This window comes from Prochlorococcus sp. MIT 1318, from assembly GCF_047304505.1.
Lineage (GTDB): Bacteria > Cyanobacteriota > Cyanobacteriia > PCC-6307 > Cyanobiaceae > Prochlorococcus > Prochlorococcus marinus_D.
In genome coordinates this window covers 111,154-565,516 of the sequence record NZ_CP138958.1, presented here as the reverse complement: position 1 = coordinate 565,516, position 454,363 = coordinate 111,154, and the positions used below count along the sequence as shown (strand labels likewise).

General features: G+C 52.4%; 436 protein-coding genes, 7 tRNA genes, 1 other RNA gene and 5 pseudogenes (2 of these 449 running past the window's edge). 212 read left to right on the top strand and 237 right to left on the bottom strand.

Annotation, left to right across the window (positions count from 1 at the left end; all coding sequences use genetic code 11):
* On the bottom strand, positions 1-248 hold the 5' portion of the coding sequence (locus tag SIB66_RS02935; RefSeq protein ID WP_063396619.1) for a hypothetical protein. The gene continues 172 nt to the left of window position 1, outside the view; the window shows 248 of its 420 coding nt (coding positions 1-248); the start codon lies at positions 246-248; its stop codon lies off the left edge, out of view.
* 121 nt (positions 249-369) lie between these two features.
* Here SIB66_RS02935 and SIB66_RS02930 point away from each other — a divergent pair, with 121 nt between their 5' ends.
* Together SIB66_RS02930 and SIB66_RS02925 are read left to right on the top strand one after the other, a co-directional pair.
* Entirely contained in the window at positions 370-918 is a 549-nt protein-coding gene (locus SIB66_RS02930) for a SprT family zinc-dependent metalloprotease (RefSeq protein ID WP_063399993.1), read from the top strand.
* Positions 919-1,023: 105 nt separating this feature from the next.
* Complete coding sequence (locus SIB66_RS02925) at positions 1,024-1,545, top strand: hypothetical protein (protein ID WP_011131545.1); 522 nt, start codon at positions 1,024-1,026, stop codon at positions 1,543-1,545.
* 15 nt (positions 1,546-1,560) lie between these two features.
* Here the strand turns inward: SIB66_RS02925 and SIB66_RS02920 are convergent, their stop codons facing one another.
* The 7 genes from SIB66_RS02920 to SIB66_RS02890 all read right to left on the bottom strand — a co-directional run bounded on the left by SIB66_RS02920 (position 1,561) and on the right by SIB66_RS02890 (position 8,331).
* Positions 1,561-2,010 carry a hypothetical protein gene (locus SIB66_RS02920; protein ID WP_063407565.1) on the bottom strand — a complete coding sequence of 150 codons (450 nt, stop codon included), beginning with the start codon at positions 2,008-2,010 and terminating at the stop codon, positions 1,561-1,563.
* 87 nt (positions 2,011-2,097) lie between these two features.
* Complete coding sequence (locus tag SIB66_RS02915; protein ID WP_011131543.1) at positions 2,098-2,634, bottom strand: chorismate lyase; 537 nt, start codon at positions 2,632-2,634, stop codon at positions 2,098-2,100.
* Positions 2,635-2,693: 59 nt separating this feature from the next.
* The gene (locus SIB66_RS02910) at positions 2,694-3,377 is read right to left on the bottom strand and encodes a hypothetical protein (protein WP_063407564.1); all 684 of its coding nucleotides are present in this window, start codon (positions 3,375-3,377) and stop codon (positions 2,694-2,696) included.
* A 25-nt stretch (positions 3,378-3,402) separates the two neighbouring features.
* Positions 3,403-5,364 carry a tRNA uridine-5-carboxymethylaminomethyl(34) synthesis enzyme MnmG gene (gene mnmG / locus SIB66_RS02905; protein WP_063407563.1) on the bottom strand — a complete coding sequence of 654 codons (1,962 nt, stop codon included), beginning with the start codon at positions 5,362-5,364 and terminating at the stop codon, positions 3,403-3,405.
* Between the two features lie 51 nt (positions 5,365-5,415).
* Positions 5,416-6,834: a replicative DNA helicase gene (dnaB, locus tag SIB66_RS02900; RefSeq protein ID WP_063407562.1), complete on the bottom strand. Its 1,419-nt coding sequence runs from the start codon at positions 6,832-6,834 to the stop codon at positions 5,416-5,418.
* Between the two features lie 62 nt (positions 6,835-6,896).
* The gene (gene rplI / locus SIB66_RS02895; RefSeq protein ID WP_063407561.1) at positions 6,897-7,355 is read right to left on the bottom strand and encodes a 50S ribosomal protein L9; all 459 of its coding nucleotides are present in this window, start codon (positions 7,353-7,355) and stop codon (positions 6,897-6,899) included.
* 43 nt (positions 7,356-7,398) lie between these two features.
* Positions 7,399-8,331, bottom strand: a complete 933-nt coding sequence (locus tag SIB66_RS02890) for an acyl-CoA desaturase (protein WP_063398644.1) — start codon at positions 8,329-8,331, stop codon at positions 7,399-7,401.
* A gap of 51 nt (positions 8,332-8,382) precedes the next feature.
* On the opposite strand from SIB66_RS02890, the gene SIB66_RS02885 reads away from it, so the two are divergent.
* Positions 8,383-9,135 carry a hypothetical protein gene (locus SIB66_RS02885; protein WP_063398645.1) on the top strand — a complete coding sequence of 251 codons (753 nt, stop codon included), beginning with the start codon at positions 8,383-8,385 and terminating at the stop codon, positions 9,133-9,135.
* Here SIB66_RS02885 and SIB66_RS02880 read toward each other — a convergent pair.
* Positions 9,114-10,034: an acyl-CoA desaturase gene (locus SIB66_RS02880; RefSeq protein ID WP_063407560.1), complete on the bottom strand. Its 921-nt coding sequence runs from the start codon at positions 10,032-10,034 to the stop codon at positions 9,114-9,116. The two genes, SIB66_RS02885 and SIB66_RS02880, sit on opposite strands and share 22 nt — an antisense overlap.
* Positions 10,035-10,326: 292 nt before the next feature.
* On the opposite strand from SIB66_RS02880, the gene SIB66_RS02875 reads away from it, so the two are divergent.
* The 4 genes from SIB66_RS02875 (at position 10,327) to SIB66_RS02860 (ending at position 15,444) form a co-directional block, all read left to right on the top strand.
* Positions 10,327-11,628 carry an aminotransferase class I/II-fold pyridoxal phosphate-dependent enzyme gene (locus SIB66_RS02875; protein WP_063407559.1) on the top strand — a complete coding sequence of 434 codons (1,302 nt, stop codon included), beginning with the start codon at positions 10,327-10,329 and terminating at the stop codon, positions 11,626-11,628.
* A 20-nt stretch (positions 11,629-11,648) separates the two neighbouring features.
* Entirely contained in the window at positions 11,649-12,047 is a 399-nt protein-coding gene (gcvH, locus tag SIB66_RS02870) for a glycine cleavage system protein GcvH (protein WP_063407714.1), read from the top strand.
* A gap of 71 nt (positions 12,048-12,118) precedes the next feature.
* Entirely contained in the window at positions 12,119-15,067 is a 2,949-nt protein-coding gene (gene gcvP, locus SIB66_RS02865) for an aminomethyl-transferring glycine dehydrogenase (protein ID WP_063407558.1), read from the top strand.
* 116 nt (positions 15,068-15,183) lie between these two features.
* Positions 15,184-15,444 (top strand): hypothetical protein, encoded by a 261-nt coding sequence (locus SIB66_RS02860; RefSeq protein WP_063407713.1) that lies wholly within the window; start codon positions 15,184-15,186, stop codon positions 15,442-15,444.
* Positions 15,445-15,448: 4 nt separating this feature from the next.
* Here SIB66_RS02860 and SIB66_RS02855 read toward each other — a convergent pair whose 3' ends face one another.
* From SIB66_RS02855 to SIB66_RS02800, 12 genes are all read right to left on the bottom strand, one after another.
* Complete coding sequence (locus SIB66_RS02855; RefSeq protein ID WP_063407557.1) at positions 15,449-15,655, bottom strand: hypothetical protein; 207 nt, start codon at positions 15,653-15,655, stop codon at positions 15,449-15,451.
* A 329-nt stretch (positions 15,656-15,984) separates the two neighbouring features.
* On the bottom strand, positions 15,985-16,512 hold the full coding sequence (locus tag SIB66_RS02850; RefSeq protein ID WP_063407556.1) for an NADPH-dependent FMN reductase: 528 nt from the start codon (positions 16,510-16,512) through the stop codon (positions 15,985-15,987).
* 75 nt (positions 16,513-16,587) lie between these two features.
* Positions 16,588-17,295 carry a rubrerythrin family protein gene (locus tag SIB66_RS02845; RefSeq protein WP_063407555.1) on the bottom strand — a complete coding sequence of 236 codons (708 nt, stop codon included), beginning with the start codon at positions 17,293-17,295 and terminating at the stop codon, positions 16,588-16,590.
* A 102-nt stretch (positions 17,296-17,397) separates the two neighbouring features.
* Positions 17,398-19,245 (bottom strand): diflavin flavoprotein, encoded by a 1,848-nt coding sequence (locus SIB66_RS02840; protein ID WP_063407554.1) that lies wholly within the window; start codon positions 19,243-19,245, stop codon positions 17,398-17,400.
* The gene (locus SIB66_RS02835) at positions 19,245-21,020 is read right to left on the bottom strand and encodes a diflavin flavoprotein (protein WP_063407553.1); all 1,776 of its coding nucleotides are present in this window, start codon (positions 21,018-21,020) and stop codon (positions 19,245-19,247) included. Before SIB66_RS02835 ends, SIB66_RS02840 begins: the two co-directional genes overlap by 1 nt.
* Positions 21,021-21,079: 59 nt before the next feature.
* Entirely contained in the window at positions 21,080-22,450 is a 1,371-nt protein-coding gene (locus tag SIB66_RS02830; RefSeq protein ID WP_236070436.1) for a TRAP transporter large permease, read from the bottom strand.
* Entirely contained in the window at positions 22,443-23,012 is a 570-nt protein-coding gene (locus SIB66_RS02825; protein WP_063407552.1) for a TRAP transporter small permease subunit, read from the bottom strand. The genes SIB66_RS02830 and SIB66_RS02825 overlap by 8 nt, the downstream gene beginning before the upstream one ends.
* Positions 23,012-24,133, bottom strand: coding sequence for a TRAP transporter substrate-binding protein (locus SIB66_RS02820; RefSeq protein WP_063407551.1), 1,122 nt, complete (start codon positions 24,131-24,133; stop codon positions 23,012-23,014). The genes SIB66_RS02825 and SIB66_RS02820 overlap by 1 nt, the downstream gene beginning before the upstream one ends.
* 795 nt (positions 24,134-24,928) lie before the next feature.
* The gene (locus SIB66_RS02815) at positions 24,929-25,405 is read right to left on the bottom strand and encodes an MEKHLA domain-containing protein (protein ID WP_063407549.1); all 477 of its coding nucleotides are present in this window, start codon (positions 25,403-25,405) and stop codon (positions 24,929-24,931) included.
* Positions 25,398-26,294 (bottom strand): SWIM zinc finger family protein, encoded by an 897-nt coding sequence (locus SIB66_RS02810; protein WP_063407548.1) that lies wholly within the window; start codon positions 26,292-26,294, stop codon positions 25,398-25,400. Before SIB66_RS02810 ends, SIB66_RS02815 begins: the two co-directional genes overlap by 8 nt.
* 15 nt (positions 26,295-26,309) lie before the next feature.
* Positions 26,310-29,513: a DEAD/DEAH box helicase gene (locus SIB66_RS02805; RefSeq protein ID WP_063407711.1), complete on the bottom strand. Its 3,204-nt coding sequence runs from the start codon at positions 29,511-29,513 to the stop codon at positions 26,310-26,312.
* A 192-nt stretch (positions 29,514-29,705) separates the two neighbouring features.
* Complete coding sequence (locus SIB66_RS02800) at positions 29,706-29,867, bottom strand: hypothetical protein (RefSeq protein ID WP_236073810.1); 162 nt, start codon at positions 29,865-29,867, stop codon at positions 29,706-29,708.
* Between the two features lie 35 nt (positions 29,868-29,902).
* On the opposite strand from SIB66_RS02800, the gene alaS reads away from it, so the two are divergent.
* A complete protein-coding gene (gene alaS, locus SIB66_RS02795) occupies positions 29,903-32,581 on the top strand; it encodes an alanine--tRNA ligase (RefSeq protein WP_063407546.1) in 2,679 nt (892 codons plus the stop codon).
* Between the two features lie 386 nt (positions 32,582-32,967).
* On the opposite strand, the gene SIB66_RS02790 is transcribed toward alaS, so the two are convergent.
* Entirely contained in the window at positions 32,968-33,534 is a 567-nt protein-coding gene (locus tag SIB66_RS02790) for a cyclic nucleotide-binding domain-containing protein (RefSeq protein ID WP_063407545.1), read from the bottom strand.
* A 636-nt stretch (positions 33,535-34,170) separates the two neighbouring features.
* Between SIB66_RS02790 and SIB66_RS02785 the strand changes: the two genes are divergently transcribed.
* Positions 34,171-34,866 (top strand): Crp/Fnr family transcriptional regulator, encoded by a 696-nt coding sequence (locus tag SIB66_RS02785; RefSeq protein WP_063407544.1) that lies wholly within the window; start codon positions 34,171-34,173, stop codon positions 34,864-34,866.
* 178 nt (positions 34,867-35,044) lie between these two features.
* Here SIB66_RS02785 and speA read toward each other — a convergent pair whose 3' ends face one another.
* Together speA and SIB66_RS02775 are read right to left on the bottom strand one after the other, a co-directional pair.
* Positions 35,045-36,991, bottom strand: a complete 1,947-nt coding sequence (speA, locus tag SIB66_RS02780; RefSeq protein WP_063421809.1) for a biosynthetic arginine decarboxylase — start codon at positions 36,989-36,991, stop codon at positions 35,045-35,047.
* A gap of 325 nt (positions 36,992-37,316) precedes the next feature.
* Positions 37,317-38,996: a ShlB/FhaC/HecB family hemolysin secretion/activation protein gene (locus SIB66_RS02775; protein WP_236073812.1), complete on the bottom strand. Its 1,680-nt coding sequence runs from the start codon at positions 38,994-38,996 to the stop codon at positions 37,317-37,319.
* Between the two features lie 123 nt (positions 38,997-39,119).
* On the opposite strand from SIB66_RS02775, the pseudogene SIB66_RS02770 reads away from it, so the two are divergent.
* The 4 genes and pseudogenes from SIB66_RS02770 to SIB66_RS02755 all read left to right on the top strand — a co-directional run.
* Positions 39,120-41,519, top strand: a pseudogene (locus SIB66_RS02770) (autotransporter-associated beta strand repeat-containing protein); the annotation flags it as partial.
* 901 nt (positions 41,520-42,420) lie between these two features.
* Positions 42,421-43,056: a hypothetical protein gene (locus SIB66_RS02765; RefSeq protein ID WP_413681451.1), complete on the top strand. Its 636-nt coding sequence runs from the start codon at positions 42,421-42,423 to the stop codon at positions 43,054-43,056.
* A 262-nt stretch (positions 43,057-43,318) separates the two neighbouring features.
* Positions 43,319-44,638: a CHAT domain-containing protein gene (locus SIB66_RS02760; RefSeq protein WP_063407540.1), complete on the top strand. Its 1,320-nt coding sequence runs from the start codon at positions 43,319-43,321 to the stop codon at positions 44,636-44,638.
* 219 nt (positions 44,639-44,857) lie between these two features.
* Entirely contained in the window at positions 44,858-45,451 is a 594-nt protein-coding gene (locus SIB66_RS02755; protein WP_063407539.1) for a hypothetical protein, read from the top strand.
* Here SIB66_RS02755 and SIB66_RS02750 read toward each other — a convergent pair.
* Both SIB66_RS02750 and SIB66_RS02745 read right to left on the bottom strand, forming a co-directional pair.
* A complete protein-coding gene (locus tag SIB66_RS02750; RefSeq protein WP_236070411.1) occupies positions 45,402-47,273 on the bottom strand; it encodes a CHASE2 domain-containing protein in 1,872 nt (623 codons plus the stop codon). The genes SIB66_RS02755 and SIB66_RS02750 overlap by 50 nt on opposite strands.
* 598 nt (positions 47,274-47,871) lie before the next feature.
* A complete protein-coding gene (locus SIB66_RS02745; protein ID WP_413681374.1) occupies positions 47,872-49,302 on the bottom strand; it encodes a cyclic nucleotide-binding domain-containing protein in 1,431 nt (476 codons plus the stop codon).
* Positions 49,303-49,496: 194 nt separating this feature from the next.
* Here SIB66_RS02745 and SIB66_RS02740 point away from each other — a divergent pair, with 194 nt between their 5' ends.
* The 3 genes from SIB66_RS02740 (at position 49,497) to SIB66_RS02730 (ending at position 51,267) form a co-directional block, all read left to right on the top strand.
* Positions 49,497-50,237, top strand: coding sequence for a hypothetical protein (locus tag SIB66_RS02740; RefSeq protein WP_413681373.1), 741 nt, complete (start codon positions 49,497-49,499; stop codon positions 50,235-50,237).
* Positions 50,238-50,553: 316 nt separating this feature from the next.
* Positions 50,554-51,012 (top strand): nucleoside-diphosphate kinase, encoded by a 459-nt coding sequence (gene ndk, locus SIB66_RS02735; RefSeq protein WP_063407536.1) that lies wholly within the window; start codon positions 50,554-50,556, stop codon positions 51,010-51,012.
* 81 nt (positions 51,013-51,093) lie between these two features.
* A complete protein-coding gene (locus SIB66_RS02730; RefSeq protein ID WP_236073814.1) occupies positions 51,094-51,267 on the top strand; it encodes a hypothetical protein in 174 nt (57 codons plus the stop codon).
* 866 nt (positions 51,268-52,133) lie between these two features.
* Here SIB66_RS02730 and SIB66_RS02725 read toward each other — a convergent pair.
* Positions 52,134-53,249: an FAD-dependent oxidoreductase gene (locus SIB66_RS02725; RefSeq protein WP_063407533.1), complete on the bottom strand. Its 1,116-nt coding sequence runs from the start codon at positions 53,247-53,249 to the stop codon at positions 52,134-52,136.
* Positions 53,250-53,367: 118 nt separating this feature from the next.
* On the opposite strand from SIB66_RS02725, the gene gatB reads away from it, so the two are divergent.
* Positions 53,368-54,858, top strand: a complete 1,491-nt coding sequence (gatB, locus tag SIB66_RS02720; protein ID WP_063407532.1) for an Asp-tRNA(Asn)/Glu-tRNA(Gln) amidotransferase subunit GatB — start codon at positions 53,368-53,370, stop codon at positions 54,856-54,858.
* 225 nt (positions 54,859-55,083) lie between these two features.
* On the opposite strand, the gene SIB66_RS02715 is transcribed toward gatB, so the two are convergent.
* Positions 55,084-56,025, bottom strand: coding sequence for a glycosyltransferase family 2 protein (locus tag SIB66_RS02715; protein WP_063407531.1), 942 nt, complete (start codon positions 56,023-56,025; stop codon positions 55,084-55,086).
* Between the two features lie 265 nt (positions 56,026-56,290).
* Here SIB66_RS02715 and SIB66_RS02710 point away from each other — a divergent pair, with 265 nt between their 5' ends.
* Positions 56,291-58,423: a hypothetical protein gene (locus SIB66_RS02710; RefSeq protein WP_063421817.1), complete on the top strand. Its 2,133-nt coding sequence runs from the start codon at positions 56,291-56,293 to the stop codon at positions 58,421-58,423.
* 801 nt (positions 58,424-59,224) lie between these two features.
* Here SIB66_RS02710 and coaE read toward each other — a convergent pair.
* Positions 59,225-59,884: a dephospho-CoA kinase gene (gene coaE, locus SIB66_RS02705; RefSeq protein WP_236070409.1), complete on the bottom strand. Its 660-nt coding sequence runs from the start codon at positions 59,882-59,884 to the stop codon at positions 59,225-59,227.
* Between coaE and argJ the strand changes: the two genes are divergently transcribed.
* Positions 59,883-61,166 (top strand): bifunctional glutamate N-acetyltransferase/amino-acid acetyltransferase ArgJ, encoded by a 1,284-nt coding sequence (argJ, locus tag SIB66_RS02700; protein WP_236073860.1) that lies wholly within the window; start codon positions 59,883-59,885, stop codon positions 61,164-61,166. The genes coaE and argJ overlap by 2 nt on opposite strands.
* A 94-nt stretch (positions 61,167-61,260) precedes the next feature.
* Here the strand turns inward: argJ and SIB66_RS02695 are convergent, their stop codons facing one another.
* The 6 genes from SIB66_RS02695 to SIB66_RS02670 all read right to left on the bottom strand — a co-directional run bounded on the left by SIB66_RS02695 (position 61,261) and on the right by SIB66_RS02670 (position 64,971).
* A complete protein-coding gene (locus SIB66_RS02695; RefSeq protein WP_236073816.1) occupies positions 61,261-61,560 on the bottom strand; it encodes a hypothetical protein in 300 nt (99 codons plus the stop codon).
* A gap of 876 nt (positions 61,561-62,436) precedes the next feature.
* Positions 62,437-62,826 (bottom strand): hypothetical protein, encoded by a 390-nt coding sequence (locus SIB66_RS02690; RefSeq protein WP_413681372.1) that lies wholly within the window; start codon positions 62,824-62,826, stop codon positions 62,437-62,439.
* A gap of 177 nt (positions 62,827-63,003) precedes the next feature.
* Complete coding sequence (locus SIB66_RS02685; protein ID WP_063421823.1) at positions 63,004-63,210, bottom strand: hypothetical protein; 207 nt, start codon at positions 63,208-63,210, stop codon at positions 63,004-63,006.
* A gap of 277 nt (positions 63,211-63,487) precedes the next feature.
* A complete protein-coding gene (locus SIB66_RS02680) occupies positions 63,488-63,637 on the bottom strand; it encodes a hypothetical protein (protein WP_236073818.1) in 150 nt (49 codons plus the stop codon).
* Entirely contained in the window at positions 63,638-63,970 is a 333-nt protein-coding gene (locus tag SIB66_RS02675; protein WP_011827446.1) for a hypothetical protein, read from the bottom strand.
* 365 nt (positions 63,971-64,335) lie between these two features.
* Entirely contained in the window at positions 64,336-64,971 is a 636-nt protein-coding gene (locus SIB66_RS02670) for a recombinase family protein (RefSeq protein ID WP_236073820.1), read from the bottom strand.
* Positions 64,972-66,113: 1,142 nt separating this feature from the next.
* On the opposite strand from SIB66_RS02670, the gene SIB66_RS02665 reads away from it, so the two are divergent.
* Positions 66,114-66,350 carry a Nif11-like leader peptide family natural product precursor gene (locus tag SIB66_RS02665; RefSeq protein WP_063407523.1) on the top strand — a complete coding sequence of 79 codons (237 nt, stop codon included), beginning with the start codon at positions 66,114-66,116 and terminating at the stop codon, positions 66,348-66,350.
* 555 nt (positions 66,351-66,905) lie between these two features.
* Here the strand turns inward: SIB66_RS02665 and SIB66_RS02660 are convergent.
* The 4 genes from SIB66_RS02660 to SIB66_RS02645 form a co-directional block, all read right to left on the bottom strand.
* Positions 66,906-67,082: a hypothetical protein gene (locus SIB66_RS02660; protein WP_236073822.1), complete on the bottom strand. Its 177-nt coding sequence runs from the start codon at positions 67,080-67,082 to the stop codon at positions 66,906-66,908.
* A 76-nt stretch (positions 67,083-67,158) separates the two neighbouring features.
* Positions 67,159-67,707: a hypothetical protein gene (locus SIB66_RS02655; protein ID WP_063421825.1), complete on the bottom strand. Its 549-nt coding sequence runs from the start codon at positions 67,705-67,707 to the stop codon at positions 67,159-67,161.
* Between the two features lie 191 nt (positions 67,708-67,898).
* Positions 67,899-68,216 carry a hypothetical protein gene (locus SIB66_RS02650; RefSeq protein ID WP_063407521.1) on the bottom strand — a complete coding sequence of 106 codons (318 nt, stop codon included), beginning with the start codon at positions 68,214-68,216 and terminating at the stop codon, positions 67,899-67,901.
* Positions 68,217-68,350: 134 nt separating this feature from the next.
* Positions 68,351-68,629, bottom strand: a complete 279-nt coding sequence (locus SIB66_RS02645) for a hypothetical protein (protein WP_063421827.1) — start codon at positions 68,627-68,629, stop codon at positions 68,351-68,353.
* Positions 68,630-68,842: 213 nt separating this feature from the next.
* Here SIB66_RS02645 and SIB66_RS02640 point away from each other — a divergent pair, with 213 nt between their 5' ends.
* Entirely contained in the window at positions 68,843-69,022 is a 180-nt protein-coding gene (locus tag SIB66_RS02640; protein WP_063421831.1) for a hypothetical protein, read from the top strand.
* Positions 69,023-70,170: 1,148 nt separating this feature from the next.
* Here the strand turns inward: SIB66_RS02640 and SIB66_RS02635 are convergent.
* Positions 70,171-71,652 carry a protein adenylyltransferase SelO gene (locus SIB66_RS02635; RefSeq protein WP_063407517.1) on the bottom strand — a complete coding sequence of 494 codons (1,482 nt, stop codon included), beginning with the start codon at positions 71,650-71,652 and terminating at the stop codon, positions 70,171-70,173.
* A gap of 1,004 nt (positions 71,653-72,656) precedes the next feature.
* Complete coding sequence (locus tag SIB66_RS02630; protein ID WP_413681370.1) at positions 72,657-74,987, bottom strand: RelA/SpoT family protein; 2,331 nt, start codon at positions 74,985-74,987, stop codon at positions 72,657-72,659.
* Positions 74,988-75,042: 55 nt separating this feature from the next.
* Between SIB66_RS02630 and SIB66_RS02625 the strand changes: the two genes are divergently transcribed.
* Together SIB66_RS02625 and SIB66_RS02620 are read left to right on the top strand one after the other, a co-directional pair.
* Positions 75,043-76,659 (top strand): ABC transporter ATP-binding protein, encoded by a 1,617-nt coding sequence (locus SIB66_RS02625; protein WP_063421974.1) that lies wholly within the window; start codon positions 75,043-75,045, stop codon positions 76,657-76,659.
* Positions 76,660-77,452: 793 nt separating this feature from the next.
* Entirely contained in the window at positions 77,453-79,075 is a 1,623-nt protein-coding gene (locus SIB66_RS02620; RefSeq protein WP_063421833.1) for a cellulose binding domain-containing protein, read from the top strand.
* 708 nt (positions 79,076-79,783) lie between these two features.
* On the opposite strand, the gene SIB66_RS02615 is transcribed toward SIB66_RS02620, so the two are convergent.
* Genes SIB66_RS02615 through SIB66_RS02605 form a run of 3 tightly spaced genes read right to left on the bottom strand, consistent with a single transcriptional unit; the run spans position 79,784 to position 82,025 of the window.
* Positions 79,784-80,779 carry an RluA family pseudouridine synthase gene (locus SIB66_RS02615; RefSeq protein ID WP_063421835.1) on the bottom strand — a complete coding sequence of 332 codons (996 nt, stop codon included), beginning with the start codon at positions 80,777-80,779 and terminating at the stop codon, positions 79,784-79,786.
* The gene (ylqF, locus tag SIB66_RS02610) at positions 80,776-81,645 is read right to left on the bottom strand and encodes a ribosome biogenesis GTPase YlqF (protein WP_063421837.1); all 870 of its coding nucleotides are present in this window, start codon (positions 81,643-81,645) and stop codon (positions 80,776-80,778) included. Before ylqF ends, SIB66_RS02615 begins: the two co-directional genes overlap by 4 nt.
* A complete protein-coding gene (locus SIB66_RS02605) occupies positions 81,642-82,025 on the bottom strand; it encodes a universal stress protein (RefSeq protein ID WP_063421839.1) in 384 nt (127 codons plus the stop codon). Before SIB66_RS02605 ends, ylqF begins: the two co-directional genes overlap by 4 nt.
* A gap of 134 nt (positions 82,026-82,159) precedes the next feature.
* Here SIB66_RS02605 and SIB66_RS02600 point away from each other — a divergent pair, with 134 nt between their 5' ends.
* The 4 genes from SIB66_RS02600 to SIB66_RS02585 all read left to right on the top strand — a co-directional run bounded on the left by SIB66_RS02600 (position 82,160) and on the right by SIB66_RS02585 (position 86,571).
* Entirely contained in the window at positions 82,160-83,365 is a 1,206-nt protein-coding gene (locus SIB66_RS02600; RefSeq protein ID WP_063407707.1) for a phosphoglycerate kinase, read from the top strand.
* A 343-nt stretch (positions 83,366-83,708) separates the two neighbouring features.
* On the top strand, positions 83,709-84,599 hold the full coding sequence (locus SIB66_RS02595; RefSeq protein WP_063421841.1) for an NAD(P)-dependent oxidoreductase: 891 nt from the start codon (positions 83,709-83,711) through the stop codon (positions 84,597-84,599).
* Between the two features lie 329 nt (positions 84,600-84,928).
* Positions 84,929-85,930: a DUF952 domain-containing protein gene (locus SIB66_RS02590; protein WP_063421843.1), complete on the top strand. Its 1,002-nt coding sequence runs from the start codon at positions 84,929-84,931 to the stop codon at positions 85,928-85,930.
* The gene (locus SIB66_RS02585; protein WP_063407508.1) at positions 85,927-86,571 is read left to right on the top strand and encodes a DUF938 domain-containing protein; all 645 of its coding nucleotides are present in this window, start codon (positions 85,927-85,929) and stop codon (positions 86,569-86,571) included. The genes SIB66_RS02590 and SIB66_RS02585 overlap by 4 nt, the downstream gene beginning before the upstream one ends.
* A gap of 72 nt (positions 86,572-86,643) precedes the next feature.
* On the opposite strand, the gene SIB66_RS02580 is transcribed toward SIB66_RS02585, so the two are convergent.
* A complete protein-coding gene (locus tag SIB66_RS02580) occupies positions 86,644-87,327 on the bottom strand; it encodes a hypothetical protein (RefSeq protein ID WP_063421976.1) in 684 nt (227 codons plus the stop codon).
* A 119-nt stretch (positions 87,328-87,446) separates the two neighbouring features.
* Here SIB66_RS02580 and murG point away from each other — a divergent pair, with 119 nt between their 5' ends.
* Positions 87,447-88,523 carry an undecaprenyldiphospho-muramoylpentapeptide beta-N-acetylglucosaminyltransferase gene (murG, locus tag SIB66_RS02575; protein ID WP_063421845.1) on the top strand — a complete coding sequence of 359 codons (1,077 nt, stop codon included), beginning with the start codon at positions 87,447-87,449 and terminating at the stop codon, positions 88,521-88,523.
* On the opposite strand, the gene SIB66_RS02570 is transcribed toward murG, so the two are convergent.
* Positions 88,520-89,665 carry a pyridoxal phosphate-dependent aminotransferase gene (locus SIB66_RS02570; RefSeq protein WP_236073862.1) on the bottom strand — a complete coding sequence of 382 codons (1,146 nt, stop codon included), beginning with the start codon at positions 89,663-89,665 and terminating at the stop codon, positions 88,520-88,522. The two genes, murG and SIB66_RS02570, sit on opposite strands and share 4 nt — an antisense overlap.
* A gap of 150 nt (positions 89,666-89,815) precedes the next feature.
* Between SIB66_RS02570 and SIB66_RS02565 the strand changes: the two genes are divergently transcribed.
* From SIB66_RS02565 to SIB66_RS02545, 5 genes are all read left to right on the top strand, one after another.
* Positions 89,816-90,301 carry a prepilin-type N-terminal cleavage/methylation domain-containing protein gene (locus SIB66_RS02565; protein WP_063421849.1) on the top strand — a complete coding sequence of 162 codons (486 nt, stop codon included), beginning with the start codon at positions 89,816-89,818 and terminating at the stop codon, positions 90,299-90,301.
* 206 nt (positions 90,302-90,507) lie between these two features.
* Positions 90,508-91,860, top strand: a complete 1,353-nt coding sequence (locus tag SIB66_RS02560) for a prepilin-type N-terminal cleavage/methylation domain-containing protein (protein ID WP_063421851.1) — start codon at positions 90,508-90,510, stop codon at positions 91,858-91,860.
* Positions 91,861-91,938: 78 nt separating this feature from the next.
* Positions 91,939-93,582: a GspE/PulE family protein gene (locus tag SIB66_RS02555; protein WP_063421853.1), complete on the top strand. Its 1,644-nt coding sequence runs from the start codon at positions 91,939-91,941 to the stop codon at positions 93,580-93,582.
* Between the two features lie 29 nt (positions 93,583-93,611).
* Positions 93,612-94,664 (top strand): type IV pilus twitching motility protein PilT, encoded by a 1,053-nt coding sequence (locus SIB66_RS02550; protein WP_063407502.1) that lies wholly within the window; start codon positions 93,612-93,614, stop codon positions 94,662-94,664.
* A gap of 2 nt (positions 94,665-94,666) precedes the next feature.
* Positions 94,667-95,827 carry a type II secretion system F family protein gene (locus SIB66_RS02545; RefSeq protein ID WP_063421855.1) on the top strand — a complete coding sequence of 387 codons (1,161 nt, stop codon included), beginning with the start codon at positions 94,667-94,669 and terminating at the stop codon, positions 95,825-95,827.
* A gap of 131 nt (positions 95,828-95,958) precedes the next feature.
* Here the strand turns inward: SIB66_RS02545 and pilM are convergent, their stop codons facing one another.
* The 6 genes from pilM to SIB66_RS02515 form a co-directional block, all read right to left on the bottom strand.
* Positions 95,959-98,349, bottom strand: a complete 2,391-nt coding sequence (gene pilM / locus SIB66_RS02540; protein WP_063421857.1) for a pilus assembly protein PilM — start codon at positions 98,347-98,349, stop codon at positions 95,959-95,961.
* Between the two features lie 11 nt (positions 98,350-98,360).
* A complete protein-coding gene (locus SIB66_RS02535; protein ID WP_063421859.1) occupies positions 98,361-98,930 on the bottom strand; it encodes a hypothetical protein in 570 nt (189 codons plus the stop codon).
* Between the two features lie 2 nt (positions 98,931-98,932).
* Positions 98,933-99,142, bottom strand: coding sequence for a hypothetical protein (locus tag SIB66_RS02530; protein WP_063421861.1), 210 nt, complete (start codon positions 99,140-99,142; stop codon positions 98,933-98,935).
* 9 nt (positions 99,143-99,151) lie between these two features.
* Complete coding sequence (locus SIB66_RS02525; protein ID WP_063421863.1) at positions 99,152-99,568, bottom strand: hypothetical protein; 417 nt, start codon at positions 99,566-99,568, stop codon at positions 99,152-99,154.
* A 91-nt stretch (positions 99,569-99,659) separates the two neighbouring features.
* Entirely contained in the window at positions 99,660-100,370 is a 711-nt protein-coding gene (locus tag SIB66_RS02520; protein WP_063421865.1) for a hypothetical protein, read from the bottom strand.
* Positions 100,367-101,089 (bottom strand): PilN domain-containing protein, encoded by a 723-nt coding sequence (locus SIB66_RS02515; RefSeq protein WP_236073826.1) that lies wholly within the window; start codon positions 101,087-101,089, stop codon positions 100,367-100,369. The genes SIB66_RS02520 and SIB66_RS02515 overlap by 4 nt, the downstream gene beginning before the upstream one ends.
* 201 nt (positions 101,090-101,290) lie before the next feature.
* Between SIB66_RS02515 and SIB66_RS02510 the strand changes: the two genes are divergently transcribed.
* From SIB66_RS02510 to SIB66_RS02500, 3 genes are all read left to right on the top strand, one after another.
* Positions 101,291-101,989 (top strand): DsbA family protein, encoded by a 699-nt coding sequence (locus SIB66_RS02510; protein WP_063421869.1) that lies wholly within the window; start codon positions 101,291-101,293, stop codon positions 101,987-101,989.
* Between the two features lie 42 nt (positions 101,990-102,031).
* The gene (locus tag SIB66_RS02505; RefSeq protein ID WP_413681367.1) at positions 102,032-102,463 is read left to right on the top strand and encodes a hypothetical protein; all 432 of its coding nucleotides are present in this window, start codon (positions 102,032-102,034) and stop codon (positions 102,461-102,463) included.
* Between the two features lie 204 nt (positions 102,464-102,667).
* Positions 102,668-103,477 (top strand): pentapeptide repeat-containing protein, encoded by an 810-nt coding sequence (locus SIB66_RS02500; RefSeq protein ID WP_063407492.1) that lies wholly within the window; start codon positions 102,668-102,670, stop codon positions 103,475-103,477.
* Positions 103,478-103,513: 36 nt separating this feature from the next.
* On the opposite strand, the gene SIB66_RS02495 is transcribed toward SIB66_RS02500, so the two are convergent.
* From SIB66_RS02495 to rnhA, 6 genes are all read right to left on the bottom strand, one after another.
* Positions 103,514-105,841: a general secretion pathway protein GspD gene (locus SIB66_RS02495; RefSeq protein ID WP_063421873.1), complete on the bottom strand. Its 2,328-nt coding sequence runs from the start codon at positions 105,839-105,841 to the stop codon at positions 103,514-103,516.
* Between the two features lie 74 nt (positions 105,842-105,915).
* Positions 105,916-106,671 (bottom strand): hypothetical protein, encoded by a 756-nt coding sequence (locus SIB66_RS02490; protein ID WP_063407490.1) that lies wholly within the window; start codon positions 106,669-106,671, stop codon positions 105,916-105,918.
* Positions 106,668-107,366 carry a PilN domain-containing protein gene (locus SIB66_RS02485; protein WP_063407704.1) on the bottom strand — a complete coding sequence of 233 codons (699 nt, stop codon included), beginning with the start codon at positions 107,364-107,366 and terminating at the stop codon, positions 106,668-106,670. The genes SIB66_RS02490 and SIB66_RS02485 overlap by 4 nt, the downstream gene beginning before the upstream one ends.
* Positions 107,366-108,364 carry a hypothetical protein gene (locus SIB66_RS02480; protein WP_063407703.1) on the bottom strand — a complete coding sequence of 333 codons (999 nt, stop codon included), beginning with the start codon at positions 108,362-108,364 and terminating at the stop codon, positions 107,366-107,368. The genes SIB66_RS02485 and SIB66_RS02480 overlap by 1 nt, the downstream gene beginning before the upstream one ends.
* 38 nt (positions 108,365-108,402) lie before the next feature.
* The gene (locus tag SIB66_RS02475) at positions 108,403-109,581 is read right to left on the bottom strand and encodes a quinone-dependent dihydroorotate dehydrogenase (RefSeq protein WP_063407489.1); all 1,179 of its coding nucleotides are present in this window, start codon (positions 109,579-109,581) and stop codon (positions 108,403-108,405) included.
* 11 nt (positions 109,582-109,592) lie between these two features.
* The gene (gene rnhA, locus SIB66_RS02470) at positions 109,593-110,366 is read right to left on the bottom strand and encodes a ribonuclease HI (RefSeq protein WP_063407488.1); all 774 of its coding nucleotides are present in this window, start codon (positions 110,364-110,366) and stop codon (positions 109,593-109,595) included.
* Positions 110,367-110,427: 61 nt separating this feature from the next.
* Between rnhA and SIB66_RS02465 the strand changes: the two genes are divergently transcribed.
* Complete coding sequence (locus SIB66_RS02465; protein WP_063421875.1) at positions 110,428-111,165, top strand: DUF3747 domain-containing protein; 738 nt, start codon at positions 110,428-110,430, stop codon at positions 111,163-111,165.
* Between the two features lie 281 nt (positions 111,166-111,446).
* Here the strand turns inward: SIB66_RS02465 and rplL are convergent, their stop codons facing one another.
* The 8 genes from rplL to gloA (SIB66_RS02425) form a co-directional block, all read right to left on the bottom strand.
* On the bottom strand, positions 111,447-111,839 hold the full coding sequence (gene rplL / locus SIB66_RS02460) for a 50S ribosomal protein L7/L12 (RefSeq protein ID WP_063407486.1): 393 nt from the start codon (positions 111,837-111,839) through the stop codon (positions 111,447-111,449).
* 49 nt (positions 111,840-111,888) lie between these two features.
* Positions 111,889-112,416: a 50S ribosomal protein L10 gene (gene rplJ, locus SIB66_RS02455; RefSeq protein ID WP_011131454.1), complete on the bottom strand. Its 528-nt coding sequence runs from the start codon at positions 112,414-112,416 to the stop codon at positions 111,889-111,891.
* A gap of 236 nt (positions 112,417-112,652) precedes the next feature.
* A complete protein-coding gene (rplA, locus tag SIB66_RS02450; protein WP_063407702.1) occupies positions 112,653-113,360 on the bottom strand; it encodes a 50S ribosomal protein L1 in 708 nt (235 codons plus the stop codon).
* An 86-nt stretch (positions 113,361-113,446) separates the two neighbouring features.
* Complete coding sequence (gene rplK, locus SIB66_RS02445; protein WP_011131452.1) at positions 113,447-113,872, bottom strand: 50S ribosomal protein L11; 426 nt, start codon at positions 113,870-113,872, stop codon at positions 113,447-113,449.
* Positions 113,873-113,981: 109 nt separating this feature from the next.
* Complete coding sequence (gene nusG, locus SIB66_RS02440) at positions 113,982-114,653, bottom strand: transcription termination/antitermination protein NusG (protein WP_063407701.1); 672 nt, start codon at positions 114,651-114,653, stop codon at positions 113,982-113,984.
* A gap of 69 nt (positions 114,654-114,722) precedes the next feature.
* Positions 114,723-114,995 (bottom strand): preprotein translocase subunit SecE, encoded by a 273-nt coding sequence (secE, locus tag SIB66_RS02435; RefSeq protein ID WP_011131450.1) that lies wholly within the window; start codon positions 114,993-114,995, stop codon positions 114,723-114,725.
* Positions 114,996-115,068: 73 nt separating this feature from the next.
* Positions 115,069-117,849, bottom strand: a complete 2,781-nt coding sequence (locus SIB66_RS02430; RefSeq protein WP_063421877.1) for an ATP-dependent Clp protease ATP-binding subunit — start codon at positions 117,847-117,849, stop codon at positions 115,069-115,071.
* A 5-nt stretch (positions 117,850-117,854) separates the two neighbouring features.
* Positions 117,855-118,256 carry a lactoylglutathione lyase gene (gloA, locus tag SIB66_RS02425; RefSeq protein WP_063407479.1) on the bottom strand — a complete coding sequence of 134 codons (402 nt, stop codon included), beginning with the start codon at positions 118,254-118,256 and terminating at the stop codon, positions 117,855-117,857.
* 145 nt (positions 118,257-118,401) lie between these two features.
* Between gloA (SIB66_RS02425) and SIB66_RS02420 the strand changes: the two genes are divergently transcribed.
* Both SIB66_RS02420 and SIB66_RS02415 read left to right on the top strand, forming a co-directional pair.
* Complete coding sequence (locus tag SIB66_RS02420; protein WP_268963834.1) at positions 118,402-118,530, top strand: hypothetical protein; 129 nt, start codon at positions 118,402-118,404, stop codon at positions 118,528-118,530.
* 313 nt (positions 118,531-118,843) lie between these two features.
* Entirely contained in the window at positions 118,844-119,701 is an 858-nt protein-coding gene (locus tag SIB66_RS02415) for a DUF6445 family protein (RefSeq protein ID WP_063421879.1), read from the top strand.
* 16 nt (positions 119,702-119,717) lie between these two features.
* On the opposite strand, the gene SIB66_RS02410 is transcribed toward SIB66_RS02415, so the two are convergent.
* Together SIB66_RS02410 and SIB66_RS02405 are read right to left on the bottom strand one after the other, a co-directional pair.
* Positions 119,718-121,118 carry a radical SAM/SPASM domain-containing protein gene (locus SIB66_RS02410; protein ID WP_063421881.1) on the bottom strand — a complete coding sequence of 467 codons (1,401 nt, stop codon included), beginning with the start codon at positions 121,116-121,118 and terminating at the stop codon, positions 119,718-119,720.
* Positions 121,115-121,519: a Nif11-like leader peptide family RiPP precursor gene (locus SIB66_RS02405; RefSeq protein WP_063407482.1), complete on the bottom strand. Its 405-nt coding sequence runs from the start codon at positions 121,517-121,519 to the stop codon at positions 121,115-121,117. The genes SIB66_RS02410 and SIB66_RS02405 overlap by 4 nt, the downstream gene beginning before the upstream one ends.
* A 117-nt stretch (positions 121,520-121,636) precedes the next feature.
* On the opposite strand from SIB66_RS02405, the gene SIB66_RS02400 reads away from it, so the two are divergent.
* Complete coding sequence (locus SIB66_RS02400; RefSeq protein WP_413681450.1) at positions 121,637-122,308, top strand: SAM-dependent methyltransferase; 672 nt, start codon at positions 121,637-121,639, stop codon at positions 122,306-122,308.
* A gap of 379 nt (positions 122,309-122,687) precedes the next feature.
* Here the strand turns inward: SIB66_RS02400 and SIB66_RS02395 are convergent, their stop codons facing one another.
* Both SIB66_RS02395 and gloA (SIB66_RS02390) read right to left on the bottom strand, forming a co-directional pair.
* Positions 122,688-122,885: a hypothetical protein gene (locus SIB66_RS02395; RefSeq protein ID WP_063421885.1), complete on the bottom strand. Its 198-nt coding sequence runs from the start codon at positions 122,883-122,885 to the stop codon at positions 122,688-122,690.
* 5 nt (positions 122,886-122,890) lie between these two features.
* Positions 122,891-123,292: a lactoylglutathione lyase gene (gene gloA / locus SIB66_RS02390; protein WP_063407479.1), complete on the bottom strand. Its 402-nt coding sequence runs from the start codon at positions 123,290-123,292 to the stop codon at positions 122,891-122,893.
* 145 nt (positions 123,293-123,437) lie between these two features.
* Here gloA (SIB66_RS02390) and eno point away from each other — a divergent pair, with 145 nt between their 5' ends.
* Positions 123,438-124,733, top strand: coding sequence for a phosphopyruvate hydratase (gene eno, locus SIB66_RS02385; RefSeq protein ID WP_063407478.1), 1,296 nt, complete (start codon positions 123,438-123,440; stop codon positions 124,731-124,733).
* A gap of 45 nt (positions 124,734-124,778) precedes the next feature.
* Here eno and SIB66_RS02380 read toward each other — a convergent pair whose 3' ends face one another.
* The 4 genes from SIB66_RS02380 to SIB66_RS02365 form a co-directional block, all read right to left on the bottom strand.
* Positions 124,779-126,458: an ABC1 kinase family protein gene (locus tag SIB66_RS02380; protein ID WP_063407477.1), complete on the bottom strand. Its 1,680-nt coding sequence runs from the start codon at positions 126,456-126,458 to the stop codon at positions 124,779-124,781.
* Positions 126,458-126,772, bottom strand: a complete 315-nt coding sequence (locus SIB66_RS02375) for a hypothetical protein (RefSeq protein WP_063407476.1) — start codon at positions 126,770-126,772, stop codon at positions 126,458-126,460. The genes SIB66_RS02380 and SIB66_RS02375 overlap by 1 nt, the downstream gene beginning before the upstream one ends.
* A gap of 129 nt (positions 126,773-126,901) precedes the next feature.
* The gene (locus tag SIB66_RS02370) at positions 126,902-127,564 is read right to left on the bottom strand and encodes a hypothetical protein (RefSeq protein ID WP_236070400.1); all 663 of its coding nucleotides are present in this window, start codon (positions 127,562-127,564) and stop codon (positions 126,902-126,904) included.
* A 1,078-nt stretch (positions 127,565-128,642) separates the two neighbouring features.
* The gene (locus tag SIB66_RS02365) at positions 128,643-128,990 is read right to left on the bottom strand and encodes a hypothetical protein (protein WP_236070399.1); all 348 of its coding nucleotides are present in this window, start codon (positions 128,988-128,990) and stop codon (positions 128,643-128,645) included.
* Positions 128,991-131,065: 2,075 nt separating this feature from the next.
* Between SIB66_RS02365 and SIB66_RS02360 the strand changes: the two genes are divergently transcribed.
* Positions 131,066-131,227, top strand: a complete 162-nt coding sequence (locus tag SIB66_RS02360; protein WP_074160871.1) for a rubredoxin — start codon at positions 131,066-131,068, stop codon at positions 131,225-131,227.
* 1,261 nt (positions 131,228-132,488) lie between these two features.
* Here SIB66_RS02360 and SIB66_RS02355 read toward each other — a convergent pair.
* Positions 132,489-133,610, bottom strand: a complete 1,122-nt coding sequence (locus SIB66_RS02355; protein WP_063407472.1) for a mechanosensitive ion channel family protein — start codon at positions 133,608-133,610, stop codon at positions 132,489-132,491.
* Between the two features lie 308 nt (positions 133,611-133,918).
* On the opposite strand from SIB66_RS02355, the gene SIB66_RS02350 reads away from it, so the two are divergent.
* Positions 133,919-134,089 (top strand): hypothetical protein, encoded by a 171-nt coding sequence (locus tag SIB66_RS02350; RefSeq protein WP_236073832.1) that lies wholly within the window; start codon positions 133,919-133,921, stop codon positions 134,087-134,089.
* Between the two features lie 798 nt (positions 134,090-134,887).
* Here SIB66_RS02350 and SIB66_RS02345 read toward each other — a convergent pair.
* On the bottom strand, positions 134,888-135,031 hold the full coding sequence (locus SIB66_RS02345) for a hypothetical protein (protein WP_236070398.1): 144 nt from the start codon (positions 135,029-135,031) through the stop codon (positions 134,888-134,890).
* A gap of 1,159 nt (positions 135,032-136,190) precedes the next feature.
* On the opposite strand from SIB66_RS02345, the gene SIB66_RS02340 reads away from it, so the two are divergent.
* Positions 136,191-136,595 (top strand): Paralytic/GBP/PSP peptide, encoded by a 405-nt coding sequence (locus tag SIB66_RS02340; protein ID WP_236070397.1) that lies wholly within the window; start codon positions 136,191-136,193, stop codon positions 136,593-136,595.
* A gap of 404 nt (positions 136,596-136,999) precedes the next feature.
* On the opposite strand, the gene SIB66_RS02335 is transcribed toward SIB66_RS02340, so the two are convergent.
* Positions 137,000-137,191, bottom strand: a complete 192-nt coding sequence (locus tag SIB66_RS02335; protein ID WP_063407469.1) for a hypothetical protein — start codon at positions 137,189-137,191, stop codon at positions 137,000-137,002.
* A gap of 269 nt (positions 137,192-137,460) precedes the next feature.
* Entirely contained in the window at positions 137,461-137,964 is a 504-nt protein-coding gene (locus tag SIB66_RS02330) for a DUF2062 domain-containing protein (protein ID WP_063407467.1), read from the bottom strand.
* Between the two features lie 65 nt (positions 137,965-138,029).
* Between SIB66_RS02330 and mnmE the strand changes: the two genes are divergently transcribed.
* The 5 genes from mnmE (at position 138,030) to SIB66_RS02305 (ending at position 143,497) form a co-directional block, all read left to right on the top strand.
* A complete protein-coding gene (gene mnmE / locus SIB66_RS02325; protein ID WP_063407466.1) occupies positions 138,030-139,442 on the top strand; it encodes a tRNA uridine-5-carboxymethylaminomethyl(34) synthesis GTPase MnmE in 1,413 nt (470 codons plus the stop codon).
* Positions 139,443-139,539: 97 nt separating this feature from the next.
* Positions 139,540-140,433 (top strand): carboxylating nicotinate-nucleotide diphosphorylase, encoded by an 894-nt coding sequence (gene nadC, locus SIB66_RS02320; RefSeq protein WP_063407465.1) that lies wholly within the window; start codon positions 139,540-139,542, stop codon positions 140,431-140,433.
* Positions 140,434-140,553: 120 nt separating this feature from the next.
* A complete protein-coding gene (locus SIB66_RS02315; protein ID WP_236073834.1) occupies positions 140,554-141,693 on the top strand; it encodes an inverse autotransporter beta domain-containing protein in 1,140 nt (379 codons plus the stop codon).
* 364 nt (positions 141,694-142,057) lie between these two features.
* Positions 142,058-143,083 (top strand): hypothetical protein, encoded by a 1,026-nt coding sequence (locus SIB66_RS02310; RefSeq protein ID WP_063421891.1) that lies wholly within the window; start codon positions 142,058-142,060, stop codon positions 143,081-143,083.
* 186 nt (positions 143,084-143,269) lie between these two features.
* Entirely contained in the window at positions 143,270-143,497 is a 228-nt protein-coding gene (locus SIB66_RS02305; RefSeq protein WP_063407463.1) for a hypothetical protein, read from the top strand.
* A gap of 217 nt (positions 143,498-143,714) precedes the next feature.
* Here SIB66_RS02305 and SIB66_RS02300 read toward each other — a convergent pair whose 3' ends face one another.
* The gene (locus tag SIB66_RS02300; RefSeq protein ID WP_063421978.1) at positions 143,715-144,494 is read right to left on the bottom strand and encodes a transposase; all 780 of its coding nucleotides are present in this window, start codon (positions 144,492-144,494) and stop codon (positions 143,715-143,717) included.
* A gap of 343 nt (positions 144,495-144,837) precedes the next feature.
* On the opposite strand from SIB66_RS02300, the gene argS reads away from it, so the two are divergent.
* Together argS and SIB66_RS02290 are read left to right on the top strand one after the other, a co-directional pair.
* Positions 144,838-146,649, top strand: coding sequence for an arginine--tRNA ligase (gene argS, locus SIB66_RS02295; protein WP_063421980.1), 1,812 nt, complete (start codon positions 144,838-144,840; stop codon positions 146,647-146,649).
* A complete protein-coding gene (locus tag SIB66_RS02290) occupies positions 146,649-147,788 on the top strand; it encodes a pyridoxal phosphate-dependent aminotransferase (RefSeq protein ID WP_063407461.1) in 1,140 nt (379 codons plus the stop codon). The genes argS and SIB66_RS02290 overlap by 1 nt, the downstream gene beginning before the upstream one ends.
* A gap of 48 nt (positions 147,789-147,836) precedes the next feature.
* Here SIB66_RS02290 and SIB66_RS02285 read toward each other — a convergent pair whose 3' ends face one another.
* From SIB66_RS02285 to prfB, 6 genes are all read right to left on the bottom strand, one after another.
* Positions 147,837-148,574, bottom strand: coding sequence for an MBL fold metallo-hydrolase (locus SIB66_RS02285; protein ID WP_063407460.1), 738 nt, complete (start codon positions 148,572-148,574; stop codon positions 147,837-147,839).
* 26 nt (positions 148,575-148,600) lie between these two features.
* Positions 148,601-149,209, bottom strand: a complete 609-nt coding sequence (locus tag SIB66_RS02280) for an anthranilate synthase component II (RefSeq protein ID WP_063407459.1) — start codon at positions 149,207-149,209, stop codon at positions 148,601-148,603.
* Between the two features lie 14 nt (positions 149,210-149,223).
* Positions 149,224-149,682, bottom strand: coding sequence for a diacylglycerol kinase family protein (locus SIB66_RS02275; protein WP_063407458.1), 459 nt, complete (start codon positions 149,680-149,682; stop codon positions 149,224-149,226).
* A gap of 24 nt (positions 149,683-149,706) precedes the next feature.
* Positions 149,707-150,264, bottom strand: coding sequence for an rRNA maturation RNase YbeY (gene ybeY / locus SIB66_RS02270; protein ID WP_063407457.1), 558 nt, complete (start codon positions 150,262-150,264; stop codon positions 149,707-149,709).
* A gap of 7 nt (positions 150,265-150,271) precedes the next feature.
* Positions 150,272-150,463 carry a DUF3285 domain-containing protein gene (locus SIB66_RS02265; RefSeq protein WP_011131429.1) on the bottom strand — a complete coding sequence of 64 codons (192 nt, stop codon included), beginning with the start codon at positions 150,461-150,463 and terminating at the stop codon, positions 150,272-150,274.
* A 12-nt stretch (positions 150,464-150,475) separates the two neighbouring features.
* A protein-coding gene (prfB, locus tag SIB66_RS02260; protein WP_236070395.1) for a peptide chain release factor 2 occupies positions 150,476-151,604 on the bottom strand; the annotation gives its coding sequence in 2 pieces (ribosomal slippage) (positions 150,476-151,528 and positions 151,530-151,604; 1,128 coding nt in all).
* A gap of 80 nt (positions 151,605-151,684) precedes the next feature.
* Here prfB and grxC point away from each other — a divergent pair.
* Together grxC and gshB are read left to right on the top strand one after the other, a co-directional pair.
* Positions 151,685-151,948, top strand: a complete 264-nt coding sequence (grxC, locus tag SIB66_RS02255) for a glutaredoxin 3 (protein ID WP_063407454.1) — start codon at positions 151,685-151,687, stop codon at positions 151,946-151,948.
* Between the two features lie 4 nt (positions 151,949-151,952).
* Entirely contained in the window at positions 151,953-152,879 is a 927-nt protein-coding gene (gene gshB / locus SIB66_RS02250; RefSeq protein WP_236070434.1) for a glutathione synthase, read from the top strand.
* Here the strand turns inward: gshB and SIB66_RS02245 are convergent.
* Entirely contained in the window at positions 152,843-154,264 is a 1,422-nt protein-coding gene (locus tag SIB66_RS02245) for an isochorismate synthase MenF (protein ID WP_063407452.1), read from the bottom strand. The two genes, gshB and SIB66_RS02245, sit on opposite strands and share 37 nt — an antisense overlap.
* A 71-nt stretch (positions 154,265-154,335) precedes the next feature.
* Here SIB66_RS02245 and menA point away from each other — a divergent pair, with 71 nt between their 5' ends.
* The 4 genes from menA to SIB66_RS02225 are packed head-to-tail and all read left to right on the top strand — an operon-like array spanning position 154,336 to position 157,796.
* On the top strand, positions 154,336-155,310 hold the full coding sequence (gene menA, locus SIB66_RS02240) for a 2-carboxy-1,4-naphthoquinone phytyltransferase (protein WP_063407451.1): 975 nt from the start codon (positions 154,336-154,338) through the stop codon (positions 155,308-155,310).
* Positions 155,311-155,314: 4 nt separating this feature from the next.
* Positions 155,315-156,283: an o-succinylbenzoate synthase gene (locus SIB66_RS02235; RefSeq protein ID WP_063421982.1), complete on the top strand. Its 969-nt coding sequence runs from the start codon at positions 155,315-155,317 to the stop codon at positions 156,281-156,283.
* Positions 156,280-157,515, top strand: a complete 1,236-nt coding sequence (locus SIB66_RS02230) for an AMP-binding protein (protein ID WP_063407450.1) — start codon at positions 156,280-156,282, stop codon at positions 157,513-157,515. Before SIB66_RS02235 ends, SIB66_RS02230 begins: the two co-directional genes overlap by 4 nt.
* Before the next feature lie 2 nt (positions 157,516-157,517).
* Positions 157,518-157,796 carry a TM2 domain-containing protein gene (locus tag SIB66_RS02225; RefSeq protein ID WP_063407449.1) on the top strand — a complete coding sequence of 93 codons (279 nt, stop codon included), beginning with the start codon at positions 157,518-157,520 and terminating at the stop codon, positions 157,794-157,796.
* Between the two features lie 156 nt (positions 157,797-157,952).
* Here SIB66_RS02225 and SIB66_RS02220 read toward each other — a convergent pair whose 3' ends face one another.
* A complete protein-coding gene (locus SIB66_RS02220) occupies positions 157,953-158,408 on the bottom strand; it encodes an acyl-CoA thioesterase (protein WP_063407448.1) in 456 nt (151 codons plus the stop codon).
* On the opposite strand from SIB66_RS02220, the gene SIB66_RS02215 reads away from it, so the two are divergent.
* Positions 158,407-158,565, top strand: coding sequence for a hypothetical protein (locus SIB66_RS02215; protein ID WP_236073836.1), 159 nt, complete (start codon positions 158,407-158,409; stop codon positions 158,563-158,565). The genes SIB66_RS02220 and SIB66_RS02215 overlap by 2 nt on opposite strands.
* Positions 158,566-158,984: 419 nt before the next feature.
* On the opposite strand, the gene SIB66_RS02210 is transcribed toward SIB66_RS02215, so the two are convergent.
* The 3 genes and pseudogenes from SIB66_RS02210 to SIB66_RS02200 form a co-directional block, all read right to left on the bottom strand.
* Positions 158,985-159,251 carry a hypothetical protein gene (locus SIB66_RS02210; protein ID WP_063407447.1) on the bottom strand — a complete coding sequence of 89 codons (267 nt, stop codon included), beginning with the start codon at positions 159,249-159,251 and terminating at the stop codon, positions 158,985-158,987.
* 14 nt (positions 159,252-159,265) lie between these two features.
* Positions 159,266-159,325, bottom strand: a pseudogene (locus SIB66_RS02205) (DUF2752 domain-containing protein); the annotation flags it as partial.
* Between the two features lie 143 nt (positions 159,326-159,468).
* A complete protein-coding gene (locus SIB66_RS02200; protein ID WP_063398754.1) occupies positions 159,469-160,653 on the bottom strand; it encodes an NAD(P)H-quinone oxidoreductase subunit H in 1,185 nt (394 codons plus the stop codon).
* A 46-nt stretch (positions 160,654-160,699) separates the two neighbouring features.
* Between SIB66_RS02200 and rsmH the strand changes: the two genes are divergently transcribed.
* Both rsmH and SIB66_RS02190 read left to right on the top strand, forming a co-directional pair.
* The gene (gene rsmH, locus SIB66_RS02195; RefSeq protein ID WP_063407446.1) at positions 160,700-161,632 is read left to right on the top strand and encodes a 16S rRNA (cytosine(1402)-N(4))-methyltransferase RsmH; all 933 of its coding nucleotides are present in this window, start codon (positions 160,700-160,702) and stop codon (positions 161,630-161,632) included.
* Positions 161,622-162,158, top strand: coding sequence for a DUF456 domain-containing protein (locus SIB66_RS02190; RefSeq protein ID WP_063407445.1), 537 nt, complete (start codon positions 161,622-161,624; stop codon positions 162,156-162,158). The genes rsmH and SIB66_RS02190 overlap by 11 nt, the downstream gene beginning before the upstream one ends.
* Here the strand turns inward: SIB66_RS02190 and SIB66_RS02185 are convergent.
* On the bottom strand, positions 162,145-162,915 hold the full coding sequence (locus SIB66_RS02185; RefSeq protein ID WP_063407444.1) for a hypothetical protein: 771 nt from the start codon (positions 162,913-162,915) through the stop codon (positions 162,145-162,147). The genes SIB66_RS02190 and SIB66_RS02185 overlap by 14 nt on opposite strands.
* Positions 162,916-163,009: 94 nt before the next feature.
* A complete protein-coding gene (locus tag SIB66_RS02180; RefSeq protein ID WP_063407443.1) occupies positions 163,010-164,188 on the bottom strand; it encodes a cysteine desulfurase family protein in 1,179 nt (392 codons plus the stop codon).
* On the opposite strand from SIB66_RS02180, the gene SIB66_RS02175 reads away from it, so the two are divergent.
* From SIB66_RS02175 to SIB66_RS02160, 4 genes are all read left to right on the top strand, one after another.
* Entirely contained in the window at positions 164,187-164,735 is a 549-nt protein-coding gene (locus SIB66_RS02175; RefSeq protein WP_063407442.1) for a hypothetical protein, read from the top strand. The genes SIB66_RS02180 and SIB66_RS02175 overlap by 2 nt on opposite strands.
* A gap of 70 nt (positions 164,736-164,805) precedes the next feature.
* Complete coding sequence (locus tag SIB66_RS02170) at positions 164,806-165,531, top strand: response regulator transcription factor (RefSeq protein WP_063407698.1); 726 nt, start codon at positions 164,806-164,808, stop codon at positions 165,529-165,531.
* A 21-nt stretch (positions 165,532-165,552) separates the two neighbouring features.
* Positions 165,553-166,551 (top strand): pseudouridine synthase, encoded by a 999-nt coding sequence (locus SIB66_RS02165; protein ID WP_236070391.1) that lies wholly within the window; start codon positions 165,553-165,555, stop codon positions 166,549-166,551.
* A gap of 96 nt (positions 166,552-166,647) precedes the next feature.
* Positions 166,648-167,190 carry a dockerin gene (locus tag SIB66_RS02160; RefSeq protein ID WP_413681360.1) on the top strand — a complete coding sequence of 181 codons (543 nt, stop codon included), beginning with the start codon at positions 166,648-166,650 and terminating at the stop codon, positions 167,188-167,190.
* Positions 167,191-167,245: 55 nt separating this feature from the next.
* On the opposite strand, the gene bchM is transcribed toward SIB66_RS02160, so the two are convergent.
* Together bchM and SIB66_RS02150 are read right to left on the bottom strand one after the other, a co-directional pair.
* A complete protein-coding gene (gene bchM, locus SIB66_RS02155) occupies positions 167,246-167,959 on the bottom strand; it encodes a magnesium protoporphyrin IX methyltransferase (protein WP_063407440.1) in 714 nt (237 codons plus the stop codon).
* 26 nt (positions 167,960-167,985) lie between these two features.
* Entirely contained in the window at positions 167,986-169,143 is a 1,158-nt protein-coding gene (locus tag SIB66_RS02150) for an N-acetylglucosamine-6-phosphate deacetylase (protein ID WP_063407695.1), read from the bottom strand.
* Positions 169,144-169,265: 122 nt separating this feature from the next.
* On the opposite strand from SIB66_RS02150, the gene purE reads away from it, so the two are divergent.
* The 3 genes from purE (at position 169,266) to SIB66_RS02135 (ending at position 171,549) form a co-directional block, all read left to right on the top strand.
* Positions 169,266-169,757, top strand: a complete 492-nt coding sequence (purE, locus tag SIB66_RS02145; RefSeq protein WP_063407696.1) for a 5-(carboxyamino)imidazole ribonucleotide mutase — start codon at positions 169,266-169,268, stop codon at positions 169,755-169,757.
* 76 nt (positions 169,758-169,833) lie between these two features.
* On the top strand, positions 169,834-170,451 hold the full coding sequence (locus SIB66_RS02140; RefSeq protein ID WP_063407439.1) for a hypothetical protein: 618 nt from the start codon (positions 169,834-169,836) through the stop codon (positions 170,449-170,451).
* Between the two features lie 30 nt (positions 170,452-170,481).
* A complete protein-coding gene (locus SIB66_RS02135; RefSeq protein WP_063407438.1) occupies positions 170,482-171,549 on the top strand; it encodes an AI-2E family transporter in 1,068 nt (355 codons plus the stop codon).
* Here SIB66_RS02135 and cysC read toward each other — a convergent pair.
* Positions 171,494-172,144, bottom strand: a complete 651-nt coding sequence (cysC, locus tag SIB66_RS02130; protein ID WP_236070389.1) for an adenylyl-sulfate kinase — start codon at positions 172,142-172,144, stop codon at positions 171,494-171,496. The two genes, SIB66_RS02135 and cysC, sit on opposite strands and share 56 nt — an antisense overlap.
* A gap of 60 nt (positions 172,145-172,204) precedes the next feature.
* Entirely contained in the window at positions 172,205-172,546 is a 342-nt protein-coding gene (locus tag SIB66_RS02125) for a translation initiation factor (RefSeq protein WP_063407436.1), read from the bottom strand.
* Between SIB66_RS02125 and SIB66_RS02120 the strand changes: the two genes are divergently transcribed.
* From SIB66_RS02120 to trpB, 3 genes and pseudogenes are all read left to right on the top strand, one after another.
* Complete coding sequence (locus tag SIB66_RS02120; protein WP_063407435.1) at positions 172,546-172,746, top strand: hypothetical protein; 201 nt, start codon at positions 172,546-172,548, stop codon at positions 172,744-172,746. The genes SIB66_RS02125 and SIB66_RS02120 overlap by 1 nt on opposite strands.
* A 28-nt stretch (positions 172,747-172,774) precedes the next feature.
* Positions 172,775-173,107: pseudogene (locus tag SIB66_RS02115) on the top strand (heavy metal translocating P-type ATPase); the annotation flags it as partial.
* Positions 173,108-173,219: 112 nt separating this feature from the next.
* Positions 173,220-174,470 carry a tryptophan synthase subunit beta gene (gene trpB / locus SIB66_RS02110; RefSeq protein WP_063407694.1) on the top strand — a complete coding sequence of 417 codons (1,251 nt, stop codon included), beginning with the start codon at positions 173,220-173,222 and terminating at the stop codon, positions 174,468-174,470.
* 19 nt (positions 174,471-174,489) lie between these two features.
* On the opposite strand, the gene SIB66_RS02105 is transcribed toward trpB, so the two are convergent.
* The 4 genes from SIB66_RS02105 to hrcA all read right to left on the bottom strand — a co-directional run bounded on the left by SIB66_RS02105 (position 174,490) and on the right by hrcA (position 177,464).
* Positions 174,490-174,660 (bottom strand): hypothetical protein, encoded by a 171-nt coding sequence (locus tag SIB66_RS02105; RefSeq protein WP_236070387.1) that lies wholly within the window; start codon positions 174,658-174,660, stop codon positions 174,490-174,492.
* An 804-nt stretch (positions 174,661-175,464) separates the two neighbouring features.
* The gene (locus SIB66_RS02100; RefSeq protein WP_063407433.1) at positions 175,465-175,905 is read right to left on the bottom strand and encodes a hypothetical protein; all 441 of its coding nucleotides are present in this window, start codon (positions 175,903-175,905) and stop codon (positions 175,465-175,467) included.
* Positions 175,906-175,932: 27 nt separating this feature from the next.
* Positions 175,933-176,208: a transposase gene (locus tag SIB66_RS02095; RefSeq protein WP_413410244.1), complete on the bottom strand. Its 276-nt coding sequence runs from the start codon at positions 176,206-176,208 to the stop codon at positions 175,933-175,935.
* A 197-nt stretch (positions 176,209-176,405) separates the two neighbouring features.
* Positions 176,406-177,464, bottom strand: coding sequence for a heat-inducible transcriptional repressor HrcA (gene hrcA / locus SIB66_RS02090; protein WP_063407432.1), 1,059 nt, complete (start codon positions 177,462-177,464; stop codon positions 176,406-176,408).
* A 281-nt stretch (positions 177,465-177,745) separates the two neighbouring features.
* Here hrcA and SIB66_RS02085 point away from each other — a divergent pair, with 281 nt between their 5' ends.
* The 9 genes from SIB66_RS02085 to SIB66_RS02045 all read left to right on the top strand — a co-directional run bounded on the left by SIB66_RS02085 (position 177,746) and on the right by SIB66_RS02045 (position 185,450).
* Positions 177,746-179,359, top strand: coding sequence for a DUF3352 domain-containing protein (locus SIB66_RS02085; protein ID WP_063407431.1), 1,614 nt, complete (start codon positions 177,746-177,748; stop codon positions 179,357-179,359).
* Positions 179,337-179,837: a SixA phosphatase family protein gene (locus tag SIB66_RS02080; protein ID WP_236070386.1), complete on the top strand. Its 501-nt coding sequence runs from the start codon at positions 179,337-179,339 to the stop codon at positions 179,835-179,837. Before SIB66_RS02085 ends, SIB66_RS02080 begins: the two co-directional genes overlap by 23 nt.
* Before the next feature lie 25 nt (positions 179,838-179,862).
* Positions 179,863-181,053 (top strand): citrate synthase, encoded by a 1,191-nt coding sequence (locus tag SIB66_RS02075; RefSeq protein ID WP_063407693.1) that lies wholly within the window; start codon positions 179,863-179,865, stop codon positions 181,051-181,053.
* Positions 181,054-181,113: 60 nt separating this feature from the next.
* Positions 181,114-182,232: an NADH-quinone oxidoreductase subunit NuoH gene (gene nuoH / locus SIB66_RS02070; RefSeq protein WP_236070433.1), complete on the top strand. Its 1,119-nt coding sequence runs from the start codon at positions 181,114-181,116 to the stop codon at positions 182,230-182,232.
* Between the two features lie 127 nt (positions 182,233-182,359).
* On the top strand, positions 182,360-183,016 hold the full coding sequence (gene ndhI / locus SIB66_RS02065; protein WP_063407428.1) for an NAD(P)H-quinone oxidoreductase subunit I: 657 nt from the start codon (positions 182,360-182,362) through the stop codon (positions 183,014-183,016).
* Positions 183,013-183,615, top strand: a complete 603-nt coding sequence (locus SIB66_RS02060) for an NADH-quinone oxidoreductase subunit J (RefSeq protein ID WP_011131383.1) — start codon at positions 183,013-183,015, stop codon at positions 183,613-183,615. Before ndhI ends, SIB66_RS02060 begins: the two co-directional genes overlap by 4 nt.
* 39 nt (positions 183,616-183,654) lie before the next feature.
* A complete protein-coding gene (gene nuoK, locus SIB66_RS02055) occupies positions 183,655-183,984 on the top strand; it encodes an NADH-quinone oxidoreductase subunit NuoK (protein WP_011827260.1) in 330 nt (109 codons plus the stop codon).
* Positions 183,985-183,996: 12 nt separating this feature from the next.
* Positions 183,997-184,944, top strand: a complete 948-nt coding sequence (locus SIB66_RS02050; RefSeq protein ID WP_063407427.1) for an NAD(+) kinase — start codon at positions 183,997-183,999, stop codon at positions 184,942-184,944.
* Positions 184,945-184,949: 5 nt separating this feature from the next.
* Positions 184,950-185,450, top strand: a complete 501-nt coding sequence (locus SIB66_RS02045) for a CYTH domain-containing protein (protein WP_063407426.1) — start codon at positions 184,950-184,952, stop codon at positions 185,448-185,450.
* Between the two features lie 233 nt (positions 185,451-185,683).
* Here SIB66_RS02045 and SIB66_RS02040 read toward each other — a convergent pair whose 3' ends face one another.
* Positions 185,684-185,962 carry a helix-turn-helix domain-containing protein gene (locus SIB66_RS02040; RefSeq protein ID WP_063407425.1) on the bottom strand — a complete coding sequence of 93 codons (279 nt, stop codon included), beginning with the start codon at positions 185,960-185,962 and terminating at the stop codon, positions 185,684-185,686.
* 90 nt (positions 185,963-186,052) lie between these two features.
* Here SIB66_RS02040 and SIB66_RS02035 point away from each other — a divergent pair, with 90 nt between their 5' ends.
* The gene (locus SIB66_RS02035; protein ID WP_063407424.1) at positions 186,053-186,946 is read left to right on the top strand and encodes a methylenetetrahydrofolate reductase; all 894 of its coding nucleotides are present in this window, start codon (positions 186,053-186,055) and stop codon (positions 186,944-186,946) included.
* Here the strand turns inward: SIB66_RS02035 and SIB66_RS02030 are convergent.
* The 5 genes from SIB66_RS02030 to SIB66_RS02010 all read right to left on the bottom strand — a co-directional run bounded on the left by SIB66_RS02030 (position 186,927) and on the right by SIB66_RS02010 (position 194,023).
* On the bottom strand, positions 186,927-188,105 hold the full coding sequence (locus SIB66_RS02030) for a nucleotidyltransferase family protein (protein ID WP_063407423.1): 1,179 nt from the start codon (positions 188,103-188,105) through the stop codon (positions 186,927-186,929). The two genes, SIB66_RS02035 and SIB66_RS02030, sit on opposite strands and share 20 nt — an antisense overlap.
* 45 nt (positions 188,106-188,150) lie before the next feature.
* Entirely contained in the window at positions 188,151-189,053 is a 903-nt protein-coding gene (locus SIB66_RS02025) for a segregation/condensation protein A (protein ID WP_063407692.1), read from the bottom strand.
* 462 nt (positions 189,054-189,515) lie between these two features.
* On the bottom strand, positions 189,516-191,186 hold the full coding sequence (locus SIB66_RS02020; RefSeq protein ID WP_063407422.1) for an NAD(P)H-quinone oxidoreductase subunit 4: 1,671 nt from the start codon (positions 191,184-191,186) through the stop codon (positions 189,516-189,518).
* A gap of 88 nt (positions 191,187-191,274) precedes the next feature.
* On the bottom strand, positions 191,275-193,287 hold the full coding sequence (locus SIB66_RS02015) for an NAD(P)H-quinone oxidoreductase subunit 5 (RefSeq protein ID WP_063421899.1): 2,013 nt from the start codon (positions 193,285-193,287) through the stop codon (positions 191,275-191,277).
* A 34-nt stretch (positions 193,288-193,321) separates the two neighbouring features.
* Positions 193,322-194,023, bottom strand: a complete 702-nt coding sequence (locus SIB66_RS02010) for an NnrU family protein (RefSeq protein WP_236070432.1) — start codon at positions 194,021-194,023, stop codon at positions 193,322-193,324.
* A gap of 133 nt (positions 194,024-194,156) precedes the next feature.
* Between SIB66_RS02010 and SIB66_RS02005 the strand changes: the two genes are divergently transcribed.
* The gene (locus SIB66_RS02005; RefSeq protein ID WP_063407420.1) at positions 194,157-195,128 is read left to right on the top strand and encodes a LysR family transcriptional regulator; all 972 of its coding nucleotides are present in this window, start codon (positions 194,157-194,159) and stop codon (positions 195,126-195,128) included.
* Positions 195,129-195,136: 8 nt separating this feature from the next.
* Here SIB66_RS02005 and SIB66_RS02000 read toward each other — a convergent pair whose 3' ends face one another.
* Together SIB66_RS02000 and SIB66_RS01995 are read right to left on the bottom strand one after the other, a co-directional pair.
* The gene (locus SIB66_RS02000; RefSeq protein ID WP_063407419.1) at positions 195,137-195,796 is read right to left on the bottom strand and encodes a DUF3172 domain-containing protein; all 660 of its coding nucleotides are present in this window, start codon (positions 195,794-195,796) and stop codon (positions 195,137-195,139) included.
* Entirely contained in the window at positions 195,793-196,140 is a 348-nt protein-coding gene (locus tag SIB66_RS01995; protein ID WP_063401022.1) for an NAD(P)H-quinone oxidoreductase subunit M, read from the bottom strand. The genes SIB66_RS02000 and SIB66_RS01995 overlap by 4 nt, the downstream gene beginning before the upstream one ends.
* Before the next feature lie 108 nt (positions 196,141-196,248).
* Between SIB66_RS01995 and pds the strand changes: the two genes are divergently transcribed.
* Positions 196,249-197,667: a 15-cis-phytoene desaturase gene (gene pds / locus SIB66_RS01990; RefSeq protein WP_063407418.1), complete on the top strand. Its 1,419-nt coding sequence runs from the start codon at positions 196,249-196,251 to the stop codon at positions 197,665-197,667.
* 3 nt (positions 197,668-197,670) lie between these two features.
* Positions 197,671-198,612, top strand: a complete 942-nt coding sequence (locus SIB66_RS01985; protein WP_063407417.1) for a phytoene synthase — start codon at positions 197,671-197,673, stop codon at positions 198,610-198,612.
* A 41-nt stretch (positions 198,613-198,653) separates the two neighbouring features.
* On the opposite strand, the gene SIB66_RS01980 is transcribed toward SIB66_RS01985, so the two are convergent.
* Together SIB66_RS01980 and SIB66_RS01975 are read right to left on the bottom strand one after the other, a co-directional pair.
* Positions 198,654-199,097 carry an RNA recognition motif domain-containing protein gene (locus SIB66_RS01980; RefSeq protein ID WP_011131367.1) on the bottom strand — a complete coding sequence of 148 codons (444 nt, stop codon included), beginning with the start codon at positions 199,095-199,097 and terminating at the stop codon, positions 198,654-198,656.
* 70 nt (positions 199,098-199,167) lie between these two features.
* Positions 199,168-200,406: a tRNA nucleotidyltransferase gene (locus SIB66_RS01975; RefSeq protein ID WP_063407416.1), complete on the bottom strand. Its 1,239-nt coding sequence runs from the start codon at positions 200,404-200,406 to the stop codon at positions 199,168-199,170.
* Between SIB66_RS01975 and SIB66_RS01970 the strand changes: the two genes are divergently transcribed.
* The 3 genes from SIB66_RS01970 to SIB66_RS01960 are packed head-to-tail and all read left to right on the top strand — an operon-like array spanning position 200,405 to position 201,968.
* Complete coding sequence (locus tag SIB66_RS01970) at positions 200,405-200,656, top strand: Ycf34 family protein (protein WP_063407415.1); 252 nt, start codon at positions 200,405-200,407, stop codon at positions 200,654-200,656. The two genes, SIB66_RS01975 and SIB66_RS01970, sit on opposite strands and share 2 nt — an antisense overlap.
* Positions 200,653-201,330 (top strand): tRNA (adenosine(37)-N6)-threonylcarbamoyltransferase complex dimerization subunit type 1 TsaB, encoded by a 678-nt coding sequence (tsaB, locus tag SIB66_RS01965; protein WP_063407414.1) that lies wholly within the window; start codon positions 200,653-200,655, stop codon positions 201,328-201,330. The genes SIB66_RS01970 and tsaB overlap by 4 nt, the downstream gene beginning before the upstream one ends.
* Entirely contained in the window at positions 201,327-201,968 is a 642-nt protein-coding gene (locus SIB66_RS01960) for a YdcF family protein (protein WP_063407413.1), read from the top strand. The genes tsaB and SIB66_RS01960 overlap by 4 nt, the downstream gene beginning before the upstream one ends.
* Here the strand turns inward: SIB66_RS01960 and SIB66_RS01955 are convergent.
* The 5 genes from SIB66_RS01955 to rpaB are packed head-to-tail and all read right to left on the bottom strand — an operon-like array spanning position 201,904 to position 206,685.
* On the bottom strand, positions 201,904-202,575 hold the full coding sequence (locus SIB66_RS01955; RefSeq protein WP_236070385.1) for a lysophospholipid acyltransferase family protein: 672 nt from the start codon (positions 202,573-202,575) through the stop codon (positions 201,904-201,906). The genes SIB66_RS01960 and SIB66_RS01955 overlap by 65 nt on opposite strands.
* A 36-nt stretch (positions 202,576-202,611) precedes the next feature.
* Positions 202,612-203,508 carry an ACP S-malonyltransferase gene (gene fabD / locus SIB66_RS01950; RefSeq protein ID WP_063407690.1) on the bottom strand — a complete coding sequence of 299 codons (897 nt, stop codon included), beginning with the start codon at positions 203,506-203,508 and terminating at the stop codon, positions 202,612-202,614.
* A 28-nt stretch (positions 203,509-203,536) separates the two neighbouring features.
* Positions 203,537-204,556, bottom strand: coding sequence for a beta-ketoacyl-ACP synthase III (locus SIB66_RS01945; RefSeq protein WP_063407411.1), 1,020 nt, complete (start codon positions 204,554-204,556; stop codon positions 203,537-203,539).
* A 55-nt stretch (positions 204,557-204,611) separates the two neighbouring features.
* On the bottom strand, positions 204,612-205,958 hold the full coding sequence (gene plsX, locus SIB66_RS01940; protein WP_063407410.1) for a phosphate acyltransferase PlsX: 1,347 nt from the start codon (positions 205,956-205,958) through the stop codon (positions 204,612-204,614).
* Complete coding sequence (gene rpaB / locus SIB66_RS01935) at positions 205,939-206,685, bottom strand: response regulator transcription factor RpaB (protein WP_063396737.1); 747 nt, start codon at positions 206,683-206,685, stop codon at positions 205,939-205,941. The genes plsX and rpaB overlap by 20 nt, the downstream gene beginning before the upstream one ends.
* A 104-nt stretch (positions 206,686-206,789) precedes the next feature.
* On the opposite strand from rpaB, the gene radA reads away from it, so the two are divergent.
* Positions 206,790-208,184: a DNA repair protein RadA gene (radA, locus tag SIB66_RS01930; RefSeq protein ID WP_063407409.1), complete on the top strand. Its 1,395-nt coding sequence runs from the start codon at positions 206,790-206,792 to the stop codon at positions 208,182-208,184.
* A 14-nt stretch (positions 208,185-208,198) separates the two neighbouring features.
* Here radA and SIB66_RS01925 read toward each other — a convergent pair whose 3' ends face one another.
* On the bottom strand, positions 208,199-208,720 hold the full coding sequence (locus SIB66_RS01925; protein WP_011131357.1) for a photosystem I assembly protein Ycf3: 522 nt from the start codon (positions 208,718-208,720) through the stop codon (positions 208,199-208,201).
* Between the two features lie 144 nt (positions 208,721-208,864).
* Here SIB66_RS01925 and SIB66_RS01920 point away from each other — a divergent pair, with 144 nt between their 5' ends.
* From SIB66_RS01920 to SIB66_RS01910, 3 genes are read left to right on the top strand one after another with little or no spacing between them, the layout of a single operon-like run.
* A complete protein-coding gene (locus SIB66_RS01920) occupies positions 208,865-211,189 on the top strand; it encodes a heavy metal translocating P-type ATPase (RefSeq protein WP_063407408.1) in 2,325 nt (774 codons plus the stop codon).
* Positions 211,186-211,836, top strand: a complete 651-nt coding sequence (tmk, locus tag SIB66_RS01915) for a dTMP kinase (protein ID WP_063407407.1) — start codon at positions 211,186-211,188, stop codon at positions 211,834-211,836. The genes SIB66_RS01920 and tmk overlap by 4 nt, the downstream gene beginning before the upstream one ends.
* Positions 211,833-212,813, top strand: coding sequence for a DNA polymerase III subunit delta' (locus tag SIB66_RS01910; protein WP_063407406.1), 981 nt, complete (start codon positions 211,833-211,835; stop codon positions 212,811-212,813). Before tmk ends, SIB66_RS01910 begins: the two co-directional genes overlap by 4 nt.
* On the opposite strand, the gene SIB66_RS01905 is transcribed toward SIB66_RS01910, so the two are convergent.
* The 4 genes from SIB66_RS01905 to SIB66_RS01890 form a co-directional block, all read right to left on the bottom strand.
* Positions 212,810-213,616 carry a response regulator transcription factor gene (locus tag SIB66_RS01905; RefSeq protein WP_063407405.1) on the bottom strand — a complete coding sequence of 269 codons (807 nt, stop codon included), beginning with the start codon at positions 213,614-213,616 and terminating at the stop codon, positions 212,810-212,812. The two genes, SIB66_RS01910 and SIB66_RS01905, sit on opposite strands and share 4 nt — an antisense overlap.
* Positions 213,617-213,896: 280 nt before the next feature.
* Positions 213,897-213,968: transfer RNA gene (locus SIB66_RS01900), tRNA-Asn, on the bottom strand.
* Positions 213,969-213,991: 23 nt separating this feature from the next.
* A complete protein-coding gene (locus SIB66_RS01895) occupies positions 213,992-214,669 on the bottom strand; it encodes an ABC transporter ATP-binding protein (protein ID WP_063407404.1) in 678 nt (225 codons plus the stop codon).
* A 41-nt stretch (positions 214,670-214,710) separates the two neighbouring features.
* Positions 214,711-214,974 (bottom strand): hypothetical protein, encoded by a 264-nt coding sequence (locus SIB66_RS01890; protein WP_063407403.1) that lies wholly within the window; start codon positions 214,972-214,974, stop codon positions 214,711-214,713.
* Positions 214,975-215,365: 391 nt separating this feature from the next.
* Between SIB66_RS01890 and SIB66_RS01885 the strand changes: the two genes are divergently transcribed.
* From SIB66_RS01885 to SIB66_RS01870, 4 genes are all read left to right on the top strand, one after another.
* The gene (locus SIB66_RS01885) at positions 215,366-215,971 is read left to right on the top strand and encodes a hypothetical protein (protein WP_236073839.1); all 606 of its coding nucleotides are present in this window, start codon (positions 215,366-215,368) and stop codon (positions 215,969-215,971) included.
* Positions 215,972-216,159: 188 nt separating this feature from the next.
* A complete protein-coding gene (locus SIB66_RS01880; protein WP_063407400.1) occupies positions 216,160-217,155 on the top strand; it encodes a hypothetical protein in 996 nt (331 codons plus the stop codon).
* 230 nt (positions 217,156-217,385) lie between these two features.
* Complete coding sequence (locus SIB66_RS01875) at positions 217,386-219,014, top strand: DUF2079 domain-containing protein (RefSeq protein ID WP_236070383.1); 1,629 nt, start codon at positions 217,386-217,388, stop codon at positions 219,012-219,014.
* Positions 219,015-219,031: 17 nt separating this feature from the next.
* Positions 219,032-219,208 (top strand): hypothetical protein, encoded by a 177-nt coding sequence (locus tag SIB66_RS01870; RefSeq protein WP_155724705.1) that lies wholly within the window; start codon positions 219,032-219,034, stop codon positions 219,206-219,208.
* 118 nt (positions 219,209-219,326) lie between these two features.
* Here SIB66_RS01870 and SIB66_RS01865 read toward each other — a convergent pair whose 3' ends face one another.
* The 3 genes from SIB66_RS01865 to SIB66_RS01855 form a co-directional block, all read right to left on the bottom strand.
* Positions 219,327-220,739 carry a DUF2079 domain-containing protein gene (locus SIB66_RS01865; RefSeq protein ID WP_063407397.1) on the bottom strand — a complete coding sequence of 471 codons (1,413 nt, stop codon included), beginning with the start codon at positions 220,737-220,739 and terminating at the stop codon, positions 219,327-219,329.
* A gap of 81 nt (positions 220,740-220,820) precedes the next feature.
* Positions 220,821-222,365: an ArnT family glycosyltransferase gene (locus SIB66_RS01860; RefSeq protein ID WP_063407396.1), complete on the bottom strand. Its 1,545-nt coding sequence runs from the start codon at positions 222,363-222,365 to the stop codon at positions 220,821-220,823.
* A gap of 469 nt (positions 222,366-222,834) precedes the next feature.
* Positions 222,835-224,475, bottom strand: a complete 1,641-nt coding sequence (locus tag SIB66_RS01855) for a 4-amino-4-deoxy-L-arabinose transferase (RefSeq protein WP_236073841.1) — start codon at positions 224,473-224,475, stop codon at positions 222,835-222,837.
* A 307-nt stretch (positions 224,476-224,782) separates the two neighbouring features.
* On the opposite strand from SIB66_RS01855, the gene SIB66_RS01850 reads away from it, so the two are divergent.
* From SIB66_RS01850 to SIB66_RS01835, 4 genes are all read left to right on the top strand, one after another.
* Positions 224,783-226,594 (top strand): iron uptake porin, encoded by a 1,812-nt coding sequence (locus SIB66_RS01850; RefSeq protein WP_063421903.1) that lies wholly within the window; start codon positions 224,783-224,785, stop codon positions 226,592-226,594.
* Between the two features lie 150 nt (positions 226,595-226,744).
* The gene (gene cysK / locus SIB66_RS01845) at positions 226,745-227,713 is read left to right on the top strand and encodes a cysteine synthase A (RefSeq protein WP_063407688.1); all 969 of its coding nucleotides are present in this window, start codon (positions 226,745-226,747) and stop codon (positions 227,711-227,713) included.
* Positions 227,714-227,736: 23 nt separating this feature from the next.
* Positions 227,737-228,435 (top strand): J domain-containing protein, encoded by a 699-nt coding sequence (locus SIB66_RS01840; RefSeq protein WP_063407394.1) that lies wholly within the window; start codon positions 227,737-227,739, stop codon positions 228,433-228,435.
* Entirely contained in the window at positions 228,432-230,525 is a 2,094-nt protein-coding gene (locus SIB66_RS01835) for an ArnT family glycosyltransferase (RefSeq protein ID WP_063407393.1), read from the top strand. Before SIB66_RS01840 ends, SIB66_RS01835 begins: the two co-directional genes overlap by 4 nt.
* Here the strand turns inward: SIB66_RS01835 and SIB66_RS01830 are convergent.
* On the bottom strand, positions 230,504-230,749 hold the full coding sequence (locus SIB66_RS01830) for an NAD(P)H-quinone oxidoreductase subunit O (RefSeq protein WP_063421905.1): 246 nt from the start codon (positions 230,747-230,749) through the stop codon (positions 230,504-230,506). The genes SIB66_RS01835 and SIB66_RS01830 overlap by 22 nt on opposite strands.
* Between SIB66_RS01830 and SIB66_RS01825 the strand changes: the two genes are divergently transcribed.
* Entirely contained in the window at positions 230,748-232,067 is a 1,320-nt protein-coding gene (locus SIB66_RS01825; RefSeq protein ID WP_236070381.1) for a cation:proton antiporter, read from the top strand. The genes SIB66_RS01830 and SIB66_RS01825 overlap by 2 nt on opposite strands.
* A gap of 28 nt (positions 232,068-232,095) precedes the next feature.
* A complete protein-coding gene (locus SIB66_RS01820) occupies positions 232,096-233,037 on the top strand; it encodes a TIGR01777 family oxidoreductase (protein ID WP_063407391.1) in 942 nt (313 codons plus the stop codon).
* Here the strand turns inward: SIB66_RS01820 and SIB66_RS01815 are convergent.
* From SIB66_RS01815 to SIB66_RS01800, 4 genes are read right to left on the bottom strand one after another with little or no spacing between them, the layout of a single operon-like run.
* On the bottom strand, positions 232,979-233,248 hold the full coding sequence (locus tag SIB66_RS01815; protein ID WP_063407390.1) for a hypothetical protein: 270 nt from the start codon (positions 233,246-233,248) through the stop codon (positions 232,979-232,981). The genes SIB66_RS01820 and SIB66_RS01815 overlap by 59 nt on opposite strands.
* Complete coding sequence (locus SIB66_RS01810) at positions 233,245-234,456, bottom strand: lipid-A-disaccharide synthase-related protein (RefSeq protein ID WP_063407389.1); 1,212 nt, start codon at positions 234,454-234,456, stop codon at positions 233,245-233,247. The genes SIB66_RS01815 and SIB66_RS01810 overlap by 4 nt, the downstream gene beginning before the upstream one ends.
* A 1-nt stretch (position 234,457) precedes the next feature.
* Positions 234,458-234,877 carry a hypothetical protein gene (locus SIB66_RS01805; RefSeq protein ID WP_063407388.1) on the bottom strand — a complete coding sequence of 140 codons (420 nt, stop codon included), beginning with the start codon at positions 234,875-234,877 and terminating at the stop codon, positions 234,458-234,460.
* Between the two features lie 59 nt (positions 234,878-234,936).
* Positions 234,937-235,329: a HesB/IscA family protein gene (locus SIB66_RS01800; protein ID WP_063404821.1), complete on the bottom strand. Its 393-nt coding sequence runs from the start codon at positions 235,327-235,329 to the stop codon at positions 234,937-234,939.
* 117 nt (positions 235,330-235,446) lie between these two features.
* Between SIB66_RS01800 and zds the strand changes: the two genes are divergently transcribed.
* Genes zds through SIB66_RS01785 form a run of 3 tightly spaced genes read left to right on the top strand, consistent with a single transcriptional unit; the run spans position 235,447 to position 237,873 of the window.
* Positions 235,447-236,919, top strand: a complete 1,473-nt coding sequence (zds, locus tag SIB66_RS01795; protein WP_063407387.1) for a 9,9'-di-cis-zeta-carotene desaturase — start codon at positions 235,447-235,449, stop codon at positions 236,917-236,919.
* A gap of 2 nt (positions 236,920-236,921) precedes the next feature.
* Entirely contained in the window at positions 236,922-237,371 is a 450-nt protein-coding gene (locus tag SIB66_RS01790) for an SRPBCC family protein (protein ID WP_011131332.1), read from the top strand.
* On the top strand, positions 237,322-237,873 hold the full coding sequence (locus SIB66_RS01785; protein ID WP_236073843.1) for a hypothetical protein: 552 nt from the start codon (positions 237,322-237,324) through the stop codon (positions 237,871-237,873). The genes SIB66_RS01790 and SIB66_RS01785 overlap by 50 nt, the downstream gene beginning before the upstream one ends.
* On the opposite strand, the gene SIB66_RS01780 is transcribed toward SIB66_RS01785, so the two are convergent.
* Genes SIB66_RS01780 through SIB66_RS01760 form a run of 5 tightly spaced genes read right to left on the bottom strand, consistent with a single transcriptional unit; the run spans position 237,824 to position 242,183 of the window.
* The gene (locus tag SIB66_RS01780; protein ID WP_063407385.1) at positions 237,824-238,657 is read right to left on the bottom strand and encodes a uroporphyrinogen-III synthase; all 834 of its coding nucleotides are present in this window, start codon (positions 238,655-238,657) and stop codon (positions 237,824-237,826) included. The genes SIB66_RS01785 and SIB66_RS01780 overlap by 50 nt on opposite strands.
* Complete coding sequence (locus SIB66_RS01775; protein WP_236070431.1) at positions 238,654-239,862, bottom strand: glycosyltransferase; 1,209 nt, start codon at positions 239,860-239,862, stop codon at positions 238,654-238,656. Before SIB66_RS01775 ends, SIB66_RS01780 begins: the two co-directional genes overlap by 4 nt.
* 37 nt (positions 239,863-239,899) lie before the next feature.
* Positions 239,900-241,549 carry a glycoside hydrolase family 3 N-terminal domain-containing protein gene (locus SIB66_RS01770; RefSeq protein ID WP_063407383.1) on the bottom strand — a complete coding sequence of 550 codons (1,650 nt, stop codon included), beginning with the start codon at positions 241,547-241,549 and terminating at the stop codon, positions 239,900-239,902.
* Positions 241,546-241,974 (bottom strand): 30S ribosome-binding factor RbfA, encoded by a 429-nt coding sequence (gene rbfA, locus SIB66_RS01765; RefSeq protein ID WP_063404835.1) that lies wholly within the window; start codon positions 241,972-241,974, stop codon positions 241,546-241,548. Before rbfA ends, SIB66_RS01770 begins: the two co-directional genes overlap by 4 nt.
* Before the next feature lie 2 nt (positions 241,975-241,976).
* Positions 241,977-242,183: a DUF751 family protein gene (locus SIB66_RS01760; RefSeq protein ID WP_011827188.1), complete on the bottom strand. Its 207-nt coding sequence runs from the start codon at positions 242,181-242,183 to the stop codon at positions 241,977-241,979.
* A gap of 170 nt (positions 242,184-242,353) precedes the next feature.
* Between SIB66_RS01760 and SIB66_RS01755 the strand changes: the two genes are divergently transcribed.
* The 3 genes from SIB66_RS01755 to SIB66_RS01745 all read left to right on the top strand — a co-directional run bounded on the left by SIB66_RS01755 (position 242,354) and on the right by SIB66_RS01745 (position 243,862).
* On the top strand, positions 242,354-242,560 hold the full coding sequence (locus tag SIB66_RS01755; RefSeq protein ID WP_063407382.1) for a hypothetical protein: 207 nt from the start codon (positions 242,354-242,356) through the stop codon (positions 242,558-242,560).
* Positions 242,561-242,827: 267 nt separating this feature from the next.
* Positions 242,828-243,550, top strand: a complete 723-nt coding sequence (locus SIB66_RS01750) for a glutathione S-transferase family protein (protein WP_063407686.1) — start codon at positions 242,828-242,830, stop codon at positions 243,548-243,550.
* Positions 243,551-243,589: 39 nt separating this feature from the next.
* A complete protein-coding gene (locus SIB66_RS01745; protein WP_063407381.1) occupies positions 243,590-243,862 on the top strand; it encodes a chlororespiratory reduction protein 7 in 273 nt (90 codons plus the stop codon).
* A 395-nt stretch (positions 243,863-244,257) separates the two neighbouring features.
* Here SIB66_RS01745 and SIB66_RS01740 read toward each other — a convergent pair whose 3' ends face one another.
* The 5 genes from SIB66_RS01740 to acpP all read right to left on the bottom strand — a co-directional run bounded on the left by SIB66_RS01740 (position 244,258) and on the right by acpP (position 250,202).
* Complete coding sequence (locus tag SIB66_RS01740) at positions 244,258-245,361, bottom strand: glycosyltransferase family 2 protein (RefSeq protein WP_063407380.1); 1,104 nt, start codon at positions 245,359-245,361, stop codon at positions 244,258-244,260.
* A gap of 213 nt (positions 245,362-245,574) precedes the next feature.
* A complete protein-coding gene (locus SIB66_RS01735) occupies positions 245,575-246,507 on the bottom strand; it encodes a UDP-glucuronic acid decarboxylase family protein (RefSeq protein ID WP_063407379.1) in 933 nt (310 codons plus the stop codon).
* 134 nt (positions 246,508-246,641) lie between these two features.
* Positions 246,642-248,651 (bottom strand): transketolase, encoded by a 2,010-nt coding sequence (tkt, locus tag SIB66_RS01730; RefSeq protein ID WP_063407378.1) that lies wholly within the window; start codon positions 248,649-248,651, stop codon positions 246,642-246,644.
* Positions 248,652-248,703: 52 nt separating this feature from the next.
* Positions 248,704-249,951: a beta-ketoacyl-ACP synthase II gene (gene fabF / locus SIB66_RS01725; RefSeq protein WP_063407377.1), complete on the bottom strand. Its 1,248-nt coding sequence runs from the start codon at positions 249,949-249,951 to the stop codon at positions 248,704-248,706.
* 8 nt (positions 249,952-249,959) lie between these two features.
* Entirely contained in the window at positions 249,960-250,202 is a 243-nt protein-coding gene (gene acpP / locus SIB66_RS01720; RefSeq protein ID WP_063407376.1) for an acyl carrier protein, read from the bottom strand.
* Positions 250,203-250,340: 138 nt separating this feature from the next.
* Between acpP and psaC the strand changes: the two genes are divergently transcribed.
* Both psaC and glmS read left to right on the top strand, forming a co-directional pair.
* Positions 250,341-250,586 carry a photosystem I iron-sulfur center protein PsaC gene (gene psaC, locus SIB66_RS01715; RefSeq protein WP_011827179.1) on the top strand — a complete coding sequence of 82 codons (246 nt, stop codon included), beginning with the start codon at positions 250,341-250,343 and terminating at the stop codon, positions 250,584-250,586.
* 85 nt (positions 250,587-250,671) lie between these two features.
* Positions 250,672-252,576: a glutamine--fructose-6-phosphate transaminase (isomerizing) gene (gene glmS / locus SIB66_RS01710; protein ID WP_063407375.1), complete on the top strand. Its 1,905-nt coding sequence runs from the start codon at positions 250,672-250,674 to the stop codon at positions 252,574-252,576.
* Positions 252,577-252,583: 7 nt separating this feature from the next.
* Here the strand turns inward: glmS and SIB66_RS01705 are convergent, their stop codons facing one another.
* Together SIB66_RS01705 and rimM are read right to left on the bottom strand one after the other, a co-directional pair.
* Positions 252,584-254,038, bottom strand: a complete 1,455-nt coding sequence (locus SIB66_RS01705) for a mannose-1-phosphate guanylyltransferase/mannose-6-phosphate isomerase (protein WP_063407374.1) — start codon at positions 254,036-254,038, stop codon at positions 252,584-252,586.
* A gap of 56 nt (positions 254,039-254,094) precedes the next feature.
* Positions 254,095-254,640 (bottom strand): ribosome maturation factor RimM, encoded by a 546-nt coding sequence (rimM, locus tag SIB66_RS01700; RefSeq protein WP_063407373.1) that lies wholly within the window; start codon positions 254,638-254,640, stop codon positions 254,095-254,097.
* Between the two features lie 41 nt (positions 254,641-254,681).
* On the opposite strand from rimM, the gene SIB66_RS01695 reads away from it, so the two are divergent.
* On the top strand, positions 254,682-254,867 hold the full coding sequence (locus SIB66_RS01695; protein WP_063407685.1) for an NAD(P)H dehydrogenase subunit NdhS: 186 nt from the start codon (positions 254,682-254,684) through the stop codon (positions 254,865-254,867).
* A gap of 160 nt (positions 254,868-255,027) precedes the next feature.
* Here the strand turns inward: SIB66_RS01695 and rnc are convergent, their stop codons facing one another.
* Positions 255,028-255,753, bottom strand: a complete 726-nt coding sequence (gene rnc / locus SIB66_RS01690) for a ribonuclease III (protein WP_063407372.1) — start codon at positions 255,751-255,753, stop codon at positions 255,028-255,030.
* 774 nt (positions 255,754-256,527) lie between these two features.
* Between rnc and SIB66_RS01685 the strand changes: the two genes are divergently transcribed.
* From SIB66_RS01685 to SIB66_RS01675, 3 genes are all read left to right on the top strand, one after another.
* Positions 256,528-256,677, top strand: coding sequence for a hypothetical protein (locus tag SIB66_RS01685; RefSeq protein ID WP_236073845.1), 150 nt, complete (start codon positions 256,528-256,530; stop codon positions 256,675-256,677).
* A 696-nt stretch (positions 256,678-257,373) separates the two neighbouring features.
* Positions 257,374-257,502 carry a hypothetical protein gene (locus tag SIB66_RS01680; protein WP_268873692.1) on the top strand — a complete coding sequence of 43 codons (129 nt, stop codon included), beginning with the start codon at positions 257,374-257,376 and terminating at the stop codon, positions 257,500-257,502.
* A gap of 295 nt (positions 257,503-257,797) precedes the next feature.
* Complete coding sequence (locus tag SIB66_RS01675) at positions 257,798-259,021, top strand: hypothetical protein (RefSeq protein ID WP_063407369.1); 1,224 nt, start codon at positions 257,798-257,800, stop codon at positions 259,019-259,021.
* A gap of 188 nt (positions 259,022-259,209) precedes the next feature.
* On the opposite strand, the gene SIB66_RS01670 is transcribed toward SIB66_RS01675, so the two are convergent.
* Both SIB66_RS01670 and rnpB read right to left on the bottom strand, forming a co-directional pair.
* On the bottom strand, positions 259,210-259,506 hold the full coding sequence (locus SIB66_RS01670; RefSeq protein ID WP_063407368.1) for a zonular occludens toxin domain-containing protein: 297 nt from the start codon (positions 259,504-259,506) through the stop codon (positions 259,210-259,212).
* 130 nt (positions 259,507-259,636) lie between these two features.
* Positions 259,637-260,037: RNase P RNA component class A (gene rnpB / locus SIB66_RS01665), an RNA gene on the bottom strand.
* A gap of 38 nt (positions 260,038-260,075) precedes the next feature.
* Here rnpB and SIB66_RS01660 point away from each other — a divergent pair.
* From SIB66_RS01660 to SIB66_RS01650, 3 genes are all read left to right on the top strand, one after another.
* Positions 260,076-260,149, top strand: a tRNA-Arg gene (locus SIB66_RS01660).
* Positions 260,150-260,243: 94 nt separating this feature from the next.
* Positions 260,244-260,573 (top strand): hypothetical protein, encoded by a 330-nt coding sequence (locus tag SIB66_RS01655; RefSeq protein WP_011827172.1) that lies wholly within the window; start codon positions 260,244-260,246, stop codon positions 260,571-260,573.
* Between the two features lie 37 nt (positions 260,574-260,610).
* A complete protein-coding gene (locus SIB66_RS01650) occupies positions 260,611-261,069 on the top strand; it encodes a hypothetical protein (protein ID WP_011827171.1) in 459 nt (152 codons plus the stop codon).
* Positions 261,070-261,096: 27 nt separating this feature from the next.
* Here SIB66_RS01650 and SIB66_RS01645 read toward each other — a convergent pair whose 3' ends face one another.
* On the bottom strand, positions 261,097-263,622 hold the full coding sequence (locus SIB66_RS01645; RefSeq protein ID WP_063407367.1) for a glycogen/starch/alpha-glucan phosphorylase: 2,526 nt from the start codon (positions 263,620-263,622) through the stop codon (positions 261,097-261,099).
* 358 nt (positions 263,623-263,980) lie between these two features.
* Here SIB66_RS01645 and SIB66_RS01640 point away from each other — a divergent pair, with 358 nt between their 5' ends.
* The 3 genes from SIB66_RS01640 (at position 263,981) to SIB66_RS01630 (ending at position 267,262) form a co-directional block, all read left to right on the top strand.
* Positions 263,981-265,354, top strand: a complete 1,374-nt coding sequence (locus SIB66_RS01640; RefSeq protein ID WP_063407366.1) for a cation:proton antiporter — start codon at positions 263,981-263,983, stop codon at positions 265,352-265,354.
* Between the two features lie 74 nt (positions 265,355-265,428).
* A complete protein-coding gene (locus tag SIB66_RS01635; protein ID WP_011131308.1) occupies positions 265,429-266,388 on the top strand; it encodes an alpha/beta fold hydrolase in 960 nt (319 codons plus the stop codon).
* 7 nt (positions 266,389-266,395) lie between these two features.
* Positions 266,396-267,262, top strand: coding sequence for a galactose mutarotase (locus SIB66_RS01630; protein WP_063407365.1), 867 nt, complete (start codon positions 266,396-266,398; stop codon positions 267,260-267,262).
* Between the two features lie 455 nt (positions 267,263-267,717).
* Here the strand turns inward: SIB66_RS01630 and SIB66_RS01625 are convergent, their stop codons facing one another.
* Positions 267,718-268,959, bottom strand: coding sequence for an FAD-binding oxidoreductase (locus SIB66_RS01625; RefSeq protein WP_236070379.1), 1,242 nt, complete (start codon positions 268,957-268,959; stop codon positions 267,718-267,720).
* 14 nt (positions 268,960-268,973) lie between these two features.
* On the opposite strand from SIB66_RS01625, the gene SIB66_RS01620 reads away from it, so the two are divergent.
* Complete coding sequence (locus SIB66_RS01620; RefSeq protein WP_063407364.1) at positions 268,974-270,362, top strand: four-carbon acid sugar kinase family protein; 1,389 nt, start codon at positions 268,974-268,976, stop codon at positions 270,360-270,362.
* Here SIB66_RS01620 and SIB66_RS01615 read toward each other — a convergent pair.
* A complete protein-coding gene (locus SIB66_RS01615) occupies positions 270,246-271,691 on the bottom strand; it encodes a (Fe-S)-binding protein (protein ID WP_074164580.1) in 1,446 nt (481 codons plus the stop codon). The two genes, SIB66_RS01620 and SIB66_RS01615, sit on opposite strands and share 117 nt — an antisense overlap.
* Positions 271,692-271,712: 21 nt before the next feature.
* On the opposite strand from SIB66_RS01615, the gene SIB66_RS01610 reads away from it, so the two are divergent.
* Complete coding sequence (locus tag SIB66_RS01610; protein ID WP_268873691.1) at positions 271,713-271,838, top strand: hypothetical protein; 126 nt, start codon at positions 271,713-271,715, stop codon at positions 271,836-271,838.
* An 834-nt stretch (positions 271,839-272,672) separates the two neighbouring features.
* Here the strand turns inward: SIB66_RS01610 and SIB66_RS01605 are convergent.
* On the bottom strand, positions 272,673-274,097 hold the full coding sequence (locus SIB66_RS01605) for an NADP-dependent isocitrate dehydrogenase (RefSeq protein WP_063407362.1): 1,425 nt from the start codon (positions 274,095-274,097) through the stop codon (positions 272,673-272,675).
* Positions 274,098-274,239: 142 nt separating this feature from the next.
* Here SIB66_RS01605 and SIB66_RS01600 point away from each other — a divergent pair, with 142 nt between their 5' ends.
* Positions 274,240-275,214 (top strand): glycosyltransferase family 2 protein, encoded by a 975-nt coding sequence (locus tag SIB66_RS01600; RefSeq protein WP_063407361.1) that lies wholly within the window; start codon positions 274,240-274,242, stop codon positions 275,212-275,214.
* Here SIB66_RS01600 and SIB66_RS01595 read toward each other — a convergent pair.
* Together SIB66_RS01595 and SIB66_RS01590 are read right to left on the bottom strand one after the other, a co-directional pair.
* Positions 275,199-276,506, bottom strand: coding sequence for a ChbG/HpnK family deacetylase (locus SIB66_RS01595; protein WP_063407360.1), 1,308 nt, complete (start codon positions 276,504-276,506; stop codon positions 275,199-275,201). The genes SIB66_RS01600 and SIB66_RS01595 overlap by 16 nt on opposite strands.
* 12 nt (positions 276,507-276,518) lie before the next feature.
* A complete protein-coding gene (locus SIB66_RS01590; RefSeq protein ID WP_063407359.1) occupies positions 276,519-276,755 on the bottom strand; it encodes a hypothetical protein in 237 nt (78 codons plus the stop codon).
* 234 nt (positions 276,756-276,989) lie between these two features.
* On the opposite strand from SIB66_RS01590, the pseudogene SIB66_RS01585 reads away from it, so the two are divergent.
* The 7 genes and pseudogenes from SIB66_RS01585 to SIB66_RS01555 all read left to right on the top strand — a co-directional run.
* Positions 276,990-277,119 (top strand): annotated as a pseudogene (locus SIB66_RS01585) (biliverdin-producing heme oxygenase); the annotation flags it as partial.
* Positions 277,120-277,268: 149 nt separating this feature from the next.
* A complete protein-coding gene (locus tag SIB66_RS01580) occupies positions 277,269-278,306 on the top strand; it encodes a glycosyltransferase (protein WP_063407683.1) in 1,038 nt (345 codons plus the stop codon).
* A gap of 174 nt (positions 278,307-278,480) precedes the next feature.
* A complete protein-coding gene (locus SIB66_RS01575) occupies positions 278,481-280,298 on the top strand; it encodes an ABC transporter ATP-binding protein (RefSeq protein WP_063407358.1) in 1,818 nt (605 codons plus the stop codon).
* 5 nt (positions 280,299-280,303) lie between these two features.
* Positions 280,304-281,512, top strand: a complete 1,209-nt coding sequence (locus tag SIB66_RS01570; protein ID WP_063407357.1) for a glycosyltransferase family 1 protein — start codon at positions 280,304-280,306, stop codon at positions 281,510-281,512.
* On the top strand, positions 281,509-282,690 hold the full coding sequence (locus SIB66_RS01565) for a glycosyltransferase (RefSeq protein WP_063407356.1): 1,182 nt from the start codon (positions 281,509-281,511) through the stop codon (positions 282,688-282,690). Before SIB66_RS01570 ends, SIB66_RS01565 begins: the two co-directional genes overlap by 4 nt.
* A 7-nt stretch (positions 282,691-282,697) precedes the next feature.
* Entirely contained in the window at positions 282,698-283,819 is a 1,122-nt protein-coding gene (locus SIB66_RS01560; protein WP_063407355.1) for a glycosyltransferase, read from the top strand.
* A gap of 5 nt (positions 283,820-283,824) precedes the next feature.
* Entirely contained in the window at positions 283,825-283,950 is a 126-nt protein-coding gene (locus SIB66_RS01555; protein WP_268873690.1) for a hypothetical protein, read from the top strand.
* A gap of 38 nt (positions 283,951-283,988) precedes the next feature.
* Here the strand turns inward: SIB66_RS01555 and kdsA are convergent, their stop codons facing one another.
* Positions 283,989-284,840, bottom strand: coding sequence for a 3-deoxy-8-phosphooctulonate synthase (gene kdsA / locus SIB66_RS01550; RefSeq protein ID WP_063407354.1), 852 nt, complete (start codon positions 284,838-284,840; stop codon positions 283,989-283,991).
* Positions 284,841-284,920: 80 nt separating this feature from the next.
* On the opposite strand from kdsA, the pseudogene SIB66_RS01545 reads away from it, so the two are divergent.
* The 4 genes and pseudogenes from SIB66_RS01545 to SIB66_RS01530 all read left to right on the top strand — a co-directional run.
* Positions 284,921-285,525 (top strand): annotated as a pseudogene (locus SIB66_RS01545) (hypothetical protein); the annotation flags it as partial.
* Positions 285,526-285,536: 11 nt separating this feature from the next.
* Positions 285,537-286,580: an ATP-grasp fold amidoligase family protein gene (locus SIB66_RS01540; protein WP_236070378.1), complete on the top strand. Its 1,044-nt coding sequence runs from the start codon at positions 285,537-285,539 to the stop codon at positions 286,578-286,580.
* 80 nt (positions 286,581-286,660) lie between these two features.
* Entirely contained in the window at positions 286,661-287,632 is a 972-nt protein-coding gene (locus tag SIB66_RS01535) for a hypothetical protein (protein WP_236070377.1), read from the top strand.
* A complete protein-coding gene (locus SIB66_RS01530; protein ID WP_063407682.1) occupies positions 287,632-288,900 on the top strand; it encodes a glycosyltransferase family 4 protein in 1,269 nt (422 codons plus the stop codon). Before SIB66_RS01535 ends, SIB66_RS01530 begins: the two co-directional genes overlap by 1 nt.
* Here SIB66_RS01530 and SIB66_RS01525 read toward each other — a convergent pair.
* The 3 genes from SIB66_RS01525 to SIB66_RS01515 form a co-directional block, all read right to left on the bottom strand.
* The gene (locus SIB66_RS01525) at positions 288,897-289,115 is read right to left on the bottom strand and encodes a hypothetical protein (RefSeq protein ID WP_063407351.1); all 219 of its coding nucleotides are present in this window, start codon (positions 289,113-289,115) and stop codon (positions 288,897-288,899) included. The two genes, SIB66_RS01530 and SIB66_RS01525, sit on opposite strands and share 4 nt — an antisense overlap.
* Positions 289,116-289,540: 425 nt before the next feature.
* Positions 289,541-291,343, bottom strand: coding sequence for a hypothetical protein (locus SIB66_RS01520; protein WP_063421915.1), 1,803 nt, complete (start codon positions 291,341-291,343; stop codon positions 289,541-289,543).
* 2 nt (positions 291,344-291,345) lie between these two features.
* The gene (locus tag SIB66_RS01515; RefSeq protein WP_063407349.1) at positions 291,346-292,587 is read right to left on the bottom strand and encodes a hypothetical protein; all 1,242 of its coding nucleotides are present in this window, start codon (positions 292,585-292,587) and stop codon (positions 291,346-291,348) included.
* A 54-nt stretch (positions 292,588-292,641) separates the two neighbouring features.
* On the opposite strand from SIB66_RS01515, the gene SIB66_RS01510 reads away from it, so the two are divergent.
* The 4 genes from SIB66_RS01510 to kdsB all read left to right on the top strand — a co-directional run bounded on the left by SIB66_RS01510 (position 292,642) and on the right by kdsB (position 298,064).
* Positions 292,642-295,050, top strand: a complete 2,409-nt coding sequence (locus SIB66_RS01510; protein WP_063407348.1) for a UvrD-helicase domain-containing protein — start codon at positions 292,642-292,644, stop codon at positions 295,048-295,050.
* 10 nt (positions 295,051-295,060) lie between these two features.
* Positions 295,061-295,918, top strand: a complete 858-nt coding sequence (locus tag SIB66_RS01505) for a sulfotransferase (RefSeq protein ID WP_063407681.1) — start codon at positions 295,061-295,063, stop codon at positions 295,916-295,918.
* 611 nt (positions 295,919-296,529) lie between these two features.
* Entirely contained in the window at positions 296,530-297,243 is a 714-nt protein-coding gene (locus tag SIB66_RS01500; RefSeq protein WP_063407347.1) for a glycosyltransferase, read from the top strand.
* 5 nt (positions 297,244-297,248) lie between these two features.
* Positions 297,249-298,064, top strand: coding sequence for a 3-deoxy-manno-octulosonate cytidylyltransferase (kdsB, locus tag SIB66_RS01495; protein WP_063407680.1), 816 nt, complete (start codon positions 297,249-297,251; stop codon positions 298,062-298,064).
* Positions 298,065-298,181: 117 nt separating this feature from the next.
* Here kdsB and SIB66_RS01490 read toward each other — a convergent pair whose 3' ends face one another.
* From SIB66_RS01490 to SIB66_RS01480, 3 genes are all read right to left on the bottom strand, one after another.
* The gene (locus SIB66_RS01490; RefSeq protein ID WP_236073847.1) at positions 298,182-298,784 is read right to left on the bottom strand and encodes a sulfotransferase family protein; all 603 of its coding nucleotides are present in this window, start codon (positions 298,782-298,784) and stop codon (positions 298,182-298,184) included.
* A gap of 148 nt (positions 298,785-298,932) precedes the next feature.
* A complete protein-coding gene (locus tag SIB66_RS01485; RefSeq protein ID WP_063407346.1) occupies positions 298,933-299,529 on the bottom strand; it encodes a KdsC family phosphatase in 597 nt (198 codons plus the stop codon).
* The gene (locus tag SIB66_RS01480) at positions 299,526-300,569 is read right to left on the bottom strand and encodes a KpsF/GutQ family sugar-phosphate isomerase (RefSeq protein WP_063407345.1); all 1,044 of its coding nucleotides are present in this window, start codon (positions 300,567-300,569) and stop codon (positions 299,526-299,528) included. The genes SIB66_RS01485 and SIB66_RS01480 overlap by 4 nt, the downstream gene beginning before the upstream one ends.
* Here SIB66_RS01480 and SIB66_RS01475 point away from each other — a divergent pair.
* Complete coding sequence (locus tag SIB66_RS01475) at positions 300,568-301,827, top strand: CCA tRNA nucleotidyltransferase (protein WP_063421917.1); 1,260 nt, start codon at positions 300,568-300,570, stop codon at positions 301,825-301,827. The two genes, SIB66_RS01480 and SIB66_RS01475, sit on opposite strands and share 2 nt — an antisense overlap.
* Before the next feature lie 217 nt (positions 301,828-302,044).
* On the opposite strand, the gene selD is transcribed toward SIB66_RS01475, so the two are convergent.
* The 3 genes from selD to galE all read right to left on the bottom strand — a co-directional run bounded on the left by selD (position 302,045) and on the right by galE (position 306,752).
* Positions 302,045-304,237: a selenide, water dikinase SelD gene (selD, locus tag SIB66_RS01470; RefSeq protein WP_063407343.1), complete on the bottom strand. Its 2,193-nt coding sequence runs from the start codon at positions 304,235-304,237 to the stop codon at positions 302,045-302,047.
* Between the two features lie 74 nt (positions 304,238-304,311).
* On the bottom strand, positions 304,312-305,643 hold the full coding sequence (locus tag SIB66_RS01465) for a sugar transferase (RefSeq protein WP_063407342.1): 1,332 nt from the start codon (positions 305,641-305,643) through the stop codon (positions 304,312-304,314).
* A 62-nt stretch (positions 305,644-305,705) separates the two neighbouring features.
* Entirely contained in the window at positions 305,706-306,752 is a 1,047-nt protein-coding gene (galE, locus tag SIB66_RS01460; protein ID WP_063407341.1) for a UDP-glucose 4-epimerase GalE, read from the bottom strand.
* 547 nt (positions 306,753-307,299) lie between these two features.
* Between galE and SIB66_RS01455 the strand changes: the two genes are divergently transcribed.
* The 4 genes from SIB66_RS01455 (at position 307,300) to SIB66_RS01440 (ending at position 311,538) form a co-directional block, all read left to right on the top strand.
* Entirely contained in the window at positions 307,300-307,653 is a 354-nt protein-coding gene (locus tag SIB66_RS01455; RefSeq protein WP_236070374.1) for a hypothetical protein, read from the top strand.
* A gap of 3 nt (positions 307,654-307,656) precedes the next feature.
* A complete protein-coding gene (gene hisS / locus SIB66_RS01450; RefSeq protein WP_063407340.1) occupies positions 307,657-308,967 on the top strand; it encodes a histidine--tRNA ligase in 1,311 nt (436 codons plus the stop codon).
* A 103-nt stretch (positions 308,968-309,070) separates the two neighbouring features.
* Complete coding sequence (locus SIB66_RS01445; RefSeq protein ID WP_063407339.1) at positions 309,071-310,519, top strand: nucleotide sugar dehydrogenase; 1,449 nt, start codon at positions 309,071-309,073, stop codon at positions 310,517-310,519.
* Positions 310,516-311,538: an NAD-dependent epimerase gene (locus SIB66_RS01440; RefSeq protein WP_063407338.1), complete on the top strand. Its 1,023-nt coding sequence runs from the start codon at positions 310,516-310,518 to the stop codon at positions 311,536-311,538. Before SIB66_RS01445 ends, SIB66_RS01440 begins: the two co-directional genes overlap by 4 nt.
* A gap of 32 nt (positions 311,539-311,570) precedes the next feature.
* Here the strand turns inward: SIB66_RS01440 and SIB66_RS01435 are convergent, their stop codons facing one another.
* The 3 genes from SIB66_RS01435 to SIB66_RS01425 all read right to left on the bottom strand — a co-directional run bounded on the left by SIB66_RS01435 (position 311,571) and on the right by SIB66_RS01425 (position 316,001).
* Positions 311,571-313,718, bottom strand: coding sequence for a bifunctional aldolase/short-chain dehydrogenase (locus SIB66_RS01435; protein WP_063407337.1), 2,148 nt, complete (start codon positions 313,716-313,718; stop codon positions 311,571-311,573).
* Positions 313,719-314,446: 728 nt separating this feature from the next.
* Positions 314,447-315,559, bottom strand: a complete 1,113-nt coding sequence (gene mtnA, locus SIB66_RS01430; RefSeq protein ID WP_063407335.1) for an S-methyl-5-thioribose-1-phosphate isomerase — start codon at positions 315,557-315,559, stop codon at positions 314,447-314,449.
* Positions 315,560-315,866: 307 nt separating this feature from the next.
* Complete coding sequence (locus SIB66_RS01425; protein ID WP_413681352.1) at positions 315,867-316,001, bottom strand: hypothetical protein; 135 nt, start codon at positions 315,999-316,001, stop codon at positions 315,867-315,869.
* Positions 316,002-316,262: 261 nt separating this feature from the next.
* On the opposite strand from SIB66_RS01425, the gene mtnP reads away from it, so the two are divergent.
* Positions 316,263-317,177 carry an S-methyl-5'-thioadenosine phosphorylase gene (mtnP, locus tag SIB66_RS01420; protein ID WP_063407334.1) on the top strand — a complete coding sequence of 305 codons (915 nt, stop codon included), beginning with the start codon at positions 316,263-316,265 and terminating at the stop codon, positions 317,175-317,177.
* A gap of 90 nt (positions 317,178-317,267) precedes the next feature.
* On the opposite strand, the gene SIB66_RS01415 is transcribed toward mtnP, so the two are convergent.
* The 6 genes from SIB66_RS01415 to SIB66_RS01390 all read right to left on the bottom strand — a co-directional run bounded on the left by SIB66_RS01415 (position 317,268) and on the right by SIB66_RS01390 (position 319,569).
* On the bottom strand, positions 317,268-317,465 hold the full coding sequence (locus SIB66_RS01415; protein WP_011827107.1) for a photosystem II reaction center protein J: 198 nt from the start codon (positions 317,463-317,465) through the stop codon (positions 317,268-317,270).
* A 12-nt stretch (positions 317,466-317,477) separates the two neighbouring features.
* Positions 317,478-317,597 (bottom strand): photosystem II reaction center protein L, encoded by a 120-nt coding sequence (locus SIB66_RS01410; protein ID WP_011131264.1) that lies wholly within the window; start codon positions 317,595-317,597, stop codon positions 317,478-317,480.
* 15 nt (positions 317,598-317,612) lie between these two features.
* Positions 317,613-317,762 (bottom strand): cytochrome b559 subunit beta, encoded by a 150-nt coding sequence (gene psbF, locus SIB66_RS01405; protein ID WP_011131263.1) that lies wholly within the window; start codon positions 317,760-317,762, stop codon positions 317,613-317,615.
* A gap of 3 nt (positions 317,763-317,765) precedes the next feature.
* On the bottom strand, positions 317,766-318,014 hold the full coding sequence (psbE, locus tag SIB66_RS01400; RefSeq protein WP_011131262.1) for a cytochrome b559 subunit alpha: 249 nt from the start codon (positions 318,012-318,014) through the stop codon (positions 317,766-317,768).
* Between the two features lie 106 nt (positions 318,015-318,120).
* A complete protein-coding gene (locus tag SIB66_RS01395) occupies positions 318,121-319,128 on the bottom strand; it encodes a photosynthesis system II assembly factor Ycf48 (RefSeq protein ID WP_063407333.1) in 1,008 nt (335 codons plus the stop codon).
* A 12-nt stretch (positions 319,129-319,140) separates the two neighbouring features.
* Complete coding sequence (locus tag SIB66_RS01390) at positions 319,141-319,569, bottom strand: rubredoxin (RefSeq protein WP_063407332.1); 429 nt, start codon at positions 319,567-319,569, stop codon at positions 319,141-319,143.
* Positions 319,570-319,652: 83 nt separating this feature from the next.
* Here SIB66_RS01390 and SIB66_RS01385 point away from each other — a divergent pair, with 83 nt between their 5' ends.
* From SIB66_RS01385 to SIB66_RS01375, 3 genes are read left to right on the top strand one after another with little or no spacing between them, the layout of a single operon-like run.
* Positions 319,653-320,015, top strand: a complete 363-nt coding sequence (locus SIB66_RS01385; protein WP_011131259.1) for an NAD(P)H-quinone oxidoreductase subunit 3 — start codon at positions 319,653-319,655, stop codon at positions 320,013-320,015.
* Between the two features lie 4 nt (positions 320,016-320,019).
* Positions 320,020-320,772: an NADH dehydrogenase subunit K gene (locus SIB66_RS01380; protein WP_063407331.1), complete on the top strand. Its 753-nt coding sequence runs from the start codon at positions 320,020-320,022 to the stop codon at positions 320,770-320,772.
* The gene (locus SIB66_RS01375; RefSeq protein WP_063407330.1) at positions 320,769-321,326 is read left to right on the top strand and encodes an NAD(P)H-quinone oxidoreductase subunit J; all 558 of its coding nucleotides are present in this window, start codon (positions 320,769-320,771) and stop codon (positions 321,324-321,326) included. Before SIB66_RS01380 ends, SIB66_RS01375 begins: the two co-directional genes overlap by 4 nt.
* On the opposite strand, the gene SIB66_RS01370 is transcribed toward SIB66_RS01375, so the two are convergent.
* On the bottom strand, positions 321,320-322,642 hold the full coding sequence (locus SIB66_RS01370; protein ID WP_063407679.1) for a gluconeogenesis factor YvcK family protein: 1,323 nt from the start codon (positions 322,640-322,642) through the stop codon (positions 321,320-321,322). The two genes, SIB66_RS01375 and SIB66_RS01370, sit on opposite strands and share 7 nt — an antisense overlap.
* A 239-nt stretch (positions 322,643-322,881) precedes the next feature.
* On the opposite strand from SIB66_RS01370, the gene SIB66_RS01365 reads away from it, so the two are divergent.
* On the top strand, positions 322,882-323,625 hold the full coding sequence (locus SIB66_RS01365; protein WP_063407678.1) for an ABC transporter ATP-binding protein: 744 nt from the start codon (positions 322,882-322,884) through the stop codon (positions 323,623-323,625).
* A complete protein-coding gene (locus SIB66_RS01360; protein WP_063407329.1) occupies positions 323,625-324,500 on the top strand; it encodes an MlaD family protein in 876 nt (291 codons plus the stop codon). The genes SIB66_RS01365 and SIB66_RS01360 overlap by 1 nt, the downstream gene beginning before the upstream one ends.
* Before the next feature lie 52 nt (positions 324,501-324,552).
* Here SIB66_RS01360 and SIB66_RS01355 read toward each other — a convergent pair whose 3' ends face one another.
* Complete coding sequence (locus tag SIB66_RS01355) at positions 324,553-326,691, bottom strand: putative cobaltochelatase (protein ID WP_063407328.1); 2,139 nt, start codon at positions 326,689-326,691, stop codon at positions 324,553-324,555.
* Here SIB66_RS01355 and folK point away from each other — a divergent pair.
* Positions 326,690-327,322: a 2-amino-4-hydroxy-6-hydroxymethyldihydropteridine diphosphokinase gene (folK, locus tag SIB66_RS01350; protein WP_413410241.1), complete on the top strand. Its 633-nt coding sequence runs from the start codon at positions 326,690-326,692 to the stop codon at positions 327,320-327,322. The two genes, SIB66_RS01355 and folK, sit on opposite strands and share 2 nt — an antisense overlap.
* Before the next feature lie 69 nt (positions 327,323-327,391).
* Entirely contained in the window at positions 327,392-327,952 is a 561-nt protein-coding gene (locus SIB66_RS01345; RefSeq protein ID WP_063407676.1) for an NUDIX hydrolase, read from the top strand.
* Between the two features lie 102 nt (positions 327,953-328,054).
* Here SIB66_RS01345 and SIB66_RS01340 read toward each other — a convergent pair whose 3' ends face one another.
* Positions 328,055-329,281: a DegT/DnrJ/EryC1/StrS family aminotransferase gene (locus tag SIB66_RS01340; RefSeq protein WP_063407675.1), complete on the bottom strand. Its 1,227-nt coding sequence runs from the start codon at positions 329,279-329,281 to the stop codon at positions 328,055-328,057.
* Positions 329,282-329,335: 54 nt separating this feature from the next.
* On the bottom strand, positions 329,336-330,001 hold the full coding sequence (locus SIB66_RS01335) for a thioredoxin family protein (protein ID WP_063407674.1): 666 nt from the start codon (positions 329,999-330,001) through the stop codon (positions 329,336-329,338).
* Here SIB66_RS01335 and SIB66_RS01330 point away from each other — a divergent pair.
* The 4 genes from SIB66_RS01330 to SIB66_RS01315 all read left to right on the top strand — a co-directional run bounded on the left by SIB66_RS01330 (position 329,990) and on the right by SIB66_RS01315 (position 333,682).
* Positions 329,990-330,553, top strand: coding sequence for a hypothetical protein (locus SIB66_RS01330; protein WP_052646194.1), 564 nt, complete (start codon positions 329,990-329,992; stop codon positions 330,551-330,553). The two genes, SIB66_RS01335 and SIB66_RS01330, sit on opposite strands and share 12 nt — an antisense overlap.
* Positions 330,554-330,652: 99 nt before the next feature.
* Positions 330,653-331,435 carry an enoyl-ACP reductase FabI gene (fabI, locus tag SIB66_RS01325; RefSeq protein WP_011131247.1) on the top strand — a complete coding sequence of 261 codons (783 nt, stop codon included), beginning with the start codon at positions 330,653-330,655 and terminating at the stop codon, positions 331,433-331,435.
* A gap of 27 nt (positions 331,436-331,462) precedes the next feature.
* Complete coding sequence (gene hisB / locus SIB66_RS01320) at positions 331,463-332,092, top strand: imidazoleglycerol-phosphate dehydratase HisB (RefSeq protein ID WP_063396816.1); 630 nt, start codon at positions 331,463-331,465, stop codon at positions 332,090-332,092.
* Positions 332,093-332,158: 66 nt separating this feature from the next.
* Positions 332,159-333,682, top strand: coding sequence for a carotenoid oxygenase family protein (locus tag SIB66_RS01315; protein WP_063407673.1), 1,524 nt, complete (start codon positions 332,159-332,161; stop codon positions 333,680-333,682).
* A gap of 92 nt (positions 333,683-333,774) precedes the next feature.
* Here the strand turns inward: SIB66_RS01315 and SIB66_RS01310 are convergent, their stop codons facing one another.
* Positions 333,775-333,954, bottom strand: a complete 180-nt coding sequence (locus SIB66_RS01310) for a hypothetical protein (RefSeq protein ID WP_063421921.1) — start codon at positions 333,952-333,954, stop codon at positions 333,775-333,777.
* A gap of 716 nt (positions 333,955-334,670) precedes the next feature.
* Here SIB66_RS01310 and SIB66_RS01305 point away from each other — a divergent pair.
* Together SIB66_RS01305 and SIB66_RS01300 are read left to right on the top strand one after the other, a co-directional pair.
* On the top strand, positions 334,671-335,348 hold the full coding sequence (locus tag SIB66_RS01305) for an SIMPL domain-containing protein (protein WP_413681349.1): 678 nt from the start codon (positions 334,671-334,673) through the stop codon (positions 335,346-335,348).
* A 52-nt stretch (positions 335,349-335,400) separates the two neighbouring features.
* Entirely contained in the window at positions 335,401-336,615 is a 1,215-nt protein-coding gene (locus SIB66_RS01300; protein ID WP_063407325.1) for an MFS transporter, read from the top strand.
* Positions 336,616-336,653: 38 nt separating this feature from the next.
* Here the strand turns inward: SIB66_RS01300 and rdgB are convergent, their stop codons facing one another.
* Together rdgB and SIB66_RS01290 are read right to left on the bottom strand one after the other, a co-directional pair.
* A complete protein-coding gene (gene rdgB / locus SIB66_RS01295; protein ID WP_011131239.1) occupies positions 336,654-337,265 on the bottom strand; it encodes an RdgB/HAM1 family non-canonical purine NTP pyrophosphatase in 612 nt (203 codons plus the stop codon).
* Entirely contained in the window at positions 337,262-338,725 is a 1,464-nt protein-coding gene (locus SIB66_RS01290) for a phosphoglucomutase/phosphomannomutase family protein (RefSeq protein WP_063407324.1), read from the bottom strand. The genes rdgB and SIB66_RS01290 overlap by 4 nt, the downstream gene beginning before the upstream one ends.
* A gap of 53 nt (positions 338,726-338,778) precedes the next feature.
* Here SIB66_RS01290 and SIB66_RS01285 point away from each other — a divergent pair, with 53 nt between their 5' ends.
* Positions 338,779-340,260, top strand: coding sequence for a TM0106 family RecB-like putative nuclease (locus SIB66_RS01285; RefSeq protein WP_063407323.1), 1,482 nt, complete (start codon positions 338,779-338,781; stop codon positions 340,258-340,260).
* A gap of 21 nt (positions 340,261-340,281) precedes the next feature.
* Here the strand turns inward: SIB66_RS01285 and SIB66_RS01280 are convergent, their stop codons facing one another.
* Together SIB66_RS01280 and pyrE are read right to left on the bottom strand one after the other, a co-directional pair.
* On the bottom strand, positions 340,282-341,133 hold the full coding sequence (locus SIB66_RS01280) for a YgfZ/GcvT domain-containing protein (protein ID WP_063407322.1): 852 nt from the start codon (positions 341,131-341,133) through the stop codon (positions 340,282-340,284).
* Positions 341,130-341,720: an orotate phosphoribosyltransferase gene (gene pyrE, locus SIB66_RS01275; protein WP_063407321.1), complete on the bottom strand. Its 591-nt coding sequence runs from the start codon at positions 341,718-341,720 to the stop codon at positions 341,130-341,132. Before pyrE ends, SIB66_RS01280 begins: the two co-directional genes overlap by 4 nt.
* On the opposite strand from pyrE, the gene SIB66_RS01270 reads away from it, so the two are divergent.
* The 5 genes from SIB66_RS01270 to SIB66_RS01250 all read left to right on the top strand — a co-directional run bounded on the left by SIB66_RS01270 (position 341,720) and on the right by SIB66_RS01250 (position 345,681).
* A complete protein-coding gene (locus SIB66_RS01270) occupies positions 341,720-342,334 on the top strand; it encodes a hypothetical protein (protein ID WP_063407320.1) in 615 nt (204 codons plus the stop codon). The genes pyrE and SIB66_RS01270 overlap by 1 nt on opposite strands.
* A 12-nt stretch (positions 342,335-342,346) precedes the next feature.
* Positions 342,347-342,419: transfer RNA gene (locus tag SIB66_RS01265), tRNA-Ile, on the top strand.
* A 15-nt stretch (positions 342,420-342,434) separates the two neighbouring features.
* A complete protein-coding gene (locus SIB66_RS01260) occupies positions 342,435-343,718 on the top strand; it encodes a hemolysin family protein (protein ID WP_063421923.1) in 1,284 nt (427 codons plus the stop codon).
* 36 nt (positions 343,719-343,754) lie between these two features.
* Complete coding sequence (locus tag SIB66_RS01255; RefSeq protein WP_041375225.1) at positions 343,755-344,759, top strand: Gfo/Idh/MocA family protein; 1,005 nt, start codon at positions 343,755-343,757, stop codon at positions 344,757-344,759.
* A 178-nt stretch (positions 344,760-344,937) separates the two neighbouring features.
* The gene (locus tag SIB66_RS01250) at positions 344,938-345,681 is read left to right on the top strand and encodes a WecB/TagA/CpsF family glycosyltransferase (protein WP_063421925.1); all 744 of its coding nucleotides are present in this window, start codon (positions 344,938-344,940) and stop codon (positions 345,679-345,681) included.
* A 14-nt stretch (positions 345,682-345,695) separates the two neighbouring features.
* Here SIB66_RS01250 and SIB66_RS01245 read toward each other — a convergent pair whose 3' ends face one another.
* Together SIB66_RS01245 and tgt are read right to left on the bottom strand one after the other, a co-directional pair.
* Positions 345,696-345,839: a photosystem II reaction center protein K gene (locus tag SIB66_RS01245; RefSeq protein WP_063407317.1), complete on the bottom strand. Its 144-nt coding sequence runs from the start codon at positions 345,837-345,839 to the stop codon at positions 345,696-345,698.
* 30 nt (positions 345,840-345,869) lie between these two features.
* Positions 345,870-346,988, bottom strand: coding sequence for a tRNA guanosine(34) transglycosylase Tgt (gene tgt, locus SIB66_RS01240; RefSeq protein WP_063421927.1), 1,119 nt, complete (start codon positions 346,986-346,988; stop codon positions 345,870-345,872).
* A 92-nt stretch (positions 346,989-347,080) separates the two neighbouring features.
* Between tgt and cobS the strand changes: the two genes are divergently transcribed.
* Positions 347,081-347,863, top strand: a complete 783-nt coding sequence (gene cobS / locus SIB66_RS01235) for an adenosylcobinamide-GDP ribazoletransferase (RefSeq protein ID WP_236070371.1) — start codon at positions 347,081-347,083, stop codon at positions 347,861-347,863.
* Here cobS and SIB66_RS01230 read toward each other — a convergent pair.
* A complete protein-coding gene (locus SIB66_RS01230; RefSeq protein ID WP_063407672.1) occupies positions 347,823-348,962 on the bottom strand; it encodes a sensor histidine kinase in 1,140 nt (379 codons plus the stop codon). The genes cobS and SIB66_RS01230 overlap by 41 nt on opposite strands.
* A 430-nt stretch (positions 348,963-349,392) precedes the next feature.
* Here SIB66_RS01230 and SIB66_RS01225 point away from each other — a divergent pair, with 430 nt between their 5' ends.
* Positions 349,393-349,761: a DUF3155 domain-containing protein gene (locus tag SIB66_RS01225; protein ID WP_011131226.1), complete on the top strand. Its 369-nt coding sequence runs from the start codon at positions 349,393-349,395 to the stop codon at positions 349,759-349,761.
* 15 nt (positions 349,762-349,776) lie between these two features.
* Here SIB66_RS01225 and SIB66_RS01220 read toward each other — a convergent pair whose 3' ends face one another.
* Positions 349,777-350,382, bottom strand: a complete 606-nt coding sequence (locus SIB66_RS01220) for an alpha/beta hydrolase (RefSeq protein ID WP_011131225.1) — start codon at positions 350,380-350,382, stop codon at positions 349,777-349,779.
* Between the two features lie 60 nt (positions 350,383-350,442).
* Between SIB66_RS01220 and purH the strand changes: the two genes are divergently transcribed.
* Complete coding sequence (purH, locus tag SIB66_RS01215) at positions 350,443-351,996, top strand: bifunctional phosphoribosylaminoimidazolecarboxamide formyltransferase/IMP cyclohydrolase (protein ID WP_063407315.1); 1,554 nt, start codon at positions 350,443-350,445, stop codon at positions 351,994-351,996.
* Positions 351,997-352,037: 41 nt separating this feature from the next.
* On the opposite strand, the gene SIB66_RS01210 is transcribed toward purH, so the two are convergent.
* From SIB66_RS01210 to sfsA, 5 genes are all read right to left on the bottom strand, one after another.
* Positions 352,038-352,601: a DoxX family protein gene (locus SIB66_RS01210; protein ID WP_236070370.1), complete on the bottom strand. Its 564-nt coding sequence runs from the start codon at positions 352,599-352,601 to the stop codon at positions 352,038-352,040.
* 70 nt (positions 352,602-352,671) lie between these two features.
* Complete coding sequence (locus tag SIB66_RS01205) at positions 352,672-353,304, bottom strand: DUF1997 domain-containing protein (protein WP_063407314.1); 633 nt, start codon at positions 353,302-353,304, stop codon at positions 352,672-352,674.
* A 61-nt stretch (positions 353,305-353,365) separates the two neighbouring features.
* On the bottom strand, positions 353,366-354,562 hold the full coding sequence (locus SIB66_RS01200) for a 4-hydroxy-3-methylbut-2-enyl diphosphate reductase (RefSeq protein ID WP_063407313.1): 1,197 nt from the start codon (positions 354,560-354,562) through the stop codon (positions 353,366-353,368).
* A gap of 107 nt (positions 354,563-354,669) precedes the next feature.
* Entirely contained in the window at positions 354,670-356,148 is a 1,479-nt protein-coding gene (locus SIB66_RS01195; protein ID WP_063401136.1) for an ammonium transporter, read from the bottom strand.
* Between the two features lie 181 nt (positions 356,149-356,329).
* The gene (gene sfsA, locus SIB66_RS01190) at positions 356,330-357,109 is read right to left on the bottom strand and encodes a DNA/RNA nuclease SfsA (protein WP_063407670.1); all 780 of its coding nucleotides are present in this window, start codon (positions 357,107-357,109) and stop codon (positions 356,330-356,332) included.
* Positions 357,110-357,168: 59 nt separating this feature from the next.
* Between sfsA and murJ the strand changes: the two genes are divergently transcribed.
* Positions 357,169-358,776 carry a murein biosynthesis integral membrane protein MurJ gene (gene murJ, locus SIB66_RS01185; protein WP_063407312.1) on the top strand — a complete coding sequence of 536 codons (1,608 nt, stop codon included), beginning with the start codon at positions 357,169-357,171 and terminating at the stop codon, positions 358,774-358,776.
* Here the strand turns inward: murJ and SIB66_RS01180 are convergent.
* From SIB66_RS01180 to SIB66_RS01170, 3 genes are read right to left on the bottom strand one after another with little or no spacing between them, the layout of a single operon-like run.
* Positions 358,763-359,026: a hypothetical protein gene (locus tag SIB66_RS01180; protein WP_011131217.1), complete on the bottom strand. Its 264-nt coding sequence runs from the start codon at positions 359,024-359,026 to the stop codon at positions 358,763-358,765. The two genes, murJ and SIB66_RS01180, sit on opposite strands and share 14 nt — an antisense overlap.
* A 25-nt stretch (positions 359,027-359,051) precedes the next feature.
* A complete protein-coding gene (locus SIB66_RS01175) occupies positions 359,052-359,342 on the bottom strand; it encodes a DUF3181 family protein (protein ID WP_011131216.1) in 291 nt (96 codons plus the stop codon).
* A gap of 42 nt (positions 359,343-359,384) precedes the next feature.
* The gene (locus SIB66_RS01170) at positions 359,385-359,639 is read right to left on the bottom strand and encodes a 2TM domain-containing protein (RefSeq protein ID WP_063407311.1); all 255 of its coding nucleotides are present in this window, start codon (positions 359,637-359,639) and stop codon (positions 359,385-359,387) included.
* Between the two features lie 92 nt (positions 359,640-359,731).
* On the opposite strand from SIB66_RS01170, the gene SIB66_RS01165 reads away from it, so the two are divergent.
* From SIB66_RS01165 to SIB66_RS01135, 7 genes are all read left to right on the top strand, one after another.
* Positions 359,732-359,805 (top strand) — tRNA-Arg (locus SIB66_RS01165).
* A 125-nt stretch (positions 359,806-359,930) separates the two neighbouring features.
* Positions 359,931-361,220 (top strand): serine hydroxymethyltransferase, encoded by a 1,290-nt coding sequence (gene glyA, locus SIB66_RS01160; RefSeq protein WP_063407310.1) that lies wholly within the window; start codon positions 359,931-359,933, stop codon positions 361,218-361,220.
* Between the two features lie 88 nt (positions 361,221-361,308).
* Positions 361,309-362,457 carry an MraY family glycosyltransferase gene (locus SIB66_RS01155; protein WP_063407309.1) on the top strand — a complete coding sequence of 383 codons (1,149 nt, stop codon included), beginning with the start codon at positions 361,309-361,311 and terminating at the stop codon, positions 362,455-362,457.
* A complete protein-coding gene (locus tag SIB66_RS01150) occupies positions 362,450-363,721 on the top strand; it encodes a competence/damage-inducible protein A (RefSeq protein ID WP_063407308.1) in 1,272 nt (423 codons plus the stop codon). The genes SIB66_RS01155 and SIB66_RS01150 overlap by 8 nt, the downstream gene beginning before the upstream one ends.
* A gap of 25 nt (positions 363,722-363,746) precedes the next feature.
* Positions 363,747-365,180 carry a 3-isopropylmalate dehydratase large subunit gene (gene leuC / locus SIB66_RS01145; protein WP_063407307.1) on the top strand — a complete coding sequence of 478 codons (1,434 nt, stop codon included), beginning with the start codon at positions 363,747-363,749 and terminating at the stop codon, positions 365,178-365,180.
* Complete coding sequence (locus SIB66_RS01140; RefSeq protein WP_063407306.1) at positions 365,180-365,812, top strand: 3-isopropylmalate dehydratase small subunit; 633 nt, start codon at positions 365,180-365,182, stop codon at positions 365,810-365,812. Before leuC ends, SIB66_RS01140 begins: the two co-directional genes overlap by 1 nt.
* Positions 365,813-365,908: 96 nt before the next feature.
* A complete protein-coding gene (locus SIB66_RS01135; RefSeq protein WP_236070369.1) occupies positions 365,909-366,364 on the top strand; it encodes a pentapeptide repeat-containing protein in 456 nt (151 codons plus the stop codon).
* Positions 366,365-366,373: 9 nt separating this feature from the next.
* On the opposite strand, the gene SIB66_RS01130 is transcribed toward SIB66_RS01135, so the two are convergent.
* Positions 366,374-369,601, bottom strand: a complete 3,228-nt coding sequence (locus SIB66_RS01130) for a DUF3769 domain-containing protein (RefSeq protein ID WP_063407304.1) — start codon at positions 369,599-369,601, stop codon at positions 366,374-366,376.
* Positions 369,602-369,706: 105 nt separating this feature from the next.
* On the bottom strand, positions 369,707-369,826 hold the full coding sequence (locus SIB66_RS01125) for a photosystem II reaction center protein I (protein WP_074160162.1): 120 nt from the start codon (positions 369,824-369,826) through the stop codon (positions 369,707-369,709).
* 63 nt (positions 369,827-369,889) lie between these two features.
* Here SIB66_RS01125 and SIB66_RS01120 point away from each other — a divergent pair, with 63 nt between their 5' ends.
* Positions 369,890-372,904 (top strand): alpha-mannosidase, encoded by a 3,015-nt coding sequence (locus SIB66_RS01120; RefSeq protein WP_063407303.1) that lies wholly within the window; start codon positions 369,890-369,892, stop codon positions 372,902-372,904.
* Between the two features lie 8 nt (positions 372,905-372,912).
* On the opposite strand, the gene psbN is transcribed toward SIB66_RS01120, so the two are convergent.
* Positions 372,913-373,056, bottom strand: coding sequence for a photosystem II reaction center protein PsbN (psbN, locus tag SIB66_RS01115; RefSeq protein ID WP_011827045.1), 144 nt, complete (start codon positions 373,054-373,056; stop codon positions 372,913-372,915).
* 87 nt (positions 373,057-373,143) lie between these two features.
* On the opposite strand from psbN, the gene psbH reads away from it, so the two are divergent.
* The 4 genes from psbH to SIB66_RS01095 are packed head-to-tail and all read left to right on the top strand — an operon-like array spanning position 373,144 to position 374,527.
* The gene (gene psbH, locus SIB66_RS01110; RefSeq protein ID WP_011131204.1) at positions 373,144-373,332 is read left to right on the top strand and encodes a photosystem II reaction center phosphoprotein PsbH; all 189 of its coding nucleotides are present in this window, start codon (positions 373,144-373,146) and stop codon (positions 373,330-373,332) included.
* Between the two features lie 34 nt (positions 373,333-373,366).
* Entirely contained in the window at positions 373,367-373,642 is a 276-nt protein-coding gene (locus SIB66_RS01105) for a TatA/E family twin arginine-targeting protein translocase (RefSeq protein ID WP_063407302.1), read from the top strand.
* Positions 373,643-373,649: 7 nt separating this feature from the next.
* Positions 373,650-374,270 (top strand): aminoacyl-tRNA hydrolase, encoded by a 621-nt coding sequence (pth, locus tag SIB66_RS01100; RefSeq protein WP_063407301.1) that lies wholly within the window; start codon positions 373,650-373,652, stop codon positions 374,268-374,270.
* A complete protein-coding gene (locus SIB66_RS01095) occupies positions 374,270-374,527 on the top strand; it encodes a DUF3146 family protein (protein WP_063407300.1) in 258 nt (85 codons plus the stop codon). The genes pth and SIB66_RS01095 overlap by 1 nt, the downstream gene beginning before the upstream one ends.
* Here the strand turns inward: SIB66_RS01095 and SIB66_RS01090 are convergent.
* The 4 genes from SIB66_RS01090 to rph all read right to left on the bottom strand — a co-directional run bounded on the left by SIB66_RS01090 (position 374,511) and on the right by rph (position 377,753).
* A complete protein-coding gene (locus tag SIB66_RS01090; RefSeq protein WP_236070368.1) occupies positions 374,511-374,942 on the bottom strand; it encodes a resolvase in 432 nt (143 codons plus the stop codon). The two genes, SIB66_RS01095 and SIB66_RS01090, sit on opposite strands and share 17 nt — an antisense overlap.
* Positions 374,939-376,144, bottom strand: a complete 1,206-nt coding sequence (locus SIB66_RS01085; RefSeq protein WP_063407298.1) for a DUF3084 domain-containing protein — start codon at positions 376,142-376,144, stop codon at positions 374,939-374,941. Before SIB66_RS01085 ends, SIB66_RS01090 begins: the two co-directional genes overlap by 4 nt.
* Before the next feature lie 65 nt (positions 376,145-376,209).
* Positions 376,210-376,944, bottom strand: a complete 735-nt coding sequence (gene ntcA / locus SIB66_RS01080; protein WP_063407297.1) for a global nitrogen regulator NtcA — start codon at positions 376,942-376,944, stop codon at positions 376,210-376,212.
* Positions 376,945-377,018: 74 nt separating this feature from the next.
* Positions 377,019-377,753 (bottom strand): ribonuclease PH, encoded by a 735-nt coding sequence (rph, locus tag SIB66_RS01075; protein WP_063407296.1) that lies wholly within the window; start codon positions 377,751-377,753, stop codon positions 377,019-377,021.
* A gap of 141 nt (positions 377,754-377,894) precedes the next feature.
* Here rph and SIB66_RS01070 point away from each other — a divergent pair, with 141 nt between their 5' ends.
* The 4 genes from SIB66_RS01070 to SIB66_RS01055 all read left to right on the top strand — a co-directional run bounded on the left by SIB66_RS01070 (position 377,895) and on the right by SIB66_RS01055 (position 379,789).
* Positions 377,895-378,509 (top strand): cob(I)yrinic acid a,c-diamide adenosyltransferase, encoded by a 615-nt coding sequence (locus SIB66_RS01070; protein ID WP_063407669.1) that lies wholly within the window; start codon positions 377,895-377,897, stop codon positions 378,507-378,509.
* Positions 378,509-379,102, top strand: a complete 594-nt coding sequence (gene dcd, locus SIB66_RS01065) for a dCTP deaminase (RefSeq protein ID WP_011131195.1) — start codon at positions 378,509-378,511, stop codon at positions 379,100-379,102. Before SIB66_RS01070 ends, dcd begins: the two co-directional genes overlap by 1 nt.
* A 96-nt stretch (positions 379,103-379,198) precedes the next feature.
* Complete coding sequence (locus SIB66_RS01060) at positions 379,199-379,372, top strand: hypothetical protein (protein WP_155724711.1); 174 nt, start codon at positions 379,199-379,201, stop codon at positions 379,370-379,372.
* Between the two features lie 27 nt (positions 379,373-379,399).
* Positions 379,400-379,789 carry a hypothetical protein gene (locus SIB66_RS01055; RefSeq protein WP_236070367.1) on the top strand — a complete coding sequence of 130 codons (390 nt, stop codon included), beginning with the start codon at positions 379,400-379,402 and terminating at the stop codon, positions 379,787-379,789.
* A 593-nt stretch (positions 379,790-380,382) separates the two neighbouring features.
* On the opposite strand, the gene SIB66_RS01050 is transcribed toward SIB66_RS01055, so the two are convergent.
* Positions 380,383-380,949 (bottom strand): thioredoxin family protein, encoded by a 567-nt coding sequence (locus SIB66_RS01050; RefSeq protein WP_063407294.1) that lies wholly within the window; start codon positions 380,947-380,949, stop codon positions 380,383-380,385.
* Positions 380,950-381,065: 116 nt separating this feature from the next.
* On the opposite strand from SIB66_RS01050, the gene SIB66_RS01045 reads away from it, so the two are divergent.
* Positions 381,066-381,560, top strand: a complete 495-nt coding sequence (locus SIB66_RS01045) for a hypothetical protein (RefSeq protein ID WP_011131192.1) — start codon at positions 381,066-381,068, stop codon at positions 381,558-381,560.
* Here SIB66_RS01045 and SIB66_RS01040 read toward each other — a convergent pair.
* Entirely contained in the window at positions 381,525-383,684 is a 2,160-nt protein-coding gene (locus tag SIB66_RS01040; RefSeq protein WP_413681343.1) for a transglycosylase SLT domain-containing protein, read from the bottom strand. The two genes, SIB66_RS01045 and SIB66_RS01040, sit on opposite strands and share 36 nt — an antisense overlap.
* Positions 383,647-383,829, bottom strand: coding sequence for a hypothetical protein (locus SIB66_RS01035; protein ID WP_063407293.1), 183 nt, complete (start codon positions 383,827-383,829; stop codon positions 383,647-383,649). The genes SIB66_RS01040 and SIB66_RS01035 overlap by 38 nt, the downstream gene beginning before the upstream one ends.
* 62 nt (positions 383,830-383,891) lie before the next feature.
* Between SIB66_RS01035 and glmM the strand changes: the two genes are divergently transcribed.
* A complete protein-coding gene (gene glmM, locus SIB66_RS01030) occupies positions 383,892-385,298 on the top strand; it encodes a phosphoglucosamine mutase (RefSeq protein ID WP_011131190.1) in 1,407 nt (468 codons plus the stop codon).
* Here the strand turns inward: glmM and SIB66_RS01025 are convergent.
* The 4 genes from SIB66_RS01025 to SIB66_RS01010 are packed head-to-tail and all read right to left on the bottom strand — an operon-like array spanning position 385,279 to position 389,559.
* Entirely contained in the window at positions 385,279-386,241 is a 963-nt protein-coding gene (locus tag SIB66_RS01025; protein WP_063421929.1) for an N-acetylglucosamine kinase, read from the bottom strand. The two genes, glmM and SIB66_RS01025, sit on opposite strands and share 20 nt — an antisense overlap.
* Entirely contained in the window at positions 386,238-387,557 is a 1,320-nt protein-coding gene (locus SIB66_RS01020) for an IctB family putative bicarbonate transporter (RefSeq protein ID WP_063407291.1), read from the bottom strand. Before SIB66_RS01020 ends, SIB66_RS01025 begins: the two co-directional genes overlap by 4 nt.
* On the bottom strand, positions 387,557-388,267 hold the full coding sequence (gene trmB, locus SIB66_RS01015) for a tRNA (guanosine(46)-N7)-methyltransferase TrmB (protein ID WP_063407290.1): 711 nt from the start codon (positions 388,265-388,267) through the stop codon (positions 387,557-387,559). Before trmB ends, SIB66_RS01020 begins: the two co-directional genes overlap by 1 nt.
* Positions 388,268-388,269: 2 nt before the next feature.
* Positions 388,270-389,559 carry an FIST N-terminal domain-containing protein gene (locus tag SIB66_RS01010; protein ID WP_063407289.1) on the bottom strand — a complete coding sequence of 430 codons (1,290 nt, stop codon included), beginning with the start codon at positions 389,557-389,559 and terminating at the stop codon, positions 388,270-388,272.
* Between the two features lie 70 nt (positions 389,560-389,629).
* On the opposite strand from SIB66_RS01010, the gene SIB66_RS01005 reads away from it, so the two are divergent.
* Positions 389,630-390,241: a DUF3177 family protein gene (locus SIB66_RS01005; RefSeq protein ID WP_063407288.1), complete on the top strand. Its 612-nt coding sequence runs from the start codon at positions 389,630-389,632 to the stop codon at positions 390,239-390,241.
* A 137-nt stretch (positions 390,242-390,378) separates the two neighbouring features.
* Positions 390,379-390,600, top strand: a complete 222-nt coding sequence (locus SIB66_RS01000; protein WP_063421931.1) for a hypothetical protein — start codon at positions 390,379-390,381, stop codon at positions 390,598-390,600.
* A 260-nt stretch (positions 390,601-390,860) separates the two neighbouring features.
* Here the strand turns inward: SIB66_RS01000 and ileS are convergent, their stop codons facing one another.
* Entirely contained in the window at positions 390,861-393,767 is a 2,907-nt protein-coding gene (ileS, locus tag SIB66_RS00995) for an isoleucine--tRNA ligase (protein WP_063407667.1), read from the bottom strand.
* Positions 393,768-394,991: 1,224 nt separating this feature from the next.
* Here ileS and SIB66_RS00990 point away from each other — a divergent pair.
* Both SIB66_RS00990 and crtR read left to right on the top strand, forming a co-directional pair.
* Positions 394,992-395,073, top strand: a tRNA-Leu gene (locus SIB66_RS00990).
* A gap of 46 nt (positions 395,074-395,119) precedes the next feature.
* Positions 395,120-396,157: a beta-carotene hydroxylase gene (gene crtR, locus SIB66_RS00985; protein WP_041384673.1), complete on the top strand. Its 1,038-nt coding sequence runs from the start codon at positions 395,120-395,122 to the stop codon at positions 396,155-396,157.
* On the opposite strand, the gene gatC is transcribed toward crtR, so the two are convergent.
* From gatC to SIB66_RS00970, 3 genes are read right to left on the bottom strand one after another with little or no spacing between them, the layout of a single operon-like run.
* A complete protein-coding gene (gene gatC / locus SIB66_RS00980) occupies positions 396,158-396,451 on the bottom strand; it encodes an Asp-tRNA(Asn)/Glu-tRNA(Gln) amidotransferase subunit GatC (protein ID WP_063407286.1) in 294 nt (97 codons plus the stop codon).
* Entirely contained in the window at positions 396,448-397,236 is a 789-nt protein-coding gene (locus SIB66_RS00975; RefSeq protein WP_063407285.1) for a creatininase family protein, read from the bottom strand. The genes gatC and SIB66_RS00975 overlap by 4 nt, the downstream gene beginning before the upstream one ends.
* Positions 397,237-397,263: 27 nt before the next feature.
* A complete protein-coding gene (locus SIB66_RS00970) occupies positions 397,264-397,431 on the bottom strand; it encodes a hypothetical protein (protein ID WP_236070366.1) in 168 nt (55 codons plus the stop codon).
* 435 nt (positions 397,432-397,866) lie between these two features.
* On the opposite strand from SIB66_RS00970, the gene SIB66_RS00965 reads away from it, so the two are divergent.
* The 3 genes from SIB66_RS00965 to SIB66_RS00955 all read left to right on the top strand — a co-directional run bounded on the left by SIB66_RS00965 (position 397,867) and on the right by SIB66_RS00955 (position 399,641).
* A complete protein-coding gene (locus SIB66_RS00965; RefSeq protein ID WP_413681341.1) occupies positions 397,867-398,820 on the top strand; it encodes a DUF481 domain-containing protein in 954 nt (317 codons plus the stop codon).
* Between the two features lie 531 nt (positions 398,821-399,351).
* The gene (locus SIB66_RS00960) at positions 399,352-399,516 is read left to right on the top strand and encodes a hypothetical protein (RefSeq protein WP_236070365.1); all 165 of its coding nucleotides are present in this window, start codon (positions 399,352-399,354) and stop codon (positions 399,514-399,516) included.
* Positions 399,513-399,641 (top strand): hypothetical protein, encoded by a 129-nt coding sequence (locus SIB66_RS00955; RefSeq protein WP_413410233.1) that lies wholly within the window; start codon positions 399,513-399,515, stop codon positions 399,639-399,641. The genes SIB66_RS00960 and SIB66_RS00955 overlap by 4 nt, the downstream gene beginning before the upstream one ends.
* Positions 399,642-399,649: 8 nt before the next feature.
* On the opposite strand, the gene SIB66_RS00950 is transcribed toward SIB66_RS00955, so the two are convergent.
* From SIB66_RS00950 to SIB66_RS00940, 3 genes are read right to left on the bottom strand one after another with little or no spacing between them, the layout of a single operon-like run.
* A complete protein-coding gene (locus SIB66_RS00950) occupies positions 399,650-400,183 on the bottom strand; it encodes a hypothetical protein (protein ID WP_236070364.1) in 534 nt (177 codons plus the stop codon).
* 18 nt (positions 400,184-400,201) lie between these two features.
* Positions 400,202-400,408, bottom strand: coding sequence for a hypothetical protein (locus SIB66_RS00945; RefSeq protein WP_236070363.1), 207 nt, complete (start codon positions 400,406-400,408; stop codon positions 400,202-400,204).
* Positions 400,409-400,462: 54 nt separating this feature from the next.
* Positions 400,463-400,879 (bottom strand): hypothetical protein, encoded by a 417-nt coding sequence (locus SIB66_RS00940; protein ID WP_063421935.1) that lies wholly within the window; start codon positions 400,877-400,879, stop codon positions 400,463-400,465.
* Here SIB66_RS00940 and SIB66_RS00935 point away from each other — a divergent pair.
* Both SIB66_RS00935 and SIB66_RS00930 read left to right on the top strand, forming a co-directional pair.
* Positions 400,781-401,404 carry a DNA-3-methyladenine glycosylase gene (locus tag SIB66_RS00935; protein WP_063407280.1) on the top strand — a complete coding sequence of 208 codons (624 nt, stop codon included), beginning with the start codon at positions 400,781-400,783 and terminating at the stop codon, positions 401,402-401,404. The two genes, SIB66_RS00940 and SIB66_RS00935, sit on opposite strands and share 99 nt — an antisense overlap.
* Positions 401,401-402,447: an aspartate carbamoyltransferase catalytic subunit gene (locus SIB66_RS00930; protein WP_063407279.1), complete on the top strand. Its 1,047-nt coding sequence runs from the start codon at positions 401,401-401,403 to the stop codon at positions 402,445-402,447. The genes SIB66_RS00935 and SIB66_RS00930 overlap by 4 nt, the downstream gene beginning before the upstream one ends.
* On the opposite strand, the gene SIB66_RS00925 is transcribed toward SIB66_RS00930, so the two are convergent.
* The 4 genes from SIB66_RS00925 to SIB66_RS00910 all read right to left on the bottom strand — a co-directional run bounded on the left by SIB66_RS00925 (position 402,390) and on the right by SIB66_RS00910 (position 405,043).
* The gene (locus SIB66_RS00925) at positions 402,390-403,901 is read right to left on the bottom strand and encodes an NAD(P)/FAD-dependent oxidoreductase (protein WP_063407278.1); all 1,512 of its coding nucleotides are present in this window, start codon (positions 403,899-403,901) and stop codon (positions 402,390-402,392) included. The two genes, SIB66_RS00930 and SIB66_RS00925, sit on opposite strands and share 58 nt — an antisense overlap.
* A 79-nt stretch (positions 403,902-403,980) precedes the next feature.
* On the bottom strand, positions 403,981-404,322 hold the full coding sequence (locus SIB66_RS00920) for a DUF565 domain-containing protein (protein ID WP_063398914.1): 342 nt from the start codon (positions 404,320-404,322) through the stop codon (positions 403,981-403,983).
* Positions 404,323-404,489: 167 nt separating this feature from the next.
* On the bottom strand, positions 404,490-404,690 hold the full coding sequence (locus tag SIB66_RS00915; protein ID WP_011131171.1) for a hypothetical protein: 201 nt from the start codon (positions 404,688-404,690) through the stop codon (positions 404,490-404,492).
* A gap of 280 nt (positions 404,691-404,970) precedes the next feature.
* Positions 404,971-405,043 (bottom strand) — tRNA-Ala (locus SIB66_RS00910).
* Between the two features lie 58 nt (positions 405,044-405,101).
* Here SIB66_RS00910 and SIB66_RS00905 point away from each other — a divergent pair.
* A complete protein-coding gene (locus tag SIB66_RS00905; protein ID WP_063405053.1) occupies positions 405,102-405,341 on the top strand; it encodes a DUF2555 domain-containing protein in 240 nt (79 codons plus the stop codon).
* On the top strand, positions 405,331-406,617 hold the full coding sequence (gene coaBC / locus SIB66_RS00900) for a bifunctional phosphopantothenoylcysteine decarboxylase/phosphopantothenate--cysteine ligase CoaBC (RefSeq protein ID WP_063407277.1): 1,287 nt from the start codon (positions 405,331-405,333) through the stop codon (positions 406,615-406,617). Before SIB66_RS00905 ends, coaBC begins: the two co-directional genes overlap by 11 nt.
* Here the strand turns inward: coaBC and SIB66_RS00895 are convergent.
* Positions 406,590-406,727, bottom strand: a complete 138-nt coding sequence (locus tag SIB66_RS00895; RefSeq protein ID WP_328585321.1) for a hypothetical protein — start codon at positions 406,725-406,727, stop codon at positions 406,590-406,592. The two genes, coaBC and SIB66_RS00895, sit on opposite strands and share 28 nt — an antisense overlap.
* Before the next feature lie 295 nt (positions 406,728-407,022).
* On the opposite strand from SIB66_RS00895, the gene SIB66_RS00890 reads away from it, so the two are divergent.
* The 3 genes from SIB66_RS00890 to ftsH3 all read left to right on the top strand — a co-directional run bounded on the left by SIB66_RS00890 (position 407,023) and on the right by ftsH3 (position 411,083).
* On the top strand, positions 407,023-407,862 hold the full coding sequence (locus tag SIB66_RS00890) for a photosystem II manganese-stabilizing polypeptide (RefSeq protein WP_063405421.1): 840 nt from the start codon (positions 407,023-407,025) through the stop codon (positions 407,860-407,862).
* Positions 407,863-408,017: 155 nt separating this feature from the next.
* The gene (gene sat / locus SIB66_RS00885; protein ID WP_063407276.1) at positions 408,018-409,190 is read left to right on the top strand and encodes a sulfate adenylyltransferase; all 1,173 of its coding nucleotides are present in this window, start codon (positions 408,018-408,020) and stop codon (positions 409,188-409,190) included.
* 45 nt (positions 409,191-409,235) lie between these two features.
* On the top strand, positions 409,236-411,083 hold the full coding sequence (ftsH3, locus tag SIB66_RS00880) for an ATP-dependent zinc metalloprotease FtsH3 (protein ID WP_063407275.1): 1,848 nt from the start codon (positions 409,236-409,238) through the stop codon (positions 411,081-411,083).
* 586 nt (positions 411,084-411,669) lie between these two features.
* On the opposite strand, the gene SIB66_RS00875 is transcribed toward ftsH3, so the two are convergent.
* The 3 genes from SIB66_RS00875 to aroC form a co-directional block, all read right to left on the bottom strand.
* Positions 411,670-412,035: a hypothetical protein gene (locus tag SIB66_RS00875; protein WP_063407274.1), complete on the bottom strand. Its 366-nt coding sequence runs from the start codon at positions 412,033-412,035 to the stop codon at positions 411,670-411,672.
* A gap of 50 nt (positions 412,036-412,085) precedes the next feature.
* Positions 412,086-412,862: a hypothetical protein gene (locus SIB66_RS00870; RefSeq protein ID WP_063407273.1), complete on the bottom strand. Its 777-nt coding sequence runs from the start codon at positions 412,860-412,862 to the stop codon at positions 412,086-412,088.
* 97 nt (positions 412,863-412,959) lie between these two features.
* Positions 412,960-414,048, bottom strand: a complete 1,089-nt coding sequence (gene aroC, locus SIB66_RS00865) for a chorismate synthase (protein WP_063407272.1) — start codon at positions 414,046-414,048, stop codon at positions 412,960-412,962.
* Between the two features lie 185 nt (positions 414,049-414,233).
* On the opposite strand from aroC, the gene SIB66_RS00860 reads away from it, so the two are divergent.
* Positions 414,234-415,850 (top strand): photosystem II high light acclimation radical SAM protein, encoded by a 1,617-nt coding sequence (locus SIB66_RS00860; protein ID WP_063407271.1) that lies wholly within the window; start codon positions 414,234-414,236, stop codon positions 415,848-415,850.
* Here SIB66_RS00860 and SIB66_RS00855 read toward each other — a convergent pair.
* The 3 genes from SIB66_RS00855 to SIB66_RS00845 all read right to left on the bottom strand — a co-directional run bounded on the left by SIB66_RS00855 (position 415,772) and on the right by SIB66_RS00845 (position 418,308).
* A complete protein-coding gene (locus SIB66_RS00855) occupies positions 415,772-416,557 on the bottom strand; it encodes a type II CAAX prenyl endopeptidase Rce1 family protein (protein ID WP_063407666.1) in 786 nt (261 codons plus the stop codon). The two genes, SIB66_RS00860 and SIB66_RS00855, sit on opposite strands and share 79 nt — an antisense overlap.
* Positions 416,558-416,664: 107 nt before the next feature.
* A complete protein-coding gene (gene clpS / locus SIB66_RS00850; protein ID WP_041385209.1) occupies positions 416,665-416,979 on the bottom strand; it encodes an ATP-dependent Clp protease adapter ClpS in 315 nt (104 codons plus the stop codon).
* Between the two features lie 102 nt (positions 416,980-417,081).
* The gene (locus SIB66_RS00845; RefSeq protein ID WP_063407664.1) at positions 417,082-418,308 is read right to left on the bottom strand and encodes an LL-diaminopimelate aminotransferase; all 1,227 of its coding nucleotides are present in this window, start codon (positions 418,306-418,308) and stop codon (positions 417,082-417,084) included.
* A 112-nt stretch (positions 418,309-418,420) separates the two neighbouring features.
* On the opposite strand from SIB66_RS00845, the gene SIB66_RS00840 reads away from it, so the two are divergent.
* The 3 genes from SIB66_RS00840 to SIB66_RS00830 all read left to right on the top strand — a co-directional run bounded on the left by SIB66_RS00840 (position 418,421) and on the right by SIB66_RS00830 (position 423,881).
* Positions 418,421-421,081, top strand: a complete 2,661-nt coding sequence (locus SIB66_RS00840; RefSeq protein ID WP_063407665.1) for a TIGR03960 family B12-binding radical SAM protein — start codon at positions 418,421-418,423, stop codon at positions 421,079-421,081.
* A gap of 270 nt (positions 421,082-421,351) precedes the next feature.
* Positions 421,352-423,295 carry an Rne/Rng family ribonuclease gene (locus tag SIB66_RS00835; protein WP_063407270.1) on the top strand — a complete coding sequence of 648 codons (1,944 nt, stop codon included), beginning with the start codon at positions 421,352-421,354 and terminating at the stop codon, positions 423,293-423,295.
* Between the two features lies 1 nt (position 423,296).
* Positions 423,297-423,881 (top strand): ribonuclease HII, encoded by a 585-nt coding sequence (locus SIB66_RS00830; RefSeq protein WP_063407269.1) that lies wholly within the window; start codon positions 423,297-423,299, stop codon positions 423,879-423,881.
* Between the two features lie 45 nt (positions 423,882-423,926).
* On the opposite strand, the gene SIB66_RS00825 is transcribed toward SIB66_RS00830, so the two are convergent.
* Together SIB66_RS00825 and SIB66_RS00820 are read right to left on the bottom strand one after the other, a co-directional pair.
* The gene (locus tag SIB66_RS00825; protein ID WP_063407268.1) at positions 423,927-424,853 is read right to left on the bottom strand and encodes an FkbM family methyltransferase; all 927 of its coding nucleotides are present in this window, start codon (positions 424,851-424,853) and stop codon (positions 423,927-423,929) included.
* 271 nt (positions 424,854-425,124) lie between these two features.
* The gene (locus tag SIB66_RS00820; RefSeq protein WP_236070361.1) at positions 425,125-425,673 is read right to left on the bottom strand and encodes a DUF1997 domain-containing protein; all 549 of its coding nucleotides are present in this window, start codon (positions 425,671-425,673) and stop codon (positions 425,125-425,127) included.
* Positions 425,674-425,706: 33 nt separating this feature from the next.
* On the opposite strand from SIB66_RS00820, the gene pheA reads away from it, so the two are divergent.
* Complete coding sequence (pheA, locus tag SIB66_RS00815) at positions 425,707-426,549, top strand: prephenate dehydratase (protein WP_063407663.1); 843 nt, start codon at positions 425,707-425,709, stop codon at positions 426,547-426,549.
* A 2-nt stretch (positions 426,550-426,551) separates the two neighbouring features.
* Here the strand turns inward: pheA and SIB66_RS00810 are convergent, their stop codons facing one another.
* From SIB66_RS00810 to tuf, 4 genes are all read right to left on the bottom strand, one after another.
* Positions 426,552-427,487: a methyltransferase domain-containing protein gene (locus SIB66_RS00810; RefSeq protein WP_063407266.1), complete on the bottom strand. Its 936-nt coding sequence runs from the start codon at positions 427,485-427,487 to the stop codon at positions 426,552-426,554.
* Positions 427,487-428,149 carry an LON peptidase substrate-binding domain-containing protein gene (locus SIB66_RS00805; protein ID WP_011131151.1) on the bottom strand — a complete coding sequence of 221 codons (663 nt, stop codon included), beginning with the start codon at positions 428,147-428,149 and terminating at the stop codon, positions 427,487-427,489. The genes SIB66_RS00810 and SIB66_RS00805 overlap by 1 nt, the downstream gene beginning before the upstream one ends.
* Positions 428,150-428,207: 58 nt before the next feature.
* The gene (gene rpsJ, locus SIB66_RS00800) at positions 428,208-428,528 is read right to left on the bottom strand and encodes a 30S ribosomal protein S10 (RefSeq protein WP_011131150.1); all 321 of its coding nucleotides are present in this window, start codon (positions 428,526-428,528) and stop codon (positions 428,208-428,210) included.
* Between the two features lie 149 nt (positions 428,529-428,677).
* Complete coding sequence (gene tuf / locus SIB66_RS00795) at positions 428,678-429,826, bottom strand: elongation factor Tu (protein ID WP_413681446.1); 1,149 nt, start codon at positions 429,824-429,826, stop codon at positions 428,678-428,680.
* On the opposite strand from tuf, the gene SIB66_RS00790 reads away from it, so the two are divergent.
* Entirely contained in the window at positions 429,743-429,916 is a 174-nt protein-coding gene (locus SIB66_RS00790) for a hypothetical protein (RefSeq protein ID WP_413681470.1), read from the top strand. The genes tuf and SIB66_RS00790 overlap by 84 nt on opposite strands.
* Before the next feature lie 3 nt (positions 429,917-429,919).
* Here the strand turns inward: SIB66_RS00790 and fusA are convergent, their stop codons facing one another.
* The 3 genes from fusA to rpsL all read right to left on the bottom strand — a co-directional run bounded on the left by fusA (position 429,920) and on the right by rpsL (position 433,001).
* A complete protein-coding gene (gene fusA / locus SIB66_RS00785; protein WP_063405080.1) occupies positions 429,920-431,995 on the bottom strand; it encodes an elongation factor G in 2,076 nt (691 codons plus the stop codon).
* 92 nt (positions 431,996-432,087) lie between these two features.
* Positions 432,088-432,558: a 30S ribosomal protein S7 gene (gene rpsG / locus SIB66_RS00780; RefSeq protein ID WP_011131147.1), complete on the bottom strand. Its 471-nt coding sequence runs from the start codon at positions 432,556-432,558 to the stop codon at positions 432,088-432,090.
* A gap of 65 nt (positions 432,559-432,623) precedes the next feature.
* Positions 432,624-433,001 carry a 30S ribosomal protein S12 gene (gene rpsL, locus SIB66_RS00775; protein WP_011131146.1) on the bottom strand — a complete coding sequence of 126 codons (378 nt, stop codon included), beginning with the start codon at positions 432,999-433,001 and terminating at the stop codon, positions 432,624-432,626.
* Here rpsL and SIB66_RS00770 point away from each other — a divergent pair.
* The gene (locus SIB66_RS00770) at positions 432,995-433,132 is read left to right on the top strand and encodes a hypothetical protein (protein ID WP_236070360.1); all 138 of its coding nucleotides are present in this window, start codon (positions 432,995-432,997) and stop codon (positions 433,130-433,132) included. The genes rpsL and SIB66_RS00770 overlap by 7 nt on opposite strands.
* A gap of 102 nt (positions 433,133-433,234) precedes the next feature.
* On the opposite strand, the gene SIB66_RS00765 is transcribed toward SIB66_RS00770, so the two are convergent.
* Positions 433,235-434,986, bottom strand: a complete 1,752-nt coding sequence (locus tag SIB66_RS00765) for a phosphodiester glycosidase family protein (protein WP_063421937.1) — start codon at positions 434,984-434,986, stop codon at positions 433,235-433,237.
* A 126-nt stretch (positions 434,987-435,112) separates the two neighbouring features.
* Between SIB66_RS00765 and gltB the strand changes: the two genes are divergently transcribed.
* Both gltB and SIB66_RS00755 read left to right on the top strand, forming a co-directional pair.
* Positions 435,113-439,696, top strand: coding sequence for a glutamate synthase large subunit (gltB, locus tag SIB66_RS00760; protein WP_063407264.1), 4,584 nt, complete (start codon positions 435,113-435,115; stop codon positions 439,694-439,696).
* Positions 439,697-439,699: 3 nt separating this feature from the next.
* Positions 439,700-440,008 (top strand): YciI family protein, encoded by a 309-nt coding sequence (locus SIB66_RS00755; RefSeq protein WP_063407263.1) that lies wholly within the window; start codon positions 439,700-439,702, stop codon positions 440,006-440,008.
* A gap of 2 nt (positions 440,009-440,010) precedes the next feature.
* Here SIB66_RS00755 and lipA read toward each other — a convergent pair whose 3' ends face one another.
* Positions 440,011-440,895, bottom strand: a complete 885-nt coding sequence (lipA, locus tag SIB66_RS00750) for a lipoyl synthase (RefSeq protein ID WP_063407262.1) — start codon at positions 440,893-440,895, stop codon at positions 440,011-440,013.
* Positions 440,896-440,962: 67 nt separating this feature from the next.
* On the opposite strand from lipA, the gene SIB66_RS00745 reads away from it, so the two are divergent.
* From SIB66_RS00745 to crtL, 3 genes are all read left to right on the top strand, one after another.
* Positions 440,963-441,036 (top strand) — tRNA-Pro (locus tag SIB66_RS00745).
* A 204-nt stretch (positions 441,037-441,240) separates the two neighbouring features.
* Positions 441,241-441,522, top strand: coding sequence for a hypothetical protein (locus tag SIB66_RS00740; protein WP_063407261.1), 282 nt, complete (start codon positions 441,241-441,243; stop codon positions 441,520-441,522).
* A 209-nt stretch (positions 441,523-441,731) separates the two neighbouring features.
* Positions 441,732-443,012, top strand: a complete 1,281-nt coding sequence (crtL, locus tag SIB66_RS00735) for a lycopene beta cyclase (RefSeq protein ID WP_063407260.1) — start codon at positions 441,732-441,734, stop codon at positions 443,010-443,012.
* A gap of 65 nt (positions 443,013-443,077) precedes the next feature.
* Here crtL and cobJ read toward each other — a convergent pair whose 3' ends face one another.
* Positions 443,078-444,856 (bottom strand): precorrin-3B C(17)-methyltransferase, encoded by a 1,779-nt coding sequence (cobJ, locus tag SIB66_RS00730; protein ID WP_063407259.1) that lies wholly within the window; start codon positions 444,854-444,856, stop codon positions 443,078-443,080.
* Between the two features lie 155 nt (positions 444,857-445,011).
* The gene (locus tag SIB66_RS00725) at positions 445,012-446,526 is read right to left on the bottom strand and encodes a hypothetical protein (RefSeq protein WP_236070359.1); all 1,515 of its coding nucleotides are present in this window, start codon (positions 446,524-446,526) and stop codon (positions 445,012-445,014) included.
* A 454-nt stretch (positions 446,527-446,980) separates the two neighbouring features.
* Here SIB66_RS00725 and psaA point away from each other — a divergent pair, with 454 nt between their 5' ends.
* Complete coding sequence (psaA, locus tag SIB66_RS00720) at positions 446,981-449,311, top strand: photosystem I core protein PsaA (RefSeq protein WP_063407257.1); 2,331 nt, start codon at positions 446,981-446,983, stop codon at positions 449,309-449,311.
* A 21-nt stretch (positions 449,312-449,332) separates the two neighbouring features.
* On the top strand, positions 449,333-451,582 hold the full coding sequence (psaB, locus tag SIB66_RS00715) for a photosystem I core protein PsaB (RefSeq protein WP_011131136.1): 2,250 nt from the start codon (positions 449,333-449,335) through the stop codon (positions 451,580-451,582).
* Between the two features lie 785 nt (positions 451,583-452,367).
* On the opposite strand, the gene SIB66_RS00710 is transcribed toward psaB, so the two are convergent.
* Entirely contained in the window at positions 452,368-452,931 is a 564-nt protein-coding gene (locus SIB66_RS00710; protein ID WP_011131135.1) for a photosystem I reaction center protein subunit XI, read from the bottom strand.
* A gap of 44 nt (positions 452,932-452,975) precedes the next feature.
* Complete coding sequence (locus SIB66_RS00705; protein ID WP_011131134.1) at positions 452,976-453,092, bottom strand: photosystem I reaction center subunit VIII; 117 nt, start codon at positions 453,090-453,092, stop codon at positions 452,976-452,978.
* A gap of 141 nt (positions 453,093-453,233) precedes the next feature.
* Here SIB66_RS00705 and SIB66_RS00700 point away from each other — a divergent pair, with 141 nt between their 5' ends.
* A complete protein-coding gene (locus SIB66_RS00700; RefSeq protein ID WP_063407256.1) occupies positions 453,234-453,713 on the top strand; it encodes a hypothetical protein in 480 nt (159 codons plus the stop codon).
* On the opposite strand, the gene SIB66_RS00695 is transcribed toward SIB66_RS00700, so the two are convergent.
* Positions 453,671-454,363, bottom strand: partial view of a glycosyltransferase family 2 protein gene (locus tag SIB66_RS00695; protein WP_063407662.1) — the 3' portion only. It continues 270 nt past the right edge of the window; only the last 693 of its 963 coding nucleotides appear in the window; the start codon falls outside the window, past its right edge; it ends in the stop codon at positions 453,671-453,673. The genes SIB66_RS00700 and SIB66_RS00695 overlap by 43 nt on opposite strands.

Sequence of the window (454,363 nt, the reverse complement as noted above, 5' to 3'; positions counted from 1 at the left end):
TTCAGACTCGCCAGGAAGCGGATGAATTGTTGTCTGTTGACGTGCTGCCGATAGGTCTTGGTGGTGAGTAGGTAGGCAGCATCAATCCGACCTGCCGCGACCTGAGTGAAGAACTGCTTGACCAAGGGGTTGATGCCCCTTGCACTGAAGACCAGCCTGACGGCCGTGATGGTCCAGTAGAGCAGTAGGGCTCCAGCGCCAGCTAGTAGGGCTTTGGTCCCAATGTCCCGTGCCAGGGCTAGATCCATCATCTTGATGCAATTGAAAAGAGAGTCTGACTGACCGACTTCAGAAATATGGTTCTTCAGCGATTGTGTGAAGTGGGCAGACTGTCCAAGCTTGATTTAAGGGCCTACCCCACGCGCATTAATGCCCCTGGTGCCTCTGCTGCCGCTGTTTCATCGCTTCAATAGGGAATATTTCAATGGCGCCCTAGCGATTGGATCTCAGCCTCTTCTGTCTGTGCGGTGGAGTGATGGTCGATTGCGCAAGACAGCAGGTTTTTATCGTCGTGGTTTAAGGGTTGACGGTCGCAATAGCTGCGAGATTGTTCTTTCTCGTCCGTTGCTGGAGCTTCTGCCTCAGACCGCCACTGAAAGCACTCTTTGCCACGAAATGATCCATGCCTGGATTGATCTTGTACTGCAGGTTAAGGAGAGTCATGGCCCCAACTTTCATGCCCGGATGGCTGCCATTAACGCTGCCCAGAACCAGTTTCAGGTGAGTGTGCGCCATCAGTTTCCCGTGCCTCAAACGCCGCCGCGGTGGTGGGCGGTTTGCCCTCGCTGTGGTCTTCGTTCTCCTTATCAGCGGCGTGTTCATCGCGCTGCTTGTCGGCAATGTTGCGACCGTCACTATGGGGGTAGCTGGCATGCCAGCTGTGTGTTCGTCTATGAACCTGCGTCACCGGAGGCCTAAGTGGACATGTTTTTCTGGGTGCTTCAGGTCAGTGGGGTCTCGATTGCCCTAATTGGTTGGCAACGGGAGCAGTGGTTGCACCGGCGGCGCCGGTAACGTCGATGCATGGATACACGTCGTCAACGTCGCCAAAGGTCCAGGGATCCGTTGGATCGTCGTTTGGATCAGTGGCTTGAGACAGGTCGTCAGTTGGTTGATGGTGTGGCCGGCACCCGCCCTGGACAGCGTGGATCTGGTCGTACAGACCGTCGTTCCGCTGCGAGCTTGGGAACGGTTGGTCGCTGGGTGGGTGACAAGCTTGAATGGTTGTTGGAAGAGGACGAGGACGATGGTTGGCTGGAGCCTTGGCAGTCCGAGCCTCAGTCCACTGAAATGCGAGTGAAGCGACCACTGGAAGCGATCTCTCGCCGTGTTCCCCCATTGATTCAACCTGCGTCTTCTCGCAGTGAGGTTGTGCCTCATGAGGATGACTGGCCCGATGAGTCCACCTTCCAGGTTGATCGTTGGCAGCGTCGCCCATCAGAGCGGCTTAATCCTGAGGCCGCTTCAAACCGAAGCGCATCAGAATCATTGAAGCGACCGCTGGAGCGGAGACCTTTGCCGCGTTCCAGTCGTCGGCGAGATTGAGCGTGCGCGATTCAATCAGGCTGCAGCGCTCAAAGATGGCTGATGTGGTTTGTGCGCTACGCGAAAATGGCAGCCTCGCAGTGCGAGTTGATCATTGACGTCACCTACCAGTTCTTCAGGTAGATCTTCAGCCATTTGCTCTGCTGTTGCATTGATAGAGGGCGATCCCTCTTCAAGGGCCTCAAGTAGTTCGGCCCATTGCTCCACCTGAAGTGTTCGGTTGATGGGTTGGTAGCCGCTTTTCTCAAGCAAGCCTTTGCAGATTTTGGCGTTCCAAAGAGCTGTGCGTGGAGGGGTTTGTGGACCGTGCTTATGGGCTGCACCAGTCTCAAGGGCTCCTGGAGTTGGTCGTCCATGTCGATCGCGCAAGCCCTGCAGTTGAAGAGCTCGGCCGCAATTGATTGCTGAGATGCCGTAGATGCGTCCCAGATCAGTGAGGCTCAGCCAGCTTGGGGAGGGTGCCATGGAGAGGGGAACCGCTTGAATAATCTTCCCGAAAGCACAAGAGTTGGCAAGTTGTCAAGTTAAAAATCGACAAGTCGAGAGCTCTGGTCATGAACAGAGTTGAAGCTCTTGTCGTGGAGTGGGTCCGAGCCATTTCTCGAGCTCAGGGCTGAAAACTTCTCGGATCACTGTTAGTTCACGCTCTTGGCGAAAGAAGCGATAATGACGGCTCCAAAATGGCCCTGTTTGGCCGAATGCGGATTCGAGCCAATCGGCAGCGACAAGGCCCAGTCCGTCGACTTCACGAAACAGTTCGGAACGGCCTTTTGTGAGACTGTCCCAGATGGGTTGATTGCGATTGTGGAGATGCTTTTCGGCCTCATCGAAATTCCACCAGCTTTCTGCCCAGGCAAGGGTATGGGAGTCGCAGATCAACCACACCTGGCGCCTTAGTAAAGGTGGTTTGAGTTCGCGAACTTCTTGTGGGGCTGTTGCATCCGGATTGGGTTCCGGTTGCATGGCAATGAGGTTGACTTGCACTTCATGGCCTGTGAGCAGTCTCAGGTGGCGGGTTGGGCTGCCATCCCCAAGCAGCATCAATCGCCAGGGTCCGGGCAGTTGCCAGGGGCCTTCACCAGAGAGCACTGCCTTGCTAGGGGCGTCCCAGACCCGTGCTGGTGAGATCAGTCCTGAGGGTGTCTGGTTCAGAAGGCGCCTCCAATGTTGAGCTGACGTTGCTGACCTTGATTTTTGATGACGGCACCATTGGCGTTGACAGAGTCCAAGCGCCAGTTGCTGCTACCGATGTTCTCTCCGGGTTTTGCGGAGGTGGAGGTTTGCTTCAGCTGAAAGATTGCTGAGCTGCTGCCTTTAGGGCCATGTACGACACCTACAAGTACGGGGACTTCGCTTGCTTTTTCCTGCAAGTGACTTGATTGGCTGGAGAACGTTTCTTCGCGGATGGGAACGATGACAGGCTCCAAACTTTGGACCCATTCAGGATCAAGCGGGGTTTGGGGAAGGACTGCCAGCTCAGCGTTTGTGTTTTGGGCGCTAATGCTTGAGCTGTTGCTGGGTTCTTCGCTGGTCGTTCGAGATGCGGCGGGTAACTTTCTGAGCCGCTCCATGACTAGCAAATTTCGTTCTCGGTCAAGCTGGGCTTGGGAGGCCTGCCAATTGTGAGCTAGCCAGACACTGCTGATTAGCCCCGCAGTGGCAAGACCAGTAAGAGTAAGAGTTTGCCACTGAGGTGGCTTCGCCTTGAGTGATTCGTGGACATGCACCCTGGCAGAGGTCAGATGATTGTCTTGCTCGTGGAAGACGCGGTCCATCACCTGTTCAGCTCGTAGGTTCCAGTAGGCCCGCGAGGTGGTGAGCTGAGAGGGCACCGTTCGTTTCCAATGTCATCCAACGTTATCGATCGTGACCAGAGGCGGCGAGGGTTCGACGCTTCTGCAGTTCCAGCCAGACCAACAGGGCGGTTAGATCTGCCTTGCTAACACCGGGAATCTGGCTGGCCTGAGCGAAATTGAGTGGCCCTACAGCGGTTAGTTTTTCGCGGGCTTCCTTAGAGAGGGTGCTGATGTTGGCGTAGTCGAGATTTGCAGGTAGGCGTCTTTGGCTCTGCCGCTTTAATTGATCAATTTGTTGTTGCTGCCGTTGTAGGTAACCGCTGTACTTGATATCAATTTCTGCTCCTTCTCTTACGCCTAGGGCAAGCTCTGGATCGACTAGGCCATGCTCGATCAGATCAGCACTACGCACGCCAGGACGTCGGAGCAGATCGGCCAGAGTTATGGATCCTTTGATTGTTGCGCCTGTTTTGGCCTCGAGGGCCGGTGCGGCTGGATCGCTAGCTTTGAGTCGCTGCTTTTCGAGTCGTTGTTTTTCATCCTCTAGAGCGGTTTGTTTGCGTTGAAACAGCTGCCAACGGCGTGCATCAATCAGGCCTAGCTGATAGCCCAGAGGCGTGAGGCGTCGGTCTGCGTTGTCGCCCCGCAAAATCAGGCGGTATTCGCTTCGACTGGTGAGCACCCGGTACGGCTCGTGTAGATCCTTGCTGACAAGATCGTCGATCATTGTGCCGATATAGCTGCCCTCGCGCGGAAATTGCACTTGCTCTTGGCCTTGGACGAGACGGGCTGCATTGAGACCGGCAACCAGCCCTTGGGCGGCGGCTTCTTCATAGCCGGTTGTGCCATTCAGTTGCCCAGCAGTGAAAAGCCCTTTGACGCGTTTGGTTTCCAATGAAGGACTGAGCTGTGTGGCGGGAAGGTAGTCGTAATCGACTGCATAGGCGGGCCGCAGCATGACGCATTGTTCAAGCCCTGGCAGGGTGCGTAGCAAGTCGAGTTGCAACCGCTCAGGTAGTCCGGTGGAGAATCCCTGCACATAAATTTCTGGCGTGTCGCGACCTTCCGGTTCGAGAAAAATCTGGTGAGAGTCTTTGTCAGCAAAACGGACGATCTTGTCTTCGATTGATGGGCAGTAACGCGGCCCTTTGCTGTCGAGAAAGCCTCCATAGATAGGCGTTAGTTCGAGGTTCTCTTTGATCAGTTGATGGGTTGATGCGGTGGTGCGGGTGATGTGGCAGCTCATCTGTTCACCGCTGACCCAGGCGGTTGGGTCGAAGGAGAAGAAGCGATCAGCGGCATCGCTGGGTTGCTCTTCCAGTTGATCAAGAGCAATGCTGCGTCGATCGACTCTGGCCGGAGTGCCTGTCTTGAGGCGATTGGTTTGGAAGCCAAGTGACTCGAGGGCTTCGGTGAGCCCTTCTGCGGCTTGCTCGCCGGCACGACCTGCCGGCATGGATTGATTGCCAACCCAGATCTGACCACCAAGGAACGTGCCGGTGGTTAGCACGACGGCTTGGGCCCGATAAATACTGCCGAAATAGGTCCGTACGCCTGTGATTTGTGCTGCATGTCCTTGAGCTGGCTCCCAGTCTTCCCCGCCACCAGATGGATCACCTTTGACTTCGAGGCCAGTCACCATCGCTTCTCTTAGAGAGAGGTTGGCTGTTTGTTGAAGCAACTGCAGCATTTGGCGTGAATAGAGGCGTTTGTCGGTCTGGGCGCGTAAGGCCCAGACCGCAGGGCCGCGGCTTGCATTCAGCACACGTTTTTGCAGCGCCGTCGTATCGGCAAGGCGTCCGATGACCCCCCCAAGGGCATCAACTTCATGCACGAGTTGACTCTTGGCTGGCCCTCCCACTGCGGGATTACACGGTTGCCAGGCAATCCGATCGAGGTTGAGGGTGAATAAAGCTGTACTTAGGCCTAAGCGCGCTGCCGTAATCGCGGCTTCACAACCGGCGTGCCCAGCGCCGACGATGATGACGTCGAAGTGTTCGGTTGGGGGAGCACTGAAGGGCATGGGGCCCGTGACGTTCTAGGGAACAGTAGAAATCATCAATGTATTGCTGCTTTAGGCCGCCAGGTTGCGGAACCGTGTGAATTGGGGCTCGAACAGTAGTTTTACTGTGCCGACAGGGCCGTTGCGGTGTTTGGTCACGATGACTTCGGTGATGCCGCGGTCGGGGGTTTCTGGGTTGTAGTACTCGTCGCGGTAGATCATCAGCACCAGGTCAGCGTCCTGTTCGATTGAGCCTGACTCGCGCAGGTCGCTGAGCATTGGGCGTTTGTTGGTGCGGGATTCCACCCCACGGCTGAGCTGTGATAAGGCAATCACAGGTACGTTCAGTTCCCTGGCCATGCCCTTAAGGCCGCGGGTAATCCGGGAGAGTTCCTGAACACGGTTATCAGGCGTGGAGCCCTCCATCAGTTGTAGGTAGTCGATCACGATGAGTCCGAGCTCTTTGCCTTGTTCGGCCATGAGCCGCCTGGAGAGAGAACGCATCTCCAGGACGCCTGAATTGGGTTTGTCATCGATGTAGATCGGTAGCTGGCCAAGGGTGTTGATGCCCTGGCCCAGAAGAGGCCACTCTTCCTGCCGTAAACGGCCTGTTCTCAGTCGACTGCTCTCAATGCCAACCTCCATTGAAAGGAGGCGATAGGTGAGTTGTTCCTTGCTCATCTCCAGGCTGAACAAGCACACAGGCAGGTTGTGGAGTTGAGCAACGTTTTTGGTCAGATTGAGCACCATGGAGGTTTTGCCCATGGCTGGGCGGCCAGCCACGATGATCAGGTCACTGCGCTGCAGACCCTGGGTCATGGCATCGAGGTCGTAGAAGTTCACAGGGATGCCTGCGACGGAGGTACCTAGCGAGCGGCTTTCGATCTCGTTGAAGGTGCTGGTAAGGATTTCTGCTGTGGGGGTGAGACCTTTGGATGGCTTTTCCTGGCTGATCGCAAAAATTGTTTGTTCTGCTTTGTCGAGAACCTGTTCCATCGGTAGGCCCTGGTCAAAGCCGAGTTGAATCACTTCGTTGCCTGAGCGAATCAACTGTCGCCGTAGGAATTTGTCCATCACCAAACGGGCCACTTGCTCGATTGATGCAGTGGAGGCGACGCGCTCTACAAGCTCGATCAGACGGTTGCTGCCACCTACCTTCTCCAAGGACCCTGTGTCGGCCAACCAGGCGCTCATGGCTGTGAGGTCGGTGGGTTTGCCCTGGCTGTGAAGCATCAGGGCTGTGCGGAAGATCTCTCGATGGGCGTTGAGATAAAAAGCCTCAGGTTGGAGCACATCGACCACTCTGCCGATGGCATCAGGATCAAGAAGGATGCCTCCTAGAACAGCTTCCTCTGCCTCTAGATTTTGAGGAGGCAAGGAGTCTGGCAGGGCTTCAAAGCTCGGTTCTCGAGATGTAGAAGAGGCTTTCCTGAAGGGACGGGACCCCTCTGCGGCGGTATCGCCGTTGTTTGGCAGGGGGGCGCTCACCATGGATGAGGAGCTGACGTTATAAGGAGACCCACTTTGGCTTGTTTTTCAAGCCTTGCCAGCAATCAGTAGCTGACGACTTCGAGGTTGATTTCGGCGTTGACTTCATTGTGCAGTTTCACTTGCACCTTGTAGCTGCCGGTCCGGTGAATTTCCGGAACGATGATATTGCGTCGGTCGATCTCCTTCTTTGTGGCTGTTTCGATTGCTTCAGCGACATCACCATTGGTGACTGTGCCGAACAAGACGTCGTCTTCGCCGATTTGCTTTTTAACGGTGAAACGTCCAATTGTGATCAGAGCGGTTTGGAAGTCCAGGGCTTCCTGCTTGATTGCTGCCTGATGTTCGGCCTGCTTGGCACGTCGGTGACCGACTTGTTTCATCACGGCTGGGGTCACAGGCACAGCCTTGCCGAAGGGAAGCAGGAAGTTGCGGGCATAACCAGGAGCCACCTCAACTAGGTCGCCGTCCTTGCCGAGGCTGAGGACGTCTTCGTTCAGGACGACTTGTACGCGCTTGGCCATGGCGATAAGAAGACGGACGACGACTGTTGAGCGATCGACAACCTTACGATGTGATCGGTAGCCGGATCTTGCGAGCCAAGCCTAGGGCTCGCATGAGGCGGATGTGCTGCCAGGTGAGGTCGATCTGACCGCGCTGGAGTCCATGAATGGCGGAGTGCGGGAAGGCGTGGTGGTTGTTGTGCCAACCTTCGCCAAAAGTAAGAGCTGCTACCCAAGGGTTGTTACGCGAGTTGTCACCGCTGTCGAAGGCCACAGTCCCCCAGCAGTGACTGGCGGAATTGACCAGCCAGGTGATGTGATAGACGATCGTTAGGCGCAAGGGGATACCCCACAGCACGAGGGCCCACCCACCGGCTCCACTGACGCTGCCGATCCAGAAGAGCAAACCGGCTAGCGGCAGCTGCAACAGTAGAAAGTACTTGTTAAGCCAGCGGTAATAGGGATCCGCTGCCAGGTCAACAGTGAGGCGTGGCACGACCCGCATGGCTGGAATGGGTTCAAACATCCAGCCCATGTGGCTCCACCAGAAGCCCTTATGACTGTTGTGGTGGTCGGGGTCAGTATCGGAAAACTTGTGATGGTGGCGATGGAGTCCTACCCAGTCGATTGGACCGTGTTGGCAGCTCAAGGTTCCGCAGGTGGCAAAGAAGCGCTCCAGCCAGTGGGGTACTCGGAACGACCGGTGTGAGAGCAGACGGTGGTAGCCGATCGTCACGCCGAGGCAGGCCGTGACCCAGTAGAGGACGAGAAGGGTTGTGATCGCTTGCCAGCTCCAGAAACGGGGCAACAGGGCCAGGATGGATAGGGCATGAATGGCGATCATGAATCCGATCGTTCCCCAGCGTCTTGATTCTTTGGGTGGGCAAATGGCCTGGCTTGTGTAGGAGCGCTGAAGTTTTGTAGAAAGGCTTGAGGCCTTATGCGAAGCTGCAGGTCGGCTTATCGTTGAAGGCGTAGGTATCACTCTGGAGGCCATGAGCGATCTATCGAATGTGCATAAACTATACATGATACGGATCCTTATCCAGTGACTAAGCCTGATGTTGAATCTGATTCGGCGACCAGGGGCTATCGCGAGCGCTTGGATGATGGGCGGCGGGCCATGGCTCATCTCATTCATGTCTGGCATGAGCGCAATGGTTGGTCACATAAGGTCTTGCCGGCTCTGGCTGAATGCCTTGATCTCGGTCGGGTGCACAATTCGCAGATCTCTAATCTGCGCAACGGCAAACTCGCTTCACCAGGCCCCGAAGTGTTTCTGGCATTGGGTCAAGCCAACGCCATCCTTCATGCCGGTCTAGAGCCGATTCGTGATCGCTTGGTTGAGGGGCATCCCGACTTACTCAAGGTGCTTTCGGAAAGTTCTCTTCCTCTGGAAGGAGCAGATGGTGAGCCACTCGGCGCTGGCGCTCTGTTTGAGATTTTTGTTGGTCTTGCTGCCTTACCTGCTGGCTTTGATTGGCGAATTGAAGAAGATGAGGCCGCAGCTCTTAGTGCTGCTTTGGCTGATTGTCTATGCAATGGAAAATCGTGGCGTCAATGCCGGGACAAGGTGATGGAGGCTTATCCAGTCACTAAGGCGCAGCGCAGAGAACGTTTTGCGGAGGTGATGGCTGGTTTAAGGGATTACAACTCTGAGGAGCTCGATGGTGAATTGCTTGATCTGCATGCAACTCAGGTGGCCTTGGGTGGAGTGAACAGACAGGGAGCAGAGGGGTTTTTGGATGATCTCAGGGCCCGCTCAGAGTTGTTGGTTGCTCAGGAAGCGCCGGAAACATAGCGGGCTTGCTGGACTCGACGAGCCAGGCCAAGACGACGCAATGCCTTCACGTGTTGCCAGGTGATGTCGAATTCAAACCATCGCAGGCCATGACGGGCGCTGGAGGGATAAGCATGGTGATTGTTGTGCCAACCCTCGCCGAAGGACAGCACCGCCACCCACCAGCAGTTGCGAGAGAGGTCTGGGCTGTCGAAGTTGCGGTAGCCAAATGCATGGGTCGCCGAGTTCACAAACCAGGTCACGTGGTACACAACCACCAGTCGCAGGGGGATGGCCCAGAGCACCAGGCCAAGTCCTCCACCGTGCACCTGGGCGACTTCTCCGTACCAGTAGAGCCCAAGACCGAGAGGGATCTGTAGCAGCAGGAACCAGCGATCAAGCCATCGGAAGAAAGGGTCGGCTAGCAGATCTCCTGCAAAGCGGTCCATGTGATCCAGCGCTGGAATCTCATGCAGCATCCATTCACTGTGGGCCCACCAGAGGCCACGGCCGGCGTCGTGGTGGTCATTGGTTTGGTCGGAGTAGCGGTGATGGTGGCGATGCAGAGCCACCCATTCGATGGGGCCACTCTGGCAGGCAAGCGTGGCCATGATCACCAGAATCCTCTCCAGCCAAACGGGTACGACAAAGCTGCGATGAGCGACCAGTCGATGTAATCCCAAGGTCACCCCGAGCACCGTGGTCCAATAAAGAACGGCAAAAGCGACCAACCCTTGCCAGCTCCAAAAGCGTGGTAGCAGTGCGAAGGTTGCTGCTACATGCATGGCCAGCATGAAACTGGTGGTGCCCCATTTGAATCGACGTTGTTTTGCTGGTAGTGGGTCACGATGAGCCTTTACAGCAGCCCACAAACGTTGCTGACGGTTTGTGGCTGAAGAGACCGGAAGAGGGGAAACCAAGAGGTACTCCTTTGGATGGGTCGGCCGCTTGGCTGGTAAGGCGAGTGGAGCGGAAAGGGCCGAGACATGTTCAAATCTAAAGGAACTATGGAACCGTTTCCAGGGGCCATAGCTCAGCTGTGCATCTTCTTGATGCGTTTTGAGCTATTGCAGTTTTGCCAATGATTTGCGCTGACTTGGTTTGGTGAACTGTGATTTTGGCAATGTTGTGCTCTTGCTCTTCACTTTCGATTTCGTTTGACGTTCAACGAGCATTCAGCATGGGGATGATTGATCCTGACCACGGGTTGGTTTGAAGACATTCCCCGCAGCTGGCTTTGATGAACTGCTGGTGCAGGCCTGGGCCAGGCGGCACGTCGGTTTTGTCTCTAAGCGCCTTGAGGGGATCGCATGCGAGCGGACGGCTGCCGTCGCGGTTCGCCTTGCAAAGGTTTTGGAGGCTTTCAGCAGCGAACGAGTCGCCACGCAACACTTTGCTTCCATCACCGGTTATGGCCATGGAGATCAGGCCCGGGAGGTGGTTGATCGTGTATTTGCAAGGGTGCTTGGTGCTGAGAAAGCAGCTGTTCGCCTCCAGTTTGTGAGTGGTACCCATGCAATTGCGACTGCGTTGTTTGGCGTTCTTCGCCCTGGTGACCGACTCGTGTCAGTGACCGGAGAGCCTTACGACACCCTTGAAGAAGTGATTGGTCTGCGTGGATCCGGCCAGGGGTCTTTAATCGAATTAGGGATCTCTTATGACCAGCTGCCCCTCACGGCCGAGGGATGTGTGGATGTTTCAGCCTTGGAACGCGCCTTGGAAGTGCCAACAAGGATGGTGTTGATACAGCGCAGCTGTGGCTACAGCTCGCGGTCATCTCTTTCGATCAAAGCCATTGGCGAGTTGTGTCATCGCATCCATAACTCTCAGCCTGGATGTGTCTGTTTTGTCGACAATTGCTATGGCGAGCTTGTTGAGGATTTGGAGCCCCCAGCAGTTGGTGCTGATCTGATTGCGGGCTCTTTGATCAAAAATCTCGGTGGCACGATTGCTCCAACTGGTGGATATGTCGCCGGTCGGGCTGATTTGGTCGAGCAGGCTTGCTGCCGGCTCACTGCCCCAGGGATTGGTAGTCAGGGGGGTACTGGCTTTGATCTTTATCGGTTGGTGTTGCAGGGGCTGTTCTTGGCTCCACAAATGGTGGCAGAGGCATTGATCGGAGCTGATTTGGTCGCGGGTGTGTTCGACACTTTGGGCTTTGCAGTGAAGCCCTCGATGGGAGCCTTTCGTAGCGATTTAATTCAGGCGGTGCAGCTTGGAGACCCTGAGGTTTTGAAAGTTGTTTGCAGGGCCTTTCAGGCATGTTCGCCTGTTGGGGCCTATCTCGATCCTGTGCCGGCTGCGATGCCTGGGTATGCAAGCGATTTGGTGATGGCGGGCGGAACATTTATTGACGGCAGCACCAGTGAGTTTTCTGCAGATGCTCCCTTGCGCCCCCCTTACAACCTCTATGTGCAGGGAGGTACCCATCGCACTCATGTGGAATTGGCACTGATTCGAGCTTTGGTGGCTTTGGTTCGCGCCGGTTTGCTGGATGTACCCCAGACTGGGTGAGCTTTGCCTCGCCAGGCTCGATGGCTTTCCAATTCCCCGACCACTTTCGGTTTGCCGATACGCATGAATACGCCAGTTTGGATGGTGATTTGGTGCGGATAGGCATCAGTGCTTTTGCTGTTGATCAGTTGGGTGACATTGTGTTTGTGGATTTGCCGGAGGTGGGCGATCTGCTTAATCGCGGCACCACTTTCGGTTCCGTTGAGTCGGTGAAAGCTGTCGAGGATTTGCATGCTCCGATCAGCGGTGAGCTGGTGCGGATTAATGAGTCGGTGCTTTCCAGCCCGGATGAACTTCAAAATGATCCTCATGGTGAGGGGTGGTTGCTCGTGGTTCGCCCGGCGGACCCAGCTCAATTGCAGGATCTGATGGACTCAGCCACCTATGCCAACAAGGTGGCTATCGAATCAAGCAACTAAGCACCTGATGAAGTGCGATGGTTCTGGGCCAAATTTTCTAAACTTCTGTCCATCTTGTTGATGAATGTCCCTTGACCCTGCTTGAACAGCGTGCAGTTGAGGCTTCAAGCATTCAGTCTTCACCTTTTTTGGTGAGGCACATTGGGCCCAGCTTGGAAGACCAGCAGCAAATGCTGCTGGAGCTTGGTCATCGTGATCTTCAGAGCTTTGTTGCTGCTGTAGTTCCTCCAGACATTCTCGAGACAACGGCACCCAGCAGTTCCCTTCTTGAGGGCTGTGGTGAAGTTCAGGCTATGGAGGAACTGCGTCTCATCGCGGCGGCGAATCGGGTGAGGCGTTCTTTAATTGGGCTTGGCTATTACGGCACAGCAACGCCTGCGTTGATTCAGCGACAGGTGCTTGAAAATCCTGCTTGGTATACCGCTTACACCCCTTATCAGGCTGAGATCTCTCAAGGACGGCTTGAGGCTCTGTTCAACTTTCAGACGCTGATCAGTGAGCTCACGGGGTTGCCGATCGCCAATGCTTCCTTGCTTGATGAGGGAACGGCAGCTGCTGAGGCGATGAGCCTCAGCTTTGCGATTTGCAAGCGCCCTGAGGCCCATCGTTTTCTCGTTGATGCTGAGGTTCTTCCCCAGACTCTTGCCGTGTTGAGAACTCGGGCTGAACCTCTGGGCATTGATCTCGAGGTGGCCGAGCCGATGACCTTTCAGTTTGATGCTGAGGTCTTTGGTGTTTTGCTTCAGTTGCCTGGACGTAGCGGCAGGCTCTGGGACCCCACGACCTCCATTCAGGCTGCTCATGAGGTAGGGGCCCTGGCAACTGTTGCCATTGATCCTCTTGCTCAGGTTTTGCTTGCTCCAGTGGCTGAATTTGGAGCTGATATTGCTGTTGGCAGTGTTCAACGGTTTGGGGTGCCAATGGGCTTTGGGGGACCTCACGCCGCCTTTTTTGCCACCCTTGAGATCTTCAAGCGCCAGGTCCCTGGACGTCTAGTCGGCCAGTCTGTGGATGCGGAGGGGCAACCGGCTTTGCGATTGGCGTTGCAGACCCGGGAGCAACACATCCGCCGAGACAAGGCCACCAGCAATATCTGCACGGCGCAGGTCTTATTGGCTGTGATGGCGTCGTTCTATGCAGTGCACCATGGACCCGATGGGCTCGCTGCAATCGCTAGACGAGTCCTGCGTTTACGGGCTCAACTGGAGAGGGGATTGCACCAGTTGGGCTATCCAGTCCAGTCGATAGCTCGCTTTGACACGATTGAGGTGATCTGTCGTGAAGCTCCTGCTGTTCATCAGGCAGCCGCTTTGGCGGGATTTAACCTACGGGTGTTGCCTTTGGGTGTTGCTCCAGAGGCAGCCCATGGATTTGGAATTAGTTTTGATGAGCTCAGCACCGATCAGGAGCTGAAGTCGATCCTCCAGATTTTGGCTGAGGCTGCAGGTCAGCCTGTGCCAGTTCTCGAAGACCCTGGAAACCCTCACCTTGAGGAGCTTGTTGGCTTGCCGTTGCGTCAGCGACCTTGGCTGCAGCAGCAGGTGTTCCATCGCTATCGCAGCGAAACCGAGTTGCTTCGTTACCTCCAGCGACTGGTGGGCCGCGATCTTTCATTGGTGCACGGGATGATCCCGCTGGGCAGTTGCACGATGAAGCTCAATGCTGCAGCTGAACTGATCCCCATTAGTTGGAGGGAGTTTGCGGCGCTGCATCCTTTTGCTCCTCAGGATCAGTGCCAGGGGTATCAGAGATTGGTTCAGGACCTGGAACATTGGTTTGCAGACATTACTGGCTTTGCCGGGGTGTCTTTGCAGCCGAATGCCGGCTCTCAGGGGGAATTAGCTGGCTTGTTGGTGATTCGCGCTTGGCATCATTCCCGCGGAGAGCAGCAGAGAGATGTTTGTCTGATTCCCACCAGTGCCCATGGCACCAATCCAGCCACGTGCGTGATGGCCGGTTTGCGGGTGGTGCCTGTGGCTTGTGATGCAGAGGGGAACGTGGATCTCAATGATTTGGCTAGCAAGGCAGAGGCCCATGCTCCTCAGCTGGCAGCCCTGATGGTCACCTATCCCTCCACCCATGGTGTCTTTGAACCGCAGATTCGTGAAATCTGTGAGCTCGTTCATAGTCACGGTGGCCAGGTGTATCTCGATGGCGCCAATCTCAATGCGCAGATCGGTTTTTGTCGTCCTGGGACTTATGGCGCTGATGTTTGTCATATCAATCTGCACAAAACATTTTGTATCCCCCATGGCGGTGGTGGACCAGGGGTTGGTCCGATCGCGGTGTCTGCTCATTTGATGCCCTTCCTTCCAGGTCATCCCCTCGCTGCCTGCGGCGGCGAGCATGGAATCGGCGCAATTTCGGCTGCGCCATGGGGCAGTGCAGGCATCCTGCCGATCAGCTGGATGTACCTGCGCATGATGGGTGCGGAGGGATTGCGGCAGGCCAGTACCGTTGCACTGTTATCTGCTAATTACCTAGCCCATCGGTTGCATCCTCATTACCCGGTGCTGTTTCGGGGTCAAGCAGGGTTGGTTGCCCATGAATGCATCCTCGACCTGCGCCCCCTTAAGCGAAGTGCAGGCTTGGAGGTGGATGACATTGCAAAGCGGTTGATGGACTACGGCTTTCATGCCCCAACCGTGAGCTGGCCGGTGGCAGGGACTGTGATGGTGGAACCCACTGAGAGCGAGAGCTTGGAGGAGCTCAACCGCTTCTGCGAGGCCATGATTGCCATACGCGAAGAAACGGCAGCGATTGAGTCAGGCCAGATCGATCCTCAGAACAACCCGCTGCGAAGGGCACCTCACACCTTGGCGGCCGTCACAGCAGAGGTTTGGGATCGTCCATACTCCCGCGCCGAAGCTGCTTTCCCATTGGCTGAGCAGCGCCAAAGCAAGTTTTGGCCTGCGGTTTCGCGCATTGATAATGCCTATGGCGATCGCAATTTGCTGTGTAGCTGCCCATCGGTTGAGGAGCTTGCTGATAACGCTGTTCTTCAACCTCCCCTGGTGTGAACAGATTAAAGGCAGTAACTTTTCACTGAAAACCGAATTTTTGGTTTTTAATTCAGCACATGTGGCAGTGTTTTGACCATACTGTCCCGCATCTGCACCATCGCTGGGGGGACAGCATGGATAGCGACACTTCATTGAACCAAGTAGATCAGTCCTCTAGGGGGGCTGGGGTAACTCTTCCTACCATTCCAGATGGATTGGAATCAGCTCTGCTGCAGGGACATACCTTGGCGGTTGATGGAACCAATGTGGTGCGTGTCCCTTTTGGTGTCCGTCAGCCACGCCGTCAACGACCTGAGCGTCCAGAGCGATGGGCAACATTGGTGCTGCCATTTCAATCTCAAGGACACCCCACACCTCCTCCTCATGCTGCCTAATTGATCAGGCAGCATCAAGCAACTTTGATTGTTGAGAGAGACGCCAATCCAGCATCGACTTGACATCTGTCAAGGAACAGATTGGGGTGCGGAACGGCAACAAAAGCATTGGACTGCGTTCAGGCCTAACTAACCATGTTTGGTTGCTCTGTGGCAGGAGCAGAAAACCGCGGTATCGAACAGCAGCGTTTTGGCCAGGCAGAGATCCCATCGCGCCGAGGGCTGAATGCAATGACTTGTGCATTTCAAGCCACAATATCTAGCGTGCCAATCTTTTTTAGATTGTCTTTATGATTGGGATTATGCCTGGCTTTTGTTGCTTCTAGACAGGGCAAGGCTTCTGGTAGATCAGGCTTTTGCTCTCATTCTTAAGTTAGCAAAACCAGATTTTTTGCGTTTAAAGCTGTAGACAGTTTCTTTTGTAAGAATCCATATCTAGTGTTCACTAGATTTAGTTTGTTTCGCAGTTCTAGGCCTTCGAACGTTCGGCGAGAAGATCCTTATCGAGGCTGGTGCAACAAGGTGATTGGTTCGGATGGATCAAAGCTTGAGAGGTTGCATCTGCATCAGCAGGTGCACTAAGTCTCGAATGGATTCGTCTTTGGCGGGTTTGGCGTGGTTACTCATCAGCTGCCGTCCAAGCACTTGAGCGCCGAGGTGGCTGAGTTGACTGCGCAGGCTCATCGACATGCTCATGCCGCCCCCGCCGGAAAAGCTTGCCATTGCGATTGGCCTGCCGTTGAACAAACTGCGGAAGTCATCTCCTTGTACGGAGAGCCAGGCGACGGCACTTGTGAACGCAGGTGGAATCGAGCCGTTGTATTCAGGCGCGCAGATCACCCAGTGCGTGGCCGCCATCAGCTGTTGATGGAGTTGGGTGACACCGTTTGGCATGCCAGCCTCCTTTGCTACAGGCGTGAACAGTGGCAGGCCCAAGCTTGTGAGATCGAGAATCTTGGCTCTGTGGCCCTGGTGTTCAGCTTGAGCGGCGATGCGACGAGCTAGCTTTAGGTTCTCGCCATTGCTAACGGCGATGACAAGCAGATCGGGGGGGGGTGATAAAGCCATAAACCTGGTCTAACTCAAGAGATGCTGTGCTCACGCAACAAATTTGTACACGGTTTTGCAGCACCTCAGCCAATCTCAGGCCGCTTCTTTGAGTTCGGCTTCTCGGTAAGGCACGAAGTTGGCTTTTCGGGTGTCGCAGATGGGGCAGACCCAATCTTCAGGGATTGCTTCAAATGCGGTTCCTGCGGAGATGCCTGACTCGGGATCACCGATGGCTGGGTCATAGATCATCGAGCACACTTTGCAGATCCATTTACCAGCTACGGGTTGATTCGCTTCGCTTACGACGCCCTTGCCTTCCAGTGCTTTGAGGGCAACGCCGTAACGCTCAGCATGATGTTGCTCGATTGGCACTAAAAAGCCGAAGTTGCTGGCTGCACGACGAAAAAGGCTCTCGTGTTGCTGAGACTCTTCGATCTGTTCGTTGAATTCTGCTTCTGCAGTGCTGTCTCTGTCCTGGCGGGCCTGAGTAGCGAACTCTGGGTACATGGTGGTGTACTCATAGGTTTCACCTTCAATGGCCAGCTCGAGGCAGCGGGTGAGGATTTTCTGCTTGTCAGTATCGTTGAGTGCGGCAGGATCTTCGATTAATAGCTCAGGATGGAGCAAGCGGAAGTGTGCGAAGGCGTGTTCGGTTTCCTGGGCCGCAGTGTCGCGGAAAAGCTTGGCTAATTCATTGTTGCCAAGTTTTTTGGCAACGTCGGCAAAGAAGAGGTATTTACGGTTGGCCATGCTCTCGCCGCCAAAGGCCGCCTCAAGATTGGCGTTGGTGGTGAGATTCATTAATGGAGGGATGCGTAATATTTGGCAGCGTAACTCATAATCGGTATGAGTTATGAGGAGCGTATGTCCCTGTCTGCGCGAGTCTCTCGCAAGGTTGCTTCTTTAGTAGTTCGCCCCGCTGCGGCGCTGATGCACAGCCGTCGTGCCTTCTCGCTCTAGTAGGGCACCATGGCTGATCTCGGCATATAGCAGCCAGTGGTCTCCACATTCCATGCGTTGCTGTACGCATCCTTCAAGCCATGCCAGAGCATTTTTAAGCAGCGGTTGACCTGCGGGACTGGCGTCAAGGTCTAGCCCTGCGAATCGGTCTGAACCAGCTGGGAATGGTTGCAGGAAATGTTTCATCAGTTCGTGTTGCCTTCCTGCTGCCAACACATTGAGAGCGAAGTGGTCGCCCCGATGCAGCAAAGCTTCAACGGCTCGGTCTTTGGCGACGGCCACGCTCAGCCCTGGCGGTGAAAAGCTGGCTTGGCTGACCCAGCTTGCGACCATTGCGCCGCTAAGCGCTGTATTCCCTTCACCTTTACGAGCCGTCAAGATGCATAGTGAGCCCACTAACCGACCAAGGGCAAGCACGGCTGGATCGCTACGGCTTGCACTCATGCCACTGCTTGCTCGTGGTTGCTGGCGTTGTTGTTGCTTGAGAAGGTCTCGGCCAAAGAGTGTGCCTGTCTCTTCCAGGGTTTTCACCATGGCAGCATCGGGACTGAACTTCACTTTGATTGGCTCGAATCCAAAGGAGAAACCACCATCACGTAGCTTCTTTTCGAGAAGTTCCAATGCCTCTCCACTCCAGCCATAGCTGCCGAATATGCCTACCTTTTTGTTGCGGTCACCTTCGGCCAGCAAGGTTCCTAGGGCCGATACGATTGGTGTTGGTGCATGCCCTCCAAGGGTTGGCGATCCAATCAAGTAGCCATCAGCTTGTTGGATTGCATTCACCAATTCATTCGCAGGTGTGAATTCGCAGTTGAGGCTTTCTACTTGAATACCAGTACTGGAGACTCCTTTTGCGAGTGCGTCAGCAATCGCCGCTGTGTTGCCGTAGGCGCTGGCGAAAAGAAGAACGACTTTTAAAGGGGCTTGTTGTTGGCTTTCACCCCAGCGGCGGTAGTCATTCAGCAGGCTCCGCCAGCTCGTTTCTATGGCTGGCCCATGGCATGGGGCGATCGTGCGGATGTCTAGCTCTTCAAGCCGCTCTACTAAGGTGTCGACCTGGCTGGCCATTGGAGCCATCAGGCAGTCATAGAAATGCCTACGCTCCTCTTCCGTGCTGATGCGATTGGCTTCTGCCCATTCGCTTGTGCAGAGGTGGGCGGCGAATAGTTTGTCGCTCATCAGCAAGCCAAGGCTTTCCTCGAAGGCCAGTAGGCCGCCTGGCCAGCGAGCTGTTGGCGCTGGTAGCAGCCACAATGCGTGTTCGTTGCTGAGGGAGAGCTTCTGTTCTTGTCGAACAACCTCAATGGATGGAAGAGACGGAAGGGATGACTCTTCCTGTTCATTGTTGTTGGGTGTTGCTGGTTTGCGTTGTTCCCAAAGCTCTCTGAGCAATTTGGCGCCGGGATTGGAACTGATTAACTCCAGCTGGGGGTAGCTGTTGGCCAGCTTTTTGAGTAGCGCAACTCGGTTGGGGTTGATGTGACCAACGACCACCTTCAACGTTTTGGTATCTGAAGGTAGAGCCTTGGCGAGTGCAGGCATGAAAACCTCGGCATAGGCGTCGCCAGGGGGGTGTACCAGGACAGCCGATTGAGGTTGCTCATGTGAGTCGTCACCGGCAGAGAAAAGAAAGCTATTGGCGGTACTGCCTCGCTCCAGGGCATATTCCAGCTCAAAGCGCAGCCGTTGTGGACTAAGGCCGCGCAAGCTGATCAGGCCCTTTTCGATTGGGAGTGTGATCACCGTTCGCTGCGCTGCTTCTGCAGGCTCGTGGATGGAGGACATCGACATCAGTAGTGGTTCCCTACTTTGCGGTGATGTACTGCTGTTTTAGCTTCAGCATCCGCCACATTGCCTTGTTCCACCAGGGCGTAGATGATCCAGTGATCGGGGGTTTCTAGTCGCTGTTTGACGAGGCAATCCAAGAAGGCCAGCGCATCCACGAGTACGGGGCCTCCTTTAGCAACGTTGTTGAGTACATTCACTCCTTCGAAACGATCGGCTCCGGGGGGGAAGCGTTTAAGGAATTGCCTTAGTAAGGGTTGATAGTTGTCTTCTCTTAATACGTTGATCACGAAACGATCCCCTACTTGCATGAGGGTTTCTATGGCTCTGTCTTTGGCTACTGCGACGGTTAGCCCTGGCGGTGTGAAACTTGCTTGACTTACCCAGCTTGCGATCATGGCGCCACGTCGTTGGCTGGACTCTTCATCTTGGCTGGCGGTGACGACATAAAGGCCGCCACTAAGGGTACCCATGGCCTTGTCAAGTTCAGTATCTAAGCTTTTCATGGCCGCAATATTTTGCTTTTGGTTGAGCAGTTGTCCAAGGTCGGTACCAGCTTCTTCGAAGCGTTGGTAGAGATTCCCGTCAGGAGCTTGCCGCACCCTTAAAGGTTCGAAAGCTTCTTTTTGCCCAAGGCTACGCAGCTGCGCTGCTACTGCATCAATTGGCTCATCATTGCCGCCATAGGCATCGTAAACGGCAACCCATTGCTTTTGATTCAAAGCTGCCAATAGGGTGCCAATTGAACTCTGCAGTTCTGCATCTGGTTGGGATGGCCAGGTTGGTACTACTACTGCCTTTGCTTCACCAATTAATGCGCTCAGTTCTTGTGCATCAGTGGCTCGAAGATCGACTAGTTGTACCTCTCCTTTGGCTTTGCCGATGCCGTGGGCAATGGCTTGGCTGAGCCGGTCGCAAAAGCCGTAATAACTGAGATAACAGATGGCTGCATAGCTTTCTCCTTGGCTTCGTTGGCTGCTCCAGTCGCGATAGTCCTCGACCCAAAGCTTGAGATGGTGGCGGAGTAGCGGGCCGTGACCAACGGCAATTGTGGTGATCTCTGGTAGCTGATCCATGCGCTTCAAAGCTTGGACAACACTGCGCGCATTGGGCCCCATTAGGCAGTCGTAATAGAAGCGGAAGTCTGGGGCCAGTGCGGAGGGGTCCTGGTCGAAGAGTTCATCTGAGCAATAGTGCAGACCAAATGCATCACAGGTGTAAAGAATCCCTGTGGCGTGGTCGAAAGAGAAGATTGTGTCTGGCCAGTGCAGGTTGGGCGCACTCAGAAATTCGAAGCGGTGAGCGATACCGCTTGTTGGGTTAGTGCCTAGATCCAGTTCTTCGCCGGTTTTGACTTCTCGCGATCGGAAGGGGCGATGCACCTGATCTTCTAGGAACTTGATGGCGACCTTCGAAGCAACGATTTCGATCTCGGGATTGAGATCGATGATCTGGCCCACTAGACCGGAATGGTCGGGTTCGGTGTGGCTGATGATGAGATAGTCGATCGCTTTTGGATCGATTTGCTTCTTAAGCATCGGTAGCCAGGTGTCCTCAAACTTGAGGTGGTTGGTATCGATCAGTGCTGTCTGGGCACCTCTCACCAGGAAGCTGTTGTAGGTGGTGCCGTTACGAAGGCCGAACTCGATATCAAAGCGGCTGCGGTCCCAATCGAGGGCACGGATCGTGGTGGTGTCGCTAGCGATAGCTGCGCATTGGAGTGACAACCTTGGAGCAGTGCTGGTCGTTGTCACCGTGGTGTCTTTGTTCGCGACGTTCATGGACCCTTTACACCAATGCCAAAACTCTACGGAGGGTGTTCGGAGAACTGTGCTTTCGTTCAGGAGGCGGCAAGGTTGGGCAGCCAATCCACTAGGGGTGGGGCTGCAATGATCAGCACCAAGACAGCGATTTGCAGGCCCACGAAGGGCAGTGCACCCTTATAGATTTCTTGTGTGGTAATGGTTTTAGGGGCTACTCCGCGTAGATAAAAGAGTGCGAAGCCGAAAGGTGGGGTGAGGAAGGAGGTTTGCAAATTGGCGCCGATGACCACACCTAGCCAGATCAAGGCCTCGGGTCCAAGGATTTCGCGAGCTGCTGGGAGTAAGAGCGGAACGGCAATAAAGGCGATTTCAAAGAAGTCGATGAAAAAGCCGAGGCCGAAGATCGTGAGCATGCTCACGGCCATAAAACCAACCTTGCCGCCGGGTAGGTTGAGCAAAAGATCGGCAATGAGTTGATCGCCGCCTACTCCGCGAAAGACAAGGCTAAAAGCTGTTGAGCCCAGTAAAATCGCCATCACCATGGCGGTGGTTCGTAGGGTTTCATCGCATACTTTTGAGAGGCTGCTGCGGCTGAACCCTCCATTGAGCGCTGCTAGGGCCATAGCTCCAGTGGCACCAAGAACGCCAGCTTCGGTGGGTGTTGCGATTCCAAAGAAGATGCTGCCTAGCACCAAGAGGATCAGGCCTAGGGGCGGGATGATCACACGCAGCAGTTGGCCAGGTTGCATGGGGATCAGTTCTGCTGGATTCAGTTGGGGGGCGAGATGAGGTTTGAGGTGGCTGATCACGAGCACATAAGTGGCAAATGCACCAGCCATGAGCACCCCTGGAATCAGTGAGCCGAGGAACAGATCTCCTACTGAGACACCCAACTGGTCGCCGAGAACCACCAAGACAATGCTGGGTGGGATGATCTGGCCAAGGGTGCCTGAGGCAGCAATGACCCCCGTGGCGAGTGAGCGGTCGTAGCCCGCTCTCAGCATGGCCGGTAGAGAGATCAGCCCCATGGTGGTGACTGTCGCTGCTACGACTCCGGTGGTGGCAGCGAGCAGTGAGCCCACGAGCACGACGGCCAGGGCCAGGCCACCGCGCAGTTTGCCGAGTAGACGTCCCATGCTCTCGAGCAGTCGCTCTGCAATACCTGATGTCTCGAGCATGGCGCCCATGAACACAAACGCCGGAATGGCCAACAAGGTGAAGTTGGCCATGATCCCCAGGATTCGCTGCGGCAGAGCGGTAACGAACAGTGGATCGATCACACCAAGAGCCATGCCTAGCAACGCGAAGATCACGGCAATGCCACCGAGGCAGAAGGCCACTGGATAGCCGCTCAATAGGGCGAAGACCAGGGCTATAAACATCCCAGGCCCAAGTGTGGTGGCGGGATCGAAACTGATCACATGGTCAAGTAGTTCAATCTCAATCAAGGCGATCTCCGCCCTGTTCACCTTCAGATTTGAATGGTCTCAATGTTGGGGCTTTTAGTTTTGCCCAGGCTCGAATGGCTTCGGCGATGCCTTGTAGGGCCAAGAGTAGGAAGCCCAATGGGATGAGGGATTTAACCCAGTAGCGCGGCAGGCCGTTGGGGTCGGGTGAGGCTTCGTCGATCCTCCAAGACTGCAGGGCGGGTTCGAGCGAGATCAGCATCACTCCCAGGGCAAATGGCAACAGGAAGACCAGGGTGCCAAGCAGCTCCATAAGTGTTTGGTGCTTTTCTCCCCAGCGGCTTTGAAGCACATCAACCCGCACATGCCCATGGCGTTGGAGGGTCCAGCCCAGTCCCAGTAGGAACACCAGATCAAAGAGGTACCACTGCCCTTCGATGAGACCGTTGGAGCTGAGATTGTGGCCGATGGACACACCCAGATAGCGCCCCACAACGTTCCAGAGCCCTAATCCCAACATCATCAACACCGACCAGCGCGCAATGACTGCAAAGGCCTTATTTAAGGCGTCAAGGCGTTCTGCTAGGTCTAGCCAGCGTCTCATCAAGTTCCTTGCAGCTGGTTGTAACTGAAGCGAGCGAATGAGAACTCATTGACGTTGTTCCAGGCGTAAACCTGCTTACGGAAGCCTTGCCATTGCTGAAGCAGGCTGCGGAAGCTGGCATCTTTTGCGGCGGTATCGCTATAGAGCTGGAAGGCTGCTTCCTGGGCAGCTTTAAGGATGCTTTGGTCATAGGGAACCAGCTCGGTGTTGCCCTTTAAAAGCCTTTGCAGAGCAGCTCCGTTGAGGTTGTCGTATCGGCTGAGCATGGTGAGGTTGGCTTCGTAACAGGCGGTGTTGAACATCGCTTGATATTCGCTCGGCAGCTTGCTCCAGGCTTGTTGGTTGACCAGAGCGGCAAGGGTGGGGCCGGGTTCCCACCAACCTGGGTAGTAGTAGAAGCGTGCAGCTTTGGCTAGGCCAAGCTTTTCGTCATCGTATGGGCCGGTCCATTCAGCGGCGTCGATCGCGCCACGCTCTAGAGCCAGGTAGATCTCTCCACCAGGCAAAACCTGGACGTTCACACCCAGCTGGGCAAGCACCTTGCCGCCCAGGCCAGGGATACGCATTTTGAGTCCCTGTAGAGAACTGAGGCCCTCGAGTTTGCGCTTGAACCATCCGCCCATTTGTGCACCGGTGTTGCCAGCGGGGAAGCTGATCACTCCGAAATCGGCATAGAGGTTGTTGATGGCGTCGTTACCGCCTGCTTCGTAGAGCCAAGCGTTCTGTTGTTGTGCGGTAAGGCCAAACGGTACGGAAGTGCCGAAGGCAAAGCCGGGATTTTTGCCAATGTAGTAGTAACTGGCGGTATGACCGCACTCGACGGAGCCCGCCTGAACCGCATCAAGGACTTCTAGGCCTGGTACGAGCTCGCCGGCCGCATAGGGCTTGATTTGGAAGTTGCCTCCGCTTAGTTCATTCACCCTTCTGCTGATTGTTTCGGCCCCCCCGTAAATCGTGTCTAGTGAGGGGGGCCAGCTGGTGGCCATTCGCCAGCGGATCTTGGGCTGGCTGCTACTGCCGCTTTCTTCCTCTCTACGGATTGTGCAGGCACTGATAATGCCTGCGCCGACGGCTGCTGAGACAGCCGTAGCACCAGACCCGAGTAGTTTTCGACGTTGCATACAGTTCTCTGGGTCGCTGCGATTTTACGGCGCCTCTACAAGTTCAGAGCAACGATGTCAGTTGAAGAATGAAGCTTGGAGTTGCTTTGCGGGCTAGGGCTGGTCTCAAAGAGTACGCCTCCATAACATTGAGCCATGCTTAAAGGGTCTTGTTGGTATTACACGTTGTTCTTCAGCTGAACCGTGTTGGCGATGTGATGCTTGGTTTTTGGCGACGCTGATCTCGAGAATCGCACTGCGCTAGGCCACTTTTGTCTGTTCGCGCTCTCGCCCTTAGGGCCAGTGGCAGTGATGATGCAAGACCCCATAGCAGAATGTTTTGAGAAGTTTATGGTCCAAAACTTTGACAGCAGGATCAGAGACTCTTTGTTGTTATTTGTCAGCGAAGTGTTTTTATCTTTGTTTCGCCCTTAAGCATTGAATATCAGGGTCAGTTTGGTAGTTTTTTAAACTCATGGCGGCTTGGTCTCAATCCGACCCGTTGACGAAATTGTTTGAGTTTTATTTCTGTTTGCACAATTTCAGTTGTGGTAATGAGCTGGGATTTGTCGAGTTGTTGTTTCAGGCGTTTGAATAACTCAAAGGAAGATTGGTTTTTGATCAGCATTCTTGGATTCTCAGAGCAGAAAATATTCAGGGCTTAAGTGATTGCTCCAAAGTCAATCTGTGGATTTTATCCGAACTTCATTTGTTAGAAAATTGTCCATGCGTATTGGCTGATGATCCCCTTAATTTTTGCATGAACTTGGTTTCAAGGCAGCGTGAAGATTTGATTGTTAATGGGCTGGTGTGCACTCATAACCAATACCAGCTGCCGATCGCAGCAGCTTGGCCGATGCGTAGACCTTCTTGATTCCATAGGGTCCATATGCGTGCGTTCTTGATTAGAAACCTTCGCCCTTCATGGTTAATACGGATCCCTTGATAGTCCTTGATTGCATCCTGTTGGAGCGCTTTGTCTAAGGCATTGGCGCGTGCATCTTGTTCGCTGGTTGGTGCTGTCAAGCGGGAAGGCATGCCGACCATCTCTGCCCAGCGCCGTCCCCACAGCTGAAGTGCTGCAGCATTGGCATAGCTGAGATTTGGATCGTGCCCGTCACTATGGGCCAGTACGGGCTGTGTTGAGGCAAACAGTTCCTGGCTGGCAAGACGTTGTGAAGGCCGTCGCCGCTCACATGCCAGAAGTGGGTGATTGAAAGCTTGTTGGTGAGAGATTAAAAGCAGGTTGACTAGCTCCTGCTTCTCCGAAGATAGCCAGGGGGCTTCAGCCACCGGTCGCCATTGCCTGAAGCATGGCTTGCTGGGATAGGGCTTGTCCCTGCTCCCTGAGATGATTTAGAAAAGTCTGACGGGCTTTTGGGAAGCGGGGTTCTTCGGCCAGGGGTAGATCACCTGCTGCATCGAGCCCTGTGTCGCCTTCCATGGCTGGAGTAATCACCACCAGATCGGCATCGAGGCTGGAGTCGTAGCGCCACCATAAGCTCGGGTCCACAACGGCGGGATGGGGTGGTACAGGCAGGTCGTCGCTGCTGGATGGCTCAGCAGGAACCTCATTCTTTGCGGCAGCTGTTTCTGCCAGTTTTGCGAGTGCATCGCGCCGTTGTTCGGCTAGATCCGCAAGCAATTTGTTGCGGGTGCGACCGCGTAGCTGAAACAGTACAAAGGGATCTTCGCTGAAGCGATCCCCCATCAGGAAATAGATGGCGCTGATGTGTTTGCAGGGATTGGCTTTATCTGGGCAGCTGCATTCACTGCGGACTTCCTGCAGCTTGAAGGGAAAAAGACGTCGACCACTGGCTGCAAATGCCCGCTCGATGTCTGCCGGCATGATCCCTGCCAGCAACTGGGCAGACCAGCGCGCTTTCTGGGTAAGGGCTTCCAGTACATACCCCCAGTCTTCGTCGTTGAGGACATCAAGCCAGAGTTTCACCTTGTAGGGGTCTTCACCGGTGCCCTGGACGCGGGCATGAACTCGGCGACCCTCGAAGCGTATTGAGGTGACATTGCCTTCTCTGGCGTAGCTCCAGGCACGCTCAAGTCGCTTTTTGAAGCGATAGGAATTAATCAATTCCATCCATTGCTCCACCCACCAAGGCTGTTGCCCTAGCCCCTCTTCCCCTAGGGCGGTTGTGATGCTGGTGTTGTTGGTGCTGTTTGTCATGACGTCATCTTTGAATCAGCTGTCTTCTAGGGCCACTAGTTCGCGCAATTGACTGACGCCTAAGCCACCTAACCAGTCTTCTCCAGAGCCAATGATGTCTTCGGCAAGTCGAGATTTTTCACGAATCATGCGATCAATTTTCTCTTCAACTGAGCCGCTGGTGATGAATTTGTGCACCATCACCCGATTGGTTTGCCCGATCCTGTAAGCGCGATCAGTGGCTTGGTTTTCTACGGCAGGATTCCACCAGCGATCAACATGAAACACATGGCTAGCCCGCGTGAGGTTGAGGCCTACGCCACCGGCTTTGAGTGACAGCAGGAACAGTTGGGGGCCACGTGGATCCTCCTGGAAGCGATCAACCATGGCCTGGCGTTCAGTTTTGCTTGTGCTGCCGTGCAGGAAGGGAACTTCAAAGCGCCAGCGTTGTTGCAGGTAGGCCTTAAGGAGATGCCCCCATTCTGCGAATTGGGTGAATAACAGGGCGCGATCACCTGCCTCGATCACTTCTTCGAGAATTTCTTCCAAACGCAGCAGCTTGGCGGAGCGGTCCATGAAGCCTTTTGCAACGGTTTGTTCTTTGAGGGCTAGGGCGGGATGGTTGCAGATTTGCTTCAGTCGGGTAAGCAATCCGAGCACCTTGCCATGACGTTGACCCCTGGGTGCGCGGGCAATGGCCTCCAGTGTTTCATCCACTGTGTTGCGATAGAGGGCTGCCTGTTCTTTGCTCAGACCCACCCATTCGCTCAGCTCTACTTTTTCGGGTAGGTCGGAGATGATTGCCTTGTCGGTTTTTAGTCGTCTCAGGATGAAGGGACCAACACGGCCCTTGAGGTCTCGCAGGGACGACATGTCGCCATAGCGCTCAATTGGCAGCCGGTAGCGCTGGTGGAAGAAGTCTTCTTCACCGAGAACCCTTGGGTTGAGGAAGTCCATCAGTGCCCAAAGTTCACTGACTCGGTTTTCTACGGGTGTGCCGGTAAGAGCAATCCTGAAGCGATTGTTTTTGTCTGGGCGACCCATATCGCGTGCTGCTTGGCTCTGTTTGGCGTTGGGGTTCTTAATGGCTTGGGCTTCATCGATGACCACTCCTTGCCAGTCGACCGTTTCCAGGAGCTCACTATCTCGTTGCAGGAGCCCATAACTGGTGAGAACGAGGTCTAAGCTTTTGAGTGCTTTCTTTAAGGCGGCGGGGGTAGAGGGCCGACGAGGCCCATAGTGTTCGCGGACATTTAACTCTGGTGTGAAGGCCAATGCCTCTCTCTTCCAGTTGGTGAGTACGGACGTGGGAGCGATAAGCAATACCGGCCGTTTGAGTTCCTGTTCCGCCTTGAGGTGTTGCAGGAATGCCAGGAGCTGGATCGTTTTGCCCAGGCCCATGTCGTCGGCTAGGCATGCCCCTTGATCGAAGCGATGCAGGAAGGCCAGCCAACCCAGACCCCTTTCCTGATAAGGCCTTAGCTGACCGCAGAAGCCTTCGGGAGCAGGTAGGGGGTCTGGTGCTTTTTGTTGGTGGTACTGCTCCAACACCGCCTGTAGTCGTGGACCGGCCTCAAAGCGGTGAACGGGCAGTCTCATCAGCGTGTCGCCATCGGTTGCGGTAAGGCGCAAGGCATCGTCGAGGCTGATGCCTGGATTGACGCTGCAGAAGTGTTCCGCATGTTTGAGATCGTTGGGGCGTAATTCGATCCAGGCGCCCTTGTGGTTGACAAGCGGGCTGCGCTTGCTTGCTAGTCGCTCCAGTTCGCGAAGCGTCAGGGTGACGCCACCGATCATGAGCTCCCAACTCCAGTCGAGGGTTTCGCCCAGAGTGAAACCTCTAGATCTCTCCGATAGCTCCGCCTTGATCGCTAGGCCTAGGCGACTGGCCAGCCCTCCCGAGAGGCTGGCAGGCAATTCCACGCCAACGCCAACATCACGCAGTTGGGTCGCTGCCGTGCGCACCAATACAAAGGCTTCAGCAGGGGTGAGCTGCATTGCTTCTGGTGTGGCGCTGTCGAGGCCTCGTTCGATCGGTGCAAACACCGTGAGGGCTCGCCCCATGCCTTCCAGTAGCACCTCGCCTGGATGTTCCACACGGATTTCGCCTAGTTGCAGCACCTTGGGACCAGCTGCCCAGGCTGCTGCGGCCGGTACTTTGATCGTGGGATCAGCCTCAGCCTGTAAGGAGAAGCGCAGCTCCCAGAGGTCTTCCCCTTCTCCGGGAGTGAAGAGTTCTAAGCAGGCCCTGGCTGGTGCGACGTTGCCAGCCACGCCTTCACGCCAATGGTTGCTTGCTGTAGCTAGACGTTCGGCTTCCTCATCGGGGAGGTTGATCACGCCGCTGTCCGACCCCAGTGCTTCCTGCCAGGCTGTGAGCAATGGGTCTAGGCCTTGCTCACTCGCTTCAAATCCGGTGCGCAGTTGGGCATCCAAGAGTTCTTCCAGCAAGCTGGCTACGCGAAGGCGACCGCTGCGGGGTCGGCATGAAGCCACAGGGTTAGCGGCTCGCATCGCCTCTGGTCTTAGGCGGGTCATTCGGTTGCTACGCCTTCCGGTGGGCTCCCGCCAGGGGAGGGCGCAGGTGGCCACTAAGGGAAGTTGAGCGGCAAGGTCTTCGAGGCGGCGGCGATCATCTTCACGGTTGAGTAGCGGTGTCCAGCGTGCTCGGTGGGGATAGCCCTCTCCCTTGCTGAGTTCCACCTGGGGTAGCCAACGTCCGCGAGCAATCATGCTCAGGGCCCAGCGCTGTAGATGGCTCCACCAGCGCAATTCATCGGCCAGATCAGGATGATCTCCTGAAAGAGGCAGTTTCGAAAGCCAGGCCGTTGCGGCAGCAGGTTCCACTGCCAGGCCTTGCACCTGCCAGGGCCACCATTCCGTTTGTTTGGGAATGGGTTCGCCTGCTTGTAAGGGCAGTCCTGTCCAACTTGTTTTGTTGTCTTTGGCTTCGTCGGATTCAGTGGATACGTTCTTGGTTTTGTTGCGCGGTTTGACTGTTCGGCTAGGCAGGGTCAGACATGCTGTGGCGTCGATGATTTCATCAGGCAGTAGATCGCGCTCAATGAGCCAGGCACGTAGATCGTCTGGGCTGAGGGTGAAGGGGTGGAGTGCGGGAGTTGCTGCTGGTCCTGCTGGGGTAGCGACTCGCCAGGTATCTGCCCACACAAGGAGCGCGGGGCGACCGGAGCTGGTCGGAGTACGGATGGCTGGAAGCCAGGTGGCGTGCAGCAGGCTCATGGCCGCGACGCAAAAAGTATGTGTTGGGTTTCTTGGAGCAGGAGTGCACTGCCGATCAACGGCAACCATCCATGCAGGAGTTCCACATCCAATCATGCCAGGGCGCCGGTCCCCTAGCTATGGCCAGCTGCTTTCGAGGGGGTGCGGCTGTGGATTGCGCAAGCTACAGCTGCCATAGAGCAAGCCCAAGCCTTAGGAGCGCAAGTCCATTGCCAGTTTGAAGGGCAGGTTTAACAGGGCGGCACGCATGCCTGAAGTTGGCATTGCCCAAGCGAATGCAAATACATCTGGGCCCCAACCATTGGGTTGTTTGGGGTGGCGGGCAACCTCATATGGAGGTCCAAAGGCGATCATGGCTGGTGGATCCTTGTTCCACGTCCGAATTCTTTATGGCCGTTGCAAGATCATTGCGTTCTGGTGATTCGCGACCTCGCACTGGGTCAGAGATCCGCACTGCTTTTCTGACATTTTTTGCTGAGCGTGCGCATCAGGTGATTCCTAGTGCTTCGTTGGTTCCTGAAGACCCCACGGTGCTACTAACCATTGCTGGCATGCTGCCGTTTAAGCCCGTTTTCATGGGTCAGGCTGAACGCCCTGCGCCGCGGGCCACCAGTAGCCAGAAGTGTATTCGCACGAATGACATCGAGAACGTGGGTCGCACAGCGCGGCATCACACGTTTTTTGAGATGCTTGGCAACTTCTCTTTTGGCGATTACTTCAAGCAACAAGCGATTGAGTGGGCCTGGGAGCTCACGACTGAGGTGTTTGGACTTGATTCGAAGAATTTGGTGGTGAGCGTCTTTCGTGAGGACGATGAGGCTGAGACCATCTGGCGAGATGTGGTGGGGGTGAATCCCAAGAGCATCATTCGTATGGATGAGGCTGATAATTTTTGGGCTTCAGGGCCGACTGGCCCCTGTGGACCTTGTTCGGAGATCTATTACGACTTCAAGCCTGATCTGGGCAACGACGACATTGATCTGGAAGACGACGGTCGTTTTGTTGAGTTCTACAACCTGGTTTTTATGCAATACAACCGAGATGGGGAGGGCAATCTCACCCCACTCGCGAACCGCAATATTGATACCGGCATGGGCTTGGAGCGGATGGCTCAGATTTTGCAGGGCGTCCCTAATAACTATGAAACTGACATTATTTACCCATTGATCGAGACGGCTGCTGGGCTGGCGGGTCTCGATTATCAAAAGCTTGATGAAAAGGGGAAGACCAGCTTCAAGGTGATCGGCGATCACTGCCGCGCGATTACGCATTTGATCTGTGATGGGGTTACTGCTAGCAACCTTGGTCGCGGCTACATCATGCGGCGTTTGCTTCGCAGGGTGGTGCGTCATGGGCGACTGGTCGGGATCGAGAAGCCTTTCTTGCAGGCCATGGGGGAAGCGGCGATTGCCTTAATGGTGGAGGCTTACCCCCAGCTTGAGGAGCGCCGCAAGCTGATTCTGGCGGAACTCAATCGCGAGGAGGCCCGCTTCTTGGAAACGTTGGAGCGTGGTGAGAAGGTGTTGGCTGATGTGTTGGTTGCTCATCCCCAGATGATTTCAGGGGGCCAGGCCTTTGAGTTGTACGACACCTATGGCTTTCCTTTGGAACTCACCCAGGAGATTGCTGAAGAGCATGGTTTGACTGTGGATCTCCAAGGATTTGAGCAAGCGATGGATCAGCAACGTCAGCGGGCTAAGGCCGCTGCAGTGAGCATTGATCTCACGCTGCAAGGGGCTATCGAGCAAATGGCAGCTGAGTTGGAGGCCACTCGCTTCAAGGGTTATGAGGTCTTGGAGCAGCCTTGTTGTGTCTTGGCCCTAGTCGTGAATGGGGAGTCGGCCGAACGAGCCAGCGCTGGTGACAGTGTGCAGATCGTGCTCGATACCACGCCCTTCTACGGTGAAAGTGGCGGCCAGGTGGGTGATCACGGTGTGCTTTCGGGTGAAGGGTCCGGCGGCAATGGTGTGATCGTGACTGTTGACGATGTGAGTCGTCATCGCAACGTATTTGTGCATTTTGGTCGTATTGAGCGCGGCACGTTGGCCTTGGGTGACCTGGTTAACGCTCAGGTGGATCGGGCCTGTCGTCGCCGTGCCCAGGCCAATCACACTGCAACTCACCTCTTGCAGGCGGCGCTCAAGCAGGTTGTTGATTCGGGGATCGGTCAGGCAGGTTCTCTGGTGGACTTCGATCGCTTGCGCTTCGACTTCCACTGTTCGCGAGCTGTTACGGCCAAGGAACTTGAGCAGATTGAGGCTTTGATTAACGGTTGGATCATGGAATCTCATGATCTGATTGTTGAGGAGATGTCGATCCAAGAGGCCAAGGCTGCCGGTGCTGTAGCGATGTTCGGAGAGAAGTACGCCGATGTTGTGCGCGTGGTGGATGTGCCAGGTGTGTCGATGGAACTTTGCGGCGGAACCCATGTGGCCAATACAGCTGAGATCGGCTTGTTCAAGATCGTTGCTGAGAGCAGTGTTGCTGCCGGAATTCGGCGGATTGAGGCGGTGGCTGGTCCGGCGGTGCTGGCGTATCTCAATGAGCGCGATGAGGTGGTGAAGAAACTTTTGGAGCGCTTGAAGGTGCAGCCCAGCGAAATCGTTGAACGGGTGACATCGCTGCAGGAGGAGCTGAAGAGCAGCCAAAAAGCGTTGACTGCAGCACGGGCTGAATTAGCGGTCGCGAAGTCAGCGGCCTTGGCAACCCAGGCGGTAGCTGTTGGTGAGTACCAGTTGTTGGTGGCCCGTCTTGATGGGGTGGAGGGTGCGGGCTTACAAAACGCAGCTCAGGGTTTATTGGATCAATTGGAGGATGGTGCTGCTGTTGTGTTGGGAGGTTTGCCTGATCCGAGCGACGAAGGCAAGGTGATTTTGGTGGCAGCTTTTGGCAAGCAGGTGATCGCTCAGGGTCAGCAAGCGGGCAAGTTCATTGGCTCGATCGCTAAGCGTTGCGGCGGCGGCGGCGGCGGTCGCCCCAATCTGGCTCAGGCGGGCGGACGCGATGGAGCGGCTTTGGATGGAGCATTAGAAGCGGCAAAGGTTGAGCTGAGGCAAGCTTTGGGCTGAGCTTTTAATTTGAAGGGTAAGGACGTGCCTAAATGCTTGATTATTGACTGGCAAAGTAATGTCTAATCCTTAATGATTTTCCTTGTTTAAGTTAATAAGTAAGATGATATAGGCTCTTGGTTGCGTGATTTTTTTAATTTTTTAAGGGTATGGTCGATAATTTTGGGATAGCTGCCTGTCTTGTTGCTGAAATTGCTCCATGCTAATCTAGAATAAGAAGGGATACTTTTTGGAACTCAAGTTGCAGTTAAAATCGTTTATCTTGGGAGCTGGAGGCTAGATGTGGAGATGAATTGACTGAATCTTAAAATGCATTGGCAGAGGTATTGCGATGCTTTGAATTTAAATTAAGCAGGGTTTTATTTGTCCTTGAATGATTTCACAAGTCATTTATTTTTCTTGTCGAGCATCTTGAGTTGTTGGGCAGTTTGCGAAATATAGCTGTTCAGTCTTGTTAAGGCTATGAGCCCTTTGTCCAATAAGATATCGTCTTCTTTGTGTGCTGCATTAATGCAATCAAGTAGCAAAGCGATCTCTTTGTTGGCATTACATGCCCGATCACTAACCAGGGAAAGAAGCTCGATTAGCAGCTCTGAGTCATAGATCAGTGCTTTGAGTAGAGCGTCACCGCAGACTTGGAGCAGTTCGGCTGGACCATCGACCACGCGTACGTCAGTGGAGTGGGTGCCACTACCAAATAGGCCCATTTCCCCCACAATCGCTTCGGCTTCAACCACCGTTAATGTGTGAGGTGACTGACCTTGGTGTTGGACCTGAATCGCTACCTTTCCCCGCGTCAGCAGGAATAGGTGTTTGGCTGGTGCGTCTTGCTTGAGCAGGAGCTCTCCTTGCTTGGCATGCAAGGTTGTGGGGTGGAGTTCATTGGTGTGGGTTGCCAGCAGTAACTTCAGTCGCTCGCGGACTTGCTGAAGTTGAGGCTCTTTTCCCCACATGGCTGCCGTGGATGGCTTTCATTATTTTGGTATGACTGGCCACAACTTGCAGATCCAATGCAAGCCGTTGCTTTATAGGGGAAGAATTTTTAAATAAAAATAGTAATATTGGCGTCTGGACATCTTTTTTCAAGATAATTATTTTTGGACCAACTATTGAGATTAAGTCTTAATTTGTCTTGCAGTCAGTTTGCGCGGCAATATAGAATTATGTTTTCATCGGCAACACGACTTGGGCCACGAAGCTGTTGTGCAGCATCGACAAATGCCAGTCCGCGAAGCTCTATGTCTCTGGGATAGAGCAAGCCAATGCCGCTAATTACCACTCCAAGGCTTTAGACAGCCGCTTGGTGCTTGGCCCACTTGCCCTTTGACGCCATCCATGCTCAGGACGGCTAATGACCATTTTGATGCCAGTCGTTTTGAACAGCCAGCTCTTGTTGCATTAGGCAGAAACAGCTTTATTTTGAGATCGACTGTTTTCATCAGGAATAGTTCATGCTTATTGTGTAAGTGGAGGTCGATTAATGCACCTATAATTGATTGTTAATGAGCGATTTCGAGGTTGTATTTTTCTTGCAAGTTGACTTGATCGGAATTTTTGCATTACTATTTAATAGCTAAAAAATAATTGAAATGGCTGTTTTCAGCGTTGAGCAGTTGCAGGCGGTGCAATTTTTTTCGGCTTTAACAACTGATGAGTGTCAGCAATTATTGGATCGCCATCTTGAGTCCAGTCATGGTGCTGAACAGGTTTTCGTGATGGAGCAAGACTGGGGGGAGTCGGTCTTTCTGTTGTGCTCAGGTATGGCCAAAGTCCGCACGTATACGGCTGATGGCGAAGAAGTTGTGATGTCAGTGTTGGGGGAGGGGGATTTGTTTGGTGAGATGGCTGCTCTTGATGCAGCACCTAGGTCTGCTGATGTTGTGGCTTTAACGCCAGTGAAGCTTTTGAAGATGAGAGCGTCGCCTTTTGTGGCTTTGCTGCGCAAGGAAGTGGGCTTTGCCCTTGCCCTTGCTCAGCTTGAGGCATCTCGCTTGCGGGATCTAAATCAGCGTTTTGCAATCCAGACAAGTGATGCCACGACGCGCTTACTCAATGCATTGGCTTACTTGGCCCGCAAGAGTTCTTCTGCCGATGATCCCCAAGTGGCGATTCCACCTTTAGCCCAAAGGGAGCTGGGTCTCATAGCAGGTTTGTCCAGGGAGACTACCTCCCGGACATTGAGCAAGCTGCGGAGTCGTGGAACACTGGAGGAGATCGAAGGCTGCCTGCGTTTGGTGGATCTGCAGCCGCTTGTGAAACGAGGGCTGTTGGCGCTTGCTTCTTAGAGGTTTTGAGTACGGTTACTTGTTGAATTGACTAGCCAGAACAGTTTTAGATCAAGGTGTTTTAGGAAAGCTTTCAGTCAAACAAGTTTCTGATCTCCAGGCATGAGAAGCTTGAGTGCTCAATGAGTAGCTGTGATCACAGTTGCTCATTTATGCGATATAAAAAGGATGGCAAGTTCTAGCCTTGAAGGTACGTCGCCTGACGCAGGCTCGCTTCTAGATGGTCCATCAGCCGCCGCACATCGTTGATCTTTAGCTCGCCTCGCTGAATCGCAAGTTCACTAGCCAAGCGCAGCCGCTCTAGTAGGAGCTCAGGGTTGTGCTCCATCGCTTCGAGCACCTTGGAATTGGTGTCGCCTCGCACAACGTGGTCTACTTGGTAGCCACCACCTGTTGTTAGCCTGATGTGGACTGCATTGGTACTGCCGAACAGGTTGTGCAGATTGCCCATCACTTCTTGGTAAGCACCGCCGAGAAACATGCCAATCATGTAAGCCTCGTTTTGGCGCAGGTTGTGAAGCTCCAGCAGAGTTTTGGTTTGCCCATTCCCGATAAAGCGGTCCAGTTTCCCGTCGGAGTCGCATGTGAGATCAGCGAAGTGACCTAGTCGAGTTGGCTCTTCATTCAATCGGTGAATCGGCATGAGTGGGAAGAGTTGATCGATGGCCCAGGTGTCTGGGGCTGAACGAAATATTGAAAGGTTGGCGTAGTAGGTTTGAGCGAGAACAGCTTTTAAACTCTGTAGCTCATCGGGAATTGTTTCGTTGCAAGGCAATTGGCCCACAATTGTTTCGGCGCAAGCCCATGTGAGCTGTTCTGCCAGAGCCCGCTCTGGCAGAGTGATGTAACCCAGGCGGAAGGCAGCGAGGGCATCGTCTTTGAATTTGATCGCGTCGTGCCATGCTTCCTGTAGGCGCGATGTCTCAGTCACAGCACTCTTTTGAGTTGCCATTAATTCGGCGAGAGTCTCCCTGAGGTTGTTAATGGTGAGGGGTTCCTCTCCTGTTTGCTGGGGGACAGCGCCTGGCACAGTACTTGTGCCGAGTATATCGAACACGAGTATTGAGAAATGACTAGCGATCGCGCGCCCGCTTTCGCTCACAAGGATAGGCAAAGTAATGCCATGGGGTTCACAGCATTCGCGCACCGTTGCGACCACATCATTGGCGTAGTTTTGTAGGGAGTAGTTGGTCGATGCTGCGCTAGCGCTGCGGCTGCCGTCGTAGTCGACACCCAGCCCACCCCCAACATCTAAATACCCCATGGGGGCTCCCAGATTGCTCAGCTCTACGTAGATTTGGGCGGCCTCTTGAAGCGCGTCTTTGAGTACGGCGATGTCGTTAATTTGGCTGCCGATGTGGAAGTGCAGTAGGCGCAGATCGCTTAGTAGATCAGCTTGCCTTAAGGCTTCCACTGTGGCTAGCAGATCCGGGACTGAGAGGCCGAACTTGGCTTTCTCGCCTACTGAGCTACTCCAGTGGCCCGTACTGCGTGTCGTTAGCTTTGCTCGTACACCGATGAATGGTGCTGCGCCAAGTTCTTGGCTGGAGCGGATAATTCGTTCCACCTCATCGGCTTGTTCGATCACCACAACAGGCTGGCGGCCGAGTTGGCGTGCCAGGATTGCGGTTTCGATATATCGCTGATCTTTGTAGCCGTTGCATATCAATAAGGCTTCTGGATCGCTTACCAAGGAAAGAGCAATCAGTAGTTCGGCCTTGCTGCCAGCCTCGAGGCCAAAGTGCCAGCGACGGCCACTCTCTACTAGTTGCTCAACCACGTGACGCTGTTGGTTGCACTTCACAGGAAAGACACCCTGATACCGATTGGTGTAGCCGTACTGAGTGATGGCTCTCTCGAATGCGCCGTGCAATCGTTCGAGACGATCTTCGAGGATGTCGTCGAAACGGATGAGTAATGGCAGGTTGAGATCGCGGCCGCGCAGCTCTTGCACCAGGGCCACCAGATCAAGAGAACCACCGTGGTCACCACGTGGCTGTACAACCACATGACCGCGTGCATTTGCTGAAAAATACGGTTCACCCCAGCGATCCAGGCCATAGAGGGTGGTGCAGTCGGCAACGGTCCATGATTGGTTGGCTTGGTTGGGTTCGGCGACCGACATGAGGCAGGTGGATGGATGTCTTCTGGGGATTCTTAAGGAATCTAGGCCTGTTCTTGAGTTCTGTTGTTGATTGCTTTTGCGGGATTCGCGATTAAGGCGGCAATGCTTCTAGCAACTCTGAATGAATGCCATTGAATTTTTGCACTTAAGATTTTTTAATTATATGTGAAAGCCTTGAATATATTGGGATGATTAATTGGGCCATTGCAGGCATTTCTTGCGCAAATTGTTTGACTATCATTGATAGATTGATGGCGTTCAACTTGGGCCAAGATTGCAGGTTTAATTCTTCAATCATAGATAGGTGTCGCTGAGAAGATGATCTTTAAAAGCGATATTGCAGCCGTGCATAAAGCCCGTTGCCAATAATCCAGTCTTGCCAGATTCCAATATTGTCATTGGTTTCGAATGAATCAGCCCATCCAAGTTCCATTAGCCAGGCGCCATTGATGTAGCGGCCAAGAAGGCCGCCAGAACCGACCGTATCTGTAATAACAAGATCAGAGAATTCGGTGCGAACGCCACCCATTCCGAAGAAAGGAACGATCTGAAATGCTTGATTACCTTTCTGCCAGGCTGTGAAGACAACTTCTCCTCTCCCCATCCAGCCGCTGTCGCCACTGATCAGGCTGCCTGGTAAGCCAATCAGGCCAACATCGCTGCCAATACCGAAGCCCATATCGCTGGGAAGCTTGGTGAACCCCCATTGCCCTGCTGCACGCATGTTGACCTTCACGTTGGGTTGTATGGTCCAGCCAAGGTTGACAAGACCGCCAACCGCTCGGGCTTCTCCGGGCTTGATTTCAAAGGCTGCTAGTTCTTTGAGTTGATCCTCGGTGCTGAATCCAGAGATTCCTTGCAGGCCGTATACATTTCCACCCCAGTTGAGCTTCCCACTGCCGCCGCCGAAGTTAACTCCTGCTTTGAGATAGCCACCATGCAGCCATCCATTGAGACCTCCTCCAGCCACAAGCGGAGCGTTATACCCCCCGAGGTAGCCGTCATTGCGGCTGCTGCTGATGCTGGCAAAGGCGCTCCAGAATTGATTGTCTGATTCGTAGAGGGTGGTGTCGAGCTGGGCCATGCCTTGAAATTGGCGGAAGCTAATCTCGTGGCCTACACCGAGAGCTTCCACTAGCCAGCGACGACTCCAGCCCATGGAACCAGTGAGCCGCCAAGTATCTGATAAAGGCCAGGTGTAGCTGGCGGATGTGATTGCAGCGCCAAGCTCTGGATCATCATCTCCATTCACTTCCATATAGAGAAGGAAGGTGTCCTTGCGTTTGAAGAGACTGTTCTTCACCACCGTTGTGACGCCGCGATAAGCACCTGTGCCGGCGTTGCCGTCATTACGGAGACTGAAGTCACCCATCCATGGGATGGGAATAGAGTCGATGGAGAGGTTGAGAATGGCCTGGGTGGCATCGCTGCCTAAGCGACCGAGATCGCCCGTGATTTGTCCAACACCTGGAATGCTGCGCACACTCACCAAGGCTTTCTCGAGGGTAGGCAGATGCAGAACGCTGCCGATGAGGGGATTGAGTTGTTTTTCAACATCGGCTTGGATCACTTGGTCAGTGCTGGTGATCCGTAGCTCGGCGATGCGCCCTTCTACAACCTCTAGGGAACCCGGACTTGGTTTTGTCAGGGTGAAGACGCGCGTGTTCACAAAGCCATCACGCACCAGCTGCGCTGTGAGGCTGGCAGCACAAGTTTGTAGGGTCTTTGGAATTGTTTGGCGACCACAGGATTTGAGAATGCTCCGCAGTTGCTCGGGGCTATAGGGAGTGGTGCCTGTGATTGGTGGCCGCCAGCTAGAACTTGGGATCCCTTCCGTCGCCTTTGGTATGCGTTCTGGATCGCCTGGTCGCGGTGGCTGGGGGGTCAGGATCACTGGCTGTGTGCTGTCGTTTCGCCTAGGCCGTGATTCCATTGGAACCTGCTCAGGCAATCGAACCGGGCCGGGTTGAATCGGCGGGGCTACGAGCTGGGCAAGCAGAAGCATTATTGATGAACAGTTGTTCTTTATTGCCCACCATCATGCGGGTTATTGGTTGATTTGTGAAACCGTGCCAGATTTTAAAAATACGTCTTTAGACCTCATTTTTTTTTCGATTAGCATCACTGGATGATTCCCAAATCATTACGCTTGATGCCCTTGACCCTGGCTTTGGCTTTGGGTGGCTGGTTTTGGATTGGCTCTGCTGTCAGGGCTGATGTGCGGGCCACCGGTCTGGGAGGCCTTGCCACGCAGGTGAATGGCAAGACTGGGGGTGTATGCAAGCGGGGCAATTGTCACATCAGTGGTGGCACCGATGCGGGTAAAAATCGCTTTCACAGATTCAAAGATTTTGATACGCGTGGTGCTATTACCGGCATCAATTTCGACACAGGTGGTAAGCGGAATTTAGTTGTTGGTGTAACGGCGCCTGGTGGAACTTATCTCAATAAACAAGTGAGCTTGTCGGCGCCAGCCAATTTGTTTTGGCTATCGCCCGGCGGCATTCATCTCGGTGCTGGTGTTGGTTTTGTGAATACGTCGCAGCTTCATATGAGCACGGCGAGTTCGTTGCGTTTTAATTCTGGTGCGTTCAATGTTTTCGATAGCACTCCGCAGCAGCTTGCAGGCTTGGGTTCGAACCCTTTGCCTGGATCCCATGGCTTGGTGACTGATCCTCAGCGATTGGCGGAGCTTGGTATGAGCGCTACGCCAAGAATTTTGCTGGAGGGTATTGATATTTCTGTAGATCAAAGCCTGTTTGTTGATTCACCAGGCGGCAGCATTGAAGTAGTTGATAGCAAGCTATCGGCGAGCTCAGACGAGGCGATTGGCGGCAATATCACGCTGACGGCTGATCAGGTCAGAGTCGATGGTGGCTCTCAGCTTTTGGCGACTGGTGCCACTGGTGGAGGCTTGATTCAAGTGGGTGGTAGTTGGCAGAACAGTGATCCAAGTGTGCGCCAGGCGGTTCATACAACGATTGAATCGGGAGCCTTATTGGACGCTTCCGCACTTGATCATGGCGATGGGGGAACGATTGTGGCGTGGAGTGATGTAAAAAATCCGAACTCATTCACCAGTGTTGTTGCTGATTTGATTGCTCGCGGTGGCAATCAAGCTGGTAATGGTGGCCGAATTGAAACTTCGGGGTATCGACTATTTGTTGATGGTTCGAATGTCGATACTTCTATATCTAGTGTGAAGTATGCTTCTGGCGTATGGCTTTTAGACCCTTATGATATTGAGATCAAAGGGGCAGATAACAACCCCAGCAGTTGGTCCACTACTTTTACGCCATCAGGTTCTCCTTCGACGATAAATGTTGCAACGATTACGAGTAACCTAAATAATAATGTAACCATATCTACGACGCCTAGCCCAGATAGTGGGACTGAGCCGGGCGACATCACGATTTCTAGTAACATTGATACCACAGGACTGTCGGACAAGACGGGGACGTTGACATTGAATGCAGATAGAAATATCAATGTTAATGCAAACATAACTCGTACTTCTACTAACTATGGGGATGTCATTTTAAACGCGGGCACAACAAATTCAACTGGAGAAGTTACTGGATCAGGTAACATTGCTTTGGGAAGTGGTGGTTTGACAATTAATCAGCCAGACACCTCGCCAAGTGGAGAATATAGTGGAGTATATTCTGGGACAGGGACTTTTACTAAGTCTGGAAATGGCCTGTTGCTCTTCTCGGGGAATAATACATACAGTGGATTAACTACAGTCGCTGCTGGAGAGTTAAGGGTGTCTCATCAGCAGAGCTTAGGAACAACTGGCAGTGGTACTGATGTAAAAGCTGGTGCCTATTTGAAATTTATAGGTGGTGTAGATGCAGCAAACGAACTTGAAATAGCTGAGTCCATTTTTCTTAATTCTGATAGTGGTAGCTCTGCTGCAGGCCTAGGCGCTTTTTCAGGTTATACGGAGTTGACATCTACCCTCACCTTGCAGGGTAAATCAATCATTAAATCCAATTCGAATTCAGATTTGTTGCTGGATCCCGCGAGTGGATATGCTATCGATATTGCAAGTGTTTCTTGTACGGCGGCCAATAGTTGTCTGCTAAGCATTGAAGGTCAAGGTTCTGTGCAGACTGACGCTGGCCATGGAATAGATCTTTATAATGGTAGTTCTAATTATTCCAGTGAAAACGTTTTAACTAAAAAAGACTCTGGTGAATTAACGATTAGAGGAGCCTCCGATATGCAGGGTAGGGTCGATATTCAGGAAGGGGTCTTAAATGTTGGCCATCAAGATGCTTTGGGTGAGATTAACTACTTATATCTAGGTTCTTCTACGAGTGGCGCTACTTTGAGATTTAGTGCATCTTTACCTGCTGATCAGACTGATGCTAACTCATGGGTCGAGTTAGGTTCGCAAGGAGGAACGATCGAGGTTGATTCAGGAATCACGGCCACACTAGATTCGTCTGTCGCCTTGCAAGGTTCAGGTGCTTTATTCAAGACTGGTGATGGCACATTAATTCTCGAGGGAACAAATACATACTCTGGCGATACAACTGTTAGCGGCGGCAGGTTGACAGTAAATAGAACTCCGCCTTCTAGTGCTGTTTGCTCCGGAAATGGAACCAGCAATATTTGTCCCGTCCGTAGCAGTGGAGGCAGTGGCAGTGGTGGTAGCGGTAACCCTCCAGTCAATAATCCTGTAGCGAATCCAGTTAATAATCCTGTAGCGAATCCAGTCAATAATCCTGTAGCGAATCCAGTCAATAATCCTGTAGCGAATCCAGTAAATAATCCTGTAGCGAATCCAGTCGTTGATTCTCAATCTGGCTCAGTGGATGCCAACCCTGTTGCTAACCCAGTGGCCACCCCAGGCTTTGTTGAACCAGCTGTCTTTAATTACGACTCCGTCGTTTATAGCCCTGCTGGCTTTGATACAGGTGGCCCCGTTGGTTTTGATGCAGGCGGCTCCGGTGGCTTTGATACAGGTGGCCCCGTTGGTTTTGATGCAGGCGGCTCCGGTGGCTTTGATACAGGTGGCCCCGTTGGTTTTGATGTAGGCGGCCCCGGCGGCGCTGAAGGCCCAGGAGGTTTTGGCCCAGAGGGTCCTGAAGGCCCAGGAGGTTTTGGCCCCGGCGGCGCTGAAGGCCCAGGAGGCTTTGGTCCAGAGGGTCCTGAAGGCCCAGGAGGTTTTGGCCCCGGTGGCGCTGAAGGCCCAGGAGGCTTTGGTCCAGAGGGTCCTGAAGGCCCAGGAGGTTTTGGCCCCGGCGGCGCTGAAGGCCCAGGAGGTTCTGGCCCCGGCGGTCCTGAAGGCACAGGAGGTTTTGGTAACAACGCCGGAGAAACAGCATTTGATGTGATGGAGACGGCGGCCATCAGAGCGACCCCTGATGCTTTGAATCTTCCTGGTGTTGCAGTGGATTTGACGTTTGAGGCAGCTTTTGATGTGGCATCAGCCGGAGACTTTGGCTTTGATCCAGGAGGTCCTGGCGGTTTTGGCCCCGGCGGCGCTGAAGGCCCAGGAGGTTTTGGCCCCGGTGGCGCTGAAGGCCCAGGAGGTTTTGGCCCCGGTGGCGCTGAAGGCCCAGGAGGTTTTGGTCCAGAAGGCGCTGAAGGCCCAGGAGGTTTTGGCCCCGGCGGCGCTGAAGGCCCAGGAGGCTTTGGTCCAGAAGGCGCTGAAGGCCCAGGAGGTTTTGGCCCCGGCGGCGCTGAAGGCCCAGGAGGTTTTGGCCCCGGCGGCGCTGAAGGCCCAGGAGGTTTTGGCCCAGAAGGCGCTGAAGGCCCAGGAGGTTTTGGCCCAGAAGGCGCTGAAGGCCCAGGAGGTTTTGGTCCAGAAGGCGCTGAAGGCCCAGGAGGCCAGGATGGAGCTGGTGGAGCTGATGCAGAAGGAGGAGGTGCTACTGCAGACGGAGGAGGTGCTACTGCAGACGGAGAGGTGGGAAGAGCTGCTGCAGAAGGAGCGGCGGCTGAGGAAGGTGGCCCTGAAACAGGAGATGCTGCTGCCGAGGGAGGCGAGGCTGCTGAAACAGGGGAAGCTGGCGGAGCTGCTGCTGAGGGAGGCGAGGCTGCTCAAACAGTAGAAGCGGAAGGGGCTGAAACAGGAGAAGCGGAAGGGGCCGCTGCAGAAGCAGGTGCTTCATCGACGGCAGTCTCCGGCTCTACTTCTGTCCGCAAGGTCACATCAGTTCAGGCGATCGCCAATGTCGCCAAGTCTGATCAGGCGGCCACGAACCAAACAGTTCAGTCGCTCAATATCCCTGATATAGGGACTCGAGAGACGCCGACGCCAAAACAGCTCCAGAACGGCATGCTCAAGGCTATTCAGCGTTTTGGGGGCCCTTAATGACATCAGTTCTGACGACCTTCAATGTTGCTAAGTCCTTATTGCTTGCCTGGGTGGCCACAGCCAGTACAGCTGGCCAGCTACTGGCATCAGAGCCGTTTGAGTTCGATGCCAGTCCACATGCTTCTTGGCTGATTGCTGCCGCTGCTGGTGAAACAGATGTGCTGGGATCAACTCTCCAACCAAGTTTCAACCGGGCTGCATATAACCCTGCTGTTTTGCATCTGCGTTTTACTCAAGCTTCTGGAAAAACCACCTCCAAGGCCACTGATGCTTTTCTAGATTTAACCTTGATTCCTTCTGATGGTGAGGTTGAGGGGCGTCGTGTTGAGCTCTCAACCCGCCAGTTCGGTTCCCTGTTGAGGCAGCTTTACCAACAACTCTCGCGACAAGACTCCCTGGATGAGGCCAATCCAGACTCAGCAACCCGTCAATTGCATCAGCTATTGATAGGAAGTATTAGCCCATTGCTGGATAAGTACAACGTCAGCACTTTGTTGATCTCAGCTGATCGTGGCTTGCAGGGTGTCCCTTTTGCTGCGCTGAGTGATGGGGAGAGGTTCTTTGGTGATCGCTATGCCTTTGCGATTACTCCTTCCCTTGCGCTGACCGATCTGAATCTACCCACCCAGACTGGAAACAAGTTGTTGGCTTTAGGGGCCTCGCAGTTTGAGGGTGGTCTTGCCTCTCTGCCTTTGGTGCCTCAAGAACTCGAGCAGATTGCTGAATCTGAGCGTAAGGACCTTTACTTCAACAAGGCCTTTACGCCATCGTCATTGCTGGTTACAGGAGGTGAGTCTCGCTATAGCCGTGTGCATGTCGCGACTCATGCTGAGTTTCGCCCAGGAGGGCCAACTGCATCGCAGCTTCACTCCGGGACAGGTCCGATATCTCTAGACCAGTTATCCAAATTGCGTCAGCAGAGGAAAGGCGTGCCGATTGATTTGGTTGTATTGAGCGCATGCCGTACCGCCCTTGGGGATCCAGACTCTGAACTTGGATTTGCTGGTTTGGCATTACAAGCAGGTGCCCGTAGTGCTGTAGGTACTCTATGGTATGTCGATGATGTGGTGACGTCTGCTTACTTCATTCAGATGTATCGCTATCTTGATCAAGATATTCCTAAAGCAGAGGCACTTCAACTCACGCGTCAAGGATTCCTGAGAGGTTTGGTCACTCTGGAGGATGATCAGGTGATCGGTGTTGATGGAACACCACTACTGAGAGGGCTCACTATGAATCAGCAACGTCGCGTTGTTAGAGGTATGAAGAACCCATTTTTCTGGGCTGGAATTGAATTACTTGGTTCTCCTTGGTGAAGAAGTCGTATTGATACCACACCAACATATGACTGCTTGCTTTAGATATGTTGTTTTTGTTTGCTTCTCCTTGAGAGGTGTTTTGCCACAAGTCCAGGAGAGGGTGCAGGATGGATGCAACTAGAATTCAATTAGGTCGTAATGCGTTTATTAACGTCTATGCGCGCATCAAGGTTAGTTTGCCCATTTTCATTATTTTCGTTTCTGGCGGCCTTTGCGTTGGCTCCAGCAGTTGGATTTGCTCAGGCAGACCTTCGCAATACTTTCCCCGGCAGGCGAGTGGGAGGGGGAACACGAGGTGAATGTAGTGCTCGTCTATTAGCTCATCTGGTCCCTGCAAACAGTATTTATGCCCCTGGCAGGACTTTGCAGGTCGGCTTGCTTGAAGGGCCGACTGCTAACCCTAAACCCATTGACATACAGTTTCGTCGATGGAGCGGCGCCTCGAGTGATCAGATGTCTGGGGAAATGCTCACCACTAGTGAATTGCCGGCTTCCACAGCAGGGATCACTTTGATCAATCTTGAAGCTCTTAATGCTCCAGCTGTTTGGGAGTCAGCTTATCGGTGTGGTGATGATGAGAGCACGAGCAGTGATCCTCTAGCTTTCGTTCAAACCGCATCACCCCCTGCATTGAGCTTGCTTGTTAGCGATTTAGAGGCCGATGATTTGAGTATTCAGAAAGCTCTCGCGAGCTTACGAACTCAGTGTGGGGCAAGTGTTTCGACTGAGACTTTCGCTCATGCTTTTAGCCTTGGGGATGTTATTGATGCGGATTGGCCCGCTGAACTTCCGGTGCGTTGTCCATCTTGAGTTCGGCAACGAGGAGGGGTTCTTCCCTTCCTTTGACTTGAATCTCTCCCCACTCTTCCCAATGCAGAGAGTTGTTGAGCTCGTCTCCGAGTAGTTCTCTGGTGGTTGATGAAACCAACACGCGCAGAACTCCTACATGGCGACTTTTTTCGAAACTCTCAAGTCTTGATGCACAGTTCACGGTGTCGCCAATGATCGCGTATTCCAGCCGCTCGCTGCTACCCATCGATCCTGCTAGGACGACACCCGAGTGAATGCCAATGCGCATACGGTTGGCTGGGGCACCCTCTTTTGCTAATTCTTCATTGAGCTTCACCAGCCCAGTTTGAATTTCGATTACCGCTTCAATGGCCGCGCGGGCGTCGCCTTTTGGGTCTTCACTGAGGGGGACTCCAAAGACTGCCAACATTCCGTCACCGGTAAATTTGTTGATCATTCCTCCTCGAGTTGTCACTGCTGGAACGCAACTAGCCATGCCTCGGTTAAGCCAGTCCATCAGCTCAGCAGGTTGAAAATGCTCGGATACTGTTGTGAAGTTGGCTGTATCAGTGAACAGCACCGTGACTGGTAGTTGACGACCTTCGAAACGTCCGTCTTTTAGTAGTTGATCACGCTGTTGCCATAGTTGATCGGCAACGGCAGGAGAGGTGGCTTGGCCGAGCAGCCGTTGAACTTCTTTTTGGTGTTGCTGGCTGGCTGCGCCCCTGCGCAGCCAGGCCGTTCCTGCCATGATTGTTAGACCAGCAACCGGCATGACGCTACCGATCCAGATGTAATTGATGAGCAGAGCCATCAGCGCAGTGCTCAAAGCAACGACTGAGGTTGCGACAACAATCACGCTGCGGCGCAGTGTCAGGAAGGCTTCGCCAAGCCATAGCCCCATCCCACCCGAGAATAGGACTAGTAAAAGGTTGCCCCAACCGGGCATCAGGAAGCCATGAACGAGGATTCCTTTTTTGCGGTCAAGCAGAGTGGCCACACGAAGTGCATGAACTTCCACTCCAGGCATTTTCATGTGTACTTCCCCTTCACTAAAGCGGCTATGAGGAATTTCGAAGAGATCCTTGAGTGAAGGTGCTGTACTGCCAATTAATACCATATGGTTCTGAATGTCTTTCTGCGGGATGTCTCCTTTAAGCAGAGCGGAGAGAGAGTAGCTGCGGAAACTACCTGGTTCGCGGAAGAGTAGGAGTCGTTGCATGCCTAGGCCTGCATCTGTTTCGTTGTAATAGCCCCCGGAATTGGCGGTTAGCCAGGCATCATTGATCGACCCAGCCTCCAGTTGCTGGCGTAATTTTTTATCACCTGTACCCACTTCGACGATACGCAAAGGAAAGGCTACGGTGGCTTTATCTTGGCCGGCAACGTGAACAAGATCTCGCCTGATGACATTGTCATCATCCACGGAGACGTCGTTGTAACTATGTCTTTCAGGAGGCGTTCCTGGAACAGCTGGAATATTGCTGGCTACGTTGAAAATCGAGATCAGTCGAGGATTATTGCGAAAGCGCTCGCGCAGGCACTCCTGATTCGGACCCACGCCCTGATCGCGATAGATGTCGAAGCCAATAGCAACAGCTCCATTCTTGCTGAGTTGGTCGATTCCTTTGCAGAACAGGCCATCATCGATTGGCCATCCATGCGTTCGAATGTCATCTTCCCCGATGCCAATGATTGTGATTGGTTGTGTTTTGCCTGAGGCTGCAGGTCGCAACGTGGTGACGAGGTCGTATAGCAGTAGATCAAGGCTCTGGGCTACTCCTGAAAGCTTTAAGCCAGTGAGTAAAGCTAAACCTCCCAGGTAGGGGGCTATTCGTTTCACAAGCTTTCCAGGGGCAATGGATCTTCTTCTTGTTGCGTTTGACGAATAATCTTGTTGCTTTGTCTTGCTTACTTTGTCTTTTGAGGTTAGTTCCATCATCTAGGCTTCTTTTGCCCTTAGCCTATTAGCATCGCCCTATCTGTTTGACTTAAATGCAAGTTTATTTACTTAATAGTTCTGGCAACAGCTCAATGCGACCCTTCCTCTAGATAGGTGGTTTTAGGGGGTTATTTCCTGAGTATTTATTTTTGCAAAGAGCAGGGTTTAAAAATATGCATAGATGGCTTTCTCTGGTTTGTGTTAGTCGCGAAGAGCTGGCTGGTTTGGAGCTGCTCACAAATGACGCTATCTTTTGATTCATTTGTTTGAACGAGATCAGAAACACAAGCTGTTCAGATTTGCATTGATCCATAGGTAAACCTTGATTTGATAGGTTGGTACCCTGCAGCCCTTTCTGTTGGCTAAGATTTATATTGTTGGAAATCAGTTGTCTTTGAGTGCTCAGTTGATGTAATTTTTGGGCTAGGGCTACTTAATCCCTTAAGGCTGTCCAAGAAGAAAATATGATTTATTTTAAGACTTAAAGCCGATCGATTGACTAGTTGCCAAGAAACACGTTGTATAGCCTTTGCATGGAGCGAATGAGCCGATTGACCGATGATGTATTGGATTCATTTTTCCCCTTGTTTAATTCTCCAAGTTCAATTTGTCTGAGATGTATCAATCGGGCTAACTTTTCCAGTAATGTCTGATCTTGATCAATCAATGGTTGCAAGTCACGGCGTTCTACTTCAAGGAGTACAGACTCTTTTAGGGCACGAACTGTCGCATTGCGTGGTTGATTACTGCATAGAGCCATTTCTCCGAAGATTTCATTAACACCAAGCTTTGTAATAGTCTGCATCTGACCTTGCTTAGTTGTTTGCGATACCTCGAGCATTCCTTTGATGACTTGATAGAGACAATCACCTATCTCTCCTTGCCTGACAGCTGCCTCACCTTTAGCAAATCGAACGCAACGTGTATTTTTTGCTAGGTTTTCAAGCTGGTCTTGACTGAGATCCGTAAAGAGTGCATTGCTAGCCAACCATTGGACCTTACGTTGAGTATCAGCGCACATCGGATCGTCTTTGGCCAAAATCTGTGGATTAGGGCCGCCCATGCGGACCGGGAAAGGAATGCTCTGACCTATTCTCTCTAAGGCATACCAAATCTGCTCAAGTAGTTCTCCCCGTATACTTCTATACTTTGAGTAATCCATATGCCAAACCAGAAGGGTATAGCAGATTGAGCTGTCGTCGAAACGTTCCACCCAAGCCTTTGCTGGTGGTTGGGTAAGCACACAATCATGACTATTGGCCACACTTAGAAGAAGGTCTATGGCTTGTGAAGGTGGAAAGCCGTAATCAAGACCGATGTCAAAACAATTGCCATAGGGATCGCTATTTTGCATCCGTTTGATCGTTGATTGGCTGACGGTGGAGTTAGACATGATCAGAGTTTTTCCCGTAGGCAAGCTGTAGAGATAGGTGTTCATGAGGGTGAGGCCTATAACTCTTCCACTGTCATCTCCTATTTGAACCCAGTCACCTTCTTTAAAGGCTCGGTCGACTTGGAGACTCACTCCTCCAAAAATGTCTTTTAGTGGTTCTTGAGCAGCAAAGGCTAAGGCACCTGTTAGTAAAGCTGATGTTGTAATTAGCCCTACAAGCTTGACTCCAGCTTGCTGAAGAATGACTATCGTTATGATTGAAGCAAGGATCAGTTGGCCAAGATCACGCACAATTTTTGGTGGCGGATGCCAAATGCCAAGAGTTCCTGGAACTTCAATGAGTACCCAACTCCCCACTCTAAGAGTTGCATAGCTAAGTGCAATATGCCCCACGGTTGACAGCATCATTTGAGATATCAACCATGTATCCCCTATGGGCAGAGCACTTATCATCCAAACCACGAGTCCACACGCTGGCAGCACTACTGGTGCTTTTGGCCACTTGGCGCGAATGCGGTTGAGTTGACGTAGAGCCATCAACATCAAGCTGATAAGAATTGTCGCGAGTAAGCGCAGTTCAAAATTCATACGAATCGAGCCTTCTGATTAGGTGTTTTGACAGTTTTCGGTCGCTAGCCATGTCATGAAGTAGACATAATGAAGTATTAGCCATTTCTTTGACTCTGATGGCATGCTCATGCTTGAGGTCATCAACTCACCCGCTGAAGGGTTTGACTGTTGCATTATTAATGATTTTTAGTTTCACGTCTTTACCGACTGTGGCTCAGCAATCCTCTGAGGAGGGTTCTTCAATTGCGCCTCAAAAACAAGCGCCAGATGATGGGGCGCTTCCAAAAAAATTGCTCTACACTTTGTTTCCTGGCCGGCGTGTTGTTGGATCAACTAGGGCGGAATGTACCTCGCGCCTGTTAGTGCATTTGGTTTCACCTGAAAGTGTTTATTCGCCTGGGCCTTCAAGGTACCTGGCTTTGTTGAAGGGGCCAACCACTCGCCCAAGACCCGCTGTTGTGAGTTTTCGTACTTATCTGAAGGAGGGTTCGACCTATAGGGTTGGCGCAGTGTTTCAGCAGAAGCAGCTCGACCCTGCTGGACCTGGGGTTTATTTGCTTAGATCCCCAGGCTTGAGAGAGCCCATCGTTTGGGAGTCATCCTTTGACTGCCAGGAAGATGCAGATAGAGAGATTGGCCTATTCGGATTTGTTCAGGCTGCTGCTCCTCCTGCAATTACCCTTCTTCTCGATGCGTCAATGCCGGGAGATCAGATTGTGGCCAATAACATCTCTTGGCTGACTGAATCTTGTGATTCCAACATTGTTGTGCAGGAATTATCTCGTCGTTTTCAGCTAGCTGAACTTATTACTTCAGATTGGCCTACTGAGCTGCCAGTGCTGTGTGCTGATGCTGCTTCGCGCATTTCACTGCACAGTCCCAAGATCTCTATAGGCTCTTGAGCCTTGTAATGCAAGGCGCCTCTCTGCTCAGGTGCCATCGAGATGTCTGGCTCTTGCGAAGAGTTCATGGCTTGTTTGATCGGCTTGCCTGGGCAAATTTTCTTCATAAGTGGTTCGTTCATGAGCCAATGCTTGAGTTGCCTCCCTGTGAGCACTGCTTATTTGCAGCATCTCCTTGGTCTGAGATGTGGATAAAGAACTGTTTGGCTAAGGCCAGATAGATGTCTTTGTACCAGTGAACCAGCATTTGTTAAACCATTGGCTTGCCAAGCGGTAACTCCAACACGGACGATGGCCCCAATAACGACTAATCAGCATGGCCATGGAACGCACCTTTGTTGCCATCAAGCCCGATGGCGTCCAGCGTGGTCTGGTGGGAGAAATTCTGGGTCGCTTTGAGCGCAAGGGCTTCAAGCTCGTGGGGCTCAAACAGGTCACCCCCAGTCGTGAGTTGGCTGGTGAGCATTACGGTGTGCACCGTGAGCGCCCTTTCTTCGCTGGGCTTGTTGATTTCATTACCTCCGGTCCTGTGGTTGCAATGGTCTGGGAAGGTGATGGTGTGATTGCGAGCGCCCGCAAGTTGATCGGCGCCACCAAGCCTTTGGAGGCTGAGCCGGGCACCATTCGCGGAGATTTAGCTGTGAACATCGGTCGCAATGTGATCCATGGTTCCGATGGTCCAGACACCGCTCATTTTGAGATCAATCTTTGGTTCTCTGCTGAAGAGCTCAACGCATGGACTCCTTCAGATCTGAGCTGGCGCATTGAAAGCTGAGGCTGCAAGATTTTGCTTGCCTGATGGGGACAAAATGATTTTGCTTTTGATCAGGCTTTGGTGATGGTTGGAGTTGACAGCATGCTCCTGCAGTCAGTGGGTCTATTCACTGGCGTCAGTTTGATGGCCATGACGCTTTCGAACTACTTGCAAGCTGCAGAGACTGCAATGGTTCAGGAGATCCTCGGTGGCCATCAGTGGTACATCGATTCCCAACAGGCGAAAGTTAATCAAAAGGCTACTGAGTCTCAGTAAGTCAGCACGGGTGATAGTCGTGGCTAGCTTCTGTTCAATTCCGGAGCATCTGGTCACCTGAATCAGTTTTCCAGGATGCAATTAGGTAGTCGTTGTTATCAACTGACCCAGGGGCAGATTTTGGTGTCCGGCAAGCAAGATGGCTCTACCCGTTCAGACCGACTGAGTGTTCGAGGCACTACTTACGTTCTGGAGGTTTCGGACGACGGGGCAACAGAGGTTTTTGTGTTGGAGTGTGAGGCGCAATATTTTGATATAGAGCCTCCAGCTCAAGTTGATCAAACTCCCAGGAGGGATCAAGCTAAGGCTAAACCTTTGAGAGACAAGATTGTTATTGACCAGTTGATTTCATTGCGCTGTACGATGGCCTAATTACCGGATTGCATCTTGAGGTATTAAGACAATTTCGCAGAACCTTCAGATATAAATTGTTGCTACCTGATCAATCTATTCAGCGGAGCTTAAGCAAAGTGGATAACTTTTCTTTAGATCATATTAGACCTTCCCTCCATGCTCCTCCTGGGCTCTCTATATGATTACATGGATTACAAAGGTCTTTCGTGATTGGCTCATACGCTTTGGCGGGTCTTGGTCATACCAGGCCAGCAGTCATCTTTAATTCGCACTTCAGAATAAGTTGCTTTCATTCCATGCTCAAGCTGTCTCATGTGTTACGAGCAAAGTAAGCCTATCTATCGGTCTCAAAATTGCGCCTCAAGCAGCAGAAGAGCCTTCTGAATAAATAATAATCTCCCAATTCTTTTTTGTTCAAATTGTGTCTTAATGCTCTTTTATTTGTTTAGGCTGTAGGGGCTAATTGGCGAAGAGCAGCAAGCCTATGCTGTCAGGGCTGCATGGCTTAATCTTCATATTTTTATCTTAAATCGATTCCACTGAAATGCTTCTAACACCTGAATTTGTTCCGCAGTGATTCCCTTGCCGCTGATGTCGGCTTCGATTAATTCAGCTGTTATGGCGGCGAGCAGCACACCATTGCGGTGATGTCCAGTGGCTAGCCAGAGGCCATCAATGGATGAGCGGCCTAGTAGTGGGCCTCCGTCAGGAGTGCAAGGTCGGAACCCCCACCAACGTTCCATCGGCGGCCATTGGCTTGCTTCTGGCAGGAGAGTGTCTATGCCGGCTTGTAGTTGTTGTTGCCCGAAAGGGGTGAGACCTTCCATGAAACCGGCCTCAGGTTCGCTAGTGGCACCTACCACGAGTAGCCCATCTTCACGAGGTACGAGGTAAGTGCCCGGACCAAACACAATTCGCTTCAAGCTGTCCCGTGGACCCTGGAGCGACAGCATCTGACCCTTCACGGGCACGATGGCTAGGGCTGGGAGCAGTTGGGCACTCCAGGCACCGCAACACAGCACAGCCTTTTGAGTGGTCAGCGTGTGCAACTCCCCTTCAGCGTTGCGCATTCGCACCCCTCTGAACGTATGGCCGTCTTGCAGAATCTCCTGCACTTCTACGCCTTCTTGGAAGCGAACGCCCAGGCTCACACAGGCTGTCTCCAGTGCCCGCATCAATCGTCGGCGATTGTCGATCTGGCCGTCTTGACTGAAGAGCAAGCCGGCCTGCCAGCTCGGTCCAATGCCTGGTACTTCTCGTTCCAGGCCTGAACGATCGAGGCTTTCACCTAAGCAGGCGGTGGGATAGAGATCTCGCTGCACCGCTGTCGCGAAGGGCACCACAATCCCGCATTGGCGCAGTCCGCAACAGAGGCCGCTATCGGTTTCGATTTGGTTCACCCAGGCTGGGATGAGATCCAGGCTTAATTGGCCTAGCCGTAGTTGCTCTCCGTGAAGCCCTTCAGCATGGGGTGCAAGCATGCCGGCGGCAACGAAGCCAGCGGCCTCATTGCGGCGTCTGCTGAGTACTTCTACAGAGCGACCGTGCAGCGCCAATTTGTGGGCTAAAGCTAGGCCCATCAAGCCGCCGCCCAGGATCAGGACTGATTCAGTACGCACTGTTGCCATTGTCAATGCAAAGAGCAGGCCAGATCAGTTCAGTGTTCCAGCCTCTCGAGCTAAGGGCGCTGATGTCAGGGGACCTTTCCATAGGATCAATCGCAAACCAGGTGATAGGAGATCGGTCATGGCATCAGCCACTAGCTCTGCCAAAGGCGCATGGGAAGCCGTGATCGGGTTGGAGACACACGTGCAGCTAGGTACCAACAGCAAGATCTTCACATGCGCTTCTACCACCTTTGGTGACGATCCCAACACTCATATTGATCCCGTTGTTTGTGGTTTGCCCGGTACTCTGCCGGTGCTTAATCAGATGGTGTTGGAGTATGCGGTTAAGGCGGCGATGGCACTCAATCTCAACATTGCTGAGCACAGCAAGTTTGATCGCAAACAGTATTTCTATCCCGATCTACCGAAGAACTATCAGATCTCTCAATTTGATGAGCCGATTGCAGAAGAAGGTTGGATTGAGGTGGAAGTTGCCGAGAAGGGGAAGGACACCTACACCAAGCGAATTGGTATCGAGCGTCTCCATATGGAGGAAGATGCTGGCAAGCTCGTTCATGCTGGCAGCGATCGACTCGCCGGCTCTACCCACTCCCTGGTGGACTACAACCGGGCCGGCGTGGCGTTAGCTGAGATTGTCAGCAAGCCTGATCTGCGCACTGGGCGTGAGGCGGCGGAATATGCCTCGGAGATTCGCAGAATCATGCGTTATTTAGGGGTGTCTGATGGAAACATGCAGGAAGGTTCTTTGCGTTGTGACGTCAATATCTCCGTGCGCCAGGGGTCAGATGCTCCCTTTGGCACCAAGGTTGAGATCAAAAATATGAACTCGTTTTCGGCCATCCAGAAAGCTTGTGAGTACGAGATTCAGCGCCAGATCAAGGCCTATGAGGCCGGTGAAGCAGTGGTGCAGGAAACCCGCCTTTGGGATGAGGGCAAGCAACTCACTAAGAGCATGCGCTCGAAGGAAGGCAGCAGCGATTACCGCTATTTCCCGGATCCTGATCTGGGTCCGATTGAGGTGATTGCATCTGTACGTGAGGGTTGGCGTACGGAGTTGCCAGAGTTGCCGTCGGCGAAGCGTCATCGCTATGCCGAAGAGTTTGGTTTGTCGGTGTATGACGCCAGGGTGCTTACTGATGAGTATGCGATGGCGGAATACTTCGAGGCGGCCGTGGCGGCAGGTGCCGAGGCCAAGGGAGTGGCGAATTGGATCCAGGGCGATATTGCTGCTTACGTGAATGCCAATCGTCTTTCTTATTCCACGCTGCCATTTCGACCGGAGCAGTTGGCAGAGATGGTGCAACTGATCGACGGCGGCAAGATCAGCGGCAAGATCGCCAAGGAAATCTTGCCTGAGTTGCTGGAGAAGGGCGGCTCAGCGAAGGCGATTGTTGATCAGCGTGGTCTGGGGATGATCAGTGATCCGGCGGCTATCACAACGATTGTGGAGGAACTGTTGGCGGCTCATCCTCAGGAAGTAGAGGCCTTCCGCGGCGGTAAGACCAAGCTGCAGGGTTTCTTTGTTGGGCAGCTCATGAAGAAGACTGGCGGCAAAGCCGATCCCAAGCTCGCCAATCAGATTCTCAGCAAGAAGTTGAAGGGAGAATAGTTTTTACTAGGTTTGTCGCCCAGCATATGTTGAGTGCGCTGATATGAAAACTTGAGATTTTGATTATTAGTTTTATGATTGCTAGTAGTTCACAAATTAGTTGTACACTTACCTTAGGAAAGCATTGTTTAAGCTCAGTGGAGACATTGCTTGATAAGCTCTAAACTATTTCGCTGCGATGCGAAATAGACAGTCTCAAGGCAATCATGAAATGAACTTGTCTCCCTACTCGTAGATCATTGATTGATGAACATGTATCGAAGCAGGTTCCAGGCGGGAAAGCATTTGATTTTGTCGATCCATGATCAAAGCAAGAAAACCCAGAATTACTGAACTATTGAGCAGCATTAAAACAATCAGCGTGGCGATCCCGGGCGCCATACTGCTCCAGGCGAGAATTTTGATTGCGATGGCTAGAGGAACGCTAACAAATGAAAATAAGGCTAAAAATAAAGATAGTTTACCCGCGTATGTAGGGAAGCGGTTGCTATTGCGTACGATCGTTTTTAAGGCTTCGCGAATATAGTCATACAAGCTATAAGATGTTTTGCCATGCAGTCTGGTCTGATGTTCATAGGGAATGGCCTTAATCTTTGATGTGCAGATTGGTAATAAAACTCTCAGACTCGGTTCCGTGATATGAACTGTGCGGAATACTTCTAAAAGCTTGCGAGAATACAAGCCAAAGCCGCTATAGCGCATGGGAATCTTGATAAGGCCAATCTTTTTTAAGATCCAGTAATAGGCCCCACGCAAGTACCACATTAATTTATTTTCTTGAGTGGTTTCTTTGCAGCCGATGGCAGCCTCGTACCCCAGCTCTAATGCATGGATAAAGGGAATGATTAGATTGGCTGGTTCTTGCAGATCGGCAGCGATCAGGAGAACGACATCTCCTTTGGCATTGAGCAGGCCGCAAAAAGGTGACCAGATCGGGCCATAATTCTGATCATTCACAAAGATTCGTATATTTGGATCAGACTCTCTTAGGCTTAGGGCCACATCTACGGTGGAGTCATTGCTGCAATTATCAATTACCAAATATTCATACTCATTGTATTGAGAGTATCGTTTGTTCAGCCACTCAAGTTCATGCATGCATGCTAAATAATGAGCTCTGAGATTGCTTTCTTCGCAAAATGTAGGCACGACGATGCTAATTTTCATCAGCTAAACTCCTAAGGCTTCCTAGTTCCATCGAGCTGCTGTCGGATACCTCATCGTAAATGACTTGAGCGGACCAGGCAATACACGCTTGAAATTTAATGCCTGGTTTTGGATCAAGATATTCGAGGCATCAATAAAGATTGATATTGTGGCTGTCGATATTGGACGGGTTGATTGCTGAAGTCATGCGAGATCTTTGCATTGTATGTCCTCGATTGCTAGCCCAATCTGAAAGGGTTAAATTAAGAGAGTAATTTAGAGAACAATGGCAATCATTTACCAACTCACTTTTTTGCTATCAGTTATCATTGTCGCCTATATCATCGGCTGGTCTATGACTGGCTATGTCTTTAAGGCCCCTAGGGATTTAAGCAGTAAGCCTTTTCTCGTTATTGCTATAGGATTGGCTTGGATTGTGATTGCATCAGCCTGGGCACTTCTGTTAAGCAGGCTGTTTCCATTTTATATTTATCTGCAGTACACGATTGTCTTCACACCTGTCTTCGTTGCGATTCTATTGAGAAAAAGAATCCAAGTACATTCCACGATTAAACAGCATGCAGCTAGACTTTTGCAGGTTTCTTGGCTCTTCTTTGTTCCAACTTTGATTCTTGTAGCGTCTGGAATCATGTCTTCTATGCACCATAAGGTGCAATTTGGTGTTGACTCTGCACTTTACATTCAATTAGCACATCATTTACTTCGTTCGCCAACGAACCCCACAGACGTCTCGAATCTTGTCGAGACAGGTAATTTGGCTTGGGCAGGTTTTGTTCAAAGCCATCGATGGGGTTTGCCATTGCTTGTCCAATTTTTTAGCTCGAGCATTTTTAGTGATCTTGCCAAGAATTCCTACACCCTGTGCTCAGTATTTATAGTTTTACCAGCTGGTTTGATCGTAGAGAACCTTCCCGTTGTTAATGATGCCAATAAGCGTATTTCGATATTGAGGAGATATGTACTTTTGCCATGTGTGGGATTAAACTGGTTTCTTTTCTCTCTACTACTTGAAGGGCAATGGCCTAATCTTGTGGCGTTAACATTTTACTTTTTAGCGTCCATTTTTATCGTCGACTCCTTATACGACATACTCAGCCTAAATTCTACGAAGTTGATCAGTCTTTGGAAGATCGTATTGTCTGCATTGTTTTTTTCAGCAGCTTGCACAATCTATGGAGAGTTTTTCTTGTTGCATTGGATGTCAGTCTCTATCTTGATTGCCGTTAGCCTCGGATTAAGTATTCGCTCTGTTTATTCAATCGGATTCAAGGTAGGCGTGGTCTTACTGCGCTACCTTTTGGTAGTAGTTGGCTCTTCTATTTTTCTCTGTCTGCCATATTTGCAGCGTGCATTTTCTCATACAACGGAGATAAAACTGACTTCTGTTGGTTACCCTCAGCCACGACCATTGCTTCTCCCAGATCTTCTTGGAATTGATTCTCCTTGGCTTTTAGATGATTGGCGCTCCCAAATAAATTCTTTGACTGAAGCGGGGCAGGCTGTAAATAGATTGGTTGATTCTAGTGATATCAAATATTATGTGCTCCTTGCTTTTGTTGGCATTTGTGCATTGGCGGCTTTATGCATAAGTTTTGCATTCTATGAGTTGGATCTCTCGTCTCGTCAAGGTAAGTTGTTTTACACGTTCGCATTGCTTGTTCCGACCTATTCTTTGGTAGCTACTTTTTATACCTTTAAATCGGTCTCTGGTGCAGGCGTGAATGCAGACTACATATGGTTGAAGCTATGCAGCTATTTGTTTTTGTTTTTTCAATATCTTGTTCTTTCAGTACTTTCGATTTCGCTTGCCAATAAGAAGGATTTGACTCGTGCATCAATAGATCAGTCCTTTTATGGCCGCTCATTATCCTATCTCTTTGCATCCCTTTATTCTGCAATGGTTGCATTTACGTGTTTCTTTTATCTGAATTTATTCTCCGAGCACTCAGCCCGGGCTCGCATTCTCTCTGAAGAGACGAAAAATCTGCTTTCGAGTGAGTACTCAGATTGCATTATTGTACTACCTCCAAGAGGAGTTTCTAGGACAGAGAGGCGTTGGGCAGATCGAACAAAGGAATTCATTACAACCTCTACCTCGCCTAATGCCACTTCTTCCTCTCGAGCTTTAAGGTTTTTAGATAGTTGGTCTTTGCGGGTTGAGCACATGAGTAGTCTTGCTCACCCATTATCCATGACAGGCAATATTTGTCTATTGGTTGATACAAGCCGAGATTCATATGATAGACGGTTCATTCAAGCCAATCATCGCTTATCTGATTGGCAACGCACGCTCCCAGATGATTGGACTTTATACGTAACAGATTATACTTTTGGTGATCTTCAACGAATTGGCACTGTTAATCTCTACAGGAAACTTTACCGTGGGATTAAAAATTAGGAGCGCTTTCCAATGGCGCTCTTGCATTGGCTTACTCTTTGATATGATTCAATTATGGCTTGTCAATACCTTCTCCTATCGCAAAGTCAACTTGTCATTTAGAGCCTATGGATGTTGCTCTAGTTTAATTGCTGATCATCAATTATTAGGCTGATTTTATCCCAATCAATGGGCCCCCTTTCGTTTGATCCCTTGAGTTCATGGATATAATTCTACGATCTTCGCATCGTTATCTGATATCTGGAGTTGTCTTCACGATATTTGGGCCAACGTTATTTTGGCTTCTCTATCCCTTAGGAGCCATGTTGGGTTTGGCTGTATCTATTACTGTCGCCCATACGGCTCGCTACTTTGTATTTAGGGTATTTGTTTTTACTCGCAATCAAGGCTACCGAGTTAGTCCGATTCGCTATCTGATGAGCATCTGCCCTGCAGTGTTGGCAGAATTTTTCGTGACATCAATGACCTATCGATTTTTTTCGAGAACTGTCGTTGTTGCGTTGGCCACAGGGGTTTCAATATGTATTGGTTACTTGTCTAGTAAATATATATTTTCCCGCCCTGACTCTCAACTCAATGTTAAAGGTTTGGGCCTTAGAAAGTGATCAATTCGATATCCATTCTAATCGCTTGCGCCTGCACTTTCCATTTATAGCTAAATGTAATCGCTTGGATGTTTAAACGGTATACCTAAAACATCGAACTGTGCCAATGAAACTTTGGCGTGAGCGGCTGTAGATTCTTTATGACGAGGTGAACCTTTCAAGCCACTGATGGTCTTCTGTAGACGGCATGTTGTTATCAAGCACGCTTTTGTGTGCTGTTGATGTATTGCTCGATTTGCTGACGACATGATTCAACTGTTCCACTGTTATCGATTACTAAATCCGCGAGAGGCCGTTTCTGCTCCAGTGGCCATTGTGCAGCGATGCGTTGCTCTGCTTCTTGGAGTGTCAGGCCATCACGAGCGATCAGCCTTTGGCATTGTTGGGCTGGGCTGCAGTCCACCAACCACACTGCGCTGCAAAGCCCGCTGAGCTTCGCTTCAAACAACAGCGGAATCATCAGCACCACCACCGGCTCTGCTGACAGATCACCCAAGGCCACATCAAAGCGCTTTGCAACGATGGGATGAATGAGCTGCTCTAACCAGCGGCGCTCGTCGACGTCGCTAAAAATAATGCTTGCCAGTGCTATGCGATCAATGCTTACCGGATTGTGTTGACCTGCTTCAGCTACAGCGTTTCCATATCGTTGCAGTACGGCCATGGTGGCAGCGCTGCCAGCGACTAGAGCGTCTCGGGCGTAGATATCGGCATCCAGCACAGGCAGGGCATGTTCCTCTGAAAGGTAGAGCCCAACACTGCTTTTGCCAGTAGCGATTCCGCCAGTGAGGCCGATGCGACGTTGCGGGCCATGCCAGCGTGGCAGTGGCACCCTGCTGGAGGGCTCGGTGGTCATGGCGTTGGTGGAGGATGTATTTAGTTTGTCTCCTAGGGCCGTGAGCTCTACGCTGGATTCCCTTTGGCGCCCCATCCAAGGTGGTTTAACGGCACCTTTGGGCTTTCAGGCTTCAGGGATCACGGCTGGATTGAAGGACTCTTGCAAGCCGGATCTTGCTTTGCTGTTAGCTCCAGAAGGTGCTGTTTGTGCAGGTACGTTTACTACTTCATTGGTGCGGGCTGCCTGCGTCGATCTTTGCGCGGACCGTTTGAAGGCTTCTGCTGGCAAGGCACGGGCCGTGTTGATCAATTCTGGTCAGGCGAATGCCTGCACCGGTAACCGTGGCTTGCTCGACAGTGTTCGAGCCACTCAGGCTCTGGCCGACCGACTTGTGCTACCAGTTGACCAGGTTTTGATTTGTTCAACCGGTGTAATTGGTGTACCTATCCCCATGGAGACCTTGCTTGCAGGCTTGGATCCCCTTGTGGAAGCACTGAACGATGAGGGTGGTGCTGAGGCGGCCGGCGCAATCCTTACGACCGATTTAGTAGAGAAGCAGTTTGCGCTCGAAGCTGAAGTCGGTGGTCGACGTGTACGAATTGGAGGCATGGCAAAGGGATCAGGAATGATTCATCCCGAGATGGCAACGATGCTGGGCTACCTCAGTTGTGATGCCGGTGTTTCGGTCGATGTTTGGCAGGCGATGGTGAAGCGGGTTGTTGATCGTTCCTTTAATGCGATCACGGTTGATGGTGATACCAGTACGAATGATTCGTTTTTCGCTTTTGCAGCCGGTGAGCCTCTCGAGCTTAAATATCTGGAGGCATTAGAGGCTGGGGTGCTGGCGGTGGCTCAGCACCTAGCCAAGGCAATTGCACGTGATGGTGAAGGGGCTACCTGTTTACTGGAGGTTCAGGTAGAGGGTGTCGTTGGCGATGTTGAGGCCCGCCGTATTGCACGCACTGTTTGCGGCTCTTCTTTGGTAAAAACGGCCGTCCATGGTCGTGACCCCAACTGGGGGCGAATCGTCGCGGCTGCAGGGCGTGCTGGTGTGTCTTTTGATCCTGCAGCAGTAGCCCTTTGGTTGGGCCCTCATCAGTTAATGGAATTCGGAGAACCCGTGCCTTTTGATCGGGTCGCTGCATCTCGCTATATGCAAGAGCGGGTTGATGGGAATTATTTAAGTGATGACACAGTGAGGATTCGTTTGGTTGTGGGTGATGAAGCGGGCGATGGCATTGCCTGGGGCTGCGACCTTTCGGATCAATACGTGCGCATTAACGCCGATTATACAACTTGACTTAAAATAATAGTGATAGCAGGGGGTTAGGGTGATCTAAAAATCATGCTCACAGTTTGCTCACACTTACCTAATCACATGCTTGGACGGTTATTCATGGCATTTGCTTGCCCTTGCTTTTAATTGGCAACCAGTCTTCGGAGTAGGTACTGGTCCATCTCGCCTTACGCCACTCATCAAACATCACTGTGCCTCCATAACGCTTGATCAGGTCATGGAGGACAACACCATTGAGAGTGCATCCATCAACAGGACATGCCAGTACATAGGTGTCCTTAGAGCGTGCATAACCCATCACTGCCTTGTGCTTCTTGCAGTTAGGGCATTGAACCCTGAAGGTTTCTTTGCCGTTGAAATTATCTCTTCTTTTGATTCCACCTAATCTTGATGCCATTTCAATGAAGAATGGATATTCAATATTGAGATCAGTTTTGAACTCATAACCCATAAGATTATCTCTCTACTTGTTATCATAACTTAACACAATATCAACAATTAGTCAACAACTTGTATAGATAGAGTGGGTATGAAATTTTGGACTTCTTGAGTTATTTAAGACCCTTAAGGAACAGAAGATCATAGGAAACTATAGATAAATAGATTTAAAAGATTGATTTAAATATGGTCTCATGATTCATCTAAGTCAGCATTGCATCAAGATCACTATCAGGAACTATTTAGACCATCTACATAAAGGATATAATCTATGACAGTATTAACTCCATTTAGAACGACAAAAGAACAGAAACAAGTCAAAGTCTCCATCTCGTACCAGCAACAAGAAGTTGATAAGGTACTAAAGATGGAAAGTGAACTCATGAAGCACTATGGATACAACAGAAGTCAACTGCACAAGACCCTAATTAGAGAAAGATATAGTCAGGTACACATGCTATGAAGATGGTTAAATTATCTTCTGTTCACTATGAGATGTTAGTTGAACTATCAAAGAAGAACAGAATGAAACCAGATGATTATATAGAGGTGCTATTACAAGAAAAGTATAATAAGAAAAAATGAACTTTATAACCTACAGAGGTAACCAAATTCGAGGTCTATAACTTGTTAAAGAAAAAATTCTCCAAGAAATTTTAGTCGCTCTTGAGTAAATAAAGAACTTCCAAATCCTGCATTGATTCTGGGACCTTGCGTCTTAGAAAAGTAATGCATTATATTGGTCTAACCAATATCCTTGTGCTGCTTTCACTGGTGCAGTCAAGAGAGGTAAAGTAATTAGAAAAACAATAGGCGCTTTCATATAAAAATCAGATCAGTCAACCTGATCTGTTGGTTGCTGTTGCACGGGAATATTTGCTGATGCACGACCTGTGCGGAATCTCCATTTTTGATAATCACTAATCATCCCTGTTGCGGACTCAAAGATCACACCTGCTGCAAGCAGAAATACAGCGAACTGCAAAATTGGATCTAACCTCCACCCTTGAAAGAATAAGATTAACCCCGCCAGTGGAAGCATCAGCATTCTTCCCAGTGATTGAAAAACAAGAAAAATGCTTTTCCCTATAACTGCAGGAGAAGTGTCTGCTCTTCGTTGCAGGACAAAAAATAACTGGAACAAACCTAAAACTCCTGCAGGTATACCCCAAAGGAAAATTAGGATTCCAACAATACTGCTCCAATTAAGTGACGCATTAACCATTGAATTTTTTACGCTTGATTGTTTTTAGCATTCTTTCTGTAACTGGAACCTTTTCTAAAATAAAGATTCACGCTCATCTGCTTTCTTTTTGCCTTATGCCCTATGGGTTCAACTCAAGTGCGGGATAAAATATTTAAGTTTGCTATTAAAAACGTCGAAAAAATTCTCCAAGAAATTTTAGTCGCTTTTAAGTAAATAAAGAACTTCCAAATCCTGCATTGATTCTGCAACCTTACGTCTTAGAAATGTTAAAGCATCGCCATCCATGCTTGATTCGGCAATCATTGCTTCTGACTGTTGGATGGCATGCTCTAGATTCTTTATTTTTAATTGCAGAACCTCTTCATCCTTGCTGCATTGATCCAGCGTGTAGGCATCAATCATAGGTCAGCATGTTGGATTTAATGAATAATCAATCGTTCAAGTATCAAGGCAACAACGACTCCCTTAAAGAACATAAACCAAAGCAATCCATAGTCGCTGAGTCCAAGTATTTTTTGGTACCAAGCAATGAACTTCTTGTGCTTTACGATGAAACCCATTTCTGTTGTTACTACTGCTGCTCATTCTTGCATCAAAGGGGAGGTATTGTTTACTCTTCTTCTGGATGGCAACCATTTATAAAGGAACTAGTGCATAGATGCCTTAATTTTAAACCGGACTAGAAGACTAAATCCACAAGCGCTTTGCCTACCAGAAACACAAACACACCTTCTGCAAAGAGCAACCAGGCAATCGTGGAGTTGCTCAGACCCAACCTTCTATAGCGATCAATCGTCGAGTCATGCACTTGTCGGATACGAGTAAGCATTTACTGTGCTCCTATAACTTTGACTTGATTTCCATCCTCACTTAATTGCATCCAATTCTTTAGATCCTCCTCGGCATAGGTCTCTAACCTTTTTGCATATACAGCATCTGCGTCTAAATCTTCAATCATTTCATAACCAAAAAATTCCAATAATTCTTCTTGACTCTTAAAGCATCGATCACTCCATTCGTAATTTTTATTACCCTTAGCATACTCATACTCATAACATTCATAGAAATAAGAAGTCTCATAACTTGCCACTAAAGCAAACTCATTTTTATCTTTTTCAGTCAGTTTGTCGTAGACACCCCAACCAATGATCAAGACTGGCATTACTTCTTGAGTTGAGAGCGAAGGACTAACTGACGCTTGAGTTTCACGTTCTCATCTTTTAGTTCTTGCATTTCCTTCTGGTACTCGTCGATCAAGTTCAGCGTCCACTTCCAGTCCCTCTCAGTGCAGTGCTTTCTGGCAGCATCCCAGTCCATCGTTAGCACTCCAGATGCATTGTTCTCTTTGTCATCTTCCTGCTCCCTCTCTTAGACGATAGAAAGTTTCCTCGCACCTAATAACAACACCCTTGTACTCAGGTGGGAACGATTGCATCCATTTAGGTATTTCTATACTTACTGGCAAAACTCCCTTGATATGGAAGACCACTTCTTTCTTCTGTTCGTCCAAGAAATGTGGTGGAAGGTTCAAACCGCTACGACCTCTTCCTCCACGATGATCCTTCTGATGGTTGAGAGGGCAAGACCTGTTTGCGCTCTTATAGATCTGTAGGAGCACCCTTCCTTTCTTAGGCGTAGGACAAGACTTTCTTTTGCACTACTGGTCTTCGGTCTACCTCCCAAGTTCCCGCCTGTTTCTTTGCGGTGTTGGATGCTCTCAATCGTTCTCTCTCTGGTCAGTGAGCGCTCTACTTCTGCAAGACCAGAAAGCAGACCAATAAGCACAGGAGCGAATGTCCCAAGTCCTCTGGTGTTGATCAGTCCATCAAGAGTTCTGATGTGGATGCCTTGCTGCTGCAGGTCATGGATGCGATTGACCACCTCGACTTGGGTCCTACCTAATCGATCCATCTTCGAGACCACCAACTCATCACCTTCATCGAGAGCACTGAGTGCTGCCATCAGTTGAGGTCGTTCTTTCTCTTTGATTGTTGTGCTGATCGTTTCCTGGAAAACAACGCAGCACCCTTCTTTCTTCAGATCAACAACTTGCCCTTCTGTGGTCTGCCCTGAGGTGCTGACGCGGGCATAACCAATCGATTTGTAGTTGGGTTTATCCATGAATGATGGTCTCTCGAACTTGCGCTTTTGGAATTTGCCCATGCCCGTTCCAAAAAGAGGGGTGTTTCGCCTGTATTTCTACTTTAGCAACCAGAACGCCTTAATGGAACACATCTGAGATTGATTTCACTGGACTTTGAGGGATGAACGCTTCTTTGCCACAATGATCGCTAACCGATCGCTTATTGGAACATAAGAAATAGGCACTACTGCTCATACCCCCATTCACTCTCCGTGCTTAGACCTGTATTAGGAGTCCGAGGACGTAGAGACCCTGAAAACCTGTCCTGGACTTGAGGGCATCCGACGCGGGTGCCCTTCTTAATGCCTTGTTGTTGCTGCCCGAGGGGAGAGAAAGAACGTCTGCTATTGATCAGTTTAAGGAGTTAAGGAAGTTGTATTCAAGATGGTGGTTCACTCGCGCGCTTTGCTCGCTCGTTCACCGCACGTTCAGACATAAGGTGGAATGAATGCTAGTTGGTGGCAGCCTAGACACTCAAAGCCCTTGCATTAGCAGAGACTTTTATTTCTTTAACCACCTCAAAAAGACATCCGAGACCTGGCACTATCTTGAGACTCCTGAATCCGATGCATTCTGGAGGTCAAGGATTTTACGTCAAAAAAATTAGTTTGGCTTTGAGAGGTCAAAAGTGTCTATAGCATTCATCATGAATTTAACAATCGAATCTCCAATAATATCAATGCCAGGTATAAAAATCATTATCAAAGGGATGATGAAGAATATTAGAGTCATCAATAATACAAATTTTAAATCTGCCTCACTTCTTAAATCGTTTTGATTTTTCATCATTTATTCTAATCAGTAGAAAACTATGGATAGCAACACTCTATAATGCTCAACGTCAAGTGCAAAGAAGTTGCCAATACCGCTGTTTTTCCAGGCTTTAATGACTATTTATCTGTATCAAAACTAGATAGACCTAGCTGCTGGACAGGGATTTAATGGCCTGTTTTAATTAACTTAAGGATGTAGTTGGACTAACAAGCCTTAATTCCAGAGAAACTATGTTTGAAAGGGGGTGCATGCGGGGCAGTCAGGGCCTTGTCATAGCGTTATATCGCTTCAGGCATATTTGTCGTAAAAGCTTGGCCCCTTTCCGAAATTATCGTTTCTTGTAATTCCTTCTAAGGATAGCTATGCTAACAAGAGTTAAATATAATCAATGTCAGAAGAACAACTCAGGGCATTCATCGCTAAAGTTCAAGCAGACAGCTCTCTTCAAGAGCAGCTAAAGGCAGAAGGTGCCGATCCTGTTGCTATTGCTAAAGCTGCTGGGTTTGCGATTACAATAGAAGACTTAAATGCACATCGTCAAAACCTCTCTGATAGCTGGCAGGTGGCAATGGTCCAAGGAGTTCTGCGAAGGAATGGCTGGTGGCAGCGATTTGCACCAAAATAGTGCGCGTAACCTGGCCCAAAACCCAGTCACTCCAAGTCAATGCTTCTGCAGGCGCTTTTTATTTCTTTAACCACCTCACTATTGGCTTAAAACGATATCCGAAACCTGGCACGATCTTAAAGAATAGAAGCTAAGTAATCTCCGGTAGGTTTTTCCAACACTCAACTGCCTCTTGTTTAAGAGCTTCTGGCTTGTGTTGGTCTCTTGCTAGAATTAACTTAGTATCTCCGAAGGTAACGGTTCTAGATTCAGGTTTAGCTGTGGCCTTCTTGTAAGGAGCTTTTAGGTTGTTAGCTTGTTTTGTCTGTTTAGGTGTTTGGCATGCTGTTCTATTTCAGGTATGAGTAGCTGTTGAACCTTGAGTTGTCTTCTTGCGTTGGGCTTGGCTTTTTTGGAGCGTAATGATTGAGTAGGCACTTATTGATCAGTTTAAGGAGTTAAGGAAGTTGTATTCAAGATGGTGGTTCACGCGCGCGCTTTGCTCGTTCGTTCACCGCACGTTCAGACATAGGGAGCTAAGGAGCTGTTGTGTCTTTCGTAAATAGTGTGTGGTCCTTATGAGCAGATCAACCTTTCCAGCCTGTCCATCAGATGGGTGTGCTGTTGGTAGAGATGTTTGATTGTCTCTGTGTCTTTGTCCTCTTGTGCTGCTAGCAAGATCTTTTCGTAGATGCCGACTTTGCTGAGCATGGAGCGGCAAAGCTTTTCTTTAGCGGTAGTGAGTGTGGTCATGGTGTTGGCATGTCTATGTTGTCTTTCCTCTTAGAGCAGGGGGGTAAGTGTCTTTTTCTTGTGCTTGCAAGGGTTTTCAGTCAAGAGCATCAAAGAAGCGGTTGATGATTAGCTCTTCTGGTGTAGTTGATGCTTTAGGTCTTTTAGGAATCAGCTGTAAGGCGGTAGGCGTTGGTTGATTTGCTTTGTCTTGAGTCTCTTCTCTAATCCCCTTTAGCCATTCATCGAGCATGTCATCTGTCATTTCAGGTTCGAGTGCTTCTGCTTGTTTTCGTTGTTGCTCTTGTTGCCAGATCTCAGTTGCGAGCTGCTCATCCCAAATCTGGTAAGAGAGCATGATGCGGAAGATCTCCTCTTCTGTTTGATCTAAAGCTTCTGTGTCTTTGAAGTCATTGATGATCTGATCGATGAGTACGTCTGCTTCTCGCTGCAGCATGGCATCGATGGTTGAGAGCTCAGCTTGATTGCCAAGCTGCTGCATCATCAAGCCTCGTTGCTCGTAGAGCTGCTTGTCTTTTTCTTGGCCCAATGCTTCTGCTTTGCTGTAAGCAGCTTTGGCTGATGCTTTGAGCTTTGTGAGTTTGGATGGCTCGCCTTTGTGGGTTTGACTCCATTGCTTAGCCAATGAATCTTGCGAGAGCTTGGGAGTGTCTTGCAGCTTGGTGATGGTTTCATCTAAGCAGCATTAGAACTTGACTCGAGAATCAGAGGAAAGTAGTGGTGAAGAAGCATGAAAAAGAGCGCCAACGTCGGTCAGCGCCCATACCTCAAAACCTACTTCAGAAGTATCGCGCCTTTAGTTTAATCGATAACCAACTAATCTTCTGCATTTTCAAATTGCTTTGCCAATTTGAATGCCTTTTTGATAATCAAATATGCGCCGTATAATCCAGCGATTAAGGGAAGAATAATGAATGGATTAGTACTGTAGTTGGAATAATCCTTGACGCCATCGACGTATTCAATTCCAGAACATTTTAGATAGAAGAGACTCATGAAAATGATCCCCCATCCAAGGATTGAAAGAATTCCTCCTTTTTTATCCCCCTCATAAAACCTATCTAAACCCCATCCCCAGCCAATGCCGAGTAAGACACCTCTTGTGATTGCATTTTTTTCTTGCTTGCGAAGCATTGGTCAATTAATGGTTAAAGTTCGAACTAACCATAACTGATTCTTTCTGATAGTGTGTAAATAAGCAAATTACCCTCTAGGCGCAGGGCGAAAAAGGTCCGTTTAGGTTTTAGGAAAAAGTCTTGAGATTATGCCTAAGTTGCATGCATCAAGAACCATGCGCAAGGCTGTCCTTGCTTAACAGTCACCATTGCACTACCTGATCCTGCCGAGCACTGGAGGCCAGAACAGTCACCATCAGCCGCTTGACCTAAGCGGCCCTCTTGGGCTAGTACAGGTGTACTTGATGCGAAGGGCCTTATGGCACGGTTCTCAAGCAGGCAGCTATCACCCAGTCCTTCTTCTGACCCAGAGGAGTGGCAGTGCATGGATGAGGGCACGCTCAAATCCTCGCGATCAGGAGCAGTGTGCATGACCTGTCATCACTTCCGTTATGCGGTCGGGAAGCAGTGCCAGACCTTTTTGACCTGTCCTGTCCATCAACGCTTGATTCCTCAAGGAGAGCACCTCAATTGCAAATGCCATCAATGGATCATCAGAAGGGAACTGGAGATTGGTTGGGCACCTGAGGTTGCATAGCAGGAGGGGTTGGTAGAAGATCAGATGCATTCAAGAAAGAAGCAACGATGTCTCTGGTACCTCGCTGGGAAGTCATGACCGATGAGGCAAAGGCAATCACCAAGCGGATTGCTGTTTCTGCCTTGGTGCTCTTGTTTGCCCTTTGGATTGTTAGAGCATTGATTCCGTGGGTGATCGTCGCGATCTGCGGTTACTGGGCATATCGGTGGTTGGCGAAGAGCAGTTAAGCGGGTTGGGATGGGATGAGTTACTCCGTGGTCATCGGTATAGGGATCACGCATCCAGCCATTGCCCAATGCACTTTTAAGTCGCTTTCTGCCAGTTGAGGGTGCTTCTGTTGAATGCTTGGCGTCGTAATGGACGTCATTCTCTTGGATGCATTGGAGAGGTGTCTTAGTGGTTGCAGGCCGTGGCAATGGCTACACCTCGCGCTAAGGCCAGCGTGATCCAGGTGTGCCGAAAGCAACTATCAAGTCAAGGTTTTAGCAGTGTGTAACGCTGCTTTGCGGCAGTTGTTGGAGTCTTCTGCTGACCAGGTAGCGAGACCAGCTTCCACCAGCATTTCAAGAAGTCCATCACCTCAGGTCCGAGAATTGAATGCTTTGTCTGTATGTTGATTGCAGAAAAGCAGATCGACCTTCTTTCCTACGTTGAGTCTCTGCATCTGTTGTAGTTGTGTTCTTTGTACTAGTGAGTTTGTTGCTTGAATTGATTGGCTTATTATTGTAAGTGGGCATGTATGGGGGTCAGCTCAGATGGCTCTATTTAGATAAGACTTGAGAGATATTCGCTGTAAAAAAACTTTAGTCGATTGAAAAATATCTTCTCTGGGTCGAACCTTGATACGCTTTCAACATCATTTATTCAATAACCATATGCTGGTAGCTTATTGTCCTTGTACATGGTTAGAGCATAGGAAGTTGGCAGATCAAGGTTTGTACAACAGCTTTGGTTGGAACAACTTCTTTTTAGGCAATGCCGCAATACTTATAGAGGCAAAAGTCGCAATGGCTACAGTTGCTTGCCTCTGGCCCCTAAGACAGCTGACCAAGAATAAGGAGTGGTATATGTTTCATTAGATGTGGCGCGCGCTATTGTTGTTTAATAAAGGGAGATATTCGCATTATTGACTCATGATCGCTCTATGATGTGGGGGGAATAGTGTCTTTTCTCTTTTGTGCATCGCTGGTTGATCTTTCTCCAGCTTTAATGGGTGATGTATCTTTGCTGTCTAGTACTTTTAGATTAAATACTCGTCTTCATGTCTGATGCTAGATAATTTTTCTCGTCAATATCAAGGCTTCTTTTGAAGCGACCAGGCAAGCATGAAATAAGGAACCACTTTTACAAAAAAACACCTCGCTTGAAGGTTGCTTTAATCCACACAGATTGCTTTCAACCAAGCCTGCAAGGGCTGCCAATCATCATGTTGTTCGATCGCTTGCCAAAACTCCTCAATCACAGATCGAATTGGTGTTTTGACAAAATTCCAGCGCTGCAATCGCGCATTGATGGCTTGTGCCTCAGTCGGCTCAGCAGACACAGCTTCCCGTTGCTGTGTCCACCAACGATCTCTCCAGGCCAGCCAGGCATCCCTTGGAGGTTCAGGACCATCTAAAACCACGGGCAACAATGCTTCTGGTTCTTCCGGCAACCCGTTGGTCGATATTTGAGCAGCAAGGCCTGCAAAGAAGACGCCATAACCAACAGGCCAAGCGGCGAGGAGTGCAAGAGTTTTACGCACGGCATCATCACCACCTTCAATATTGCCATTGTGATCAAAACTGCTCGGAAGACCAAGACGACGCTGCATGCAAGCTCTGTAATGAGATTGATAAATTGGAGCGAACGTCTCTAAAGACTGCTCCATTGGCTGCCGTGGCAGCAGCATTGCCAATGGCTCTTGAAGCAGTCTCAGGTTGTTATGGCAAATCCCAGGTTGCCTGCCATAGGCATAGAGGCCTGTTTGATCAAAATAAGCAGCCGTAAATCCAGGCTCCCATTGATCCAAAAAGGCGAATGGACCGTAATCGAAACTCTCTCCCAGCAGAGACATGTTGTCGGTATTGAGGACACCATGGGTAAAGCCAGCCGCCATCCACTCCGCTGCCAACCTGGCAACCCGTTCCACGAGCTCTGCGTAGAAAGCCAGCAACTGAGCTTCGATCGCGCCAGCAGCATTGCCGTCTTGAACAGGATGGGCAGCGGCAATCAGCGGATAATAGACATCAACCACATGACGCAACAAACGCTCTAGACCCTGAGCATTGCGCAAGTGCAGCAGCCGCTCGCAAGTACCAAAGCGCAGATGTGTGCGCGCTATGCGCACCATCACTGAACTGCGAGTAGGAGAAGGCTCATCACCGCGCCAAAGCTTCTCACCGGTTTCTACCAAGCAAAGAGTTCGGCTCGTGGTGACGCCTAAACGGTGCAGCGCCTCACTGGCGATGATCTCCCGCACACCCCCTTTGAGGGTCAGTCGACCATCCCCTCCACGGCTCCAGGGAGTTGTACCAGATCCCTTAGTGCCAAGATCCTGAAGCTGTCCAAATCGATCACGCAGTTGACCATAAAGGAAGCCACGACCATCCCCAAGCAATGGATTGTATGTACCAAATTGATAGCCGTGATATCGCAGAGCTAATAGTGGAGTACGAGCCTCAAAACAACCATAAGCCTGCTCCAAATGATGATCTTCTACGGCATCAGGGTCAACCCCTAGCTGCCTCAGTAAAGCATCATTACGGAAACGCAATTCAGTGCGCGGAAACCGCGCGGCATCGACCACATCCCAATAATCAGAACCCAGACTTTCAAGCTGCGGCTCAAAGTTCAATGCGAGTAGCAAGTTAGTCAATCCAACACAAAGCTGTCGTTACAGGTTGTTCTCAAATTCATAGACAGCCCTCATGCATTCATGGCGAATATTTTATTCCCCTGTTTAGCCATATAGCAGCGGTTGAGGGAGACCTCATCGTTGTATCGCTCGCAAAGCCTGCCAGAGCAAGGCAGTGCACCCTTGGCAATCTTGATGCTAGCCCAAGGCTTTTATCTGATAGATTGTAGCGCATGATTCTAAAATCTAATTCACAAGCTCTGTTGATATAGAGGGCGCTAAGACAGTCTTTGTTGACAGGGCTTGCGGAAAACTTGGTATCAATCAATTGATCATCAACATGACTCCAGCGCCAAAGAATGAGCCAGGAACTCATCGGCTAAAACCTTGCAATGCTCCCCAGCACTTATGGTTGCTGTACTCGTTGGCTAACGTGGTTATCTTGTGATTCTCTTTTATAGAATTAGTGACTAAAATGGTGAACAGCGCAAGGTCGCTTAGTGATCGTAGAGATCTATTCGTTAAGGGTACATCTACTCGGTAAGATGCTCTTGACATTTGCTATTCGAGCCTGACCCCCCCCTAGCAAGCATGATCAACGTGAGCGATTGCAATAAGATCTAAGACTAAGTTGACTGATCCAAAGCATCGCTTACGATTTCATTACTCTGATCTCATTTAGATATCAGAGTAATCGCCGTAGAGATAACAATCCCCATGCTTCTCCATGAGCGCTGTATTGCATGCAGTCATGCTTTGGGAAACAGCACGTAGAGACCACCCCTAAGCCATTAGGTAAGGAATAGGGCAGCCAAGACGCTTGAGGGCCTGAAACAGCTAGGCAGGGGAGCGGCTATGTAGAAAGGGCATGGAGCTAGATCCATAATGGAATGGCACGATACGAAACAGCTGCTCATATAGCAGAGATGCCTCACGGCAGTAGACGTAGAGACCAAGTTCAACCAAGAACGGAACGGCCAGTAAGAGACATCCCAGTTGCTTTTGCCTGTTTACATCGCGCTGTCTTAGCTCAAGCCAGTGCGGGCGATATCGAGAACATCGGCCATCGAGCGAATTTGATCCATCATTGAGACCAGCTGAGCAGCACTGTTGAGCTCAACCCGCAAATCAATGCAGGCGGGTTTGCCATAGGATGTTTTAACCCTGGCATCGCTCACATTGATGTGGTTGTGTGAAAGACGCATCAGGATGTCTTTCAGAATTCCCACTCGGTCAATTACTTCAATACGCAACTGCACTGGGAATCTCTCGCCTTCGATGAAGGCACCTTGATTCCAGCGCACCGGCAATCGTCTTTCACTGGGGATCGAGCCAACATTGACGCAATCCTGCCGGTGAATCGTGATGCCGTGATTACCAAGAGCAACCGTGCCAAGGATCGCTTCTCCTGGCAGCGGACTACAACAGCCGCCCAGGCGGTAATCAAGGCCCTCCACGCCAAGGATCGGTACGCCATCAGACGCAGGCAGCCTGGCTGGGCTTGACTCCACTTGAGCCACAAGCCGTTTCGCAACATTGACATTGCTGAGTGGTTGCTCAGGCTCGACAGTCTGAAGACGGATTTCTTCTCGCAAACGATTCAGCACTTGTTGCAAGGTCAAAGCTCCAAAACCAAGCGCCGCAAGCAAATCCTCTGTAACCGGTAAATTGCAGCGCTCTGCCACGCGAGTCATCGCTTCGCTGCTGAGTAGCGCATCAAAACCATTGCGACCGAGTTCACGCTCCAACAGGTCTTTCCCCCGTTGGATCGTTTCATCACGATGGCTTCGCTTATACCACTGACGGATGCGATTACGGGCTGTGGGAGTAGCCACAAAGTTCAGCCAATCGAGGCTTGGATGCGCTGTTTTGCTGGTGAGAACTTGCACGAAATCACCGTTCTGTAATGAGGTAGACAATGGACAAAGCCGATCATTAATGCGCGCACCATGGCAATGGTTGCCAACCTCTGAATGAATCCGATAGGCGAAATCAACAACTGTTGAGTCTTTGCGCAAGCCCACTACATCGCCTTTAGGAGTAAATACAAACACCTCCTCATCAAACAAGTCTTCTTTGATCGAAGCGAGGTAGTCGTTGTGGTCATCATTGCCTCCTTCCTGTTGCCATTCGACAAGCTGACGAAGCCAATTAAACCGCTCCTTATTGGCGGCAGCTGGGGAACCACCTTCTTTGTACTCCCAATGAGCCGCAATGCCAAATTCAGACACACGATGCATCCCTGGAGTGCGAATCTGCACTTCAATGGGCCGATGCTTGCCGATGACCGCCGTATGTAGCGATTGATAGCCATTGGGCTTGGCTAAACCGATGTAATCCTTGAAGCGTCCGGGAATAGGCCGGAAGGTGTCATGCACGACAGCCAAGGCGCGGTAGCAAGTCTCCACACTGGGAGCGATAATCCGCAAAGCCGCCACATCGAAGATCTCATGGAATGCCTTTTGCTGGCGTTGCATCTTGCTCCAGATGCCATAGAGATGCTTCGGTCGCCCAGTGACTTCACAAGCATCAAGACCCGCAGACGCCAGTCGTTCCGTTAACAGTTCAACCGTGGTCGCCAGACGGTTCTCCCGTTCACTGCGCTTGGTAGCCACCTCTTGCTGAATCTCTCGGAAAGCCTCAGGTTCAAGAAGCTTGAAGGCCAAATCCTCGAGTTCCCATTTGAAGCGACCAATACCGAGGCGATTGGCTAGAGGGGCATAAATCTCGCGGGTTTCACGAGCAATGCGCTGCTGCTTATCAGCCTGCAATGAGCCAAGCGTGCGCATGTTGTGAAGCCTATCGGCCAATTTCACCAGCACCACGCGGATGTCGCTGGCCATTGCCAGAAACATTTTGCGCAAGTTCTCAGCTTGGGCCTCAGTGTGGTTAGTGAAATTAATCCCCCCCAGTTTGGTGACGCCTTCCACCAGTTCCCGTACCTCAGCGCCGAAATAATCTTCCAGTTGCTCGGGGGTTAAATCGGTGTCTTCCACCACATCGTGAAGGAAACCTGCAGCGATTACGCTGGCGCTAGCGCCGATATCCCGCAACAGATCAGCCACTGCCACGGGGTGAACGATATATGGGTCACCACTGGCTCGAAATTGCCCCTCATGCAGCTGAAAGGCCAAATCAAAAGCTGCTGCCAGTAGGGCTTCTGAATCGATTGGGCAACTCTGCCCAAGACCAGGAGGAATGTGCTTAATACAGTCTTTCAACCATTCCGGCAAGGCAATGCCGTAGTCATCAACACTGCTGAACGGATGTGTCCTGATCTCAGGTAAACCACACACCTCTGAACCACAGCCAGCATTGGCCTGTGTTGATTTTGGGGCAGTGGTGACGTTGAGCATCCGACCCAGCGGATCAATCCATGGTATTCAGTCTCAAGACTCCGTGCTACTAACGATGCCCAGCTCTTCAGAGCAGGTACTCGAGCTCAGCCAACTGCGCATGCGCTATCCCCGCAGCGCTGATTGGACACTGGATGGACTGAACCTAAGCATCAAGTCAGGAGAGAGACTCGCGCTGGTGGGCCCTTCAGGCTGCGGCAAGAGCACCGTGGCCAAAGCCGTACTGCATCTACTTCCCCCAGGCAGCATTTGCCAAGGGGGGTTGCTACTGACCGGCCAAGATCCAAGACCATTGCAAAAGAAGCGATTGCGGCAACTGCGTGGTGAAGCAGTAGGTCTGGTTTTTCAGGATCCAATGACCCGCCTCAATCCGTTGATGACGGTGGGAAAGCATTTGCTGGACACTCTCAACGCTCACCAACCAGAAGCTACCCCCAGCTGGCGAGAGCAGCGGGCAGAGGAACTCCTGGAGCGAGTGGGAATCGGGGCGAACCGGTTCCGCGCTTACCCCCATGAATTCAGTGGTGGCATGCGTCAGCGGCTGTCCATTGCTCTAGCAATCGCCCTCAATCCCCCTCTGGTCATCGCCGATGAGCCCACCACCAGTCTTGATGTCGCCGTGGCTGGTCAGGTTATGGCCGAACTCAGCAACCTCTGCGAGGAGCTCGGCAGTGCTCTCATGCTGATCAGCCATGACTTGGCGATGGCAGCTCGCTGGTGCGAGCGCATGGCCATTCTCGATGGGGGGCGCATGGTGGAAGAGGGCCGGAGCGAAGAGCTGCTTTCTCATCCCCGCTCAGCCATCGGCACTCGGCTCGTGGGTGCCGCCAGGGGGCGTGAAGGCGGAAGCACTCCAACTTGCTCGTATACCGCTGCCGTCGTTCTAGAAGTCAATGCTTTGCGCTGTTGGCATGCTCTGGGAGGCTGGCCCTGGTCACCGACCTGGCTCAAAGCTGTTGATGGAGTGAGCTTCAACATCCGTGCTGGCGAGAGCCTTGGTGTGGTTGGAGCATCTGGCTGTGGCAAAAGCACCCTCTGCCGGGCCCTGATGGGTCTTACGCCGATCCGGGGTGGTCAGGTGCATCTCCAAGGCCACAACCTGCTCAGCTTGCAAGGACAGCCATTAAGGCAAGCTCGTCAGGCCTTGCAGATGGTTTTTCAAGACCCCCTCGCCTGCCTCAATCCAAAAATGACGATCGCAGAAGCCATCGCCGATCCACTGCTCATCCATGGAATGGCAAGCCGAGCTGAAGCAAGGCAAAACGGGCGAAAGTTACTTGAGCAGGTGGGCCTCAGCCCAGCGGAGGACTATCAAAACCGACTGCCTCGCCAGCTCTCTGGCGGCCAGCAACAACGCGTCGCCATTGCCCGAGCCCTGGCCTTAAAACCGAAGGTGCTGATTTGCGATGAGAGCGTCAGCATGCTGGACGCGGAAATTCAAGCTGAGGTGTTGGCTCTATTGCGTCAGCTTCAGAAAGAATTGGGGCTCGCGATGCTGTTCATTACCCATGACCTCTCCGTTGCCAGTGGTTTCTGCCACAGAGTGATCGTGCTCGACCATGGGCAAATCGTTGAGGAAGGACCAGGCGATCAGCTCCTTCAGAAACCCCAAGCAGCGATTACCCGCATACTCGTAGAAGCCTGTCCGAGACTGCCAAACCAAAAGGCTTAGAGGTATGCAAAGACCACAAGGCAACACGCATTAGCCTTTAAGAACTCTAGTGAAATCGTAAAAATTGAATATCTATTGCGAAATCAACACGCCTCAGGATGTATTTATCTTTGATCATTTGCCATTAAAAGCATGGCCAAAAGTGCAGGAATGGATGTTATAAAGAGGCGTTTCTTTGAGTTTCAGATTCTGGGAGCATTAAATGCCTGCCCGACCCTTGGAACATTTTCTACTCATGATAATCGCGCTTCCTCAAGAGGAGGTAGGCTCTCAGTAAAATAAAACATCAAAAGCCAAAACAAAGCCATCAAAGACTTAGCTTGCATCGACGCAAAGCTATCAAGCAAAAAATAGGCTAACCTTCGAATCTGGAGCAGATGCAGCGATTATAGGAAAAAACTCGGGAAGAGAATATTGCCTTGCTTTTTCTCCTCAATCCCTCCCCAAATGAGCCTTTATCTTGATCCATAGATATAGTTTTTCTGCGAGTCATTAATGCAGAAGATCTATCGAAGCTTTCACCTCCTTGAATCGAAGTTTAAAATTTAGAAGACGAGAGATATGGCAACTAAAGCATTGCCAATTGACCATAGGCCTCCATAAAAATAGCCGGTGATCACATGTAATGGCCCCTGCAGCACTTTGGAGAAAAAATTTAACTGCTGTTATGGAAGGTTAAGGCATGGAATTCTGCAATAGACAAAATCTGAGCTCGAGAGCAAAAACCCTTCATTTGAAGGGTTGAGAAATACAAGCATCACTCGTAGACCTGAACCAACAGATCAATGAGGTCATGACATCACCATTACATGTCTCAATTGGAGGCCAACTCTGGTGGAACGGTTTTACCGCTGAACTGAAAATCACTAATACTTCAAGTGAATCTCTCGCATCCTGGAGTTATAGCTTCACGACACCTCACACCATCTCAGGGGTGCCATGGGGTGTCACCACATCAGCCGAACAACTCGCTAACGGACAAACAAATTACACATTGATAGGAAGCGACTGGGCACAGTCAATTCCTGCTGGAGGCTTCGTCACAGTCGGATTCAATGCACAACAAGGTAAACCAGTGGGTAACGCAGGAGCACTGACCGCTGAACTGTTGATAAGCACTGCTTCAGAGACGGCTACTAGCGTCGAACCATCGAGCCCGGTTAGTGATTCAACAGAAGTTGAAATGCAAGGAGATGAACAGACCGACAACAACTCTTCTGACGATATCGACATCGCCATGAACGATGGCGATCACGAGCATATGCATATGGCGGAGATCAGCAGCGACTACATCGATATCACCAGCTGGGGAAGCTTCCATGGATCGAACGATAATTCCGAGCACAATGAATTGGTGGGTGGCCGCACGGCAATCACCACAGAAGCGCTTGAGGCTTACAACGCTCTGCGCATGTTCAGTGGCCTTGAAGCTGTGACTATTGAAGCAGTAGGGGAATGGGCATTTGCGAATGGTCTGACCAACAACAGCCAAGCCTGGGGTAATGACGAGCAAGGTGTGGGCCTGTGGTACGCGATGCAGGGGGCGAAGGTGGGCTGGATCGCTGATGAGGCTTATGACCCTCAGATCCTCGCTGATATTCAGAGGACAGCGCGGCTAGGTGATCCTGCTGATGCAATGGCAATGGTGGAGGAGTTTGGACATCAGGGATTTGCTGAGTATTTGCAGAGTAATCAGCTTGTGGAGACCTTCATCAACACGCTGAAAATGGAGCCGCATTACGGCGGCTGGATGCATGGGCGAACCCATGGATTTCTTGATATCGAGGGTGGGGCAATTGCCCACGACATTAACCATCTGACGGTACTGGGCTGGGATCAGAGTGAGCCGTTCATGAATGACACCTTTGATTGGCCGCAATGGCCTGCCTTAGATGTCTCCGATCAGGTCGTCATCGACTACTTCCAAAGCATGGTGAGCCTGGGGGGTCCACTGGGATCAAACTTGGAGGCTATAGGTACACCGATAAATGAGGAGGATGAGAAACCTCAACAGGAACCAGTTGTTCTCGTTGAGCAAAGCCAGGTTTCACAGATTGATCCAATCACCGGTAGCGCGATGGATGTTGAGGTGTCTGGTGATCTTTGGTGGGGTGGCTTCACCGCGGAGATCACCATCACCAATAGCAGTGATCAGCGTCTGGAGAATTGGGCGGTAGGCTTCAACAGTACCCATCGCTTTTACGGCGAGTCCTGGGGTGTTGATGTCGCTACCGAAGAGATCGCTGATGATCTCTACAGTTATAAAATCTATGGAGCTGACTGGGGTCAGTCGATCGGAGCTGGTCAATCGATGACTGTGGGCTTCAACGCGCTAACGGGTATGGAGCTGGAGCGTAGCGGTTCTCTCACCGCCGAGAGCCTATTTGCCGAGGGCAGCGAGCTTGTACTGCTCTAACGGTTGCATAGCCTCAGCCCACTAAACAGCATCACCATTAGTGCAGCGATGGGGGGCTAACGCCAGTGGCTTGCTTTCGAGGGTAGGAGCTGCATGGTCATGAAAAAATCAATGCTTATGTTCCATCCATCCATACTTTCTTATCTAGCCACTGCAAGAGGAGCCTCTCAATCTCACGATTTTGCTTATAGAGAGATTAGGCCTGAGCACGTCTCAAATCAAGTTTGAGTCCAAGGCAAAATAGATGTTCTGCTAACTTGATCTTGAGCTAGTAGAAAGCTTGACTAGTTCAATCAAAATAATCACGCCAAAATGCAAGAGTTTTTACCGGTAAATTTTGCTGAATTGAATTGCATATGCAACCCATTACCGATGAATAGAATTCAATCCTAAATCAATAGCCAATGATTCAAGTCCCTGCCTTTTTAAGCCAAACCATTAAATGGTTGAAGCTATGTCTTGAATCTAGTTCGTATCATCAAAGTATTGATTTTATGTGACAGCAAGCAGGGACGACTTCAAAAAGTGATCCAGGTGATAGCTGGCCTAACATCAAAAAGATCAAGCAATTATTTGAGTGTTATAGGTAGAAAGAAAAGGCTGAATCTCAACCAGAGTATAGTTTCGCTAGGCATGAGAAGTTTCATCTAGAGATTATTTTTATGGAGCACCTTCTTTGCAAATCATGGATGTCCATTTCCGATGCAATCATCTCGCACCATTCAAGACTGAGGTTGTGCCTGCTCGTCGACGCAACACAGTCAAAAGCTTCTCAAATAGATCTGGTAAAGGTGCCTCAAAGATCATCCGCTCACTCGTGAGCGGATGATCTAAGCCAAGCTGCACTGCGTGAAGGATCTGGCCAGGTAAATCCATCGGCAATTTGCGGCAGCGGCTGTAAATGGGATCACCAACAATTGGATGACCAATGTGTGCACAATGAACACGAATCTGATGGGTGCGCCCCGTATCAAGCTTGAAACGCAGCAAGGAATAGTCAGCTAATCGTTCAACCAACGTCCAATGGGTGCAAGCATGACGGCCTCCGTCTTCAGTGACCACGGCATATTTTTTGCGATCCACCGGATGGCGACCAATCGCTGCCACGATCGTGCCTTGGTCGCCAGAAGGAGCGCCATGAATGACAGCCAAATAGTTGCGCGATGCAATGCGTTTCTGAATCTGCTCTTGCAGTTTCACCAATGCCTCCTGACTCTTGGCAATCACGATGCAGCCAGTGGTGTCTTTATCGAGCCGATGCACAATGCCTGGTCGCAACTTGCCACTGATGCCAGGCAGGTCCGAGCAATGATGTAAAAGACCATTCACTAACGTGCCGTTTCGATTGCCTGGAGCTGGATGCACTGTGAGGCCCGCAGGTTTGTTGATCACGATCAGATGTCTATCTTCAAACAGCACATCCAGCGGCATCTCCTCCGGCTGCAGATAGGGCAGCGGTTCCGGTGGTGGCATCCACAACTCCACCTCATCGCCTTGACGCAAAGGAGTCTTAGCTCGCCCGGTGATGCCGTTCACACGCACAAGACCAGCCTCAATAAATTTTTGGATGTGTGAACGGCTCTGCTCCGATCGCTGGCTCACAAGCCAACGATCTAGTCGCATCGGCAAGGGCTTGGGGTAGTGCAGCTTCAGCAATTCACCCTCACCTTCCCCGAACGCCAATGTCTGTTCGTCCAATGTCATGGCAACGGCAACTCCAGTGCGATCGGCCCCAACAGTGCTCGGCGAAAGTCATCCAAAAGCCGTTGGGCCATTCGCCCTGTATCACCAGAGGTGTGGCGTTCGGCAACAGTCATCAACCAAGCATGGGCATCAGCTTGATCACCGGCCAAGTTGATGCCGTAACGCTGCTTAAGGATCCCTGCAACCACCCCAGCCTCCGCTTGTTTCTCCAACACACTCAGCGTCTCCAGCAACGCGAGGGCCACCAACTCAACGTCATAGGCGGCCTGGCCGATGTCATCGCAAAGGGCGAGATGCAAAGCAGCCTGTTGGTCATCGAGGCGGGGTGGCAAAACGCCGGGGGCATCAAGTAAGTCAAGGTCTTGACCCAAGCGCACCCAGCGCAGGGTGCGGGTCACGCCAGCGCGACGAGCACTCTCCACAACTTTCTGACGGACCAAACGATTGATCAGGGCGGACTTGCCCACATTGGGGAACCCCAAAGTGAGGGCTCTTACAGGGCGTGGTCGCATACCACGGGAGCGGCGGCGCTGATTGAGCTGATCTCCAGCTCTTATGGCTGCTTGCTGAACCTGCTTAACACCTGTGCCAGCCTTGGCATCGCACCACCAGGGGGTTTGGGCATGGTCACGGAACCAACGATCCCAAGATTGTCGAGCCGCAGAGGAAATCATGTCGCGGCGGTTGATCACTAGCAAATGCTGCTTGCCCTTAATCCAGCGCTGCAGCTGCGGATGAGCAGTGGCGATCGGGATGCGAGCATCCCGCACCTCAATGACAAGGTCAATTTTGTCGAGATTCTTGCTGAGTTGTTGTTCCGCTTTAGCGATGTGGCCTGGATACCACTGAATTGTTGGAGTGCTCACGGCACTACCAGCACCGGACAAGGGGCCAACTGGATCACCCGGGCGGCTGTGCTCTCGCTATCGCCATCCAAATTGACACCGCGTGTGCTCATCACGATCACATCCACATTTAATTCATCAGCCACATCGCAGATCACGAACGCAGGCTTACCTTCTCTCTCCAACACTTCACAAGAAATCCCAGCCTGCTCGACTTGCTCTCGAGCCCGTTTCAATAGAACTGCCACAGCCTCAGGATCATGCATTTCAGGCCGCTCAGCCTGGACCACAGACAGGATGATCAAACGGCTGTTATGGCTTCTAGCCAGTTCCAAAGCCTTGCTGGCTGTTTCCATCGCTTCCCGGCTCTGATCAATCGGGAAGAGAACGGTTTCAAACATGTGTTTGAACTAAATGCTTGCTTCAATCTTGTCTTAGCGCCAACCAGATCAGTGCGCCGGCCCATCAAGGCAACCAGCTAAACAAAACACGGGTTAATGTCAGCGGGTTTTTCTTACCGTACGGCACAACCCCCATGGCGAAGCGTTCACTGTCCAGTCTCAGCGCAGCGGACCTACGCAGTAAGCGTGTGCTGGTTCGGGTTGATTTCAACGTGCCTCTCAACGAGAACGGCGCCATTACTGATGACACCCGCATCCGCGCTGCTCTGCCCACCATCAATGACCTGATCGACAAAGGTGCTCGGGTGATCCTCTCGGCTCACTTTGGCCGACCAAAGGGTCAAATCAACGAAGGTATGCGGCTCACACCAGTAGCAAAACGCCTCAGCGAACTACTGGGTAAAACCGTGACCAAAACCGAAAGCTGCGTTGGTAGCGATGCCGAAGCCAAGGTCAATGCCATGGCCGATGGAGAGGTCGTACTGCTCGAGAACGTGCGTTTCTTCTCAGAAGAAGAAAAAAACGACGCCAACTTCGCCCAAAAGCTCGCAGCACTTGCTGACGCCTATGTGAATGACGCCTTCGGTGCTGCACACCGCGCCCACGCCTCTACAGAAGGGGTCACGAAATTCCTCAACCCCAGCGTTGCAGGCCACTTGATGGAGAAGGAACTTCAATACCTTCAAGGTGCCATCGACGACCCCAAGCGACCCCTTGCAGCGATCGTGGGTGGGTCCAAGGTCAGCAGCAAGATCGGCGTGCTGGAAGCCTTGATCGACAAGTGCGACAAGGTGCTGATCGGTGGCGGCATGATCTTCACGTTCTACAAAGCGCGTGGCCTTTCAGTCGGCAAGAGCCTGGTGGAAGAAGACAAGTTAGAGCTGGCCAAGGAGCTAGAGGCCAAGGCCAAGGCCAAGGGGGTTCAACTGCTTCTGCCCACTGATGTTGTGCTAGCCGATGACTTCGCCCCCGACGCCAATAGCCAGACCGTATCTATCGACGCCATTCCCGATGGTTGGATGGGCCTGGACATTGGCCCCGACTCAATCAATCTCTTCCAAGACGCACTGGCTGACTGCCAAACAGTGATCTGGAACGGCCCCATGGGCGTGTTTGAGTTCGACAAGTTTGCCGCTGGCACCAACGCCATTGCCACAACCTTGGCGGACCTCAGTGGCAAGGGTTGCTGCACAATCATCGGTGGTGGTGACTCCGTGGCCGCTGTTGAGAAGGCGGGCCTCGCCGAGAAGATGTCGCACATCTCTACCGGTGGTGGCGCCAGCCTTGAGCTGCTGGAAGGCAAGGTGTTGCCAGGTGTCGCCGCTCTCGACGACGCCTAAGTAAAGACCTCGCTTGTTTTATCGGGCCATTGCCTTGCATCACTGCAATGGCCCCCTATCGATTTGTCTGCAAAGAGCTCGACAGCAAGTCTCTATAGATACGATTGATCTGAAAGCCAACTTTCACTCTTGCAATCGCAGCACGTATGAATAGCGAAGAGTGCTGTAACTGGCTAGACGATTGAGCGCCTTGCAAGCTTTGAGCTATCTGAGTGCACTATTTCAAATTCTTTTAGGTCAAGCTCGTCCAGCATCACCAGGCAAGATCCTCAGTTTGCAGGTTTGAAGCAACTGCCAATGTTGAGCTGAAGCAGTAAAAATCGAAGCAGCTCTACTGACAAACATGAGCAAAGCTCAGTTCATCCCAACGTCTAGCCTTGCCTTTGTTGGCCTCGGCGCATTGGGTTTGCCAATGGCTGCCAATCTGCTGGCTGCGGGTTATGAGCTGAAGGTTCACAGCCGCAGTCGTGCGGCTGAACTGAATTTGGCTTTAAAAGGTAGCCGTCCCTGCAGCTCACCAGCAGAAGCTGCAGCAGACAGCCAGGCTCTACTGATCTGCGTTAGCGATGATGAAGCAGTAGAAGCGGTTCTTTTTGGTTCTCAGGGAGCAGCTTCTATGCTCAGCTCCGGCGCCGTTGTGGTGGATTTTTCGACGATCGCCCCAGCAACGTCGATCACCATGGCTGAGCGACTTGCTCAGCAAGGGGTGGCCTATCTGGATGCACCGGTAACCGGAGGCACTGAAGGGGCCAGAGCAGGAACTCTGACCGTTCTAGTGGGTGGCAACACACAAGTTCTGGCAAGGGTGCAGCCACTGCTGGAAGTGATCGGTGAGAGCATTCATCACTTCGGTTCGGTGGGACGGGGCCAGCAGGTGAAGGCGCTCAACCAAGTGCTGGTGGCCGGTAGCTATGCCGCATTAGCAGAAGCAATTGCGCTAGGGCAGCAGCTGGGTCTACCGATGCAGGAGGTGATCAAAGCCTTACAGCATGGTGCCGCAGGCTCATGGGCCCTCAAGCACCGATCAACAGCGATGTTGGAAGATCACTATCCGCTCGGCTTCAAGCTGGCTTTACATCACAAGGATCTCGGCATTGCCCTGGAAACGGCAGAACGAGTGGGACTACAACTGCCCATCACAAGCCAAGTGCAATCGATGGAGGCAAACCTGATTGAACTCGGCCATAGCGATGAAGATGTATCAGTGCTGAGGCGGTGGTTTGATCACCAATAGGCAGAATCTCAGCAATTCTGATTTAGCCTTCGATAGGCTGGAAAAATTGCGAAGTCCGCTTCAATTGAAAGCTAGTATTTCATTCAAATAAAAGCCAATAGATTCAGCCCGAATGCTTATTCATGGCCTACTATGGCACCAACTTCAACTGATACTTTTAGAAGTGATTAGCCATGACATCAGCACTATTTGATTGAGTAGCTAGGCTACATAAATCAATTCAATGCAACGACTAAAGGCACACAAGACGCACCTGAAAACTCACTGATCACCATGGTAAAAAATGACAGCCTGCATCACCAATCAAGTTATCCAGCGCCTTGAGCTTGATGTCGAATCCGTTGTTGTATAGCTTCCGTCGCTGCCCTTATGCAATGAGAGCCCGATGGGCTCTTTTGGTTTCTGGTCTTTTGGTGAACTTGCGAGAAGTGGCTCTAAACAATAAGCCGCCAGAGCTGCTACAGGCTTCTCAAAAAGGAACCGTGCCAGTGCTGATGACTGCAGAAGGGACAGTGATTGATGAAAGCATAGATATCATGCACTGGGCTCTTCAGCAAGCTGATCCCTTCGATGGGCTGCGAAGTGGAAAAGCCGAAGAACAAAAAACAATCCATCAATTTATCGAACAGAATGATGGCCCATTTAAATATCATTTAGATCGTTTTAAATATGCCTGCAGGTTCAAAGGAGAGGATGCCGAAGAACATCGCAACATGGCTAGAGACATTCTTTTGGAATGGAATGCGCGACTAGCACAACAAGAATCAAGTGATTGCTATGGTTGCTTCATTGGAGACTCTCAGAGTTTGGCAGACTGGGCTCTATGGCCTTTTGTGCGTCAATACCGTCTTGCTGATCCATCAAGCTTTGATTGCGATCAAGATCTTCAAGCCATCAAAAGATGGTTGCAAGCCTTTCTGCAACATCCACTGTTTGCAAGATTGATGACACCAGTCAAACCTTGGTTGCCAGAACATCAACCGCAGACTTTCCCTGCTGATTCAAGTTTAGTTAAAACAGATCAACCATTGTTTCATCTGGCTTTGCTTGAAGACTGGCAAGACGCATGCAATCAAGGGGTTTATCAATTCTCTACTCGCGGATTAAAACTCAAAGAGATTGGATTCATCCATTTGAGCTATCAGCATCAACTTGAGTCTACTTATCATCAATTTTATCGTGATCGAGGCCAGGTGCTTAGCTTGAAATTAAACCCAGAGCAACTGACAATGCCGCTTCGAGCCGAACCCTCATCAGCAGGGGAGCTTTTCCCTCATCTTTTTGGAGCCCTGCCTTTGAGCGCTGTAGAACTTGTGGAAACTTATCCATGAATGAACGCGTTGATGCCTATCAAGATCGTCTTCACTTTGCAGCAACAGAGAGGAACCGTGATGCAATTGCTGCTGTTCTGAGCAAGGCGCTGCCGAGTGATGGGAGAGTGTTGGAACTTGCAAGTGGCAGTGGCGAACATGCCGTTGCTTTTCAAAAATTGTTCCCAAAGCTCATTTGGCACTGCAGCGATATTGATCCAATGCATCTTCGCAGCATCAATGCTTGGATTCATTTTGAGCAGCTTGAACAGACCATGCCGCCCCCCCTCAAGATCGATGTCAACGCACGCCCCTGGCAACTGCCTGATGGATTAACTGACCATCTTTCTGGGGTTATTTGCATCAACATGATTCATATCTCTCCTTGGAAGTGTTGTGAATCTTTAGTCCAAGAAGCTGCTCAATTACTGGGCAACTCTGCACCACTAATTCTCTATGGGCCATACAAGCGTAATGGTCTTCACACGAGTGAAAGTAATGCCAGATTTGATGATTATCTGCGCACGCAAGATCCAAGTTGGGGAGTGCGTGAGCTGGAAGATGTAGAACGTCTTGGTGTCAGTTCAGGCCTCTTGTTGAATGAGGTGATTGAAATGCCTGCCAACAACCTCTCCTTGATCTTCACGCCTAGGCAATCATGACTTGATCACGCTAATCAAGACATCCCATCTCTACCGCTGACGGCAATGAAGAAGATTTACGCCAACCAAAACTCAAGGGATCAGTTCGTCTTTATTGCTTACCACCCGCACACGCTTGGTCACTGTGATCACACCATCAGGATGCACCAACATCGCTGCCCATGTTTGGCTGCCAGGCGTTAAAGGGGCCTGCACCGATTTAAAGATGCCACCACCATGCATCGGTGCCAGCTGGATATCAGGCGTGCTTTGAAGACTCACCTGTGCAGGCGTAAGAGCAATCAAGCCACCGGCAACCATCGCATGGCCCAAGGGCTGATCAAAGATCACGTCAACGTCGTAACGACTACCTGTGAGCACAGCATCAGGAATCAACAGGCTGATCGGCAAAGGTTTGCTGGCGCTACGCAGGATCGACTGCTCGCTGATCACTTCTTCGCCAGTGATTAGCTCACCTTCAGTGAGCAATGCCAAGCGTTGGCTTGCTTCAAGGGCATAGCTAAGGCTTTCCGCTTCACGACTAGCACTTACATCAACTGCAAATGTTGAGCGTCCGTCTTTTAATGGGCTGGCTGAACGAACAGACCAACGGGCATCAGGAAACCTTGCAGAGAAAATGCGCAAACGACTCTCCAGATCAGAGGCATATTCGTCTGCGAGCAGACCAGCGAGGGCGTCACCTCCAGGTGTATTGAGAGCCTGCTGCAATCGGCTGCTGAGAGGCACAGCATCTGCAGCCCTACCAATCAATGGCATCAACGCTGAACACAATGCCAGCAGACTGGAGGCCAAAGCGACTGGCTTGAGATGACGCACTGGAGGCTTGAGGGCACTGCCGATAAGTTAGGCCCCACCTTCATGCTCTGCCCACTGCCATGCCCCGGCTTCTGATTGCTGCAAGCGGCACGGGTGGCCATCTTTTCCCAGCACTGGCTGTTGCCGAAGCCTTGCCAGCCTCATGGAGCGTGTGCTGGCTGGGAGTACCAGATCGCCTAGAAACCCAACTAGTGCCAGAGCGCTATCAGTTGACGACTGTGCGCGCAGGTGGCCTACAAGGTCGCGGTCTGCGCAAGCTGGTGCAGTTGCTGCAATTGCTCGCGGCCACTGGCCGAGTGAGAAAGCTGCTGCGTAAACAAGGTATCCAGGCTGTTTTCACCACTGGGGGCTATATCGCCGCGCCGGCAATCCTGGCGGCACGCTGGTGCGGCATCCCTGTGGTGTTGCACGAATCCAATGCCATCCCCGGACGAGTGACGCGCTTATTGGGCCGCTTCTGCAGGGTCGTGGCTGTAGGCCTGCCTGTTGCTGCCGAGCGCATCCCAGGCAGCAGAGCGGTGGTCACAGGAACACCGGTGCGCTCAGCATTTCTTTTGCCACAGCCCTTGCCGCGTTGGGTTCCTTGTGGGGATGGCCCATTGCTGGTGGTGATTGGTGGTAGCCAAGGGGCTGTGGGCCTCAACCGCATGGTGCGAGGCGCCCTGCCATCGCTGCTGGAGGTCGGTTGTCGCGTGGTGCATCTCACTGGCAACAACGATCCAGATGTAGGAGAACTCGATCACGCCAACTTGGTGGAACAGCCTTTCAGCGATGAGATGCCTGGCTTACTGCAACATGCCGATCTGGTGATTAGCCGTGCGGGCGCCGGCAGCCTGAGTGAATTGGCCGTATGTGGCACACCAGCGATCTTGGTGCCCTTCCCCCAAGCGGCAGACCAGCATCAAGAGGCCAACGCAGCCTGCGCCGCAGCGCTTGGGGCTGCCGTGATCGTGCATCAACATGCCGCCGAACATCGGACTCTTAGTAATGCTCTGCAGCTTCTACTGGGCTCTCGCTTACGTGGCATTAATTCAGAAGAGGATCCATTGCTGAAGATGAGGCAAGGCATGCAACGGCTGGCTGTGCGTGATGCTGATCAGCAATTAAGCCGTCGACTTGAAGATGTCATCCCCTAAGCCAGAGGGTGGCGTTGTAGTTCCAGTCGCATGGCGTTAATAATGCGGCGATTATCGCGGCGGCTTTGATAGCCAATCCGCAACCAGTTTTCACCCAAACCATCAAAGGAACGGCAATCACGCAAGAGAATGCGATGACGAACTTCTAAGGATTCACGCAGAGGCAGCAGAGATCTCTGAGCACGAATCAACAAGAAATTCGCAGCCGAAGGCATGGCCGTGATGCCTGGCAATGCATCGAGCTGCCGCTGCAACCAAGTGCCTTCGCTAGCGGTCCAACGTTGTACTTTCTGGCACCAACGCTGATAGCGACGCGGATTGCGCAGCAAGCGTTCGCCTACCGCCGCGGCGATGCCATTGATAGGCCAAGGGTCACGCCAGCTCGCCCAACGCTGCAAGCGTTCGGGTTGAGCCAGGGCATAACCAAGCCGCAGGCCGGCGATGCCATAGAGCTTTGTGAGGCTGCGAATCACCACCAAATTGGCGTGAGTGACTACAAGAGGTATCAACGACTGGTCTTCACCATCGGGCACTAGAGGCAAAAAGGCCTCATCGCAGATCACCAGGCGATAACGCTCCAGCAGAGGCTCTAAAGACGCCCGACTCCAGAGTTGCCCTGTGGGGTTGTGAGGATTAGTGATCCAGGCCACTTCGGCCACAGTCATTGGCGCCTGGACTGCTGTTGAACCAGTTGCTGGCGGCCCGGGTTCTGGGGAAACAGCAGCTGGTGCTGCTGAAAATCCTGGAAAAGCCTGCGGCAAAGGGCCAGCCCAATCCAGCGCCAAAGGAGTGAGCTGGGGAACAGCCTGCCAACAACGCAGAGCTCTGCCGTAATCGGCAAAGCCAGGCGCATGCAGATGATTGAGGCCTAATGCAGCAGCATCCCGCGCTACCCAGGTGAATAACTCAGCGGCACCATTGCCGGGCAGTACAAATGCTGGGTTGAGATCGTTGTGTATGCGCGCTAGCGCAGCACGAAGGTTGCGATAACTGGGATCTGGATAAGGCCTTAGATCACTGGCGGAGAGGTTGGTTTTGCATGCAAACGGCGCCAGTGAGGCACTGGCATCAAGGAAATGGGCCGCTCCATGCTCTTGCCTGCGTGCAGCGCCATGGATGTCACCGCCATGGCTAAAAGACATGGCGGGCATGACTCAAAGGCCTAAACAAAGCAAGCCACACAGAAGAATTTCCTAACAGATAGGCAATACGTTATGCATAGCCTGCTTGGTTGAATTGTTGACAGTCTGGCTAGACACCACGATGATTAACCTAAATCTCAATTGATTCGAATGACTGCTTTGCAGAGCTATCTAGCCTCTTCCAAAATCCAAAAAGTCCTCAACCGTCGCCCAGGCGAGGAAGGCTTCTCACTGATTGAGCTGGTTGTTGTTGTGGCTGTGCTGGCGATTCTTGCTGCGGTGGCGATTCCTAACTTCACATCATTGACTGATGATGCTCGACTCAATACAGCAAAGGAAACCTTGGCAAGTATGTACAAGGAATGCGAATACAACAAAGCTCGCAAAGGTGAGGGAAGCCATAAAAAAGTAAGCGTTGACAAAGATGAAGTGATTAATGGAGTCCAATTTTCTGGCACAAATGATGAAAAATGCGAGGCTGCTGCTGGAGCCACAATTACAGTCGGGGCAAATACATGTTATATAGAATTACTGCTTGGAGGTGATGCTTCAGGAGACGCCGCCAAGAAATCAGGCAAATCTAAGGATTCTACTGCGACTGGCTGGAAGAAGACATTTGAAGAATGCTCAGCATAGATATTGTTCTATGCGCCAAACGTTAATTTAAATGAATGCGGAGCGAGAGCATCAATACATACTCTCTCTCCGCAAAAAGATTCTTCCAGGCAATAAATTATGAAACCGAGAAGATGTGACGTCAAAGGGGGCAAATCCCCAGAACAAACATCTAGCAAAGCAAGAACATTATCGGCTTAAAACAATAAATACTCAGGGTTAACAACTTGGCAAACAAAAAAGGGCACAAACGAATATCCGGCAACAAGGCAAGATTCTTGCTTCAAACCTATTTGTTGTCAAAAATTGCGGATAAAGAGCAATCTGGTTTTAGTCTGTTTGAACTGGTCGTCGTTGTTGTTGTTCTTGGCATCCTTTCCTCTTTTGCTCTCACAAGCATTGGCAATGCAACTAAGTTTGCCCAGCTCGATGAAGCCAAAGCTCTTTTAAATGCTGCAGCAGCTGAATGCCTGCAACGGGTACGTACCCATCCTGATGATTACCAAACATGGCAACCTGATGCGCTTAAATCCAGAGAAATGAAGGGAAGCATTCAATTGCCAGGCAATTACCAATATAAAGACTCTATGAACACCTGCGCGGAGGTTTCTATTCATGATCCTTCTGATGAAAGTTCACTATTGATGGATCTTAAATTCAGCGTGATTGGCGGCAAGATTATTAAAGAGGCAGTGAACAAAAATAACGAAACTGAAAGTGCTTGCATCAGTTGGGGCAATTGCGGTGGCAGTGAATCCGCCGAATACTTGAAAGCATGCAACAAGACCAAGGACACATGCAATAGCAATCTCAGCAAAGTTATTAGCACCGGTTCTAATGCAGACAAGGGCTATAAATGGGTCGGTCAGTGCACATGGCCCAAGGCCAATCCGCTGCCAACTTGTTCTGATGATTGCTGGGTTTTTGAAGGGTCTTGTTTTAGCGAACAATCAGATTACCTTGCCGCCGATGCAGCAAGCAAAACACAGAAATGTAATGACTATGAGGCATCCTTAAGATCCTCAAATTTTGATGGCCAAGATCTTAATGGCACCAACAACGAATGCGATCAAAATTATTGGTGGTGTAATGGTGAAAAGATGAGCTCCAAAATCAAATATGATGAATGCAAAGCCGCAGAAAATGCTGCGGGTTGCGCCAGCGAAAAAGCAACTTGGCTGAAACAAGGTGGCGATGGAAAAATGCCCGATTCAACCACTTACACCTGCGCTTCAAGCTATAAATGTAGCGGTACAGAAGTGGATTATTCTGAATATATGAATACCTGCGGAAATGCATGCAAAATTGAAAAAGATGCTTGGTTGGCTAAAGGCGTTGACGGGAAAATGAAATGGCCCAATAGTTGCCCTTCACAATACTATATGTGTAGCGGCTCTGAAGTAACTGAAGACGTATACAATGCAACTTGTGGGGCTGTAAGTACTAAGCCATGTTGTGAAAAATCGGATTTGGAGAAGGGATATGGTAATAGTTGTAAAAAGAGCTTAAGCTTTATGCAACATCCCGGGTGTTGTGGATCTGATAAGGATTTTTGGTCTGAACGCTGCCCTGGCCCTTAAGCAGGCAGAATGGAAATCTATACAAAACAATTTTCAACTCAAAGTACTTGAACTGAATTCAATAATCGATTCAAAACAATGAACCAAACCAAGGAAAGACGCAAATTAATTGATAAGCACTTCTCACTCGCTTGGTGTCGAGAAAATATTGTCATTCCGCTAGGGGTAGAAACCGCTGCTTTCCCTAACAAGCAAAGGCTAACTGTTGCTGTCGGTAATTTCAGTTATCTCGCCACTATTGGTGAGTCCATTAAGAAACGGGCTGCAGATGCAAATCTTGAATGCGTATTCATTGAAAAACCTGCTGATCAAATTCAAGCCTTACTCGATGAAGCCGCTACAGAACGACTCATTAGTGGCGAAGGGCTTGAAAACTATGACTATTCCGATGATGCCATCCTTGAAGCCTTAAAAGCAGCAGAAGATGATCAAAATCCAGTTGGCTTTGACTTCGATTTTGATGACAACGCAGAAGCAGAGCTTATCGATGAAGCTTTAGATTTATCCGCTGAGATGCTAGGCAGCAAAATTCAACAAGCTGCTGCCAACATCTTGATCCACTCAACGCGCAGTAACGTTTCTGATATTCATGTGGAGCCAAGGCTTGAGGAATACAAGATTCGAGTCAGGCGAGATGGTGTAATGCAAGATTTTGTGCGTATGCCCCGCGCAGCAGGCATCAAGCTGACTGCATGCCTAAAAAATATGGCCCAGATGGATATAGCCGAACGCCGTGCTTCTCAAGATGGCAAGATCTTCAGACGCTTTGAAGGCCAAAAACTAGAATTTCGCTGCTCAACAGCACCAGGAAAACATGGAGAAAAGATGGTGCTTAGAATCCTCAACAGTGATGAAGGTATGCTTAGTCTCGACGTACTCATTACAAACGAGGAAATCAAAAAGAACTTCCGGCGCATCATCGAAGAAGCCAATGGAATTGTGATTGTGTCCGGGCCAACAGGCTCTGGTAAATCGACAACTCTCGCTTCGGCTCTGCGTGAAAAAGACACTGGCGAATTGAATATTGTGACTGCTGAAGATCCAATTGAATATGACCTTGGCGGCAACATTCAACAGTTTCCTGTGATGCGAGCCAAGGGTCAAACATTTGCCAACCTATTGCGCACGTTCCTACGCCAAGACCCTGATGTGATTTTAATTGGCGAGACTAGAGACCCAGAAACTGCTGAATCCTCCATGGATGCTGCAGAAACAGGCCATTTAGTGTTTACAACCCTTCATGCCAATAGCGCCTCCACTTCATTGACCCGCCTACTCGACATGGAAGTACCGAGCTACAAGCTCACAGCATCACTTCGTGGCGTGTTAGCACAACGCTTACTTCGTAAGGTTTGCCCAGAATGCAGCAGCAAGCGGCCGATTGATGATCTTGAAAGCCGCTTTACAGGTTTACGGCGTGGTACTGAAGTGAGAGTTGCCACAGCTCTCAAAGCAGAAGAAAAAGAACAACGCAAGCGGGAAGGCACACTCTGCACGCGCTGCAGTGGCACTGGCTATAAAGGACGCATCGGCACCTATGAGCTGATGACGGTCAACAGGAGAATCAGTGATGCAATCAAACAGAAGAAATCAACGCGTGAAATAGAGGATATTGCAGTCGAGGATGGAATGTTGACTCTCAAAGCTTACGCTGTAGATCTCATCAAAAACCAATTAACAACCGTTTCCGAATTGCAAAAAATTTGCAATACTGAGTACTAAAAGCTCAAACACATCTGATTTGCACACCAATGTCTATCGCACGCCAGATTATCGGATTTGCCATCAAGGCTGGCTCCTCCGATATTCACCTCGAAGAAGGCTCACCGATTGCGATCCGCGTGCATTCAGATATCAAGATTCTAGAAAATGAGCTTAAGCCTGCCGCTATGGATAAATTACTGCTAGAAATTTTAGGTCAGCAGAAAGTAGAGGAGTTCAATAAAACTGGAGATCTTGATACATCGATTGGGCTTGAAGGATTATCAAGAATCAGGATTAATGCCTATGTCGCCAGCGAAAAACGCTGTTTAACGTTGCGAATCCTGCCGGAAAACCTGCCAAAATGGCAAGATTTAGGCCTTCCCCAACCTTTTGTAGACCTTAGTGAAAAACATCGTGGCCTGGTGCTTTGTACAGGCCCAACTGGGTCAGGTAAGTCAACAACCTTGGCAGCATTTGTGAACTGTATTCTTGAAACACAAAAACGACATATCCTCACGATTGAAGATCCGATTGAATTTGAATTTCACCATTCCGCCAACTCCATCATTCATCAACGGGAGGTGAAGCGAGATACAACATCATTCGCCACAGCGCTGCGCGCCGCATTACGCGAAGATCCAGATGTAATTTACATCGGCGAGATGCGCGATCTGGAAACGATTCAACTAGCGATTACAGCAGCAGAAACGGGGCATCTTGTTTTAGGAACACTGCATACCTCATCAGCCGCCAAGACAGTGGAACGCATTGTTGATGTCTTCCCCGGCGATCAACAAGAACAAGCCCGTTTACAAGTTTCTACTTCACTGCTCGGAATCATGTCTCAGACGCTTTGCAAAAACACTGCCGGCAAACGTTCCTTGGCTTATGAATTACTGATTAATACACCTGCTATTGGTAATCTGATTCGTGAACGTAAGGTTAGCCAGATCTACTCACAAATCCAAACAGGTAGCAAAGATGGCATGAATACATTGGAGCAATGCCTTTCTGATCTAGTCATCAAAGGCAAGATCAGCAAAGAAGAAGCGATTGGCAAAGCATCGATTCCTAAGGCAATCCTTACTGAAGCGAGTTAGCCATGGCTGAATACGGCGAAGCCAGCCAGCCTCAGCAATCAGCGCAAAACATCAGTGAAGCAAATCAGCCCTCCATGGCTGCAGCATCAATTCCGCAAATATCTCCGAAAAGGCTCAAAATACCCCAGAAAGATTTGTTGGTTTTTTTCAGGCAACTTGCAGTTGTCTTGCAAAGTGGTGTGTCTTTGGCACAAGGTTTAGTGCTGATCGGCGAAAACATGACCAATAAGAAATTTCGCGCCTGTATTGTTGCGATTGCTGCCAGGCTCAATGCCGGTGAAGACTTATCCTTTTGCCTCAAGCAATATCCCAAAGTTTTTGCGCCAATCACTGTTGGTTTGATTGAGGCCGGCGAAGTTGGCGGCATCCTTGATCAAGTCTTAGAACGGATTGCACTGCTCTTAGAAGAGCAAGCCAAGCTGAAAGGCCAAATTATTGGTGCCCTAATCTATCCAGCTATTGTTCTATTGCTTGCTGTAACTGTGAGCCTGGGGCTGTTAATCGGCATTGTGCCTAAATTTGAAACGATGTTCAGTAATATGGGATCTGAGCTGCCTGCGCTCACGAAGTTGATGCTCACGTTGTCGCGGCTTGTGACGACGCCTGGATTCGCCATTGGAGCGCCTGTTACTATTTTTGTATGCATATTTCTGTTTCGAGGCTTCTACGCGAGCAAAGAAGGGCGAATCGCTGTTGATACTGGTATTTTTGCGATTCCTTTGTTTGGCGATCTCATTCTGCGCTCAGAGATGGCATCTCTCTGCGATACCCTCTCCACTCTGGTGACCTCAGGGATTCCATTAGTCGACAGCTTGCAGCGCTGCATGACCGCCAGTTCCAATCAGCTGATTAAAAATACAATTCAGCTCGGCATACAACTGGTTCGTGAAGGCCAAGAACTGAACTATTCATTCAATCAATCCAAGATCATGCCTAGGCTTGTCGTCTCGATGATCAAGATCGGCGAAGAAACTGGTGAACTCAGCTTCATGCTCGAAAAGCTCTCTGATTTTTATAAGCGCGAAGTGGAGTCGACAGTTTCTGCACTCACCAAAGCCATGGAACCTGCGATTATTTTTGTCGTTGCTGGCATCGTCGGCACGATCGTGATTGCGCTCTACCTACCAATGTTTTCAATGATCAAAGCAATGAAAGGAGGGTAGATAGGTAATGAAATCTATCTCACCAATGATGTTTTCCAAGATCTAGTCTCATAGCGCTCTGCATAAAACGCTAAAGACAATCCCTGAAACCCCACTTGCTTGATTAAAACAATTGTTGAATTGGCTAACAGTTATGGATCATCGCCTGAAAATTTCAACTCGCCAAGTGGGAACTCATCTTGTTCGGCGATAGCCTCTTCTGAATCATTTGCTTCAGTGGTTTTTTCTGAATGCTGGTCTTGATCTTGCTCAACTTTACTCTCTCCTAATCCAGCAATCACGAGCTTTTCTTCCTCTAGAGGATCCTCCTCATGAGCCGACTGCTCAGCCAGCAAAGCGTTTTGATGAATACTGGGCCATTTCTCTTCTTCTTTTTCTTCTAGCTCATCGGCCTCTTCAAGAACAAGCTTCTGCTCGCTTTGTTCTTCGCCGAACTCTGCAGCCACATCAGCATTTATAACTTTCTTTGTTTCTACAGCCTGCTCCTTCTCAGTTGCTTTTTCGCCTAACTCAGCAATCACGAGCTTCTCTTCCTCTAGAGGATCCTCCTCATGAGCCGGCTGTTCAGCCAGCAAAGCATTTTGATGAATACTTGGCCATTCTTCCTCTTGCTGTTGCTGATCAATTGCTGGTTCTTCTTCTTGCACATTGGCCTCTTCAAGAACAAGCTTGCCCTCCTGTTGTTCTGCGACGAACTCTGCAGCCACATCAGCATTTATAACTTTCTTTGTCTCTATAGCCTGCTCCTGCTCAGTTGCTTTTTCGCCTAACTCAGCAATCACGAGCTTCTCTTCCTCTAGAGGATCCTCCTCATGAGCCGGCTGTTCAGCCAGCAAAGCGTTTTGATGAATACTTGGCCATTCTTCCTCTTGCTGTTGCTGATCAATTGTTGGTTCTTCTTCTTCTTGCTCATCGGCCTCTTCAAGAACAAGCTTGCCCTCCTCTTGTTCTTCTACTAACTCAGCAACGACACCAGCATCGACAACTTCTTGGGCTTTTACAGCCTGCTTTTGCTCTGTTGCTTTTTCGGCTAACTCAGCAATCACGAGCTTCTCTTCTTCTACAGCATCCTTATCTTTTGCCGGATGCTCAGCCAGCAAAGCATCTCCGTGAACACTCGGCCATTTCTCTTCTTCTGGCTGCTTATCAATCACTTCTTCTGCTTCTAGATTTTCGAGTAACTCCCCTGCGAGGGTTACTTTTACCATCCCTTCTGCTTCAATATCAACGATGTTTTCATAGGTACCAGCTCGCGCATTTTCTTTTTCATCTTTAATTGGCGGACTCTCTGTTGCCGTTATTAAAGCTTTCCCTAAATCTGATTCTTCTTCTACAGGTTCCTGTTGTTCATAATCATTAAATGACAAATACTCTGTATTATCCTTTGGCAGGATGGTAAGACCAGAACCTAAAAGCCTGCCAAGACTTTGGTGTAACAATGGCTGTGAAAATAGAACATTGCCAACACCTTCAGCACCCAGAGGGCGAATCACCTCTACAGGTAGATCTAATGCTGAGCTTAGTAATTTATCAATCTTAGGATGGCCACTATTCACACCGGTAAGATAAATAGATTTACAAATAGATTCTGGGGCTTTTTCGGAGAATTCCTTCATGAAGCGACGCAGTTCGCTGATCAATACTCTCAAATCCATTTCAGAAATAGGCAAGTAACTTTCATCTGCTAATGTGATCGCCTCGGCTGAGTCATGCTCAGCCAGTGATGCGTTGACTGCAATCTGATTATTAGCAACCTCAGGCTCTGGGAACTCACGAATAGCAGCCAATCTCAACAGAGAAACTGGGCCCGAGGTTGCAATAACAGTGAGATGAGTACATTCCGGCAGCAATTCCAACATCAAGCAAATTTCATTTTGCTTCAGCAAATCAAGAGCGCCTGCTATTAAACGTAGCTGAGCGACGGAACCAATTTCAACCGCCTGTAATTCCAGTTCAGCAGCCTCAAGAGTATCCAATAACTTGTCAATTAATTTTTGTGGAACACTCATCAAAAGATAAGGCTTTGTATTGGCTTTATGCCTGCTAAGCAAAGGCAAATTAATCGGTAGAATATCGAAATCTGTTTGCTGCAAAGGGATAGGAATCTGCAGGCCCGATTTCGGATTTTTCACATAATCCCATGCTTGTAGCTGAGAAAGCTCTGCTGGAATATCAATCGATGTCGTGAATACAGCCTCAGGAGGCAACACGACCACCGTTCGTTGAGCATAAATGTTTTCTTCTTTACAGATTGACTGGATCAATGCAGCCATCTTGTCCGGTTCGCTCGGCACACCTCTTTCGATTGCGTTGGCCGGCAATGATACTCTTTTCAGATGTTTGAATTCAACATCAAGCCCAGTATATTTCGCTTCAGCAAAAGTTAACGATGTGGTGCCAAATTCAAGCAAGAGCAAGCGCTTGGAAATCGATCTTCGAAATGACAAAAGACGGTCGACCAGTCCACTCATATTGATCGTAAGACCAAAAAATGATTGCCCAACTGGAGGAGTGGCTGTCATGGCAAGTGCAATTACGTTGTAGGAACACAAAAGGGTTTTGGTCGGCAAAATATCCTTCTAACAATTGGCAACATCGCCACTGTTTTGTACTGATCCAACGGTTTGGCTACCAAAACATAAACCCTTTGATTATTAGCACCTGTTTCACCAGAATCAAACAGGCAAAATTCATAGCGGGAGGCAAGCTGAAATTCCGACTCATTTGCTGCAAGATTATCAAGCGAAAAAATTCCGGCCAAGGCTGGGGCAACCTTCTGAAGAGGATTGCTAGAGCAATTCGCTATGCCAAGAGGGAATAATGCTGTGTCAGCTCCTGGCTGCTCCAAAACGCTTACCAAGCGATCCATCGCTGTTGACAGCCTTTCGGCAAGAAGGATTGGCACTGGGGCCTCTTCTTTCTCACTGCGAGCCAAACTGCTATCTGGAATAAAGTAAAGATTGAGCTGCTCTGAAACAGCCAAAAATACGGCTCCAAAGATCACGAAAACAGCCAGGGCAAAAACTACTTGCAGAAGAGACATGCCCTGATCTTCACAGCTATATTTCTCAGCATCACCATGACTCACATCATAAGAAAGCATTCTCATAGGCTTGTATTGGCGAGAAAATCCTTGAAAGTAGTTTTCTGAGCATCACTCAAACCCGCAGCATCCAGGACATTTAGCTCGTAAGTAGACATCCCAGTATCAAGAGAGTCCTTACGCGCAAAGGACGCCTCTGTGAATTCAACCGCCAAGGTCAAGGCGGATGTAGCAATCGTAGCGATAATCAAACCCAATACAGCATCAATCATAATTTATACCTATACCTCAAAATCACACTTGCTATCTTTATTTACTGGGTGATTGGAAGGAAGCGCACATGACCATAACCCCTTAGCTGAATCGAAAATGATCCGATGGCTAGACGAGGCATACGAGCATCCGCCTGCAAAATCAGCAACACTGCTGGAAAAAACATATGCGAGCTTATCAAGATTAAGAGATTCCTTGACATCATCAGCGCTAGCAGCATTGCAAACATCCAAGCCAGGATTCCCCGCAATCGTCTGCGTAATAACTTGATCCTTCAGCTGAAGTCCATTGTAATAGAGGCTTGAACTCGCTATAGAAGCTGGCTGCCAAGTATTTTGAAATTGCACATAACTCGTTGCCATCTCAAATATCGCCATAATTCCTGTTAACATCGCGATGCCCAAACCAGCATAGAGATAGGCCATACAGCCTTACATCTGCAATCGCTTTTCAATCTAGGCCAAAGATCATCAGTTGACACTAAAAAGAGTCGAAGACGAATACAGAACTCCGTTATCAATTTTGCACCTGGCTGCTACGTCCATAGGCTGAAAGCTTTAGCTTTAGTGTTGTCTGGCTAACAGGCTCGCCAGCGGCAGAATTTTCGCTACTCCTTTGCTTCGCTGCTTCTAGCCTCAGCTCAAGATCACTTGCAATCACAATCACCTGCAGCTGCTCCATCTGTTGTAAAAAAGCGACAATCCTTCTGAAAGGACCCTGCACCGTTAAGAGCGCCGAGCGCTTTTCCAGTTTTTGAACCAGTAGTGGATCTTCTGGAGGTAGAGGTGGTGCCGTGGCATCATCATCAGCAGTATCAGCTGGCGGCGATGCAGGCTTGGGTGCCGGGCGTTCAATTGCCTGTGGTTCTACCTTCACGATGGAAACACCTTGCTCCACTGCGAATTGATTGAGCTGAGCTAAAAACGTGTGCAACTGAGTTGTTCCTGCCACCAGATTCAGCAAACGCTCTTGCTGCGCCATGCTTTTGGCCTTCTTTTTAGACAATGCGGCCAACTGTTGTCTCAAGATCGGCAATTCAGATTTCTTCCTCTCCATTCCCTGGAGCACGTCCCGCTTCTCTTGAACTTGCACCAACAATGGAATAAGGCCAAACAACAAGAGCACAACGCCAACCATTGCACCGGCAATAATTGGTATCAGCAACACTGCCCGCTCAGGTGTGATTAAATGTGGTTTTGATCTCTCGACGACCTGGAAATTTGTCATCGCAGCAGACCTTCATTGCGCAACAGCTCAAGGCGGTCAGCCAAACCTCTAGAACCCAAAGCTTGCAGCCGGCCTGGCGTTAGCTTTTGAGCAGAATCCGGAAGAAAAACGGCATTCATGTCAAATCTCAGCTCTTTAACAGGCATCGACATCGCAGCCCCAGGTTTAACTGACACCCGCTTGCTGGCCATTTCCACAGCTTTGATCAAACTGATGCCTTGCGGTTGAAAAAATGACGAACCAGCTAACGTCAACTGAAAGGCATTGACGACATAAAGCCCCCTCGGCTGATTCGTGACTCCAGACAATTCAAGTCTGTTAGGTAACGCTTTAATCTTTGTGAGCTGAACGGTTTGTGGGGTCAGCCTACTGATTTCAGTAAGTAGTGCAGAACCAGAATTCAAACCAGCAATACCTTCAGCGATGCTCTTGTTGCCATTCTGGAGAGATTTCAACTCCCGATTGCCCTGAATCAGCAACGATTCATTGTTCTCATACTCTGAGACGGCAGAGGCAAGTTGCTGCTGGCGCGCTTCTAGATTGCTGCCATATAACCATGCTCCGAAACAAGCCAGCAGCACAGCAAACACCAAGCCACCACCAACCAAGCTACCGCGCCATAACAGAGAACGTTCAGCAACAAACTTGGGAGCTGCCAGGCCAAGTTGCTCCCGTCGCCGACGCAGCAGATCCAGTTTGAGCCAGGAGCCTTTTGCCAAAATCAACTGCTTTGTAATCCTATTAAAACCTCTTGGAGCCTTGATCGCCAATGCTGCTTATAAGTGGTACAAATAGGATGCAAATTGATATTCATAGATACCACGCCTTATCTCTTGACTTTCGCAATCAATGCATCATCACTAGCACTAAACACTGTCAAGTAATCCCATCAAGCCATGATGCGCATCAGACCACCAAGTATGAAATCACTCGTTAAGGCTGTCTTGGTGATCTGCAGCGTTGGTGTAGGGATTGGTGGAACACTCGCCTACCAAAGCTGGCAAAAGACTACATCTAGCAAAACTGAGGTGATCCCAAGAGAACCGCTCCATTTAAAAACAGCCTTACTCATTCAAGGAGATCCCAGCCTAGGCAGCCCAAAGGCACCGATCACCATCGTGGAATTCAGTGATTTTGAATGCCCCTATTGCCAGCGGTTCCACGACGACGTCTTGCCAAAAATCAAAAGCGAATACATCAACAAAGGCCTCGTTCGCTTCGTGCACAAAGATCTACCCCTGCCCTATCACAAGAATGCTAAACAAGCAGCCCAAATCGCCCGTTGCTCGATGGAACAAGATGATTATTGGCTTGCCTATAAGGCCTTATTCAAACGTCAGAACTGCCTGGATTGCCAAGGCGCACTAAGCATTGCCACGAGTGCTGGCCTCAATGAAACAAAGCTAAAGAGATGCCTGAAATCAAAAGAAGTCGCTGCGATTATGAATTCCAACCGCTCAGAAGCTCAGCTCAATGGCATCCGCGCAACACCAACTTTTGTGATTGGTCCATCCCAGGGAGACAAGCATCATGGCGATATCATCGAAGGCGTACTGCCATGGCCTAAGTTTCAGCAATTGATTGAGAAGGCACTTGCTAACACCAGGAGCAATAGATAATTTATGCCGAGTAAGACTAAAAAGCTAGACCCTCAAATCTTGATGCAAACATCCAACCAGCCAGCCTCAATTAATCAGACTGAAGGGCAATTAGCGATGCAATCTGCAATCGTTAATGATCGCAACTGGTTTGATCAACACCCCAGGGAAATTGTCAGATTCAGGCCTGCACTAAATCACGAGTTCCAGCAACTCGAGGAGCTTGAAGAGCTGCCACCCACATTTATTCCTTCCGGTTTTAGTGAAACTTTGCCCAAAAGCTGGGTTGCAGTGGTGGAGATTATGCGAATGACAGATGCTGCACATGGCTCACTTCACGGAAGTCTTCGCCTCAGGATCTGCACAGTGCCCATACGCTCAAAGGCCAATCAAGCCAATGCAGCTAGAGAATTGATCAAAGCCATCAGCAATGAGCTTTTGGATTTGGGCTACAATGACTTAATCGATCAACGAGTTACCTATAAAGCCGCATAAATTTATGAGATGATTAATCTTGTAACAATCGAACCACAGTATTCATTAAGTAGTATTCAATAATAAGCATCAGTGAGAAAGGAATTCGCCCAAGCAACATTGATGCCAATACAGCCATTCATCGCTGCCGACGCTCGCCAGTCGACGCGATGAATAAGAACCGGTACAACGGCGATAGAAGACCAACGATTTTCATCCTCGACGATGCACCGTCACCTACTTGCCTTCATGGTGATCTTGGCTAGTAGCGCTGGAACGCTTGGCATCGCTCAACGCAGCGAAGCAGGTAGCAACTTCGATGATCTTGTGCAGCTGCTGGAAACACAAACTTGCATGGAGTGCAGTCTTCAAGACGCCGATCTCATGCATGCTGACCTTCGTAAGGCAAACCTCAAGCGAGCCCATCTACAACGAGCTGATCTTGGTCGCGCCCAACTTGATGGAGCCAACCTCAGCGGTGCTGATTTGAGCTTTGCCACCCTCCGCCATGCCTCATTACGAGGAGCAGACCTTCGCGGCGCCATTCTCACTGGAACAGACTTGATGGGAGCCGATCTTAGTAGCGCTCAACTGGATGAAAACGGTTTATCCAGGAGCCACTGGAAAGGTGCGAAGGGAGTAGAAGCGGTGGCCAGCAACTATGCCTCGCTGCATAACGCAGGAGTGGAAGAAGCCCTTAATGGTCGCTATCCAGAAGCCGAGGATTACTTCAACAAAGCTTTGATTCGCCGACCCGATGCTGCAATCACATGGGTCGCGCGAGGCATCAGCCGAGCCGAGCAGGCCAAGCGAGAGATGGCCTCCCGCGATTTTGCCTATGCCGCTGAACTATACGATCAGCAAGAGCAACCTGCTCTTGCTCAACAGATGCGCAACGGTGCAGAACAAGTGAAGAAAACCTCATCTCATCCTGGCGGGAATGGTGTTGGTAGCTCTTTACTGAACGGAGCAACAAGCATATTTCAAAACTTATTGCCTCTAGCGCTCAAATACTTTTCTCCCATCGCCTTCTAAGCTAGAGAATTAACACTTTATTATCATTAAATCCAGCTATTGGCGATAGATCAAATTACGCGATGCTGAAGTTGAAGGGCGATATCCATAGCCGTAAGTGGCGCCCTGTTCATCATTGATAATGCGTGGCGTAACCATAATCACAAGTTCGCTCTTTTTCTTTGTTCGCGTCGAAGCCCTGAAAAACTGACCGATAACAGGAATATCACCCAAAATTGGCCATTTTGTAACCACATCAGAATCCGCATCACTAATCACGCCGGTAAGAATTAAAGTTTGTCCATCGCGAACACGCACTGCCCCAGTCTCCAGCATTCTTTCATTAACAGTTTTGATGTCTCCACATTCACCCTGCCGAACTGGTTCGCCAACTTCAGCCGAAAGATTAGGCTCGAGCGTAAAGGTCACGAACCCATTGTCGTCAATCTTGCTGACCATGGCGCCAAGAGATAATCCCGCAGTCTCAAATGTTGGCTCACAGAAGATGTTGCCATTGTCATCTGATGTGACACTAAATGCCGTGACAACTTTATCGCCAAGACGTACAAATGCTTCATTGGCATTGCCTCGACCAATCTCTCCAGGAATACTCTCTGAACTCTCGGAGAGGATCAACGTGGGCGAAGCCATAATCTTGGTATTAGACGATACAATTTGAGCTTGCAGGAAATCATAAAAGGCTTGGTCTGGGTAATTTAAAGATGGATTTGGCGTCCTTGTGGCCGCAGCGGGAGTTGTTGAAGACTCGGCCGTAGTAACGTCATAATAGATTGGCCCTCTGCCGCCATTTGTAGCGACTGAACCGTCCGGGTTGTATTGCATTCCCTCTGCCTTTACAGTCTTTCCTTCATCATCAGTCTCAACTATTCCTGTAGAAAAACCTTGAGAATCAACATAATACATTAAACCATAGTCAACAACCTGAGTTGTAGTAGTACTTACTCCACTTTCAGTCTCCACTGGTGCAGAGCTAAAAGTTCCTTCATTAGCAGGCAAATTACGCCCAAATGCGGCCAATAACTTCCCTTGATCATTGACAATTAGATTGTTGCCAAAACGCAATGAAAAACTATTGTCCATGCCTTTTACATTGTCCAAATTGACATCTAAAATCTTCACTGATAATGCCACCTGTCTTGAGCGCAGATCGATCTGCTTTAGATAACTCTCTGCCACAGTGATTAACTTAGAATCTCCCACCAATGTGATTGTTTGTAGCCGAGAATCTGTTACACCAGTTAACCCCCTTAATGGCCCTATAGAAGCTCCATATGTCTCGATACGGGAAATAGAGTTGTTTGTTTCAGATGTTTGATTACTTGGCTGAGTTATCCCAGTAGATGCCGATCCGATCTCCCCTGCCACGCTTAAAACGTTCACCTTGCTAATCGAGGCTCCCAAGCTTGCCAGGTAATCGGCTGCTGAGGAAGCACTCGCTTGATTAAGCCTATAAACCTTTGAAACCTGAGGACCAAATGTTTTGCTCGCAACGGTACTGCCAACAAGCAACGTGCGGCCATCAAGTTTGCCCTGTAACCCTGATGCCAACAGGACCCCATTGAGGGCACGTGCATAACTCTCACTTTGAAAAGCCATCGAAACCTTCCTATTGCCACCATTCACTTGCGCGTCTGCTGATATGCCTTCCCCAGTCGTGCCTTCACTGTCTGAATCATCGCCGACAAAAATGAATCCATAGCCTCCCAACCGAGCAAGAGACATCAAGGCATCTTTGGCAGGAGCATTGTTCAACGTCAGAGTTACTGGTGGACCACTCACCTGCACAAAACTGCGGTTACTCAGCACCATGGTGCCCACGGCCATATCTCCCAGCGGAGGCGCTACAGCTCGTTGTCGCAAGGGCGGTGCATAAGCGTCTTGAGGCACTCTTCCTGGTGTTTGCAGATCCAAGCGACCAATTTGCTCAGCCTTTGTATCCACTCCAGGAAAGCTAAGGATCAAATTACGGCCATCAGTGCTAACCACTGGTTCCGTCAACTGCCTTCCTTCCACCGCGACCACACTCAGCTGATAGCTTTCACCAGAACCAGATAGGCTCAGATACTTCAGCCCCAGATCAGGCCTAGAAAGCTGCTGGTGTGGACCTGTTCGCAATCCAGGTTGGCCCTTGGTGCGCAAACGGCCTTCCCAACTCTGTCCCTTATGGCGCTGTTCCAAAACAGGTTCTTGACCCACCCCTTCAATAACAACCTCAATACCGTTCTGAGATCGACGAAGCTTCAGCTCCATGCCCTCCTGAATCTGCGCCTTCAACGGATGAGGCAGTATCAGGTTCTCAGCGATAGGCGTGAGACACAACCCAAAAGCTGTAATCAGAGGGACCAGTCGCTGGGAACGAGACATACGGCGACCCAAGGTCGATCTGGCAGACAATCTGAACGGATGGTATCGATTGATTTCGTTGTCAACCAGGGGGGTCAGGCTTCAGGAGGGAATCCTTCCTCAGAATCAAGAATCCTTCTCTCCCCTTGCTTGGCAGGAGCGGATGTTTTGTCATAGAAGGTTAGTTTCAGCTTGAGCTGCGTGAGTGCTGGTCCTGTTACGACCTCATCTTCTGGCCCCTGCTTAGGGTCGAGTGCTGTTAGCTCAAGATCACTGGGTTGGACCACAAGCTGCAAAGCTTCTATCCCTCTAAGAAAGTCCTGCAAGGCGATAAAAGGTCCACGGGCCTGAAGTAGGATGGCTGTTTTCTCGTAACCACGTCCTGCCAGTAGGTTTTCAGGGCTGATCTCCTCGGCATCTCGCTTCGATTTCCTTCCAGGTTTTTTTTTGCTAGGAGCCGCCGATGCTGGTGGGGCTATGGAAAGAGGTTCATAGAGCTCCAACACCACCCCTGCCGCCATGGCTTCGCGGCTCAACTGAGCCAAAAAGGTCTGAATTTTGTCTTTCCCTGCCACCAGATTCAGTAACACTTCCTGTTGCTGCTGAACCTTGGCCAGCTGTTCAGTGGCTGTCTTCAACTGGCCAGTCAGCAAGGGTAATGAGGCCTCCTGGTTGAGCAGCTGTTTCAGACGTTGCTGCTGGTCTTCCAAGCGAACCAAGCTAGGCAATACAACCGTGAAGACCAACGAGCAAGCCACCATGCCGCCTACCACGAGCGGCACCCCCACCAAGACACGCTCACGTGTGATTTTGCGCCGCCAACTCGGCCGTTCTTGGCTGAGATTGGTCATGGCGCTACCCCCTGCTCCTCAAGCAGTCGATAGCGCTCCACCAAACCGCTTGCACCCAACTCAGTCAACTCCTGCAGAGAAGGCTTCGCCTTGGGATCCAAAGTCACATCGACGCTGAATTGCACGAAGTCCCCATCCTCACCAGCCCCCTCCCTCACCACTTTCAAAACCTTCACCCCATCAGGTTTCACCATCGGCAGGGCCGCAAGTTGCAGAACTAATGCATTGATGCGTTCAAAGGAACCCGGAGAACCATCGCCCAAGGATTGACCGATGATTTTGATCTGCTGAGTCTTGACCGCAACCTCCTTGAGCTGTATGCCTTGAGGTGTCAGCCGGCGCAATTGTTCCAACAGTGCAGAGCTCGCTCGAACCGCGACCAACTGTTCAGCGATCTGGGTGTTTTCTTTACGGATGACTGCTGTACGTGCCTTTAGCTGCTGCAGTTGCGTCTGACCCAGCCGCAATCGTTGCTCTAGTGGCTGCAAGCGATCAAGCTCAACCTGTTGTTGACTTTCTTGCCAGGTCAACCAAGCGGCCACTGCCACTACAGCAAGCACCAGCAGCGCCCCGAGCCCTATGCCCTTGGCAAGCAAGGAACGCAACTGAGGAACAAGAGCAGGCTGAGCGTTTAGACCCAACTCCTGGCGACGTTCCTGCAGCAGATTCAACTCAGCCCTGGTCAATGGAGCCATCAGCGTTGCTCCCAGGCGCCCGCCAGCGCCAAGCAAGCCAAAGCTGCGCAGTCACCCTGCCAGAAATCAGGCTCTGGCCCTTCAAGGGCCGGTTGCTCTTCACCAACCACCCAAACCTTTTGCTTGCTTAGGCACTCTCCTTGACCTTGAGATTCCAACGCTAAACAGAGTTGCTGTTGATCAACAGCAGCGGCTGTAACCCACCATGCCAAAGGCGGCGACGCCCCTTCGCTGCGTAAACGCCAAGCTTGTAAAACCTCATTAAGCTCCTGCAAAAGATCCTGCGTCAGATCGTCACCATCAAACGAAGCCGAAAGAGCATGGTCGAGCTCAGGCAAGCCGCCGCGTAATAGCACTAAACGCCAGTGTCCATGATGCTTTAACAACCAAGCTAGATCTCCTTCAAAGTGTTGGCTGGCCGCACGGACAGCTCGCCAGGCAGCTGTCAGCATCCACTCAAGGCTCAGTAGCGGTAGATCCGCGGCCTCGATGACATCAATCCAGGCATGCACCATCGACCGATCAGTCACAACCGCTAAAGACAGCGGTGTTGGCGGCGACACAGATCCAGCAAGCTGCACTGATGAAACAGCTAAATAAGACTCCGATAAGGACAATGGCCAATTCAGCTCAGGGTTTAGCTCTCGCAGGGCCTTTGCCTGATCCCCCTCTGGTTCACCATCGGGCCAGCAGAGCAAGCGCCATTGACAGGTCTGCATCGGCAACAACATCTCCAGCTGGCCTCCGACAAGACCGATATCCAGAAGTAGGTCCCCTAACAACTCACCCAAAGCTTGACGCTCGCTCGGCATGCCTGCACGACAAAGGCCCTGAGGCAGGGGTACATGTCGAAGAGTCAATTTCTCCCCCTGTTTCCAGAGCATCACGAGAGCAGACTCATCAACAACAAGCAGCACCCGTTGTTTCACAAGCCACCGCTCCGCCATGGCCTGCAACTGTTCCAGCTGCGGAAAACGTTCGCGTAGACCAGCCAACACCAAGTAAAGGCAACCCCGCTCTGGACGAAGGGTATCGGCTACTGCCAGGGCACGCCGCTGCCGACAGCCTCAGATACATGCCGGAAGCCATGGCGGTCAAGCTGGCCGATCAGCCCATCCAAAATATTCGGCACCAAATCTGGACCCTTAAAGATCCAACCGGTGTAAAGCTGCACAAGTGAAGCTCCGGCACTGATTCGCTCCCATGCAGCCTCTGGCGAGTCGATGCCTCCCACGCCGATCAAGGGCAACGCGGGACCTGCTGTGGCCCGCAGCCGACGCAGCACCTCCAAGGCCCGTTGACGCAGTGGCGCTCCACTGAGCCCACCAGCCTCCTCCGCCAGGCTGCGACCCGTTTTGGGAAGGACCCGCCCGTCGAGGCCGAACCTGTCGAGGCTGGTATTCACAGCAATGACACCTGCTAAACCCTCTTCATAAGCCAAGCGAGCCAGGCCATCAATGGCATCATCCTCGAGATCCGGAGCGATCTTCACCAGTAGTGGCGGGCATCCTTGCAATCGTCTCAATCGCTCCACCAGGCGCTTTAACTGGCTGGCATCCTGGAGATCACGCAAGCCGGGTGTATTAGGAGAGCTGACATTGATCACGGCGTAATCCGCCAATGGTGCAAGCAACTCAAGCGACAAGGCGTAGTCGTCTGGGGCCTGCTCCAATGGCGTGATCCTGGATTTGCCCAAGTTGAGACCCAGCACAGCTGGACGCTGGCCAGGTGAAGGCAAAGCCTGTTTCTCCAAAGTGCGACGCATCACCTCAGCACCGTTGTTGTTGAAACCCATCCGGTTCAAAGCGGCCTGCTCAGCAGCAAGGCGAAAGAGTCGGGGCCGAGGGTTACCGGTCTGCCCATGCCAAGTCACAGTGCCGAGTTCGGCGAATCCAAATCCAAAGCGATCCCAGATACTGGCCGCCACTCCGTTTTTGTCAAAGCCAGCCGCCAGGCCAACAGGATTACGAAACCGGCAGCCGAACAACACTTGCTCAAGCCGCAGATCATGGCGTTGCAAATCCAAGGCTATAGCTGCCAACACAGTTGACACGCCTGGCCAATCTCTACGTAGGGACGTCTGGCTAAGGGCACTCAATGCTGCTTGAGTCAACTGTTCCGGATCTAAGCCCTGATCATTCGCGAGTATTGGTCCCAGCCAACGGCGATACAACCCACCGGTGGAGTACACCTTTGCAGGTGATGGCTCAGCCATCCTGGGCCTCCTCAGATCTGATCCGATCCTGCCGCGCAGCGGCGCAATCGCCAGCGGTTTTCCCCCACAGGCTCCAATAGCCAATCGCGCCAACGCCAGGGGGCAGTCTTACTCGCAAGCTGCTCGATTGGTTGCTCCACCAATTGGGCCAACTCAACCAGGCTGAGGCCATACCCCCGCACAGCGAAACGATCCGCCAGCTCCAGTCTTGTGAGCAGCCGCTGCAAATCAGAAGGGGCATCATCTTCGCCATCTCCAGCTTCTTTGATCGGCTCAACAAGACCGAGTGCAATAGAGGCTGACCCCTGTCCAGACACCAACGCTGGAGCACCACCTCCTTTGGAAAAGCTCACTGCGATTTGGTCAACCCTTTCATTGTCTGGGTCACCGCTGTGACCTTTTACATAAGCCAGGGGCACATGATCCAAGCGAGCACGGTCTAGAGCTCGCCAGAGATCTTGATTCAGCACAGGCTTGCCAGCCGCCGTACGCCAACCCTTACGTTTCCATCCCGCCATCCATTTGCTCAAACCATCAATTAAATATTTGCTGTCGGTACGGATCTTTAAATCGGGGTGACAAGAAAGCTCTTTGAGCTGCTCCAGAACATGAAGGGCCGCCTGAAGTTCCATGCGGTTGTTGGTCGTGGCCGGCGCATAGCCTCCGAACTCTTCCACGCTCCCATCCTCAAAGCGCAGCAGTGCCCCCCAGCCCCCAGGGCCAGGGTTTCCACTACAAGCCCCATCAGTGGCAGCAGCCACAACCCGTCCACGACCATCAGCCATTTGAGAAGTCTGTTGTTGTTTGGTACAACACGGTTCGCTGGGTTCCTAGTAATTAGACGCTATGTCGCGAACCTACCTCGAGCTCCTCATGGCATTGAGAAAGCCAGGCAACAGGCTGTTGGTTTTAGGTCTTGGCTTATTCACTTTGCTGACGACCTTGCCAGCAATCTCCAAAACGATTTTCAACAGTCAGCCTCTCAACCAAGAACGCTTGGTCGTACTGGCTCAGGCAGTGGGAGGACATCGCTGGAAACTGCTCGTACTCGAACAAATCAAGCCTCTGCCACTGTGCTGGAAAACCCGTCCAGACGGATTGGTTAACCCAACCCTGAATAACTTCAACTTTGCAGGAATCTGCAATCGTTACTTAGACAGCAACGGCTATTCCTTACGCAGTAGCGGCGAAGACGTGGCTCACAGCTTTCGGCTGCGAATCAAACAAAGCCGAGACCGTCTGGAACTAAAAGCCCTCGATCCTGCGCGGTCGGTTCCAATTACCGTTGCCAGCGCAATACTTCCTCAACGCAATCGTGATGCGTTTGTGAAATTAAACTTGGAACCCGGTTGGAAGCTGGAGCGTCGCATATACCAAGGACGCAAACTCAGCCACGTTTACTTTGCTCATCCAGATCCTGTGAACCTCTTAATTGCCAAAGCATCAGCTCATCACGGAACTTCCGCCTTCAAGCAACTAGGAGCTCCCAAGGCACCACTTCCTCCCCCAATTTCAATAGCAAGCAACAGGGTTATACATGGTAAGGGCCCCATTCGACTCGTTGTGATTCCTTATCGTCCCTGACGCAGACCACTACAGAGAGGACAGTTGAAGTAGCGCCCCTTAATACTAGTAACTTTAAAGATTGCCTCATATCATTAACATTGTGAGGGGTGCTAATCAACAGTTCAGGGTCGAAACAAGGAAAGACTCCTGAATCTGTCTCACCTAAAAATCCCTGCCTTTGGCGGGGATTTTTTTTGCATATTTTCCACGCAAAAAAACCGGCCCCGAAGGACCGGTTATGTATGAGTTAAAAAAACGGATGCATAGCAACCAAGCTGAAGGCCGCTATTCGCTGGCAATCACTTGAGGCTGACCTTACCGCCAACCTCTTCGATGGCCTTTTTGAGAGCCTCAGCATCATTCTTAGCAATGCCTTCCTTGATGGTCTTAGGAGCGGCTTCGACCATGGCTTTAGCGTCGCCCAGGCCGAGGCCGGTGGCTTCACGAACGGCCTTAAGGACCTTGATCTTGGCTGAAGCGTCGAAACTCTCAAGCACAACATCAAATTCGGTTTGCTCTTCGGCAGCTTCAGCAGCAGCACCACCACCAGCAGCACCAGCAGCCATCACAACGCCTGCAGAAGCAGCGGCAGAGACGCCAAAAGCATCCTCAATCTGCTTAACCAGCTCAGACGCCTCAAGCAAAGAAAGGGTTTTTAGCGAGTCAAGAATGTCGTCGGTTTTTTTAGACATGGTTTGGATTAAGCAACAGATCAGGGAGAAACAGTCGAATCGAAGACGTTCAGCTCTCGCCACTCTCGGCGTGCTGATGAAGCGCTCGGGCAAGGCCGGAAGGAACCTCGTTGATACCCACAGCAACCTTGGTAGCCAAGGCATTGAGGGAACCTGCGATCTGCGCCATCAGAACCTCCTTGGTCGGAAGATCACCAATAGCCTTGATCTCACCCTGTGAGAGGAGCTTGCCTTCGAAAAGACCACCCTTCGTCTCGGATTTTTTAGTGTCCTTCTGAAAAGCCTGTACGGCCTTAACAGCACCACCAACATCGCCCTTGATCAGAACGAAGGCGTTGGTACCAGTCAGTAAGGATTCGAGATTCGACCAGGCACCATTCCCATTAATGGCGTGGCGCATCAAGGTGTTTTTGGTCACCTTGCACACCCCGTTGCTGGCCTGCAAACGCGTGCGCAGATCAGACATTTCCTTAATGGAGAGGCCCTGATAATCCAGGACTAGTGCCATTTCGGCCTCGCCGAGAAGCCCCTTGAGCTCTTCGACAATCTGTTGCTTGCTCTCCAGAGTGCGGCCCATAGGAATTGGATCGGATCGGGTGAACAAGCTGGACACGCACTCGCCAAGTGCTCAAAAAAGAGCAGAGGCCGCGTGTCGATCCAATCCCAACAGGGATAAACCTTCGCATCTACCTCGACAGGACTTAAACAATCTCAAATGATGCATGAAGCATCAATGCAAGATGGCAACCTGTTGTCTTGGGCCGGGCGCGAGCCCGTTGGCTTTCGCCAAGGGGCAACCCTACAGCAACAAGGTCAAGCGTCCTCTTCGATGTCCTGAAGAGCATTTACGTCCACTTCCACTGAAGGACCCATGGTGGAGGTGATGTACAGACTCTTCCAATAGCGACCCTTGGCACCACTTGGCTTATTGCGATCGATAGTCTCTTGCAAGGTCTTCAGATTCTCGAGCAGGGCGTCTGCGGAAAAACTTGCCTTGCCGAAACGCACATGCACGATGCCAGCACGATCAGCCCTGAATTCAAGCTTGCCGGCCTTGAACTCCTTGATCGCAGCCGCTAAATCCGTGGTTACTGTTCCAGCCTTAGGGTTTGGCATCAGGCCACGAGGACCTAGCACTCTGCCCAGCTTGGCCACCTTGGGCATCATGTCAGGGGTAGCGATCAAAAGATCGAAATCCATCTGGCCTTTGCCGATGCTTTCCACCAAATCATCATCCCCAGCCAACTCAGCCCCAGCTGTCTTTGCCTCAGCTAATTTCTCACCCCTGGTGATCACGGCGATGCGCACGCTCTGACCCGTACCTTGAGGCAGAGCAACAGTGGTTCGCAACTGTTGATCGGTGTATTTGGGATCAATCCCAAGGCGCACATGGGCTTCGATGGTTTCGTCGAACTTTGCTGTGGCGTTCTCTTTGACGAGCTGAATGGCCTCAATGGGCTGATAAACACGGTCTTCAACTTTGGCGAGAAGACCAGTAATACGTTTAGACAGTTTTGGCATGGCAGATGTGGGGTGCAGGCGACACAACGTGTCTCCCCCGAAAAATGGTGAATAGATGAATCTTGAAGATGGACGCTACATCAGTGTCAGTCGCTGATGGAAACGCCCATGTTGCGAGCAGTACCTTCAATGATGCGCATGGCCGACTCAATACTGGTGCAATTGAGATCAGGCAGCTTGGTCTTGGCGATCTCTTCAAGCTGAGAACGGCTTAAAGAGCCGACCTTGCCATGGGCGGACTCACCAGAACCTTTTTCGATCCCGGCAGCCTTCGTGATCAGCACTGATGCTGGGGGAGTCTTGGTAATGAATGTGAAACTACGGTCTTCAAAAACCGAGATCTCTACCGGAATCACTAATCCGGCCTTGTCCTGCGTGCGAGCGTTGTACTCCTTGCAAAACGCCATGATGTTGACTCCATGCTGGCCAAGGGCAGGACCCACAGGCGGAGCAGGATTAGCTTTGCCAGCCTGAAGGGCCAGCTTGATCACAGATACAACTTTCTTGGCCATGGACGAGCGGGATTGAACGATTGCGGATGACCTGGCCCTTGGGACAAGTGCGGCAAGATGGTGGCCCACCTCTTTGGCCGCCCTCCGCAGGGAGACGGCCGCCGTTAGCTCAATTCTGTTTATTGATTTGAGAAAACTCGAGTTCCACAGGGGTTTCTCTGCCAAAGATTGAAAGAAGAGCTTTCAGCTTGCTGCGCTCTCCAGAGACTTCGATCACCTCCCCCTGGAAGTCCTTGAAAGGACCCGAGGTCACAAGGATCTGATCGCCCTCCGCGAGATCGACCTTGACGAGTGTTTTTTTCTCAGCAGCACGCTTGAAGATGCGATCTACCTCCTGACGACTGAGCGGTCGGGGTTTGATGTGACCACGAGCTTTCCCTGTGGCGCGGCGGTCCTCAGCCCCCACGAAGTTGATCACGTTGGGGGTGCTGCGCACCGCCATCATTGTGTCTTCATCAAGAACCATTCGTACCAACACGTACCCCGGAAAGACTTTCTCCTCAGTGGACTGACGACTGCCATCCTTTTTCAATTTCACCGCTGGGGTCTGGGGAATTTCGATCTCCAGAATCCTGTTGCTCACACCAAGGGTGACGGCCCGCTGCTCAAGAGTTGCCTTCACCTTCTTCTCACAGCTCGAGGCCACCTGAATGGCATACCAGCGGGCTACGGTTGTTCTGGCTGCAGGAGTTGGGGCCTTGGTACCCGCCTCTCCATCATTAGGAGCCGGCAGTTCCAGAACCTCAGATGGTTCTTGTGGTGTGAGCTCGAGTTCTGACACTTGCGCTGATAAGAAGCTAATGGTTTGGGAAAGACGGTTGAGGCAAGACAGCAAAACCGCCCTACACAATCAAACGAAAATCTGGGACGACGCCCAGCTATAAAAGCGACTCACGGCAGCGATGAATGCAGCCGAGAGACTGACCATCAGGATCACGGCGATGGATTCGCTGAACAGCTGCTGGCGACTGGGCCATACCACCAGGCTCAACTCCTCATATGTTGCTGCAAGAAACCCACTCTGACGGGTCGGTTCTGCCTCAGGAGAATCGCTGGAGTCTGTGGTGTCCTCGGCAGGAGATTCGCTGGAGTCTGTGGTGTCCTCGGAAATAGGGCTGGTCACGGAGCTTAGGCCGGTGGCTATCGCCGGTGCTGAAGCACACGCCGGCAAACGAACACTTTACCGGATACCTGTTTCAATCCTCAGGAAGGAACTGAAATGGTTCGGAGGCCTGAGCACCGGGTATCACGCGCACGGCGCGGGCACCGCTGAAACGCTCTCCCAGCAATTCCGTGGCCAACGGGTTCTCAACCCGACGACGCAGTACACGCCTTAAAGGGCGAGCGCCATATTCCGGCTCATAACCTTGCAAAGCCAAAGCCTCAACCGCGCCTGCCGCCACACGCAATTCAAGACCTTGCTCAGCAAGCAGGCTGGAGAGATCGGCCAATTGCAGCTGCACAATTCGCTGAAGGTCATCAGCCTTGAGCGGGCGAAAACGTATCACTTCATCGATGCGATTCAAAAATTCAGGCCGAAATTGCTTATTGAGGGCCTGATCCACCTTTTGAGCCAGGCTCTGATCAAGACAATCCCCATCTGTCCCCTCCTGCTGCGCCAAGCGAGACGCATCAAGGATGGCGCGACTAGCCAAGTTGCTAGTCATCACAACCACGGTGTGACGGAAGTCCACGGTGCGGCCCTGCGAGTCAGTGAGACGGCCATCGTCCAGAACCTGTAGGAGCACATTGAACACATCAGGATGAGCCTTCTCAATTTCATCCAGAAGCAACACCGCATAAGGACGGCGACACACCGCTTCGGTGAGCTGTCCACCCTCCTCATAGCCGACATAGCCGGGAGGAGCCCCCAAAAGACGCGCCACGGCATTGCGTTCCATGAATTCACTCATATCGAGTCGCACCAGCGCCTCTTCCTCATCGAACAAGGAGGCCGCAAGCGCTTTTGCCAGTTCTGTCTTGCCCACGCCAGTGGGTCCAAGAAACAAAAACGAACCAACAGGACGGCGCGGATCCTTCATGCCCGCTCGAGCCCGACGAATTGCTGCCGCCACCGCCTGAACCGCTTCGGGCTGACCAATCACCCGCTCGCTTAAATGGGCTTCAAGATCTAGCAACTTTTGCCGTTCAGCCGCCAGCAACCGCTGAACAGGAATCCCAGTCCAGCGTGCAACGACATCGGCAATGTCTTCAGCCTCCACTTGTTCCCGTAGGAGTGCCGAACCAGATGCCTGGGCCAAAGCTAACGTTTCTTCAAGGTCGGCCCGCCGTTGCTGAACCCTATGCAATTGGTCGTATTGAAGACGTGCAGCCGCCTCTAGATCACCGAGTCGCTCTGCTTCAGCAATGGCATTGCGGAGATCCTCGTCTTGTTGCAACAAATCCCGCAGCTCGGCCAGATGATCCCGTTCGATCTGCCAGCGCTCTTGTAAATCTGTGAGCTGAGATGCCGCAGCAATCCGAGCAGCCTGTAATTGCACCCGTTCAACCTCCGGTGCCTGCTCAGCCGCCAGTAAAGCAAGCTCGACACGTCGCAGCTCCGCCTCCGCCTCTTCAACCACCTGAGGCTTCGAGGTGACATCCATCTTGAGCTGGGCTGCAGCCTCATCGATAAGATCGATGGCCTTATCAGGTAAGCAGCGGTCACTGATGTAGCGATCAGCCAAGCGATTTGCAGCAGTCACCGCACCATCGGTGATCGTGACGCCGTGGTGAAGTTCATAGCGCTCTTTCAGGCCTCGCAAGATTTCAACGCTCAATTCAAGACTCGGCTCCTTGATTAAAACCTGCTGAAAACGCCGATTGAGTGCCTGATCCTTCTCCACTGTGCGGCGATAGTTCTCAGGGGTCGTGGCCCCAATGCAGCGGAGGTCTCCCCTTGCTAAAGCCGGCTTTAGCAAACTTCCAGCATCCGCACTGGAACGATCGCTGCTCACCACCGTGTGCAGTTCATCGATGAACAACACCACACCTGCATCTGGATCGCTTACCTCTTTCAACACAGACCGAAGCCGTTCCTCAAATTGACCACGAAACTTGGCACCAGCGATCAGTGCACCAAGATCAAGGGAGACCAAGCGCAAACCTTTCAGGGAATCAGGAACCTCCCCAGCCACAATGCGTTGAGCCAACAGCTCGGCGATGGCCGTTTTACCAACGCCAGGAGCTCCAATCAACACCGGATTGTTCTTGCCGCGACGTGATAAAACCTTGATCAAACGGCGAATCTCTGGATCTCTACCGATCACAGGATCTAGCTGACCTGCCTGAGCTGCAGCGGTAAGGTCACGACCATAGGCCTCAAGAGCCTGAGGTTCTTGCTGGAGTTGTAATGGAGTTGGCTCCCCAGTAGCGACGGCAGGTTCTTGGATAATCGGCGGGGTAGGAGAGGAGACAGTTCTCGCTTGTGGGGCCACCGATGCAGGTGGCGCAGAATCGGGCGCAGGAGGAGAAGTCGGCGTTGATGTGCGCAACTGGCGCATGCCTTTGGGCAAGCGTCTCAACTCCGCTTCCAAGCGTTCACTGGGCATTCCTAGCTCTTCAAATAGCTCGGCTCCAATGCGCGGATCGCGCCCCAACGCAATCAGCAAATGAGACACGTCAATCAGCCGAGATCCCCAGCGAACTCTGGAACGGTCTGCTTCTTCAAGGAGGTCTTCAAGGTCATCGCCGATGAACAACTCATTACCTCGAGCCATAGGCTGCTCGGCCAAAAAACCTTCCAAGCGATCCAGCAGCGCAGTTGAATCAATGGGCAGAGCCAACACCCAATCGCTGTAACGCCGATCACTGAAAAGCACCTGGATCAAGTGCTCCACATCCAGCTGACCATGTCGCCAACGGCGGGCGACATCCTGACCGACAAGCAATAAATCCCAAGCGTCATCACTGAATTGATCAGGATCACTTGTGAGACTTCCCTGGGCGGAAGCCGCTTGACTGGTCTCAGGATGCATAGGGTTCAGCTCGCGGCCTCACGAGAGGCCAGTTGAATCAGCTCCACCTTGTAGCCATCGGGATCTTCCACAAAGGCAATCACGGTGCTTCCATGTTGCATAGGCCCGGGTTCTCGCACCACACGCCCCCCTCGCTTTGAGATGGCCAAGCAGGTGGATTGAATATCCTCCACGCCCAAGGCGATATGGCCATAGCCCTCTCCCAACTCGTAGTGATCTTGGTCCCAGTTGTGTGTGAGTTCCAGCACAGTGGTATCACTCTCCTCGCCATAACCGACAAACGCCAAGGTGAAGCGACCTGAGGGGTAGTCCTTTCGCCGCAACAGATGCATGCCTAGAACCTCGGTGTAGAAGCGCAGAGAACGATCCAAATCCCCCACCCTCAGCATCGTGTGCAACATCCGCATCTCGAGCGACCCTGACCTTTAAGGCTCAGTTCATTCTGCGTCGTTCTACGACTGACAACAGCCTCAGCATCAGTAAAAGGGCTAGGCGGTACACAGTCCGCGGGCTGGCAAACCATAGGATCCACGCAACTTCAATTCGTCACAGGTGATCGATTCCCTCGACCTCGTCATTGACACCATCGTGGCCAGAGAGGTTCTGGACTCTCGCGGCAACCCCACAGTTGAAGCAGAAGTGTTGCTCGAAGCAGGTGCTAACAAAAACACCTGGAAGTAAATCTTCCGTCTTTCGAACGGTTTGTCTGATCGAGTTTATATGTCGATGTTAGGTGACAGAAATCAGCGCTCGTGACTACGTAATGAGCCTGAAAATCCAATGTTTGGATTAGTTAAGCTAGAACTCATGAAGGCAAAAGTAAGGTTTTTCGTCTATTAAATAGTCCGCATACTCTTGGCAGAGTAGAACTATCAATCGATCAACCAGTGTAAATAATAGGGTCTGAATACTTCCCTTGCCTTTAGAGAGAATTGACGATTGATTCATAGCCTATTCTTTCATCTGAAATCACTTTTGCACTGGAGCGTTTGGGATGGGCAGACCAATTTTGAAATCAGATGAGTTATCCAAGGTGAATAGAGACGCTCAAATCTCTTTTATACCTTTGGCAGATAAATTGCATAATATTATGGTTGTTGATGATTTCTATCTTTATCCCGATCGCCTGAGCGCATTTGCGATAGGGCTAGATCATAAACGGGTTGGATATCATCCAGGTGATCAAGCAAGTGCTGACTTGCCCGATGCAGAAATAAGCGACTGGATTCATAATCAGTATGTTAAGAAAACTTATACTAATATACCGGATGTGATACTAACATCATGTAGCTATAAGGTATGGTTGTTCTCGATCTTTAAAAGACATCAATATGAACTGATAGAGCACATGTGTAAACCTCATGCAGACAGTGGATTTATTGCAGGGATTGTTTATCTCAATAAACCACAAGATTGCAAGGGAGGAACCGGCTTTTTCCACCATAGACGATCTGGCATCAACAAGATAATAGGCTCCGAGCTTAATGCCATTGATCCTATACTACTTGCACAGCTATATCGTACTTATGGTGTATTTTCTGATTTTGAGTATCAGCGAGAAACATGCGGATGGAACTCATATGAAGATATGAGATTAGAGATATTGAAAAAAACAAAAAATCAACATCAAGGCTATCAAACCAAGTCCAATGATGATTGGGTGCTGGACTTCATTGTTGAAATGAAATACAATCGACTAATCCTATTTCCCGCCTACCTACTACATTCACCAATTATAGAAGCAGATTGGTTCACAAACGATAAAAAAGCTCAGCGCCTGACGCAGAATATTTTTGTTTCATGGCCTAATAAGAAAAGCTTGAATAAATTAAGCCAATGGATATTTGGTTGAGATAATTTATCTTAATTTAAAATAAATCAATTGGGCAGGGCTGCTGAGGAATGAAATCAACCGCTTGGAGGAACTTCAGATCGCTTTGATCTAATTGACTAGTTACCACAGCACCTAATTCTGTTGCTTTGCGTTGGATTTTGCAAAATTCTTCATTTGGTTCAAAATCTGAGTCATTCGCAGTAAAATTTTCATGATAACAACCACCTCCGCATGTTAATTTCGCGAAGCAATTTCTGCATTTAGGATGAATCTCTATGTTGCTCTTTTGATATTCATCTAGAATAGGTTTGCCATTAGAAATACTGCCTACCTTATGTTTTTTATCACCTACAAATCTATGGCATAAGTAGACATCTCCAGAAACTGAGACGGCTGCATAGTTTCTACCGGCATTGCAATGATATTGTCTCTTTGGAGCTCCAAGAAACTGCTTAACGCAATTCCAGACAAGGCCATTTTGTCTGGAAAGATCAGAAGAGTTTCGATCTGTAATTAGTCTCATGATCTTCTGTTTTTCTTTCGATAGAGTCTTAAGGATTTCTGAGACATCGCGTTTATGCTCAACAGTATTATTTTCAGTTCTTAGAGGTGTTTCAATGCTGTAAGTCATAGATTGGATTCCGATATTTGATATGGCTTTTTCAGATCTCTCCAAATCATTCCTTTCCGATAGGACAGTATGTACATGGGTTTGTGCATCAGAGCTTAGAAGAAGCTTCAAGTTTGGAACGATTTTGTCGTATGAGCTTTTGCCATTCTTAAGTGGCCTGACTTTGTCTTGGATAGCTTTTTCCCCATCAAAGCTGACACTTATAGAGGTATTATGTTGTGTGAGAAAGTCAATTATCTTCTGGTTAAGTAGAGTCCCATTTGTATTCAAACCAAAAGAGATTTTTTTGTTATTTTGCTTGCCTTTCGTTTCCGCATAATTTATTGTTTTCTCAACCAAGTCAAAGGCCAATAAAGGCTCACCGCCAAAAAAGTTGATTTGAAGTTCTTTGTTTTCATTGGATTGTTTAATAAGCCAGTCGACTGTGGAGTAAGCCGTTTTCTCGTCCATTTTTCCACCGGACCCGTAGCGGCCTTCTACGCCATAGCAATAGGTGCAGCTCATATTGCATTCTTGTATTACGAAGAGCGCAATGCTGTTTATAGATATTTGTTTGTGATTTGATGAGCAATCAGTGGTTTTAACTAATTGTTGATGATCTCCAATCCCCAAGCGGTTGATCACCGTCTTCTCTAAGTTGGTCCACGAAGAGTCAGGTTGCTCCAAATAACGATAGACAAGCTCCTTAATACTCCTTGTGAGCTCACACGCCCAAAGCACATTGGCATTAATCATATAGTCTTTATTCGCATATCTGAAAAAATATAAATTTGCCTGAGAATTAATTGGATTGGGATTCTTCATACTGGACAATCATAGTATCCGCAGTATGCGCCTTTGTTGGGTGTTGGATCGGGCCCTCTTCCCGTTGGAGCTCTCATCCCTGATATGAGCCAGCTAGGCATTCTGGATAAAATTTCTCTTGAACCAAGTTGGCGTAAGGAAGTTCCTTGAGGAGAACGCGAGCTGCCCATGGCAAACCTACTATTTCCTCCTGCTATTGCCGCAAGGTCATCGTCGGTTAGTTCCTCGTCAGAGAGAATCTCGGTAGTCGTCTCATCAAGTTCTTTCTCGGTGAAATCAAAGCCTGCAGCTTGGACAAGCTTGAAGCGGGAAGATGAGTCAGGAGCCTCTTCTAATGCATGACAAAATTCTTCATCATCCAGCATTCTTTGAAGAAATTCAACAGCTGATTGCTTGCTCATAGTAATCCTATCACTCTAAACTATAAAATAATACATGATTTTTACAAATTTGCCAATAACTGGCATTCTTTTATTTTGGAGATAATACTTATTGGCCTTGGTCCAGGTCCCTTGGGCATGATTACCCAAGAAGCAATGTTGATATTGCAGGAATCAAAAAAGATTTTCGTGCGTATGCCTGTTCATCCTGTCGTTCAATGGCTGTATCAACAAAACAAGGAGGTAAGGAGTCTGGACTTTATATATAGAATTCGTGGGATTGCCTATGATCGAGTCTATTCCATATTAGCAAAAACGCTTGTTCAAGAAGCCCAGATACATGGCAAAGCAGTCTTGGCTTTACCGGGCAATCCCCTTGTCTTTGAACAAACGACTGAAAAATTGCGGAACTTAGCTTCATTACACGATATTCCCTTGAGAATAATCTTAGGCATAAGTTTTGTCGATCTAATCTATTCTCAGTTGTCAATTGACCCTTCCCAGGGAATTCAGATTCTCCCCCCTTCACTTGGCCTTGGCAACTCTTCTTCGCTTAACACGAAGTTGGCGACTATAGTTGCCCAGTTTGGACAAACTTTCTCCCCAACTGGTGAAGAAATCAATGCAAGCAATCTTACTTCAAGATTGAAGAGATGGTATCCAGAGTCGCATCAAGTTACTATCATATGGACTGATGGGCTGCCGAACTATAAAACGCGAGATTTATCTGTTAACTTGTCAGACTTGGATAGGGCTTTTAAGCCAGAAATGGTTTTTTCTAGTCTTTATTTACCTCCTTATAGTCCGTAAAATAACCCACATCCTATGATTTATACTTGTCGGTCCTAAGCTTGCCTGAAGCTAGATGCTGCCATCGCAATCAAGGCTTGGATGCTTTCTTTATGGCCTAAGGATAATGATTCGGGTGATAATCTTTTTTCTAAGCTAATGTATGAACTTGTAGTTGTCTTGCCCACATGCTTGATACCATCTCTGCCATGGACAGCCTGGGTTAGTTCATCTTTAGGAATGTATCCAATAGTGTCATTGATTAGGAAGGTGTGCTTTTATTTAATTTAGAAATAGACTCTTTCAATCGTTGGCAATATAGAGCATAGTTCTGCTTGGATTCCGATCAGTTTGAAACGTTTACTTCATAAGAGAATGATGCAGGGCTGTTGTTCTTTTGTTAGTTATATTCGCCAGTCCCCTGACTGCGTGTGTTGCAGTTTTTGTACGGCGCCGGAGCATCCAGCTGACCATGTCGCCAACGGCGGGCGACATCCTGACCGACAAGCAATAAATCCCAAGCGTCATCACTGAATTGATCAGGATCACTTGTCAGACTTCCCTGGGCGGAAGCCGCTTGACTGGTCTCAGGATGCATAGGGTTCAGCTCGCGGCCTCACGAGAGGCCAGTTGAATCAGCTCCACCTTGTAGCCATCGGGATCTTCCACAAAGGCAATCACGGTGCTTCCATGTTGCATAGGCCCGGGTTCTCGCACCACACGCCCCCCTCGCTTTGAGATGGCCAAGCAGGTGGATTGAATATCCTCCACGCCCAAGGCGATATGGCCATAGCCCTCTCCCAACTCGTAGTGATCTTGGTCCCAGTTGTGTGTGAGTTCCAGCACAGTGGTATCACTCTCCTCGCCATAACCGACAAACGCCAAGGTGAAGCGACCTGAGGGGTAGTCCTTTCGCCGCAACAGATGCATGCCTAGAACCTCGGTGTAGAAGCGCAGAGAACGATCCAAATCCCCCACCCTCAGCATCGTGTGCAACATCCGCATCTCGAGCGACCCTGACCTTTAAGGCTCAGTTCATTCTGCGTCGTTCTACGACTGACAACAGCCTCAGCATCAGTAAAAGGGCTAGGCGGTACACAGTCCGCGGGCTGGCAAACCATAGGATCCACGCAACTTCAATTCGTCACAGGTGATCGATTCCCTCGACCTCGTCATTGACACCATCGTGGCCAGAGAGGTTCTGGACTCTCGCGGCAACCCCACAGTTGAAGCAGAAGTGTTGCTCGAAGCAGGTGCTATCGGTCGGGCCATCGTGCCCAGCGGAGCAAGCACCGGTGCCCATGAGGCGCATGAATTAAGAGATGGCGACAGCCGTTACCTGGGCAAAGGGGTGACTAAGGCTGTGAACCATATCGAGGATCGGATTGCCCCAGCGCTCTGTGGGATCTCTTCCCTAGATCAGGCCAGTGTTGATGGCACCATGCAAGAGCTTGATGGCAGCGACAACAAATCAAGCCTGGGCGCAAACGCGATCCTGGCCGTGAGCATGGCCACTGCCCGCGCGGCCGCCAATGGCTTGGGTTTGCCCCTCTACCGCTACCTGGGTGGCCCCATGGCCTCATTGCTGCCCGTACCGCTGATGAATGTGATCAACGGTGGTGCGCATGCTGCTAATAATCTCGATTTTCAGGAATTCATGCTGGTGCCCCATGGAGCAAGCACCTTCCGAGAATCGCTGCGCATGGGCGCAGAAGTATTCCACACACTCAAGGGCCTGCTCAGTGCTCAGGGGCTCTCAACGGCAGTTGGAGATGAAGGCGGCTTTGCACCCAATCTGACCAACAATGATGCAGCAGGAGATCTGCTCATTCAAGCAATCGAAAAAGCAGGCTATTCGCCAGGTAAGGATATTTCCTTGGCACTAGATGTAGCCAGCACAGAGTTCTATCAAGACGGCTGCTATGCCTTCGGGGGTGGTCGTTACACCAGTACCGAAATGGTCAATCAGCTCGAAAAACTTGTTGATCGCTACCCAATTATTTCGATCGAAGATGGACTAGCAGAAGATGATTGGCAAGGTTGGGCTCTACTCACAAAAAAATTGGGGAAGCGTATCCAACTGATAGGTGACGATATTTTTGTAACTAGTACTAAGCGCTTACAGCAGGGAATTGATCAAAACGTAGCCAATTCCATCCTGATTAAAGTGAATCAGATCGGCTCGCTAACGGAAACGCTTCAGGCCATTGATCTTGCTGGGCGCTCTGGTTACACCAGCGTGATCAGCCACCGCAGCGGCGAAACGGAAGACACCACAATTGCAGATCTTGCCGTTGCCACCCGTGCTGGGCAGATCAAAACGGGCTCCCTAAGTCGCAGTGAACGGGTAGCGAAATACAACCAACTGCTGCGAATCGAAGACGAACTCGGTAGCCAAGCGGTCTATGCCGGTGCCACAGGACAAGGGCCACGGGGGCGAAGCTAAGCAAAGGCCTCAAAGGGGCTTGACGGGGATCACTTTGGAAGACTTTCAGCGACTCTGACTCGACACATGATCCATGCGCGACTCACGTCCCAGCTTGATCTGCAATTTGAACCAACCGAAGCCCACCGGGAGAGCCGCGACCAACGGCAAGACAGCCCAAATCGGCCGACTACTTGCCCCCAAAAGAGCAGCTGCAATGCCTAGAGAGCCCAATAACACCGATTGACCAAGGGCCTTCTGAACGCTGATCATGCGCCGCAACTGTCGATCGGATTCACCCATCCGGATCTGCAATTGCAGATCTCCTTGTTCCAGTCGTTCAAGGCTTTCGTCCAGACGCCTTGGCAAGGCTGCAGCCCGGCTGCCAATAGCACCGACCTGACGTCCGAGCTCATTGAGCAAATCGTTTGGACCAGAACCGCTTGAAGTCATCAGTGGCAGTAAATATGGCTTGGCTATAGCCATCAAACTAAAGCCTGAGTCGAGGCTTCGCCCCACCCCTTCAAAGGTGGAGAGAGCACGCATCACAAAAATCAGCTCAACTGGCAGCCGAAAGGGTTGGCCATAAATCAACTCGTACAGATCTCCGGAAAGTTTCTCGATCACATTGGCGCTGAAGGGGGGCGTCAAAGCGTCTTGAAACATCACTCGCACCAACCGCCGCACAGGCCCAACGTCGATGCCATAAGCAATCAAACCAGCAGCCTGCAACTCTTCAACCAGGGCTGCCGCATCTCTAGCCGCCGCCGCACGAATCATCGAACCGAGCCGACTTCGCAAAGAATCGGAGAGCAGCCCCATCATGCCGAAGTCGTAGTAAATGAGAGCTCCATCAGGGGCCACGGCAAGGTTGCCTGGATGGGGATCGGCATGAAAAAAACCGAATCGCACGAGCTGCTGCAGATAACTGGCGGCTCCAAGCTCGGCTACGGCCGAGGGATCAATTCCGGCCTTCAACAAAGCCTCAAGATCATTCACCTTGATGCCTGGCAAATAATCGAGACAAAGAACACGCCGGGTGCTGAGCTCCCAGACCACTGCAGGCACGCGAATACGAGAATCATCAAGAAACTGTTGACGAAACCGAGCTGCGTACTGAGCCTCCACACGAAAGTCGAGCTCCCTTAACAAGACCCGACGACATTCCTGAGCAATCCCCACCCAGTCGCGCCCACGTCCCCATTTGGGGTGACGTTGCAGTACAGCAGCGACCTGCTGCATGATTTGCAAATCCAGGCGAAACAATCGCTCCAGGCGAGGCCGTTGAATCTTCAGGACAACTTGCCGACCGCTGCGCAGACTGGCGCGATGAACCTGAGCTAGGGAGGCGGCTGCAAGGGGCTGATCATCAAGATCAATGATCTCTGCACAGCGGTCCCCCAATTCCTGCTCCAGCAGAATTTGAGCTTGCTCAAAACTAAATGCAGGGACCTTGTCCTGAAGATCAGCCAGTTCAGATACCCATTGAACTGGCAAAACATCAGGACGTGCCGAGAGCAACTGGCCAAGCTTGATAAAAGCGGAACCAAGTTGGAGCAATTCTGTAGTGAGCCAACGAGCTCGAATCGTTTGGCGGGCCTGCCGCCGCTCACTGGTACAACCACCTGGATAAGTCCATTGACGGGCATCCCACCAAACAAAGATGATTAACGTCAAAACTGCACGCCAAATACGCAGCGCACGCAGCCCACGCCGAATCGCTACCAGCAGGGACGGACAAGCCATTACTGGTTGATCTCAACTTGGCGATTGAGGTCTGCCACCTTTGCCCTAAGACGATCGATCTGATCCTGAGCCCGTTCTTGATTAGAAACTGGCGATGAGGCTGCCTTTGTCTCACTGACCTCGCCAGATTCCTGCTCCAGACGATCGGCCTCTGCAATCACCTCTTGCTGAAAAAGATCCCATTCCTTTCTAAAGCGCTCTGGAGCATCCTGCGCTAGCAAGGCCAAGCCAGCAGCAGCGTCAGCAAGCCCATGACCCAATCGTGCTGCTAAGCGGTTCAAGGTCGCTCTGCGTAGGGAATCAGGAGAACTCATGACCACAGCACGGATGTCTGAAACTGTGGCAGATCCAACTCGCAATCAAAGCACTGAAGGAGCGTTGGGAGGCCTTGTCAAAGTATGAGGTGGGTCGCTTGGAAATGGGGTGATTACTTTCAAGGGCTTTTAGGGATAGTTCCTCCTAAGAAAGTCTGATACTGGCGAGTGCGGCTCTTGAGGGGAGTCTCCCCTGCGAAGGAAATCTGATGCTGGTGTGCTTGCAGGCTGGGGCTGTGGCGCTACTGGTTGAGGCGGCGTTGGCCTGCCAAAAGAGTTTGATGCTGGTGTGCTGGAAGGCTTTGGCTTTGGCGCTACTGGTTGAGCAGGTCTTGTTCCTTGAGGGTTGATTGGTGTAGGCAGTTCTGGAGCAGCCAGACCGGGGTCTGCCGAGTCGGCTTCTGTGGCTTGGCGAATCGCTTGAAGTTCCTGTTCTCGACGAAGAGCAGCCGCAGCAGCCAACTTCTCTGCTTGTTGCTTGGCCTTCTTCTCAGCCTGCTCTTTGGCCTTACGTTTGGCTGCAACTTTGGCCTCCTTGGCAGCGACGTCCGCCTGTAGATCTGCACTGCTGCCACCATGCCGACGACGCAGTCCTTCTAGGCGCTCTCCAGGAAATGGAAAAGGAGTCGGTCCAAAAGACTGCTGCTGCGGCTGCTGCATGTTCCCACGCAGAACCATGATTCTCTGGGTCATGCCATAGCCCAGGGCAAAACACCCACCCACCAACAAAGGTCCAAGCCAAAAGCGTGGGCGCTTGCGGTTCTTCTGCTCAGTTGGTGATGGTTTGGCCACGTGATCAAGCATATCCAGTCGTCTTGATCAGCTTTAAAGTTCAAACAAGGGCAAAACAATCCCTGAGGCCAATCAGTGCTAGCTCGATCAAGACTGATCAATCATCCATACTTAGATGGGTCAAAGTAGATGCAAGCACAAAAGATTGAAGCTAGAAGCTTTGAAGAATTTATAGACGTAGAGCAGGATGACCTAAGTGTTGCTAAAAGCTTCCAACTGCTGGTTTCCCACTAATTGCGATATTAGGTTTATAGACAGAAAGGCAAATTAGCTCGCGATCCCAACCATTCATAACATGTCCTTGTCGATAGCCTGAGATAGAAAGTAAGCAAACAGAATCCTGATACACTTGTAAAAGTACGTCATACTAGTTTGGATTGCTGCATCACCATTAGCTTCAGCAAACACACGCAAATTCGTGGTTTAAAAAAAAGAAATGAGATATTTCATGGCTGCCAAGTCAATGAACTTGAAAAATCCGTTGCTGAATGGCAAGAGACTATGAGATAGAAATCACTGGAGCATCGTGGAGCTCCAGTGTGTTTGAACCAAGCTCAGCAGACATTTCCCTTGAAATGTAGATCAATGTCCATTAGTCGTACAAACACTGTTGACAATATGGCCAATCCAGGCGCATTGACGAATGGATAAGTAAATGAACTCGTGATGAGCATGTATTCTCCTCTCAATCACTCTGAAAATATTGCGCCCGGTGGTATTGACGAAAGTAGGATTCAGGAGAGATTTAAGTTGGCTTTATTAACATATAATTTCCACTTTAAAGGATTGCCTTTGCGTTGATGCATGCACTTATACAATAAGAATATTGCGAAACGAATTACTTTAATCTGCTACGCGGCATAATAGAGAAACTGAAAGCAAGGAACGGGCATCTAGTCATAGTTGCCAATCATGATTGGTGTTATCGTTTTTGCTAGGGTTCATGCAGGAAAAACTTTTGATCATAGACAAGCTTCTAACAATTCAATTCTAAGCAAAAAGTTGATATCCAAAAGCAGAACTTGAAACATGAAATCTGGTGGCCTCTTAGATAAGTAGAAAACAAACAACTGCAAAACTACTCAATCAGCTTAGGAAGTCTTCCGGCCTTGCGCGCAGCTGTACAGGTCACTGAATTGATATTACTATATTCTGGGTGCGCAAGATATCGAGATGTAATGGCACAAAGTTTCCAACCAGTGTAAGGTTTTCGTTGCCCCGTAAGGTCTTCTGAAAAACCATTCGCTTTACACCAAGTTGATATAGGGAATTGATAAGCACCAACTTTATCTTCACAGGCAACATTAGCTTGATGGAAAAAGTAGGTATTTCCTTGGTCCCCATTGATTTTAATGCCGACGTCTTGTTGTGATTGAGCCTGAGCACTACTTGTGCCAGAGAATAGAAATGAAAGCAGTGTTGTCATTAAAATCGGGAGCCTTGATAATGTTCTCAATTGCTTTGCACTTGATTGATTGTATAATAACAGTCTCTAACACGAAAAGGTAAGCTTTTAATTTAATTAGCTCTATTCTTAAATACTATTCTTGTGATGATCGATTAAATCATCACCTAACCTATGAGCTAGCTTGAAAAACAAGTCGATAGACTTTTGGATTATTTATATGTGATATTTGAAAGTTGTCAATTGAGCCAATGCGTCCTTTATAGACGAGCTGGCTTCTCCCCCCAAGCAAGAAAGATTAGAGACAGTTTTCTTGATAGAAAATAATTTGCGAACTTACGATATTTTCTATCAAGAAATAGGCCGTTGTGAATTTAATCAAAGTGGGGCGATGGTTAATCAATATATTGTCAACACCAACATACTTTGAATCCGAGGCTATGGAAATAATAGCCAAAACTTCTTATAGAAATATAAGTATTAGTTTGGTTATACTTCTCTAAACAAGGCAAAAAGCTTGACCTGCAAAAAAAGGAAGGCATTCCCCTGGAGCGTATGGACCTTATGACAAACTTTGAGGGAGTGCGACAAGTGAGCAGCTGAAATGACCTTTGCAGTAAAAGCTAGGTAAGGGAGCTCTATCTTTAATGCCAAATCAATGATGCCGACCACTAGGCGCTTTAACAGCTAGAGATTGGAAAGGACAAAGTCTTGAAATTTATCTCTCAATGAATCAAACTCTTTACGAGTTTGATCATTGATTAGGCCCACATGGCCATTTTCTATGGCAGTGTGGGTTTCATTCAATGCTTTTAGCATGTAATAAATTTCTGATTGGGATTCAAAAGTAAATTTCATGGTAGAAGATATTAATATTTTTAAAGTATCGCCGAGAAATAGAATGGGGCAATCTGTATAAACACTCATAAATTTAAATAGTGCACATGTATATCGAGGGAATTGGCAGGTTGTAAATGTGAAGGGAAAATGAAAATAGTTAGGGAGGCTACGGGAAGCATCAAGAAACTGTCTCGCGCAAAAGATTACAGACGAAGCTTTAGTGGGCAAGCTCAATGAGTATTAACCTTATTCAAGGTGGCATTACCTAAAAGGTAATGTTATGATTACCAGTTTGTAATTGAAATGATCGAAAATAAGCCTCTAACTGTCGTGAATCAGTATTATAGACTCATGCCTTGACTTGGCTCTATCATACTGATTATATGCTGGTAAGCCTATATGGGTCATCCTATTGAATTGGTCATTGCGATTGCCCTGTTGTGCACTCTCTGGCGACTGTTATATTTCTCAGATGCTGCCAGGAGCTAGGGCTGAGAGAAAGAGATCTAGGCATAATAAAGATAACCTAAAAAACAGTTGTTATTGCTAATTCTTAGCAGGCCGGCACGGCTTTCATTCATCAGAAGAGATTAATATTTTACGAACACACACTAGACATCTTGGGCCTACTCAATCGAGTTTCAAATAGTCTTAAAGATAGGGTGTATTCTCCTGCTGAAGTTCTCTGACTATGAAGAAGTACTTTTTATGACTTGCCAGGCAAATACTAATCTTGTTGGGACCCTTTGCTCACCTAAATCAACAAAGGGACCACTCGCTAAAGAATATCTTAGCTTTGATGCTCACAGTAAATCGTGTTGTCCATTGAGGGAATGCTCTGTATGAGATCTTCCAGAGGGATTAATTCTGCAAAGAATAAGCTCTGCAAAATTGTGCTCTATCAGATTCAGCAGCCCAGAGCGAATCACCCTCAAAGGATATAAAAAGACTATCGTTCCAATACCTAGAACAAGATGCCGATGAAATAACATGCTGGCATGATTTCTTGATAGCAGTGGATGTGGACTGTTTATACTCACGCCCAAATGCCTTAAGAGCTCAATAGGTTGAGAAAAGGAACTACTCTTGACTATCCATCGTAAATATGTAGTACAAAAACCATCCCACACCAACTAGCAATAGCATGACAGCACCGACTATGTCCCAAGGAATGGAATCCATGATCTACTTTTCAATCCTCACAGTAATAGCTTCATAGCAACTATAATAGCTTAACCACAAGATCAAATGGAACAATGAAAAAGTACGCCTGCAAGGTTTGCACCTATGTCTATGACCCAAAAGTTGGCGACCCAACAAATGGAATCCCACCGGGTACGAGTTTTGCTGATTTGCCCAGAGATTGGAAATGTCCACAATGTAAAGTAGGAAAAGGAAAATTCAAACCATGTAATTGATTCTGCGATCTCCAATTAACCATGTTTTGCTGCAAAAGTAGAGGGTGTGGTGAAACCACCAAAGCCTTGAAGCTGCTAACAACACTCAAATAGTTCTTAACGTATGAAATCTGGCAATTTTCAATAGCCAAGTGGCCTATAATTATAGATGATGGTTGTTAAGATTTACTGGCCTGTCGACATCAACTTGTAGAAGATATTACTTAGAACAGAGTTCTCTGCCAGTGCTTGGGAGCAGACAAAAAAACAGAATCAACGGAATTAATTTTGCCCGCAAGCTTTAAGACTAGCTTGGCTTACCAGACTACATCATGGAATATGAAATATCAAAGACTCGTTGTGGGGAGATGTGTTGCAGACAACCTTCATTTGACCCAAGCCCTATATTTTCTTAATTCATTGTCATCCTTATTATTGCTTTATTTAATAGAATCATTGTCTTAGTATTTGTGAAGCTAAGTATTGCCTGAGGCATTGAGAATATATTCCAATCAGCATCTATTATATGCGCCACCGCCTCATTCTGCTAGGCAGCTTGAGATGTCAGGACATTAAACTATTAAGCAATGGAAGTGATTACTCGATCGACTGTATGGATGAGGACCCTCAGATGAATGCCACAAGCTGAGATGAAAGCATGCATCGCACCTTCTTCAGGCACGTGTAGCAAATATGAGGGAGCACAAGAACACGGTAAGTTTGCTTATTAGTGGTCTCATGGTTTTCAAATGGAGATTTTGAATCTCTAATTCGGACACTACCTATCATATGGCTTGATAAACCAACAAGTCGATAAAGCAATAACTTGATTGATTTTAATCTCCTCTTGACTAGCCAATATAATGATATTGATAGTCAATGAAGCCCGATGCTTAATCTGTTCAGTGATTCTCCACTGTTAGCCTCTTGTCAGGCTTCAATAGTGTTCATTTTTGGAGTCATTATGCTTCTTAACGCACGTCGAAGCCGTCCTAACCTTAAATGGCATCCAGAATATCGTCAGTTATTAACCAAAGCCTATGATAACTCACCCTATGTAAAAGGCAATAAACTATAAACCCCAAGCCTAATCTCTGTTGTTGATAGATGTGAATCATGCCATGTTCATTCGATTTCTGCATGCCTTGCATCCAATATAGAAAATTCAGATGAAAATTATTCTTCTAAATTAAATAGAATTGCAGGCTATTTTTCAGCCCAGATCAATTGTGAGGAACCATTCGACTTATCTCTACACATTCATTATAAATTCGGGCCTTGTTTACTGCAGCGATCTGTTCGATTTTAGATCTTCACCAAAGCGACTAATTGGATTGTCATCGTTCAGGTTTGGCGCCGGATAGAGGGTTGTGCAATTGAACGCAAAATCACCACCAGCTTTCTGAACAATGTCTGCAATCTGGAGGAAGACCTCCTGTTGAATATCTAGCCAGTCTTTCCAAACAGTTGTTTTAGTAAAGCAATACACCATCATGTTAATCGAGGAGCTATCCCATTCGTTGAAATTCACCAAGATGCTCTGTTTTTGATCTATGTCTGGATGGTTTACCAGCAGACTTCTAACACTATTGGTAATTGTCTCGATACGGGGCAGATCTTCGTAGCGAAGACTAATGCTGGCCTTGATTCTTCTATTATACATTCGTCCAGGATTTTCAATCGGAGTAGTTGCAAAGATCGAATTTGGTATATAGAGTGGTCGACGATCAAAGGTGCGAATGCGGGTGTGATACCAGCCAATTTTCTCAACTGTTCCATCATCAAAGTGTGAGGTGCTAATCCAGTCACCTTCTGAGAACGGACGAGTAAAAAAGAGCATGAATCCTGATAGGAAATTCTGAGATATTTGCTGTGTCCCAAAGCCGAGGCCAATGCCTGCTCCACCAAGCAAAGCGCCTACTGCTGCGGTAGATACCCCAAAAGTCACCATCAGGGCCGCGATAGTTAAAACAATGACTCCAATGGTGAAAACCCGATCCAATAAGGCGGTCAACATAGCTTCATCTCTGGGATCTTCTACCTTCAGCCAGCGTTGAATGCGATTCGATTGCAAGAGCAGTACCCGGCCGAGATTGATCGTGGCCCAGCCCAGAGCGATCACCACCAGAGCAGTTGAGATTGCTGAACTTTTAATCGGCAACAAGGCCTTAGCTTGCAGTTCCAAGAGATGTAACAGCCAACCCAAATACAGAGCTGACCCAAAGCCAAGCAATAAGGGCCTTCGGATGGATCTCGCTACCAGAGGGCCAAATCGCCTTCCGTACTTATCCAATAGAACGAGTATCAACCAAAGAACAGCTAAGAAGACAGTTCCGACCAGGATCCCTTCTTGACTCTGAAAAAAATCGATTTTGTTGAGCAGCTCTTGTTGCGTATTGGGCATGCGGCTTGATCAGGTTTGAGCAAATCTTACTGAGGAAAGTTCAATCAGGGTAGAGATAAAACTGCCTTCATCACAGCAGACACAATTGATCAAGAGCAAGATAAGCCTCTCTTAAGAAAATGGTCTGATCAAGGAGTGGGGTGTCTACCAGTTGATCTACAAGACATAGATGCACTGTCTCTCAGTGAATCAGATGCAGCAATCTTCCAGACGATTGCAGAACATGTAGAGGCAGAAAACTAGATCAATGAGAGCAAGAAGGCTCACAGTCACTGCTGCCAATGCTGATTCCACCCTGAAGAGAAACCGTGTCGCTGAGGCCTATCTCTTCAGTTGCAGCAAAGAATTTGATTGATTCTTGCTCATCTGCCGAAGACGAGCAGATTGCTGTTGGTTATGGAGTCAGCATTCCTTTAAGCAAGTTTACGGTGCTCTTTTTACTAGAGGTGACGGCTTTCACCACAAATAACTTGATTTAGACAAGGATCAGCTTTTTTCTGAGATGATTGAGGGCATTCTTAATCAAGTCCAAAAAAACTAATTAATACCCAAGCAATCACCTTTTGATGCAAATGCCTCAAGCCTGGCGGGATCGCTAGTAAACAAGAATTAGCCAGTCAGCTTAACCTGAGATTAGTTCCGATCATAACCAGTCAGCTTAAGTTAAGTCAAAGAAGCCTTGTCGGTACAAGAAATACAAGCAAATCTGCCAATGAAGATCTCGGCTATGGATTTGCTAATGCGAAGTCTGCAAACTTCTTGCGTAATTTCTGAAAACTTTTGAGTGACTTCCTGTCCATTTCAAGCAATCCATTCTCAACACACCATTGAGTCTGGTTTAAGGCCTTCAACATGTAATAAATCTCCGTCTGAGATTCAAAGGTGTACTTGACAGCCATCGGAGATTGCTCTTTTGTGGTATCTAGCTTAATAGGAATCAAAGCAAAACGAGCGCGACAAAGACTTGTGCCCCATCCCCCATCCTAATTAGTGGTGAAGGTGCGATTGGCTTGCTACTTTTAATGAAAACAACCTGATTGTAGTCAGCGTTATCTGAGGCTTACCCTTGAAAGCAAGTTGACGGAGATCTGTGAAATAATGTTGTTGCTATCCAGATGACCCTACTTGATTGCTGCCTAGATTCATATTTGGCTATTTCAATGCTTAATCTCCAAGCAGCCCAAATGAATTTGATCATTAGTTTAAATGTATATGAGAGCTTGTTTCTCTGGGAAAATATAAACAACTCCATATGCGACTTAGCTATAACACCGCTTCTAAGGATTCTCTTTAAGGAGTTTCATGAGAATCTTTTTCTGCATCATAGTCGCACGGAGAATATCTCTTTCTTGTTCGGCCAATGCTAATTCTTTCTGAAGACGATCAATGCGCTGATCGAGCTCTTTCGCACTGCTACTCATGTTGGCTTCCGATCCATTAGTGGTAGTCTTGAGGTCTTTGTAGCTTAGATGCTAGCCCTTCTTAATGCAATTCCCATGAGAAACATGATAAATATCTAAATTGAAGCAGGCACCATGGATATAAACAAAATAATAAGAGACTGAAGCACAGCTGCCAGACATTTGTTTTGAATTTGTTGAGCATATAAGGCTTACTGTTGATGCTCTTAGGATCAGCACGCCACTCCGGAGAGAGTCCGTTGACTTCGTACTTTGTGCCAGTGCTTGCGTTGCCCCTGTTAGCGTCTGACATCCACCTGCAGAGGATACGAATCGTTGGCTAACTGGTAAAAGTTATTGAACAAGCTTGCTTAAAGGGTGAGGATGTCGATTGAGCCTCTGCAGATATGGTGGATAAAATGATAGAGAAGACGGCTGTGAGTATTTGTTCCGCTTGACATTGTGAATGTTTTGTAATAATATAAATTTTATGAAATGCTCAGATAGAAGAATGTATGTTGCTGATGCAACATGACGCAAACCCTCATGTTTAAACCTTGACATTCGATTAAAACAGGCATGTAACTTTTACTAAGGCGATGCCAACTCTTTCACTTCTTACTATCCTGGCAATTGCAGTACTGGTAGCTCTTATGCCTATTGCATTTGGTGGCTTTCTTGCAATCAAGCGCCGCGCAATTCTGAGCTAAATAATTCTTGTCTCTTAATAGGTATCGTTTTAATGTAGAACTCAAAAGCCTCTATTGCTACGATACCAGCTGCTTTTATTCAATCAATTCGATCCTTGATGGCCTGCTAATTAGCCTGAGTGAAGCGAGAATCCTCAGCATTGATCGTGATGAGTGTTGACTTTCAAAACCACCATCTTCAATCAATTGCTTTCGTCATACCCGGTCAGCAGTAAATAGAAATGTGTTGACTGCTAATAAAGTCTTGATTGGCAATGGCAAATGTTTTGATCTATTGATCGCAAATTTCGCATTGTTGCCCATCTATTAAGGTTAGAAGGATAAACTTCTGCCAAGCAAAAGGTTTGTCTTATCTTGGTCATTGGAGCATCTATAGCCAGCCAATACTGCTCTTGCGCCTACACCTGAACACATTTCATGTTTTGCCCCAGGCTAACTTCGTAGCAGTGGTGACGGTGTGCTGTGCCGGCTTGACGCTTCCTTTAAGGGCTGAAGTTGGTTGTGCAGCATTTGAAGCTATTGGATGGAAGGAAAATTTAGCCTCTGGTGCAAAGTCAGGTTTGATAACTGGTGGCAGTTGGAGATGTTCAAATACTTACGCTGCTGGGGCTGGCTTTGTATCTGATGAATATGCAGTTACAGTACATACTTGTTTTGATGAAATATTTTGCAGTGATAGGGGCTTTGAAGTAGGGGCAATATATGTTCAGGTCAATAAGGATGGTATAAAAGGAAATTTCAGGGCTAGAGGACAGGTTCTCAAGACAGATCGTAAGAGCATGAAGGTGAAGCAGGTGGACTCGGACGTCGCATATAGCTGGACTGATGGTGAATACAATGAGTTCAATACTGCATCACTGTTGATAGAACGCTAGCATTAGAAAAAGGTTGTAGTTGCTAGGATTAATATCAAGTAACGGCTGTAAATAAGATGCCTACATCTAATCGATGGCTAAGGTCTTGGGTTAAATTTATCTAAGCCCCACTAATTCAAGCATTAATGGATTGACTCTTTCACCTTCTATGTCTATCTCCTGGGGGTTGATTCTTTGTTTAGTGTCTATATTGTTGCACTTTATATTGCCATCATCGAGTGAATACTAGAATTAGTATCAATTCTGTTGTCTTGTCCTGGCCCAGGCGTTGAGGTTATCAATGAGCTGATTATTTGCACACTTGCAATTTTTCTATTAAAGTCCATATTTATAAAAAATAAACTTATCTCCATAGAGATTTTATCAAGTAAGAGTTTTAATACAGAAAATCGTAGTTATTTTCCTCAGTCTAGGTCTTCTTCGTCAAGGAATCGATTGGCGACAAGGGCATCGACCACTGCGAGCAAGGCGCCGCAACCCCAGATCAAACGCCAGATCTGTTCTTCGGCAAATAAAGAGAGGCTGAGCAAGACCAACGCCAGCACCACGTCGAGAAGAAGTGCACGGCGTATCAGTTGCGGGGGTAGTGGAGCCATGAGCTAACTTAGCTCCTTTACTTGATAGTCTGGATCGTGAGATTCACCAACTCAAGGTCGGAGAAGATGGCTCCATCAACCTCTTTGATCAAATTAACTGTAGCTAGATGTTGTGATTTTAAGGCGATAAACTTAAATCTTTTATAATTACAGCTATTTGGCCAACTCTCGACACCCCCATCATTTATGACATTCAATGCAGGCCTTTCGTTTGATTCCTAAGAGGATAGCCATTCATTAGATCTCAGTCTAAGTAGTCTAATTTCGGTTTAATCATGTTGGCTTTGGCTTCGCCGGCGATAAATCTGCTGTCGCTTTCTTGATGCTCTTGGCCCTTTGAGCAATCCATAGACAACACAGCTTGTTACTAGAGCTGCGATTGCTCCTACCAAGCTTGATCCAAGTAAAAGGCGAGTGCTGAAGGCCAAGCCTTGAGTCCAAAGATCTTGGTCCTTGAGTTGAGTGAGGTCAAAGTCATTTTGCCCTTGGCCAATCAGGTAACAGCCAACTTGATAATTGAACCAATAGAGCGGCAAATAGGTGATCGGGTTACTGATCCAGGTGCCTATAGCTGCCAGTACATGGTTGCCGCGCACCATACTGGCCAAGGCGACACCCAGCAGTGTCTGTAAACCGAAGAAAGGGAAGCAGCCGCTGAACACTCCCGCTGCGACTCCTCGTGCCCGTTGCCCGGGTGTTCCTTCTTGCTGCCAGAGCCAAACAAGCCAGCGGCGCAGTCGCCTGCTGATGCCCTGGAGGGTTTGCTGGATCATGGCCAGACCGAAGCAATGGTGCTGCAGGGTGGCGTTGATCGTAGGAAGGGCTGAAGGTACCAGTGATGATGTCTTCTTCTATCTCGCATCAACAAACGATTGCCGCAGTGGCAACAGCGGTGGCACTAGGCCAAGGGGGTATTGCTGTGGTGCGGCTTTCTGGGCCTGCGGCTGAGGTCGTTGGGCGGAGTGTGGTGTCTGTCCCGGGGCAACAACTTTGGGTTAGTCATCGTGTGTTGTATGGCCATGTGATGGATGAGAGCGGCAAGGAACGGATCGATGAAGTTGTTGTGTTGCTGATGAAGGGGCCACGCAGTTTCACTGGCGAGGATGTTTTGGAGATCCACTGTCATGGTGGATTGATAGCTGTTCAGCGGGTGCTTGAGCGTGTGTTGGCTCAGCCGCATGTGCGTCGGGCACTACCTGGAGAGTTCAGCCAGCGGGCGGTGCTCAACGGCCGGCTTGACCTCACCCAGGCGGAGGCGATCAGTGAACTTGTGGCGGCGCGTAGTCGTCGAGCAGCCCAGTTGGCGATGACGGGAGTCGATGGAGGCATTCAGCGCCGCATCACCTCCCTGCGGGAAAGGTTGTTGGATCAGCTCAGTGAGCTGGAGGCCAGGGTTGATTTTGAGGAGGATCTCCCTCCTCTTGATGGTGCTGAGCTGTTGGTTGAGTTGCAGTGCGTGCGGCGAGAGCTCGAACAGCTTGTTGAAGATGCCAAGCGTGGTGATGTGCTGCGTCAGGGGCTACAGGTGGCTCTGGTTGGTCGCCCTAATGTTGGTAAGAGTTCCCTGTTGAATCGCCTCAGCCGCCGGGAGCGGGCGATCGTGACGGATCTTCCTGGTACGACCAGGGATGTCTTAGAGAGCGAGATTGTGCTGGAGGGTGTGCCGATCACCTTGGTAGACACCGCAGGCATTCGCGCCACGCAGGATGCGCTGGAGCAACTTGGGATAGACCGTAGCCATCAGGCTCTCGCTGCAGCTGATGTGGTGTTGTTGGTGTTTGATCTCAGCCTGGGATGGACAGCCGACGATGCGGCGTTGCTCGCTCAGATCCCAGATGATCTGCCAAGGCTTCTTGTGGGTAATAAAGCTGATCTTCAGCCTGCCTCGATGGCTGCTTCGCTGATGGTTGATTCGCTGAGCAATGAGGTTGATGCCAAGACCCCGGATGTGATGTTGAGTGCACTCACTGGGCAAGGAGAAGAGGCCTTGATTGAGGCTGTTTTGAAGACTTGTGGGGCCAGCGAAGCGCAAGGGTTGGTGGTTGCTCTCAATCAACGTCAGCGTGACTTAGCCCTCGCCGCGGCTATGGCCTTGGACCGTAGTCAGGAAGCTGCAGAGCACAAGTTGCCCTGGGATTTCTGGACCATTGATCTGCGGCAAGCGATCAGCAGTTTGGGGGAAATTACTGGCGAGGAGATCACAGAAGCTGTGCTTGATCGAATCTTTTCGCGTTTTTGTATTGGCAAGTAGGCGTCAATGGAAACTCACTATTGTTAATTCATAGTGCCAAAATGCTTTTTTCTGCCTAGTTAATCACTCCTCGAAAGATTGTATTTTTGTTTGCAAGATGTTTTCTATGCCAGTCTCTTCACCTTCGCTGACCTTGACTCCAGAACTGCGAAGCAGGCTTGAGAGCTGGTTGGCAGAAGATCTCGGTCGTGGTGATCTCACCGCTCCTGCTTTGCGTGGTTGTCATGGTCGTGCGTGTTGGCGAGCAAAAGCCGCTGGTCTGTTTTGTGGTGGAGTGTTCGTTGAGCCATTGCTGCATGCGCTTGATCCAAAGGCCAGGGTGCAGCTTCTCGTCAATGAAGGGGCTTCAGTTTCAGTTGGCCAAGACTTACTGCGGCTTGAGGGGCAGGCCTCAGCGTTGGCGGCTGTTGAGCGCACAGCACTGAATTTGGCGATGCGATTGTCTGGCGTGGCAACCGCAACTGCCGCACTCGTGGATCAGTTGCGTGGGTCGTCTGTGCGCTTGGCTGACACCCGTAAGACCACTCCTGGGCTACGTGTGTTGGAGAAGTACGCCGTTCGCTGTGGCGGGGGAGTCAATCACCGTTGTGGTTTGGATGATGCCGCCATGCTCAAGGAGAACCACTTGGCTTGGGCTGGCGGCATGGCTGCAGCTGTCGCCGCTGTTCGCACAAGCGCACCATGGCCAGCTCAAGTGATCGTTGAAGCTGAAACTGCCGACCAGGCTGATGAGGCGATTCGGGCTGGAGCCAATGGTGTGCTGTTGGATGAATTTTCCCCTGCTCAGTTGCAAGACTTGGTGCCTCGTTTGCGTCTATTGGCAGAGCAGCGAGCTGAAGGGTCTGTGGTTCTGGAGGCGTCTGGTGTGGTCCCTGGCCAGTTGCATGCCTACGCGGCAACGGGAATTGATTTGATCTCGACGAGTTCTCCGGTGACACGCAGTTCCTGGCTTGATATCAGCATGCGGTTTGAACCAACGAAGCCTGCTTAATTGTTATTGAGGTTGTTCGGATTGAACACCAATTCTTCATGCCAACTCAAGGACTGACTTCAGCTTGTCTTTGCAACTCAGTTTTTAAAGCAAAATTGGTTGATAGATTGGTCAATCGACGTGCTGCGTTCCCTTCGTCTTCCTCTATCGATAGCGAGTGCTACTGCTCTTTCCTTAGCTGGTTCTTCAATCCTGCCTGGTGTTGCTCAAGACGATGGCAATGCCGCAGATCTGGGGGTGATGGAGATCAACCTAAAAGACGCTGTGCAGTTCAACTGGGGTTTTCAAGGCGCACTGCAAGGAGCAGGCACACCCAATCAAGCCGGTATTGGAGCCTTCCTACCGATTGCCGTTGGTGAGAACAGCGTTTGGTTTATCGATGCTTTAGCCAATGCCAACTTCGCTGATCGTGATGGCTACAGCAGCATCATCAACACAGAGGTTGCGGGTACCACGATCAGCACTTCAACAAGGCTTGGTTACCGCTGGCTCAATGGTGATCGCAGCTGGATGTATGGCATCAATGCTGGCTATGACAGCCGGCCGATGAATACAGGTGATGCTGATACTGGTATCACTGTTTGGAACAAGGAAAGTGCCTTCTTCCAGCAAATCGCAGCAGGTGTAGAAGCTGTATCAGATACATGGAACTTCAATGCTTATGCACTGCTTCCTATTGGTGATACGGAGCAACGCTTGAACAGCTTTTACATGGGTGGTGCTTTAGATACCTTTGGCTTAGATGTTGGCTACAACATCACACCCAATCTCACTGCCTCCTGTGGCTATTACTACCAGCAAGGTGATCTCGATGAGGCTGATAGTTCTGGTGTTAATGGAAGACTGGCGTACAACATCAGCAATGGTTTAACGCTTGGTGCCAATCTTTCTTACGACGAAGCCTTTGATACACGCTTTACTGCCGACATTAAATATCGCTTTGGCAGTAATAGTTATGGCGCACCAAATAAGAAAGAATCAGATGTGATGCCTGTAATACAAGCACTATCTGCAACACCAGCCAATCGAGATATAAGAATTCATGATGCTGGTGCGTTTGAATACTGCTCTTTACGGGGTGTTATTGAGAAATGGAATATAACAACAAGGGAAGGGCAAGATAATTATAATAGATGCATGTGCACTGCAACCGTCATTTCAATGGAACCATGGCTCTATCCTACTGGTTTCCAATGCGAGATTGGCGAGTCATGGAGAGATGCAGCTGATAGATGTAGCAAGGACAAAAAATCATGCTAATTCATGCCCAAAAAGTTATTTACAAAAGCTTATGACTGATCGAAAGCAGGCTAGATGTCACTTGCTTGAAACTCAAAAAAACAGCTAATAATTTTTTAAATATATAAAGAACAACTTCGTTCAGGCAAAAAGTAAGTCTCATCGGCCTCTTTGTAAGCCAATATCACCATCACTGCATTCCAATGGCATTCCTTAATTTGACAGGAACTTGATACCATTTCGTTGGCATTTGATTGAGCAGTACATCCCAGTCCTAGATCCGTTGCTATTGGCCTGTTGAGATCAGTTGCTTCAAATTATGTATTGGATTGGTAAAACTATTTGATTTTAATTATGCTGGTTTAAATATTTTTACCTTGGCTAAGTGCATCTTTCCCTCCGCCTTCCTCTATCGATAGCGAGTGCTACTGCTCTTGCCTTGGCTAGCGCTCCAATCCAGCCTGTCAGTGCTCAAGAGGATGGTAGTGCAGCAGACCTGGGCGTGATGGAGATCAACCTAAAAGACGCTGTGCAGTTCAACTGGGGTTTTCAAGGCGCACTGCAAGGAGCAGGCACACCCAATCAAGCAGGCATAGGAGCCTTCCTGCCAATTGCTGTTGGCGAGAACAGCGTTTGGTTTATTGATGCTTTAGCCAATGCCAACTTTGCTGATTTTGATGGCTACAGCAGCATCCTCAATACTGAAGTTACGGGTACCACGATCAGCACTTCAACAAGGCTTGGTTACCGCTGGCTGAATGGTGATCGCTCTTGGATGTATGGAGTGAATGCTGGCTATGACAGCCGACCCATGAATACAGGTGATGCTGATACCAGCGTCAATGTTTTTGATAAGCGTGATGTCTTCTTCTCTCAGGTTGCTGCAGGGTTAGAAGCAGTCTCAGACACTTGGAACTTCAATGCCTATGCATTGGTTCCCATTGGTGATGTCGAACACAGGCTGAACAGCCATTACGACGGTGGTGCTCTTGATACCTACGGATTAGATGTTGGCTACAGCATCACACCAGATTTCAATGCTTCTGTTGGTTATTACTACCAGCAAGGCGATCTCGATGATGCTGATGGTTCTGGTGTTAAAGGAAGGCTGGCTTACAACATCAGCAATGGTTTAACTCTTGGTGCAAACCTCTCCTACGACGAGGCTTTTGATACACGCTTTACAGCAGACATTAAATATCGTTTTGGCAGCAATGGCTATGGAGCACCAAGCAAGAGTGAGCCAGCAGTGATGCCTGTAATTCAAGCGTTATCTACAACCCCAGCCAATCGGGATGTAAGGGTGCACGACAAAATGGCGAAGGACAACCTATGCACTAAGATTATTCAATTAGGTGGTCTGGCCAGCAAAACTGATGTTCGTTGCGATTTCAACCGAAAGGTATATTAGACAAAATTGATGTTCGTTGCAATTTCAACCGAAAGGGGCCAGCATAATTTTACGACTGGATCCATATGAATTGACAGTTCATTGTCAGTACAAGATCTAGATTCTGATATTGAGAAGATGATTGCTATTGCCAGAGAGAGCAATGTCAGCTTCACTGCTGAAGAGGTGAAGTCATACTTGCGTTAATTGGATGAAGACAACGAGTTTGATGAAGTTGAGCTGAATGAGGTTGCACTGGCGGCAGTATCCGGCAGCGGAAAAGGCAAACTAACAGGGAATGATTCCTACATCGCGAGTGGAGACAGAAGTTACTGTCCGCCAGAATTGGCAGAAGCAAGGAGGAAAGAAATGATACGTAATAAGATGTTGGGCAGTTTAAAAACGTTGAGTGATACCGGGAAAAAGATAAAGTAGCCTACACCTAAGCAAACATAGTAGAAGCAATTGCTGACTAATCGCTATGCAATTAAGACTTGAATCAGCCTTTAATATCTGGCACCTTCTTGCTAACAAGCTACGCGTAAAGACGTTTAGTTGATAGAAGCCTGCTCTGAGAATAGTTAAGTGCCACTAAAAAGCTAACCATCAACTTCTGGGCTCTAATCAATACCTATATCTCCTCAGCTCACTCTCAGAATCTGAACTGAATATCACCATCTCTGATTCCATTGGCCCTGCGGAACTTCACCGCATCCTGATGCCAATCCTCGGGGACTTGATTAAGCCTTACATCCCAATCCCATGGCAATCGTTGTTGGTCTGGTGAAACCTTCTTCTGCTTGCTTCTAGTTCTTGAATGACTGACTAGCCGTTTGAGCATGCGACTACCCCAGTGGCACTTGGGACCAGCTTTGCCGTGATGGCGATAGCGCTGGCAGAAACGCTCATAGCGCCTGGCACAACCATCCAGTGTTGCCGAGAGCTTTAAAAAGTCAGGGCTCCATTCGCTGATGCCATCTGATTGCAACCTGCTGTAGTGGCCATAGTTGGAGTAGGGATCAAAGAATCCTTTCCTGACCCCTGCTGCTTTGGGATTGGCATGGATAGACCTCAAGGTATTCAGCATTCGCCGGTGATCTTTGGGGTGGATCGGCGTTGAGAAATACCTTGCCTCCCAAAAGTGCCCACAACGCCCGCTCAAGCGGTTTAGAGCCATGGCGGAGTACCAAGCGACCCAATGCATCAACCTGGGAAGCTCCTTGGCATCGGTTGGCTTAAGCAGCAAGTGAAGGTGGTTAGCCATCAGGCAGAGCCCATAAACCTTCACGGCAAATTTCTGCTTGGCCTTTTTAAGTACTGCCAGTAGGACATCCCGCCTAAGGGCTTTGGCAATCAAGAACTGCCGGCTATTGCATCGCAGCGTGATATGGAAACGGCACCCAGACGGCAGTAAGCGTTTGGCTCGAGCCATGCGTAGTACCCAGTTATCGGCAGGAACTCGTCCGAGCCATGTGCTGACGGCATCAGCGCACAATCATCAGCAAGGGAACAATCAATAGCGAATTACGAGAACGAAATGATTAGTGCATGGGCTCTGGTTATCCAGCTTTTATTGAGCCGAGAACCTAGAAGGAGAAGGAAGCTTTCAGGTTTAGCGAGCCAAGCACGTCCTGATGCCCGTTCACTGTTCAAAAGATCAGCGCGCAGTGTTGTTGGTGATTGCTTGAGAACAGTGCTGAACCAGGCTTGCTGATTGCCGGCATCGTGGTCAGTGATGATCAGGGTGATTGCAGGCCCATTTCGCCTCGGAGTTCATGCTCAGCCTTGCCCACGCTCTGGAGAGTCAACTGCGTGCGGCGATCGACCGTGCCTTTCCTGAAGCCGCAGCCTCAGCACGTGTGAGTGGCACTGGCTTGGATCCACAATTGGCCCCAGCCAGCAAGCCTGAATTTGGTGATTTTCAGGCCAATGCTGCCTTACCCCTCGCTAAGCCGCTCAAGCAGCCTCCGCGTCAAATTGCTGCAGCGATTGTCGACCAGCTGATGGTCGATACGGCATTCACTGCCATTTGCTTGACGCCAGAAATTGCTGGGCCAGGTTTCATTAATCTCACCGTGAGGCCCGAATGCCTGGCTGCTGAAGTGCAGGCAAGGCTGGCTGATGCTCGTCTGGGCGTGCCGCTGGTGGAGGCCGATAACGATGGGCAACAGCCCACTCCAGTGGTGGTGGATTTCTCCAGCCCCAACATCGCCAAGGAGATGCATGTGGGTCACTTGCGTTCCACGATCATTGGCGATTCCCTTGCTCGGGTGTTGGAGTTTTGTGGACACCCCGTGCTGCGTCTTAACCATGTAGGCGATTGGGGTACGCAGTTTGGGATGTTGATTACCCACTTGAAGCAAGTAGCACCAGAGGCTCTGGAAACAGCTGATGCTGTTGATCTTGGCGATCTTGTGGTGTTTTATCGCCAGGCGAAGCAACGCTTCGATGATGATGAGGCTTTTCAGACCACCTCTCGAGAAGAGGTGGTGAAATTGCAAGGGGGTGATCCTTTATCACTTAAGGCCTGGGGTTTGCTTTGTGATCAGTCGCGCCGTGAATTTCAAAAGATCTACGACCGGCTTGATGTTCGTCTCAACGAGCGCGGCGAATCGTTTTATAACGCCTATCTCGAGAGCGTCGTTGGGGATCTGAATGTCTCCGGCTTGCTCGTTAGCGATGACGGTGCTCAGTGTGTCTTCCTTGAGGGTGTTACGGGTAAGGACGGTAAACCTCTGCCTGTGATTGTTCAGAAGAGTGATGGTGGCTTCAATTACGCCACCACCGATCTGGCAGCCATGCGCTATCGCTTTGCTGCTCCTCCCCAAGGTGATGGCGCTCGGCGTGTGATTTACGTGACCGATGCTGGCCAGGCCAATCATTTCGCTGGTGTCTTTCAGGTTGCTCAGCGCGCAGGCTGGATCCCTGATGCTGGACGTCTCCAGCACGTGCCTTTTGGCCTGGTTCAGGGGGAAGATGGCAAGAAGCTTAAAACGCGTGCTGGTGACACTGTTCGTCTGCGCGAGTTACTCGATGAGGCTGTCGAGCGCGCTGAGTCTGATCTGCGCCGCCGGCTGCAGGAGGAGGGTCGTGTGGAGCAGGACTCCTTTATAGAGCAGGTGGCCACCACGGTGGGGCTGGCAGCAGTGAAGTATGCCGATCTCAGCCAGAACCGAATCACCAACTACCAGTTCAGTTTTGATCGCATGCTTGCTCTGCAGGGCAATACAGCTCCCTATCTGCTTTATGCCGTTGTTCGTATCGCCGGCATTGCGCGCAAGGGGGGCGATCTTGATGTCACTATGGCTGAGCTTCAGTTCAGTGAAACGCAGGAATGGTTTTTAGTGCGGGAGTTACTCAAGTTTGATGCAGTGATCGCCGAAGTTGAGGAGGAGTTGTTACCCAATCGTCTCTGCACCTATCTGTTTGAGCTCAGTCAGGTGTTTAATCGCTTTTACGATCAGGTGCCGGTGTTGAAAGCTGAGCAGCCCTCTCGTAGCTGTCGTCTAGCGCTCTGCCGGCTCACGGCAGATACCCTAAAACTAGGACTGTCGTTGTTGGGTATTCCCACGCTGGAGCGGATGTGATGGGGTCTTCACCTGCACGAATGAGTTCTGGTGCCCCCGCTCCTCGGTTGGAAGTGGAGTGTCTGAAGGCCTATAGCGCTCCGCTCGAGGGTCGCCGTGGATTGCTGCGCCTTGATTTTAATGAAAATACGATCGGCCCAAGCCCTCGTGTACTCGAGGCGTTGCGAGCGATTCCTGCTGATCAGATCGCCGTTTATCCGGAGTACGACGGGTTGCGAGAAGCGGTGGTGGCCAATTTGAGCAATCGTGATCAGGGCCGACTAGGGCTGACCCAGCCCCTTAGCCCTAGTCAGATTGGCTTATTTAACGGCGTTGATGCAGCGATTCACGCCATCTTTCATGCCTATGGCGATCGTGGTGATCGCTTACTGACAACGAGCCCTACCTTTGGCTACTACACGCCCTGTGCCCAGATGCAGGGGATGGAGATTTTGGCGATTCCCTATGAAGGCAGCGATTTTCGCTTCCCTCTGCAGGTGATCCGCACGCTTTTGCAGCAGAAGCGGCCGAGGCTGCTGTTGCTTTGCAATCCCAACAATCCCACTGGCACTCGCTTGGCGCCTGAGCAAATCCTGGAGTTGGCTGTTGCGGCGCCTGAAAGTTTGGTGGTAGTCGATGAGCTCTATGAGGCGTTCACAGGTGACAGCGTGATGCCTCTCGCAGACTTCACTGCCACCCCAAATTTGTTGGTGTTGCGTTCGCTGGCCAAAACCGCAGGTTTGGCTGGTCTTCGCATGGGGTTCGCGATCGGCTCTGCTGATGTCATCGATCGCGTCAGTCGTGTGACTGGGCCTTATGACATCAATAGCTTTGCGGTAACAGCAGCTTTCGCGGCTCTTGATGATCAGGCTTACGTGGATGCCTACGTGGCTGATGTGTTGAAGGCGCGTGAGTGGCTCAGAAGCCGCCTTGATGCTTCTGGTGTGCGTTACCACCTCGATGGAGGGAATTACCTGTTGATCTGGCCGCAGCAGCAACCAGCAGAGGTGGAAGCAGCCTTACGCAAGCGGGGCCTCTTGGTTCGGCTGATGACTGGCAAACCCCTGATTGATGGATCCTTGCGCGTCAGCATCGGCACGATTGAGCAAATGCAGCAATTTTGGCAAGCCTTTGCCGCTGTTGAGTCTCTTGCAGCCTGAGTGACCGGCAAGACATGCTGATCGACTCACTCAGGCTGTGGATGCGCTTTAGCGCATCACCTCAATGACGGGTCCATCGCCCAGCTCACTCGGCAGGCTGATAGTCGTTCCTGTCTGCTTGACCGGTGTACCTGCCATTGCATCAAGGAATGGTTGCACCCCTGTTTGATCGCAGTCGCTTGGAGCTGCACCACTCACGTATTGCACTGGGATGACTCGGCGTGGATTGAGTGCATTGACGACGCGTGCTGCTTCAGCGCCGTCATAGACCTTGGCGCCACCCCCTACGCCGATGATCAAGACGTCGGGACGTCCAAGTAGAACTTTGTCTTCTCCCGATAACGAGGCAGCGCTGCCGCCCAGGTGAGCAAACTGCAGCCCACCTTGTTGCCAGCGCCATAGGGTGGCTTGGCCGAAACGGCGCCCGCCAAGACGGTCATGGGGAGCCGCAAATCCCTCCAGGTTTAAGCCGCCAATGCGGTATGAGCCTGGCTGCACGAGAAAGCGACCACTCGCGACTCGAGCCCCTTCATCAGCGAGCTCAGAGCTGGCAAGGATCACAGTGGCATTGACGCGAGGCTCGCGGAGGCCTGCGGCGCAGCCCACGGCCTTGAATGGGTTGAGCAACACCGATTGCCCACCACCTTGGATCAGCAGGGCACTGTGGCCATAACTGGTGATTGTGACCCCACCGGCCATCACTGAGGATGCCGTAGACAGCATCAAACCCACTGCTGTTGCGGCGGATAGGCTGCGCGGCTTCAGAACCTTGAAGCGGGAAGGCATGAGTGGAAGTGATTAGGGTATGGAAGTTAGCAGTGCTTTTCGTTTGGTTCTGTCAGACGCAAAAAGTTGGTAAGCAGTTGATGGCCGGCTTCAGTGAGCACACTTTCGGGATGGAACTGCACTCCTTGTAGATGGGTGTGTGTTCGATGACGTAGGCCCATGATTGTTCCGTCCTCTAGCCATGCGGTGACTTCTAGGCAGTCCGGCAGGCTCTCTCGCTCTGCAATCAGGCTGTGATATCTGGTAGCAGTGAGTGGTAGCGGTAAGTCTTTAAACAGCCCTTCGCCGTTGTGCAGCACAGGCGAGGTTTTGCCATGCATCAGTTCATGAGCTTGCACCACCTTGCCTCCGTAGGCTTGAGCTAGGGCTTGATGCCCTAGGCACACCCCGAGGGTGGGGATTGTGGGAGCCAGCTCGGTCAGCACCTCTAGGCAAACTCCGGATTGATCAGGATTGCCTGGGCCTGGTGAGAGCAGGATGGCGGCGGGATCTAGCTCCCTAATTTGGCTTAGGCAGAGAGCATCGTTGCGCTCAACCCGTAGATCAGCAGCGACAGGATGCTTTGCGGCCAGTTCCCCTAAATACTGCACCAGGTTGAAGGTGAAGCTGTCGTAGTTGTCGATAATTAGGAGCATGGGGCTGCAGGGCGTCAGAGCCCTAGGCGGATACGTAGAGGAGGGAGCAGCAGCAGCAGGGCAATCAGTAGAGAGCTAATGGCGGCAACCATCACAGCAGCAGCAGCAGTGTCTTTGGCGATGCGGGCAAGGGGGTGAAAGCGGCGACCGATTGCTAGGTCCACCACAGCTTCGATGGATGTATTGAGCAACTCCAAGACAAGCACTGCCGCCACCGTGAGAACCAATACGGCTAGATCGTTGAGATTCAGTTGCAGCCAGAGCCCCAAACCGAAAACGACGGCGCCGATCACGACATGGATGCGGAAGTTGCGCTGACTGACGATGCCATAGGCCAGACCTTGGGCTGCGTAGCGAAAGCTGCTTGGTAGGTCTGCTGCAATTCGCCAGGCTCCCCGCCGGGCAGCTTGATGCCCTTGGCTGGATAGTGGGGTGATCTCTTCGGACAACAAATTGTTGGTCTGAGGGAGCATGTAGTGATCTCTTGGATTGCATCACTAGTGGTGATGAACCTTACCGTTGATGCTGAGAAGTTGCTCCTGGTAGCTCAGCATCGTTTTCAGGCTCTGATCTGTTGGGTGGTCCCAGCCCAGTAGATGCAGAAGGCCATGGCTTACCAGCCAGCGGAGTTCTAAGCCAAGTTCATGGCTGTGTTGTTTGGCTTGGCGTTGTGCTGTTTGCACTGAGACGACAATGTCGCCCAGTTCGACGCAAGTGTCTGTTGGTAGGACGAGGCTGTTATCCAGTGCTGGGAAGGAGAGGACGTCAGTCGTTTCAGATCGTTGACGCCAAGCGTGATTCAGTTCAGTGATGGTGGCGTCATCCGTGAGTTGAAGTCCCAGGCTGAGCATTGGGCTGAGGCGCACAATCTCAGGACAGGTCAGGGTTGGGTCACGACGGACGCTTTCAATCCAGGCTGAGAGGTCTTGCTGCCAGGGACTTGCGTGAGTGAGGCGGCGCTTTGTGTCTGCATCAACCAAGCTCGTCAAGGCATCATCGTTGGCGGGATGAAAGGCCAGATCGAGGTTGATCGGAGAGGTTTGAAGTGCGCTCATGCGCGCATCAATGGGGAAGTGTGGGCCTGCCTAGCCAGGCGATCATCAGGATGAACCCCACAACGCCAAAGGCGGTCAGTCCGAAGTGCCACAGGCTCTGTCCACCTTTGCGCACCATGTTGCGCATCGCCAGTTTCACGAAGCTTGGCGGTGGTGTTGCTTGTGATGGAGGCTCCTTGGAGCTTGGATCTGTCGTCATTGCATGTCTGATTTAATGATCCATATCACTGCCTGGACGATCGACACCCTGACGTAGCAGGGTCTGAATGAATCGGTCTAAATCACCATTCATCACCGCTTGCACGTCTGTGGTTTCTTCTGCTGTGCGCAGGTCTTTCACCATTTGGTAGGGATGGAAGACATAGTTGCGGATCTGATTTCCCCAGGCAGCTTCAACGATATCGCCGCGGATGTCAGCGATCTCGGCAGCACGCTGCTCCTGGGCGATCACCATCAGCTTGGCTTTCAGAAGAGCCAACGCCTTCTCTTTGTTTTGTAGTTGTGAGCGCTCTTGCGTACAGCGCACCGCTAAGCCTGTTGGGATATGCAGAATGCGTACGGCTGTCTCCACCTTGTTGACGTTTTGGCCACCGGCGCCCCCGGAGCGGCTGGTGGTGACTTCTAGATCTTTTTCGGGGATATCGAGCTCTACTTCCTGATCGATTTTTGGCATGATCTCCACGCCTGCAAAGCTTGTTTGGCGCTTGCCATTGGCGTTAAAAGGAGAGATTCTCACCAAGCGGTGGGTGCCCTTTTCATTACGCAGGTAGCCGTAGGCATAGCGGCCTTCAATCTCTACCGTGGCGCTTTTAATTCCCGCCTCTTCCCCTTCGGAAAGCTCGTCTACGGTCACTTTCATGTCGTGATCCTCTGCCCAGCGGGTGTACATCCTGAGCAGCATCTGAGCCCAGTCTTGAGCATCTGTGCCACCAGCCCCAGCGTTAATTGAGAGCACGGCTCCTTCCTTGTCGTACTCGCCGCTAAGTAGTCGTTCGAGCTCCCAGCGATCAAGGCCTTGGCGCAGCTGTTTCAGCCCCGATTGGGCTTCGCTGAGCATCTCGTCGTCTGGCTCGAGGTCGTAGAGCTCTAAGGTTGCCTGGGCATCATTGACGGCACTGCGCCAGAGCGTGATTTGCACCAGCTGGGCTTTGACTTCGTCCAGCTGACGCATCTGCTTCTGGGCGTTTTGCTGGTCGTTCCAGAAATCTGGTTGAGCAGCGAGTTGCTCGAGATCTTGTTGGCGAGCGTTTAGAGCAGGGACGTCAAAGACAGTCCTGGGCTTGGCCCAGGCGGTCGGTGAGCTCAGAAAGATCGCGTTTGAAGTCGGTGAGGTCCAGCAACGTTGGTGCTTGAGTCCAGAGATCTGACGCTATCAGCGGGGCCAGCCTGCATAGGATCTCGGTGACGTCATCACAGTGCCATGGCCAAGGTTGAGATCTATACCTGGCAGTCATGCCCATTCTGCCTGCGGGCCAAGGCTCTCTTGGATCGCAAAGGGGTGAGTTACCAGGAGCACGCCATCGATGGCGACCAGGAAGCCCGCGCAGCGATGGCGAGCCGGGCTGGGGGAAAAAACACGTTGCCCCAGATCTTTATCGATGATCTGAGCATCGGTGGCTGCGATGAGTTGCATGCCCTTGAGGGGGCTCAAAAACTTGATGGTTTGCTCCAAGGCAAGGGCTGACGCCATGCGACAGCTGTTCGTCTTGGATCCCCTGCAGTCCATTCAACCTGCCAAGGATTCCTCAGCTGCGTTGATGCAGGCGGCCCAACGGGCATCGATTGAGGTTTGGGCTTGTACACCCGCTGATCTTCAGGCTCGTGGAGATCAGCTCTCTGCGATTGCCATTCCTGTGGTGCCTGAGCCTTGGATTAGCACTGGTGAGCCCCGGAGCCTTCCTCTAAAGGACTTCGCCTGTATTTGGATGCGTAAGGATCCCCCGGTCGATGAGGGCTATCTCTATGCCACCCATTTGCTCGAGCTGGCAGAGCGGGCTGGTGTGTGCGTGCTCAATAGGCCAGCGGCGCTGCGGGCCTGGAATGAAAAGCTCGGTGCGCTGCGCTTCAACAGCCTGATGGCTCCCACGCTTGTGGCCAGTCGGGTCAGTGAGCTTGCGGCCTTTGCCCGCGAGCAAGAAGAGGTAGTGCTCAAACCTTTAGCGGGTCGAGCTGGTCAGGGGCTGGTGCGAGTTGTTGGTGCCGCTCCCGGACTTGAGGCCTTACTTGAGTTGGTCACAGATCAGGAGCAGCTACCGGTGATGGTTCAGCGGTTTTTGCCGGCTGTCATTGAAGGAGACAAGCGCATCCTGTTGGTGGATGGAGAGCCTCTTGGTGCAGTGAACCGTCGTCCTAAGGCTGGAGATTTTCGTAGCAACCTTGCCATGGGTGGTCGCCCTGAACCCACAGAGCTAGACAGTCGTGAATTGCAGATCTGTGCAGAATTGGCACCCGTTTTGAGAGAGCAGGGTTTGTTTTTTGTGGGAATTGATGTGATTGATGGCCTGCTGAGTGAGATCAATGTCACCAGTCCTACTGGAATTAGAGAGGTTGAGCGCCTCAAGGGGGTTCCCCTGGCTGATCAAGTGATTGCCCGCTTGCTGGTCAGTCTTGGTTGATCCTTAGCATCCAGATCGAGTTGGTCGGCCAGTACAGACAGCTTCATGCCAACTTCTTGTAATTCACGTTCGACCACAGACCCTCGGACCAAACCAGCTCCAGCAGTGAGATCAAGCACTGAACCTCTGGCGTGGCCACAACGGATGGCTACGCGCAGTTCCGTGTCGCCTTGGCTGTCGATCCAGCCAATCGGCGCCGCATAGCTGCCACGTTCAAAAGGTTCCAATGTGCGCAGCCAGGCCATCGCCTCCCGGCAAGGCAGACCCGCTACCGCCGGTGTTGGATGGAGAATTTTGGCCAGATTGAGGGATGTGTGACCCATGGCCTTGGCTGTAATCGGTGTATGCAGATGCACCAGTTGGCCATGACGAGCGAGCTGGGGATTCCGTGGTCGCCTTGGGGTCAGTCCTTGATTGAACAGTTGACTGGTAATTGAGGCAACGACAAGTTCATGCTCGCGACGGTCCTTTTCCGAGCGGAGTAGGCCCTGTCCATCGTCATTGCGATCAGCAGTGCCGGCCAGAGCGTCGGTGCGTAGCTGATTCCCTTGCAGGCTGAGTAGACGTTCAGGCGAAGCTCCAAAGAAGGCATCCTCGTGGCTTCTTCGCCATAAGAAGCGGCAGCTACCTGATTGTTGTTGACGTAGCTTGGCCAGTACTGGCAGCGGGTTTAAGGGTGCTTGGAGCTGAATGGATTGGCGCACAGCCAGCACCAATTTGTTGAGCTCACCGCTGCTCACTAAATCCAGTCCGCGTTTGAGAGCTGGTCTGTAACACTCCTGCCAGGGCTGGAGTTCAGTGGTGCCGCGGACGCTGCTGGGCCAGAAATCTTTTGAATTGTGATTGGGGTCGAGCAGGTTTTCCGCCATCAGCCAAAGCTGTTCTGCTAGGTCCCGCGCTTCTGCTTGCTGGGTGATCACGCCATTGAGACGCAGCCAACCGTGTCGACCCTGGCGGCTGAGTTGCCAGCGCGGCAGTACCGCTTGAACTGCACTGGTGTGGATCTGGCTGCGTTGTCGTTCTGCGGGATGGTCGAAAAAGGAAAAGGCCAGCAGGATTTTGGCTCGAGCCTGGGCAGGGGCGTTGGGCGTCGCGTCTGTGAGGCGTGCCAGGGTTGTATCGCTGAATCGTTGGGCCAGCTCAAAGCGTCTGGGGCCTGCAAGATCAAGGCTTTGGCACTGACCTGCTGCTGCAAAGCAAAGGCCTGGTGCACTATCCCAGAGAAACTGGAAGGGATGCTCATCGGCCAGTAAGGGCAGGTGGTACAGGGGATCCACCTCGTCGAGAGGCAGGGCCAGGCTGAGGACACCTTCATCGCCCTTTCGCTCGCACCAGCCCCGGGATGCGGCAGTTAAAAGGTTGCTGAAACTACGGTCAGCTGTCATCCGGGATCGGAGTTGAGCGCGGGTGCTGCTCAAATGTATGGGCCTTTCCCTGGTTTCCAGGCTTCTTTCCCATGCCAGACCAGCAGGATGTTGCATCCCTTTACGCCAAGGCCTCCACAAGGCGAGCTCTTTGGAAAGCCGCAATCAAGTGGCCGATGTACTCCGTGGCAGTGATGCCGGCGTTGCTGGCGGCAGGTTGGCGGGTGGGGGCAGGCGAAGCAGTGCGTCTTGATCAACTGCTTGGCTTTTTGGTTGCGGCTGTGCTGCTTTTGCTTTGGGAAAACCTCAGCAACGACCTCTTTGATGCAGATACCGGCGTGGACAGCTTCACCAAGTTGCATTCGGTGGTTGCGCTGCTGGGTCATCGGAGACCTGTGCGCCGTTTTGCCCACTTAGCGCTCGTGCTGGGCTTGTTGTTGATGTTGGTGTTGGCTTTGCGCAGTCGTGCTGCTGTGCTCTTTTTGGTGCTGGTGAGTTGTGGTTTGGGATACCTCTACCAGGGGCCGCCCTTTCGTTGGGGCTACATAGGCCTCGGTGAGCCGCTGTGTTGGTTGGCTTTTGGCCCTTTCGCTACTGCCGCTGCCTTGTTGGCGTTAGCACCGCTCAACGGTGATGGATCAGTTATTCCATGGGCAACGGCGTTCACCCTGGGGAGTGGTCCGGCCTTAGCGACAACCTTGGTGCTCTTTTGCTCTCATTTTCATCAAGTCGCTGAGGATGCGGCTTTTGGCAAACGATCGCCGGTGGTGCGCTTGGGCACAGCTCGTGCGGCGGCTTTGGTGCCCTGGATTCTTTCGCTTGTGTTTGCTCTGGAGTGGATCCCTGTGCTGCAGGGAGATTGGCCGCTGACAGCTCTGCTTGGCGGCTTGGGATTGCCTGCAGGAGCAGCGCTGATCCGTTTGCTTCGCCATCACCATGATCAGCCAGAGAAGATTCGTGGCAGCAAGTTTTTGGCATTGCGCTTTCAGGCTCTCAATGGCTTGGGGTTGAGCTTGGGCCTAGCGCTAGCGCCTTGCTTGGGCTTTGCGATGTCTAGCGCAGGCTGAGTTGATGGCTCTCAAGTTTCAGAGCAAACCGTTTTCATTTCGTTTGAGTCGGGTGTTGCAGACGGCTCAGGGGGTTGTTGAAGAACGGCAGGGTTGGTTGCTGAGATTGGAGGATTGCGCGGGTCGTTGTGGTTGGGGGGAGGTGGCTCCGATGGATGCGGCTGGTTTAAAGGCCTGCGGAGATTGTTTGGCCAAGCTGCGCTTGGCACCAACGCGTTTGGAGTTGGAGGATGGAATGGCGTTTTGGCCTGCGCCTTTGGCTTTTGGCGTGGGTGCAGCTTTGGCGGAATTGGATGGCCTCGTGGGGTCTGTGGCAACAGGCGGTTGGCTTGCTGCGCCTGCCTCGGCTGTGTTGTTGCCGGCGGGGCAGGCTCTTTTGAAGGCTTTGGATTCCATGCTTGAGATGGATCCCTCAGCCGCTGATCCCTTCACCGTGAAGTGGAAGGTGGCGGTCGCTCCAGATGCACTGGAGCGGCGCCTCTTGTTGCAATTGTTGGAGCGGCTGCCAGACCATGCGCGCTTCAGGCTTGATGGCAATGGCGGTTGGGATCGCAGTGTGGTCAGCTGGTGGGTGGAGCGATGTCTGCAGGATCCGAGGCTGGAATGGTTGGAACAACCTTTGCCTGCTAGTGATCTTGAGGGGTTAAGAGCTTTGGCTCAACAGGTTCCCGTGGCTCTTGATGAGTCGCTTGTGCTTGAGCCATCACTGCGAGAGTCATGGTCTGGCTGGCAGGTGCGGCGTCCGCTCTTAGACGGTGATCCAAGACCTCTGCTGAGGCTGCTGCAGGAGGGTGTGGGCTATCGGATGTTGAGCACGGCCTTTGAAACCGGTATTGGTCGGCGTTGGCTCCACCATCTCGCTGCTTTGCAGCATCAGGGCCCTACACCAGTGGCTCCTGGCCTGGCCCCGGGTTGGTGCCCTGATGGACCTTTATTTAGCGCTGATCCCGAAGTGGTCTGGGCGGCGGCATGAGGGAGTTGGTTGCCCTGCGTTGTAATCCCGCTCAGGCTGAGCAAAGGGCCTTGCAGCTCGCTCAGGCCTTGGAGCAAGGCGATTGGGTGCAACTGCTGCCGCCCGTTGGAACTAGCGGTTTGATCCCTAGGACTCTTTTGCCTGATGGTCCTGGTGTGGTGGTCGCAAGTGGAGGCACCTCCGGCGGACAGCAGCACTGTTTGCAGCCTTGTAGCCATCTCGACTTATCAGCTTCGGCCACAGCTCAATGGCTCCAGCAGCAGGGTTACGACCTGCAGCAATGCATGTTGCTTAATCCTTTGCCGTTGCATCACGTTAGTGGCTTGATGTCTTGGTGGCGTAGTCGTTGTTGGCGAGTTGGGCATGCATGGCTACAGCCTGGCTTGATGAGGGATCCAGACGCTTTAGAGCAGTTGTGTGGGTCGTTGCCGGGATGGGGAGAGCAACAGATCTTGATCTCTTTGGTGCCAACACAACTGCAGCGGTTGTTGACGCATAACGCTGGTGTGCGTGTGTTGAAAGCTTGTGCTGTGATTTGGGTTGGTGGAGCAGTGCTTTCGCCAGTGCTGATGAAAGCGGCACGGGCCGAAGGGTTGCGCTTGGCACCCTGCTATGGAGCGACTGAGACGGCGGCGATGGTGACAGCGCTCGCGCCTGAGGATTTCCTGGCGGGTGCGACGGGCTGTGGATCACTGCTTGAAGATGTGGAGCTGCAGTTGACGCAATCAGGCGCTCTGCAGGTACGCACAGCTCGGTTGGCGTTGGCGCGCTGGTTGGGTGAGGGCTTGGAGGATGTTCGAGATCAGCAAGGCTGGTGGACCTCTGGAGATGCTGGTTGCTTGATCACTGAGAGCAACCAGCTTCGGCTCCATATCGATGGCCGTTTGGATGGGGCGATTCACTCTGGTGGTGAAACGGTGTTCCCTGAACAGTTGGAGGCCCGTTTACAAGTGGCGGCGGTTGGTTTGCCTCTTGAGGCTGTGTTGCTGCTTGCTGTTGAAGACAGGGAATGGGGTCAACGCTTGGTGGCGCTTGTGCGTCCTGCTGCTGGAGCGAATGGAGAGGATTTGATCAAGCAACTACGCCATCTCTGTGCCGACTGGCCGCCTGCCGATCGGCCGATGCATTGGCGGCTTTGTCCAATGCTTGCTCCGATGGCGAATGGAAAATGGCAACGGGGCCATTGGCAGCAATGGTTGCGGTTGCTAGAAGCGGAAAGTACAGAGTTTTGACTATGGCCAGTCTTTCTGATGCTGAGCTTAGTAATAAGAAATTAGCCGCGGGTTTGCTAGGGATCTTTCTTGGCGCTTTAGGGATTCATAAATTTGTCTTAGGCAAGAATAATCCGGCGATTATTATGTTGGTAGTTTCGCTTGCGGGAGGCTCTATTACTTGTGGGATCGCATATGCAGTCATGCAAGTTATAGGTTTAATTGAGGGCATTATTTATTTAACACAAACACCGCAAGAATTTAAAGAGATTTATCTTGATGGTGACAAGGAGTGGTTCTGATGAGTGTTAGTTCAATGCGCATATTGCCACGGCTGATGCTTGCAGGATCCGCTCTGATGAGTTGTAGTATCTTCGCGTCTATGCCACAGGATGCCTTTCATCCTTTTGCATTGATGGCAAGTTTTTTACCGCTGCAGTTGGGGGCGTTGGCGTGGGTCAGATTGAGTCAATCTTTCCCACACCAGAAGCCTCTAGCCAGCGATCAATGCCTTCTGGTAGTGCACAGCGATGACGTGTCTCGGCATTGATCGCTAGATGGCGGATGAGAGCGTGAGCTGCGATGTGGTCTTCGCAGCGGAATTCGAAGTGAACTTGGAAGCTGTTTGGATTGAGTCGCTCTGGGCGTAGCTCTACAACCAAGGCTTCTCCGGTGTGAATCGGCCTGCGGAAATCTGCTTGACAGTGGATGATCGGCAAGGCCACTTCTGGTGTGGCCTGAGAGTTGCGGCTGCCAGGAAAGATCTCTGCGGTGGTTAGGCCATATTGCTCAAGACTTTCTTCCCATGCTTCATGACACCAGCGGAATAGCTGATGGAAATGCATCACGCCGGCGGCATCAGTATCGCCAAAACGCACCACGCGGCGCAGCAATAACCAATTTTCTGGATTCATGTTTGGGATTCTGGTCGCAGGCGAAGAGCACCATCATCATTGTGATGGGGTGATGCCGGCAGATTTTATTGGTAGCTGCTGTAATCGTTTGAGTGTTGTGGATGCGCTAGCGATTGATCTGCTGGACAATCCCTGGTTGGTGATGTTATCGGTTTAATCAAATATGTGGTTTAAAGTCAGTGTTCCTCTTCCTCTTCCTGTAGAGGATCCTGACAGCAGGATGAAATACATAAAAGACCACTACTTACACCAACGAACTGATGATGTAACAGGTCTGCTGAGTAAAGGCAGGCAAGCCATCTAAGCCAAAGAAGAACATTTTTAATGGACTGGACAAGTGGCCCATGTATAGTTATCAGAATTAATGCTGTCAATGAGGAGGTGTTAATACTGTCAGTCTCTCGAAATCATATACTTACTTTGAACCCTAATGGCTAGTCATGAGAGTCAATCTCAACGGGGAGAAGAATGCAGCAGGTAATGTCTTCGCTTATATCACGATTGGCTTAACATTAGGGCTAAATGGATTGGTGATAGCAGCTTGGTTGATTTGGACAAGATTGAACTAGTCAGTATCTATTTCGATCTCAGTAAAAGGCTCCGCATCAGCTCAAAACTTTTCTTGTCTTTTGCTCTTTGTGGATTCCTCAGTACATAGGGAATGCTTGCATTTCTAGGCCAAAGTTCAGGCCAATTCTCACGAGCCAGTAGCTGATCAACGCAATGGCTGCCACGATCCAATGCCAAGCGTGGATCGCAAAGGGCATCAATCTGCGCTGCTGGATTGCCAGAACCGACCAGACGATCAACATTGCTGCCACCACTGGCCCAAAAGCATGCCATTGCATTGAGCTATGCAGATCTCCATGTAGTGCTTCAGTCGTGGCCCTAGTAAGGAAGCAGGTTGGGCAGGGAATGCCGGTGAGAGCTCTGAGTGGGCAGGGCCAGCCTGGTAGCGATGGATGTACACCCTTGATCCACAGGCAGCCAGTGAGTGTTGCAGGCAGTAGATAACCAGCCCGTTGGATCCGTCGCAGAAAACCGTTCAGTGCCTTGTGCCTTAGCGATCCACAGAGCCCATGATCACGTCGATGGAGCCAAGGATCGCCATGATGTCTGCGACTTTCGCTCCCTTGAGGATATGGGGAAGGATTTGCAGGTTATTGAGGTCAGCAGCGCGGATTTTGAAACGCCACGGTGTGACGTCATTATTGCCCTGTAGGAAGACGCCGATTTCTCCTTTGCCTGACTCAAGCCTGGTGTAAAGCTCACCATTAGGGATCTTGAAGGTGGGTGCAACTTTCTTGGCGACGTATTGATAGTCAAATCCCATAAAGGGGCTTGTCTTACCCTCCGCCATTCGCTGAGCTTCGAGGTTTTCTGTTGGCCCTCCTGGGATCATCTCGCAGGCCTGGCGCAGGATCTTCAGCGATTGGCGCATTTCTTCGATCCGAACGCGATAGCGCGCATAGCAATCGCCTTCTTTCTCCCAGGCGACATCCCAATCGAAGTCGTCATAGCACTCGTAGTGATCCACTTTGCGTAGATCCCATGGCACTCCTGAAGCCCGCAGCATCGGCCCCGAAAGGCTCCAGTTGATTGCCTCATCTCGTCCAATGGCGCCCAAACCTTCGATGCGGCGACGGAAGATTGGGTTGTTGGTGATTAGTTTTTCGTACTCATCGATTTTGGGACCAAACCAGTCGCAGAAGTCTTGGCATTTCTCTAGCCATCCCCAGGGCAAATCACAGGCGACGCCACCGATGCGGAAATAGTTGTTGTTGATCAATCGTTGCCCTGTGGCGGCTTCCCACAGGTCGTAGATCATTTCTCTTTCTCGGAAGATATAGAAAAAGGGTGTTTGGGCACCCACATCAGCCAGGAAGGGGCCAAGCCAGAGCAGGTGGTTGGCAATGCGATTGAGCTCGAGCATCAATACGCGGATGTAGCTGGCTCGCTTCGGCACAGAGATGTTGGCCAAGCGCTCCGGAGCGTTCACCACGATCGCCTCGTAGAACATTCCGGCTGCATAGTCCATGCGGCTCACGTAGGGCACGAACATCACACTCGTGCGGTTTTCGGCAATTTTTTCCATGCCCCGATGGAGATAACCGATCACCGGTTCGCAGTCCACCACGTCTTCACCGTCGAGGGTGACCACCAGCCTCAGCACTCCATGCATCGAGGGATGATGGGGGCCGAAGTTGACGACCATTGGCTCCGTACGCGTTTCCAGCTGCGACATGGGGCCTTGAGTTGCAGAGCGTTAGCGGGATCTTAGGAAGGAACCCATGCCCGATTCGTCCATTAACTCTGATTCAGGTTTCAAGCATCTGTCCGTACTGGCAGATGCCGTGTCGCAGCGTGTCGCTGCTTTGCCTGCAGAGTTGCTCGATGGTGGGTTGATGATTGATGCCACCCTTGGCGGTGGCGGCCACAGTGCTTTGTTGTTGGAACGTCATCCAGATCTCCGTCTGATCGGTTTGGACCAAGACCCAACGGCTCGTGCGGCGGCGGCTGACCGGCTGGCGCTATTTGGAGATCGCGTCACGATTGTGGCGACTAATTTTGTTAATTTCAGCCCTGCCGAGCCGGCAGTGGTGGTGATGGCTGACTTGGGAGTAAGCAGTCCTCAGCTGGATGTGGCGCAAAGGGGTTTTAGTTTTCGCCTCGATGGTCCGCTCGACATGCGCATGAACCCCCAGGTGGGCGAAACGGCGGCTGAGCTGATTGGGCGTCTCGAAGAAACCGAGCTGGCAGATCTCATCTATGCCTATGGCGAGGAGCGCTTGTCCCGTCGCATCGCCCGGCGCATTAAGCACGATCTGGCAGAGCAAGGACCTTATGCCGGCACCGCCGCTTTGGCTTATGCGGTGGCTGGTTGCTATCCGCCGAAGGCCCGTCGTGGTCGTATACATCCAGCCACCCGTACTTTTCAGGCTCTGCGCATTGCTGTGAATGATGAATTGGATGCCTTAGATCGCTTCTTGCAAAAGGCCCCTGAATGGTTAGTCCCAGGTGGTTTGCTCGCTGTGATTAGCTTTCATTCCCTCGAAGACCGTCGTGTCAAGACCGCTTTCTTGCGTGATCAGCGCCTGGAGCGGCTAACCCGTAAGCCTGTGGTGGCCAGTGAGATGGAGATCGCTGCCAATCCACGCAGCCGTAGTGCAAAGTGTCGGTTCGCGTGCCGCTTGCCTCAAGCGATGACTGCCGATGCCCGCTGATCCAATCTGGTGGTGGGCTTTTGCAGTGCAACTGCTAGCTCTCCCTGGAGCATTGTTGCCGGTGCTACCGAGTTTGTTGTGGTTGCCACTCGGTGCTGGTTTATGGGTTTGGCATGTGGGCTGGAGTGCAGGTTGGCTCAGCCTTGGATTGGCCTGCATTGTTTTTTTACTTGGCCTTATTGCTGATCTGTTAGCGGTAGCTCTTGCTTCTGCTCGTTTACGCGCAAGCCGCTGGGCAGTTTTGGGTGCTGTATTGGGGCTGATGTTTGGCTTGGTGGGTTTGTTGCCGGCTTTGCCTTTTGGAGGCCCATTGCTAGGGGCTCTCTTTGGACCTTGGCTGGGTGCTGCTTTGGTGGAAACGTTGACGGCTAGTCAACCTCCGTTAGCTCTTGGATGGTTGCTTGCAGCTCGTCGTGGTGCGCTGGTCGGTCTTGCAGTGGTGGCTGGCTTATTGGTGAGCCGAGTAGCCCAATTCGTTTTGGCGCTACTCGGCATCGCTGGTTTTTTGCTGCTCAGTTGGGCTTAAGCAGGCCAGTGTTGTCTGTGCTGCCGAACAACTGACGGTAGGCCGCAGTTGAGATGCAAACCATGGCAGGAACCATCACGAAGAGGCCTCCATAGTGGAAGGTGGCGGCGATGGCATGGATCACAGCCTCCACGATCAGCAGCCAGAGCACGATCCACCAGGAAGGGTTGATCACATCGATACCAGAACGTAATGCATTGGCTGAGTTCTTGCTGCCAAGCAGGCTGTTTTGAACGAGGAACTGTTGGGTGACCAGGAACCAGATTGCAAAGATTGCTAGGGCAATGCTTGGAATCACGATTAGGGCTTGATTGATCTGGCCGAGCCCCAGGCCTATCAGGTAGGCAATCACCGAGGCAACAGCTACCACGACGATATAAAGAATCAATGAGCCGAGTAGCCGCCAGCTGGAGGTTTGATCCCAACGTGTAAAGACTGCGAAGTCAGGCTTTTGACCATCGAGTGCTGTCCAAGCGCCTCGGATTAGTCCCACAATTCCCCATAGCACCACGATGATGTAACCGATCAGGCCAACGACAAGCAGTAGATAACCGAGGACTGGGTGTAACCATGCAACTTCTTTGACAGCGGCGATGCGAGTACCGCCAAGCACGGCAATGCCGATGAAGGGGAGCGTTACCACCCCCACCAGGATTTGGAAAAGCAAAAAACTCCAGGGAGCTTTACAGAAGGCGTTCCAGCCGTCCTCGACGGCTTTGAGCACCTGAAGGCTGGAGCCGGTTGGAGTAGTTGCCACCGTCTAATACACAGATTTTATTAAAAACTAGCCGCAGTAACAGTTTTGCTCAGGATTTTTTGAAACTGCGACATTGATTGTGAGGCAGTTGTTGCTATCCAGCTCTCAGGTCGGTCACGACATTGCTAATCGACTCCACAGCCTGAGTGATCTCTTCGCTTGAGGTGTTGCGACCCAAGCTCAGTCGAAGCGAGGCTTCCGCTTCAGCTGATGTGCGACCTAAGGCCATCAGCACATGGGATGGGGCTCCTTGGCTGCAGGCAGAGCCGCTGCTGCAAGCAATAAGCGGTCGCAATTGTTGATGCAGGCTGGTGCCGCGCACTCCTGGAATTGTGATGTTGAGATTGTGAGGCAGCCTGTGCTCTAGCGATCCATTGAGGATGAGATCGGGGAGGCGTTCTCGTAAACGATCCCAGAGTTGATTGCGCAGCGTGCAGAGCTTGTCTTGGCGGCTGGTGATGTCCTCCATGGCTAGTTCTACGGCTTTCGCGAAGCCCACAATTAATGGCACGGGTAGTGTCCCAGGCCTTAGGCCCTGCTCTTGGCCCCCACCCCATTGCAAGGGTTTGATTGGCACTTCAGGACGTACGACGAGTGCGCCGATCCCTTTAGGGCCGTAAAGCTTGTGGCCGCTGATGCTGATCAGATCGAGCCCGAGAGCATCTGCATCGAGATCGACGTGACCACAGGCTTGTGCGGCATCGCTATGCAGAACCACATCCCGCTTACGGCAAAGCTCTGACAGCTCTGCTAGGGGTTGGATGACGCCCGTTTCATTGTTGGCGACCATCACGCTCACGAGCAGCGTGTCGTTTTCAAATGCCTCAGCCAGTTGCTCCGGTCGCAGTAGACCATCAGCCCCTGGTTGTAGTTCGGTTAGTCGGAAACCTTCCTTTTGCAGTTGGCGCAGCGGATCGAGTACGGCGTGGTGTTCAGTAACCAGCGTGATCAGGTGGCCTGGTGCTCCGCGTTGTTCTGCTTTTGCCCTGGCATGGCCCACTAGCGCCAGGTTATTAGCTTCTGTGGCACCGCTCGTAAAGATCACTCGTTGCGGTGTGACGCGCAGATGGCAGGCCAGTTGCTCTCGAGCGAGGCTCACTGTGGCTGCGGCCTTCAATCCAGAGCGATGTTGGCGGCTTGAGGCATTTCCCCAGTCCTCGCTCCAGTAGGCGGCCATGGCCTTGACAACCTCGGCAGCACAGGGTGTGGTTGCCTGATAATCCAAGCAAAGGGGGGATTGTCTTAGGGATCCACTGGAAAGGCTTGGCAGCATGGTGGAAAGTTCCGTTGCTCTGTCGCGCATGCGTCGTTCTTTCAGGATCGTTGGTCTGAGCCTCACGGCCTTGTTTTTGTTATGTCTCCGCCCTTCACAGGCTATTGAGCCTCAGGAGGTTATTGAGCAGATGAAGAAGAGTCGGCCTGCCAATTTGGTGGTGTTAATTAAGCGCCCTGATGTTGGTGGCGACTATCTCTTGGGGATGTATGCGCTCAAGACGGATAAGTTTGATCAGGATCTGCGCCGCTTCAAGCTTTGGCAGGAGTGGTCATATGACCTCAACGTTCACACGGAGTCAGTGAGCTGCAGCACCGAAGAACCTCTACGGATCACCCGTGATAGCAGAGCGGTGTATGTGCGTCGTCTTAATCCAGGGGGGATTGTGAACCCAGCGAATCGGGAGGACCATCTTGTGTGGTGGGCGGCTTGTGTCCCAGAGCTGGGCGGCACAGATCCAACCAATCTGAAAGATAAAGCTCTATCACTCGGTTATTCAACCGTGTTAGTTGAATCCCAAGAAGTCTTGGTCGGACCAGTCCGTTGAGGTCCCTATCGCTTTAGGACTGTTGGGGCGATCGCTTCTAGATTTTTGCAGCTTGCAATCCTGTTGGCCCATGAGTGAGACCCTTCCCCAGAATGTGGAGGCTGCCCCGTCTCCGCGGTTACTACTGGTTGATGATGAACCCGGACTGCGCACTGCGGTGCAGGCTTATCTGGAGGATGAAGGATTTGAGGTCGCCACTGCTGTCGATGGAGACGATGGCTGGCAGAAGGCTCAAGAGATGCTGCCTGATTTGGTCATCAGTGATGTGATGATGCCGCGTTGTGATGGCTATGGACTGCTTAAGCGGATGCGGGAGGACGAGCGCTTGGGTGGCACTCCTGTGATTTTTCTCACTGCTAAGGGGATGACGGCCGATCGCACCGAGGGTTATCTAGCTGGGGTGGATGACTACATCCCTAAACCCTTTGACCCTGAGGAGTTGGTGGCTCGTGTTCGCAACGTGGTTCGTCGGCAAGATCGCCTTCTTCGGGAAGCAGCTCGTTTCGCGGATACTGATGTGGGTCAGATGGCCCGGCAGATCACAGAGATTCGCACCATGCTTGCCCATGGTGATGGCAGTTCATCCAAGGATGTAGCGCTTCATAATTTCACGCCGCGGGAGGCGAGTGTTCTGCAATTGGTGGCTGAGGGGTTGATGAATAAGGAGATCGCTCGGAAGTTGGAGACATCAATTCGCAATGTTGAGAAGTATGTGAGTCGTCTGTTCATCAAAACGGGCACGTCAAGTCGCACTGAGTTGGTTCGTTATGCCTTGGAAAACCAGTTAGTGACATGACCATTGGCAGGCTTCAATGGCGTGTCTGATGCGGATTGGCTTTCAGCCAGCTTCAACCATGGCTGGACCTACAGCCAACGCATTGCTGCTGTGGATGCTGGTCGAGGGTTGGTGGAGTTGCTTGCGGTGTATTACACCCACTCGAGTCGAGATGTATGGCAACAGCGTTTGCAGGCGGGGCAGATTCGGCTGAATGGCGAGCTGGTGCGATTGGATCAGCTGCTCGCCTCAGGTGATCAGGTGTGTTGGCAGCGCCCTCCATGGCTGGAAGCTGCGGTTCCGGCGAGCTGGGAGGTGATTTTTGATGATGGCGATCTGCTGGTCGTCAATAAGCCTTCAGGGTTGCCGGTGATCCCAGGTGGGGGGTTCCTTGATCACACGCTGACGGGGCTGCTGCAACGTCGTTGTCAGCTGGATGGGCAGTCTCGGCTGCCAAGGCCGGTGCATCGCCTGGGACGGTTTACATCGGGACTGTTGATCTGCGCTAGGCAAAGGGAGACTCGAGCGAAACTCTCAGCGATGTTTCGTCGTGCCACTGCCGGTGATCAAGGCTGCAAGAAGATTTATCGCGCTTTGGCGCACCGCAATCTGAATGTCCATTGCGATGAGGTTGCCACGATCAGGGTCCCGATTGTGCAGACGGCTCACCCCATGGTGGGCAAGGTTTGGGTTGCTGCTGATTCATCTCGGCAACATGATTCAAAGCAGTCTGAATCTCGTGTTCTTAAAGCCTTGTCAACTGTGCGATTGCTGGAGCGACGTCAGGATGCAGATTTGCTGGAGGTCGCAATTCACACTGGGCGTCCGCATCAAATCCGAATCCATCTGGCAGCGATTGGTTCGCCCTTGATTGGCGACCCTCTCTACGGTTTTGATGGGCAGATTTCTGCAGCAGCAACACCAGGTGATGGTGGTTATTGTCTTCATGCTCACAGGCTTCTGGATGTGCCCTATCGCAACCGTCTGCATGGCTTTACAGCCTGCTCGCCGCGGCGCCTCAAGATGAAGACGGAAAGATGAGCGGCGCCTATTTCACCAGTTAGGGTGCTCGTTGAATCCCCAAGAGCTCGTGACTTGTTGATGTTGAAGCGTGGGTTGCTGATTGCATGCTCTTTGATGGGAATTGCCGGTTGCTCTTTTAATTCTGTGCGCCAGCATCAAGTGTTGCAGCCTGAAAGATTGGACCTGCAATTATTAGTCTGTAAAATAAAATCTACGTTTTTCTCTGATGCAAACCAGGACGGACAAATTTCAGTTGGAGATCATATGACCTATGTTTTTAATGTTTCTGAGGATGCTGCTTGTGCTCAGTCGCAATCAACCTTTTATGGTGTTGAGCAGATTGTGATGAGCCAGGCTTTGGGGCATGATCGGCGGCAGACTTTTGTGACCCATTTTCAGGGAACTTTTAAGTTGAAGAAAGGCAATCTTCAGTTACGAGGCCTGGGTTCTCTTGGTTTAAGCGCTAGCAAGTGGAAAGCTATTAATCAATCCGGTTCTATTGATCTTGTTCTTGCCAACATCTTTCCTAAGAGCGATAGGCTTTCAGTTATTGGCGAGGGTGGTTCTTATACTGGGCTGGTGGGCACCGCATTTGTCAAGCCTGGAGATGTAGTGTCAGTTGATGTTAACTTGTTTAGCCAATTTAAGCTTGATTGAGTTTAATAGATATTGTCTTCCCCTATTGTTTTTGCCAGAAGATTTGGCTGTGATTCTAACTTTTCTTGAACTCAATTAGTCGTGAAAAGTAGAATGGAGCCTGATTGAGTTTGCTGCGGATGGGTTCGAATCCGCAGCCCATTGCGGCTTTGATGATGCCGTCTTCGCGAAGGGTATACGCGCGAGTGGTTTTACTAGGCCCTGGGAACAGCTGGCCAATGCGTTTGAGTAGCGCTAGTAGAGGGGTGTAAGGGGCAAAGCTCACTAGCAAACTTTCTTGTGTGAGTCCGCATAGGTGACGGACCATCTCTTCAGCTGCCTGTTGGGGGTAGTGGATGAAAACATCCAGGCAAATCACGGTGTGAAAGCAACCCTGCAGGCTTTCGAGGTCGGAGGTCGTGAAGGTTAGTCGGCTTAGATCCAGCTCTGCATCTGCAGCGCGTCGTTTGGTTTCGGCCACCATGGCGGCGGAAATGTCACTTGCGGCAATTGATCCAGCCCCCATTGCGGCCAGAGGAAGGCTGAGGCTTCCTACCCCGCAGCCGGCGTCGCAGAAACTCATGGCACTCAGATCACCGCGTTCCTGAAGCCAGGCGAGCACATCATCCACCGTTTTTTGATGGCCGATGCGGATGTTGCGCTGCACTTTATTGACGTCATCACTTTCGCTGTAGATGCGATTCCAGCGATCAAACCCTGTTCCGTTGAAGTAGTTGGCTACTTCAGTTTTTTCGGCCTGTTTGAGCTCTTGGCGCTGTTCCATGGCCATTGAGTTGGGTTCAGACGATCGGGATCTTAAGCAGCATGCTTCCAGATCAGCTCTTCAGTATCCGGTTTCCACTGCCAGCGGAGTAAGTCTGTTAAGGGCTGATTCACAAGTCGCTCATGCAGTGGGCGGCCATTGCCCATTACTTGACGAGGGGCCATGGTGGCAGCCCAGATGGCCGCGGCAGGTTCACCACTCCAAGTAGCTAAACGTCGACTCCCTTCCAGGAGCGGCAATGTGACTCCTGCCAGAGTGCCATCTTCCAAACGACAGGTTCCTTTTTCGACCAGCAGAACTCTTTCATCCCAGCGATACTTGCCATCTTTGAGGCCGTAGGGAGCGAGACTATCGCTCACAAGTACCAGCTGTTGTGGTGCCAGTCTTTGCAATAGCACCGCCATGGTGGGGTCAACATGAACTCCATCGGCGATTAGTCCCATAGCGATCTCTCCATGCATGCAGGCTTCCCCCACCGGGCCAGCTGCACGATGGTGAAGACCGGGCATGGCATTGAAGGAGTGGGTCAGCATTCCAACTCCCTGGGAGAAGGCATCGGCAGATGCTTCCCCATCTGCGTTCGAGTGCCCTAGGCATATCACGATGCCTAGGGTCCTGAGTCGTTCAATCACTTCAGATGATCCGGGCAGTTCTGGAGCCAGGGTCATCAAACTGATGTCTTGCTCAAAGCCGCGAATGCGTTCATCCAGTGCCCTTAGGCTCGGAGCACAGAGATGCTCCAGGGGATGGGCGCCGTGGCGTGCCGTTGCCAGAAAAGGGCCTTCAAGGTGGGCCCCCAGTAGTTCACAGCGTTGCGGGCAGTGTTGTTCTCGGGCTGCATGCAGCACCGTTAAAGATTGACGCAGGGCTGCTACCCCGCAGCTCACAAGCGTGGGGCAGATTGCCTGTACACCGTCTTGCCAGAGTCTGTCGAGCAGCTTCAGGAGCTGGGGAATGTCTTTGGCGGTGAGCTCTGGGAAGGCCAATCCAAGCCCTCCATTGATTTGTAGATCGATGCCCATGGGGCTGAGCCAGTCGCCCTGCCAGCTCTCCCCGTCCATGGCAGAGCCATCTGCCATGGGTTGAACACTGAGCACCCGCTCGTGTTCATCTACGGCCATCCACCACAGCTTGGTGTCCACGGCTTTGTTGAGAGGTTGGGGCAGGCGGATGTGGGTGATCCGATGCATGGGAGGTGGCCAGGCGGTGCTAGTGCGGGACCATGGCATTGTCGTCATTATTCATCGTGACCTCTGCTTCTCTGCCTGTGCCTTTGGCAGCTGCTGAATCGCCGCCGCAGGTGGCTGTGGTGATGGGTAGTGATTCTGATTTGCCAACCCTGCAACCGACTGTCACCGTCTTAGAGGAGTTCGGTGTGAAGGTGGAGGTGCGTGTGCTTTCTGCGCACCGTACGCCCCTTGAGATGGTGGCCTTTGCAAAGGAGGCTCATCAGAGAGGTTTGAAGGTGATCGTGGCAGGTGCCGGCGGTGCTGCTCATTTGCCGGGCATGGTGGCGTCACTGACCACGCTGCCAGTGATTGGAGTACCTGTGCAGAGTAGAGCTCTTTCCGGGGTGGATTCCCTGCATTCGATTGTGCAGATGCCTGGGGGAATCCCTGTGGCAACAGTGGCGATTGGCGGAGGGCTTAATGCTGGCTTGCTGGCGGCTCAGATCCTGGCGATCTGTGATCCACAGCTTGCAGAGCGGTTGAGGGCCTACCGCCAGGATCTTCACGATGCTGTGGTAGCCAAGGATGCTCGCTTGTTGGAGCTTGGCAGTGAGGCTTATTTGGGGCAGATGTGACGGTCTTGTTGGAACTGATCAACTCTGATGAAGCCATGGGTATGGTCCCGGCTTGATCATTGCGTATTGAGGTTTGATGCTCAGTCATCCAGTGGCCCGTCTTCTGGCTTTTGCCGTTGTTCCGGCTCTGATCGTTTATGTCGTTGTTCTCGCCCTTGCGGTTGCCGCTGGCATTGAGCCCGGGTTGGTTGTGCGTGACCTGATGCAGACCTGCAAGTACCCAATTGGTGTGGGCATGCTGTCCAATTTGGGCATTCTGCTTTGGGCTGCGGCTGCGGCGATTAGTTTTTTTGCTTGTTTTTCGGGGTTGGTTGTTCAGCGTGGTTGGCGTCAGCTGTTGCTCGTAGGAGGAATCTTCTCCACCACGCTTTGCCTCGACGATCTCTTCTTGCTGCATGATCGCCACGTGTTAGGGCACGAGGGTTCTTACTACATCCTCTATGCCGTTCTTGCCGTGATCATTTTGTTGCGCTTTCGTCAGCTTGTGCTCCAGGCTGATGGTGTGGCTTTCCTGGCGGCGGCCTTGCTGTTGGGCCTCTCGGTGTTGAGTGATCGCTTCCAGGAGTCTTTACCCATTGGCTACGCCACAGTGCAGTTGTTTGAAGAGGGCTTTAAGTTTGTTGGCATTGCCTGCTGGCTTGCCTTTTGGTGGCAGGCTTCTTTGCGAGGAGCCAAGCTTGGCGCCAGCGATTGATCTGCTGAGGGTCTCAACGAGAGTTCTCTGATGCTTGGGCCATTGGTATTCCCTATCTGGTTGCGGCTCAGCCTGGTTTTACCTCTATTTGCCCTCAACCTTTGGGTGCTGCGTCAGTTACTACTGCCTTTAGCCCCATTCCCTGGTCTGTTTGTCACGGCAGCGCTCATTGCATTTTTGCTAGATATCCCCAGTCGCTGGTTGAATCAGCGTGGTCTGTCCCGTTGGTTGGCTATTGGGGTGGTAGCCGTTGTGACGGTGGGTTTGTTGGTGTTGGCGGGTGTTGCTCTGGTGCCCCGTTTGATTGATCAGCTTGGTCAGTTGATCAATGAATTACCCGGCTGGCTTGTGGCTGCAGAAGGTTGGGTGACACGGCTGCAGGAATGGGCTTCGGCTCGGGGCTTGCCCAGTGAATTTGGAGACTTCAGCAGTGATCTACTGACACGATTGAGCCGCGTGGCGACTCAGTTGAGTCAGCAATTACTCGGCATTCTTGGAGCCACTCTTGGCATCACCATCAACACGTTGTTGGTGCTTGTCTTGGCAGTGTTTCTTTTGTTGGGGGGCGATCCAATTACTGCAGGGCTGGCTCGTTGGTTGCCGGATCAATGGAGGGAGCTTGTTGTCGATACGATCACGGGCACATTCCGTGGTTATTTTGCTGGGCAGGTCTTGCTTGCATTGATTCTCAGCGGAGGCCAAATCGCTGTTTTTACGCTGCTAGACATTCCCTTTGGAGTGTTATTTGCGGTCTTAATTGGTTTTACGACTTTGATCCCCTACGCCAGTGCGATCACGATTGTTGGTGTTAGTGCACTGCTCGCATTACAGGACCCTCGCATGGGCCTAGAGATTTTGGCCGCTGCGATCGCTGTTGGTCAGATTGTGGATCAAGTGATCCAACCTCGCCTGATGGGAAGCATCGTTGGCTTGCAGCCTGCTTGGTTGCTCATTGCTTTGCCGATTGGTGCCAGAACAGGAGCATTATTTGGTTTTGGTCAGCTCTTGGGGTTATTGCTGGCCGTTCCCGTGGCGAGTTGCATTAAGACACTGGTTGATGCTTGGCGGGAATCACCTTTCGATCCAGCAGAGTCTTGAGCACGATTTCAACGCACGTTTCCAGACTCTGTTCACCGGTATTGACCTTTAGTTCGGGTGACGCAGGCTCTTCATAGGGGCTTGAAATACCGGTGAAATCTTTGATTTCGCCTGCCCTGGCTTTGGCGTAGAGCCCTTTGGTGTCTCGCTCTTCGCAAATGCTTAGGTCTGCTGCACAGTGGATTTCGATGAAATCATCAACATCTACAAGCTTGCGGGCTTTGTCTCGGTCAGCTCGAAAGGGGGAGACGAAAGCGGTGAGCACGATGACACCAGCATCGAGGAAGAGCTTTGCAACTTCGCCGATGCGGCGAATGTTCTCCTCTCGATCTGAGTCGGAGAAGCCGAGGTCTTTGCAAAGGCTATGGCGAATGTTGTCGCCATCTAAGACATAGGTGGCAAGACCTTGCTCAAAAAGGGCAGCATTCACTGCATTGGCAAGGGTGCTTTTGCCAGAACCAGATAGGCCAGTGAACCAGAGGATTGCACTGCGGTGGCCGCGTTGTTGTGCTCGCGATTGACGGTCTACGGAGGCTTCATGCCAGACAATGTTCGTGCCCTTGGGGTTTGTATCTCCTTGCGGGGCAGAGCTCATGGTCTTGATGTTGATTGGGCAGCCATTCTCCATTCCGCCTAGCTGATCTGTCAGCTCCTTTCAGCCACCAGCTTGTTTGGGACGGAAGCCCTCGCTTTGCAGGAAGTCCATCACCAGGGTCACCTGGTCGCCCTGTAGCTCGAGTAGATCGTCTTTGACTGTTCCGCCTGTGCCAGCGCGGGCCTTCAGGCGTTTGAGCAACTCCTTGGCTTCTGCCGCGGGGAGTTCAAGCCCAGTGATCTGGGTCACTGTTTTGCCACGCTTGCCCCCGCGTGTGCGTTGCACCCGTACAGCTTGCTGCTCCTTGGGATTGGCTTGGCTGACATCGGGGCGCTCCATCGCTCTGGATTGCCCTGAAAAACCACCTGGGCCTGTGAATTCCTGCCAGCCACCTCGGGGCATTGTCTGATCGCCAATGTTGTGAATGTACGGGGGTTGGTGTTTTTGCATGCCATCTTCGAGGTGATCAGATGCAACTCCGCGATCCGATGGCTGCTGGTGATGCTCTGCTGGATGGTTGCTGCAACAACGATTGCAGCGCTAACGCGAAGGAATTCAGCGTGAGTAGAGAGCTGATTCCAATTGCAGCGGCCGCATCCTGATTGCAGATGCCATCAAGCTGGGGGCACCGTGGCGTCTGTGAGCGATGGCATGAACGATGCACCGGTGATTGCTCGCGCTGATGTAGGCATGGCGATGGGAGCACTCGGCTCTGATGTCGCTATTGAGACCGCTGATGTGGTGAGCATGAGCGATGCCCCTTCTCAGCTCGCCAAGGCGATTGATATCGGCAAGTGCAGCAGGCGGATTGTTTTGCAAAACATCGCTATGGCCCTGAGCGTGAAGGGGCTGTTCATCGCCTTGGCTGCCTTTGGTGCGGCAACTCTTTGGTCGCCTGTCTTTGCTGATGGAGGAGTTGCCTTGCTGGCAATCCTCAATGCCTCGTGCGTTTGGCGCCGTTGAGTTGGCTGGCAAAGACTCCCTCTAACTTTGCGGCTTCAAACGAAAGCACTCTTTGCTGCTTGGGGTGATTCTTTCGATTCCTAGGCTGGTGTTGTTCTTGCCTGGCGTACCGGTGACCAGCACTCTGCCCTCTCAGCCCAAAGATGCGGACCTCGCTGTGAGTGCGCGACCTTCTGCCCAGGGGCGTTTCGGCAGATATGGGGGCCAGTATGTTCCCGAAACCTTGATGCCTGCCTTGGCTGAACTGGAGCAAGCAGCTGCGCAGGCATGGAAAGATTCTGCCTTTACTGCTGAGTTGGATCGGTTGCTGCGTCGTTATGTGGGTCGGGCGACGCCGCTTTATGAGGCTGAGCGACTCACAGCTCATTACTGCCGTTCAGACGGAGGCCCCAGGATTTGGCTTAAGCGTGAGGATCTCAATCACACCGGTGCTCACAAAATCAATAACGCTTTGGGTCAGGCTCTGTTGGCGTTACGCATGGGTAAAAAGCGGATCATTGCCGAAACAGGTGCGGGTCAACACGGCGTGGCCACGGCCACGGTGTGTGCCCGCTTTGGCCTTGAGTGTGTTGTTTACATGGGTGCTGAGGACATGCGCCGTCAGGCGTTGAATGTGTTCCGCATGCGTCTGCTTGGAGCCACCGTGCAGCCTGTAACTGCAGGCACGGCCACTCTGAAGGATGCGACGAGTGAGGCGATTCGTGATTGGGTCACCAATGTGGAGAGCACCCATTACATCCTTGGCTCGGTGGCTGGTCCCCATCCCTATCCGATGCTTGTTAGAGACTTTCATGCCGTGATTGGTCAGGAGGCCAGGCAGCAGTGTGCTGAGGCTTTCGGTCGCTTGCCTGATGTTCTCTTGGCGTGCGTGGGTGGAGGGTCCAATGCCATGGGTTTGTTTCATCCCTTCGTGCAGGACCGCTCTGTGCGCATGATTGGAGTTGAAGCTGCTGGTGATGGTGTTGAAACTGGTCGTCATGCGGCAACAATCACCGAGGGTCGAGTAGGCGTTTTGCATGGAGCGATGAGTTTGTTGCTTCAGGATGATGAAGGTCAGGTGCAAGAAGCCCATTCGATTAGTGCCGGCCTCGACTACCCGGGAGTGGGTCCAGAACACAGCTACTTATGTGAGATTGGTCGGGCGGAGTATGCCGCTGTTAGCGATCAGCAGGCTTTGGATGCCCTGCGCTTGGTGAGTGAATTAGAGGGAATTATTCCTGCCCTGGAGACGGCCCATGCCTTTGCTTGGTTAGAGACGCTTTGCCCCACGCTCGCCGCTGGAACAGAAGTGGTGATCAATTGCTCTGGTCGTGGCGATAAGGATGTCAACACCGTGGCAGAGAAACTTGGTCATCAGCTTTGAGTGATGGCTACCGGCAGTCTTAAGGCACTCGCTGCTGCCTGGTGATGAGCTGCCGGGAATAGCTAAGGGCAAGAGAGCTGATCCCCGGCCAGAGTGGGGAGGGGGCAAGTATGCAGCCACGGTTTGGAGCCACGGTCATTTTTTCGGCCATCTGATACCAATGGATCTGACCATAGTTCTTCGTGCTCATAACCCGAAGGTCGGGAGTTCAAATCCCCCCCCCGCCACCACTTAAAAGCCCCTCTCTGAGGGGTTTTTTAATGTCCTGGACTAGGAAGTTCTAAAACTGACAGGTTGGGCCTACCTGTTCTAGTTGCCCCTATTTGCACCCAGTTTTAACGTTAATAGGCACGCCGAGTGTGCCCGTACGGAAGGCTAAAAAGGGGCTTTAAGAGGCGCATAGCACAAGGACGACCAAAAAGATCACAGAGCATTTGGGGCCGCCTTGTGGCCGATTTGAAGGCTAAAGATACCTGGCACCTTCTTGCCAATAAGATGCTTGTAAAGGCGTGTAGTTGATAGAAGCAGGCTCTGAGAATAGTCATGCGCTACTGAAAAGCTAACCATCAACTTTTCGCCTCTAGCGAATATCTATATTTCCTCTACTAATCATCAGAATCTGAACTGGATATCACCATCTCTGATTCCATTTATTTTTCTAAATCTCACCACAAGTTGATGCCAATCCTCAGGGATTTGATTAAGCCGAACATCCCAATCCCAAGGCAATCGTTGTTGGCCTGGTGAAACCCTCTTGTTCTTGTTTGTAGTTCTTGCACTACTCACCAATCGTTTAAGCATGCGACTCCCCCAGTGGCATTTAGGAGCAGCTTTGGAGTGGGCGCCCCGTGGTATTTAATACCCCGTTGCACGGGGCATTATTTGGTCGTTAGTATTCAACCCACTATGGGCCAGCAACGCCATAACCTGCAGGGGCGAACGCTATCTGATGCAAGACACCTGCGAGAGTCAGACAACTACTTAGAGAGCTGAATCAAACATTTTCCCATGGGCCTTTGGTTAATTTAGCACCATCTGAACCAGGCCATGGAGGCATGGTCACTACATGCGCTACAGCTTCCAACTGTCCAGTATTACGAAATTGCATCGCTCCACCGCAAGGTGCATGTAACGCGGTGCCAGCATTAAAATTCACATGTTTTTCAATGCCTTCATGCTTTATCCAAAACACCCCTTCACCTTGAATAAAATACCATATTTCTTCTGTACATAATTGAATGGCAGCATGTGAAATAAAGCCAGGGGGGAAACGGCACAAGTAGGTATTGCCATGCTCAGTTTGAAGCATAAACTCCATTACACTGCCATCATCAGCCCTGCCTAAAACCCGCTCCTCAGGTTGACATACTTGCTTAAGAGTTTCTGGCGTCGGCATTTTTGTTTTATCTGCGTGATCAGAATACTTCTCATTCATTTGTTGTTCATCACTTAATCTCCTAGGCTAATTATAGCGTATAATTGAAAATATAATTACAAACACATAAAGTAAGAGCAAGGTGGTCTCCCTCTCCTCCGATGGTTTAAGCAATAAGTGAAGGTGTTTAGCCATCAGGCAGAGCCCATACACCCTCACGGCAAACTTCTGCTGGGCCTTTTTAAGTACCACCAACAACACATCACGCCTCAGGGCTTTAGCAATCAAGCACTGCCTGCTATTGCATCGCAGCGTGATGTGAAAACTGCAGCCAGTCGGCAGTAAGCGTTTTGCTCGAGCCATGGCCTTGCGGCATCAGAGCTCGATCATCAGCAAGGGGTTAACGAGTAACTGATCACGAGAACGAATGATGCAAGGATCAATCAGTGCATGGGCCTCATTTCCAGCTTTTGTTGAACCGTTTATTCCGCCGAAAACCTAGTTGCCGAAAATCAGTAGTCGTAGCAAAAAAGCTTCCAACTCATCGCTAGTTGTCTCGCTTAGCAGAGCAACCTTTCAAGGTGATTCGCCACGCTGCTGACGGCTGCCTTGGCTGTGGCATAAGCCATTCGCATCGGCCCAACCAGAGCAACTTGGCCGATGCCTTCCCCGGAGCTGTGATAGGTCGCTTGCACCACGGAACAGGCTTCCAGGGCGCTTTTGGGGTGCTCAGCGCCAATCCACACGCCTCCCAGTTGCTCATTGCCAACTGGCACCACTGCAGCTGGCTGCGTATCCATCAGTTCAAGTAAAGGTTGGAGGCTGGCGCTACTGCTGAATTCTGGTTGGGCGAGCAGCCTTGACATCCCATGGAACACTGCATCTGATTCAGCCGGTGTCTGAGCTTGGCTGTGGCTGTGAATTGCCTCTCGTAGTAAAGATCCGCTCAGATTGAGCTGCGGTGGCAGGCTCGACCAGTCGAGGCTGCCGTTGCCCGTTGTGGCCAGTTGATCGCGGGTCCACTCTTCGATGGCTTCGAGTTCGTTGCTGGCTTCATGGGGTAGCCGCAGATTGAGATGACTGGCTTGGTTGGAGCTTTCCACCAGCATCACCAGCAGCCGGTCGCCACTGCGCACCAGGCGTACGGCTTGAAGCGTTGGCTTAGGGCGTGCGGGCCTTGTGATCAAGCTCATCAGGCCGGTGAAATCGGTGAGGCGACGGGCCAATTGCCACATCAAGTCATCGAGAGCTGCCCAGCGCAGACTGAGGTTTGTTAGCTCCCGTTCAAGGTGCTGCGCCGCCGATCCTGGAGGCGGCAGCAAGCAGTCCACATAGTGGCGATAGCCCTGCGGGCTCGGCACTCTTCCCGCCGAGGTATGAGGTTGGGTGAGCAGGCCACGCTGTTCAAGGGCTCCCATGGCCGAACGAACCGTTGCGGCGCTGGCTTTGAGGCCAAAGCGTTGCACCAGGGTTTTGCTGCCGACGGGCTCAATCGTGTCCACGTAGTGGTGCACCGTTGCTTGAAGCACCTGCTGTTGTCGTGCCGGTAGCGACTCCAAAGCGGTGACGTCGGGATCTTGATGGTACGGGTGGGTCGTCCTGCTTTCGTGATCTGTCACGAACTCATTAAGCCGGCCTCAGTGTTGGCGCAGTTTGCTTGCAACCCAGCATCACCAACTAGCGATGCTTCTTTCCAGATTGCAGCTTTTGTGTTTTTCGTCGTGCAGCTAGACAAGATTTTGTGGCGGTAAGTGTGTGGCTGTTCGCGATTCAGTTGGCTTGCGCAAAGAGGCCTGTCAATCGCCTCATTGTTGTTGACTTTGTGAGCGCTTCATACTGGGCGCAAGACGATCAGACGATTAATGGATAAAGATGATCTAAAGAGTCTCATTGCCGGCCCATGAAGGCCCGCCCGTTTTTGATTGCCGTGCTAGCCACGGTGTTTGTCCTGTTCTCATTGGTGGCGGGGCTTGGATGGGCTATGGCTCGCCAAAACCCTCTTCGTTTGGTTGATCAGCCACTGGAGTTGCCACGTGCTGCAAGGTTTGTGCCTCGAGAGGCTGCTCTTGCCGTTCATTGGTTGATGGATCCAGTGCGTGTGCCGGCCTATGCCCAGGCTGTAGCGCCGGCACGCAACCGTCGTCAGGCTCGTGATGGTGCTCAGCAGATTCGTGATGGTGCTTTCGCACTCGCTGGTTTGGATTTTGAGTCGGAGTTGGTCGACTGGCTTGGTCCGCAAGTGAGCATGGCTTTGTTGGAACCCGACGTGCCAGAAGGATCCATGGGTTGGCTTTTGGTTCTAGAGAGTCGAGATCAGGATGGCGCGAGGCGGTTTTTGCAGCGCTTTTGGCAAGCACGCAGCTTGGCTGGCACAGATCTGCAGATCAGCCGCTATCGGGAGATGGGAGTGATTAGTGGCAAAGGGGCTTTGAGCGGACGCAATCCCCAGCCTTTGGCAACAGCATTGATCGACGATGACCTGCTGTTGCTTGCCTCCGGCCGGGGGGTATTGGAACAGGCTCTTGATGTTTCCCAGTTGTCTGACCAGCATCAACTTGGCGATCAGGAGCTTGTCGAGATCGTGCGCCAGCTTGGTGATGGTGTGGCGCTGATGGTCGCTTCGCCGCCCGCTCTTCATTCTTGGTTAGGCCTACCAAAGCCGCTCAGCCAGCGTGAGGATCTGTTGGGTTTGGTGGCTGCCTTGAAGCCTGAAGGGTCCGATTTGGCCCTGGAAGGGCTGTTGCGTTTCCAGCAACCCCTGGAAGCCGTTGCGAGTGAGGCTGGATCAGCTGATGGTCTTGCTCAGCTCACTGCCTCGGCTGGTGGTCAGGCGGAGGCACTCGCTTTGCTGAGTTCACCTTCTCGATTACTTGATCCCTCAGATCAGGATCCTCTGGTGCAGTGGTTAGGTCCTTTACTGCGTGAGCAGTTGACGTCAAATGAACTGTCTTCGGCTGCCACGATTGCTGGTTTAGACGATGGACCATTGTTGTGGCTTCAGCAGCCCGAAGGCTGGGTGGTTGCGACCAAGCAGGACCATCCAGCTGTCTCGGTGGTGGATGATGCGCTGACTGAGCAGGGTTTTATTCGTTCGGATTTGCCGTCTGATGACGAATCTCTGCAGGTGTGGACGCGCTTGGCACGTCAACAAAGCTCCAGTAAGAACTTGCTTGAGGCTCAGTTGGGCGTGGCTTTGGCCGAAGAGCCAGACCTGGCCTGGTGGGGTCAGACCCTTGCGGCTCTGCAGCAGCGCAAGCAGGGCAAGGCGTTGCAGCCTCGTCTTCGTCAGCTGAACAATCTCAATCGAGATGATCGTCCGCTTACTCAACAGCTGGTTCTTGGTGCAAGTCCTGGTCGCGTGCAGCTTCAGCATTGGCGCCCCTGGACGTTGATGCAAACGCTTGCTGGTGGTTCATTGCAGCCCAGTGTGCAGGGGTTAGCCATGGCTGTGGGGCCTGATCAGGATGAGCAAAGCTCTTCTCTTCGTATGCGTGCCCGCCTCAACCTCGGTTGATCTTTTCTTATTGCGCCATGGCATCGCTGAGCAGCGCTGCCATGGGGTTGATGATTCGCTACGCCCACTTACAGAGCAAGGAATTCTGCGCACGATGGAGGTCACTCGTCGCTTGCGAAGCCTTGGCTTTGCTGCTGATCGTCTGCTGAGTAGTCCTTATCTGCGTGCGGCTCAGACGGCAGAACTTGCGCAGCAGGCGGGTCTGGCGGGGCGGGTGGAATTCGAGAGTGGCTTGCTTCCTGGCAGGGATCCTTGGCCTTTGCTTGAAGGATTGATTGGGCGCTGCCTTTTGGTGGGTCATGAACCTGATTTGACCCATCTAGCAGCAAGGTTGCTTGGCATCCCTACGGGCTGCCTGGTGTTGAAGAAGGCTGGTTTTGCTCACCTCAGATGGTCGCAGCAGAAACGAAGCCCTGCTGGCAGGGCAACGCTGCAGGTGTTGTTGAGGCCGACGGTGTTGTTGCCCTGTTCCGCTTAGGTTGCCAAGGAGTTGTCGAGATGCGGTGGGGCAGGAGCAGTTTGGGGAGATTCGCCACGATCGCAGTGGCGTCAGCTTTCGTCCGGGGCTGGAGGGAGTGCCAGTAACCCAATCCGCCATCTGTGATATCGATGGACTGCAGGGGCGGCTTGCTTATCGGGGTTATCCAATTGCGGAGCTCTCAGCGCATAGCAGCTTTTTGGAAACCACCTATCTGTTGATCTGGGGCGATCTGCCCAGCCCACAGCAACTTCGTGATTTCGAAGCTGAGGTGCAGATGCACCGTCGCGTGAGTTTCCGGGTACGCGACATGATGAAGTGCTTCCCAGCTTCGGGGCACCCGATGGATGCACTTCAGTCGAGTGCGGCATCCCTGGGGCTGTTCTATTCCCGTCGAGCCATCGATGACCCGAAGTACGTCTATAACGCTGTGGTGAGGCTGATCGCCAAGATTCCCACGATGGTGGCGGCCTTCAAGATGATTCGCAAAGGGCAAGATCCAATTCAGCCTCGTGACAACCTGGCCTACTCAGCCAATTTCCTCTACATGCTCACCGAGCGTGAACCGGACCCTTTGGCGGCAAGGGTTCTTGATCGCTGCTTGATTCTGCATGCGGAACACAGTCTTAATGCCAGTACTTTTAGTGCTCGCGTGACCGCCAGTACGCTCACAGATCCTTATGCAGTGGTGGCCTCCGCAGTGGGCACCCTTGCAGGACCTCTACATGGTGGAGCCAATGAGGATGTTTTGGCGATGCTCGAAGAGATCGGCAGCCCAGAGCATGCTGGTGATTACTTGGATGAAGCGATTGCTTCTAAGCGCAAGGTGATGGGCTTTGGCCATAGGGAATATCGGGTCAAGGATCCTCGCGCTGTGATCCTTCAGGGTCTTGCAGAGGAGCTGTTTGCCCGATTTGGCACCGATGAGATGTACGACGTGGCCAAAGCGTTGGAGCAGGCGGCTGCCACCCGTTTAGGCCCTAAAGGGATCTATCCGAATGTGGATTTCTATTCCGGTCTTGTGTATCGCAAGCTTGGAATTCCACGCGATCTTTTTACTCCTGTGTTTGCCATCTCAAGGGTGGCTGGTTGGCTAGCTCATTGGCGAGAGCAACTTGGCGCGAATCGGATTTTCAGGCCTTCGCAGATTTACACAGGTGCCCAGAACAGAACTTGGATCCCTAGTGATGAGCGTGTCTCTTCTACGGGCGCCTAAGTTGCAGCCAGCTCAGCCATCACCATGGTGACCACCTTTGCCACTGCAACCTCCGGCTTGGTGAGTTCTGGCCTTGATCTGGAGTTGAGCTTTAGTCAGTCATTACAAGGGCTGGGGCTTTCCCCTCAGGTGGCCCATCTCATTTGGCTGCCGCTACCGATGCTGTTGGTGCTGACTGCGGCGATGGTGGGCGTTTTGGTCACCGTGTGGCTAGAGCGGAAGATTTCGGCGGCTGTTCAGCAGCGGATTGGCCCTGAATACGCAGGCGCCCTCGGCGTGTTGCAGCCGATGGCCGATGGCTTGAAGTTGCTGGTGAAGGAAGACGTGATCCCTGTCAGGGCGGATGGCTTGCTGTTCACTCTTGGTCCGGTCCTGGTGCTTGTGCCTGTGATCCTCTCCTGGCTGATCGTGCCCTTTGGTCAAAATCTGCTGATCAGCAATGTGGGGATAGGGATTTTCCTCTGGATCTCCCTTAGCAGCATTCAGCCCATTGGCCTATTGATGAGTGGCTATGCCTCTAATAACAAGTACTCACTCTTGGGTGGGCTGAGGGCTGCAGCTCAATCGATCAGTTACGAAATCCCTCTTGCCTTGGCTGTTCTGGCAGTGGTGATGATGAGCAATTCGCTTAGCACGGTCGACATTGTTGCCCAACAAAATGGTGCTGGCTTGCTGAGCTGGAATGTGTGGCGGCAGCCTGTGGGCTTTTTGATCTTTTGGATCTGTGCCCTGGCCGAGTGCGAACGACTTCCTTTCGATCTCCCTGAAGCTGAGGAAGAGCTGGTGGCGGGTTATCAGACCGAGTACGCAGGGATGAAGTTTGCCCTGTTTTACCTCGGTAGTTACATCAACCTTGTGCTTTCGTCCTTGTTGGTCGCAGTGCTCTATCTAGGGGGATGGGGCTTCCCCATCCCGGTGGAATGGCTGGCTGGTTGGCTTGGTCAGTCGGTTGATGCTCCCTTGCTGCAGGTGATCACTGGCTCCGTTGGCATTGTGATGACAGTGCTGAAGGCTTATCTACTGGTGTTCTTAGCCATCTTGTTGCGCTGGACTACTCCACGCGTACGCATTGATCAATTGCTTGATTTGGGCTGGAAGTTTCTTTTGCCGATCGCTCTTGGAAATCTGCTGATTACCGCTGCTCTTAAGTTGGCTTTCCCTGTTGCCTTTGGTGGTTGATGTAGCCAAAGCGCTTGAAGGTGCTGGATCTCGTCCTGGGAGGGCTAAGCACTTTTACTTATCCTGGTTAAAAAGCTTGTAGGATTTCTGGAATGCTCCTAGTGGGCCTCTTAGAGGTTCCTTTCGCATGTTCGGGTTCCTCAAAAAAGTTGCTGACTACACCCGCGACGCTGCGGATGCGGCGAACTATCTGATCCAGGGCCTTGCGGTCACATTCGATCACCTGCGCCGGCGTCCGATCACGGTGCAGTATCCATACGAGAAGCTCATCCCCTCAGAGCGTTATCGCGGTCGTATCCACTACGAGTTTGATAAATGCATTGCTTGTGAGGTTTGCGTCAGGGTTTGTCCCATCAACCTGCCTGTTGTGGACTGGGTGATGAATAAGGAGACGAAGAAAAAGGAGCTGCGCAATTATTCCATTGATTTCGGTGTCTGCATCTTCTGTGGCAACTGTGTGGAGTACTGCCCTACCAATTGCTTATCGATGACAGAGGAATATGAGCTGGCTGCGTACGATCGCCATAGCCTGAACTACGACAATGTTGCATTGGGTCGTTTGCCAACCAGTGTGACGACAGACCCATCTGTGCAGCCTTTACGAGAGCTGGCCTATCTGCCTAAAGGGGTGATGGATCCCCATGATGTCCCTGCCAATCAACCTCGTGCCGGAAAGCTCCCGGCAGAGGCGCTCAAGAGTCTGAGCTTGCAACAAGAGTCTGTTCAAGGGGATGAGGGACAATCGTTGCAGGATGCTTCTGATCAAGACCAGCCCAGCGGATGACGATTGCTACTTCCACAGAATTAATCTGTTTCCTGGTACTAGGCGCCGTGGTGGTCCTCGGCAGTCTTGGTGTCGTCTTGCTGGGCAATATCGTCTACTCCGCCTTTTTGCTTGGTGGCGTATTTATGGCTGTGGCTGGTCTCTATCTGCTCCTAAATGCCAGTTTTGTTGCAGCAGCACAGGTGCTGGTTTATGTGGGTGCAGTCAACGTGCTGATTCTCTTCGCGATCATGCTGGTCAACAAGCGAGAAGATTTGAAGCCGATCGAGGGATTGCCGATTCGAAGGCTGCTCTCTGGTGGAGTTTGTGCAGGATTGTTTGTTCTTTTCTTTCGTGTGGTGATCACCACACCCTGGGCAGTGCCGGGCCCCGCAGCGATTGGAGTAGGGGCTACTGAGCGAATTGGCGAACACCTATTTACTGACTACCTTTTGCCTTTTGAGCTGGCGTCTGTGCTTCTACTGATGGCCATGATCGGTGCAATTGTGTTGGCCCGCAGAGATGTGCTGGAGACTGATGTTGGTACAGGTGATGCTGTCAATCAGGGTCTGATCGAGAAGGCTCAAACCCCGTTGCTTGTCGATAAGTCCACGCCCTGATCAGTTCAGGACACTTTGCTTTTTCCCCTGATTGATCCCATGCTCGAGTCCTCGTCCGGTCTTGTTCCTCTTCAGGCCTATCTCTTGCTTGCTGCGATGCTTTTCTGTATCGGCGTGTGGGGGCTGATCAATAGCCGTAATGCTGTTCGGGTTTTGATGAGCATTGAGCTGATGCTCAATGCGGTGAATATCAATCTGATGGCATTCTCTTCATATATTGATGGTGATCTGATCCGCGGTCAGGTCTTTGCTGTGTTTGTGATTACTGTTGCTGCTGCAGAGGCAGCTGTGGGTCTTGCGATCCTCCTTTCCTTGTACCGCAATCGCGTCACTGTGGATATGGAGCGCTTCAATCTGCTGCGCTGGTAAGGAGACCCAGGCATGCGTCTCGATTTGGTCTGGGTGATCTATCGGGCGGGAAGTCATTCTGCGCATCGTGAAGCATGTTGTTGTGTTGACGAGCTCCAAGCGCTAGGAGTGACAGTGGTGATGGCCATGAGTGGAGTGACGGCCAACCCTTTCCCCGATTTATTGGCCTCAGAAGCCGGCCTGCCTGATTTGGCTGTTGTGCTTGGGGGCGATGGCACGGTGCTCGGTGCAGCCCGTCATCTTGCCGTTCATGATGTACCAATCCTTAGTTTCAACGTCGGAGGGCATCTAGGTTTTCTGACGCATGAACGCTGTTTGCTTGATGGCGGTCAGCTATGGCAGCGATTGTTGCAGGACAACTTTGCTTTGGAGCGCAGGATGATGTTGCAGGCTGCAGTGGACAGCCGCTCCCTTGCTGAACGAACTGCTCGACCTACTGCTTCGCTCCAGGATTTGAATGGGACTAAGGCACCGCACTGGGCCCTGAATGATTTTTATATGCGTCCTTATCGCGATGATGTGTCGCCTACCTGCACCCTTGAACTAGAGATCGATGGTGAGGTGGTGGATCATTACCGTGGCGATGGTTTGATCTTGGCGACACCCACAGGGTCTACCGGCTACTCGATGGCGTCTGGAGGGCCGATTCTTCACCCTGGCATTGATGCCATCATCGTGAGTCCAATTTGTCCGATGAGTCTCTCTAGTCGTCCCGTCATCGTGCCTCCAGCTTCACGGCTCGTGATTGGGCTTCTGGGAGAAAACACTCGCCGGGTGAAGCTCTGGAAAGATGGGGCGAGTGGTGCCCTGCTTGAACCAGGCCAGTGTTGTGTTGTTCAGAGGGCTCGGCACCATGCATTGATGGTGGTTCTTGAACAGAGCCCCTCTTATTACAGAACTCTCACGCACAAGCTGCATTGGGCGGGAAGTCTGCTCAACAATCAACCATCTCCCAGCTGAAGCTCATGGGCCTCGAGATCGAACGGAGGTTTTTGGTGGTGGGAGAAGAGTGGAGATCTTTGGCAGGACCGGCCTTGCCTTTGCGTCAGGGTTACCTGGCCGGGTCTCCTCAAGGGTTCACTGTCAGGATGAGAATCATGGCGATGGAGCAGGCTTGGCTCACCCTCAAGGCTCCTGCTGAGGGTATTGCTCGCCATGAGTTCGAATATCAGATCCCTCTAGTCGATGCAGAGGCTCTCTGGGGTTTGGCGCCTGATCGTCTGATCAAGACACGTTATGAACTCAGCCTTAAAGGTGGTGATTGGGTGGTCGATTGCTTTGAAGGAGCTAATGCTCCTCTTGTACTAGCGGAGGCGGAACTTGTCTCTGCGGAGGATCGGCTAGAGATTCCCACGTGGTGTTGGCAGGAGGTGACTGGTGCATCTGAGTGGAACAATGCCGCTTTGGCACGCACCCCGATTCAGCAATGGTCAGATCATAGGCGCCGAGATTACGGCCTGGCTTGACCAAAGCGCCCCAAGGGCCTTTATAATCTCTTAACAGTTCCGATCGAGTGAACTGGTTGTTCGGGCAGCAGAGGCTGCGGGAAGGCAACTTGTGTTTGGTTTGTACGATACCGATGGCATCCTCCGCTTTACGTGCCGGGATCGTGAGGCTTGTATGGCCTATGTCGAGTTGTTTGATCTTGAGTCCGAAGGATGTTCTTTGATGTCCATCCCAGAGCCCGCTGTGCTTGGGTTTAGGAGTCAGAGTCGGAGTCGTCTGGCAAGGAGCAGCAATTGAAACCATCGCGGCAGATCTTGCCGTGATCCATGGCCCAGTTCAGAAGGGCTACACGATTTTTTGAGCCTGTTTTGGTGAACATGTTGCTGACATGATTGTCGACAGTTCGCTTGCTGATGGTTAGCTTTTCAGCGATTTCTTGATTGGTTAGACCATCGGCGACAAGGTCAATGATTTCCATTTCCCTTGAAGAGAGTGAGATATGAATGGAACTGGGGATTTTGCCTGTGGCCATTTCCTCCCCATTGATTATCTCCGGTCATCTTACGCAGACTTTGGGCAAGCGATCCCTCATAGTTGGTGAGTAAGTGAAGGACATCTTGATTTGAGTTCAGCCTTGCAGCGCTCCATCGAGGCCGGAGCGGTGACGATCACTGCTGAGGTCATGCCTCCTCGTGGTGCAGATCCTGTTCATTCCTTGATGATGGCTCAAGGTTTGAAAGGTTTTGTTCATGCCATCAATGTGACTGATGGCAGCCGTGCAGTGATGCGGATGAGCAGCCTTGCTCTCTGCCGGTTGCTGTTAGATGAGGGGCTTGAACCGATTTTGCAGCTCGCTTGCCGTGATCGCAATCGGATCGCCCTTCAATCAGATTTACTTGGAGCTCATGCTCTGGGTATTCGCAACGTGCTCTGCCTTACAGGTGATCCGGTTCGGGTTGGTGATCAACCTGAGGCGAGACCTGTTCATGACTACGAGTCGGTGAAATTGCTGCATCAGGTCGCTGCCTTCAACCGTGCTGAGGACCCTGTTTCGGGATTACTCCCTGATGGAGCGACTGCTTTGTTTGCTGGGGCCGCTGCTGATCCCAATTGCCAGAGCTTGAGTGGTCTGCGGCGTCGCCTCGAACGAAAGAAGGAGGCCGGCGCTCGCTTTCTTCAGACTCAGATGGTGATGAAACCCGCTGTGCTTGAACACTTTTGCAATGAGGTGGCCAATCCCCTTGGGTTGCCTGTGCTTGCTGGGGTGTTTTTGCTGAAATCAGCTCGTAATGCAAGCTTCATTAATAGGGTTGTGCCTGGAGCATGCATTCCTGAATCACTTGTGGTTCGGCTGGAGCAAGCATCTGATCCAATGGCTGAGGGGATCGCTATTGCTGCTGAGCAGGTCAGGAGTTACTTGTCTCTTACCCAGGGAGTCCATCTGATGGCCGTGAAAGCAGAAGAGCGCATCCCCGAGATTCTTAATCAGGCTGGAATCAGCTTGGTGCCGGTGTGAGGTCTGTGCCAAGGAGTTCGGCCATGGCCTTCTGCTGAGGAGATGGTTCCACAAGGTCTTGGCGCCTTGCATCGGTGATCAGCCAATCAAGGGCTGCTTCTTGAAGGTCAAAGTGATCGCCGTTTTTGCCAACGCAGTAACGGCCAAACACCAGCTTTTCCACCAGCTGCACACCAGCTCCAATACGGGAATAGTCAAAGATGATCGAGTTGTCCACTGTTGCCCCTTCGCAGATGCAACAGCTAGGGCCGATCATTGATGGCCCAATAATTGTTGCTCCATCTTCGATGCGGGTCATGCCACCCACATAAATTGGACCTTGCACATTGATCTTGTCCCAGTTCGCGGCAACGTTCAATCCTGTGTAGATCCCAGGACGGACTTCCTTGCCAGGAATGCCTACTTGGCGAACCTCTCCTTGCAGCACGCTGCGAATGGCTCTCCAATAATCAGGGACCTTGCCAATGTCCACCCATTCGAAATCCATAGGTAGGGCGAAGAATGGTAAGCCCATCTCCACCAGCTTGGGGAATAGGTCAGAGCCGATATCGAAGGGTTGGTCGGAAGGAATGTGCTCGAAAATCTCTGGTTCAAAGAGATAGATGCCTGTGTTGATTGTGTCGCTCAGCGCTTCATCAGTGGAGGGTTTCTCTTGGAATGCCTGAACACAATCATTCTCGTCTGTGACCACCACGCCATAGCTGCTGACTTGATCTTTGGGGACTCGTTTGGTCACCAAGCTCGCCAGAGCGCCTTTGGCACGATGGCGTTTCACGGCTTCTGAGAGGTCGAGATCAATCAGGGCGTCGCCACAGAGCACCACAAAGGTGTCATCAAAGAATTGTTGAAAATCCTGGATTTTTTTGAGGCCGCCAGCGGAACCAAGGGCGTCACCAATCAGTTCTCCCTCTTCGATGCGTCCCTCGAAGCTGTAGGCGATTTCTACGCCAAAGCGCTGGCCATCGCGGAAGTAGTTTTCAATTTCCTCAGCTAGGTGAGACACATTCACCATTACTTCTTTGAATCCGTGCTCCTTCAGCAGTTCGAGCAGAAACTCCATCACGGGTTTCTGAAGGATGGGAATCATCGGCTTGGGGATCACGTGGGTGATCGGCTGGACGCGAGTCCCTTTGCCGGCCGCCAAAATCATCGCCTTCATTGGCGTTGTTAGGCCTCAGCTCGGTTAAACAACATAGACCTCCATTCAAGCGGCATTCACGACCTCGGCCGGAGTGGCAGCTGGCACGTTAAGGCTGGTAAGCGGGAGCTGAGCAATGGTTCCTGGGGCCAGCAGTCGCTTCAGTCGTAGGGGGGCATAGAGGGATCCTTCCTGTGCCAGTTCCACTTTTCCCTGTGAGCATAGAAATAACAGAGCCCAGAACACGCCCACCCGATCAGTGTCCAGGTCTGCTGCTGAGACTTTTTCCCACTGACCAACCAACTGCTCGAAATCAACCCAGTGCAGGGCCTGCTCCCAATCGTTGAGGAAAACTCCTAAGGCTGCAGTCGTTTCAGGAAGTTTTTCCCGGTGCGCCAGAGCGGTGACTTGGGCAATGGCCTCACGCTCGCTCAAACGTTTATTGCGTTTGCGGCGTCGCTGTTGCAGTTCGTCGGATTCGAGTTGTTCGGCGATGGATTCCAGTTGTTCGATGAGCTCGCCAAGAGTCACTGGCCTGCGAAGGGGTGGTGGTGCTGCCGGACGACGTAAGAGGTGGCGCTCTGGGCGCCTGGGAAGCGCAAAACTTGGATCTAGCCAGCCTTGCTCTCCCAGCTCTGCTTCGAAGCCTTCTTCAAACAGAGGTTCCGGCGGAAAGGTTTGGGCTTCGAGAACCTCTGCTTTGAGACCAACCAGGACTGATGCGGCCAAAAAGGCTTCGCTGCTGTCTGCTAAATCCTGTTCATAACTGCCGCCTTGCCGTTGAACTTGTGCGGCCACTTGCTGGGGCACCTCAATTCGCTGGCGTAGTTGATCGAGGAAACCATCAACCACAGCGATCACATCGACATCCCAGGGATCTAATTCACCTCGCTCTGCGGCATCTTGCAGCAGGCGGATTGCAAGGCGTGCGCCTGAATCAGCCCCCCTGTTCAGTCCATCATCCTGCAAGGTAAAGATCACGCTTGAAATAAGTTATCGATCTTGTTAGGCGCGCGCTAGGGGGATTCCATAGATCATCATGCCTTTAAAGAGTTATATGAATTGTGTTGGGAGGAAGCTGATGAGGTGGTTTCTAGTCAGCTTTCGTCTCAAAGTTTGATCGTCTTGCTTGGTCTTGGTCGGTTGAGTTGGTGGCTTAGAGGCTGAGGTCGGGATTGCTTGGCATGGTTCTAGATCAGCCACTCCCGGCAGAGAATAAGCATCTATTGTTAGCCCTTAGACCTGCAATAACATCCAAAAGGGCTCGAGATAATTGTGAATCGCTTTGTTGAGTTCGAGGCAAAAGATCAAGATGAAAATGATCTGGCGAATCCCTTAAAACAGCAACTAGCTAATCATTGCTTCTGCAGACTTCAGGGTGGTTCGCTGTGCAAAGAAAGGCTGAAGCTCTTACTTCCTAGGGAGCTGCTCCTATCGCGTTTGAGTGATCGGCAGACTTGGGGATGAGACCACAGCAGGCGTCATGGTGGTGTTTCGAATCATCAATGCTGAGGGTTTTTTGATGCGTTGCAGGGCTAACTCATCTCGCTTTACTAATTCTTGGATGGATGCGGTATAGCTATCGGTCATGAGTCGGGGGTAGAGGCCAATGCCGATTATCGGCACGAGTAAGCAGCTAATGATGTAAACCTCTCTTGGTTCGGCATCAACCAGGTTGGTATGGGAGACAAGTTGGTCATTCTCTTTGCCAAAGAAGATTTCTCTCAGCATTGAGAGTAGATAGATGGGGGTAAGGATGACGCCGATTGCCGCAAGCCCTGCAATCACAATCCGGAAAGTCAGCGTGTAGGCCTCATCGGTAGCAAAGCCCACGAACACCATTAATTCAGAAACAAAACCACTCATGCCAGGCAGAGCGAGGGAGGCGAGTGCACAGACAGTCCATAGGGCGAACATGATTCGCATCTTTTGACCCACTCCTCCCATCTCATCAAGTTGCAAGGTGTGGGTGCGGTCGTAGGTGGCTCCTACAAGGAAGAACAGACTGGCGCCGATTAGGCCATGACTGATCATCTGCAGCATGGCGCCACTCGTTCCTAGGGCACTGAAGCTGCCAATGCCGATCAGTACAAAGCCCATGTGGCTAATTGAGCTATAGGCGATCTTGCGTTTGAGGTTGCGCTGGGCGAAGGAGGTGAGAGCGGCATAGATGATGTTGACCACCCCAAGCACGATGAGAAGTGGGGCGAACTGGGCATGGGCTTCAGGTAGCAGTTGAGCGTTAAAGCGCATCAAGGCATAGCCGCCCATCTTCAGCAGGATGCCTGCAAGCAGCATGTGAACTGGCGCTGTTGCTTCTCCATGGGCGTCTGGTAGCCAGGTGTGTAGAGGCACAATTGGCAGCTTGACGCCGAAGGCAATGAGCAGTCCGGCGTAACAGAGCAACTGGAAACCTGTACCAAAGCTTTGTTGGGCGAGGTTGGTGTATTCGAAGTTGGGTGTGCCTCCGCCAAAGAACCCCATGGCTAGGGCCACCAGCAGAATGAACAGCGAACTGCCAGCGGTATAAATGATGAATTTTGTGGCTGCATATTGCCTTTTTTTGCCACCCCAGATCGCTAGCAGCAGGTAGACCGGCAACAATTCCAGTTCCCAGGCCAGGAAGAACAGCAGCATGTCTTGAACGGCAAATACTGCGATCTGGCCGCCATCCATTGCCAGTATCAGGAAAAAGAACAGCTTGGGTTTGAACGTCACTGGCCAGGCTGCCAGGACTGCCAGTGCTGTGATGAAACTGGTGAGCAGAATGAGTGGCATCGAGATGCCATCTGCTCCGACGGCCCAGGTGAGGCCCAGATCAGGTAGCCAGCTCACCCGTTCGGATAGTTGTAAGCCGCTCAGACTGGGTTCATAGCCGTATAGGTAGGCAGCCACGGTAATCAGAAAGGTCACCAGGGCGATGCCGAGTGCAAACCAACGAACCTGCTTACCCTCCCCTTCATCAGGGATGAACGGCACCAGAAAGGCCCCCACAATCGGGAACAGAATTGAGAGGCTCAGCCAGGGGAAGTTAGCGCTCACCTGATCGCTCAGCAGCTCGGCACCTGTGTCCAAGGGTGCGCTTATGGCAAACTCCAGCACGGACAGGCCTTTTCAGCACTGGTCGGAGTGTAGAAATGCTTGGCGTTCTGACACTGCATCGATAGGGGATAACACACAATTTGGTTTATCAGCTCACAGGACTGCCTAGGACGCCGAAAAGCACGACCAAAGCGATGACACCACCGAAAACGATGAGGGCGTAAAACTGAGCGCGGCCTGTTTCAAAGTACTTAAGACCTTCGCCACTTCCAAGCGTGAGTAGGCCGGTGAGATTCACCACGCCGTCAACCACCTTGGCATCCACTTCAAGCACTTCACGAGCCAGTTTGCGGCTGCCGCGTACGAAGATCTTTTCATTGATGTCATCCAAATACCACTTGTTGGCCAGAAAGGTATTGATGACAGGGAAACGATTGGCAAATAGTTCTTCGAGATCGAGGCGGTGCAGTGCATAAGCCAAGACAGCCAAGCTGATGCCTGCTGTTGAGATCGCCACTGAAGCACCTGCGAGTGGCAGGAATTCACTCCAGTTGAATGTTGCGGCCATTTCAAGGGCCTCCTCTGGGTTGAGCAGGCCTGCAAAGCGGCTGTTCCAGGGGGTGCCGAGTAGACCAATCAGCATCGAGGGCACTGCCAAGACTGCTAATGGCAGAGTCATGGACCAAGGCGACTCATGCAGGACCCCGCCTTGATGAGGATGCTCGTCTTCACTGCCTTTGCCCGCAGCAGCAAGCAGGTTTGCCTGAAGGGTTTTGTCTTCTCCGCGGAATGGCCCTTCAAATGTGAGGAAGTAGAGGCGGAACATGTAAAAGGCTGTCATCCCTGCTGTCAGAAAGCCCACAACCCAGAGCAATGGGAAGGTTGTGAATGCTTGTCCAAGAATTTCGTCCTTGCTCCAGAAGCCTGCTAAAGGGGGAATACCGCTGATGGCAATGCAGCCGATCAGGAAGGTGATGGCTGTGATCGGCATTTTTTGGCGCAGGCCGCCCATCAGCCTCATGTCTTGGGCCAGGATGGGCTCGTGACCAACAACGTCTTCCATGGCGTGGATCACTGAACCTGAGCCAAGGAAAAGCATGGCCTTGAAAAAGGCATGGGTCACCAGGTGGAACATTCCTGCTACGGGAGCGCCGCAGCCCATCGCCAGCATCATGTATCCAAGTTGAGACACCGTGCTGTAAGCCAGTCCCTTCTTGAGGTCCATCTGGGTGAGCGCGATGGACGCTCCTAGAAAACAGGTGATCGTGCCGATCACGGCGATCACCAAACCCACCATGGGGAACTGGCTGTAGAGAGGTTCGAGCCTGGCAACGAGGAAGACACCGGCTGCCACCATGGTTGCCGCATGGATGAGAGCTGAAATTGGTGTGGGTCCTTCCATGGCATCGGGAAGCCAAACATGAAGGGGGAATTGTGCTGACTTGGCCATCGGCCCCATGAAGACCAATAGACATAAGGTCAATGCCGCCCAGCCTGGAACGGAGCCGTTCGCGATGGCATCTGACAAGCCATTAGCAATGCCATTGAAATCAAAACTGCCCGTTGCCCAAAAGAGTCCGAGAATGCCAAGGAGCAAGCCAAAATCACCCACACGGTTGACGACAAAAGCCTTTTGAGCTGCATGGGCGGCACCATCTCGGTCGTACCAGAAGCCCACCAGGAGATATGAGCACATCCCTACCAGCTCCCAAAACACATAGATTTCGAGAAGGTTGGGGCTGATAATCAAGCCCAGCATCGAGCTGCTGAATAGGGCTAGATAGGTAAAGAAACGCACGTAGCCCTTGTCGTGGGCCATGTAGCCGTGGGAGTAGATCATCACCAGCAGAGCGATGGTGGTGACCAGGGCAAGCATCACGGCTCCAAGGGGATCAATCACATAACCCATTGGCAGAATGAAACTGCCGGCGCTGGCCCAGATGAAGAGATGTTCGACAGGTGCCTCACCGGTTAGCTGCTCGGCGAGGACTGCATAGCTCAAGACGGCGGCAGCACCTAGAGAGGTGAGCAGCAGCAGAGCTACCGGCTTACGCAGGCGGTTAATGGTGCGGTTGAAACTGATTAGTCCCAGGCCTGTGGCGATCGCTCCGAGTAGGGGGAACACCGGGATTAACCAGGCGAGGTCGGCGGCCGAGGTCATCCGGTCCAGGCAGGATCATGGGAGTGTAGGCAATTCAGCTCAGCAGGCCTTCCAGCTTGGAGGAGAGGAAGGCCGCGCTGCCGATGGGGATGAAGCGATGGGCATACCAGAACACTCCCACAGCGATAGCGATGCCGAGCTGGGAAGGCTTCAAAGCTTCTTGCCATAGCAATTGTTGTCGTCCATCGATCACCGCCCTGAAGGGGATTACGGAGGTTTTTTGACGCAGTTCCTCAAAAGCATCGCCGAAGCGGGCTCGCAATCTGCGGTCGCCATGCCAAACAGCAAATAAGTGATGGCCGATCAGCCCTAAACAAGTCACCAGCATGAAGCTGCTGCCAATCCAGAGCGCATGGGAGAAACACCAGAGGATTTGGCCAATGGCTTGGGGATGTCTACTGATGCGGATGATCCCCGTGGCATAAAGCCGTACTTTCGGCTTGAGCAAGGCTGGGATTTCCAGCAGGTTGTAGGTGGCGGGATAGAGGAAGAGGAAACTTATGGCCGTGAGGACCCAGATCATTGGCACCATGCCTGGGACCCCTTGCAGATTCCAGAGCCGCACCCCGTCATAGCGATGTGCGAGGAAGTAACCGATCACCACCACAGCGGAGGGAATGCTTGTTGCTGCAAAAATCAATCGCCATGCCCTAGCCCCGATCCTGGTTTCGGCATGGCTACGTAGGGCTGCTCCGCCGCTGTGGATCACAGCGAAGAGAAACAACAGAACAAGCATCACAAGGGTGCTGTGATGGAGCCCAGTGGATGACAATTGTGCCAAGCGGCAGTGGCAATGATTATCGATTCTGGCGTCCAGGCTTTTCCGCTTACAGTTTTTCTGTTGTTACTGCCGGGTTGGCAGGTCCTCCATGGCCGATCTGCCGTTCACACTCGATCAGTTGCGCATCCTCCACGCCATCGTGAGTGAGGGCAGCTTTAAGAAAGCAGCCGATAGCCTTTATGTCACTCAGCCGGCGGTGAGCCTGCAGATTCAGAACCTGGAGAAGCAGTTAGAGGTCTCCTTGTTTGATCGTGGGGGCCGCAAGGCTCAGCTAACCGAAGCGGGCCGACTTCTGTTGAGCTACTGCGAGCGGATTCTTAGTCAGTGTCAGGAAGCCTGCCGAGCTCTTGATGATCTTCATGACCTCAAAGGTGGATCATTAGTGATTGGGGCTAGCCAGACGACTGGCACCTATTTGATGCCGCGCATGATTGGCTTATTTCGCCAAAAGTACCCGGACGTGGCCGTGCAATTGCAAGTGCACAGCACCCGACGCACCGGCTGGAGCATTGCCAATGGTCAAATTGATCTAGCGATCATTGGAGGCGAGCTGCCATCGGAGCTCAACGATCTTCTTCAGGTTGTGCCTTACGCCAGCGATGAACTGGCCCTGGTTCTTCCGGTGAAACATCCTTTGTCTCGGCTTGTTGAACTCACCAAGGAAGATCTCTATCGCTTGGGTTTTATCAGTCTTGATTCCCAGTCCACCACTCGCAAGATGCTGGACCAGCTCCTAGCTCGATCTGGCTTGGATGTGCAGCGCTTGCGGATAGAGATGGAGCTCAACTCTCTTGAGGCGATCAAGAATGCAGTTCAATCTGGTCTTGGGGCAGCCTTTTTGCCTGTGGTATCGATTGAACGTGAACTAACCGCCGGCACAGTGCACAAACCGTTGGTGGTTGATCTGCAGGTGCGTCGTCAGCTGAAGTTGATCAGCCATCCTGCGCGTTACTGTTCACGCGCAGCAGAAGCCTTTAGGCGTGATGTGCTGCCAGTGTTTGCTAGTGCCGACAGCCCCATTCGTCAGAACAGGGCCGTTCTTGCAGATGGCAATGGTTAAGAGTCGACTCAGAATTGATCAGCTTCCGGTGTTACGCCCACGGAATCGTCAGCAACTCCTTTAGTAATAAATTTATTCTCTCTGATATCTGTCTGGTAGACGCAGCGGACGATGGGTTTATCGCGGATTGAACCGATATAAGCGAAGGTGTTCATGCGTTGCTTGCACTCTCTCACCTGGTTATTGGTGACTGCACCTTGTTTTTCCAGCACCGTCCAGTTTTCCCTACGAATGACACAGCCAGGCTGCAGGCTGGGCTGTGTGACAAAACTGCTTGAAGGGTTAAGCGTGGTGTACATCTCAACGTCGATGACGAAGGCGCTGGCCCCCCATTGCCGACAGAATTCAGGATCAGGCACAGCCATGTCCAGCTGCTGACTGCTGGCAATGTTTCCTTGGTCGCCTTGGGTGGTGCTAGTGACAGCACTGCCGATCCCGATCCCAACGATCAGAACCCCTGCGAGTACAGCCAGGCTGGCTGTATTCAAGCGGATGCCATTGCCTCCTCCTCCTGGTGGGGTGGGAGGGCCAGAACGACTTGAAGGGGAACGGTCATAGCTGGAGTCATCGCTTTCATAGCGGTTGCGGCGCGAGTAGCGGTCCCCGCGCCCTCCCTCTTGGCCATAGCTCTCAGGAGGCGATTGGCGGTTGTAACGGGAGCGATTCACAACAGCTCAGGGGTACGCGGGAGCCCCATGGAGTAGTTCAGCACGCGGCACTCTGGGTTGTAGCTTAATTTTCCAGCCTGAAGCAGCTTTCGGATTGTTCCTTCGAGTTCTGAGCCAATTCTGCGCAGGTTGTAGTCGCTAAGTTCGCCTCCGGCATGCGAGGCCACCAACTCTGCGAAGCGTTGCTGGATCTCTTTTGTGACGGATTCTGTCCATAGAAACTCGTTATCAGGATCGAGATCAAGCGTGAGCTGGTCGGGGTCTGGAACGAGATCATTGTTTTCAACCCTGGCCGTGAAGATCCTGACGTGTCGGGTCGTGCACTTCAATAGGGTCTCGTTCATGGCATGGACCGGTCCCGCAATGGGGTCCGCTAGAGCAAGTGAAGGGACTCTAGGAAGAGAATGGGGGAGGGCTCCTTTTAGGGTTGATGTTTACTTGTCGTGAGAAGCATGCGCGTTGCCATCGCAGGAGCAGGTCTGGCTGGACTCTCATGTGCCAAATATCTAGTTGATGCGGGACACATTCCAGTTGTTTATGAGTCTCGTGATGTGCTTGGGGGCAAAGTTGCGGCTTGGAAGGATGACGATGGTGATTGGTATGAGACTGGTTTACATATCTTTTTTGGGGCTTATCCAAATATGCTCCAGTTGTTCCAAGAATTGGGCATCGAGGAGCGTTTGCAGTGGAAAAGTCACTCGATGATCTTCAACCAGCTTGAGGAGCCTGGAACATACAGCCGCTTTGACTTTCCTGATCTTCCAGCTCCATTCAATGGAGTGGCTGCCATTTTAGGTAATAACGATTTGCTCAGCTGGCCAGAGAAGGTTGCCTTCGGCTTGGGTCTCGTACCGGCAATGTTGCGAGGCCAGGATTACGTGGAGGAGTGTGATCAATATTCTTGGACTGAATGGCTGAGGATCCACAACATCCCTGAGCGGGTGAATGAGGAGGTTTTCATCGCCATGAGCAAGGCATTGAACTTTATTGACCCTGATGAGATTTCAGCCACTGTCATCCTCACGGCGCTCAATCGATTTCTTCAGGAAAAGAATGGTTCCAAGATGGCCTTCCTTGATGGGGCCCCTCCTGAGCGGCTTTGTCAACCGATGGTGGAGCATATTCAGTCTCATGGTGGCGAGGTTTATCTCAACAGCCCCTTGCGGGAGATCAAGCTCAGTGAAGACAGCAGTGTGGCGAGCTTTCTGATTGGAGGTGAGCCTGGGAGTGAATCTAGGAATGTTCAAGCCGATGCTTATGTAAGTGCTCTTCCTGTGGATCCGCTCAAATTGCTTTTGCCGGCCCCTTGGAAGCAGATGGAGGTGTTTCGCAAACTCGACGGACTGCGCGGTGTTCCAGTGATCAACATTCATCTCTGGTTCGACCGCAAGCTCACGGATATCGATCACCTGCTCTTCAGTCGTTCCCCTCTTTTGAGTGTCTACGCCGATATGAGCATTACCTGCAAGGAGTACGCAGATCCAGATCGCTCTATGTTGGAACTGGTCTTTGCTCCAGCCAAAGATTGGATCGGCCGTAGCGATGAGGACATCATCGAAGCCACATTGGCTGAGCTCAAGAAGCTTTTCCCGATGCACTTCACAGGCGAAAAACAGGCCAAACTGCGCAAGTACAAGGTCATTAAGACACCCCTTTCGGTTTATAAGACCACCCCTGGGTGTCAGAAGCTTCGCCCGAGCCAGGAGACTCCGATTGCCAACTTTTTTCTCGCTGGTGACTTCACAATGCAGCGATACCTGGCGTCGATGGAGGGTGCGGTTCTCAGCGGCAAGTTGTGTGCAAATGCCGTGGATAGCTGTGGGGAGAAGTTATCCACGGCCCAGTCTGTTAGCAAGCCTCTCCAGGCCTGAAGAATGACTCAGCTAGCGCCGGATTCGTCGATTATCAGTGCTCAGGCTTGCTTGAGTCTTGATGAGGCTTATGAGGCTTGTCGGAAGGAAACAGCTCAGTGGGCGAAAACCTTTTATCTCGGCACCATGTTGCTTCCTTCGATCAAACGCAGAGCGATTTGGGCCATCTATGTGTGGTGTCGGCGAACTGATGAGCTGATGGATAGCGCCGAGGCTCAGACGCGTCCTGTTTCAGAATTAGCAAATCGGCTGGATCAATGGGAAGAACGCACTCGAGCCATGTTCGCTGGCCAGGTGCGCGATGGCCTGGATGCGGTCATGGCAGACACTCTTGAACGTTTCCCTCAGTCCATACAGCCTTATCTGGACATGATTGAGGGGCAGCGCATGGATTTGAATCAGCATCGATACGCCACCTTTCAGCAGCTAGAGCTCTATTGCTATCGAGTGGCAGGGACTGTGGGTTTGATGACCCAGCACGTCATGGGTCTTGACCCTGCATACACAACAGCCCCTTGGAGTTCTTCTCCAGAGACATCAGATGCTGCTATTGCTCTGGGAATTGCCAATCAACTGACCAACATTCTTCGTGATGTCGGAGAGGACCGTAGTCGTGGCCGTATTTATATTCCCCAGGAAGATCTCGACCGATTTGGTTATTCAGAAGCTGATTTGATGGCTGGACGTTTGAATAGTGCTTGGAAGGATTTGATGGCTTTCCAATTGGAGCGTGCTCGCGAGTGGTTTGCCCGGTCGGAAGCTGGAGTGCGCTGGCTATCTCAAGATGCCCGTTGGCCAGTATGGGCTTCATTGCGACTTTATAGAGGGATCCTCGATTCCATAGAACGCTTGGACTATGACGTTTTTAATAATCGGGCTTATGTGAGTCGCTGGATGAAGTTGGTTGATCTTCCTCTGTCATATCTGATGGCCCAAGCACGCTGAGGCTGGACAAACAGATTTTGAAAGAGGAGTAACGGTTCAGTTCAAACAGTTGTCTTTTGATTGGCGAGGAGATCCTTCAGTTTGGAAAGTTCTCCAGCCCAACGTGGGTCGGGTGCTTCTTCAGCAGGCGCATCACTGTGTACAACTTTGTTGGCCGATTTTCTGGCTGATCCTGGGGCATTGCCGCTTGAATTTGTACCGTTGCGGCGTGAACCACCACCGGATCCTTCGTTTGTATTGCGGCGTTCAGAACGCTCAACCCGCAAGTTGTTTCCGTTGAATTCTCGGCCGTTGAACTGTTCAATTACCGCATTGGCAATTTTCTCATCATTGACATTAGCGAAGCCGAATCCACGACAACCTCCGGTTTCTCGGTCGAGAACTGCCTTGAAGCGAATCCCATCTCCAACGCTGGCCAGCTGCGTTTCCAGCTCTTTGCTTTCAAAAGTTTGCGGCAGGTTGCCGATGTAAAGGCGAACGCTCATGAAAAAGAGAGGGGAATGAGAAAAGGATGTGGATCAGGCCGATCGATGTCCTTATTGCCAGAGCAGTTAATCACAGCAAGGTTTGTTTTTGTTCCCACCAGTAAGTTGCCGCCTTAAAAGCTTGCTTTCGATTCTGTACCCGGCCAAAGGCTTTTTCTTTGCAGAGATGGCGAAGCAGCTCACCTAGAGCTTGACCTTTTGGGAGTTTGAGGGTCTTTTGCAGTGCATAGCCGTCCACAGGAGGTGAGGGGTGGAACAGAGGATCATCGGCGTTCCGCCAACGCTCTAGCCACTGCATCTGGCTGATGTGCGGGAGCTGCAGGATGAGGGCTGGAAGGTCTGTTTCTAGATCAAGGTGCAATTGCAGCCGATCCAATTCGCTGAGGCTTGCAAACGCCATACCGTCGTTGCGTTCTTCCCAGTAACGAAGGAGTTGGCAGCGTTGACATTGTCGTCGGCTGAAGCGCAATGCGCTCAGCCCCTCATTGCTGAGCAGATGAGTGAGACGAGCCAAGGGAAGTGCAACGGCTTGCTCTTCAGGTTTGAGGGATTTGGCAACCTTTAAACATGGTGCTGGTTGGCTGATTCTTTCAATGCTGTTTTGCCAACAATCCAGTAGGCCAGTGCGCAGCAGCAGCGGCAGCACGTCATCGGCCCAAGGCGCAGCCACGATCCGTTGTAGTTCTGCCTGAATTCGTTCAGGAGCTGCTTGGGGCAGAAGTCTGTGGTGGCAATTGATCCACGCCAAGGTTTGCTTTCCCAGGCTGAGCTGCAGTTCGGCTATCAGTCGCAGACCGCGCAGCAACCTCAGGGGATCGTCGAGCAGGTTTTGCTCACGTACCGCAACAAGTTTTTTTTGCTTCAGATCACTCAGCCCTCCCGTTGGGTCCACGAGCTGAGGGGTGGCTTCGAGGGTGAGGGCAATGGCGTTGAGACGGAAGTCCCGCCGCCAAAGGTCCTCTTCAAGGGTGGATCCCTCTTGGGCGGCGATGTCGATGGTCCAGCCTTTGATCACCAATCGCGCCATGTCCCTTTCTGCGTCCAGCACCACACATGTGCCTCCCAGTGTCTTGGCCAGAATGCGTGTGAGCTCTAGTGCCTTGCTGGGCACAATGAAGTCGAGATCTGGTTGCTGCTGGAGTCGGCCAAGGAGGCCATCACGAACGGCACCTCCTACTAGGACCGTTCCAGCAGGAAGGTCTTGAATCGATAGTGGCCAGTGATCAGGATGTAATTGTTCCCAAAGGGCCTGGACCCGGATGGTGGGATCACCCTCCAGAATGGGGGCAGCAGAGCGAAGGGAGGGCATGTGTATTTGTGTCGACTGCCGCTGGGTTGATCGTTGCCAGGCCTATCACGCGGTGGAGCGGCAGCACGGGGTTGCCCATCTCAATGCGGCACCGGATCTGGAGCCTCAGAACCCACGCATCCATATCAGTGTGATTGATTTGCCTGAAGGAGTGACAGGCGTGGAATGGGATGTACGGGACTGCGGTAGTTTTCTTTTAGATCATGGGCGCTGGAAGCGATTGTGCCCTGGTCAGGAGCTGCCTCGATGAGCTGTCAGACCGGTTCATCCTTGGAAGAAGATCAGGCTTTTTTGCTTTTGGCACTCCACAGTTCTTCAGAAACGCTTGGTGTCGCTGTTCAAGATTGCCGTGATCCCAAGACCAGTCGGCGTACTGCAACTTTCCCACTGGGCCGCGGGCTCTCAAATAGTTTGCTCAATTGTGTAGAGGAGCTTTTGCCAGCAGCCTCTTGGCCTCAGTTGGCTCGCTTGGCCGTGGCCATTGGTCCTGGCGGATTTACCGGGACTCGTTTAACCGTCGTGATGGCAAGAACTCTGGCCCAGCAGCTTGGTTGTTCCCTCGATGGGGTGAGCAGTTTTGCTTTGATGGCTCCTCGGTTGGCGGTTGCGTTAAGCCATGAGCAAATGGAGCAGCCATTTTGGATCGTGAAAACCCTGCCCCGGCGAGGAACTGTGGCTGGTCGTTATCAGTTGCAAATGGCTGCAGAAGTTGGCGCTGCAAAGGTTGTTGTGGAGTTGGAATCGCCCCATTTGTTAGCAGAGGATTTCAAGGCCTTCCCTGCCCTTGATGCCCAAGATGATGTGGCGAAGGATGTGGAGCTTTTACTTGAGCTATGCGCCACGGCGCACAGTTTGGGCCAGGAGGTCGCCTGGACTGATGTGCTTCCTATTTATCCGACATCTCCGGTGGTGGTCTCGCCTTGAGGAGTTGGTGTCGTCCTGGGACGATTGTTGTAGGAGGCCTCTTGTTCTGGCTAATTGCTGCCGGACCTTTGCGTCCTTATCGGCAAGCGCTAACGAATGGGAAGCCTCCTCAGTTGATCTTGGTACTAGGAGGTGATGTTGATCGTGAGCATCTTGGCATCCGATTAGCGAGGGATTTGAATTTGCCTCTGGTGGTTAGTGGTGGTAGCAACCTGGAATATGCCCAGTGGTTGGTTCGTGAGGTGGGGATTCCTCCGAGTCAGGTTCAGCTCGACTACCGCGCTAAGGACACCCTGGGTAACTTCACGTCTCTTGTGGATGAACTGCGGTTAAAGGGCATCCAACATGTCTTACTGGTGACTAGTGAGGATCATTTGCCCCGTTCCATGGCCGTGGGTCATGTTGTGGCTGGTAGCCGAGGGATTCGCCTGACAGGCATCTCTGTCTCTTGCGCTAATCAATGTCGGGAGGAGGGGTTGCGCAAGCGGATCAGCGATTGGGTAAGGGCTTGGGCTTGGGTGGCGACAGGTCTCGATCTTAAGGAGTGGGCCCAGCGGCGCTGGCCAGAGGCACTCAGCGCTGGCGGCGGAGACGTTCTTCTGCCGAATTCAAAAGTCCTTGATCCAGCAGCGCATTGATTCTTTTTTGGAGTTCTGCGCTGGTGGCTTCCAAGTCGTTTTTACGACGGCTGGAAGGTGGGGGGATCGGTTTGCCGATTCGAAGTTGTATTGGTATGAGTCGGGGTAATGGTCCACGTTTACCAAGGGCACGGTGGCTATTGATGATCGCTACTGGAAGTAGGGGCGCATCGCTGCGAGCCGCTAGCAGTGCGGCCCCAGGCATGGGGGCATTGACGCGGCCGTTGGCTTGGCGAGTGCCATCAAGGAAGACCCCTATGGCCCAGCCTTCGTCCAGGCGGGCAGTTGCCATGCGGATGGCTTCCCTGTCACTGGCGCCGCGTTTCACGGGGTAAGCACCACAGGCACGGATGATTGCTCCTAAAAAGGGGATCCGGAACAGTTCTGCTTTGGCCATGAAGGCCACAGGCCGCCCAAGAGCATGGCCAAGGAGGGGCGGGTCAAGGTGAGAGCCGTGGTTGGCGACGACCACAACAGCACCTTGACGCGGAACATTGTCGTTGCCATATGTGCATCCCCTAAATAGAACCCGGAAGATGGGAAACACAAGTAGATAGCTCACGAGTCGATAGGTGAGACTTGGCTGCGGTGTCATTAGCACCGGCATGCTTGAGCTCAGTCGGGGTTTGGTTTGGGTCAAAGTTCAATTCCCCAGGTCTGCAGCACAGCTCAGCTGGATGGTCGCAACTCCTGGAAGAGATCGCTTGACTAGACCACTCAGCACATTGCCAGGGCCGATTTCGACCACTGTGTTGACCCCTTGGGTGGCCATGGTATCCATCGTTTCGCGCCAACGGACGCCTGTTGTCATTTGATCTTTTAGCCGTTGCTTCAGCAAGTTGGCATCGCAGGTTGGGATTGGATCGGCATTGCAGAGAACGGGGACACGGGCGTCTTTGAAAGGCACTTGATCCAGTTCAGCTGCAAATTCTGTGGCCGCTGTGGCCATGAAAGGTGAATGGAAGGCTCCCGAGACTGGCAACGGAATTGCTCGCTTGCAGGTCAGCTGGCTGCTGACCTTGCTAACAGCCTCTGGGGTGCCGGATAAAACCACCTGGGCAGCACTGTTGTCATTGGCGATCACGACTCCTTCTGTGTCTGCTACCAGAGCTTTTAGCTGTGTGCGGTCAAAGCCCAAGATGGCTGTCATGGCCCCACCACCGGCGGAGGCCATCAGTTCTGAGCGGCGTCGCAGCAGCAGCAAGGCTGTGTTTACGTCAAAAACCTCAGCTGCGTAGAGGGCTACAAGTTCACCCAGGCTGTGCCCTGCTATTAGCGATGCCTCACGACCCTGCCTGCGCAGTTCATCCACCAGTAATGATTCAACGACAAAAAGTGCCGGTTGGGTATTGCGGGTGTCATTGAGGTCGGCCGGGTCATGATTGGTTTGGTCGCTACCACGGCAAATCGCAAGGAGATCACGTCCCAGTAGTCGAGAGGCGAGGGCAAAGCGCTCTTCGGCATTGGGCAAGCTGATGATCGGGTCAGCCATGCCCAGCTTTTGTGAGCCCTGACCAGGGAACACCCAAGCAATCGACATCAGAACGCTATAGCGATTTAGCGGGAGCCTAGATGGGCCCATGCCAGCGGATTAACGCTGCACCCCAACTGAGACCAGCTCCAAAACCGCTACTTGCGATCAGTTGACCAGGTTTAATTCTTCCGTCTTGTACGGCTTCATCAAGCATGAGTGGGATGGTGGCTGCCGATGTGTTGCCGTACTCAGCCAGGTTGCTGAGCACCTTTGCCTGCGGAATGGCGAATCGATCCCCTACAGCATCGAGGATGCGTTGATTGGCTTGATGAAGCAGGAGCCAGTCCAGTGACTCCGGGGCTGTGTTGGTCTCTTTGAGAAGGGTTTGGAGGATGGCAGGTACTTCTCGGACAGCGAATTTGTAGACCTCCTGTCCGTTCATCTGAATGGGCTGAAAACCGCCTTGCTGATGGCTATTGCCCGCTACCAGGGAGAGATAGTTTTGAACTTGCGGCAGGTTGAGGCAGTCGCCGCGGCTGCCGTCAGATTTCAACTGAAAGCCCAGCAGCCCGTTCTGAGCAGCACTCGTTGCTTCCAGAGCAACAGCTCCGGCTCCATCGCCAAACAGCACACAACTGCGCCGATCGTCCCAGTCGACCCAGCGGCTTAGTTGGTCCGCACCGATTACGAGTGCTCGCCGCATCGCACCAGTGCGAAGGAACTGGGCGGCAGTGATCAGGGCGAATAGAAAACCACTACAAGCGGCTGTGAGATCAAAAGCCACTGCTTGGCGAGCTCCCAAAATGGCTTGCAGTTGCGGGGCTGAACCAAAGAGATCATCAGGGGTTGATGTGGCCAGGATGATCAGATCAACACTTTCGGATTCCCAGCCAGCCATTGTTAGGGCGTTGGCTGCAGCTTGATGGCTTAGGCCTGTCAGCGTTTCATCCGGTCCGATAACACGTCGGGCACTGATTCCAGTGCGGCTACGGATCCATGCATCGCTGGTGTCAACCCTTTGGCCGAGTTGGTCGTTGCTAATCCGTTGGGATGGTGTGGCACTGCCGCAGCCCACCAGAGCTACTCCACTACCGATTGTGGACGTTTCAGCCAAGGGGCAAGTGGTCCAAGGTGGCGTCAGTCAATCACAGCGTTTCGGCAAAGCGCCTTTAGGCTCTTTCAACAGGTGCCTTTTGCAGTTCGGCTAAATCGTCCATGACACCATGGCTCGCTGCGGAGTGGGCTAGTCGTAGTGCACTGACCACCGATAGCGCCTTGCTGCTGCCATGGCCGATCACACAGATGCCATTCACACCCAGCAATAGTGCACCTCCATGTTCTGCATGGTCGAGGCGTTTCTTAATTCGCTTGAGGTTGCTGCGTAGGAACGCAGAACCTACCTTGCCGCGTCTACCTCGGGGCAGTTCGGCTCGCAATACATCAAGCAGCACGCTGCCGACAGACTCCAGGAATTTGAGGAGCACATTGCCGGTGAAGCCATCGCATACCACCACGTCGAAAGCCCCTGAAAGCACATCTCGCCCTTCGCAGTTGCCCGCGAATTGAAGCCGATGCTCTTCGCTGAGAAGCTCATGAGTGCGAATGGCTAGATCGTTGCCCTTGCACTCCTCTTCGCCAATATTCAGAAGCCCGATGCGTGGTCGAGCCACCTGGAGAACATCGCGGGAATAGATATTGCCAAGTAGGGCAAATTGGTGGAGGTAGATGGGCTTGCAATCCATGTTGGCGCCCACATCCAGCACTAGCACTGGTTGTGTTGGATCTTTGGTTGGGAATAGAGCACCTATGGCGGGACGGTCTATCCCTGCTAGACGCCCCAGTCGGAAGATGGCTGAGGCCATCATGGCTCCGGAATTTCCAGCTGAATACATTGCTAGAGCTTCGCCCTTTTTGACCAGGTCCATGGTCAGGTTGATGCTGGCGTCGCGTTTGCGGCGCACCACAGTGGCCTCTTCATCCATGCCCACAGAGGGACCGCTTGCGACAAGCTCCAGATGACCAGCGGCTGTGGCTTGGTTGAAGAGTTCGGTGAGACCCAGGTCTTGGACAGCGCCTAACACTTTTTCGGTCTCTCCGACGAACTTGATGCGGAGGGGAAGTCTTTGAATCGCTTTTAGACAGCCATCAAGAATGGGGCCAGGAGCCTGGTCTCCACCCATGCCATCGACGGCAACCCAGAGCCGATCGCTATTTTTGATGTCCTCCGCTTCTGCGTTGTTTTCGCTGCTTTGTAGTCGCCGCAGGGGATCAAAAACGAGTGGCTGAAGCATGCTTCCTGCCATTGATCCAGCATTAGACACGACGGATCCAGCACTTGAAACAACTGTTCCGGCTACGTTTCCAGCGGCGGAAGCTGAGTTTGTGGCACTTCCTACCAGGCTGGTAACGGCTGCATTGCGGCGATACCAGATCACCAGACGCCTAATGGCTCTGGGGCGGGTGGTCTTGCTCCGGGGCCCGGAGGCCGTGGAGGGATCAGAGTCCTTCGGGGGCAAGGGAGTCGATGATGCGCTGGAACAGGTAGCCGGTACCTCGAGCGGTGAGGATCAGCTCGGGATTGGCGGGATCGTCTTCGAGTTTGGAGCGAAGACGTGAAATATGAACATCCACGACCCTGGTATCTACATGTCGTTCAGGTGTATAACCCCATACCTCCTTGAGGATTTCGCCGCGGCTGAAAGGCTCCCCTGAGCGGCTGACCAGTAGCTCAAGCAGGCTGAATTCCATACCGGTAAGGCGAATCCGCTCATCTCCTCGGAAAACCTGTCGTTTGTTGGTGTCGACTCTTAGTTCAGCCACTTGAATCACCCCTGAGTTAGGGATGCCGGCAACGTGCTCTTTCTCGACTCTCCGAAGCACGCAGCGTATGCGTGCTTCAAGTTCCTTGGGGCTGAAGGGTTTGACGACGTAGTCGTCTGCACCCAGCTCAAGCCCCGTGATTCTGTCGGCGACATCTCCAAGGGCCGTGAGCATCACGATCGGGACATCTGATTCTTTGCGAAGCTCTTGACAAACGCCATAGCCATCAAGCTTGGGCATCATCACGTCGAGCACAACAAGATCAGGCTCACAGTTGTGGAAGATATCGAGAGCTTCGTTGCCATCACATGCCGTGACCACTTGATAGCCGATCATCGAGAGGCGGGTTTCGAGGATCCGACGAATGCTGGCCTCATCGTCGACCACGAGGATCGTCTCTTTAGATGGGCTGGTGGCCGTCATTTTTTTCTTTGGCGGCTGCAATCAATGAATCTTAGATAAGAGCTGTTAAGGCTTACCGGCCTTTTGGTTCATTTAAAGCCAACTTTCTTTACCTATCTTAGTAAGTGCGCACTGCTTCCGTCTACGTCTGTCAGAGCTGTGGCGCTAAGACCAGCCAGTTTTTTGGTCGCTGCGCCAGTTGCGGGACTTGGAATTCCTTGGTCGAACAGGTCGCTCATTCAACCGATGGTCGCCGCCGGAGTAACAGTTTTGATCCGGCCGTGGAACCAGCGGCGCGGCGCTCGATGGCGATGGCTTCTCTCGGGGGGCAACCCGTTCGCCGTCTTGCCAGTGGCTACGACGAATTGGATCGAGTCCTGGGCGGCGGGCTGGTGCCTGGATCAATGGTGTTAGTTGGAGGTGATCCTGGGATTGGCAAGAGCACGCTGCTTTTGCAGAGCGCCACGGCTATGGCACTGCAACACTCTGTGCTTTACGTGAGTGCTGAGGAGTCTGCCCAGCAGGTGAAGTTGCGTTGGCTGCGCCTTGAGGGGGTTGCGTCGGACCTGCAGCTTTTGGCGGAGACGGACTTGGAATTGGTGCTTCAGGAATTGGAAGCCCTGCGGCCTGCGGTGGCGATTATCGACAGCATTCAGGCTTTGCATGATGGGTCCCTTTCCAGTGCGCCTGGCTCTGTCGCTCAGGTGCGCGAGTGTGCAGCAGCTTTACAGCGTTTGGCTAAGCGTCAGGACACAGCCTTGGTTTTGGTGGGACATGTCACCAAGGAGGGGATGCTGGCGGGCCCCAAGGTGCTTGAGCATTTGGTCGATGCAGTACTCACTTTTGAGGGCGATCGATTTGCCAGTCATCGCCTTCTGAGGGCTGTAAAAAACCGCTTTGGAGCCACCCATGAGCTGGGGGTGTTCGAGATGCAGGGGAAGGGCCTAGCTGAAGTAGGGAATCCCAGCGAGCTCTTTCTCAAGGGTGAGTCTGCTTCTGGGGTGGCCACCATCGTGGCCTTTGAAGGGACCCGTTCATTGGTGGTGGATCTGCAGGCTTTGGTGGGTGTAACCAGCTATGCCAGTCCACGCCGTACCGCTACAGGATTAGGCACCAACCGTTTGCACCAAATTCTGGCCGTATTGGAGAAGCACATGGGCTTGCCATTGTCACGCTATGACTGTTATCTGGCTGTTGCTGGCGGATTAGAAGTCGAAGAGCCTGCTGCTGATTTGGGTGTCGCCGCTGCTGTTGTTTCCAGTTATCGGGATCTCATGCTGCCAAAAGGCACAGTTTTGATTGGGGAGTTGGGCTTAGGGGGGCAATTGCGGCCAGTGGGGCAGCTTGGGCAGCGTCTTAAGGAAGCAGTTCGCTTAGGTTTTCATCGTGCCGTAGTGCCGCAGGGCAGTGGCCTAGGACCCATCGGCAAGGAGCTGGAGTTGGAACTACTTGAGGCTGCGAGTGTGACTGAGGCTTTGGTAATGGCCCTCGGTGTGAATCCAGCTGATGATGGCTGCTGAAGGATGTTTTCGCTTTAGAAATAGACGTCTATGTTGCTTCGGCCTGTTGTTTTCAGCCAGTTCTCAATATCTAGGTAGCCGCCGGGATAGAGCCTTACCGCTTGGGTCCATACATCTGCAGCTCTGTCGAACAATCGATCAGCTTCGTCTTGCAGACCAGCTTCTTGCGCTGTGCGGCCGCGTTTTTCGTAAATCAAGCCCATGTTCTTTAGGCAGGAGGGCTGATTTGAGTTTTGGTCAAGGGCCCTCTGATAGGTATCAAGAGCGAGGTCCTCGTCCCCGTTGCTCATATAGATGATCGCCATGTTCTTGAGGGTTTCACTGCGGTCGAAGGGGCTTTCCTCAAGTTTCAGACTCTCTTCATAGTTTTCCAGTGCCTCTGCATAGTCGCCTGCGTTCTGGGCTGATAGGCCATCGCGGTAATACACATAGGCTCTTTTGGCCTTATCGTTGATTGGCATCATCTTCACGATTAGATCGGCCATCACCGTGAAGGTCTTGTCAATGAAGTTGTCTTTGTTTTGGGTGCGTGGCACGGCGTGAATAAAGGAATCACACCATTATCCTCGCCTTATTCTGAAAAGACTGTTTTGAGTCTCTGGTGAGATCTTTGGGCTGCTGATATGGGATGGGCTATCGGTAACTATTGTCATTAGCGTGCGGGAACATTTCACCGATCCGTGAGCCGCAACGACCGTCCATTGGCTCATCTATCCGTCTCACTCGATATCGAGGGGATGAAATGCGGCGGCTGCGTTCAATCGGTAGAGCGTATTTTGCTTGAGCAGCCCAGTGTTGCTCGTGCCAGTGTCAACTTGGTAGCCCGCACTGCGTGGCTGGATCTCAACGATCCAGGCCAGTCTCTTGAGCCGATCCTTGCTGCTCTGGCAGCTCGGGGTTTCTCTGCTCAGACAAGAAATACGGGTTCATTAGAACAGCTAACGCCTTCAACGCGTGATTCCCTCGGGGCTTGGTGGAGTCAGTGGCGTCAGTTAATGGTGGCCTTGGTGTTGCTGCTGCTGTCGGTTCTTGGCCACCTTGCTGCCGGTGGCCATCTTGAGCTGGTGATTGTAGGGGCCTTGCCCTTCCATGCCGGATTGGCCACGGTGGCTTTGTTGGGCCCTGGTCGGCCGATTCTTGTTGGCGGAGCGCGGGCGGCTCTTGCCTTAACCCCCACCATGGACACCTTGGTGGGATTGGGCGTTAGCAGTGCCTATCTGGCGAGCCTGGTTGCTCTGCTTTGGCCTCAGGTGGGTTGGCCTTGCTTCTTCAATGAACCCGTGATGTTGCTCGGCTTTGTCTTGTTGGGAAGGTTCCTTGAGGAGCGTGCTCGTTTCCGCACTGGGCGGGCCCTCCAACAGCTGGCTCAATTGCAGCCAGATACTGCCAGGTTGCTGGCAGGTGATGGGACTATCCGTGAGGTAAGAGTCGGTGCTCTCAGGCCTGGGGAGAGGGTTCAGTTGTTAGCAGGGGATCGCATTCCTGTTGATGGCATGGTGCTGGAGGGACATTCCGCTGTCGACGTGTCCAGCATTACTGGTGAGCCATTGCCGTTGGAGGCAGCTCCAGGAATGGAGCTGACTTCAGGCAGCCTCAATCTTGAAGCCACATTGTTGCTAGAAGTGCGACATGTCGGAGCTGAGACAGCTCTGGCAAGAATCATTAGTTTGGTGGAACAGGCCCAGGCGCGTAAGGCTCCTATTCAAGGCCTGGCTGATCGGGTTGCAGGTCGCTTTTGCTATGGCGTTGTCAGCCTGGCACTGCTGACTTTTCTGTTTTGGTGGCAACTGGGTGCACGTCTTTGGCCACAGGTGTTGCACGCCTCGGGTCAGGGGTTGGTGCATGGATATGGTCACCATGTCCCGCTTGGAGGTGTCGCTGAAACCTCCTTAGGATTGGCTTTACAGCTAGCCATCGCTGTTCTAGTCGTGGCATGTCCCTGTGCATTGGGATTGGCAACGCCCACAGTGATCACGGTGGCCTCTGGTCAGGCGGCCCGCCGGGGGTGGTTATTTCGCGGTGGGGATGTGATTGAAATGGCAGCCTCGCTTAGGCAGGTTGTCTTCGACAAAACTGGCACTCTTACCCTTGGCCGCCCTTTGGTGGCGGGGGTTGTTGGCACAAAAAAACCTGATCAATTGTTGCAGCTAGCTGCAAGTCTTGAGCAAAACAGTCGCCATCCCTTGGCCCATGCTGTTTTGCAAGAGGCTCAACGGCATCGGCTTTCGCTACTGCCCACTTTGGCAACCCGTACCTATCCAGGCTCCGGCCTGGCCGGTGAGCTTGAAGGTGTAGAAGAAACGGTTCGAGTCGGCACACCGGAATGGCTTCAGGCTGAAGGGGTTCATTGGACAGCTGAACTTCAGGCTGATGTTGAGCTGTCGTCTCTTCAGGGGCAATCGGTGGTAGCCGTGGCTCTGGGGGCAGAGCCTTTGGGTCTTGTGACCATTGATGATCGGCTTCGACCTGATGTGTCTGTTGCTTTGGATCGATTACGAGAGCAGGGGATGACTCTGGCCATGCTTAGTGGTGATAGACGTCAGGCGGTGGAACGCCTTGGGCAGCAGTTGGGTTTTCAACCCCATCAACTGGGCTGGCAGTTGTTGCCTGATCAGAAGCTGGAGCGGTTGCAACGTCTTCGCAAGGATGGACTGTTGGCAATGGTTGGCGATGGCATTAATGATGCCCCAGCCCTGGCGGCAGCAGATCTTGGTATCGCTGTGGGTACCGGCACGCAGATAGCTCAGGATTCTGCTGATCTGGTGTTGCTTGGGGATCGCCTGGAGGGTTTGCCGGAAGCCCTGTTGTTGGCTCGCCGCACCATGGCAAAAGTGCGTCAAAACCTGACTTGGGCCTTTGGCTACAACCTCATTGCTTTGCCAATTGCTGCAGGATTGTTGTTGCCGGGCTTTGGGTTGTTGCTCTCCCCACCCATCGCAGCTCTATTGATGGCCCTTAGTTCAATCACGGTGGTCGTGAATGCTTTGGCACTGCGTACTACATGAGTGGTCGCTTTCTTGTTCTGGAGGGTATTGACGGCTGTGGCAAGACCACTCAGCTTCGTCACCTTGCCAACTGGCTGCCACGCAGCGGTTTGATGCCTGAGGGTGCAAGGTTGCATCTCACCCGTGAGCCCGGTGGTACGGCTTTGGGTATTGCCTTGCGCAAGTTGGTCCTTCACCCGCCGGGGGATGCCTCCCCAGAACCCCTTGCGGAACTGTTGCTGTATGCGGCTGATCGAGCCCAGCACGTGGCTCAGTTGATCCGACCGGCGCTTGATCAGGGGCACTGGGTTCTTAGTGATCGTTTTAGTGGCTCTACCCTTGCTTATCAGGGTTATGGAAGAGAGTTGGATCTGGATTTGATTCAGCAACTCGAGCAGATCGCCACGGCTGGACTTGTCCCGGACCTAACTTTTTGGTTGGAGTTGTCTGTAGAAGAAAGTCTTGTTCGGCGTGATGCAAGATCTAACGATCGAATCGAAGCGGAAGGAGTTGATTTTTTAACCAGGGTGGCAACTGGATTTGCTGTTTTGGCTAGGGAACGATCTTGGGTGCCCTTGCACGCGGATCAACAAGTTGAGTCAGTTAGTTCTGCTTTGGAGAGCCAGCTGAAGCGCCATTTTGGGCCTTTGCAAGAGAGCATGCGATGAGCCTTGAGATTGAGTCGCGTGGGCTGTTTGAAGATTTGATCGCTCAGCCGTTGGCAGTTGCATTGCTGGAGGCAGCGTTGAGTCAGGGTCGACTGGCTCCCGCATATCTGTTTTCTGGTCCAGATGGAGTGGGTCGCAGTCTGGCGGCATTGCGTTTCCTCGAGGGCATCATCAGCAGTGGTAAGCCGGCCCTGCGTGAACGCCGTCGTCTAGAGGCATTCAATCATCCTGATCTGCTTTGGCTCGAACCGACTTATCAGCATCAAGGCCGCTTGGTCCCTAAGTCCCAGGCAGAGGAAGAAGGTGTCAACCGCCGTTCCCCCCCACAGGTGCGCCTCGAACAGATTCGGGGAGTGACAAGATTCCTAGGACGACGACCTGTTGAGGCCTCAAGGGGCATGGTGGTGATTGAAGCGGCAGACTCTATGTCCGAAGCTGCTGCCAATGCTTTGCTTAAAACGCTGGAAGAACCAGGTCATGGCTTGTTGATTCTGCTTTCGGCCGCTTCTGAGCGCTTGCTCAAGACAATTCGTTCTCGATGCCAACAGATCCTTTTTGCTCGTCTTGAAGGGGCTGACATGCAGGCTGCTCTGGCCAGGCAGAGCACAGCTGAGCTGGGGTCGTCATTATTGGCATTGGATCAGCCGGAACTGGTTGCGATGGCCGCTGGTTCTCCTGGGGCGCTGTTGCAGCATTTTGGGCTCTGGCAGGCAGTTCCAGAGGAGTTTTGGTTACGACTTGAAGAGCGTCCCCAAAAGCCAATGGAAGCCTTAGCTCTGGCGAGGGACCTTACGGAGGCTCTAAATGGGGAGCAGCAGCTTTGGCTGATTGATTGGTGGCAACAACATTTTTGGATCCAACGGCCTGATCCAACACCACTGAAACGTTTGGAAAGGCTGCGTTCACACCTGCTGGGGTTTGTGCAACCCAGGCTGGCCTGGGAAGTGGCTTTGCTGGAATTGATTCCTTGCGCTTAAGCGCTGGCGCGCTCTCCTTGCTTGTTTTGTGCTTCTCTGGCTTCCCTCTCTTGGCGTGCCTGGATTAGTAGGTCTTGGAACCCTTCGAGTTGTCCTCCTGTAGGCAATTCCAGGCAGTAACCAGCACCGTAGACGGTTTTAATGAAGCGGGGTTTGCGCGGATCGGGTTCCAGCTTGGTGCGCAGGTGGCGAACGTGTACTCGGATGGTTTCGATGTCATCATCAGGTTCATAGCCCCACACCTCCTTAAGGATTAGAGAAGGTGCCACGGTCTGTCCATGGCGCTGAAGTAGGCAGTGGAGCAGTTCAAATTCCAGGTGCGTGAGCCGTACGGGACGCTCAAACCAAATCGCTTCAAATCGCTCAGGCACGAGTGTGAGAGGGCCGTAGCTGAGGATCTCGTGATGAGCGTTGGTGCCCACCGGCGCTCGATCGGTGCGACGTAGTAGGGATTTCACCCTCACTTGCAATTCTTCAAGATCAAAAGGCTTTGTTAGATAATCATCCGCGCCTGAATTGAAGCCGGTGACCTTATCTTTTGTGCCTCCCAAGGCGGTGATCATCAAGATCGGAATCCCCGCGGTGCGCTCGTCTCGCCGCAACCTCTGGCAGAGAGTTAGCCCATCTACGTTGGGAAGCATCAAGTCGAGCAAAATCAGGTCTGGGGTGTACTGAAGGGCAAGAGCCTGACCTTTGATGCCGTCTTCAGCCTTCTGTACGTCAAAACCATTGAGCTCTAAATGGCTGCTTACCAGTTCACGCATGTCCTGGTCGTCTTCGATCAGCAGGATGCAAGGCTTCATTTAGATCGGAGTCCAGGAGGAATTTGAAATCATCGGGGTGCTGTGAAGTCAGCTCTTGTCAGATTCTCTCAAGATTTGCTTTGAGGTGCATCATTGGCATCTCTGTGGGGGCATAGAGCCCAATCACTGAAACTCCCATGCAGACTGACCTTTTGACTGGCTGACGAATGCCTTAAAGGTGTCCTCTTTTTAGGAAGTCTTCCGAATCTGTCCACGCACTGTTGTGGATGCCCTCTAACAGTCAATCAAAAACCACAGCCACAGGCTGTGGATCTGAAAACTCCCCGGGCGGGATTCGAACCTGCGACCAATCGATTAACAGTCGACCGCTCTACCGCTGAGCTACCGAGGATTGCAACCCGAAGAACCTACCCTTCATCCCCGCCTACCTGCAAGGGGTTGGAGGTTTTGTCGTAGCTGATGGCCAGATTGCCAGGCTCCTACTCGGCCGTTTTCCATCCTGGCAGCTCCATCAGCATGGTCGAGTTCTTCTAGGCGATGGGTGACCCATAGGGCGGTCAGGGGTGCGTGGGAGCGATGACAAAGTTGTTGAACTGTTGCCAAAATTCTTTGTTGACTTGCTGGGTCTAGTAGTGCTGTTGGTTCATCCAGCAGCAGCAGTGTGGCTTCACTGGCCAGGGCGCCGGCAATCGCTAGGCGTTGTTTTTGGCCTCCGCTCAAGGTGTGAATCGGGCGCGATTCCATGGCGGCCAAACCAACCTGCTCTAGGGAATCGCCAATGCGCTGTTGGCGTTGCTTGATTGGGATGTCGTTAGGTAAATTCAGCAGCAAGTCGCTGCCGCAACTTGGCAACAGCAGTTGATGGTCTGGGTTTTGAAACACCAGAGCAGGTTTGAGCATGCAAGTCACCTGACCATGTTGTGGCTGTAATAAACCGCTGATCAGCTTGGCAAGGGTGCTTTTGCCGCTGCCATTGCTACCTACGAGCATCCATAGTCCTGGTTCTGGAATTGCAAAACTGCATTGGTCCAAGGCTTTTGTGCCGCAGGGCCAAATGAAGCTCACCTGCTCAAAACTTAGGAGGGGGGCCATCTCTAAAGATGCTTTGATCAGCGTTCTCGTTCACCATGGCCTCAGTTTTCAAAGGAAAAGCCAGGCCGCTTACTGCCTCCAGTTGCTGCTGTTTTCTCATAGAGCTGAACTGCAACTATTTCACTGACCAAAACAGTGACTTTCTTGTCTTCGACTTTTTCGCAACTGAGCTCGAGAAGGTGAGGCTGACCTCTCTCCAGGCACTTGCGCACTTGCTGGTAAACGGCTTCCGCATCTGCCAATGCTTTGCGCTGCACAGATACCGGCAAGGGGCTCAATTTGAGGGCCAGCTCAATGACGTACACGGACAACGTTGACAGGGTTTTTCATTATAAAGAAAACGGAAGGCAAGGGCTTCAGTGAAAAGATGGCAATGAGTATCATTAAGCCAGGATCAGTCTCAAGGCCGAAGACATTAGGGTTTCTTGAGAATGAAAAGGGCAGTGTATTGAGTAAACGAATCCAACGGCGACTGCAAAAGAATAAGGAGCTTTTGGATGAGAATAAAAGGCTTAGAACTTTGGTTGGGGAGTCGACTGGGAAGCCATGTGCGATTGTTGAGCTCTACTAGGAGCGTCTAACGCTGCTCAAAACTGCTCGCTGCTTTTAGCCTGCCAATTGATTTAGGAGTGCATCAGATTCGGCCCTAGAGGCAATGAGGGTTTATGGTGTATCAAGTAACAACCATTGATCGAAATGAGGAGATTATCTTTCGTATATGCTTCACTATTTTCTTCTGCAACAATCCTATGTGGTGCTTTGCATGCTGATGAAGCAGCCCTGATCAGTTGTATTAATAAGTACAAAATGCTTGGCATATCTCCCGATGCAGCACTGGCAAAGTGTGAAAAGAATACATTGGCTACTTGTATCAAAGATCTTGTGGGGACGAACTTTGTGGCTTATGCCATATCAGATGTTCCTGAAAAAACTCGCTCGGAATCCAGGAAGAAGTCGTCGCGTTCTAAATCTAATCGAAATTTTGCTGATACTAGTAATTCAACAATAAAGAAACCGGCAAGTTTACTTAGATCAACAGGATACTTAATTGATCTTGGCAGTGATGATAATCGCTGGATGGAAGGAAAAGGTTGGGAAGATCTAGGTTGCATTGCGCATACCGATGGTCCATATAAAAGGCAGAGTGATATGCAGACCCGTGGATTATTTAGAGGTCCAAGGTCATATGAATGGTTTAGGCAAGGGTGGTGTAAAACAAATTCAATCGAACTTAGTCAGCCTTATGGGATAGAAGATGCTAAAAATCAATGTGAGCTAAAGGCGTTAGGCATTAAGAATTAGCAATAGTTCGAGGGCTTCTGGATTGAGTATTTGTTTTTGAATCCAGTTATTATATCTTGGAAGTCCTTTGATTTACATCGTTTTCCAAGGCCAATGGCCTTAGTGGCTGTGATGGGCTTCTTCTCTTGAATATCACACGGCCAATTAAGATTGTATTAATCTTCCCTTAAGACACAGAGCAGTGCCTAATGAGTAATCCCCTTCCGTCGAATTCCCAGGCTCAGCGAGAGGCTGGTGATTCTCTTCGCGAGAGCGTGGTTAGACAAAAGCTTGTGCAACGTATTTGCGGCCAGGCTGTTATCTATTTTGGGGTGCTTATTGTTGCAGTTTCGCTGTATAAATTTGTCAGCGCTTTCTCGTTAGACGTCTCTCCTTGGCCTGAGCTGCAGCTTGGAGTCGCTGGCCTGTTGTTAGTTTTTTTAGGTAATTTTCTGCGACACTCAACCTTTTTAAAGTCTTTGCTTTCGGAGTTTAGTCCTTCGGCTAGAGCAAATAGATCTCTATTGATGTTGATCCTTGCATTATTTATCATGGGATCTATAGCTCTATTCAAGCTGTCCGTTCAGGATGTTTTTCGTTATAAACGGCTGCTTGGAGAAGGAGGAATTCTTGAGTACTGGCAGGCTCTAATTCTGTTCACTTCTGCCTGGGTCTCTTGGCTGATTTCTAGGGACTTATGGAGCCGTCTGTTGATGCGCTTGCATGGAGCAATTTATGGGATGATTGCTTTGGGAATGCTTTTTGTTGGCTTAGAGGAGCTTGCTTGGGGTCAGGTTTTGTTTGGCTGGAGAACACCTGATAATATAGCGGCTCTTAATGCTCAAAATCAGACAACGATTCATAACCTCGAGTTTTTTCAAGATTATCTCGATATTAATCTTTTTCTGGTGTCAGTATTGATTCTATTTTTGGTATTATGGCGGCCATCTTTTAGATTGTTTAAAGCAAGATCATCTCGAGATGATGTAATCCCTTTCGGAACATTTTTTCTGCCCAGGTATTTCTGGCCTCTATTATTTTGCGCTGCGTTTTTGTCTTATTTTGTTGCTACCAGGTCAGCGAAAGCTTTTGTTCTGAATATTGATCAGGAGTGGGCAGAGTTGATGCTTTATCTCTCCTTCGGTCTAGGGTTGCTGCGAACCTATGTCTTGTTAGCAAATCCGTCAGGGCGCCAAAATGGTTGATAGACATCTGCCGGTATTGAGCAAGTTGCTGCCTGGGTTAGTGATGTTATAAGTTAAGGTTATATTTTGGCGCTAAGTGTACTTCTTCTCGCCTATTATTCCATGGATGCATGGCTTTTGGAAAGTCTCTAGCCAGGCTGGTTCTGCCCTTTTCTCCTGGTCTTTATTCTCCCTTGGGATGGTATTTGGCGGCTCTCTAGTATTCATTTCTGCAGCTGAGGATGATGCGAATGTCATCTCTTGTCAGTGGGTTGAGGTCCTATCGCAGAGACAACTTCCCTTGGGTGGTTCTTGGGATGGCTGGTGGCTTTTGGCTGGTCGGACTGCTGATTCAGTTTTGGCGCCTTGAAAGCCTGACTGCAACTTACGACCAAGCACTGTTTTTGCAGGAGCTTTGGTCTACTGCTAGGGGTCATTTTTTTGAAAGTAGCCTTTCGTCGGAGTTGTCGGCAGCTGTTGCCAATCAAGATGCTTTGCCAAGCATCGACTATCTCCATCTTGGCCAGCACGCCAATGTGCTGACTGTGTTAGCAGCGCCCTTAGTAGCACTCTTTGGTCGCTGGGCCTTGCCGTTGATTCAAGTGGGGCTGTTGGCTCTAGCAGGTTTGGTGTTGTGGCGGATGGCGTCGGCCCGATTGTCGCGCCCCTTGGCGATTCGCTTGACCGCGTCTTACTACCTCAGTGGAACCGTGATTGGCCCACTTGTTGAAAACTTTCACGACCTTTGTTGGTTGCCATTGCTGGGCTTTTTGGTTGTTGATGGTCTCCTCAAGCAGGGGTGGCGCCAGGTGATGGCTTGCAGTTTCCTGATGCTGTTGGTGCGTGAAGATGCGGGACTCACCCTGTTTTCACTTGGATTGTGGGCATCGCTTCGTCGACCTGATGCACGCGCCATCGGCCTCATGGTCATGGCGATGTCGTTGGTTTATGTGGCATTGATGACTGGCTGGATTCAGCCCCAGTTTGATTCCTCCCTGTCTGATCGCTTCCTGCAGGAAAAGTTTGGGCATCTTTTGCAAGGCCGCACTGGTGGGACCTTCACCGTTCTATGGACGATGGTGACCCATCCGCTTCGTTTGCTGGCGGCCTTGGTGTCTCCCCCTGGAACCACCTTGGCTTTTCTGTTGGCGCCAGCGTTGCCTTTGGCCTTTATCCCCTTTGTCTCGCTGGATGTGGCCCTGATGGTGGCTGTGCCTTTATTCATCGCCTTGGTGTCCCAGGGCATGAGTGCGTTGTCGGTAACGCTCAGGTATGTGCTTGCTTTGGTCCCAGGGTTATTTATGGGCGCAATGCTTTGGTGGCAGGCCCATTCAGGTTTCTGGTCTCATCTTTGGTTCCGGCGTTTCTGGACGGGATGTCTTGCCCTAGGGCTTGTTTTGACTTTGGCAAGCAATCCCCATCGCACCTTCTCCGCTCTTGTACCGGATAGCTTTAGTCCATTCGTTCATGTCTCGCCGGTCGCCATGCTGCAGCGAGCTGCAACGGCCCGTCATGCCGTTGGGCTTGTTCCAGATAACGCCTCGGTCGCTGCTGATACTCCCTTGTTGCCGCTGCTGGCGGAACGGGAGGTTGCCTTGCGCTTCCCGAAACATATCGAGTACTACAACCGTCAGGATCAAATTGAATCGGTTCAATGGGTCTTGGCTTTCCCTGGTTATTACCGTTCGTTGATGCCACTGTTTCGCCAGGAAACGTCTCGTTGGCGATCCATCAATAAGGCCTTGCAGGAACTCATTGACGAGGGGCGTTACGGGGTGGTGAGCTGCGCGGATGGGTTGGTGGTCTTGCGCAATGGCATCGAGTCTTCTTCTGATGCAAGACGTTGCCTTGATGAGTTGCTAGCGCTGGAGCCTGGATGAAATAGAAGGTGCAGAACGTGCCTTCTGCTCGATTCCGGTTACTGTTGATTTGCTTTGGCAATAGCGAAGTGACTTTGCCTGAAATAGGCATTCGTCGCATGCTTCGTGAATTGTCGTTATCCCCAAAGGAGGAGGTGCTCATGAGTTCCAGTTGTTCGATGCAGGGTCTGCTGATCGCGGAGAACGCCGGCTGATTTTTACACCTGTTCCCTGATCAAACGGTTCCGCGCCAGAGTGGACCCGACGAGAGCCCCCGTCATGTGAGCATGGCGGGGGCATCGTTTTGCAGACTTTTAATCGAGTAAGGAGTTCTTAAGGTTGTTTGATCGATTTGTGCTCGGACCGTTGACAAAGTTCCAAGCCGTTGTCCCAACTTTCACACCCCCAGCCAGCTTGTTTGGCTTGGCTCAATAGGCGCTGCTGTTGTTTTCGGTTGGATCCCCAACCTGGATCTTTTGGGTTGAGAAGCAGTACATCAAAGTTTTCTAGATCTAAAGACTTCCCTTTGCTGCGGGGAAAGTCAATGGCAATGCGTTGGCTGAGATGGGGGGCGAGATAGCTCGTGGTGGCAAGTCGGCTACTGCTAGGAATTTTTGCGATGGCTTCATGGGATGGGTTTAATGCATCGAGTCTTTCCAGATAAGGCCCACTGAAAAACCAGGGCTTAGCAAGGGCTACCCAGCAGATGGTGCTCCAGGTCAGTAGTCGCCAAGGAACAGCTTGATGTGGACGTACAGCCAGTCCATCGATGGCAGCTACAACAGCTATGACCGCAATTGGCAGGCTGTAGTGATGAATCAGTGTTCGTTGCGGTGACTCTTCCGATAGCAGATTCACCAGAATTAGCGGTAAACCTCCAATCAGAACGGGTAGGGAGTTTCGGCGCCAGAATGGAGCGACGGCAATGCTGATTAACAGCAGATAGATCAGTCCGCCGATCCAATCCACATGCTCGATTAATAACTGAGGCTTTGTGATCAGATTGAAGAGAACCTCATCGAAACTGTCGCCTAGGTAAGAGAAAAGGGCCCCGGCTGCCTTAGGGCCTCCAGTACTGCCTTTCAGCCAGGGGTAAAGCCAGTGATTAAGCATGGCCAACCAGCCCAAGGCCAATCCAATGGCTGCACAGGCCCAGATCCAGCGCCTGCGCAAGGCCTGCTCTAAACCCAGGCCGGCCACCACAAGCACAAGTCCATCACGGCAGCAAAGCAATAAGAGCAGTAAGCCAAACCAGAGCCAGGCCTTGTTGGCTCGACTGGCCCAGTAACAACCCGCCAGGGCTGGCATCACCCATACCTCTGGGTGGAAGTCGAACAGATTGGCGTTGAATAACACTGGCTGCAGCCACCAAAGTGCGCAGATCAGCCAGCACAGTTTTGGAGTAAGGCCTGCTTGGCGGCTCACCCACCAAAGGGGTAGTGCTGTCAGGCTTAGTCCAGCCGCCTGGCTGGCGAGTAGCCATTGAACGCTGGCATGGAAGTGATATGGAAGGGCTGCTAGATAGAGAGCCCAGGCACCGTGATCAGCTAGTAGATGCACCCCTTCCATAGAGGAATAGGGTGGCAACCCTTGACTGGCCAACCAGATCCACTGGTCGAAAAGGCCAAGATCGTAAGCATTGCTCTGCAGCAGAGCATGACGTGTTGCGGCGGCGGCCCAAAGCAGCAGGAAGATTGCCAGGCAGGTGAGGCTCAGGCGGCGGGGTGGGCAGGCCTTGGTGTGCAAGCAGGAATGCTCAAGATGTTGTTGAGCATCTCATAGGCTTTCGCCTCTGGTCTTATTTCGCGGGTTGGCGGTGTTGATGAGTTATCGGATCAATTCTTTGATTGGTACTAGATAGGTTTGATGCGGTATCTGTGGGCAGTAAGTGGAGTTTGGCTGCTCACACAAAAGAGCCTGCAGGTTATTTCTTGCATTTCCTTGAGTGAGAGGTTTAAAGCTTTCTTCCCAGTTCAAGCTGCCCACTAGATGGGTGGCTCCTTGAGTTTCCCAGGCTTGTAGTTTTGCCTGATTAATACTTTTGGCAGTGGTGAGCCATCCTTGACGCCGCGCAAGGTTCAGCAAACTGGGATCACTGCTAGTCACGCTCACGATCCGAGCCTTGCTTGGTACTTCTTTTCGGATGCTTTGGGCTAATGGCATCCAGATTTCTGTTTGTCGACGCTCGAGAGCCCAATAATCAAAATTGAGTACAGTGAGGCTGATGGCAAAAATTAGAGCAAGGTTGATGTTGATCAGCCATTGGTGATGTGGTTTTTTGGATGCGATTAACTTGGTTAAAGATTGCCAACCCCTTCCCATTAATGGGCAGAGAAAAATCAATAGGGGCAGTTGGTAGTACTCATGAATAAAGCTTGCTCGTAAGAAAACTGCTGTGCAGGCTGCCATGCTGAGTAGGCCTGCTGCCAGAATTTGACCACCTGCATCTCGGCGAGATTCCCACAGGCCAAAAATCACGATTGGTACCCCAAGAAAAGCAAGATGTTTGCTGATTCGCAGAAAAATGTTTAGCCAGAGATTGACATCTAGTAGGAGTTTCAGGCTGCTGCGATCAGAGTTGTTGCCCCAGAATCCGAAGGTGAAGCCGCTACTTTGGCCAAGTTGATATGCATGGCCATACCAAAGGGCTCCAATCAGTATTGAGCTGCCTGCATAGAGCCAGGGACCAGGCGAACGTGCAAGTTTCCCTAAGCCACGCATCAACGTTGTAAGTGGTAGTGCTGGCCCCAGTGGTTGGGGCTGTAGTTGCACGACTAAAAGGGGTATGCCGAGCCAGATCAAGGGAAGCACTTTGATCAAGCAGGCAAGGCAAAAAGTTATCCAGCTGGTGAGCAGAGCCCAGCGAGAATGCCGCTGTTTCCAGATAAGCAGACGCTCGATACTCAGTGCGGCCAGTAGCAGTAGAAACGCTTCTGCCTGCAAAGTGCGGCCGTAATAAACCCCTAGTGGCAGGACAGCGAAGAAGACCCCGCCCCACCAGGCGCTAATCGGATCAAGCAGGCGACGCCCGATGCGGATGATGAGCACGATGGTTAGTGCGCTACATAAAACCGAAAGGCCCCGTCCTAACCATTCGTGCAGGCCAGCAAGCTTGTAAAGCTGGCCAAGTAGAAAGGGATATAAAGGAAACTCGCATTCCACATATCCAGGGCTGGCTCCACTCCAATCAATTTGCGGCAACCAGATCGGTGTGCCTTGCAGGGCAAAATGCCTTGCCATGGCTGCTGTATCCGCCTGGCGCCAGCTATGGATGCCGAGGATGGGAGCCTGCAGTTGGATCAGGCGCAGGATTACCCCTAATCCCACGGGAAACCAGATTTGTTGAGCCCAGCTAGCAAAAGACTTCGCCATCAGTAACTGTTTTCAATTAAGGGGTATTCCAGATGCAACTGGATTAGGTGACATCGTTCTAGACAAACATCATCAGGATCACAGCTATTTGAGCTCAAAAGGTATTTGCTACAACTTTTTTGTAGTCGCAGTTAGCTAGGTCGAGGTTGGCGAGTACCCCTAGGCAATGGCTTCTGGCCAACAAATTGAGCTTCCTTTCATTGTGTTCGTTAAGTCTGAGCTGGTGAAACTATGAATGCGTTGGATGCGGTGTTCTTGGTGGGTCAGCGCCATGAAGAGTGCTTCGATGCTGTGGTTTGAAACGTTATTCACCACGGGTTGTTTGTGCTGATCGGGCTTCTCCAGAGCAAGCAGTTCCTTGAGCTGAGTAGTGAGGCTGTTGTGGCTTCGCCGAACCGCCTACAGGTGTTCTGTTTGGTGTGTTCGGCAGAATGCGTTGCAGGCCTCGGCTTCCCTAGATCGAGGCAAGTTATTGGCTTTGCGGGCCACAAAACAGTAGGGCCCAGTCTTCCTTGCTTTGCGCAACCTTGCACTGCCGCTCCTGAGCCATGCTGCTGATTCGCTGGGGATTGCGTGTCAAGATCCATTCAGCGTCTGGAACAGCATCTAAGGAGCTGATGCGCTGGCCTGCATACCAGTTGAGGCTGGGCCTTTCATCATTCCCCTCGAGCACCACTTTTGCTCCCTTTGCTTGTGCGGCGAGTTGGGCGACAGGTTCAACGGGCCAATTCTCATTGAGTTCCCAGAGCCAGAGTGAGGATCCCATTAATAGGTAGAGAGCTGCGACGCTTCCAGCCACCATGCTGATGGCGCCCAATTTGCGTTTGGCATGGGTTGGGCGCAGCATCAGCCAGCCGCCGATACTCCAGCCAACCCCAGCAGCAAGTGCAATACCGCTATAGGAGTGCAACGTTATGACTAGCCCTGATGCGCCGATCAGCCCGAATAGAACAAGGGAGACTCCTAGGGCCAGCCAGAGGAACGGAACATGTTTTAAAACTGCTGCACCAGGAGGATTTGTTAGATCCTTCCTGTGAATGAGCCAGGCCATTGGTGCTCCACAGAGCAGTGCAAATGGGAGCCATAGAGGGTGGCTATACCAGGGGAGTTGGGTCTTCAGTGGCAGGATTGCAATGGCTAGTACGGCTTGTGTGCCCAGTGCCCATTTGCCCCAACGGTTTTGTCGTTGACGCCAGGCCCAGGCCATTGCGAAGGGCCATAGCAACAGCCATGGCCAACCACCCTCAAGCATCTCAATTGCCGGGACTCTCCAGCCGAGGTCACTGCCTTCTCCAGCATCAAACAGAACGCGGCCTGCACCATCGCCTCCCCACAGCCACAGCGCCCCAGCTCCTCGATGTAAGCCATGCCAGAGGTGCCAGGCGACGCCAGGGATCAGCCCTACTCCAAACCAGCCTGCCAGTGGCCATCGCCACCATTGCCTGAATTCGCCGCTCCAGAGGATAGGAATCAAAGCCGCTGCTGCTGCTGGTAGCAGCAGAGGGGCTTTGAGCAGAAGCATGCCACTGCTGATGAGTCCTGCCCCCAACGTTCGCCAACGGTCCATTGGGCTGCGGTTGAGGCTTAAAACGAGTACCCACAACAAGGCCATGGCACTGAGTTGTGGACCATCGAGCATGGCTAGCCGACCATGACGGACCACTGGCATCAGCGTTAGCAAAATTGCAGCTGTTGCAAGGCAGCTCGTTCGATCATTTGGCCTCAGATGCCATTGCACTAGCCCCCCTAACGGAACAATCAGCGTGGATAGCAATGCCGGCGCAAGCCTCACCACAGTGTTTGAGGGGAGCCCTGTCAAAGAGGACCCGCCGCTGTTGTTGAGTTGGATTCCTGTAGCAATAAGCCAATGCAGGCCTGGTGGTTTGTTGATGTAGGGCGAATCCCAAAGGGTGGGCAGTAGAGCTTCGGCTCCCTGTTTATGGCTTAATTCAAAGGCGACTCTGGCAACGATGCCTTCATCAAAATCGCGCAGGGGTAGATCTCCTAGCGCCACGATTGCAAGCACGCATGCCACGAACCAAAGCAGTAGCAAACCCACCAGAGGCGCTCTGCGAATGGATGGGTTGTTTGCAGCTGTTGGCGTGAACAAGATTCAGAGCTAGGCGGCGGGCATGGCAGGCCTGAGGTCAATGGCCCTTATCCACTAAGTGTCACCTTTTGCTGGTCATTGACATCCTTAATCTGCTGAGCTGGGTTCAGCGCGCCAAGGATGACTGCAAGAGTTCATTCAGCGCTTGCTAGCTCTAGAAGGGATGCTGACTGACATGGTTTGACCTGGTGTTTCTGATACCCACCATTGAAACCATTGATACATCTGTCACACCAAGAGGTGTTTAAAGAACGAGTAAGGGCCAACATCAAATAGGCGTATTGCGCCTATCTGTGTGAGGAACCAAATGAAACTCTTCCAGCAATTGCTGGTGGCACCTGCTGCCTTGGGCCTGATGGCCCCTATGGCTGCTAATGCCGCAGACCTAGACATCAAAGGTGTGTCCGATTATTCGGCCTCCAGCGAGCAGGTCACCAGCATCTCCCAATTCCAAGATGTTTACCCAACCGACTGGGCTTATCAGGCTCTAAGCAACCTGATTGAGCGCTACGGCTGTGTAGCTGGCTATCCAAGCGGTAGCTACCTGGGCAACAGAGCAATGACCCGCTTTGAAGCGGCTGCTCTATTGAATGCCTGCCTCGATCGCATCACTGAAGTCACCGACGAACTACGTCGCTTGCTGCAGGAATTCGAGCAGGAGCTCGCCATCCTCAAGGGCCGTGTTGATGGCCTAGAAGCCCGCGTTGGTGAACTCGAAGCCACTCAGTTCTCCACCACCACCAAGCTTGTTGGTCAGACATCCTTCGTGATTGGCGCCAACAGCTACGGCGGTGACGCTAAGCAAGGCATGCGTGATGCCATTTTCGACACAGCCGCGTGGAATGCAAACGGAAGCCCAGATGCCTTTGATGTAGACCACACGCATGAGGGGTCTGATAAGCGCAAGTACGGTCTGGATGGCAATTTCCGCTCTGGAAAGCGCGCCGACAAGCGAGCTGATGAAGCTGCTGCTGTTAGCGGTGCCACAGTTTTCAACTACGACCTTCGTCTTGAGCTCAATACCAGCTTCACTGGTAAGGATCTGTTGAAGACTCGCCTGCGCGCTGGCAACTTTGGTGACTCCCCCTTCGGCGGCAATGGCTATGTCGGCCTCTCTGCCATGGAAGTGGCCTTTGGCGAGTCCGGAAACCCAGACAACGTAAAAGTTGATCGCCTCTGGTATCAGTTCCCACTCGGTGAAGAGTTCACCGTAACCGCTGGTGCGATGGTTCGTCAGGACAACATGCTTGCCGTTTGGCCCAGCAACTATCCTGCTGAAACCGTCATCGACTTCTTCACCTACGCCGGTGCACCTGGTACATATAACCTCGCCAAAGGTGGTGGCGCTGGTATTTGGTGGGATGACAACGACAGCGGTTGGAGCATTAGCGCTAGCTACCTCTCTGCAAATGCTGATGATGGCAACCCCAATAGTGGTGGAATTGCTACTGATGGCGCTGGCTCCAATGGAACAGCCCAAATCGCTTACGCTGATGAGCGATGGGGCGCTGCTGCTGCCTATAACTACGCCTCCACTGATAATGGCGTAGGTTTGTATGCTGGTAATGGCACACCACTTGCTAATGACGTTCAAGCATTAGGAACTACTAACTCCTTTGCTTTAAGTGCTTGGTGGGCTCCAGAAAATACTGGTTGGATGCCAAGTGTCAGCGCCGGTTGGGGTATTAACACCGTAACTTCAGGCGACGATAACGTTACTGGTCTGATGGGCCTTAATGAGGACATCCTCGATAGTGCTACATCTCAATCCTGGTATGTAGCTCTTCAGTGGGAAGATGCCTTTGTTGAGGGCAATGTCTTAGGTGTTGCAGGAGGTCAGCCCACCTTCGTGACCAACCTTAATTGGGACGGTGACTTCGAAGATGCGTTTAAGCACGCCACAGGCAAAGATCTAGATGACAATGCTGCTGATGGCAACTACGCCTTTGAACTCTGGTACAAGTTCCAGGTTACAGACAACATTTCTGTGACTCCTGCGGTGTTCTATCTCAGTCGCCCTTACGGTGAGCTGACTGATGGCACTATCAACAACAAAGGCAGCGAAGATGACACCTTCAGCAACTTCGGTGGTCTAGTCAGAACGACCTTCAAGTTCTGATGATTTGATTTATGCCCAACGTCTTGTTGGGCATAATCAGAACCTCCTCCTCACAATCTCTATCAATTGCAGCCCTCCGGAAACGGGGGGTTTTTTCATGGCTGATATCCATCGCTTTGTTTGGATGGGTCAGTGGCCATGCCATCGCCCATGCCTATCGCTGCTGACATTACGGCTTTAGTGGGGTGCACTCCCTTGGTGCGCCTTAATCGTTTGCCACAGCACAGTGGTTGTCATGCGGAGGTGCTGGCCAAGTTGGAAAGCTTCAACCCCACTGCCTCGGTGAAAGACCGCATCGCGGGGGCCATGATTCATGCAGCGGAGGAAGCTGGAACCATTGCTCCGGGGCGCACCGTGCTGGTGGAACCCACGAGTGGCAACACTGGGATCGCTTTGGCCATGGTGGCTGCTGCCCGAGGCTATCGGCTCATTCTCACCATGCCAGACACGATGAGTACAGAGCGTCGCGCCATGCTTAGGGCCTATGGCGCTGAACTGCAACTCACCCCAGGCAGCGATGGAATGACTGGTTCTATTGAGTTGGCAAAGGAGTTGGTGGCAACCATCCCTGAGGCTTATTTGCTGCAGCAGTTTGATAATCCTGCTAATCCGCAGGTGCATGAACGCACAACCGCAGAGGAGATCTGGAATGATTGCGAGGGGCGGTTGGATGGTCTGATTACTGGAGTAGGAACGGGGGGCACACTCACAGGTTGTGCGCGTTTGCTCAAGCAACGCAATCCAAGCCTGCGAGTTTTTGCGGTAGAGCCAGCGTTAAGCCCTGTTTTGGCAGGCGGGAGTCCTGCTCCCCATCGCATTCAAGGGATTGGTGCTGGCTTCATCCCTAGCGTTCTTGATCTCTCTTTGATCGATGAGATCCTGCCGGTCTCGGATGAGGATGCGATGGAGATGGGTCGGCGCTTGGCTCGGGAGGAGGGCTTGCTAAGTGGGGTGAGCAGTGGCGCTGCTGTTGCGGCTGCACTGCATGTGGGTAGTAGGGCTGAGATGGTGGGCAAGCGTCTTGTTGTTGTCTTGGCAAGTTTTGGTGAGCGTTATCTATCAACGCCGATGTTTAGTGCTGCTTCGGCGGTGCCGGCGCAGCGTGATGGATACCTTTGATGTTTTCCAAATAACTGGCTTCTATGGCTGTAGATCCCTATCAAGTGCTTGGAGTAGCTTTTACTGCTACGTCGGCTGAGATCAAGGCTGCTTATCGCCAGTTGGTGAAACTGCATCACCCTGACGCTGGTGGCGATGAGCAGGGGATCCTTGCGCTCAATGCAGCTTGGGAGGTTTTGGGGGATTCAGAACATCGACGCGCCTATGACCGCACAAGAAAGCATGGTGTTTCAGTTGCTGACGAAGCGCATCAGCGAGGCGTTCGCAATGCTCGCGCTAGTGCTGCTGCTCGAGCGACCAAAGGCCAGGCAGCAGCAGCAGATGAGGCTCTTGAGTGTTGGATCAAGCAGGTTTATGTCCCGATCGATCGATTGCTGGGGCAAGTGATCAATCCTTTTCCTGCGCAGTTTCGTTCTCTTTCGGCTGACCCTTACGACGATTCGTTGATGGAGGTCTTTTGCACTTACCTGGAAAAGAGTGGTAATCGCCTTGAGACGGTTAACAGGCTTTATCGAGCTTTACCTATCCCTGCGTCCGCCCAAGGTTTTGGCTTGAGTTTGTATCACTGCCTCTCCCAAGTAGAAGACGCTTTGGCCGAGTTGGAGCGCTACACGATGGGCTATGTCGATAGTTATCTCCACGATGGTCGAGAGATGTTGCGGGAAGCCAAAAAGCGACGTTTACGCTTAAAGGAGGAACGCCGTCGGCTGGAGATTTTGTGAAAGCTCCTTGGCGCTTTTGGTGGTTTGTGGCGCTGATCTGGTTGCTGGCTACGGGCATCGATCGGATCTGGTGGCATCACTACGCCAGCATTCCCTCTTGGGATCAGGCCGATTATCTCAACAGCGCTCTTGATCATGGACGCGCATTAGGCCTTTTACCAGGAGGCCAATGGCAGGGTTGGAACGCTTTACTCGACCTTTCTCCCAAAATTCCGCCTTTGGCTTCGCTGGTGAATGCCACTGTGATGGCAGTGGCTGGTGATGCTCCTGAGCAGGCTGCTTGGAGCCTTAGCATTTGGCATGGGCTGCTCCTTGTTGCCGTTGCGGCATGGGGGTTGCGATTGCGTGGGCAGGGGATGGCTTTGCTTGCTGTTGCCTTTGTGGCCATGGCTCCTGCCTTGTTGGAGTTGCGCTCGGATTACGTCTTAGAGATGCCGCTTACTGCTGCAGTCACCTTGGCGTTATGGCGGTTGGGGTGCTGGTGGGATCCACAGCGCGGGGGAGGATGGCTTCAGGCCTTGTTCGCTGCGGCTGCTTGCACGGCGGCACTTTTGGTGAAGCAAAGTGCTTTGTTGGTTTTGCTTCCGGCGCTGTTATGGGCCATTTGGTGTGCCTTATGTCGTACCAATCGCACCCGATTTCAGCTGCTGGCAGGTGTGGGTGTGTTTTTGTTCGGCGTGGGCCCCTGGTTACGTCACAACTGGATCACAACGCTTGGAGGAACGAACAGGGCCGTGATCGAATCGGCGGCTAGGGAAGGTGACCCTTCCCTATGGACCCTTGAAAACTGGCTTTGGTATCCACGTTTGTTGCCGGCGCAGTTAGGCCCTGTTCTGCTCATCGTGGGTCTCAGTGGTTGTGTGCTCTGGTTGTTGATTGATGGCCGCAGCCTTGGACCTTCAACACAGAGAGCAGTGTCTTCTGATGATCCACTGGCTTGGCGTTGGCTGATCGTGACTCTGCTGGCTGGTTGGTTGTTCACCAGCCTCAGTCCGAATAAGGGTGATCGATATATCACTCCACTGCTCCCACCATTGCTTTTGTTGCTTGCTAGGGGTTGGTGGCAATGGGGGCTGTGGGCGAACCGTCGCTGGCTGAAGGGCTCCTGGCTGATTTTGCCTACGACCCTCTTGGCGGGGTTGTTGGCCATCCTTCCTTCAGCTTTGTCGGCTCAGATCACTCGTTTGTCGGAGCGCCACAAGGGGCCTGTGGAGGCCATTGTCCGGGCGGCTGGAGGTGCTGATCCCAATGGCTTGCCCACCACAATCATCGTGGTGCCCAGTACTCCGGATCTCAATCAGCACAATGTCAGTTATTTTGGTCGCAGGCGGGGTGGTCGATTGGTAGGTCGCCAGCTTGGTAGTAGTGCAGGTGATGTGGAGCCGGTGCTGCAGCAGGCTGAGTGGGTTGTACTGGCAGAGGGAGATCAGGGCTCAGTTCGAGATACTGCGGCACGCCTTGATCAGGCTGTTCGCAGCAGTGGTGTATTTGTTGAGCTGCGCCGTTTTTCACGGCAATCTGGCGGCAGCTATTCCCTTTGGGCACGCAGTTCTGGGGTCCCTAGGGCAGCAAGCTTTGCTGAGCGTTTTCCCTCTCTGGCCCAGGGGCTGGCGAAGGGACCTCAAGGGCTTGAGCCAATCTTTGCTGCGGTCTCTGTCGAACATATGTTAGATGGCCATTTCAGGTATCGAGCTGAAGTGCGAGAAGCCGCAATGCGGCGTTTGCTTGATAATCCTGTTGATAGCGATGCCCGCTGGACATTGGCGCTTTTGGCAGTGTTGGCGAATCGCCCTGTTGAGGCAGCTACTCAATTCGCCGTCTTGGAGAAACGACTACCAGAGAGTCCTTGGCCCAGTGTTTATCGCAGTGTGGTGATCCTGGCGGGCTTGAATCCCTGGCAGGCATCAGCTGTGGCTGATCGAGCCCAGCGCAAGCATCCCAATGATCTATTGGCCGGTCTGGGTGATCTCAGTGGGGTTTTGGCAGGAGCTTTGTGGCGTTTGCCTGCGGCCTCAGGATCGATCCCTAAGGCTGTGCAACAGGTTGAGGAAGCGCTAAAGCCCTCTTCTCATGAAAAGGGTTCCAGCTGATCGATCCGTAGCCACACGTCCGGAACAGGCATGCGCCAGCGCACTTGCCCATAGCCCTCTTTGACGGCGAGTAGTTCACCAGGACCTTCGAAAATGTAGTTAGGAGGAGAAGGATCACTGGCCGCTGCTTCAGTGCTGCTGCTAAAGGCGTGCCTATTGACCCGAACAAGGGCTCCTTTCTTGAGGGCTGCCGTGGCCTTTGCTGGTGCAGATTTTTCAGCCATGAGGTGGTTTTCTCTAAGACTCAGGCTAGAACCTCCTCAGGATCACCAACATTCTGATTTGGGTCATTCACTCGCCCTCTATTTTTTGGCCTTCGGAGCTCTGTTGCTTGTAGCCGTGCTTCTCGATGACCTAGCGGCTCGAGTGAGGGTTCCGGGGATCCTGATGGTGCTGATTCTTGGTTTGTTGGTTGATAACCATTTGAATGTGGCTTCGGATGCGGCTGATGCGCTCCCTCCCTTGCTTTCTCTGGTCCACGCAGACCAAATCACGCAGGCAGCACTTGTTTTAGTGCTTTTCTTCGGGGGGCTCACGACGAATTGGGCAGAGATGCGCTCTGTGATCCCATCGGCCCTAAGGCTGGCAACTTTTGGTGCTTTATTCACAGCCCTTCTGATTACCTTGGCGATGCTTGGACTTGGCGTGGCCGAAGGGAGTGCTGGTTGGGTGGTGTTGTTCCCGCAGGCTTTGTTCGTGGGCGCGATGTTGTCCAGCACGGATGCATCTGCGACCTTTGCTCTCTTGCGGCCTCTCGCTGGACGCTTGCCCAAGCCTATTTTGGACCTGATTGAGACGGAGTCGGGCTTCAACGACCCTGTCGCTGTGGTTTTGGCAGGGGTGGCAATGGCTTTGGCAGGCGGGGAGGGTGTTGCTCCGGCTGCTTTGGTGACCGTGGTGTTACGTCAGTTTCTGTTGGGCATCTTGCTTGGCTTTCTCGGGGGCAGTCTCACCACTCAGGTGCTCGGTAGTCGTAGGTCTCTGAATACCAATTCCATGTTGCCAGTTGTGAGTCTTGCTTTGTTGATGGTGCTTGCAGGTGGAACCACCTTGATGGGTGGCAGTGCCTTGTTGGCTGCTTATGTGGCGGGGCTTGTGCTCGGCAATGGTTCAAGCACCGATCAGTTGGTGCTTGCGGAGGCCCATTCCAGTTTTGCAAAAATGGCTGAACTGCTTTTGTTTCTTTGTATGGGGCTGGTGGTTTCCCCTGAGGACGTCGTTCGAGCAGCTGGCGGAGCATTCCTGCTGTTTCTCTTAATGCAGGTGGTGCGTTGGTTGATTGTTCACTTTCTGCTCTTACGCAGCTCATTTTCGCTAGGGCAGCGGACGTTTGTGTGCTGCGCTGGCCTGCGTGGTGCGGTGCCTATTGCTTTAGCGATTCAGGTCTGGGCTTCGTCGTCGGTGAGTTGGGGAAAAACCATGCCTCCCCTAGCCCTGGCGGTGGTTTTGTTCGGATTGTTGTTCCAGGGGTTTGCTTTAGTGCCTATTGCAAATCGCCTTGGGCTAGCAAGTTCAGTGGAGGCTCCGCTCTCAGCCCCTTAGTCTCGCGGGCAATGCCGTCAGTTCTTTCATGCGCCTTCTACTTGTTGGTTGCACAGGTTTTGTCGGCCGTGAGCTTGTCCCCCAGTTGTTGGCAGCCAAGCATCAGTTGATCTTGGTCAGTCGCAAGGCTGCCTCTGGGTTCGATCAAGAGCGCCAGGCAGGGCAGTTGGAGTGGCTGCAGATCAATCCGGCGGATCCAAACAGTTGGCTCGATGGCCCACTACTGACTGCCTTGGCGCAAGTCGAAGGAGTGGTGAACCTGGCCGGAGAACCGATCGCTGAGCAGCGCTGGACAGCTGCTCATTGCCAGAAGCTGGAGTCGAGTCGTTTGGACACAACCAGGGCATTGGTGAAAGCCATGAGTCAACTCAAGACACCACCAAGAGTGCTCTTGAATGCCTCTGCGGTGGGCTATTACGGCACCAGTCCAGATGGCTACTTCACTGAAAAGAGTCCTTGTGGACAAGATTTCCTCGCTCATCTTTGTGAGCGGTGGGAGGCTGCAGCTGCTGCTAAACCGTCTGCTACCAGATTGGTAGTAGTGCGTATCGGCATCGTTCTAGGGCCCGACGGAGGGGCTCTAGGCAAGATGCTGCCAGTGTTCAGGCTTGGTATTGGTGGTCCGGTGGGCAGTGGCCTTCAGTGGATGAGCTGGATTCATCGCACTGATCTTTGTCAGTTGATTGAAAAGGCTCTTGAGCAACGGGCTTGGTCCGGTGTGGTGAATGGGGTTGCTCCTGAGTCTGTTCCTATGGCTTCGTTCGCGGCGGTTCTCGGCAAGACTCTTGGTCGTCCAAGCCTCTTGCCGGTTCCAGGTCCGCTCCTCAAGATCTTGCTTGGGGATGGAGCTCGTGTCGTCCTTGAGGGTCAACAGGTGGTCTCAGAACGACTTGCAGGGTTGGGTTTCAGGTTTAAGTATCCCGATCTATGCCAGGCCTTATCCGCAGCCACCATGCCCACACCCCATTGATGAGGGCAGCGGTCATTAACAGGCTGATGGCGGGCAAAAATAGGGGCATCCAGAGTTGCTGAAACAGCCCGATTGGTTTCTCCACTCCTTGGCTTGCGGCCAGGATCCCTGTGACAAACCAGAGTGCTCCGGCAATCACTAGGAACACATCGATGATTAGCAGTCGGTCCAACCACTGTTTCCATTGGGGATCGGCAGAAGGAGTTGTCATTGATGTCTTTCAGTGAGCATGTTTGTAATGGCTTGGGCTAATCGTTGCCCGCCACCTGCCACCCCGAGTCTTTGCAAGGCCTGCTTCTGGCATTGTTGTTGCAGGTCAGGGTCCGTTTGGCTGCGTTTCAATAGCTCCAGAGTCAGTTTGGCAGTGTTCTGCAGGTTGAGCACTTCGCCAGGCTTCCCACCAGCACAAAACACAGTGGGCCCGAGTAGTCGGCGCTGAGCTTCTGCGAATGCGGCGGTGAACTGTGGCCCCATTCCTGGAAGTTGTAGCACTGGCTTAGCGAGTCCTACCGCTTGTTCAGTCGCCGTGCCCGCCATGCTGATTAGGAGATCGCTGCTCTGTAGCACCGCAATGAAACAGTCGCGTTGCAAGGTGATCTGTCGTTGACCGAGCACAAGCTTGGTGTGTGTTGCGTGGCCGATACCAGGTTGCATTTGCCAGCCTTGTTGAGCGACTAATTGAGCCAGGCTGCTGTCGTCTAGGGCTGGGACCAGTGCAAGATCCAGGCTTATTTCATCGCGGGCTAGTAGTTGTTCTGGAAGATATTCCACCATCGCCAACAGCAACAGCAGGTTGTGTTCTAGTTCTGGGAGGCGGCTGCCAGGCAGAAGTCCTAGGCGATAACGGCAGCTTGGTAAGCGTGCTTGAGGTGTGAGGACTGGATCCATGAAGGGATTGCCCAGAAAGCTCACTGGGCGTTGAAGTTGAGCTCTGAGGTCTGTTGCGGTGAGCTCGTCGCGGCTGTAAACACCCAAAAACCGCTTACTTTTCAGACAGCTGCCACAAGGCCAAGGCAAGCGCAGGCGACCTTCATAGTGACTGGAGTAAGCCACTAGGTAGATCGCGACGGGACGGCAGCTAAGCCAAGCTGCCATCACAGGGATCACATCGCCAATCACCACCAGCAGGTCGTAGTGGTGTGCCACCTGCAACAAACGTCCCAGGCGCCTTAGGAGATAGAACACTTGGCCTTGTAGCAGTTCAGTCAGCCTGCCTCGAAGACTGGTGTATCCAAGCCCGCCTGTGCTGAATGCTTTGGCCTGTCCAAGGATTTTGATTCCTGCTTCGGTATAGGCATGACCATGACCGACCAAAGGCAGGGCCTCCAGTTGATGGCCGAGGTTGAGCAGGGTTTTGCCTAGTAGGGCCCCGGAAAGGTCTTCTCCGTGTCCATTGCTCAACAGCAGCAGCTTCGCCAAATCAGAGCTCCAGCCAAGCCTTTACTTTCTTCAAAGCATGCCAATTTGGTCTGCGAAGTAACCCATCGGCGATTGAGTCTTTGAGGTCTTTTGCAAACTCCGGTGCAACAGCAAGAATTTTTTGCACCATGTCGATTTGATCTCTTACACCCTTGGAGTTGGTTTCCAGCAGGGCCAGGCTGAGGTTGATACGAGCTTGGGGATCCTGGGCGTTGAGCTTTACCGCAGTGCGCGCGGTGCGCAGGGCCTCATCGGGTTGAGCATTGAGAAGCTGTAGCCAGGCTAGGCATGTCCAGCCAGCTGCTTGATTGGGCGTCGTTGCTGTGATGGTTTTGAAGTCTTCGATCAGCTCACTGGCTTCAGCTCCGGATTGATACCGGGCCATGGCTGTTTCGAAGAGGTTCTCGTTGGTGGACGCCATCGGATGCAGCAGAACTGCTTAGGTCTCTTCAGATTCCCACGGAGCGGTGGCCATTGACTTCAGACAGCGAATGAGCTGCCGCAACCGCAGGTTTGGCTGGCGTTGGGATTGGTGAAATTGAAGCCGCCGCCAATCATTTCAGTGCTGAAATCCAATTGCATCCCATAGATGTACAGCAGGCTCTTGGGATCACAGATCACACGGAAACTTGCACCATCGGTTGCGGTGTACTCATAGATCTCATCACCCTCTTGGATATCGGCTGAGGGTACAAAATCCATGGTGTAGCTCATACCGCTGCAGCCGCCCGAGCGTACGCCTACTCGCAGCACCTGATCATTTCCCTTCTCAAGGCAGAGCCTGGCCAACTGCTGCATAGCTGTGTTGGTGATTTGGATGCCTTTGCCGTCAGTAGCGGTGTGGTGGGTTGCAGGATTAGTGGTGCTGGTCATTCAGTGCTGGCACAGACCTCAATTCATTTTATGGAGGGATGTCTCTCGTTGCACTATCCAATGCAGTCAACCTATCCGCCATATTTATAGAGTCGGAAGGATTTTTGTTGGAAGCGCGTGCGGGTCGCCATTGTGGGCGCTGGGCTTGCCGGACTGGCTGCAGCTGTTGATCTAGTTGATGCCGGTCATGCCGTGGATCTCTACGAAGCTAGGCCGTTCATTGGTGGCAAGGTTGGCAGTTGGGAAGATCCAGATGGCAACCATGTCGAAATGGGGTTGCATGTTTTCTTTTTCAATTACGCCAATCTTTTTGCGCTGATGCGCAAGGTGGGTGCAATTGACAATCTGCTACCAAAGGACCACACCCATTTGTTCGTCAATCGTGGCGGTGACCTTCGATCTCTTGATTTTCGTTTTGCCCTAGGGGCTCCTTTTAACGGCCTCAAGGCTTTTTTTACGACTCCTCAGCTGAACTGGATCGATAAATTGCGCAATGCCCTTGCTCTGGGAACGAGTCCCATTGTTAGGGGCCTGGTGGATTACGAGGGGGCCATGAGCACAATCCGTGCTCTCGATGCAGTGAGTTTTCAACAGTGGTTTCTCAGTCATGGCGGCAGCCTGCAGAGCATTCAGCGCATGTGGAACCCGGTTGCTTATGCCCTTGGCTTTATCGACTGTGAGGCGATCTCTGCCCGTTGCATGCTCACCATTTTCATGATGTTTGCAGCTCGTACGGAAGCATCCAAGCTGAATTTGCTTAAAGGCTCCCCTCATCGTTGGCTAACCGCGCCGATTCTTGATTACATCCAGGCAAGGGGTGGTCGCCTTCATCTTCGCCATCGTGTTCGTGAGGTGCACTTTCGCGATGACGAAGCTCCGGTGGTTACCGGGCTCAGCCTTGGCACCCCAGAAGGGGATGTCATGGTTGAAGCTGATTGCTATTTGGCCGCTTGCGATGTGCCAGGCATTCAGCGCTTGCTTCCTGAGGCATGGCGTAGGTTCCCCCAGTTTGATGACATCTACAAGCTCGAAGCCGTGCCCGTTGCCACCGTGCAGCTGCGCTACGACGGCTGGGTGACTGAGTTGGGTAATGACCCCATTCACGATGTTGCACGCCGGGATCTCCGGAGTCCTGTTGGCTTGGATAATCTTTTGTACACAGCTGATGCAGATTTCAGTTGCTTTGCGGATCTGGCCTTGGCGAGTCCTGAGGACTATCGACGGGAGGGTCTGGGTTCTTTACTCCAATGTGTACTCACTCCTGGTGACCCCTGGATTTCTAAATCCGTAGAGACGATCGTTTCGCACACCGATGCTCAAGTGCGTGAATTGTTCCCTTCGTCTCAGTCGCTCAAGCTGGTGTGGAGCAACGTCGTCAAACTTGCTCAGTCTCTTTATCGAGAAGCCCCAGGGATGGAGCCCTACAGACCAGATCAGTGCACGCCTGTCAGCAATTTCTTTTTGGCGGGGAGTTATACCCGCCAGGATTACATCGACTCAATGGAGGGTGCCACGATGAGTGGCCATATGGCTGCTGCGGCGATCCTTCATCAACCAGCCAAGTTGGCCACCAATCAGGCGGTGGCTTAACGATGGGCCGCTGGCTTGAACACACAGTTTCTAGCGATATCAATGCTCCCGTTGAGCAGGTATGGGCTGTATGGATGGATCTCGAGGCCATGCCTCGCTGGATGAACTGGATTGAATCTGTCAAAACCCTTGATGATCCGAGTCTCACTGATTGGACCTTGGCTGCTCAGGGCTTTCGTTTCCATTGGCAGGCAAGGATCAGCAAGCAGGTTGAAGGCCAGCAGTTGCAATGGGAATCCATAGGAGGGCTACCTACGAAAGGTGCTGTGCGTTTCTATCCGGAGAGCGAGAACCGTACAGCTGTGAAATTGAGCGTTACTTACGAGTTGCCGAGGCCCTTGGCACCCTTGATGGAACCGAGCATCCTGGGAGGGATTGTCACTCGTGAGCTCCAGGCTAATCTTGACAGATTTAGGGATCTTGTGGAAAGCGGTTACTGCGTTTCCTCCTGAGTGCTCCAGGACAGCCGCCTGGCGGCTGAGGAATGGATTGATCCTGCTCACGGTTGCGCTAACGGGATGCAGTGCTGATCGCTCCACTACCGACAAGTTGGCTGTAACACCGCTATCCCCTACGGATAGTTCTGAGCAGCTTGTGATGCCGATTGATCTTTCTGATCGGCTCACGCCACTTCCTTCGGCCACAGAGGTCCAGGATCGAGTGGTTGCAGGTCGCAGGGATCCTTTTCAACCGCTTGTTGGCTCAACGACTTCAAATGGAAATGGCTTCATCCTGAAAGGTGTCCTGGTTGTTGGCGGGCAGCAGCGGGCATTGGTTCAAACATCAGATGGACTAGGAGCATTGTGCGTGGGGCCTGGAGGTCGTTGCCCCGGTCAGCTTGAGGCTGACCAGTTGTTACCTCCAAGCTGGTCGCTGCTATCGATCGACGTTCAGCGCGGGTGCATCACCCTGACCCAGGGGGGCAAGTCTCAGCCTCCGACCTGCATGCTTTAACACAAGCACTGACAAGCCCCTCAAGGTCGTGGGGATCGGCTTCTTGATCGACCCTGCCAAAATGCTGCTCACAGCTGAGGCTTGTTTGGGGGCCGATGGAGATGACTTTGACTGTCTCAAGCTGCTGTAGCCAGCCGCTGCCAAAACGATGGCTGAGCAAACTTGCTGTGTGTGTAGCGGTCTTTCCGCTGCTGAAAGCAATTGCATCCACATTGCTGTTTGCGAGGGCTGTGGCCGTGTCATCCGGGATTGCTTCTGGACAACGGGATTCATAAGCTGCCACTTCAATCACGTGTGCTCCGCTTTCCCGGAAGGCTTCTCCCAGAATGGTGCGGCCACCGCTCTGTACTCTTGGCAGCAGCATCTTCAGTCCAAAGCCTGACACTGGGAAATGATTGATCAGGCTGTCAGCCACAAAGTTGGGTGGAACAAAATCAACAGCAGCTCCTAGGTGTTCAAGATGTTGGGCTGTTTTGCGGCCTACTGCTGCAAGTTTTAGTCCCTTGGGACGATCGGCAAGAGATTGGCCGATCCGCTGAAGCCGTTCTTCAACGGTCCGTACTCCATTGGCGCTGGAGAACACCAACCAGTGGAAGGTCTTGATGTCGGCTAAGGCATCATCGAGGGGTTGCCAATCGTCGGGTGGGCCAATCACCAGAGCGGGCAGATCAAGAACGTTCGATCCAAGGGCATGAAGCCGACTGCGAGCCTCACTCTGTTGCTCCTGGGCACGGGTCATGATGATTGTGCGGCCATGCAGGGGAGCGATGGGTTTGCTGCTCATTTCTCTTCCTCATTCAGTTTCACAATGCCCGCTACCTGATGGCGCAGCCCTTCGCTTTCCTTGCTTCGTCCTTGACGGTGCAGCAGCGTAATAGCCTTGCTAAAGCTGTTGCGGGCACCATTGATGTCCCCAGCGACGAGCATCGCGACCGCATGATTTTGGTGGGTCTCAGCATGCTCAGGATTGAGTTGTTTCGCTTGTTCGTAGGCGTATAAGGCTTCTACAAGATTGCCTTGGCGACGCTGCATTAATCCGAGGTTGTACCACGCCAGAGCGACTTCCGGGGCTTGTTGGGTAGCGGTGGTGGTGAGTGCGATGGCTTCATCCAGTCGCTCTTGTTGCATGAGCAGGGCTGCCAGGTTGAGGCGAGCTCCCAGGCTCACTCTGATGTCCATGGGTAGAGCCACGGCTTCGCGGTAGGCCGTGACGGCTCCTTGGGGATCGTCTTGGCCAAGGGCAATGCCTAGGTGCAGAAGAAGTTCGTAGCGTTCGATCGGATTGGCATTCGTGTTTTCGTTCTGCTTTAGGCCTTGCCGCAAGAGCTGGATGCCGCGCTCTTTTTGCCCTTCGTCAACCTCGAGAGCGCCGAGTTTTGCACAGGTATACGGATCGCCTGGATGTTCAGCCAGCCAGGCTTCCATTGCTGTCCTCAACCGTTGGGATTTGTTGCTGCTTTGGAGTAAATCTGGTCGGTAGCCTTCGTGGAGCAAAGCCGGCTCAAGGTAATCGACGATGCGCCAATGGGGTTCTTCGCTGAGTAGATCCCTCACACTGTCGTCAATCATGGAGTGGTATGGGCGGCTCCAGTGGATTCGCGGGTGTCGGCGGAACAGACGGCTGACGTTGGAATAAGGGGCCATCGTTGCTCCCTGCTCAAAGCGCAGAAGGTTTATCACCAGAACATCTGGCTGAGCCATCAAGTTTTGTAGGCCTGAGATGGCCTCAGCGCGTAGTTGTTCATCGGCATCAAGAACAAGGACCCAATCCCCCGTGATCAGGTTCAGGGCGGCATTACGGGCTGGGGCAAAGTCCCCTGGCCACGGCAGGTGCTCTATTCGTGCACCGGCGGCTTCAGCTATGGCCACTGTTGCATCCGTGGACCCCGTGTCGACTACCACGATTTCGTCTACGAACCCTGTCACGGACGCCAGGCAGGCTCCCAGACGACTCTCTTCGTTGCGTACGACCATCGAGAGGCTGAGCATTGGAGCTGGTTCGTAGGTTGGCTCGAGGATATAGACGTCAGTCAGTGAAGTCTTGGAACAGCGGCGTTTGGGCACTTGATTGCACCTGCGCAGGTTGTAGCAGGCAGGTAAGAACCTGGCGCTGCGCTTCAGGCATTTGCCCAGGGCTGTAAGCCGCGGGGATGCCGATATTTAACACTTCAATCAGCTCATCCCAGATGTAAGGACTGCCGTAGACAACTAGGCCTGCGAGGCGTTTTTGCTGTTGGAGTTGCTTGACGGTTGCCACCCATGGCTCGTGGCGATCCTGGTCGCCACGGAAGGGGTTCCCGCGTAAGAAAAGTTGCAGCATTACTGGGCCGATGCCCAATCGTTCTAGAGCTAAAGGCTGATCTGGGTCGTCTTGCCAGGGAGAGATCCCTAGGGGGTGACAGAGCAAACTTTGAAATCCAGCTTCAGAGGGCAGTACGAGTGCTGGGGCCGTGGCTGCGAGTACCGAGCAGGGCAAGACTCCATCCACCCGCAGAAGATTGATGCCTGACTCAGTTGGGGTGACCGGTCCTGGATGTTGGATTTTTAGCGATGCAGTCACCAGTTCTCTAGCGAGAGCACGGTCTTCATCTCTTTCCAGGGGTTTGTCAATGCTTGTGCTGTCTTTGAGGGCCAGCTTTGCAGTGGAGGTAACAACCTTTTGTAAGGCTTCTCGCCGGCGTTCTAGGGAGGCGTGCAAGCGTTGCATTGGGATTTGGCCCGACTGGAGGGCCTCGCATAGGGCCTGGATAGCGTCATCTGCGTTCTCGGGCATTAAAATCAGGTCAGCACCGGCGGCAAAGGCCATCACGGCGGCTTCGCCAGCGCTATAGGACTGAGTAATTGCTCGCATGACCAGGGCATCGGTCACGATCAAGCCCTCGAACTTGAGTTGGCGGCGTAAAAGGTCTTGGAGAACAGCTCGAGACAGGGTCGCCGGACAGGTGGCGTCGAGGTTTCGCATCAATAGATGGGCCGTCATGATGCTGTCGATGCCGGCTTTCATGACGGCTTGGAAAGGCACGAGTTCAAGCTCCACAAGCTGGCGGAGGTTGTCATCCAGTACAGGCAACTGCAGATGGGAATCCATTCCCGTATTGCCATGACCTGGGAAGTGTTTGGCGCATCCCAGCACACCTTCTGCTGCAAGGCCTTGTTGGAAAGCACAGGCCAAAGAAGAGACGGTGGCAGTGTCTTCTCCCCATGCCCGCACATTGATGACAGGGTTGGCTGGGTTGTTGTTGATATCGCAGACGGGTGCTAACACCCAGTTGAGTCCGCAGCGTCGAGCTTGGTGTCCTGTGCAGCGGCCGTAGCGCTCGGCCAGATTGACAGCACGACGTTGGTCTTCTTGATAGAGCCGTCCAAGGGCCATGGGCGGTACGAGCCAAGTGCCGCCTTCAAAGCGTTGACCGACTCCCTCTTCCACATCGGCACATAACAGGAGGGGTGCTCTCGCCCATTGTCGCAGTCTCTTGCAGCGATGCTTAATTTCGGTGCTTGTGCCGCCCAGTAAAATCACACCGCCCACACCTTCAGCGAGCAAACGTTTTAGCTCAGCGTTGCTTAGTTCCCATTTTGGATAACGGCGTTGGTGATCGCTGGCGTGACCACTTGCTCGCACCACCAGCAACTCAGCGACTTGACGTCGAAGGGGGCTCTGGATCGGCGGGTTCACGTTTTGTTGACAGTTGTTGTCTCGTAAGTCGTTGGTTGATCACTCTCTGATTGCACTTCTTCAAGGGTTTCTCGCTGTTGTTCCAATTGCTCAAGAAGATTCAGTACCGAAGTTCCCTTCTCGATTCCGCGATCCAAATGAAAGTGCACTTCAGGTGCACGTCGCATCTGCAATCTGCGGCCAAGCTCGCCTCTGAGGAAACCACTGGCGGCCTCTAGACCCTCTAGCACTTCAGAGCGTTGGATCTCTTCGCCGTAAATGCTCACAAAAATCTTGCAGTGCTGTAGATCGCCGGAGACTTCCACATTCGTAATACTCACCATGCCCTGATGCACCCGTTCGTCGCGGATGCCATGGATGAGTAATTCGCTTGTTTCTCGGCGGATTAGGGCAGCGACCCGCTCCACCCGTCGCCCAGGTGCCATACCTATGCCAGTGATGTTGGATACACCATGGCATGCATGATTAAGACAATGCTGATCAATCCACTTATTAGGGCCCCAATGATTGCTATTGCAGTTACGGGATTACTGCGTCGCTTGGCGAGTGGCTCGATGTAGTTGTTGAGCAAACCAAGGCAGAAGGCGATGAGGTATCGCGGATAGCGTGACAAGTTGAGAAATAACTCTCTCATCTTCAGTTATTGCAGAGGGTTTTTGAAAATGGGTTAGCCCAAAGTGAGGATGAAGCTACTTCTGAAGTCACAGATCACCTGAGAGCGAAGGTTGCCGGTATCGTGCATCTACAGTGTGACCAGTTATACAACGTTAGTTTAGTGAGGGAGAAGGCAATGCGGCAGTTCCTTTGAGAGACCGCAGAGCAGCGCCTGAGGGCTTGCTGTTGCCTCTATTGCTTAGAGCGACGAGCGGGGGCTCAGATCTCAGCTCAGTTCGTGCGGCCATTCTGGCGATAGCCGCAGGCAGTGTTGCTCAAGAAAAGGCAATTGGCGAAGTCTTTAAAGGGGAAGACGCCTGGAACACTTCTCTTCGGCGTGTCGCAGATTTATGTTGATTTATTGCTCAGTATGAACCATTTGCGGTTGATAAATTGAATGATTTGCCTAAAGTAAACTTATGATTTGTGTCTTGGAATACAGTCATTTGGATAACTTTCAACGCCGATTGTCTTGCCAGGCTTGATTGAATCTGTATACAACGCTCTTTTCATTTTCCACTCTCAGCCGACTCAGCCGAAAGTGAAATGCGATTATTATCCTCTTTGTCTTAGCGAGCTTTTGAAGCTATTAGCTACTCTGCCGTTCTTTTGGCAGAGCAAACGATGATGGAACTGCATCAATTCCGCCATTCCGCCTTCTGTCTTAAGGTGCGGATGGTCTTGCAGGCCAAGGGTTTGACTTACCAGGTGGTGGAGGTTACCCCCGGGTTAGGACAGCTCAACGTGTTTCGCTTGTCAGGTCAGCGTCAGGTCCCGGTACTTGTTGATGGCGATGTTGTTTTGGCAGATTCCAGCACCATTGCTCGACATCTCGAGGCTAAGCAGCCGGAACCACCCCTTATTCCGGTTGATCCACAGCAGGCCGCGCAGGTGTACTTGATTGAAGATTGGGCTGATACGACATTGGCGCGGGCAGGCCGGTCAGCTTTGTTGCAGGCTGCAGCCTTGGACTCTGAGTTGCGTTTAGCTCTTCTTCCAGAAGATCTGCCAACTCCCTTGCGTCAGGTCATGGGAGATCTCCCGGGGGGTTTGTTGAACGGTGCCTCTGAGATCATTGGCCAGGCAGAGAGGGTTGAGTTATTAACGAGCCTCGAACAATTGGCTGATTTGATGCAGAAAAGGTCCTGGCTAGTAGGAGATGCGATGAGCCTGGCTGATTTAGCTGTAGCCGCTCAGATTTCTTTAATGCGTTTTCCAGCCTCGGCTGGGGCAGTACTTGCCGGTAAAGGTGTGTTCGGCCTGAGTGATCACCCGCGGCTGCAGCCCTTATTCCACTGGAGGGATCAGCTTGAGTTGTCATTGCTTGAGACGGATGACTCAGCCTGATGAGCCTTGCTTGAAAACCGATCCAGAAATGGCTGTCTAATGTCTGATCCCTTGATTCGTGATTCTGATCACTACGTCGTGTTGGAGCCTGGCCAGCCTGAGCGGCTTCTGAGCGCTGCTGACACACTTGCTTGGTTGCAAACTTGGCTCCAGAGTTTGGATGTCTTGCCAGAGGATTTGCAGAGTCAGAACTCACTGGTTTCAGCGGCCCAGCGATTGCTTGATACCGCTTGTGAGCTCGAGGTGGGCCAAGGTCTCTGCCTGCAGTGGTTTGCTGTACGCCTGGAACCTCCTGGATTTGTTCAAAGTTGAGTTCATTTGGATAGGTTTAGTGCGCTTTGATAAGACTGTTGCTGAACCCCGATGCAATCGTGCAGGCATTACGTATCGAGAAGATAAGCTCAATCCAAGTTCCCTTTAACATCATGAGCCTTTAGATCATCACTTAGGATTGTTCATTTTGCGATTTTCTCAAGGGGTACTACGATTTGAACCTAGAGTTGAATGCATACCAGCAAATTGATCATTTCTCGATCTGAGGACTGAAGTAAGTATTCTATAAATGAAAATCTGTCTAGAGAGTATATAGAATGGCTGGAGGCTTTGTTCAGTCATACGAGATAGATGCATCACATCAATCGGAAGTCTGAAATTGCATTGCCCTAAAATATTTTGTGTGTCACCAATGAAGAGCAGAAGTTATATGGCTATGGAGTATTCCAAACAAATTTGCTGCTTGCCACATAGTTCCAAGTAAAGGCAAAGATGATTCCAAGCAGTTGTGCAATCAGCTCGTTGGAAGAGATGTGCTCGTAATAAGCAGATGCCAATCCAATATTGGCCACGAATGGTAAAGAGGAAACAAGTAAAAACTTTGTAAGGCCCTTTATTAATTTTAAGCCATTAAGACGTGCAAACCTAAAAGTCAAAATATTGTTGATTAAGTAATTGGATGTTGCTGCCAATATGACGGCAATAGGTAGAGAGGATTGAAAAGAATAAGCAAGTATCTTGGTAAGAATAAAAACACTAAACAGCTGTACAAAAACACCACTTAGGCCAACGAGCGCAAAGCTTATTGCGCGACGAGGAATAAGCTTTAAGCTGATTGAATGTAGAAATGATAATAAGAAATCCCATGCGACTGCGATATCCAGTTTAGAACTCCCATGAAGCCTCTTCTCGAAGATCAGGGGCACCTCGCCAGCTAATAAGGCTCCATTGCTTTTGGCTAATAATTCATATAAGAACTTAAAGCCATTGACATCAACAGAGCGAATGATTGGCATGGCCTGCTTCAAGTCGACTGCAAAAAATCCACTCATGTAATCAGTTAGATGGCGATATCTTTTTGAGAGACTTTTTTTGGCAAGAAAGTTTGCAAAAGTTGAAGCACTTTCTCGATCATTGGTGAGACCATTGATTACAGATCCTTGAAGAAACCTGCTGCCAACAACAAGATCTAAGCCTTTGTCTCTTAGATGACTTATTGACTGTTGGATGACTGAGGTAGGATGTTGGCCATCGCAATCCATGACAAGAGCATATTCATGGCAAGCATTTAAGAGCCCTTCTTTGATGGCACTGGAAAGCCCACTTCTGCCTACACGCCTAACTAATCGAATGAATGAATATTGACGAGCTAATTCCAATACCACCTCAGAGGTGCCATCTGGAGAATCATCATCTACAACGATAATCTCTAGCTTGTATTGCAAGGATAGATCAATGATTGATTCGATGATGGTGTAAATGTTATCCCTTTCATTGAAAGCAGGTAGTATTATTGATAGGCTGGCAGTCTCTGCCATCTAGAAGCATTGGTTGACCACTTGCTATTTTAACATTGTTAGATGCTCGGCAAGGCAAGCCCCTGTCGAGCATAGAATTAATATTTTTTTAGTGCTTGTCTGTTAGTATCTTAGAGTTACCCTTGATTTTTTATTTTTATAGATGGAGTTGTCTAGTTGATGGCTAATATTTGAATTTAACTAGGTCAGGATAGATTCTATTGCTCAATTGTTTCATAGTTGCTTGCGAAACCAGTCGATCGTTCTTGTTAGTCCATCTTCAAGCGGAATGAGTGGCTTCCAGTCCAGTTGCTTTTGGGCTAAGTCGATTATTGGCTGGCGTTGCATTGGATCGTCTTGAGGCAAGGGTTTTGAGATCAAAGGCAGATTGGGTTGGATACTATTGCGAACTAACTCTGCCAGTTGGCGAATCGTGAATTCACTGGGATTGCCGATGTTAATGGGCCCAGTTGTATCACTGCTCATGAGGCGCAACATGCCTTCGATGAGATCATCCACATAACAGAATGAACGTGTTTGTAGGCCATCTCCGTAGAGGGTTAGTGGTTCACCACGAAGTGCCTGCATGATGAAGTTGCTCACCACCCTGCCGTCATCTGGCAACATTCGGGGGCCATAGGTGTTGAAGATGCGCATTACTCTGATCTCAGTGCCGTGCATTCGCTGATAGTCGAAGCAGAGTGTTTCGGCGATGCGCTTTCCCTCGTCGTAACAGCTGCGAATCCCGATTGTGTTAACGCAACCGCGATAGCTTTCTGGTTGGGGATGAATTTCTGGGTCTCCGTAAACCTCGCTTGTGCTTGCGAGTAGTAGTCGTGCGCCTACCCTGCGAGCGAGGCCCAGCATGTTGTAGGTACCAAGAAAGCTGGTTTTGGCTGTTTTAATCGGATTAAACTGATAGTGAACCGGTGATGCAGGGCATGCCAGATGCCAGATCCGATCAACTTCGAGCTTGATTGGTTCGGTGACATCGTGTCTGATTAATTCGAAGCGTGGATGCTCGATCCATTGCGCAACATTGACTTTGCGCCCAGTGAAATAGTTGTCGAGGCAAATGACTTCCTCACCCGCCTCCATGAGCCTGTCGACTAGATGAGAGCCAAGAAAACCTGCGCCTCCGGTAACAAGATTGCGAGTCGTTTGCAAGGCGTCAGTGTTAGATATTTAGACCTGAGTCTAGGCGGAGATGTCCGCTCACTCGATACCAATAACAAAGCTCCGCACCAGTAGAGATGCGGAGCAGAAAAGAGGCTTGCTAGAGCTATTGAGTAACTTGCAGATCAATTCAGCAACGCTTTTGACTTCGCTACCACATTCTCTACGGTGAAGCCAAACTTCTCCATGCATGTGCCACCCGGTGCAGAGGCGCCGAAGCGGTTCATAGTCACACTGTCGCCATCAAGTCCAATGTACTTATGCCAGCCAAATGATTCCGCGGCTTCCGCCACGATGCGCTTACGAACGGCATTTGGCAGCACTTCTTCCTTGTAAGCATCACTCTGTTCCTCGAAAAGTTCGACGCATGGCATCGAGACCACGCGCACTTTCTTGCCATCAGCGGTGAGTTGTTTGGCGGCTTGCACGCAAAGGTCGAGCTCGGTGCCTGTACCGATCAGGATGAGATCAGCTTCCCCTTCGCAATCTTCCAGTACGTAGCCACCGAGTGCCACTTTGTCGATCGACGAGTTGGCTTGGTTGGCCATGTTCTGGCGGCTGAGGCATAAGGAGCTGGGGCGGTTGCGGTTTTGGATGGCCACCTTGTATGCACCACTGGTTTCGTTGCCGTCGCCGGGGCGGAAAACAAGCATGCCGGGCATCGCCCGCAGTGATGGGATGGTTTCGATGGGTTGGTGGGTCGGGCCGTCTTCTCCAACACCGATTGAGTCATGGGTGAGCACGTAGATCACACCCAGCATGTTCAAGGCCGAGAGGCGCATTGAGCCGCGCATGTAGTCAGCAAACACCAGGAAGGTGCCGCCGTAGGGAATTAGGCCACTGTCGTGGTAGGCGATGCCGTTGAGGATGGCGGCCATGGCATGCTCACGAACACCAAAGTGCAGGTAGCGTTTTTCTGGGCTTTCAGGCTGGTAAGAGCCTGTTTCTCCCTTGATGTCGGTGTAGTTGGAATGGGTGAGGTCGGCGGACCCACCTATCAATTCGGGAAGGTTCGGTCCTAGAGCACCCAAACAGATTTGGGAGTGCTTGCGGGTGGCCAGGCCTCCGTCGTCTGGGGTGTAGCTGGGCAAGCCCGTGTCCCATCCTTGAGGAAGTTCTCCGCGCAGCATCCGTTCGAATTGAGCCGCCTCTGTGGGGAACTTTTTGCGGTATTCAGCGAGGGTTTGGTTCCACTCGGATTCCTTGCTGGCACCGCGCTCGATCGCGGTACGGAACTGGTCGTAAGCCGCCTGCGGGATTTCGAAGGGGCCATAGTTCCAATCGAGTTGCTTGCGGGTGAGCTCAGCTTCTTCTGCACCTAGAGCCGCACCGTGGACTCCGGCTGTGTCGGCTTTGTTGGGGGAGCCATAGCCGATGGTGGTGGTCACCTTGATGATCGACGGTTTATCGGTTACGGCCTTGGCAGCAGCGATCGCCTTGGCGATGGCATCCACATCAGTGTTGCCGTCAGCTACATGCTGCACATGCCAGCCGTAGGCCTCATAGCGCTTTAGCACGTCCTCGGTGAAGGAAACGTCGGTGCGGCCGTCAATCGTGATGTGGTTGTCGTCATAGAGGGCGATCAATTTGCCTAACTTCAGGTGTCCTGCGAGCGAGCAGGCTTCAGAGGAAATACCTTCTTGGTTGCAACCGTCGCCCATCACCACATAGGTGTAGTGGTCGACGAGGGTGGCCCCTGGCTTGTTGAACTTGGCGGCCAGGTGAGATTCAGCGATGGCCAGGCCAACAGCGTTGGCGATTCCGGCACCCAGGGGGCCGGCGGTCACTTCAACGCCGGGGGTCTCAAAGGTTTCGGGGTGGCCGGGTGTCTTCGAGCCCCACTGCCGGAACTGCTTGATGTCGTCGATGCTTACCGAGTCGTAGCCGGTGAGGTGCAGCAGGGCGTACAGCAGCATGCAGCCGTGTCCGGCGGACAGCACGAAGCGGTCGCGGTTGAACCACTTGGGGTTCTTTGGGTTGTGGTTCAGAAACTTGTCCCACAACGCATAACCCATGGGAGCGCAGCCCATCGGCAGGCCAGGGTGGCCGCTGTTGGCCTTGTTGACCGCATCGACGGCCAGCATGCGAATGCTGTTGATGCAGAGCGTGTCTAGGGAAGCAGTCGCAGCGACCATGGTGTTGAGATGGGATAGCAGGGAGTCTGAAGGATGGAGGCGGCAGAGCCGCTTAGGCGATTTGGCGGAAGGCGAGGCAGACGTTGTGGCCGCCGAAGCCGAAGGAATTGGAGAGCACAACGCTTAATCTTTGTTCTCTGGCCATGTTGGGGACATAGTCCAGATCACACTGTGGATCTGGGTTGAGGTAATTAATGGTGGGAGGCACCATGCCGTGCTGAAGGGCAAGCACGCACGCCACAGCTTCAATGCCGCCCGATCCACCAAGAAGGTGACCCGTCATGGATTTTGTGGAGCTCACAGGAATCTGATAAGCCCTCTCGCCGAGAGCATTTTTGATGGCTGCTGTTTCGTTGCTGTCATTGGCAGGAGTACTGGTGCCATGGGCATTGATGTAATCCACGCTGGTGGGCTCCAGCTGTCCGTCTTTTAGGGCCAGGCGGATTGCTTCTGCACCACCAACGCCGCCCGGGGTTGGGGCAGTGATGTGGTGGGCATCGCAGGTCATTCCATAGCCCACAATCTCAGCATGGATCGTGGCATCGCGATTTTTAGCGTGCTCAAGGGTCTCCAGTACCAAAACGCCAGATCCTTCCCCGATGACGAATCCATCTCGTTCTGCATCGAACGGACGGCTAGCCGTGGCGGGGTCATCATTGCGGAAGGAGAGAGCCTTGGCACTGGCAAAACCAGCTACCCCTAGTGGCGTGATGCTTGCTTCTGCACCACCACAAACCATTACATCAGCTTTGCCGAGTTGCAGCAGCCGGAAAGCATCGCCAATGGCATTGGATCCAGCTGCGCAAGCTGTGGCTACTGCTGAGCTTGGGCCTTTGGCACCCAACGCAATGGCGGCAAGCCCAGTAGCCATGTTGGGGATCATCATCGGCACTGTGAATGGGCTAACTCGACCAGGACCTTTGTCATTCAAAACGTGGGCTTGGGTCTCCATGGTCAGCAGACCACCCACACCTGAACCAATAATCACCCCGATGCGGGAGGAATTTTCCTCTTCGATGCTCAGACCGGCATTAGCAACAGCCTGTTTGGCTGCTACTACGCCAAATTTGCTGAATCGATCCCATCTTTTTGATTCCTTCGCTTCGAGGAAACCGGTTGGGTCAAAGTCTTTAACCTCTGCGGCAAAGCGACATGCATGGGCTGACGCGTCAAACAGGCTGATGGCGCCTACGCCATTGGTGGCTGTCTTCAACCCTTCTAAATAGGCCGCGACCGTGTTGCCAATCGGTGTGACCGCTCCTAGACCGGTGATCACAACCCGATGGAGATTCTCCATCATGCCGATCCTCAGGCTTGCTTGTCTGCGATGTACTTGACGGCATCACCGACGGTCGTGATGCCCTCAGCCGCCTCGTCGGGGATCTCGATGTCAAAGGCCTCTTCGAGGGCCATCACGAGTTCCACGGTGTCGAGGGAGTCGGCACCAAGGTCGTTCTGAAAACTCGATTCTGGCTTCACTTCGCCGGCCTCAACACTCAGTTGCTCCGTAACGATTGAACGGACTTTCTCAAGGATCGCTTCCTGGGACATAGCCGTGAAGACGGGACGATCCATCCTACGAGCTGGCGGTAGTGGGGTTAACAACGGTGACGGCAACACGTCGAACTTGTCTCACTAGGAGTCTTGCCAGTTACCGTTACTTCAAGCCTTTTGTTCCGGACCAGGCTCATGTCTCACGCTGTCAAGATTTACGACACATGCATTGGTTGCACTCAATGCGTTCGTGCCTGCCCTCTCGATGTTCTCGAGATGGTTCCCTGGGATGGCCATAAATCCGGCCAGATAGCTGCATCTCCTCGCACTGAAGATTGTGTGGGATGCAAGCGATGCGAAACCGCCTGCCCCACTGATTTCCTCAGCATTCGGGTTTATTTAGGCGACGAGACCACGCGCAGTATGGGCCTGGCTTACTGATTTGAGTTCAACGTCTCAGTCTTAGTTGTCCCTGTTTTGCGCATCTACCCCATAAGCTCAGCCCGGCAGGTGCCGGGCTTTTTTTATGTGCGGAATCGTTGCGGTTATTGGCTCCCGTGAGGCGGCCCCGTTGCTGTTAGAAGGGCTTAGGCAGCTCGAATACCGCGGTTACGACTCTGCTGGTCTTGCCACTGTTGAACTGTTAGCTGAGGATGGTTCCAGTCGGCTCACTTGCCAGCGGGCTCAAGGAAAGCTGGTAAACCTCACAGCATGTGTGGAAGAGAAGGGTGCGCCAGGGCATTGCGGTATCGGCCATACCCGTTGGGCCACCCATGGCAAACCTGAAGAGCGCAATGCTCATCCCCATAGGGATGGCTCTGGTCTTGTGGCGGTAGTACAGAACGGAATTATCGAGAATCACCGTTCTCTCCGCGAGGCACTTGAGGCTGAAGGGGTGAGGTTTGTTTCAGAGACAGATACGGAAGTCATTCCTCATCTCATCTCGCTTGAACTTCGTGCTCTTCAGGTTCAGGGCCGTGTCGTGAATGGAAGGATGTTGTTAGAAGCTGTGCAACGGGTGTTGCCTCAGTTGAAGGGTGCCTATGCCCTGGCAGTGGTTTGTGCGGAAGTACCAGGTGCTCTTGTCGTTGCACGCAAGCAAGCGCCGCTCTTGATTGGTCTTGGCGAAGGTGAATTCCTCTGCGCAAGTGATACGCCAGCTTTGGCAGGCTTCACGCGCACGATTCTTCCTATGGAAGATGGAGAGGTGGCCTTGCTCACGCCTTTGGGGATTGAGCTTTACAACGCACAAGGTGAACGGCAGCAGCGAAGCCCTTCACTGCTCAGTGGCGGTGATCAAGTGGCCGATAAACGTCACTTCCGTCATTTTATGCTCAAGGAAATCCACGAGCAGCCTGAGACTGCGGAGCTTTGGGTAGCACGTCATCTGCCTCCAGATCTTTCGTCTGATGATCCTGTGGCTTTGCCCTTGGATCCTTCCTTTTATGCCGATCTAGAGCGAATTCAGATTTTGGCCTGTGGCACGAGTCGTCATGCGGCACTTGTAGGGGCCTATTTGTTGGAGCAGTTCGCGGGGATTCCCACTTCTGTCTTTTATGCAAGTGAGTTTCGCTATGCACCGCCTCCATTAGCAGCCCACACACTCACGATTGGGGTGACTCAGTCTGGGGAGACCGCAGATACTCTCGCGGCATTGACGATGGATGCTCAGCGTAGGCAGGCTCATGGTGAGCCTGCATTTGCGCCTCGCCAGTTAGGGGTTACGAATCGGCCAGAAAGTTCCCTGACTCGTCAGGTTCCATACATTCTCGATATCGGTGCAGGGATTGAAGTGGGGGTGGCAGCTACAAAGACCTTCTTGGGGCAGTTGTTGGCTTTCTATGGGCTTGCGTTGGCATTTGCTGCTCGTCGTAGTCACCGCTCAGTCACTGAGATTGCCAACCTAAAAGACGAACTAAGGGCTTTACCGCATCAGCTGCACACGCTGGTGCAGCTTCATGATCAACGCTGCGAAGTTTTAGCGAACCGTTTCGCTGATACTCAAGATGTGATCTTTTTGGGTCGTGGCATCAACTATCCCATTGCCCTTGAGGGAGCTCTCAAGCTTAAGGAGATCAGCTATATCCATGCAGAGGGCTACCCAGCGGGGGAAATGAAGCATGGACCTATTGCTTTGCTCGATGCGCGTGTGCCGGTCGTCTCGATTGCGATGCCGGGAGTGGTTTTTGAGAAGGTGCTCAGCAATGCACAGGAGGCGAAAGCTCGTGATGCAAAGCTGATCGGTGTGGGGCCGGAGTGTGCGGATACGGCCTTGTTTGATGCTTTACTTCCAGTCCCTGAGGTGAGCGAGTGGATTAGTCCTCTGCTCACGCTTGTTCCGATACAGCTACTGAGCTATCACATTGCAGCTCATAGGGGTCTTGATGTGGATCAACCTCGCAACCTGGCCAAAAGCGTGACAGTGGAATAGCTCAAGCTCAATTGACGATCACCCTCTCACTACGGCCGTAGCGGTCCTCAAAGCGCACGATGTCATCTTCACAGAGGTATGGACCACTTTGTACCTCAATCAATTCCATGGGCATCCGTCCTGGATTGGTGAGTCTGTGTTTGCAGCCCAAAGGGATATAGGTGCTCTGGTTTTCTCCTACCAATTGCTTTTCTCCGTCCTTTTCGACCAAGGCTGTTCCCTTGACGACGATCCAGTGCTCAGCACGGTGATGATGCATTTGTAGTGAGAGGCTTGCACCAGGTTTTAACTCGATACGTTTGACCTGCCAGCGACTGTCTTTCACCACAGAGGTGTAATGCCCCCAGGGTCGATAGATCTTGCGATGAGCTTTGCCTTCCGGACTTCCATCCGCCTCCAATTGCTTCACAATCGTTTTAACTTCCTGGGCTTGACTACGGTTGGCAATCAGAACTGCGTCGTCCGTTTCAACCACAACAAGGTCTTCTACTCCTAGGCCTACCACAAGCCGATGTTCGCTACGTAGGTAACAATTTCGACTGCTTTCAGCGATGACATGACCTCGTAGAACGTTTCCGTTCAGATCTCGATCAGTGGTGTCCCATAGGGCACTCCAGCTGCCCACGTCACTCCAGCCAGCATCGAGAGGCAGCACCGTGCCCAGCTCAGTTTTTTCCATGACAGCGACATCGATAGCAACGTTTGGACATTTGGCGAAGGCTTCACGTTCCAGCCGCAAGAAGTCGAGGTCGGGTACTTCCTGCTCCAGGGCAGCACGGCAACAGCTCACCACCTCGGGAGATAGTCGCTCCAGCTCGCTCAGGATGGCGCTCGCTTTGAACATAAACATGCCACTGTTCCAGGTGAAGCATCCATTTGCGAGGAACTGCTCAGCGGCGATGCGATCAGGTTTTTCCACAAACCTGGCAATGGGTACGGCTTTGGGTTCACCGTTGCCGAATGATTCTGCTGCTTCGATATATCCGTAACCTGTTTCAGGGGCGGTGGGCACGATGCCGAAGGTCACAAGTCGCCCGGCTTCTGCGGGGATGCGACCGGCTTCGATGACATGACGGAACTGGGTTGCATCGCGTATGACATGGTCTGCAGCTAGGACTAGCAGGAGTGGATCTTCGCCTCGTTCTGTGGCTTGCAGTGCCGCCACTGTTACTGCTGGAGCGGTATTGCGACCCATGGGCTCGAGCAGGATTGCATTGGGCTCCATATCGATTTGGCGCATCTGCTCGGCCACGATGAAGCGATGCTCTTCGTTGCAGACCAGCAGTGGCGCACTAAGCCCTTCGATGCCTTTAAGTCTTTGTTGTGTTTGCTGAAGCAGCGTTTCTTCACTGGAGCCGCTTAGAGCCCAGTACTGCTTGGGGTAGCTCGCGCGCGACAGCGGCCACAGGCGGGTACCTGTTCCGCCACAGAGGATCACTGGAATCAGGGGGGGAGTGGCCACGGTTTCGTACTTCAGTGTTCCCAGAATCGCTTAGATATCTTGCTTCTGTCGATTGCTTAGAGCTCTAGCAGTCCAGGAGGTGGTGTGAGTCGGAGCCAGCCTTGATTGAGTTGCACTTCTGGAACGATGGCTTCTACGAATGGAACCAGAACCCGCCGTCCTGTTAGTAATTCGATCTCGAGGAGGTCGTTCCCGGCGGTGGTGAGGTCGATGACATGACCGATTGCAGGGCCTTCCGCTTGCAAACGGGCTTCGAGGCCGACCAAATCAAGCAGGTGAAACTCGCCTTCGGCCAGGCTAGGACGATCACTTGAAGGCACCAGTAGGTTTTGGCCTACAAGCGCTTCGGCCGCATTGCGATTGTTCACCCCAGCAAATTTCACGACATAGAGCGACCTGCCAGGTAGTTGACGTCCAGTCAGCAATTCAATAGGTCGTGGCTCACCATTGCGTTTTTTGAGCCAGCGTTGACCAGGAAGAGTGAAGCGTTCAGGGAAGTCACTGCTGGGGTTGATTCGTAGTTCACCTTGCATTCCTTGGGCGGCCACCAGTTTCCCCACGGTGAGCCAGTCTTCGTCGCCGTTCATGGGCGGAGAAAGCATGTCTGCTGATAATGGCGCTAAGACTGCCAAAAGCTGATCTCATGGCCTCTGTAGAAGCACCGATCTTGCCTGGTTCCAATGTGGTTGTGAACGAGATTCGCTCGATCTACAACGGCTATAGCGGGTGTGTTCAACGTATCAGTGGAGATCGAGCTGCAGTGTTGTTTGAGGGGGGTAACTGGGACAAGTTGGTCACGATTCCTCTTAAGGATCTTCAATTGGCTTGAGTTTTATGCATTAAGGCATGCTTGCATGAAGTTCCTGTCAACAGCTAACCGGTCAGGCCTAATCAGCAGCTTTTGAGGTGGCTTGTTGTTGGCAAAATTTTGCTTGCTGTGCTGATGGCAGCTTCAGGGATCCATGTTGCTCAGGCCTGAGATCGTCTACTCAAGGGCAAGGAAGAATTTTTTGAAGCGCGACCTTTGCGGCTGCCTGTTCAGCATCTTTGATCGATCCACCCCATCCTTCGCCAAGGAGTTTGCCGTTGAGCAGAACTTGCGCGAAAAAACGCTTTTGATCGCCATGTTTCTTGCTGTGTTGATTGATCTCATAGTTGGGGCATCCCAATCCTTGGCCTTGGCTCCATTCCTGCAAGGCGTTCTTGCTTTGGTAACGATGGGGTGCTGAAAGCACCTCATCGCTGGTGGTTTGCCAGAAGGGAGTTAACCAGTGGTGAATTGGGGCAAGGCTTTTGCTGCCTTCATAGAGTGCGCCAATGAGTGCTTCAGTTGTTTCAGCTCGAATGGTGTTTCTCGCTGGATCATCAGCTGTGGCCTTAGCCCCGATGATCAGCAGCTGATCAATCTGAATCTGCTCGCCCACTTCTGCTAGCCAACGATCACTGACCAGCTGTGAGCGAAGTGCGGAGGACTCGCCCACAGACATGGTGGGGAATGTTTTGTTGATGAACTCGGTGGCGGCAAGTCTTAGAACCGCATCACCAATAAATTCCAGGCGTTCATGGTTGCTTGCAGCTCTGGCTGAAGTGTGGGTCAGAGCTTGATCAACAAGGTTGAAGGAATAATCCCAGAGCTCAACACCAAGCTTTTGGACAAGGCCTTTTAATTGATTAATGCGACTTTGCGAGAGTTGCGTTGTCTTTGTTGAGGGCATCAAAAGGAGCCTGAGATGGGAAACCCTTGCTAGGAGTTCGCATCATGTCATTATATTGCTTCGATTTGTGCTTTAACTGCTTTGATTTTGGAGGGTCGTGCTCGTAATGCGAGATTCTTTATTGGAAAGTTCTGATTCTGGTGCCTTGCTTGCCATTGAAATCTTTGCTTCAAACTGAGCCTAATATCTTGTTCGGTAATGTTGATATTTGCAGGGATTCCTATCAGCTCATTAGATGAAGTGTATACCTTCCAGCATGGAACTTTGCTTTTCTTGGCATGGATGAGTATTCGTAAATGGGGGCCTTTTTTAAACATGCATAAATTAAAATTCAATGAAGCAGCCTCTAAGTTCCTTTTTATTTTCTTCTTCACGTCATTTACTTGAACGGATTCCTTGATAGTCGCTTTAATTTGGAAAAGATTGGTCTCTCCCTGAATCTTGCCAATACTTAAAATGTCTATGGTGTTTTATTCTCTTGGTTTTTATAGCTCTGAGAAGAGGATCTAGGTTGTATCTATGTTGGCTTCCGTTATTTGCATTTCTTTTGGCTGATGATGGATTGCATATTCATGAACAGATTGGAGGCATGGTTTCTAGCAGCGTCCTTGAATTTCATCCTCCACTTGGCTTGAGGAGGTAAGATATTGGCGAGCTGATTGGTTCGGCAGCTTTTTGATTGCCATTGCCATTGCCATTGCCATTGCCATTGCCATTGCTGTTGCTGTTGCTGTTGTTGCCTGCATATGGTCTTTTTAGGGCTGATTCCTAGGTGTGGAGCGGATTTTAGGCATTGCCTTACTAGTTTTAAGCCTTGAATTTTTGGGAATCATTGTTGATATGGCCCATGAAATTATAGAAAAAGATTTTAATAAAGAGCTTGCTTTATTGAGGACGGAGGGGCAATATTGTTTGCAAGCTTGACGTTAGATTATATCTTCTTTCTAGAAATATGTAGGTCTAGAGAGCAGTTTAATTTTTTCTATTTTAGTAGGAGCTTCGCTGAGACATGTGCGATTGCTTTTAGGGGTAAAAGATGATGTCTTTTGCCCCTATTCGCTGGAAACTATATATTAAGAGGACTTGTGATGTGTTTGATCTGCCTCCCTATTGTAATGCATTAATGCTTTGGGGATAGGATAATTTGTGCCAGCGATTTCGCCATTTTGGCTTGCCTCTATTCGTGCATTATGGCGGAATAGATTTGCATGTTTGGGAAAGGATGAAAGTAGGGAGTAAGTCGGGTTTGGGCCACACTCCCGAACTTCGTAGTTAAAACTAGGCTCCTAGGCTAACGGTTGGTTTACACTTGGCGGCAACCAATCACTGTCAAAGCCTGAACGGACAGTGGTGGATTTCTTCTTAAGGGATGCCAAAATTAGGTCACTTATTTGATTCGGTCAGGGCTGGGGGCTGACACCTTCTGGCCCTTTTTTGTGTCCGGAGCGTGTTTAGAATCCCAGTCAACAAGAAAAGATAATCAACTGCTTCAACGTTGGGAAGACTCCAGGTGTTGAAATGTGGCGTTCAGAGCGGCCTCGTGATGGAACTCGGCCATGTAGTGCCCGGGCCCCTTAGCGGCGATGAGCTGCTGTTTCACAGTAGGGTCAGGCCAGCGGTTTGGACAACGCCCCCTTAAGGGGTCTCAGCCAGGATCGTTTCCAGGTTCAGGATTTCTTCGTCGGCTTGCTTTTCAGCGGTCTCAACGGTCGAGTTGAAGCCGTTCATCAGGAGAGAAAGGATGTCTGATCTCATTCCACTTCGGAACCGTGGGCCTTCAGCGTCAGGATCGACAGCTCGAAGTGGAGGTTCGTCTTCTTCGGGGCCTAGGAGTTGCTGGAGATGAAATCAGGATTCCTCCGCTTTAATGTCGAACGCCCCATCTTCGATACTCCCTTCTTCTTTGGCCTAAGCATTATGTATAATTGCAGTTATTTGATGACAGCATGGGTAGATTAGTTGTAGATGGGTGGGGAAGCTGGATATTTAACAGAAGCGAGTTTTTGTGAGAAACTCTTGATTGTGTTGCATGAGGAATTATCGAATGGAGTCAGTTCTACCAAGCTACAGCTGTAATTCTTCTATTAGGCTTGAAAATGTTTTTTCTAACGCTGAAATTGATAAGCTTTTGGAGCTATACCAAGATTTCTATAATTTAAACAATAAGCAATATGATAATGACGAAGCATCAGTGCAACCTCTGCTTGGTCCCATCGAGCATCACAAAGGGTTCGCCTCAATATTGGCAGGAAAAGAAAGAATATTTAGGTGCTTGCAAGAAATATTGGGAAAAGGTTATCAGTTTCTTGGTTCAGAAACAATCAATGTTGGTAATGATACTCATGGACCGCATCGAGACACCTTTTATAAGCATGATATTGCGAAAGTGCTTATATGTATTAATGATCGGTTTCCAATCAAAGACAGATTTGGCAAAAAAGCCCGCAGCGAATTCGAAGAAGTATTAGATGGATCATTCCTAGTATTTCCAGGATCTCATAATATCGAAACAAGAGGGGGTGGATTTAGCCAAGTGAGGACGCACTGGCCCTTAGAGCTAAAAAGTGAATATAAGCAAACATCAGACCTTATTCATCTAGGGGATCAAAAACCAGACGGCAGCTATTATTATCCATATGAAGATGCAAAAGCAAGATACTGTGGATTTGATAAATTAACCTTTAAGAAAGGCGATGTGATTATATTCTCAACACGCGCTATTCACGCGCTTTATCCCCAAAGGAAAACTCATATGATGCACTTTATAGGGATGCTGTTTATAGAAGATTTTAATCAAGGCTATAATAAGCATGCTTTTTATTATGGATTTTGGCAAAAAATAAGAACAATGCTAACCTTTGAGAAAATTCGCGAGGCAATTCAATATATTGCCTTGCCTGCAAATGAAGAAGTAATAAGTAAGATTATGAGGGATAAAGATTACCCCAAAGTGCCAACGGCGAAGGGTATACAGATTGAGGAAATTATTAAGGAGCCAAAAGTATATAATACATTTTATAAATTGCAATTGATTCATCGATGCTATTCATTGATGCCGCACCTTGTGAAAAAAATTCTTTTATCTAAGACCATTGCAAAAAAATATTTTTATTCGCTGCTAGACTCTGCGAATAAGGGACTAGATAAACATAGAAAAATTATGATAAAATCAGCCTTTGAGACAGAGCTATTATTAAGTGTGCTGAGAGTCATAGGAAAGGTGACTGGTAAAATAAAATCGTTCATGAAATCTGTTCCCCTTAATTAACGTATTTGATGTCTTCAGGTTTTGGGGGTATACTGATTTTGTCGGGGTCTAGTAAGAGGAATAGAAGAAGGACTGAACCAAAAGTAATGCTGGGTAACCCACATGCATGCAGCTCACCAGTTTTGAATGTTTGAATGAAGGAGCGATTCACGAGTGAAGGAGGAGAACTTGTTATTTGCGACAGGCTTCTATGTGTTCTGATTCATGAAGGCCCGATGGCCGATTAGATCCTCGATTGCTTCGATATCGATCTGCTTGAGCGTGCCCGAAAGAATGAAAATCTGATGAGCGCCATGACGCAATTGCTCAACGGCTTGCATCACTTGAGTGCGGTGCTTGGCGATATAGGTCTTTTGGTTTTCGATCGTGTCTGCTAGCAGGGTGTAGGCCTCATCGAGGATTAGGAAAGCACCATCGAAATCTTTAGCGTCGAACTTCAGGGCTGAGGTTGGACGGAGGGATGATGAACAGCTGCTGAAGCCCACTTTTTTCCGATATGCGATGCCGAAATTGCGGACAACATCACTATTGAGATCTTCGGTGCATCCCTCTTCGATATGGTGAAGGCGTTAAATGTATGGTGTTGTTATATCCGTTCCCACTTTGACTGGAGTGGGGTGAAAGCAGGTCGTAAGCCGGGTTCTGTTCACTGCTCAATAGCAGTGGGTGCTCATCTATCTAGGACCGCCGTTACCGACGGCCTCAAGCGGCGCATTATGTGGAACGTGGCAGATGGCCAGCCATCGCCCCTTGGCCTTGCTCCCAACCGGGGTTTACCGAGCCAGCACCTCTCGATGCTGCTGGTGCGCTCTTACCGCACCTTTGCACCCTTGCCTGTGCCCGGAGTAGAACCCCATGAGGCCATCGGCGGTGTTTTTCTGTGGCACTCTCCTCACGGTCACCCGCACTGGGCATTACCCAGCAAGTCTGGCCATCGGGGAGCCCGGACTTTCCTCAACCAAGCTTGTCTTGCCAAGGGCAATGACCACTTGATCGCGAACACCTCACCTGCTTTCAGCTTCCATCATGCATTGAGGGCATAATTCCTTGTGATGGGGCTGTAGCTCAGCCGGATAGAGCGACGGTTTCCTAAACCGTAGGTCGTGGGTTCGAGTCCCGCCAGCCCCGTTTTTTGCCAACGGTTCGCGGTAGCCGGTACTACATCTGGTGGGCTAGGCAAATGCCACGCTCTCGCTAGTGTTGATTCGGTGGATCAGGTGTCATGACCCAGCTTCACGATCTGCGGCTACGGCTACTTGTGCAGCAGGAAAGCGAGAGCATTGCAAATTCACAGCCCATGGACCTGGACCTCTCTGTGGTTCAGGCACGCTGCCTCTGCTGGTTGGCTTTATTGGCTGAGGCTCATGAAGATCAGGCCAGTGATGCTGAACGCCGAGGTGATACTGAGCAGGCGATGGGTTGGTTTGCTGATTCGATGCGACTGCGCGACGTGATCCAGGTGGTGTCCACCATTGAGATTCCCTTGCCGGCTCCAGGTGATACAGATTCGGGGGAGGGCAGTTTTTCAAGCGAGCCTCCTCTTGCGGCTTAGTAGATGGCATGATGGGATGTGAGCTAGACGGAGTGCGGTGCCTGAAGAGCCCTGTCAATGCCCTGACTGTCAAAGGTTTTACCGGGAGCATGATCGGCTGATTCGTGAGTGCCCTACCTTGCGTCATCAACAGGAGCTCAATTGGGCTGCTTTGCAGTCTTTTCGAACACTTTCTGGTCGTGTTCTTGAAGATCTTCAGAAGCAATATGGTTCCCAAGCCAATGAGGCTGCTAATACTCAGGCCACTCCTGTTGGTGGGGGAGAAGAGCCAGCTGATGCAATCCAGCAATCGATCGCTGATTTGGAGAACATCAATGCTCACCTGTTCTCCATCGAAGCCCTTATGGAACGTATCTTTGATGTGAAGGTGCCAGAAGCTGTTGAGCAGAAATTCCGAGAACTTGCTGGTGAACTAGCTCCAGATCCTCTCAATGCAGATCGGCTTCGCCTCAACCGTCTTCTGCATCAGACCCCTGATTTGCCCGATCGCAGTTAGCTTTCCTACCAATCTTTTATTGATTCTTCAGGGCACATCGCAGGTAATTTCTACGGGGAAGGGCTCAGCTTTCCAGATTGTCTGACAGTAGTCTTGGATTGAGCGGTCTGAGGAGAAGAATCCAGTCCTTGCGGTGTTTAACAGTGACATCCGGTTCCATTGTTTTCGGTTGGTCCAGGCTTGGTTGACCGCGTCTTGGGCGCGCAGATAATCGGCGAAATCGGCTAATACGAAGAATGGATCGAAGCCAGTGAGGTTGTCGAGCAGGGGGCGGAACAGTTCTCCATCGCCGTTGCTGAAATGGCCAAGGCCGATCAGCCTTAAGGCTTCCGCTAGCTCGGGCAAGTTTTCAACAATTTGCCTGGGCCGATAGCCCTTGGTTTGGAGCTCCATGATTTCCGTCTCGGTTTTGCCAAACAGGAAGAAGTTCTCAGGGCCGACTCGCTCACGGATTTCAACGTTGGCACCATCAAGGGTGCCGATGGTGAGAGCTCCGTTCATCGCGAACTTCATGTTGCCGGTACCTGAAGCTTCCTTGCCTGCTGTTGAGACCTGTTCGGAGAGGTCTGAGGCGGGATAAATCTGCTCAGCGAGTTTTACGTTGTAGTCAGGTAGGAAAACGACCCGAAGGCGGCCCTCCATATCGGGATCAGCGTTGATTGTTTCGGCAATGCCATTGATGAAGCGGATGATCAGTTTGGCCATGTAGTAGCCAGGTGCTGCCTTGCCTCCAAAGATCACGGTGCGCGGAGCCATTCCCTTGGCCTGGCCGTTCTTGATGCGCAGGTAGTGGGTGATCACCTGAAGGGCATTGAGGTGTTGGCGTTTGTATTCATGTATTCGTTTGACCTGCACATCGAAGAGGCTCGAAGGATCCACCAGAACACCGGTTTGTCGATGGATGTAACCGGCAAGTTTGCGCTTCACCGAAAGTTTGGTTGCTCCCCATTGCTCTAGGAAGGCGTTGTCATGTTGCCGCTCCTCGAGCTTGGTGAGTAATTTCATGTTGGTGATCCATTCAGGACCAACGTGTTCATCGAGTAGTCGTGAGAGGGCTGGGTTGGCAAGGGCTACCCAGCGCCGCGGCGTGACGCCATTCGTGACGTTGGTGAATTTTTCCGGCCAGATCTCAGCGAATTCCGGCATCAGCTGTCGCTTCAACAGATCAGAGTGCAAAGCCGCAACACCGTTCACATGATGGGCTGCAATGGTGGCCAAGTTCGCCATGCGCACGGCCTTGCCACCATCCTCATCGATGATCGACAATTTTCGCTGGATCGCATCATTGCCTGGGTAACGCAGGCGCACCTGTTGTAGGAAGCGGCGGTTGATCTCATAGATCAGCTCAAGGTGGCGGGGCAGCAGGCTGCTAAAGCGAGTGAGATCCCACTTCTCTAGGGCTTCTGGCAACAACGTGTGGTTGGTGTATGCGACTGAGCGGGTCGTGATGTCCCAGGCGGTGTCCCAATCCAGATAGTGCTCATCAATGAGCAGTCGCATCAGCTCTGCTACGGCAATCGCCGGGTGGGTGTCGTTGAGCTGAACGGTCCAGTGATTAGGGAACTCTTCAATGGGAATGCCTCGGTTTCCAAGACTGCGCAGCATGTCTTGGAGGGAGCAACTCACAAAGAAGTGTTGCTGCTTGAGGCGCAGGCGGCGTCCTTCATCGGTGCCGTCATTGGGATAGAGCACCTTGGAAAGGGTTTCTGAACCAACCTTTTCTTCCACAGCGCCGTAGTAGTCACCGATGTTGAAGGCGTAGAAATCGAAGCTTTCAGTCGCGTCTGCTCGCCAGAGGCGTAGGCGGTTACAGGTGTTGACCCGATAGCCAAGGACCGGCACATCGTGGGGAATGCCGATGGCATGCTCGGAGGGGATCCAGCGTGAGCGGTAGTTGCCCTTGCCGTCGGTGTAGCTCTCGGTGCGACCACCAAACCCAACGAAGCAGGCCTCCTCGGGTTGGGGGAGTTCCCATGGCCAACCACCCTTGAGCCATTTGTCTGTGACCTCTACCTGCCAGCCATCTCGGATCAATTGGTTGAAGATGCCGAATTCGTATCGGATTCCATAGCCGATAGCTGGCACCTGCAGGCTTGCCAGTGATTCCATATAGCAGGCGGCAAGACGGCCTAGACCTCCATTGCCGAGGCCGGGCTCTTCCTCGACCTCAAGGATCTGATCGAGTGATTCGATCCGGAAGCGGCGTAAAGCTTGCTCTGCGATATCTTTCGAGATGCCAAGGTTGAGCAGGTTGCTGTTGAGCTGCGGACCGATGAGGAATTCAGCAGATAGATAGGCCACCGTCTTGTGGGGTCGGGCTCGAATTGCCTCAAGACTTGCCAGGTAGCGAGTCATCAGCCGATCCCGCACGGCATAACTCAGGGCCATGTAGAGGTCATGGTTACTTGCTGTGGGAGCAAGTTTTCCGAGGGTAAAGAACAGATGTTCTGTCATCCCGTCGAATACAGCATCGGCATCTAGCCCGGCTCGTTCAGGATCGGCGAAGCACCCCGGAGTGGGCAGGCGTAGATCTAGGGGGTGGGAGCTGCTCATGACGGCGGAGAGAAAATAATGTTGGAGGGCTGGAGGCTCTCCTTGTAAGGGGTATTAAGGGAACGAGTAATCAGGCGTAGCAGGAGTCAGTGGCCAATCGGCAGCTCAAAAGGTGTCAAGGTGATTGATTGGTTCATCCTCGTCACGTGTGTTGAGGATGCTCATTCTCTTGAGGCGAAGGGTTTAGGCCATCGAACCCAGCTGGGGAATCTCTGGAAGTTAGCTGCGATGTGAGGCTTGTTTGCCCTAGCAACCGCACATCAACACCTGCAGGTTCTCCTCACGCTTCGTTTTGAGAACACCAAAGCAGGATTTGCCTTTCCTTTAATCTCGCTCACAAAGACTGAAATCCGGCTCCATGGTTTTGCATTCAGTGTTGTCCGTGCTGAGCAGCCACGACGTGGAGGTGGCTGAAACTTTGATCGGTGTGCTGAATTTCCTGCTGATTTTTGTAGCAGCACGCACTCTGGCTGAGCTTTTGGTGCGTTTGCATCTACCTACGATCGTCGGCGAACTGCTGGCAGGGGTTCTGATCGGGGCCTCAGGTTTGCATCTATTGGTGCCGCCGAGTACTCATTCTCATTTGAATGAGGGTTTGGTCAGCCTGATCAGCGCTTTGGCCTCGATTCCTCCTGAGGCCGTACCAGATCTCTATTACGAAACCTTCCCCTCTCTGCAAGCGGTTGCCACGCTCGGCTTGTATGCCCTGCTTTTCCTCACCGGGTTGGAAAGTGAGTTGGAAGAGTTGGTCGCTGTAGGAGTCCAGGCCTTCACAGTGGCCATGGCTGGCGTGGTGCTGCCTTTTGCCTTAGGCACCTTTGGTTTGATGGCTCTCTTCCAGGTGGAATTGATCCCGGCGATTTTTGCTGGTGCTTCGATGACTGCTACCAGCATCGGCATCACTGCCAGTGTGTTTGGCGAACTCGGTTATCTCAAAACGCGAGAGGGCCAGATCGTGATTGGTGCGGCTGTGCTTGATGACATCCTTGGCATTGTGATCCTGGCTGTTGTTGTGGCCTTGGCCACAGGCGGGAGCCTCGAGATTGCCCCGATTGTGAAACTTGTCGTAGCAGCGACAGTGTTTGTGGTCTTAGCAATCTTGCTTAGCCGTACTGCGGCTCCAGCCTTTGATTGGGTGATCGACCGACTTAAAGCGCCTGGAGCGGTTGTTGTGGCCTCGTTTGTGATTCTTGTGCTGTGTTGCTTTATCGCTACGGCGATTGGTTTGGAAGCCGCTTTGGGGGCCTTTGCCGCTGGATTGATCCTCAGCAGCTCGAAGAACAATCACGCGATTCAGCAGTCGGTTTTGCCGATCGTGACCCTCTTCGCCACGATTTTCTTTGTTTTGGTTGGCGCTGGCATGGATCTTTCAGTGATCAATCCTCTGGATCCTGCGAGCCGCTCTGCACTCGTTGTGGCTGGCTTCCTGGTTGTTGTAGCGATTGTGGGCAAGATTGCTGCTGGTTGGGCTTTCTGGATTGACAAACCCACCAATCGTTTGGTTGTTGGTCTTGGCATGATGCCTCGCGGTGAAGTTGGTTTGATTTTTCTTGGGCTGGGTACAAGCGCCGGACTGCTTTCTCCCTCTTTAGAAGCTGCCGTTCTATTGATGGTGATTAGCACCACCTTCCTTGCACCGTTGCTTTTGCGTTTGGTGCTTAAAGACAAAACGCCTGGAGGCGGCAACTCCATCCCTGATGACGTTGCTGCCAATCCTGTTGGCCTGGTTTAGTGCAGCTTTTTTGATTGCATAGCCCTGATAAGTAAAAGAATTGCCTACCATCAACTTTCTCCACCGTCGCCGTTGTGACGTCAGCTCCATCTGCCGTTCTTAATGCTTCCTGGAGCCATCTGGGGCACGATGTTCATTGCTTACAACGCATCCCAGATCAGGATGTTGAGCATGGGGGACGCCAACGGCCGGCATTGTTGTTGGTGCATGGCTTCGGGGCTTCTACCGATCACTGGCGCCACAACATTCCAAAGCTTTCTCTCACCCATGAGGTGCATGCCATAGACCTGCTTGGCTTTGGTCGTAGTGCCAAACCTGGTGGGCTCGATTATGGCGGGGACCTTTGGAAAGACCAGTTGGTTGCATATGTCAATGAGCGGATTGGAAGGCCCACTGTGATTGTTGGGAATTCGCTGGGAGGTTATGCAGCCTTGGCTGCAGCTGCTGCGCTTGAATCGCAATCGGCCGGAGTGGTTTTACTGAATGCTGCTGGTTATTTCAGCGATGAGAAGTTTTCTCCAAAACCAAAAGACATGAGTTCGAGGCTTCGCCAGATGATTGGGCAAGGTCTTTCAAGGGATCTTGTGGTGAAGTGGTTGATATATCCCTTGATCCAGAGAATGATCTTTGAGAATCTGCGCAGGCCTGGTGTCATTCGCAGGACTCTCCAGCAGGTTTATATAGACCCTGCCAATGTTGATGATGATCTAATTGAGTCGATTCGTAGGCCTTCTCTGGATCCAGGCGCATTCCAAGTGTTTCGCAATGTTTTTCAGGCACGTGGGCTTAGAGGTAAGGCTATTGATGAATTGTTCAATGACTTGCAAGCTCCTCTGTTATTGCTCTGGGGTGATGGTGATCCTTGGTTGAGGAATGCAAAAGCCAAGCAAGATAAGTTTCGCACATATGCCAGAGAAGCTTCTTTGGAAGTGAAAGAGGTGCTTTTAAATGCTGGACATTGCCCTCATGATGAGGTGCCTGACTTGGTGAATTCTGAATTGCTGGAGTGGCTAAATGGTTTGAGTATTGCTTAAATTAGGAATGATTGACGGCCATAGTTCTCCTCTCCTACGCAAGCAGAGTCCCTATCCTCATTGGCAGTATCTGCAACCAGAAAGTGGTGATCGTTTGCGGATTGTACCTGAGCGAGGTGGCTTAGTCACTGATTGGTGTTGTAACGGCCATGAGCTGCTCTATTTGGATCAGGAGCGTTTTGCAGATCCAGAGAAAAGTATTCGCGGAGGCATCCCAGTGTTGTTTCCTATCTGCGGAAACCTGCCAGGTGATTTATTACCCTTGCCAAGTGGTGAGTTCATTCTTAAACAGCATGGTTTTGCTAGGGATCAGCCTTGGGAATTACAGTTATTGGAAGATCACAGTGGAGTGAAGCTTAGCCTTGGTGATAGTGAAGAGACACGTGCTGCTTATCCATTTTCTTTTTTGCTTGAGATGGTGGTGCGCCCGATTCGCAATGCTTTAGAGATCGAGGTAAATGTACATAACCTTAGTCAAATTGCGATGCCGTTCAGTTTTGGTTTACACTCTTACTTCAAGGTGACTGATTTGAATAAGGTCCGGTTGGAAGGTTTGCCTCATTCATGTCTCAATCATTTGCAGATGGTAGAAGCTGAAACCGCCATCCAATTGGCAGCTTTAACTGAGGGGGTGGACTTCTTGACTCGCCCTGCGGGGCCAGTCACCCTTGTGGATGAAGCCTCTGGCACATCTCTGCAGCTTCAGCATGAGAATCCCATGGACCTCACTGTGGTGTGGACTGATCCGCCGCGGCAGATGGTATGCCTTGAGCCTTGGACTGGTCCGCGGGAGGCATTGGTTAGTGGTGATCGCAAGTTGGAGATCGAAGCTGGTGGCAAGCAGAGGCTGAGATGTGCCTTGGTTAATTGTTGATCAATTTTCCCTATTGATGCAACTTTAATCCCAAGTGAAAATATCGTTATTTTTAGATTGAGTACGCATAGTCTGAATTGATATTGGCTGGCCAAGCTTCTGCCTTTTGGCTCGTATTCGGCCATGTTATAAGATTTAAATTAATCTACCTTGATTGGACTTGCCTTGAATGCATCCTTGTGCAAGGGGCTTGGAGCCTTGGGCTTGATGGTCTAATCATTTTCTAAAAGTTTAATATGGTATATGTTGATCTCTGTAGTGACCATGGCTTGGATATAATCTTTTAGGGTTAAAGTTAATTGATTGATATACTTGGGTAAGATTAAAGACTTGGGAAGAGGCCTGGTCTTGAGATTTCATGCCTGATAGTTATCTATATGCTAGTGGCTATGTCATGGATTAAGTCTGAGAAGATCCTGCACTTTTCGATGCTCTATTGAGGTATTCCGTCATGCCTACTTGGCCGTTGATTGACCACAAACCCCTGGCAATCTGCCTCTCGCTAGTTGTTGTTTTGGATCGAATTGTTGCTTCACAGCTTCAATCAGTGGCCTTGAGGGTGCATCCAGCCAAGCAGGCAGGCGATCGCCAGCTTGGCTGGGTTGCTGCAGGAGCGTGAGCTGGCCACCGAGGCGAGCAATCTCGTGGCGCAGCGCGTTGAGATCCTCGCTTTGGCTGATCCCTTTTGCGTTGGCTGGTGATATTTGCCAGCCGTCGCCGATGCCAGCGCCAGCGGCAAGCTGCCAATGCCAGCCGTTGAGGGCTTGCAGTTCTTTGCTGGCGATCAGCCGGTGAATGTTGCTTGGTTGCAGCGCTACTCGTACCAGCCAGTGGCGGCTATCGAAAGATCCTTCAGATGGGTGTGGCTCTTGATGGGGGCCGAGCCAGTCAAGCTGTTTTGTGCCCAGTTGATGTTGATTGGCGAGGGCTTTGAGGTGGCCTATTTGGTCGTTGACGGCTTGATCGCTCACGCTGGCCACGCCGATGTTGAGATGCCAGTCTTCTAAATCTGTTTTGATCCAATCGCAGTATTCCGGGGTGAAGCTGGTGCGCAATAGTGCAGCTCGCCATGCTTCCAGCGCTTCCAGAGAACCATCAAGGCGAAGGCCGATGTGTGCTTGGCGGATTGGTTGGCAGCGCAGAGTGAGTTCCGTGATCAGAGCCAAGCTGCCCCAACTGCCGCACAGCAGGCGCATGAGGTCATAGCCGGCTACGTTTTTGACTACCCGGCCTCCAGCATGCGCAGCAATGCCATCGCTCCGCAGGAGTCCGATTCCGATCAGTTGGTCGCGGATACCCAGATGCCGCTGTCGCAAACCGCCGGCGAGGCCACGAGCCACCAACCCACCCAAACTTCCAGCACTGTTGGGATCTGTGTTGGCTTGGCTTCCCCTGGGCCAGTTGACGGCTAGCCATTGATGGTGTTCTTTCAAAACCATTTGTAGCTCTGCCAGCGGCAGGCCGGCTTCAACAGTGATCGTGAGGTCGTCGACAGCGTGATCAAGGATGCGATTGAGACCACTCACGCTGATTGGTTGTGAAGGCATCTCCACAGGCGGCCCCCATTGCAGACGGCTGCCAAGACCACAGGGCAGCCAGGGGGTTGCTGCTACATGCAGCCCCGCAACAAGATCGGCCAGCTCCTTTGCCGTAGCAGGTGCTGGCATGTTGGCGGTATCGGCGAAGAACGTGTTCACGTCACGATGGTGCCATGAAGATTGTGGTGCTTGATGACGACCCCACCGGCTCCCAGACTGTGCATGGGTGTCTGCTGCTGCTGCGCTGGGATGTTGATGTGCTGCGGCATGGGTTGCGCCACCCTTCGCCACTCTTGTTCGTGCTTGCCAACACACGTGCGTTAGCCCCTGATCAGGCGGTATCCCGCAATCGTGAGATTTGTTCTGCTTTGCGGCAAGCATTCGCGGCGGAAGGCATGTCAGCAGCTGAAGTTGTTGTGGTCAGTCGCGGTGACTCCACGCTGCGCGGTCATGGCGTTTTGGAGCCTGAGGTGATCGCTGAGGAGCTTGGCCCCTTCGATGCGACGCTGCATGTTCCTGCCTTCCTCGAAGGAGGGCGCACTACGGTGAATGGCGTGCATTTGCTTGATGGCAAGCCAGTGCATTCCAGTGCTTTTGCTAAAGATCGCTTGTTTGGTTACAGCACCAGTGATCTTCCTGCTTGGCTAGAGGAGAAAAGTGGTGGGCAGATCCGAGCTCAAACTGTTCAGCGCCTCTGCCTTGCGCAGTTGGACGCTGCTGTTGAAAACCAAGATGCTGCGAAGCCATTGCAGACAGGCCGCACAGAGTTGCGTCGTTGGTTGGCTCGGCTTCATCACAATCAGTCTGTGGTGGTGGATGCGGAGCGTTCTGAGCAATTGCTGGCCTTAGCAGAAGCGGTGAGGGACTTGGCTGGTCATAAGCGTTTTCTGTTTCGCTCTGCAGCAAGCTTGCTCAATGCGTTGGCAGATCTTGCACCCCAACCTCTTGCTGCTGATGGCTTGGCTGGCATGCGACGTAGCGATCACTCAGGTCAACGATGGCCTGGGTTGGTGATGGTTGGTTCCCACGTTCCTCTGGCTGATGCTCAGTTGGAATGTTTACTCGAGGCGCCAGAGTGCATGGGGGTGGAATTGCCAGTCCCCCGCTTGGCGCAGATCTTGCAGAGAGGCTTGTCTGATGGGCGCTTGGCAGAATTGGAGCAGCATTGCTTCAATCAGCTTGGCGAGGCGCTTGCCATCGGTCGTACACCGGTGTTGTTCACGAGTCGCGGTGAATTGGATTGTTCGACATCAGCTGCAAGGCTGAGCTTTGGTGTTGCTTTGGCTCAATTGATGGCTCGTCTGGCGGCTGCTCTTGCGCCGAGGTTGGGCTATTTGATCAGTAAGGGTGGAATTACAACCCATACTCTCTTGGCAGAAGGGCTGGGATTGAAGATGGTGCAGCTTGAGGGGCAAATCTTGCCAGGCTTGTCGTTGGTGCGGCCTTTAGCTGGAGATGGCTTGGTGGATCTGCCGATCCTTACCTTCCCCGGAAATCTTGGCAATGAAACCACGCTGTTGACCGCTTGGCGATTGATGGAGTCCGGCGGCACAGGCCAGTAGTTCCATTGGATGGGCGACTGCCACATCACCATCCAGATGGCGGCGGAGTTGCAAGGTGCAGCCAATGTTGGAGCTGGCAATCACCTCAGCTCCAGTGTTGCTGAGGTCAGCAACCTTGATTCTCCCCAGCTCGGCAGCTTCTTGCGGGTTGACCAAGTTATAAATTCCGGCGCTCCCACAGCAAACTCCGGCTTCTGTGGCTTCGCTCAAAACTAGATGTGGAATGGCCTTCAATAGTTGTCTTGGTTGGGCTTGGATTCCTTGGCCATGAATCATGTGGCAGGCATCGTGGTATGCAACTTTCAGAGGAGTTTGGGGGCTGGCAGGCTGCCCATTGTGATGGGGAAGAGGTTGAAGGTTTTGCTGAAAGTTGCTGTCGAGACCGTGTTCCGCCAGGAATTCATGCACATCGAAGACTGGAATGTTGAAGCTTGCTGTTGCGTTGAGGAGTTCGCCGTAGGCCTTCATGGTGTGGCCACAGCCCGAGGCGGCCACCAGCACAGCCTCTAAGGGCTCGGCTCCAGCAGGTCGCCCTGGGCCGACAACATTGACAAAGCTTTTGACAAGCTTCTCGGCTAGCTCTCGGGTTTGTTTGAGTTGCCCCTGGTGGTGGGAGACGGCGCCGCAGCAGCCTTGATCTTTCGGCACAACGACTTCAAAGCCATTGGCTTGCAGCACGGCAATAGTGGCTTGGTTCACGTTGGGATCGAAGCAACGTTGCACACAGCCAAGAACAAGCCCCACCCTGCTGCGGCGTTGACCTGTTGCGGGGTGGAGAACCTCCAGATCATCCTGAAAATTTTCTGCTGCAAGAGCAGGCAACAAGGCCTCCATCGCTTCCAGTTGGGGCCCAAGAATTTTGTTGATACCGAGGCGGCGGCTGAGCGCTTGTATTGGTGTCCCCGCGTAGGCACGCAAAGGTTGCAGAAGGGCGCGCAGTCGGCCGGGATAGGGGAGCAACTTCAGCAGGACCTGGCGAAAGTGGTTCTGGCAGGGGCTGCGAAGTTCTGCTTTATTCAGTAAAGGGCGCGTCGCCTCGATGAGCTGGTCGTAGCGAACGCCGGAGGGGCAGGCACTCACACACGCAAAGCAACCTAGGCAGGAGTCGAAGTGGCTAGCGACGGTGGCATCAAGCTCCAGCTCACCGTTGTCGATCGCCTTGAGGGTATGGATTCGCCCTCGCGGTGAATCCATTTCAGTGCCCAACACTCGGTAACTTGCGCAGTTTGGCAGGCAGAAACCACAGTGCACGCAGGGGTCGGCGGCTGCTGCTGGGAGGCTGCTTAGGACCTTGTCAGTTTGGTTTGGCGTGACGTCAACAGAAGTCATGCTTTGAGTCTGGCGACTTCCATGCCGCTCTGTCGCATGCCGGCAGTATGTGCCATCACTATTGGCGATCGTTCTCAATACCGTTGGCTGTTGCCTGAAGAATTGCTTTTCGGTACCAGCGTTTCGCTGGCATTAGTCGTTGATTAGTTTGTTACTCAAAGGGGACGTTGCATTTTATTGTCAACTTTGAATGAAAAAGATGAGCCGAAAAGAAGGCCTGGCCTGCTGGTTTTCATCTGTGATTAATTTTAGCCAGATGACTTGATTTCGCATTTAAAAATGAATCGAATGCTTGCCGCTTGCTCGCCATTGAGAACACCTCAATCATATCGTTTCTCGCTGCAGAATTGTTTCTTTGCTTCCGGTATTTTTGAGTTGCCGGGAAGATTGAATTCCTCAAAGATTTACTTGACTTCTGCTTGAAGATGTTCATGATGACATAGTTGATTGACGGCGAGCTTGCCGTTTAATGCATGCATTTCTTGGCTGCGTCTTGCGATGCCTTCGATTTTTGAACCATTTAGAAATGAATCCAGGCTTCATCGCTGAGATTTTTTCTTATTGACCAGAACTATTGATAAATTACGAGATGCTATGGATTGCAGAGGAAGCATAAGCGGAAATAGGATTTCCAAATACTTGGCTATAAGTACTTTCAGGTTTTCTTGGCATAAGATGAGTGTCCTGGCCAATTTCTTTCATTTTTTCAGATAGCTAAAGGCAGGCTAGCTTTCGCTGCATGAGCAGTGATAGATAGACAAATTTTTGCACTAAGGTATAAAATATCTTGGCTTGGTGTGGCCTAGCTTTCTTCTATTTTTTCGTCTTTTCCTAATGGCGCAATGATGTTTTTTGATCGCATGCGCTAGAGAAGGCAATTTCTATCGCAGTTGATTTAGTTTTGCGGTTGGCGATAAAAATGAACCGCTCACTATGGCTAATAATCATTGATTACAGCTGGAAATTGTTAGGGCGTTAGCCTTAGAAGTGGCTGATGACGGCCTCAGAGAAGCCACTGCAGCTCACAGGTTCTACGGGTGGGTCCATGAGGCGAGCCAGGTCATAGGTGACCTGTTGATTGGCAATCGCAGCACTGAGACCTTTTGTGATCAAGTCTGCGGCTTCTTGCCAGCCCAGAAACTCCAGCATCATCACGCCGCTGAGGATCACCGATCCCGGGTTGATGCGATCAAGGCCGGCATGCTTGGGTGCTGTTCCATGGGTCGCTTCGAAGATGGCAGCGTTCTCGCCGATGTTGGCTCCCGGGGCCATGCCTAATCCGCCCACCATCGCCGCGGCTGCGTCGGAGATGTAGTCGCCATTGAGGTTGAGTGTTGCCAGGATTGAGTATTCCTGCGGCCGCGTTTGGATCTGTTGGAAGATGCTGTCGGCGATGCGGTCATCGACAAGCACCATCGCTTTCCATTGGCCGTTGCCATGGCTGGTGCCGATGGCATCCAGCACGCCGTGCACTTCGGCATCGATGCTGGCCTTTCTCTCAGGCGTGAGGCTGTCGTAGCCAGGCTCGATCATGCGGGCATTGGCTTGGATGCTTAGTTGTGGATCGTTTTCAAGATTGCCGAGAATCCAGCTCTCCCTTTCGGTGATGCACACGTCGCGGAACTCGCTTGTGGCGAGTTCATAGCCCCAGTCACGGAAGGCTCCTTCCGTGAACTTCATGATGTTGCCTTTGTGCACCAAGGTGACGTGGCGCTTGTCGCCCTTCAGCCGAAGAGCATGTTGAATCGCTTTGCGGATATGGCGCTGGCTGCCGTGCTTGCTTACCGGCTTGATGCCGATGCCTGAGCCTTCAGGAATCTGGCGTTTGCCGAGCTTGCCGTTGGCGGGAATGACGACAGTGTTGAGATGTTCGCGCAATGTTTTGCCGACTGGATCATCGGCTTCCCATTCCACCCCCATATAGATATCTTCCGTGTTCTCTCGGTAGACGATGACATCAAGATCCTGAGGCCGTTTGTGGGGGCTGGGTGTGCCCTTGTAGTAGCGACATGGGCGGACGCAGGAATACAAATCGAAGATTTGACGTAGGGCCACATTGAGGGAACGGATGCCGCCACCGATTGGAGTCGTGAGGGGACCTTTGATGGCGACCCCATAGGTGCGGATCGCTTCAAGGGTGTCCTCTGGTAGGTACTGGTAGGTGCCGTAGAGATCGCAGGCCTCGTCGCCTGCATAGACCTTGAACCATTCGATACGACGCATGCCTTGATAGGCCTTTGTTACAGCTGCATCCAGCACTCGTTGGGTCGCCGGCCAGATGTCCACACCGGTGCCATCCCCGCGGATGAAGGGAATGATTGGCTCGTTGGGTATGACTGGCTGACCGTTCACGAAGCTGATGGCCGTGCCCTGGCTTGGTGTGGAGAGTTTCTCGAACTGAGCCATGGGAAACGTTCGCGACGGTGACGCGTGCTCAGGCGAGCCTATGCCTTGGTGGTGGCCCTGACGACCAGACTTAAGCGACTTAGCTTGAGCTTGCCAAATTCTTCTCGAATTCAGTCGTGCTGTTCTACGTCCATAGTGAGTGATGGAGAGGTCATCAATCTCAGAGCGTTTGCCTGGTCAGATCTGGGTAGTAGCTGCTTGTTTCAATGAAGAGGCTCTGATCTTCCAGTTCATCGAACGAGTGCTTGCCTTGCGGGAAGTTAGTCATTTGTTGCTGGTGGATGATGGCTCACGTGACGGCACGGTGGCTCAGATCCGCTCATGGCAGCAGCGATTTGTTGGTTCTAAGGCTTCTACTCCAGTCTCTTTGTTGGAGCTCACAAGGAACTTTGGTAAAGAATCGGCAATGCTGGCCGGCTTGGATTATGCCCAGGGCAAGTGCGATGCTGTGGTGCTGATTGATTCAGATCTTCAGCATCCGCCAGAGTTGATTACGCAGATGGTTCAGGCTTGGCGTGGTGGTGCTGAGGTTGTTACTGCAGTCCGTGACGATCGTGATCAGGAATCAAGGTTGAAAGTAACAACTTCCTCCTGGTTCTACAGGGTTTTCAACCGGGTAGTGGATTCCATTCAACTGATTGATGGAGCAGGAGATTTTCGTTTGCTCAGTGCACCAGTTGTGGAAGCCCTCACTCAAATGCGTGAATTCAGCCGTTTCTCCAAAGGTTTACTTCCTTGGACCGGATATCGCAGTGTCGAGCTGAGTTACAGCAGGGTGAAACGAATGGGAGGTCGTAGCTCCTGGAGCCCCCTTAAGTTATGGAGCTATGCCCTTGATGGCATCTTTTCCTTCTCAGTGATTCCTCTAAAGATTTGGAGTTTTTTGGGCCTTGTAGTTTCCTTAATTAGTTTGCTTTACGCCGCAGTTATCGTTTTGATCACGATTTTTAATGGAGTTGATCTTCCTGGCTATGCCTCACTGATTGTGGCGGTTCTGTTTTTGGGGGGCATTCAATTGATTGGTATCGGTGTACTTGGCGAGTACATCGGTCGGATCTATGTGGATACCAAAGCCAGGCCACACTATTTCATTAGGGCCATTCACGGTTCACTTTGAGTGGAGGCACTGGCTTGTAGTTTTTTGACTGCTTGCCACTCCAGTTGACGCCATGAGGATGAGAAAAATGTACGAGAGAAAGGGAAATCTGTTAGGCCTTGATGAATCTCTTCTGGCTTTAGCGGTGCAGCTGGATGCGATAGCAGCAAAGGTTGTGTTTGCGGTGGTGAGAATGAAACAGATGTGAGTTCTTGCCAAGCGGCTTTGAGCGGAGCATCCACCATTAGCCCTGTGAAAAGCACGCCGGCAAATCGGGCGTTGGTCGCGACTAACGCTTTGCGCAGTCGTGGTAAAGCCATGCGAGTGAGGTTCTGCAGCACAAGCCACTTCAACCAGCCACCATTCGTTAGAGCTGTTAGCCAGTAGCGTGATGACAGCCCAGTGGGCAAGGGCTCAGCAGTGGTGCGTAACCAGCTGATGCCTTGCTCAGGGGCTAGTTCGAGGATCACATCGAGCACGATTGGCACCAGATGCACATGTTGATGGCCATCAATGGCGATGATGGTGAATCCAGTGAGTTCTCGAAATCGCTGGATTTGAGAATTCAGTTCACAGCGAAGTTGCCTTTCAAGTCGTCGTCGTCTTGGCGCATTTTTAGGTAGGCATGATGCCAGCATTAACATCCCAAAAGAGCATTTGAGCCGCCCTGCATCATCAATGAGTTCAGACACTTGTTGATGGGGTGCTACTGCTCGACCTTCGCTTAGGCAGAGGTGCAAGCAAAGTTGAAGGCTGGGGTAGCTTCTACTTTGTTCAATAGCTGACTCAACGGCATTGCCGTTGACCAGCAGGCTGGCGCTGTCCAACTGCCTGGCCGCAGCAAGAGCAAGGATGGCGGTGTTGGTCGCGTTGGTGAGACCTAGGTCATCGGCATGCAGTTGAGGCTTCGTCTTGTTAGATCGTTGCTGTCGGCGCATGCTGAATCGGGCTGCCCTTGACCAGATCAAAGCATTGAGCAATGTCGGTGTAAAAACCAGCATCACTGTGGTGATGGGTAGTGAAGCCCAAGGGCTGAGCGCCAATGGCAACAGTGCGCTCACGCTGACATTGACACTGAACTGCAGAAGCAACCAGCGACGTGCGAAGCGCTGTCCAGTTGTTTCTGAACGGAAGGTGTACAAGGCATGGCCTAGATAGCTGACCAATGAGGCGGCTAAGAAGCCACTGAGGTTGCTCAGCCAGAACGGTATGAGCTTTGCCATGAGCACCAGCACCGTTGCGTGTATGGCTGCAGCTGCTAGTCCGACTAGTCCATAGCGCCCTACCCGTGCAGCCAATGGCTGCAAATTCATGACAGCACAGTCTCAAGGATTGCATTCATCGTCTTGAGATGATCGATTAGCAATAGACATGACATGGCAGAGCGATTCCTCATCAGGGACAACATCAAAGTGCCGCAACCGTAATGGCATGGCACTGATTGATCCTGCAAGATTGGTACGCTTCAGGAGACTGGATGCAGTCGCTACAAGATGCATCACTTGGAGTTTGCTCAGGGCCAGCTTGAATCGCCATGCCTTGAGTCTGTATATGCCAGCCACTCAATCCATCTTCACTTGCTGAAGGGATGATCCACAGATTGGCAGTTGGTTTGAGGGTGAGACCCTTGATCTTGCTCTACTAATACAGCCGTGGAGCTTGTGGCTTAAGTGCCGCCTTGTTGATGCAAATCAGTTCAGCGGGGAGGGTGTTCTCTTCACTCTCTGCAATCGATGACTTCATGAAGCACCAGCTATTTTTAATGTCCTTTCACCTGTAAAAGGTTTGTGTTCCAAATGGCGGTAGTCCTGGCGAGCGCACTGAAAGAAGGCCATTAAGGCAGCCCACACGATGGCCGAGAACACTGGCTTCGTGAGCTCTTTCCTCAAAGGCGTGGTTGATCTCTCGAGTGATCGCAACCTGGTGACTGCAATTGGAAATGTCCTGTTTGTGGATGGCTCACGTGCCGCCAACGAGGTGGCAGCTACCGAGGATGTGGTGGCCTGAGGGGCTTGTAATCGTCAGATTTGATCAAACTGCGGCATAGTTCTGCATCGGTTAGTCCCCTCGCCCCTGTGCGTCGCGTCTTTTTTCTGGTTCCAGGGACTACGGATCGCTATCGCTGCGGTGGTCTTTCAGTGGCGCTCCATACCGCAAGGTTGGTGAACAGGCTTATGCCTACTGATTTGGTGACCTATCGGAACCGTCAGGACGATTATCTGTTTTTGGATGATCTTTTGCAGCAAGAATCAGCTCCAGGGGAAACACTTTGGGTGGTGAGCTGGGGGTTTGAAGTGCAGAAGTTATTGCGGCGTCTAAGGGGCCGGCATGTCGTTTATCACGCCCATAGCAGCGGCTATGGATTTGATCTCCCATCAGGGGTTCCTGTCTTCGCTGTGAGCAGGAATACCCTTGGCTACTGGGGTGACCGGGCACCTCGCAATCCTCTTTTTTTGGTGCCTAATGCTTTAGAACCCCATTGGTTGGAGAGAGGTGCTCGGCTTGGAGCAGCTGTGGCTGAAGCTGAAGATCGCTCCATCGATGTCTTGGTGCAGGAGCGAAAGAGTAGCCGTTATGTGTTGGGGCAATTGGTTCCTGCCTTGAGAAAGCTAGGGCTGAAGGTTGTGGTTCAGAGTGGCTGGGTGGAGGATCTGGTCGCTCTGTTCAACGCTTCCAAGGTTTATATCTACGATTCGGCTGAGTATTGGCGGAGTAATGACCTGAGTGAGGGCTTTGGCTTGCCCCCTCTAGAGGCGATGGCTTGCGGCTGCGTTGTGTTCAGCAGTTTCAACCATGCGCTCGCCGATACCCTTGAGCCGAGTGTGGTTGGCCATCAGATTGGTTGCGGCAGTCTCGCCTGGGATGTGCGACGGATTTGCGAATCTGTGCGAGAGCCAGCGGCTTGGCGTCCAACCCAGGAGCGGCTCAATCAGCTGTTAAGTGAACATACGGAAACGGCTTTGATGTCGCGGTGGAGATCGGCTCTGGCTGCTATTGAGACCATGCCGTCAGGTGAAGTGCCCCTCAGGAGGTCTCCAACCTTTGTGTTGCGATTCAATAGAAAGGTTGGCCGAGTGTTGAGGCTTTTGAGACGGCTGATCTCTCGCCGCTAATTGTGGCTTCTGTCTTTCTGATGAGCTGCTGCATCGACTAGGGGACTTGGGGAGGGTCAATCGGTTGCCTGGCTGGCCGACCTGTTGCTGATTGTGGAGGTTGGCAACCGGTAACTTGCGCTTTAAGGATGCTTGCGTTTCGTCTGCCTCCGAGAAGAATTGTGCGGCGTGTCCATGCTCTTGCAAAGCCAGACCTGGAAGGAACTAAGAGAGCTGCTGCGTCAACTTCCTTCTAAGCGCATCAACCTTCTGATTCTTGTTTTGCTGGCCTCCTTTTTTCAGGGCTTGCTTGACATGCTGCTGGTTGGTCTGCTGGCCAGGTTGGTAGGGGTGATGTCGGGAGCGACGTTGCATGATCGTATCCCGGGCATCCGCTTTTTTGGGGGTGGCATTCTTGATCAAACCGGATGGTTACTAGGACTCCTAATCGCGTCATTCTGGTTTACTTCAGCGATCCGTTTTGGTGTTTCGCTGATGCAAAGCATGCTCAGTGCAGAGATCTGGACAGATTTAGTTAATAAAGTCTATGCAAACTTGATGCTGCAGCGTTATGAGTTCTTTACTCACAATCGAACTGCTCATCTTTCGGAGAGATTTAATAGAATCCTTAACCGTGTTTCGACGACAGTTGTTACACCTCTAATTACAATTGTTGGTAACACGCTTTCAGTTTTAGTACTACTTGTGGGAGTGGTATTTGTACTTGGCTGGGATGCCTTGTTGATTTTCGTTTTGATGTTGGTTGCCTATGCCATTGCTTCAGCAATCATTACCCCATATTTGCGTCTGTCAACGAAGCAGAAGTTGCGTTACTCGCGGCGGATCAATTTATATTTGATGGAGTCTCTGAGGTCAATGAGAGATGTGCAAATTTATTCTGCTGATGAATTCTTTGTTCGAAGATTCTCTCGAGATGGAGTTGTCGCGAAGCGTTATGACCGTCTGTCCAAGCTTTTGCCTGATGTGCCACGGTTCATTATTGAGCCTGCAGGTATCACTATCCTGTTTTTGGTTGGTCTTGCTCCGGCATTGCTGGCTGGTGATACAGAGAAAATTCGTGAAGCTGTGCCGATGTTGGCAGCAGTCTTGGTCACGTTGTTGCGCATCTCGTCTCCCCTGCAATCGATGTTTCGCAGCATTAACAAGCTCAGAGGCGGCCTGCCTGAAATTAAGGATGCTTTGCAGTTGTTGAGGATGACCCCTGATCGACTTGTGTTGTCGTCCCCCGGGGTGCCCACTCCCGAGGGAGTCATGCCACGCAGATTTATTGAACTGGAGGGCGTGGGTTTTACTTATGGCGGCACTGAGAAAGAGGTGCTTCGAGATGTCAACCTGACGATTCCCGTAGGTTCAAGGATTGCTTTGGTTGGCCGAACAGGCAGCGGTAAGAGCACATTGGCTCATCTGTTGCTGGGGTTATTTCTTCCCACGCGAGGTGAACTCTCGCTAGACGGTGTTCCACTCAATGAAGAGGAGGTGCCAGCATGGCAGGCCAATTGTGCACTTGTACCCCAGGATATTCGCCTTCTTGATGCAAGTATTCGCGAAAATATTGCCTTTGGTCAAGATCTTGAATACATCAATGATGATGATGTTTGGGTCGCTTTGGAGGCTGCTCAGTTTGACGACTATGTGAGTCAGATGCCTTATGGATTATTTACCATGGTTGGTGAGAATGGCGTGAAACTTTCTGGCGGTCAGCGGCAAAGACTTTCTCTGGCTCGAGCTTTCTTCCGCAAGGCAAAAGTACTTGTGTTGGATGAGGCGACAAGTGCTCTAGATAACAAAACTGAGCATGATGTAATGCAGGCTCTTGATATTGTTGGACGCCGCTGTACCACAATTGTGATTGCGCATCGTTTGTCGACGGTCAAGAAGTGTGATCAAATTTATGAAATGGCAAACGGCAAAATTACTGCCAATGGCACGTTTGAAGAACTGCAGAGAGAGTCGGCCAGTTTCCGAGAAATGGCGTTAATCGAAGGTGAATAGTTCTCATGGCCGATTTTATTGTTCTTTCCACCGCAGACTGGGATCATCCGCTGTGGACCAATAAGCAGCACACGGCTCTTGCGCTGGCTGAGGCTGGCCACCGTGTGTTGTATGTGGAATCGCTTGGGATTCGTGCACCTCGGGTTGGAATTGCGGACCGAGCCCGAATCATTCGGCGTCTTCGCCGAATGATTCGGTTGCCCTATAGGCGTCACAAAAACCTCTGGGTCTGGTCGCCCCCAGTCATCCCTGGTGGACATTCAGGTTTGAAATTGGCTTTGAATCGTTTTCTGCTGCGAATTGGATTGTTTGTGGCGACTCGATCGTTGAAATTCCGATTCCAGATTTTATGGACTTATAACCCCCTCACAACTCTCTATCTCGATCTCAGCCGTTTTGCAGCTTCTGTTTACCACTGTGTCGATCGCATTCAAGAGCAGCCAGGTATGCCTTGTCAGCTGATCGAAGTCAATGAGCGGCAGTTGTCGCGTCAGGTTGATGTGCTGTTCACCACCTCGCCTGAATTGCAGGCCACTCATCTTCGCTGGAATCAAGCTGCTCGAATGTTTGGCAATGTGGCCGATTATCGTCATTTCAATCATGCGCTTCAGCCTTTAACTTGCCCACAATCTTTAAGATCAAGCCCTCGTCCTCGACTCGTATTTATGGGGGCGATTGATGCCTACAAGTTAGATCTTAGGCTCTTGAATTATCTGATTAGTCGTAATCCTGGCTGGGATTTTGTGCTGATTGGTCCGGTTGGCGAATGTGATCCGTCTACGGATGTAGCTGCTCTGGAGAGTTACCCAAATGTTCAGTTGGTTGGTCCACAGCCCTATGAAGCATTACCGGCCTGGTTAGCCCACGTGGATGTGGCCCTTCTGCCTTTGCAGCTCAACGGCTACACCCGCAACATGTTCCCGATGAAATTCTTCGAGTATTTGTCTGCAGGGTTGCCTGTGGTTGCCACAGCGATTCCCTCTTTGATTGCTCATGCCGACGTGGCTTGCCTTTGCGAGCCTCAAGTCGAGATCTTTGAACAGGCGATTCGAGCAGTCTTGGCTGGCCAAGGTCCCAATCTGGATCAACGCCTTGCCAGAGCACGGACTCAGACATATCAAACTCGAACGGAGGCGATGCTCGAGATTCTTCAACAGCAAGGGCTGCTCGCGCGCTTTGGGTCGCACTCGCGAGTCCAGGTGACCGGTTCATGAGCAGCAGCGAGGTGTCGATGCGGCGTGTGGTGCTCTACATCGATAGTTTCAAACTCGGTGGTGCTGAGCGCATCACCCTTACTTGGTCGTCATGGTTGCGGGATGCGGGTTGGTCGCCAGTTCTGCTGACGAGAAAACCACTTACTTGGGATTTCTATCCCTTGCCTGATGGTGTTGAACGTTTGGTGGAAACCTCCGACAGAAGGTGGGTTAGATGGCTTGGTGTTGTCGGATTCCCTGTGCGGGTTTGGCGCTTGCGACGCTGGCTCAAGCGTGAGCAGATCAGTCTGGCCATTGGCGTCACCTCGATCCCTGCTATCAAATTGCTTTTGGCTTCTCGGGGGCTGGGGATCCCCACGGTGGTGTCGGAGAGAAATTTCCCGCCATTGAAACGGATTGGTTTGGTCTGGCGCCTGTTACGTCGATGGGTATATCCCTGGGCTGCACTGCACCTGGTGCAGACACAGGTCGTGGCCGATTGGCAAGCTGCTCACCTCGGTGTGCGTGATCAGTTGTTGTTGCCAAATCCGGTGCAGTGGCCCCTCGATGTGTTTGATCCGCAGCTGGATCCTTGCCGTTGGCTTGCAGATGCTGGTGTGAGCGGTGACGCTCCTGTGCTTCTTGGTGTTGGAACGAAGGCCCATCAAAAGGGTTTCGATCGCCTCATCGATTGGTTTTTGGCGCTTGCCGACCGTCATCAGGATTTGCAGCTCGTGCTCGTTGGTTTGGATCAGCGGCCCTACCGAGGCCGGGACCAACAAATCGAGCTCTTGGCGCGGGTGCACGATCGCCCTGACTTGGTGGATCGGATTCATTTGCCTGGTCGAGTCGGCAACATGGCGGATTGGTATGACAGAGCGACTCTGTTTGTGTTGGCCTCTCGTTATGAGGGGTTTCCGAATGTGTTGCTGGAGGCCATGGCAGCAGGCTGTTGCTGTGTTGCAGCGGATTGTCCCCAGGGGCCTTCGGAATTGATCACGTCTGACTATGACGGGATCTTGATACCGGCAGAGAGACCTGATGCTTTCTGGGTTGATCAACTTGACGCCATGCTGATCGACTCTGATCTGCGCCAACGCTTGGGGCGAGAAGCTCAGGCCGTGCGTCAGCGCTTCGCATCGGAATTGCTTCGGAAGCGATGCCTCGAACGCTTGGAGCAACTCCTCCCTTCCGTGTGACGACGTCATGACTGATTCTCGCCAGCGCTTATTGGTGTTTGCGCCAACCCGCCGGGTTGCCTCGGAAACGTTTGTTCGTGCGAATCTGGCCGGCTTGCCGTTTGAGGTCAGCGCTTACTTCGGCGATGAATTCCCCTTGGATCAGCCAGGCAGGTTTGCTTATGGCTTGGGAGTACTGCTCAGCAAAATCTGCACTCGGTTGGGTTGGCTTCGTTTGGCCGAGCTTCCTGCAGCGTTCGTGGCCTGGGTCTTGATCCGCAGGCATCGACCCGATGTGGTGTTGGCCGAGTTTGGCTTCCATGCGGTGCGGGTGATGCAGGCGGCTGCCCGTGTCGATGTGCCTTTTGTGGTTCATTTCCGGGGTTCGGATCTTTCTGCAAATCGGCGCCTTGGTGTCTTGCGTTCTCGCTATCGGCGTCTCGTCAGCATTGCCTCTGGTGTGGTGTGCAAATCGAGGCCGATGGCCACCACGTTGGAGCAGCTGGGAGCGTCACCGTCGATGATTTTGATCAGCCCCTCGGGTGCCAATCCAGCCTTGTTCTCAGTTGGCGATCCGGCCCTCGCAGCGCCGGTGTTCCTTGCTGTGGGGCGATTTGTTGCCAAGAAAGGCCCTCTCCAAACAATTCGTGCTTTTGCGGGCCAACCCCAAGGTGAGTTGTGGATGGTGGGTGAGGGACCGTTGCTTGCGGAAGCTCGTCGTTTGGTGCAGGCGTTGCAGGTGCAGGATCGGGTTCGCTTCCTGGGCGTTAAAACACAATCGGAGGTGGCTGCATTGATGCGTCAGGCGAGGGTGTTCGTGCAGCACTCCCAGATTGCTCCCGATGGCGATAGTGAAGGCAATCCTGTTTCGGTGATGGAGGCTCAGCTCTGTGGTCTACCGGTGGTGGCGACACTCCATGCGGGGATTCCTGATGTGGTGCTGGATGGCAGCACTGGGCTGCTGGTGGAGGAAAGCGATGTGGAAGGGATGGCTGAAGCGATGACAAGGCTGATGGCCGATCCCAATCTCGCCGCTCAGTTCGGGCTGGCTGGCCGGGAGCGGGTGTTGGCTGCATTCACGCTTGAGCATCATTTGCAGGATCTGACACGATTTCTGCAGCAGCAGATTCGCTCCACCTCCCAGATTTGATCTGTGTGGATACCCCGAAACGCAAGTTGTTGTTGATTCGCGGTCAGAGATGGAGCGGCATCATCACCCTGGCCTTGGCACCTGGGGTGGCTGCCTTGAATGCTCAATGGGTCACTTCCAGTCAGCAGTAGGCAGCAATCAACTGAGAGCTGATCTTCAGCTTGTTTAATTAGCTCACCGAGAGAGTTGGGAGTGCTTTCACAACCTCATCGATCGCTTTGACCTGCTGGAGAAAAGGTTCAAGCAGCGCCAGTGGCAACGCACTTGGACCATCGCAGCGCGCCTTGTCGGGGTCTGGGTGCGATTCTAGGAAAAGTCCTGCCAGGCCTACTGCCATGCCAGAACGTGCTAGATCGACCACCTGGCTGCGGCGGCCACCGGAGGCAGCTCCACTTGGGTCGCGACACTGGAGCGCGTGGGTCACATCAAAAATCAGGGGTAGGTCATTGCAGCAGCGCTTCATTACTCCGAAGGCGAGCATGTCAACCACAAGATTGTCGTAGCCGAAGTTGCTTCCCCGCTCGCAGATAAGCAGATTCTCGTTGCTGCATTCGCGGAACTTTTCCACCACGTTTGACATTTGCGATGGGCTGAGAAACTGCGGCTTTTTGATGTTGATGACTGCGCCAGTTTTGGCCATTGCTTCAATGAGATCGGTTTGTCTCGCGAGGAAGGCGGGCAACTGGATGATGTCGCAGACTTCTGCCGCTGGGGTTGCTTCTTCCGGGCTGTGCACATCGGTAATCACGGGGATCCCGTGGGTGTCTTTCACCACTTGAAGAATCTCGAGCCCTTCCCTGAGGCCAGGCCCTCGGTAGGAGTGAATGGAGGAGCGGTTGGCCTTGTCGAAGGAAGCCTTAAACACCAGGGGAATTCCGAGCTTGGTGCAAACCGTTTTGTAATGGCCAGCAACCTCAAGGGCAAATTCCCGCGACTCGAGCACATTGATGCCTCCAATCAGCACGAACGGTGCATCGTTGGCAAAACGAATGGTGCCGAGGGCGATGCTGCGGGCAGCCATGGCTTAAAGCTTTGATGCTCAGGAGCCTAGGGCTCTTGCAGTAGCAGCCTTAATCTCAATCCATCACGTGATGCAGGCGGATGTTGACGGCTCCAATCCCGATTTTCATCGGCTATGACTCGAGGGAGAGGGCTGCAACAACTGTGCTGATTGACAGCCTCTATCAGCACAGTTCGGTTCCCCTCGCGATCACGCCGCTTGTGACGCCTCAACTGGAAGCTCAAGGGCCTCTACCGACGCGAGCGCGACCCGAAGCAGAGCACAGCCTTCTCCTTCACCCGGATTCTCGTTCCCCGCTTGATGGGCTATCACGGCTGGGCGCTGTTTATGGATTGCGGCATGTTGTGCCGCGCCGACATCAAGTCACTTTGGGATCAGCGGGATGACCGCTATGGCGCCATGTGTGAGCAGCATGAACATTTCGGGGGAGACCGTGAAGTTCCTCGGGGAGGCGCAGAGCGCTTATCTGAAGAAGAACTGGAGTTCGTTGATGCTGCTGAACTGTGGTCGTTGCAACAAACTCACTGTGGATTACGTGAATAAGGCCACAGGCTTAGAGCCGCATCGCTTTCATTGGCTGGAGGGCGACCATGAGATCGGAGTCATCGAGGGCGGTTGGAATCACCTTGTGGATGTGCAGGTTCCGCTGGCTCCCATGCTGCTGTTGTTCTGGTCCCTTGCTGGCCTGGGCCAGCAGTGCAAAATGAGACCCTTGCCGAGATCTGTTCGACAAGCGTCTTAGCCAGTGTGCCGATGCCTGCGAATGACATCACGACCTGGAGGGAACAGTGGCTTATGCCACTGAAGCGCCTCAATCGATTCCGACTTTGGCTTTGGGAAACACCACCCGTCTATGAAATTCGCGGACGTTGCTTTCAGATCAAAGAGCGTCTTTGTGGCTACCCAGAGTTACACCGAGCGTTTCGAGAACGAACTGGGTATGAGCTAAGTCTGCGTCATCCATGCACCTTTCACCACAAGATCACGGTTCTCAAAATTAGGCGATCTCCAAGGATTTTTGTTCGGGCTGTTGATAAGATTTTTGCCAAAGAATTGGCGCTGGAGTGGGCTCATCAGCATGGATTCCGTCTCGATGTTGCGCGCACTTTGGCCGTGACGAAAGATGTTTCAGAGATCCGTTGGCATGAACTTCCTCAACGCTTTCTGATTAAGGCCACCCATCGATCGGGCGCGAATCTCTTTGTCGATCAGAGTCAAGCCTTTGATCTTGACGCGTTGCGCCTGCAATCAAGGGCATGGCTTCAATACCCTTATGGTGTCTACAAGCATGAATGGGCGTACTGGCCAGTTCCGCGGCGTCTTCTGATTGAGGAACTGATTGAACCTGTGGATGGGGAGGAGCTGGTTGATTATAAGTTTCACATGAGTCGTGGGCGCTGTTTGATGATTCAGGTCAATCAGGGATTGCGCTCTGGTGAACGAACGATCGCAATATTTCATCCTTCATGGCAGCTTCAGCCTGTGCAATGGGTTTATCCTCAGCCTGAGGTCATACCTCAGCGACCTGACACTTTTTATGAGATGCTGGAGATGGCTTCCGCTTTCTCTCGCGAATTTCCTTATTTGCGTGTAGATCTTTATAGTGTCAAGCAGGTGATGTCTGGAGCGATGGTGTCTCGTGTGATGTTTGGAGAATTCACCTTTTTCCCTGGAAGTGGAAGTGAGTCTGTTGATCCCTTTGCTTTCGATCTCGCCATCGGCAAGGAGATCAAGCTGTAATCATTCATGGCCTCAAAAGGCGTACTCAGCGCTTGAGATATGAAGCACGCTTTTGGGTCTGTCGCCTGAGCTCAGGCTGGTTGTGTCCTCGATCTGGTTTTTATCGACTGTTTGAAGCCAGTCTCAAGTTGCATTTTTATCGGCGAGCAGCAGTCGTGGCCCATCTAGCTGCCCGTCGTCGCCCTGGGGATGCTGATGTGCAATCCATGCAGTGCACGCTGGCCTTCCGAGCGGGACAACTCGATCAGGCATTTTCTTTGTTGGTTCCTCGCTTGCAAGATGGCGATTATCGCGCCGTTGAGCGTCTGCTCTTTCGAACGGGATCGCGTCCGCAAGATGCACAGGATCGGCTTTTGGCTTTGGAGGGTTTGTCCACACTGCACGACTTGTTGCCGAGCCATCGTTGCTACTCACTGATTGCTCAGAGCTATTTGGTGATCAAGCTGAGTGATACAGCGAAAGCATCATCATTACTTCTGTCTATTCATCCTCTTGTCAACCAGCTCGCTGCTGATGACGCTGTGTATGGATGCACAGCATCGAATCGGCGCAATCAGGCCAAGCTTTTAATTTCCCTGTGTACCTGCTTTTATCATCTTGCTGTGTTAGTGGGGAATGATCAGGCTCTCGCCTGGGTCTGGTCTGAGGTGATGGAGGTGGCTTCGAAGTTGCGTTATCCGCAGCTCAATGCCGATGCTTGTCTGCGCATGTCAAGCAATCTGTCGCGTTGTTTGGCAATTGGCGCCTTAATCCCTGCTTCCAATGTTCCTGATGCCATGGAACGGACGCAAACGGAGCTCCGTGTCGTTGAGGAGGCTGTTCGTCGTGATTGTCTCAGCCAGTCCGGGGATAGCTTCTCTAAAACTCAGGAAAATCACCTCGGTTTAATGGTGAACTTGCAAGAGTCTTTGCAGCAACTGCGTAGTAAGGATGTTGTCACGCGTGACATGGGCATTCGGCGCACATCCCAGTTGCTGAATCATTCTTCTTTCAAGGAATTGAATGCACTCTTGGCAAAGCGTCTTCAGCAGTGCCACGCATCAATGAACTGATGACGGCGGCCTTGCCTGCTGGTAGCGATCTTGTGATCGTCTTGCCCCATCTGGGGCCAGGTGGAGCCCAGAAAGTGGCGTTGATGGCAGCGGAGCATTTTCTGGGGCAAGGACGCCAGGTGACGCTTGTCACTCTGTTGCCTGATAAACCCTTGACGCATGCTGTTCCGGAGGGCTTGCGTTGGGTCGATCTTGGGCCTGCAGTTGCAGAAACCAGCAGCAATCGCGCTCCCATAGCGCGCATCTGGCGGTTCTCATGCACCTGGGGTCGACGATCTCTGGCTTGGATCAGCTTCGTGATCGGATGGAAAGTGCTGAAGAGGTTGGTTCCAGGCCAGGCGCCTTTGCTCGTGCAGTGGTTGGTGTCCAGCTCCTCGGGCGTTCAGGCGACATTGTTGAGAGATCTCCTGTACGCGGGAAAGCCTGCCCGCGTGCTGTCTTTGCTCACTCGCACTAACTTGCTCTGCTGCCAGGCTATGTGGGCATTGCCCGGTCATCTTGTGGTATCGGAACGCAATGATCCGCGTCTGCAGAAGCAGTCGTTCCCATGGCTCAGGCTTCGGTCTTGGTTGTGGCAGAGAGCGGATGTCATTACAGCCAATACGATTGGGGTGCTTGAGGGGCTCCAGCACTGCCATCCAGCGATGGCTGATGACATGCGCTTGTTGCCGAATCCTTTGGTTGTGGATTCTCATCCGGGCAATCATTCGGATGAGCCAGCGGCGGGCCCTTGTTTTTTGGCAGTTTGCCGCCTGGTGTCTCAGAAAGGCATTGATCTTTTGATTCAGGCCTATGCCCAACTGCCAGTACCACTTCGAGAGATGTGGCCATTGCTGATTGCTGGAGATGGTCCAGAGCGAGCCTCGCTTGAGACACTGGCTTCTTCGCTACTGCCAAGAGGTCAAGTGCGATTTATGGGGTTTCAGCGAAATCCTCAAGTTCTGTATCACAGAGATGCAGTCTTCGTGCTGTCTTCTCGTTTTGAGGGGATGCCCAACTCACTTCTTGAAGCGATGGGAAGTGGTCTTGCGGTGATCGTCAGCGATGCATCACCTGGTCCTTTGGAGGTGGTGGTACATGGCAAAAGCGGTTGGGTTGTTCCTGCCGAGAAAGTGACTTTATTGGCAGAGGCCATGCAAGCCATGGCGGAGAATCCAGCTTTGCGCCGTCGGTTAGGTGACGCGGCTGCTGAGTTTATGGACGCCTATTCATGGGATGCTCTCGATCCTATCTGGAGTGACATATTGTGTTTGGAAAAGCCAGTTTAGTAACGTTGCTGAATGCTTCGAATCTGCGCTTTAGCTGCTTTAGTTTTTTGCATTGAGTCAATTAAGAAAAACCCCGAAGCTTTCCTATTTTGCTTTTGTTTGAAGTGATATTGCATTGCCATTTTTGGATTTGAAGTTGTTTTGATTGCCCCCTGGTGCAACAAAGTTTGCGAATGGGCTTTAATGCACCAAGTTTTTTCAAGTATTGCAGGCAATTAAAACTCCTTCGTTTCATTGTGAAATTGCCATGCAAGGCTTTGCTGGCTAGTATTTTTTAGTCTAGTTAGCAATGCTTTCTTTTCTGGTTTGAGCATATGAGGATGTAGCGCACTGTCAATCATCAAAGCATTACTTTTGCTTTTTATGAGACAAATAATGGTTGTTGACGTCTTCCGAGTCGAATTGCTCAGTTACATTGGCTTTGGCTTTTTGGCTATGTCTGGATCGTTGTATTCTGGAATATAAGTGTTGAAATTATAACGAAGAAAGCCTGTCGATTCTATTTGCTGTAGGCATTGCATGAAAAAATACAAAAGATCAAGGTGCGAGTAAATTGTTTATGAATAAGATGTTGATACTAAGTGCACTTTTTAATGCCAATCTATGATTGGACATGAAGTAAGTGATTTAAATCAACCTTTTAGCGCTTTATATAAATTCTGCCGTTCTTGAGATTTTCTGCGTATTCGTAAATGGGCACAAAGCCGTCAATATTGATGCCAAATTCTTTTATCCGGTGGCGACCAGTATCAAGGTCTAAGAAAAAATCACCTATTTGTGGTTCATGGAAGCCACCCTTGCCAACTCCGTCAACGATTAAATATTCTTTTGTATCTTCGTTGAGGTAAATAAGTCGATCATATTTCAATTGTTTTAAGTGACTGAATCGCCGGAACCATGATTTGGAGAAAATAACGTTCACTGGTTGGCCTGTTTCGCGTGCTGCGCGCAAGATTTCATCAGATTTTTTGTATGTGGCTGCCCATGATCGCTGTGTCATGGTCATATCTTTGATGCGGTGATAAAAAGTGTTTGGAAACATATGCTCACCGTATATAATTGCAACACTCAAAAATGTTCCTGCAAAACCTGTTTTGTTAGGGCCAATGCTTTTTTCTAACCATGGCTTGATGCACGATTGCCATGCAATGAGGATGTCGATGACAGCAACAAAATGTATTGGCAGTGCCATATAGTTGCTGGAGCGGTATCCAACAAAGTAATAAAGAGCGAGTACATATGCAAGTGCTCCAAAATTTGCGCCGTCGACTGGATTTGGAGTCTCCTTTTTCTTGAGAATTTGAAAAGACCTAATCGCTGTATAGATGGAAAGAATGAAGAGGCGTAAATCTGGCTCAAAACGTACAAATTTTAGTTCGGCGTCGTAGCGATCTTCGCCTACATATAAGCTAGGCAGGTAGCTTAAGTATGCAAAGCATATTATAAAGAATAGAGCCAGGCTCATAATGGCTAGTTCTGCTTTGTACGCTGAAACCCAACCTTTAAATGAAGTTTCGCTGGGCTTAGGCATGTTTGTGACTAGGCCTATATTGCCCAGCACAAGCGTTACTGCTGCAGGTGAAAGAAATAAAAGTATTGCGGTGTCTTTGAAGAAAATACCAATTAAGGCGCATGCTATCGCGATATTTCGCGATAGAATTTGCTTTGTGAACTTATAATTTATGTATGCATAAAGGTGGCCAGCAAATAAAAGAGTTACAATGCGCTCGCTGTAAATAAATTGAAAATAACTGTAGGCACTTGGGGCTATGAATATAAATAAAATTGCAAACATCACGATTGCTTCGCGCCCTTGTTTATGCTTCGCGCTGAGGCCAGCAATTTTGGCACCAAGTATTACTGTGGCGATCATTTGTGCCACATTAAAAATCATCCAGATCTTTGGATATGGTGTTAACCAACTGAGGATTTGTAGGTCCTGGAAGGCCAAGGGGTAAAAGCGAAAATCGTTTCGAGACATGGTTTCTCGAAATAGATTCATTCGTAACGAGAAATTATCAAGCAGGTAGCCTGCCTGGATATCGTCAAACCAGCCGATGATTTCTTTATAAAACCAGCTGGCTTCGCTCACCATGAAAAAGGCGCAAGCGGTGAAAATCACCGTGGCAAATGGGTGCTGAGATACTGCTTTCCATGCTCTGTGCCGCTTGAGTGGTTTGCCTCGCGACGAATGCGGATCTCTGGATGCTTTCTGACGTGTTTGATTCAGCAGCCAGGCCAGTATTGCTGCAAGAGCCAATAAGAAAAGACCATGACTGGCTATGTTGTAAGTCAAGGTTATGGCTAGCCCTTCCTCGGATCGTGGATTGGGCCAGAGGTCGCGATTTGCTTCGACCCATTGTTGAGCGACAAATGCAAGGGTCAGCAGGGCAGCAAAAAAGCTTGCCATCCAGACAATTAATGGATGTTTTGACTTTGACATTTCTATTTAACAGTTGTTTCGGAATCGGTTCGGACCAGGCTCATTGAAAGTGCAAGGCCGGTCAGTGCTGCTCCTACAAAGCTTCCTAGATAAGCGGGTGTTGTCAAATTGCAGAGTACGACTGTTAACAGGCTTCCCATCCCTGCCTCGGACCAGGAGCAGTGCAGTCGGCATGGGTGTGTGATCGACTTCATGTCCTCCGTTCGTTGACTCAAAAGACTGCGGATCAATAGAGTTAGTAATAGCCCTATGGCAAGCACACCCAACAGACCATGTTGTCCGATTAATTGGATTAGGCTGCTGTCTGCAGATTGATTGTTGCAGGCATTAACCATGTTTTCCAGGTTGTATCCAATGCCATGGACGATCTTTCCATTCCCTGCAAAAATAGAATTTTGAAGCCAACATTGCCAGAAGCTCAGTCTGAGTTTTTCGCTGGCCATTCCTGCTCCTATATCAGGCTGAATTGCAGTGGCCCAAATAGCGACGGCGATCAACCCGGCCGTGGCTGAAGTAATCCATGTTTGTATGCGTCGAGCTGAGCGATTTGGAATGTAATCCTTGATGCAAATGGCGAATGCTGCCATGGCTGCGATTAGGGGCACTCCAGCTGCCATGCGTGAGCCTGTCTGTAGGCAAAGTGCATAACCGCTGATGCACCCCAGGGTATGAATCACCTTTGCGATTGGTTGATAATCTCTTCTTAAACCGTAAAAACATAGAATTGTGGTGAGTGCAATAACAGATGCCAATGCATTCACTCTTCCAAATCCTAGTTCGAAAATTTGATTATTGACTGCGGTAAGCCAATTGTCGCTACTTCCAGCTGGGTATCCTGAAGATGCAATCCAGATCAATTTTGTATTGATCAATAAGACCGAGCAGCTGATCCAGCGCAGAAGACGTGTCCAGTCGTCAATGAGATAAGTCGCTCCGACGCTAAGAGCGGCGGCGATCAAGATGTAATAGGAAGCACCTGGATGGTCGTCAAGTCGGATGATTGTTCTTGCCTGAAAAAAAACAAGGCTAGAGATCACAATCTGAGAGAGGTTCTGTTGTCGCCAATTCCTTTGATTCCGATCATGAAATATTTGTATGCAGCATCGAAGGCCGATCCAGGCGGTCAGCAGGCCCAGCGTCCATGCGTGGTTGCTTCGTTCAAGTCCGAGAAAAAGACTGGCGGCGAAAAGAGCATCAAGCGGCCTTGTTTCATGTGCGAACCGGATCAGGCGGTTGCGGTGCATTCCTTTCCTGTTTTGGTAATACCGAATTTAAGGTGAGCCCAAATCGGATGTTTGATGAGTTTCCTGGCTGGCCTCAATGACGCTCAGCGAAGGGCGGTGGATCATCACGAGGGCCCGTTGTTGTTGGTGGCCGGTGCGGGCAGCGGCAAAACGCGAGCTCTGACCCATCGCATCGCCCATCTCATCGGCGAACACGGAGCCGATCCGTCTCAGATCCTTGCGGTGACTTTCACCAATAAGGCGGCCCGGGAGATGAAGGAGCGTCTTGAGCTGTTGCTGGCTCAGCGTCTGGCGCAGAGTCAGTTTGGGCAGCCCTGGAGCACCCTGCCGCCTGTGGAGCAGCGTCAGCTGCGCTCCCGCATCTACCAAGAGGTGACCAAGGAGCTGTGGATCGGTACTTTCCATGCCCTATTCGCGCGAATGTTGCGTTACGACATCGACAAGTTCAAAGACAAGGAGGGTCTCACCTGGACGAAGCAGTTCTCGATTTACGACGAGGCTGATGCCCAGAGTTTGGTTAAGGAGATTGTGACTCAGGAGCTACAGCTCGATCCCAAGCGCTTTGAGCCTAAGAAGGTGCGCTGGGCAATTAGTAACGCTAAAAATCAAGGCTGGTTTCCTGATCAATTGGCAGCACAGGTCGATGGTCAGCGAGGCAAGCTCACGGTTGAGACGTATCGGCGTTATCGCAAGGCATTAGCGGCGAACAACGCTCTTGATTTTGATGACCTGCTGTTGTTGCCCGTCCAGTTACTTCAGCAGAACGAGCAGATACGACGTTATTGGCACAATCGTTTTCGACATGTGTTGGTTGATGAATACCAAGACACCAATCGCACTCAGTACGAGTTGATCAAGTTGTTGGTTACCGATGGTCGGGAACCTGAAACCTTTGAGGATTGGCAGGGCCGTTCAGTTTTTGTGGTCGGCGATGCAGATCAAAGCATCTACAGCTTCCGTGCGGCTGACTTCACGATCTTAATGGGCTTTCAGGACGACTTTGGCGACAAAGCATCAGACGATGCCACTCGCACCATGGTGAAGTTGGAGGAGAATTATCGCTCTACCTCAACAATTCTGGAGGCAGCTAATGCTTTGATCGCTAACAATACAGAGAGGATTGACAAGGTATTGCGAGCTACCCGTGGCGAGGGGGAGTTGATCACTCTTACCCGCTGTGACGATGAGATCGCAGAAGCTGAAGCTGTAGTGCATCGAATGCGCATGCTGGAAGCTGCTCATCCAGAATTTCGCTGGGGCGATGTGGCAGTGTTGTACCGCACCAATGCCCAGTCAAGGGCGATTGAGGAGTCGCTGGTGCGTTGGCGTATTCCTTACATTGTCGTGGGCGGATTACGTTTTTATGACAGGCGTGAAATCAAGGATGTTTTGGCCTATTTACGCTTATTGGTCAACCCCGCCGATACGGTGAGCCTGCTCAGAGTCATCAATGTGCCCAAGCGAGGCATTGGCAAGACCACCTTGCAGAGACTTACTGATGCTGCCAATCAACTTGGGATTCCTTTGTGGGATGTGGTGAGTGATGCCGAAGCAGTGCGCTCACTAGGAGGCAGATCGGCGAAGGGGTTGTTGCAGTTCTGTGAATTGATCAATGACTTGCAACGCTCGATTCAAGATCAGATTCCTTCGGAGCTGATTCAACAGGTGATGGAGAAGAGTGGCTATATCAGTGAGCTGATCGCTGAAGCTACCGATGAGGCAGAGGAGAGGCGACGCAATTTGCAAGAACTTGTGAATGCTGCTTTGCAATACCAGGAAGAAAATGAAGAGGGCAATCTTGAGGGCTTCTTAGCCTCCGCTGCGTTGGCGAGCGATGCTGATAGCAAGGATACGGCTGCTGATCGGGTGACGTTAATGACCTTGCATAGCAGTAAGGGGCTGGAGTTTCCCTTGGTCTTTCTGGTTGGTATGGAGCAGGGGCTTTTCCCTAGCTATCGCTCCCTTGATGATCAATCCTCTTTGGAGGAAGAACGACGCCTTTGCTATGTGGGGATGACGCGTGCCAAAGAACGTTTGTTTTTGTCTCATGCCAGTGAGCGAAGACTTTGGGGTGGCATGCGACAGCCTGCTGTTCCCTCACTATTTCTTGCTGAGTTGCCCGAGGGTTTGGTGCAGGGTGATCTCCCTCAAATTGGTGGTGTGGCATTACGGCGTGAGCGACGGCTTGACCGTTTGACGCGGGTTGATCGCGATGACAATCAAAGGATCAAAGCCGGTGGTGTGAGCGGAGCCCCTAGCAATGCAGTGCGGCGGCGGCAGGCTGGGCCTGCTCCAGGCAAGGCATGGGTCGTGGGCGACCGGGTCGTGCATTCCAGTTTTGGCGAAGGGGAGATTACCCATACCTTCGGGAGTGGCGAAAAAGTGTCGATTGCTGTCAAGTTTGCTGGTATGGGGCCAAAGATTCTTGATCCACGTTTGGCCCCGATTGAGCCTTTGGAGTAGGCCTGAGGTGATGGCATGTAAAAAACTTCTCCTGATCCGTGGCCTGGGCCATAGCGGCACCACCATTCTCGATTTGGCGTTGGGGAGCCACCCACGCATGATCGGACTGGGAGAGGCTCTACGCATTTTGCGGACTCCTTTACCAGGTGAGGAGCAACGTGGTCCTGCTCGTCTTAGGGCTGAATTGCGCCATCAGCGTTTGTGTACTTGTGGCAGAACCGCTTCGAGCTGTCCGGTTTGGGGGCCTTTGCTCGAATGGTTACCTGCACACGACCATTTCCCCCTTGTTGAGAAGTTGCAGCAGCTGCTTGCTGAAGTTGACCATCATGTCAAGCAGCAGGGGGATGCAATTGAGTGGATAGTGGAGTCCTATCAGGACGACATGGTGTTGCCGTTTGTTGATGATCCGGCCCTTGAAATTCGTATCCTTTATCTCACCAGAGATGTACGTAGCTGGGTCCATTCCCGCTCCCGGGATGGTCGTCATAAGAAGCATTGGCTACCTGGCCTTCAGCCGCTGCTGCGCTGGTGTCGGGTGAATGCTCGTCAGGACCGATTGCTGCAGGCCAGCGGGCGCCCGGTGTTTCGGCTCGGTTACGAGCAGTTGGCGCTTGACCCTGAGACGAGTCTTCGGCGGCTCTGTTCCTGGCTGGAAATCCCTTTCGATGAGCAAATGCTCCAGCCAGCGCAACATTCCACGAGTCACATCCTTGCGGGCAATCGGATGCGTTTTGATGCCAAGCGTGGAGCATCGATCCGTTACGACGGTGCTTGGATGGGCCACTCGTCGAGTTTGGTTCAGCTGGCCTTGCTGTTGCCATGGGTGAGGCAATTAAACCAGAGACTTGTGTATTCAAGAGATCATTAGTTGAATAATTAGAGTGGGTCGATGTGAAGATTTGAGTAGAATGAGCTGTTGGTTTTGTATTAATGATGGCGATAAATTCTTCCGTTCTTGAGTTCAGGTTTAAATTGGTAGATTTGCCTGTATGGGCCCAAGTCGATATTGTACTTCTCGATTTTTTATCTGTGTCGATATCGAGGGAAAATCCCCTGGCCTTGGAGAGTAGTTTTTGCCTTGGTTGATGCCTGAAATGATCGTATGAGTGAGATTGTCGACGTCGAACAAGACAATACGGTCATGAGGTATTTGTGTCAGGTAGTGAGAGTGCTGGAACCAGGACTTTGAGAAAAATTATATTAATCGGCTCCCCTTTTTTCCTTGTTTTTAGAGTGATGCGTTTCATTGCATCGTAAGTGCCATGCCAGGAGCGTTGCCATTCTCGAATGGAAGATATGACTTTTAGATGCGCTTCCTGCTGCTCGCTGGTTGGGCTTCATTGTTTTTGTCATCATGCTCAAGTCATAGCCCTATGACGTTGAATTTTGTTGCGCCTGATTCGGCTTGGGTTTCTGCACCATTGAGTTGTTGAGATGAGAAAGGTCTACGCTCATTTTTATGAGCGAAACATTTGAGTCATGACCTCGCCGATACCGATTTATATCGGTTACGACCCGCGTGAAAGAGCTGCGACCAATGTTTTGATCGACAGTCTTTACCAGCACAGCTCGATGCCGCTGGCAATAACCCCTTTGGTCACTCCTCAGCTGGAAGGCCAGGGCTTGTTTCGGCGGGAGCGCGATCCGAAGCAAAGCACGGCATTTTCCTTCACGAGGTTTCTTGTGCCGAAGCTTATGGGTTATCAAGGCTGGGCGATTTTTATGGACTGCGACATGCTCTGCCGTGGTGATATCGCGGAGCTATGGTCCCAGCGCGATGAACAGATGGCTGTGATGTGCGTGAAGCATGAGCATGAGCCAGGAGAAACGAAGAAATTCTTGGGTGAGGTTCAGAGCCCCTACCCGAAAAAGAACTGGAGCTCGCTAATGATGCTGAATTGCAGTCGTTGCACTGCTCTAACCGTCGATTATGTGAGTACGGCCACGGGGCTTGATTTGCATCGTTTTCACTGGCTTGCCGGTGATCATGAGATTGGAGCCATTGAGGGTGGGCTTTGGAACCACTTGGTTGCTGTTCAGGAGTATCCTGAGCTTTCGGTTGGGCAGTCACGACCCCAGTTACTGCATTGGACTTTGGGCGGGCCATGGTTCCGCGAACAGCGCACGATGGGTGGTGCCTTAGCGGCTGAATGGTTTAGTGCTCGTGATGATGCGATGAAGCTTTGGGATTAATGCCGATGGGAGTTCAACGCAGTGTCGTGGCTGTGCCTGCAAGGCTTGCATCATCGCGATTGCCCAATAAGGTTCTGGCAGATATCGGCGGGATGCCAATGCTGCAGCGTGTTCTTGAGCGCTGCAGTCAGGCTCATGGGCCAAATGCAGTTGTCCTTTGCACGGATAGTGATCGATTGAAAGAGATGGCGGAAGACTGGGGTTTCCCGGTGTTGATGACTTCGGCTTCATGCAGTTCAGGTAGCGAAAGAATTGCTTCGGTTGCCGATCATTTGGTTGCCATGGCCTGGGATGAGCAAGCTGCTGGTTGGGATCAGCAGCAGCAGCAACAGCGGTTGGCTATGACTGCAGTAATCAATGTGCAAGGGGATCAGCCGTTCTTGGACCCTGCGGTGGTGACGACAATGGCGATGGAGTTCGAGCAGAGAGAGATTGTTCCAGCTGTGATAACTCCGGTTTACCGACTCAAGCCCGAGACCATCCATAACCCCAATGTGGTTAAGACCTTATTGGCTATTGACGGCCGAGCACTTTATTTTTCTCGCTCGGCGATTCCGCATGTGCGCGATGTGGACCCTTTGGATTGGCATCGCCATGCCACCTACTGGGGGCATGTGGGGATGTATGGCTTTCGAGGAGATGTGTTGGCCTGCTGGTCAGGTATGCCGCCTTCGCCTTTGGAAGCTCTTGAACGTCTAGAGCAATTGCGATTGATTGAAGCTGGTCATACGATTTCCACCTTTGCAGTTGAGGGGACATCCCTTTCAGTGGATACGGTTGAGCAGTTGGAAGAAGCTAGGGAATGTGCCTTGAAATCTTGACAGTGAAGCCAGGCTGAATGGCATTTATTAGTCTCTGCTCCAAGTTGCAGATGTTGACCATATTGATTCAATATTGACATTCGGCAATTGATTTTTGACTGCATAGTAGATAGGCGATTACCACAGCCCTAGCTGCTCTATAATATTTTCTGGCATGAGAGCATTTGTAGCACTTACATTGATCTTTTGTCCCCAGCGTGGCTCTTTGTAGTTAATGTTTAGGAATTTGCATAGGTTCGCGTAAGTTTTCTGTGTGAACAATATTTCGTAGAAGCTGATGAAGCAGTTTTCGTGAGCAAAGGCTTCGTCTAGGGAGCCCAAAGTCTGCGCGTAATTACTGCGAATCGAGACTCGTTTTGGCAGTTTGTTAACAAGAGACCGAAGGGCTTCTATCTCTTGCGATGGGTCTTTTTGTCCGCGTTTACGCAGTTTCATGCGTTGGCTGGAAATCACTCGTTCAATGGGGTCACTCATCAGAAAAACCGGTCGAACAGGAATCCCGCGTTGCGTCAATTCACGTTTGATTGTCATCAGGGTATTGGCGCTTAGGCATGAATAGGAGGGGGTAATGTCTCCGGTTAGGTTGATATGAGGTTGGCTTAGCAGATTGTAAAAGTAGTCGTAATAGCGCCCAGTACCCTTGAAGAAGCGTTGGCGACGCCAAGTGCGTGGCTTGAGCCATGAACCTTGTTGTTGTCTGTAGCGGACTAGCTTTGGCATAGTGAATACATCGTGGATGTGAAACTCTTTGCAGAAGCTAAAATTTGCATCGGCTCTGTTATGTAGCTGTAGATGGAGTCACGATGTGCCGGCTTTTTGCGCGCCAACCCCGAGAAGGAAGACCCCTTGTTGTGTCGTCGAGTTTGTTTTAGTCATTGCGGTCCTTCCAGCCTTTCTTGCGCAGTTGATGCCATTGACCACGGGCTTTTAGTAGGCGTTCTGCGAGTTCTCGCACGGCACCATGCCCCCCACGGTGCTGGAGTACGGCATCGGCTTGAGATCGAAGGGGCCGACAGGCATCCGCAGGGGCTAGCAAGAGCTTGACCAGAGGGCGCACGATGAGGTCATTGAGGTCGTCGCCGACAAATGCGGTGTTTAATTGCGACAGGTTGAGCTGTTGCTGCAGTTCTGCGAGTGCTGCGGTTTTGTCTTTGATGCCAACGAAATAGTGCTGAATGCCGAGCTGCTTGGCGCGCGCCTCGGTCGCTCCTCCTTTTCCACCACTCAGCAAGGCCAGTGTCAGCCCTTCTTGTTGGAGCAGTCGTAGTCCCAGTCCATCGCGCACATCAAATCGCTTTTGCAGTTCGCCGTGAGCATCAAGCCATAGCCCACCATCGGTAAGGACTCCATCAACATCCATCACCAGTAGATCGATGGAAGCTAATGCCTTCCACTGCAGTCGCCATTGCAGCTCTCGGTTCCAGTAACGGGGGTGGGTTCGAGAGATCAGGGTGGTGCCGCTCATGTCAGCCCTGCTTGAATCAGATCATGAAGCCGTAGTAGTCCGAGCAACAGATTGCCTGAGCTATCAGGGCCTACGACGGGCAGTACTGAGATGGGTTTGCGACGGTTGCATTCCATTTGTTTGATCGCTTCGACTGCGAGCAGATCAGCGTCCACGGTGATTGGATCGGCTGTCATCAGCTCTGCAGCACTGAGGCTGGCCCAATTCTCGGCACTGTGATCACGTAGGGCGCGGCGTAGATCACCATCGGTAATGAGGCCCAGCAGCAGTCCGGCGGTGGAGGGGTCTTCCACCCAGCCACTACCAATACCATCTTGGGTCAGCTTGCAGATCACTTCTTGCATACTGGTGTTGGGGTGTAGTGGCTGGAGCTTTTCAACTGGCACCATTAGGTCCGAAGCGGTGAGGGTGAGCTGTTTGCCGAGCGAACCGGCTGGGTGGTTGAACGCGAAGTCTGCAGGTGAGATGTTGCGACGTTCCATCCATATCGCAGCAAGGGCATCACCGATCGCCATGGCCACCGCTGTGCTGGCGGTGGGGGCAAGATTCAACGGACACACTTCTCGATCAACACTTGCTTCAAGTACCACGTCACTACCGCGTGCAAGCGATGAGTCGGGCTTGCCAACCAGAGCGATGCGAGCGGTGCCACGTCGTTTGAGGTGGGGAAGCACTTCTAACAGTTCAGCAGTCTCACCGCTGTTGGAGAGCAGTAGGCAGACGTCCTCTTGGGCGACCACTCCCAGATCGCCATGCATTGCATCGAGGGGGTTTAGGTAAAGGGCCATTAGGCCGATAGAGGAAAAGGTGGCAGCGATTTTGCGTGCAACGATGCCGCTTTTGCCTACGCCGGTGATCACCAATTTGGCGCGTTGATCACCACAGCGTTCAAGCAAGATCAATGCCTTTTCTACCTGGCTGCTGCTCAGTCGTTCGGCAGCGACGGCGATGGCGGCAGCCTCTTCCTGCAGGCAGCGGGTGAGGGCAGACAAACTGTAAGTTCGTGATGATGCGGTAATTCTCCTGCATACCACCGCCATGGAGAGTCTGGTGAAGTCAGAGCCTGGATTTGATGGACCAGGTTTGCCAATGGGTTTGTTGGCGGTACTGCAGCAAGTTGCGTCAGAGGTTGGGATTAAACGACTTGCCTTGGTGGGTGGTGCGGTTCGAGATGGCCTGTTGCATCGGGTTCATTTTGATCCCTGGCGAGGTTTGCCTGATCTTGATCTGGTGGTGGAGGGTTCAGCGGTGGTTTTAGCTAAGGCGCTTCGCCGTCATTTAGGGCCAGAGCAGTTGCCGCAGCTGCGTGTGCATGGGGTTTACGGAACGGTAGAACTTGTGGTTGATGGGGTCTTGCTTGATTTAGCCACTGCTCGGCAAGAAACCTATGCATCTCCTGGACAAAACCCGCAGGTCACTGAGGGGCATCTCGAAGAAGACTTAGCCCGAAGGGACTTCACGGTGAATGCCATGGCTTGGGAGTTGCCAGGGATGACCTTGTTGGATCCCCATGATGGCTGGGCAGCTTTAGCCATGCGTCAGCTGGTTTTTTTACATTCAAACAGTGTCGCGGATGATCCGACGCGAGTCTTGCGAGGGGCCCGTTATGCGGCCCGGCTTGGTTTTGTTTTGGCGCCTGAGGCTCTTGCTCAGGTGCGCTCCACTCTTCAATCCTGGCCTTGGGCTTGGCGTCCTGGCGAAGCGCCGAAGCTGGCACCGCCAGCTCTTTCCACGCGGTTGCGCATGGAGCTGGAGTTGTTATTGGAAAGGGAGCCTTGGCAGAAGGCAGTGGCTCATTTGCAGGACTGGGGAGCTCTGGTGTTACTTGATGAGGGCCTTCAGGCTGATCAAAACTGGCATCGTCGAATGCGCTGGGCCTGGCGTTTGGAGCTGCCGTTGCTGACAGCATTGGTGGCCGGAGCTGCGGATCCTCTGGCTATGGCAGAACGCTTGCAGTTGCCACAATTGCAGCAAAGGTTGTTGGCGGAAGCGGCCGAATTGCAGATTTTGTTGGCTTCGCTAGAGGTCGCTGAGAGTTTGTCGACGTGGTCGCCCGCTCGCTGGTGCGAAACCCTGGAGAGCAATGGTTGGCAGCCAGAGGCGGTTGCTCTTTGCGTTTGCTTGGGTGTCCCGATGTGGCGACCCTTGCTGCGTTGGTGGGGGCGTTGGCGGCAGGTGAAGTCTCCTGTATCGGCACAGGCTTTGATTGATCAGGGCTGGCGACCCGGTCCGGCTTTGGGGGCCGAATTACAGCGGCTCAGGCTGGAGCTGATCGATCAGCAGGTGGCGTTGAGGTGATGTTGTTCTGGCGGCGCTTTGGGCTGGGAGTAGTGGTCCTGACCAATCAATGCGTTGTCGGCTTAAGCCCCCCTGTTCAAGAGAGCTGAACAAGGTGGGTATACATGTCGGGAGGATGGCCCACAGATTGAGTACAAGCGCGTGATGCGTTGCACGCTGATGACGTCCAGTGTCGTTGACTCTCAGTAGCGAACTTTAATTGAAGGAGCAGCAACCACTACATCGGCTGAACCTGGCCGATGCGTTGCCAAGGCCCATCCCTGAGAAGTTCTGAGGCGATCTTGGTTGAACAGGCCAGGAGTAATGGGCCGCAGGTTTGTGGATCCACCATGAGTTCGAGCAGTGCCTGGTGGTGTTCACTGCCTGGTGTTACATCGTTCAGTTCGATTTCGATCGGTGGGGATTCGCTGTTGATGCTTGGATTGAGCAAGCGCCAGTTGCGGCGATTGGCTGGGGCCAGGGTGCTCGAATAGCCAGCTTTGAGTAGTGGTAGAGCACCCTGCAGGGAGGGAATGGCGGCGGCTTCGAGGATGAGACGTAGAGGTTGTAGCCCTGCTCTATGGCGTTGGTGATTGCTTGCCCTGAGCATTTCACCGAGATGGCCCAGTAGTCCGAAGCCGGTGATGTCGGTACATGCATGAATGGTTTGCATTCCTGTATGTCTTTCTTCAAGGCTGCGCAGCGCTTTCAGGAGGTTGTGCTGGCTAATTGTCATCTGCGCAAGTGCAGCGTCGAGATCCTCTGGGTGAGCTTCTCCTGCCATGGCTGCAGCAAAGATCACACCGCTGCCTATGGGGCGGCTGAGCAGCAGGACATCTCCCGATTGCAGCTTGCCTTTGCTCCAAGGCACACGCCCAGAAGCCATCTTGCCGTTAACGCTAAGGGTGAGCTGGATACCAAGATTGATTGGTTGGGGCGGAATGCTGCGGGCTTCGAGGGTATGCCCTCCAATTAATTTGGCGCCTTGCGGTTCGAGGGTTGATTGGATTCCTTTGAGCGTTTGGACCAACAATTCTTGTTGAAGTTCAGAGGACACCTTGGGCAGGGTGATGACAGCCTGTGCAGAGATCACATCGGCACCACTGGCCCAAAGATCTGAGCAGGCATGCAGTGTGGTTAAGCGACCATTAAGCCAGGGGTCGCTGATCAGTGCAGGGAAACCATCGACACTTTGCAGCAAGCTGTCGCCTGATGATGTGCTGGCAATCAAGGCAGCGTCCTCAGGTTGTTGCCCAAGAGCTTCTAGTCCTGCCTGCTTTAGGGCATGGTTTAAAGGCTTCTCAGCCAGTTTGGCTGCGCAACCTCGGCAAGCCATGCTCTCCTGTCGCTTGAGAACTCCGCTCATGTTTGGGAGTTTGTTAAAGCTACCCATGAAGCGCCGATCGATAGCTTCTTTCCAGTACCAAAGCCAGGGATGGGGCCCGATGATCAGGTTGCCCCAAAAAGCCCAGGCGGTGAACCTTCCTGAGGTCAGCTGACCTCCCAGTATTTGCAAGGCAAGCTGTTGTGGTTGCCATGGACGGGTCGGTTGTCTACGGCTGAGCCGCTCTAAGTTTTGGGCAAGAGGCTTTGCGGCTTGCACGGCCCATACACCTGCGGCTGGCCGCTGGGCCTTATCAATCACCGCACAGTCTCCGACGGCGAAGCAGTGAGGATGGTTGATAACTTGAAGTGTCTTAGTGGTGAGCACACGTCCAAAGGGATCCACGGGAAAGCCACTGGTAGCAAGCCAAGCGGGGGCTTGGCTGCCAGTGCAGAGCAGGGCGGGTCCACTCAAGGGGGTTCCGCTTGGCACTACTACGATTGCGGCCTTGGCGAGGGCTTGTTTTAGAGCTGGTCTGGGTTGCCCATGATGCGCTTGCAGATTTAAAGGGCGTTTGGGCCAGCGTTGACGAAGGGCGAGCGCTACTTCTACTCCCGCCAGGCCAGCCCCGATCACCGTCAGTGGTCTGGAATTATTGAGCAGCACCTGACTGTCTTGCTGTTCAAGCCATGCCAGAGCAGGCTCCAAAGGCTTGATTGGTATTGCCAATGCAGTCTGGCTTCGTTCAAGGTAAGGCCCCTTGTTGAAGGTTTCGGCGCCCACATCGAAACTAATTCGTTGAAAATGTATGGGAGGACGCTTGGCGAGGAGCAGGCGATTGTGGTGGGCCTCCACTGCTGTGATTTCGGCAATGATGAGTGCTACGCCAGCTCGGTCGGTGAGGCGACGGAGGTCGATCGCGATTTCACTGTGTCTGTAATGACCGGCAATGAGACCAGGCACCATGCCGGAGTAGAGGGTGGTGCTGTGGCGATTGATCAGGGTGATCAGTCCTGCAGGTCGGAGTTGGGGACGCATGGCCCAGCGACGCAGCATCAAGGCATGGCTATGTCCCCCCCCGGCCAGAACGAGGTGATCAGCCGTCATGGTTTATTAGCGCAGCATGGAGTTGAGGCTTGGCATTGCATTGGCAGTTGAACGTGTTGCCTGTGGCGAGATGTTCAACGACCACCCACCTTGAGCACCGTTTTAATTGTGCGTAGCAGGATCATGAGATCTAGCCAGCTACTGAAGTATTTGAGGTAATAGAGGTCGTAAGAGAGTTTGAGCTCTGAATCCTCAACACTTGCGGCATAGGGGGCGCATACCTGGGCCCAGCCGCTTAATCCCGGGCGCATCCAGTGGCGCTTGCGGTAGTGGGGAATGCTTTCTTCCAGTTCATGCTCTATTTCAGGACGTTCAGGTCGCGGTCCAATCAGGCTCATGTCACCACGCAGCACGTTGATGAGCTGAGGGAGTTCATCGAGGCGCGAGCGCCGCAGCCAGTTGCCTATTCGGGTAATGCGTGGGTCGCCTGGCATTGTCCAGCTGATGGGTGCATGAGGTGGTAGCACTTTCATCGTGCGGAGTTTCAGAACCATGAATGGTTGGCCTAACCAGCCGCTGCGTTCCTGGATGTAAAAGATCGGACCGCGATCTTCTAACCAGATCAGCAGGGCCGCAGGCAGCAGCAATAGCGGTGTCGTCACCGCCAACAGCAGTATTGCCAATACCACATCTGCTACTCGCTTGAGTTGGCGTTGAGGGCTGAACAACATGCTCCAGGGAATTTCGGCATAGCTCAGCCAGGCTTCGGGCAGCAGCTTTGGAGGCAGTCGTTCGAGTTGTCGCTCTGCAAGGGCGAGAGGTGTTGTCAGGTTGCATTCGCGGGGGTCGCGTTGCTCCAATCTTTCCAGTAATTTTTTGTACTCAGCGTGCTGCCTCAGGTTGGGTGATACCGCTATCACTAATGGCCCTCGTTGTTTTTCTACCTCTGCAGCAGATAGCCATTTAGGCATGAGTCGTGTGGGTGTTTTTCGCCAGGCCTGAAGGGTCTGATCTGCTTCCGTTTTGGAGGATAGAAGGATCAGCTTCGGCTCTTCAGCCTGAAGTCTCCCCTTGCGCAGAATGACTCGCACCAGGAGTGACCACAGTGTTGTTGGTAGCAGCCATGACATCTGGGTGCTGCGGTACACCAGCCAGATGTCTAGTGGTGGATTGATCACCCAGCGCAGGATCGCCACCAGCATCAATGTGGTCAGCAGGCAAAGCCCAAGGCGTTGGATCAGTGTCCAGCGGGGCAGATGGCGCCAGCTCAGCAGGGTGTATGTGCCCAATAGCCAGCCCAGTAGTAAATAGGCCGTGATTGTCGTCACCATCCAACCAAGCTGTCCCGTTAGCGGTTGTGACCAGATGCTTGATAATCCAGCCAGGACTCCCACTAGGCCAAGCAGATCTAGGCCTACACAAGTCAGCAAGTTGCGGCGAGGATCGCGCCAGGACAAGGGCATCACAGCGACTTGGTGACCTTAGGTCTGGTCTGGCTATGTGTTGGTCTTGGGGAACAACAATGGCTTCATTGTTGTTTCTGGCTGTAGCCCTGTGGATTGGCCTTCTGCCAATTCCAACTGTCGCGGCACATGTCTGACAGGCTGCGCTGCGTGTACCATCCCAACCGCTCAGCGGCCAGTCTTGGATCTGCGACGCTACATGCGGCATCTCCAGCGCGGCGTTGGTTAATTCTGTATGGAACGGGTTGGCCGCTTGCCTTTTCAAAGGCCTGCACAACTTCCAACACCGAGTGGCCTTTGCCACTGCCGAGATTAAGAGTGAGGAGTTGCGGTTCCTCTCGTTGCAGGACCTCCAGTGCAGCTCGGTGTCCCTCAGCTAAGTCCATCACATGGATGTAGTCGCGCACACCACTCCCATCGGGTGTAGGCCAATCGGCTCCAAATACTTGGAGTTCCGCTCGCCGGCCTACTGCTACTTGGCTCACAAAAGGGAAAAGGTTGTTGGGTGTTCCCTTGGGATCTTCGCCGATGCAGCCGCTGGGGTGGGCTCCAACTGGATTGAAATATCGCAATCTGGCAATGCGCCAACCCGGCTCGCTGCAGGCCAGGTCAGCTAGCAACTGCTCCACCGCTGCCTTGCTTTGACCATATGGATTGATCGGTTGCACCCTAGTCGTTTCAGGGATTGGGATTTGCTCGGGATAGCCATAGAGCGTTGCACTGCTGCTGAAAACAATCGTGCGGCAGTTATGCCGTTGCATGGCTTCCAGTAGGCAGCGGCTGCCAGCCACATTCACATCCCAGTATTTCAGTGGCAACTGAACTGATTCATGAACTGTCTTGAGCCCGGCGAAGTGCACCACAGCCGCGATGCCGTTTCCCATTGAGTTAAAAGCGCGATCTAGATCGTTGCTATTGCGGATATCGCCCTCCAATACGAGCATTCGCTCTTGAGCGGCCACTCCAGCAAGTTCGGCTACCCTTTTTGAGGCAATAGCTGAGCTATTGGAAAAGTTGTCGAGTATTACCAGCCTGTGGCCAGCTTCCAGAAGCACCAGGCAGGTGTGACTGCCAATGAACCCGGCACCACCCGTGATCAACAACTCGGCCATCGCAAATTAAATGACTTAGGCAGTCAGGCTAGGAGCTGTACCTGTTTCATTTCATAAGACTCTTGAAATGATCAGCTGACCAGAGGAGCCATTGCAGAGTCTGCGGGGCATCGTCGACCCCCTTTCGTTGTGATAGTGAGCTGTCCATCAATGTTCAGAACCTGAGTCGTCAAGGCAGCAGCTCAACCCTGAACTCCATCCAAGACTTCGAAGGCTTCGGGACCTCGCTGAAGTCATGACCTGAAACTTGGCTGAGCTGGTGTGCGAGCGAATCAATCCTTCTCTATCGATGAATGAATAAACTCTTGCCTAGCGATGCTCAATTGCAGCGCCGGTCAGGTATTGATTTGGTATTTCAGCATTTCGTTGGCAGCATCAAATAAACCAGATTGATGGCTTTGATCCACCATCGCCTACTTGCGAGAGCTTTTCGACTCGTGATCAGCAATTTGCGCATCAATCGTTTGCCTCTGTGATTGAGCCTCATTCAATTGCTTGTTGGCGTGGTATTTCGCTGGTGCTTTTTTAGGCCCACATTGGTACCGCAATGGCCAGGACTCCGCCAGTGGTGAATACAGCAGCAGAGGCCACCACCATCAGTCAGTTGTTGAGATCAGTTAACGCATCATTGTCTATAAGGATTCTTCTTGTGAGCGGTACTTTCCATAGGAGTCCTGCTCAGGGCTTTTTGAGCGTAAGGGGCTCAAGGTGGTGGTATTCCCTGTTGATTTCAAGGCTTGCTGGGCTTGGGCAGATCGCTTGTGGCTTGATCCGTGGTGGTGGTTGCCAGTGGCCGGCAGCCTCGCCAACAGTTCAGGGTCATTGCGCAACTTGTTTGGTTGCCTCGTTTATCGAGCTTGCTGATCATTGGCCCGGCAGACTGCCTAATGGTTGTCGGTGAAGTGTGACTCAGCTGCAGAGCCTGCGAGGAATGGTGGATCTATTGCCGGAACAGACGAGGTGCTGGCAGGCGGTAGAAAGCGTTGCGCGAGATCACTTCCGCAGAGCAGGGTTGCAGGAAATTCGCACGCCTCTTCTGGAAGTGACTGAACTCTTCGCACGTGGCATTGGTGAAGCTACGGATGTTGTTGGAAAGGAGATGTATACCTTTGTTGATCGGGGTGATCGATCCTGCACCCTTCGGCCGGAGGGAACCGCTTCTGTTGTGCGTGCTGCTCTACAGCACGGCTTGTTGAGTCAGGGGCCACAGCGTCTTTGGTATGGCGGTCCAATGTTTCGCTATGAGCGACCTCAGGCTGGCCGGCAACGACAGTTTTATCAGATTGGTGTGGAGTATCTCGGGGTTGGCAGTCCTCGTAGTGATGCTGAGGTCATTGCATTGGCCTGGGCACTTCTGGTCGACTTGGGCGTGCAAGGTCTTGTTCTGGAGATCAATAGCCTCGGCACCCTTCAGGATAGACAGAAGTATCGAGAGGAGCTTGTGGCGTGGCTAGAAGCCCGCATTGACCAGCTTGATGACGATTCACGCAAGCGTTTGTATACCAACCCACTGCGTATTCTTGATAGTAAAAACCCTGCAATAAGTGAATTGTTGCAGGATGCTCCCACGCTTTTTGAGGCGATCAGCGTGGAAAGTAAGGCCCGCTTTGAGGAGGTTCAGGTTGACTTGGAGGCTCTCCAGATCCCTTTCCAACTCAATCCTCGTCTTGTGCGCGGCCTTGACTACTACGGCCACACCGCTTTTGAGATCACTAGCGATCAGCTTGGGGCCCAGGCCACAGTCTGTGGGGGAGGACGATATGACGGGTTGGTTGAGCAGTTAGGGGGGGCGCCCACTCCCGCTTTTGGTTGGGCTTTTGGTATGGAGCGGTTGATGCTTTTGCTTGAGGCTGCGGCAAGTATTAATCCAACTGGATCAGCTGCTCGCTTAACGGCTTCCACGAGGCCTGATCTTTATGTGGTGAATCGGGGAGAGCAGGCGGAACGAGTTGCCCTGGTCATTGCCCATCAGCTACGGGTTGCGGGGCTCATGGTGGAGCTGGATAGTTCTGGAGCTGCCTTTAATAAGCAGTTCAAGCGTGCCGGTCGCAGTAGGGCTACCTGGGCCTTGGTGATTGGTGATGATGAGGTCGAGCGGGGCGAGGCACGCCTTAAGTATTTGCAGGAGGCAACAACTCAAGCCAATCCGACTCCCATCGATCAACTCCATCGACTCGACGATGTCACTGGTCTTGTTCGTTTGGTTCGAGAATGACGTCGTATAACTTTCTTTCCAGGCTGAGGTTCCACGTAATCTTTTGCCATGACTGAGCAGGTTTCTCCCCTCATCTTTTGTTGAACTCGCTGTTTACACCGCTATGACTGCCTTTCCGATCCGCAACATCTGTTGCATTGGTGCGGGTTACGTCGGCGGTCCGACTATGGCGGTGATTGCCGATCGCTGTCCACATATACAGGTGAACGTGGTGGACCTCAATGAGGCCCGCATTGCAGCTTGGAATGACCTTGATCTCAGCAAACTGCCTGTGTATGAGCCTGGGTTGGATGCGGTGGTCGACCGGGCTCGCGGGCGCAATCTCACTTTCTCTACGCAGGTGGACGCTGCGATTTCTGCTGCTGACATGGTGTTCATTTCGGTGAATACACCAACCAAAACAAAAGGGCTGGGGGCCGGTCAGGCCAGTGATCTGCGTTGGGTGGAAGCTTGCGCTCGTCAGGTCGCTCAATCTGCGCAGGGTCACACGATTGTGGTTGAGAAAAGCACGCTGCCAGTGCGAACCGCTGAAGTTGTACGTTCGATTCTTGAGGCCGCTCAGCGGCAGGCGGTTGATGGAGAGCTACCGATCAGTTTTTCTGTGTTGTCCAACCCAGAGTTCCTTGCCGAGGGCACGGCGATTCGTGATTTGGAGTCGCCGGACCGTGTGTTGATCGGTGGTGAAAACCCCGTTGCCATTCAGTCTTTGGCAGAGATTTATGGCCATTGGGTGCCAGTTGAGAAAATTCTGCTTACCAATCTTTGGAGCAGTGAGCTCTCCAAGCTCACCGCTAATGCGTTTCTTGCTCAGCGCATCAGTTCCATTAACTCAGTGGCGGCTCTTTGCGAACGCACTGGTGCGGATGTGCGTGAGGTGGCGCGAGCTATTGGAAGCGATTCTCGCATTGGCTCCAAGTTCCTTCAAGCTGGGCCTGGGTTTGGTGGGAGTTGTTTTCAGAAAGACATCCTCAATCTGGTTTATCTCTGTCGTCATTTTGGTTTGCCGGATGTGGCGGACTATTGGGAAAACGTGGTGGCTCTCAATACTTGGCAGCAGCACCGCATTTCTCGTTTGGTGGTTCAAAAGCTTTTTGGAACGATTACAGGTAAGCGGCTGGCACTGCTCGGCTTTGCTTTTAAAGCAGAGACCAACGACACTCGAGAAGCGCCGGCGATTCGTATTGCACATGATCTGCTGGAGGAGGGTGCTCAGCTGGCTATTTATGATCCGAAGGTGGATCCGCAACAGATTGCGTTTGATTTGCAGCTGTCGGCTAGTTCCCCGCCAGATGTCCAGGCAGGCCCTACTCGTGCCGCCCTTAGCGGCGAAGGAACCTGGTGGTCCGGCACTAGCGTTGCCGATACAGTCGCTGGTGCTGATGCTGCGCTGATCCTCACGGAGTGGCATGAGTTTAGACAGCTTGATTGGGTCGCCTTGGCCCCTTTGATGCGTCAACCTGCCTGGCTGTTTGATGCTCGCGCTGTTGTCGATCCAGAAGCTGTGAAATCGTCTGGTTTGATGCTTTGGCGAGTTGGAGATGGTGCTGTATGAGTCGATGCGTTGTTGTTAGCGGTGCTGCAGGATTCATTGGTGCTGCCCTCGTGCAGAGGCTGTTAGCCCAGGGTGACCGTGTCATTGGCATTGACAACCTGAATGACTACTACGATCCGTCTTTGAAGCGGGCACGACTTGCTCAGATTGAAGCGGCTTCCCTTAAAGCATCTTGGACTTTTTACCCAATAGCCTTGGAAGATGGTGCAAGCATAGAGGAACTGTTTAAGGCTGAGAAGCCTCAGGTGGTCGTTAATTTGGCGGCTCAGGCAGGGGTTCGCTACTCATTGGAGAACCCTGCGGCCTACATTCAGGCCAATTTGGTGGGCTTCGGTCATATCCTTGAGGGATGTCGTCATCATGGAGTGCAGCACTTGGTGTATGCCTCAAGTAGCTCGGTATATGGTGGCAATCGCAACTTGCCTTTTCACGAGCAACAGCCTGTGAATCACCCGGTGAGTCTCTATGCGGCCACCAAGAAGGCCAATGAATTGATGGCTCATACCTATAGCCATTTGTATGGCTTGCCTGCTACAGGATTGCGCTTTTTTACTGTGTACGGACCTTGGGGCCGCCCGGACATGGCTCCGATGCTCTTTGCCAAGGCGATTCTTGCTGGCGAGTCCATCAAGGTGTTCAATTACGGCAAGATGCAGCGTGATTTCACCTATATCGACGATATCGTTGAAGGGCTACTTCGTTGTTGCGACAAGCCTGCTAGCGCAAACTTAGGCTTCGATCCGCGTAACCCTGATCCAGCCACCGCTGCTGTACCCCACCGTCTTTTCAATATTGGTAATAGCCAGCCCATTGAGTTGATGCATTTTATTGAGCTCTTGGAGAAGTCTCTCGGGAGAGAAGCGGTGAAGGACTTACAACCGATGCAACCTGGTGATGTGATGGCCACCGCTGCTGATACATCTGCTCTTGAGGCCTGGGTGGATTTTCGGCCGTCGACCCCAATCGCAGAGGGGGTTGAGTGCTTTTCTCAGTGGTATCGAAGCTTTTATGAGGTTTGATCGATAGCTTGACATGCATGTGCATGTAGGCGTCAACGCACCATCGCCGCAACATTTCCGCCGTCTACTGTCAGTAATGCACCAGTGGTTCGCGGCATTAAGGCTAATGCTACGAAAGCATTCGCCACATCACTTGCTCGGACTTCTGCACCGAGCAAGTTCCCACCCATGTAGCTGGCTTCGCTGATGCCGCGCGCTTCCGCTCGTTCTCGAATCATTGCTTGATCGAGCAGGCCGGACCGAATCCGATCTGCATTGATGGCGTTACAGCGAATGCTTGAGGGCCCTTCTTCCAGGGCGTATTGCTTCATAAGTGCTAGCAATGCCGCTTTTGCAATTCCGTAGGCTCCAAAACCAGGGCCTGGGTTTAGCGCTTGCTTGCTGACATTGAAGAGCAGCTGTCCGCCTAAGGATTTGCTGGCTTCTGTCGTTCCATTGCCCTGGGCTCGAAACAGGCGAACTGCAGATTGTGCAACGTGCTGGTGAGCAAATAGGTTGAGCTCGAAACTTGCTCGCAACTTGGATTCTGGAAGCGTGGCAATGTCTCCGCTCCAAGCCGCACCAGCATTGGATACCACGATGTCTAAGCCCCCAAAGCAAGCTGCAATTGTCGTGAATGCATCATGAACCTCAGCAGCATTGGTAAGGTCGCACTTCAGTCCGAGAGCGCTTGCGCCACAGCCTTTGGCAGTCGTTGTTGCTGCTTCACCATTCTTGTCAAGTACGACAACTTGTGCACCTTGCTTGGCGAAGGCAAGGGCGATCGCTGCACCAATTCCACCGCCACCACCAGTGACCAACACAATATGGCGTGCCAGTGGTGCTTCTTTGCCCTTGCCGAGCTTTGCTTGCTCGAGACTCCAGTACTCCATCTCGAAGGTGTCTGCCTCGTTGACTGGTTGAAAACGTCCGACAGATTCAGCTGCTATCAGTGTGGCGGCCCAGGCCTCACCAATATCTGCGGTGACATTGGCTTCTGCTGTTGAACGGCCTAGACCAACCAGGCCAAGTTCAGGGATTGCGATCAGCCTTGGTAGTGGATCGAGGTGTTGTTTATGGCTACCAACACGAGAATTCTGGCGATCGAAGTAATCCTGATATGAGGTGATGTAGTTCTCTAATGCCAGTTTTGCTGAGTGGAGCCATTCCTCCAGCACTGGGCAGGATTCAATCGCTTCATCTCCTTGGAGTTGCGGAGGCTTTTTGAGAATGAGAGGCCAGGGTTTGGTTCGGATTACGTGGTCGGGGGTAGCGACTCCACGGCGAGACCAGTCTTGAAGGTGAATGTCGTTGACTAGTTGAAGTGCCAGTGGGGTTGAGCGCAACTCGATAAGCCAACGTTGGGGAGCGTTATGCACAGCTGCTGATTGAGCAAGAGCACCCCGTAACAGTGGCAGCAGAATTGCAGCGATGTTTTTTTTAGGTGCTGGATTGGTTGGTGGTGGTAGGCAAAGCGTTGGGGTTTCGCCAAGACGCTCTTCCGCCTCACGCACCAAGTTGATCATTCGCTCGTAGCTTTGTTGTGCTGTAGCAGCAAACGAAAATAAGCCGTGCTTGAGAAGCACCATCCCCTCAAGTTCAACTCCCGCTTTGGCTGCTTCTACTTCTGCTTGTTCGTAGGCATTGATGGCAGCTAATGCTAGTTGGAAGCCAGGCATGACATAGGGAACAATTGCGACACGTCGACCGTAAACTTCACGGCAGATCTGTTCGGCATCTGGTTGATCTGCTAGGGCTAAAACAGCTACTGCGTGGGTGTGATCGACGAATTTGCTAGGTAAGAACGCGTGGAGTAGTGCCTCAACTGAAGGGTTGGGTGACGATGGATCGATCAGATTGCTGCGTTGAGCTGCAACCATGTCTTCGTCGCTAAGTGCAGGTAGATCTCTCAGGGCCTGCAGGTTCTCCAATCGCACAGCAGGATGGCCGGCCGGCTCGATGGTTGATAGGTCCCAGCCCGAGCCCTTCACGCACAACACTGGTATGTGATCGCCAAACAATCCAATGCAGCTGGTTTTAACCGAGGTGTTGCCTCCTCCATGCAGCACCAGCTGGGGATCGGAGCCGAGCAGACGGGCTGTGTAAGTGCGCAGAGCCAGGTCTTCAGAGACGTCCTGCGCGGCGTAAGACTTGATGGCAGCTTGTGCCTCGGCATCCGACCAGCGGTTTTGGCACGTCATTGATTGGTGCGTATCGACGGGAACGTTACTTCAGTCAGGCGGAAGTTCCTCTGTCTTCTCCTTTGCTGATGTTTAAAGGTAAAAGCTATATTAGGCAGTTCGTTGAGATATTGCCATGCGAAGAATCATAATTCCTTGGCATGAAGTGTTGACTGAAGAGATTCTCAGCTAGATGGCTAAACTTTTCCTGATTGGTTATTTTGCAAGTGCTGTTTTGTTTGGGCTTTGTAGATGAAAAAGATGTCGATATAAAATTTCTGAAGCCTAGGATGGTTAGCCATTTTAAATGATTGTGGAGCCATATATAGCAGAGTATAATGTTTGCTATTCATGTCAAGCCGAGCAGTCTTCTGTTGATTTTTTTTGAGCTCTGGATCTAATGAATTATTTTGACTCTTGTGTTGGGAAGATGTAAAACTGAGGAATGAAAGCTTGCTATGTGCAATGCCATGTCTTTTCCAAAGCATTTAATATCGATGAAGATTTCCTCCTTTTGCATGGGTTCCAGCCCAGCCTTGGGAAGTAGAAATGCAAGGATCTTTCTTGTATTTTAGTGTGTAAGTTGAGTCGGTCTTAGTGATTTCAATTCGTCTCATGTTTGGCATCTATGGATATTGCAGATTGAGTGCTGCTGTGAAGATTTTTCTATGATTAAAGATGACCTTGGGTTTGATTAGTCATTGATCAAGCTTTCCGTAGTGATAATTTGTATTCATTGGTTTTAATTTCTAATCATCGCAGTAAAGCTCCATGAGACCCGTCTCGCTTGCTGCCGCGACTCCGCGTTCGGTGATTATGGCCGTTACGAGGCGCGCAGGGGTTACATCAAAAGCAGGGTTGAATCCTTCGCTTTGATTGGGAGTGAGTTGCACGGTGGTGAGTTGGTTGTTGCTAGAAGCATTTTTATTTCGTCCTTGGATGTGGGTCACTTCCATCGCCGAGCGGGTTTCGATAGGGATTTCTGCGAGCCCTTCCGAGATTGACCAGTCGATTGTTGAGCCGGGTAGGGCCACATAAAAGGGCACGCCGTTGTCTAGGGCCGCTAAGGCCTTGAGATAGGTGCCGATTTTGTTGCACACGTCACCGCTGCGTGTGGTTCTGTCGCTACCTACGACGACTGCGTCAACATATCCTTGCTGCATGAGGTGCCCACCCGCGTTATCCACGATCACGGTATGGGGTACGCCTTCACGACCTAGTTCGTAGGCAGTGAGGCTTGCGCCCTGGTTGCGGGGGCGTGTCTCGTCAACCCATACATGAATGTTTAGGCCAGTCCGGTGGGCCTTGTAAATCGGTGCTAGCGCGGTCCCCCAATCAACGGTGGCTAGCCAGCCAGCATTACAGTGGGTGAGCACTTGTATGGGCTCTTTTTGTCGCACACTTGGTCTGCCTGCAGCAAGCTTTTGGATGATTGCTAAGCCATGGTTGCCGATGGCCTCACACATGGCCACGTCCTCTTCGGCAATGAGGGCAGACTCGGCTCTGGCGGCCTCTGCCCGCTTAGCTGGTTGAAGCGGTTTTACTTTATCGCGGATTCGTTTGAGGGCCCAGCGCAGATTGACTGCTGTTGGCCGGGTGGCATTGAGTTGCTTAAAGGCAACCTCTAGGGCGTCATCGCTGGGGTCTTCTTGTAGGGCCAGCATCAATCCATAGGCCCCGGTGACTCCGATCAATGGAGCCCCACGCACCACCATGGTGCGAATTGCGGTTGCGGCCTCTTGGCAGTTGCTGAGCTTGAGGGTGCTGAACTTGTGGGGCAGTTGGGTTTGATCGATCACGCCGACTGAATGCCCATCTTTTTCAAGCCAGATGGTGCGCCAGGCTGTGCCATCAATGTTCATGACATTTCACTAGTTAGATGATCCTGGGTAGTGTTGATCGAGTCGATGTTATGCCTGGGCGGATCCTAATTCTTAAAGCAGTCAGGTTGCATGGCTAATTCATCCTGGTGCAATCGCCCATTGCGATATTTGGCTACTAATACATTGAGCCTTGCTCGCAGCAAGGCTCAATGTATTGAAGTCATGGTTGAAGATTAGCTCAAGTGTGGTCTGTTGATTATTTCTGGGCCAGTAATCTCTTGGGCTGAATGAAAGCATTAGTGCTGGTCTAACCTAAGCCTGGGTTAGGGCCTCTTGTGTTTATGAGTTAACTCTTTTTTAAATTAACCTTATCAAAATAAGCCTTGCCGTCAGGGTCTAAAATGTTTTTTAAGCCAGTTAGGATTTGTTCTGGTTCAACCCAACGCAGTGGATCAAGGTGGCTCTTTAGATGCTTGCCCACTTGAATCATTTAATTGTTATTTCACGTGGGTGCATGCATCTTGATCGTAAACACTTTGTAAGTGATCTCAGGGATTGATGAATTCTTTCTGCTGGAGACCTTGGCTAGTTAATTTTTTGAAGGTTGAATCAATATTTGCTAATTAAACTCATGACTTGATGTAACGCTTCGGCTATCAGTTGTTTGCATGAAACCCTTGAAGGCTATAAGTATTGATCGAGTTATTGACGGGCTATGCTATTTAAAGCTGAAAGACGTTAGTTGAATCGCCTCACAACTTCTTCTCTCGAAGGCGCTCGTTTGGGAGTTTTGGGAGGCAGTGGTCTCTATTCCATCGAAGGCCTTGAGAACATTCAAGAATTGGAGATTGATACTCCCTTTGGAAAGCCTTCGGACGCTTTTCGACTCGGCAACCTTGACGGTATGGAGGTGGTATTTCTTGCTCGCCATGGGCGTAATCACACTTTTTTGCCTACGGAAGTTCCCTATCGAGCGAATATTTGGGCGATGCGTTCGCTTGGTGTGCGTTGGATCCTTTCGCCTTCAGCAGTTGGTTCATTGCAGGAACAGGTACGCCCCTTAGACATGGTGGTACCTGATCAATTCATTGATCGGACTCATCAGCGACCACTGACTTTTTTTGGAGATGGGGCGGTGGCTCATGTGGCAATGGCTGATCCTTTTTGCCTCACGCTGTCTCGCTTGTTAGCGGATGTTGGCGAAAGCCTGATGCCGGATGGACGCCAATTGCATCGTAGTGGTACCTATCTGGCGATGGAAGGTCCGGCCTTTTCCACTCGAGCTGAATCGAAGCTGTATAGGAGTTGGGGCTGCATGGTGATCGGAATGACCAATCACACTGAGGCTCGCCTGGCTCGGGAAGCAGAGATTGCCTATGCTTCTTTATCAATGGTTACTGATTACGATTGTTGGCATGGTCACCATGACAGCGTGACTGTAGAGATGGTGCTTGCAAATCTGAGGGCCAATGCACAGTTGGCCACAAAGATCGTTCGGGCAACAGCCAAAATGGTTGCAGATATTCGTCCCGTCAGCACAGCTCACAATGCTTTGGAAGATGCTTTGCTAACCGCCAAAAAACATGTAACTGACAAAACCCGCCGCAAACTTGACCTCTTTACAAGGCCTTATTGGGGCGAGTTTGGCGGTAGTTGATGGTCAGTTTTTGTTTTTTAGAAGATCTAACTCTGCATGTAAATCCCCACCCTGCTAGGTAGGGTTTACACACAGAATCTTGACTCTAAATTAGGCTGAACCTACTCCAGTGAAGGAGCCGAAGAAGAAGAGCCCTAGGACTGAGAGGACTGCCATACCGCCGACTGTGGCAACTAACCATAGGGGTAGGGACCCTTCTGTCCAACGGCGTTCCCATGAAACGGCTGGAGTGCCGTCAGGAAGACGGTCAGGTATGCGTCCGTCAGGGCCTTTAAGTTTCGTACTCATGCTTCAGATCCCTTAGTTGAAGAAGTAGCTGGTAAACAGCACGGCTGTCACAAAAACCAGCAAAAGCCCTAGGTAAAGGCTGGTGCGGTTCAGTTCTGCCGGCAGGTTGTTCGGGTTTGGGTTTTGCTCCATGGTTTGGGAGTGGGATCAGCGACGGATGAGCTGCATGGCGGTTATGGCGCCAAGAAAGAACACTGTGGGTACACCCAGGACGTGTACAGCGAGCCAACGCACCGTGAAAATCGGATAGACACGGACGTTAAGCGCTTGAAGAGGTGCAGAAGAAGATTGAGCCATGGCTTATTGCAGGCGCAGGTCGAGTTGGGATTTGGCTTCGTAGCGTTGGCTAACGACAGGAGCCTTGCTTTCGCTTGCCTGGAAATAGGCATCAGGGCGAGGTGTGCCGAATGTGTCATAGGCAAGGCCCGTGGACACAAACAGGTAGCCGGCGAGGAAGATCGACGGCAGGGTAACGGCGTGGATCACCCAGTAGCGGATGCTAGTGACGATCTCGAAAAAAGGGCGTTCCCCGGTGGAGCCAGCAGCCATGGCCTCAGGCGTATCAGCTTTTAGATCCTATAAGGCTGAGCCTCAACACTGCGTCTGGTGAACGGCATGGTTACAGAGCGTTGCTCATTTGGCTGAAGGTCAAGCCTTAGCCCACCCAGCGCAGAAGGTGGCCTCGTTCCCCAAGAACAAACCCTTTGGCTTGGCTTTCAGAACTGGTGTCGAACAGGATCCTGATCAAGTTCGAGGGCTGTGTGTCGCCCATGGGATCGATCTGCCAGTTTTTTCCGTTATCCAGAGTCTTAATAAGAGTTCCGTTGCCGCCCGATGCCCAGATGCCCCCGTTGGGATCCCAGGACAGATCTAGGTAGTTGTAGCCATTGGTGATTGGAATAATCGCTTTCCCCCAGCTGTCGACGTTTCCGGGTTGATCGTTTAGGCGGATCTCGGCTCCCCTGGCCACCATCCATAGTTCACCGTTGGGTTGATAACCCAGGCTCTGCACCCGCTTGCTGCTCACCCTCTCATGGTTTTGCCAAACATCCTGGCCTACATCCAAGGTGGAGAAGAAATTGCCGAGACTACTCACGCTCACGTAATTGCCAGCTGCACTGCGCCTGAGGTCGCGCACTGCACCGGCCGCTTCACTCACAGTTGCTTTCCAGGTGGTGCCACCATCGCTTGTGCGATAGATGGCACCTGCGTTGGTGGCAAGCTCAGCATTATTGGGACCTAGGTTGGTAATCAGATATGGATCCCCTGGGAGTTTGTTTTCAAGCTTCAGGCGTGACCAGTTCTTGCCTGCGTCAGTGCTGTGCATCACCAGCCCAGGCTGCCCAGCGATCCAACCCTCATTGCCGTTGAAATCGATACTGATGAGCCGGAAGTTTTCATCCTCTTCAAGATCCAAGCTGCGTTTCTTCCAGCTGACACCGCCATCATTTGATTCCATGATTAAGCGGTTGGTACCAACAACGAAGCCGTGGTTGGCATCAGAGAAACTGATGTCCAGTGGATTTGACTCAGTGTTCAACTCCAAGGGTTGCCATGGGCTGGTGCTGGCGACCGGAAGCCGGCTGGTGACGCATCCACTGAGGCCGAACCCGATGGCCGCAATCAGCAGAAGGTTGAAAAGGTTCGAGAACAGGCGGCTCATGGGAGGGATGCGTTAACGCAGCGAGTAGAGGGAGAGGAAGAAGGCGAAGGCCAATGCCAGGCCTCCAAAGATCAGGACATTCTTTTGACCGGGTGTTAAGCGGTTGACGCCAATGCCGTAGTTGAGATTTTGGTCAAAGCCGCTAGGAGCACTGCGAGGACCGATGTTTTTGAAGGCGTCGATGCGGGCACGGCATACGGGGCAGCGAAAGTTGGTTGGATCGAGATCCTGGAAAGCTGTTCCGGAAGTGATGCCAAGCTTCTTTACTCCTTCTTCTGGGTCATAGACGTAACCGCAACTGCGGCACTCAAAGCGATGGGTGAGCTCATCGGTGTCGGACTCTGCTGAGGCGATGGTGTCTGTGGCATTGCCATGAACGTCAGTTTGAGCAACTGATTCGGCTTCTGTCGAGTCTTCGGCAGGTGTGGTTTTGTCGCTCACAGCTGCACTGTCAGGTGGGATAACTCTATCGGCGTTAGCCCATGGCAGTGAATGCCAGACTGATTAGCAAGTCGTACTTGTCCATGTTTGCGCTGCCGGGTTATGACGCTTTTCTCGGCTTTCTGCTGATCTCAGCAGCAGTACCGATCTTGGCGCTTGTCACCAACAAGCTTTTGGCGCCTCGCAGTCGTACCGGCGAGCGGGAGCTGACCTATGAATCAGGGATGGAGCCCATTGGTGGTGCCTGGATTCAGTTCAACATTCGCTACTACATGTTCGCTTTAGTTTTCGTCATCTTCGATGTGGAGACCGTTTTCCTTTATCCCTGGGCTGTGGCATTTCATCGCTTAGGTCTATTGGCTTTCATCGAAGCCCTTATTTTTATTGCCATCCTTCTTGTTGCACTGGCTTATGCCTGGCGGAAGGGTGCCCTCGAGTGGAGTTGATTTCATGTCAGTGACCCCCTCCATCGATGCCGTACGTGACTTGCGTGCCGCGAGTTGTGGCCCCGTAGGCGCTCCCAGTGTGACCAGTGACTTGAGTGAGAACATCATTCTCACAAGCCTGGACGATCTACACAATTGGGCTCGGCTTAGCAGTCTCTGGCCGTTGCTGTATGGCACCGCGTGTTGCTTTATAGAGTTCGCGGCTCTGATTGGATCACGTTTTGATTTTGACCGTTTTGGCTTGGTGCCCCGAAGCTCTCCTCGGCAGGCTGACCTCCTGATCGTTGCGGGCACGGTGACCATGAAGATGGCTCCAGCCCTGGTCAGGCTTTATGAGCAGATGCCTGAGCCTAAATACGTGATTGCTATGGGTGCATGCACAATCACTGGTGGCATGTTCAGTGCTGACTCCACTACCGCTGTGCGTGGAGTAGACAAGCTCATCCCCGTAGATCTGTATCTCCCAGGGTGCCCACCTCGCCCTGAAGCAATTTTTGATGCGGTGATCAAGTTACGTAAAAAAGTGGGTGATGAATCGGTTGCTGAGCGGATCAAGATTGCCCAGACCCACCGCTACTTCACAGTGCCCCATCAAATGAAGCGAGTTGAGCCAATTGTCACCGGGGCCTATTTGAGTGCTGATACCCAGAAAGCTGCCTTGACGCCTGGTGCTGGCCTACCAATGGCTGCGGAGTTGAACACCTCTGAAATTGATGCCAGCCCAGCTTCTCAGTCTTCATCAACCTACGAGTCATGAGCGAGACCCCTTCCACCCCCCCGGTGCCGGCGGGTCCGGAACCGGGACCTGTAAGCCGCTGGCTCAATAAGCAGGGTTTTGAACATCAGTTGCTTGATCCTGATCATCTTGGTGTGGAGGTGATTGGTGTGGAGTCGATGTTCCTGCAGGTGATCGTTGCAGCTCTCAAGGCTGATGGTTTTGATTATCTTCAATGCCAGGGTGGCTATGACGAAGGCCCTGGCCAGCAGCTGGTCTGCTTCTACCATCTCGTGGCCATGGCTGAAATGGTTGCAAAGATGGGAGTGGGAGATTCGTCGTCGGAAGCAGCCAAGGTCCGTGAGGTACGCCTTAAGGTGTTTTTATCCCGTGAAGACATACCTTCGCTCCCATCGATCTACGGCTTGTTTCGCGGAGCTGACTGGCAGGAACGGGAAACCTTTGACATGTTCGGCATCAACTTTGAGGGACATCCCCATCCGAAAAGGTTGCTAATGCCTGAAGACTGGAAGGGCTGGCCACTGCGGAAAGATTATGTGCAGCCAGACTTTTATGAGATGCAGGATGCTTATTGAGCATTCTTTTTATACTTTCGATAGAAGCGCATCACCGCTAGTGCAAGGCTGCGTGGGTCATGGCGCAGTGTTGCGCGAGGCCTTTTCCCTTGCAATGGAGCTTGCATCAACTCATAGCCCTTGGCGATGAGTGCTTGAGCATCACAGTTGACCGGTTCAGCGCCTCGTGCTTGATAGTGCTTCACCAATGGGGATTCTCCTAGGTCATCCTGGGCCAATACGGCATTGAATAGTTTCTGGCTGATGCCCAGGCTGGCGAGTTGGGCTTCGATTGCTCTTAGGTGACCAACAACATCCAGGCCATCTGTTTCGCCGGGTTGAGTCATTAAGTTGCAGATGTAAAGCTTCGGTGCTCGGCTCTGCTGGATGGTTCGAACTAAGGCCGGTACAAGCAAATTGGGTAATAGGGATGTATAGAGGCTGCCAGGTCCTAGAAGAATTAGGTCTGCATTAGAGATTGCCTCTAGGGCGCGGGGCAAGGCTGGCGGTTGTGCGGGCAAGCAGCCAAGCCTCACGATTGGACTTGGGGCCTTGCCGATCGCTGATTCCCCTTCAATGCGCTGGCCGTTTTCCAGTTCTGCCCAGAGCTGTACATCTGCATTGGTAGCGGGAACGACCTGACCCTGAACTGCGAGGACTCGACTAGACGCTGTGATGGCTGTCTCTAGATTGCCCGTGATGGCTGATAGTGCAGAGAGAAAGAGATTGCCGAAGCTGTGGCCCTCTAGACCACTACCTGCTGAGAAACGATATTGAAACAGTCGTGTGAGCAGGGGTTCTTCGGTTGAGAGTGCAGCCAGGCAGTTGCGAATGTCGCCTGGGGGCTGAACACCAAGTTCGCGACGCAGGACTCCGCTACTGCCGCCATCGTCAGCCACTGTGACTATCGCTGTGATGTTGCTGCTGTAGCGCTTCAGACCACTGAGCAGAGTGGAGAGGCCTGTTCCACCTCCGATGGCGACGATGTTAGGGCCGCGGTTGAGTTTGCTTTTGGCACGAAGGGCGTCAACGAGCACGGTGTCCTTGTCGGGCGCTAGTGCTTGTTGGATCGAGCCAAAGCTGCGGCTTTGTCCCCATAGCACTAGGGCGGCTCCGATTAAGACCACTAAAGGACCTGTAATGCTGCGTGGCAGCACAGTTGTGATTGTTCCCAGTAGCCAGACGAGGGTCTCGATGATCCAGTAGATGGGCTTGAGGTCTGCCCAGATGGCTGCTCCTAGAAGTGCCATAAGAAGGCCCAGGCCCGAAGTGAGCAGCCAGCGCTTGACGACCAGTCCAGGTAGCAGCCAACTCATTGCTCTGCGAGAACGGATCATTAGACCCCTTTCGCTAGCAGCCTTTATCCCTTTGATACTGGCGCGGTGCTGATGAGAGCGGCTCTGAGTAAAGCGGTGTTTGGTCGAGGTCACATGCGCGGGGACAAATCGGCCATAGGTCTTTAAGGCAACTGTACGAAAGCTTTCCTTCTTCGACATCCCGGGCACAATGACTCGGTTCCCAGCACAGGGTATTTGTGTCAAAAGCCACCCCCGTGGTCGAGATGTGTGATCTCACCATGCAGTGGGGACAATGGCCAGTGCTTGATCAGGTCAACTTGGTCATGCAGCCTGGGGAACGCTTGGCGGTCGTGGGGCCCTCTGGTGCTGGTAAGTCCACGGTATTGCGGTTGCTGGCAGGTTTGGAGTTGCCTACGAGCGGAGAGCTTCGTCTCTTTGGTGAGCAGCAGGCTTATTTGCGTCTTGATCAGGAGCAACCCCCTGATGTGCGCCTTGTTTTTCAAAATCCAGCGTTGCTGGCCTCCCTCACGGTCGAGGAGAACGTGGGGTTTTTGTTGATGCGGGGGGGGCGCATTAAGCAGAAGGAGATTCGTGAGCGAGCTATGGCTTGTCTAGAAGCTGTAGGGCTTTACGATGTGGCTGATCTGCTTCCAGGCCAGCTAAGTGGTGGCATGCAGAAACGAGTAAGTTTTGCTAGGGCCCTCATTGATGATCCTGATCGGGAGAGCGGAGCGATGCCGTTATTGCTTTATGACGAGCCAACTGCTGGCCTTGATCCTGTGGCGTGCACACGAATTGAAGATTTAATTGTTAAGACCACCACCGTGGCCAGAGGTTGTTCGGTAGTGGTGAGCCATGTACGCAGCACAATTGAACGTTCTGCAGAAAGGGTGGTGATGCTTTATGGAGGCAAGTTTCACTGGGCTGGCTCTATAGAGGACTACGGTAAGACGGATAATCCTTATGTTGAACAGTTCCGTACCGGTAGTCTTCGCGGGCCAATGCAACCTGAAGAGCATTGATGTCTATGCGACGCAGCGTTCGTGATGCGATTGTCGGATTCTCCATCGTTGGAGCAGTGGTTGCCTTTGCAGGAACCTTGCTCTGGTTAAGGGGTGTGCGTCTTGGCGCCAAGGTTTGGAGCATCAAGGTGAACTTCCCCGATGCAACCGGTCTTGCTGAACGTTCCCCCGTGACTTATCGCGGCATCTTGGTGGGCACTGTCGTCAAAATCGATGTGACTTCCCAAGCTGTGCGGGCCACCCTCGAAATCAATAAGGGTGATCTGCGCCTTTCAAAGCCGGTTGTCGCCAAGGTGGCCTCTAGTTCATTGCTTGGGGGTGATTCTCAGGTGGCGTTGGTGAGTCTTGGTCAGCCGTTGTCTGCTAATGCTCCCCTGCCTCGATCAATGGATTGTTCTGGCAGCAAGGTGTTGTGTAACGGGGCAACGATTTTGGGTGAGCCTCCGGTGAGTATCTCTTCAGTGACAGAGACACTTGAGCGCATTCTGCAAGAGGTAGAGAAGCAGAAGTTGGTCACGTATTTGGTTGATTCCACCAAGCAGATTGAGAGCACCGCCGAAGATGTCTCCAAATTAATGAGTCAGCTCAAGGATGAGGTGGCTCGAGCTGAACCGATGATTAACAATCTCAATCTGGCAACCGGCCATATCAACAATGTGGTTGAAGCATTCGATAACCCGAAAACAGTTAATGATCTCAAGCAGACTGTGAGTTACGCTCGCTCGCTTACTAAAAAGTTTGATGCAGTGGGTGGAGATGTGGAAAAGCTTACGAATGATCCGCAATTCATGAATGCTGTGCGTAGCGTTACGATTGGCCTTGGTGAGTTTTTTAATGAGCTTTACCCCGCCCAAACTAGTGGTAATAGACCTTGAAGTATTAAGCTCTTTAGAGCCTATATGCGTGATCAATTCATAGGCCTAAGTATTATTTGACCTGGTCTATTGCTTCCATCGCGATGGCGGCAATCGCTTGATCAGTTGCCTTTGGCAGTTGGACGTATTTGCCGGCGGCGGCTTCTGCTAGGTCCTTGCCCATACCACTGCCGATGAACTTACGCTCGGTGTCGATGACTAGCAATTTGATCCCCAGACTGCGGTAGCGGCTCGCTACATCAAGTAATTCCTGCTTTAGATCCGGTGGATCTTCTCCTTCAAGTTGTGGCTGACCTAGTGAGGTCCCTAAAGGCACATTGCCGCGTCCATCCGTGATGGCAACAACGACAACTTGGGCGAGATCTCCTTTAGACAATGCGTTAGCACCCACACGAGCAGCCTGGGTAAGACCATGGGCGAGAGGAGAGCCGCCGCCGCAGGGCATCACTTCTAGCCTTCTTTTTGCTGCAGTAATCGATTTGGTTGGAGGCAGTAAAACCTCCGCTTGTTCTCCTCGGAATGGGATGAGTGAAACCTCATCTCGGTTCTCATAGGCCTCGGTGAGTAAGCGAATGACTGCTCCCTTGGCGCCCTGCATGCGATTTAGAGCCATCGAACCGCTTGCATCAACAAGGAAAATGACGAGTGAACCAGCCTTGCGTTGCAGCAACTTGGCTCTCAGATCTCCTTCTTCGACAATCACTGTGCGATCCGGCTGTCTGGATCGCCGAGCTTTTTGATATGGGGCCGCAGCTCTTAATGTCGCGTCGACGGCGATACGTCGAACAGGGCCACGAGGGATGATGGGCCTGACGTAGCGGCCACGGCTGTCACTGAGGACTGCCGAACGGTTCCCACTGTTTCCACTTTTTGACTTGGCTGCAGAAAACAGCAAAAGGTCTGGATCTATTGCAATTGCTTCTGGATCAAGCATGAACTCTTCTGGAACCGGTGGTGATGTCTGCTCTTCAGGGGTGTCTTCGTCATCCTCTTCATCCTCTTCAGAAGTGTCTTCTTTCGATTGATCTGGTGGTGGCGGTGCTTGCTGTTGCTCTGGCGGGGGGGGCTCCATTTGCTCTTCTTGAGGCGGCAATTGCAAGGCACGCGGTGCAATCACCAGCCTCACGGCGACTTGGAGGTCGTCTGCTTCAACCTGGTCTCGGCCGCTGAGAGCCGCGTGGGCCCGTGCCACGCGTACTGCATAAAGCTCAGAGCGATGCCCTTCCACGCCTCCACGAATGGCTTCATTGACCAGATATTCGATCTGTGCGTGGCTGATTTGTACATCGGGCAGCCATTGACGAGCCAGTAGCAGCTGAGTTGCTAGTGCTTCGGTCTCCTGGGCCCACTTTGCAGCGAAGCTGACACTGCATTGGCCATGGGCCAGTACTGCCTCGGTGATCTCAACACGTTGCTCGTTGCTGATCAGCTGGTCGGCGGAGAGAGCGATGGCGAAACGGTCCAATAGGTGGTCGCGCATTGCCCCTTCTTCAGGGTTGTAAGTAGCAATCAGTAGTGGACGGCAGGGATGGCTGAGGCTGAGGCCTTCTCGCTCTACTCGGTTTTCGCCGGCTCCCACTGCCGCCAGCATGAGGTTGACGATGCCGTCATCCAACAGATTGAGCTCATCGAGATAGAGCACTCCCCGATGGGCTTCTGCTAGTAGTCCAGGTTGGAAGACAGGGGTTCCACTGGTTAGGGAGGCCGTGACGTCTACAGCGCCAACAAGTCTGTCTTCAGTGATGCCAATTGGAACTTGCACAAAGGGTGCTGGGATCACACGGCTCGGCAGTGGCTCCTTTGAGTTCTCCTCATCGGTGGCGCCCTGTTTCGTGATCAGGCGTTGGCTGGCTTCGTCCCATTCCTCAGGGAGCTTTGGATCCAGGTTGAGACCAATGGGGCGATGAATTTGTGAAGTCTGCTGATCTTTGCTAAGGGCTTCCAGATCGAGCACATCGATTGGCGGTAGCAGTGCATGCAGTCCCCGTGCCAAGACCGATTTGCCAGTGCCACGGCCGCCGGCGATCACCACCCCACCCAATTCTGGATCAACCGCTGCTAAGAGCAGTGAAAGCTTGAGCGTTCCATGGCCTGTAATTGCGGCAAGAGGAAAAGCACGAGTGGCCATGTCCTGGCCTGCTCGATCTCTGGACCTTGTGTTAACAGTTGCGGCCGATCCGCTTGCAACCATGGAGTCCCCCCGGCTCGATGACGTGTGCGCCAGTCTCGCTGATCAACTCGGAGTTTCTACTGCTTTTTCTGCTCCAAGCACGTTAGCTGTGGCACTAGGAGCCAATTTGGCTAGTGATTTTGGACCTCCGCGTGCCACCTTGAGGGCAGTGCGACCTGAGTTAGAGCAGACCATCCATGAGTGGCTTTCAACATCGCTTGGAGAGGCATCGGGCGAAAGGGTGAATCCTGCAGGTTTGCGTTGCCGTTGGTCGCCATTATTTGAGACCGACCCCGTTGGCGGTCCACCCGAGCAGCCTATCTACATCAATGCGGTAGTTGTGGTGGATGGGCCGCGGCTTGCTTTGTTGCAGCCTTGTGAAGCGGCTGCGCTGTCCTTGTTAGCCAGACTGCTGGCCCTGGAGAAGCGCTTCGGACGAGATCGCCAGGCAGAGTTGATGCGCTGGGAATCGCGCTCACTGGATCTTGATTTGCTTGCCTGGGGCGCACTACATGTTCAGCACGAGGCCCTAATCCTTCCTCACCCCCGTCTGATTGAACGAAGTTTTGTCGTGGTGCCACTTGCAGCGGCCCTAACGGGAGTGGCTCAGGTGCCGCGCCGTATTCCCCCTGATTTGGACTGGCTTGAATAGGGGTGGCGCAATTCAAGTCCTTGTCTGGTCATCAGCCACCATGCTGGGAGTTCTTTGTTTGTGGTCAACATGGTGCCTCTTTCGCCCCCTGAGCCATCTTTGCTGTTGGAAACCACAGCAGCGTTAGAGGCAAGAAAGATTCGTTTTGAGATCAACCGTTTTGAGCTGCCGATTGGGGTACAGGGTCTCTTTGGTCTGATTCGCCATCCTGGTGCTTCCTTAGCGGTGCCAATCACTGCCGATGGCAGGGTTGTGGTGCTTCGTCAGTACCGCTTTGCGGTAGCCCGCCGCATCCTGGAATTTCCTGCTGGCACGCTTGAGGATGGTGAAGATCCCCAGGTTTCGATGGAGCGGGAACTGGCAGAGGAGGCTGGCTACAGCGCAGCTCGCTGGGATTCTTTGGGGCAGATGCTGCCTTGTCCTGGCTACTCCGATGAAGTCATACACCTTTTTCTGGCCAGAGACCTTAAAGCCCTGAGCGAATCTCCTGCTGGTGATGAAGACGAGGATCTTGAGGTGCTGCATATGACCCCAGCTGAATTCGATGCTTGCTTAGCTAGTGGTGATGAAGCTCTGGATGGCAAGAGCATTACCGCTTGGTATCGGGCGCGTCAGTTGTTGGGTCTCTAAAGATCACCATCCTGCTGGTTGTTCTGGTATTACTGCGAAGCAGTATTTATCTATGGAGGTTGTGCCTAATAACAAGCAATAGCAGGTATTAAATAAGGCTTTTTAAGCAACCTTGCTCATGTGAGTTGTGGTTGCTGGACTCAGCAGCTTGTGCAACATAGAGACAACCTGTTGCTGCTGCTCTTCGCTCAATTCTGGGAAGATCGGCAAGCTCAGCACTTGACTGCAAAGCTGTTCAGTGACCGGCAGGCTGCCTGGGCCTTGGCTTAGGCCTTCATAGGCCGGTTGGAGATGGATCGGGATTGGGTAGTAAATGATGGTGTTAATGCCATGTTCTAAAAGACTTTGTTTGAGCCAATCACGGCAACTGCTATCCGGCAGGGTATTGCTGCCATTGTTTTTTGACGGTTTGCCAAGGCTCTCAGAGTTGCTTTGGTTCATTGGGCAGCTCGTAACCCGCACCACGAATTGGTTCCATGCATGTTGCAGATGGCTTGCTTTTGTTTGATCTGGAAGCTCGAGGCAAGGAAGGTTTGTGAGCAACGTTTGATAACGGGTCGCGATGGCTTGTCGCTTCTCAACCCAGCAAGAAAGCCTTGGTAGTTTCACGTTTAAAACGGCGGCTTGCAGTGCATCCAGTCGGCTGTTGTAGCCAAGTTCTGTATGCAAATATCGACGCGGCATTCCGTGAACAGCGAGTTCTCGCATTCGCTGAGCAAGCTTTGCGTCATGTGTGCTGACGGCTCCACCATCGCCAGCGCCGCCAAGGTTTTTGGTGGGAAAGAAGCTGAAGCAGCCCACATCGCCCCAACTGCCTACAGACCGTCCGTTCCACGCTGCACCACTGGCTTGGGCACAATCTTCGATCACTTTCAGCCCATGTTTGTTGGCGATGGCCATCAGCTGCTCCATGTTGACGGGGCGGCCGAAAAGGTGAACTGGTAAAACAGCACGGGTGGCTGGGGTTATTGCTGCTTCGATTTGTTCCAGGTTGATGAGATAGGTGTCCGCTTCGACGTCCACGAAGACAGGTGTGGCGCCTACTGAACTGATTGCCTCGGCAGTGGCAAAAAAGCTGAAAGAACAGCTGATCACCTCATCTCCTGCTCCGATATCCAGTGCCCTCAGGGCCAGGACCAAAGCATCGGTGCCGCTGTTGCAACCAACGACATAAGGCACGCCAAGGGAGTTGGCAAAGGCTTGTTCAAACGATTCAATTTCGGTGCCGCCGATGTATTGGCCACTGCGCAGCACGCGCAAGATCGCCTCATCAAGGTCAGGCCCCAGTTCGGCTAGCTGTTGAGTAAGGCTAAAAGGGGGCACCTGCATGAGAAGCACCTTAAGCCGAGCCGAAGACGGTTTAGCAGCTTTTGAAGTGGCAGATCAGCCGAACCAGGGGGGCTCTTGTCCTGGGTGCCACTTGATGTTGCAGCCGATTGAGGCCTGCTGGTGGGGAGAGACATCTTGCCCGTTCAAAACGGCATCTAAGGCAGCACGTAGGTCCGATCCAGTCACAGGTGCATCGTTCCCAGGGCGGCTGTTATCCAGTTGGCCGCGGTAGCAGAGTCGCTGCTGTCCTTGTGGAGAGGGAGCAAAGAGGAAGAAGTCTGGTGTGCAGGCGGCTTGTAGGGCCTTGGCGAGGCTTTGGTCAGTATCCAGTAGATAAGGGAAACGCCAGCCTTGTTGCTTGGCCTGAGCTGCGAGCTGCTCAGGACCGTCTTGGGGATGAGTTATCAGACTGTTGCTGGCGATAGCCAGTAGCTGCACGGAATCTCCGTAGTCCTGATCAAGATGGGTCAGTTCTTTTTCAATGTGTTTCACGAAAGGGCAGTGGGCGCAGAGCGCCATCAGCAGGAGGGGCTTGTTTGGCAGGTTGCTTGTGTTGATTGTGTTCAGGGCGCCAATCCCGCCATCGATCTCAAGATTGGTGCCGGGTACCACCTTCAATTCAAACGCCGGCAAGGGGGTCCTGAGAGGCAGCATCGTGGAGGGAGTGAGGGCCATGTTGGGAAAGCAGCCCTTCAATGCTGGTTCAGGATGACTTTGCATGGCTGCATCAATGCTGTGAAGCAAGTCAATGCAAAAGGAAAGACCTTCCTGTTAGTGGCTTTGGCCGTAGTGCTTAACGGCTGTATGACGTCGTCTTCCAAGCCCAGCTGGGCTATTTATCCCTTGCAGCGGCATCAAGCTCATGACGGCCTGGCGGTGGTGAGTGAGCCTGATGGCTATGGCGTGCATCTCTTTCTCGAAACGGACACCAGTGATCCAGGGATCTGTACGCCCCGTTGGTTGCCAGACCCTGCAAGGCTTTTCAATGGCAATGGCAATGCCCCATTCAGCTCAGGGCTTGCGTCTCGTAAGGAATTTTTCGTGGTAGTGGCCCGCGGGGATGTCCGCCGTGCCTTGAAGCGTGAGCTGAAGGCTCTTTGTGTCGATCGGGCACCTAGGGCGAGATGGCGTTGGCAGGAGCCGCCCCGCGCTGCTGATCAGGTGAAGCCTTTGAGATTGCCTGCGTTGGAGGAAGAAGACCTGCTCAGGGATCCAGAAGAAGAGAGGAAGCTCCAGGAGGAGCTGTTAAACGGAAACTGGTCTGGAAGCTGATCGAATAGAACTCTTGGCGACCTTATTCGGGGCATCCAGTGAAACTCGGCGTGGCATGGGAGAGAATCGCTGCCAATGTTCCCTAGTGCGTTCGCTCTGATGCTTCTCGATCTAAGCGGTAAGAAGATCCTCGTCACAGGGATCGCCAACAACCGTTCCATTGCCTGGGGCATCGCTCAACAGTTGAAAGCCGCCGGCGCTGAGCTGGGAATCACCTATTTGGCGGATGAAAGGGGCCGTTCGGAAGGCAAGGTGCGCGATCTCACTGCTCCTCTAGAACCCAGTTTGTTTTTGCCTTTGAATGTGCAGGACAGCAATCAGATAGAGGAGGTGTTTGCTGTGATTGCCCAGCAGTGGGGCCAGTTGGATGGTTTGGTCCATTGTCTTGCCTTTGCAGGCAAGGAAGAATTGGTGGGTGATTACAGCGCCACCTCGGCCGAGGGATTCGCACGCGCCTTGGAGATCAGTGCCTACTCGCTGGCCCCGCTTTGTCATCACGCCAAGCCTTTGTTTAGTGATGGTGCAGGGGTTGTGACGTTGACCTATCTCGGTGCAGATCGTGCCATTCCGAATTACAACGTGATGGGTGTTGCCAAGGCTGCTCTGGAGGCTTCAGTGCGTTATCTCTCTGCAGAACTTGGCCCTGATAAGCAGGTGCGTGTGAACGCGATCAGTGCTGGCCCAATTCGCACCTTGGCTAGTTCTGCGATCGGCGGCATCCTCGAGATGATTCATAACGTTGAAGAAAAGGCTCCCTTGCGTCGCACTGTGACCCAGATCGAAGTTGGCAATACAGCCGCGTTCTTGCTGAGCGATCTTTCAAGTGGCATCTCCGGTCAGACGCTTTATGTGGATGCTGGTTACTGCATTAACGGAATGTGATTTGACTGGCAGCATGACTTCATTTGGATGGGCATCATGACGTCGCTAAGGCAGGGGGATGTTCATCGCGTCACCGCTGAAACCGACGTGCTTGTTCGTGTTGGGCTTGATGGCTGTGGTCAGTGCAACGTTTCTACGGGGGTCGCCTTCCTCGATCACATGCTTCACCAGCTTTCCAGCCATGGCCTGCTGGATTTAGAGATCACCGCGACTGGTGACACCCACATCGATGACCATCACACCAATGAGGATGTGGGTATTGCTGTTGGTCAGGCCCTATCTCAGGCACTTGGAGATCGACGTGGCATCCACCGCTTCGGTCATTTTGTGGCACCACTCGATGAGGCGTTGGTTCAGGTCGTTCTGGATTGCTCCGGTAGGCCTCATCTCAGTTATGGCCTGCAAATTCCCTCTCAGCGCATTGGTAGCTACGACAGCGAGTTGGTGAAGGAGTTTTTCGTGGCAGTTGTGAACAACAGCGGCCTCACCCTGCATATTCGCCAGTTGGCAGGCACCAATTCCCACCACATCGTTGAAGCCTGTTTCAAGGCCTTTGCCAGAGCTCTGCGCATGGCAATTGAAATCGACCCGCGAAGGGCCGGTGCAGTACCTAGCAGCAAGGGTGTGCTGGAGCAGGCTGGCGGGCAGAAGAGCTGAATGCTTGGGGAGTGGGGATTTCCTCGCTCGCGGCTGCAAGCCCTTTTGCGTAAGGATTGGTCAATCTTGATCAGCCTTGCAGTGAGCACAGTGAGCGATAGCCCTTCAACAGTGTCCGCGACCTCAATAGATGTACCCGGCGGGTTTGATCGGGATGACTGGGCAAGTGGTTATTGCAATGTTGAACAAGAGCTCAATGCTGTGTCTTTACGTCCCCTGAGGGGACAGATTCCAGCTGAACTGCAAGGCAGCCACTATCGCAATGGTCCAGGCAGGTTTGAACGCGATGGGCAATGGGTGCATCACCCCTTTGATGGTGACGGCATGATCACTGCTGTGCGATTCAGCGATAGCAAGGCCACGCTGAGTAATCGCTTTGTGCGAACGAAATACTGGCAGGAAGAGGAAAAGGCCGGCCGCTTCCTCTATCGGGGGGTGTTTGGCACGCAGAAGCGTGGTGGGGTGAAGGCGAATGCTTTTGACGTGCGTTTCAAGAACATTGCCAATACCCAAGTGGTTCAACTTGGCGATCAGTTACTGGCTCTTTGGGAGGCGGCTGGCCCGCACGCGCTTGACCCTGTCAGCCTGGAAACTCATGGGCTCTCGAGTCTGAATGGGGTGCTGAAGCCTGGAGAGGCTTTTAGCGCTCATCCCCGCTTCGATCCTGGCCACCATGGCGAGCCTCGCATGGTCACCTTTGGTGTGAACACAGGGCCGACTAGCAAGATCAGGCTTATGGAGTTTGCCACTCAGGGGCCAGATGCGGGACGCCTCATCAGTGATCGCACAGACAGTTTTAAGGGTTTTGCTTTTCTGCATGACTTCGCGATTACTCCCAACTGGACGCTCTTTTTGCAGAATGCGATCAACTTCAATCCGTTGCCGTTTGTTCTGGGTCAGAAGGGTGCGGCGCAATGTTTAACCTCTAATCCTGGAGGCCAGGCAAAGTTTTGGTTAATTCCTCGTGATTGCGGCACTTTTGCTGGGCAGCCGCCGCGCATCTTTGATGCTCCCGATGGTTTTGTTTTTCACCATCTTAATGCTTGGGAGGAGGGGGATGAGTTGGTGTTGGAGAGCATTTACTACAGCGATTACCCCTCGATTGATCCCGGCGAGGACTTCCTCTCGATGGACTTTGACTTTTTCCCTGAGGGTCGATTAGAGCAGTGCCGCATCAATCTTTTGGGGAAAGGAATTGAAACCAGGCGCTTTAGTGAGCGTTGTTGTGAATTTGCGATGGTCAATCCACGCCGAGAAGGGTTGTCTGCTCGTTATGCATGGATGGCTGTGGCAGAGCGTGAAACCGGCTACGCCCCCCTACAGGCGATTAAGAAACTGGATTTGAGCAATGGGGATCAATGTTTATGGAGTGCAGCGCCGCGTGGATTTGTCAGTGAGCCATTGATGGTGCCACGCCCTGGCAGTGAAGCTGAGGATGATGGTTGGCTGTTGGTTTTTGTATGGAATGGAGAGCGTCGTGCCAGTCAGTTGTTGATTCTGAATGCAAACGATTTAAGCGAGCAGGCAGTGCTTGAGATGCCTATTACCATTCCATACGGATTACATGGCAGCTGGGTTGCTGCTGATTGATTGATAGATTGAGTTGAGGGTATTACTTAGGGAGCCAATTCCAAGCTTATTTGGAATTGGTTCGCTCTGAGCTTCAGGATTTGGTTGGTTGACTAGATAAAGTCAATCACATCAGCAGCGAGAAACTCACACTTATCAACATCCTTCAAGGTGGTGTGAATGCCATCTGCTGTGAGCAATAATAGATCATCACCAACTTGCTTAAAGGAAAGTTCCACTCCATTAGCAACAGAGATGCGATCGTTTTCAGCGAATGAAATGGTGATGATCACATCATCGCCATTGTATGTACCTCCTAGTTCTATTTCTGTAGAGTCACCTTCCTTGTAGTAGCTGCCATCGACAAATATTCCGCCTGCGGAACGGCTTGGCTTGGCTTGGCTTGATTATAATCAATCCAACTACTTTTTATCGTGCCACCACTGCTTTGATATGTTCCCCGATCAATAAAAATTTTTGCGCCTAAATAATTGTTTGAATTGTCAATAGTCCCTTCTTTGATTAGCGTAGCGCTGCTCTCATTCTTCAGACAGCCTGTGTTGTAAAGCGTGCCACTGCCGAAGTCGTGCAGTATGTAGTTGTTGTTCAGCGTGAAACCATCGCTGTCCAGCGTGCCAAGATTTTGATAAAATTCCTCGTTCTAATTGCCATCTCCTGCAGTATATATAGTGCCTGCTAGATTTGGATTTGGAGAGATTTGCTTCCCCATCACTGTAAAGTCTGTATTGATTGATGATAGGGCAATATTTTGTAGGTGCTGCAATGCTTTGCGATTTTTTGTTGACTTGGGATCATTGCTATTCAATTGGTCAATTTTGTTGGAGAAAGTAAAAGGGAATCCATTGCTCTCCAGTCATGTTTGGGTATGAATAGTAGTCGTTGATATGTAATTCATTCACACTTTGATGGCTCAAGAGTGCTAGATCTAAATTAGACATCTAAGCGTTCAATGTTTTCAGTTCCGATGCGGTTGTTGTGCTCTCCTTTGATGTTTTGCTTGCTTGTTGGCTCTAGCGGATTGATGGGCTTAGCAAGCTCGCCTGCTCATGCTGGTGAGCTTCGATGTGATGGCACTTTGCTGCAGCTCAGTGTTCGTGAAAGTGGCGAGCTGCGTTCAGATCGCTTTCGTTTTTCCTTGCAAGTTGGAGCCGAGGGGAAAACTTCATCGGCAGCAATGGATCAGCTCAATCAGCGCTTAGCCACAGTGCGCAGTCGCGTGCGGTCACTCAGCCTGGGCGATCTTAAGATTCCTGCTCCACGAAGTTATGCCATGGATGGCACTAGCGGTAAACCACGCTTGCAGCGTGCTTTTACCAGCGTCAGTGGTGTGGTGGGCCGATCCAATTACGACGCGTTGATTCAGATAGCAGGCAGGTTGCCTGGTGTTGATTTGCAAGGCATGTCTTCACGTGCTGATCTTGCTAGCGAACAGCAATTGAAGAATCAGTTGTTGCGTAGGGCTCTAAAGCAGGGCAAGCATCAGGCTGAAACCACCTCTGATGCCATTGGCCTCAAGCAGGTGCGATTGCTGCGCATTGATCAGCGCGCTGGGGGGGCGATACGTCAGCTCAGTTTTTCAAAAGCAGCAAGCTCACGCTTCAATCCCGACGAAGCACCGCAGCCGCGCCAGTCGCTCACGCTGAATCTCGATTACTGCTTGTCTTGAAGACAAACAGATTCGCAGCCCATACATTCTCCTGGATGTCTTCAATGACTTGATGCGCGATCGCTTGCTTTGGATCCTCAGCCTGTTCTTCGTGGCCTGGATGGTTTGGTCTGAAACGAGCTTTCAATATTTCGATCAATCGCTCGCTGATGAGCTTGCTCTCTCCTCTGCTGATGTGGCCGTTGTGGGGGGAGCCTTCCTTCTGCCCTATGGCCTCGTTCAGATTCCTGTCGGTTGGGTGTTGGATCGTGGCCGTGCCGAACGTTGGCTGTTACTCGGTGCCATCACGGCTACCGCACTGACACTGGTCTTCGCTCGAGCTGAAACTCTTGATGGCTTGATCATCAGCCGCGCTGGCATGGGTCTTGCTTGTGCTGTTGCCTTCCCGGCCTCAGGGCTGCTTGCGAGGCGAACCCTGCCGCCGCAGCGTTTTGCCTTGGCGATGGGTGCTACCGACAGCCTGCTTGGTTTTGGCGCCGCCTTAGCTGCCTTGATGCCTGTGTTGATCCATTTGGGCTCCTGGCGGCAGCAGGTGACGTTGCAGATCATGGTGCTGGCTTTGCTGGTGGCAACACCGTTAGTTGTCGTGGTTGTTGCCAGCTCGCAGCAGAGTCGTGCAAAGCCAAACCAATCGATCAGCGAACGCCAAGTTGCTGATCATTCAGGGCGCTGGAGTGCCGATGCCATCAAGAAGGTTGTTCATGCGGCCTTGATTTATGCCTGGGGTGCTGGAACTCTTTTTGGCTTTTGTCAATATGGCTTGCTGTCCGAGGTTGAGGGGTGGAGCGGTTCCCTCAAGGTGGGCGTGGGCATGGTTCTTTCCCTCTTTACATCCGTAGGAATGCTTGGGGCAGGTTGGCTTGGCAGTCATCAGTCCAGGCGTGCTCCCATCTTGTTGGCGGGCAGCTGCAGCGCCGCCGCCGCTCTGCTGGTCTTGGTGGCGACCAACCCTCAATCCGTCATCGTTTTGATTTTGGCTGGAGCCATTCTTGGTCTGGGCCTTGGCACGAGTGTTTTGGCTTTTCCTCTTGCAGAAGCTGCAGCTCCTCCAGCTCAAACGGCTCTTGTTGTCGCTTTTGTGAATACAGCAGGCACGTTGATGGGAGCATTGATGATCATGCTCTCTGGGGTATTGCTGCAGGTATCGACCCCCGGCAATACAACTCTGGTGGTGTTGACCTACGGCAGCCTTGCTTTGTTGGGGATCATTTTGGCTGCCTTGCTTCAGATCAACACCATCAAGCGATCTGCTCAATTCCTTAGTTGAGAGCGGATTGATTGTTTAGCGATTCGGTGGTCTCGCGATTAGGGCTTGTTTTGTTTGTGGAGCAGTTCTTGCAGGGCTGGATCTAACAGGGCAAAGGCGCAACCTCTGTGGCTCCATTGGCGTTTTTGCTCAATAGTCATCTCTGCAAAGGTTGTGCCGGTTGCGTCGACTTCGAAGATCGGGTCATAGCCGAAGCCCTTTTCTCCTCGAGCTGCGTGCGTGATCAAACCTTCGCAGCGGCCTTCGACCTCCAGTAAAACTTCATTCGTCTCAGATGCGATGCAAAGAGCAGCGCTGAAGTGAGCGCGGCGATCATCGATCCCTTTGAGTTCTTGTAGTAGGCGCTCAATCCTTAGGGCATCACTCGCGGCATAGCGGGCTGAATAGACCCCAGGGGCGCCTGCCAGTGCCTCTACGCTGAGTCCGGAGTCGTCTGCGAGGGCCCATTGGCCCGTGGCTTGAGCAACTGTCAAGGCCTTGATGCGTGCATTCTCTGCAAAGGTCTGGCCTGTTTCTTCCACGGCAAGATCTTTGGGTTGGGCTTGCACGCTGAGCGGCAGGTGAGCCAGCAACTGACGGAACTCGCGGATTTTGCCAGCATTGCCGCTGGCGATCACCAGCACCCGCTCTGTCAATTCATTGCTGCTCATGTTCGTTCTGCGAGCTGCTTTGCCCAGTTCAGAGCTGCTTTGACGTCTGTCTCGCTGGGAGCTTCGCAGTAGATCCTGAGCAGGGGTTCGGTGCCGGAGAAACGCAGCATCAACCAGTGGCTAGGTCCAAGTCGAAATTTCACGCCATCTGTACGGATCACGGTCTGAACGGGTTGATCAGCAACTGTGGCTGGAGGGGTTTGCTCAAGCAGCGTTTCTAGTCGTTGTCGCGAGTCCATGTCAGCAAGGCGTAGATCGAAGCGTTCGTAAAAACTGCTCCCCCTACAACGCTCTTGCAGGGCTTTCATGCGTGCGCCGAGGGGCTGCCCTCCCTCCACAAGTGCTTCCAGTACAAGCAGGGCTGCAAAGAGGGCATCCCTTTCAGGTAGGTGCATTCCGAAGCCCACTCCTCCTGATTCCTCACCTCCCACCAGCACATCGCCGCTGAGCATTTCAGCGGCGATGTATTTGAAACCAACCGGTAGTTCCAGCACCTCCCGGCCTAGATCCTCAGCAACTAGACGCATCAGGTCAGAGCCACTCACGGTTTTTACAACCTTGCCTGGCAGTTGTTTGGCTCGGGCGAGGTGGTCAATCAGGAGGGGCATCAGCAGCTGGGTGCTGCAGAAGTTGCCAGCTTCATCTATGGCTGCAATGCGGTCGCCATCGCCATCGAACACAAGACCCACGGCGGGTTGTCCGGTAGCGCTGGAGGCCTGCACAGCTGCGATCAGCTGGCTCAGATATGGGGCGAGGGGTTCGGGCGGGTTGCCGCCGAACAACGGGTCGCGCTGGGCGCGAATTTCTTGAATCAAGCCCTGGTTGTGCGGGTCCAGTAGCTCGGCAATGCAACCCGCTGCTGAACCGTGCATCGGATCGATGATGACCTTGAGCCCCATCTTCTGCAGGCCCTTGATCAGGGAAGTTAAATCGAGCTTCTCTCGCAATCCGTCGAGATGCTGCCCACGCCCATCAAATCGCTTGGTAATCCCATTGATGGGTACTGAGATCCCTCCGGCAGCAAGTCGCTGTTCCACCGCTGCGGTGAAAGTGTCTTCCACTGAGCCGCCAAAGGCCCCCTTGATTTTTAGCCCTAACCATTCCGGCGGATTGTGACTGGCTGTGACCACTAAGGCGCCAAGGGCCTGATGTTGAACGACTGCCCAGCTGCAGGAAGGTGTCGGCACAGGCGTTTCGGTGAGTAAGGGCTCCAGCTCACAGCCGCGCACGGCGGCAGCAATGGCCTCTGCCATTTCCGGAGCTAGAAAGCGGCGGTCGTAGCCGATGATCACTGACCGGCTTTTGAGTTCTGTGGGTGCGCGATAGGCCAGCTCCTGTGCAGCAGCAGCAGCAACGGTTAACAACCTTTCGACTGTGATATCCACGCCGATGACCCCGCGCCAACCGTCGGTACCGAAGTGGATGGGGGCCGCGGCCAGCGGCAGGGGGGCCGATGCCATAAATGATCAACTAATGGACTGGATCTAGCAGGCAGCCGCCGTAACGTCGGCTGATGGGTGCCACCCCTCTCGCTGCCAACGTTCTGACTGATCGCTTGCTGCGTAGTTGGCTGCGCTGTCGTCGTAGGGCTTGGTTAGACCGTTATGGCGATGGAGAGCAACGGCTCTGGACTGCTCACCGCACTCTGCAACTTGATGATCAGCAGCGCAACTTTGTTGCTTTGTTGCCGCGCAAACCATGCAGGGGTCTAGACGGTTGCAGTCAAGGCTGCCCAGGGGTGGTGGGGCTGAGGCTTAAGGGGGTTGGTCCTGCGGGGCAGTTATTGGAGGCCCATCCGCCATTGCTGCAGAGGGTCGAGGGGCAAAGTCGTTGGGGGGCATTTGCTTACCGACCGGTGCTTGCACGTCAGGGTCGACGCTTGACCAGAGAGCATCGCTTGGCTTTGGCCCTTGCTGGTCGTTTATTGGCACCGCTGCAGTCGGCTCCCGTGCCTGAAGGCTTGGCTTTGGCCGGAGCTGGTCGCAGTCTTCACATGGAACGAGTTTCATTGCTGGGCGGGCTGCAGCGGCAGCTTGATGATGTCCTGGTCAAGTTGGCCGCAGACCTCGAGCTGAGTGAGCCTCCGCCTTTGGTTGCTGATCGGCGTAAGTGCAAGTTGTGTTCCTGGCGAGGTGTTTGCAATGCCGTGGCTTCTGTAGAGGGACATCTCAGTGAGGTGAGCGGTATCGGGACTCGTCGACGGCAGATGCTTCAGGAACTGGGGATTCTTGGTTTGCAGGATTTAGCGGCAGCCGATCCGAATGAGCTCGGAAGTCGTTTGCAACATTTCGGTGAGCAGCACGGGGAAGTGGCTTGTGAGCTTGTCGCTCAGGCCCGGGCTCAGCGGGATGGTCGTTATGAGCGCTTGGACTCCGCATCAGCTTTACCGGAATTGGCCACTGCCCCTGGCGTGTTGTTGTACGACATCGAATCTGATCCAGATGCTCGCGATGATTTTCTGCATGGTTTTGTCCGGCTGGGCCGCAGGCCAGATGGCAGTTGGGATTTAGAGGGCGCGCAGTATCACCCCTTTTTGGTGCTTTATGAGCACGGCGAGGCACGTTGTTGGCAGCGGTTGCAACGCATGCTGAAGAGTTATCCCGACTGGCCAGTGATGCATTACGGCGAAACGGAGTCTCTAGCTCTTCGCCGTATGGCTAAGCGACAGGGAGTTGACGCGGCTGAGTTGAGTGCACTGAGCAAGCGCATGATTGATGTGCACGATCGGGTGCGGCGTTCTTGGCGATTGCCTTTAAACAGCTATGGGTTGAAGTGCGTGGCGAGTTGGCTGGGATTTTGTTGGCGTCAGGTGGGTGTCGATGGGGCTCGAGCTCTGCTTTGGTGGCGCCAGTGGCGTGGTTCAGGTCTTCAAGATCGCGGCAGTTCCTATTCCCTGCGTTGGATCTTTGATTACAACCACGATGATTGTCTCGCCACTTGGGCCGTGGCGGCATGGCTGTTAAAGCAAGATGAGCTGTTAAAGCAAGACGAGTAGCTGGGCATCGTCAAGCCATGTTCAGTCATTCATGGGTGGAGTCACAAATCCCGTAGGAATGGAGAGGCGCACTCTTGTTGAGTCTTCCGCCAGGCATAGTTCAGCCTCTGTTAGCGACTTGCGGCGCACCAAGGCCAAGCCATAGCTGCCTCTTGAGTCTTGGTCGTGCATCACTGAAGTAATGACCCCCGCTCGATTGTTGACCCCTGCCTCTGGCTCAAGATTGATTAGTTTTTGGCCTACGGCAATCGGGCGGTTGGCTTGCCAGTAGCGCAGTTGTTGTTTGATACCACCGCTGTTGGCCAGCTTTGCCAAGGTTTCCTGCCCCAAGTAACAACCCTTGCTGAGACTCACCCATGCGGTTAGTCCCAGTTCAAACGGGTTTGTATCGCCATTGATTTCACCAGGTTCAAGGGGCAGGCCTTGCTTGAGTCGCCAGCTCTCAATTTGATCTGCACTGGCCTGCTGCATAGCAGCCCATTGCTTTGGCAGTGGTTCGTCTGGCAGCAGCCAGGTCACCTCAGGAGTTTGCTCCTGTTTGAGTTGGGCCAGTATCTGCAGGCGTCGAATTGGCTTGCTCGGCTTCAGTCGAACCTGGTCTGCAGGGAAGATCACCTGCTCAAACCCCGTCGCTACGGCGTTGTGATCGCCGGCGAGAACAAGCACATCTGCACCTCTTTCATCCAGACGAATCTCCAACAGCGCCCGCACCCTTCCTGTGGCGGTGAGCCAGCAGCAGCGCAGCAGGGAGCCTGTTTCAGCAGCCAGCAGATCGGCACTGGTCTGGCCGTGAAGAAAGTCTCGACTACCAGAACCCTCCAACCTCAATAGGGGTTTAAGGACGTCCCAGCGTTGCTTGCTCGAGCTGCTCATGTCTCCGTCTCCAGCTGTCTGGCCCGCTCAGCGACCTGATTGAGCTGGTACAAACTGACAAGCTCTAACTCAGCAGCATTCAAGGTCTCTTCACCACCTTCTTGTCGATCGACGATCGTGACGACGCGTGTCACCAGATAACCCGTTGCACGCAGCTGTTGCACTGCTTTTAGTGACGATCCGCCTGTGGTGACAACGTCTTCCAAAACGGTGATGCGTGCACCGCTGGGAGGTAGTGGACCTTCAAGCCAAGCAGCGGTGCCATGGCCTTTGGCTTGCTTTCTCACGATTAGCGCATCGAGAGTGCGTTCCGCTTGTGCTGCTGCCATCGCCACTGCACTCACCAAGGGATCGGCGCCGAGGGTGAGGCCAGCGACACAAACAGCATCGGGCTCTACATATTTGAGCAACGCCAGGCTTAGCAATGCCAGGCCAGATCCACTGAGGCTGACTGGCTTGCAGTTCACGTAGTGGTTGCTTTGGCGACCAGAGGCCAGGGTGAAGTGTCCATGGCGGTAGGCCTCTCGCGCTAGCCGGTTGAGCAGCTCATCGCGGCAGGCCTCCGCCGATGGGGGAAGAGGGCTCATTGGGCTGGTGCGTTAAGGATTCATTGCCTAGTTTGCGCGTAGTCGTGTTTTTTGCAGTTATGGCTTGGGTGTCCTCCCATAAGCTAAGGATGCTTGGTTTGGCCCTGGTGACACCATTGATAGTCACTGAATGGGGTGGCGGTTTGGCCTGGGCGAGGCCTGTGGTTTGCACCACGACTCTTGAAGCACCGGATGCCAGCCAGTCGTCGAAGGGGCCTGTGGAGGTGAGTCAATGTGGGCCGCTGGAATCCACTGGTGCCTTAATCGAACGTCGTTTTTACAGTTGGACAGCTCCCTATGCCAGGGGTGTGGATGTGCTTCATCAGCTCACGGATATGCTCGGCATCGCTGTGGCCAGTTATGAGGGCAATCGCTTTATGGGATTTGGTTTTCCTGATCAGACGATCATCTGGGATAGTTCTGCTGTGCAGAACACCTATCAGGTGCTTCTAGAAGAGCAGAGTTCTTCCCTACCTTGGCGAACTGTTGATATCTCTAGCGGTTTTGATAACAGCCTTGCGGGGGATGTTCCTCCAGAAATTGTCATGGTGGAGGATGGTCCTGAGATGAATGTGGCGCCTGAGGCCTTCACTCCTATCCGTGGCATGTGGTAGATCCGTGATTGAGGGGGTCTAGCAATCTGGTGAATGCAGCGAACTCATAATTCGCCTAAGGCGAGTTCGATCCTCGCGACCCCCATATTTTTTTCATTCAATGAGGTTGCTTTCCCTGGCTGTATTGCTGGTTCTACCGGCTTTTTTCGCGGCTGGAGAGGTTGCCTTGTTGCGGCTGCGTCCTAGTCGAGTACAGGTTTTAGTAGAAGAGCAGCAACCCGGAGCTTCCGCCGTCCATCGTCTTCAGCGCCGTTTGAGGAGGGCGTTGATGGTGTCTCAATTGGGTGGAATGCTGGCGTTGGTTGCCCTGGGCTGGGTTGGCCGTGGTGTTGGACATCGCTGGTGGCCTCTGGCTGATCCTGCTAGTCGCTGGTTGGACGGGGGGCTTTTTCTGCTGCTTGTGGTGTTGGCCACCTTGTTGGCGGGCTTTCTTCCTAAGGCCTGGGTGCTGAATCGTCCTGAGGCTGCGGCTCTAAACCTCGCTCCATTGTTGGAGACGGTGATGCGTGTGCTTGCGCCCCTTTTGGCTCTTCTGGAAGCTGTCGCTTCGATGATGTTGCGGCTGGTTGGTTTGAATGCACATTGGGATTCTCTCGTTCCTGCTCTTTCTGCTGGTGAGCTGGAGTCTCTGATCGAAATTGGTGGGGTAACAGGCCTTCGTCCTGATGAGCGCAACATCCTTGAAGGTGTTTTCGCCTTGCGCGACACTCAAGTTAGAGAGGTGATGGTGCCACGTTCTGGCATGGTCACCTTGCCTGTTGGGGTCTGCTTCGCTGAACTGATGAGAGTGGTGCATAGCACCCGCCATGCGCGCTTTCCAGTGATCGGTCAGTCCCTAGATGATGTCAGGGGTGTGCTTGATTTACGTCGGTTGGCGGAACCCATCTCCCGGGGTGCTTTGCAGGCAGAATCTCCGCTTGAACCTTTTTTAGAACCAGCTGTAAGGGTTCTTGAGACCAGCACTTTGGCTGAATTGTTGCCGATGATCCGAAGTGGACAGCCCCTACTGCTTGTCGTTGATGAGCATGGCGGTACCGAAGGATTGGTTACAGCTGCCGATCTCACTGGTGAGATCGTGGGCGATGAGCCCCATGCAGACGACGATGAGCCGGATCTTGAGCTGATTGAGGGTCAGTCAGACACATGGATGGTTGCAGGAGATTTTGAGATCATTGAGCTCAATCGACAGCTCAATCTGGACTTGCCTGAAGCTGATGGACATCACACCTTGGCTGGCTTTCTGCTTGAAAAGTTGCAACACATCCCTTCTGCTGGAGAGGCCTTGCGCTGCGATGGTTTGCAGTTCGAGATCGTAACGATGAAGGGTCCTCGTATCGAGCGTGTGCGACTGATTCTTCCCAGTCACGATCACACTGAGGAATGATCGTTGATAATTTCCCCGATGCGCCATGGCCTGCCGATGACCGATCCCATGGTTCCGGTGAAGGTCGGTGTGATCGGGATTGGCAATATGGGTTGGCATCATGCCCGTGTGCTCAGTCTGCTTAAGGATGCGCAGCTGGTGGCAGTCGCTGATCCCGATCCTGAGCGTGGTCAGCTGGCAACTGAACAGTTTGGATGCGATTGGTTCCCTGACTACCACAGCTTGCTAGGCGAGGTCGAAGCTGTCTGCATTGCTGTGCCGACATTGCTCCATCACAAGGTCGGGCAGGCCTGCTTGGAGGCAGGCCTGCATGTGTTAATCGAAAAACCGATTGCGGCGAGTCAGGAGGAGGCATCCGCATTGATTGTGGCGGCTAATAAGGCTGGACGGCTCTTGCAGGTTGGCCATATTGAACGCTTTAACCCTGCCTTTCGAGAGTTGATCAAGGTGGTGGAAAATGAGGAGGTGGTGGTTCTTGAGGCTCGTCGCCATAGCCCCCATGGTGACCGAGCCAATGATGTGTCGGTGGTGCTTGATCTGATGATTCATGACCTCGACTTGGTTCTTGAGCTGGCGGGTGCTCCGGTGGTAGGTCTGGCTGCTGCAGGGGGTCGCACTGCCGAGGGCCCGATCGATTACGTCAATGCCACGCTTGGCTTCAGCAATGGTGTGGTGGCTAGCCTCACGGCTAGCAAGATGAGCCACCGCAAAATTCGAAGTCTCAGTGCTCATTGTCGGGGCAGTCTTGTTGAGACTGATTTCCTTAACCACACCCTGCATATACATCGTCGTGCTCATGAGTGGTATTCAGCCGATCACGGTGAGTTGTTGTATCGCAATGACGGTTTTATCGAAGAGGTCAGCACGACTTCTATTGAGCCTCTCTATGCAGAGTTGGAGCATTTTCTTCAGTGTTTGCGAGGTCGTGAGACACCAGCCGTTGATGGGGAGCAGGCTTCACGCGCGCTGCGTTTGGCTGACCTGATTGAACATGCCGTCGAACACCCCGGCATGGGGCTTTCCTTGGAGGAGCCCATCTGAGTCGTTAGCAACACATCCGTCCAACAACCCTCCCGGCTCGCACAGCGCTACTTTCTCAGGGGCTTCTTTGCAAATCGGCGGTTGCTCCATTCGCTTGCTTGTGGCGATTGGGCTTTGGACTCCATCGATTGCGTTCAAGGTTTAGAGCACTAAATTTTCAACCTCAGTTGTCTCGCTGATGGAATCAACAAGCACCGCACCGAGCGATCAATACCGTCGAAGTGTTCTAGGTGTGCCAGTGGATGCATGCCGCGATGTTCAGGCTGCGGCGATTGGTTTGCATGCTCGTGGTGGTGGCCAGATCGTCACGCTTAATGCGGAGATGACGATGGCGGCTAGAGAGAATCCCAGGCTAGGTGATGCTATTGCCGCGGCAGATCTAGTCATCCCAGATGGGATTGGCGTGGTTTGGGCGCTGAGGCGTCAGGGAGTTGTGGTGCCGCGCAGTCCTGGCATTGAACTGGCCCGTTCGTTACTTGCCTATGCAGAGGCTCATGATTGGAAGGTGGCTCTAGTGGGAGCAACACCGCAGGTCATGGATCGTTTGAGGCAACTCCTGAAGCAAGATCTGCCTGCTTTGCGACTTGTGATGTCTTCGCATGGCTATCAACCCCAAGATGCTTGGCCTGACCTGGAAGCCAAGTTGAGAGTTTTGCATCCTGATCTTGTGCTTGTGGCACTAGGAGTTCCCCGTCAAGAAACATGGATAGCGCGCGTAAGGCGGGCATGCCCAGGCCTCTGGATGGGTGTTGGGGGAAGCTTCGATGTATGGGCTGGCATGAAAAAGCGAGCCCCCCAATGGATGTGCCAGTTAGGGCTCGAATGGCTCTATCGGTTGGGCCAAGAGCCCAGCCGATGGAATCGCATTCTTTGTCTGCCTACCTTCGTCTGCGAGGTATGGCTTCGAGGAAAAAAGCGTTGATTGAAATGAATGCTTCAGCGGAAGCCCACAGATGCTTGCCAAACAAAGACAAGCAGGAAGAAGAAAATGGGGATGAGTGGAAGAACATCCACTGCTGGAGCGTAGGCCTGATAGGCCTCTGGCAGTTGGGCCATCAGATCGAAAGTGAAGGCTGCCATCCCTAGTTGCTCAGCTGCGTTTCATGGACGTTACCACGTGTGATGTGCTGCTGAGTCCGGTTGCCAAGGAGCGAAATCCTCTGAAAAACAGTCATCTTGAATTGCCTGGCTAATAGCTGAGGTGAATCTGATCAGCTGGGTGAGGTTGTGCAGGCTTAGAAGCGTGAGCCCTAGCAGCTCTTCGTTGCGAATTAAGTGATGCAGATAAGCCCGGCTGTGATGGCGGCAGGCTGTACAGGTACAGCTTTGATCTAAGGGTGTGTGATCTTCACGAAAGCGGGCATTGCGTAAATTCCAGCGCTCGCCAGCGACAAGTGCTGTGCCATGTCTTCCCAGGCGGGTAGGCAGCACACAGTCGAATAGATCGATACCGCTGGCAACTGCAATCGCTATTTCTTGCAGGGTGCCAATCCCCATCAGGTAGCGGGGGCGATCCTGGGGAAGCAGAGGAGAAACCTGGCGCACGATGCGATGAATGTCTTCAACCGGTTCACCCACGCTGACGCCACCGATGGCGATACCAGGCAAATCAAAGCTGGCCACGATTTGAGCACTTTGCTCTCTGAGGTGGGGGAAACACCCTCCCTGAACAATGCCGAATAGGGCTTGATTTGCGTGTTGATGGGTGTTCGAGCAGCGTTCCAGCCATGCATGGGTGCGCTTACAGGCAGCCTCCACATCGCTTTCGCTGGCTGGGTATGGGGGGCATTGGTCGAAGGCCATAGCGACATCAGCGCCAAGGGCCATTTGAATTTCGATGGCGCGTTCTGGCGTGAGTTCAATCTGGCTGCCATTACGAGGGTTGCGAAAAACGACCCCGTGATCATCAATACGATTCAGGTCTGCCAGGCTGAAAATCTGAAAGCCACCTGAGTCGGTAAGTAGTGGGCGGTCCCAGCCCATGAAGCGATGCAGGCCACCGGCATCTGCCACGATCCCCTCACCTGGCTGAAGATGGAGGTGATAGGTGTTGGCTAACACCATCTGAGCTCCGGTGTCGGCCAGTTGAGTGGCTGTGATGCCTTTCACCGTTGCCAACGTGCCCACAGGCATGAAACGAGGTGTGTTGACAGAACCATGAGGAGTGCGGAAGCAGCCAACGCGAGCAAGTGTGTGTGAACAGTGGGCGTTGATCTGAAAATCAAACACGACTAGTGCTACGGCGATACTTCAGCGCCACAGGGCACCAGGCCGATCATGACCCTACGTTGGGCTTTGCCTTTGGCTGGAGGTTGGAGATCTTGCGCGCTCCTCTTTGGCTCCGGGATTTGGCTGGAGCATGGATCTTCTACTCCGTATTGCCTGCTTGGCCAGGGCTGAAGCCACGTTTTGAACGGATTGCTCGCTTTGCTCCTTGGATCGGATTGGTGCTGGGAGGACTGCAGTCTTTCCTTTGGCTTGTCTTGATCCGTGCCGATTGGCCGACCTCGGCAGTGGCACTTTTGGTCATCGGGCTGGGTGCCTGGCTGTCGGGTGGTCTTCACCTTGATGGGTTGATGGACACGGCCGATGGTCTGGCGGCAGGTCGTGAGCGCTGTCTGCAGGCTATGGAGGACAGCTGTGTTGGAGCGAGTGGAGTCCAGGCTCTGCTTGTGGTGGTGTTACTTCAGATTGCAGCCCTACTTCGGCTTGGTTCTCTAGCCCCTTTGGCTTTGCTGATTGCTGCCTTTTGGGGGCGTTGTGCGCCGCTTTGGGCCATGGCGCGCTTCTTTTACTTGCGTGAGGGGCAGGCTGGCTCCGCATCCTTTCATCGTCGTTATCGCAAGGGATGGCAGGAAGCATTACCAGCATGCTTAGTGCTGCTTTTGGCATTAACGGTTGTCCCTTCACTCATGATCGTGGGGTGGCCCAGTCAGATGGTTTTGATGGCAGGAATTGGTGTGGGTGTCTTGCCGGCGTTTTTAGTGCCTGAACTGCTTGGACGTCGTCTTGGTGGGCATAGCGGGGATTCTTATGGCGCTTCAGTCGTGCTAGTGGAAACAATCACGCTTCTGTTGCTGGCGGTGTTACTGCCGGCAGGCTGAGCAGAAAGGCATTCCCTTCGCTGGGAAGGGCTGGATCAAGGTTCGCTGGAGAGGTGATCAGTTGCAGCGAACCTCCCAAATCTTCAGCCAGTTGGCGTCCCAGGGCGAGGCCAAGGCCGCTGCCGGGGCGATCGCCACTGCTCTGGCCTCGAATGCCTCTGCTGAAGATGCGTTCACGCTCTTGCTTGTTGATGGGTTCACCTCCATCCCAGACGCATACTCCGTTTTGTTGCAAGCAAAGGCCGACAGGGCGGCCTGCAGGGCTATAGCGGAAAGCATTCTCCAGCAGGTTGGCCACGATTTCAGCGACCACTCCATCTGCTGAAGGACGTAGCTCTTCAGTCCAGGCAGGCCATTGGCTGGGTCCATTCCAAGGGCGTTTTTGCAAGGCTGATGTGGCTATGGCGCGTTCGATCAGTGGTGTTAGTAAGGATTTGATAGTGAGATCAGTGGCTTGTGGCAGTAATGGAGGCAGCAGCAATGGGGCCTTGATGCTTGGTTGGATGGGCAGATTGTCCTGGCCGATCTGGTCGAGGCTGGAGATATAGCGATCTAGTTGTGCTTGCTCGCTCAGCAGACCCTTGATCAAGGTGCGGTGACGACTATCGGGCTCTAGGCGCTTCATCAAGAGTTGGGCATAGGTTCGAAGCGCGGCTAGCGGATTGCGCAGTTGATGCACCATCAGGCTGATTTGTTCCCGTTGCTCGGCCAGCTCATCAAGCAGCCTGGCGCGCTCAAGCTCAAGACTGAGGCAATCGGTGATGGCACTCGCAGTAGCAAGCAGCCGTCGGTCTAGGCGGGTGGGCCAGGATGGCGAAGAGAGGGGTTTTTCGGCTCTGAGTACTCCAAGCAAGATCGTTCCTTCTTGAAGCGGGTACCAGCGTCGATCAGGTGAGGGTGCACGAAGCTCAGGGTCTGCCTCTACAGGTGGCAGGGATTTGTTCCCATTGGCAGGCCACTGACTTACGGCTTCCAGGCTGGGGGCGCGCCCGTCTCTTGCTTGAGCGATATAGACCACAAGCTTCTCTAGTGGAGCCTCCGCTTCGAAGCTGCTGAGTTGTTGCTTCACCAGATTGAGGAAGCGGTTTGACAGCTTCATGGCGAGCGATGTGCCTCTGGACACCGACACCAAGAGGCTGATACGAATGACACCTTGTAAATTCTGAAAAAAGTATTAAAATTTGAGCGTCGATTGGCTTGAAAGCCTCGCCCAGAGGCTGTAGCTCAAAGTCGGACAAGGCAGAGGTTGCACAAATTGTGTCACCAAAGCCACAGCAGAGGTTGCACAAATCGTGTCGCCAAAGCTACAGCAGAGGTAGATGCGTCCTCTGTTGGATCCTCGGCCTCGGCCGATCATGTTGAAAGTGATCCCTCAGGGTGTTGTAGCTCTGCTGCGATTCCCTGAGCAAGGCTTGCTGACATTTGGGCATCTTCATGCTCTTGCATCGTGCTTGAGCGCTATTTGCAGGACGGTCCTAAGCCGCCCCGTTCCTCTCTCCATCGCACTCCTATACAGGAGTTTCCCGTTTATGTCTAAGAAGCGCAAGCGGATCAGCCGCAGACGATTGGCTGGTCAACGGGTGTTGGCTCATGTGCCTACTTTCCATCTCGAAACCGGTGAATACAAGCCTGTGACGGCAGCTCGTCGTTACATCGCCGAATCTGGTTTGGTCTCACCAGCGATCCTTAATGTTCGTCGTAACGAACACACCACTGATCGCTTTTTCTGGGGCGAGAAAGGATTGTTTAGTGCTCAGTACGCTGAAGAGAACCATTTTCTCTTCCCCTCTTTGCGCTTGATCGTTGACTCCGTTGGGGAAGAGGTCATGTTTGAAGGCCTTGAACTGACTTCCGACGACTGGGAGGAGATCGAGGAGTATGAGTACGCCTTCGTTTGACGAGAAAGCGATTCCTTAGTTGAACCAAGAGTGCAAGGCCTGTTGCATCCGGGGGATTAGTTCTCCCGGAATGCAGTGGCCCCCTTCGAAGCTCACTAATGCCGTCTCCAATCCGCTTGTTTTTAGGCTTTTGAGGAGTTGTTCAGAGGCGGCGTAGGGAACTACATCGTCTTGGCGCCCATGCAGGAGAAGCACAGCGGGGCGAATGCTTGGCGCTACCCAATTTGGATGTGGGTATGCACTGCAGCCGATTAGGCCTGCTAGTGGTAGATCACAACCACTCGCCAGGGCCATTGCTCCCCCTTGAGAGAAACCCAGTAAAGCCGTTCTTTGTAGAGGAATTTCTGGGGTTTCCAGGGCTTTCAAGCGAGCCTGAAGTTGTGAGATCGCATCAGGAACGGCTGCCCAGTCGCTTGGAAAGAGTCCATACCATTGCCGGCCCAGACCTTGAGGATGACGTTGTTGTGCTCGTAGAGCCACTAGTTCTACGGGAGGCTCGATGACTTGGCAGAGCTCTCGGCCAAGGGGCATCAGATCGTCTGCATCTGCACCCCAGCCATGCAGCAGCACAAGCCTGTAGTAAGCACCTTTGGGAATGTCGCGGAGAAGGTTGTCGCTCACGGCAGGTGTTGTATCGCTGCTGCGTAGGTTGGCCCACGGAATGCTTTCGTCTCTGCTGCCATGGCTCCCATCGCCTTGTTGAGCGTTTCAAACAAACATGGGATTGTTCCTCTAGCGGAATCCTTGCATCGCATGCATGGGTTTCAGCTGCTTTCCAGTGGTGGCACAGCCAAAGTGCTGGAGGATGCCGGTCTGCCCGTGACGCGGGTTGCTGAGCACACAGGTGCTGCGGAAATTCTTGGAGGACGGGTGAAGACTCTGCATCCTCGTGTCCATGGAGGCATCTTGGCGATGCGGGGCGACCCTGATCATGAGGTCGATCTGGAGCAGCATCAGATCCCTCCCATTGATGTGGTGGTGGTGAACCTTTACCCGTTTCGGGAAACAGTGGCCAATCCGCAGGTGAGTTGGGAAACTGCAATTGAGAATATTGATATCGGTGGTCCCGCCATGGTGCGAGCGGCGGCAAAGAACCATGCGCATGTGGCCGTGCTCACGAGGCCGGATCAGTACGACAGATTCCTAGTGGCTTTAAGTGATGGTGTGGATGACCAGCTCCGTCGTGAGCTTGCCCTTGAAGCCTTTGAGCACACCGCTGCCTATGACGTGGCCATCAGCCATTGGATGGGCGAGCGGCTGACTGAGCAAGCTGCCCAATGGCTTGAGGCTATTCCCCTTAGGCAGAGGCTGCGCTATGGCGAGAATCCCCATCAGCATGCGGCTTGGTACAGCGCTCCGAAGCAGGGTTGGGGCGGTGCCATTCAGTTGCAGGGCAAGGAGCTCAGTACCAACAATTTGCTTGATTTGGAAGCTGCCCTGGCCACTGTTCGGGAGTTTGGATATGGCACGGATGGGGCTCATCAAGCTGTTCAAGATGCTGCCGTGGTGGTTAAGCACACCAACCCTTGTGGCGTCGCGATTGGCACTGGCGTGGCGTCGGCCTTAAGCCGTGCCTTGGATGCGGATCGGGTGAGTGCATTTGGAGGGATCGTGGCTCTGAATGGATTGGTGGATGCCACGACTGCTCGGGAGCTCACCAGTTTGTTCTTGGAGTGTGTTGTGGCACCAGGCTTTGAACCAGAAGCTCGGGAAATCCTTGCCAGCAAGGCCAACTTACGTTTGTTGGAATTGGCACCAGGTGCCATTGATGCGGCTGGTCGTGATCACATTCGCACCATCCTCGGTGGCGTGTTGGTGCAGGACCAAGACGATCAATCGATTGATCCCACCAGTTGGACTGTGGCCAGCAAGCGCTCGCCTTCTGCTGAAGAAAACGAGGATCTCACCTTTGCATGGCGCCTGGTGAGACATGTGCGCTCTAACGCCATCGTGGTGGCTCGTGCTGGCCAGAGTCTCGGAGTTGGAGCGGGCCAGATGAACCGGGTCGGCTCGGCGCGACTAGCCCTTGAGGCAGCTGGCGATCAAGCCAGGGGAGCTGTTTTGGCTAGTGATGGCTTCTTCCCCTTTGACGACACGGTGCGTTTGGCGGCTAACCATGGCATCTGTGCCGTAATCCAGCCTGGTGGGAGCAAGCGTGATGCAGACTCAATCGCTGTTTGCGATGATTTTGGTCTGGCAATGGTGTTGACGGGAAAGCGCCACTTCTTGCATTAAGTTAGTAATAATTAAAGCTAATATAGAGCCAATTTGGTTGCCTATATTTTGACTTTGTTGATTTCCTTGATGAGTTTCATTCTGACTGAATTTGCTTTGGCTTTGTTCCTTGCTGCCAGTGAAATGCGCCCTGGCCCTGCACAAAGTAAGTAAAAGAAAGTAGTTGCATAAACACCAGACAATTCAAAGGCATAGCTATGGTTTTCGACCACGGCGAAGGGGAAGCCTTGCAGGCCAGTATCAAATAAGTGGTATGTAATGGCAAAAGCCATTGTCGATAGAAGGCCAAGCGCACAGAGCCTAGTAGCAAGTCCGAAAGCGATTCCAATTGGACAAATGATTTCTGTTAAAGCTGCTGCATACGTCCACAGCAGAGGGTCGCCTGGTAAGAAGTTAAGGTGTTGGCTGATGACAAATTCCGAGAAGCCTTCTGGATTTTGGAGCTTCTCTAATCCGTTATGGACCATCAAAATGCTGACCCCGAGCCGGAGTATGAGAATTCCAAATTCGGAGAAGTAGTTAATCGATTCTGACGATGAACTGGCTTGAGGTCCTAGGTCAGAGTCAGATCCCTTTGCTTTAGGGGTTTCGGAGCCGGCCATCATCACCATGGATTGCAGGTGAGCACTTTAGAGAATCGGTTTGCAGATCAAGGCGATAACAGGGTTGACTCGCTCAGAAAGCTGCATGGCGACGTGGTGGGCAGGTCAGTCCATGGGTGGCATGGAAGTCTTCTTGAACCTTCCATGTAAGTCGGCGCGAGATTTGTCGCACGATTTGCCTCAGCAGCTGGTCACCACTTGTCTGTACAAGACCATCTGGTAGCAGGGTGATCACTTTCGGTAGTTGGATCCACACCGAAAGATCCAAATCCCAGTTCACGATGGTGGTTTGCTGGACAATTTTGCTGGCTTCTGTTTCTGATGGCTCAAGTTTCAGCCCAGCCTTGAAGTCCACATCGTAGTGATCACAAAGGGGCAGATCTTGATGCCTTAGGTCCACATTGATGATTTGGTAGAGCCCTTGCTGCTGAGGAAGCAGCTTTAGGCCGATGCAAGGCTCGACTTCAAAGCCAAAATTTCCGAATCGACCAAGGGTGAGGAGATAGGACTGATCATCGAGGGCCTTGACCTCCATCGGTGCAGCACAGCGTTGAAACCAGCCTTGATGGTGGTCAAGATATGCCGCCACGTTTTTTGGCGGCGCAAGCATCTCCATGCGATCGGAAAAATGACTTCGATAGCAGCGGACTTGGGATTTGTCGCTGAGGCGCAGGTATGGGTCGGCAGGTATCGACAAGGGCGGCACGGATGGTCATCCCTGACTGGGTTGGCCTGGGATATTAACAAATGTAAAGCCAGGGTGTTGTTCAGTCGGAGGTTAGGTCGATCAGCTTCTGAATCACATGTTCAACCACTCGATCGGGTGTTGAGGCTCCGGAGGTGATGCCGACGCTCACGCTTCCAGCAGGTAGAAAATTACTTTCGATGAACAGATCTTCTCCCAGTGGCTTGTGTTGGATGCTGTTGTTATCACCAATACGTTCTGGGGTATCGATGTGGAAGGATCGGATTCCTCGGCTGATGGCGATTTCCTGTAGGTGAGTGGTGTTGGATGAGTTGAAACCACCAATCACCACCAGTAGATCTAGAGGTTCATCAACTAGCGAGAACATTGCTTGTTGCCGTTCCTCTGTGGCGTCACAGATGGTGTTGAAGGAAAGGAAATGTTTGTTGAGCTCTATTGGGCCATATTTTCTGAGCATGGTGCGCTCGAATAAACGACCGATTTCCTCGGTTTCACTTTTCAGCATGGTGGTCTGATTGGCTACCCCAAGGCGTTGGAGATCTTGATCTGGGTCAAAGTTTGCAGAGCATGCCTTAGCAAAGCGTTTCATGAACGCAGCACGATCTCCTTGGCCCAGGATGTAATCGGCGACTAGTTGGGCTTCATCAAGGTCTAAAACAACTAGATAGGTCCCTGCAAAGGAGCTGGTGGCCAAGGTTTCTTCATGCTTCACCTTGCCATGAATAATTGAGGTGAATTCTTGCTTCTTATGTTTCTCCACGGTGTGCCACACCTTGGAAACCCATGGACAAGTGGTGTCGATGATGTGACAGCCACGCTCATGAAGCAGCTCCATCTCCTGAACAGTGGCACCGAAGGCGGGCAGGATCACTACATCGCCATCACTGACGCAGGAAAAATCTTTGACACCTCCTTCAGCGTGGATGAACAGCACGTCCATTTCGCGTAAGTGTTCATTCACTGAAGGGTTGTGAATAATTTCGTTAGTAATCCAAATGCGCTCGCTTGGGTAGTGCCTACGGGTTTCATAAGCCATCGCAACTGCTCGCTCTACTCCCCAGCAGAAACCAAAGGCCTCAGCTAATTTCACCTGAAGTCGCCCATGTTGAAGCACATAACCGTTGTCTCGGATTGAGCCAATTAGGCTGCTTTGGTAGGCCTTCTCAAGGTTGCTGGCGACTTCGTTGGCTCGCCCGAAGCCCCTACGGTTGTAACGCTCAGAGTGGTGTAGCGAGCGTTTGAAAGCTTGTGTATCCATCGTGGCAGCAGCAATCTCCTGACTCTATGGGCAGCTCAACACTTTTGAAGCATAAAAAAGCCCGGCACTGGGTCGGGCTTGATGGGATTCAGGTTGTTGATCAGGCTTTAGTTGCCGGCTGAGGCGAAGTCGGGATAAGCCTCCATACCGTGTTCACCGATATCAAGACCTTCGATTTCCTCTGCTTCTGTTACGCGGATTCCGCCAAACAGTGCTCCGATGACAGACCAGGTAACCCAACAGGTCACCACGGTCCAGATGGCGTAGGCAGCGCAGCCGACAAATTGAGCCCAAAGCTGACTTGCGCCACCCCCAACGAATAGCCCAAGAGCGGAACCATCACCTTGGATGTCAAAGCCCCATAGGCCGATCACGAGGGTTCCCCAGATGCCACAGACGCCGTGGACAGAGAAAGCTCCAACTGGATCGTCGATGCCTAAAGAGTCAAGGGCTGAGACCGCGAACACCACAATGACACCACCGATTAGGCCTGCAACCCAGGCCCCTACCATCGTGAGATTGCCACAACCAGCTGTAATGCTCACTAGGCCGGCAAGGATGCCGTTGATGATCATCGTTAGATCAGGCTTGCCGGAGTAGATGGTGGAAATGATCGTTGCGCCGATGGCGCCACCTGCAGCCGCGAGTGTGGTTGTTACAGCCACGTAGGGGACCCATTGATCCATGGCGAGCTGGGAGCCGGGATTGAATCCATACCAACCGATCCAGAGGATTAGCGCGCCAAGGGTAGCGATGGACATGTTGTGTCCTGGAATCGCTTGGGCCTTGCCACCGACAAATTTGCCGATGCGCGGACCGAGCAGCATTGCTCCCACCAGACCTGCCCAGGCACCGACGGAGTGAACGATCGAGGAGCCTGCGAAATCAATGAATTCAACGCCTTCGCCAAAGGCAGTGTTGAGCCAGCCCCCGTTCCATTCCCAGCTGCCAGCGATTGGGTAAATGAAACCAGTTAGCACTAGGGAGAAGACCACGAACTCGCCGAACTTGACGCGCTCTGCAACGAGTCCTGAGACGATGGTGGCAGCGGTGCCTGCAAAGGCTGCTTGGAAGAGGAAGTCGACGCTTGGGACAAGACCTCCTTCGCTGATCAGTTCAGGGGTTACAGCAGGATCAAAGAACAGGCCGTTGAAGTAGAGCCATCCTGCCGAAACAGGATCGCCGTACATCAGCGAATAGCCGATGAACCAGTAAGCCGTTACCGCTAGGGCAAAGACAAATAGGTTTTTGGCGAGGATGTTGACCGCGTTTTTTTGACGACACATTCCGGCTTCGACCATCGCGAAGCCGGCATTCATGAAGATCACCAGAATCGTTGCAACCAGAAGCCAGAGATTGTTGGCTAGGAAGGCAGCATTCAGTTCTGGCATCTCGGCGGCATGGGCCGAGAGGTTGAAGAGTCCTAGGCCGAAGAGGGCCAAGGGCACGCAAGCCAGCCAAGTCAGTGAGCGATTGGAGCTGAAGCCACGGATGCTGCGCAGGAGGAGCATTGGCCCCTCCAGGAGACTGGCCTCCTGAAGGCGAACCGTGCGCCGCCTGGAGGGCGGAAGCGGAGCAGTTGTCATTGGAAGAAGCAGATCTGCAAAACGAGCTGGAAGCCTTTGTGATAGCTCAAACGTCAAACTTGCTCAACTTGCAATTTTTTTATGTTCATGTTGATACGAAATATGGGATTGGTGGACGCTTTTAGGTCTATTTGCCGGGGTGAAAGTTCGATCTGTTACATCTGGAGCTCTTTTTGCTGTGTCAACTCTGTGTCGTCTTGGTAGGCCTAAGGCCTTCCCAGGTGATCTTGTCGCGGTGAAATCCGAAGCAACAGGGAATGACTTCCACGCCAGCTGTAAGAGCCAGGCGAAAGAGTTCGCCATAGCGAGGGTCTGCGCTATCCCCTGGGGCGAATGCTTGGACATCGTGGCGGCTGAGGCAGGGCACCAAGACTGCTCTGGACTCTGGCAGCACACCGATTAGCTCTTTGAGATGTTTTTGCCCTCGTTCTGTCACCGTGTCGGGAAAGAGGGCTAAGGAGTGTTCGATCCAGGTGGTGTTCTTGACCTCTAAGTAAATGGGTCTGGTGTCGGAGCAATTGGCATCAGGGGTTAAAAACAGGTCAATGCGGCTGCGTCGGTTGCTTCCATAAGTCACTTCCGCACGGATTGCTGCGATCGGACCGAGGACTTGCTTGAGGTGTCCGGCGTCAATCGCTGCTCTGATCAGGCTATTGGCCAAGGCTGTGTTGATACCCACCCAGCAGAGGCCGCCCTGGGCGCTGGGTGCCTCCGCTTGCTCCCATGTCCAGGCCAACTTGCGCTTGGGAGAAGGCGCATGGCGGATTCTCACTCTGCCTCCAGGATGAAGAACACCAGTCATGGGGCCTGTGTTGGCGCAGTGGGCTGTCACGATTTCGCCGCTGACTAGCTCCACATCGGCAAGGAAGCGCTTGTAGCGCTTCACCAAGACTCCTTCCTCGAGTGGTGGGAATGTGAGCAGTGGACTCCCTAACAATCCTTCCGGGATGGCCTCGGTCATGGGGATGCTTGCAGGGCTTGAGAATGCTGCTAAATGATCAGATGGTCTGAGGCCCAAGGATGGGGAGATCGTTAAAGCGTATTGCTCTGGTTGTCACAATCGGCACCTTGCTTAGCAAGGTGGGAGGGCTGGTTCGTCAGCTTGTGATCGCTGCTGCCTTCGGGGTGGGAGCGGCTTATGACGCTTACAACTACGCCTACGTCTTGCCGGGGTTTCTATTGATTCTCCTGGGTGGGATCAATGGTCCTTTCCACAGCGCCATGGTCAGTGTCCTCAGCAGACGGCCGCGGCAGGAGAGCGCTCATGTGTTGGCGGCGCTCAACACCATGGTTAGTTCTGCTTTGTTGTTGTTGACGGCTCTATTAGTGCTGGCAGCCAATCCGTTGATCACTCTGGTGGGGCCAGGTCTGAGTCCTGAGCTGCATCGGATTGCTGTGGTTCAGCTTCAGGTGATGGCCCCAATGGCTTTGTTGGCAGGTTTGATCGGCCTGGGCTTCGGCTCCCTTAATGCTGCTGATGAGTTCTGGATTCCGGCGGTTTCGCCAATCATGTCCAGTCTTGCTTTGGTGGTTGGTGTCGGAGTTTTGTGGTGGCAGGTCGGCACGGACATCGGCTCCATGCAGTTCGCCCTCAGGGGTGGCATTGTTTTGGCACTAGCCACCTTGGTGGGAGCCCTGTTGCAGTGGCTGATTCAGCTGCCGGCGTTGATCAGGCAAGGCTTGACCAAGATGCAGTTGGTTTGGGACTGGCATCATCCAGGTGTGCGGGAGGTATGGCAGGTCATGGGCCCGGCCACCCTCTCTTCAGGCATGTTGCAGATCAATGTCTTTACAGATCTGTTTTTTGCTTCAGGCATTTTGGGTGCGGCGGCTGGTCTGGGCTACGCCAATCTTTTGGTGCAGACGCCTTTGGGGCTGATCTCTAATGCATTGCTGGTGCCACTGCTACCAACGTTTGCCAGGCTCACTGCCCCGGGAGATCGGCCTGCACTAGTCGCTCGCATCCGTCAGGGGTTGATGTTGTCTACGGCCAGCATGGTTCCTCTGGGGGCAATGTTCGTAGCTCTGGGGACTCCAATCGTTGCTTTGGTGTACGAGCGAGGGGCTTTTGATGCCCAGGCCGCCAGCTTGGTGAGTGGATTGCTGATGGCCTATGGCGTGGGCATGCCTGCCTATCTAGCTCGTGATCTTCTGGTGCGTGTTTTTTATGCCCTAGGTGATGGCACTACCCCCTTCCGACTTTCTACGGCAGGGATTGGCTTGAATGTGTTGTTTGATTGGTTGTTGGTTGGTGGCCCAACCCCTTGGGGCCCTCAGTTGCCATTCAATTTCGGGGCTACCGGTTTGGTGCTGGCGACGGTTGCAATCAATCTGCTGACCTGCGCAGCTCTCTTGATGGGCTTGCATTTGCGGCTAGGGGGCTTGCCTTTGCAACGGTGGGCTTTTGATGGCGTCAAGGTGCTTTGGGCTGGCCTGGCGGCAGGGTTTGCGGCTTGGGCTCTGGCGACCTTGATGCAATGGCCTCAGGACCTGTTGGGACTTTTGATTGAGGTGTGTTTGTCAGTGATCACCGGCCTTGCTGTATTTGCTCTAATCAGCATCTCTCTTGGTGTCGCTGAGGTGCGTGAGCTAGCGCGGGAGCTGCGTTACAGAGCTATTCCTCGCTGAGGCGAACTTCGCGATCCTCACGGACTTGAATCGGTAGCTCCAAATGGTCTCGGCCCACCAGCTGGGGTCCCTGTACCGAAACAATGCGTGCTTCGATCCCGAATTCCTGGAAGGCGTTTTCTAGCTCTTGAATCAGAGCTTTCTCCACCTGGTCCTCAGCATCCACAACTTTGCCGATGAGTCGCTCCCCTAGTGGTCCGATGCGTTGACGCATCACTTCACGGGCGTTGGTGACCTCGATGATCAGCACTGGCCCTCCATGGATGGCAGCAACCTTATCGGCAGTAGGGCTCCAGGATCTCCTCAAGGTCACGAAGTTGAGAGGCTGGGATTAGGCGCGCCAGTGGTAGGCGGGTGCTCCCTCCACCTAGGGGCACTTGCACTGATTCCAGGGCTTGGCGGGCTGCCACATTGGCACCTTCATTGAGCCTGACGCTGCATTCGATGGCAAGGTTTTCTGCAAGCCCTGCATCGCCCAGATAAAGGTGCCAGCTGGCGATCTGAAGGTAGATGCGATCGGCAAGGGATAGTTGTAGCTCTTTTAAATCCGCTGGATCGATTGTCATAAGGGATGGCCTTGCTAGGTGGATGCTGGCTTGATGTTGTGATCAGGCTTGCTCTTCGGTGGTCTTGGTCTTGGGTCTTTTGACTACTACAAATGCAAGGTGGATGAAGAGTCCAGCCAGCCAGATTTCGCTGAACCAATCCAAGTGTGGCCATGGGTGGCGCATTTGTTGAATGAACCAAAGGCCACTGTTGAAAGCTGCAAAGGCCATGGCATGAAGGGTGAAGTTGACGATTCGAGAGAAATGTTGATAGGTCGGGTCGGTTGTGTCGGCGTTGCCGTACCAGCGAATTGGCATGAGCAGTGTCCTTGTAGATCTCTCGATTGTGGCGCTTGGATGAGACTCGGTTGACGAAGGCCCCCATGATGAAGTCTGATGTTTCCTTCTAAGCGCCTGTAGCTCAGCGGATTAGAGCATCTGACTACGGATCAGAGGGTCGGGAGTTCGAATCTCTCCAGGCGCGCTGATTAACTGCCCTTCGGGCAGTTTTTTTTTGCACTTGGTTCCGGCGGCGGTCTTAGGGCTAAGGGCTGTTCCTAAGACGTGAAGAACCATTGCCTACGATCCGAAAACTGTTGGATTCTGTAAATGACGGATCGCTTCTTGGCTTCTATTAATGCTGCCCTGACGGATTCCGACCCGGCGATTGCAGGCTTGATCGATCAGGAGAGGCAACGTCAGGAGACCCATCTAGAGCTGATAGCCAGTGAGAACTTCACTTCTCAAGCTGTGATGCAGGCTCAGGGTTCTGTGCTCACCAACAAGTACGCCGAGGGTCTTCCCCATAAGCGCTATTACGGCGGTTGTGAGCATGTCGATGCGATTGAGGAGTTGGCGATCGAGCGTGCTCGGCGGCTCTTTGGTGCGGCTTGGGCCAACGTGCAACCTCATAGTGGCGCGCAGGCCAACTTCGCCGTCTTCCTGGCGCTGTTGCAGCCTGGTGACACCATCATGGGGATGGATCTATCCCATGGGGGGCATCTCACTCATGGTTCTTCTGTCAATGTCAGCGGCAAGTGGTTCAAGGTCGTTCATTACGGCGTGGAGCGTGATAGTCAGCAGCTCGACATGGAGGCTGTTCGTCAGCTGGCCCTGAAAGAGCGTCCCCAACTGATCATCTGCGGCTACTCGGCCTATCCCCGCACGATCGATTTTGCTGCTTTTCGCAGCATCGCTGATGAGGTGGGCGCTTACTTGTTGGCGGACATGGCACATATTGCCGGGCTTGTTGCGGCCGGGGTCCATCCGAGTCCTATCGCCCACTGTGATGTGGTGACGACGACCACCCACAAGACATTGCGTGGCCCAAGAGGTGGCTTAATCCTTTGTCGGGATGAGGACTTTGGGCGTAAGTTTGACAAGGCAGTGTTTCCTGGCAGTCAGGGCGGCCCTTTGGAACATGTGATCGCAGCCAAGGCTGTGGCCTTAGGAGAAGCTCTTCAGCCAGAGTTCCATGCTTATAGCTGCCAGGTGGTGGCGAATGCCCAGGTTCTTGCTGGTCGCATTCAGGAGCGCGGGATTGCGGTGGTGAGTGGAGGAACAGATAATCACCTTGTCTTGCTGGATCTGCGCAGCATTGGGATGACCGGGAAGGCTGCTGATTTGCTTGTCAGTGACGTAAACATCACCGCCAATAAGAACACGGTGCCGTTTGACCCTGAGTCGCCTTTTGTGACCAGTGGTCTGCGCTTGGGCACGGCAGCCCTCACAACTCGTGGCTTTGATGATGAGGCATTCCGCGAGGTTGCTGATGTGATTGCAGATCGTTTGCTGAAACCGCAAGATGAATCGATCAAGGCGCAGTGCTTGGAACAGGTGAGACAACTTTGTGGCCGTTTCCCTCTCTACAGGGGTGCCCTCCAGCCAGCGCTTGCTTGACTGGCCCTTCTCTCTGGAATCACAGGTTTGCTCTGCCTAGGATTCATTCAATCGGCCCTTCTTTAGGTCGCTTGCTACAGGAGCAAACTTGACTCTCGCGAGCAGCCCCTTTGCTTTTGCTACGGCGAGCTTCGTGATGGCTGCTGTGCTTACCACTTTGGTTGTCCCACTCGTGCGGGCGCTAGGCCTTCAACTCGGTCTCACTGATCAGCCTGATTCCCGCAAGCAGCACAGCACTCCGATCGTGCGTCTTGGTGGCATCGCCATGGTGGTGGGATTTGGTTTGGCTCTGGCAGTGACATGGGGGCTGGGGGGGTTTGGTTTGCTTGCGCCTGCGAAGGATCAGCTGATCTGGTCCACGCTGGCGGGGGCTCTTTGCTTTTTTGTGATTGGCCTGGCAGATGATTTGTTCGTTTTGTCTCCTTGGCCTCGTTTGGCAGGACAGGTGGCCGTTGCGTTTGCGATGTGGACTCAGGGGGTACGTATTGGAACGATTGAGTTGCCTTGGTTGGGGGAAGGCTCTTCTTCTTTAATTGCCTTGCCGGATTTGCTTAGCCTTGCTGCCACGCTGTTGTGGCTTGTGGGTATTACCAATGCCATCAATTGGCTAGATGGTCTTGATGGTCTGGCGGCAGGAGTGGCTGGGATTGCCGCTGTTGGTCTTGTGTCGGTCAGTTTTTCACTTCATCAAGTGGCTGCAGGTTTTCTGGCAGCTGCTTTGGCGGGCTGTTGTCTTGGTTTTCTGCGCCATAACTTCAATCCAGCTCGCATTTTTATGGGTGATGGCGGCTCCTATTTCCTTGGCTTTACCTTGGCAGCAATCAGCATCGTGGGACCAGCCAAGGGACTCACCACCGTCAGTCTGTTGCTGCCACTGTTGATTTTGTCTCTGCCTTTGGCTGATATGTCGGCAGTGATTATGGGGCGTTTGCGGGAAGGCCGTTCTCCCTTTTATCCTGATCGTCGCCATCTTCACCACCGTCTGCTGCGCGCAGGCTTCAGTCATCGCCGAACGGTGCTGTTGATCTACGTGTTTACACAATGGCTAGCAGCATTGGCTCTCGTGGTGGCCAATGCTGAAATGCGTTTTTTGTGGCTGGCTTTAGCGACAGCCATTCTCGTGGCGACAGTCGTGATCAGCCGTCGTCAACGTAGTGCTGAAGGTGTCTTCGTAGACCCTTCTAGCCCCCTTGCAGCTCCTAGTGATCCACGCGTCTATCGCGATGGTCATGGCTGAAGCTTCGGCTAGGCATGGTGTTGAGATCCTTTGCATTGGCACGGAGCTGTTGCTTGGCAACATCCTTAACAGCAATGCTCGTTGGTTAGCTGAGGAGCTGGCTGCTCTGGGGCTCCCTCATTACAGGCAAACTGTTGTAGGAGACAACGTTGAACGTCTCAAAGAATCAGTTTTGGAGGCTGTTGATCGCAGTCGGATTCTGATCACCACTGGTGGCCTAGGACCAACGCCTGATGATTTGACTACTGAAACTTTGGCGGCTGCTTTTGATACGCCGCTTGAGGAACGTTCAGAACTTTGGTTCGAGATTCAGGCCAAGCTCACTGCTGGCGGCAGCATTTCTGCAATCAGCAATCGCAAACAGGCGTTGTTCCCTCGTGGAGCTGAAATCCTTCCAAATCCTTCCGGCACTGCGCCTGGGATGATCTGGTGTCCTCGGCCGGGGTTCACTGTGCTCACCTTTCCGGGTGTGCCTTCTGAAATGAAGCAGATGTGGTCCCAGACAGCCGTGCCATGGCTGCGTCAGCACGGAGGAGTGGCTGACATCTTTGTGAGTCGGCTGTTGCGGTTTACAGGCATTGCTGAATCCACGCTGGCTGAAGAGGTGGTTGATTTGCTTGAGCAGGGCAATCCAACAGTGGCCCCTTATGCCGGCCTGGGAGAGGTGAAACTACGGATCACGGCCCGAGGGGCAACGGTGGAGCAAGCGAGGCAGCTATTGGATCCAGTGGATGCAGAGCTCCGTCATCGCACCGGCTTGTTCTGTTATGGCTCGGATGATGAGAGCTTGGCTTCGGTTGTGCTGGATTTGTTGCGTCAACGAGGTGAGACAGTTGTAGTGGCAGAGTCTTGTACAGGTGGCGGAGTTGGTGCCGCTTTGGCTGCTGTTCCGAGAGCTTCTGAGGTTTTTCTTGGCGGGGTCATTGCTTATAGCAATGCCATTAAGCAAGCCCTACTGGGGATATCCACAGACCTTTTACATCAGCACGGTGCAGTTTCTGATCCTGTGGTGCGGGCTATGGCTGAAGGCGCGCGTCAACGGCTGGGGGCAGATTGGTCCATTGCGGTGAGCGGTGTGGCAGGCCCTGGCGGTGGTACGCAGGCCAAGCCTGTTGGGTTAGTGCATATCGCAGTAGCTGGACCGCATGGCTGTGATGCAAGCCCTGTGCAGTTCGGTGTTCGTCGTGGAAGGTTGGCAATTCAGGAGCTGAGTGTGGTTCGCAGTCTCGATCGGCTGCGCAGGTTCCTGCTGGATGGGAGCTAAGGTTTTCGGCTACTGCCTCTGAACCTTGAGCTCCGGCGCCCTCTACGACAAGGTGTGGGATCTCCATCGGGTGGCTGAACTGCCTGGTGGATCCACTCAGTTATTTGTGGGTTTGCATTTGATCCATGAGGTCACCAGCCCGCAGGCTTTCGCTGCTTTGCAGGACAAGGATTTGCCGGTGCGGTGCCCTGAGCGCACCGTGGCGACTGTTGATCACATCGTGCCGACGATCAGTCAGAAGCGTCCGTTTGCTGACCCTTTGGCTGAGGAGATGCTCAGCACCTTGGAGCGAAACTGTGCCAACTACGGGATTGTTCTTTGCGGCCTTGGCAGTGGTCGTCAGGGCATCGTGCATGTGATAGCTCCTGAGTTGGGGCTGACCCAGCCGGGCATGACTGTGGCTTGTGGTGACTCACACACGTCCACCCATGGGGCGTTTGGCGCCATTGCGTTCGGCATCGGCACCAGCCAGGTGCGGGATGTGCTTGCTAGTCAGAGTCTTGCCATGAATAAGCTCAAGGTGCGTCGGATCTGGGTCGACGGTCAGCTTGGTTGCGGTGTTCATGCAAAGGATTTGATCCTTCATGTGATCCGAAGCCTTGGGGTCAAAGCTGGCGTGGGCTATGCCTATGAGTTCGCCGGACCAGCCATTGATGTGCTCTCCATGGAAGAACGCATGACCCTCTGCAATATGGCGATTGAGGGAGGCGCCCGCTGCGGATATGTCAATCCTGATGGGGTCACTTTTGACTATTTGCAAGGACGGCTTTATGCGCCTACTGGGGAGGCTTGGCATCGGGCAGTGGCCTGGTGGAGGAGCTTGGCCAGTGATCCCAATGCTGTTTTTGATGATGAGGTGACGTTTGATGCGGCCAGTATTGCGCCCATGGTGACCTGGGGCATCACTCCTGGTCAGGGCATTGCTGTAGACGAATCGGTACCGACTGCGGATTCGCTTGAGCCAAGTGAACGTCCAATCGCCGAGGAAGCTTGTCGCTATATGGATTTGGAGCCGGGAAGGGCGATTGAAGGGGTTCCAGTTGATGTTTGTTTTATTGGCAGTTGCACCAATGGTCGTCTTAGTGATTTAAAGGCTGCTGCCGCTATTGCCAAGGGCCGCCATGTAGCACAAGGTATAAAGGCCTTTGTGGTGCCAGGGTCGGAACAAGTTGCCAGGGCTGCGGAAGCAGAGGGGCTTGATGGTGTTTTTCGGGAGGCTGGATTTGAATGGCGTGAACCAGGCTGTTCCATGTGTCTGGCAATGAATCCTGATCGTCTTGAGGGGCGTCAGATCAGTGCAAGTTCCAGTAACAGGAATTTCAAGGGGCGTCAGGGTTCGTCCCGAGGCCGCACCTTGTTGATGAGTCCCGCAATGGTGGCTGCTGCTGCCATTAACGGCCAGGTCACCGATGTGCGCAAGCTAATCAGCAACACTGTTCCTTCTCAAAGCTTCCAGTAATGACGATTGAGGCTATACCTTTCCCTCATGGCCCTATAGACCAGGTTCGGGGCCGTGCCGTGATGTTGCGTGGTGACGACATTGACACGGATCGGATCATCCCAGCCCGGTTTCTTAAATGTGTGAGTTTCGAGGCGCTTGGAGATCAGGTTTTTGAGGATGATCGCTTGGAAATGGTTGGTTCACATCCCTTCGACCTGAAGGTTCATCAGGGGGCTTCGATCTTGATTGTTAATGATAATTTCGGCTGTGGTTCTAGTCGTGAACATGCACCTCAAGCTTTGATGCGCTGGGGTGTCCGTGCGCTGATTGGACAGAGCTTTGCTGAAATCTTCTATGGCAACTGTCTAGCGCTGGGAATCCCATGTGCAACTGCTGCCTTTGCTCAGATTGATGCCTTGCAGCAGGCGGTAGAAGCGGAACCGTCGCAGAGCTGGGTCTTCAATCTTCAGGCTCAGCAGTTGACGAGTGCTGCGGGTTCATGGGATTTACAGATTGAGTCTGGCCCTCGCGAGATGCTGCTTAGCGGACGCTGGGATGCTACATCGCAGTTGGTGGCTCAGGACGCAGCCCTAAAGCGCACGATGGCAGACCTCCCATACCTCAATGATTTTGTGGCGTCTCTGCATTGAAGGTTGTTTGTTGAGGAAACGGAAGATTGAATTTTTAGTGATTTGCTGCGGCAGATCATTTGCAGCGTGTCTATGAAAAGAGAAAGCGAGCTGGTCATGGTTTCTCTCCGTTACATCTGGACTGTGGTGCTCGTTCTGTTAGCTCCTCCAGCATTTGCGGCGCCAGTTGTGTCGCTCAATGTTGAGCCTTTTACAACACAGATGGAGCAGTTGCACCAATTCGGAGCGTGTAGGAGTTGTGATTTGCGCGGGGTAGACCTCCGTGATGCTCATTTGATTGGTGTAGACCTTCGTGATGCTGATCTGCGGGGCGCTCGTCTTGAGGGATCGAATCTTGAGGGTGCTGATCTAAGTGGTGCTCGCTTGGATGATGCTCAGCTCAATAGGGCCGTGCTTACGAATACTGAGTTGAGTGGGACAGACTTGCGGCGTGCAGACTTGCGTGAGGCTGTGGTGATCAATGCTTATTCGCCAGATGTGCGTACGGAAGGAATGCAGTTTGCCGGTGCTGATTTAACCGGTAGTCATTTGATTTATGGGGGTGCTCCTTGATCAACTGAATTAGAAGAGGTGTTCTTCAAATTGATCGAATTGATTGATGGGTGTATAGGGAACAAAAGGTACGCCGGTGCCGGTGAAGTTGAAATCATTAAGACGGAAACGAAAGCCGCCGATGCCTTTGTAGGGGTTGAAGTAGAAACCGAAGTCATAGGAACGACGTTGCCAGCGCAGTTCGATGTTTGAGTTAATGATGTCACCGTAATAAGGTGAATCAGGATCTACGTTGTAAGCGACACCGGTATTAAGAATTAAAGGCCCCGCAATTTGCTGCGTTAGGCCGATCCCTAGGGTGGCAAGATCAATATTTTGGTCAAATTTAAATGGGCTAGAGCCTTGAATTAAAGTGCCCCCACCACTAATAGATAAACGCGTAAAATCTAAGAAGGGCTTGCTGAATGTCCCAAGTGTGAGGGCTGGTCCTCCGGTTAGACCAATGGTGGCTTTTCGCTCTCCATCGCCATAGGCATCAAAGGTTGTTTTGAGATTAGTGTTGAACCTAAGCCCAGGTACTATTGCTATAGGCGAGTAGCGGTAAGCTGCTTCAGGTGTTAGAGCAGCATGTTTGCCGATCCATAGTGGATAACTACTGTTTAGTGAACCGTAGAAATTAGCGCGCCAGAGGTCTGACAGATTTTCACTTTTGAACTCTTCTGCTTGATAGTTGCCTACGCCAGCTCTAAGGAGGTAGTTGTTAGAAAGTTTGCCCCATGACCAAGCATCTTTCTTTTGCAGGAAAGCTCCATATGCTGAATAAATATCCGTTTCTCCTAGGGATCCATTCCAGGCTTCGTAGCGATAAGCCGCAAAAAGGTTGGCCTGCAAAGATCCAATCCAGGGGATCTCAAAGTTCCTTTTAAAATCACCCCAGTAACGGCTTCCATCGGCAAAATTTGATGGATTGAAGGTGCTTATATCAGCATTAATATCAACATCCCACCCCAAAGTGTTCCCAGTTAGTTCTGCTTCTAGGCCGAATAAATCAGCGGCCGTAATTGGCTGGGTTATTTTTTTGCTGTCAATCGAGCTGCCAGGAGCGACGTAGCTTTTTGTCTCTCCGTCGATGGCTCGCTCTAGAAGGAATTGAGGCTGGAGGGAAAGGGTGTAGTTCTTTGTTAGCTCGATAGGTTTTAGATCGCGGCCAACAAAGAAACCGTCTCGGTCTTCATTGTCGATGCCAAATACCCAACGGTTTTCAACCTCTTCCTGTTTTTTGATGGTTTGGGTTCTGGAGACTGGTATCGGAAAACGCTCTTCTACAATGAGTCGATTGCGGCGGCTTTGAATCACAAAGTCTCCATTAGGCTCTTCAGTGGCAATCACATCTTCGGCATCAATCCTCGTTTGAGAAGGTGTATAGGGATCATTGGAGAAGCCCATGCGGTCTGCTTTCCATCCCTCTGGGCTGATCGTGACCTTGGCAGCTTGAATCCGCCAGCGGCTGATAGAACCAGTGATGAGTTTGCTAGCTCCCTGTTGCTTGAGCTGAGAAGCGCGAACTCCGTCGTATTTGTTTTTCTCTGCGAGATTGCCTGTTGTTTTACCAACGCCCTGTCTCCTCTCAATGGTGAGAGCTTGTTGGAACTCGATGCTGCTAATACGTTGATCGATCTTTGCAATTGCCTTGGCGCGCAATGCTTCTTGCTCTGCTGGAGAGAGCGTCGATGAATTCGTCTGGGCGGGTCTTTGTCGCGTGGCAACAGCCTGGGGAGGTCTGGTGCCAAGAGGGAGAGCTTCTGCTTGGGCTTTAGGGTCACCCTCTCCAAGGGTGATCGACTCAAGGGTCTCTTGGAGCCCTTGGCGAGTTGTTCGATTAGCACGATCGGGGTCAGGACAACCCAATGGTGGCGGAACGTCAACTTGCTGCGGTGCTGTGTTGTCTTGGCCCCAGCGGTATCTCAAGCCAACAAGGTAAGCATTACTTCCTTCCTTTACACTGCTATAGGTGCCGAAGGCTCCTGAGCGATGGTGAATGCGTCCCACAAGAGAGAGTTCTTGTGAGACTGCGGCTTCAAGCTCAAAGCTCAGATAGTTGAGCAATTTTGCATAGTTCTCGCGGTAGGTCTTCTCATAGTTGCTATAGGCAGTATTGAAGCTGATTCCCTCGATCACGCCAAAACTCAACCACGGTTGCACCCATAGCCGTGCTCCGATACCCAGCACACCTTCACCAAAGCTCTGGGCAGGTGTGTCTGCAAATGGTACTGATTGATTGAATGCTCCTCCAGCTTGTTGGTTGGCATGGTGAGCAAAGAGGTCTGCTTCTAGTTCAAGAGCGAAGGGGCCTGCACGAGCGATTCTTTTCTGCAGACCCAGGCCCAGGAGATATTCCTCCCTCATTCGGCCATTGAACAGAAAGGTGTCTCCAAAATTTGAATCAATCATCTGGCCACCCCAAGCCGTTACGGCCCAGGGATGGGGATGCCAATCTGGTATCGGCGGCAGCACAGGTGGACAGGCCATGCCTGGTTGATTGTTTGCGTCTTTTAGAGATGTCTCGGACGATTGCGGTGGCTGATCTAGCTGGACCCATTGATTGTTTTGGGCAAGACTTTGATTCCAGATCGTTGTTGAAGCGGTCTGGTTGCTGATAGCTCCAGCGGTGGTGCTGTTTAACTCAACGTCTAAAGCTGTGGGGAATCCGAGGCTTTCACTTTCTTGTATTGCTAGGCGTCGTCGTGGCTTTGAGGGGCTTTGTGGGATCTGAGCTGCATCGAGTGAATTGGGGCCAAGGTCGATTGCTGCGCTGTCGAGATCTAGAACGCCATAGACGTCCTCAAGCTCCCCTTCTTTTTGAATCAGGCTGTAGCGGAGGGAACTGGCTTGGAAGTACTGAGATCCCTTGCGGAAATTAACGCTACCCCTTGCATAAAGGGTGTTGAAGTTGCTGTCGAACTCAATGCGGTCTGCATGAAGGACGCCTCCATTGAGAACGGCCTTGACGTTACCTTCAGCGATAAAACGCTCTTGTCGGGCGTCATATCGTTGGCGGTTAGCCCGAAGTTTGAGCTCTCGGGGAGGTTCGGGAGATTGTTCTGGAAGGCTGGGCTGGCGTTGAAGGCCTGTTGATTGGCCCAACTGACCCCCTGATCGTGCGATGGGAGCCGCTTGGGTGGGCGAGGAGGTGCCTTCTTTGTATGAGTTGCTTGACTGAGAATTTGCTTCAGCAGGGATTAACCCTGTCGCAAGTAAGAGCCCAACGAGAAGGGTTGGGGGACTGTTCGCCGCCAATAGGCTTCAGCTGGGGCAGCTGATCTTCCCATAATTGATGGAAGATCTGAGCAGGCCTCAGTCCAGTGTGTTGCGTGACCCGAGAAGTTTCGCTTGCAAAGGCTTTTAGTCTTCGAGATCCTTACGGGCTGGTGTCCTCGAAGGATCGCTGGCCAAGAAGCCGAAGACGAAAACCGCTACGAAGAAGAAGACGACCGAGTAAACGGAGAGCTTGAGGGCGAGCATGGAGAGACCGTTCAGCTTCTAGTACATCGATGACATCTTATGGGGCATAGAGGGCACTTAGGGATGCAGGAGCAGCTTCAAGCCCAACGATTGGCGTGGATTGAAACTTTTCGAAGTCGCTATCGGTGGGATCTCAAGCCAGGTTGGCATCGCGCAGGGGACCGTGACCGGCTGTCTCTGCTTCACGATGATTGGGCTCAAATCCATCGGCCCGACTGGGTTGCCAGGGGTTTATTGGTCTGGCCTCGAGGCGGAGTATGGCTGCAATTGCAGCAGGAGATCCTTTGTCCTGAAAACTGGCGAAAAGCTCAAGCAAGTTGTTTGCGGCTGGTTTTGGGTTGGTGGGCTGATCAGATGCGGCTGTGGGTGGATGGTGTGTTGGTGCATGAGGGGGATCTGTTCGATACCACTTGTCGGTGGAGCCTTCCTGAATCGATCTGTTGGGAGCGTCCTTTAACAGTCTTGCTGGAGTTGAGGAGTCCTAGCCATGACGATGGCGCGTTGATCAACAGTGAGTTGGTGCTGGAACCCAGGGCCGGTGCAGTGGATCTAGATCAGGTTCTGCTGCCTGAAGCGCTGGCGCTCTATTTAGAGCTGGGAGAGGTGTTGCCGGAGGCTTGGCTTGAGCTGGATCCGCACAGTCAGGAGGCAACCGTGGCTGTCGACCAGCAACTACGCAATGCAGCGCAGCCGCCGGGGCTGATCCATTGGATCGGCCATGCCCATCTTGATTTGGCCTGGCTGTGGTCAGTGGCTGACACTTGGCAGGCGGCAGAGCGCACGTTCCGCTCTGTGCTGCACCTCATGCAGCGATTTCCTGATTTCTATTTCAGCCACTCCTCGCCAGCTCTCTATCAGTGGGTTGAACATCACCGTCCAACTCTTTTTGCTGCGCTTCAGGATGCAAGTCGGGCAGGTCGTTGGGAGCCGATCAATGGCCCTTGGGTCGAGACTGATTGTGTGCTGGTGAGCACTGCTTCGCTTTGGCGACAGTTCACGCTTGGACAGCAGTACAGCCGATCAGCATTTCCGGAGTGGTCCCATCAGTTGGCCTGGCTTCCAGACAGCTTTGGCTTTGCCGCTGGTTTGCCAGCGGTAGCTACCCAGACAGGAATCCGTTGGTTCTGCACCCATAAATTGGCCTGGAATGCCAGTAATCCCTTCCCGCATCGACTGTTTCGTTGGTGCAGTCGTGGTCAGGCTGAGGTCCTAGCGCTGATGCTTCCGCCAATTGGCACTGATGGGAATCCGATGGCCATGCTTCGCGAGCAGCGGTCTTGGCAGGCGTCTACCGCTGTTGAAGAGGCTTTGTGGGTTCCGGGAGTTGGCGACCATGGAGGTGGCCCCACTGCAGAAATGCTAGAGCAGCTGCAGCTTTGGGAGGATCATCCTCAGGCTTTACCCCAGAGGCCGGGCACAGTAAGGGCTTACCTTGCGACGCTTGAAGCTCATGCTGCGACTTTGCCGGTTTGGCGTGATGAGCTCTATTTGGAGCTTCATCGCGGTTGTGCGACGACCCGTCCCGATCAGAAGCGTCAAAACCGACACCTTGAAAGGCTTTTGAGGGAAGCAGACCTTGCTATAGCTTTGCTTGCTTGCCAGCTTGGCGATAGGGCTGACGTTCCTGGAACCTCTGCATCTTCATTGCCAGATTGGCGGCCTTTGCTCTTTCAGCAATTTCACGACATCCTTCCAGGCACATCGATTCCTGAAGTGTTTGAGCAGGCTGAGCCGGTCTGGCGATCGTCATGTCGTGAATCAAGGCGGAGCCGCGATCAGCATCTGCAGCAGCTTTTTCGCAGTGGGGTGTCCTGCTCCGATCGATTCGATCAAGAGTCTTCGGGTGGGTGCTGGGTCTGGATGGGTCTACAGCCACTACAGCGTTGGTCGCCTGTGCTGAGATTGCCACGAGATCAATGGGGCAGCGCCGGTAGGCAGCTTCCATGCCAAGAGGCCAAGGGAGGCGGAACCTGGGTGCAGTTGCCTGTGCAGCAAGGGGTGACAGCAGTTCCGCTTCAGCGTTGTGTCAGTAAGGCCTTAGATGTTGTTGATGGCTTACCTGTTCGTGGGGCTGTGCAGATTCAGCCCCTTGATCAAGGCGGTTGGCGGATTGGTAATGGCCTTTTGCAAGCTGATTTTGGTGCCGAAGGCTTGCAGCAACTTTGGGATCGGAACGGGACACCTCAGTTAGCAGGACCGCTGATCTGGGGGCTTTTTCGCGATCGTGGCGAATTTTGGGACGCCTGGGATCTGGCGGCAGATTATCGCCAGCATCCATTGGCTCTGAACTGGAATGGTTCGATGGAGCTGGTGGAGTACGGACCTCTTGTAGCGCGCTTGGTCTTGCGAGGTTGGGCTGGGAGCAGTGCTCTGCGCCTTGATGTGCAGCTGAGAGCTGATTGCCCCTGGCTCGAGCTGCGTCTAGGCGTGGATTGGCGTCAAAGTCATGAGCTACTGCGTTTGGAGGTTCCCCTGGCTTGCTCAGCGGTGAGATGGGCGGCGGATACCAGCGGTGGAGTCATTGAACGGCCTGCTGAAGCTATGACGGCTAGGGAAAAAGCACGTTGGGAGGTCCCTTTGATCTCTTGGTTGGCGAGCGAGTCGGCGGCGCCGGGTGGTGGCCTTGCGGTGTTATTGGATGGACCTCAGGGCGTTCATGTGTGCCCAGACAGGCTTGGTGTTTCTCTGCTTAGAGGGGCTACCTGGCCAGATCCCTCGGCTGATCGGGGTTGGCATCGTCAGCGATTAGCACTGATGCCTGTTCCCAATGGTTGGAGTCGGGAGGCTGTGCCTCAGGCAGCGTTGGCTTTTCGAGAGCCGGGCTGGCTGGGGCCTTCTGATCTCAAGGTGTCATGGCCAGGATTGCCGTCGCTGCCTTCAAAGCTGGTTCCATTGGCTGTGACGTATGCCGAAGTAAGGCAGCTGAAGCTCAGCGTGCTTAATGCCGGTGCAACACGCCAGTCTTGGGCCGTAGGGAAGACTTGGCGGGTTGGTAGCGCTCACGAGTCCTGTCTCGGCGAAGCTGTAGAGCTGAAGCCTGGAGAGTTGGCAGAACTATTGCTTGAGCGTGTCGATTGATGCGATCGTCAGTCTTCGTGTTCTTCAAAGGGGTCTTCGAGTTCTTTTGAGGGAGGACCAAAAGCTGTGTAGAGCCCGTATCCGGTCAGTCCGAAGGTGATGGTGACCATGGCAATGAGCAGGGAGTAGGTCTCGGAGGAGGAGTTTTCCATCACATCTCTCGACAGGATTAGTCCGTATGCGGACTATGACCATTACAGTAAGCATGCTTAATCACCATCCGAGACCGAAGCTCCGTTATGGCTCAAAGCACCCGTCTGGGAAATCTGATCAAATCTCTACCCGGCTACGCCCCTGGCAAGGTAGTGCCAGGTTGGGGCACTACCCCAGTGATGGCTGGGATCGGCTTCATGTTGCTGATTTTCCTGGTGACCATCTTGCAGATCTACAACCAGTCGCTTCTCCTCCAAAGCATCAGCTTTGAATAGACTGCCCTCGGCTCTGCTGGGCTGAGGTTCGCCTATGAATGTGTTTGGCATCGGTCTCCCCGAGATGGCGGTTATCGGCGCCATAGCACTGCTTGTCTTTGGACCTAAACGACTTCCAGAGTTTGGTCGCACCCTTGGTAAAACCTTGAAAGGTTTTCAGGCAGCCTCAAAGGAATTCGAGCGAGAGATTCATAAAACGATGGCAGAACCTGAGTCCATCGAACAGGCTGCGAAGGAAGAGTCCGTGCAGCAAGACACCAATGCAATAAGTGAAACCCCTCAGGAGGCTAAAAACCCTCCCGCCAGCTGAGAGTGGTATGAGGCCGGGTCGTTTACGTCTATTGGTAGGCCTAGGCAATCCAGGCTCAAAGTATGTCGGTACCCGTCACAACATCGGCTTCATGGCCCTCGATAAGTTGGCTGCGCAGAAGTCAGTCATTTTCAGGCCGCAAACAAAGTTCCATGGACTGATGGCGGAAGTGGCGGTTGGCTCAGAGAGGGTTCGATTGCTGATGCCTCAAACTTATATGAATGAAAGCGGTCGGGCGATTCGTGCAGCCATCGATTGGTTTGGCTTGGAGGTTGATCAGTTGCTGGTGCTTGTAGATGACATGGATTTGCCTTTGGGTCGACTGCGGCTTCGCGCCCAGGGAAGTGCAGGAGGTCACAATGGTTTGCGCAGCGCGATTCAACATCTGGGGACTCAGGATTTTTGTCGTCTGCGGATCGGGATCGGTGCTCCAGGTTGTACCTCTGAGGAACGAAGAGCTCGAACCGTCTCGCATGTGCTCGGGGTGTTTAGTCGGCAGGAGAGCCTCCTAGTCGATCAAGTGCTTGATGAGGTGCTGATGGGTTTGGATCTGATTCAGTGCCTTGGGTTGGAACGGGCAGGTAATCGTCTCAATGCTTTTCAACCGGAGGGTTGTTCTGCCTGCTGATGAGTCATTTGCCTGTCACCACTGCTCGCCTCTGTGTACACCGGCAAAGCTTTGCCGACCAACGCTTGGATGGGGAGGTCTCCGCTGGGGGGTTTCAGTGGCAGTTCAGTTGGGCGTTCGATCGGGGTGAACTGAAAGTGGAACCCTCTCTTGGGAGGGCACTGATTGAGGATGCTTTACTGCGCTTCCTCGTTAAGGCTGACTACCACCTTGAGCCTGGTGGGGATTATCTGTTCACTGTTAGGGCCCGATTCTGAAGTTGGGTGGTCCGTGCCAAAGGAGTTGTTGCCCGAGGTGGTCTTCAAGCAACACCATTGCGGCTATGGCGTCCAGATGATGGGGAGGCAGGATCATTCCTCGGGGTAGCCAGCGGCGCCAGTTGCTTGGGGGCCATAGCTCCCAATAGCGATGGCGGGCGCGCAGTGTGCTCCCACGTTCTTCGACCACATGCAAGGGGGCAATATGCAGCAGAAGGTTTTGCCAGTATTCACTGCTGGTGCCGTTGCCGATCAAGATGCCTTCTAAGGGTGCTTGGTTTTGCCAATGCATGATGAGGTCGAGCACAGCGGCTGCGGCCACCACTTTCCCCTCAACGACAGCACTTGTTGCTGTATCGGCAAGAACTAATCCACATTTATTGCGACCAGGATCTACGGCCACAAGCTTTGTCATGGTTTGTCTTCGGGAATCTTTGTCCAAGGACCACCCACGGGCTGCAGGACAACTGCTACTGGATCGGCTGTATCGCTGTTGCGGAGTGCCACGGCTTCTAGCTCAATCCGCTCTTGAGAACGGTTCAGTAATGCCTTGCCGAGCCGGTTCATTTCACTGCCATCGAACTGCAGTCCTGAACTGAGGGATCCGCGTCTTTTTACCTCTGCCAGAGTTGATGCAAGCAGGAGGCTAAGTCGGTTGCGCACGGTTTCGCTGCTCTTCTCGTTTTGGTCAAGAGTCGTTCTTGCGAGGACTTCGCCTTGTCGGACGATGTTGATATTTTGGCGAGCATCCGGGAAGGCATACACCACGTTCTCCCCACGCAACACGTTTGCGGCAGAGCGCACATAGATCACCCAGGTGCCTGGCTTTCGGATGATCTGTTCGATGCGGTTGATATCGGTGCGTGGCACGAGCAGGATCTGTCGATTGGCTTCTTCACCGGGACGTACGCGTCGAAAAGCCTCCAGGTTTGCTTCCTGAAGTAGGCGGTCGATGACGGCTTTCGCCTGGCTGGGGTTATCGAGCCGCAGGGTGGCTGCGGCAAGTTGCTGCCCACTGCTAAGCACAACATCCCCTCGACGTAAGGCAATGAGGTTGGTCTCGAGCTGCTTCAGTTCTTTTTCAGCCGCGCTAATTCTGCTGCGAACATTGGCTAGTTCAACTTCCGTTCGGCGGATGTCGGCATCTTTTTTGGAAATGTCGCGACTGAGACGAGCTCGTTCCGCCTCGAGCTGTTGTCTTTGTTTTTGTAGTGGTGCGAGTTCGTTGCGAAGGGCGGCAGCTCGCTTTTTGGCTTCCTTTAGTTCATTCTGAACCTGATTGCTGTCCGACCTGGCCTGCTTGAGATCAAGCTCGGCATTGAACTGGGCCGACCGACTTGAATTGAGGGCATCGCGGCTTTGTTGGAGTTTGGCCTGAAGGTCATCCAGTTCAAAAAGTCCTACTCGCAGTTGTCGACTGACTAGCAGCATCAGTCCTAGGGACAGGGCGCTAATCAGGCTGCCAGTGAGAACGGTGATGAATACGGCTGTCCTTCGCGGTCTGAGATTGAACAGGCTCAGCCTTGCTTTGCCTACACGGCTGCCAAGTCGATCGCCGAGGGTGGAGAGCACACCACCGAGGACGAGTAGGGAGAGGATCAGCAGCCAGCCGGTCACGACAATGGGCGGGTGGGATCAGGAATAGTGTCAACCCGTTTCACCATCCTGGACTGGGACGGGGATCAGTTGAATTTTTTAGCAAGGGCAATCGGATCCAGAACGGTGATTTTCTTGCGATCGATTTGCACTAGACCTGAATTGCGAAGGTCTCCCAACAGGCGAGTAATGGTGACGCGAGTCGAGCCGATTGCTTCAGCGATGGACTGATGTGAGAGGCGTAGGTCAATGGTGATTCCTTGTTCCCCTGGAACCCCGAAATCCCGGCAGAGGACTAGTAAGAAACTCACAAGCCTTGATGACATGTCGCGGTGAGTGAGGGTTTCGATCATGGTCTCGGTTTGCAAGATTCGACTTGAGAGACCCTGCAGCAGAAGTAACCCCACGCTGGTGTCGTTTTCGATCGCCTGGCGAACTGAGGTGGCTGGCGCTGTGATCATTTCCACTCGGGTGAAGGCTACGGAGTGATAAAAACGGTCCGAGCGATGGCCTGTGAGCAGAGAAAGCACGCCAAATAGGCTGTTTTCACGCAGTAATGCCACGGTGATCTCTTCACCAGATTCATAGACCCGAGATAGCCGAACGGCGCCGCGTCGAATGAGATAAACCTTTTCGGCAGGATCGCCAGGAAAGAAGATGGTTTTGGAACGCTCCACCATTTCGTTGCTGGCGCCATCCAGTTCACGGATGACTTCCAGAAGGGTTTTCTGGGTTGGAGCAGGCGAGTTGGCCATACTTCCTGATCCTTGAACATAGGGTTGCTGGGCGTAACGGCTGAAGCCGCGGATGACGCCGGCCATGGCTGCGCAGCAAACGGCAGAAATATGAAGTTAGGGAGTGGACCTCCACCACCATGTAGCAATGGTGACGGTTTTTAGTCTTCTTGCATTAACGCCGAACGTTGGAAGGCTTGTAGGTGTTGCAGACCGGGTTCTGCCAGATTCAGCAAGTCGTTGAGTTGATGCCTGCTGAATGGAGCCCCTTCAGCGGTGCCCTGCAGCTCCAATAGGTGCCCATTGGAGCCCATTACCACGTTTAGATCCACATCAGCCCTGGAGTCTTCGCTGTAGTCGAGGTCGAGAAGGGGATAACTCTCCACTAAACCAACGGATACTGCAGCAACTTGCTCGATGACGGGTTGATGCGTGAGCAGCCCTTGTTCCAGCAAGCGATCGCAGCCTCGTTTTAAGGCAATCCAAGCGCCGGTGATGGAGGCTGTACGTGTGCCGGCATCGGCCTGAATGACGTCACAATCAATTCGCAGGGTGGTTTCCCCAAGAGCGGCCATGTCGATCACGGCGCGCAGGCTGCGGCCAATGAGGCGTTGAATTTCTTGAGTGCGTCCGGAAAGCTTGAGCAGTTCACGGTTCTGTCTTTGCGGAGTAGACCCAGGCAGAAGGCGGTACTCGGCGCTGAGCCAGCCTTTGCCTTGGCCTTTGCGCCAGCGGGGTACACCTTCTTCAACGCAAACACTGCAGAGCACTGAGGTGCGACCAGTGCGGATGATTAACGAACTCAGGGCAAAGCCCATTGGATCCCATGTGATCTGAAGGGGCCGCATCACGTCAGCAAGGCGGCCGTCAGCACGTGGCTGGGGGGATGTGAGCATCGTGCTGTTGGTGGTTGAGATGAACTGAGCCTGGCAGAAACAGGTGCTTTTACACCATGGATAGTGTCAAGAGCCTTGTTAAGCAGCTTCCCACCGCTACATTTGATTTCTGCTGGTTTTGTCGGGGCGATTGAGACTTTTATGACTGCCAGCCTGAGCCCTAGTCATCGCTCCGTGGATCCGTGCATGACGGACCATCGCTCGCAGGAGAGTGATGGGAGCCTGTCTTTGGCAGTAGTTGCTGATAGGCGTTTGCTGCATCTGGTAGCTCCTGAAGGGCAGCTTCAGGTTTATACAGCCCCCTATCGAGGCAGTTTTTCTGTTGTCTTGAGTCAGGCGTTAAGAGCGGCTGGGCTGGGAAGTCGTGTGTTGGTGGCTCAGTTCCTCAAGGGAGGAGTAGACCAAGGCCCAGATGGGCGTGTGCGCCTATGTGGGCGACTTGAGTGGCTGCGCCCGGCGGTTCCTGGCTGTCTATCTGAGCCTGCTTCAACGCTTGCCGTTGGCTCCAGCGCGCCTGAGGCCGTGGAGGCCATTTGGCATGAATGTCGGGATCGCATCATGGCGAGTGATTTGGATCAAATGGTGTTGGATGAGGTTGGTCTGGCGATTGCTCTTGGTTATCTCGATGAAGCTGATGTGTTATCAACTCTGGAACAGCGCCCCGGGTCGATGGATGTCATCTTGACTGGCTCAGTCATGCCATCGATCCTGATGGCAATGGCTGATCAGGTCACTGAGTTGCGTCGTGGTTTCTAATGCTTAAAAACGATCGTTGGATCACCGAACAGGCCGCAGCAGGGATGCTTGAACCCTTTCAAGCCGGACTGATTCGACATCTTGATCCTGAGCAGCATCAACGGCCTGTACTGAGCTTTGGCTGTTCTTCCTTTGGTTATGACCTAAGGCTCTCTGCGAAGGAGTTTTTGATCTTTCGCCATGTACCAGGCACGGTGATGAATCCGAAGCGATTTAATCCTGCAAATCTCGAATCCACCCCTTTGCATCAGGACGAGGATGGCGAGTATTTCATCCTGCCGGCTCATTCTTATGGTCTCGGTGTGGCGCTGGAGAAGATGAAGGTCCCATCAAATATCACTGTCATTTGCCTAGGTAAGAGTACCTATGCTCGCCTTGGCATCATCGTTAATACCACTCCCGCCGAAGCCAGTTGGGAAGGGCATCTCACGCTTGAATTCAGCAATAGTTCTGGAGCTGATTGCCGTATCTATGCCAATGAAGGCATTTGTCAGCTTCTTTTCTTCGAGGGTGATCCCTGCGATACCACCTACAGCGATCGCCAGGGTAAATATCAACATCAGCCAGAACGCGTCACTCTCGCCAGGATTTGAACGAAAAAGATCTGTTGAATGCATGTCTGCTCTCAATAGATCTTTTTGATTTTGTAGACATTGATAGAGTGAAGCTACTGATCTCATCCCCCACGTATGTCAGACAAGCAGCCAAAATCCGCACCTCCTGAGGTGGAGGTGAATACCTCAGGTGATTATCTTGGTGGATGGGGACAGTTTGGCAACTCTTTTGTCTTTTGGGTGAGTGCTGTCGTTCTCGCTGCTTGTGTAGGAGTTTTGGCGTTCAGTATTAGCCTGCTTCAAGGTTAAAGATGAGATTTTTTGCAACTTAATTCCATGAGACGGACTTCTTTGCTGTTCAGGTTTTCTGCGGGCTTTGAAATTCTTGGTGGGATTTTTGCTCTTGTTCTGCCTGTTAAATTTTGTTCACTACTTTTTGGTTATCAGCTAGTCACTGAACTGGTAGGTATTGCAAGATTATTTGCATTGGCAATCATTGCTCTTGGCTGGGCGTGCTGGGAAGTTTCAAGTCATGCGCCGATGCAAAATCCGAGAAGATCTCTTTGTTATTATAATATTGCTGTTGGCCTTTTGTTAGCGTCTATTGGTGTGAGCCAAGATTTAATTGGTGTTCTTTTGTGGCCAGGAGTATTTATTCATCTTGCAATAGGGATTTTGCTTTTGCCTGGCCTTAGAAAACAGAGATTTCCTGGCCAAGGGAATTGATGCTATTGATTTGGTTAAATGCCTAAATAGTTTATTCGCAAATTAGGCCTAGATATAAGAAGAATTTAGCTAGACAACCAAACCTGCGATTGTTTAGAGATGGGGATATTTGGCCTAATCAGCTTTTAGAGCTAAGTTCAACAAGGTGTCTAAAGATCGCCTCAGCTGTTTAACTTATTGACCTTTCCTGCTGGCTTGCCGCATTTAGTCACTGTCTGCGAAGGAGAGCTGTCAAACGGGAGTGTCTCTTGTGAGATTGGTGTTACTTCCAGTGAGAAACTGGGGTCGGCTAGCTAGGGAGCAGTGGTCATTCATCTAGTCTACTGGAGAGAATTTGCTCGCGATAAAACTACTGATAAGGAATAAGAAAGCACTTTAAATGCTTCGCTGAAGCAAGATTTATTTTCGCGTTATGGTCCATAGGCTGCTTGCGATACCTTGTTCTAGCCTTATGCGACTAGAGCTTTAGTCGCTGGACAATATTGATATTCTGCTTGATCTGTTTAGTCGATATAATTATATTAGTGGATGGTTTAAGAGCTTCTGCGATGGCTCGTCATGTTATCGATATTTGCTTATTGACTGCTTTTAGATTAGCCATGGCTCATTGGCCCAATAGCCTCTAAATCGTTTTGCTTGTCTGTTCGTTCTTGTGATGCATTCAGGTTGCTGATAGCGCCTACACCGGCGAACTTGGGTAGTGGTTGGTTTTGAATCAGAGCGTCAGTTAATTGCTGTAGTTGTTCTTGAGTGCGTGCACCCAGTGAGAGACCCTGCAGTTTGCCTTTGTTATCGAAGAAGTTCAGCTGGGGAATGCCGTTGACGTCGTAGCGATCGACAAGGTCTTGCCAGCGGGGGTTGTCGACGTTTACCAGCACAACGTCGAGCTGGTTTTCCCTTTCACGTTCCGTTGTGAGCATGGCTGGGGCCATTTCACGACAGGCTTGACACCAATCAGCATAAAATTCGATCACGGTCGGTCGACCATTGGTGAGTGCGACATCTGGGTCGAGGGAGCGCCGTGCCAGTTGCTCGAGCGGTGCCTCAGCATTGAGGCCGCCCCGCAGCAGGAAAAGAACGACTGCTAATCCCAATGCTGTGAATAGCAGGATCAACCTTTGGCCTTGGCCGAGAGTGGAAGACGGGGAACTTCCGGTCATGATGGGCAAGATTCTCGATGCACTTTGGCAGGTCTGTTTTGTTGTTGTTGCTCGCTTCAATGGGCTAACTGTTCAGAAGTGAAGCGTCTTTTCACCATTCGTTGAGGCTGAGGCTGATGCTGCGTCTCCTCGTTGTGCCATTTCGTGCCCCCTCGTTGCTGTTGCTCTTTGGGGTGGCGGTCGTTATGGGCAACCATTGGTCGTTGCTTCAGTCTGAGCAGATAGACAGCCTCGGTATTGATGTTGAGCTCTTCTGGGTTGTTGAGCTCCTGCAGGCGGTCGTGTTGGTCGTGATTTGCACGATGCCGGATCTGATCTTGCGTCAGGTTTCCTTGCTGATGGCTGCCAGTCGTGCAATCAGTTTGCTGGTGGTTTTGTTGTTGGTGATCACCGCTGGCCTGTACCTACTGCACCTGAGCCTGCTTGCGGATGTTCTCATCCTTGCTTCTGCGATATTGCTTGCGCGCTTGGATCTCACTCGCATTCGTGTGGTTCCACCACCGGTTGTGATGGCGATTGCTCTGGGGTTGATTTTGCTTGGCGGGATATGGATTGGCCAGCAGATCTCTATGCCTTTACATCTCAGTCTCGCAAAGCTTTTTGCTGGATAGGCCTAAATAGCTCCAGAGGTTGCCGAGAACCTTTTTTGTATACAGGCGTGTCTCTGGGTAAGGGATTCGTTCTACCCAGAGCTCAGGGTCCGCAGCCAGTTCTGGGGTTAGCCAGTCGGCTACTGCAGCAGGCCCTGCGTTGTAACTGCCCACTGCTAGCCATGGATTGCCTTGCCATTGCTTCAGCAGCATTGCTAGGTAACGGGCCCCAAGTTCAATATTGGTTTCAGGAGTGGACAGCACTTGCTTGTTCAGAGGGCTATCGCTGAGTTCTGCCGCTGTTTCCGGCATCAGTTGCATCAGCCCTATTGCGCCTACTGGAGACTCCACGCCTGGCGAGAAGCGTGATTCTTGCTTTGCTATGGCCAGCAATAGTTCAGCTCGGACGTCACTGCGGTGACTCGCTTTTTTGATCTCAGGCCAAAAGCGATATGGATGTTGGCTGTGATGGAGCAGTTGGCGTGTGTGGCAGTCCTCTCCTACGAGTCGCAGGCTTGTTCGCCAGAGCTGACTTAGCCCCGTCCAGTTATCGCCGACGGCCATCCTTAGCCGCCCTTCCACCATCCTGGTGTTGGGATCATGTTGTGCGCGATCGACTTCAACCCTCAGAGTCCGCCACGTTTCCCAGGCCTCCATTGCGAGACCAAGTCGCCAGAGTTCGTCTACAAGCTTTTCTCCACTGCCTAGTGGGGTCCAGGATGGGAGTTCAGGGTTCGAAATTGATACGGGTTGCCCTTGCAGTGCAGGAAGACCAGCTCGACCAAGGCGTGCCTGGGCGCGCCAGGTGTAGTACCCATTGGGATGGGATCGGAGCAGCTCTTCCCAGATCTGGGTGGCCTCTCGATTGCGACCCTGTTTGGAGGCAGTGAATCCGATCCAGAACTGTTGCCTAGCGGCGAGGGGCTCCGGCAATTTTTGGGTTGGGATGCTTTCGAGAATCGATTGGGCCTTGTTCCATTGCTCTTTCAGCAGAGCGTCTCGGCTCAGATCCCATTGCAGTTGCCAGCTAGCAGGACTATCAGGCCAGCGTTGAAACACCTCGTCTGCTTGGATCCCATTTTCGAGGCGTACGCGGGCTGCCGCCACGCTGGGGGAACGATCAGCAAGGGCAGGCGGCAAGGACTTCAGCAGAGTCGCCTTCGGATGAAGAGGTTCACTGAGGAGGCTCACCGCTTCAAGGCTTTCAGCAGCCTCTGGATTGTCTTGAGCCAGCTTCAAGAGCAGAGATTCGCCCTGGAGTTGTTCCTCCTTATTGCCTCGGAGCAGTGTCTGGCCAATGGCTAGGGCTGCTGCAGGATCAGGAGGTTGTTCTTGTAGGCAGCTCAGGGCTGTTCTGCCGTCGCCTAGTTGTGCAAGACCAAGGGCTAGTTCTTGTCGCTCTTGGTTTGAATGTCCGTTCCTTGCCGGAGCGCTGCAGGCGCTGCGTAGGACTTCTGCGGCACCTGGCCAGAAGACCCCCCAACGCGTGAGATGAATGGCTCTTTGATGGCGACTGTTGCTGGTATCCAGTTCAATTGCGCTGGCTAGTGCCGCTGGATGAGCAGGATGTTGCTGAAGGAGTTGCTGACGCAGTTCAGGGTTATGGCGCCCGAGGCTGTAATACGCATCAGCCGCCGTCGTCGTGTTTGGAAAACGTTTCAGCAGGCTTTGCCAAAGATGATTGGCCTTTGATTTTTCCCCAAGACGCTCGGCTGTTTGGGCTTGCAGCTTGAGGGCAACGGCTGCTACGGGGCTGTTCCCCCAGCCTTGGCCGGCCAACAGCCTCTGATGCCTAAGGGTTGATCCTTTTGTCTTGCTCACGAGCAGCAATGAGGCATCTCGGCGTTGCTGGGGATCGATTGACCAGCGATAGGCCTGCCAGAGCTCTGTTTGCGACATTCTTGGCGTAAGTCGCTTGAGCTGTGGTTTTAAAAGGGCTTGCCCAGCGAGGCTTGCCGCCAAGCTGAGTAGGGCTGTACCTCCGAGTAGAGGGAATCCGCGACAGGGGCTCGCGATCACGCCAGAGCAGAAACTGTTGGCATTCTGTGGTGATGAAGTCCAGTTGTGTGATGCAGTCTTCGCAAGGATTGATGCCGCTTGCTCAGGCTCACCGCTCTGAGTATGCACCCGTTGCGGAAGCGGCATGATTCGTTGAGGGATTGTGCTGGCTTTGGCCCATGGCGTTGCGGCCTTGATGGATTGTGGCTTTGGTTGTGGTTTGAAGCGTGCCTGAACCCGTCACTTGGCTCTGGGCTCCCATGCTTTTGGCGTTGAGACTGTCTTCGATCATGTCCCCTCTCGCTTGAGTCTCAGGCGCATGCCCTTTAACCTTCAGTCCACTTTTGAGACCTGATGGTCTTTGCTGCTCTTGACCCCTTAGGTGTTCCCCTCGGGACGGCCCAGGCCAGCTTCGGCACAGATGGCATTCGCGGTCGGGTCGGAACGTTGCTGACGCCTGCGTTTATTTTGCAGGTGGGCTACTGGTGTGGTCAGGTGTTGCCTGATCAAGGTCCGGTGTTGATCGGGATGGATTCCCGTAGCAGTGGGGCCATGGTGGCCTCGGCATTAACGGCTGGTTTAACCGCTGCAGGGCGGGAAGTGTGGACCTTGGGCTTATGTCCCACCCCAGCTGTGCCTGGATTAATTCGCAAGCTTGGTGCTGCAGGCGGTTTGATGGTTTCAGCAAGTCATAATCCACCTGAAGACAATGGCATCAAGGTGTTTGGGGCCGATGGTGCCAAACTAAGCCCAGCAAAGCAGGGTCTCATCGAAGCGGGGCTTCGCGGCGAGGCCATTGGTGACAAAGGTCGACCAACGATCACGAGTTGCGGCCCTGCTTATCAGCGCAACGAGCTTCTTAGCCACTATCGCGATGCCCTGCTTGCCTCAGTGCTGCATCAACGCCTGGATGGGGTGCCCATTGTGCTTGATCTCTGCTGGGGAGCGGCAACAGCCTGTGGTGCTGAGGTGTTTGCGGCCCTTGGGGCTGATCTCACTGTGTTGCATGGTGAACCGGATGGCAGGCGCATCAATGTCGGTTGTGGTTCTACCCAGCTCGAGCCGTTGCGTCGAGCTGTGATTGAGCGCGGCGCGATCATGGGCTTTGCCTTTGATGGGGATGCTGATCGGATGCTGGCTTTGGATGGACACGGTCGCGTCGTCGATGGTGACCATGTGCTCTACCTCTGGGGATCAGACCTTCAGGATCGGCAGGCTTTACCTCAACAAAGGCTTGTGGCCACGGTGATGTCGAATCTCGGATTTGAGAGGGCTTGGCAGCAAAGAGGTGGGGTTCTTGAACGCACGCCGGTAGGTGATCAGCATGTCTATGCCGCCATGGTGGAGAGCAATGCTGCTTTAGGTGGTGAACAGTCTGGCCATATCCTTTCAGCAGCTCATGGCCTTTGTGGTGATGGTGTGCTCACTGCTTTGCAGCTTGCCACTCTCTGTCATGGCAGGGGGCTGAGTCTTGGTGAGTGGTTGGATCAGAGTTTCCAGGCGTTCCCACAAAAGTTGGTCAATGTGCGCGTTCCTGATTTGGAACGACGTATGGGTTGGCAGCATTGTGAGCCTCTGCAGGAGGCGGTCTTGGCGGCAGAAGCAGCCATGGGTGAAGACGGCCGAGTCTTGGTAAGGGCGAGTGGAACGGAGCCGTTGTTAAGGGTGATGATTGAAGCGGCGGATTCTGCTGCCGTGGAGTTCTGGACAGCACAGTTGGCCGACCTTGCCGAGCAACACCTCAATCGGGGTTGCGTTTGAGTTGGCGGAGTGCAAGCTGCAGAGCACCATCCAGGGCATCCCCCTGGCCTTTGATCCAGCTTGCAGTAGGCAGTCGCTTGGCAATGGCTTGCTCGATCAGCTCGCGAAAGGGTTGTAGATGTTCAAAGGCTCCGCCGTTGCCACAGATCTTGGGAGCCGATAACTCAAGGCTTTGGGCAACTCCTGCGATCGCTTCGGCGATGCAGTGGGCTGATTGTTCAAGGATTGCGATGGCATCCTTATCGCCTACCTGAGCTTCTGCAACGACGAGTGGCGCGAGTTGAGCAAATCCGGCAGCACCGAAACTGGGCTGCACAACAAGGGCTTTGATAGCTGCTGCCGATGAGCAATTGAGAGCGCGCCAGAGTTTCTCGCGTAGAGGTCGATCGGGGATACGGCCATCGGCCATGCGCAGGCTGAGCTGTAGCCCCTTTTGTCCGAGGTTTTGAGCTGAGCCACCCTCATCAAGTAGCCAACCCCAGCCACCACAGCGTTGTTCTTTTCCTTGATCGTTTCGCCCGATGCAGATCATGCCGGTGCCACTGATCAACACAATGCCTGCGTCTTGGGGGAAGGCCCCATGCAGGGCTGTGCGTTCATCCCCAGTTGCTAGGCATTGGTTTGATGGGATGTTTAGACAACGCGCGAGCAAGTGCTGCGCTTGCTCTTGCAGTGGGGTGTCATGTTCTATTCCGCTTGCTCCGACGGCCGCTGCAGAGATCAGAGCTTTTTCAGATCTCAATCCAGCATTGCCGAGAGCCTTGCTGAAGCTGCTTCGCAGTGCTTTCTCAAAGCGTTCTTCACCGTCAGAGGCGTGCAGGTGAATGACGCCGCTTCCGAGGCCCTCTGCAATCGGCAACCATTGATTTTGATGCCAGCGGCTTAGGCGGCATCGGGTTTGTGTTTGGCCTGCATCAAAGCCTGCAAGGAAAAGGCCGTTCACTCTGTCTGTTGGAGTTGCTTTTGTTCTGGCTGTGTTTGGGCCAGTGTGGCCAGGCAGAACCAGCCCACGAGTTGAACCTCAGGTCGAAAAAAAATGGTATCTGTGATGCCATGAACCGCAAGCCCAGCCATGGCGGCCAGGCTTGCTAGAGCGGGGAGGGCCAGCGGATGATTTGAGTAGAGGCCAGCGAGGCCGTTGAGCATGCTGGTAATTACTAGAGCGAGACTTGCAATGAGGCCAGCCAGTCCGGTTTCTACAAGGATTTCTAGGGGAACAGAGTAGGCACTTAGGGCGTTGAATTTGGGCTGTTGAAAGAGCGGATAGATCCTGTTGAAGGCAGCGTTGCCAGGGCCAATACCCAGCCACGGGCGTGCCTGAATCATTTCAAGGCTTGATAGCCAAACGTTGATGCGGAAGTTGTTAGAGCTGTCACTTCGCCCTGCGATCAAGCTTGTGATTCGGGTGCGGATGGGCTCAATCTGGGTTGCGGCTATCACCAGCATGGCTGTGCCTAAAACAATCACGATTAGGGGCAGCAGACGACGCCAGACGAGAGGCCAGTGGCTGGTACTGCGCAACAGCAGCAGCACCAAAATCACAGCTAGAGCCGAAAGCATGCCTAGCCATCCACCGCGGCTGAAGCTGAATAGGGTTGCTGTGATACCAAGCCCTAGAGCGACCATCGCGTAAAGCTTTGCTCCCAAGCCTTGCCATCTCAGTAGGGCTACTAAGGCCAGCGGCAGGATGGGTATGAGATAGCCGGCTAGCAGGTTGGGGTTACCAAGCGGACCATAAATTCGCACTGTCCCTGCAGCCACTGAATTGGGATCTGCCCAGTGGGCCATTTCCTCAGCAGGGGCATAGAGCTGCCTGATTGCGATCACAGAAGAGATCAGTTCGCCGGTTAGGAGGGCAGCCACCAGGCGATCCCACCAGTCGCTACTGGTGGCTAGTAGCTGTCGCATCAGTGCGTACACCCCCAGGTAGCTGATGAGTTTGATCAATCCTTTGGCAGCTGCTAATGGAACGGGTGAGAACCCTGTGGCGAGACATGCAATAGCGAAAAACACAAGTAACCAGCTACTGATGCTTCCAATTCGGCCAGCTGGTGTCACGCAGCCCCAGATGATCCATAACGCTCCGGCCGCGAGGATTGTTAGTCCAAGTCCGGTTCGAGTCAGCATGGGCAGGGTTGCTAGGAGCATCATCAACAGCAACCCCGCAATCCACTGCAGGTGTATTTGCATCGCCTCAGAGGAGGGAATGCGTCCCTGCCAGCGCAGTAGAAGGGGCTGTGGGGCCGCAGTCTTAGGCATCAGCAGTCGCTATGTTCTTCTTCACTGGGATTATCGACCTGTTGCCATAAAGCTTCGAGGTTGGACAGTTCAGGAGCTTGTTGGTCGTTGCGTTGGTAGAGCCTGCGGTAAACCTGTAGACCCTGATCGAGCACATAACGTTCTCGCTCCGTCGGCACGGGCAGTGGGTTGGCCTTTTGCCAGGCATGGGAATCATTTTTAGGACGCTCGAAACAGTTGCTTTGTTCAATCAGCATCACCATCGGCTCGATAACAGACAGCACATCACTCTGGATAAAGAGTTCACGGCCTGGTTGCAGGGCTGTTGCTAAGGCGATTAACAGGGAGGGTTGCAGCACCCTGCGCTTCTGATGACGACGTTTAAACCAGGGGTCTGGGAACTGGATGGACACCCATTGCAGCTGATCTCTAGGCAGGGCATCAAGCCATTCCTCAAGGCTCACATTGACGTTGCAGAACAAGAAGCGGAGGTTGTCGAGTTCGAGTTCTTGGCGATCCCTTTCCGCTGAAAGCACAAGCGGGTGGCGAATCTCAACACCCACATGATTCCACTCTGGTTGAAGTGGAGCCAGGCTTAACAGGAAGCCACCTCGAGCACAACCGATGTCGAGATGGAGAGGGCGGCTGGATTGCGCAAACATTTCTTCCGGGCTTGGCAGTGGCCTGGGAAGTTGGAAGAAACGGCTGAGGGGATTGACGTGCTGGCGCACACTTAGACCGATTTGGCTGGTTCCGAGGCAGAGGGGTCATGCCTAAGCAAACCCCAGCAGGCCGTGTAACCGTGAATGTGGGTAGCGCCAACGCCTCCGGCAGGGCCGATTTCACCGTTGCAGAACACTCCAGCGATAGGTAGTTCTGCCATCAGTTTGCGTGCGATGTGTACATCACCATTGGGTACGCCGTAGAGGCCATGTCCTCGCCCGAGGCAAGCCATTAATAGGCCAAAGAGAGGGGGGCTGGTATTGCGCTCTCTTGCGGCACCGAGTAGTTGCTCAGATTCTTGCCGTGAGGCCTCAGCTTCCCGCAGCTGAAATTGCACGTTTTGGCCAGCTCTTATTTGCTCGGCGACGGCAACGGCCCCATTCTTGGGATCTACTCCGATCAGGTTCCTCACCAAAAAAGCTCCTTGAGGCTGAGGTGCTCCGGTTCCTGCTAACACCAGATCGCGTCGTTCTATTCCTAAAAAAAGTGAATGCCGGACCATCTCTCGTTCTTCTTCTGAGAGATCATCTAACACGCGTTGTAGGCAGGCCATCGGACTGTCCCGCTGGTTTTCGTGACTGAGCTCCAAAAGAATATTTTTTTGGACCTGTTCAATGGCGAACACAGGACCAATCGGTTTGCAACCCTGTGCGACCACGACTTCCAGATTCCAGTCGCCCCCAAAGCTGCAGCCAACGGCGCCCATGACAACGCGGTCGTCAAAGAACAGGGAGCCATGAGGGGCATTATGAGGGCCTGCAATGCCACCGAGTTTGGTCGTGGTTGGGTAGGCGTAATCCAGGCCGCTAATGAGATCATTGATGGAGCGTGAGCTGGGATCCACAAGCAGCAACATGCTGCGGGCATTGAAAGGATCAGCGCCAACCCATTCTTGCCAGTGCTGAGCTGGTCCATCTAGGTCTGGTAATGACTGGGTTTCAAGGCAGAAGGGCTTGAGAATGGCTCCTGGCAGCTGCAGCATGGTGATGCTGAGAGCAGGTTCTTTTTCGAGCTCTGAGGCATTCCCTTTGGCTGTGGTGCCAATCACGCCTCCACCGGCACACCCCAACCAGTGGGTTGCTTTCAGTCGACGCTGCAATAAAGGCAGCAATCGCTGTAGATCGCTGGCGTAGTGGGTGGAGGCAAAGACGAGTGCTAGATCGGCCGAGCTGCCCCCCGCCAGGGCTGCCGCCACCTCGTTGACCGCAGCTTCAAGGGAAGGTTGGCTGGACAATGCCGTTCGGCAGCTGGCCTGGGATGAGCTGCGTCTGAACCAATTGAGCGGAGAGAAGGGCTCCATGAATTGGACCCTAACAACACTGACGGAACTCAGGCCAGCATTGATAATGACGCCTTCACGAACCTCCTAAGTGCCTGAACTCCCCTATCGCACTCTGGTCTGGCTGACCTACCGCCTTGCGGCAATGTTTGCACTGGGCCTGCCATTTGTTTTGTTGATCTGGGCTTCGGTGCGTCGGGAGGCTTCGATGGTGCGTTTACTGACCATCTATTGGAAGATTGCCAGTTTGCTAGCCATCAGCGTGCTGTTGCTGACCGATCAAAGGCCTATTGGTTATCTGACGACCTTTCTGGCCCCCTTGTTGATGGTGGCTTCAGTTTGGTTTTGGGTAGACCTTAATGAGGAGCTTGCCGATTTACCCCCCTGGCGGCCTCTGCCATTAACGGTGCGTATTTGGCGCTGGGCTCTGAGCGGATTCGGTCTAATGGCCGCGGCTATGGCGTCAACCAGTCTTGCTTGCATGAAGGACGTTGCAGGGGTTAATTGTCGCGTCTGGCTTGAGGCTCCGCAGGGGTTGCATCGGGTTGCGGAGCGACTGTTCGATTTCGTTTTCGGTGGACAGTGGACCGAAGCGGTCGCCGCATTTATTGGTTATGTGGCCTTGGTGGCTTATGTCGTGGGCTTGCTGCAGTGGCTCCTGGTGCGACTTCCCCGTCAGGGTCGGGTTGCTGGTGAATTCTGACCCTATTGCCTTTGATGCGATAGAGGAGCTGTGAGCAAAATCACCTCGGGTCTTGCGGCGCGTCAACACAACACAGAGAACTTGCAGAGAAGCTATGTGCATCGAGGACAGGTTGTCCTCACAACCAAATCAGGACAATGACATTCGACAAAGCCGAGCTGATTACCGACAAGCTCTTTACGCTGATTGCTGCAATTTGTATTGCTGCGGTTATCTGTGGATCACCTTCTGCAGAAGCTAATACAAATTCGAATGCAGGCCTTTCAGAGCAGGCCAGCAAAGAAGAGACATCTCTTCTATCTGGTTTGCCTGACGTTGACCCTATGCCATTGCCGGATTCTGCTACTGGAGCTTTTTGATGGAGGCTTGATCATTGAATCCACTGCGCGATTGAATGATTTTTTGGTACCCTTTCGATGCTTTGAGTTTTGCTTTTTCAAGCAGAATGTTCAATGACTGCCGTTCTGGATGCGTGTGTGCTGCTTGTGAGCTGATGTCATCACCGCATTGACTTGGATAAGCCTCTGGATATCGCTAGTGACGCAAAGGCTCAGTGCTGATGACATTGGTGGTGACATGGTTGTGATGGATGGGGGGATGTCGTGGAGCCCCCACCTTTTTATTGATGTTCGAGCACGCCCACGCAGCGACCGCAAAGGGTGGGATGTGTTGTGTGCTGGCCGACATCAGTTTCGTAGTGCCAACAGCGTTCGCATTTGCTACCACGAGCCCTGGCAACCTCGATCGTCGCCAAGGTGTTGTCCTGACTTGCCAGTAGTTCTGCCCATGGTTCACCACCTACTTGTAAGTGAGACACCAGCAACCAGTCGCGCAATCCATCCACATCGGGATCTCCTTGTTGCCTGAGCCAGTCGAGTGCTTCCTGGAGCGCTTCGCTGTGTGCTTCCAAGCGGACAGCTGCTTCAAGTGCCGCACCCAGCTCTCCTTGGCTTCGGCAGTCTTCTAGAACGCGGTTCACGGCGCTGCGCAGTTCACGTAGCTGGTGCATTGGCGCCATCATTGAGGGGTCTCGCCAGGTCTCTGGGACCGTGGGCCATCCCCTACGAAAGACAGAGTCTTCCGCTACGGAGTAGGGCAGGTTCTGCCAGATGTCTTCGGCCATATGACATAGCACTGGGGAAATGGCCCCAGCTAGACGCTCAATGATGAGAGCCATCACCGTTTGACAGCTGCGTCGGCGACGTTCGGATGGTGAGCTCACATAGAGCCGGTCCTTGGCAATATCGAGGTAGAAGTTCGATAGGTCGACCACGCAGTAGCTCTGGAGTAACTGGAAGAAGCGATAGAACTCGTAGCGATCAAAGGCCGTTGAGATCTCATCCATGACCTCAGCTGTGCGTTGCAGCATCCAGCGATCGAGTAGGGGTAGATCTGGCACGGGAATCGCGTCGCGCTCGGGATCGAAGTCGTGCAGGTTTCCCAGCAGATAGCGGGACGTGTTACGCACCTTGCGATACACATCTGCGATCTGACGCAGAATGCTGGCTCCGATCGGAACATCGGCGGAGTAATCCACAGAGCTCACCCATAGGCGCAGAACGTCGGCGCCGTAGGGAGGTTCTTGTTTCTGGTTTTTGCCACCGTCGATAATCACCGCTGGATCGACGACATTCCCTAGCGATTTGCTCATTTTCCGGCCCTTCTCATCGAGGGCGAAGCCATGGGTGAGCACCTGCCGATAGGGAGCTTGGCTGTTGATGGCTACGGAGGTCAGCAAAGAAGACTGAAACCAGCCCCTGTGTTGGTCAGAGCCTTCTAGGTACAGCTCGGCAGGGTAGGCGAGGCCATCTTGTTGACTAGCAACAGCCGCCCAACTCGAGCCCGAGTCAAACCATACGTCCATCGTGTCGGTTCCTTTACGCCATCGTTTAGCTTCTTCGGCATAGGCCGGTGGCAACAACTCGTCTTCATTGCGTTCCCACCACACGTCGGCACCATGTTCTGTGATCAGGGCCTTGACATGAGCAAGTGTCTCGTCGTTCAACAGCACCTCATTGCCTTCTCGCTCGTAGAACACTGGAATCGGCACGCCCCAAGTGCGTTGTCTGGAAATACACCAGTCGCCCCGTTCTCGCACCATCGCTTCCATGCGATTGCGGCCCGAGGCTGGTAGCCACTCCACGCTGTTGATGGCTGTCAATGCTTCATTGCGGAAGCCTTCGACAGAGGCAAACCATTGTTCTGTGGCGCGAAAAATGGTGGGTTTCTTTGTTCGCCAGTCATAGGGGTAGCGGTGGGCATAGGGTTCGTGCTTCAGCAGAGCACCTCTTTCCTCAAGTGCCGCAATGATGGTGGGGTTTGCGTCTTTGAGCACGTTGAGACCAGCGAATGGACCCGCCTCACTTGTCATTGTTCCGCTTTCGTCTACTGGGCAGAGCATGCCTAGGTCGTGCTTTTGGCCTGTGTTGAAGTCGTCGACACCATGGCCTGGGGCCGTGTGCACAAGACCAGTTCCCGATTCGGTGGTGATGTATTCACCGCCGATCACGATCGGACTGTCTCGATCCAGTAGTGGGTGTTTGTAGATGAGACCTGCAAGAAGGGCTCCCTTGACCGTGGCGCGAGCTGTGAGTTCCAGCGCGAGGGTGTCGCGTAACGATGGCAACAATTCAGAGGCCACTAGTAGTAGTCGACCTTGGTTGTCAACTGCAAAGGAGTAGTCGAGTTTTTCGTTGACCGAAACCGCAAGGTTGGCGGGCAGAGTCCAGGGGGTGGTGGTCCAGATTGCAATTTGCAGAGCCTGGCCGAGTTCGAGGCCGTTATTCGGCAGCTCCAGGCCCTGATTGCCAAGAGATGTGCGCAAGTTCTCGGGAAGCTTGGCTGCTGGAAAAGCAACGTAGACACTTGGGCTGGTGTGACCGTCTGGATATTCCAACTCCGCTTCAGCAAGGGCTGTACGGGAGCTGGGACTCCAGTGCACCGGCTTGAGTCCCCGATAGATGTATCCCTTTTGAAACATCGTGCCGAACACTTGGATTTGGGCGGCTTCGTATTCCTTCTGAAGCGTTAGGTAGGGATGCTCCCAGTCGGCCCAGATGCCCCAGCGGCGGAAGCCTGCCATTTGGCTGTCCACTTGCTTGCGTGCAAAGGCTGCAGCTTTTTTGCGCAATTTCAGTGGTGTGAGTGCTTCGCGCTGCTCTTGATTGAGGTTCTGCAACACCTTCAGTTCGATCGGAAGGCCGTGGCAGTCCCAACCGGGCAGGAAACGCACTTGACGGCCACGCAGGATTTGATGCTTGTTGATGATGTCTTTCAGCACCTTGTTGAGGGCATGGCCCATATGCAGGGCTCCATTGGCGTAGGGCGGCCCGTCATGAAGGGTGAAGTTTTGGCCCTGATTGTTCAGGCCAAGCTCTAAATCAATGCCTTGTTGCTTCCAGAAGTCTTGTAACTCTGGTTCTCGTTGGCTTGCATTGGCGCGCATGCCAAAGCTGGTTTGCAAAAGGTTGAGAGTGTCCTTGTAAGAGGTTCGTGCAACACCATCCGGTTGTTTTCCCTGGGTCACGGTGTCACTGCAGCAGGAGAGATTATCAATGGAAGGCTGTGTCGATTCAGTTTTTACTGCTGTTGTCTGTTGAATGTCTTCAGTGTCTGAAGTTGTGTCTGGCTCGCTATCTGTTGGGGCCTTGGCGGGAGCCACCTGGAGGATGTCTTTGGGCTGTTGAGTCTCAGTTGGCTGTTGAGCTTCAGTTGGCTGTTGGTCAAACGTTTGCTGTGGCGTTGAAGTCTGCTGCTGGCTTGCTTTCGGCTCTGGGCGTTCTTGAACCTTTGCTTCAGGGTGTGTTGAGTTTTTAGGGGAGTCAGTTTTGCCAACGTCAATAGTTTGTTTGCTCTTAGCGGGTTGCTGATCTTCTGATCGTTGCTCAGTGGTCTGCTTGGGGGCTACCGATGTCTTGAGGCTGGTATTGGCTGAAGCCGAAGAACTTTCTTTAGGTTCAGAGTTGGTTTTTGCTTGATCGGCTGCTGCCGACTCGGTTGACACCGCTGGGGGAATGTTGATGGCTTGTTGATTTGCTGATGAAGGTTGGCTTGTAGATGGCTGTTGCTCAACAGCTGGTGCTGCGTCTTGGTCGGCGGTTGGTTCAGGACGCACCCATTTTTTCTTGGTTGCGTTTGCTTTTGGCCGCACCCGTTCGATCAACCCGTTGAGCCTGTCACCGATGCTTGCCAGTGAGGCAAACAGTTCTTTGAAGCTCTCAGTGGTGAGAGGCTCAGGGCTTTCTCCTGATTCAGGGCTGGGTTCAGATCCCTCCGCTGATGTGATCTCGTTGGCTAAAGCTGAGTCTTGGTCAGCGTTGGGTTTTGGCCGCAGCCGTTCCATCAATCCCTTGAGGGTGCTGCCCAGGTTTGCGATAGAGGCTCCTAGTTGCTTGAGGCTGGTGGTCCATCGCTCCCGAGAAATCAGCCCTTGCTGATCATCCAAGCTGAGTTGTTGCCAGCGGTTTTGGGCGACTTCCACCCCGAGCCTGCTCACGAGTAGTGCGCCACAGATCACTGCCAGCATTGGGGGCCCCTGCAAGCGGTCGCTGCTGGTGATCAGCCCCAGCCCCAGCATGAGCACCACAGCTCCCCACAGTCCGTCACGGGGGCGACTGAGTTCAGTGGCAAGCAGCGGTAGCAGGAGTACTGCCAGGCCGAACAGGAGAGAGAACTCCCCGAGGAGGGTGGCCAGCATCTTTGGCACAACGGTGTAGGTCCATTCTGGAGTGGTGTTTAGAGTTCAGTACGTGCCCATCTGGCGGAATTGGTAGACGCGCTGGTTTTAGGTACCAGTGGCTTAGGTCGTGGGGGTTCAAGTCCCCCGGTGGGCATCCTTTTTAAAGCCCCTGGTTTGATCAGGGGGTATGTTTCCATTTGATGACTCAGGTACTCTCCAACCCGGATCCTGTTGAGGCTGAAGCCAGCTCCAAGTCGGCCTCTCAACAGCTAACGGTGCCGAAGGAGTACCTCGATCCGCCTTCCCCTTGGAATCCCACGGTGGGATTGTTCCTGGGCGGTTATGGCTTGGCGGCTCTAACGATTTGGCAGTGGTGTTTTGGTGATTGGCCTTTACAAGTTCTGGTGGCATTGGCGTTTTTCGCCTTGCATATGGAAGGCACTGTGATCCATGACGCTTGTCATAAGGCGGCTCATCCGAATCCTTGGATTAATCAGTTCATGGGTCATGGTTCAGCAATTTTGCTGGGCTTTAGTTTTCCTGTGTTCACAAGAGTGCACCTTCAGCATCACTCACATGTGAATGACCCCAACAATGATCCGGATCACATTGTCAGCACTTTTGGCCCGCTTTGGTTGATTGCGCCGCGGTTTTTCTATCATGAATATTTCTTCTTTCAACGACGCTTATGGCGTCGCTTTGAGCTGATGCAGTGGGGGCTTGAGCGCGGTTTGTTTGTTTCGATTGTGATCGCTGGTCTTCATTTTGACTTCATGAATTTTGTTTATAATTGTTGGTTTGGCCCTGCCTTAATGGTTGGGGTCACCCTGGGCCTTTTCTTTGACTATTTGCCCCATCGTCCCTTTACTGCAAGGGACCGTTGGCATAACGCCAGAGTGTATCCAAGCAGGATGATGAATTGGTTAATTATGGGTCAGAATTATCATCTTGTTCATCATTTATGGCCTTCTATTCCCTGGTTTGAGTATAAGCCGGCCTACGAAGCAACAAAACCTCTATTGGATGCCAGGGGATCACCTCAGCGACTCGGATTTTTTGAAAGTAGATCCGATGGATTTAATTTTCTCTATGACATCGTTTTGGGTGTCCGTAGCCATACAACACGTCGTAGCAAGATGCGTCCACTAGCCAAATTGATTCCCAGCCGCCGTTGGCGGCGACGTTGGATTGGTTTGTTGCATCGCACTGCTGTTTTGCCAGAACCGAAGAAACGTTGATTATTCGGCCAAAATTTTTGGCACTCTGAAGAAATCGCCTTCGCGTTGAGGGGCAAGATTTAGAAGTTCTTCGCGTACTGGTGTCTCAGAGACCTCGTCAGTACGCGTCACATTCACCACTTCTACTGCTCGAGTGGTGGGTTTTACGTTCGTGGTATCAATTTTTTCAAGCTGGGCAACGTAAGCAAGGATTTTCTCTAGCTGCTCTGTATAGGTCGCGATCTGATCATCTGGCAGGTCTAGGCGAGCTAGCTGGGCCACTTTGCGTACGTCTTTGGCGGTGATCTTGCTCATGCTGCGCTAAGGAAGCTTGTTAGATCTTCGCTCAACGCGGTAGCCGCTGTCTCTAGCAATGAGGCACCATGATCTGGCTTAGCGAGATAGGGGTTGGAGCCCATGCGGCCATCCGGATGCCGTCGGCGGAAATCCTCCGGGCCGTGGATCGGTCCTGCAGGGGCTGGCTCCGCTAGAGGCCGCTGTTTGCTTAGCAGACTGGGTTCTATGTGCAAGGTGAGAGCAATTTCGCTGGGAGTGGCGTGCTGGCCTTCTTGATCGCCATATAACTCTCTGGCTGCGTGAAAGACAGAGCCCGCCATAAACCAGTTGGCCAGTTTGCATCGCAGTTTGGATGCTACGGGTAGGTCGTTGCTGATGGCGCTGCTGTAGGCCTGGGCAAAGGCGGCTTTAGTGGTGGCGATATTGCCGCCATGCCCGTTGATCACAAAGATCCGCTCGAAGCCATGGTTGGCAAGGGATATCACGAGATCGTGGATCAATGCGAGCAAAGTGGCGGGTTTTAAGCTCATCGTTCCGGCGAAACCGAGATGGTGTTCAGCCATCCCGAAGGCTTGGGTCGGTGTGACAAGCACCCCTGTGCGACGGCCGACTTCAAGAGCTACTGCTTCAGCGGTGAGTGCATCGGTGCCAATTGCGCCAGTGGGTCCATGTTGTTCGGTGGAGCCAAGTGGCAGGATCACGCCTTTGCAATGGTTCAGATAGTCGTCCACTTCTGGCCAGCTACGCAGGGCTAGGCGAATGGAGTCGACGCTGCTGACGGCGCCGGGCAGGGTGGAAGACATGATGGGGAGGGATGCTTTGACGAGGGCTTATTGGGTGCTGCTGTTGAACCAATGGCTTTGTTGTTGCAGAACTTGGGTTCTGAACAACAGCATGGCGGCCACGCAAAAAATGTGTCGCTCAATCAGAGAACGCTTTAGTTGCTGATGCTTTTCAAGCTGCCTGTAGGGCGTAAAAACCTTGGCTAAGTTGTTCAAGGAAGCGGATCGATCAGAGATTCAAGTTTTGGATGAAGGTGTTGGCGATATTAATCAACGGTAAGAGAGGGAATCAGAGCTTTCACCGCAGATTGTGAAGCCATGAATTCTTTCGGCAGTTGATGGCTCAAGAGTGTTTGCCCTAATCGGCTCTCTTTTGTAATGGCTTTTCTTTTGCAATGGTGATGCATGAGTTCTTGATTGGAATGGTTTGTTCCAGATTTATTTGCCATGCTGTGGCCTGTTGCTTGTGGTTTTAGTTGAATATTTAGGCGCAATTCTTCTGAATCTAATTCAGATCGCTGCAGCAGTGAGATCAGATTATGGGCTGATAGTGAACATATGAATTGACTATATAAGGGCTAGTCTTTGAGCTTAGAAGGCTTACGTGAGAGGTGTTTCGTTTATAGTATTGACCGTGCTCTTGCCCTATCTTTGACCTATCTTTCATCCTTGCTGGCTAAGAGGGTTTATGCTTTTGTTGCCATTGGTGCAATGATCGCCCCTCAATATGCACGAGCTGAAAATCTTACATTGAAGCTGATTAACGGAGATGTGGTCAGTGGCGAGTACTTGCCAGAAGAAAGTAGCAATAAGGTGAAAGTCCTGCTTAGTCCTTATTTTGGTCGCATGGAGATTGATACCTCTTTGATTAAACCAGAGCCCATTCCATCGCGATGGCTCAGCTCGGTTGACGTAGGCATTGATGGATCGAATACGGGAGATGATTTGTCATTTGGCTATGCTATTTCAGCTTCCACTCGTTTCAAGGGAACGGATCATGAGTTGAATGCTTCGGCTAGCTTTGACTTTGATAAGAGTGTAGATGCTGAAAGTGTGTCTACGATTGATACCAATCAAGGCGCATTCTCGATTCGCTATGACAGAATTTTACCTTCTCCCCAATGGAGTGCATATGCCTCCACGGATTACACTTACAATGCGCTCAATGATGTTGGCGTTAACACGAATGTTTTTTCAGTTGGTGTTGGCTATAAGGTTTTAGATCATAAGAAATTATCTTTAAGAGTCTCTTTAGGCCCTTCTCTGATCTGGTTTGACGGTGGCTCTGGTTGCAACACAGGCGATTACATTTCGGATGGAATTGCATTGGAAAAATACTGCGGTGAGATCATTCCATCTGGAACAATCGGGGCTGCCATAGAATGGGATGTGAATGAGAAGCTTCGCCTGTCAATTAAAGATCAATTGACAGGATCATTCGTCAATGGCATGGCGGCAGGAAATGATTTGAGTGGCACGCTAAAGTTTTTCCCTTCCAAAGATTCTAAATTTTATATGTCTTTAGTGGCTCGGCTAATTTATAGCGCTCTTCAATCACCTGATATTAACAATACATTTAACTTTAAGCTTGGCACAGAGTTTTAATTCTTCTAGAAGAAATAGAAGCAAGAGAAAGCGTGTAGCGCTAGGGTAACAGCAACTCCCATTTGCATTTGATGTTTGGCTCAATCAAATCCCAGAGGAGTGGCATCAAGTTGCGGTGAGATTTCGCAAGGCGAATGGCATCCGTGATGGCAATAGAGAGCGAATTTATTGGTGAATGTTGATGAGAATATGAGTGATGTAGGGCTAAAGAATGCTGAGTCTTTATTTACTGTGCCTTGCATTTTTGCGGATTGATTGGGCTGCAGGGCGGGTGAAAGCTGCGCCTGATTTGTGGGTAATGGTGCCAGGTATTGGAGGCTGATTTATGGGATTAGTCAGGCTATTGAAGGAATAAGAAGCCCCTTTCATCGCAGGAGTTTTGAATTTTTAAGCTACAAAATGATTCAAATGAAATCGCATCAACCAGGATCTAGATGACTACCACTGCATCAGCTGTTACTTGAGCAAGCGGAGTGAGCAGTCACGAATTGTCCTTGACCCGTTCAACAGTGACATATCAACGAGAGCCAGATGAAGAGAGCACAACTGACGATTACTTACCCAGAGCATGAAGCAGAGAAGTTGTATCGGACCCTGCTGCTGCTCAGAGATCAACGCTGCCTGAACGTCTCAGCATTCTGTCGTAAAGCGATAGAGGAGAAGTTGAAAGCACAGTCAAGCGTGGAGGTGGTATGAACAAGACCTGTCGGGTAGTGTTTAGTGATGATGAGCAGAAGATGCTTTCTGTGTTGTTGAAGAAAGCTAAGTTGAGAGAGCTGCAGGCTTTGGTGAAAAGATTGCTGAGGGAACAGCTTTCTTAATTGCCTCTTCAGTCTTTGTCGTCAAGAGCTATTCTTGTGTAGTAGAAGATTATTCCAGATGCGGTTAGGCATAGAGCTCCTCCAGCGATAGATGTTGTTGCGATTAGAGTGAATCCCAAAATTATCAAGAGTATCCCGAGGAGACCCACTCCTAGTTCTTCGCTACCGATCCAGAGGAATGAGATTAGTAGAGCTATGCCTGGTATCTTTGGTATGTCTCTGGTGATGAGCTTTGTATGCCATTGAAGCGGCTCTATATTTGAATTTTTGTTTAATGCGTTCCTGCTGAGAGCCTTTGACCAAGGTTCTTCCGCATCGTTAAGTCTGCGGAGTGCCAAGCTCGTCATTGGGATTATGTCTGCAACTAGATAAATGAATGGTGCTAGCGGCGGAATATAGTCCTTATCGCTTGCTAAGAAGAGCACAATAATTGCTACAAAGTTCCATCCCAAAAAGCTTGCGTACTCGTTGATTGAGGTTTTGCCTTTGACCTCAAAAGAATTTGCCCATCCTCTCGCGAATGCGGTTCCGGGAATTTTCATGATGCTGATCTGCAATGGCTATTCTTCTGTTATCACTTCAACTTCCCCCAGGTCTGATCCAGAAAGTATTTTTGAAAAGTTGTTGCTCGCGACTTTCCCGTCAAAGGGATTGGTATTTGATTTGATGTACAGAGCAAGTGCGACTCCTGAAGAGGTAGGGTCTATTGGATCGGCAGCAATCGCAATTAAGTAACCGAAGCTGAGCAGTGTCCACTTGGTATTCAAGACGCAAAAACCTTCCTCTGCCAGGTGCTTGACTTCTGTTGCTCCAAGATTCTTTTACGCTGAGTTCTTTATCTTTCTGATCAATTCTGGTGGCTGTCCTGAAGCCTTGAAGCGTAAAAAGAAGTTCGGCTGCCTTTTGAGGATTTCTTCCGGCTTCTTTATTTGAGTTTTTATTATAAATGCGGTTATGCCGGCAAAGGCGACTAGCCGGAAAATCTCTTGGGTGCTCATGCGAATACTCGTCTCCGTAACAATTTTGCTAGCCGCTTGAGATTTTCTGTGTTTGTGCTTGATTTCTTTGGTGTTGTTTGTGAGTGTTATTGAAAGGCTTCCTGTTCTTTTTCTGCAGCCACTCACGTAGCCACCCAGCCCATCGCCAAAGATTTCACAGCCCTGCCCCATGCCTTCTTCTGCCGTCCAGCGGAAGTCGTCGGACCTGAGTTGATTGGCTGCAGGTTGGTGAAACGCCAAGACAACGGAAGCATGCTATGGGGCGTGATCGTTGAAACCGAGGCATATTCCCAGGACGATCCCGCCTGTCATGGCTACCGTCGCCGTTCACCGCAAAACGAAACCCTGTTCGGTGAACCTGGGCGCTTTTATTTGTATGTCAGCTACGGCATCCACCACTGCGTGAATGTGGTGACGGATCGACCTGAATGGGCCAATGGTGTTTTGTTGAGGGCGATTGCACTGCCGGATGAACCGGAACGCGTCGCGGCAGGGCCAGCTTTATTGGCGCGTCGCTTTGGTTTGGATCGCTCCCATGACAGAGCAGCCGTCACAGGAGAGAATGACGTGTGGCTGGCACCTAGGCCGGCTGCTTTCGGTACGCCAACGATTGTGAGCACAACCAGGATCGGTATCTCTCAAGGACAAGACATTCCTTGGCGTTGGTATCTGAAGAACTGTCGCAGCATTAGTCGCCGTGCCAAGGGAGATCGCACGCCGCCTTTGCAACAAGCCTGGGCTCCTGTTGCTATTGATGGTCAATGAGCGGTTGGTCCCATCGACACATTCTTGATCTGGCCAGCTTCTCCCTTGAGGATTACACCTCTGTTCTGGAGCTAGCGCATCGCTTCCGTTCTATGCCTGTCACGGGTGCGCGCAAGTTGCCGGCGTTGCAGGGGCGTTTGGTGGCAACGTTGTTTTTTGAGCCCAGTACGCGCACCCGTAGCAGCTTTGAGTTGGCGGCCCGTCGTCTTTCGGCTGATGTGCAGAGTTTCACTCCAGCTAGCAGTTCACTCAGCAAAGGCGAGACTGTGCTTGATACAGCTCGCACCTATGTGGCGATGGGGGCTGATGTGCTGGTGGTGCGTCATAGCTCTACCAGTGTTCCCGAACAACTTGCTTGTGCTTTAGATCGTTCAGGCGAACGCACGGCTGTGCTCAATGGTGGCGATGGGCTGCATAGCCATCCCAGCCAGGGATTGCTTGACCTCTACACCCTCGCTCATCATTTTGATCCGGATCACCCTCTGCCTGAAGCCCTTCAGGGCAAGCGGATTGTGATCGTTGGAGACGTTCTCCATTCACGTGTGGCGCGATCCAATCTTTGGGCACTCACTGCCTGCGGTGCTGATGTTGTGTTGTGTGGTCCGCCGAGCCTTGTTCCTCAAGATTTTGTCGCTTTTGTCGAGGCGCCACCACCTGGTCAGGCCCATGACCCGGTTCAACATCGTGGTTGTGTGGAGGTGGTGCGAACTCTGGAGCAGGCCTTGCCTGGTGCGGATGCAGTGATGACTTTGAGGTTGCAGAAGGAAAGGATGCATCAGCATTTGCTTACTGATCTAAACCGCTTTCATCGTGATTATGGGCTCACTCACGAGCGCCTCAAGTTATGCGGGAAGCCTGTACCTCTGCTCCATCCTGGGCCTGTGAACAGAGGGGTTGAGTTGGGTGGATCATTACTGGATGATCACTCCATCAGTCTTATCGAAGAGCAGGTGCGCAATGGCATTCCTATACGCATGGCCTTGCTTTATTTGATGGCAGCTGTTGAGTCTTCCCCAGATCCTTCCTTAGAAGCCAGAGGCTGAGAAGCTATGCCTGCGATCTGAGTGCTGTAGTACTTCATGGCGGCTTGTAGTGCTGCGTCCGGTGCTGCGATTGAGGGGCCTAAACCAGGCTGCATTGGGAAATGAGCATCTGGGGCATCAATGTCGATGTGCTGGCTGGGCATTCCCGTGAGCAGCATCGATGAGCGTTGTTGAGACACCACGGCGACTAACCACTTAAAAAGCAGCGTGATGCGGTTCTCTGGGTTGGGCATGAAGGCCAAGTGGGCAAGAGCCCAGCACATCCAGCCAATCCCTCCTGAGAATTTGAAGCCACGCAGATCTGCCACCGCTGCCACACGATCAAGAACCGCCATGCTGCCGAAATCAAACCAGTTGAATGTTGGCCGGGATGACCCACTCACTAGTGCAGCGATGTCTTGGCCCACAAATCCGCCTGCTTGCGTAGCTGGGCCGGCCATGCCAGGTAGGGGGTTCTGATTGGTTGTGTGCCGATAGGAACAGAGATCTCCAACGACTCGGATTTCGGGATGGCCGGCAACGGAGAAGTCTGGTTCCACAACGACTCGCCCGCCCTTGTCGAGTTCACAACCGATCGAGTCGGCCAAATTGCGGCCCAGGTGCGAAGGACGCACGCCAGCGGTCCAGATCACGGTTGCGGCCTGAAGACACTGATCACCATTCGGGGTGCTAATCATTACCTCGCCTGGTTGCATGGACTGCACCCTGCCTTTGAAAACCATTTCTACACCTAGTGATTCGAGAGTCGTGCGGGCTGATTTCGACAATATTTCAGGCATGGCGCGCAGCACCCTTTCGCCAGGATCAACCAAGTAGATCTTGGTTTGGTCAGGATTGAGTTGTTTGAATTCACGGCGCATGGCATTGCGCATTAACTCAGATACGGCTCCTGCCATCTCGCAGCCAGTGGGCCCTGCACCCACAATCACGACGCTCTGTAGGAATTGACGGGCGTTGGGGTCGGGTGTCTGTTCGGCCTGCTCCATCGCCATCAGCAGTCGACGCCGGATTTCTTCGGCGTGCTCAAGGATTTTCATCGGTGGAGCAAAGCTGCGCCATTCCTCATGCCCGAAGTAGGTGCTGCCAGAGCCGGTGGCGAGCACGAGGTAGTCGTAACTCAAGCTTTTGTTATTGAAAACGATCTGTTTGTCTTGCGGATTGAGCTGGGTGACTTCACCGAGCAGAACTTGCACATTGAATTGCCTGCCAACCAACTGTCGTAAGGGGGTGGCCACATCTCCTTTGGAGACAAGGCCTGTAGCGACTTGGTAGAGGAGGGGTTGGAAGAGGTTGAAATTTCTTTTGTCGATCAGAGTGACGCGCACCTCTGTATTGGCGAGAGCTTTGCAAGCACGCACTCCTGCAAACCCACCACCAATGATCACAACATGGGGTGCACGGCGTAGGCGTTCTTCTGGGGGCTCTAATTCGAGGAAGAAGTGCTCTTTGCCCATGCTCCCTCTGATGATGGTGTTGCTTGAAGGATATGGAGCATGTTGGCAATTCCCTTTGAGGTCATGCTTCTCACTTAGATCACAACAACTTGAAGCCTTCTAGGAGCAGGCCGTAAAGCAGACCAATCCTTGCCATATCTAATAATTGACGTGCCAGAACGGCCCGTTTAGGAGCAGGCCACTGGCGCCGTAATCGCACCATCACTTCCCAAATCACCACAGTGAGAAGGGCCCCGATGGGGTCCATGAGGTCTAACGCGCCACTGATCGTTCCAACCGAGCTGCCTAACAGAAAGGTGATTAATAAAACGATCACAAACAATGAGCTTCTCCGCCATGGGTTCACAGCCCAAAATTCCAGTCGCTCTCCTGCTTGACCAACACTGCGTTGAAAGCGAGTGAACTGAAGCTTTTGGGGCATAAGTAAAAACTGGCAGGGTGGGATTGAGTTGAACCCCCATCACCCAGCCTGGAATCCTGCCAGACCCTTTTGCAAAACTTGGAGCGTATGTGTCTTCATTCTCACCAATAGTTAGTGGATTTGAATAAAAAGCTTGCTAGGCAGGGTTTGGTAAGTGATCTGGGCGATTAACTAGCTTCGGCTTTGGCTTTACGCGATGACTTGCCTTCGAGTAGCTCAAGCAGAGCTTCCATTTGTGCCATCACTCCACGCACCTCGCCTGCTTCGGGGAGAAGGCCATCTTCCATGACTCCTTGATGCATTTCTCGTAGCTCTTGGCGGATGTAGCGAAGATGACTCACCACCTGTTCACGTTTTGATTGCGACATTGAGGACCAGATCCTTCTTCACTCTCTTTTAACGCATGGACTGTCAAAGAGTGCTGGTGTCCGCATGTCAGATTTCCTGCAAGGGCAATTAAGGCAAATGTGAGTAGGGCTGAAGGACGTGTGATCACGGTCATCGTGACAAGACCTGCCAGCCCAATCAGGATGTGATGTTTGTGCTTACGGATACTTCGAAGAGGAAACTCCATGGCCTTAAGACTTGTCTAAGCGGATTTGCATCTAACAAGCCTCTCTATAGCAATCGATCTCATTGAGACCTGAATGGAGAATAGGGGATTCGAACCCCTGACCTCTGCGGTGCGATCACAGCGCTCTACCAACTGAGCTAATTCCCCAGCGGCAGGAACCTAGCGTCCAGGCAGAATGGAGCTGCTCCTTGTTTGAGCAAACTCCATGCGGAACTCCAAGGTGCTTTCCATGGATCTTGCTGGTGCGATTACTCCAGAACGTCTTGAGGCCTTTGATGATGAGGCAACTGCGGTACTTGCCAGGCGTCTTGAAGATGACGATTACCCCACCCCCTTTGCCGGGTTGGGCGATTGGCATCTATTGAGGGCTTTGGCGATTCATCGCCCTGAGCTGACAGCTCCATACGTGCATCTGATCGATCAGGAACCCTTCGATGAAGATTGAGGCGGCACGCCCTCTTATGGGTCGTCGTCTGCTTGTAGCAGTCACTGGCAGTATCGCGGCTGTTAAAACACCATTGCTGGTGAGTGCTCTGATCAAGGCCGGCGCTGAAGTGCGTTGTCTTGTGACCCCTAGTGCTGCTCGTCTAGTCAGCCCTGTTGCTCTGGCCAGTCTTAGTAGGCATCGCTGCTACCAGGATGAGGATCAATGGAATTCGAGCGAACCTCGTCCTTTACATGTGGCCCTGGCTGAATGGGCTGAGCTTGTCATTGTCGCTCCTTTAAGTGCTACGAGTCTTGCCCGCTGGACTCAGGGGCTTGCAGAGGGGCTTCTGGCAAGTTTGTTGCTGGCTTGTGAACGGCCGGTGCTTGCAGCGGCAGCAATGAACACTGCCATGTGGTCCAACCCTGCCGTGAGGAGGAACTGGCAAGAGTTGCAGACTGATCCACGCGTGCTGCCATTGGCACCTGAATCTGGGCTGCTGGCCTGTGATCGGATCGGGGATGGCCGCATGGCCGATCCGAAGTTGATTGAGCTGGCTGTGATGAGTGGGCTTTTGCAGGCTGATGAGACAGGCAGGCTGCAACGCGATTGGCAGGGGCGAAGGTTGTTGGTGACCGCTGGATCGACAGTGGAGGTTTTGGATCCAGCCAGGCTGTTGATCAATCGCAGCAGCGGCCGTATGGGGGTGTTGCTGGCGCAGGCAGCGCGGCTACGCGGTGCCCAGGTGGATTTGGTGCATGGTCCTTTGAAATTACCTGTTGCTTGGTTGGAGGGGTTGGCGGCCTATCCAGTGACAAGCGCAGATGAGATGCAGGACATGCTGGCGCAGCTGCAGTCCAAAGCAGATGCAGTGGCAATGGCGGCGGCGGTTGCGGACGTTCGTCGGGTTAATCCTGCTCAGACTGAGAAGCTTTCGAAGGATTGCTTGCTTCAGTCTTTTTCTCAGGGCTGGGAGCAAGTCCCTGACCTTCTCGCTGAGCTCGTTTTAAGGCGACCAGTTGGTCAGGTTCTGCTTGGTTTTGCTGCGCTAACTGGTAATGAAGCTCAGATTCAGCAGCTTGGTGAGGAAAAACGTCTTCGCAAAGGCTGTGATCTGCTGATGGCGAATCCGATTGATCGCCCTGGTCAGGGTTTTGAGGAGGATTTCAATGGTGGTTGGTTGCTTTCTGCCGGTGGCAGCGTTCGTTCTTTACCTGTTACGTCCAAGCTGGCATTGGCGCATCAGTTGCTTGATGCCATTTTGGAGGTTCAGGTCGTGATTTCGACGCCATCTTGATCCGGTAGAGCGATGAAAGTGCGCAGTTGCAGCCTTGAGATATATGGCCAGCCTCCGCTTTTCTCCATGGTCTGAAGCAGGGTGTAAAGGTCTTGACGGTCTTCCGGCAAGCTTTGGTGAAAGGGACCTTCCTGGAATCGCGATGGATCGTTTCAATCTCCCGCAGTAATGGCAGCAGGGTCTCTGCCTGTTTGAGCTCATCGGCCACCTCTCGTAGTTCAGCTATCAGTGGGGCTATACGGCCTTTTATGGCGTGTTCGCTGTGGGTGGTCACTGAGCTCGGTAAGCGACGGGTTGTTGAGAGGTGCAAAAGGCTTGCCGTAACGCCTATTTGTGCCCTGTAGGATCCAAACGATCATTTTGGGCGGTTCATCCCGCAGTTATCTGGCCTTTCGGCTTCTTCCCATGCTGTTTCGTCCTTTGCTGGCCCTGGTGCTGGCTTTCTGTCTCACCTTTGTAGCTGCCCCAAGCAGTGTGTCCGCCGCAATCACAGATGGCGCGGGCGATAGCGATTTCGTTGTTGGCAATGAACGCTCTAATGCACGTTTTGGCAACATCGTTAATACCGGTAGAGCAAACGATTGCCCAACCATCGCCGCGGGTTCAAGTGGATCCATCAGCATTGGTTCTGGCGATACTCTCAGCGACATTTGCTTGCAACCGACTGAGGTGCTTGTGAAGGTTGCTCCTACAAAGCGCAAAAAAGCTGATTTCGCTAAAACAAAGATCATCAGCCCATCCAATAACACCACCATTGAGCAGGTTTTCGGAGACATTTCTGGTTCTGGAGCCTTCGCTGAAAAGGGTGGTATTGACTTTCAATTAATTACCGTCCTCGCTCCTAACGGTGAGGAAGTGCCTTTTGTCTTCTCAGCTAAAGACATGCAGGTGGATTCCAACAGTTCTTCAATCTCTGTTGGTACTGAGTTCAAAGGCACAACAAGGACACCTAGCTATCGCACCAGCAACTTCCTTGATCCCAAAAGTCGCGCTTTGACTACAGGTGTTGACTATGCCCAAGGCCTCGTTGCATTGGGGGGTGATGACAAGGAGCTCCAGACTGAAAACGTGAAGCGCTATATCGATGGCAAGGGTCAAATCACCCTCTCTGTCGATAGTGTTGACGCTGGTTCTAATGAATTTGCTGGCACCTTCGTTGCATTACAGACTGCTGATACAGACATGGGTTCTAAGGAAGCTCGTGATCTCAAGATCTCTGGAGTCCTCTATGGCCGTAAGGGCTGATTAGAAGACTTCTCATCTTTCCTAATCCCAATTAACTGAAGATTTTTCAAGGGGGCCTATGGGCCCCTTTTTTTTGACCATGCTTTAGGTGCGTCTGGTCTGAGCTGATCAAAACCAGCCGTCTGGGAGAATCTCCCGGCATCCCCAGGCTTGTCATGATTGCCAGTCCCTCTGCATCTGCCCAGTCTCCAGGCGTGATCGCCCCCTATGGGGGGAAACTGGTGGATTTGATGGTGGCTCCTGATCAGCAGGAAGCTGTCAAGGCCAGTGCCAACCATGTGTTGGAGTGTTCAGATCGCAATGCTTGCGATGTGGAGTTGCTTGTCGGTGGAGGCTTTTCGCCTGAGCGGGGCTTTATGCACCAGGGTGATTACGACGCTGTTGTTGCAGGCCATCGCACTCTTTCCGGCTATCTTTTCGGCTTGCCAATCGTGATGGATACCGATCGAGAGGATGTAGCGATCGGTGATCGGGTGTTGCTGAGTTACAAGGGTCAGGATTTGGCAGTTCTTCAAGTCGAGGACAAATGGGAGCCCGACAAGGTTGTGGAAGCCAAAGGTTGCTATGGCACCACCTCTCTAGAACATCCCGCTGTGCGCATGATTGCCACTGAACGCAAGCGCTTTTATCTCGGGGGCACTCTGCAGGGTTTGGAGTTGCCCAAGCGCATTTTCCCTTGTAAGAGCCCTGCTCAGGTTCGGGCGGAACTTCCTGCCGGGGAGGACGTTGTTGCCTTTCAGTGTCGCAATCCCATTCATCGTGCTCACTATGAGTTGTTTACGCGAGCCTTGCATGCCAGCAATGTGAGCGAGAACGCTGTTGTGCTAGTGCATCCCACCTGTGGACCAACTCAGCAGGATGATATCCCTGGCGGTGTACGTTTTCAGACCTATGAGCGGTTGGCTGCTGAGGTAGATAATCCCCGCATTCGCTGGGCCTATCTTCCCTATGCCATGCATATGGCAGGTCCGCGCGAAGCCCTGCAACACATGATTATTCGCCGCAATTATGGATGTACTCATTTCATTATCGGTCGTGACATGGCCGGATGTAAGTCCTCCCTTAGCGGCGATGACTTCTATGGCCCTTACGACGCGCAGAACTTTGCACAGGAATGTGCAGTAGAGCTGGCAATGGAAACGGTCCCCTCGTTGAATCTTGTTTTCACTGAAGAGGAGGGCTACGTCACTGCCGAGCATGCTGAGGCTCGTGGATTACATGTCAAGAAGCTGAGCGGTACGCAGTTTCGCAAGATGTTGAGAAGTGGCGAGGAGATCCCTGAGTGGTTTGCCTTCCGTAGCGTGGTTGAGGTGCTGAGAGCCACGTGATTCCCTTAGCCCGAATAACATTCTTTCATTACAGGCAGGAGAATCTTGGATAAACGCTGGCGCAACGTAGGCCTTTACGTTCTTCTGGTGGTCGTGGTGGTCGTGGTCGGAACGGCTTTCCTCGGCAAACCTGGCACGACTGAGCGGGAAACTCTCCGCTACAGCGAATTTGTTGAAGCAGTTCAGGACAACCAAGTGAGTCGTGTGCTGATCTCCCCAGACCAGGCCACCGCTCAGGTTGTTGAAAGCGATGGCCGACGCGCGGATGTCAACCTTGCCCCTGACAAGGACCTTTTGAAGTTGTTAACGGATCACAACGTTGATATTGCTGTTCAACCAACCCGTCAGGCAGGTGCTTGGCAACAGGCCGCCGGAAGTTTGATTTTCCCCTTGTTGTTATTGGGTGGACTTTTCTTTCTCTTCCGACGTTCTCAGAGTGGTGGTGGCGGTGGTAATCCTGCAATGAATTTTGGCAAGAGCAAGGCCAGAGTTCAGATGGAGCCGTCCACTCAGGTCACCTTTAGTGATGTTGCTGGGATCGAAGGGGCAAAGCTTGAACTTACCGAAGTCGTTGACTTTCTCAAAAACCCTGATCGATTTACTGCTGTTGGCGCAAAAATACCCAAAGGTGTTCTGCTTGTAGGCCCTCCTGGAACTGGCAAAACACTGCTTGCCAAAGCAGTGGCTGGTGAAGCGGCTGTGCCGTTCTTCTCGATTTCAGGCTCGGAGTTTGTCGAGATGTTTGTTGGGGTTGGTGCCAGTCGAGTCCGTGACCTATTTGAGCAGGCCAAGAAGAACGCTCCTTGCATTGTTTTTATTGATGAAATTGATGCGGTGGGTCGGCAGCGGGGTGCTGGCCTTGGCGGTGGCAACGATGAGCGTGAGCAGACTCTTAACCAGCTGCTTACTGAAATGGATGGTTTCGAGGGCAATACTGGCATCATCATCGTGGCGGCCACCAATCGGCCTGATGTACTCGATTCGGCGTTGATGCGCCCTGGTCGCTTTGACCGACAGGTTGTTGTGGAGCGCCCTGATTACACCGGTCGCCTGCAGATCCTCAAAGTGCATGCCCGCGATAAGACCCTGTCTAAGGATGTTGATCTCGACAAAGTGGCGCGGCGCACACCAGGCTTCACAGGGGCTGATCTTGCCAACTTGCTCAATGAAGCGGCAATCCTCGCAGCTCGTCGTGAGCTCACAGAAGTAAGCAATGACGAGATTAGCGACGCCATTGAGCGGGTCATGGTTGGTCCTGAGAAGAAGGATCGTGTCATGAGTGAACGGCGTAAGCAACTGGTTGCTTATCACGAGTCTGGTCATGCCCTGGTAGGAGCCCTTATGCCTGATTACGACTCAGTGCAGAAGATTTCCATCATTCCTCGTGGTCAGGCTGGTGGTCTCACATTCTTCACCCCGAGTGAGGAGCGGATGGAGTCGGGTCTCTATTCCAGGGCTTATTTGCAGAACCAGATGGCTGTTGCTTTGGGTGGTCGAGTTGCAGAAGAAATCGTCTACGGCGAAGACGAGGTGACGACTGGTGCATCCAATGACCTTCAACAGGTCGCTCAGGTCGCCAGGCAGATGGTGACGAGGTTCGGGATGAGCGACAAGCTTGGTCCGGTTGCCTTGGGGCGGTCTCAGGGAGGCATGTTTCTTGGTCGTGACATCGCCTCTGAACGCGATTTCTCTGAAGACACTGCAGCGATTATCGATGCAGAGGTCTCTGATCTGGTTGATGTGGCTTACAAGCGTGCCACCAAAGTATTGATCGAGAATCGTTCTGTTCTTGATGAGTTGGCTGATTTGCTTGTCGAGAAGGAAACTATTGATGCTCAGGATTTGCAGGACTTGCTGATCCGTCGCGAAGTCAGGGTTGCCGAATACGTCTGAATGCTGGGGTGATTGTCTTTGTCTTGATAGACAAGAGGTCTGGATAGCCTGACTAGGTACTCACCCTCTGCTTGAGGTAAGGCATAGCCAATAAGACGATCTGGAGTGATCTAGCCCCAGAACGTCTTTGTTTGCGGTTTTCGAGCAGTTGCATCTTGTCGGAGTTCGGCATAGGCCGCTGGCCTGGTCTGCTCATCCTGGGTGGATGTTTTTGATGAGGGAGCTGTAGGAGTGCTTGGCAGGGCTCTGCCTGGGAACAGCTTCTATGAGCTGTCCAGAAGCCTTGCGGTCTTTGGCAGAGCTAGGCCTTGCTTATGCCATGACTTCATCATTGGCATGCCGATCTTCATCAGAAGGCGCGGGATATGTATGAGGTGCTTGTGCCTTGGCTGTTCACTCCCTTTGAGATCCAGCAGGCTTACCGTTGTCGATTGCCGGCTCGTTCAGTTGCTCTCTGCATCAGTTTTTGGGGCTGACTACTGGCGTTAGTTGGTAGGACCGATGGAGGCTTTGCCCTTTGTGATTGTCGCTGGTGGGCTTACGGCTTCAGACTTAAATCCTTGGCTTGATGCTGGTGACGCGATTGCTATGGGGCGAGTGATAGTTCAGCAAGGAGAACTTGACCATGCATTGCACCCTTGTTTGAAGACCTCGACAAGCACATATTGACCTCAACTATTGTTCGACATTTGAGCGGGATGCTACATATAAGATAGTTGTCTTTTCCTAAATGTCTCAACTCACCATCAAGCTCAGCGTTAAAGCCGATGCTCTGATCGCACAGCTTCAGAAGGAGATCTTTAATCGTCGCCGTAAGAAGGTCAGCGCCGCTGGAGTGGTGGAAACTTTGGTTGAAAGCGGTGCCAAGTCTCAGTCGGACAAGCGCTTTGCGACTTCCTGGACCAATTTGATCAAGGACATCGAAAAGGCTGCCAAGCTCGCCAATACCCATGGCAGCAAGCCTTCAAATCTCACTGCTGATGAGTGGGCCATGGTGCTGACTCATCGCAGTCGTGGTCCAGGTAAATCAACGAGTAAGACTCCTGCAAAGAAAGCCTCTGCTGCTAAAGCCCCTGCAAAGAAAGCCTCTGCTGCTAAAGCCCCTGCAAAGAAAGCCTCTGCGGCTAAAGCCCCCGCAAGGAAGGCCTCTGCTGCTAAAGCCCCTGCAAAGAAAGCCTCTGCTGCTAAAGCCCCTGCAAAGAAAGCCTCTGCTGCTAAAGCCCCTGCAAAGAAAGCCTCTGCTGCTAAAGCCCCTGCAAAGAAAGCCTCTGCTGCTAAAGCCCCTGCAAAAAAAGCCTCTGCTGTTAAAGCCCCCACGAAGAAAACCTCTGCTGCCAAGGCCTCCGCGAAGAAGTCTTCCAGCGCATCAGTTGGCACGTCGCGACCAGCTCGCCGTGCACGCAAAGCTAGTGGGAGCAAAAGTCTTGTTGCCTCCACGTCGGTAGCAAAACGCATGGCGAAGGCCGCTGGTCGTCTCGGAACCTCTGTCGTTAGCTCGGCGGTTGGCGCCAACGGTAGCGTTCCATTAGCGCTCAAATGAGCATTTGATGCTTGGAGGTGACTGGCTGGTCCAGTGCCTCCGTTTCGTTTTTTAAGGCCTCGGGCGAATGGGTCAAAACCAACGGTTTTGCCAGTCGTACTAAGAGGCCTTTTTAATTGTCGAGCTAGTGGTTTGGCAGTAGCGATCCCGCTGGTGATTAAGGCAATTCTGCTGTGGCGTTCATGGCTCCATGGCTCCATGGCTCGTGAATCGGCAGCATCACGAGGGGAGAGCGCCATTGGCAGCGCATGCTTTAACTATTTGTCGATGATGATTGAGTAGTAGGACCTTGTGAAAGGGGAATCATTGCTTGGTCTAGGTAGGCGCAGATTTGCTTTACCAGAGACTGCACTGTCCTTGTTGGCGTAAGAGGTGATCAGCGAGTACAAGGGACACCATGGCTTCAACTATCGGTACGGCCCTAGGTAGCACGCAGGGATCATGACGACCTTTGGCAGACAGTGTCGTGGTGTTGCCATCAGCGTCAATTGTTTGTTGATCTTTACGGATGGTGGCTGTTGGCTTGAACGCCACTCGGATCACGATGGACTCACCGTTAGTGATCCCTCCCTGGATGCCACCAGAGTTGTTGGTGGCTGTTCGTAGGCGACCATCATTGCTGGGGAGGAAAGCGTCGTTGTGCTCGCTGCCTTTTAGCAGGGTGCCGCCAAAACCCGAGCCGATCTCAAAGCCCTTGCTGGCAGGTAGTGACATCACGGCCTTGGCGAGGTCTGCCTCAAGCTTGTCGAACACAGGCATCCCCAGACCCATTGGGGCATTACGGACAACACACTCGATCACACCACCGCATGAGTCGCCTTCACGGCTGATGGCTTCAATACGCTCCACCATTTGCGCTGCCATGACTTGGTTCGGGCAACGCACGATGTTTGCTTCGACGTCATCAATGCTGACGTCTTGGGCATTGATTTCGGCCTCCAGGGTGTGAATGCGTTTGACCCATGCCAGTACTTCGGTGTTATGGGTTTTGGTCAGTAATTGCTTGGCAATCGCTCCAGCGGCTACCCGCGCAATCGTCTCTCTTGCGGAGGCTCGCCCTCCACCGCTTCGAGCTTGGATGCCGTACTTCGCCTGATAGGTGGCATCGGCATGGGAAGGTCGAAATGCAACATTCATCTCCTTGTAGTCGCCAGGCTTGTGATCCTTGTTGCGCACCACCATGGCGATTGGTGTTCCAAGGGTTGTGTTGTTGAGCAGACCGCTGAGGATTTCGACTTGATCTTCTTCCTTGCGGGGTGTACTGATCTTGCTTTGGCCAGGTTTGCGTCGATCTAGCTCGGCCTGAATCTTCTGTAGGTCAAGCTCAAGCCTTGGTGGGCAGCCTTCCACGATGACTCCCACGCCCCCTCCATGAGATTCACCGAAGGTGCTGATTCGGAATAGATCCCCAAAGCTGCTGCCCATCAAGAACTCATTCTTATTAGAGAGTAATTAGTCGCTGCGCAGCGGGGAGCTTGCTTTGCTCATCTTCAATTGATGCCGGGAGTTTCAGAGACAACGGCTTGACTGATTAGCGCTTGGGAGAAGCGCGGTCATTGTTAGCGTCGCTTTCAGCTTGAGCAATCGCTGAGATCCTGCGCTCTTGACCAATGGGTTCCGCTTCATCCTTTGAGGTTTCTAGAGGATTTTCCTCGCAGGTAGAGGAGCGTGTGCTGTTGGTGAGGTTGCCCTGCAATCCCATCTTTCCAATTGGGCCGATTTACCTGGCCGATCACCTGCACAAGTGTTTCCCGGATCTTCCTCAACGGATTTTGGATTTGGCTGCTTTGCCTGTGCTGGATGTTGAACGGGTGTTGTTGGCCACGATTGATCAGTTTCGCCCCACCCTGCTGGTTTTTTCTTGGAGAGATATCCAGATCTATGCACCGGTAGATGGCCGCACTGGCAATCCACTGCAGCACTCCTTTGAGGTGTTTTATGCAAGCAATCCTTTGCGACGCCTCCGGGGCGCCTTCGGTGGATTGTTGTTGATGAAAAGCCATTACGGGGAGCTCTGGCGCAATCAGCGACTTGTGCGACATGGGCTGCGAGCTGCTCGTCGCTATGTCAGCCATGCCCGGGCTGTTTTGGGTGGTGGTGCAGTGAGTGTGTTCTATGAGCAACTTGGTCGCTCTTTGCCGAAGGGCACCATCGTGTCGGTGGGGGAAGGGGAGCTCCTGTTGGAGAATTTGCTGCGCGGCGTTTCCCTGAGTGATCAACGCTGTTTTGTGGTGGGTGAGCCAGTGCGAGCTGGTCTGATTCATGAGCAGCCTGAAAGTCGTCCTAAAACCGCCTGCGATTACGACTACATCTCATCGATATGGCCTCAGTTGAATTGGTACCTAGAGGGTGGTGACTTCTACGTCGGTGTACAGACCAAGCGGGGCTGTCCCCACAATTGTTGCTATTGCGTTTACACCGTTGTGGAGGGGAAACAGGTACGGCTCAATCCTGTCAAAGAGGTGGTGGCGGAGATGCGCCAGCTTTATGACCGTGGCGTACGTGGCTTTTGGTTCACTGATGCACAGTTCATCCCCGCCCGCCGATACATTGAGGATGCCAAAAATCTTCTGACGGCGATCCAGGCCGAAGGGCTCAATGGAATTCGTTGGGCCGCCTACATCCGTGCCGACAACCTTGATGCCGAGCTTGCGGAGTTGATGGTTGCAACCGGCATGAGTTACTTCGAGATTGGCATTACCTCAGGGTCTCAGGAGCTCGTGCGCAAGATGCGCATGGGGTACAACCTGCGAACTGTGCTTGAGAACTGTCGGCTGTTAGTCCGCGCTGGCTTCCGTCATCACGTGTCGGTGAACTACTCCTTCAACGTGATTGACGAAAGACCGGAAACGATTCGTCAATCCATCGCCTATCACCGCGAGCTGGAACGGATTTTCGGGCCCGACAAGGTGGAGCCTGCCATCTTCTTCATTGGCCTGCAACCTCACACCCATTTGGAGCAGTACGGCTTTGACCAGGGTTTGATTCAGCCCGGCTACAACCCCATGAGCATGATGCCCTGGACGGCTAGGAAGCTGCTCTGGAACCCTGAACCGATGGGAAGCATTTTCGGAAGAATCTGTCTCGAGGCTTTTGAGACTGAGCCTGGCAATTTCGGACGTACCGTAATGGCCTTGCTTGAGCGGGATTACGGGGTGGCGCCTTTGGAGGAGGCTCTACGGGCTCCAGTGATGGGGCGGGCGGCCTTGGCTAATGCCGTGAGCTGATAGACGAGTAAGGAAGCCATCGCCAGGATGCCGACCACTCCACCGAGGGGGTTGTCAGCTGGCCCGGTGAGCCAAAGCGGCGACTGAGGGGAAAATTGGATGAGGCCGGATTGGAGGGCAAACCAGCCACCCACCAAACCTCCGTGCAGTCCTACACATCCCCAGAGGGAGCCATGGTCGAGGCGCCTGCGAATGGCCAGCACCAGGCCCAGTAGGAACAGCCCGCTCAGCAGGCCGAGCATTGGCCAGATCCCAATGTTGAAGCGTGTGTGCACCAGGCTGAAAATCAGGGCTTGAATGGGCACTGCCAGCCGTGCTCCGATCAGTAGCTTGAGCTCTCCCCAGAGCCATCCGCGGAATAGCAGCTCTTCCAGCAAGCCCACGACGAGGCAGAGCAGAATGGCATTGAGCTGTTTCTCGGCGTTGAGGTCCCCTAGCCAGTAGCCCCAATGGCCGCTGATCGTGATCACGCTGATGAGCAGCAGCAGGGCCCCTGCCCCGGCCAATCCGAGGAGCAAGGGTTTCACAAGGGTGTTGCCAACGTCTGCACCAGTGATGCCCAAGCTGCGCCATGGATGTTGGTTGATCCAGCGGGCCCTAACCCAGCCAGGCAGTAGCACTAGAAAAAGCAGTGCACTGCAGAGGGTTCCCAGCAGGCCGCGCCATTGGAGCGGCAGCCCTGGCAGGAAAAGGACAGTTGGTTGCATGATCAGCCAGCCCAACCCGTAGAGCAGGGGGATCAGGGTCACTGTCGGCAACCAGCGCCAACGTTGGTTTAACCATGCTGACCAGAGCGGGTGTAGGCCAGACCTGTTCAGCTTTCCTGTTCCAGTGTGCTGGTCAGCCCCTTGGCTTTCAGTGTTTCGCAGTAGAACTCGGCTGGTTCGAGGTCGCAGACGATCACCAGCCCGACGCCGGTGTTATGGGCTTCCAGCATCACGGCCATGGCGTCCTGCTCGCTTAGCTGGGGTACGACCTGCTGGAGGGTGACCACCACGTATTCCATGGAGTTCACCGGATCGTTGTGAAGAAGCACCTTGTAATGAGGCGATTGCTTGCGGATCCGCTCGGTTTGCTTTTCGAGGACGGCGGCACCACCGGGAGTGGGGCTGGGGGCATTCACCGCCATGGCCAGGACGATCGGGACGGCTCCAATGTACGTGGGCCGCTCACCCATGGTGCAGATGGTGGGCAATCCCAGCTTCAATGGCGGGGGATTGATTCTGTGGTTTCAGAGGGCACGGATCCGACGCATGGCTTCGTCTACATTGACGCGACTGTTGAAGGCGGAGAGACGGAAGTAGCCTTCGCCTGCAGCACCGAAACCGCTGCCTGGGGTGCCTACCACGTGGGCGTTTTGGAGCAGATGATCGAAGAAGCCCCAGGAATCCATGTCGTCTGGTGTCTTCAGCCACACATAGGGCGCATGCTCACCACCATGCACTTCGATCCCGGCGGCCGTAAGTTCCCTGCGGATGATGGCGGCGTTTCTCATGTAGAAGCTCACTAGCGCATTGATCTCCCCCTGGCCTTGGGCGGAGTAAACCGCTTCGGCGCCACGCTGAATGATGTAGCTGACTCCGTTGAACTTGGTGCTTTGGCGCCTGTTCCAGAGATTCCAGAGTTCCACATCTGATCCATCGTCGCTTTTGCCCTTCAAGCCTTTCGGTACCACCGTGAAGGCGCAACGGGTGCCGGTGAATCCAGCATTCTTGGAGAACGATCTGAATTCGATGGCACACTCGCGAGCGCCCTCGATCTCATAGATCGAATGCGGCAGGTCGGGGTTCTGGATGAACGCCTCATAGGCAGCGTCAAACAAAATCAAGACACTGTTGGTGCGGGCATAGTTCACCCACTCCTGGAGCTGGGCTCTTGTGGCTACCGCTCCGGTGGGGTTGTTGGGGAAACACAGATAGATCAGATCGACTGGTTCGGAGGGGATCTTGGCTGCAAACCCATTTTCGGCGTTGATTGGCAGGTAGCTCAAGCCTGCGTAGCGGCCGCTTTGATTGGCGTCGCCGGTGCGACCTGCCATCACGTTGCTGTCGACATAGACCGGATAAACCGGATCTGTAACGGCGATGCGATTGCTGCTCCCAAGGATGTCGAGGATGTTGCTGCTGTCGCACTTCGATCCGTCGGAGACAAAGATCTCGTCGGCATTGATCTGACAGCCTTTGGTCTGGAAATCATGCTTGGCGATCGCTTCGCGCAGCCAGTCGTAGCCCTGCTCAGGGCCATAGCCATGGAAGCCAGTGTTGGTACCCATCTCGTCGATGGCGACCTTCATCGCGTTTCTGCATGCCAGTGGCAGAGGTTCGGTTACATCGCCGATGCCGAGGCGGATGAGCGCAGCATCCGGGTTGGCTTCACTGAAGCTTTTGATCCGCCTGGCGATTTCGGGGAATAGATATCCCGCCTTGAGTTTGAGGTAGTTGCTGTTGACCTGAACCACTGATGAGCTGGCTGTCTTGGCAGGCATCTTGCTACGTCACGGGGCCTTGCGCTGTGTCGGGGGGGTGGCCAGTGTTGTCCATACATACGATGGGATTAGTGCCCTGTTGGCCATGACCGTCGCCTCACCCCGTCTGGAGCCGGTGGATTTCGACAGCCTGGTCAATGCCGGGATCAATCGCCCTGCCCGTTACATGGGCCATGAGTTGGGGGTGGAGTCTCGTGATTGGCAGGCCTCTCGGGTGCGCTGGGCTCTCTCCTACCCGGAGATCTACGAGGTTGGCGCGAGCAATCAGGGCCACATCATTCTTTATTCGATTCTCAACGCAGTTCCAGGTCAGCTTTGTGACAGGGCCTATCTCCCCGCTCAGGACCTGGCCCAGCGCTTGCGGGATCTTCGGCAGCCTCTGTTCGCGGTGGAGAGTCGCCGTCCTCTCCAGGCCTTCGACATCCTTGGCTTCAGTCTCTGTTATGAGCTTGGAGCCACAAACATCCTTGAGATGCTTGATCTGGCAGAGATTCCTTTGTTGGCAAGCGATCGTGGTGATCAGCCCCTGAATGATCTAGCAGCACCACCATTGATCTTTGCTGGCGGACCAACGGCTACCAGTAACCCTGAGCCCTATGCCGCTTTTTTTGATTTTGTAGCCCTTGGCGATGGTGAAGAGCTGCTGCCTGAGATTGGTTTGGTAGTGGCTGACGCTAAGGCCAATGGACTGAGTCGCTCAAGTCTTTTGCAGGACTTAGCTCAGGTGCCTGGCGTTTACGTGCCGTCTCTTTACGGTCAAGGCCCTGATGGCACCTCCATCGTTCCTTTGGAGCCTGCTGCGCCGGCCAAGATTCTGCGACGGGTGGCCAAGCCGATGCCTCACTACGCCATGGGTTTGGTTCCACATATCGAAACGGTGCATGATCGACTCAAGGTGGAGATTCGTCGCGGTTGTACTCGTGGTTGTCGTTTTTGCCAGCCCGGCATGCTCACACGTCCAGCTCGGGATGTTGATCCGGAGGCGGTGATTGAAGCAGTGCACAATGGTATGAAGCGAACGGGATATAGCGATTTTTCGTTGTTGTCGCTCAGTTGCAGCGATTACTTGGCTCTGCCAGCCGTTGGTGTGGAGTTGCGAAATCGTTTGGCGGATCAGAATGTGACCCTTCAGCTGCCCAGCCAACGGGTCGATCGCTTTGATGATGATATCGCTCACATCGTTGGCGGTGCTCGTCAGGCCGCTCTCACCTTCGCGCCGGAGGCTGGCAGTCAGCGCTTGCGGAACGTTGTCAATAAAGGTCTGACGAACGCCGACCTGCTGCAGGGGATCCGCACGGCGATGCAGAACGGCTTTCGCAAGGTCAAGCTCTACTTCATGATCGGATTGCCGAGCGAAACGGATGAGGATGTGCTTGGCATTGCCGATACCTGTCAGATGTTGCAGGAGCAGTGCAGGGATCTTGGGCGATTGAACCTGAAGATCACGGTTAGTAACTTCACTCCAAAGCCACATACGCCTTTTCAGTGGCACAGCGTATCTACGCAAGAACTGCAGCGACGTCAGCAAAAGCTGCAACAGGCATTTCGGGCGCTCAGAGGCGTAAAGGTTAATTTCACTGATGTGCGCCTCTCCGCCATGGAGGACTTTGTCGGTCGCGGTGATCGTCGTCTCTCGTCGGTGATCGAGGCAGCCTGGCGGGCGGGGGGAGGCATGGATGCTTGGTTCGAGGCCCTTGATCGCACTTATCAGGCCTGGGTCTGGGCTATTGCAGCTGCAGGGCTGGAGGGCCGATATAGGGATCTGGAGTTAGGGAGCTGGGGAGCGACCTCAGCCCTCAATCGCGATGATCTGAGCAGCTTCTGCGCTCAGTCTCTGCCGTGGGATCACATTGATACGGGCATTGATAAGAGCTGGCTGGCAGAGGATCTGCAACGTGCCTTGACGGCAACGGTGGTGCCTGACTGTTCTTTCGAAGGCTGTAGTAGTTGTGGCGTCTGTGGTTCTGAAATGGGTCACAACGAGGTGGTGCCACCGCCGCCTGTGCCAGATCGGCAGCTTCAGAAAACTCCTTTAACGAAGCGAGCCTGTCGCATCCGTCTGCGATTTGCAAAAACTGGTTCGATGGCCCTTCTTAGTCATCTGGATGTCATGCGTCTGCTTGAAAGAGCACTGCGGCGCAGTGGTTTGCCAGTGAGTTACAGCGGTGGGTTTCATTCCCTGCCCCGTTTGCAAATAGCTCTGGCTTTGCCTTTGGGGGTAGAGGCCTTTGGGGAATGGATGGATCTCGAGTTTGTGGAGCCGGTGGAGGCCGAGACCATGCGTCAGCAGCTTCAGGCCACCTTGCCGCAGGGACTCTCTTTGCTTAGTGCGGAATCTGTGCCTGTAGGCGGTAGCAGTCTCTCTCAGTTGCTGGTTGCAGCCTCATGGCGCTTTGATTTGGCTATTGAGTCTGAGAAGCCATCGACGTGGGATCAGTGGCAAGTAGCTGTCGAGTCCTTGAAGGAAGCTCATGAACTGCTGTGGAATGACATTGACAAGAAGGGACGGCCGCGTCAACGAGACTGCCGGCCAGCATTGCGTGAACTTCAACTGTGCAACAGATGCGAGCAGGGAGGTGAGTCTCTTTGCTTAGACGCCGTTCAACTGCGTCTGGAGGCAAGCATTGATTCGATGGGCCGTAGCCTTAAACCTGTTCAGGTGCAGCATTGGCTTGCAGAGCAGATGGGTGAGCCCTTGCGCATGAGCGGTGTGCAAAGGCAGGAACTCAAGTTGCTGCAGTGTTAGAGTCAAAATATGACGTGAATGCAGGGGCAATTTATGCCACTGGTCCGTCCCGGCCTTCTTCACTCCAATTCTGAGCTAAGCGAGGCTATTTGCTGCTCGTTCATTCCGTTCCCTCTGTTCGGGAGCAGTGAGACACATAACCCATAGGAGTTTTTGACTCCGTCTGCTTCTTCAACGGCCTTTGGCTGTTAATTCGTTTTCCACCCGATGCATTGAGCCGGCAGGCCATTGATCGGTTCTGAGTCCAGCAGGGCTCCCTATTTATTTTCTATGCCCCAGCAAATTGTCATCTCTGAGCAGCTGCGCATCGCAGCCTTGCTCACAGATGAGCGAGTCGATGAGTTGATCGTTGCTCAGGGTCGATACCAGATCGGAGATGTCTACCTGGGCACGGTCGAGAACGTTCTCCCGGGAATTGATGCCGCTTTTGTGAATATTGGGGAAAGTGAGAAAAATGGTTTTATCCATGTCACTGATCTGGGCCCTCTGCGTTTGAAGAAGGGTGCTGCAGGGATCACCGAGCTGCTGGAGCCCCGTCAGCAGGTGTTGGTTCAGGTGATGAAGGAGCCCACAGGCTCTAAGGGGCCAAGGCTTACTGGCAACCTGGCGCTGCCTGGTCGCTACTTGGTGCTGCAGCCCCATGGCCAGGGGGTGAACATCTCTCGCCGGATTAATTCCGAAGGGGAACGCAATCGTTTGCGAGCACTTGGCGTACTAGTGAAGCCGCCGGGTGCTGGCCTGTTGATTCGCACCGAGGCCGATGGCATTAGTGAAGATCTGCTGATCGATGATCTGGAGGTTTTACTCAGGCAATGGGAAGCGATCCAGCAGGCGGCAGACAATGCTCTGCCACCGGTACTGCTCAATCGCGATGAAGATTTCATTCATCGCGTTTTGAGAGATCACGTCGGCCCAGATCTTGTGAGAGTAGTGGTGAATGATGCCGCTGCCATTGAGCGTGTGAGCAGTTTCCTTGGCCAGGAAGGGCCAAATGTATTAGTTGAGGCCCATAACGAATCCACCGAACTTCTTGAGCATTACCGAGTTAATGCTGCCATCCGCGATGCTCTCAAGCCCAGGGTAGATCTGCCATCCGGTGGCTACGTGATCATTGAGCCGACGGAGGCACTCACTGTTATTGATGTCAATTCAGGCTCGTTCACTCGTTCGGCCAATGCTCGTCAGACGGTGCTCTGGACCAATTGTGAGGCAGCTATTGAGATTGCCCGCCAGCTGAAGCTTCGCAATATTGGCGGTGTGATCATCATCGACTTCATCGACATGGAGTCGCGCCGTGATCAGTTGCAGTTGCTGGAGCATTTCACAGCAGCAGTTCGCGATGATGCTGCTCGTCCTCAGATTGCCCAGTTGACTGAACTGGGGCTGGTGGAACTCACGCGTAAGCGTCAGGGGCAGAACATTTATGAATTGTTTGGCAGGGCTTGTCCTGCCTGTGGTGGTCTTGGCCATGTGGCGGTACTACCTGGCAAAGATCTGCTACAGCCACTTGCTATGGCGACTGGATTGGTGAGATCAGCAGCCTCTGTTCGAGCTGAAGCGCAGGTGCCAGGGGAGGGCGGGAATGGTCGCCGTAGGCGTGGTGGGCGCATTCGTTCTGGTGCGGTTGAGATGCCTGCACATACGCCTCCTTCTGGTGTGGCGAATGGAGGTGAGTCAACCACGTCTGTTGAACCTGAGAGACAAGAGCCTTCGGCCTCGTCTGAGGGTGTTATTCGTCGCCAGGAACCTGAATTGGTTGCTGTTCCAATGAATTCAGGGCAGGAGGAGGTTTTTGCTTGGCTTGGATTAAACCCTTTGCTTTTGATTGAGCCACCTCCAGAGAATGACAACTTTCTGGTTCGCGTGGTTCGGCCTGGAGAAGATGCTGAGTCTGTCCTTGAGCAGGCTCGTGAGCAGCTTTCAGCTAGTTCCAATCGGCGTCGGCGTCGGGGACGAGGTGGTGCTCGAGGAGCCGGCCGTGGTGCTCCCGAAGCCAGTGTCGAAACCTCTTCATCCAACGGCACAGAGGTCGTTGTCCAGCAAGCCAAGGTTGTCGCAAAGAATGAGCCTCTAAGTGTTCAAATCACTCCTCTTGAGGTTGATCATTCATCGAGTAGCGCTTCTGTAGAAACCGTTTCTTCAATTTCCGAGCCGCAGGAAAGTGAACCCGAGGATCCGCGCCGCCGCCGCCGTCGCTCCTCAGCTGCAGGCTGATATGGACCCTTCGGCGGAATCCATCGCCGGAGTTGATGAGGTGGGTCGGGGCTGCTGGTTTGGTCCTGTGTTTGCAGGAGCGGTTGTCCTCACTGAAGTTGCGGCAGTCGAATTGTTAGCTGAGGGGTTAACAGATAGCAAAGCACTGACTGTTCGCCGCAGGGCTCGCCTAGTGCCGCTGATTGAGGATGCCGCGACGGTTTGGGCTCTTGGACAGGCCTCGGCTCGCGAAATTGATGCTCTAGGCATTCGCTCAGCGACGGAACTTGCCATGCTGAGGGCATTGCAGCGGCTACCTACACCGTTGGAGCTTGTCTTGGTTGATGGCGTGTTGCCATTGCGCCTCTGGATGGGGCCACAACGTACCGTGGTGCGCGGTGATAGCAAATGTGCGGCCATCGCTGCAGCCAGTGTGTTGGCCAAGCAGGCTCGTGATGGGCTGATCAAGCGGTTGGCTAGTCGCTTCTATGGCTACGGTTTGGAGCGACATGTTGGCTATGGAACGGCGATCCACCGGCGTGCCTTGTTGGATTTAGGCCCTACAGCGCTTCATCGTCGCTCATTCCTTGTAAAAGTTCTGCAATGAACTAATTGTCTGAATCTATTGAGTTGTTCTTGAAAGAACTATCCCTTAATCAAAAAGTTGTTCACTGAATTCACGATGGAATGCTTCGATTCCCTCTGTGAGTGATTCGCAGTATTTACTTAAAGATGTTCGCCTGAAGATGCTAATGTAGCTTTTAAAGGCTAAGGTAAGATATGCATAAAATGATAATGCCTCATCTCTGTACCCATCGTTAAGTAGGTTGCGGACCCTTCCTGAATAGAGTTCAATGCGTAGAGAGCCTGGATCTGTCTTGCCATCAAATCCTGCGAGCACTTTGTGTATTTCATATAAATGAACAGGGGCATTTTGGATGAAATACTTTCTCCCATGAAGGAGTTGAAGATTGGATTTTAAGCAGTCTTGTAAAAATTCTTTGGTAACAAAAATATGATCATGAAAAAAACTTTCTAAATATATGTATCCTTTCTCTAGCATCATTCTATACATTGCCTTAGAGCTTGCCTGGATGCCATGGCGTATTTGCTGTGGGACAAAATCTATATTCAGGGGGTATACGTTATCGTATTCAACACATATTACCTTCGGCCTGAAAAAATGTAAACCTTCAAGTAGTTGATACTCACCTCCGTCAATATCCAGAAATAGTACTTCTGGCTGCTGAGGAGAGCCTATCTCGTCTAATAGCTTGCTCAGGCCATTGGAATTATATTCTATTTTTTTATTATAGATTTTTACTTTTTCTGTGTTGCTAATGAAATGCTTCCATTTAGAGCATTGGCTTCTTTCTTTTTCGATTAAGAATGCATTCCAGCCATTGTCAATGAAGACTCTTGAATTGCTTATGCTTTCTGGTGAAGATGCGCCGGCTTCGATGACGGTGCCTCCTTCAATGCCAAGATGCCTAAAAAAATAAAATGTCCACTCTGCCTGCCCAAATTGACTGTTGCATGCTATCTCCTTCCCGTTGATAGTGATAACGTGCTTGCCCATTATGCAAAACTACTTTGACAGCATCTTACCATTGCCTGCTTTCTTAATCTTCCTTAGTCTTGGCTTGTTCTGGTAACTATCGGAAGTGAATGTTTCTTTGTGTTTTTTATTGAGATCTTGTTATTGCAAATGATGCCATATGTATCTATCTATTGTTGATGAGGTCAGATGTAGCGCTTTTGTAAGTTGACTAGCATTATCTTTTAGATTAAACTTGGCCTAGTGAAGGGAATGGCCAAGCCATATAAGGGAGTTCGCTGTTAAGTGCAATTTAACTGGAGGGCATGGATGACTCTTGGCACCATTGGTTGAAATCCTTGACAAGTTGTTGGCCAACACGGGTTTTGATTCCTAGCAGGATACCGCTTAGTATTGATTGACCGGTGCTTTTTAACACCCCTTGGGGGATCAGCTTCAGCAGTGCTGGTGGGGTAACGCTGACAGATAGCAGAGCTTCCCCTTCCAGACCCTTTGGGGTGGCTTCCATGATGGCCTCCAGGCCGAGGTCGAAGTCATCCACTAGATCTAGACCTTTAAGTTCGCTATCGGTTGCGCGGATGCTGAGTTTGCCATCACAGTTGTCTACTTTGAGTGAGACAACTGGGTTGATCTGCAGCTGAAACACGTTCAGGCTGGTCACTGCGTAGCTGAAACGACCCTCACCTAGTGGGGTAAGTTTTTCCCATTCCAGCAGAGCAGCCAGGACCCTATCCTGTTCGAGCAGGTAAGCAGGCAGTCGCTCAGTGTTTTGCCTTACTGGCAAATTGAGGTTCTGGCAGGCTTGGAAAGCCAGAGGCATGGCTTGCGGTTGACGCGTCATGATCCTATCGACCTCACTTGCGATGCGCTTCTGATGCCAATACGCGTGGCCTTCCTCGGACCGGAGGGAACCTATGGTCAGCAAGCGGCCCAAGCTCTGGCGGAGCTTGAGGGATTAGCAAATTTTGAGCTGGTGCCATGTATAGGTCTGCGTTCAGTCGTTGAGCATGTGGCCACTAAACGCTCTGAAATGGCGGTGGTTCCGGTTGAGAATTCCGTGGAGGGTGGTGTAACTGCCAGCTTGGATGCGCTTTGGTCTCATCCGCAGTTATGCATCCTTAGGGCAGTGGTTTTGCCGATTCGTCATGCTCTACTGAGTAGTGGCGGACTCAAAGACATCTCTGAAGTCCTGTCTCATCCCCAAGCTCTGGCTCAGTGCAGTGGCTGGTTGGCTGATCATCTTCCTGATGCCCTGCAGTTGCCTACAAGTTCTACGGCCGAGGCGGCCAGAATGGTTATAGATAGTCGATTTCGGGCAGCGATCGCTTCTCGGCCTACGGGCCAGGGAAGAGGCCTTAAAGAACTGGCTTTTCCTATCAACGATGTCGCGGGCAATCGAACCAGATTCCTGTTGTTACGGCAGGGAACACCGATGCAAAGTGGGGATGTGGCGAGCTTCGCATTCTCTCTGCATGCCAACGCCCCGGGTAGCCTGCTCGAAGCACTCACTTGTGTGGCTCGACTGGGGTTCAATATGAGTCGGATTGAGTCGCGTCCCTCGAAGCGAGAACTAGGTGAATACGTGTTCTTTGTGGATGTGGAATTGAGGGATGGGGGTATTGGTGCATCTGAGCAGCTCATCGAGGCCTTGCAGCCTTTGTGTGAACATCTTGTGCATTTTGGCTCTTATCTCAGCAGCGACTTGGAGCTCGATTGAGATCAGTCGCGGCTGCGGAAGACACCGAATTGCATCAGACCATGGGCAAAAGCCCAGCGCATCAACAAGATCGTTGGTATTTCTCTGAATCCCTTGACCACGGCGGCTGGGCCCAACCCGAGCACGGCTCCAGGACGACGAAACCCCTCCAAAATCGAATCATTCCAGGAGGGCAGGATGGATCTTGTCCAGTCGTCAGATGCGACAGGGCCGCAAGCAAAAGGGCTATCAAGCAAATTGCGGCGGAATCCTTTAATGCTGGCGAATTCCGGATGGGCCCATTGGTCGAGTAGCTGACGCATAACCCATCGCTCAAGGTTGGTCATCTCCCCATCTTCGTAATCACGGCGGTTCCAATCGGCCACCGCAAGTACACCTTTTGGCCTCAGCACACGCAGCAGTTCATCTGCATAGCGCTGCTTGTCTGGCATGTGGGGGCCTGCTTCCACACTCCAAACAGCGTCGAAGCTACCTTTGTCCAGTTTTAAATCGAGGGCATCCATCACCTGGAATTGGCAGGTCATCCCCTCAGGAGTGAGTTGAGACGCTCTTTTCACCTGGGCTGGACTGATGGTGATGCCAAGCACGTCAAAGTTGTAATCTCGGGCCAGGATTCTTGCGCTACCGCCAATACCGCAGCCCACGTCAAGTACTCGTGAGCCTCGAGGGAGTTGGGCGAGTCCACTCCATTGAACGAGCTCATGTACGAAGTCTTGCTTTGCGGCTCGGAAATCTCTGGTGCTAGGAGGGTTGCCGTAATAGCCGAGGTGGACGTGTTCACCCCAGAGCCGCTCGAGCAGCTGGTCATTGGTCCAGGCATCGTAAGCAGAGGCAACACTGGCGCTTGATTTGTATCGCCGATCCCGTTGGGTCCAGATCACTACAGCAGAAGTCAGGGTTGTCCCTGCCAGGATCAATATCCACACCCACAGGTCCATTAATTGTTGGCTTGATCGACGTTGGTGAGGCTTTCTTTGAGTGCAGTCCTTGCCGCAAGCTGACGGCGGGTGTGGTCAAGCATCTCGTATTCACGCTGCAGGCGATGGCTGGTTCTTGTGAGCTCCAGTAGTGCCTGTTGCTCTTCAGCCACAGGTCCCCCGAGATGGGCGCCGATCCAGAAAGAGAGTTCCCTGGGAAGATCAGGCAGGTCGTCCGGCATGGTGATGTCTGAATCTGTGAGCTTGCCTGTAAGCATCACCACATCGTGTAGGGCTTTTGCAACGCTGATGGATAGCTCCTCTAGCTGGCTGTGGTTATCCATTTGGTCATCCTCGATCCAGCTCACCATGGCAGTGCGGAAAGGGGCGTCTCGAATCACATCGAGCACTCGGAAGCGCTGCTGTCCAAGGGTGACGATATTGCTGCGGCCGTCTTTGGATGTTTGGTGTTGCAGGATCTCTGCGCAACATCCCACATTCGCCATTGTTTTTGTTTGAGGATCCCAGCGCAGCACTCCAAAACGCCGATCACTTTCAAGCACACTCTGGAGCATCATTCGGTAACGAGACTCAAAAATGTGCAGTGGAAGCACTTCTTGGGGGAATAAGACGACATCCGGCAGAGGGAAGAGAGGCAACTCCCTGACGGACAGGTCGGTCACAGATAATGTCCTAGAGAGATTAAAAGCCTAGTTAGCCGGCACACATCTTGGAAGACCTTCAGAGTTTCACTTCAATGTCAACACCACTTGGGAGGTCTAGTTTCATCAGGGCATCGATGGTCTTTGCTGACGGGTTGTAGATATCGATGATGCGCCGATGGGTCCGAGTCTCGAAGTGTTCACGTGAGTCTTTGTCCACATGGGGTGAGCAAAGCACGCAGTAAATCTTCCTTTTGGTGGGAAGAGGGATTGGGCCGATTGCCGTCGCGGCAGTGTTGTCGGCTGTTTCAATGATTTTGTCGCAGGAAAGATCCAACATGCGACGGTCAAAAGCCTTAAGGCGGATGCGGATCTTCTGCTGAGCGATAGCCGTGGACATGAAAGGTTTAGGAGATTTTCCCTGTATTGGGGTTAGGGATGGATTGTCGAGGTTCTTTGGAGATGCATTGAACGTTGATCGTTCATGCAGGCTGAAGCTTTGAATTTAAGGGATGACAAGGCAAAGGCCCAAATCATCCCCCCCCTTGATCATTCGATGATCTTCGAGACAACTCCGGCACCGATGGTGCGGCCTCCTTCGCGAATGGCGAAGCGCATACCCTGTTCGATGGCCACAGGGCAGATCAACTCACCAGTCATTTTGATGTTGTCACCTGGCATCACCATCTCCACATTGGAGCCGTCTTCGGCTGTGAAGGCGGTAATTTGGCCCGTCACGTCAGTGGTTCGGATGTAGAACTGTGGACGATATCCGGCGAAGAAGGGGGTGTGGCGTCCACCTTCTTCTTTTTTGAGGACGTAAACCTGACCCTCGAATTTGGTGTGAGGTGTAATTGAGCCTGGCTTGACGAGGACCATGCCACGCTCGATGTCTTCCTTCTCGATGCCGCGAAGTAGGAGCCCACAATTGTCTCCCGCCAAGCCTTCGTCAAGATCTTTACGGAACATTTCCACACCGGTCACGGTGGTCTTACGGCTGTCTCTAATGCCGACAATTTCAATTTCCTCGCCTTTTTTCACTTTGCCGCGTTCGATTCGTCCGGTGGCCACCGTGCCACGACCAGTGATTGAGAAAACGTCCTCTACGGCCATTAGAAAAGGTTTTTCGATTTCTCGCTCGGGCTCTGGAATGGATGAATCAACTGCCTCCATTAACTCATCGATCTTTGCTTCCCATTCAGCTTCACCTTCAATGGCTTTGAGACCAGAGACTTGGACTATGGGGATGTCATCACCAGGGAAGTCGTAGCTGCTCAGGAGTTCACGGATCTCCATTTCAACGAGCTCGATAATTTCCTCGTCGTCGACCATGTCGCATTTGTTGAGAGCGACAACCAGTGCAGGCACGCCCACCTGCTTGGCAAGAAGGATGTGCTCCTTGGTTTGAGCCATGGGACCATCGGTTGCTGCGCAAACAAGGATTGCGCCGTCCATCTGGGCCGCACCGGTAATCATGTTCTTGACATAATCCGCGTGGCCGGGGCAGTCCACGTGTGCATAGTGACGGCCATCCGTTTCGTATTCCACGTGAGCGGTGTTGATCGTGATACCGCGCTCACGCTCTTCAGGCGCGCCGTCGATCTCGGCGTAATCTTGCACCTTGGCTTGACCCTTTTTCGCAAGCACACTTGTGATGGCTGCGGTCAGGGTTGTTTTGCCGTGGTCGACATGGCCGATGGTGCCAATGTTGACGTGAGGCTTGTTCCTCTCAAACTTCTCGCGAGCCATTGTGTAAAAGAATCGGGGGGTGGAAAGTGGGTGTTATAGAGATCAGGAATTGCCCTGATTCTTGGAGATGATGGCTTCAGCAACGTTGCGAGGAACTTCCTCGTAATGGCTGAACTCCATCGAGAAGATACCCCGACCCTGAGTCATAGATCGGAGCTGGGTGGCGTAACCGAACATTTCGGCTAGAGGCACTTTGGACTGCACTTTAGAGAGTCCATCGTCAATGGACTGGCCTTCAACCTGACCTCGCCGGGAGGACAGATCGCCGATGATCGCACCGAGGAAATCCTCGGGGATCTCGACCTCAACCTTCATCATCGGTTCAAGCAGCACAGGATTGCACTTCTTGACGCCATCTTTGAAAGCCATCGATCCGGCGATTTTGAAAGCCATCTCGGATGAGTCCACATCGTGGTAAGACCCGTCAACCATGGTGACTTTCACATCGATGAGCGGATAGCCAGCGATAACGCCGGATTCGCATGTTTCACGCATGCCTGATTCGGCAGGCTTGATGTATTCCTTGGGAACGATGCCGCCGACAATCTTGTTCACGAATTCAAAGCCAGAACCAGGTTCGCCTGGCTCCATTTCGATTACTACGTGGCCGTATTGGCCTTTACCACCTGTTTGACGGGCAAACTTGCCCTCGCCTTTAGAGCTGGCACGAATGGTTTCCCTGTAGGAGACCTGAGGAGCGCCGATGTTGGCCTCCACCTTGAATTCTCGCAGCATGCGATCCACGAGAATTTCAAGGTGGAGTTCGCCCATACCAGCAATCACGGTTTGACTGGTCTCAGGGTCTGTGCTGACGCGGAAGGTGGGATCCTCTTCCGCTAATGAAAGCAGGGCTTTGGAAAGTTTTTCCATATCACCCTTGGTTTTGGGCTCAACAGCCACCGATATCACTGGCTCGGGGATGTAGAGGGTTTCTAGAACAATTGGATCGTCAGTCGTGCAAAGGGTGTCGCCTGTCGTGGTGTTCTTCAGACCTAGAACAGCACCGAGATCTCCAGCGCGTAGTGCATCGACCTCTTCACGGTCATCGGCCTTGAGAATGATCAGTCGGGAAATTCGTTCTTTCTCGTTCTTCGTGGAGTTCAGCACATAACTGCCTTTCTCGAGCACCCCTGAATACATACGCACGAAGGTGAGCTTGCCGTAGGGGTCCGACATCACCTTGAAGGCCAAAGCACTAAATGGTGCGTTGTCATCGGATGGCCTTACTGCCTCCTTGCCATTGGGAAGTAAACCTTGAATCGGGGGTACATCAACAGGAGCGGGTAGGTAGTCCACCACTGCATCCAATAGCAGTTGAACGCCCTTGTTCTTGAAGGCAGATCCACACAGCAAAGGTACTAGGCCGTGATTGAGAACCCCTTCGCGAATGCCTGATGCAAGTTGCGCTTCGCTTAGTTCTTCTGTCTCTAGAAAAACTTCAATCAGTTCTTCGTCGGTTTCAGCAACACATTCCATCAGCTTGGATCGCCATTCAGCTGCAAGCTCTTTCATATGGTCTGGGATCTCTGTTTCTTCGATGTCCTTGCCGAGATCGTCCTTATAAATAAAGGCTTTGTTTTTAACGAGGTCAATAATGCCGCTGAGATCTCCCTCTGCACCAATAGGCAGCTGGATTGGGATGGCGTTGGCTTTGAGGCGATTCTTGATCTGTCCGTGAACCTTGAGGAAGTCGGCCCCGGTGCGGTCCATTTTGTTGACAAAAACCATCCGTGGAACGGAATAGCGATCGGCTTGCCGCCAGACGGTTTCTGATTGAGGTTGCACGCCACCTACCGCACAAAACACGGCGATTACACCATCGAGCACTCGCATTGAGCGCTCCACTTCAATGGTGAAGTCAACGTGCCCTGGGGTGTCAATGATATTGATGCGGTGATCGTTCCAGGTTGTCGAGATCGCAGCCGCTGTAATCGTGATTCCGCGCTCGCGCTCCTGTGCCATCCAGTCGGTGACTGCGGCGCCGTCATGCACCTCGCCCATCTTGTGAACCACACCGGAATAGAAAAGGATGCGTTCCGTACAGGTGGTTTTGCCGGCGTCAATATGGGCGGCAATCCCGATATTTCTGACGCGTTCCAGGGGAAAGGCGCGAGCCACAGGAAACTCTCCGGGGTTTGGCGTTAAAAGGCGGGTGCGACTCTACAGGTCAGCCGTTGGAACGGCTCAGTGCCGTCAGGGCTTGGCCATGTTCAGTAGCGATAGTGGGCGAAAGCTTTGTTCGCTTCTGCCATCTTGTGGGTTTCTTCTCGCTTGCGAACGGCGCTGCCAGCTTCATTGGCGGCATCCATTAGTTCAGCAGCCAGTTTTTGGGACATGCTGCGGCCATTACGGGCGCGAGAGAAGTTCACCAGCCAGCGCAGGGCCATTGCTGTGCCTCGCTCCTGGCGTACTTCCATCGGCACCTGATATGTGGCACCACCAACACGGCGGGCTCTTACTTCCACCAGTGGCGTGGCGTTTTTTACGGCTGTTTCGAAGAGCTCTATCGGGTCGCCACCGGTGCGCTCATTAATCAAGCCAAAGGCTTGGGCAAGGATGCGTTGTGCAGTGGACTTCTTGCCGTGCTTCATCAGCCGAGAGATCATCATCGTGGCCAGTCGGTTGTTGAACTGGGGATCCGGCAGGACTGGGCGTTTTTCGGCTGCGTTGCGGCGGGACATAGACCGTTAAGAGTGGAGAAGGCGGAGGTAGAGCTAATAAGGAGAGAGATTAATGAAGAGGCTCTTTAATCCTGCTTCGACGCCTTGGCGCCGTATTTTGAGCGGGATTGACTGCGATCCTTGACACCTGCAGTGTCCAGAGTTCCGCGGATGATGTGATATCTCACCCCAGGGAGATCTTTGACTCTGCCGCCGCGGATGAGCACCACAGAGTGTTCCTGGAGGTTGTGGCCGATGCCTGGGATGTAGGCCGTGACCTCAAAACCTGAGGTAAGGCGCACGCGCGCAACTTTGCGTAGGGCTGAGTTGGGCTTTTTAGGTGTGGAGGTGTAGACCCGTGTGCAAACACCACGTCGCTCTGGACAAGCACGCAGCGCAGGAGATTTTGTCTTGCGAGTCAGGTGCTGACGCTCAGTTCGGATCAGCTGTTGGATGGTTGGCATCGAAGGTCGGCATTTGGTCGGAGATCCGACCTGATTCCACAATCAACCACCATACCGTTTCGGCTTGCCTGATTGATGATCAGACGGAATCGATTGCGATTAAAGCAGCTCTGCAACCAATACGTATTTGAAATTTAATCTTAAAAGCGATGGAGGATGTGGTGATCAGGGAGGCATGGGCCCTTGCAGTGCTTCTGTTTTGTTGGGCGAGATGCCAAGCTTGATCTCGTTAATTATTTGTTGGCGATTCGCTCCTGACCTCTGGCATTTTTATGAGGCTCATTAGCTTTTTTAGGATTGCCTTTGTGGTGGCGCAAAATGAGGCCAAGGCCGTTCTGGATTCTGGGGGGTGTGCCTCGACCTGTTACAACCAATTGATTCGCTACCAACAGGGACGTTGAACTGCCTCCATCTAAGTTTAGGCCGTCTCTGATCCCCAGTTGTTGCAGGGCTAGGCTTGTCTCCAGCAGGGTTGGATCGCTGCCCCTGGCCCCTTTGAGAGTGAGTAGCCAGAGCTTGCCACCGCCTTGGCCCACCACACTGCGGGGAGCAGCAAGGGATAGAAAGCTTGGGCTGAAGCCTTCTTGTCTTCCAGACAGAACCACCCGCCCGTTTTGCAGCAGCAATGGACCACCACCAAGCACTTGAGGCAGTTCGCCAAGAGGATGTGATGCTTTCATCCTTATGCTCACTGTTTCACCAGTCGCCGCCGGTAAAGGGAAGCCTCCTCTGGCTACGACCAGATCCCCATCCTTGCTCAGAGGAACCCCCCGGGCCAGCTGCACTTGTTGGAAGCTCTGTACGACTCGGCCATTGATGATCATCATTGCTTTTTCTTCTCCGCTGAGGGCTTGGTAGATAGGCCCCCAGGCTCTGGTGTAACGACTCAGGCCTCGCTGCACATAGCCACTATTCAAGGTTTCAAGATTCCATCTATGCCCTTTAGAACCTTGAAGTTCTTGTTGAAGTTTCAGGCGGCCGAAGGATAGATGTCCTGTAGGGCCCCAGCCGATTGCCCCTCGATTGAGGATGGGGCCTGAAAACCATGTGCCATCTCGTCTTAAGGCCCCTAGGGGCAACTGGCGCACTCGATTGAAGAAACCCCCGTTGATGGCGATCAGAGCGTCTGCAGGTTGGGCTAACTGGTTGAGAAAACGCAGGCCTTGTTGATGGTTAATTTGCGGCAGAGGCCTGAGGAGCAGACCTTGCTTTGACAGATTTGTACCGACCCTGGTGATTTGCAATGGTTTGACCCCAACGTTCACCACTTTTGTGTCGAAGATCAGGCCGCGCTGGATGAGGGCCTGGATGGATGGATTGAGCAGTGGTGAGCGCAGATTTGTTGCGTGGCTGTGCTTGCTAATACCGTCCAAGACAATGCGCCAGGGTTTGTCCAGGGTGAGGCTGCTTAGGGCTTCTGCCTGACCGATGAGCATTAGGCCATTGCGCTGCTGCTTGGGCATCAGGCCTAATGCCTTCATCTGCCTACGCTGCTGGACGGTGGCCTGAAGATTAAGAAGGAGATTGTTGTCAAGGCTTTGCACGAGCGCCGGACCGCTTAGGTCAAGCACCAGACGATTTGAATTGCTGCCCTTGCCCTGCCGAAGACCTTTGAGGCGTGGTGTTGGCAGTTCAACGTGAAGGGTCTTGCTTTTCCGCTTGATCTTGACTCCTGTAGTCGTGAGCCATTCGGCCACATTCAATGCCACTTCATCTTGAAGTGTGATTTGTGGGAGGGATTTCAGAGAGGCTTTGCTTCCATACCATTGCAATTGCTGTCCGTTTGGCTGGGTGGACCTGCGGAAGCCAAAACGTCCGACCAGTAGATCCAGGGGAAGCCAGAGCTGGTTTGCAGTGCCATCCCTATGGCCTCTCCAGCGCCAAGGGGCCTCGATTAACTGACCATCGATGTTGAGGCGATCTCCAACAAATAAGTTCGCGGCTCTTACCTCAACAGTGGGAGGTGGGGGAGGAGGAGAAACCATGATTTCGACGCTAGTCCTCTCATTCGGCTAAGTCTTAGAGGAGGGCGCCTGCCTAGGATCACTGATTGAGCTTTTCACTGTGAACGCAGTCCACTGCGGTGCAGGAAAATAGTTTGGCTGAAGGTTATGTCTCAGGATCACCGTCGCTCCAATTGGCCCTATTGCGACAGCAGCGCGCCTACGGCCGTGGTTGGCGAAAAGGATGCATGTGGCGTTGGTTTCTTGGCTCAAATTGATGGGGTAGCTAGCAATTGGATTTTGCAGCAGGCACTTCGGGCCCTGAACTGCATGGAACATCGTGGTGGTTGCGGAGGTGATGCGGATTCCGGAGATGGAGCAGGTCTGCTTTGCGCTATTCCCTGGAGCTATCTTGAGACCGTGTGGTCGGCAGTGGAATCTGCAAACCATCCTTGTGGGCTAGGCATGTTGTTTATGCCTCGAGATGCTGCACGTCGCGCAGAAGCACGTTGCTTTTGCGAGCAGGAGGCCGAGTCCCTTGGTCTCAGGTCCAGAGGATGGCGAGAAGTCCCTGTGGATGTGGCGGTGTTGGGTCCCCTCGCCCGTGATACAGCGCCGGTTATCGAGCAGTGGCTGGTGCAGGGATCTCAGCCAGGTGATGCGTTGGAGGCGTTGTTATTTCGATTGCGGCGGCGTATCGGAGATCGTGCTCGGCAGGCCTGGGGAGAGCATGCCAATGATCTCTACGTGGCGTCACTCAGTAGTCGCACAGTCGTTTACAAAGGCATGGTGCGCTCCGAGGTGCTTGCGGCGTTTTATGCCGATCTCCGCGACCCTCGCTTTGAGGTTTCTTTTGCGGTTTATCACCGCCGCTTCAGCACCAATACGTTGCCCCGTTGGCCACTCGCCCAGCCGATGCGTTTGCTCGGTCATAACGGTGAAATCAATACGTTGTTGGGCAACCTGAATTGGGCTAGGGCCACTGAAGTCAACCTAGATAGCGTTTGGGGTGTTGATGCGGCTGATCTAAAACCGGTTGTTAATGCAGCTTTTAGTGATTCCGCCAACCTTGACGCGACTCTGGAGCTGCTTGTACGCAGTGGTCGCCCGATTGTTGACAGCTTGCTGACCTTGGTTCCTGAGGCCTTCCGGGAACAGCCAGAGCTGGCTGACAAGCCAGAAATTCAGGCTTTTTATGAGTATTCCGCGTGCACGCAAGAGCCCTGGGATGGCCCAGCCTTGCTTGTGTTCTCAGATGGTCGCAGTGTTGGTGCCAGCCTCGATCGCAATGGCTTACGCCCGGCCCGCTATTGCATCACCAGTGATGGCTTGGTGGTGATGGGTTCAGAAACTGGTGTGGTTGAGCTTGAGGAAAGCCGCATCATCGAGAAGGGACGCCTTGGCCCTGGGCAGATGTTGGCGGTTGATCTTGAAAAGGGTCGTTTGCTGCGCAATTGGGATGTCAAGCAGGAGGTTGCTGGCCGATATCCCTATGGCGAATGGCTCAGTCAAAATCGTTGCAAGCTTGGGCAAAAGTCTTGGCAGCAGGATTCTCAACTGGGAGATCTGGAACTGCTTCAGCAGCAGACAGCCTTCGGTTTCACTGCTGAGGATTTGGAGTTAATCATCGATTCAATGGCGGCTGGGGCCAAAGAACCCACTTTTTGCATGGGTGATGACATCCCATTGGCGGTGCTCTCCGATAAGCCCCACCTCCTATACGACTACTTCAAACAGCGCTTTGCGCAGGTCACGAACCCGCCGATTGATCCCTTGCGGGAAAAGTTGGTGATGAGTCTCGAGATGCATCTGGGAAAGCGTGGTTCTCCCCTCAAGCCTGAGGCAGCGGCGGCTTCGTTGATTCATCTTGAGACTCCGATTCTCAATGAGGCGGAACTTGCAGCTTGTGGTCAGCTTGAGTTTCCCACGACCACACTCTCCACTTTGCTGCCCGTTCATGATGGGCCTAGCGGTTTGGGGGATTCTCTTAAACGGCTCTGCGTTGAAGCAGCGGATGCTGTGCGCGATGGCAGCCAGATCGTGGTGCTTTCCGACCGCGGGGTTGTTGCTAGCACCACCTACATTCCACCGCTGCTAGCGGTTGGTGCAGTGCATCACCACTTGCTGAAGCAGGGTTTGCGGCTGAATGCTTCCTTGGTGGTCGACACGGCACAGTGCTGGAGTACCCATCATCTGGCCTGTCTAATCGGCTATGGCGCTAGCGCTGTGTGCCCTTGGCTTACTTGGGAGACTACGCGGCATTGGTGGCAGCATCCTCGTACTCAGAAACTGATTGAAACCGGCAAATTGCCAGCGCTGACCATTGATCAGGCCCAAGCCAACGTACGTAAGGCGCAGGAAGATGGCCTGCGCAAGATCCTCTCCAAGATCGGTATTTCCTTACTTGCTAGTTACCACGGCGCTCAGATTTTTGAGGCGATTGGTATCGGTGCCGATTTAATTGAGCTGGCTTTTAAGGGCACGACCAGTCGAGTCGCTGGACTCAGTCTCAATGACTTGGCTAGCGAGACCCTCATCTTCCATGCCAAGGCATTTCCTGAATTGGATCGCACCAAGCTCGAGTTCATGGGCTTTGTGCAATATCGCAGTGGCGGTGAATTTCATCTCAACACTCCGGACATGTCTAAGGCCCTGCATGCGGCCGTGAGGGCTGGGCCGGGCTACGACCACTTCTCTACCTACAAGAACCTGCTGGAGAATCGGCCTGCTACTGCCCTGCGCGACCTGCTGACGTTTCGCTTAGCCCCTACACCCCTCCCGTTAGATCAGGTTGAAAGTGTTGAATCCATTTGCGCACGTTTTTGTACTGGTGGAATGAGTCTTGGCGCCCTATCGCGCGAGGCTCACGAGGTGCTTGCCGTGGCGATGAACCGTATCGGTGGGAAGAGCAACAGTGGCGAAGGAGGAGAAGATCCGGCTCGATTCAAGATCCTTGATGATGTCGATCTTGAGAGTCGTTCAGAAACCCTGCCCAGCATCAAGGGTTTGCGCAATGGCGATTCGGCTTGCTCTGCGATTAAGCAGGTCGCCTCTGGTCGCTTTGGTGTGACGCCGGAATATTTGCGGAGCGCTAAGCAACTTGAGATCAAGGTGGCTCAAGGGGCAAAGCCTGGTGAGGGAGGTCAGTTGCCGGGTCAAAAAGTTGATCCTTACATCGCCAAGTTGCGTAATAGCAAGGCTGGTGTGGCGCTGATCTCGCCACCTCCCCATCACGACATCTATTCAATTGAGGATTTGGCCCAGTTGATTCACGATCTGCATCAGGTTCACCCTGCTGCCAAGGTGAGCGTGAAGCTGGTTGCTGAGATTGGCATTGGCACGATTGCTGCTGGAGTGGCGAAGGCCAAGGCAGATGTGATTCAGATCTCTGGTCATGACGGTGGTACAGGCGCATCGCCTCTGAGTTCGATTAAGCACGCTGGAAGCCCTTGGGAGTTAGGTCTCACCGAGGTACACCGTTCACTGCTTGAAAATGGCTTGCGTGATCGTGTGTTATTGCGCGCTGATGGTGGTCTTAAGACTGGTTGGGACGTGGTGATCGCCGCCTTGCTTGGTGCTGAGGAATATGGTTTCGGCTCAGTCGCGATGATTGCCGAGGGCTGCATCATGGCTCGCGTCTGTCATACCAACAAGTGTCCTGTGGGGGTTGCTACCCAGCAGGAGGGCTTACGCAAGCGCTTCCCAGGTGTCCCGGAGCATGTTGTCAACTTCTTTCTGTTTGTAGCTGAGGAGGTGCGCCAACTGATGAGTGTGCTCGGTGTGGCTCGGCTTGAGGATCTCATTGGTCGCACAGAGCTGCTTGAGCCTCGCAGCCTCAACTTGGTGAAGACCCAAACCCTTGATCTTTCTTGCTTGTTGGATCCGATTCCGGGGGCCGTTGATCGGGCTTGGTTGATTCATGACGCCAAGGCCCATGACAATGGACCGATCCTCGAGGATCAGCTGCTTGCTGATGCCGAGCTGATGGCAGCGATCGATAGCCATGGTCATATCGCCCGTAGTCTCGCGATCGTCAACACGGATCGCAGCGTTTGTGCACGGATTTCTGGTGAGATCGCTGAACGCCATGGCAACAAAGGTTTTCGAGGTCAGTTCGATCTCTCCTTTGAGGGGGCTGCCGGTCAGAGTTTTGCGGCATTTCTGCTGCAGGGGGTGAATGTGCGCTTGGAGGGTGAGGCCAATGATTATGTCGGTAAAGGCATGAATGGTGGTCGGATCACACTGGTACCACCTTCGAGTGCAGATCAAAGCGGCAGCCAGGTGATTTTGGGCAACACTTGCCTGTATGGCGCGACCGGTGGAGAGTTGTTTGCTTTAGGTAGGGCTGGCGAGCGTTTTGCTGTGCGCAATAGCGGTGTGAAGGCTGTTGTTGAAGGTGCGGGGGATCATTGCTGTGAATACATGACCGGTGGGGTGGTGGTGGTGTTGGGATCAACTGGCCGCAATGTTGGGGCAGGGATGACCGGTGGCCTCACGTTCCTACTGGATGAGCAAGGCATGGTGAGCGATCGGGTCAACAAGGAGATTGTTGAGATCTGCTTGCTAACAACTCCTGAGCAGGAAGCCATTCTCAAAACATTGCTTGAAGCCCATCTCGCGCAGACTGGCAGTACAAAAGCCAAGGCGATTTTGGCCAACTGGATCAGTTGGAAAGCACTTTTTAAGGTGCTTGTTCCACCCAGTGAAAAGGTCAATGTTGGTTTAACTTTGCGTGAGCAAGTTGCAGCCTGATGAATGCCTTGGTTTATCAAAACCGAGAGGTTTACAGCGCAGACTTTGACCCTTTTGCCAGAGCAGCGGCAGACTTACTTAGCTGCCCACCATGAATGGATCAAGGCTTTGCGCTGTGAAGGTGTCAAGGTTTCGAGTGGTTTTTTGGTTGATGCTGAACAACGCCCAGGAGGTGGAGGGTTGTTGGTGCTGCAGGCAGACTCCTTTGAAGCAGCCAAACGCTTAGTCGAACAGGACCCGATGATTGTTGAGGGTTTAGTTAAATGGGATCTGCAGCAGTGGATCCCTGTGTGTGGGGAGCTCATGGCTTGAGTTCAGCGTGGGTGGGCGGCCATCAGCCGCTGCACCTCGCCGGCGTGGTAGCTGCTGCGTGTGAGAGGGGCACTAACCACTTGAAGGAACCCCAGCTCGGTTTCCCCTATAGAGCGGAAATACTCGAACTGTTCTGGTGTCACAAAGCGATCGACTGGCAGATGCTTTGGGCTTGGCGATAGGTATTGGCCGATGGTCACTATGTCGACTCGGTAACGGCGTAGATCCTCTAGGACCTCAATCACCTCAGCATCTGTTTCACCTAGCCCCACCATCAGGCCGGACTTGCTATAGACCTTTGGCCAGCCTTGCCGCACTTGATACAACAGCTCAAGAGATCGCATGTAGTCAGCTTGTGGACGAGCCCGTTTGTAGAGCCGGGGGACGGTCTCAATGTTGTGGTTGAGCACCTGCGGAGCTGCTCCCATTACCTTGGCGAGGGCATCCCAATTGCCGTTGAAATCCGGAATTAGCAGCTCAATTGTGGTTAGGGGAGAACGTTGGCGAATGGCCTCGATGCATGCGACGAATTGACTGGCTCCCCCGTCGCTGAGGTCATCACGGTTAACTGAAGTGATGACAACATGACGAAGGTTCATCTGAGCCACCGCTTCGCTTAGGCGCTCTGGCTCAGTGGGGTCTAGGGAGCGTGGGCTTTTGTCAAAGTCGATGTCGCAGTAAGGGCAAGCGCGGGTGCAGCCCGGCCCCATGATCAAGAAGGTGGCAGTTCCTCCTGCGAAGCACTCCCCGATATTCGGGCAGCTGGCTTCTTGACACACCGTCTTGAGATTGAGGCCCTTCAGCAGCTCGGCTACCTCGCCGATGCGTTGCTGTTGTGGAGCCTTGACGCGCAACCAGTGGGGTTTCAGTAAGGCTTTTCCAGTCATGAGAGCAGTTCAGGAACCCACTGGCAGCAGCAGTTCCAGGCGACTTCACCTTCTACAGTGAGCCTATCGGGATGTAGCGCAGCTTGGTAGCGCACTTCGTTCGGGACGAAGGGGCCGCAGGTTCGAATCCTGTCATCCCGATTGATCGTTGCTTTAGTCCGAGGTAATCCCTTCGACAATTGATATCAATCAGTTCTCTGATCATTCTTAAGGCCTGCCAATGGGATGCATGAGTAAACCCTGGGAAGGCTATTGATGGATTATTAATGCCTAGGTCAAGGAAAACTTGCGTCAGCTGCTTGACTTTTGCAATGGAGGTTCAAGGCTTAAGGGAAATTTGAAGTGATGAAGCCAGTCATTTTGCTTGCCGTAGTGGCTTTTGCGGCTGTTCTTTTTGTTCTAAATCCACGCATGGCTGTAGATCACGGTCGGCCGATTTATCTTGTTTCATGTCGTGTGGAGTGGTCGGTGCATTGGTTGGGAGCCTTTAGGAAGGGTGGCCTATTGGGGCTCTATCCACTGGATCGTGCTGCTCAAGCTGTTGTGTCTGACACTCCTATTGAATACGTCTCAAAGGATGAGCAAATGGCTATCGCAAGAACCACTGTTATGAAGCCTTGTCGCTGAGCGCTTGCGGTATCAAGAGGATTGCTCTTTAAACGATGTTGCAAAGTCACGAGAAAGCTATGTCGTTTAAATCACTATCGCCAGGGGCGGTAGTCTCGTTTTAAGAGACGATCCCTGGCAGTGGTGGTTGACGAGAGCAACAACGTCTATCGCTGTCAACTAATGCCTTTGCTGGTGGCTTATGCCCAACCAATTGTTCTGGTGAGCCAGTGACAGAGGCAGTGGTGGATGTCTTGGTGCTTGGCGCTGGTCCGGCGGCCCTAGCCATTGCTGCAGCCCTGGGCAAGGAGGGTTTACAGGTCTCAGCACTGACGGTTGGCAATCCTCGCGAGCCATGGCCATATACCTATGGCATTTGGGGTGACGAGGTGGATGCCTTTGATATGGGGCATCTGCTCGAGCACCGCTGGTCGAACACAGTGAGTTTTTTTGGCCCAGGCGCCTCTGACCCCAATGCTGACGAGAATCGGCCAAGTCTTCATCATCGGGATTACGGCCTATTCGACAAGATCAAGCTCCAGGAGCATTGGTTGCAGCAATGCGAAGCTGCTGGTTTGACTTGGCATCAAGGTCTTGCAACTGATTTTGCTGTTGATGCCACCGTTAGTACTGTGACCACCGCCGAAGGTGTTGAGCTGCAAGCTCGTTTGGTGGTTGATGCAACTGGCTATAAGCCGGTATTTCTGCGTCATGTAGATCATGGGCCGGTGGCGGTTCAGACCTGCTTTGGCGTGGTGGGACGTTTCAATAAGCCCCCAGTGGAGCCTGGCCAGTTTGTGTTGATGGACTACCGCTGTGATCATCTGAGCCCTGCGGAGAAAGCTGAGCCACCCACGTTTCTTTATGCAATGGACTTTGGTGGGGGATGCTTCTTCTTAGAAGAAACATCGCTAGGGCTCGCGCCTCCGGTGTCATTAGAAACCCTGCGTTCACGCTTGGAGCGGCGCTTGGCTCATCAAGGCTTAACGATCACTGAATTGCAGCACGAGGAGCTTGGTTATTTCCTGCCGATGAATTTGCCTCTGCCTGACCTGCAGCAACCGCTGCTTGGTTTCGGCGGCTCGGCGGCGATGGTGCACCCTGCTTCGGGCTATTTGGTGGGCAGCATGCTGCGCCGCGCACCTTATGTTGCAAAGGCTGTGGCTGAAGCCATGGCCGATCCAGGGGCGGGGCCGGCGGTGCTCGCGGCTGCAGGTTGGGCGACTCTTTGGCCCAAGGAGTTGCGCCGTAAGCATGCTCTTTATCAATTTGGCCTTGAGAAGCTGATGCGTTTTAAAGAGCCCCAACTGCGTGATTTCTTTGTCAGTTTCTTTGCTTTGCCGAGCGAAGAATGGTACGGCTTTTTGACCAACACACTTAGCCTACGGGAATTGGTCGCTGCAATGGTGAACATGTTTGTTAGCGCCCCTTGGAGTGTTCGCTGGGGCCTAATGGGTATGCAGGGGCGGGAGCTGAAATTGCTTTCACGCTTTCTTTTTCCGCCTCGCTAAAAAGTGCCCTATCAATTCAGCGATGCCTTGAAACAACTTTCAGCATGACTGCAGTTGCCTTGTTTTCAAGCCAGTTCGGCTCCGGGGTATCCCCTTGGTGTTACCACATGATTGTCTTGTAAACGACTGCTGCTATTGCCGATTAGCACAATTGTGAGCATGTCCACCTCTTTGACTGGCAGGGTCTGCAGTGTGTGCAGCTGTATGTCTTCCTGCGCTCGTCCAAGTTGACGTGCCACGACCACGGGCGTATTAGGGGCTCGATGCTCCAGCAAGAGTTCAATGGCACGTGTCAGCTGCCAGTCGCGTTCTTGAGAGCGTGGGTTGTAAAGGGCTACCACGAAATCTCCGCTGGCTGCACTTTTTAGGCGGGTTTCAATCTTTGACCAGGGAGTGAGGCGATCGCTGAGACTCACGCTGCAGAAATCGTGCATCAGAGGGGCACCTACCTTGGCTGCGGCTAATTGCAGGGCTGAGAGGCCTGGATGCACCTGAAATTGTGGGCGATCACTAGGGGGTTGTGTGAGCCATAGTTCCAGGGCTAGGCCGGCCATGCCGTAGATGCCACTGTCTCCTGAAGAGATCAAGGCGACTCGTGCTCCCTGTTGGGCTAGCTCCAGGGCCTTAAGGCAGCGATCCCGTTCGCGAGTGAGTTGCCCGTCCAGACGAGCTTGATCTGGGCGGCGCAACGGTTCCAGTAGATCGAGGTAGAGGTCGTATCCAACCCATATGGCACTGCGGGCTAGTGCTGCACGGGCATCGTGGGTGAGAAAGGCCAAATCTCCAGGACCGCTTCCGATCAGATGCAATTCGCCTCTTTGGGGTGCAAAAGGTTGATTGGCTTCGCTGATGGCGATGGTGGTAGCACCATGTTCAGCGTTTTGGGCGTGGTGAATCTGTTTGGTTAGCAGCAAAGTGCCTTTGTTGCTAGCTGCGAGTAGTGCTGCTGCTTCGGCCACGGAAGAGGTGCCCATAGCTTTTGCTACCACAGCAGAAGGTGTGGGTACGTCAACTTCTGCGAGGGCATCAGCGTTGAAGAAGCGCACAGGCCAGTCCTTTGCTTGCGCGAGAGCGAGCAGAGCGGTTTCATCGGCCTTTCGGTCAATGCTGGCAAGGCCTGCTACTGCCTCTGGGGCAAGGCCTGCCTCTGCCAGGGCAGCTGCCACGGCGCGCTCAAGCAGGCTCAGGCTTGTATCGCGTTCGCAGCCAATTCCAATCCATAGACTGGCGGGATGCCAGCTGCAAGACATGCTGCTTTGTGGGCCGATGGTTAGTTGGGCTGGCCGAGCCTGATCAGCATTGGCATTGGCATCAAAAACGTCTTGTGCAGCAGCAGTTGTTTGCCAAAACGTCGCACCAGAACGCTGCAAAAGCAAAAGCTTCCCCCCTTGGGCTTGGGTCAGCATCAACTGATTCCAGTTGTCGCGGTTGCCGCTACGTCGCCAGCCCCAGCCTTCGCCAAAACTATCGAGGGCCAAGCGGTTTTGGCTGTTGGCGTCTCCGGTGAGTACGGCATGACCTCCTAGCTCTGCGGCCAGTTCCATGGCAAGTTGTTCTGCGCCCGCCTGGTGACCGCCCAGCAATGGCACGACGTGTTTGCCATGGGCATCAAGGACGATCACTGCGGGATCTTTGTCCTTCCCCATGAGTAATGGCGCGATTAAGCGAGTCACGGCGCCGATAGCACCCACGATGAGCAAGACCCCGTTTGGCTGCCAGTTTCTGCTCAGCACTTCGCTGGCGGGGCCAACTACAAGGCTTTGAGGTGTTTCCTCGAGAGTGTTTGCTGCACGCGGGGTAAGGGCCAGTTGATCCACCTGGCGGCGTCTTGCAAGCCTTTGCAAAAGCGGCCAGGCGCTGACAGAGAGACCAAGAGCCAGGCGCAGAGCGGGGCTAGGTGCGTCGGGATGGGTCAGGGCAGGTTGGCCAAGGGGAACGTTGTAGGCTGTTTCCTTTTATTTGATCTCGGCATGAGCGTTAAAGCATGCTTTTGGATCAATCAAGGGTTGGCCAAGAGGGTTTGGGAATTGGTTGCTGGTGAGGCTTGGTCAGTGTCTGCTTTGAGTTTTGGTTCTAGTTCGGCGTTTGGTTCTAGATCAGGAGTTGGCTCGAGAGCAGAGTCTGGATCAGGGTTTGGTTCTAGATCAGGGGTTGGCTCGAGAGCAGAGCCTGGATCAGGGTTTGGTTCTAGATCAGGGGTTGGCTCGAGAGCAGAGCCTGGATCAGGGTTTGGTTCTAGATCAGGGGTTGGCTCGAGAGCAGAGCCTGGATCAGGGTTTGGTTCTAGATCAGGAGTTGGCTCTAAAGCAGATTCTGGTTCGGCTTCGGCTTCTGGCTTTAGTTCGGCTCCAGACTCGAGCTCTGTCTCGGGTTGACTGGAGAGCGCTAACTCCTGTTTTGCAGGCTGCTCAGAAAGTTCGTCTTGGATAGGTTTTGACTCTGATGCGTTGTCAAGTGTCGAGATTTGCGGGGGGTCTGATTTGTCTTGAGGGGTTTGATCAGCCAAAGGCTGGTCTTCTTCTGGCTGGGGTTGCTGGGGTTCCCCTAAGAGTCTGGCTATTTGCTGCTTTGTCAGCGTTGCCTGCATCCAAGCTGGCTTGTCTGCTTCGCTGGTCTGAACAATCCTCAGTTGGTTGTTGAATACTGGATTAATTGGCTTACCAAAGCCGTCGAGCATCTCTGTTTGAACGCTAATGGGGCCTGATCCTGAGGGCAGGCCCTTGATCCAAATGGCGTCTTGGTGAGTGATTTGGAAACTTTCACCATTCACACTCACTTGGAGTCGCCAGCGTCCATCGCCTTCTTTAAGGTTCTGAATGGGAGCATTCCAGATCAACCAGTCCAATAGAAGGGGTTCACTGTTGCTGAGTTCTGAGGGGCTAACGGTGACGAACCAAGGCTCATCTTCTGTCGGTTGGGTTCTTTGCAGAGGTTGCCGCTGATGGAGGCGCCATTGCTGGCTGGCCTTGGGATCCTTTACAGCTTCGCCCCATGGATAAGCGGCGTAGGCGCTGAGTCTGTGACTTCCAGGCAGGAGGCCCTCCATCGCAATGCGCAGTTGGGCACCATCTGTTTCGCTAATGCGGAGTGGTGGATTCTCATCAAGTTGCACCACAACATGGGCACCGAGGCCTAGTTCTGGATCGTTGGTCAGTGGCCAGTCCTTCAAATTGAGCAAGAGCTCCCAGCTCCCCTCATTCATCAGCACAGTCCCGTCTGTTGGGCTTTCCAGACTCAGCTGGGGGTGATGCTTGGCTAGTTGCTCTCGTATTTGTTGTACTGCGCCTGGTGGGGCAATCTCTTGCAGAGTTCCAGTTGGCGCTGGTACCAGTAAGGATTGCGTTGTTGAACTTTCCCTGTTTTGGTTGTTAAAGGGCCAGCCTGGCAGGGCTTGTGCGGGGGAGAGCCCAGAGATGCTCAGCAGCACAACCAACACCAGGCCTTGCAATAGGCGCATGGCCTTCCCATGCCATAACAACAGATTGAATTGCTGACGCCGGCTCGAAAGCGGCATTAGAGGGGGGCAAGATTTCGTCATTCTGGGCAGCCACCCGGCGTGGGTAAAAGCGTGGCAACTCCTTGCAAGGCGGCAGTGTTGGATTAGTTGATTGATTTATGTTAATTAGCGTTGAAAATTTGCTTCTTTTGGAGTTGTAAACTTACGTGTATTAATGATCCGCTTCTGTCAGTGGCCCTTCTGCAGACGCCAGGCCCCCACTGATTAGCGAGCGGATAGAACATTTGTTACTTGCTGTCGTAGTGAGTGGTGCTCAGCTTTATGCTGCTTGAAGCGGTCCCCTTGTAGGGGCCCATAGCTCCAGTTTGAGTCTGAGTTTCGACTTTCGACTTGTGCTGGCGCCCGGTATCAGCACCACTTCGGTGGTGATGTCTCCGGGGCCCCGGCAAGCCCATGGGCCTGTCGAAGGGGTGGACCTCCACCTCGATCCCGTCCCTCGAGGAACCTCTCGATGACCATCAGCCCACCAGAGCGTGGGGAAAAAGCGAAGCCCATTTACGATCAACCAGTCGACCGGGACCACGTTCCAGCCGACTTCGAAAAATTCGAACAACCCGGATTTTTCTCGAAAAGCCTCGCTAAAGGACCAAACTCCACAACCTGGATTTGGAACCTCCACGCTGACGCCCACGACTTCGATACCCACATTGGGGATCTGGAAGAAACCAGCCGGAAGATCTTTTCGGCGCACTTCGGTCATTTGGCCATAGTGTTTATTTGGTTAAGCGGTGCCTTCTTCCACGGTGCCCGCTTCTCCAACTACTCCGGCTGGCTAGCCGACCCCACGCACGTGAAACCCAGTGCGCAGGTCGTTTGGCCAATTGTCGGTCAAGAAATCATGAATGCTGATGTGGGTGCCGGTTTTAACGGCATCCAGATCACCTCCGGCATTTTCCAAATTTGGAGGGGTTGGGGAATTACCAGTGAGACGGAGCTCATGGCTCTTGCAACTGGTGCCCTAATCATGGCTGCCCTGGTTCTCCATGGCGGAATCTTCCATTACCACAAAGCAGCTCCAAAGCTGGAGTGGTTTAAGAAGATTGAGTCGATGCTTCAGCACCATCAGATTGGTCTGTTTGGCTTGGGCTCTCTTGGTTGGACAGGTCACTTGATCCATGTGGCCAACCCCACCAACGCCCTTTTGGATGCCATAGATGCAGGCACTCCAATGGTGCTTGATGGCAAGACCATTGCCTCTGCAGCGGATATCCCACTGCCACACGAGCTCTATAACGCTGATCTCGTTGGCCAGATTTATCCAGGTCTTGCTTCAGGCGTCGGGAACTTCTTCTCGGCTAATTGGTGGGCTTTTAGTGATTTTCTCACCAACAACGGAGGAGTGAATCCTGTAACCGGTGCTTTATGGAGTACTGATGTTGCTCATCACCATTTGGCATGGGCGGTCTTTTTGATGTTTGGAGGCCACGTATACCGCTCAAGATTCGGTATCGGCCACAGCATGAAAGAGATCATGGGGAACGTAAAGGGTGACCCCCTGTTATTCCCAGCTCCCAATGGTCATAAAGGTCTCTTTGAGTTCCTTTCCAGCAGCTGGCATGCTCAGTTGGCAGTGAACCTGGCCTGCATTGGTTCAGGAAGCATCGTGGTTGCACACCACATGTATTCTCTGCCTCCATATCCATACCTAGCGACTGATTACCCAACGGTTCTTGGGCTATTCACGCACCACATGTGGATTGGTGGCTTGATGATTTGCGGAGCAGCGGCTCACGCTGGCATCGCAGTCATTCGTGACTATGACGTCTCAGTTCACGTCGATAACGTGCTTGACCGCATGTTCAAGGCGCGCGACGCCATCATCAGTCACCTCAACTGGGTGTGTATGTTCCTTGGCTTCCATAGCTTCGGCCTTTATATACACAACGACAGCATGCGTGCTTTGGGTCGTTCCCAAGACATGTTCAGCGACTCTGCAATCCAGTTGCAGCCTGTCTTGGCTCAGTGGATCCAAAGCCTTTGGGCGTCTTCAATCGGCACATCATCTGTGGTTGGTACGGCAACAGGTCTGCCAGGTGCAGTTAGTGATGTGTTCAACGGAAGTGTTGTAGCAGTAGGCGGCAAGGTGGCTCTGATGGCTATTCCCTTGGGAACAGCCGACTTGATGATTCACCACATCCATGCCTTCACCATTCACGTAACTTGCCTCATCCTTCTTAAGGGTGTGCTTTTTGCCCGCAGTTCTCGTCTTGTTCCTGACAAGGCAAATCTTGGCTTCCGCTTCTCTTGCGATGGCCCAGGTCGTGGTGGTACCTGCCAGGTTTCCTCTTGGGACCACGTGTTCCTAGGCCTGTTCTGGATGTACAACTCCCTCTCGATGGTGATCTTCTACTTCTCGTGGAAGATGCAAAGCGATGTATGGGGCACTGTTAATTCAGACGGGAGTGTGACTCATCTCGTTTCTGGCAACTTTGCTCAAAGCGCCATCACTGTGAATGGTTGGTTCCGTGACTTCCTCTGGGCTCAGTCCTCACAGGTGCTCACGAGCTACGGCACTGGCCTCAGCGGCTATGGCCTGCTATTCCTTGGTGGCCACTTCGTGTGGGCCTTTAGCTTGATGTTCTTGTTCAGCGGCCGTGGCTACTGGCAGGAGCTATTTGAATCCATTATCTGGGCTCATAACAAGCTCAAGCTTGCTCCCACCATCCAGCCCCGGGCACTTTCGATTACGCAGGGCCGCGCAGTTGGTGTAACCCACTTCCTGTTTGGTGGCATTGTGACCACCTGGGCCTTCTTCCATGCCCGCCTTCTTGGGCTCGGCTGACCTTTCCTGACCTTTCCCCACATGGCAACGAAATTTCCTTCGTTCAGCCAGGGTCTGGCACAGGACCCTACAACCCGCCGTATTTGGTACGGCATAGCCACGGCTCACGACTTCGAGAGCCACGACGGCATGACCGAAGAACGGCTTTACCAAAAGCTGTTCTCTACCCATTTCGGTCATCTGGCTGTTATTGGCCTATGGGTTGCAGGAAACCTGTTCCATATCGCCTGGCAGGGCAACTTCGAACAGTGGGTCGCCGACCCACAAAATGTTCAACCTATTGCCCACGCAATTTGGGATCCTCACTTCGGTCAAGGCATCACTGATGCTTTGACTCAAGCGGGTGCTTCCCGTCCAGTAAACATTTGCTATTCCGGTTTGTACCACTGGTGGTACACCATCGGAATGCGCACCAATACAGAGCTTTACCAGGGCGCCATCTTCATTGACATCCTGGTTGCTTGGCTCTTGTTCGGTGGTTGGCTGCATTTACAGCCAAAGTTCCGTCCTTCGCTGGCGTGGTTCAAGAACGCTGAGGCGATGATGAATCATCACCTCGCAGTGTTGTTCGGTTTCACCAACATCGCCTGGACTGGTCACCTCGTTCACGTGGCCATTCCTGAATCACGTGGTCAGCACGTCGGTTGGGACAACTTCCTCACAGTTCTCCCACACCCTGAAGGGTTGACCCCATTCTTCACAGGAAACTGGGGAGCCTATGCACAGAATCCTGATTCTTTGAATCATGCCTTTGGTACTTCTGAAGGCGCTGGCACGGCCATCCTTACTTTCCTAGGTGGTGTTCATCCACAGAGTGGTGCCCTTTGGCTGACTGACATCTCGCACCACCACATTGCGATCGGTGTCTTCATGATCATCGGTGGCCATATGTACCGGAACAGTTTCGGTATTGGCCATACCTTTAAGGAAATCACCGACGGTCACAACACCAATCATCCCAATGATCCTCATAAGGATGGTTTCCGAGAAAAAATCGGTCACTACGGTCTCAATCACAACGGGATCACCGATACGATCAACAACTCCCTGCACTTCCAACTTGGTCTTGCTCTTGCCTGTCTAGGTACAGCAGCCAGTCTTGTAGCGCATCACATGGGCGCCTTGCCCTCGTATGCCTTCATTGCGCAGGACTACACCACTCAGGCAGCTCTTTACACCCACCATCAGTACATCGCCATCTTCCTGATGTGCGGTGCCTTCTCCCACGGAGCAATCTTCTTTGTCCGTGACTATGACCCTGAGGCCAATAAGGACAATGTTCTTGCAAGGGTCTTAGAAACCAAAGAAGCACTGATCAGTCACTTGAGCTGGGTTTGCATGCTCCTCGGTTTCCATACCCTGGCGCTGTATCTCCACAACGATGTGGTGATTGCTTTCGGAACCCCCGAAAAGCAGATCCTTGTTGAGCCCATCTTTGCTCAGTTCATTCAGGCCGCTAGTGGCAAGGTCATGTATGGCCTTGATGTGCTGCTTGCGAATGCAAATAGTGCCCCATCCTTGGCTGCGGCTGGGATGCCTGGGGATCACTACTGGATGGATCTGATTAATGCCAGTCCAGAGGTTTCCAACTTCATGCCTATTGGCCCAGGAGACTTCCTGGTTCACCATGGCATTGCCTTGGGTCTTCACACCACTGCATTGATCTTGATCAAGGGTGCACTTGATGCAAGAGGTTCCAAGCTGATGCCCGACAAAAAGGACTTCGGCTATGCCTTTGCTTGTGATGGCCCTGGACGTGGCGGCACCTGCGACATCTCTGCGTGGGACTCCACTTACATGGCTATTTTCTGGGCACTGAATACCATTGCTTGGGCAACTTATTACTGGCACTGGAAGCACCTTGCCGCTTGGCAGGGCAATATGGCTCAGTTCAATGAGTCCAGTACCCACTTAATGGGTTGGTTCAGGGATTATCTCTGGATCAATAGTTCCCAGATCATCAATGGCTATAACCCATTCGGGATTAATAATCTCTCCCCTTGGGCATACATGTTCCTTGCAGGCCATTTGGTCTGGGCAACAGGATTCATGTTCCTGATCTCTTGGAGGGGTTATTGGCAGGAGCTGATCGAGACTCTCGTTTGGGCTCATCAACGCTCTCCGATTGCCAACCTGGTTGGATGGCGTGATAAGCCAGTAGCTCTTTCGATCGTGCAGGCCCGTCTTGTTGGTGTGACTCACTTTGCAGTGGGGAACATCTTTACGTTCGGTGCCTTTGTGATTGCATCTACAGCTAGCAAGTTTGGATAACATCCCCTCGCTAGTTAGTTAGTCGATTCATCGGCAGAAAGATAATTCCCCGTCAGGTTTTACTTGACGGGGTTTTTTCTTGCTTTGTTGGATGCATTTCTTCTTAGAGTATTGGCTTGTAAAATACCTTATTGGTCAAGTAATGCCATGGAAATGGTTGGTCAAATTCTTTGAGGCTGTCTGGCCAAAGTGTTTGGCTTTGATTGGCTTAATTGATCAAAGGATGCCAATTGAAAGCCATCAAAAGTTGGTTCATGTCAGATAGAGGGTCTCTTTTTATGCGCTTTCTATGGGCTATCTTGTCTCTGAGTTAATCTGTTTTGTGTATACAAGTTGGTTTAGGGAATCTTGTTATGTGGTTTTGCTCAGATTAGGCTTTCATCTCTCTTTGTATTGGCGAATACCAAGATGCGAATGTAGGCCCATTTGTTCTGTAAGTTTGCTCGCTGTGAGGAGGCGCCAATGCCCCTAATTGTCTATCGCCCTCATGCGATTCTCTAAGCTCGCCTTAGTTTTCTTAGTGTCTTTTTCTCCCAAGGCCTAAGATTTTGAAGTTGGGTGGGGATTTTCTGCCTCGCGAAGGAGAGGCAGAAAATCCTTAAAGAGATTGGCTTAAGAAGGCTATAGGAAGGTTTCTTATTTCAACCTTGCCACACCTTTAATCATTGGCCTTTCAGCATGCCTTGGCTATTCTTAAGCAATAAAAAAACCTGGGGAAGCAATCAAGCAACCCCAGGAGAAGGTTTTCTACTTTTCGATTTAATGATGTGAAAGCTTCTTGATTCTTAAGAAGCCCAGACATTCATGGGAACATTCAGCAGTGGTTGCATGTGCAAAGTGTTGCATAGGAACCATGCAAAGGCTGCGCCCGCGCAGCCACCCAGCCAAAAGCCACTTGTGAAGTCGGCCCAGCCTTTCCTTGTGAACAGGTCGGCAGGAGGGTTGGCAACAGTTACGTCCGGGGGTGGCACGGTGGGTGCCTTGCCGGGGACGTTGTAAAGCACTAAAAGAGCAGTAAGGATATGCACTGCTCCAACTGTTGCCAATAAAGCTGCGGTTGTAGCAAAATCGGTAGTTCTTAACGGACCCATTACAAGGAAGGGACCGTAAATGAAGTAGCCGATCGCGGCTCCAGTTTCCAAGCCGCGGAAGTTTGCAGAAATACCCTCGCGATAGAGGGGAAGATTGTTGACTAAGGCTTTCACGAAGTAGCCACTATTGACTGGAGTGGCCAGGTTTCCGACGCAGGGGTCAGCAGCAGGCTGCACAGCCCACTCTTCTACGTGCCCTCGGTCACGGTACTTTTCGTTGAGCGTCTTGGGGCCTAGAGGCAGGTTCTCGTCAGTCATTCGGCATTAGGGGAGTCGGTTGGCTGGGGTTAAGCGTCTACAGCTCAATCGGTAGCTGTGATATGGCGACCCACTAGGACAATGAAAATTGCCGGTGTCACTAGCACAATCAGGGGTACAAACACCGCAGGCAGCCAGGTGGCAGCAAAATCACTTGTCATGGCGTCAGCCAAAGGTTCCATAGCTACTGTATAGATCGCCTTTGAATAGGGCCTATTCAGGTCCTGTTGGCGACATAAAAGTTCAATCCATCACTATCGGGCTCATCATCGGTTACCGCTGTTTCAACGAGCCATCTTTCAATGAATCAACTGTTTGCTGGTGCTGCTGTTTTAGCTCTCACGCTGGTGCTCTGGGGTTTGGGTAGACGCCCTCGCAAGCTCCTGCTGAGCAGTACCGACGCCAGCAGCGTGGCTGCTTTGAATCGTGTTCAGCTAACGCTAGCCAAGCCTCAAGGGCAGGGATCTGAGGATTCCACTTCGTTAGCCCTTGAGAGTCCGGTCACATGGAATTCGCCGGCTACATCTCTTGAACGCCTTACTCTGCAAAGGAAGTTACGTGAGGCCATGGCTGCCGGCCCTGAGCAACGATTAGAGGCTGTGACCCTGGCAGGCCTCTGGGGTCATGTTTCAGTTATGTCATTGCTACGGCAGGGACTGCACGACTCCGATGGCCGCGTTGTAGCTGCTGCAGCGGCAGCACTTGAAGGCTATCGAGGTAAGCCGCGTGCAGAGCTAATTCATGATGTACCGCCGCCGCGCAACGTCGCCCGTATGCGGTAGATCGGTCGCCCTTGGCTTTCGTGGTAGGTGCGCATGACCAACTCGCCTAGTAGACCAAAGCAGAACAATTGGACTCCAGTCAGGCCGAGTACCACAGCCATGGTGAGTAGTGGGCGGTTGCCAATGTCTTCTCCCATCAGCTTGATCGCCAGTAAATAGATACTCGTCAGCAGGCTCCCGCCCATGGCGAGCAACCCGCCGAAGCCGAAGACGTACATCGGTCTGGTCAGAAAGCGCTTCATAAACCACACCGTGAATAGGTCCATCAACACGCGGAAGGTGCGATCGATCCCGTACTTGCTATTGCCGTATTGGCGTGCACGGTGGTTGACTTTCACTTCGGTGATCAGAGCCCCTTCGATAAAGGCCAAAGCCGGCAGGAAGCGGTGCAGCTCTCCGTAGAGACGCATATCCGTCAGGATTTCTTTCCGATAGGCTTTCAGTGAGCAGCCGTAGTCATGCAGCCGTACACCGATAACTCGGCCGATCAGGCGATTGGCAATTTTTGAGGGCAGCTTGCGCTTTAGGGAAGCATCCTGGCGTTGATGACGCCAGCCGCTCACGAGGTCGTATCCCTCACGCAACTTCGAAAGGAGTAGCGGGATATCGGCGGGATCGTTTTGGAGATCGCCATCGATGCTGACAATCAC

Coding starts and splice junctions, on each gene's coding strand:
- SIB66_RS02930 (WP_063399993.1), top strand. CDS start 370: ATGCCCCTGGTGCCTCTGCTGCCGCTGTTTCATCGCTTCAATAGGGAA.
- SIB66_RS02925 (WP_011131545.1), top strand. CDS start 1,024: ATGGATACACGTCGTCAACGTCGCCAAAGGTCCAGGGATCCGTTGGAT.
- SIB66_RS02920 (WP_063407565.1), bottom strand. CDS start 2,010: ATGGCACCCTCCCCAAGCTGGCTGAGCCTCACTGATCTGGGACGCATC.
- mnmG (WP_063407563.1), bottom strand. CDS start 5,364: ATGCCCTTCAGTGCTCCCCCAACCGAACACTTCGACGTCATCATCGTC.
- dnaB (WP_063407562.1), bottom strand. CDS start 6,834: ATGGTGAGCGCCCCCCTGCCAAACAACGGCGATACCGCCGCAGAGGGG.
- rplI (WP_063407561.1), bottom strand. CDS start 7,355: ATGGCCAAGCGCGTACAAGTCGTCCTGAACGAAGACGTCCTCAGCCTC.
- SIB66_RS02890 (WP_063398644.1), bottom strand. CDS start 8,331: ATGGCCTCCAGAGTGATACCTACGCCTTCAACGATAAGCCGACCTGCA.
- gcvH (WP_063407714.1), top strand. CDS start 11,649: ATGGCTTTCCAATTCCCCGACCACTTTCGGTTTGCCGATACGCATGAA.
- SIB66_RS02860 (WP_063407713.1), top strand. CDS start 15,184: ATGGATAGCGACACTTCATTGAACCAAGTAGATCAGTCCTCTAGGGGG.
- SIB66_RS02855 (WP_063407557.1), bottom strand. CDS start 15,655: ATGGGATCTCTGCCTGGCCAAAACGCTGCTGTTCGATACCGCGGTTTT.
- SIB66_RS02850 (WP_063407556.1), bottom strand. CDS start 16,512: ATGGCTTTATCACCCCCCCCCGATCTGCTTGTCATCGCCGTTAGCAAT.
- SIB66_RS02845 (WP_063407555.1), bottom strand. CDS start 17,295: ATGAATCTCACCACCAACGCCAATCTTGAGGCGGCCTTTGGCGGCGAG.
- SIB66_RS02840 (WP_063407554.1), bottom strand. CDS start 19,245: ATGTCGATGTCCTCCATCCACGAGCCTGCAGAAGCAGCGCAGCGAACG.
- SIB66_RS02835 (WP_063407553.1), bottom strand. CDS start 21,020: ATGAACGTCGCGAACAAAGACACCACGGTGACAACGACCAGCACTGCT.
- SIB66_RS02825 (WP_063407552.1), bottom strand. CDS start 23,012: ATGAGACGCTGGCTAGACCTAGCAGAACGCCTTGACGCCTTAAATAAG.
- SIB66_RS02820 (WP_063407551.1), bottom strand. CDS start 24,133: ATGCAACGTCGAAAACTACTCGGGTCTGGTGCTACGGCTGTCTCAGCA.
- SIB66_RS02810 (WP_063407548.1), bottom strand. CDS start 26,294: ATGACAAACAGCACCAACAACACCAGCATCACAACCGCCCTAGGGGAA.
- SIB66_RS02805 (WP_063407711.1), bottom strand. CDS start 29,513: ATGAGCCTGCTGCACGCCACCTGGCTTCCAGCCATCCGTACTCCGACC.
- SIB66_RS02800 (WP_236073810.1), bottom strand. CDS start 29,867: ATGATCGCCTTTGGACCTCCATATGAGGTTGCCCGCCACCCCAAACAA.
- alaS (WP_063407546.1), top strand. CDS start 29,903: ATGGCCGTTGCAAGATCATTGCGTTCTGGTGATTCGCGACCTCGCACT.
- SIB66_RS02790 (WP_063407545.1), bottom strand. CDS start 33,534: ATGTGGGGAAAAGAGCCTCAACTTCAGCAAGTCCGCGAGCGACTGAAG.
- SIB66_RS02785 (WP_063407544.1), top strand. CDS start 34,171: ATGGCTGTTTTCAGCGTTGAGCAGTTGCAGGCGGTGCAATTTTTTTCG.
- speA (WP_063421809.1), bottom strand. CDS start 36,991: ATGTCGGTCGCCGAACCCAACCAAGCCAACCAATCATGGACCGTTGCC.
- SIB66_RS02775 (WP_236073812.1), bottom strand. CDS start 38,996: ATGCTTCTGCTTGCCCAGCTCGTAGCCCCGCCGATTCAACCCGGCCCG.
- SIB66_RS02765 (WP_413681451.1), top strand. CDS start 42,421: ATGTGGCATCAGCCGGAGACTTTGGCTTTGATCCAGGAGGTCCTGGCG.
- SIB66_RS02760 (WP_063407540.1), top strand. CDS start 43,319: ATGACATCAGTTCTGACGACCTTCAATGTTGCTAAGTCCTTATTGCTT.
- SIB66_RS02745 (WP_413681374.1), bottom strand. CDS start 49,302: ATGGCTCTACGTCAACTCAACCGCATTCGCGCCAAGTGGCCAAAAGCA.
- ndk (WP_063407536.1), top strand. CDS start 50,554: ATGGCCATGGAACGCACCTTTGTTGCCATCAAGCCCGATGGCGTCCAG.
- SIB66_RS02730 (WP_236073814.1), top strand. CDS start 51,094: ATGCTCCTGCAGTCAGTGGGTCTATTCACTGGCGTCAGTTTGATGGCC.
- SIB66_RS02725 (WP_063407533.1), bottom strand. CDS start 53,249: ATGGCAACAGTGCGTACTGAATCAGTCCTGATCCTGGGCGGCGGCTTG.
- gatB (WP_063407532.1), top strand. CDS start 53,368: ATGGCATCAGCCACTAGCTCTGCCAAAGGCGCATGGGAAGCCGTGATC.
- SIB66_RS02715 (WP_063407531.1), bottom strand. CDS start 56,025: ATGAAAATTAGCATCGTCGTGCCTACATTTTGCGAAGAAAGCAATCTC.
- SIB66_RS02710 (WP_063421817.1), top strand. CDS start 56,291: ATGGCAATCATTTACCAACTCACTTTTTTGCTATCAGTTATCATTGTC.
- argJ (WP_236073860.1), top strand. CDS start 59,883: ATGGCGTTGGTGGAGGATGTATTTAGTTTGTCTCCTAGGGCCGTGAGC.
- coaE (WP_236070409.1), bottom strand. CDS start 59,884: ATGACCACCGAGCCCTCCAGCAGGGTGCCACTGCCACGCTGGCATGGC.
- SIB66_RS02695 (WP_236073816.1), bottom strand. CDS start 61,560: ATGGCATCAAGATTAGGTGGAATCAAAAGAAGAGATAATTTCAACGGC.
- SIB66_RS02690 (WP_413681372.1), bottom strand. CDS start 62,826: ATGGTTAATGCGTCACTTAATTGGAGCAGTATTGTTGGAATCCTAATT.
- SIB66_RS02685 (WP_063421823.1), bottom strand. CDS start 63,210: ATGATTGATGCCTACACGCTGGATCAATGCAGCAAGGATGAAGAGGTT.
- SIB66_RS02680 (WP_236073818.1), bottom strand. CDS start 63,637: ATGCTTACTCGTATCCGACAAGTGCATGACTCGACGATTGATCGCTAT.
- SIB66_RS02675 (WP_011827446.1), bottom strand. CDS start 63,970: ATGCCAGTCTTGATCATTGGTTGGGGTGTCTACGACAAACTGACTGAA.
- SIB66_RS02670 (WP_236073820.1), bottom strand. CDS start 64,971: ATGGGCAAATTCCAAAAGCGCAAGTTCGAGAGACCATCATTCATGGAT.
- SIB66_RS02665 (WP_063407523.1), top strand. CDS start 66,114: ATGTCAGAAGAACAACTCAGGGCATTCATCGCTAAAGTTCAAGCAGAC.
- SIB66_RS02660 (WP_236073822.1), bottom strand. CDS start 67,082: ATGACCACACTCACTACCGCTAAAGAAAAGCTTTGCCGCTCCATGCTC.
- SIB66_RS02650 (WP_063407521.1), bottom strand. CDS start 68,216: ATGCTTCGCAAGCAAGAAAAAAATGCAATCACAAGAGGTGTCTTACTC.
- SIB66_RS02645 (WP_063421827.1), bottom strand. CDS start 68,629: ATGCACACTGCTCCTGATCGCGAGGATTTGAGCGTGCCCTCATCCATG.
- SIB66_RS02640 (WP_063421831.1), top strand. CDS start 68,843: ATGTCTCTGGTACCTCGCTGGGAAGTCATGACCGATGAGGCAAAGGCA.
- SIB66_RS02630 (WP_413681370.1), bottom strand. CDS start 74,987: ATGCTCAACGTCACCACTGCCCCAAAATCAACACAGGCCAATGCTGGC.
- SIB66_RS02625 (WP_063421974.1), top strand. CDS start 75,043: ATGCCCAGCTCTTCAGAGCAGGTACTCGAGCTCAGCCAACTGCGCATG.
- SIB66_RS02620 (WP_063421833.1), top strand. CDS start 77,453: ATGACATCACCATTACATGTCTCAATTGGAGGCCAACTCTGGTGGAAC.
- SIB66_RS02615 (WP_063421835.1), bottom strand. CDS start 80,779: ATGACATTGGACGAACAGACATTGGCGTTCGGGGAAGGTGAGGGTGAA.
- SIB66_RS02605 (WP_063421839.1), bottom strand. CDS start 82,025: ATGTTTGAAACCGTTCTCTTCCCGATTGATCAGAGCCGGGAAGCGATG.
- SIB66_RS02600 (WP_063407707.1), top strand. CDS start 82,160: ATGGCGAAGCGTTCACTGTCCAGTCTCAGCGCAGCGGACCTACGCAGT.
- SIB66_RS02595 (WP_063421841.1), top strand. CDS start 83,709: ATGAGCAAAGCTCAGTTCATCCCAACGTCTAGCCTTGCCTTTGTTGGC.
- SIB66_RS02590 (WP_063421843.1), top strand. CDS start 84,929: ATGTCGAATCCGTTGTTGTATAGCTTCCGTCGCTGCCCTTATGCAATG.
- SIB66_RS02585 (WP_063407508.1), top strand. CDS start 85,927: ATGAATGAACGCGTTGATGCCTATCAAGATCGTCTTCACTTTGCAGCA.
- SIB66_RS02580 (WP_063421976.1), bottom strand. CDS start 87,327: ATGCCATTGATTGGTAGGGCTGCAGATGCTGTGCCTCTCAGCAGCCGA.
- murG (WP_063421845.1), top strand. CDS start 87,447: ATGCCCCGGCTTCTGATTGCTGCAAGCGGCACGGGTGGCCATCTTTTC.
- SIB66_RS02570 (WP_236073862.1), bottom strand. CDS start 89,665: ATGTCTTTTAGCCATGGCGGTGACATCCATGGCGCTGCACGCAGGCAA.
- SIB66_RS02565 (WP_063421849.1), top strand. CDS start 89,816: ATGACTGCTTTGCAGAGCTATCTAGCCTCTTCCAAAATCCAAAAAGTC.
- SIB66_RS02555 (WP_063421853.1), top strand. CDS start 91,939: ATGAACCAAACCAAGGAAAGACGCAAATTAATTGATAAGCACTTCTCA.
- SIB66_RS02550 (WP_063407502.1), top strand. CDS start 93,612: ATGTCTATCGCACGCCAGATTATCGGATTTGCCATCAAGGCTGGCTCC.
- SIB66_RS02545 (WP_063421855.1), top strand. CDS start 94,667: ATGGCTGAATACGGCGAAGCCAGCCAGCCTCAGCAATCAGCGCAAAAC.
- pilM (WP_063421857.1), bottom strand. CDS start 98,349: ATGACAGCCACTCCTCCAGTTGGGCAATCATTTTTTGGTCTTACGATC.
- SIB66_RS02535 (WP_063421859.1), bottom strand. CDS start 98,930: ATGCTTTCTTATGATGTGAGTCATGGTGATGCTGAGAAATATAGCTGT.
- SIB66_RS02530 (WP_063421861.1), bottom strand. CDS start 99,142: ATGATTGATGCTGTATTGGGTTTGATTATCGCTACGATTGCTACATCC.
- SIB66_RS02525 (WP_063421863.1), bottom strand. CDS start 99,568: ATGGCCTATCTCTATGCTGGTTTGGGCATCGCGATGTTAACAGGAATT.
- SIB66_RS02520 (WP_063421865.1), bottom strand. CDS start 100,370: ATGACAAATTTCCAGGTCGTCGAGAGATCAAAACCACATTTAATCACA.
- SIB66_RS02510 (WP_063421869.1), top strand. CDS start 101,291: ATGAAATCACTCGTTAAGGCTGTCTTGGTGATCTGCAGCGTTGGTGTA.
- SIB66_RS02505 (WP_413681367.1), top strand. CDS start 102,032: ATGCAAACATCCAACCAGCCAGCCTCAATTAATCAGACTGAAGGGCAA.
- SIB66_RS02500 (WP_063407492.1), top strand. CDS start 102,668: ATGCACCGTCACCTACTTGCCTTCATGGTGATCTTGGCTAGTAGCGCT.
- SIB66_RS02495 (WP_063421873.1), bottom strand. CDS start 105,841: ATGTCTCGTTCCCAGCGACTGGTCCCTCTGATTACAGCTTTTGGGTTG.
- SIB66_RS02490 (WP_063407490.1), bottom strand. CDS start 106,671: ATGACCAATCTCAGCCAAGAACGGCCGAGTTGGCGGCGCAAAATCACA.
- SIB66_RS02485 (WP_063407704.1), bottom strand. CDS start 107,366: ATGGCTCCATTGACCAGGGCTGAGTTGAATCTGCTGCAGGAACGTCGC.
- SIB66_RS02475 (WP_063407489.1), bottom strand. CDS start 109,581: ATGGCTGAGCCATCACCTGCAAAGGTGTACTCCACCGGTGGGTTGTAT.
- rnhA (WP_063407488.1), bottom strand. CDS start 110,366: ATGGCTGATGGTCGTGGACGGGTTGTGGCTGCTGCCACTGATGGGGCT.
- SIB66_RS02465 (WP_063421875.1), top strand. CDS start 110,428: ATGTCGCGAACCTACCTCGAGCTCCTCATGGCATTGAGAAAGCCAGGC.
- rplL (WP_063407486.1), bottom strand. CDS start 111,839: ATGTCTAAAAAAACCGACGACATTCTTGACTCGCTAAAAACCCTTTCT.
- rplJ (WP_011131454.1), bottom strand. CDS start 112,416: ATGGGCCGCACTCTGGAGAGCAAGCAACAGATTGTCGAAGAGCTCAAG.
- rplA (WP_063407702.1), bottom strand. CDS start 113,360: ATGCCAAAACTGTCTAAACGTATTACTGGTCTTCTCGCCAAAGTTGAA.
- rplK (WP_011131452.1), bottom strand. CDS start 113,872: ATGGCCAAGAAAGTTGTATCTGTGATCAAGCTGGCCCTTCAGGCTGGC.
- SIB66_RS02430 (WP_063421877.1), bottom strand. CDS start 117,849: ATGCATCCTGAGACCAGTCAAGCGGCTTCCGCCCAGGGAAGTCTCACA.
- gloA (WP_063407479.1), bottom strand. CDS start 118,256: ATGCGGATGTTGCACACGATGCTGAGGGTGGGGGATTTGGATCGTTCT.
- SIB66_RS02415 (WP_063421879.1), top strand. CDS start 118,844: ATGGGCAGACCAATTTTGAAATCAGATGAGTTATCCAAGGTGAATAGA.
- SIB66_RS02410 (WP_063421881.1), bottom strand. CDS start 121,118: ATGAAGAATCCCAATCCAATTAATTCTCAGGCAAATTTATATTTTTTC.
- SIB66_RS02405 (WP_063407482.1), bottom strand. CDS start 121,519: ATGAGCAAGCAATCAGCTGTTGAATTTCTTCAAAGAATGCTGGATGAT.
- SIB66_RS02400 (WP_413681450.1), top strand. CDS start 121,637: ATGATTACCCAAGAAGCAATGTTGATATTGCAGGAATCAAAAAAGATT.
- SIB66_RS02395 (WP_063421885.1), bottom strand. CDS start 122,885: ATGCATCCTGAGACCAGTCAAGCGGCTTCCGCCCAGGGAAGTCTGACA.
- gloA (WP_063407479.1), bottom strand. CDS start 123,292: ATGCGGATGTTGCACACGATGCTGAGGGTGGGGGATTTGGATCGTTCT.
- SIB66_RS02380 (WP_063407477.1), bottom strand. CDS start 126,458: ATGGCTTGTCCGTCCCTGCTGGTAGCGATTCGGCGTGGGCTGCGTGCG.
- SIB66_RS02375 (WP_063407476.1), bottom strand. CDS start 126,772: ATGAGTTCTCCTGATTCCCTACGCAGAGCGACCTTGAACCGCTTAGCA.
- SIB66_RS02365 (WP_236070399.1), bottom strand. CDS start 128,990: ATGACAACACTGCTTTCATTTCTATTCTCTGGCACAAGTAGTGCTCAG.
- SIB66_RS02360 (WP_074160871.1), top strand. CDS start 131,066: ATGAAAAAGTACGCCTGCAAGGTTTGCACCTATGTCTATGACCCAAAA.
- SIB66_RS02355 (WP_063407472.1), bottom strand. CDS start 133,610: ATGCCCAATACGCAACAAGAGCTGCTCAACAAAATCGATTTTTTTCAG.
- SIB66_RS02345 (WP_236070398.1), bottom strand. CDS start 135,031: ATGAGTAGCAGTGCGAAAGAGCTCGATCAGCGCATTGATCGTCTTCAG.
- SIB66_RS02335 (WP_063407469.1), bottom strand. CDS start 137,191: ATGGCTCCACTACCCCCGCAACTGATACGCCGTGCACTTCTTCTCGAC.
- SIB66_RS02330 (WP_063407467.1), bottom strand. CDS start 137,964: ATGATCCAGCAAACCCTCCAGGGCATCAGCAGGCGACTGCGCCGCTGG.
- mnmE (WP_063407466.1), top strand. CDS start 138,030: ATGATGTCTTCTTCTATCTCGCATCAACAAACGATTGCCGCAGTGGCA.
- nadC (WP_063407465.1), top strand. CDS start 139,540: ATGTTTTCTATGCCAGTCTCTTCACCTTCGCTGACCTTGACTCCAGAA.
- SIB66_RS02300 (WP_063421978.1), bottom strand. CDS start 144,494: ATGGCTCGAGCCAAACGCTTACTGCCGTCTGGGTGCCGTTTCCATATC.
- argS (WP_063421980.1), top strand. CDS start 144,838: ATGCTCAGCCTTGCCCACGCTCTGGAGAGTCAACTGCGTGCGGCGATC.
- SIB66_RS02290 (WP_063407461.1), top strand. CDS start 146,649: ATGGGGTCTTCACCTGCACGAATGAGTTCTGGTGCCCCCGCTCCTCGG.
- SIB66_RS02285 (WP_063407460.1), bottom strand. CDS start 148,574: ATGCCTTCCCGCTTCAAGGTTCTGAAGCCGCGCAGCCTATCCGCCGCA.
- SIB66_RS02280 (WP_063407459.1), bottom strand. CDS start 149,209: ATGCTCCTAATTATCGACAACTACGACAGCTTCACCTTCAACCTGGTG.
- SIB66_RS02275 (WP_063407458.1), bottom strand. CDS start 149,682: ATGCTCCCTCAGACCAACAATTTGTTGTCCGAAGAGATCACCCCACTA.
- ybeY (WP_063407457.1), bottom strand. CDS start 150,264: ATGAGCGCACTTCAAACCTCTCCGATCAACCTCGATCTGGCCTTTCAT.
- SIB66_RS02265 (WP_011131429.1), bottom strand. CDS start 150,463: ATGACGACAGATCCAAGCTCCAAGGAGCCTCCATCACAAGCAACACCA.
- grxC (WP_063407454.1), top strand. CDS start 151,685: ATGGCCAAGGTTGAGATCTATACCTGGCAGTCATGCCCATTCTGCCTG.
- gshB (WP_236070434.1), top strand. CDS start 151,953: ATGCGACAGCTGTTCGTCTTGGATCCCCTGCAGTCCATTCAACCTGCC.
- SIB66_RS02245 (WP_063407452.1), bottom strand. CDS start 154,264: ATGACAGCTGACCGTAGTTTCAGCAACCTTTTAACTGCCGCATCCCGG.
- menA (WP_063407451.1), top strand. CDS start 154,336: ATGCCAGACCAGCAGGATGTTGCATCCCTTTACGCCAAGGCCTCCACA.
- SIB66_RS02235 (WP_063421982.1), top strand. CDS start 155,315: ATGGCTCTCAAGTTTCAGAGCAAACCGTTTTCATTTCGTTTGAGTCGG.
- SIB66_RS02230 (WP_063407450.1), top strand. CDS start 156,280: ATGAGGGAGTTGGTTGCCCTGCGTTGTAATCCCGCTCAGGCTGAGCAA.
- SIB66_RS02225 (WP_063407449.1), top strand. CDS start 157,518: ATGGCCAGTCTTTCTGATGCTGAGCTTAGTAATAAGAAATTAGCCGCG.
- SIB66_RS02215 (WP_236073836.1), top strand. CDS start 158,407: ATGTTTGGGATTCTGGTCGCAGGCGAAGAGCACCATCATCATTGTGAT.
- SIB66_RS02220 (WP_063407448.1), bottom strand. CDS start 158,408: ATGAATCCAGAAAATTGGTTATTGCTGCGCCGCGTGGTGCGTTTTGGC.
- SIB66_RS02210 (WP_063407447.1), bottom strand. CDS start 159,251: ATGGCATGCTTTTGGGCCAGTGGTGGCAGCAATGTTGATCGTCTGGTC.
- SIB66_RS02200 (WP_063398754.1), bottom strand. CDS start 160,653: ATGTCGCAGCTGGAAACGCGTACGGAGCCAATGGTCGTCAACTTCGGC.
- rsmH (WP_063407446.1), top strand. CDS start 160,700: ATGCCCGATTCGTCCATTAACTCTGATTCAGGTTTCAAGCATCTGTCC.
- SIB66_RS02190 (WP_063407445.1), top strand. CDS start 161,622: ATGCCCGCTGATCCAATCTGGTGGTGGGCTTTTGCAGTGCAACTGCTA.
- SIB66_RS02175 (WP_063407442.1), top strand. CDS start 164,187: ATGGTGGAAAGTTCCGTTGCTCTGTCGCGCATGCGTCGTTCTTTCAGG.
- SIB66_RS02180 (WP_063407443.1), bottom strand. CDS start 164,188: ATGCTGCCAAGCCTTTCCAGTGGATCCCTAAGACAATCCCCCCTTTGC.
- SIB66_RS02170 (WP_063407698.1), top strand. CDS start 164,806: ATGAGTGAGACCCTTCCCCAGAATGTGGAGGCTGCCCCGTCTCCGCGG.
- SIB66_RS02160 (WP_413681360.1), top strand. CDS start 166,648: ATGGGAATTGCCGGTTGCTCTTTTAATTCTGTGCGCCAGCATCAAGTG.
- bchM (WP_063407440.1), bottom strand. CDS start 167,959: ATGGCCATGGAACAGCGCCAAGAGCTCAAACAGGCCGAAAAAACTGAA.
- SIB66_RS02150 (WP_063407695.1), bottom strand. CDS start 169,143: ATGCATCGGATCACCCACATCCGCCTGCCCCAACCTCTCAACAAAGCC.
- purE (WP_063407696.1), top strand. CDS start 169,266: ATGGGTAGTGATTCTGATTTGCCAACCCTGCAACCGACTGTCACCGTC.
- SIB66_RS02140 (WP_063407439.1), top strand. CDS start 169,834: ATGCTCAGTCATCCAGTGGCCCGTCTTCTGGCTTTTGCCGTTGTTCCG.
- SIB66_RS02135 (WP_063407438.1), top strand. CDS start 170,482: ATGCTTGGGCCATTGGTATTCCCTATCTGGTTGCGGCTCAGCCTGGTT.
- cysC (WP_236070389.1), bottom strand. CDS start 172,144: ATGAGCTCTGCCCCGCAAGGAGATACAAACCCCAAGGGCACGAACATT.
- SIB66_RS02125 (WP_063407436.1), bottom strand. CDS start 172,546: ATGCCCCGAGGTGGCTGGCAGGAATTCACAGGCCCAGGTGGTTTTTCA.
- SIB66_RS02105 (WP_236070387.1), bottom strand. CDS start 174,660: ATGAGCACGAAGAACTATGGTCAGATCCATTGGTATCAGATGGCCGAA.
- SIB66_RS02100 (WP_063407433.1), bottom strand. CDS start 175,905: ATGAATGAGAAGTATTCTGATCACGCAGATAAAACAAAAATGCCGACG.
- SIB66_RS02095 (WP_413410244.1), bottom strand. CDS start 176,208: ATGGCTCGAGCAAAACGCTTACTGCCGACTGGCTGCAGTTTTCACATC.
- SIB66_RS02085 (WP_063407431.1), top strand. CDS start 177,746: ATGAAGGCCCGCCCGTTTTTGATTGCCGTGCTAGCCACGGTGTTTGTC.
- ndhI (WP_063407428.1), top strand. CDS start 182,360: ATGTTCGGGTTCCTCAAAAAAGTTGCTGACTACACCCGCGACGCTGCG.
- SIB66_RS02060 (WP_011131383.1), top strand. CDS start 183,013: ATGACGATTGCTACTTCCACAGAATTAATCTGTTTCCTGGTACTAGGC.
- nuoK (WP_011827260.1), top strand. CDS start 183,655: ATGCTCGAGTCCTCGTCCGGTCTTGTTCCTCTTCAGGCCTATCTCTTG.
- SIB66_RS02050 (WP_063407427.1), top strand. CDS start 183,997: ATGCGTCTCGATTTGGTCTGGGTGATCTATCGGGCGGGAAGTCATTCT.
- SIB66_RS02045 (WP_063407426.1), top strand. CDS start 184,950: ATGGGCCTCGAGATCGAACGGAGGTTTTTGGTGGTGGGAGAAGAGTGG.
- SIB66_RS02040 (WP_063407425.1), bottom strand. CDS start 185,962: ATGGCCACAGGCAAAATCCCCAGTTCCATTCATATCTCACTCTCTTCA.
- SIB66_RS02030 (WP_063407423.1), bottom strand. CDS start 188,105: ATGAAGGCGATGATTTTGGCGGCCGGCAAAGGGACTCGCGTCCAGCCG.
- SIB66_RS02015 (WP_063421899.1), bottom strand. CDS start 193,287: ATGACCTCGGCCGCCGACCTCGCCTGGTTAATCCCGGTGTTCCCCCTA.
- SIB66_RS02010 (WP_236070432.1), bottom strand. CDS start 194,023: ATGCTTGTTCTGTTGTTTCTCTTCGCTGTGATCCACAGCGGCGGAGCA.
- SIB66_RS02005 (WP_063407420.1), top strand. CDS start 194,157: ATGGCCGATCTGCCGTTCACACTCGATCAGTTGCGCATCCTCCACGCC.
- SIB66_RS01995 (WP_063401022.1), bottom strand. CDS start 196,140: ATGAACGAGACCCTATTGAAGTGCACGACCCGACACGTCAGGATCTTC.
- pds (WP_063407418.1), top strand. CDS start 196,249: ATGCGCGTTGCCATCGCAGGAGCAGGTCTGGCTGGACTCTCATGTGCC.
- SIB66_RS01985 (WP_063407417.1), top strand. CDS start 197,671: ATGACTCAGCTAGCGCCGGATTCGTCGATTATCAGTGCTCAGGCTTGC.
- SIB66_RS01980 (WP_011131367.1), bottom strand. CDS start 199,097: ATGAGCGTTCGCCTTTACATCGGCAACCTGCCGCAAACTTTTGAAAGC.
- SIB66_RS01970 (WP_063407415.1), top strand. CDS start 200,405: ATGTGTATTTGTGTCGACTGCCGCTGGGTTGATCGTTGCCAGGCCTAT.
- SIB66_RS01975 (WP_063407416.1), bottom strand. CDS start 200,406: ATGCCCTCCCTTCGCTCTGCTGCCCCCATTCTGGAGGGTGATCCCACC.
- tsaB (WP_063407414.1), top strand. CDS start 200,653: ATGAGCTGTCAGACCGGTTCATCCTTGGAAGAAGATCAGGCTTTTTTG.
- SIB66_RS01955 (WP_236070385.1), bottom strand. CDS start 202,575: ATGCCGGTGCTAATGACACCGCAGCCAAGTCTCACCTATCGACTCGTG.
- fabD (WP_063407690.1), bottom strand. CDS start 203,508: ATGTCGATTGCTTGGGTGTTCCCTGGTCAGGGCTCACAAAAGCTGGGC.
- rpaB (WP_063396737.1), bottom strand. CDS start 206,685: ATGACGGCCACCAGCCCATCTAAAGAGACGATCCTCGTGGTCGACGAT.
- tmk (WP_063407407.1), top strand. CDS start 211,186: ATGAGTGGTCGCTTTCTTGTTCTGGAGGGTATTGACGGCTGTGGCAAG.
- SIB66_RS01910 (WP_063407406.1), top strand. CDS start 211,833: ATGAGCCTTGAGATTGAGTCGCGTGGGCTGTTTGAAGATTTGATCGCT.
- SIB66_RS01905 (WP_063407405.1), bottom strand. CDS start 213,616: ATGAAGCCTTGCATCCTGCTGATCGAAGACGACCAGGACATGCGTGAA.
- SIB66_RS01895 (WP_063407404.1), bottom strand. CDS start 214,669: ATGGCCCCCCTCCTAAGTTTTGAGCAGGTGAGCTTCATTTGGCCCTGC.
- SIB66_RS01885 (WP_236073839.1), top strand. CDS start 215,366: ATGAGGAGATTATCTTTCGTATATGCTTCACTATTTTCTTCTGCAACA.
- SIB66_RS01880 (WP_063407400.1), top strand. CDS start 216,160: ATGAGTAATCCCCTTCCGTCGAATTCCCAGGCTCAGCGAGAGGCTGGT.
- SIB66_RS01875 (WP_236070383.1), top strand. CDS start 217,386: ATGTCATCTCTTGTCAGTGGGTTGAGGTCCTATCGCAGAGACAACTTC.
- SIB66_RS01860 (WP_063407396.1), bottom strand. CDS start 222,365: ATGGCGAAGTCTTTTGCTAGCTGGGCTCAACAAATCTGGTTTCCCGTG.
- SIB66_RS01850 (WP_063421903.1), top strand. CDS start 224,783: ATGAAACTCTTCCAGCAATTGCTGGTGGCACCTGCTGCCTTGGGCCTG.
- cysK (WP_063407688.1), top strand. CDS start 226,745: ATGCCTATCGCTGCTGACATTACGGCTTTAGTGGGGTGCACTCCCTTG.
- SIB66_RS01840 (WP_063407394.1), top strand. CDS start 227,737: ATGGCTGTAGATCCCTATCAAGTGCTTGGAGTAGCTTTTACTGCTACG.
- SIB66_RS01825 (WP_236070381.1), top strand. CDS start 230,748: ATGAGGTGGTTTTCTCTAAGACTCAGGCTAGAACCTCCTCAGGATCAC.
- SIB66_RS01830 (WP_063421905.1), bottom strand. CDS start 230,749: ATGGCTGAAAAATCTGCACCAGCAAAGGCCACGGCAGCCCTCAAGAAA.
- SIB66_RS01820 (WP_063407391.1), top strand. CDS start 232,096: ATGCGCCTTCTACTTGTTGGTTGCACAGGTTTTGTCGGCCGTGAGCTT.
- SIB66_RS01815 (WP_063407390.1), bottom strand. CDS start 233,248: ATGACAACTCCTTCTGCCGATCCCCAATGGAAACAGTGGTTGGACCGA.
- SIB66_RS01805 (WP_063407388.1), bottom strand. CDS start 234,877: ATGGCGTCCACCAACGAGAACCTCTTCGAAACAGCCATGGCCCGGTAT.
- SIB66_RS01800 (WP_063404821.1), bottom strand. CDS start 235,329: ATGACCAGCACCACTAATCCTGCAACCCACCACACCGCTACTGACGGC.
- SIB66_RS01790 (WP_011131332.1), top strand. CDS start 236,922: ATGGGCCGCTGGCTTGAACACACAGTTTCTAGCGATATCAATGCTCCC.
- SIB66_RS01780 (WP_063407385.1), bottom strand. CDS start 238,657: ATGAGCAGCAAACCCATCGCTCCCCTGCATGGCCGCACAATCATCATG.
- SIB66_RS01775 (WP_236070431.1), bottom strand. CDS start 239,862: ATGCTCAGCCTCTCGATGGTCGTACGCAACGAAGAGAGTCGTCTGGGA.
- rbfA (WP_063404835.1), bottom strand. CDS start 241,974: ATGGCACCTGGGCGACGGGTGGAGCGGGTCGCTGCCCTAATCCGCCGA.
- SIB66_RS01760 (WP_011827188.1), bottom strand. CDS start 242,183: ATGAGAGAGTTATTTCTCAACTTGTCACGCTATCCGCGATACCTCATC.
- SIB66_RS01750 (WP_063407686.1), top strand. CDS start 242,828: ATGATGGAACTGCATCAATTCCGCCATTCCGCCTTCTGTCTTAAGGTG.
- SIB66_RS01745 (WP_063407381.1), top strand. CDS start 243,590: ATGTCTGATCCCTTGATTCGTGATTCTGATCACTACGTCGTGTTGGAG.
- SIB66_RS01740 (WP_063407380.1), bottom strand. CDS start 245,361: ATGGCAGAGACTGCCAGCCTATCAATAATACTACCTGCTTTCAATGAA.
- tkt (WP_063407378.1), bottom strand. CDS start 248,651: ATGGTCGCTGCGACTGCTTCCCTAGACACGCTCTGCATCAACAGCATT.
- fabF (WP_063407377.1), bottom strand. CDS start 249,951: ATGATGGAGAATCTCCATCGGGTTGTGATCACCGGTCTAGGAGCGGTC.
- acpP (WP_063407376.1), bottom strand. CDS start 250,202: ATGTCCCAGGAAGCGATCCTTGAGAAAGTCCGTTCAATCGTTACGGAG.
- psaC (WP_011827179.1), top strand. CDS start 250,341: ATGTCTCACGCTGTCAAGATTTACGACACATGCATTGGTTGCACTCAA.
- glmS (WP_063407375.1), top strand. CDS start 250,672: ATGTGCGGAATCGTTGCGGTTATTGGCTCCCGTGAGGCGGCCCCGTTG.
- rimM (WP_063407373.1), bottom strand. CDS start 254,640: ATGCTTTCTCCGCCCATGAACGGCGACGAAGACTGGCTCACCGTGGGG.
- SIB66_RS01695 (WP_063407685.1), top strand. CDS start 254,682: ATGGCCTCTGTAGAAGCACCGATCTTGCCTGGTTCCAATGTGGTTGTG.
- rnc (WP_063407372.1), bottom strand. CDS start 255,753: ATGCCCTCAACAAAGACAACGCAACTCTCGCAAAGTCGCATTAATCAA.
- SIB66_RS01675 (WP_063407369.1), top strand. CDS start 257,798: ATGGAGTCAGTTCTACCAAGCTACAGCTGTAATTCTTCTATTAGGCTT.
- SIB66_RS01655 (WP_011827172.1), top strand. CDS start 260,244: ATGACCCAGCTTCACGATCTGCGGCTACGGCTACTTGTGCAGCAGGAA.
- SIB66_RS01645 (WP_063407367.1), bottom strand. CDS start 263,622: ATGAGCAGCTCCCACCCCCTAGATCTACGCCTGCCCACTCCGGGGTGC.
- SIB66_RS01640 (WP_063407366.1), top strand. CDS start 263,981: ATGGTTTTGCATTCAGTGTTGTCCGTGCTGAGCAGCCACGACGTGGAG.
- SIB66_RS01630 (WP_063407365.1), top strand. CDS start 266,396: ATGATTGACGGCCATAGTTCTCCTCTCCTACGCAAGCAGAGTCCCTAT.
- SIB66_RS01620 (WP_063407364.1), top strand. CDS start 268,974: ATGAAGATTGTGGTGCTTGATGACGACCCCACCGGCTCCCAGACTGTG.
- SIB66_RS01615 (WP_074164580.1), bottom strand. CDS start 271,691: ATGACTTCTGTTGACGTCACGCCAAACCAAACTGACAAGGTCCTAAGC.
- SIB66_RS01610 (WP_268873691.1), top strand. CDS start 271,713: ATGCCGCTCTGTCGCATGCCGGCAGTATGTGCCATCACTATTGGCGAT.
- SIB66_RS01605 (WP_063407362.1), bottom strand. CDS start 274,097: ATGGCTCAGTTCGAGAAACTCTCCACACCAAGCCAGGGCACGGCCATC.
- SIB66_RS01600 (WP_063407361.1), top strand. CDS start 274,240: ATGGAGAGGTCATCAATCTCAGAGCGTTTGCCTGGTCAGATCTGGGTA.
- SIB66_RS01595 (WP_063407360.1), bottom strand. CDS start 276,506: ATGAATTTGCAGCCATTGGCTGCACGGGTAGGGCGCTATGGACTAGTC.
- SIB66_RS01575 (WP_063407358.1), top strand. CDS start 278,481: ATGCTCTTGCAAAGCCAGACCTGGAAGGAACTAAGAGAGCTGCTGCGT.
- SIB66_RS01570 (WP_063407357.1), top strand. CDS start 280,304: ATGGCCGATTTTATTGTTCTTTCCACCGCAGACTGGGATCATCCGCTG.
- SIB66_RS01565 (WP_063407356.1), top strand. CDS start 281,509: ATGAGCAGCAGCGAGGTGTCGATGCGGCGTGTGGTGCTCTACATCGAT.
- SIB66_RS01560 (WP_063407355.1), top strand. CDS start 282,698: ATGACTGATTCTCGCCAGCGCTTATTGGTGTTTGCGCCAACCCGCCGG.
- kdsA (WP_063407354.1), bottom strand. CDS start 284,840: ATGGCTGCCCGCAGCATCGCCCTCGGCACCATTCGTTTTGCCAACGAT.
- SIB66_RS01530 (WP_063407682.1), top strand. CDS start 287,632: ATGACGGCGGCCTTGCCTGCTGGTAGCGATCTTGTGATCGTCTTGCCC.
- SIB66_RS01520 (WP_063421915.1), bottom strand. CDS start 291,343: ATGTCAAAGTCAAAACATCCATTAATTGTCTGGATGGCAAGCTTTTTT.
- SIB66_RS01515 (WP_063407349.1), bottom strand. CDS start 292,587: ATGCACCGCAACCGCCTGATCCGGTTCGCACATGAAACAAGGCCGCTT.
- SIB66_RS01510 (WP_063407348.1), top strand. CDS start 292,642: ATGAGTTTCCTGGCTGGCCTCAATGACGCTCAGCGAAGGGCGGTGGAT.
- SIB66_RS01505 (WP_063407681.1), top strand. CDS start 295,061: ATGGCATGTAAAAAACTTCTCCTGATCCGTGGCCTGGGCCATAGCGGC.
- SIB66_RS01500 (WP_063407347.1), top strand. CDS start 296,530: ATGACCTCGCCGATACCGATTTATATCGGTTACGACCCGCGTGAAAGA.
- kdsB (WP_063407680.1), top strand. CDS start 297,249: ATGGGAGTTCAACGCAGTGTCGTGGCTGTGCCTGCAAGGCTTGCATCA.
- SIB66_RS01490 (WP_236073847.1), bottom strand. CDS start 298,784: ATGCCAAAGCTAGTCCGCTACAGACAACAACAAGGTTCATGGCTCAAG.
- SIB66_RS01485 (WP_063407346.1), bottom strand. CDS start 299,529: ATGAGCGGCACCACCCTGATCTCTCGAACCCACCCCCGTTACTGGAAC.
- SIB66_RS01475 (WP_063421917.1), top strand. CDS start 300,568: ATGGAGAGTCTGGTGAAGTCAGAGCCTGGATTTGATGGACCAGGTTTG.
- SIB66_RS01480 (WP_063407345.1), bottom strand. CDS start 300,569: ATGGCGGTGGTATGCAGGAGAATTACCGCATCATCACGAACTTACAGT.
- selD (WP_063407343.1), bottom strand. CDS start 304,237: ATGACGGCTGATCACCTCGTTCTGGCCGGGGGGGGACATAGCCATGCC.
- galE (WP_063407341.1), bottom strand. CDS start 306,752: ATGGCCGAGTTGTTGATCACGGGTGGTGCCGGGTTCATTGGCAGTCAC.
- SIB66_RS01455 (WP_236070374.1), top strand. CDS start 307,300: ATGGCCAGGACTCCGCCAGTGGTGAATACAGCAGCAGAGGCCACCACC.
- SIB66_RS01445 (WP_063407339.1), top strand. CDS start 309,071: ATGACTGCCTTTCCGATCCGCAACATCTGTTGCATTGGTGCGGGTTAC.
- SIB66_RS01440 (WP_063407338.1), top strand. CDS start 310,516: ATGAGTCGATGCGTTGTTGTTAGCGGTGCTGCAGGATTCATTGGTGCT.
- SIB66_RS01435 (WP_063407337.1), bottom strand. CDS start 313,718: ATGACGTGCCAAAACCGCTGGTCGGATGCCGAGGCACAAGCTGCCATC.
- mtnA (WP_063407335.1), bottom strand. CDS start 315,559: ATGAACATTGATGGCACAGCCTGGCGCACCATCTGGCTTGAAAAAGAT.
- SIB66_RS01415 (WP_011827107.1), bottom strand. CDS start 317,465: ATGAGTACGAAACTTAAAGGCCCTGACGGACGCATACCTGACCGTCTT.
- SIB66_RS01410 (WP_011131264.1), bottom strand. CDS start 317,597: ATGGAGCAAAACCCAAACCCGAACAACCTGCCGGCAGAACTGAACCGC.
- psbF (WP_011131263.1), bottom strand. CDS start 317,762: ATGGCTCAATCTTCTTCTGCACCTCTTCAAGCGCTTAACGTCCGTGTC.
- psbE (WP_011131262.1), bottom strand. CDS start 318,014: ATGGCTGCTGGCTCCACCGGGGAACGCCCTTTTTTCGAGATCGTCACT.
- SIB66_RS01395 (WP_063407333.1), bottom strand. CDS start 319,128: ATGAGCCGCCTGTTCTCGAACCTTTTCAACCTTCTGCTGATTGCGGCC.
- SIB66_RS01385 (WP_011131259.1), top strand. CDS start 319,653: ATGTTTGCGCTGCCGGGTTATGACGCTTTTCTCGGCTTTCTGCTGATC.
- SIB66_RS01380 (WP_063407331.1), top strand. CDS start 320,020: ATGTCAGTGACCCCCTCCATCGATGCCGTACGTGACTTGCGTGCCGCG.
- SIB66_RS01375 (WP_063407330.1), top strand. CDS start 320,769: ATGAGCGAGACCCCTTCCACCCCCCCGGTGCCGGCGGGTCCGGAACCG.
- SIB66_RS01370 (WP_063407679.1), bottom strand. CDS start 322,642: ATGATCCGTTCTCGCAGAGCAATGAGTTGGCTGCTACCTGGACTGGTC.
- SIB66_RS01365 (WP_063407678.1), top strand. CDS start 322,882: ATGCAGTGGGGACAATGGCCAGTGCTTGATCAGGTCAACTTGGTCATG.
- SIB66_RS01360 (WP_063407329.1), top strand. CDS start 323,625: ATGTCTATGCGACGCAGCGTTCGTGATGCGATTGTCGGATTCTCCATC.
- folK (WP_413410241.1), top strand. CDS start 326,690: ATGGAGTCCCCCCGGCTCGATGACGTGTGCGCCAGTCTCGCTGATCAA.
- SIB66_RS01355 (WP_063407328.1), bottom strand. CDS start 326,691: ATGGTTGCAAGCGGATCGGCCGCAACTGTTAACACAAGGTCCAGAGAT.
- SIB66_RS01345 (WP_063407676.1), top strand. CDS start 327,392: ATGGTGCCTCTTTCGCCCCCTGAGCCATCTTTGCTGTTGGAAACCACA.
- SIB66_RS01340 (WP_063407675.1), bottom strand. CDS start 329,281: ATGCAGGTGCCCCCTTTTAGCCTTACTCAACAGCTAGCCGAACTGGGG.
- SIB66_RS01330 (WP_052646194.1), top strand. CDS start 329,990: ATGACTTTGCATGGCTGCATCAATGCTGTGAAGCAAGTCAATGCAAAA.
- SIB66_RS01335 (WP_063407674.1), bottom strand. CDS start 330,001: ATGCAAAGTCATCCTGAACCAGCATTGAAGGGCTGCTTTCCCAACATG.
- fabI (WP_011131247.1), top strand. CDS start 330,653: ATGCTTCTCGATCTAAGCGGTAAGAAGATCCTCGTCACAGGGATCGCC.
- hisB (WP_063396816.1), top strand. CDS start 331,463: ATGGGCATCATGACGTCGCTAAGGCAGGGGGATGTTCATCGCGTCACC.
- SIB66_RS01305 (WP_413681349.1), top strand. CDS start 334,671: ATGTTTTGCTTGCTTGTTGGCTCTAGCGGATTGATGGGCTTAGCAAGC.
- SIB66_RS01300 (WP_063407325.1), top strand. CDS start 335,401: ATGCGCGATCGCTTGCTTTGGATCCTCAGCCTGTTCTTCGTGGCCTGG.
- rdgB (WP_011131239.1), bottom strand. CDS start 337,265: ATGAGCAGCAATGAATTGACAGAGCGGGTGCTGGTGATCGCCAGCGGC.
- SIB66_RS01290 (WP_063407324.1), bottom strand. CDS start 338,725: ATGGCATCGGCCCCCCTGCCGCTGGCCGCGGCCCCCATCCACTTCGGT.
- SIB66_RS01285 (WP_063407323.1), top strand. CDS start 338,779: ATGGGTGCCACCCCTCTCGCTGCCAACGTTCTGACTGATCGCTTGCTG.
- SIB66_RS01280 (WP_063407322.1), bottom strand. CDS start 341,133: ATGAGCAGCTCGAGCAAGCAACGCTGGGACGTCCTTAAACCCCTATTG.
- pyrE (WP_063407321.1), bottom strand. CDS start 341,720: ATGAGCCCTCTTCCCCCATCGGCGGAGGCCTGCCGCGATGAGCTGCTC.
- SIB66_RS01260 (WP_063421923.1), top strand. CDS start 342,435: ATGAGGTTGCTTTCCCTGGCTGTATTGCTGGTTCTACCGGCTTTTTTC.
- SIB66_RS01255 (WP_041375225.1), top strand. CDS start 343,755: ATGACCGATCCCATGGTTCCGGTGAAGGTCGGTGTGATCGGGATTGGC.
- SIB66_RS01250 (WP_063421925.1), top strand. CDS start 344,938: ATGGAATCAACAAGCACCGCACCGAGCGATCAATACCGTCGAAGTGTT.
- SIB66_RS01245 (WP_063407317.1), bottom strand. CDS start 345,839: ATGGCAGCCTTCACTTTCGATCTGATGGCCCAACTGCCAGAGGCCTAT.
- SIB66_RS01230 (WP_063407672.1), bottom strand. CDS start 348,962: ATGAAGCTGTCAAACCGCTTCCTCAATCTGGTGAAGCAACAACTCAGC.
- SIB66_RS01225 (WP_011131226.1), top strand. CDS start 349,393: ATGTCTAAGAAGCGCAAGCGGATCAGCCGCAGACGATTGGCTGGTCAA.
- purH (WP_063407315.1), top strand. CDS start 350,443: ATGGCTCCCATCGCCTTGTTGAGCGTTTCAAACAAACATGGGATTGTT.
- SIB66_RS01210 (WP_236070370.1), bottom strand. CDS start 352,601: ATGATGGCCGGCTCCGAAACCCCTAAAGCAAAGGGATCTGACTCTGAC.
- SIB66_RS01200 (WP_063407313.1), bottom strand. CDS start 354,562: ATGGATACACAAGCTTTCAAACGCTCGCTACACCACTCTGAGCGTTAC.
- SIB66_RS01195 (WP_063401136.1), bottom strand. CDS start 356,148: ATGACAACTGCTCCGCTTCCGCCCTCCAGGCGGCGCACGGTTCGCCTT.
- sfsA (WP_063407670.1), bottom strand. CDS start 357,109: ATGACCGAGGCCATCCCGGAAGGATTGTTAGGGAGTCCACTGCTCACA.
- murJ (WP_063407312.1), top strand. CDS start 357,169: ATGGGGAGATCGTTAAAGCGTATTGCTCTGGTTGTCACAATCGGCACC.
- SIB66_RS01175 (WP_011131216.1), bottom strand. CDS start 359,342: ATGACAATCGATCCAGCGGATTTAAAAGAGCTACAACTATCCCTTGCC.
- SIB66_RS01170 (WP_063407311.1), bottom strand. CDS start 359,639: ATGCCAATTCGCTGGTACGGCAACGCCGACACAACCGACCCGACCTAT.
- glyA (WP_063407310.1), top strand. CDS start 359,931: ATGACGGATCGCTTCTTGGCTTCTATTAATGCTGCCCTGACGGATTCC.
- SIB66_RS01150 (WP_063407308.1), top strand. CDS start 362,450: ATGGCTGAAGCTTCGGCTAGGCATGGTGTTGAGATCCTTTGCATTGGC.
- SIB66_RS01140 (WP_063407306.1), top strand. CDS start 365,180: ATGACGATTGAGGCTATACCTTTCCCTCATGGCCCTATAGACCAGGTT.
- SIB66_RS01135 (WP_236070369.1), top strand. CDS start 365,909: ATGGTTTCTCTCCGTTACATCTGGACTGTGGTGCTCGTTCTGTTAGCT.
- SIB66_RS01125 (WP_074160162.1), bottom strand. CDS start 369,826: ATGCTCGCCCTCAAGCTCTCCGTTTACTCGGTCGTCTTCTTCTTCGTA.
- SIB66_RS01120 (WP_063407303.1), top strand. CDS start 369,890: ATGCAGGAGCAGCTTCAAGCCCAACGATTGGCGTGGATTGAAACTTTT.
- psbN (WP_011827045.1), bottom strand. CDS start 373,056: ATGGAAAACTCCTCCTCCGAGACCTACTCCCTGCTCATTGCCATGGTC.
- psbH (WP_011131204.1), top strand. CDS start 373,144: ATGGCTCAAAGCACCCGTCTGGGAAATCTGATCAAATCTCTACCCGGC.
- SIB66_RS01105 (WP_063407302.1), top strand. CDS start 373,367: ATGAATGTGTTTGGCATCGGTCTCCCCGAGATGGCGGTTATCGGCGCC.
- pth (WP_063407301.1), top strand. CDS start 373,650: ATGAGGCCGGGTCGTTTACGTCTATTGGTAGGCCTAGGCAATCCAGGC.
- SIB66_RS01095 (WP_063407300.1), top strand. CDS start 374,270: ATGAGTCATTTGCCTGTCACCACTGCTCGCCTCTGTGTACACCGGCAA.
- SIB66_RS01090 (WP_236070368.1), bottom strand. CDS start 374,942: ATGACAAAGCTTGTGGCCGTAGATCCTGGTCGCAATAAATGTGGATTA.
- ntcA (WP_063407297.1), bottom strand. CDS start 376,944: ATGGCCGGCGTCATCCGCGGCTTCAGCCGTTACGCCCAGCAACCCTAT.
- rph (WP_063407296.1), bottom strand. CDS start 377,753: ATGCTCACATCCCCCCAGCCACGTGCTGACGGCCGCCTTGCTGACGTG.
- SIB66_RS01070 (WP_063407669.1), top strand. CDS start 377,895: ATGACTGCCAGCCTGAGCCCTAGTCATCGCTCCGTGGATCCGTGCATG.
- dcd (WP_011131195.1), top strand. CDS start 378,509: ATGCTTAAAAACGATCGTTGGATCACCGAACAGGCCGCAGCAGGGATG.
- SIB66_RS01060 (WP_155724711.1), top strand. CDS start 379,199: ATGTCAGACAAGCAGCCAAAATCCGCACCTCCTGAGGTGGAGGTGAAT.
- SIB66_RS01055 (WP_236070367.1), top strand. CDS start 379,400: ATGAGACGGACTTCTTTGCTGTTCAGGTTTTCTGCGGGCTTTGAAATT.
- SIB66_RS01050 (WP_063407294.1), bottom strand. CDS start 380,949: ATGACCGGAAGTTCCCCGTCTTCCACTCTCGGCCAAGGCCAAAGGTTG.
- SIB66_RS01045 (WP_011131192.1), top strand. CDS start 381,066: ATGCTGCGTCTCCTCGTTGTGCCATTTCGTGCCCCCTCGTTGCTGTTG.
- SIB66_RS01040 (WP_413681343.1), bottom strand. CDS start 383,684: ATGCCGCTTCCGCAACGGGTGCATACTCAGAGCGGTGAGCCTGAGCAA.
- SIB66_RS01035 (WP_063407293.1), bottom strand. CDS start 383,829: ATGATCGAAGACAGTCTCAACGCCAAAAGCATGGGAGCCCAGAGCCAA.
- glmM (WP_011131190.1), top strand. CDS start 383,892: ATGGTCTTTGCTGCTCTTGACCCCTTAGGTGTTCCCCTCGGGACGGCC.
- SIB66_RS01020 (WP_063407291.1), bottom strand. CDS start 387,557: ATGCCTAAGACTGCGGCCCCACAGCCCCTTCTACTGCGCTGGCAGGGA.
- SIB66_RS01010 (WP_063407289.1), bottom strand. CDS start 389,559: ATGGAGCCCTTCTCTCCGCTCAATTGGTTCAGACGCAGCTCATCCCAG.
- SIB66_RS01000 (WP_063421931.1), top strand. CDS start 390,379: ATGACATTCGACAAAGCCGAGCTGATTACCGACAAGCTCTTTACGCTG.
- crtR (WP_041384673.1), top strand. CDS start 395,120: ATGACTCAGGTACTCTCCAACCCGGATCCTGTTGAGGCTGAAGCCAGC.
- gatC (WP_063407286.1), bottom strand. CDS start 396,451: ATGAGCAAGATCACCGCCAAAGACGTACGCAAAGTGGCCCAGCTAGCT.
- SIB66_RS00975 (WP_063407285.1), bottom strand. CDS start 397,236: ATGTCTTCCACCCTGCCCGGCGCCGTCAGCAGCGTCGACTCCATTCGC.
- SIB66_RS00960 (WP_236070365.1), top strand. CDS start 399,352: ATGAAGAGAGCACAACTGACGATTACTTACCCAGAGCATGAAGCAGAG.
- SIB66_RS00955 (WP_413410233.1), top strand. CDS start 399,513: ATGAACAAGACCTGTCGGGTAGTGTTTAGTGATGATGAGCAGAAGATG.
- SIB66_RS00950 (WP_236070364.1), bottom strand. CDS start 400,183: ATGAAAATTCCCGGAACCGCATTCGCGAGAGGATGGGCAAATTCTTTT.
- SIB66_RS00930 (WP_063407279.1), top strand. CDS start 401,401: ATGAGCGGTTGGTCCCATCGACACATTCTTGATCTGGCCAGCTTCTCC.
- SIB66_RS00925 (WP_063407278.1), bottom strand. CDS start 403,901: ATGGGCAAAGAGCACTTCTTCCTCGAATTAGAGCCCCCAGAAGAACGC.
- SIB66_RS00920 (WP_063398914.1), bottom strand. CDS start 404,322: ATGCCCCAAAAGCTTCAGTTCACTCGCTTTCAACGCAGTGTTGGTCAA.
- SIB66_RS00915 (WP_011131171.1), bottom strand. CDS start 404,690: ATGTCGCAATCAAAACGTGAACAGGTGGTGAGTCATCTTCGCTACATC.
- SIB66_RS00905 (WP_063405053.1), top strand. CDS start 405,102: ATGCGGAACTCCAAGGTGCTTTCCATGGATCTTGCTGGTGCGATTACT.
- coaBC (WP_063407277.1), top strand. CDS start 405,331: ATGAAGATTGAGGCGGCACGCCCTCTTATGGGTCGTCGTCTGCTTGTA.
- SIB66_RS00890 (WP_063405421.1), top strand. CDS start 407,023: ATGCTGTTTCGTCCTTTGCTGGCCCTGGTGCTGGCTTTCTGTCTCACC.
- sat (WP_063407276.1), top strand. CDS start 408,018: ATGATTGCCAGTCCCTCTGCATCTGCCCAGTCTCCAGGCGTGATCGCC.
- SIB66_RS00875 (WP_063407274.1), bottom strand. CDS start 412,035: ATGGGTATTGGCGAGCTTGGCAGCCTTTTCGATGTCCTTGATCAAATT.
- SIB66_RS00870 (WP_063407273.1), bottom strand. CDS start 412,862: ATGGCGCTCTCCCCTCGTGATGCTGCCGATTCACGAGCCATGGAGCCA.
- aroC (WP_063407272.1), bottom strand. CDS start 414,048: ATGGGCAGCAGCTTTGGGGATCTATTCCGAATCAGCACCTTCGGTGAA.
- SIB66_RS00860 (WP_063407271.1), top strand. CDS start 414,234: ATGGGTTCCGCTTCATCCTTTGAGGTTTCTAGAGGATTTTCCTCGCAG.
- SIB66_RS00855 (WP_063407666.1), bottom strand. CDS start 416,557: ATGCAACCAACTGTCCTTTTCCTGCCAGGGCTGCCGCTCCAATGGCGC.
- clpS (WP_041385209.1), bottom strand. CDS start 416,979: ATGGCGGTGAATGCCCCCAGCCCCACTCCCGGTGGTGCCGCCGTCCTC.
- SIB66_RS00840 (WP_063407665.1), top strand. CDS start 418,421: ATGACCGTCGCCTCACCCCGTCTGGAGCCGGTGGATTTCGACAGCCTG.
- SIB66_RS00835 (WP_063407270.1), top strand. CDS start 421,352: ATGCCCCAGCAAATTGTCATCTCTGAGCAGCTGCGCATCGCAGCCTTG.
- SIB66_RS00830 (WP_063407269.1), top strand. CDS start 423,297: ATGGACCCTTCGGCGGAATCCATCGCCGGAGTTGATGAGGTGGGTCGG.
- SIB66_RS00825 (WP_063407268.1), bottom strand. CDS start 424,853: ATGGGCAAGCACGTTATCACTATCAACGGGAAGGAGATAGCATGCAAC.
- SIB66_RS00820 (WP_236070361.1), bottom strand. CDS start 425,673: ATGACGCGTCAACCGCAAGCCATGCCTCTGGCTTTCCAAGCCTGCCAG.
- pheA (WP_063407663.1), top strand. CDS start 425,707: ATGCCAATACGCGTGGCCTTCCTCGGACCGGAGGGAACCTATGGTCAG.
- SIB66_RS00810 (WP_063407266.1), bottom strand. CDS start 427,487: ATGGACCTGTGGGTGTGGATATTGATCCTGGCAGGGACAACCCTGACT.
- rpsJ (WP_011131150.1), bottom strand. CDS start 428,528: ATGTCCACGGCTATCGCTCAGCAGAAGATCCGCATCCGCCTTAAGGCT.
- rpsG (WP_011131147.1), bottom strand. CDS start 432,558: ATGTCCCGCCGCAACGCAGCCGAAAAACGCCCAGTCCTGCCGGATCCC.
- rpsL (WP_011131146.1), bottom strand. CDS start 433,001: ATGCCAACCATCCAACAGCTGATCCGAACTGAGCGTCAGCACCTGACT.
- SIB66_RS00765 (WP_063421937.1), bottom strand. CDS start 434,986: ATGGTTTCTCCTCCTCCCCCACCTCCCACTGTTGAGGTAAGAGCCGCG.
- gltB (WP_063407264.1), top strand. CDS start 435,113: ATGTCTCAGGATCACCGTCGCTCCAATTGGCCCTATTGCGACAGCAGC.
- SIB66_RS00755 (WP_063407263.1), top strand. CDS start 439,700: ATGCCTTGGTTTATCAAAACCGAGAGGTTTACAGCGCAGACTTTGACC.
- lipA (WP_063407262.1), bottom strand. CDS start 440,895: ATGACTGGAAAAGCCTTACTGAAACCCCACTGGTTGCGCGTCAAGGCT.
- SIB66_RS00740 (WP_063407261.1), top strand. CDS start 441,241: ATGAAGCCAGTCATTTTGCTTGCCGTAGTGGCTTTTGCGGCTGTTCTT.
- SIB66_RS00725 (WP_236070359.1), bottom strand. CDS start 446,526: ATGCCGCTTTCGAGCCGGCGTCAGCAATTCAATCTGTTGTTATGGCAT.
- psaA (WP_063407257.1), top strand. CDS start 446,981: ATGACCATCAGCCCACCAGAGCGTGGGGAAAAAGCGAAGCCCATTTAC.
- psaB (WP_011131136.1), top strand. CDS start 449,333: ATGGCAACGAAATTTCCTTCGTTCAGCCAGGGTCTGGCACAGGACCCT.
- SIB66_RS00710 (WP_011131135.1), bottom strand. CDS start 452,931: ATGACTGACGAGAACCTGCCTCTAGGCCCCAAGACGCTCAACGAAAAG.
- SIB66_RS00705 (WP_011131134.1), bottom strand. CDS start 453,092: ATGACAAGTGATTTTGCTGCCACCTGGCTGCCTGCGGTGTTTGTACCC.
- SIB66_RS00700 (WP_063407256.1), top strand. CDS start 453,234: ATGAATCAACTGTTTGCTGGTGCTGCTGTTTTAGCTCTCACGCTGGTG.